Origin of the sequence: Pseudomonas sp. N2-3-1-14 (assembly GCF_041228395.1) — a bacterium.
Classification (GTDB): Bacteria; Pseudomonadota; Gammaproteobacteria; order Pseudomonadales; family Pseudomonadaceae; genus Aquipseudomonas.
Genome location: NZ_CP166199.1, coordinates 3,365,182 through 3,826,554 on the forward strand (window position 1 = coordinate 3,365,182; position 461,373 = coordinate 3,826,554).

Consider the following 461,373-nt stretch of genomic DNA (forward strand, 5'->3'; position numbering starts at 1 on the left):
TTTTGAATATCCACTGCGTCAGCTGAACGATCGCCAGCACGGTCGCGCTCGGCCCGAAAAAAGACCCTTGCAGGAGCAACTCAATGAGCAAACCAGATAAAAACCAACCGACGCCGGAAAACGAGCCGTCGCGGATTCGTGAAGGTTTGCCCTTCCCCCTCGGCGCCACCTGGGACGGCCTGGGCGTCAACTTTGCGCTGTTCTCGGCCAACGCCACCAAAGTTGAACTGTGCCTGTTTGACGACACCGGCGAAGTTGAGCTGGAACGTATCGAACTGCCCGAATACACCGACGAAACCTTCCACGGTTACCTGCCCGACGCCCACCCTGGGCTGATTTACGGCTACCGCGTATACGGTGCATATGACCCGGCCAATGGTCACCGCTTCAACCACAACAAATTGCTGATCGACCCCTATGCCAAACAGCTGGTGGGCGAACTCAAATGGTCCGAGGCGTTGTTCGGCTACACCATCGGCCACCCCGACGACGACCTCAGTTTCGACGAACGCGACAGCGCGCCCTTCGTGCCTAAGTGCAAGGTCATCGACCCGGCGCACACCTGGGGCAACGACCAGCCGGTGCGGGTGCCATGGGACCGCACGATCATTTATGAAACCCACCTGCGCGGCATCAGCATGCGCCATCCTTCGGTTGGCGAGTCGGTGCGCGGCACCTGCGCCGGGCTGATGGAAGATGACGTGCTCAAGCACATCCGCCAGCTGGGTGTGTCGTCGGTGGAATTGCTGCCCGTGCATGCATTCGTCAACGACCAGCACTTGCTGCAAAAAGGCATGACCAACTACTGGGGCTACAACAGCATCGCCTTCTTCGCCCCGGACCCGCGCTACCTGGCCAGCGGCAAGATCGCCGAGTTCAAGGAAATGGTCGCGCACCTGCACGAAGCCAAGCTGGAAGTGATCCTCGACGTGGTCTACAACCACACCGCCGAAGGCAACGAGCGTGGCCCGACCCTGTCCATGCGCGGCATCGACAACGCCTCCTACTATCGCCTGATGCCTGACGACAAGCGCTTCTACATCAACGATTCCGGCACCGGCAACACCCTGGACCTGAGCCACCCGTGCGTGCTGCAAATGGTCACCGACTCCTTGCGTTACTGGGCCACCGAGATGCACGTGGACGGTTTCCGCTTTGACCTGGCGACCATTCTGGGCCGTTACCGCGATGGCTTCGACGAACGCCACAGCTTCCTCGTGGCCTGCCGCCAGGACCCGGTGCTGCGCCAGGTGAAAATGATCGCCGAACCCTGGGACTGCGGCCCCGGTGGCTACCAAGTGGGCAAATTCCCACCGGGTTGGGTGGAATGGAACGACCGTTTCCGCGACACCGTGCGCGCGTTCTGGAAAGGCGACGACGGCCAGTTGGCAGACTTCGCTGCACGCATGACGGCGTCCGGCGAGATGTTCAACCAGCGTGGTCGACGCCCGTACAGCTCGGTGAACTTCATCACCGCCCACGATGGCTTCACCTTGCACGACCTGGTGTCGTACAACGACAAGCACAACGAAGCCAATGACGAAAACAACCAGGACGGCAGCAACAACAACCTGTCCTGGAACCATGGCGTCGAAGGGCCTACCGAAGACCCGGAAATCAACGCGCTGCGCCTGCGTCAGATGCGCAACTTTTTTGCCACCCTGCTCTTGGCCCAAGGCACACCGATGCTGGTGGCCGGTGACGAGTTCGCACGCACCCAGCACGGCAACAACAATGCCTACTGCCAGGACAGCGAGATCGGCTGGGTCAACTGGGAGCTGGACGACGACGGCAAGGCGTTGCTCAAGTTTGTAAAACGCCTGATCAAGCTGCGCCTGGCGTATCCGATCCTGCGCCGTGGACGCTTCCTGGTGGGTGACTACAACGAAGACATCGGGGTGAAGGATGTCACTTGGCTGGCGCCGGATGGCAACGAAATGACCACCGAACAGTGGCAAGACAGCCATGGCCGTTGCCTGGGCATGCTGATGGATGGCCGCGCCCAGGAAACCGGGATTCGCCGCCCGGGTGGCGATGCGACGTTGCTGCTGGTGGTCAACGCCCACCACGACATGGTCAATTTCCGCCTGCCACCGGTGCCGGAAGGCGAATTCTGGACCTGCATGCTCGACACCAATGAGCCGGCGGTTCGCGGCCAGGAGCGCTTTGATTTCGAGCACGAGTACGCGGTCACCGGCCGCTCGCTGTTGCTGTTTGAACTGCAGCACGACGAGGTGTGAAATGGCGTTGCATGGATTCCTTCAAAGCTACCGGGGCTATGCGGACACGCACGCTTTGGGCCAAGCCCTGAAGGCACTTCAGGAAGAAGGCCTGGACCAGCTGCCGTTACCCGGCAGTGGCCAGACGCTGGAGCGATTCAGTCGTCTGGCCCAGGTGGCGGGCCACGATCTGCGCCTGTGCAAATTGTTCGAAGGCCACACCGATGCCTTAGCGATCATCGCCGAACTCGACAGCCCCCTGCCGCCTTTGGGCAGCTTGTGGGGCATGTGGGCGGCCGAACCGCCGACAGCCAAGGTGCGCGTGCACCGTGATGGCCATCGGTTGATCATCGAGGGGCGCAAGGCCTGGTGTTCCGGGGCGGCGGTGGTCAGTCATGGCTTGCTGACCGCCTGGGACGACGAAGACCGTCAGCAACTGGTTGCCGTGGACATGGATCAGCCGGGCATTACCGTCACCAATGAAGGCTGGAACGCCGTGGGCATGGCCGCCACTGGCAGCGTCGAGATTGTGTTCGACGGGGCCAAGGGTATTGCCGTCGGCGGGCCGGGTGATTACCTGTCCCGCCCTGGCTTCTGGCAAGGCGGGATTGGTATTGCCGCCTGCTGGTACGGCGGCGCGCAACGCCTGGCCGAAGTGTTGCGCGAGCAATGCAGCAAGCGCCCCGAGCCCCATGCCCTCGCCCACCTGGGCGCAGTGGACAGCGTGCTCAACAGTGCGGCCTGTGTGTTGCGTGACAGTGCAGAACAGGTTGACCGCGCGCCACGGGCGGATGCACGGCTGCTGGCGCAGCAGGTGCGCGCCTGCATCGAAGATACCGTCGAGCAGGTCATCCACCATGTGGGCCGTGCGGCAGGTGCCGGGCCTTATTGCAGGGACCCGCACTTTGCCCAGTTGATGGCCGACCTGCCGGTGTACGTGCGCCAGAGCCATGCGGAACGCGACCTGGCGGCGTTGGGCGAACAGGTGGCCGAGCAGCCCACAGGGAGGTGGCAGTTATGAAACCCAATCCGATCGTAGGCCAGGGCACGCCACTGCATCAGTGGCAAGCCTCGTCGCACATGGCCGAACTGCCGCACATCAGCGTCGAACAGTTGGTACCCGAAGGGCATCGGGCAGTCATCATTGCCCCGCATCCGGACGATGAAGTGCTCGGTTGCGGCGGCCTGCTGCAAGGCCTGGCAGCCATCGGCCGGCCGATTCAGCTGATTTCGGTGACCGATGGCAGCGCCAGCCATCCGGGCTCCCAGCGCTGGCCGGTGGAGCGCCTGAGTGTGGTGCGCCCGCAGGAATCAGCCCAAGCATTGCACCGCCTGGGTTTGCCGTTGCACAGCCTCAAATGGCTGCGCGCAGGATTCAGCGACAGTCAGGTGGCGGCGCAGGAAGCACAGCTGAGCGCCTTCATCCAACGCTACCTCAAACCCACGGACGTGGTGTTCACCACGTGGCGCGAAGATGGGCATTGCGACCATGAGGCCGTCGGCCGCGCCAGTGCAAAGGCCGCGCATGCGGTCGGCGCGACCCTGTATGAATTGCCGGTATGGACCTGGCACTGGGCAACCCCAGAAGACAGCCAGGTGCCCTGGCACCGCGCGCGCAAAATCCCGCTGACGCCCGAAACGGTGGCGCGTAAGCGGCATGCCATCCACGCGTTTGCCAGCCAGCTGGAGGGCGACCCGCAGATCGGCCTGCCGCCTGTGCTTGCGCCTTATGTGGTGGAACGCCTGCTGCAGCCTTTTGAAGTGGTGTTTATATGAGCGTGGCCACGCCGTATTTCGACCAACTGTTTGCCGGCAATGACGACCCTTGGGCATTTCGCCAACGCTGGTACGAACAGCGCAAACGCGCGCTGACCCTGGCGGCACTGACTCGCCCGCGTTATGCGTCGATATTCGAACCCGGTTGCGCCAACGGCGAGCTGAGCGCCGAACTGGCGCCGCGCTGTGACCGCCTGGTGTGTTGTGACACGGCCAGTGCCGCAGTGGCATTGGCGAAAACCCGGTTGCTGGGGTTCCCCCATGCCGAGGTGCAGCAAAGTCGTTTGCCGGAACAGTGGCCGACCGGCTCGTTCGAACTGATCGTGTTGAGCGAGCTGTGCTACTACCTGGATGCCGATGATTTGCACCGCCTGGTTGACTGCGCCCTTGGCGCCTTGACCGAAGATGGGCAACTGCTTGCCTGTCACTGGCGCCCCCGCATTGAAGGGTGCCCGCAGACCGCTGAACAGGTGCATGCCCTGCTGCAGCAACGGCTGGGTATGCCGCCGGTGGTGCAGCATCACGAAAGTGATTTCCTGCTCGACCTGTGGAGTCGCGACAGTACCTCGGTAGCCACCCTGGAGGGGCTGCGATGATCGGCGTTCTGATCCCGGTGCATAACGAAGAAGCGTTGCTGGGCGAATGCCTGAAGGCAGCCCTGGTTGCTGCCCGCCATCCGGGGCTGCTCGGCGAAGCGGTTCAGATCCTCACCGTGCTCGACAGCTGCAACGATGGCAGTGCGGCGATCGTGCAAGCCTATGCGGTGCACAGCCTGCACGTGCAGGCGCGCAATGTCGGGCAAGTGCGCGGTGTGGGTGCGCGGCACTTGCTGAATCAAGGTGCACGCTGGATTTCGTGCACGGACGCCGACAGCCGCGTCGCCCCTGACTGGCTGGTGGCGCAATTGGCGCTGGGTGTCGACGCGGTGTGCGGCACCGTGACCGTGGACGCCTGGAGTGAAGGCTTCGACCCCGCGGCGAAAATTCGCTACACCCAGGCCTACCAGGCCCGAGACGGCCATCGGCATGTTCACGGCGCCAATCTGGGCGTGAGTGCTGGCGCCTATGTACAGGCCGGCGGGTTCGAGCCCCTGGCGTGCCACGAAGATGTGCAACTGGTGCGCAATCTGGAGCGTTGCGGCGCGTCCATCGCCTGGAGTCACACGCCACAGGTGATTACCAGTGGCCGGCTCGACTGCCGCGCCCAAGGCGGGTTTGGTGACTATTTGAAGAGCCTCATGCAGGCCAGCTGAAAAAATCAACATTTCACGATGTAAAACCCATGAATCCTTGACTATGCTGATAGCGCCTTGCCGGTATTCCAGGGTTGGAGTACCGCGCATCACCGCAGCGGAGTCTGCGGCGAACAAAAAGAGCGTCGTCCCGTCAACGGGGTACGGCCCAGCATCAATCGACAAGGATGTGACACCCATGAAGCCTGCCTCCCTAAGCGAGGGCCGCCGCGGTCCCGCGCAAATCTGGAACAGCGCGCCACAGTTGGCGCAAATTCCCGCTATCCCTCCTTCTTCGCTGGTGCCGCCCGGTGCACGCGTGGTGGTGATTGCTCCGCATCCTGGCGATGAAGTGCTGGCGTGTGGAGGGCTGCTGCAACTGTTCAGTACTCTGGAGCACCCGCTGCTGCTGATCTCGATCACCGATGGCAGCGCCAGCCATCCGGGGTCTCACGCATGGCCGGCGAGCCGCCTGAGTGTGATCCGCCCCCAGGAAAGCGCCGAGGCGTTGCGCCGGTTGGGCATGCCGCTGCACAGCTTGAAGTGGATTCGCGGCGGTTTTCGTGACGACGCCCTGGCAAGCAGTGAACAGCCGATGAGCCAGTTCATTGCACGTTACCTGCAGCCGGGCGACGTGGTGTTCACCACATGGCGCAACGACGGCAATGACGACCACGACGCCGTCGGCCGTGCCAGCGCCAAGGCCTGCAGCCTGGTCGGCGCGCGGCTTTATGAACTGCCCATCTGGGCCTGGCACAGTCCGGCGCGTGAAGCGGCGATGATGCCTTGGCAGCGAGCACATAAGGTGCGTCTGGACAGCTGGAGCGTCGCACGCAAACTTCACGCCGCTCATGCCTACGCCAGCCAATTGGTCGGCGACCCGGCCATCGGGCTCGCGCCGATGCTCGCCCAGGAACTGCTGGAGCGCATGCGCGAGCCGTATGAGATCGTGTTCGCGTAGCGCGGGCGGTTATGTATCGCAGTGTGTACAACAGGCGTGGCGATACACAGCGTTTAACCCGAGACCGTTCCTGAAACAGGCGCGATACAGCGCAGCGGTCAACTGAGTGTCAGGCACCCATCAGCCGCAGGAGGCTCGACTTGCACACTCTGTTGACCCGTCGCTCCAAACACCGTCCGCTTTTTCTGGCATTGGCCTTGTTGCCATTCGGCGCCCTGGGCGTGGCGCACGCTGAAATGCCCGAGCCGCCAACGCCGGCCAGCCATGACCAGTCCGCCTTCGGCGCGCTCAAGCACGTCAAGGCCGGGGTGCTCGATGTGGCCTACGCCGACATTGGCCCGGGCAACGGTCAGGTGGTGATCCTGCTGCACGGCTGGCCCTACGACATCGACAGTTACGCCAACGTCGCGCCGCGGCTGGCGGCCAAAGGCTACCGCGTGTTGATCCCGTATGCCCGCGGCTATGGCGCCACGCGTTTCGTGTCGGATAAAACCCTGCGCAACGGTGAACCGGCGGCGTTGGCACAGGACGTGATCGACTTCATGGACGCGCTGAAGATCAAGCAGGCGGTACTCGGTGGGTACGACTGGGGCGCGCGCTCGGCGGATATCGTCTCGGCGCTGTGGCCGGAGCGGGTCAAGGCATTGGTGTCTGTCAGCGGCTACCTGATCGGCAACCAGGCTGCCGGCCAGCAACCGCTGCCGCCCAAGGCGGAATTGCAGTGGTGGTACCAGTTCTACTTCGCCACCGAGCGCGGCGCCGCCGGCTACCAGAAAAACACCCACGAATTTGCCAGGCTGATCTGGCAAACCGCTTCGCCGAAGTGGGCCTTTGACGAGGCCACGTTCGCACGCAGCGCCAAAGGCCTGGATAACCCTGATCACGTCGCTATTACCGTTTTCAACTACCGTTGGCGCCTGGGTTTGGTGCAAGGCGAGGCGCAATACGACGCGCTGGAACAGCGACTGGCCCAGTCGCCCACCATCGGCGTGCCGACCATCACCCTCGAAGGCGACGCCAACGGCGCACCGCACACGCAACCCGAGGACTACGCCAAGCGCTTCACCGGCAAGTACGAATTTCGCCTGATCAATGGCGGAATCGGCCACAACCTGCCGCAGGAAGCCCCGGCAGCGTTCGCCAAGGCCGTGTTCGACGCCGATCACCTGTGACCTTATTGCGACGACCTGGCGCGGGTACCGACCTTGGGCGGGGCGTGTTTTTGCTGCTCAGCGCGCGGCTGTAGGGGAAAGGCACTCTCTGGCTTGAACAGTGTTGCCAATTGAACACGGTGGTCCGAATGGACTCGGGCCACCGTGTGTTGATCAGGCCGGCACGCCGAGAATGGCGTGCGAGGCCTTGATCACCGCTGTCGCGATGACGCCTGGCGCCAAACCCAACTCCCCACCGCGTCGCGGGTGACGATGGCGTAAACCTTCGAACCACCGGCCAATTCGAGCACCACTTCGGCGTTCACCGCACCGTCGTTGACGCTCAGTACCGTGCCTTCCAGGCAGTTGCGCGCCAGTCATCAACATGACCCACGGCGCCTTGATCAGTGCCACGGCAACAACTCCAGTGTCCCGTCTGCCGGCGTTGTGCACCTGTATTGGCTACCTGTTGTCGCCCGAGCTGGCGACAAGCCTGAATCGACAATGTGAAAAATTTGTTAAGCATTTAACGTCAAAGGCTTTTTTGCTCGGATCCAATCTGACACACTGATGCGAATAATTATCATCATCTTTGTTATTCGCTAGGGACGGCACTTTCGGGAGAGTCGGTTTCATGTCTGTGCAACAACACGGCGGTAAAGGTTTTTCACCCAATTTGATCGCGATGGCCATCTGTATTGCCAGCTCACAAGCGGCCTTCGCCGCCGACACGCAGCCGCCAGCCGACGTCGTCGAGTTGGGTGCAACGCAGATCAACACCGAGCAGCAACTCGGCGCGACCACCGAAGGCAGCCCGTCCTACACCACCGGCTCGATGGCCACGGCAACCAAACTTCCACTGACGATGCGCGAAACCCCACAGGCCGTCACCGTCATCACGCGACAGCGTATGGATGACCAGGCGATGACCAGCATCAACGACGTGGTCAAGGCCACGCCCGGTTGTTCCTGAATTTCTCCAACGGCCCTGGCCGGCAGTCGTACACCTCGCGCGGTTTCGACATCGACAACCTGATGTATGACGGTATTCCCAGCGGCTACAACGGGGTCACGGTCGGCGCCCAGCCGAACCTGGCCATGTTCGACCGCGTCGAGGTAGTGCGCGGCGCAACAGGTCTGGTCACCGGTGCCGGCAACCCTTCAGCCGCCATCAACCTGATCCGCAAGCGACCGCTGGACGAGCAGAAAGTCACCCTCACCGGCGCCGCCGGCAGCTGGGACAATTACCGTGGCGAGCTGGACGCTTCCAGCCCGCTCAACGACAGCGGCACATTGCGCGGCCGGGTGGTCACTTCTTACGGTGATGCCAACAGTTTCATCGATAAAGTCCAGGAAGATCACGGCCTGTTCTACGCCGTCACCGAAGCGGATTTGAGCGAAGACACCACCCTGACCCTGGGTTTCTCCAACCAGAAGGACAAGACCAACTACTTCTGGGGATCGGCGATGGTCGGTCAGGACGGCCATCACCTGGACCTGCCGCGCTCCTACAACCCCGGCACCCGCTGGGAGAACAAGGACCAGGAAATCAACACGGTGTTCGCCGAGCTGCGTCAGCGCCTGGCCAACGACTGGAGCCTTCAAGTCAACGCCAACTACGCCGAACAGAACGCGTTGTTTTCAGGCTCTTACCAGTCGCGCTGGGTCAACAACACCCCAGCCCGCACGGTCTACCAGGCGGCCTACGATGAAAACCAGGCCGGCATCGACGCCTTTGCCAGCGGCCCTTTCCAGGCGTTCGGGCGTACCCATGAACTGGTGGTGGGCGCCAGCAAGCGCATCTACGACCTGACCACCCACAGCTACAGCCCGTACGACACCAACTGGCCACTCACCGCCGGCAAGCCGGACTTTGTGCACACCGACAACCAGCGCGAAGTCACCACTCAGGATGGCGTCTACGTCACCACGCGCCTGAGCCTGGCCGACCCGTTGAAGCTGATCCTCGGCGGGCGCCTTGACTGGTATGACTACGACAACCGTGACGGCGACGGTGACTATCATGTCACCCGCAATCTCACCCGCTACGCAGGTTTGATCTATGAGCTGGACGACCATCACTCGGTCTACGTCAGCTACAGCGACATCTTCACGCCGCAGAGTGAAAAGGACACGTCCGGTAAGCCGGTCAAGCCGATTGTCGGCAAGAACTACGAGGTCGGCATCAAGGGCGAATACCTGGGCGGCGCGCTGAATGCGAGCCTGGCGCTGTTCCGCGTCGACCAGGAAAACCGGGCGGTGCAAGTGTTCGTGCCGAACTGCCCGCAGGCCTCCTGCAACGAAGCCTCCGGCGAAATTCGCAGCGAGGGTATCGACGTCGAACTGCAAGGCGCGTTAACCGAGAATTGGCAGGTTGGCGGTGGCTACACCTACGCCCGTACGCACACCATCAAGGATGATGCCAACCCGCAGAAGGTCAACAAGCAGTACGACACCGACACGCCAGAACAGCTGTTCAAACTGACCACGCGCTACAACCTTCAGGGCCCGCTGGAAAAATTCCGCGTGGGCGGCAACGTCTCCTGGCAGAGCCGCATGTACAACGACCTTGCCCTCGCGGACGGCAGTAAATACCGGCTCAAACAGGGCAGCTATGCCGTCACCGACCTGATGGCCGGCTACCAGGTCAACCAGCACCTGGACTTGCAGCTCAACGCCAACAACATCTTCGACCGTCGCTACTACTCGACCATCGCCAACTCGGTGAGCTACGGCGGTGACGCGTACGGCAACCCACGCAACATGATGCTGACCGCCAAGTACACCTTCTGATCATCATCGCAGCCTCGGCTATCCGTTCGGGTAGCCGTTCTTAAAGTCCCGTTCAAGGATGCCGATAACGTTTTGGCATCCCTGAATCAAAAAACACACGAATACCTGCTTCACTCCACCGGCGGCCCGTCGTGGCACGCCGCATGCTTGCCTATTACCCGCCGAACACATGGAGTAAGAGTGAATGCCCACCCGCCCGCGTTTTCTAGAGCACTACCGCAAGGCCGATCGCATCATGCTGGCGTTGGTCTGGCTGATGTTTCTGTTCTCACTCGGGCTGGCGTTCTGGCACGACACCTGGCTTCAGGCATTGACCGTGGGCGCAGGCACCAGTGTGGTGCTGACGGTGCTCTATCGCGCCCTCGGCGGGACACGTTTGATGCGCTGCCTGCTGGGCGCCGGCTTGATGGTAATGGCCGCCCTGCACATCAACCAGGCGCAAGGCGTGATCGAATCACACTTCGGCATTTTCGCGTTGCTGGCGGTGCTGACGTTCTACCGCGACTGGCTGCCGATCCTGGTCGCGGCGGCAACGATCGCCGTGCATCACGTGGTCTTCCACGCCTTGCAACATCAAGGCTTCCCGGTGTTTGTGATGGAACACCACGGCGGCTGGAGCATGGTGTTCGTCCACGCCTTTTACGTGGTGATGGAGACCGTCGCCCTGCTCTACCTGGCCATTCACAGCCAGCGTGAGGCGGTCGAAAGCCAGGAAATGCTCGAGAAAATGCTCGCCGTGACCACCCAGCTCACCGTCGAAACTGCCCAGGGTGAAGGCAAAGTGCACGTTTCCCTGGCCAAGCGCTTCGACCACTTCCTGCAGCAAATCACCCACCTGATCGACGGCGTGACCCGCGACTCCCAGGGCCTTGGCCAACTCGGCCAGGAACTGGCCAGTGCCAGCGGCACCCTGGAAAAAGGCGCACGCCATCAGTTGGCAGAAATCACCCAGATGACCGGCTCGATGCAGCGCATGGAAGACGCCATGGGCCACATCACCGTGCACGTTGAACAGGCTGTCGAGCACGCCGGCCAAGCCAGCCAACAAATCGTGCGCGGCCAGGAAAGCGTCGGCCGCGCCCAGCATGAAATCAGCCAACTGGCTTCACGCATTCACGGCACCCACTCCACCGTGCAAGACCTCGCGGCGCAGGCCGAGCAGATCGGCTCGGTGCTCGAAGTGATCAGCAGCATCGCCAACCAGACCAACCTGCTCGCGCTCAACGCCGCCATCGAAGCCGCGCGCGCCGGCGAGCAAGGCCGGGGGTTTGCCGTGGTCGCCGATGAAGTGCGCAGCCTGGCCCAGCGCACGGCGGTGTCCACCCAGGAAATCAAACAGATCATCGAAGGCTTGCAACACGGCAGCCGTCAGGCCGTCGAGGCAATGCATGACAGCCAGCAAGGCGTAGAGCGTTGCGTACAAGACAGCCAGTTGGCGGTACAGATGCTGCAAGCGGTAGGCGCCGATATCGCGCGCATCGACGCACTGAATGGGCGAATTGTGAGCACCACGCGCGAGCAGTCCACGGCCAACCTGGAGATTGTCGGGCGCTTGCAAGCGGTGCAGAGCATTGCGCAAAGCACCGCGGATGATGTGGAGACGCTGGCCCGCAGCAGTGAACGGTTACCGCCGATTGCGGTACGCCTGGATGCCTTGGGGCGCAGGTTTCATCAATGAAGTCATGAGTCTCGGGACAATGAGGAGGTGATCTGAGCAATCGCCCCCTGATCCGCCTCGTGCAGCGTGCGGTACTGATTGACGACTTCGGTTTCTTCCACCGTGAGGTCATCCGCGCTCATGTGCGAACGCTCGCCGCTCAGCACATACAGCACATCGACCCCTCTGCGACGGATCGCCATCAGATAGTCCGATTTGGGCAGCCTCTCGCCCCTTTCATAGTGGCCCTGTGCGTTTTCGGCCACACCCCCTATCACACCAAAATCGTGCTGGGAGAGTAAAAGCCTTTTGCGCTCTTCCTTTAAGCGCCCGCCTAAACTGCTGTCCATGTTGAATGCCTGCCATGAGGGTATAAACCACCATACGCCTATACACCTCAAAGAAGGTCACTCATTTGAGTTGACCTTTCAGGGCATAGTCCGACAGGTCAATGGCGTCAGCGTTGGGGGAAAGAAACCTGCCGAGCAGCTTTTTAAAACCAGACGCTGTCGCCAGCCGCAACACGGCGTGGCCGAGCGCTATTGCAACGCGTGACTGAGGTGACGCCAACCGCGGCGCACATTTGGGCACGCCTTGCGCTTGAGCCTGTTGTACCAGCGCATGATATGGCCATCGCTTGGCTCACGCGGCAGGTCGAAAACCTGCTCGGTACCTTGTGCAAAGCGCACATGCACCTGCTGGCCATCTTCGTGCAGGTTTTCAACGCTGTCGCCAAACCGGTATGTGACCCGGTCCTTGCTGTGCTGGATCAACAGCTTGGCGAGTTCGCCACGCAGCATCTCCAGTTCAGCGATCGGCCCTGCGCCGTCAAAGCCGTTCACGCCGATGAAAGCTTTTGTCCGGTCGTTGCGGTCAACGAACGCGATGCCTTGTTCGTGGGTTGTATTCGCCCGAATCGGTTCCTCCAGGCCCATGCGCTGCACGACAACACGGCCCGCACCCCGCACGTCGATAGTCTGCCCGCCATCGCGAAAAGCCGGTGCCCTTTCAGCCACCGTGACGTGTGCGCCCTGCCGGGACAACCACTAGGAACTAACATTTATGCCGGATTGTAATGCTCGCTATTGGCATAGGCCGGTCCGCTTGTGTCCTTCACTGCAACGCGCGGATTGTCCAGCCGCCTCAACTGCCCTTATCCTCAACGCTCCCCGCCCAACCCGGAGCCGCCATGGACCTTGCCACGCTCGCCCTCTTCCTCCCCGCCTGCTTCGCCCTGAACATGGCGCCAGGCCCGAACAACTTGCTGTCGGTCAGCAACGCCACCCGCTACGGCTATCGCACGTCTTGCCTCGCCGGTGTTGGCCGCTTACTGGCCTTCGCCGGCATGATCGCCCTCGCCTCGGCGGGCCTGGCGGTGGTGCTGCAAACCTCGGAGTTGTTGTTTTACGCGATCAAGATTCTGGGCGCGGCGTATCTGTTTTATCTGGCGTTTCAGTTGTGGCGGGCTAATCCGCAGACAGAGGCTGAATCGGCGACGGAAAAGGTGGGGTTATGGGCGTTGGCGCGTCAGGAGTTTCTGGTGGCCGCGGGCAACCCAAAGGCTATCTTGATCTTCACGGCCTTCCTGCCGCAGTTCGTGGTGCCAGGCCAGCCGATCACGCCACAATTTGCGCTGCTGGGCGCGATGTTCCTGGTGCTGGAATGGATCGCCATCAGCGCCTATGCCTACATGGGCCTGCACATGCGTCGCTGGTTTGCCGAGCCGCGCGGTAAACGAATTTTCAATCGATGCTGCGCGGGGTTGTTGTCGGCAGCGGCAACGGTGCTGTTGATGGCGCGTCGCGCTTGAGGTCGCTGCGAAACAGCGAGTGATGCCATCGCTCGCAAGCGCCGCTACACTGCCCACCTGCACCTCACGAATGGATTCGATATTGCGCCGCTTCGCCCTACCCCTCGCTTTACTGTGCTTTGGCCTGCTGGCCTATTGCTTGGTCGCCTTGGCGATCAGTCTGTGGCGCAGCCCCCACAGCCCCACACTGTTGATTGGCGCCTTCTACGACGAAGGCATCATCGTCGATAAAAACCCGGTCAAGGCCGCAGAGTGGTATTTGCGCGCGGCGGAAAAAGGCGAGACCTTCGCACAGTTCAAAACCGGCTTTTTTTACTTTTTCGGGCGCGGTGTGGCCGTTGATCACCGCAAGGGCCTGGAGTGGATCACGCTATCAGCCGAGAAAGGCAACTCTGAAGCCCAGTTTTTTTTGGGGGATGCAAACTATGGCGGCGTGGAAATGCCGCGCGATAGCGCTCAAGCCGCGGTGTGGTATCGCAAGGCTGCGCTGCAAGGTCATGCCCGCGCCCAGCAACGGCTTGCCGACGCCTATTTCAGAGGCATTGGCGTTGAGCAAAGCGACCGCAAGGCATTCTTCTGGGCGCGCAAAGCCAGTGCGCGTGGCGATGCTGAGGGCCAAACGCTGTTGGCGACCTTTTATTTCACGGGCGTAGGCACGCCGAAAAACCCTCAGCAAGGCATCCAGCTGCTGACCCAGGCTGCCCACTCAGGCAATAGCGAAGCGTACGAATGGCTCGGGATGGCCAACCTGAATGGCATCGGCACTCCCAAAGACGTACCCGCCGCCATTGGGTGGTATACCCGCGCTGGCGACGCGGGCCGGGCCAAAGCGCAGTACATGCTTGGTTATCTGTACAGCAGCAGCGGTGCAGTGCCGGCAGACTATCCGACGGCGAACCGATGGCTGCTCAAGGCCGCGACACAAGGGTACGCTGTCGCGACGGCGACCCTCGCCATGCATGTGGATATGGGAAAGGGCTTTGAACCTAACAAGCTCAAGGCATGCGGCCTCGTGCGCGTGGCGCTGAATCAAAAGCTGTCCGAGTACGAGGACTATTTACGCGGCCAGCTTGAGCGTGAGGAAAAAGCCTTGTCCGCAGAACAACTGGCCGACGTCGCGGCGCTGGAAGCCCTCTATTCAACGCCGCAAGGGCTTGGGCAATTGCTGGGTGATATAACCAGCGCGCCGTAGGCACACACAAGGGCAAAGTCGATGAGTGCTTTTCAAAAAGGAGAACACGCCATGACCCGAAACCAGCTCGCCGACCTTTACCGAGGGTATATCGACTGCCTCAACCGCCAGGGCTGGGAGCGCCTCGGCGATTTCGTGCACCCGCAGGTAACCTACAACGCCACCCCCGTCGGCCTTGCCGGCTACCGCGCGATGCTGGAGCGGGACTTTCGCGAGATCCCCGACCTGGTGTTCCGCATCCAACTGCTGGTCGCGGATCCGCCCACCGTCGCCAGCCGGTTGAACTTCCACGTCACGCCCAAAGGTGAATTTTTCGGCTTGCCGATCAACGGCAAGACGGTGACCTTCGATGAGAACGTATTCTACGAATTCGTCGACGGGAAGATCGCGCACGTGTGGTCCGTGATCGATAAGGCGGCGATCAAACAACAGCTTTAATGGATGGAGCCGCTTGTGGAGAACCCGCTTTTCACCTTTACCACCCAACCCTACCCGCCGCGCCAACGCTTTGAAGTGTGGCGCGAGGAAGTGAATGCGATCTTCGATATCACCATCAGCGAGCCTGAATCCGCCGCCTTCAATTACCGCCTGGCCACCGGTTACCTGGGTTCGTTATTGATGGGCTGCGGTGCCTGGGACGGTGCCGGGGAGCCTGTGCCGTATCGGGTCAAGCGCTCCACACAAATGATTCGCCGTGACAGCCTCGACCACTACTACCTCTGCCTGGGCCTGACTCACACGATTAATGGCACAGCAGGCCGCACCACGCTGGCGGCGGGTAACGCGCAGATTTACATGCTGGACCTGGCCCGTGAACTCGATTGCCTGATCACGGCTGGCGATACCGTGATCCTCACCATTCCTCGCGACTTGCTGGCGCAAAGCCTCGGCTACAAAGACGTGCATGGCCAGGTGCTGCAGGGCGGCTTGAGCGAGCTGCTCGCAGACCATATGCGCGCGTTGCAACAGCGCCTGCCGCGCCTGACACCCGATGAAATCCCGCACGCCCAACAGGCGACGCTGGCCATGGTATCGGCAGCTTTGGCGCCGACAGTGGCCAACCTGCAAACCGCCGAGCAAGCGATCGACCACACCCTGTTCAACCGCGCCCGGCGCTTGATTGAACAGCACCTGCGCAGCCCGGAATTGTCCCCGGTTTTCCTGTGCAAACACTTGGGTATTTCGCGGGCGCAACTGTATCGGGTGTTCAGCCAGGAATCCGGCGTGTCGGCATATATCCAGCAGCGCCGGTTGAACCGCGCGCGGGTGATTATCCAGAGTGATACCGGCGCGCGGCAGCGGGTGTCGGGGCTGGCCTTCCAGTTCGGCTTCAAGAGTGATGCGCACTTCAGCCGCACCTTCAAGCAAGCCTTTGGCTATTCGCCGCGCGAGGCCCGGGAGTTGAGCGCCGCTGCCCAGGCACCGGAGCGCGTGAGCCGCCACACCGGGTTCTCGTTACGCAACATCCTGGGGCAGATGAACGCGGTCTGAGACTCCCAGGCAAGTCATTGAGACGCGCAGACAGGAAGATTTTCTCCGCGTATTTTTCACCGTTTTATGATTGGCCGACGTTCCAGAGCCCTGACTAAACGGAGAAAATCATGGCCCGTCGTACTGTTATCGCAACGCTTGCCACCGCCCTCTTGCTGACGGGTTGCGCCAATGGCGTCAACGGCCTCAGCAGCTTGAACAACCTGTCATTGCCGGGTATTCAGGGCAAAGCCGGGCCGGATATTTCGCTGTTCGACACCACGTATGTCAGGACGCACATCATTTCTGGCAAGACCACCTCCCAACAGCTCAAAGCCCTGTATGGCGAACCGCAGGACCAGTCGATTTCATCCGACGGCACCGAAACCTGGAACTACGCGCCCTCCACCACCCAGAACGCGTCCATGCGCCACTTGCTCGGGCTGGTCTCCAACCGTATCCCCGGCAATACCTACGACAATGCCCTCGACACCCGGCGCACCGCCATCGACAACCTTGCACCGCAGCAACAGAGCCGCCGCCTGAACATCCACCTCAACAATGGCGTGGTCAGGGACTACAGCATTCTGTAACAGCACCGCCCGGCAGTTCTGCCGGGCGATTGCGCGCCAGTGTCTACACTCCACAGACCGGCAAGCCTGTGGAGAGCCGACATGACCCGCAAAAATACCCTGTGCCTCTGGTACAACGGTACCGCCCTGGACGCCGCGACGTTCTACACTTCAGTCTTCCCGGACAGCGTTGTGCAGGCCGTGCACCGTGCGCCCGGCGACTATCCGGCAGGCAAACAGGGCGACGTGCTGACGGTCGAGTTCACGGTCTTGGGCCTTCCCTGCCTCGGTCTGAATGCGGGGCCTGCGTTCCCTCATACCGAAGCGTTTTCCTTCCAGGTGGCGACGGACGATCAGGCCGAAACCGACCGTTATTGGCACGCAATCATCGACAACGGTGGCCAGGCCAGCGCATGCGGCTGGTGCAAGGACAAGTGGGGCCTGTCGTGGCAGATCTCCCCGCGCGTACTGACCGACGCAGTCACCCACCCCGACCCGGTGATCGCCAAGCGCGCCTTTGACGCGATGATGACCATGACCAAAATCGATGTGGCCGCCATTGAGGCTGCAGTGGCCGGGCGCTGACTCGTGTAGCAAGTGGGCTTGTCCTCGCGAGCGGGCTTATTGTGGCGAGCGGGCTTGCCCCGCGTTGGAGTGCGAAGCGCTCCCAATTCAACCGCCTCGGTATAACTGACAGATTCCATTAGCAGGTTCTGGGGCTGCTGCGCAGCCCAACGCGGGGCAAGCCCGCTCGCCACACCGGCCCACGTTCTGGCATCCTGCCCCCAAAGTCGTCGAATGCGAGCTGCAAGCCTATGAACCACGGCGTCAAACTTGACCCTCGCACGATCCCAGTGCCGCAGTCCATCAGCCCTCAAGCGCAGGCCACACTGCAACGCCTGGTCGGGGCTGACGGTGTGCCCCTCAATGCACTGCACGCGATGCCCACGCCCGAGGACCATGACGGCTGGCGCCGTCTGCAGGCCGCCGTGGCCCAGAACTACGCCAGCACCAACGCGGGGCAAGCGGCGTCGCTGCGGGCCAGCCTGCACACCATCAGGGTTGAAAACGCCAGCGTGCATGTCGCCACACCGGCGTCTGCCACGCCCTTTGCCTACATTGACCTGCACGGCGGCGCGCTGGTGTTCGGCGGCGGCCAAAACTGCCGCCTCGCGGCCGGCAGACAAGCCGACCTGCACGACGTGATCTGCTATGGCGTGGACTACCGCATGCCGCCCGATCATCCCTACCCCGCAGCGCTGGATGACTGCCTGGCTGTCTATCGGCACGTTCTCAAGCAACACGCGCCGCAACAGATCGTGATCGGTGGCCGCTCAGCGGGCGGCAACCTTGCGGCCGCCATGGTGTTGCGTGCGCGTGACGAAGGTTTGCCATTGCCAGCCGCGCTGGTGTTGCTGTCGCCGGAAGTCGACCTCACCGAGTCCGGCGACAGCTTCCAGGTCAACCGGACCGTCGACGTGGTGCTGCCCAATCCTTTGATGAACGTCAATCTGTTGTATGCCAACGGTGCGGACTTGTCTCACCCGTACCTGTCACCGCTGTTTGGCGATTTCACCCAGGGTTTCCCGCCAACTTTTCTGCAGAGCGGCACCCGTGATCTGTTCCTGTCCAACACCGTGCGCCTGCACCGCGCCTTGCGCCAGGCGCGGGTAACGGCGCAGTTGCATGTGTTCGAAGCCATGCCCCACGGCGGTTTCATGGGCGCACCGGAAGATGCGGAGCTGGCCGCCGAGGTCGCAGCATTTGTGCGTGAGCAGCTGAAGCGGGGTTGACACATTCCGTCACGTCCGCTGAAGATGGAGGCCTTATTCAGGGTGTGTCAGCGCATGTCTGCATCGTCTTTCGTTAACCTTTGTGCCATTGGCTTGATTGCCAAGGCGCAAGGTTGCGTGGCGCACGCCCTCAAATCGAAGAAACAGTCGCTCATGTGACCGGGGCGCGCTGTCCCGTCAGATGAGCTGACAGGACATTGAGCGCGACGGACCTCCCTCCCTTTGCACAATCCCTCTGCCCTTCTGACGGTGACTCCAGCGGTCAACCATCAGGAGAAAGTGCATGTCATCGTTTCAAGGTATCTGGGTTCCCGTGGTCACGCCGTTTCATGACGGCGCCATCGACTTCATCGGCCTGCGCCGGCTGGTCAGCCACCTGCTGGAAAAGCACGTGGCCGGCATCATGGTCTGCACCACCACCGGAGAAGCCGCGTCACTGAGCCGTCAGGAACAACTGGCCGTGCTGGATGCGGTGCTGCAAGTCGTGCCGGCGCAGCGCGTGGTGATGGGCCTGGCGGGCAACAACCAGCGTGAACTGCTGCAGTTCCAGAGCGAAATCCTCAAACGCCCGGTGGCCGGCTTGCTGGTGCCGGCGCCCAGCTATATCCGCCCCTCCCAGGCCGGCCTTGAAGCGTTTTTCCGCACGGTGGCCGACGCCTCCAGTGTGCCGATCATTCTCTATGACATTCCCTACCGCACCGGCGTGACCTTCGAACAGGCCACTTTGCTGAACATCGTCAAGCACACGCGAATCGTCGCGATCAAAGACTGCGGCGGCAACCTGGCGACTACCTTGGCGCTGCTCGCCAGTGGCGACGTGGAGGTGTTGTGTGGCGAGGATCTTCAAATCTTCAACGCGCTGTGCCAGGGCGCCAGTGGTGCGATTGCAGCCTCGGCCCATGTGCACACCGAAGACTTCGTGGCGCTGTACCAGCAGGTACGCGACAACCAGCTCACCGAGGCCAGGGCGACTTTTTTCAGGTTAATGCCCCTGATCAACACCCTGTTCATGGAGCCCAACCCCACGCCGGTAAAGGCTGCGCTGGCGATGCAAGGCTTGATCGCCAGTGAGCTGCGCGCACCGATGCAAACCGCCAGCACTGGCGTTATAGAGCGGTTGCAGCAGGTTTTGACGCGCAGCGTTTAAACGTCAACACGCGCTCATGCGCCAAAAAAAGACATCCAACGGACCGCCCGGTTGCGACCGGCGCGATCCCGGCCTATGTTCCAAGCCATGCTTTGCATTTTGCTGTCCCTCCCCTACGCCTCTTCCGTACCAGGTGACGACATGCCCACGCTTTCCCGCCCCGCCGTACTCGAACTGATCGGCAACACGCCGCTGGTCAAGGTCAGCCGATTTGATACCGGCCTGTGCACGCTGTTCCTCAAGCTTGAATGCCAAAACCCCGGTGGTTCCATCAAGGACCGCATCGGCCTGGCAATGATCGACGCCGCCGAACGCGACGGCCGCCTGCGCCCCGGCGGCACCATCATCGAAGCCACCGCCGGCAACACCGGCCTGGGGCTTGCGCTGGTCGGCCGGGCCAAGGGCTACCGCGTGGTGCTGGTGGTGCCCGACAAGATGTCCACCGAAAAAGTCCTGCACTTGAAGGCCATGGGCGCCGAGGTGCATATCACCCGCTCCGACGTCGGCAAGGGCCATCCCGAGTATTACCAGGACGTGGCTGCGCGCCTGGCCAAGGACATTCCCGGGTCATTTTTTGCCGACCAGTTCAACAACCCGGCCAACCCGCTGGCGCACGAAACCAGCACCGCGCCGGAAATCTGGGCGCAAACCCAGCATGACGTGGACGCGATCGTAGTGGGCGTCGGCTCGGCCGGCACCCTCACCGGCCTGACCCGCTTCTTCAAACGCGTACAGCCGGAACTGGCCATGGTGCTGGCCGATCCGGTGGGTTCGGTGATGGCTGAATACAGCCGCAGCGGCAGGATGGAAACGCCGGGGTCGTGGGCCGTGGAAGGCATCGGCGAAGACTTCATCCCCTCGATTGCCGACCTCTCCAGCGTGCGCCACGCCTATTCCATCAGCGATGAAGAAAGCTTCGACCACGCCCGCCAACTGCTCAAGGCCGAAGGTATTCTCGGCGGCTCGTCAACCGGCACCCTGCTCGCTGCTGCGCTGCGTTATTGCCGCGAGCAGACCGAACCCAAACGCGTGGTCACCTTCGTCTGCGACACGGGCACGCGTTACCTGTCCAAGGTCTACAACGACCAGTGGATGAACGACGCGGGCCTGCTCCAGTACAAACACTACGGCGACCTGCGCGACCTGATCGCCCGCCGCTTCGAAGACGGCCGCGTGATCAGCGTGAGCCCCGACGATACCCTGCTCACGGCCTTCCAGCGCATGCGCCTGGCCGATGTCTCGCAACTGCCGGTGCTGGTCGAAGGCCGCGAACTGGTTGGCGTGATCGACGAGTCCGACATCCTGCTGGGGTTGCACCATGACGCCGCCGACTTCTCCATGATCGTTGCCAGCGCCATGACCGACACCTTGCAAACCCTGGCCCCGAGTGCCAGCCTGGCCGAACTGCAGGCGGAACTTGATCGCGGCCTGGTTGCCATCATTGCTGACGCCTCAGGGTTTTATGGCCTGATCACCCGCGTCGACCTGCTTAATCACCTACGGAGATCCCTTGCATGAGTCAGCCCGATAAAAGCGCCTTTGCCACCCGCGTGATCCACGCCGGGCAATCACCCGACCCGACCACGGGAGCGCTGATGCCGCCGATCTATGCCAACTCCACTTATCTGCAAGACAGCCCCGGCGTGCACAAGGGCTTTGACTATGGTCGTTCCCACAACCCCACGCGCTTTGCCCTGGAACGCTGCGTGGCCGACCTTGAAGGCGGCAGCCAGGCGTTTGCCTTTGCCTCCGGGTTGGCGGCGATTTCCACCGTGCTGGAACTGCTCGATGCGGGTGCGCATATCGTCTCCGGCAACGACCTGTACGGCGGCACCTTCCGCCTGTTCGACAAGGTGCGCCAGCGCAGCGCCGGGCACCGTTTCAGCTTTGTCGACTTGAGCGACTTGCAAGCGTTCGAAGCGTCGTTGCAAGACGACACACGCATGGTCTGGGTCGAGACCCCGAGCAACCCGCTGCTCAGCCTCACTGACCTGAGTGCCATCGCGCGAATCTGCCGCGACCGCGGCATCATCTGCGTGGCCGACAACACCTTTGCCAGCCCATGGATCCAGCGCCCGCTGGAGCTGGGTTTCGACATCGTGGTGCACTCCACCACCAAATACCTCAACGGCCACTCCGACGTGATCGGCGGCATCGCCATTGTCGGCCACAACCCGGAGCTCGCCGAGCGCCTGGGCTTCCTGCAGAACTCGGTCGGCGCGATTGCCGGCCCGTTCGATGCATTCCTGACGCTGCGCGGCGTGAAAACCCTGGCGCTGCGCATGGAGCGCCATTGCAGCAATGCCCTGGAGTTGGCCACCTGGCTGGAACAACAGCCGCAAGTTTCACGGGTTTATTACCCAGGCCTGGCCTCGCATCCCCAGCACGAACTGGCACGCAAGCAGATGCGCGGGTTTGGCGGGATGATTTCGGTGGATTTGAACAGTGACCTGGCCGGCGCCACACGCTTTCTGGAAAACGTGAGGATCTTTGCCTTGGCCGAAAGCCTGGGCGGCGTCGAAAGCCTGATCGAACACCCGGCGATCATGACCCACGCCAGCATCCCGGCAGCAACGCGGGCGCAACTGGGCATTGGCGATGATTTGGTGCGCTTGTCGGTGGGCGTTGAGGACGTCGAAGACCTGCGGGCCGACCTGGCGCAGGCATTGGCTCTGATCTGACCCAGCATGCCCTGACAAGGAAGGTCCTAATGTGGGAGCGGGCTTGCTCGCGAAAGCGGTGGGTCAGTCAATACATCCGGTGACTGATACTCCGCATTCGCGAGCAAGCCCGCTCCCACAGGGTTTAGCGTCTGGCCCGAGGTGAAGTCAGCTCCCACAGAGGGCGTCAGGCTGAGGTGATATTCGCACGCGCCGCGTGCAGCTTTTTGTAGCTGTCGATCAAGCGCAAATGCCGATCCAGCCCTTCCAGCTTCATGCTGGTTGGCGTCAAGCCATAAAAACGCAGCGTGCCGTTGACCGAGCCGATCACCGCGTCCATGCGCTCATTGCCGAACATGCGGCGGAAGTTGGCCTCGTAATCCGCGAGCTCCAGGTCCTCGTCCAAGTGCATCTCCAACACCGCGTTCACCGCCTGATAGAACAGGCCGCGATCAACGGTGTTGTCGTTGTACTGCAGGAACATCTCCACGCACTCTTTCGCCTCCTCATATTGCTGCAAGGCGAGGTAGATCAGCAGCTTCAACTCCAGAATGGTCAGTTGGCCCCACGCGGTGTTGTCGTCGAACTCGATGCCGATCAAGGTGGTGATGTCGGTGTAATCGTCCAGCTCGCTTTCCACCAGGCGCTCAGCCAGTGCTTTGAGCTCGTCATCGCTGAGGCTGTGCAGGTTGAGGATGTCGGCCCGGAAAAACAGCGCCTTGTTGGTGTTGTCCCAGATCAGGTCGTCCACCGGATAAATTTCCGAGTAGTCCGGCACCAGGATGCGGCAGGCGGTTGCGCCGAGGTGTTCGTACACCGCCATGTAGGACTCTTTGCCCATGCCTTCGAGAATGCCGAACAGGGTCGCGGCTTCCTGAGCATTCGAGTCTTCGCCCTGGCCCGAGAAATCCCATTCAACGAACTCGTAGTCCGACTGGGCGCTGAAGAAGCGCCACGAAACCACGCCGCTGGAGTCGATAAAGTGCTCGACGAAGTTGTTCGGTTCGGTGACCGCGTGGCCTTCAAAGGTCGGCTGCGGCAGGTCGTTCAAGCCTTCGAAGCTGCGGCCCTGAAGCAATTCGGTGAGGCTGCGTTCCAGCGCCACTTCCAGGCTCGGGTGGGCGCCGAACGAGGCAAAGACGCCGCCGGTGCGCGGGTTCATCAAGGTCACGCACATCACCGGGAATTCACCGCCCAGCGACGCGTCCTTGACCAGCACCGGGAAACCCTGGGCTTCCAGGCCTTGAATACCGGCAAGAATTCCCGGGTATTTGGCGAGCACTTCAGCCGGTACGTCCGGCAGGGCGAATTCGCCTTCGATGATTTCGCGCTTGACCGCGCGCTCGAAAATCTCCGACAGGCACTGCACCTGAGCTTCGGCCAGGGTATTGCCCGCGCTCATGCCGTTGCTGAGGTAAAGGTTTTCGATCAGGTTGGACGGGAAGTACACCACCTCGCCATCGGACTGACGCACGAACGGCAGCGAAACAATGCCGCGTTCTTCATTGCCCGAATTGGTGTCGAACAGGTGCGAGCCACGCAGTTCGCCATCGCGGTTGTAGATTTTCAAGCAGTAGGCGTCGAGGATTTCAGGCGGCAACTCGTCTTTGCGGCCCGGCTGGAACCAGCGCTCATCCGGGTAATGCACGAACGGCGCGTTGGCCAACTCCTCACCCCAGAACTGGTCGTTGTAGAAAAAGTTGCAGTTAAGCCGCTCGATAAACTCGCCCAACGCCGACGCCAGTGCGCCCTCTTTGGTCGCGCCCTTGCCGTTGGTAAAGCACATCGGCGAGTGGGCGTCGCGGATATGCAGCGACCAGACGTTAGGCACGATATTGCGCCACGAGGCGATTTCAATCTTCATGCCCAGGCCCGCGAGAATGCCGGACATGTTGGCGATGGTCTGCTCCAGCGGCAGGTCTTTGCCAGCAATGTAGGTGCCCGCCTCAGAACTAGCACCAGGCATCAGCAACGCCTGGGCATCGGCGTCGAGGTTGTCCACCTCTTCAATCACGAACTCGGGCCCGGCCTGCACGACTTTCTTCACGGTGCAACGGTCGATGGAGCGCAGGATGCCCTGGCGGTCCTTGTCGGAGATATCCGCCGGCAACTCGACCTGGATCTTGAAGATCTGGTTGTAGCGGTTTTCCGGATCAACGATGTTGTTCTGCGACAGGCGAATATTTTCGGTGGGAATATTGCGTGTTTCGCAGTACAGCTTCACAAAGTACGCCGCACACAACGCCGACGAAGCCAGGAAGTAATCGAACGGACCCGGGGCCGAACCATCGCCTTTATAGCGAATGGGCTGGTCGGCAATCACCGTGAAGTCATCGAACTTGGCTTCAAGCCGAAGGTTGTCGAGAAAGTTGACCTTAATTTCCATGCGGGCACACCAGAACGAGCTAAACAAATTGGCCGCCATTATGAAGATTTTCGCCGGGAAGTCTCAGGGTTTTCCGAATTGGCTGCCGATCGGTGCCTCTTTGCATCGCTGCGTCAGCTGCTTGCAGCCCTCAGCTGACGTAGCGATGCATCAGGCTATAACGCTTGCGGACTCAGGCGCTGCGCAAGGCTCGTTCGGTTAACGATGAGTTCGTCTCGCACATCGGGCCCTCTATAAACCATGGACGTCTCATGGTGTATGTAATCACCCGAACGATCCGCGCTCAGCCAATTGAACGACCCGACACACAGCAATTCTTCATCGGCCATGACAATCTTGCTATGTACCTTGTTGACCACACGAACCTTCACATCACGGGATTTCAAAGCAGCTATGGCCTCCTTGAATTCTGCTACTTTGCCTGTATCACCATCGGGCTTACCGCGCTTGATATCAGTATTGAAGCGCAAGTCGGTATAGACCGTTACTTCGACACCACGCTTCACCGTCCCGCCCATGACGTCCAAAGCACCGCTTTCATGCATCCTGTGTAACTTAACCCACGGCGTCACTATCTGAACCTGGTGGCGGGCCATCTCCAAGGTACGCAACAGGAACCGATCATGTTCGGCAAACTCATGCAAATGGCTCAATCCGGTGCGCGTAGTGAGCAAATCGACCCTAGGCTGGAAATCAAACTTCAGCTCATTCGCCGCGTCACTGAGCAGGTAGAGGGCCAAGCGTCCGCGCGGTTTGCTGGCGGACACCTGGGTGAACAAGTCCATATCACCGAACACCAGGAAGCTATCTTTAGCCCGCGAAACAGCAACGTTCAGCATGCTGTCCCTGCGGTCTATAAAAGGACCATCGGCATGTTTGGAGTAAACCGCCGAAAAAATCACCACTGGCCGTTCTGCCCCCTGAAAGGAGTGAACAGTGCCGATGGTGACTTCACCGTCGCCTTTGCCGGTACGGATACCCAACGCTGAGCACGCCTCGATGATCGACTGAGTCTGTGCGCCGAAGGGGGTTATCACACCCAGAATCTCCCACAGTTCCTTCTTGTAGCGTTGTGTGAGTTCCTGTTCATTAGCCTTAATCCACGCGGCAATCGTCTGCGCTTCGAGCAGGTTGTGACGGCTACCGCCCTGTTTCTGCTGGCACCTGCCATCAATGTGCAGATAGCCGAGCCCAGGCAAGCCACCGTGCGGTTTTGCACCCCGGCGCGGTTCTAACTTGCCTTTGTAGCAAAGGGCATTGCAGTAATCGATGATCGAGTCATAGCAACGACGGTGTTCATACAAGTACATACCCCGGGCGAGGTCGCGATCGTAATGGTAACGGCTGGTCGACTGCGCAATTGACATGACACTGCCGTTGGCGGCACTGCGTCCGCTGTCGCAGAAGGCAGCGTAGTCATCATCCACCTTGTCCCGAGACAACAGGCCCGCGCTGATCAGGTTGCCGATGTCGACAGCAGCGGGAATCGACCAAATAGGTTCAATTTGCTGAGTATCACCAATGACCAACGCCTGCTTGGCCAATGCGAATGATGGCGCTGCGACCTCAGGCAAGACCTGACCAGCCTCGTCGACGATCAGCAAATCGACAAAATTCAATGCGTAATCATCAACAAAACCGTTGCCATCGTGGCGCTTGCAGTGCAGTTCTGCTGGTAGCCTGAAAAACGTAGCCACGACGCACGGTGTCAGCTTCATCCAGCGCCGCCAGTTCTTCTCCAAGGTCTTGCGACCCTTTTTGCCACGACTTTTAAGAATGTCTGGCAATTCGTCAGCGACTTCCATCAACCAACGTCCTTCCCAGTAATGCGTAGTGAGCAAGAAGATCTCGAAACGCAAAGAGGTATCCGCCCAACTGTCGCAATCATCAAATGTCACCTGTGCGGCCGCTTTGCCAGCAGCCTTCGGTAATACCGCGATGACCGTCTGCCAATTCGACACCTCACGTTGCACGCTCTGCATCAACTCGCGGACCTGCGCCAGTTGCGTTTCAAGTGGTTTCAACGCCTGGGCGGCCAGAGCAACAACGGCGGTCAACTGACGTTCGATCGAGCTGACATCGGCGGCTGCCTGCAGCGCGGTATCAGCTTCATCAACTCGCAACTTCGCCAGTCGAAGACGTTTAGCCGCGACTGGACCGAACCAGCTAAACAGCGAGTAGATCAATGGTTCATGAGCCAGGTAATGCTTGAAATCCTTGAGGCGGGCTTGCGCTTTGGCAAGCTGTTCGGCGTGGTTCGTGAGTTGGGCTTCAAGACGTGCGATCCCCGCCTGTGGATCATTCCCCAGCAGCCGTTGAACAGCGTTGCGGACAGCCACCAATGTTGCCCACCCTTTCTCAATCTCGGCGAGCTGGTGCTGACGCGTTCGTATCTCTGCCTGAAGTTTACTCACTGTATTCTTGACGGTAGGAACCGGCTCACCTGCAAATGCGATGGCGGCTTCGCCAAGATAAGCTTGCTGCGCTTTATCAAGATAGGCCTGTGACTCAAGTTCCTGGAAAAAGCTTTTGGTTTGATAGGTGCGGGCCATTTCCGCTTCTGCCGAGGACTTGGGGAAGTACGCCCCGAAGCTCTTGATGTCGGGTAGCCAGCGTCCCGCAAAGGGGCCGGTGCCCTCTGAGAAATCTTTACCGAACGCCTTGATGATGTTGGTGACAGCCTGGTTGTTCGTAGAACTGGCGACAATCACTGGCGGCTCATCACCGTCTACCGCAGCCTTGGCCCAGAGCGAGGCAACAACGGACAAGAGCAATGTGGTTTTACCGGTTCCAGGAGGCCCGTTAACGGCCAACACATCACCGCTCTCGCCGCAAAGCAGGTGCGCCAGGCTATCGCGTTGGGCGGGTGCTAACGCGTATTCGTCACCGGCATGCCCTAGCCGCCTGGCGAACAGGCTATTGGTGGGTAAACAGGGTTCGTCTGGTGTGGGTTCACGTTGAGCGAAACGATCAAACAAGGGCGCCGTGGGTTTTGCCTCTCGCAGATGATCATAGAGCGCGACGATATTGCGGCTAAAACCTTCTGCCTTTTGTTCCTTGAAAATAAAACAATAATTGACCGGATCAAAACCATCATCGACCCCATTCCAACCGTCGGAAACCGTGTGGAACATCTTCTTGCAGAACCGTAGATAGCTGATCCACTTTTCTTGATATTGATCGGCACTAAGCTCGCTACCGGCCGCAGGCAGATCCAGCTGTGGCGCTTGTTCTGCTGACAGAAACGTGTCGAGGTCGAACTGAGCACCGATGGTGAAATTATCGCGATCCAATGGATCAAGGATGTCGCGAGGCACCAGCGCCTGTGCAGTCGGATAAATACGCCCATCGCGGGTCACTGATACGCGGCACAGAACTGGAGTGATCCACGCGGGTAAACCATTGCGCGCCTGACGGTGTTCCAGGCGCGACTTGTACACAAAGGGGCGCAGGGTGACTTCAACGTGCAGCTGTTGGGCAGGCTCGCCCGCAAACAACAAGCTGAGCTGCTCATCAGGTACACAGCCCTTGGCTAACGCGTCAATGGGCAAAGCAGTATAGGTTTTGACTTGGCTCGGCGATAAGGCGCCATTGCCGTTTTCGGCATCGGCCAGTGAATTACGCCAATAATTTGCGAGCTTGGAAGAATAGTCGTTCATCGTCCTGATTCATGAAGGCCGTCACTCACTGTGACGGTCGGTGGATGGGTAATGGGCGCCGAGAGTAGCGTTTCGACACGCGGATGACTAATCACCACAGGTGTTGAGATAAGAAAGTCCAAGGTGCCTGGGCATCGAGGATAAGGATTATGCCATCCACCTCATCATCAGTGCTCATCCTTGGCCAAGCGGTCCATACCACGCCGTTGCGACGGCGCTGGCCCAACTGAAATCCGGCGTTAAAGGCTAACCACTTACGCCGCTTTCGAGTCTTGCGTCTTTGTCGACAACGCGCAGTCCTAGGCCAGCGCCTTGGGCAAATCCGTTATTGGCGCTGATTCGAAGCTATGCTGGACCCCGACCCACATTACGCTGGCGCGGCAATAAAGAGTTTTGCGACGCGGTAATCGAGGTCAGCGTTGGCCTCCTTGAATATCTGGCCGGATTGGATCTGACGCCTTACTTGAACGGAAAAGCCCATGTCCATCACTGACAACCTCCTCGCCTTCACCTTCGCCGCCACTGTGCTGACGCTCACGCCGGGGCTCGACACCGCTTTGGTGCTGCGCACCGCCACGGTAGAAGGCAAGCGCCAGGCGCTGCACGCCGCCTTCGGCATCAACGCGGGCTGCCTGGTGTGGGGCGCGGCCGTGGCTTTTGGGCTGGGCGCGTTGATTGCAGTGTCGGAAGTGGCGTTCAACCTGCTCAAGTACTGCGGCGCCGCTTACCTGGCCTGGTTGGGCGTGAACATGCTGCTGCGCCCGCGCCGTTCATTGTCGTCGGCCAACGCTGACGCCAGGCCCGGCGGCAACTGGTTTTTCAAGGGCATGCTGGGCAATGTGCTGAACCCCAAGGTGGGGATTTTTTACGTGTCGTTCCTGCCGCAGTTCATTCCCCAAGGCCAGTCGTTGATTGCCTGGACTTTCGGCCTGGTGAGCATTCACGTGGTGTTGGGGCTGGCATGGTCGTTGGTGTTGATTGGCGCCACCCAGCCACTGTCCGGCTTCCTGCGCCGAGAAAAGGTCATCCAGTGGATGGACCGCACCACTGGCTTGATCTTTGTTGTATTTGCCGCGCGCCTGGCGTTCAGCAAGCGCTGAGTGCCGGCTGTTTAGCCAACAACACCCACGCCACCACCACCGACATCGCCACCGCCACGGCGCCGGCCAGGTACACCGACCCTACCCCGGCGGCGCCGGCCAAAGCGCCGGCCAACGGGCTGCTGATCCCTAACGCAATATCGAGAAAGGCTACATAGGCACCCATGGCCAGCCCACGCGTTTGCGGGGGCGCACGCTTGATCGCCTCGACACCAAACCCCGGGAACGCCAACGAATAACCGAAGCCGGTCAGCGCTGCCCCCAGGTACGCCATCAGCGGTGAGCCTGCGCCCCAGATCAACAACTGCCCCGCCGCTTCGATCAGCACACAGACCAACGCGACGACTGCGCCACCGAGCTTGTCCGGCAGGTGCCCGAAGAAGATTCGCGCGCCAATAAATGCCAGGCCAAACGCGGTGAAGGCGAACGACGCGTTACCCCAGTTCTTGGACGCAAACAGCAGCGCGATAAACGCTGTGATCAGCCCAAAACCGATGCTGGAAAACGCCAGCCCCAGGCCCGGCAACCACACTGTGCCCAGCACTTTGTAAAACGAGGTGCGCCGCTGGCTGGTGGGCGCAACGCCCTTGGCCCCCGCAACGATGGCAAAGGCGCACAGCGGCAGCAGCAGGGTCGCGATACTGATTCCACTGAACCCCCACTGGCTATTGATCGCCACGCCCAACGGTGCCCCGAGCGCAAATGCGGCATAGATCGCAATGCCGATCCAGGCCATGACCTTGCCGGCGTTTTGCGGCCCGACCAGGCCCATGCCCCAGCCCATCGAGCCGGTGATGATCAGGCTTTCACCCAAGGCCAGCACCACGCGCCCGGCGAGCAGCACCCAGACTGACAGCGCCGGTGTGTCGACAAACGCCAGCGACGCCAGGTACAGCACGCCGGAACTGGCCGCCACCAGCATGCCAATCAACATCGCGCGCTTGGGCCCACGCATATCGGCAAAATTGCCGGCCCAGGCCCGTGACAGCAACGCCGCGGCGAACTGCGCACCGACCACCATACCGACCACCAAGGTGCTCATGCCCAGCGTGTGGTTCAGGTGCAACGGCAGCACCGGCAACTGCAGGCCGATGATCAGGAAGCCGACGAACACCGCCAGGGTGATCGGCAGCAGTTTCAGCACGACATTTTGATTCATGAAAACCGCCTGTCAGAGGGTGAAGTAATCGCTTTGATCGAGGTCTGTCAGCAAGTCCGGGCCGCTGGGCACCCAGCCCAGCAGGTCGCGGGTGCGCGCGCTGGAAACGGCCATGTCAGCCCCGGCCATCATCGCGAACCAACCAAAATGCTCACGCGGCCGAGCTTCCACCGGCACACCGAGGCGACGCCCGATCACTTCAGCGATAGCTTTAAATGGCACGGCCTCGTCCGCAACCGCGTGGTACACCGCTTGGCTGACGCCCTCCTCCAGCGCCAGGCGGTAGACCCGCGCCGCGTCGGTGCGGTACACGCCAGACCAGCAATTCTCGCCGTCGCCAATATAGGCCGACACGCCCGTCTGCCGCGCCAGCCGAATCAAAATCGGCAGAAAACCATGGTCGCCCACTCCGTGCACCGACGGCGCCAGCCGCACGGTTGCCGCCCGTATGCCGCGCTCAGCCAACAGCCGCGCGGCGGGTTCGGATTGGCGCGGGGCGCCGGCGCTCGGCAAGTCACTCTCCAGCGCGCCGCGCGCCAGGCCCGACAAGCCTGAAGTCACGATCAGCGGCGTGTCCGAACCTTTGAGCACACTTTCCAGCGCCTCGATCACGCGACGGTCCTGCGCGCAGTTTTCGATGAACCGTGTGAAGTCATGGTTGAACGCGGTATGGATGACCGCGTCCGCGCCCCACGCCGCACGGCGCAAAACATCCAGGTCATCCAGCGAGCCGCGCAGCACTTTCGCGCCGGTGGCCGCGAGTGCCTGGGCCTTGTCATCGCTGCGGGCCAAACCGGTGACCAGGTAGCCGGCGCCGATCAGGTCCTTGACCACTTCGGAGCCCACCCAGCCGGTGGCTCCCGTGACAAATACATGCATGAGGTGACTCCTGTTAGCGCAAGCGGATCGAGAGTTCGATGTCATCGGCAAAGGGCACGGACAGGTAGCCGTTCGCAGGCTCGCGTACGTGCGCCAGGTAATGCGGGCAATAGTCGGTATTGTCGGCTATCACCAGCGCGCCGGGCCGCAGGTGTTTTTCCACCAGATTCAGCACGTCGCCATACAGGCTCTTGGCGCCATCGAGCAGCAGCAGGTCGACCGCTTCCGGCAGGCCCGTGGCCAACGTCACCAAGGCATCGCCTTCGCGGATTTCAATCAGGTCACTCACCCCGCCTTGAATGAAATGCTCGCGTGCCAGGGCGATCTTCGAGGGCTCGAACTCGCTGCCAATCAACACGCCGCCACCGTTGTCGCGCAACGCGGCGGCCAGGAACAAGGTGGACAGGCCAAACGACGTCCCAAACTCCACGATAGCCTGCGCCTTGGTGCTGCGCGCCAACAGGTACAGCAAGGTGCCGGTGTCGCGGGACACCGGCAGCCACAAGTCTTTGAGCATCGTGTAGAGCGCGAGGTAGTCGGTTTTGCTGTGCATCAGACGGTCGCGTTCTTCACGCGAAACGCTGTTGATCAGTGGGCTGGTGGCCGCGTTGGCTTGTGCGTAGAGGCGTTCGATCAGGGGCGCCATTGGCGCGGTGGTCAGGGTCGACATGATTGATTTCCGTGAGGCTGGGACTAAGATGCGACTAATTCGTCGCATTAAAAGTATGCGAGTGATTCGTCGCATTCGCTATTCGCGTTAGCCCCGCTGCTGGAGCCCCAGATGACAACCCGCCAGACCGCCCGTATTTCCTCACGCAAACAGCCACAACAGGCGCGTTCCACCGAGTTGGTGGCGGCGATCCTGGAAGCGGCTATTCAGGTTTTGGCCAAGGAAGGTGCCACCCGTTTCACCACCGCGCGGGTGGCGGAAAAGGCCGGTGTGAGTGTCGGTTCGGTGTACCAGTACTTCCCCAACAAGGCGGCCATCCTGTTCCGGCTGCAGAGCGATGAGTGGCAGCAGACCACGCAGATGCTGCGCGACATTTTGGATAAAACCGACGTTGCGCCGCTCGAGCGCCTGCGCACCCTGGTGCATGCGTTTATCCATTCCGAATGCGAAGAAGCGCAGATGCGCGTCGCCCTGAGCGACGCCGCGCCGCTGTATCGCGATGCGCCCGAAGCTGTGGAAGTGCGCGCGGCAGGTCAGCGCGCCTTCGAGACGTTCATGCTTGAATTGCTACCCGACGTGCCTGCTGAACGCCGTGCACTGGCCTGCGATTTGATCCTGACCACGCTCAGTTCGGTGGGTAAGGATTTTTCCGGCAGCCCACGTACGGCGGCAGAAATATCTGTTTACGCCGATGGAATGGCTGATATGTTTCGCGCCTATGTAAACGCACTCAATCAGCTGTAAAGCACTCATCTCCAGCAAAGGAATGCCCATGAACTTCTTCAAGAAGTTGTTCGGTACTGCCAAAAAACCCGACGCCGAAGCGGCCCTGTCCGCGCCGACTGAACCTGTTGAACCGGTTGAAACTGCAGTAGATGCAGCCAATATCGCAGCGCGCCTTGCCAGTGGTGAATGCCTGGACCGTCATTGGCAGGCCGTGGGTCGTGTGGAGCAGGACGTGCTGACGTACATGATCAGCCCAAGCTTTACCGGCGGTCCTCATTGGCCCTCCACCCGCCAGGCGTACCGTGTGGTGCGCCGTGATGAATCCATCGTCCTCGCCACCGAAGGCCTGTCCGATCCCTTCGACGATGCAGAAGGCCTGGGCAATGGGTTTGAGATGGAATTGTTCCTGGAAACGCCGGATATTCCCGACGACGCCCGTGGCGAGCCGGGTGATGTCGACCCTTTGCGCCGCAGTTGGGCGTTCGAACTGCTCGAACACGTCGCCAAGACCGTGGCCAACGCGGGCGGCATTACCCACCAGTTGGACACTCACGGCGTACTGTCTTTGGAACTGCCTGGGTTCAGCCTGTCACATCAAATGAGCGATCAAGTGCCCAAGCTGTTCGTCACCGAAGACGACGCCACCGGGGTGCTGCTCGGTGGGCCGCAACCCGACTTCCCTACCCGCCTTGAAGACATGCCGCTGTCGCCGGTGCGACTGGTGCCGGTGGTGTTGATTACCGCGTCGGAGCTTGAGTACGTGCGTGCAGGTGGGCGTGCGGCTCGAGAGGACCTGGTGGCGCGTTTGAACGCCGCTGGCGTAGGGCATACCAGCGCCTTGTATCGCGAAAGCGTGGTATGAGGGGGCGTTGCGCCGCCGTGACGATTGTTTAACGAAGCCATAACTGAAGGTACACAAACGGCGATTTAACGCACCTGCGCGTGGTGGGAGCATCGGCAACCATGATTTCGCTATTGCGTGTGTTCTCTCGCCACCTGCAACCTTGCTTCCCGAAGGCGCAGGCGCGTCCCTGCGAAAACCCGCTGTTCAATATCATCCTGGCCTTCTGGGCGCTGTGGCATTGCCGTCATGCGCGTCCGCCCGATGCACGCCTCTGATCAAGTTGAAACGCCTTACCGGCATTCATTTTTCAGAAGGATCCTTCCATGACCGCAGCCATGCGCCCTGTCATCGGTGCTGCCCAGCGCAGCGCTTCGTATTACACCGCCAGCCTCAACGACGCTACCCAGTACCCGACCCTGCAAGGCCAGGTCAGCGTTGACGTGGTGATTATCGGCGGCGGTTTCACCGGCGTTGCCAGTGCCGTCGAGCTGGCTGAACGCGGGCTCAAGGTCGCGATTGTCGAAACCAACCGGATCGGCTGGGGCGCCAGTGGGCGCAATGGCGGGCAAGTCACCGGCAGCCTGTCGGGCGATGAGGCCATGCGCGAGCAAATGCGCAGCCGCCTGGGCACACAGGTCGACGACTTCATCTGGCACCTGCGCTGGCGTGGTCACGAGATCATCGAGCAACGCGTGAACAGGTACGCAATCGACTGCGACCTCAAGCACGGCCACTTGCATGCGGCGATGAAGCCCTCGCACCTGAGCGAACTGCGTGCTTTCCACGATGAAGCACAACGGCGCGGCATGGGCGATCAGGTCAGTCTGCTCGATCAGGCCGCCATGCGTCAGCATCTGGACAGCCCGCTGTACCTCGGTGCGCTGAAAAACACGCGCACCTGCACGTGCATCCACTGAACCTATACCTGGGCGAAGCCCGCGCGGCACACAGCCTGGGCGCGTTGATTTTTGAGAATTCCGAAGTGCTGGAAATCGTGCAGGGCGACCGGCCTGCCGTGATCACCGCCCTTGGCCGCATCGACGCGCGCCAGGTGCTGCTGGCCGGCGACGTGTACCACAGGCTCGAACCCAAACAGCTCAAGGGCAAAATCTTCCCGGCCATGGGCGGCATTGTCACAACCGCGCCGCTGGGCGCGCTGGCGCAGCAGATCAACCCACAGGACCTGGCGGTGTACGACTGCCGGTTCGTGCTCGATTACTACCGCCTGACGGGCGATGGTCGCTTGCTGTTCGGTGGCGGCGCGAACTATTCCGGGCGCGACTCACGCGACATTGCCGCGGAGTTGCGCCCATGCATCGAGCGTACGTTTCCCGCATTGAGGGGGGTAGACATCGAGTTCCAGTGGAGTTGTGCGATGGGCATTGTGATCAATCGCATCCCGCAGCTGGGCAAGCTCTCAGAGAATGTCTGGTACTGCCAGGGTTACTCGGGGCATGGCATCGCCACCAGCCACATCATGGGCGAGATCATGGCCGAAGCGCTGACCGGCACGCTGGAAAAGTACGACACCTTTGCCGGCTGCGCACACATCAAGGTGCCGCTGGGCGATGTGTTCGGCAACCCGATGCTGGCGGTGGGCATGTGGTACTACCAGATGCTCGAGAAGCTGCGCTGACCCACTCAGGGTTGAGCGGGTTGCTTGCGGTACAGGCCCGTGAAGTAATCCAGGCTGTCCGGCGCCGAGTTATGTTCGATCACCGCGAAGTTTTTCACCCGTTGGATGTGGTACGGACCAACGCGCTGCGACGCCAGCGGCTCGCGCACGATAATCAGGTTTTCGGTTTCCATCGGCACCGTATAGTGCGCCGTCGCGGTCTCTTTTGCGCTCGCGGCGTTCTTGAGGGTGAGGGTGATTTCTGCCAGTAGCGCGCATCCAGAGCATCCTTGCTGAAATTGGGGGCCGCAGTGTAAAGGCAAACAGCGCTGGGTTCGAACAAATCCCTGTTGGCATGCCGGCAATCGCTGATATGTTCGCTCCAGATCAGCAAAAGGATGGGCCATGGAACCGTTAGCCACAAACGCAGCATTGGTAATCATCGACATGCAGCAGGGCATGCACCATCCCAAGCTTGGGCGCCGCAACAACCCAGAGGCCGAGTTGCACATGCAGCAGCTTCTGGGCGCCTGGCGGCAGTCGCAACGTCCGGTCGTGCATGTCCGGCATATGTCGCGCACACCCGGCTCGGTCTTTTGGCCAGGCCAGCCAGGCTGTGAATTTCAGGAAGCGCTGGCGCCGCTCGCGCATGAGCATGTGCTGGAGAAAAACGTGCCGGATGCGTTCGCGGTCACCGGCCTGGAGCGCTGGCTGCAGATGCGCGCGATCAGGCAGTTGGTGATCGTCGGCGTGATCACCAACAACTCCGTCGAGTCTACGGCGCGATCCGCCGGCAACCTGGACTTTGACGTGATCGTGGCTGCAGACGCTTGCTATACATTTGATCAAACCGACTTGTCGGGGCGGCTCTGGCCTGCCGAGGATGTGCATGCGCTGTCGCTGAGTAACCTGGCGATGGACTACGCCAGGGTCATGCAAACACTCGATATTCTTGCCGCTGCTTAAGCGGCAAAAATGCCCGCGTTCACCAGCATTTCAACCAGTCCCTGGGGCCATACCGTGTCCTTGGTCGATCGCAACGCCTGAGCGGACCACCAGTGATGGTCCGCCATCACCTGCGTCTCTTGCGCCGTCCACTCTGCCCTGGACAGCGCCTCGCTCGCGACGTGAACGATAAAGTAGTGCTCAATCGCCAATACCGTTTCACCGCTGGGCAGCATCAACTCAAAGCTGCGTTGTGCCACAGGCGCTTGAACAGTGCTGACCACAATGCCCGTCTCCTCGCGCAATTCACGGATGGCTGCCGCGTGGAAGGTTTCGCCCGCCTCGACGCCGCCGCCGGGCGTGGCCCAGTAATCCCGGCCGGCCAGGGCGCCGTCTTTATGCACAAACCTGAACAGCAGGACTTCACCCGCCGGGTTTATCACCAATAATCGTGATGCCTTGCGCTCGCGCATTCGCTTTATTCCTTGTTTGAAACCGGGTGCTGATGGGCTTGCAGATAGCCCCGTAACAGCAGCGTGGTCTGCTGCTCAAGTCCGGCTTCGAACGCGGGCGATGCGTTGCCTTCGAGCAGGGTCCGTACCGGGCCGACGATAGCGCTCAGGGAAATCCCGGCGGTCAGGATCGGGTCTTCGAAATGCGCATCCGGCGCCGTCTCCAGCATGGCGGCGATCACCGCTACCATGCGCTTATTGATGCAGGCGACCAATTCGGCGCCGCCCCGCTCGCCCGCAATGGCATACAACGCCTTGGAAATGCCCTGGTCGCGCAACTTGGCGGTGACCAGCGCGCTGACCAGGCCGCACGCCATTTCCGCCACCGGCCTGCCCTGGTGCCGGGCGCACGCCAACTCGACCGCCTCGGCCACCCACTCGAGGTGCTTTTGCAGTACGGCGGCAAGCAGCGCGTCGCGGTTGGGGTAGTACTGGTAGAGACTGCCCACCGACATGCCAGCGCGCTCAGCCACTCGGGTGGTGGTGCAGCGGATCAGGCCCTGCTGGGTCAAAACCTGAAGCGTTGCGGTGTGCAGTGCCTCGACGGTGGCGACTGAGCGCGCCTGAACCGCTGATTTTCTTGGCTTTAAGGTGACTTTGACGGCGCTCATGGAATGCGAATTCCAAAATCTGAAGGATCCTTCATATTAGAGCCTTACTCAGATGAAGCAAGGGTGACGGCTATGACGGGCTTGGCAAACAGCGGCACATTCACATTGGGCGACCGCCAGGTGAACCGCATCGGTTACGGCGCAATGCAATTGGCAGGCCCGGGCGTATTCGGCCCGCCCAAGGACCGAGCGGCGGCGCTGGCTGTACTGCGCGAGGCCGTCGAAGCCGGCGTGAACCACATCGACACCAGCGACTTCTACGGGCCGCATATCACCAATCAGCTGATTCGCGAGGCGCTGCACCCTTACCGCGATGACCTCACCCTCGTCACCAAGATCGGCGCCCGCCGTGACAGCGAAGGTGGCTGGCACGCCGCGCCTTCCAGGGAAGCGCTGATACAGGCCGTGCATGACAACCTGCGCAACCTGGGCCTGGATGTACTGGACGTGGTCAATTTCCGCGCGTCCCACAACCTGATGGGCCCCGGCGAAGGCTCGAACGAAGCGCCACTGACCGCGCTGGCAGAACTGCAACAGCAAGGCCTGGTGCGCCATATCGGCATCAGCAACGTGACGCCGACGCAGGTGGCCGAGGCGCGCAACATCGTCAAGTTCGTGTGCGTGCAGAACCTGTACAACATCGCGCACCAGCACGATAACGCCCTGATCGACGAGCTGGCACAGCAAGGCATTGCCTACGTGCCGTTCTTCCCACTGGGTGGTTTTACGCCGGTGCAGTCATCGACACTGACGCGTGTGGCAGAGCGGCTGGGCGTGACGCCCAAGCAGCTGGCGCTGGCGTGGCTGCTGCGCCGCTCACCGAACATTCTGCTGATTCCCGGCACCTCGTCGGTGGCGCACTTGCATGAAAACCTGGCGGTGGGCGAACTTAAATTGACCGATGAGACTGTCGCTGAGCTGAATGCCATCGCGCACTGAACCACGCGCTATGTGGGCACCCCGTCATCGAGCCGGCGTGCCCTTTCGCCAAGTCGTTCGACCAGCCTGACCAAATAGCCGTCCGGGTCCTGCACAAGAAACTCACGCTGCCCGACCTCGACCTCACCGGCCCTGTACCAAACATCCTTGCAGGGCTTGAACACGGGATACGCCGCAGCATCCAGCCGCTCAATCACCGGACCTACCGCCGCGACATCAATCTGCAGATTCATACCGCGCCCCAACGGCAGGTCCAATGCCGCCGTTTGCCATTGATTGGCGCGCGGGTCGATTTGCTCGAGCATCACCTGCGCGCCGTTGAGGTCAAGGTAGGCAAACCCTTCGTCCAAGCGTTGGTAAGCCACGTTAAAGCCTACCCATAACACCCAGAATTCGAGGCTGGCATTCAGGTCAGTGACCATCAATTCCGGGACCAGCTTATTTCTTTGCATCATCATCCTGCGTCCAGTGTGGAGGTCAGCAACTGCGCGAGCTTCTTGCGCAGGTCACCGTGCTGTTCTTCAGCGTAAGGCGGTGCCGTTTTCCAGTTGTAGAACCATACGGGCATCGTGCGTTTGTCGTCCGGCTCCGTGGCGTAGCGAGGGAAAATATGGCTGTGCAACTGCGGTTCCGAGTTTCCCAGAATCTCGTAATTAATGCGCAACGCATCGGTGGCGGCCAACAGGGCATCGCCGATGCGCGCCATGTCGAGCAGGTAGGTAGCGCGGGCGTTGGCGTCCAGGTCATTGAGGCTGGCGACCACGGGATCGGGCAGCAGCAGGCAGTAACCTGGCAAAAACTGTACGTCGCCCATGACTGCCCAACCCGAGGCCATGCGGCAGATAACCTTGTCGTTAGCACCCTTGCGGGCCAGTTCTACGCGGTGTGAAATCAGCGGCATGCATTGTCCTTAATGGCGCGGGGAAGAAAGCAGCAGGCTATGTGAACCAGACGCATCCATGCAAACATTGGCCGGGCTAACCCTGTCAGCCAAGCAACCGAACGGGCGCACGGCATGCCGACTGAGGAGTGACTTCGATGGACAGTGCAGTGCAGCCATTCTACGAACTGACCAAGCACTGGCCTTGGCGGCGGTTCAGCAGGCGGCAATATCGCCGCCCTGCAAGCCATCCTCAAGCGTCGATAACCCGCGGCGGTCAGCAAGCCTTTTCCAGCAGCACCGGCGAAAGCCCGACCTGCAACAAGTACGCCTCCAAGGATTCGATACTGCCTGACGAAACAATCGCGCCGATATAGCCATCCGGACGCACCAGCACCCACTCCCCAGGCGCCAGTTCATAAGCGTCTTGAAACTGCCCTTGGTCATCGATTAGCTCACCGTGTGCGCCGATGAGGTGGATATGCAGCCCGGCCCGAGGCGACACCAAGCCGGGTGTAACGCCGTATCCCAGAAGTGTCCAATGCGGCCCCTTGAACAGATCAAACAGGCGCAGTGATTGCCCACCGGCGCCGCGAAGCCCCGCATCCGGCGCACGGTTGCCGACGCGTTCGGCGTGCCCCAGCGCGAGTGACGATTGCGGGTAGCCCAGGTCGAGTTGATGCACTTCCCTGCCCCGGCGCATGTCGCCGCGTTGCATGCCCTGGAGCAACTGGGTCGACAGGCCCAGCACCGCAGCGGCTATCGGGCGCCGCTCTTGTTCATAAGTGTCGAGCAGCGTTTCAGGTGCGCCTTTGGCCACTGCCGCCAGTTTCCAGCCCAGGTTGTAGGCATCCTGCACGCTGGTATTGAGCCCCTGGCCGCCGGTGGGTGGATGAATGTGCGCAGCGTCGCCGACCAAAAACACCTGCCCGACGCGGTAGTGATCGGCCAAGCGGGCATTCATGCTGTAGGCCGACGCCCAGGACACGGCGTGCACCTGGATGTCATCGCGCCCGGTACGCTTTGCGATGAATGCCGTCAGCCCTTGTGCGCTGAGGTCGACCTGAGCCTGGAGCGCAATCGGCGCCTGAATCTGGAACAGCTCGGTGCCCGCTAGAGGGCACACGGCGACCTGCCGTAGCAGATCGCCTTCGCCGAAGCGGTGCCAGCAGTCGCGCGCAAGCCCTGACAACTGCACATCGGCGACCAGCGCACGCGCGCCCAGCGTCTTACCCGGAAAGCCGATTTCAAGGGCGTGACGCACAAAACTGCGGCCGCCGTCGGCGCCCACCAGCCAGCGCGCGTGCACCGATTGCGTACCTGCCGCGCCGGCCAGCTGTACGCTGACGCCCTCGTCATCCTGCTCGAATCCCACCAACTCGCAACCAAACTCCGGCCGGTGCCCTAGCTCGAGCAAGCGTTCGCGCATCACGCGTTCGGTCAGAAATTGCGGCACCATCAACGGTTGTTGATACGGCTCGGCCGCCGTCGAGGCGTTGCGCTCGATGGAATCGGCATCGGTGTAGCTGCCATCGTCGCGGTAGCGCCGCTCAGTCGGATAGACTCCACCCACAGCGAACAGGCGATCCAGAATCCCGAGGTCTTCGAAAATTTCCTGTGACCGCGGCTGAATGCCCTTGCCACGCGAGCCGTGAAAAGGCTCGGCGTTTTTCTCGACCAGGCGGAACGTGATACCCCGTCGCGCCAAGTCGATCGCCAGGGTCAGGCCGGCCGCACCGGCACCGCAAATCACTACATCGACAGCGCATCGCTTGTTCATACGGATCACCTATATGTGCAATACGCACATATTATGACGGAGAAACACAGTGTCAACAAAAAGAGTGCAAAACGCACATATGAGCGCACAACTGCGTGACTTGCACGGCTCGCTCGTGGAGATCGTTGGGGTGATGAACCGCCCCCAGCGTGACGAAGCAATGGTGCGCGAGGCCGGGATTTCCCTGGACCGCGCGCTGTTTCCGCTGCTGGTGCTGGTTGAACGGTTGGGCCCGATTGGCGTGGTCGAACTGGCCGACCGCGTGGGCCGCGACTACACCACCGTGAGCCGCCAAGTGGCGAAACTGGAAAGCCTCGGCCTGATCCTGCGCCAGGAAAGCGCCGTGGACCGGCGTGTACGCGAGTCAGTCATCACCGAAAAAGGCAAGGCCATGACCGACCGCGTGGATGACGCCCGCGAGCGCATGGGCGTGTCGATCTTCTCGACCTGGGAGGAAGGCGATTTCGAAAACCTGGTACGCCTGATGCGTAAATTCGCCGAGGACATCAAGGACGACTCGATACGGGCCACCAAAGGTCTACGCTGACACCCCTCGGGCAAGGGTCACCAGGGTAACGTCAAGCCGTGCCGAGCCGTGAAGGTCAGGCCCGGCACACCGGCGTGCTTCCACGATGTCCACCACCAGCGGGCTGCTTTCGCCGATTTCGAGCCGCGCGCCGGGGCCGCCCATTTGCGTGCGCACCCAGCCGGGCGCGGCCAGCAGATAGCTACCACGCCATCAACCGAGTGAGCGGGCGTTGCCGCTCGCAATCCCAGAACAAAAGCTATTTTTGTTGTACACAAAATATTTCTAAAGATTTACCGGCTCCGAGCCGAAACAAGCAGTGATAGCAAATCGCCGTCTCGCTGATAGAGACGATGATTTGGTCGCCCTCCCTGCCGATGGTCGTCTCGATGAAGATAAAAAATAAGCTGGTACTCGCGTTCGTCTCCGTGGCCTTTATCCCGGTCAGCCTGGTCGCGCTGATCTGCGTGATGAACACACGAACCCAGGCGGTGGAGCAATTCATCGACGGCAGCACCCGTGAAATACGCCAGATCGATGGCAACATCCGGCAATTCTTCGATGGCACCCTGCAGAACGTCGATCAGATGTCCGCTGATCCTGTATACACTTCGCTGAACACGCTCAAGGATTACCGGCCTGCCAATGCGGCCAGCCAGCCGCTGCCGGCCCAAGCTCAGCAGGTCATCGACCAATTCGCGCGCTTCGGCGCCACCCACCCTTCGGCGGCCATTTTGTCCATCGGCCTGGAAGACGGCACCTACGCCAAATGGCCCGATGACCCGCAACTGTCCCAGTACGACCCGCGTACCCGCCCCTGGTACAAGGCCGCGATGGCCAGCCCCAACAAAACCGTGCGCACCCCCGCTTACTATTACGACAAGGATGACGTGGCCCTGGTGGGCACCGCACGCGCGCTGCTGGACACCACCGGCAAGGCCAAGGGCGTGTTCGTGGTGAGTGTGTCGCTGAAGAACCTCACCGAATTGCTCAAGAGCATCAAGCTGGGTGAAAGCGGCTACGTGATGCTGATCGAAGACGGCGTGGTGCTGGTTGACCCGCGCGATGCCGCGCATAACTTCAAGCCGCTCAAAGCGCTCGGCGCGCCTTACGCGCATCTGGCCGAAACGGCCCAGGGTTCCACCGAGGTGGTCATCGACGGCGTGCGCTACATGGCCAACGTCTGGACCTCGCCCGGCCTCGGCTGGCGTTACGTCGGGCTGATCGAATACAACGAGGTGATGGCGGCTGCCACGCGCATGACGTACCTGACCGCAGCCATTGTGGCGGTGCTGGTGTTGATCTTCGGGCTGATTGCAGCGGCGTTTTCCAAGGTGATCGTCAAACCGATCGGCCAGGTCAGCACCGGTTTGCAGTCCATTGCCCAAGGTGAAGGCGATCTGCGCCATGAATTGCAGGTGCAGGGCAAGGATGAAACCGCCGAACTGGCTGGCTGGTTCAACAAGTTTCTCGCCGCTATCCGTCAGCTGATCCAGCATATCGGCGCGGCCTCGACCAACTTGCAGGACGCGTCACGGGTCAACAGCCAAGTGGCGCACAACATGAACGACGCCGCTGGGCGCCAGCGTGAGGCAGTGGAACTGGTGTCCACCGCGTTCAACGAAATGGTCGCCACCGCCAACGAGGTCGCGCGCTCCTGCAGTGGCGCTGCCGAGTCGGCCGAGAACGGCCATCGCCGCGTGGCCGAGGGCAAACAGCAGATCGAAGTCACCACCGATAACGTCAATCGCCTGGGCCGCCGCCTGACCGAGTCGTCCCAGGCGATGGTCGAGCTGGAAGCCGGTAGCCGCAGCATCAACCAGATCCTCGGCACCATTCGCGCCATTGCCGAACAGACCAACCTGCTCGCGCTCAACGCGGCGATCGAAGCGGCCCGCGCCGGTGATCAAGGCCGAGGATTTGCCGTGGTGGCCGATGAGGTACGCGCGTTGGCCAAGCGCACTTCGGACTCCACTGGCGAGATCGAGCAACTGCTCGGCACCCTGGGCAGCAAGACCGAGGAAGTCACGCAGAAGATGAGCAGTTGCCTGGACCTGTCACGCGCCAGCGTGTCGTCGATTGAAAGCGCGCGAGACAGCTTTGAAGGCATTCAGCTGTCGGTGAATGAAATCCGCGACCAGAACCTGCAGATTTCCGCCGCCGCCGAGGAGCAACACAGCGTCGCCGAAGAGATCAACCGGCACATCCAGCAGATCTACGACGAGGCGCGATTGGTCGAAAGCCTGGCCAACTCAGCCCAGGATGATTCGGGGCGATTGGCAGGTTTGTCGGATGAGTTGAACGCCTTGGTGGGACGCTTCAAGTCCTAAAGCGTGCGGCGCTGGAAGTCTGCAATCTGTTGCCACATCGCCGCCGGGTTGGAATACATCGGGAAGAGCCCGCACTGGGCAATCAGCGCCAGCCGCACGCCATGGGCGCTTGGCGGCGCGGCCGAAATGCTGTTCTTCGGCCACGGCAAGGAACAGCCAGAGGTGGCGAATCAGGCGAAAGTTGATCATAGGCTCAGCGCCAATATACCTATCTAGCCTGCAGTGAAACCATCCAGCTGACAAAGGCCTGCAGGCGCGTGGAAAACGCCGCGCATTCGGCACTCGGGTTACGCGCCTCAAACAAAAAGTAGGCGATCTGGACACGCATCGACGGGTAATGCTGCACGAACAAAGCCACGTGCTCTTCGAGGGTTTGCGGCCAGCCTGACGCGTCTGCCATGCGCAACGTGTGCGTCGCCCGAATCAACTTGCGCGCCGCTTCGCGTTGCAGGCGAAGTCGTTCGGGTGCCGTGCTGGCGTGTTCGATGCGTGTGAGGTAACCGCTCAACACCGGCTCGAAGTCACCATTGAGCGCCAAGGCGATGTCACGTGAGGGCCGAAACGGCTCGAAGCGCAGCGACAGATCATCGCCCCACACGCAACGGCAATGGTGCTTGAGCCAGAAGCCCCAGCGGTTGCGGTTCTCGGGCGCCAGCACCTCGGCGCGGTGGCCGATGTCGAAGTCGATTTTGCTCACCGCCTCGTGCCGTTGTTCCAGGGCCTGGCGCAGCTGCTCCAACGCCTCGAGTACGTGCGCATCCGGCGGATCAGTCAGCACCAGCGTCACATCAAGGTCGGACTCGCCTGGGCTGGCATCGCCCCTCGCGACACTGCCGTAGAGGTAAAGGCTGTGCAAGCCCAGCCCTGCGCCTGCCAGAGACTCGCACACGTCGGCCAGCAGCGGTTGGAATTGAGTTTGAATGGGCGCATTGGCAATGGTCAGCACACAGCCATTGGCATCGATACCTGGAGGCGCGCTCATGGGCGATGCACCTCAATCACCAAGCCTTCCGACTCACTGGGCACACAGAAATGGCGCGTGATCAGGTCGAACTCGGCGTCCGTGGCGGCAAAATCATGCTCGCCCTGAGCATTGCGCGCATGCAAGCGGGCGCGGCAGGTGGCGTCGTCCAGTTCCAGGTAATGCAGGCGGTGCGGCGCTTGAGCCGCTTGCGCCAGGCCCAGCAACCACTCACGGTTGGCCAGTGTGTTCGCCGGGAAATCAAGCACCACATTGATGCCTGATTTCAACAGATTGATCACCAACGGCCCCACTACCGCGCGAACACGCTGGGCGCAGCGCAGGTAATCGGCAATCGACAGAATCTCACCCGGATAGAGCTGCGCCAGCCACTGGTCTTCGCTGAGCACCAGGGCGGCGTGCTCGGCGGCCAGGGTTTGAGCCAGGGTGGATTTGCCGGAGGCAATCTTGCCGCACAACAGATGCAGGGTTGGCATGGAACGGTTCCTTATGTCGGGCCACGCAGCATGCCATTTTTCACGCCGAACGACGTTGCCAATACTCATAAAATGCCAGCGCCGCGACGTTCTTGTCTTTGGCTTCCAGCATGATGTCGAAGCGCTCAAGAAACTGCAGCGCGTAGTCATTGGTCCAGCGGTTCCACATTTGCGCGCTGTGCGCGTACAGGTCGCGCTTGGCCACCACCTTCAGGAGCGCGTCCATTTCCAGCTTGTGCTCAGCGTCAAACCCCAGCGCTTGCAGGCTTTCCTGGGGCTGGGAGTAATGCATCGTCGGGCGTACGCCGCGCCAGCTTTCGATGACGCGGGCAACCCGTGGCGAATCGGGGTCGATGTACTCGTCTTCGTTGATCCAGCAGTGATGAATGTCCAGCACCACCGGTGCCAGGTCGGCGACTTGCAGACAGTGGTCCAGGCCGTAGGTTTTTTCGTCGTTTTCAAAGGTGATGCAATTACGCGCCACCTCGGACAAGCGTGACCACACCGCGCGGGTGCCTTCAACGCCCAAGCGGCCGGCGATGTGGACGTTGCACTTGAGGTCCTGAAAGCGGCGGCCGTAGCCCATCATGCGGATCATGTCGGCGTGGTATTCGAACTCGGCCACGCTGTTTTCCACCACGCCGGGGTTGTCCGAGCCCAGCACGCAATATTGCCCAGGGTGAAAGGACAAACGGATATCCGAGGCGCGAGCCAGGTCGCCGATGGCGGCGAACCCCTCGCTCAACTGACGCACAAGGGCCGGGTCTTTGTAGACATCCGCCACTTTCGGGTGGCTGTAAAACGGCAGCAGGTCACTGCTCAAGCGCAGCATGCGCAGCGTCGCAGGCAGCTCGGCGACATACGTCAGCAGGCGCAATTGCGCTGCGAGGTTGTGGGTCACCACCTCGACCAATTTGCTGCGCGCGACCTGAGGTTCGACGCTCTCCATCCAGCGCAAAGTGGTGGTACGCGGGTTGTAGGGGCCTTCGATTAACTTGAGCGCACTGGCTGACGGCAGGCGTTCAGGGTGCTTGTACTGGCAGGCAAAGCCGATGCGAGGATGGGTCATGGAAAGGCCAGGTAATGAGTGAGCGTGAGGACAACAGAATGTTAGGCGCATGGCACCGCCAGGGGTTCATTCAACCCGCGTCCTGCGTGAATCAAGTTGAATCCCGGTTTCACCTGGCGGTCACCTATAAGGAACGATAACGCAATGGAGGTGATGATGAACCTTGCAATGACACTCTGCAGCCTGTTTGCCGGCTGGATGGCGATTGTGTTCTCCATGACGTGGGGCCTGTTGCGCGTCCTGCGCTGGCACCATGCTTAGCACCCCCGACGGGCGCTACTTTGTGGTCAAGGGTCAGCTGTGGCGCTGCACCAACCCCGAGCTGGATGAAGCCACGCGACAGCGCTGGGTCAACGCTTTGATGGACGCGCGCCGCGCCGTCAAGTCGGCCAAGGCCAACGGCGACGCCGGCCAATTGCAGGCGGCTCGCCAGCAGGTGCAGCAGGCCAAGGTCGCACTCGGTGAGCGTGGCCCGGTGTGGTGGCGTGATGGCAGCCCGGACTACAACCGTTACCGGGTGGCCAATACGCCGTATGCGGCGTGGTTTGAAAAACATCTGGACACGAAGCCCCACTGAACTTTCTTACAAATGCCAGGCTCCTTTCCTATGCGAAGTCACCGTGCCCTGATCCCAGGGTGCTGAACGATAAGGAGCCGCCACCGCATGACTACCCTCCCCGCCTATCCCACCGTCCGACCTGGCCCGCTGCACTCGATCTTGCTGGCCGGCGCCGTGCCATTGTTTTTGGGTGCCTTGCTCAGTGACATTGCTTACGGCCAGACCTACCAGATCCAGTGGGCCAACTTTGCGTCCTGGCTGATCGCCGGCGCGCTGGTGTTCAGTGGCTTTGCGCTGTTGTTTGCGCTGGTCAACCTGCTACGCGCCGAACGCAAGGCCGGGCGCCCCGCAGCTTATTTCCTGCTGCTGTTGGCGACCTGGGTGCTGGGGCTGGTCAACGCCTTTCAGCACGCCAAGGACGCCTACGCGATGATGCCTGGCGGCCTGATCCTGTCGGTGATCGTAACGGTGCTGGCCATCGCCGCAACGTGGATCGGCCTGACTAACCTGCGCTCGGGAGTTGCCCAATGAAACCCTTTCACACCCTGAGCGTATTGAGCGCCGCCCTGTTGCTGACCGCCTGTGGTGGCGAAGGCGACAAAACCCAGGCCCGCGGCCCCGACCCGAAATTGCCCGAGCAACAAAGCAGCCTGCTGCCGAGCATGAAAATTGCCGAGCCTGCGCCCTGGGGCGAGCAGAAACCCAAGGTGCCCGAAGGCTACAGCGTCACTGCCATCGCTACCGACCTGGCTATCCCGCGCCAAACCCTGGTATTGCCCAACGGCGACATCCTCGTCGCCGAAGGCCGTGGCGGCAGCGCGGCCAAGCTCAAGCCCAAGGACGTGATCGCCAGCGTGATCAAGGCCGAGGGCAACACCAAGGTCAAGGGCGGCAACCGCTTGACGCTGCTGCGCGACGCCGACGGTGACGGCACCTATGAATTGAAAACGGTATTTGCCGACAACCTCAATGCGCCTTATGGCCTGGCCTACGCCGACGGCAAACTCTACGTCGCCAACCAGGACGCGCTGGTGCGCTTTGACTACGCCGACGGCCAGACCAAAGCCAGTGGCCCGCCGACCACAATCACCGACCTGCCGGCGCAGATCAACCATCACTGGACCAAGTCCCTGGCCGTGAGTGAGGACGGGCGCCAGCTGTACGTTGGCATCGGCTCCAACAGCAACATCACCGAGCGCGGCATGGAAGTGGAAATCGACCGGGCGATGGTCTGGCAAATCGATGCCGCCACTGGCGCGCACAAACCCTACGCCACCGGCATTCGCAACCCGACCGCGCTCACGATTCAACCCGGCTCCGGGCAATTGTGGGCGGTGGCCAACGAGCGCGATGAACTCGGCCCGGACTTGGTGCCCGACTACCTGACCTCGGTGCGTGAAGGCGCCTTCTATGGCTGGCCCTACAGCTACTGGGGCCAGAACGTCGACCCACGCGCGCAACCGCAGAACCCGGCGAAAGTCGCCGCCGCCATCAAGCCCGATTACAGCCTGGGCTCCCACGTTGCAGCGTTGGGTGTGGACTTTTCCAGCCCTGCGATGGGTGAGAAATTCGCCGACGGTGCGTTTGTCGGCGAGCACGGCAGCTGGAACCGCGATAACCCGGTGGGCTACAAAGTGATCTTCGTGCCCTTCAGCAATGGCAAGCCGGCGGGTGAACCGATTGATTTTGCCACCGGCTTTCGTGGCGATGACGGCAAGACACGTGGGCGCCCAGTGGGTGTGACGGTGGACCCCAAAGGTGCGCTGATCATCGCCGACGACCTGGCCAATACCATTTGGCGCGTAACACGTAATCGCTAGCCCGTGCATGACAGGGGCGATTCGCCCCTGTCAGCCCTCACCCTGCAATTGCATTTCAAGCCAGGCCAGCAGCGCCGCAACGTCGCTGCGCGGGCCTGCGCCTTGCTGCCTGTAGACCGAAATCGCCTCGGGTAGCTGCACACTCTCGGCGCAGGGTCTTACCAGCGCCCCACTTTCAATCAAACGGCTGGCGGTGCGACGCCAGCCCATGGCGATACCGTGCCCTTCCACAGCGGCCTGCAACATCAACGGGTAGCTATCGAAGGTGGCGCCACGCGCATCCGCGGCCAATACCTGACCGAATGCCTGCAACCACTCGTCCCACTCCATCAAATGCGGTGGCGCGGCGCTGTGGTGCAAAAACGTATGGGCGTGCAATTCGGTGAGTGGCAAGGGATGTTCAGCGTTCAGGTATGCAGGACTGCAGACCGGAAATACCTCGTCAGAAGCGGTGAGCACCAACGGGTGGGCGCCACTGGGGCGTCGGGTACTTTGCAGGGCCACGTCGAAGTGGTCCTTGAACTCCGTGAGGGGCCGGGTCGAGGTCACCACCTGGATTTCGATGTGCGGGTATTGCTGGTGAAACGTCGACAGACGTGGCATCAGCCAATAAAACGCCTCGCAGAGCTGGCAGAGCAGCACCACACGACGCTGGGCCGTGGACGCGCGCAAACCCGCAGCGCCGTCACTGATGCTGTGCAGTGCCTGGCTGACCACCTGGCCCAATTCACGCCCTTCCTGGGTCAAGAAAACCGCACGATTACGTCGATAAAACAGCTTCACCCCGAGGTTGTCTTCCAGCCCACGAATTTGCCGGCTGACCGCTGCCTGAGTGATGTGCAGTTCATCCGCCGCCCTGGAAAAACTCTCCAGGCGGGCTGCCGCTTCAAACGGTAGCAGGCTGGCGAGCGGCGGCAGATTTTTACCAAGCGTATTCATAATCTGAGGTTATGCATCCGGGGCCGAGAACTCGTTTGTAGCACAGCCCGGCGGGTGTGCACCATTCATCCATGACTTCACGGATGCCTCGGATGACCTCACTACGAACCTCTGTTTTTGTCGGCGTGCTGCTCGCGTGTGTCGCCACATTGGGCTGGGCGCTGAACTTCATCGCCCCTTATGTCACTGGTGACTACAGCCTCTATGACCTGATGGCGGTGCGTTTTCTGGGTGTCGGCGTGATGGGCGTGGGCGGAGTGATCCTGTGCCGGTCCCAACTGAAATGGCTCAGCCCAAGACAATGCTGGCTGGCCGCAGCGCTTGGCGCGGCAGGTTGCCTGGCGTACGGCGTGTGCATCGGCGCAGGCGTGATGTTGGGCGGCCCGGTATTGACGCCCGCGTGTGTCGGCATGGTGCCGGTGCTACTGGCCCTGGTTGGCAATGCCCGGAACAAGACCGTGGCGTGGGGCCGGCTGGCGGCGCCTTTAGCGTGCCTGACGCTGGGGCTTTTGCTGTCGAACATCAGCAGCCTGCACCAGCCGGCGTTGAGTGCCGTTTCGTGGCTGGCCGGCGTGTTTTTTTCGTTCAGCGCCGTTGCCTTGTGGCTGGGGTTCAGTGTGATCAATCAAAAACACCTGACAACCCTTCCAGCAACCGCCACCAGCCTGTGGACCGCGTTGATGCTGGTGGGGGCCGGCGGCACTGCCCTTTGCCTGCTGCCGTTGCTCTGTGTATTCAACCTGCTGCGCCTGCCAACCCTGGGATTTGGCTTCGCCCAGGCGGGTGCACTGTATGCCTGGAGCCTGATCATCGCGCTGATGTCCACGGTGGTCGGCGCCTGGGCCTGGAATGCTGCCACCCGACGACTGCCGATGGTGCTCAGCGGCCAATTGATTGCCCTCGAATCACTCTTTGCGACCCTGCTCGGCCTGTGGTTTCACGGTCGCGGCCCTTCGTGGATGGAAGCCACCGGCCTCGCGGCGGTGCTGATCGGCGTGGTCATGGCGGTGCGTATTATCCTGACCGGCACAAAGCCCGCCGCAACGCGCGACACTGACGGGAGCGCCGAGGATGACCCACAGCATCGGCTCACTTGCACCCACCGAGACCTTTGAGTGTCACGGCCTGGCTATCTGGTGAAAGCAGCGAAGAGCGATCGTCGGGCGTTAAAACGGTTGACCTGATTGCCTTAGGCAACTATATATTTGCTTAAGGCAACCAACCGAGCACTGCCATGACCACGACCCTTGTCGAACGCGCCGCGATCATTCGCGGTTTCAACCGTTTTTACACCCATCAGATCGGCGTGCTGCAGGAACACTTGCTGCAAAGCGATTTCTCGCTGACCGAAATCCGCGTGATGTACGAACTCTCCTCCCGTGGCGACCTGACCAGCGCCGACCTGTGCCAGATGCTCGGCCTTGATGCGGGCTACCTGAGCCGGCTGATCAGCGGCTTCGAAAAGAAAGGTCTGGTCCAGAAAGTTCGCTCCATCACCGATGCGCGTGCGGTGCAACTGCACCTCAGCGACCTCGGTCGATCAGTGCTGGCGCCGCTGGAAAACCAGACCCAACAGGAAGTCATCGCCTTGCTCGAAGCCTTGCCCGAGCAGCAACAGCAGCAACTCACGGCGTCGATGCAGCGTATCCAGACACTGTTGCAAGGCGGCACGCCAAGTTACCTGCTTCGCGATCCGCAGCCCGGCGACATGGGCCGGGTGGTGCAACAGCAATCGGCGCTGTATGCGCGTGAGTACCACTGGAATTGGGAGTTTGAAGCGTTGGTGTCGGAGATTGTCGCCAAGTATTTGCGCGAATTCGACCCGAGCGCCGAGCGCTGCTGGATCGCCGAAAAGGACGGTGAAGTGGTGGGGTCAATCTTCGTGGTGCGCCATGACGAAACCACCGCCAAACTGCGCATGCTCTACGTGGACGCCAGTGCACGGGGCATGGGCATCGGTCAGCGGCTGGTGGAAGAATGCCTGCGTTTTGCGCGCAATGCCGGTTACAAAAGTATGCTGTTGTGGACGGTCGACGCGCTGACCGATGCGCGCAAGCTGTATCAGAAAGCCGGGTTCCGCCTGGTAGACCAAGAAGCGACGGTGAGCTTCGGCAAATCGTTGATCAGTGAAACCTGGGCCCGCGAGCTGTAAGGCGTTCCCGCGCTGTCGCCAGCGCGGGCGCTTGCGCGGTTACAGGTCAGTGATTTCCTTATGGCGCGGTACCAGCGCCTTCATCACGCTCCACGCCACCAGGTAGGCCAGGGCACAGATCGCAAACATGATCATGTAACCGGTGTGGATGTCGTTGATGGACTTGTAGTAGTCGAATACCCAGCCACCGATCTTGGTCATCACCACACCGCCCAAGCCCCCGGCCATACCGCCGATGCCAACCACCGAGGCCACGGTTTTTTGCGGGAACATATCGGACACCGTAGTGAAGATGTTGCACGACCACGCCTGGTGCGCCGAGGCGCCCACACCGATCAGCAGCACCGGCACCCAGAAGCTCAGGTAGCCGAAGGGCTGCGCCAGCAACACCACCAGCGGGAACAGCGCGATCACCAGCATGGCTTTCATGCGCCCGTCGTAGGGAGCATCGCCACGGGCCATGAAGTAGCTGGGGAACCAGCCGCCACCGATACTGCCGACCATGGTCATGCTGTACAGCACGGCCAGCGGCATCACGATGTCCGCGCCTTTCATGCCGTATTGCGCCGACAGGTAAGTGGGCAGCCAGAACAGGAAGAACCACCACACGCCGTCAGTCATGAACTTGCCGAAGGCAAATGCCCAGGTCTGGCGGTAAGTCAGCAGTTTGAACCACGAGACTTTTTTCGCGGCAGCACCCACAGGTTCTGGCGTGAACGGCTGCACCGTCTGGTCGCTGCGGATGTAAGCCAGCTCTTCGGCCGACAAGCGTTTTTGCTGCTCCGGTTTTTCGTAAACCGCCGCCCACACCGCCACCCAGACAAAGCCCAACATGCCGATGACCATAAAGGCCGCTTCCCAGCCCCATATGCCGGCAATCAAGGGCACGCAGATCGGCGCCAGGATCGCCCCCACGTTAGCCCGGAGTTGAAGATACCGGTGGCCAGCGAGCGTTCTTTTTTCGGGAAGTATTCGGCAGTGGCCTTGATCGCGATGGGGAAGTTGCCCGCCTCGCCAATCGCCAGCACGGCGCGCGACAGCATGAAACCGGCAATCGACACCGGGATCACTGCCAGGCCGATGGCGCCGCTCACCGCAGCGATGCCCTCACCCATCGGCACCGAGAACGCATGCATGATGGCGCCAGTGGACCAAATGCCAATCGCCACCACGTAGGCGGCCTTGGTGCCGATCTTGTCGACAAAGCGTCCGGCAAACAGCATGGAAATCGCGTAGACAAACTGGAACACCGCCGCGATGTTGGCGTAGTCCGTGTTGCTCCAGCCAAATTGCGTCGACAGCTGCGGCGCCAGAAGGCTGAGGACTTGGCGGTCTAGGTAGTTGACGGTAGTGGCAAAGAACAACATCGCGCAGATGGTCCAGCGATAGTTGCCGACGGCCGTGCCGACGCGATGGGCGTTGATGGGCTCATTCAAATTCATGGCATCACTTTTTATTTTTGTTAGATAAGACATATGTAACGTCATATGTCGTCGTACAACTGTGACTTTTATATCGGGCCGCCTACCCGGTGTCAATCTCCAAAATTGCCTTTTAAACAGGGATTACGCAGATCTGAAAATGCTTAACTACGCGCAGTTGTAGGATGACAAATCCTGAATACCCGGCTGGGTGCTTTGCCGGGCACATCATCAAGCAGGCCGAAGGACTGCATGCCGAGCTTCTCCAACACACGGATCGACGCGGCGTGATCCGGCCGCACCAGCCCGAATACCTGAGGCAATCCCAGCGTTTGAAACGCCATCGTCAGCGCGTCGTGGCCAAGCTCGGTGGCATAGCCCTGCCCCCAGGCATCGACCGCGAAGCGATAGCCCAGGTTGATGCGCCGCTCGGTCAGGTAATTGAGCGGCGCAACTCCGCCAAAGCCGATCAGGTGATCGGGCGCCTCGCGACGGGCAATGGTCCACCAGCCGTAGCCCTGGCTGGCCCATTGTTCGAGCCAGTGGTTGAGCAGGCGCTGCGCGTCGTCGAGGCTGGCCATTGGGCCACTCGGGTTGAACAGGTTTGTCTGCGGGTCGCCGAAGATCGCGAACAATCGTTGCACATCGCTGGGCTCTGGCGTGCGATAGATCAGGCGTGAGGCGGTGACGGGCATTCTGATAATTCCCTGGTCAGGTCGTGAAGTTCAATTCATCTGCAAAAAAAGGTAAATAGCGGTGAATTATTTCATGTCCGCTTGTATCTGAACTGACAGAGCGGTGCCATCGCAACGATGGCACCTCCCCTGTTCTGTTTTAGAGTGGCCCGCATGAAATTACGTAAGAAAAGCGTCAAACCCATCGGATTGAAAGACATCACCATCGTCGACGATGCCAAGGTGCGCAAGGCGATTACCGCCGCCGCCCTGGGTAACGCCATGGAGTGGTTCGACTTTGGTGTCTACGGTTTCGTCGCCTATGTGCTCGGCAAGGTGTTCTTCCCGGATGCCTCACCGAGCGTGCAAATGATTGCCGCCTTGGCCACCTTCTCGGTGCCCTTCCTGATTCGCCCGCTGGGTGGCCTGTTCTTCGGTGCGCTGGGCGACAAATACGGACGGCAGAAAGTCCTCGCCGCAACCATCGTCATCATGTCCTTGAGCACCTTTGCCATCGGCCTGATTCCCGGGTATGCCTCGATTGGCATCTGGGCACCGATCCTGCTGTTGCTGTGCAAAATGGCCCAAGGGTTCTCGGTAGGCGGTGAGTACACCGGCGCCTCGATCTTCGTCGCCGAGTACGCCCCGGACCGTAAACGCGGGTTCCTCGGCAGCTGGCTGGATTTTGGTTCGATTGCCGGTTTCGTGCTCGGCGCCGGTGTGGTGGTGCTGATTTCGACAATCCTCGGTGAGGCCGATTTCGAGGCGTGGGGCTGGCGTCTGCCGTTCTTCCTCGCCCTGCCTTTGGGCATCATCGGTTTGTACCTGCGTCACGCGCTGGAAGAAACCCCGGCGTTCCAGCAGCACATGGACAAACTTGAACAAGGCGACCGCCAGGGCCTGACCCACGGTCCCAAGGTGTCGTTCAAAGAGGTGGCTACCCAGCACTGGCGCAGCCTGCTGACCTGCATCGGTATCGTCGCGGCCACCAACGTGACGTACTACATGTTGCTCACCTATATGCCGAGCTACCTGTCGCACAACCTGCATTACAAAGAAAACAGCGGCGTGCTGATCATCATCGCGATCATGGTCGGCATGCTGTTCGTGCAGCCGTTCATCGGTTTTGTCAGCGACAAGATTGGCCGTAAACCCTTCATCATCGCCGGCAGCGTCGGGCTGCTGTTGCTGTCTATCCCGGCGTTTATGTTGATTACCAGCGGTAAAATCGGCCTGATTTTCGCCGGTCTGCTGATTCTGGCCGTGGTGCTGAACTTCTTTATCGGCGTGATGGCCTCGACGCTGCCGGCTATGTTCCCGACCCACATTCGCTATAGTGCGTTGGCCAGCGCGTTCAACGTCTCGGTACTGATCGCCGGCCTCACACCCACCGCGGTGGCCTGGCTGGTGGAAAGCACCAACGACCTGTACATGCCCGCTTACTACCTGATGGTGTTTGCGGTGGTTGGCCTGATTACCGGCCTGACCATGAAGGAAACCGCGAACAAGCCGTTGCGCGGCGCGGCGCCAGCAGCGTCCGATATGGAAGAAGCCAAGGAAATACTGCAAGAGCACCATGACAATATCGAGCAGAAGATCGAAGACATCGATGCCGAAATTGCCGCCCTGGAAGCCAAGCGCCAGAACCTGGTGCAACAGCATCCGCGAATCAACTGATACCTGACCATGCGTGGTGGCCCCCGCCGCCACGCCACTGGAGTGCCCAAGCATGGTTCCAAGCGTCACCGCAGCCCACTCGTTACTCAGCGCGGACGAACGCGCCGCCATCGCCGAAATCGAAGCCACTACCAGCATTCTGCAACTGGTAACCCGCCTGACCGGCATGCGCTTTGCCGGCATTGCCAAATTCACCGACCTGGAATGGGTGGTGTGCTCGGTCCATGACCCGCTGCACATGGGGATTCATGTCGACGACGTACTCGACCTGGAAACTACCTTGTGCAGTGAATTCTGCGTCGACCCGCAGGCACTGTTCATTCCGCAAATCAGCCAGAATGGCCGCTTCGCCACCCGCCCGGTGGTCAAGCAGTACGCCATCGAAAGTTACGCCGGTGCGCCGATCTTTCTGCCCGATGGCCGTCTGTTCGGCGCGCTGTGTGCACTGGACTCGCGGGCGATGCTGTTTGACGACCCCAACCTGCCGGAAACCCTGAGCCTGTTTGCGCGGCTGATTGGCTGTATTTTCTTCGCTAACCTGACAACAGCTGATCAGTAACCACGGCCCTGCCCCGCCGTGCCGCACTCTCGCGCTTTGACGGCACGCCAAACAATCGGCTGTACTTGCGACTGAACTGTGAAGGGCTTTCATAGCCCACAGCGCCCGCAGGCTGGTGGATTTGGCTTTCCAATGGGCAATCGACTCAGGTGCCACCCTGGGTATCTGGCTTACCTGGCCTCGCGGCGTGCCACAGCGACCTAAATGCCCCCCAGCGCTACCTGAAAAACTGACTCGGGGTTTTGCCAAACTGTTTCTTGAACATGCTGGTGAACGCGCTTGGGCTTTCATAGCCCAGTTCGATGGCCACATCGATGATCTTCTCCCCCACCGCAATGCGCTCCAGCGCCAGCAGCAACCGCGCCTGCTGGCGCCATTGGCCGAAGGTCAGGCCGGTTTCCTTGCGGAACAGGCGCTGGATGGTTTTCTGGTCCAGGTCCAGGCGATCACTCCAATCGGCGACCGTCGAGGCATCACCCGGTTCCTGCTGCAGCGCCTGGCAGATACGGTTGATGCGCAGGTCGGCCGGCTGGGGCAGTGACAGCGGCAAGGCCGGCAGGATCGCGAGTTCGTCGAGGATCAGGTGCATGATCCTCGCCTCGCGCGAGTCCTCGGCGTACGGCGGCTTCAAACTCACCGAGGCTTTGATCAGCTCGCTCAGCAACGGCGACACACTGACGGTCTTGGGCTCGCTCGGCAGGTTGGGGAAACAGTCCGGGCGCACAAACACGCTGCGCATCTTCAACGTGCCCACGCAACGCAGCGAATGCACTTGCCCGCTGGGCATCCAGAACCCGCGATTGGGCGGCACCGTCCATTGGTTCAACGCCGAATACACCACCATCACGCCTTCGACGGCGTACAACAGTTGATGCTTTTCGTGACTGTGGTCGGGGATCACCCAGTTTTCGGGGTAATCGGTCGCAGAACTGATGACAGCCCAGTCGCCCTCGTCGATCTCCCGCAGAAATACATCCAGTGGTTTGATGATTTCGCCCTTTTTGCGATGGTTGGCGCCCGAATTACGCGAGACAGGCATTTTCAGCGAATCTAGCATAAACGCCGCAACATTTAGAAACGGGCAGCGCGCTAAAGTACGCACTGCCCCTGTTCGCTGCCTTGTATGGAATGCCTGCATGTCGAGCCTGACCGCGCCACCCGCCACTGCAACCGCTACGCCGCAAATAAGCCCCTTGGTCATGCGTGTCCTGGGCGCCTGTGCCCTGGCGCACATGATCAACGACCTGATCCAGGCCGTGCTGCCGTCGATCTACCCGATGCTCAAGGCCAACTACGGGCTGAGCTTTACCCAGGTCGGCCTGATCACCCTCACCTTCCAGTTGACCGCGTCCTTGCTGCAACCCTGGATCGGCTACCACACCGACCGCCATCCCAAGCCCTGGCTGCTGCCGGCGGGCATGGTGTGCACGCTGATCGGCATCCTGATGCTGGCGTTTGTCGGCACCTTCCCGTTGATCCTGTTGGCGGCGGCGCTGGTCGGGGTCGGGTCGTCGACCTTCCACCCGGAAACCTCACGCGTGGCACGCCTGGCCTCGGGCGGGCGCTATGGCCTGGCACAATCGACCTTCCAGGTCGGCGGCAACACCGGCAGCGCGTTTGGCCCGTTGCTGGCGGCGGCGATCATCATTCCCTACGGCCAAACCCATATCGCCTGGTTCGGGCTGTTCGCCGTGTTCGCGATCATGGTGCTGTATGGCTTGAGCCGCTGGTACCGCCACCACCTCAACCTGTTCAAGCTCAAGCAAGGCGGCAAGGCCACCCACGGTTTGTCCAAGGGACGCGTGACGTTTGCCCTGGTGGTACTGGCGCTGCTGGTGTTCTCCAAATACTTCTACATGACCAGCCTGACCAGCTACTTCACCTTTTACCTGATCGAGAAATTCCACCTGTCGGTGGCCAGCTCGCAGATGTACCTGTTCCTGTTCCTCGGCGCGGTGGCCGTCGGCACCTTTGCCGGTGGCCCGATCGGCGACAAGATCGGCCGCAAGAAAGTCATCTGGTTCTCGATCCTCGGCGCCGCGCCCTTCACCCTGGCCCTGCCCTACGTCGACCTGTTCTGGACGGCCGTGCTCAGCGTGGTGATCGGTTTCATCATCGCCTCGGCCTTCTCGGCCATCGTGGTCTTCGCCCAGGAACTGGTGCCCGGCAACGTCGGGATGATCGCCGGGATCTTCTTCGGCCTGATGTTCGGCTTCAGCGGGATTGGCGCCGCGCTGCTGGGCTTGCTCGCCGACAACCATGGCATTGAGTACGTCTACAAAATCTGTTCGTTCCTGCCACTGGCGGGCATCCTGACGATCTTGCTGCCTTCAACCAAAGGCGTCTGACCGGCCAATCATCGGCTGGCCGTATGCTATTACACGGAGTGCTCTGAAAAACCTGCGTGTGCGCTTACAATCCGGATATTCAAGCGCACACCCAGGCAGACCCGGCACGACATGACGCTCGACCCTCCTACGATTCTGATATTGACCATCGCGCTGGCCGCCGCTGCTGCCCTGTATCTGGCGGTGGAATGGCGCAGCGTGCGCGAGCCGTCGCTGCTGTTCTGGGCGGCAGGTTTCGCGATCATCAGCGTCGGCTCCACCCTGGCCCTGCTGCGCAGCAGCGGCCTGTTGATGATCGGTATCTGGTTTGCCAACGGCTTGCTGGTGAGCGCGCACTGGCTGTTTTTACTCGGCGTGGCCCGCTTTACCCACGTGCGCCTGTCGCGCGCGTGGCTGCTGATGCTGGTCGCCTGGCTCGGCATGCTGATGTTGCCCGGCGACCAGGCGTGGTCCAAAGCCATGCTGATGGTCAACTCATTGCTGGTCGCGTTGCCGACCTTGCGCGCCAGTTTCCTGCTGCGCCCCCACGGTAAATCCCTGAGCATCGGCGCGGTGCAATTGCGCTATGTATTGCTGCTTCACGGCGCGTTTTATGTGGCCAAGGCGCTGTCGGTAATCATCCCCGGCACGCTGATCGATCTTGCCGCGTTCAAGGGCGAAATCATCCAGGTTTCGTTGGTGGAGGGCGCAATGGCGATCATGTTGATCGCGTTGTCGATGACCGGCTCCGAGCGCTATCGGCGTGAACAGCAGATTGCCCGGCTGGCGGCCCGCGACCCGCTGACGGCGCTGTACAACCGCCGCGCCCTGGATGTGCGTGCGCCGCAGCTGTTTGCCCAGGTATCGCCGCAACAGCCGGGCGCTTTGCTGTTGATCGATATCGACAACTTCAAACTGGTCAACGACCTCTACGGGCATACCGCCGGCGACCGTTTGCTGATTGCCCTGAGCGAGATGATCCGCACGGTGGTGCCTGAAGGCGCGCTGGCGGCTCGCCTGGGCGGGGATGAGTTCGTGATCCTGTTGACCAAGGCCTCGACCGCCCAGATTGTCGAGCTGGGCAGCCGCTTGCGTGAGCAGTTCCGCCAGTTGGCCGCACACACCTTCACCACCCCGGCACCGGTCACCCTGAGCATCGGCGCCAACCTGTTCGACCAGCCACCGCCGAGCCTGACGGCGCTGATCGAACAAGGCGACACCACGCTCTATGAAAGCAAACGCGGCGGGCGTGACAGCATTCGGCTGGTGGACCGAACGGGAACCGGTTCGTACGGTTAATGGCTTGTTGTGGCGAGCGGGCTCGCCACATCAAACCCGCTCGCCTCAGGTTTGGTGGTGACGGTGTGCAAACCCATTCACGACGATGTAAAGCAACGGCCCCACCGACACAAACACCGCCGTCAGCAAAAAATACGGCACCAGCGAAGCCACCGAGCGCCCTCGCCCGCGCGCATCCCGATACATCCACGCACACGCAAGCAGGGCCATCAGGTACAGGTCAATCACTACCTGCGCGGTGTCCGGCCGCGACATCAATTCCCGCCCAAATGCCAACAGTGATTGCTCGGCCGTGAGCATCGTAGCCAAGGTGTACAACGAAAAACCCAGCAAACCGGCCAGGGCGAAATAAGGTCTGCGCATGGTGCCTTCCTTGAAAGGATCGAGGCTCAACATAGTGATAAGGTTGCGCCTCTCGCAATGACCTCGGAGGTCATGATCAGGCCATGGACACCCCTTTAACTGCCGGCCAGCACCTGCGCCAACTGCGTCGACAGGCCAAGCTCAGCCGGCTGGACCTGGCCTTGATCACGGGCGTTTCCCAGCGCCACCTCAGTTGCATCGAAACCGGCCGCGCCAAACCAGGCCCGGGTACTTTGCATACTCTGCTGACGGCGCTGGAGGCCCCGCTGGAGCAGTGCAACCAGGTGTTCCTCGCCGCCGGCTACGCGCCGCGTTACACCGCCACCCCACTCGCCGCACCCGCCATGGCTGCCGTTCGTGAAGCCGTCAGCCATGTGCTGCACGCCAACAACCCCGCTCCGGCGATTCTGCTGGGCAGCGAGTGGCAAGTGCTCGCCGCCAACGCCAGCACCGGCCTGTTGTTTGAGCTGGTCGGGATTGAGCCGAATGCCGCCGATGGGCTGAACCTGCTGACCACGCTGTTGCAAACCGGCGGCCTGGGCGATCACCTGATCAACGCCGAAGAAATCCGCACCGTCGCCTGGCAACGCGCAACCCGCGAAGCGCTGGGTAATCCCGCATTGGCGGGGTTACTGGCCCGTTTGCCGGTGCCGAGCAGCACCGAGTTGCCCAATGAAATGCCGCCGCTGGTGTTCACGCGCATCCGCTCACATCGCGGTGAACTGAATTTCCTGTCCACCTTCACCACCTTCGGCATGCCCCAGGACATCACCCTCACGTCACTGCGCATCGAACATCTGATTCCTGCTGACGCGCCCACGTGGCAAGTGATGCGCGCCGCTTACGCGGAGTATGCGGCGCTGGTTTTGTGAAATATCTGTACGTAGACTGCCGCCATACCTCCCACCTGAAGGCGGCGAAAAAAACCTGATGCAAGTTACCGAAGTCTCCATTGCCCAATTGCGCGCTGCGCTTGAAAGCGGCCAGACCACTGCCGTTGAACTGGTTAAGGCTTACCTGGCACGCATCGAGGCCTATGACGGCCCGCAGACCGCGACCCAGTTGAACGCCGTGGTGGTGCGCAACCCCCAAGCGCTTGAAGAAGCCCAGGCCGCCGATGCGCGTCGGGCCAAGGGCGAAACCTTGGGGCCATTGGACGGCATTCCCTACACCGCCAAGGACAGCTACCTGGTCAAAGGCCTGACGGCAGCCTCCGGCAGCCCGGCCTTCGCCGCGCTGGTGGCGCAGCGCGACGCCTTCACCATCGAGCGCCTGCGTGCCGGCGGCGCTATCTGCCTGGGCAAGACCAACATGCCGCCGATGGCCAATGGCGGGATGCAACGCGGCGTTTATGGCCGTGCAGAAAGCCCGTACAACGCTGACTACCTGACGGCGCCGTTTGCCTCCGGCTCGTCCAACGGCGCGGGCACCGCAACGGCAGCCAGCTTCGCCGCCTTCGGGTTGGCCGAGGAAACCTGGTCGAGCGGGCGCGGCCCGGCGTCCAACAATGGCTTGTGTGCCTACACGCCGTCGCGCGGGATTATTTCCGTACGCGGCAACTGGCCGCTGACGCCGACCATGGACGTGGTGGTGCCGTACGCACGCACCATGGCCGACCTGCTCGAAGTGCTCGACGTCGTGGTCGCCGAAGACACCGACACGCGCGGCGACCTCTGGCGCCTGCAACCGTGGGTGCCGATTCCGAGCGTGGCGTCGGTGCGCCCGGCCTCTTACGCTGACCTGGCTGTGGGCAGCGAATCCCTGGCCGGCAAGCGTTTCGGCGTGCCGCGCATGTACATCAATGCCGACCCCGAGGCCGGCACCAGCGAGAAACCCGGGATCGGCGGGCCGACCGGGCAAAAGATCAACACCCGCGCCAGCGTGATCGACCTATGGCACGCCGCGCGCCAGGCGTTGGAAGCGGCTGGCGCCGAAGTGATTGAAGTCGACTTCCCACTGGTCTCCAACTGTGAAGGCGACCGCCCTGGCGCGCCGACGGTGTTTACCCGTGGCTTGGTTTCCAAGGAATTTTTGCACGACGAATTGTGGGAGCTGTCGGCCTGGGCGTTCGATGATTTCCTGCGCGCCAACGATGACCCGGCGCTTAACCGCCTGGCGGATGTCGACGGGCCGAAAATCTTCCCGCACGACCCTGGCACCCTGCCCAACCGTGAAGACGATTTGGCCGCCGGCATGGACGAGTACGTGCGCATGGCCGAGCGCGGCATCACACCGTGGAACGAAATCAGCACGGTGCCGGACGGCCTGCGCGGGCTGGAACAGACCCGGCGCATCGACCTGGAAGACTGGATGGACGCACGGGGCCTGGACGCGGTGTTGTTCCCGACCGTGGCCGATGTCGGCCCGGCCGATGCCGACGTAAACGAAGCCTCGGCGGATATCGCCTGGAGCAACGGCGTCTGGGTGGCTAACGGCAACCTCGCGATCCGCCACCTGGGCGTGCCGACCGTCACCGTGCCGATGGGCGTGATGGCGGACATCGGCATGCCAGTGGGGTTGACCTTCGCCGGGCGTGCCTATGACGATTCGGCGCTGCTGCGCTTTGCTTCGGCGTATGAAGCCACCGGCAGCAAACGCCTGATCCCGCCGCGTACGCCGCCATTGGCAGCTGGCTAAACGGTCTAATTGTGGGAGCGGGCTTGCCTGCGATAGCGGTGGTTCAGCCTGCCCATTTGTCACTGACAGCCCGCCATCGCGGGCAAGCCCGCTCCCACAGTTCTGACTGCATTTCAGGCCGCGCCAATCAGCAGCTGGCTAAACACGGTCCAATTGTGGGAGCTGGCTTGCCTGCGATAGCGGTGGATCAGCCAGCCTATTTGTCACTGAGAGGCCGCCTTCGCGGGCAAGCCCGCTCCCACAGTTTTGACTGCATTTCAGGCCACGCCGGTCAGCAGCTGACTAAACACGCTCCCACAAGTTTTACTGTATTTCACATCAAGCCAGGTAGGGCACGGCAATCAGCAGGATGGCCGTGCCATGGGCCACGGTCGCTGGCAATACGCCGTAGCGCATGCGCACCAGTGCGCAGGCCAGCCCTTCGATCAGGGTGAACAGCAATACCGGCCAGCCCAGCTGGGTGACACTCAAGGCCAGGAACGCATGGCAGGCCGCAAAGGCTACGCCGCTGATCAATGCCGCGCGCAATGGCGTCACTTGCTGTTCGAGGTAGCCCTGCAAAAACCCGCGAAACAGCACCTCTTCCAACGCATTCGCGCCATAAGCCAGGACCACCATACCCGGCAGCCAGACCCAGTAGCCGTGAATCTCGAACGCCTCGATGCGCTGGTAAACCCGCAGCGGCACACCGAGCAAACAGCCCACCACAAGCCCCACGGCCAGGCCCAGCACAGGATTGCCGATGGTCCAGCGCATCAGCCGCCATAACTGCGGCGCCGTGCGTGCAAGCAACATGATCAGCAGCACTGACATCCCGCCCAGCGCCGCCAACACAAAGGCATTCGCGCTGAACGCAATCTGCACCTCGCTGCTGAGCGACCACATCCCCAGCGGCGTCATCGCGTCACGCATCAACACAAATGCCGTCAGCAGGATCAGGATGCGCATCGCCTGCATTGCCCTGGGCGTCAGCGCAAACCACAGCCCAAACAGCACCAGCCCCGGCGCCAGGTGAATGCCGTAGTTGATCAGTACGCCCATGCCTTGGCTGATCATGCCGGCTTCAACCGTGGGCGACGGCAATCATGTCGATCTCGACCGCTGCCGATTTCGGCAACTGCATCACCCCCACCGATGTGCGGGTGTGCGTGCCGGCGCTGCCGAGGATTTCATGCAGCAGGTCCGACGCACCGTTGGCCACCTCGCTTTGCTGATCAAAGTCTTCGGCGCTGCGCACGTACACGGTGATACGTGCGATGGCCTTGACTTGATCCAACGAGCCCAATGCCTGCTTGAGCAAGCCCAGGCAACGCAGCGCGCTGATGCCGGCGGCGATTTGCGCTTGAGCCAGGGTCAGGCTTTCGCCGACTTTGCCAGGCAGCACGATCGTGTCGCCAACCCGGGGATCTGGCCGCTGATGTACAGGTGGTGAGCATCGCGCACCAAGGGTGTGTAGTTGCCGCCGATTTTGAACTCATCCAGTTGATAGCCGAGACGCTGCTGAGCCGCCTGGTATTTTTCGTCTGCTGTCATGCTCGTCAAACCTCGTTGCGACGTTGCCACTCATCCACCACATCGCCCAGGGTCTTGGGGATGTCGCTGCGAATCCAGGCCATGAAAGGCGGTCGAACTTGAACCCCGGCCGCAGTGTTCAAGCATGAAACGGCGAACGTTCTGGGTATTTTTGTAGTGGGGGGTGACGGGGGTAGCGCGAGTAATGACGTCGCTGTGCCAGTTAAAATCCATTTTCCCTCGGGCGCTTATGGTGTGTCGGCAGTAGCATAGCGATGTGCTACTTGAGCAGGAAGCGGCAAGGCAAAACTCGCACCACCAGCTCTTGTGTTGGGATGTCGTACAAGACCTCGCTGCGTTCATAACGAGACGAAGACTAACCCTTTCAAGATATTTCGAAATTTCACTTTCCTTCCCCATCACAAATATTGCATGGTTGTACGACGACTTAAATCATCGTGCCCGCCCCCAACAACAATAAGGAAACACCCATGCAAAACGTCAAAGTGCTGATCGGTTTTCTGTGCCTGTTCACCGGCTACGTCGCAGCTGCGCCTGCCCCCGCCGAAAAGGATGTGGCCCAAGCGGTCGACCAACTGACCCAAGCCATGTTGCACCTGGACCTCAAGCAGCTTCATGCGCTGACCTCCGACAAACTCACCTACGGCCACTCCAGCGGCAAGGTGCAGAACAAAGCGCAATTCATTGCTGATCTGGAAACCCACACCAGCGCGTTCAAGACCCTCGAAATGCAGAACCAGACCATTACCCTCGACGGCGACACCGCCCTGGTGCGCAACCACTTTCACGCACTGGCGGTGAACAGCGGCGTAGACACGCCAACCGACATCGACAACTTCCAGGTCTGGCAGAAGCAAAAAGGCAAATGGCTGCTGATCGGGCGCCAGGCTTACAAATACTGATGGCTGGCGGTGAGCTGGCGCGCCTCAGCTCACCATTGCACCACCTCGCGAACCTTCACCAGCGCCTCGCGCAGCGCCGACATGCTCACCGAGCCCAACGCCAAACGCAGCGCGTGGGGCACGGTTGCCGAGACCGCAAACGGCTCGGCGGTCGACACCGAAATACCCTCGCGCTGCAAGGCCATGGCGATCTGATCGGCCCTGGCCTCTTCACCCAGCGGCAGCCACAGAAAATACGATGACGGGTGGCTGATGTAATGCACGCCCTTGAGCACGTGCGCCGCCAAGGCCTGTCGCGCGCTGGCATCCTGGCGCTTCTGCGCTTCCAGTTGGTCGACCGTGCCGTCCTCGATCCAGGCCACGGCCATCGCACTCATGACACCGGGCACGTTCCAGGTGGTGGCCATGATGGTGCGTTCCAGTTTCTTTACCCAGGCCGGGGGCGCGGCAATAAAGCCGACCCGCAACCCGGTCGCGACGCTCTTGGAAAACCCGCCGACGTACACCGTGCGCTCAGGCGCCAGGGTTGCCAATGGCGGCGGCGCTTCTGCTGCCAGAAACGCGTAGGCCGCGTCCTCGATGATCATCAGGTTGTGTCGTCGGGCAATGCCGACTAATTCCTCACGCTGTTCCAGGCTCATCACCCAACCCAACGGGTTATGCAAGGTCGGAATGCTGTACACCGCGCGCACCGGGCGTTTGCTGCACAGGCGTTGCAGGGCGTCCAGATCCGGGCCACTGGCAGTGACCGGGATCGCGACGATTTCCAGGTGCAGGGTTTCGGCCAGCACTTTAAAGCCTGAATACGTCAGGGCATCAACGGCAATCACATCCCCCGGTTTGAGCAATGCCATCATCGTCACCGCCAAGCCGTGCTGGGCACCGCTGACCACCAACACTTGCTCGGCCTCCACCACCAGCCCTCGGTTCAACAGGTGCCGCGCCACGGCCGCGCGCTCGTGCAGGCGGCCGGCATGGGGCTGGTAGCGCAGCAGCGCCTCCAGGTCGCCCGACAGCGCCAGTTGGCGCAACGCCGTGCGCAGCAAATCGGCCTGGCCCGGCAGCGACGGGTAGTTGAAATTGAGGTCGAGCATGCCCGTCGCCACCGTCATCTGCCCACTGCCCTGCCCCGGCGGCAACGAGATCTCGCGCACGAAAGTGCCGCGCCCGGTTTCGCCACTGACCAGGCCCATCGCCTCAAGCTCGCTGTATACCCGGCTGGCCGTGACCAGCGCCAAGCCATGGTCGGCGGCCAATTGCCGGTGGGTGGGCAGACGCGTGCCGGGTGGCAGCGCACCGCTGCGGATATCCGCGGCAAAAGCATCGACCAACGACTTGTAGCGAGCACGTGGCATAGGTGATGTATCCATGACAATTTTTTGATTGTCTTAATCTTCGATCCTAGGATGGCCGAACGCAACCTAACTTTTTCAGGCACGCCCTCATGGAACGCACCCTTCGCCTCAACAGCCTCGAAAGCAGTACTCAAGGTTGGATCAACGGTTTTATTGGCGTGCTCATTTTCAGCGGCTCACTGCCGGCCACGCGCCTGGCGGTGATGGAGTTCGACCCGGTATTTCTGACCATGATCCGCGCCACCCTCGCCGCCGCGCTGGGGCTGTGCCTGCTCGGTGTGTTCAAGGAGAAACGCCCCGCGCGCGCGCAGTGGATGCCGCTGGCAGTCGTCGCGCTCGGTGTGGTGATTGGCTTCCCGCTGCTGACGGCGTTGGCGTTGCAATACGTGACCTCGGCGCACTCCATTGTCTTCATCGGCCTGCTGCCGCTGGCCACCGCGGTATTCGGCGTGCTGCGTGGTGGCGAGCGGCCGCGCCCGGTGTTCTGGCTGTTTTCGATGCTCGGCAGCCTGTTGGTGATGAGTTACGCCGTCGCCCAAGGCTTGAGCGCCGCGCCCGTGGGTGACGTGCTGATGCTGTTAGCGGTGCTGGCATGCGGTTTGGGCTATGCCGAGGGCGCCAAATTGTCGCGCACCTTGGGCGGGTGGCAGGTGATCTGCTGGGCGCTGGTGGTGTCGCTGCCGGTGGTGGCGCCGCTGAGTCTGATCCTCGCCCCCGCGACCTTGAGCGGCATCAGCCTGCCGGCCTGGCTGAGCCTGGGTTATGTGGCGTTGTTCAGCATGCTCATCGGCTTTGTGTTCTGGTACCGCGGCCTGGCCCAGGGGGGCATCGCCGCCGTCGGCCAGTTGCAGTTGCTGCAACCCTTCTTCGGCCTGGCGCTGGCAGCGGGCCTGCTGCATGAGCAGGTCAGCCTCGGCATGGTGCTGGTGACGGTTGCGGTGATCGGCTGCGTGGCCGGCGCGAAGCGCTTCGCGCGCTAACGCTGCGGCGCAACCATCTTGAACTTGATGGTGATGTCGTTGGACACCACGCTGTTGCCCGCCCACTCACCTTCGCCAATCTTGAAGTCGTCGCGCTTGAGCACGAACTCACCGTCGAACACGCCGATGCCGCTTTGCTCCTTGAGCAGCACAGTGATGTCCACCGGCCGCGTGGTGCCCTTGATCGTCAGGTTGCCGGTGATCGTGTAGCGGTTGTCGCCCAGCGCGGTGGCACCGCTGGATTCATACACGCCGACCGGATAGGCCGTGGTGTCGAACCACGCCGGTTGTTGCAACTGGGTATTGGCGTCCGGGCTGCCGGCGTCGATGCTGGCGAGCTGGATCTTGAGCAACGCATGCGCCGCCTCGGGCTTTTGCGTATCGAACGTCAGGGTGCCTTCAAAGTCGCTGAAGGTGCCATACACCCGCTGCCCGAACTGCTGGAAGGTAAAGCTGATCTGGCTGGCGGTGCGGTTGACGTCTTTGTATTCCGCGGCCTGCGCGCTGGAAAACCAACAGAAGACGAGGGCCAGCAAAAACACCTTGGACATTCGACGCTTCATGAAACGCTCCGCGAGAGAAAAGGACACACGTGCTGAGCTAACACGCCATGGCATGGATTTATTCCCATCGGACGCGCGTCCTGCTAAACAGAGTAGTCGCGAAAAACAATAAGGACTTTTCATGCCCACCCCTTCTCTGCAGGACACCACCGCCCCCGAAGGCATCTGCTACGGCTGTGGCGGCAGTAATCCGCATGGCCTGCACATCAAAAGCCGTTGGGACGCCGATGGCGTCCATGTCATCGCCGAGCATCAACCCGAGGCCAAATACAGCGGCTGGCCCGACCTGGTCTACGGCGGCCTGATCGCCATGCTGGTGGACTGCCATTCCAACTGGACGGCCATGGCTTATCACTACCGCGCCGAGCAACGCGCACCCGGCAGCTTGCCGCGCATCGATTGCGTCACCGGCAACCTCGGCATCAAATTCATCAAACCCACGCCCATGGGCGTCACGCTGAGCCTGCGCGCGCGGGTAGAGGGCGAGGTGGGACGCAAAAGCCGCGTGGTCTGCGAGGTGTACGCAGGTGACGTGCTCACTGCCATCGGTGACTCGGTGTTCGTGCGCGTCGATACCGGCCAACTGGCCGCTGCCGCGCATGGTCGCGCGGACTGATCCTGGTCTACATTGATTGCCACCGCTAATCGAGGAATGCACCGATGACTCGTCTCACCGCGAAAGACTTTGCCCCCGAACTGCTGGAACTCTACGACGGCTACGCCCACGGCAAGCTCAACCGCCGCGAATTTCTCGACCGCGCCGCGCTGTTTACCTTCGGCGGCCTCACCGCCTCTGCGCTGCTGGCGGCCTTGAGCCCCAACTATGCGCTGGCCGAACAGGTCAAGTTCACCGACCCGGAGATCATCGCCGACTACATCACCTACACCTCGCCCAAAGGCAACGGTACGGTGCGCGGCTACCTGGTACGCCCGGCCAAGCCCGGCGGCAAGGTGCCGGCCGTGGTGGTGGTTCACGAAAACCGTGGCCTGAACCCGTACATCGAAGACGTCGCCCGCCGCCTGGCCAAAGCCGGCTTCATCGCCCTGGCGCCCGACGGCCTCACTTCCATGGGCGGCTACCCGGGCAACGATGAAAAAGGCGTGGAACTGCAACAGAAAGTCGACCCCGAAAAACTCATGAACGACTTCTTCGCCGCCATCGAATGGCTGATGCACCACGACAACAGCACCGGCAAAGTCGGGATTACCGGCTTCTGCTATGGCGGCGGCGTGACCAATGCCGCGGCGGTGGCTTACCCCGAATTAGGCGCGGCGGTGTCGTTTTACGGCAAGCAGCCGGAGGCAAAAGATGTGCCGCGCATCAAGGCGCCGATCATGCTGCACTACGGCGAGCTGGATACGCGGATCAACGAAGGTTGGCCGGCTTATGAAAAGGCCTTGAAAGCGGCGGGCACGACGTACGAGGCGTACATCTACAAGGGCGCCAACCACGGGTTTCACAATGATTCAACGCCCAGGTATGACGAGGCGGCGGCGAATCTGGCGTGGGAAAGAACCCTCGGCTGGTTCCACAAATACCTGGCATGACCCCACTCTAAAATGTGGAAGCTGTCTTGCCGTGGCGAGCGGGCTTGCCCCGCGTTGGGGCGCGGAGCGGCCCTGAAACCTGACGACGCGATACATCTGGAAAACCGCGCTGACGCTTCTGGGGCTGCTGCGCAGCCCAACGCGGGGCAAGCCCGCTCGCCACAACAAGCCAGCTCTCAGCTTAGAAATAAGGGGCGGACCACGCTTAATCCAAAACCGTGGTCTGACCCCGATTTTCCTCGGCTGGTTCCACAAATACCTGGCCTGACCCCACTCTAAATGTGGGAGCTGTCTTGCCGTGGCGAGCGGGCTTGTCCCGCGTTGGGGCGCGGAGCGGCCCTAAAACCTGACGACTCAATCATTCTGGAGAGGCGCGGTGACTGTTCTGGGGCTGCTGCGCAGCCCAACGCGGGGCAAGCCCGCTCGCCACATCAAGCCAGCTCTCAGCTTAGAAATAAAGGGCGGACCACGCTTAATCCAAAACCGTGGTCTGATCCCGATTTTCCTCGGCTGGTTCCACAAATACCTGGCCTGACCCCACTCTAAATGTGGGAGCTGTCTTGCCGTGGCGAGCGGGCTTGCCCCGCGTTGGGGCGCGGAGCGGCCCTAAAACCTGACGACTCAATCATTCTGGAAAGGCACGGTGACTGTTCTGGGGCTGCTGCGCAGCCCAACGCGGGGCAAGCCCGCTCGCCACATCAAGCCAGCTCTCAGCTTAGAAATAAGGGGCGGACCACGCTTAATCCAAAACCGTGGTCTGACCCCGATTTTCAATTTTTACAGTAAAAAACTGTGGGAGCTGGCTTGCCTGCGATGACGGTCTTTCAGTAACCAATAGGCTGGCTGACCCACCGCTATCGCAGGCAAGCCAGCTCCCACATTGGCTCTTCGCTGATTTCCAGATCAATGCTCCAACGCATACCGCCGACAATGGTTGAGATAACCCTGCTCATGGCTCCCCACCAACTGCACCACGCTGGTCCATAACCACGACGGCGCATCCAGCTGTTTCGAGCGGTTTTCCTGCAGCACCGCCATCCACTGCTTGCGCGTGTCGCGGTCCATTTGCCGGGCATGGGCGATGCCGACCACGCGGGCCAGGTAGCCGGCGGCGTGCATGGCGTCGGTTTCGCTGAGCTCATCCAGCTCCAGCTTCATGTCCTGGGGCAGCAGCTCGCGGATGAAGAATCCGTGATCCAAAAAGCGCGTCGCCAGCATGCGCTCCCCCAAGCCTGGTGACAGCTGGCGCGCGCCTTCCACCACCCGTCGCCCATTGTCGCGGGGCATCTTCGCGCGCGGTGTACGCGGTGCAGCGGCGCCGACGGCTTCCTTGATATCGATCAGGCAATATTCCTGATCATCCTTGTCGCCCACGCCCAGCAGTGCCGCATAGCGCAGCAAGCCGAGGGAACTGCAGCCCTTGACCCAATAGGCTGAGTCCAGCAGTTCAACCTTGGCGTCCTTGGGCCGGCCTTTGAGCGAGGTGACCAACTGGTGGATTTCATCCGAGGCGCACAGGGTTTGCAGGGCGCCTTTTTCTGCCCGCGACAATGCCCAGAAGTGCTTGCCCAGTGGAATCGTCGGCCGCACGTTTTCAATGCGTTCACGCGCCAGGTTTTTCCAGGTGCGCTCCACCGCGCTGCGCATGCCGGCCTTGACCTGGGATGGGCGTGGCGGCACTTCGTCGGGCTTGTCTTTGAAGGCTTGTTCGTAGCCGCCGATCATCTCTTCAAGCATGCGCGCGGTGGTCACTCCCGGCAGGTCCGAGCCGCGTGCGGCGGTGGCCAACGACAAGGCCAGGCGCACTAGATCGTGGGCCGGGTTGCCGATCACGGTCTGGTCAAGGTCGCGGATGTGCATGTCGATACGGCCCTTGATATCGCCGGTCGGGCCCAGGTTGCCGGCGTGGCAATCGCCGCAGATCCAGATCGCCGGGCCGTGCGGCAAGCGGCGGCCTGGCTGGCTGTGCAGCCATTCGTAAAACTGCACCGTGCTGCCGCGCACATAGGCGTGGGCGGAGCGCGCCATCTTCAAGTTGCGCAGTTGCGTGAGGTGGGGCATGCGGTCGGCGGGGCGCGGGGTTTTCATGGATGAACTCAGTACGGGGAGATGCGGTAGAGCGTAGCCCCACAAGGAATGTTTCATTATGTTTCAAAAAAATGGCAAAAAGCCTGTTTCAATTCATAAGCCACACCAAATAATCCGTCGCTAATCCGTCTTTCTAATCGCCCGCCCCTGCGCGCTAGCATCGGCCTTACTCGATGCAGCGAGTCACAACCCTAACTGCACACATCCACAAACACTGCCGCCCTAAAAAAAGAGATAAAGCAGATGAATGACGTGATGAACACTGCACTCCAGGCGCCCACCAAGATCAACCTGGTCAAGGCCCGTGGCTCGCTGGTGTGGGACGACCAAGGCAAGGAATACATCGACTGCACCGCCCAGGCATGGTCGAACAACCTGGGGGCCAACGACCCGCGCGTGGTGGAGGCGGCGATTGCGCAACTGCGCGACATGACCCACATCCGCCCCAACTTCGGTTCCCCCGCCCACACCCGGCTGGTGGCGAAGCTACGCGAAGTCTCGCCGGCCTCGCTCAACCAGATGGGTTTTGCCCTGCATGGCAGCCTCGCCGGTGAAATGGCGATGAAACTGGCGTTCAAAAACCGTCCCGGCGCGCAGAACCTGCTGGTGCTGCAAGACGGTTACCACGGCCGCTCCCTGGCCACCCTCGGCGCCAGCTGGCCGCACCCGAATAACCCATTCCTGGCGATTCAGCCGCGCTTTACCCGCGTGCCGCACCCGAACCCGTATCGCACCCGACTCGGGCTGGACCCGGAAACCGAGTCCCAGCTGTGCCTGGGTCTGCTTGAAGACACCATTCTCAAAGGCGTCGACGGCGGTGTGGCAGCAGTGATGATGGAGCCTATCCAGGGCAATGGCGGCCACATCGAGTTTCCGCGCTCGTACTACAAAGGCGTGCGCGAGATCTGTGATCGCCTCGGCGTGTTACTGATTTTTGATGAAGTGCAAACCGGTTTCGGGCGCATGGGCACGATGTGGGCGGCGGACTATTACGACGTACTGCCCGACATCATCGTGTTCGGCAAAGGCGTGGGCGGCGGCTTTCCGCTGGCCGGCATCCTGGCCGACGACACACTCAAGTGGTTTGACGAAGGTGAAGAAGCGCTGACCTTTGGCCACTTTCCCGTTTCGCTGGCCGCAGGTTATGCCGCCGTCGAAGCCATCGTCGCCGACGGTCTGTGCGACAAGGCGCGCGACTCGGGCGAATACATCACCGCACGGCTCAATGAGATGCAAACCCGTCACCCGCTGATCGGCGACGTGCGCTGCCCGGGCCTGATGGCCTCCATTGAGCTGGTCAAGGACCGCGCCACCAAAGAGCCCGCATGCCGTGAATCCCAAGAGGTCTATCGCCTTGGGCTGGAGCGCGGCGTATTGTTCGGCGAGAGCCGTTACGCGGGCCTGGGCAACCTGATCAAGGTCAAGCCGCCGCTGGACATCGAGCGCCCACTGCTGGCCAAGGCCCTCGACGTGCTGGATGAAGTGATCGGCATCATCGAGGAGCAACGGCCATGAGCACAATTGTCGAAAGCCCCGTCACCGACCCACCGAATAGCCAAGCCACGCTGTCCAGCGACGACGCCGACCTGGCGAGCCTTGGCTACGAGCAAAAGATGCACCGCACCATGAGTGCCTTCACCTCGTTTGCCCTGGCCTTCTCCATGGTCTCGATCAACACCGGCGTGGTCACGCTGTTTGCCGACCCGTTCAACCGCGTCGGCGGCATCGGCATCCTGCTATGGCTGCTGGTAATCCCGCTGGTGTGCTGCATCGTGATGGTCTACTGCCATTTGGCCGGGCGTATCCCGCTTACCGGTTACGCCTATCAGTGGTCGAGCCGCCTGGCCGGCAATCACTTCGGCTGGTTCACTGGCTGGGTAGCGTTCACCTCGTTTGTCGCCGGCACGGCGGCCACTTCGGCCGCCATCGGCACGGTGTTCGCCCCCGAGATTTGGGCCAACCCTACACAAGGCCAGATCCAGGGCCTGAGCATCGGCGCGACGCTGGTGGTGGGGCTGCTGAATATCTGCGGGATTCGCCTGGCTACGCGGATCAACGACATCGGCGCGATCATCGAAATCATCGGCACGGTGCTGCTGGCGATTGCCTTGTTCTTTGGCGTGTTTTTCTTCTTCGAACACACCCAAGGCGTGGCGATCCTGACCTCGGCGAAGCCCGTGAGTGGCGGCGACATCAGCTTCACCACCCTCGCCCTCGCCACCTTGTTGCCAGTGTCGGTGCTGCTGGGTTGGGAAGGCGCTGCTGACCTGTCCGAAGAAACCAAAGACCCGCGCCGCGCCGCACCCCGGGCGATGATTCGCGCGGTGCTGGTGTCCAGCGTGCTGGGTTTCGTGGTGTTTGCGCTGCTGAGCATTGCGATACCGGGCTCGGTCAGCGAGCTGCTCAGCCACAGTGAAAACCCGGTGATCAATATCGTGCGCCTGCAACTGGGCGACGCGGCGGGCATCGGCATGATCGTGATTGCCTTCGCCTCGATCCTCGCGTGCCTGATCGCCAATATGGCAGTGGCCACGCGCATGACCTTCGCGCTGTCGCGGGACAATATGCTGCCGGGCTCCAAGGTGCTGGCGAAGATCAACCCGCACTTCGGCACGCCAGTGGCGGCCATCGTGCTGATCACCGCCATCGCCGTGCTGCTCAACCTGGCCAGCGGCGGGTTTGTCACGGCGATCTACTCGATGGTCGGCCTGACCTACTACTGCACCTACCTGCTGACCTTGATCGCTGCCTTCCTCGCCTACCGCAACGGCCGCATGCCCGGCGCCCCGGACGGTGTGTTCAGCCTGGGCCGCTGGCTGTTGCCGATGATCCTGCTGGGCGGCGCCTGGGCCATCGCGGTGATCCTCACCCTCAGCGTGCCTGAAGAAAGCCGCACCGGCGCGATCACCACCGGCGTTACACTGGGGGTCGGCGTGCTGTGGTGGCTGTTCTCACTGCGCAAGCGCCTCAACAACGGCAGCGCGGGGCCGAGCAGTCAGTTGCTCGATCACTAGCCACACACAAAACCCCGGCAACGGGGTTTTGCTTGTCACTCTCAAGGAGGTCTATCGATGTTTGCCCAGGCTATCTGGCTCAACCCGCCACAACAGTGGACCCGCGATGACGACAGGCTGACGGTCACCACCGATGCCCACACCGATTTCTGGCGCGAAACCCACTACGGCTTTGTGCGTGACAACGGCCATTTTCTGTTTGTGCAAACGCCGGGGGAATTCACTGCCCAGGTGAAAATCCAGGGCGGCTTTGCGCACTTGTACGATCAGGCCGGGCTGATGGTGCGGATTGATGAAACGCAGTGGGTGAAGATCGGCGCCGAGCTGTCCGATGGCGTGACGCTGCTCAGCAGTGTGTTGACCGATGGCGTGTCGGACTGGGCCACTGGCGTGTTCCCCGGTGACCCGCAAGCCTTCTGGATTCGCGCAACCGTGGCCAACGGCGTATTACGCGTGCAGGTCTCGGTGGACGGCGTGAGCTGGCCGCAGGTGCGGTTGGCGCCCTTCCCTGTCGCGCCGTCGTATCAGGTCGGGCCGTACTGCTGCACGCCTGAACGCGGCGGCCTGGAAGTGCGCTTTTGCGAATGGCAGGTCAGCGCGCCGAACGGCAAATCGCTGCACGACCTGTCCTGACTAGCTGCGACTGCTCGCCACTTCCACGGCCAGTTCGGCGAAGTTGCGCGCGGCCATGCTCGGGTGCGGCGGCAAGGCCACCGCCACTTCGCACATCGGCATGTCACTGATCACCGGGAACGCCAACCCGGGCCGTGCGTAAAAACGTGCGGTGGAGAGTGCCGTGATGCTGATTCCGCGCTCCGACGCTACCGCCTGCAATTCGGTTTCCACCGTCGAGGCTTCGTGCACGATCCGCGCCGGTTGTCCGTTGCGGTAGGCATCGGCGGTCCAGTAACTGCGCCAGACGCCACTGCCCGGCGCGGCAATGATCGGCTCATCGAGCAGGTCATGCACGCTGACGCGGCTTTCGCCCGCGAGCCGATGGCTGGATGCCAGGCAGGCCACGCAAGGCTCGGCGACCAACGTGTGCAACTCGATCGCCGGCAGCCCCAACGGTGGGCGCAGCACCGCGACGTCCATGCCGGCATCGATGCCGGCCAGAGGTGAAGCGAAGTCGTACTCGCGCACCACCAGTTCGATCTCGGGGTAGCGCTTGGCGAACACGCTGAGGATCTGCGGCATCAGGTCGACCCCGGCGCCGATCAGGAAGCCCACGTTCAAGCAACCGCGCACACCGCGCGCGTGCTCGCGGGCGGTTTGCACCAAGCGGCCGACGCCATTCACAACTTCCCGCGCCTCCAGCAACAGCGCCTGGCCGGCGCCGGTCAGCGCAACGTTGCGGGTATTGCGTTCGAACAGCTGCACATCCAGCAGCGCCTCGAACTGGCGAATGGTCTGCGACAAGGCCGGTTGCGACACATGCAGGCGCGTGGCTGCGCGCACGAAGCTGAGCTCTTCGGCCACCACCACAAAGGCCTTGAGTTGACGGATGTCCACGCCGGAAGTCTGCATCGGCTCTCCTGTTGATCAGTTCGATGGCCCAGGTCGAGAATGGCACGAGTCAGGCGTCGGCGGATACGGCTTGCAGCCAGCCCTTGAACGCCAGCATCGCCGAGGTTTCGGCCCGCGACTGCAGACGCGTCAGCCAATAACTGCCGGTGGTAATGCCAACGTTGAACGGCTGGCGAATCACATCCGTCGCCAATTGCCGCGAGAACATCATCGCCGGGGCCAGCGCCACGCCGATGCCTTGCAGCGCCGCTTCCATCATTGCCAGCGACGAATCGAAGACGATGCTGCGCGGCACGACGGTGTCGGCGGGCAGGCCTGCGGCCTGGAACCATTGGGTCCACTCATCGGCGCGGTAGGAGCGCAGCAGCGTGTGTTTCAACAGGTCGGCCGGCGTGCGCAATTGCTCGGCCAGCGTGGGTGTACACAGCACGGTCAACGGCGCCGCCAGCAATTCACATGCGTCGGTGCCGTGCCAGGCGCCAGCGCCGAAGCGGATCGCGTAATCCAGGCCTTCGGCGGCCACGTCCACACGGTTGTTGTGGGTGGACAGGCGCAGGTCGATAAACGGGTAGCGCGCCTGAAAGTCCGGCAGGCGTGGCAGCAGCCAACCCACGGTAAAGGTGCCCACCGCGCCTACGGTGAGCACTTCGCGGTAATGCCCGCCTTCGAACTGGCTGAGCGTCTGGGCAATGCGGTCAAACGATTCGCGCACCACTGGCAGCAAGGTCTCGCCCTCACGGGTGAGCATCAAGCCGCGTGGCAGGCGCTTGAACAAGGTGACATTGAGTTGAACTTCAAGGCTTTTCACCTGATGGCTGACCGCCGCCTGGGTCACACACAGCTCAATGGCGGCCCGGGTAAAACTCAAGTGGCGGGCCGACGCCTCGAAGGCGCGCAAGGCATTGAGTGGCAGATGGGAACGCAGCATGCTTGACCCCAGATTTTCTAATGGCTGGTGCGAGATATGATCGTTTGATCGCGGCCGGCAAACTGCCTACATTTGCCCCGCCTGCGCAGGCTTTCTATTTAATCGATCACCTCATGGAAGCGACATCATGCCCCAACTTTCTCTGTTTGGAGTGCGTAATTTAACCGCCCTGGCCGTATTCATCGCTGCCGGCAACTGCGTGGCGGCAACTGACCTGCAGGCCGTGGTAGACGCCCGCGTAAAACCGTTGATGCAACAACAGGCCATTCCGGGCCTGGCGGTCGCCGTGGTCCAGAATGGCAAGGTGCAATACTTTAACTACGGCACGGCCTCAAAAGAGACCCAGCAGCCGGTCAGCGAAAACACCCTGTTTGAAGTCGGCTCGGTGAGTAAAACCTTCACCGCCACCCTCGGCGGTTACGCCCAGGCGACCGGCAAGCTCAAGCTCTCGGACACCGCCAGCCAGCACTTGCCCGCATTGGCCGGCAGCGCCTTCGACAAGATCAGCCTGCTGCAGCTGGCAACCTACACCGCCGGCGGCCTGCCCCTGCAATTTCCCGACGCTGCCGACAGTGCCGAGACCATGCTCGGCTACTTCCAGCACTGGAAACCGACTTACGCACCGGGCGCACAACGCCTGTATTCGAACCCGAGCATCGGGCTGTTCGGCTATCTGGCGGCGCAAAGCCTGGGCCAGCCGTTCAACGTGGCCATGGAAAAAACCCTGCTGCCCAAGCTAGGCTTGACCAACACCCACGTCAGCGTGCCCGCGGACAAATCCGCGCTGTACGCCCAAGGCTACGACAACAACCAGAAGCCCGTACGCGTCAGCCCCGGCGCGCTGGACAGCGAAGCCTACGGCATCAAGACCAGCGCCCAGGACCTGGCTCACTACGTGATGGTGAACATGCACCCGCAAACCCTGGAAAAGCCGCTGCAACAAGCGATTGCCACCACCCACGCGGGCTACTACGCCGTGAACGGCATGACCCAGGGCCTGGGCTGGGAGCGCTACCCTTACCCGGTCACGCTGCAAGCCTTGCTGGAGGGCAACTCCACGCCTATGGCAATGGAGCCGCACAAGGTCAATTGGCTGACGCCCGCACAGCCGCAACCGGCCAACGTGCTGTACAACAAAACCGGCTCGACCGGCGGTTTCGGGGCGTACGTGGTGTACGTGCCGAGCAAGGACATGGGCGTGGTGATGCTGGCGAACAAGAATTACCCCAACGCTGAACGGGTCAAGGTGGCGCACGCGATCTTGAGCGCGATGGATCACTAAAGCCTCGCACACATCAACTGTGGGAGCGGGCTTGCTCGCGAAAGCGGTGTGTCAGTCGGTGAAGATGTTGACTGACACACCGCTTTCGCGAGCAAGCCCGCTCCCACATTTCTGAACGTGTTACATCCCCAGCCAGTGCGGCAACGCCAGCGAAATAAACGGCAAGTAAGTCACCATAATCAGGAACACCAGCAGGATCATCAGCCACGGCAACGCCGCGCGGATGGTCTGCCCCAGGGTCAGGCCGGTCACCGCCGAGGTCACGAACAGGTTCAATCCCACGGGTGGGTGCACCAGGCCGATTTCCATATTCACCACCATCACGATCCCCAGGTGAATCGGGTCGATGCCCAACTTCATGGCAATCGGGAAGAAGATCGGCGCCAGGATCAACACAATGGCCGACGGCTCCATAAAGCTGCCCGCCACCAGCAACACGATATTGACCATGATCAGAAAGCCGATCGGCGTGAGGCCTTCAGAGATCACCCAGGCCGTGATTTCCTGCGGGATCTGCTCGGTGGTCAGCACGTGGGCGAACAGCATGGCGTTGGCGATGATAAACATCAGCATGATCGCCAGCCGCCCGGACTCCAGCAACACCTTGGGGCAGTCGCGAAATTTCATGTCCTTGTAGATGAACAACGCCACGAACGCCGAGTACACCGCCGCCACCGCTGCTGCTTCGGTCGGGGTGAACATGCCGCTGTAGATGCCGCCGAGGATGATCACCAGCAACAGCAAGCCCCAGAATGCGCGGCGCGCACAGGTCAGCCACTCACGAAAGGTCGCACGCGGTTGAGCCGGCAGTTTTTTGATGCGCGCAACGATGTAGATCGCGACCATCAACATCAACCCCAGCAGCAAGCCCGGAATCACACCGGCCATAAACAGCTTGCCCACCGAGGTTTCGGTGGCCGCCGAGTACACCACCATCACAATCGAGGGCGGAATCAGAATGCCCAGGGTCCCGGCGTTACAGATGATCCCCGCGCCGAATTCCTTCGGGTAACCGGAGCGCACCATGCCCGCCACGGCAATCGAACCCACCGCTGCCACCGTCGCCGGCGATGAGCCCGACAGCGCGGCAAACAGCATGCACGCCAACACCGCCGCAATCGCCAGGCCGCCACGGATGTGGCCGACACAGGCGTTGGCAAAGTCGATCAAACGCTGCGCCACGCCGCCGGTGGTCATGAACGCACCGGACAACAGGAAGAACGGAATCGCCAGAAAGGTGTAGGCGTCGGAGGTTTCAAACAGCTTGATCGCCAGCGAACTCACCGAGTCCTGGCTGAACATCAGGATCGACACCGCGCCGGACAGCCCGAGGGAAATCGCAATCGGCACGCCGAGGAACATGAACACGAACAGCAGCAAAAACAGACAGAGCACGGCCATCAGTGACGCTCCTCATGGCTGCCGGCCAACTTGCTGGCCTCGCCGGCCTCGTCGGCCAGGCCCAACCCGACCTGACGGTGGGTAAAGATGCGGTAGAAAATTTCCAGGTAGCGGATGAACACCAGGGCAAAACCGATGGGCACGATGATCACGATGTCGCCGACGTCCACGCCGTATTGGTCGAGGTCTTCGGCGCCAATATGGGCGGTCATTACCGCGATCACCCACTTGTAGCTGGCGACCATGAACAGCCCCGCGTAGGCCAGGCAGCACAGGCACGCGAGCATGCCGAGCAAGCGTTGCACCGGCCGCCTGGTCAGCTTGACCAGCGCGTCCACGCCAAGGTGGCCGGCGGTGCGCACACCGTAGGAGATGCCGAAGAAAATCAGCCAGCCGAACATGGCCTTGGTCAGCGCCACGCTCCAGGTCATGTCCTGGGCCCAGGTCATGGTGTGGTCGCCCAGGGCGTTGAAGAAGTTGCTGCTCCACGCCCACTTGTCCGCCAGGGAAAAGAACAGCGTGTAGATGTTGTTGAGCATGACGTAGACAAATGTCACCAGGGTCATGGCGGCCAGCAGGAAGGCGATAAAACCTTCCTCCAGGTGCTCCCAGACGCGCCTTAGCGTTTGCATGGCAAAACCTCGCGAAGCGGGAATGATGTCGGGGTGGAAATCGGCTCAACCTGTGGGAGCCGGGCTTGCCCGCGATGGGAGCAGCTCGGTTCTGCAGATACACCGAGTTGCCTGCATCGCAGGCAAGCCAGCGCCCACCTAAAGCCGTTTCCAAAGCAGGTTTGGGTGCTCGCCCAACTACTGGTTGGACGCGTCCGCCGCCTTGATCAGGTCGGCGCCAATCTCGCCTTCAAACTTCTGCCACACCGGGCGCATGGCTTCGCGCCAGAGCTGGCGTTGCTCGGGGGTCAGTTCGATAATTTCGCTGGTCTTGGCGTCGATGATCTTCTGCTTGGCCGACTGGTTCAGCGCCTCGGCCTGCTTGTTCACCTCCACAGTGACCTCGAGCATGATCTGGTCCAGGGTGGTGCGGATGTCCGGCGGCAGGCCGTTCCAGAACGTGGCGTTGGTGATCACCATGTAGTCGATCAGGCCGTGGTTGGACTCGGTGAAGTACTTCTGCACCTCGTTGACCTTCTGGCTTTCATAGTTCGACCAGGTGTTCTCGGTGCCATTCACGGTGCCGGTCTGCAGGCCTTGGTAGACCTCGGCAAAGCTCATCTTGCGCGGGTTGGCGCGGATCGCCTTGAACTGCTCCTCAAGCACGCTGGAGGCTTGCACACGGAACTTCAGGCCACGGGCGTCCTTGGGTTCGTGCAGGGCTTTGTTGGAGGAGAGTTGCTTGAGGCCGTTGTGCCAATAGGCCAGGCCGAGGATGTTCTTGTCTTGCATCGAGGTCAGCAGGGCTTTGCCCTGCGCGGCCTGGAAGCGGTCGACGGCGGCCAGGTCGTTGAACAAAAACGGCAGGTCGTATATCTGCACTTGCTTGGTGTACTGCTCGAACTTGGCCAGCGACGGCGCCAGCATCTGCACGTCGCCCAGCAGCAGCGCTTCCATCTCCTTGCCATCGCCGAACAGCGACGAGTTGGGGTACACCTCAACCTTGACCCGGCCCGGCAGGCGCTCTTCGGCGAGCTTCTTGAACAGCAGCGCGCCCTGGCCTTTGGGGGTGTTTTCAGCGACCACGTGGGCGAACTTGATCACAATCGGGTCCGCCGCCTGGGCCAGGCCCGCGGCAAACAACGTGGCGGCGCACAGCAGCGCCCGAGAAAGCTTGAGCATGGACAATCACCTTCTTATTGTTGTGTTGTAGGGCAAGGTGCCTGATGTCACGTGTGTAGTGAATTTCGAATTTTAGATACCTGCGTTCGGCTAGGACGAACGCCAATCTTCAGAACAATAAAGATCAAGTGTGGGAGCTGGCTTGCCTGCGATAGCGGTGTGTCAGGCAGTGGATTTGTTAGCTGAGCCACCGCAATCGCAGGCAAGCCAGCTCCCACATTTTGAGCCGGTTTAGTCAGTTAGCGTCGGGCTGCCAGCAACCTCTGCGCGCGCAGCAGCACCGGCGCATCCACCATCTGCCCATCAATCTGATAGGCCCCTGCCCCGTGCGCCCCGGCCTCTACCACGCGCTTGGCCCAGGCCAAATCATCGGCGCTCGGCGCCAGGGCCTCGTGGATCACCGCCACCTGCCTGGGATGAATACACAGCGCGCCGGCAAAGCCCATCTCGTAGGCGTGCCGGATCGAACGCCGTAAACCTTCAGGGTCATCGATAGCCGGGTGCACGCCATCCAGCGGCGCGACCAGCCCTGCCGCACGCGAATGCACGATCAACGCCAGGCGTGCCTGGTCGAGGGCGAACTGCGCGGCCGCGGAATGGCTGCTCAGGTTCAAGTCCAGCGCCAGGTCCAGGCCCCCGAACGACAGGCGCTCCACCTGCGGCGCCCGAGCGATTTCAGCCACCGCCAACAAACCCCGCGCACTTTCGATAATCGGCCAGATCACCTTGCCGGTGGTCGCCACCACGGCGACCTGCGCCGCGCTCTCGACTTTGGGCAACAGCACGCCTGCCACATTTGCATGGGCTTTGCAGAACGCCACGTCTTCGAAATGCTCGGCATGCTCCGGCGCGTTGATACGCACCCACACCTGGGCCTCGGGATGGCCTTGCAGAAACGCCCCGAGGTTATCCCGCGCCTGGCGTTTGAGCGGTTCTTCGACCGCGTCTTCAAAATCGACAATCACCGCATCGGCGCCACTGGCCAACGCTTTGGCAAACCGCTCCGGGCGACTGCCGGGCACAAACAAGGCCGAACGAACCAAAGGCTTTGGCATCACTTGAATTCCTTATTAGATAACGCCGCGTGCACGCAGAGTGTCGATGATTTCACCCGAATAGCCGAGCTGATCAAGGATGCTCTGGCTGTGCTGCCCGAGTGCCGGCACTGCATCCATCCGTGGGGTAAACGCGGCATTGCGCGCCGGTGGCAGCAGCGACGGTAACGGCCCGGCCGGGCTCTGGACTTCACGCCAGCTGTCGCGCGCCTTGAGCTGCGGGTGGTCCCACACGCCCTGCATGTCGTTGACACGCGCACTGGCAATCTGCGCGTCTTCCAAACGCTGGATCACCGCCTCGGCGTCCAGCTGCGCAAAGCTATCGACAATGATCTGGCGCAGCACTTCACGGTTGGCCGAACGCTTGAAGTTGGCCGAGAAACGCTCATCGGTAGCCAATTGCGGCGTGAGCAGCACCTTGTCGCAGAACGCCGCCCACTCGCGTTCGTTCTGCAACCCGAGCATCACCGTGCCGCCGTCGCCGGTGGGAAACGGCCCATACGGGTAAATCGTCGAGTGCGCCGCCCCGGCGCGCGGGGGTTGCGGCGCGCCGTCGAACGCGTAATACATCGGGTAGCCCATCCACTCCACCAGGCTTTCGAGCATGCTCACATCGATGCGGCTGCCCTTGCCCGTTTTGCCGCGCAGCAGCAGTGCCGAGAGGATGCCGCTGTAGGCGTACATGCCCGCAGAAATATCGGCGATGGAACAACCGGCCTTGGCCATCTGGTCGTCACCGGGGCCGCCGGTCACCGACAGAAAGCCGCCCTCGCTCTGGATCAGCAAGTCATAGGCCTTTTTCTTCTCGTAAGGCCCGCCTTCGCCATAGCCGGAAATATCGCAGACGATCAGCCGTGGGAAACGCGCGTGCAGCGCTTCAAACGACAAGCCCATGCGCGCCGCCGCGCCGGGTGCGAGGTTCTGCACCAGTACGTCGGCGTCGGCCAGCAGGGTGTCGAGGATAGCGCCCGCCTCGTCCTGCTTGAGGTCCAGGGTCAGGCTTTCCTTGGAGCGGTTGGTCCACACGAAATGCGAGGCCAGGCCGCGCACGCGCTCGTCGTAACCACGCGCAAAATCACCGGCGCCAGGGCGTTCGATCTTGATGACGCGGGCGCCCAAATCGGCCAGTTGCCGCGTACAGAATGGCGCGGCAATCGCGTGTTCCAGGCTGACGACAGTGATGCCGTCCAGCGGTCGTTGATTATTCATCACAAATCCTCAAAGCCAGTTGGCCATGGACGCGGCGTTACGCAGGTTCCAGGCCTTGTCGATCAGTGCATCCGCCTGGGCCGGCGTGCGGGCGCCGCTGAAGTGGGTCAGGCGCTGAAACTTGTCCGCCAGCGCCTCACGGCTCAAGGTGTTGCCCGGGTCGCCCTTGGGCTCATCAATGGCGCCGTGCAGCGTGCGCCCGTCGGTGGTGGTGACGGTGACGCGGCCCAGCCAACGTTGCGGGTAGGCGCCGTCCACTTCAGGGTCCAGCGTCATGCTGACCTTGTCGCGAAAGTTCGCAACGGCGGGATCGGTCAGCGCCAGCTGGTGAAACTCGGCGAGCCCGGCCTTGCCATGCACGGCGATCAGGCCGAGCACCGTGCCCATGGAAAACTTGGCCTGGTGCACGGTCGCGGGCACTGCCACGCGGCCCAGAACATCGATGGCGCCCTGGTGCACACGGGTTTGCACGCGGGCGATCTGCTCAGCGCCCAGCCCTTCGCGCTGCATCAAGTCCAGCAGCGCATCGGCGGCAGGATGGGTATGGCGGCACGAGGCGTGGAACTTGAACGAGGTTTCCAGCAGCGCCCAGCGCGTGCCCAGGTCGGCCGACAATTTGCTCGGCTGCGCATCACTGGACATGCCCGCCGCCAACCCTTGGTCGCCTTCAAGAATATTGCGCGCGCCGGTCAGGCCGTCTGCGGTCAGGTACGCGGCGAGCAAGCCATCGGCGGCAGCCTTGGCGGTGTGCAGTTGCTTGGAGTCGGCGGCATCGCGCAGGAACTCCCAAAGGCCGGCGGCCTGGGTGCCGGCGCTGCCGAGCAGGTTGATGAATTGTTCTTCGTTGAAATCCAGCAGCTTGCCCACCGCAACGGCCGCCGCCAGGGTGCCGACAGTCGCCGTGGTGTGGAAGATACGGTAGTGAGAACGCCCCATGAATTCGCCGATGCGAATCCCGGCTTCATAACCGGCCACCGAGGCCAGCAGCAACTCGCGGCCGGATTTGCCGAGGTCTTGCGCGGCAGCCAAGGCAGCCGGAAACACCACGGTGGCCGGGTGCAGCACCGAGCTGTTGTGCAGGTCATCCTGCTCCACCAGATGGGACGCGGCGCCGTTGACCAGCGCGGCGAAATACGCGCTGCTGCTGGCGCCACTGACGATGATCTGCGCCGGGCCGCTGCTCGGGCCCATCTTTTGCGCGTAGCGCTCGAACAAAGGAATCGGGTGCGCGCCTTTGCTCGCCAATGCAGAGGCGAGCCAATCCAGATACAGGTCTTCGGTGCGCGCCAGCACGTTTTCGGGCAACTGTTCGTAGTTCAACTCGGCGAGGAACCGACACAGGGCTTGGGTATGGCTCATGGTCAGGCCCTCAGAAACTGCGTGGCAGTTCGAGCAAATGCTCGGCCACGTAGGACAGGATCAGGTTGGTGGAGATCGGCGCCACCTGGTACAGGCGGGTTTCGCGGAATTTGCGCTCCACGTCGTACTCGCAGGCAAACCCGAAACCGCCGTGGGTTTGCAGGCAGGCGTTGGCCGCTTCCCACGATGCCTTGGCTGCCAGGTACTTGGCCATGTTGGCGCTGGCCCCGGCATTCTGGCCGCTGTCGTACTCCGCGCATGCGCGCCAGCGCATCAGGTCCGCTGCCTCAATCTCGATGTGCGCTTCGGCAATCGGGAACTGCACGCCCTGGTTCTGCCCGATAGGCCGGCCAAATACCACGCGGTCGCGGGCATAAGCGCTGGCCTTTTCGATAAACCAGCGGCCGTCGCCGATGCATTCGGCGGCAATCAGCGTGCGCTCGGCATTCAGGCCGTCGAGGATGTATTTGAAGCCCTTGCCCTCCTCGCCGATCAGGCTGCCCTTGGGCAGCTCCAGGTTGTCGAAGAACAGCTCGTTGGTTTCGTGGTTGACCATGTTGGCGATGGGCTGCACGGTCAGGCCGTTGCCGATGGCTTCGCGCAGGTCCACCAGGAAGATCGACATGCCCTCGGACTTTTTCTTCACCTCGGCCAGTGGCGTGGTGCGCGCCAGCAGGATCATCAGGTCGGAATGCTGCACGCGCGAGATCCAGACTTTCTGGCCATTAATCACGTATTTGTCGCCGCGCTGAATCGCGGTGGTCTTGATCTTGGTGGTGTCGGTGCCGGTGGTGGGCTCGGTGACACCCATCGATTGCAGACGCAGTTCGCCGCTGGCGAGCTTGGGCAGGTAGAAGCTTTTCTGCGCGTCGCTGCCATGGCGCAGCAAGGTGAACATGTTGTACATCTGGCCGTGAACGGTGCCGGAATTGCCGCCGCAGCGGTTCACTTCTTCAAGAATCACCGAGGCTTCGGCCAGGCCCAGGCCGGAGCCGCCGTATTCTTCCGGGATCATCGCCGACAGCCAGCCGGCGTCGGTCAGCGCTTTGACGAAGGCTTCGGGGAAGCCTTTTTGTTCGTCGATCCTGCGCCAGTAAGCGGCATCGAATTCGGCGCACAGGGCGCGCACGCCTTCGCGGATGGCATTGAGTTCTTCGTTGTCATTGGGGTTCATTAACGGCTCTCCGCCTGTTGTTCTGGTGTTATTCGAAATGCAGTTCGGCTGTTTGCGCCACGCCCTCGGCATTGCCGGCCCACAACTGCGCCACGCCGGGTGCCGTCACGCGCCCGCTCAGCGCAAACGGCTGCGGCGCGATCAACGGGCGCACGCCGCGATAGGCCAACCGGCGCAGGCTGGCTTGCGGATGGGCGCGGCAAAACGCGCGCAGGCTCAAGGTGGCGATCAACGGCCCATGCACCACCAGGCCCGAATAGCCTTCGGTGCCGGTGACGTAGGGGTAGTCGTAATGGATGCGGTGGCCGTTGAAGGTCACGGCGCTGTAGCGAAACAGCAGGGTTGGCGTGGGCTCGACGGTCTCCTGCCATTCACCCTGGGCCAGTGCCTCGCCGCTGCCCTGCTTGGGTGGCGTGGGTTCGCGGTAGACAATGTCCTGTTCTTCGCGAATCGCCAGGCGACCGCCCTGGGAATAGTCATGGCGCACGGTGACAAACAGCAGCGAACCGGTGCGGCCGGTCTTTTCTTCGACCTGAGTGATGGTCGATTCGCGGGTGGCCGCCTCACCGGCGCGCAAGGCGTGCAGGAACTCGATGCGCCCACCGGCCCACATGCGATTGCGGTTGTCCGCCGGCGGCAGGAAGCCGCCACGCGCCGGGTGGCCGTCGGTGCCCAGGGCCGATTCGGGCAACGGGTCTTGAAAAAAACACCACTGCCACAACGGTGGAACGGCCTCGCCATCCTGGGGCACCGCTTCGCCGAAGGTCGCGGCAATACGCTTGAGCAGGTTATGGCTCAGGTGGTCGTGGGCGGTTTCACTTCGGCCGATCCAATCGGTGGCGCTCATCGGTTACACATCCTCTGGCAGTGGTGGTCTGCCCCGGATCATGCAAGCGCCTGCCCGTTCTGAGAATTTGCATTTCAATAAACCAGCGTTCGGTTATGCTGAACGCCGCTTGTCACACCTCCAATCCACTGTGGGAGCTGGCTTGCCTGCGATGGCGATTTGTCAGGTTGCACATGCATCGCCTGATCCACCGCTACCGCAGGCAAGCCAGTGCCCACAGTTGATCTTCACCGTTGACCAAATAGGTGTTTTGCATGCACTTCGATCTCGCCGACCTGCGCCTGTTTATCCATATCGCCGAATCCCCCAGCCTGACCCAAGGCGCGAAACGCGCGTTTCTCTCGCCCGCTGCCGCCAGTGCGCGGATCAAGGCGCTGGAAGGCCAGCTCGACACGCGCCTGCTGTACCGCGACAGTCGGGGCGTGGAGATCACCCCGGCGGGCGAACGCTTGCTGCACCATGCGCGGCTGATCATGCGCCAGGTGGATTACCTCAAGAGCGAGTTCACCCAATACGGCGTGGATTCGGCCGGGCATATCCGCATCTTCGCCAACACCACGGCGGTCACCGAGTTTTTACCGGAGGTGCTAGCGGGCTTTCTGTCCCAGCGTCCCGGCGTGACCGTCGACCTGCAAGAGCGCCTGTCGCGCGATATCGTGCGCGGTGTGCTCGATGGCACCAGCGACATGGGCATCATCGCCGGGCCGGTTGAAGCGGCAGGTTTGCAGGTGCTGCATTTCAGTACCGATGAACTGGTGCTGATGGTGCCCGTGGGTCATCCGTTGGCCGATCAGCCTTCAGTGACGCTGGAACAAACCCTTGCCTACCAACATATCGGCCTGCACGAAGGCAGCACGTTGTTAACCTTTTTGCGCGAGCACGTGGAACGGCTTGGCAAGCATTTGTCGCTGCGTATCCAGGTGTCGAGCTTTGAGGCGATCTGCCGGATGGTCGAGGCTGGCGTGGGCATCGGCATCATTCCCGAGTCTGCCGCCGTGCGGCACAGCCGGACCATGCAGTTGGTGGCGGTCAAACTGGATGAACCCTGGGCCATTCGCGAGCGCAGTATTCTGGTGCGGGAACTGGAAGCACTGCCGGGCACCATTCGGGCGCTGATTGCTACCCTGATGCCGCAAAGCGCCTAAGCTGAACAGTCACCTTGCCAGAGGAGACTGCCATGCAACTCGAAGGATCCTGCCATTGCGGCGCCGTGACGTTCAGTCTGACCAGCCAGCACCCGTACCCCTACCAGCGCTGCTACTGCTCGATCTGCCGCAAAACCCAAGGCGGCGGCGGTTATGCGATCAACCTTGCCGGTGATACGCAAAGCCTGAAGGTTCAGGGGCGCAAACAGATTTCGATCTACCACGCCAGGCTCAAGCCCGAGGGCGCCAGCCGTGCACATGCGAGCACCGCCGAACGGCATTTCTGCTCGCAATGCGGCAGCGCACTGTGGCTGTTCAGCCCGCAGTGGCCGGAGCTGATTCATCCGTTCGCCTCAGCCATCGACACGCCATTGCCGGTGCCGCCGGAACACACGCACTTGATGCTCGGCTCCAGGGCGCCCTGGGTTGAAGTCAGCGTGCGCAAAGGCGACCTGCAGTTCGACGAATACCCCGAAGAATCCATCGCCCAATGGCATGAACGCCTCGGGTTGACCCGTTAACAGTCTTTGACCGTTTCCCGACAAAGCGCCCAAAGATTGTTGGCCCGCGCAGCCCTAGCATTCGAAGTGCATCAGGTAGATAGGTGTGCTGCTCGTTTGTACTCGGTCAAAGGTGGGAGCTGAACTCGGTCAAATTGTGGGAGCGGGCTTGCTCGCGAAAGCGGTGTGTCAGTGACACATGAGCTGACTGAACCACCGCCTTCGCGAGCAAGCCCGCTCCCACAGTTGGATCTCTGTGCATCAGGTAGATGGGTGTGCTGCTCGTTTGTACTCGGTCAAAGGTGGGAGCTGGCTTGCCTGCGATGGCATCAACCCGGTGTACCTGATACACCGAGGTGCCTGCATCGCAGGCAAGCCAGCTCCCACAGAAAAGCCAAGCATTGCAGTGCTGGCAGCTGAACGCGGTGAACTTGTGGGAGCTGGCAAGGCCTCTCCCACATGGGCATTGCTGAATCCACGCCAAGCCTTACTCGGCATACGCCCAGGTCATTCGAAACGACGCTCCGCCCCACTCCGAATCCAGCACTTCCACTTGGCCGCCATGCCACTGGCTGACCCGTTTTACCAAGGCCAGGCCCAGGCCGAAGCCGCCTGTGCGGCGGTCGCGGCTGGCGTCGAGGCGCAGGAAGGGTTCGAAGATCTTTGCCCGCCCTTCCATCGGCACACCCGGGCCGTCGTCATTGACGCGCACTTCGTAACCGCTGCCAAAACTGATCAACGACACTTCGACACGGCGCTCGGCGTAGCGAATGGCGTTGCGCAGCAGATTGATCACGGCACGCGCCATAAAGCGCGGTTCGATTTGGATAAAGTCGACCTCACAAGTACGCAGCGACAGCTGCACGCCGGCCGCCTCAGCCTCCAGGGCCACGCTGCCGATCACGCTGTCGAGCCAACTGTGGGCCTCGATGTTTTCACGGGTAACCTGGGTGGCGCCGCGCTCCAGGCTGGCGTAGGTCAACAGTTCGGAAACCATTTCCTCCAGTTCGCCCAGGTCGGCGTACATGTCGGCGATCAGTTCACGGCTCTGGCGCGGGTCGGCCTGCTGTCTGAGTTGATCAAGCTCGAACGACAAGCGCGCAATCGGCGTGCGCAGTTCGTGGGAAACGGCGTTGGTCAGTTCGCGCTGGTTGGCGATCAGGCTTTCGATGCGCTCGGCCATCTGGTTGAAGTGCCCGGCCAGCTCACGCACGGTGGAACGGCGCGGCAGCAGGATGCGCGACGCCAGGTCGTTGTCGCCAAAGCGTTGCGCGGCCAGCCGGATATGCTCCAGGTCGCGCCAGTGCGGGCGAACCCAGAAATACAGGACGATGGCCAGGCACAAGCCGAGAAAACCATAGGCCCACAGGTACAGCCACTTGGGCTCTTCCGGCAGTTTGATTTCCAGCAGTTGCGGCCCGCCGTCGATATTGGTCAGGAACTCCATGAAATCCCCGCGCACCACCAGCAAGCCGTCGGCCAACAGCTGCTGTTCGCGCTCGGTCAGCGCCTGGGTGTCGCTCTGCACCAGCTTGAGGCGCAAACCATAATGAGGCTGCAGTTGGGCCAGGCGCGCCTGCCGGGCCTCGCCTTGCAAGGGCCGCAACTGCTCCACCAGGCCATAGGCCGGACCGCGCAGCGCCTCGCGGTTATAGGTTTCGTTGGCCTCGGGCAGTAACTCGTCGAAGGTGTAGTTGACCAGCCAGATCGCGCCCGCCAACCCCAGCGCCAGGATCACATACAGGCGCAGAAACAGCCGCAGCATCTAAACCTCCCACGCAAATGGATTGAACAGATAGCCCTTGCCCCAGATGGTCTTGATGCACACCGGCTCACGCGGGTTGTCATTGAGTTTGCTACGCAGTTTGCTGATGTACACGTCGACGCTGCGGTTCAGGCCATCGAAGGCAATGCCGCGCATGCGGTTAAGAATGTCGTCGCGCGAGAGGATCTTGCCCGCGCTGCTGGCCAGCAGCCAGAGCAGTTCGAATTCCATGGTGGTGAGGTCGATCTTCTCACCGGCCAGGCTGACCACCCGGCAACTGCGGTCAATCGCCAGCCGGCCAAACTCCAGCGAGCCGCGCACGGTGGGTTCGGGCACCTGGCGACGTTGCAGCGCACGCAATCGCGCCAGCAGCACCGGAGGTTTTATGGGTTTGATGACGTAGTCGTCGGCACCGGACTCAAGGCCGAGGATATGGTCCAGGTCGTCTTCCTTGGCGGTCAGGATCACGATGGGCGTGTCGGACAGGTTACGAATCCCGCGACACACGTGCAGGCCGCTCTGGCCGGGCAGCATCAGGTCGAGCACGACGATTTTCGGCTTGAAGTCGAGAAACGCCGCCAGGGCTTCGTCACCGCGGTGCACCACCCGCACCTCGAAACCGTGTTGCGACAGGAAGTGCGCGATCAGCCCTGCCAGCTTTTCATCGTCCTCAACGAGCAAGACCTTGCCCAGACCCAGGTTTTCCATAAATTCTCAGTGTGGCTGCGCGGATTGAAGTGCGGGCATTATAGGTGGCAAGCTGCTCAACAGAAGCCGCTGGCCATCAGTGGCCGATCAAGCTTCATGCTTTTAAGAGTTTTTAACAAATAGCCTGCAATCTTTAACGCCATTCACAGGGAGTTGTATGCGCAAGGATTACCTGGCGTTCTTTGTTTCGCTGTTTCTGTCGCGGCTGGCGGACCAGATTCTGTTGTTTATCGTGCCACTGATCGTGTTCCAGACCACCCAGAGTGTGTCCTGGGCCGGCCTGGCGTTTTTTGTCGAGTCACTGCCGCGTTACCTGGCCTTCCCGGTGTGTGGCGCGGTGTGCGACAAGATTTCACCAGTGCGCATCCTGCATATCAGCCAGGTTTACCGGGCGCTGGCCTGCGTAGTGGCCGTGGCCTTGTACAGCGTGTTCGACGGCATTTACTGGATTGTCATGCTCTCGGCGCTGTGCGGCGTGCTGACCACCCAGGGCATCATGGCGCGTGAAGTGTTGATGCCGCATATTTTCAAGCAGTACACCTACGCCAAGACCCTTTCCTATTCACAAATCGCCGACCAGAGTGGCCTGGTGCTCGGCCCGCTGCTGGCGGCGCTGATGCTAGAAGTGTGGGCCTGGCATTGGGTGGTGCTGGGGGTTGCCGGGCTGTTTGTGCTGGCGGACCTGGCCATGCTGCTGTGGCAGCGCACCAGCGCGGTGAGCCTGCCAACCTTCGAGCAGCACCGGGACATCTGGCTGCAACCGCTGCGCATTGCCTTCGGGCATATCCGCATGCTCGCCGAATTGAAGCGGATCATCACCCTGGCGGTGGGCGTGAACCTGATTATTGGCGTGACGCTGGCCACGTCGGCGGCGATGGTCACCGGCCACTATGGCGCCGGCAAGGATACGTACGCCCTGCTGCAAGCCGCGGGCGCGGTGGTGACGATCGGGATTCTGTTTTACCTGGCGCGCGCAACCTTGCCGTTGAAGGTACTGGGCGGCCTGTCGTATTCGATGATCGGCGTGGGCGCACTGATCACGGCCATCAGCCCCAGCGTATGGGCCTACACCTTTGGGTTCCTGCTGATCACCGGCTTCGACAAGATGTTTAACCTGTACCTGCGCAGCACCCGTCAGCGCGTGATTCCGGTACAGGATTTTGGCAAAACCGTGGGCGTGATCACGCTGCTCAACAACCTGTCGCAGCCGTTGGCGGGTTTGTTGATTGGCGTGCTGGCGGCGCCGCTGGGCACAAAAACGGTGATCCTGCTGCTGACCGGGATCACCGCACTGCTGGGCGTGGCCGTCGCCTCAGGCTGGCACGCCACTGTGAAAGCGGAACTCGATGTCGGGTGATTCGATCAGCGCCTGCTCGGTCGCCCTGACCCTCTCGATCACTTGGGCGATGTCTTTGGCGTCGCCGTACTGGTAGGCCAGTTTCAAATAACCCTGGAAGTGCCGCGCCTCGCTTTTGAGCAAACCGAAATAGAACTTGCCGAGTTCTTCGTCCAAATGCGGCACCAGTGCTTCGAAACGCTCGCAACTGCGCGCTTCAATGAAGGCGCCGACCACCAGGGTGTCCACCAGTTTGACCGGTTCATGGCTGCGCACCACTTTGCGCAAACCCGAGGCATAACGGCCGGCGTGCAGTTGGCGCAGCTCGACTTTGCGCTTTTTGATCAGGCGCATGACTTGCTCGTGGTGCACCAGCTCTTCGCGCGCCAAGCGCGACATCATATTGATCAGGTCAACATGCGCGTGGTACTTGGCAATCAGGCTCAAGGCGGTGCTGGCGGCTTTGAATTCGCAGTTCTTGTGGTCGATCAGCAGGGTTGCCTGATCGGCCAAGGCAGCCTGGACCCAGGCGTCGGGGGTGCGGCAACCGAGGAATTCGTGGATTTCGGGCAGGTTCATCGGGCTCACGGGCAAAAGGATCACAAAAGGGCGCCGATTATACCGACCCCGCCGCAGACCACCAGCCACTGGCTTTGATGTGCATCAACATGACGTCTGGCGGGCAGCAACTATAGTTGTGCAAGGCCCCTTTTTTGCGTCTCTGGAGATCCGTCCATGCAAGCTATCCGCAGCATCCTGGTGGTCATCGAGCCCGAGCACTCGGAAAGCCTGGCGCTCAAGCGCGCCAAGCTGATCGCCGGGGTCACCGGCGCGCACCTGCATTTGCTGGTCTGCGACAAGAAACACGAGCATTCGGCGCTGCTGAGCCTGCTCAAGTCCGGCCTGCATGAAGACGGCTACAGCGTGACCACCGAGCAGGCGTGGAATGAGAGCCTGCATGAAACCATCATCGATGTGCAGCAAGCCGAGGGCTGTGGGCTGGTGATCAAGCAGCACTTCGCCGACAGCCCGCTGAAAAAGGCCTTGTTGACGCCGGCCGACTGGAAGCTGCTGCGCTATTGCCCAACGCCTGTGCTGCTGGTGAAAACCTCGACGCCGTGGGCCGACAAGGTGGTGCTGGCGGCAATCGATGTGGGCAACCACGACAGTGAACATCAGGCGCTGCACAACACCATCATTGATCACGGCTTCGAAATTGCGAGCCTGGCCAAGGCGCAATTGCACGTGATCAGCGCCCATCCCTCGCCGATGCTGTCGGCCAGTGACCCGACGTTTCAGCTCAAGGAAACCATCGAGGCGCGCTATCGCGAGCAGTGCAAGGCGTTCCAGGCCGAGTTCGATATTGACGACACCCATCTGCACATCGAAGAAGGCCCGGCGGATGTGCTGATTCCCCATGCGGCGCATAAGTGGCAGGCGGCGGTGACGATTATCGGCACCGTGGCGCGCACCGGGATTTCCGGGGCGCTTATTGGCAATACGGCGGAAGTGGTGCTGGATGCGGTGGAAAGCGATGTGCTGGTGCTCAAGCCGCAGGAACTGATGGATCACCTGGAAGAACTGGCGACCAAGGCCTGACCCACTGAAAATCCCTTGTGGGAGCGGGCTTGCTCGCGAAAGCGGCGGATCAGTCAATTAATTGATTGGCTGACACTCCCTCTTCGCGAGCAAGCCCGCTCCCACATTTTCGCTGTGTGGTGTCAGCCAGCAAATGCATCGTTGAGGAAACCCGGGGCGATATAGCGCTGGTAGTGCGCCTCCGAGAGGATAAAAAACTCCCGATCAATCGCATCGCGCAGCTCCGGCAACGCCCAGTCGCGAAACTCTGGCAGCAGCACCATGCCATAGGCTTCCAGGTTGGAAATCACCCGCGCGCCACGGGCGATCAATTGGTAGGCCCAGCAGTACTCGGACTGGTGCGGCACAAAGCGAATCTTGCGCTGCTCCAACTGCCCGCGCAGCATCTTGGGGTCGAACACTTCAAGTTTACCGGCCATCACTTGCACCAGCAGTTGCTCGAGCCGCAGCCAGACCGCGCGTTTTTCTTCCTCGTTATAGCCATTCCACAGGATCACTTCGTGGTGGAAGCGCTTGCAGCCACGGCACACGAGGTCGCCGTAAACCGTGGAGCACAGGCCGACGCAGGGGGTCTTGATGGTTTGGTTGGGCATAGGCAACGACACACAAATCCGCGAAACAATGCCGCATGTTAGCCCTTTGTCTAAGGTTGATCACCCAGCAAACTTGGTTAGGCAACTTACCTTTAGATTTTTTTTGCCGTAGAATCATCCGGCCTTGTAAGGCGCCAATAATCCGCTGGAAGCTGTTTTCAAAGCGTCACGAGCACAGTCGTTCCTTCAGAACGGTGTTGGCGATGGTTATTACCCGGTAGGTAAATGCCAGCGCCAACCCTCATCAGCTCCGTTCTGCAGGCGTAAAACTTTGAAAGCAGCTTCTGTGAGGAATGCCGGCAGCGCTGGCTTTGCGGCCCAAAAAGCCCCCGAGCGCATGCGTGCCGTTCATTTCTGGATGAGCGTCCCGTGGGACCACTGATGAGGGTAATAACTGTGCTTGAAGCCTACCGCAAACATATCGAAGAGCGTGCAGCACTGGGTATCGTTCCCCAGCCGCTTAACGCCGAACAAACCGCAGGCCTGGTCGAGCTGCTGAAAAATCCCCGGCTGGCGAAGAAGAATTCCTCGTTGACCTGATCACCAACCGCATTCCACCAGGCGTTGACGAAGCTGCCTACGTCAAGGCCGGTTTCCTGTCTGCCCTGGCCAAGGGCGAAGCCACTTCTCCCCTGATCGACAAAAAACGCGCGGTTGAACTGCTTGGCACCATGCAAGGCGGCTACAACATCGTGACGTTGGTCGAGCTGCTGGACGACGCCGAGTTGGCGCCTGTCGCTGCCGCCCAGCTCAAGCACACCCTGCTGATGTTCGATGCGTTCCACGACGTGGCTGAAAAAGCCAAGAACGGCAACGAGCACGCCAAAGCCGTGCTGCAATCCTGGGCTGACGGCGAGTGGTTCAAGAACCGCCCTACCCTGGCCGACAAGATCAGCCTGCGCGTGTTCAAGGTCACCGGCGAAACCAACACCGACGACCTGTCCCCTGCCCCGGACGCCTGGTCCCGCCCTGACATCCCGCTGCACGCCCTGGCCATGCTGAAAATGGCTCGCGAAGGCATCGTGCCGGACGAGCAAGGCAAGACCGGCCCGATGAAGCAGATCGAAGAGATGCGTGGCCAAGGCTTCCCGATCGCCTACGTCGGTGACGTGGTCGGTACCGGTTCGTCGCGTAAATCGGCGACCAACTCCGTACTGTGGTTCTTCGGCGACGACGTTCCTTACGTGCCGAACAAGCGCGCTGGCGGCTTCTGCTTCGGCAGCAAGATCGCTCCCATCTTCTACAACACCATGGAAGATGCCGGCGCACTGCCAATCGAATTCGACGTCACCAACATGAACATGGGCGACGTGATCGACCTGTACCCGCATGCTGGCAAAGTCTGCAAACACGGCACCGATGAAGTCCTGACCACCTTCGAAATGAAGACGCCGGTGCTGTTGGATGAAGTCCGTGCCGGCGGCCGTATCCCGCTGATCATCGGCCGTGGCCTGACCGAGAAGGCACGCGCCGAACTCGGCCTGCCGCCTTCGACCCTGTTCAAACTGCCGGAAGCGCCGGCTGAAAGCGACAAGGGCTTCACCCTGGCGCAAAAAATGGTCGGTCGCGCCTGCGGTCTGGCAGAAGGCAAAGGCGTTCGTCCTGGCACCTACTGCGAACCGAAGATGACCACCGTGGGTTCCCAGGACACCACCGGTCCCATGACCCGTGACGAACTCAAAGACCTGGCGTGCCTGGGCTTCTCGACCGATCTGGTGATGCAGTCGTTCTGCCACACCGCGGCTTACCCCAAGCCGATCGACGTGACCACCCACCACACCCTGCCTGACTTCATCATGACCCGTGGCGGTGTATCGCTGCGTCCAGGCGACGGCATCATCCACAGCTGGCTGAACCGCATGCTGCTGCCGGACACTGTCGGCACCGGTGGCGACTCCCACACCCGTTTCCCGATGGGCATCTCGTTCCCGGCCGGTTCCGGTCTGGTCGCGTTCGCCGCAGCCACCGGCGTCATGCCGCTGGACATGCCGGAATCGATCCTGGTGCGCTTCAAAGGCAAAATGCAACCGGGCATCACCCTGCGTGATCTGGTTCACGCCATTCCTTACTACGCGATCCAGGCTGGCCTGTTGACCGTAGAGAAGAAAGGCAAGAAGAACGCCTTCTCCGGTCGCATCCTGGAGATCGAAGGCCTGAACGACCTGACGCTGGAACAGGCTTTCGAGCTGTCCGACGCCTCGGCCGAACGTTCGGCTGCCGGTTGCACCATCAAGCTGTCGAAAGACTCCGTCACCGAGTACCTGAACTCCAACATCACCCTGCTGCGCTGGATGATCGGCGAAGGCTACGGCGATGCACGTACCCTGGAACGTCGCGCCCAAGCGATGGAGGCCTGGGTTGCCAACCCTGAGCTGATGGAAGCCGATGCCGACGCGGAATACGCCGAAATCATCGAAATCGACCTGGCTGAAATCAACGAGCCGATCCTCTGCGCACCCAACGACCCGGACGATGCCCGTCTGTTGTCCAGCGTTGCCGGCGAGAAGATCGACGAAGTGTTCATCGGTTCGTGCATGACCAACATCGGTCACTTCCGCGCGGCCGGTAAGTTGCTGGAACAGGTCAAGGGTCAGCTGCCAACCCGTCTGTGGCTGTCGCCGCCGACCAAGATGGACGCTCACCAACTGACCGAAGAAGGCTACTACGGCATCTACGGCAAGGCTGGCGCGCGCATGGAAATGCCGGGCTGCTCGCTGTGCATGGGTAACCAGGCACGCGTAGAACCGAACTCGACCGTTGTGTCGACCTCGACCCGTAACTTTCCGAACCGTCTGGGTGATGGTGCCAACGTCTACCTGGCCTCGGCTGAGCTGGCGGCAGTGGCCTCCACGCTGGGTCGCCTGCCGACCGTCGAAGAGTACATGGGCTACGCGGCCAAACTGGACACCATGGCCAGTGACGTTTACCGCTACCTGAACTTCGACCAGATCGCCGAGTTCCGCAAAATCGCAGCAAGCGCCAACATCCCGGTGATTCAAGCCTAAGGTGTGTTGACATAAAGGACGCCGCGTATCGCAAGGTACGCGGCGTTTTTTTATGCCTGGAATACAACCTCGACACCACCACAAAATACCTGTGGGAGCTTTGCACTTTCAGGTTTGGGTCTGTAGCGCCAACTGCACCGCACCGTCAACGCTTAAGCCACTGAGCAAGACCTGTGGCGCAAGCGTCTCCGGCAAGGCTTGCAGCACGTCCAACGCCTCATGCCGCACGCGCGCCAGCACCAAGCGCTTGCCCTCCCCGCGCACCTGCGCGAAAAACGCCGCCAGCGCTTCGATACTGGTGCCATCCAGATCCGGAGATTCTTCCAGGCTCAGCACCACCGCCTCCACCGGCGACTGGCGCATCAAGCGCAATGCCGCACCCAGAATGCGTTCGGCATTCGCAAAAAACAGCGCCTCGCTGGGCCGCACGATCAACAGGCCCGGCACTTCCACCGCATCGTCGTGGTGTTGACGATCGACAAAATCATGGCTGTCACCCAAGCGCCCCAGCACCTGGATATCAGCCGATGACATCTGGCGCAGCATCAGCACCACGCTGATCGCTACCGACACCAGCAAGCCATCCAGCACGCCTAGCACCAGCACCGCCGCGACCGCACAGATCACCAACAACCGATCGCGCCGCCAGAGAAAGTAACGCCCCAGCGGCTGCAGGCTCAAACCACGGCCCAGTGCGTAGATGACGATGGCGGCAAGCACCGGTTCCGGGGTCAGCGCGACATAGGGCAGCACGGTCAGCACAATCACCAGCACCACCAGCGCGGCAACGATTCCGGCCAGGCGTGAACCGGCACCGGCGGCCTCATTGGCCGAGGTTGCGGAATAGCCGGCACCGGCCGGCATGCCATGAAACAGCCCGGAGATCAGGTTGGCCGCACCCAGCGCAAGCAAGTCGCGGTTGGATGTCACGCGGTCGCCGTGTTTAAGCGCGAATGAGCTGATAGAGCCATAGGACTCCGCATACAGGATCATGACCAAGGCAAACGCCAGCTCACCCAGGCGCAGCCAATCGGCGAATGGCAGCACCGGCAAATGCCCGAACTCCAAGCGCAAGTCGATCAGACCGATCAACGCCACACCATGGGCCTGTAAATCCAGGTACTGCCCGGCAACAATGCCCAGGATCACCACCAGCAGCCCGCCCGGCAGGCGCGGAATCCGCGCGCACAACCAAAGCACTCCCAACGCAATCGCCGCGACCAGCGCAGCCGGCCAGTTCCACCGGGGCAGCTGCTCCATCAGTTGCGGCAGGAAGCGGATCAAGTTGTTGTCGGTCAAGTGCACACCGACCACGTTGGCCAGCTGCTTGAGAATGATGGTCAGCGCCAGGCCGAAGGCAAACCCGCGCAACACCGGTTTAGCGATAAACGAAGTAACACCGCCAAGCTTGAACAGCCCGGCCAGCAGGAACAACACCCCGGTGATCAACACCAACCCGAACGCCAGCGCCAGCCTCAGCGCCGAGTCACCGCCCGCCAGGCTGGCGGTGGCGGCGGCCAGTACTGCTGCCGAAGACGAGGTGGCCGAGACAATCGCAAAGCGGCTGGTGCCGAACAGGCCGTAACACACCAGCCCGGCAAACAGCGCAATCACCCCGGCCTGGGGCGGCAGCGCAGCGATGCTGGAATAGGCCACAGCCTCCGGCAGCAGCAAACCGGCAATGGATAACCCGGCGAGCAGGTCCTGGGTACGACTGGACGACGTCACATCAATTGCAGTTTTCAATCAGCCCATCCTGGCAAATAAAACCCGCGTCAGCTTAGCCTCCATTGCCCATCAGCGGTTGAGCCAGGACAGGGTTTCCAGGCACAAAAAAAGCCGATTCACGCAATGCGCGAATCGGCCTTGGGGTGTACAGCTCGGTGTCAGGACAGCAGCGAGTAAACCAGCGCGGTAATCGCGACCAGACCAACTGCGGTAACAAACACGTTGGACGCCTGCCCGCGGTACTTGGCCATGGCCGGTACCTTGCGGATCGCATACATCGGCATCAGGAACAGGATCGACGCGATGATCGGGCCGCCCAGCGTCTCGATCATGCCGAGAATGCTCGGGTTCAGCGTGGCGACGAGCCAGCACACCACCAGCATGAAGGCGGCGGTCATGCGGTCCAGGGACTTGGCCGCCGGGCGGCGACCGGTCTTGAGCACCAGGCCCTTGAGGCCTTCACTGGCGCCGATGTAGTGGCCCAGGAACGACTTGGCAATCGCCACGAATGCAATCAACGGCGCGGCGAAGGCGATGGTCGGGTTGTCGAAGTGGTTGGCCAGGTACGACAGGATCGACAGGTTCTGCGCTTTCGCTTCGGCCAGTTGCGCCGGCGTCAGGGTCAGCACACAGCTGAACACGAAGAACAGCACCATCACCACCATCAACAGGTGCGCGCGGCACAGGATCTGCGAGCTGCGCTCATCCGCGTTGGCGCCGTACTGGCGCTTCTGGTCCACCGCAAAGGCCGAGATGATCGGCGAATGGTTGAACGAGAACACCATCACCGGAATCGCCAGCCACAACGTGTTGAGCAACGCCGACGGCGCCGGGACTTCACGGGCGGTGCTGAGAATGCCGCCGGTCCAGTGCGGGATCAGGTACACGGCCAGAAACAGCAACGCGACGATAAACGGATACACCATCAGGCTCATGGCCTTGACGATCACCTGCTCGCCGCAACGCACCACGGCCAACAGGCCGAGGATCAGCACAAACGCCAGGATCGCGCGCGGCGGCGGCATGATGTGCAGCTGGTGCTCCATGAAGCTGCTGACCGTGTTGGTCAGGGCCACGCTGTAGATCAGCAGGATCGGGAAGATGGCGAAGAAGTACAGCAAGGTGATCAGTGCGCCGGCCTTGAGACCGAAATGCTCTTCGACCACGTCGGTAATGTCAGAACCTTCACGGCCGGACAGGACGAAACGGGTCAGGCCACGGTGGGCAAAGAACGTCATCGGGAATGCCAGCAGTGCCAGGATCACCAGCGGCCAGAAGCCCCCAAGACCTGCGTTGATGGGCAAAAACAAAGTACCGGCGCCGATGGCGGTGCCGAACAGCCCGAGCATCCAGGTGGTGTCCTGGCGGCTCCAGCCTGTGAGGGTTGCAGGTGTCGTTGCATAGCGTTCGTCGACGCTATTGGCCTGATCATTCATCCGGTCGGATCTCCGCATTTCCACAGCCGGGACGAGTCAGAAAAACCTGACAGGCAGCGCCCCGACCATAACAAGCGCGCGATTGTCCGGGATTCTCCTGAATAAGCAAAGACTTAGCTGAGGAACGGTGCCCCAATGCAGATCAGTCGAGATCGCTGCAGGCAGCGGTTCCAGAGGGCTGCAGCAGCGTCGAAGTAATACATGCCCAAACAAATCTATTTTGGAATCGCGGGCTTTGCTGTACTTTTCAGGCAATGCCCGCCTTTATTCTGAGAGCCCCGCCATGCCTCGCGTGTCCCGCAAACAAGCCGAACTCAACCGTGAAATCATCGTCGAGGCTGCCACGCACCTGTTTCGTGAGCGCGGGCTGCACGGCATCAGCCTGGCGGACGTGATGGCCGCCGCCGGCCTGACCCACGGCGGTTTCTACGGGCACTTTGCGTCCAAGGAAGCCTTGGCCACCGAGGCTTGCCAGCAGGCCTTTGAGCATTCGAACCAGGGCTGGCAGGAAAAAATCGAGCGCAGTGAAGACCCGCAATCGGCATGCGAGACCATCTTGCGCCACTACTTTTCGGCCACCCACCGCGACAATCCCGGCGACGGCTGCCCGATATCGGCCTTTACCCCGGACATGTGCCATGAGCCCGCCAACACGCAATTACAGCGCACCTTCGTCGCCGGTGTTGAACGGTCGCTGGAAATCTTTGCGCAGTTGCAGGCTCAAGACCGTCAGGCCATGCTGGCCAACTACGCGATGATGATCGGCGCCGTCACCCTCGCTCGTGCGACACGCGGCAGTAGCCTGTCAGACGAATTCCTGGAGGCTGCACGAAATACGCTGCTACCCGAGGCGAAATCGGACGCGCCCGTTGACAGCCCAGCGCCCGTCCCAGCATGATCGGGCCCATGAAGCCTATTGCGCTGCACCTCACCCGCACCACCACCACGACCGCTTATGGCGGGTCGTGCGGTGGCTGTGGGTGCTTGAACTAAAACACCCCGGATTCAACCCAAGGCCCCGCCAGCAATGGACGGGGCCTTTTTATTGCCCCGCCATCTGGCCACTGCAAGGAGCAAGACCATGGCAAACGCCCTGCTGATCATCGATATGCAAAACGGCTTGTACGACGGGCCCGACAAGCCCTTCGAGCGCGAACGGGTGCTGGGCACCATCAATCAACTCATTCAACGCGCGCGCAGCGCCCACGCGCCGATCTTCGTGGCCCAACACACCGGTCCCTCAGGCTCTGCGATAGAAGCCGGCAGCCCGTTGTGGCAGTTGTGGCCGGGCCTGCAGGTCGACGCCGCTCGCGACCATGTCTTCAACAAGACCCGTCCCAGCTGTTTTCTGGGAACTGATCTGGCGCAGCAACTGGCGGTGGCGCAGGTCGATGAACTGGTGATTGTGGGGATGAAAACCCAGTTCTGCATCGACACTACCTGCCGAGTCGCAGTCGAACTTGGGTTTTCGGTGACTTTGCCCGAGGACGGCCATACCTGCATGAACACCAACGCGTTGCCTGCCGAGGCGATCATGGAGCATCACAACGCAACCCTGGCCGGGGCGTTTGTGAAACGGGTGAAAGCGCACAGCATCGCGTTCTAACGGCGTCTATGCGGGATTTTTCTGGCGGAACAAAACGTTCTGTCTTACAAATCCCGCATACTCACTCTTCAAACCCTTCAGGAAGCGCCTTCCGATGTCCACCACTGTTCTGGTCCTGGTTGAAACCATCAACGAATACCTGCAAATCATCGAGAGCAACGACTTTCACGTGATTCTGGCGCCGACGCCGGCCGAACGCGCCCAGGCGATCAAGGCGCATGGCGGGCAGATCAAGGCCGTGCTGACCCGTGGCCCGCTGGGGCTGTATGCCGAGGAAATCGCCGCATTGCCCTTGCTCGAGATCATCTGCGTGATCGGTGCCGGTTACGAGCATGTGGACCTGCAGGCGGCGAGCAATCGCGGGATCGTCGTCACCAACGGCGCCGGGGTGAATGCGCCGTCGGTTGCCGACCACGCCATGGCATTGCTGCTGTCGCTGGTGCGCGGCGTCCCCCAGACCGACGCGGCCGTGCGGCGCGGCGAATGGCCGAAGGTGATGCGCCCTTCCCTGGGCGGCAAGCAGCTGGGGATTCTCGGGCTCGGCGCCGTTGGCATGGAGATCGCCAGGCGCGCGGCGCTCGGGTTCGGCATGGAGGTGAGTTATCACAACCGCCAGCCCCGCGATGACGTGGACTACACCTATTGCGCCACCGCCGTTGAGCTGGCGCGCACCTCGGATTTCCTGATTCTGGCCACGCCCGGCGGTGCAAGCACCCGTCACCTGATTGATCGCCACGCCCTGGATGCGCTGGGGCCGAACGGCTACCTGGTGAACATCGGACGCGGCAGCGTGGTAGTCACGGCAGACCTGGTGGCTGCTCTTGAGCAACGGCGTATCGGCGGCGCGGCGCTGGATGTGTTCGACGACGAGCCCAAAGTGCCGGACGCCCTCAAGCGCCTGAGCAATACCGTACTCACCTCCCACGTGGCCGGCCTGTCTCCCGAAGCCGCCCACGATACGGTGCAGCGTGTGGCCGACAACCTGGTGGAATACTTTGCCGGCCGCCCAGTGCTTACACCGGTGACGCTGCCGCCGCGCAACTAGTAGCGAATAGCCAGCGCCGACGTAAAACCTGACTACACTGCTGAGCGGGGATGCTCAGGACGTCGGTGCATGACCGGCGAAGGAACGCAGAATGTTTGGCCATGGACTCGGCCCGGCCCGCCAGCGCGGCGCCATCGGTTTGATCGGCGCGGTGACCCTTGGGATTGCGCTGTTGTTTCTATTGCTGGTGGTCGACAGCGGCCGTTTGTACCTGGAGAAGCGCAAGTTACAGCGGGTGGTCGACACAGCGGCGCTCGAAGCGGTCAGCCGCAGCGGCACGTGTGCGGCGCCCACTAACAATGCGGCCCAGTTTGCGACTCAAAGCGCAGCGCGCAACCACTTCACTGTCGACGACAATCGCACGCTGGCCGTTGCCTGCGGCACCCTGACCACCGGTGCCGACTTCATGCGCACCTTCAGCGCCGACCCTGCCAAAACCGACGCTATTCGGGTCATCGCCACCCACCGTGTGCACACCAGCCTCGCCCATGGCTTACTCACGCTGTTCTCGACTCAACCCCTCAACATGATGACGCTCTTGAGCGCCACCGCGGTCGCCGCCGCGCCAACCCCAACGGTGGCGTCACTCACCGTGCGCAGCACCTTGTTGACCGTGGACAGCACCAAGTCCGTGGCCCTCAACGCCTTGATCGGCGGCTTGCTGGGCGGCAAGTTGCAGCTCGACGCGGTGGGCTGGAACGGTTTGATCAACACCGATATCAGTTTGCTCAAGTACCTGGATGCCCTGGCGATCCGCTTGAACGTCAGCGCCGGCAATTACGATCAGTTGCTCAAGACCGACGCCACCGTCGGCCAACTGGTCCAGGCCGCCATCGACGTGCTCAAGCTCGGTGGCGATGCGGTCACGCTCGTCATCAACAACCTCGAAGCCATCAAGCTGATTGCGCCGGGCACGCAAATCCTGCACTTGGGCGACCTGATCAACATCCAGAACGGCACGGACAAAAGTGCGCTGGATGTGAAACTGCAGCTGTTCAACCTGATCCAGGGCCTTGTGCAGTTGTCGAACAAGGCCAGCGCCGTTGCCGTTGAGCTGCCGGTGGATGTGCTGGGGCTGCTCGGCGTCACCGTCTCGACCAAAGTGATCGAGCCTGGGCAACTCTCAAGCATCGGCGACCCGAAGCACATCGCCACGCAGCCCATTTATGTGCGAACCGCGCAAGTGCGCACCTTGATTTCGGTCAAGCTGCCGATCGTCACACTGGTCAATAACGCGCTGGGAAACCTGGTGCAGGCGCTCAATGAAGTACTGAGCGGATTGTTGGGGCTGCTTGACCCCAATTGTTGCCTGGTCACCAGCCTTGAGATCGGCGACACACTCGACATTGCCCTGGAGGCCGCCGGTGGCAGCGCCAAGGTGACGGATTACAGTTGCGACAGTGGCAAAAAATCATTGTCGGTGCTTGGCGAAACCTCGGCCCTGCACGCGATGATTGGGCAGGTTGACCCCAAAAACCTGTTTTCATCCACCCAAACGCTGCACGTCGACGAGTACCCGGTGGTGGATATCGGTACCAAGACCTGCAAGCGCGGCACCGGCGTCTGTGGCGACCGGCAAGCCTTCGCGGCAGGCGGGCTGGGCGTGCGCGTCGACAGCGATGTGGCCCGGACCGAACGCGCGCACACCTACACCAACCCGCCGGCGGTCAATCTGCCCCCCGCGTATTATCAATTCGCCGCCTCGAACGTCGTCAGCAGCCTCAAGGAAACACTCACCGGCATCCAACTGATCAACCACCCGCCAAAAATCGCCAGCCTGTTGGGCGCTGTGCTGGGCCTGGTCACGGGCCTGCTCAATGGCTTGCTTTCATTGCTTGGGGGCGTGATTGGCGGGGTGCTCGGCCCGCTTCTCGATCCCATCGTCAATAACCTGCTCGCCGGCCTTGGCATTGACCTGGCAAAAGTCGAAATCGGTGCCAACCTGTCCTGCAACCCGGTGGCCGGGCGATGCTGGTGATTTGAGCGCATCAGGCCCGCTGATCATCGTCCAACACGCTAACCTATTAAGCCGCCCCGACCTTGTCGCTGGACGGCGGTGCGCATTAGATTAGCCAATAGTCCAAGGCCTTTAGAATAAGCAGAAGGGATAAGCATGGCGCTTAACGACCAATCGACCCAGATTCGCCCAGGCGAAGAACTTGATGCCAGCCTCATCGATCCCTACCTCAAGGCGCATATTGCGGGCCTGCACGGCGCGGTCAAGATCAGCCAGTTCCCCGGTGGCGCGTCCAACCTGACTTACTTGCTCGAATACCCGGACCGGGAATTCGTGCTGCGCCGCCCGCCCTTTGGCCACAAGGCCAAGTCCGCCCACGACATGGGCCGCGAATACCGCATTCTCAACCAGTTGAAAGATGGCTTCCCGTACTGCCCCAAGGCCTATGTGCATTGCACCGATGAGTCGGTGATCGGCGCCGAGTTCTATGTGATGGAGCGCGTCAACGGCATCATCCTGCGCTCCGACCTGCCGGCCGAACTGGGCCTGGACGCCGCCAAGACCGAGGCGCTGTGCAAAAGCTTTATCGACAAGTTCGTCGAACTGCACCAGGTGGATTACGCGGCCTGCGGCCTGGCTGACCTGGGCAAGCCTGAAGGGTATGTAGAGCGTCAGATTCGCGGCTGGAGTGATCGCTACGAGAAAGCCCTGACCCCAGATGCCCCGAGCTGGGAGAAAGTGCGCGCCTGGCTCAACGACAAGATGCCGGCCGACCATCCGACCTCCAGCATCGTGCACAACGACTACCGCTTCGACAACGTGATCCTCGACCCGCAAAACCCGATGCAGATCATTGGCGTGCTGGACTGGGAACTCACCACCCTGGGCGACCCGCTGATGGATTTGGGCAACACCCTCGCCTACTGGATCGAAGCCGCCGACCCGGCACCGGTGCAACTCATGCGTCGCCAGCCAAGCAACGCCCCAGGCATGCTGACCCGCCGCCAGTTCGTCGATTATTACGCCGAGCGCTCGGGCCTCCAGATCGACAATTTCGACTTCTACTACACCTATGGCCTGTTCCGCCTGGCCGGCATCGTGCAACAGATCTACTACCGCTTCTTCCACGGCCAGACCCAGGACAAACGCTTTGCGCAGTTCATCCACATGAACACGCTGCTGGAGCAAATGAGCCTGAACGTCATCGCCAAATCAGCCCTCTGACTGCAAGAACAAGGAACCCTTCATGTCCAAGACCCACCTGTTCGACCTCGACGGCAAGATTGCTTTTGTGTCCGGCGCCAGCCGCGGTATCGGTGAAGCCATCGCCAAGCTGCTGGCCCAGCAAGGCGCCCACGTGATCGTCTCCAGCCGCAAGCTGGAAGGCTGCCAGCACGTGGCGGATGCAATCATCGCCGACGGCGGCAAAGCCACGGCCGTGGCCTGCCACATTGGTGAAATGGAGCAGATCACCCAGGTGTTTGCCGGTATTCGTGAACAGTTCGGCCGCCTGGATATTCTGGTCAACAACGCCGCCACCAACCCGCAGTTCTGCAACGTGCTGGACACCGACCTCGGCGCCTTCCAGAAGACTGTGGACGTAAACATTCGCGGCTACTTCTTCATGTCGGTGGAAGCCGGCAAGCTGATGCGCGAGAACGGTGGCGGCAGCATCATCAACGTGGCGTCGATCAACGGCATTTCCCCTGGCGTGTTCCAGGGCATCTACTCGGTGACCAAGGCCGCTGTGATCAACATGACCAAAGTGTTCGCCAAGGAATGTGCAGCGTTCGGCATTCGTTGCAACGCCCTGCTGCCGGGCCTGACCGACACCAAGTTCGCCTCGGCGCTGGTGAAGAACGATTCGATCCTGAAAATGGCGCTGGCGCAGATCCCGCTCAAACGCGTGGCCGACCCGAGCGAAATGGCCGGCGCGGTGCTGTTTCTGGCCAGCGACGCCTCCAGCTACACCACCGGCGTGTCACTGAATGTGGACGGCGGTTTCCTGTCCTGATCATGCATTCGGCGGTTGCTGGCGAAAGCTCACCGCCAGGCGGTTCCAGCCACTGATGCTGGACACCGCCATGGTCAGGTCCACCAATTCCTGCTCGCTGAACTCCACGCGCACTGCCGTGTAGAGTTCATCCGAGACACTTGATGTCGGCAGCGTCGCCACCGACTCGCTCCAGGCCAACGCGGCCTTTTCCCGCGCGCTGAAAAACGGCGAATCACGCCATACGCACAGTGCAAACAGGCGTCGCTCACTCTCACCACGCTGGCGCGCTGCCATCGAATGCATGTCGGTGCAAAACCCGCAGTGGTTGAGCTGCGAGACGCGGATCTTGATCAACTCCAGCAGCGGTTTTTCGATGGACAGTTCAAAGGTCGCCGCCTCCAGCATCAACATGCCTTTAAGCGCTTGCGGTGAGGCGGTGTAGTAATCCAGACGGCGTTCCATGGGCGGCTCTCGGGCGGGCAAGTCAGTGTGCGCTAGCCTAGAGCCCGCGTTCCATAAGCCCTATAGCCAATCGGGCGGTTTATGCGCAGACCATTTTGAGCGCGCTGCGCGAGCGAGTAGTCTTGGCCCAGAGTGAATGCCTTGGGATGAAACATGGAACTGCACGTGGTGATCAACGGCCGCAAAGACCTGGCCGAACAGCTGTACCGGCAGTTGCGTGAAGCCATTGCGTCCGGACGCCTGGCGGTCGGCGCGCAACTGCCGCCCAGCCGCTTGTTGGCCAAGCAAATCGGCGTGTCGCGCAAAACCGTGTCCGACACCTACGCCACCCTGACATACGAAGGCCTGCTGGTGGGCAAGACCGGCCGCGGCACTTTCGTCAACGCCCATACCGTGCAAACCGAGCGCGTGCAAACCGCCGCCGACCTGGCTTGTGCCGCCAACCTGGGCAAATGGGCGGCGCTGCCCTCGCCCATGCGCCATCCCACGCGCGACAGCACACTGCGCTATGAATTTATCGGAGGCGCCACCACCCGCAATCAGTTCCCCCAGGATGAATGGCGGCGCTGTACCCAGGATGCGCTGCGGCGTATCGCCCGAGACAGCGGCTTTTACAGTCAACCGGAAGGTTTGCCCGCGCTGCGCGAGGCTATCGCCGGGCACGTCGCGTTTTCACGCGGGGTGAAATGCCGCGCCGACGACATCGTGGTCACCAATGGCGCGCAGCAGGCGCTGGACCTGATCGCCCGCGTGGTCCTCGAACCGGGCACCACGGTCGCCATGGAAGACCCCGGCTACAGCCCCGCGCGCCAGTTGTTCATGGCCATGGGCGCCCACGTTGCCGGCGTGCCGGTCGACGCCCAAGGCATTCAGGTCGACCTGATCCCGGACGGCACACGGCTGATCTACGTGACTCCGTCCCACCAATTCCCTTTGGGCATGCCCATGAGCCTGGCGCGCCGCGAAGCCTTGCTGGCGCGCGCGTTCGAGCTGGGCGCGATCATCATTGAAGACGACTACGACAGCGAATTTCGCTACGAAGGCCGCCCCACCGATTCCCTGCAAAGCATGGACAGCCGTGGCGTGGTCACGTACGTCGGGACCTTCTCGAAAACCCTGCTGCCGGAGTTGCGCCTGGGCTATGCGGTGCTGCCGCCGGCCATTTACGGCGCGGTGCTCAAGGCCAAGCAACTGACCGACCAGCACAGCTCCACGCTGCCGCAATGGGCACTGGCCAAGTTCATCAGCGAAGGCTACTTGCTCAAGCACATTCGCCGCTGCCACACGGTGTACGCCGGGCGCCGCGAACGCATCCTGCAGCGCCTGGCAGGCGACTTGGCGCCCTGGTTTGAAGCGGTGCCCAGCGTGGCGGGATTTCACATGGCGGCGCTGTGCAAGGTGCCGGTGGATATCCCGTTGCTGATGGAACTGGCGCGGCGCGTGGAAGTGGGCGTGTACCCGGTGGATGTGTTCTTCCATGACACCCCTGTGCGCCAAGGGTTGATCATCGGCTTCGGCGCCATCGAATTGCTCGACATCGACCCGGCGCTGGACCGGCTGCGCGATATTCTGCAGCAGATTGGCTAGCGGGTTTTCCCGCGCATTGGTCATTGGTCAGGTGCACTCGGCGGCGTAGGGTGAAGAGGTCTCGAACTTCTCGGAAACCTCATCATGAAACGACTGCTCGCTGCCACCCTGATGCTCGCCTCGCTCAGCGCCCTCGCCCACGAGCCGGTTTACAACCAGGAATCCATCAAGGTGCTGCAGGAACACGCCTTGACCAATGTGCCCGGCAAGAAAACCATCATGCTCACCGTCGATTACGCCCCGGCCAGGCCACCGTGCCGCACAGCCACACCGGCACTGCCGTGGCGTATGTGCTGGAGGGTGAGATCACCTCGCGGGTCAACGATGAAAAGGCGATTACCTACAAGGTCGGTGAGTCGTTCTATGAAGCGGCCGGCTCGCGGCACTTCGAATCAAGCAACGCCAGCCAGACCCAGCCGGCCAAGCTGCTGGTGGTGATGGTGCTGGATGACAAGGCTGAGGTGTTGACGCCGCTGCCGCAGTAACCAGCCACACCACAAAACTGAATTGTGGGAGCTGGCTTGCCTGCGATAGCGGTACATCAGAAACAGATGTGTTGGCTGACTCACCCCCCTCGCAGGCAAGCCAGCTCCCACAGTTTGAAGGGTGTTTGATCCGAGGATTCAGGGGCGTTTGAATTGTCGGCGAAGGTCTTCGATCTGCGGTCGGCAAGCGCAGCCTTCCAGGTGATCATTGACCATGCCCATCGCCTGCATCAACGCATACATGGTGGTGGGGCCGACAAAGGTCCAGCCGCGTTTTTTCAAGGCTTTGGATAAGCGCACCGACGCCGGCGACGTTGGGTTGCCGGTCCAGTAAGCCATGTCCACCACGGCCGGGCGCTCCTCCTCGGCTGGCTCGAACGCCCATATCCAATGGGCCAACGAGCCGGTTTCATCCACCAGTTCGCACGCCCTGCGCGCGTTGTTGAGGGTGGAGACGATCTTGGCCCGATTGCGCACGATGCCGGGGTCTTTCATCAGGCGGTCGATATCCGCCTCGCCGTACTGCGCCACGCGGCGAAAATCAAAGCCCTCGAGAGCTGCCCGAAACTGCTCGCGCTTGCGCAGGATGGTGATCCACGCCATGCCGGCCTGAAAGCCTTCCAGGCAAATCTTCTCGTACAGTTGAATATCATCCGCCACCGGCACGCCCCACTCGTGGTCGTGATAGCGCGGGTATTCCGGCGCCGCCGTGCGCCAGGTGCAATGGGTCTGCCCTGTGGCGTCCGTGGTCAGTCCTGGTGCGTCCATCAATCACCTCGCGAATCAAGCCGCGATGATAAGCGAATTTTTTTCCAGCCCGCCAACCGCTCAAGTATCACGCTTGCCGACCAACTGGTCAGACCGGGAACTGTCAACCGCCGATTATTTACTTGTGATTTCAAAAAAACCCGGCGTAGACTGGCCGGGCACTGGACTTACCGGTAAGACCACAAAAATTAAGCCCTGGAACCACCAGGGCACCGAATAGAGATCCCTCCCATGCTCAGATGGTGCTCGCGTTCGATTTTCCTGCAAGTCGTGATTGGCCTGATGCTGGGCATTATCTGCGGCCTGGCCCTTCCCGAATTCTCCTCGCAACTCAAACCCCTGGGTGACGGCTTTATCAAGCTGATCAAAATGCTGATTGGCCTGATCGTATTCTGCGTGGTGGTCAGCGGTATTTCCGGTGCCGGCGACTTGAAGAAGGTCGGACGCATCGGCCTCAAGTCAGTGATCTATTTTGAAGTGCTGACCACCGTCGCACTGGTGATCGGCCTGATCATGGCGTTCAGCACCGGCATCGGCACCGGCGCCAATATCCACCTTGAGCAGCTGTCCTCCGCCGGTCTGAATGAACTGGCCGACAAAGGCCAGCACATCCGCGGCACCAGCCAGTTCCTGATGGACCTGATCCCCAACTCGGTAATCGGCGCCTTCGCCGACAACAACGTGCTGCAAGTGTTGCTGTTCTCGGTGCTGTTCGGCAGTGCGCTGAACCTGGTGGGCGAAGCCGCTTCCGGCATCTCGCGGTTGATCAACGAGCTGAGCCACGTGATCTTCCGCATCATGGGCATGATCGTGCGCCTGGCGCCGATCGGCGTGTTCGGCGCCATTGCGTTCACCACCAGCACCTACGGCCTGGATTCGCTGCAACACCTGGGTAGCCTGGTAGGGTTGTTCTACCTGACCTGCTTTGTCTTTGTCGCGGTGGTGCTTGGCCTGGTGATGCGCGTGTCCGGCCTGCGCATGTTGCCGCTGCTCAAGTACCTGCGCGAAGAACTGCTGATCGTGATGGGCACCGCCTCCTCCGATGCGGTACTGCCGCAGATCATGCGCAAACTCGAGCACCTGGGTATTGGCAGCTCGACCGTAGGCCTGGTGATTCCGACGGGCTATTCGTTCAACCTCGACGGCTTCTCGATCTACCTGACCCTGGCCATCGTGTTCATCGCCAACGCCACCGGCACGCCGCTGTCGATGACCGACTTGCTGACCATCCTGCTGGTGTCGCTGATTACCTCCAAGGGCGCCCATGGGATTCCGGGCTCGGCACTGGTGATTCTGGCGGCGACCCTCACCGCTATTCCGGCGATCCCGGTGGTCGGGCTGGTGCTGGTGTTGGCGGTCGACTGGTTCATGGGTATTGGCCGTGCATTGACCAACCTGATCGGCAACTGCGTCGCCACGGTGGCCATTGCTCGCTGGGAAAAAGACATCGATATCCAACGCGCCAACAAGGTGCTCGACGGTCAGCAAGGCTATGCCTTCCAGGCCAAGAAGCCAGTGCTGCCGGCGCATCAGGAGTTCTAGCAACGCGATCCAACTGTGGGAGCTGGCTTGCCTGCGATAGCGGTGGGTCAGCCATAACGATGTTGACTGACAGTCAGTCATCGCAGGCAAGCCAGCTCCCACTGGAATCGTGACCCTATTGGAAACATCCAAGGAGACGTAGACGTGATCAGCACCTCAACCGTCGTCAATTCAGTCGTAGAAAAACTGCGCGCCGCACTCAAGCGTGGCCAGTGGCGGCGTGGAGAAATGCTGCCCGGCCAGCGTGAGCTGGCCGAACAGATGGGCATCAGCCGCCCGAGCCTGCGCGAAGCGGTCATCGTGCTGGAGACCCTTGGCCTGGTGCGCTCGATGCCCGGCAAGGGCGTGGTGGTATTGGAAAACAGCGTCAGCGAACCGCAGGCCAGCGACGCCGTGGCCGACGCCAGCCTCGAAGATATCCTGCAACTGCGCTACACCCTCGAGCCCTTCATCGTCGGCCTGGTCGCCCAATCCATCAGCAGCAAGGAGGTCGGCCAACTGCGCCTGACCTTGATGGACATGCGCGAAGCCCTGGATGCCGGTGACGCCGAAGCCGGGATGAACGCCTACATTGGCTTTCACGAAGAACTGTTCGCGCTGACGTCCAACCCGATCTTCCAGAACGTGGTGCAGCAAACCAGCAACGCCCTCAAGCTGAGCGCGCAAGTCTTGCGCAACTCGCCGGAACATCTTGCCGAGCGTCTGCAAGAGAACGAAGCCGTGGTGCGCGCCATCCGCAACAAGAACAGCGCACTGGCCAGTGCCGAGATGCGTCGGCACATCCTCCAGGAAGGCCTGCGCATGGGCATTCGCTTGAACATCCCGGACGACCATCTGGGCAGCTGAATTTTTGGAGACCGGCCATGACCGCCCACGCGCTGCAACGCGATCCCATTCTTCCGGCCCTGCGCCTTGTGGCCGGTAAAAAGCCCTCGGTGGACGACATCTACCCGCGCTTGTTCGATGCCATCCTCGAACAGCGCATCGCGCCCGCCAGCCGGTTTACCGAAGAAGGCCTGGGCGAAACCTTTGGTGTGAGCCGCAGCGTGATTCGACGCGTACTGGCCAAACTGTCCCATCAGCAAGTGATCATCCTGCGCCCCAATCAGCGCGCCCAAGTGGCTGCGCCAGACGCCCAGCAGACGCGGCAGATTCTGGAAGCGCGGCGAATGACGGAAGTTACCGTGGTGCAGCTGGCCTGTGCCCAGGCCACGCCCGCGCACATTCGGCAGTTACGTGAGTTGATCGCCGGTGAACGTGACTGTATTGACCGCGACCAGCGCGCCACGGCGATTCGCCTGTCCGGGGAGTTCCACCTGCAATTGGCCGCGATGGCACACAACGCGCCCCTGGCGCAGTTCCTCAACAGCCTGGTGCCGTTGACCTCATTGATCATTGCCCAATACGAGGCACACGCCTGCACGTACTGCGCGTGGCAGGAGCATGTGGCGATTGTGGATGCGCTGGAACAACGCGATGTGAACCGCGCGATCGGCCTGATGACCCAGCATCTGGATCATCTGGAGGCGAAACTGCTCACGCTCAACTGACGCTCGCCACCGCGTCGGTTGCCTGTGGCATCAGGTGTCTTCTCGCGTGATCCACTTGGGCACATTGGGCGCCTGATAACTCAACACGGCAGTCAGCAAACGCTCGACGTTCGGTTCCACGATCAGCATGTTGCGGTGCACGGGTTTTAGAAACGCCTCACTGACAACCGAATCGAGAAACGTGGCCAGGCCGTCGTAAAAGCCGTTGATGTTCAGCAGAGCGCAAGGTTTCGTGTGCTGGCCGAGTTGCGCCCAGGTCCACACCTCAAACAACTCTTCAAACGTACCGAGGCCGCCGGGCAACGCGATAAAGCCGTCGGAAAGCTCGGCCATCAGCGCTTTGCGCTCGTGCATGGAGCTGACGATGCGCAAGTCTTTGAGGCCGGTGTGCGCCAGTTCTTTTTCGGCCAGAAACTCTGGCATTACCCCGATCACTTCACCGCCATGGGCCAGCGCGGCGTCAGCCACCGCCCCCATCAAGCCGACCGAGGCGCCACCGTAGACCAGGCCGATACCCGCCTTGGCCAGCGCCTCACCCAATTGAGCCGCCATTTGCGCATACACCGGCAATCGGCCCGCGCTTGAACCCGAGAAAATACAAAGTCGCATACACCCTCGCTTGATCTGATTGTGTTGAGCACAGCCCCCATTTAACCATGCCAGGTCCAATGCGCAGAATTAGCCTTACCGGCCACCTTTAAGTAGATCAATCGTACAAAGTTCCAATTGTGGGAGCTGGCTTGCCTGCGATAGCGGTGGGTCAGTTCGCACATCTTTCACTCAAAGACCGCCATCGCAGGCAAGCCAGCTCCCACACGTGGCCAAGGGTGTCTGGTCAATCGTGGCGAAACAAAAAGCCCCCGCATCTCACGATACGGGGGCTTTTGTTTTACCGCAGGATCAAGCCGATTGCAGCACCGACTGACCGCTCAACGCCAGGTCCAGCAGTTCACGGTTGGCGACTGCATACATGGCGTAGTCCGTGCCGACCGCAGCACGAATTTCCACCATCATGGCGCGCCAGCGATCAGCCATGTCCTGATGCTGCTCAAGCCACAGGGCCACACGAGCTTCCATGTCGTGTGGCGCGTCGGCCATTTGCAGAACAGAGATGGTGATCGCGCGTTGCTGCCAGTCCACGTCATCGCGGAAGGCTTCGCGGGCCGCGGCCTGCCAGTTGTTGGCCACCGGCAGATCGCTGATCTGCTGCAAGTACCATGGCAAGTCCAGGGCGCTGCCGACGGCGAAGTAGGCCTTGGCCACTTCGGCGGCGTCATGCCCGGTCACGTCGGCGGCTTCGATGATCGGCAGCAGGGTGTACAGGTGAGTCGTGCCTGCAACCATGCGCGCCAACAACTCTGGCACACCCGCTTCGGTGTAGGCCTGGTAGCGGTTCTGCCAGCCTTCGCGGGTCGGGCCTTCCAGCAGTTCGTCGAGCTTGAGGCCCAGCGCTGCCAGGTGCGGACCGAAGTGCGCGGTGTCACGGCCAGCGTCCTGCTCGTTGCGACGGCTGCGCAGGAACCAGCGCGTGGCACGGCGACCCAGGCGCATCAGCTCATCCATCAGCTCCAGTTGCACGTCAGCGGAAACCTGGTGGTCCAGGGCTTCGATCTGACGGAACCAGTGCGGGAGATGGAAAATGTCACGCACGATCACGTAGGCACCGGCCACGTTCGCCGGGCTCATGCCGGTCGACTCTTTGAGTCGCTGCACGAAGGTGATGCCCATGTGGTTGACCAGGTCGTTGGCGATCTGGGTGCTGACGATCTCGCGCTTGAGGCGGTGGCGACGCATGGCTTCGCCGAACTTGGCGACCAGGCTCGGTGGGAACGCGGTCTCCATGTCACGGGTCAGATAGTCGTCATCCGGTACCAGCGACTTGAGCAGGGCTTCCTTGAGGTCGATCTTGCTGTAGGAGATCAACACCGACAGCTCCGGACGGGTCAGGCCCTTACCGCTGGAGGCGCGCTCGGTCAGCTGCTCCTCGGTCGGCAGGTACTCGATGGCGCGGTCCAGCTTGCCACGGCCTTCCAGGTCGCTCATCAGACGCTTGTACTCGGCAGCACGCTCGTAGGCACGGCGCGCAGCCAGGGACAGGGCCTGGGTCTGCTTGTAGTTGTTGCCCAACACCAGGTTGCCGACTTCGTCGGTCATGCTCGCCAGCAGCTGGTTGCGCTGCTTGTCGGTCATGTCACCGGCCTGCACCACTTCGTTGAGCAGGATCTTGATGTTCACTTCGTGGTCGGAGCAGTCCACGCCACCGGCGTTGTCGATGAAGTCGGTGTTGGAACCGCCGCCATTGAGGCCGAATTCCACACGGCCCAGTTGGGTCATGCCGAGGTTACCGCCCTCGCCCACCACCTTGCAGCGCAGCTCGTTGCCGTTGACACGCAACGCGTCGTTGGCCTTGTCGCCCACGTCGGCGTGGCTTTCGGTGCTGGCCTTGACGTAAGTGCCGATGCCGCCGTTCCACAGCAGGTCTACCGGCGCCTTGAGCAAGGCGTTCAGCAGCTCGGTCGGGGTCAGCTTGTCGGCCTGGATGTCAAAGCGCTCTTTCATCTGTGGCGAGATGGCAATGCTTTTCGCGCTGCGCGAGAAGATACCGCCGCCTTCGGACATGATGCTGGTGTCGTAGTCGGTCCAGGCAGAACGCGGCAGCTCGAACAAACGCTTGCGCTCGACGAAGCTGGTCGCCGGGTTCGGGTTTGGATCGATGAAGATGTGCAGGTGGTTGAAGGCCGCGACCAGTTGCAGCTTGTCGGACATCAGCAAGCCGTTACCGAACACGTCACCGGCCATGTCGCCGACGCCGACCACCGTGATGCTGTCTTCCTGCACGTTGATGCCGCGCTCACGGAAGTGACGCTGCACACCCACCCACGCGCCCTTGGCGGTGATGCCCATTTTCTTGTGGTCGTAACCGGCCGAACCGCCGGAAGCGAACGCGTCGCCCAGCCAGAAGCCGTAGTCGATGGCGATGCCGTTGGCGATGTCGGAGAAGGTTGCAGTGCCCTTGTCCGCTGCCACGACCAGGTACGGGTCATCGTCGTCATGACGCACGACGTTGGCCGGCGGCACCAGGGCGCCGTCTTTGAGGTTGTCGGTGATGTCCAACAGGCCCGAGATGAAGATGCGGTAGCAGGCGATGCCCTCGGCCGCGATTTCGTCGCGGGTGCCGCCCAATGGCAGGCGACGCGGCAGGAAGCCGCCCTTCGCGCCCACGGGCACGATCACCGAGTTTTTCACTTGCTGGGCTTTTACCAGGCCGAGCACTTCGGTACGGAAGTCTTCTTCACGGTCGGACCAGCGCAGGCCGCCACGCGCCACGTTGCCAAAGCGCAGGTGCACGCCTTCAACACGCGGCGAGTACACGAAGATTTCAAACTTCGGCACCGGCTTGGGCAGCTCAGGAATCGCGCGCGGGTCGAACTTGAAGCTGAAGTACGACTTGTTCTGGCCGTTGGCGTCGGTCTGGTAGAAGTTGGTCCGCAGGGTGGCCTTGATCAGGTCCAGGTAGCGACGCAGGATGCGGTCTTCGTTGAGCACCTGAACGTCGTCCAGGGCGGTGAGGATCGCTTGTTCCAGGCGTTGCTGCTTGTCTTCCAGGTCATCGGCGGTGAGCTTGCGCGCCAGGTAGAAGCGGGTCTTGAACAACCGGGTCAACTCGCGGGCGATGTCGGTGTGGTTGTTCAGGGTGCTGGCGATGTAACCCAGGTCAAAGCCCAGGCGGATCTGCTTCAAGTAACGCGCATAGGCACGCAGCAGCGCCACGTCGCGCCATGGCAGGCCGGCAGTCAGTACCAGGCGGTTGAACGCATCGTTTTCGGCATCGCCATGCACGATGTGCACGAACGCGTCCTGCAGGGTGTCGTTGAGCTGCTGGATATCGAGGTTCACGCCTTCGGCGGCGATGAAGGCGAAATCGTGAATCCAGAACTCGCGGCCATTGGCATGGCGCAGGCGGTACGGGAATTCACCCAGCACGCGCAGGCCGAGGTTTTCCAGGATCGGCAGCACGTCGGACAGTGCCAGCGGCGTATCCGCGTGGTAGAGCTTGCAATGCAGCTCGCGCTGGCCGGAAACCTGGCCCAGCGGCTGGTAGAAGCTCATCACCAGCGGGTTGGCTTCGGTCAGGCTGTTCAGGTGTTGCATGTCGACCACGGCCGAATGCGCGGCAAAACGCTCGCGGTAGCCGGCCGGGAAGCCTTTCGGGAAGTCCGCCAGCACGTTGGTGCCCTGGGCTTCGCCGAAGCTTTCGACCACAAGGCTCGAGTAGTCGTCCTGCCAGCTGCGGCAGGCCTGCACCACTTCTTTTTCCAGTTGCAGCGGGTCGATGTCCAGGCGGTTCTTGGGGTCAACCCGCAGAATCAGCTGGACACGGGCCAATACCGATTCAGAGAAGAAGGTCCAGAATTCGCAGTCCGAGGCTTTCAGGCGATCCATCAGCACTTGCTGGATCTTCTGGCGCACTTCGGTGGAATAGATGTCGCGCGGCACGTAGGCCAGGCAGTAGCAGAAACGACCGTACGGGTCTTTGCGCAGGAACACGCGGATCTTGTTGCGTTCCTGGATCTGCACGATCGACATCACGGTGCTGAACAGCTCGTCGACCGGGGTCTGGAACAGGTCGTCACGCGGCAGCACTTCAACCACTTGAGCAAGCTCTTTGCCCAGGTGAGCCTTGGGTTGGAAACCTGAACGGCGTTCGATTTCCGCGACCTTGCGGCGGATGTACGGAATCACTCGCACGCTTTCGCCGTACACCGAGGAGGTGTAGAGGCCCATGAAGCGGTGTTCCTTGATGACCTTGCCGTCAGCGTCGATCTCGCGGATCGACACGTAGTCCGGGTAAGCCGGGCGATGCACGCGGCTTGGGTGCGCGGCCTTGGCGAACGACAGCACAACCGGCTCGTTCAGGTAGGCCACGGCGTAGTCTTCGATGCGCAGGTCTTCGGCGGTGAGGCCGGCGCGCAGCAGCTTGGTCAGACCGAGGAAGGAATTGGCGTCATATTCGATATGCCCGCCGTCCGCCTCGTCACGTACCACGAACTCTTCATAGCCCAGGAAGGTGAAGTGGTTGCCCACCAGCCATTCGAGGAAGTTCTTGATCTCGGCTTTTTCTTCGCCGTCGATGCTGAACTGGCTGGCGTCGATACCGGCCAGCAGGTCCTGGACCTTGGCTTTCATCGGTTCGAAATCAGCCACGGCCACGCGCACTTCGCCCAGTACCTGCTCAAGCTCTTTGCTCAGCACGTTGAGTTCGGCGGCATTGGCGCAGCGGTCGATTTCCAGGTACATCAGCGATTCTTGCTGAATGCCTTCGCCGTGGGTGCCTTTAGGCAGGATTTCCAGCAACTCGCCCTTGTTGCCACGGCGCACGCTGAGCACGGTGGTTTGCAGGGTGTGGATGCTGTAGCCACGACGGTTCAGCTCGGTACGCACCGAGTCGACCAGGAAGGGCAAGTCATGGTGCAGCACTTCGACCGCGGTGTGCGTCGATTGCCAGCCATGACGTTCGTAATCGGGGTTGTAGACCCGCACCTGCGGTTGGGTGTGATCAAAGCGCTCAAGCAGGCGCCAGGCAGACAAGGTGCAACCGGCCAGGTCGGAAAGGCGACGTTGGGTCAGTTCGTCCAGGGAAATGATGCCGAAAAATTGTTCAGCAAACAGCGCCACTTGTGGCAGTGCCTGTTCACTGATGTGCTGCGCCAGTGCCGCTTGCAGTTGATGCTGGAAGTCGGCCTTGCTGGCTGCGGTGAAGAACGCCATCTGTGGTACTCCGCTTGGGCTTGTTATTGATGGAAGCGTCGCGTGTTATCCCCTTGCGGGGAGACCGTCAGCTCTGTTCGCGGTCTACAGTAACGAATTCAGAGTGACAGGTGGGTGAAGCTGGACAAGACAATGAGGTCACATACAACTTCCATAAGATGTACACCGTGCAGGGCGACGGTACGACGGGCAGGTCAGACTCCCGGCACAGGGCACATCCGTTGCGCAGCTTAACGAGTGTAGGAAGACAGCTGCTTGCGACGCTGCGACATATTCGGTCATCGGTACGCAGGCTTGGGGTTGCGACTTGAGCAACCCGGATTTTTCCGAGGAAAAACCGCCTGTTTTCAAGCTCGCGAGTACCGAAAGTGACTGGTATTGCCCGTCAGGTCATGCACTGCGTCTGACACACGATGCAGCACAAAATTCGCCGCAATGGCACAATTGGCGCGCTGCGCCCTCCCCCAGACAGGATTTCCCATGCTGCAACTGAACACTGACGCACTGATGGCCACCCCGTGCGACGACGAAGAAGACAACATGGCCATGCTCTGCTGCCACGGTAAAAACGGCGAGATGTTCATGCTCACCCGGTACCCGGATGAAGAGGAAGTCGAACTGACCTGGGATTACGAGCCGTCGACCCTGGATGGCCTGAAAGCCACCTTGAGCGACACGACATTGCTGATTGAACTGGCCGCCGGCGATGCCGATGCGCTGGGGGGCAAGGATCAGCTGGAAATTCTCCACAGCACCGCCGCGTCGGATTTGGCTGAAGTTGAGGAAACCTTGCAGAACATTCTTAAGGGCACTGGTACGTTCACCCGAATCTAAGCTGCACCAACGATCAAATGTGGGAGGGGGCTCGCCCCCGATAGCAGTCGCTCAGTCGCAGATGTGAAAACTGATCCACCGCTATCGGGGGCAAGCCCCCTCCCACATTGACCCTGTTCCCATACAAATTTCCTACAAGATTTGCCAAAAATACCCGTCACGCCGTTAGTCGCCACCCCCCTCGATGCATTAAAGTAAGCGCCCCAGGCCCGGCGCTTTTTATCAACGCCCGGTCAATCTCTCCAGGAACCGTCATCGATGGAACATCGTGAAGCGCTGCTCGCGCTGCGAACTTTTCTTTCTACGCAGATTCTCGGCCAGGAAAAACTCATTGATCGCCTGCTGATCGCCCTGCTGGCCGACGGCCACATGCTGGTCGAAGGCGCACCGGGCCTGGCCAAGACCAAGGCCATCAAAGAGTTGGCTGAAGGCATCGAAGCGCAGTTCCATCGTATCCAGTTCACCCCCGACCTGCTGCCCGCCGACATCACGGGCACCGAGATCTATCGTCCGGAAACCGGCAGTTTCGTGTTCCAGCAGGGACCGATTTTCCACAACCTGGTGCTGGCCGACGAAATCAACCGCGCGCCGGCCAAGGTGCAGTCGGCATTGCTCGAAGCCATGGCCGAGCGCCAGGTCAGCGTGGGCCGCAGCACGTATGACCTCTCGCCGCTGTTTCTGGTAATGGCCACACAAAACCCCATCGAGCAGGAAGGCACCTATCCGCTGCCCGAAGCCCAGCTCGACCGTTTCCTGATGCACGTCAAGATCGGCTTCCCGGACGCCGCCGTCGAACGGCGCATCCTGCAACAAGCCCGCGGCGAAGCCCTCAACGGTGAAACCAAACCCGAGCGCCGCGTCAGCCAGCAGGCGATCTTCGCGGCGCGCAAGGAAATCCTCGGCCTGTACATGGCCGACGCGGTGGAGGAATACCTGGTGCAGCTGGTCATGGCCACCCGCACCCCGGCCAAGTTCGACGCGGAGATGGCCGAGTGGATCGCCTACGGCGCCAGCCCGCGTGGTTCCATCGCCCTGGACCGCTGCGCGCGAGCCCACGCCTGGCTGGCCGGGCGCGACTTTGTGAGCCCGGAAGACATCCAGGCGGTGCTGTTCGACGTGCTGCGCCATCGCATCATCCTGTCGTTCGAAGCGGAAGCGGCCGGCATCGACCAGGACCGTGTGGTGCAACGCATCCTCGACGTCGTTGCCGTCGCTTGAACCCCATGAATGCAAGCGATGGCATCCGCGTCACACTCAGCGAATTGATTGAGATGCGCCACCGCGTGCGCGAAGTGCAGCTGTTTTCCACGCCGAGCCAGCGCAGCCCGCTGATCGGCCTGCACCATTCCAAACTGCGTGGGCGTGGCGTCGACTTCGACCAGGTGCGCGTGTACCAGGCCGGCGACGACGTGCGCACCATCGACTGGCGCGTCACGGCGCGCACCCAGGAGCCGCACACCAAACTGTTCCACGAAGAGCGCGAACGTCCGATTTTCATCATGGTTGAGCAAAGTTGCCGGCTGTTTTTCGGCTCTGGCCAGATGTTCAAGTCAGTGCTCGCCGCGCAAGCCGCCAGCCTGATTGGCTGGGCAGCGCTGGGGCATAACGACCGCGTCGGCGGGCTGGTGTTTGGCGACAACGAACACTACGAAATCAAACCCCGGCGCAGCAAACAAAGCCTGCTGCAACTGCTCAACCGCCTGGTGCGCGTCAACCAGAGCCTGAACACCGAGAGCCGCCCCGAAGCCGACGCGCTGGGCATGGCGCTGCGCCGTGGCCGCGAAGTGCTGCGCCCAGGCAGCCTGGTGATCGTGATCTGCGACGAGCGCGCGCTGACCGAAGGCGCCGAGCAACAACTCAGCCTGCTGTCTCGGCACTGCGACCTGCTGCTGTTGCCGATTTCAGACCCGCTGGACCACGCCCTGCCCGCCGCCGGGCTCTTACGTTTTGCCGAGCGAGGCGCACAACTGGAACTCGACACGCTGAACTTCGATTTGCGCCAGGCCTACAAAGCCCAGGCCGAAGCCCTCATCGCGCGTTGGGAGCTGCTGGCGCAAAAGCTGCGAATTTTGCTGATGCCGTTGAGCACGCAAAGCGAAATGGTCGAGCAACTGCGCGAATACCTCAACCCGCAACGCCCGGTTAAAAAGCAATGAGCAGCCTCGACCAACTGCAACCCTTGATTGCCCCGCCGGCGATCGGTTTCTGGCCGCCTGCGCCAGGGTGGTGGCTGTTGCTGCTGGTGATTCCGCTGCTCGGCTGGGGGCTGTGGTCGCTGCGCCGTTTGCTGCCCAAGCGCCGCCCGGTGGCCCGCGCCGAACAACCGCTGGACCCACTGCGCATCGCCGCCCTCGCCGAGCTGGCGTTGATGCCCAAACCCTACGACGGCGCGCCCGCCGGTGCCTGGCTGCAGCAACTCAACGGCCTGCTCAAGCGCCTGTGCCGCAACGATTACCCTTACAGCCAGAGCCACACCCTCAATGGCCGCAAATGGCTGGCGTTCCTCGACAACCGCTGCCCGGCTGCCGGCCTCACGCGCTGGATGGTGCTGGTGGAAGGCGCTTACAAACCCGAATGCAAACTCGACGACAAGGCCATCGCCGGCCTGACCCAAGCCGTCGACACCTGGATTCGAAAACATGTTTGAGTTCGCCTGGCCGTGGATCTTCGCCCTGTTGCCATTGCCCTGGTTGATGCGGCTGGTCTTGCCGGTGGCCGACAGCGGTGAGCCGGCGTTAAAGGTCAGCTACCTCGCCGACCTCGAAGGCCTGGCCCGCCGTCGCGCACGCGTCAACCTGCCCGGCTGGCGCCAACAGGCGCCCTTTGTGGTGATGTGGTTGCTGCTGTTGACCGCTGCCGCGCGCCCGGAATGGCTCGGCGAGCCGCTGCCGATTGCCGCCAGCGGCCGCGACCTGCTGGTGGCGGTGGACGTGTCCGGTTCGATGGACTTCCCCGACATGCACTGGCAGGAGGAGGACGTCAGCCGCTTGAGCCTGGTGCAACACTTGCTCGGCGACTTCCTTGAAAGCCGTGAAGGCGACCGCGTCGGCCTGATCCTGTTTGGCAGCCAGGCCTACCTGCAAGCGCCGCTGACCTTTGACCGGCGTACCGTGCGCGCCTGGCTCGACGAAGCGCGCATCGGCATCGCCGGCAAGAACACCGCCATCGGCGACGCGATCGGTCTGGCCCTGAAACGCCTGCGCCAGCGCCCGGCGCAAAGCCGCGTGCTGATTCTGGTCACCGACGGCGCCAATAACGCCGGGCAGATCGATCCGCTGACCGCCGCGCGCCTGGCCGCTGAAGAAGGCGTGAAGATTTACCCGATCGGCATCGGCGCCGATCCGGCGCAAACCGGTTCCCTGGGCATTCTGGGTGTCAACCCGAGCCTGGACCTCGACGAACCCGCGTTGAAGGCCATCGCCGACGCCACCGGTGGCCGCTATTTCCGCGCCCGCGACGGCGACGAGTTGCTCAAGATCAAGCAAACCCTCGACCAGCTTGAGCCCGTTGCCCAGCAACCGACCCAGGCACGTCCGGCCCTGGCGCTGTACAGCGCGCCGTTGGCCCTTGCGCTGGTTCTGAGCCTGTTGCTGGTGATCCAGGAACGCTGGCCCAACAACGCGCTGCAACGCGCCTTGCATAAACTCTCGACCAAGGGCAATTTCCTACAACAGCACCCAGAATGGCGCCAGCGCCTCAAACGCCTGCGTTTGCGGAGGCGTCGATGATCGACCTCTGGCCGCACTGGTTCCGCCCTTGGTGTGTAGTGCTGTTGCCGTTGCTCGGCTGGCTGCTGTGGCAGCTGTGGCATCGGCAAAAGCGCGCCGGGCGCTGGCAGATCATCTTGCCGCCGGCGTTTCATGCTGTGCTGCTCAGTGGCGGCAATGGCCGCGAGAGCAAATCGCCGTGGGTGGTGCTGGGCATCGCCTGGCTGTTGGCCGTGTTGGCGTTGCTCGGCCCCAGCTGGCAACGGGTTGAACAGTCCAGCCAGAAACCCGCCGACCCGCTGGTGGTGCTGCTGGAATTGACCCCGGAAATGCTCGCCACCGACAGCCCGCCCAATCGCCTCGAACAAGCTCGGCGCAAGCTGTATGACTTGCTGCAGGCACGCGCCGATGCACCGACTGCCATCGTCGTGTATGCCGGCAGCGCCCACACGCTGGTGCCGCTGTCGGATGACTTGGCCACCAGCCGCAACCTGCTCGAAGCCCTGCGCCCCTCGATCATGCCCGAGCCCGGCCATCGCGCCGACCTCGCCGTGGAGAAGGCCCTGGGCTTGCTCAAGCAAGGCGGTCTGGGCCAGGGGCGCCTGTTGTTGGTGGGCTCATCGCTGTCCAAGCAGGAGCGCCAAGGCATTCGGCTGCAACTGCAAGGGGCCCAGGCGCCGAGCTTGTCGATCCTCGGCATCGGCAGCCGTGAAGGCACGCCGGTGACCCAGGAAAGCGGCGAGTTCCTCAAGGACGACCAGGGCGCGATTCTGGTGCCGCGCCTCGACAGCCCGACCCTCAAGGCGTTTGCCAGCGAAATGGGCGGCCGCTACCGCGCCGCGCGCCTGGACGACAAGGACCTGCGCCAACTCAACTTGCTCGATGGCCCGCAGAACCTGCGCAACGACGGCCAACTGCTGCACCTCGATGCCTGGGCCGACCAGGGTTATTGGCTGCTGCTGCCACTGTTGCTGCTCGCGGCCTGCGCCGGGCGCCGCGGCTGGCTGTTCTGCCTGCCGTTGCTGTTAATGGGCGCGCCGCAGCCCAGCTATGCCTTCGATTTCCAGGACCTGTGGCTGCGTCCCGACCAACAGGGCCAGTACCTGCTGAAGAAAAAACGCCCGGCCGAAGCCGCCGAACACTTCGAAAACCCGCAATGGCAGGGCGTTGCCTTGTACGAGGCGGGAAATTACGCCGAGGCGATCAAGCGTTTTGCGCTGAGCAATGACGCCTATTCCCACTACAACCGCGGCAATGCCCTGGCCAAGTCCGGCGAACTGGAAGCCGCGATTGATGCCTACGAACAGGCGCTGGAAGCCCAACCTGACCTGCAACCGGCGTTGAAAAACAAAGCGCTGGTCGAAACCCTGATTCAGGAAAAGGCCCAGCCCGAGCCCGCCAAGCCGGCAAAAAAGGAAGATGACGAAACCACCCAACCCGGCCAAACTGCGCAACCGGGCACCAGCGGGCAAAGTGCCACGGGTGGCGAACAATCGCCCCAAGGTCAGGGCGAGGCCGGCACCGGCGATACCCAGACCGGCGGCACGCCCAAAGCTGGCGGCAACGACGTACCGGGCAGCGAACTGGGTGATGAACACACCACCACCCCGCCGCTGCGCCCCGCCGATGCCAACATCGACGGCGAACATCGCCAGGCCCTGGAGCAATGGCTGCGGGAGATCCCGGACAACCCCGGCGAACTGCTGCGGCGCAAATTCTGGTACGAACAGCAACAACATCAGGACAAGACTCGATGAGCCGCCGCACCACCCTTCTGCTCCTGCTCGCGTTTACGGCAGGCCACGCCCAGGCGGCAAACCTGGTCGCCAGCGTCGACCGCAACCGCCTCAATTCCGGGGAAACGGTGGAGCTGACGGTCGAGTCCAGCGACGTCACCCAATTCGGCAAGCCGGACCTGGCGCCGCTGGATGCGCAGTTTGAAGTCAGCGGCACCCGCCAGATCAACCAACTGACCACCCTGGGCGGCGACAATCACGCCACCACGCGCTGGATCATCACCCTGCTGCCCAAGGAAAACGGCACCGTGGTGATTCCGCCGCTGCAAGTGGGCGAGCTCAAGACCCAGCCGATCAGCCTGCAAGTGGTCGAAACCGCGAGCCAGAACACCAGCGCCGAACTGGCCCCGGTGTTCATCGAGGCCAACCTCGACCAGAGCAGCGTATACGTCCAGGCCCAGGCGCTGCTGACCGTGCGCGTGTACCACTCGGTGTCGCTGTATGACGACAGCAGCCTCACGCCGCTGCAGATTCCCGATGCGCGCATCGAGCAATTGGGCGAGTCGCGCACCTATGAAAAAGTCATTAACAGCATTCGCCATGGCGTGATCGAAACCCGCTATGCGATCTACCCGCAACACAGCGGCGCCTTGGTGATTCCAGGGCAGACCTTCAGCGCCACGCTGGTGGAATCGCGCCCGCCGCAGGAAAACACGCTGCAGGGCACCAAGCCGGGCAAGCTGATTCACGTCAGCTCAGCCGAAATTGCGCTGACGGTCAAACCCAAGCCGACGCTGTACCCGGCCGACGCGCCGTGGATACCGGCCCGCAGCCTCAGCCTGACGCAAGCCTGGAACCCAGAGCCTGAGCACGTGCAAGTCGGCGACTCGCTGACGCGCAGCCTCACGGTCAAGGCCGAAGGGTTGTCCAGCGCGCAGCTGCCGGCCCTGCCCAGTACCGACATCAATGGCCTGCGCCGCTACCCCGACCAGCCGGTGCTGGGCAATCAGAACAACGACCACGGCCTGACCGGCAGCCGCGAAGACCGCGAAGCCCTGGTGCCGACCCGCGCCGGCGCCATCGAACTGCCTGCCGTCGAGGTGGTGTGGTGGAACACCCACGAAGACCACCTCGAACGCACCAGCCTGCCTGCCCGCACGCTGCAGGTGGCGACCAACCCGAGCCTGGTGGTCGACACGCCCGCCACGCCGACCGTGATCACCGCACCAGACGATGACCGCCTGTGGCTGTGGCAGCTCAGCACATTGATCTTTGCCTGCACCACGCTGCTGGGCTTCGGCCTGTGGTGGCGTGCGCGTCGGCAACCGGCCGTGCAACGGGCCGCTCAGACGGGCCCGAGCCCGCGCTCACTGCTCGACGACCTCAAGCGCGCCACCCAGGCCAACGACCCACAGGCCACGCGTCAGGCGCTGGATGCCTGGGCGCGGCAACAGCCGGAGACCTTGGCCGACATGGCGGCGCGGTTTGTGCCGTTGTCGGATGCGCTGGACGGGTTGAATGGCGCGCTCTACAGCGAAAGTGGTCATTTCTGGTTGGGTGAAGACCTTTGGCGTGCGGTCAAGGCCATCCCGGTTGCCGAGCGAGAGCAAGACCCGGCGACGGATACCACCAGCTTGCCGCCGCTGTATCCCAAGTAGGCCCTGGGTGTGCGGTGTATTTACCCATGCTGTTTGGACGGTGGTTGGCGCGGGGTCGCTGGGTGTATATCCGTTATTTGGGTGATGGCGGGTATTGGTTCCGCTCTTACAGCGGGTCACTTTTGAAAAGAGCCCAAAAGTAACCAAAAGGCTCTTGCCCCACCACTCGGCACCTCGCCTAGGCTCGGTGTGCCCTCACGCAGACTTGAATCCGTGGGCCGCCGCGACGGGCCATCCATGGCCCAACGCGGCTAACCCGGCGTCCTGCCGGGTTACCCACGGATTCAAGCCTGCGCGAGGCCAGCGTGGTTTAACGGGGCGCCTAAGATCAACGTCAAAAGCAGATCAAGGTCAAAAGCAGAGCACGGCGGCCTAGTAGCCGACCTGAGTGGTTAGATCAAAAGCGGAAGCGAGGCGGCCTGACAGCCGACCTGATCCTCGAAGCTGAACTCAATCGAATGTGGGAGCTGGCTTGCCTGCGATGGCATCAACTGGTTATGCCTGATACACCGAGTTGTCTGCATCGCAGGCAAGCCAGCTCCCACAGAAAAGCAAACCAGTGCGGTGCTGGCGGGCTGCACTCGGTGAAATTGTGGGAGCGGGCTTGCTCGCGAAGGCGGTGGATCAGTCAACTAATGTGTAGCTGACCCACCGCATTCGCGGGCAAGCCCGCTCCCACATTTGGAGCTCAGTGCATCAGATAGAGATGTGTTGTTCTGCTTTTGCTTCTACCACTCAGGTCGGCTGTCAGGCCGCCGTGCTCTGCTTTTGATCTTGCTTTTGATCTGACAGGCCCCGTTAACCACGCTGGCCGAACGCAGGCTTGAATCCGTGGGTAACCCGGCAGGACGCCGGGTTAGCCGTGTTGGGCCATGGATGGCCCATCGCGGCGGCCCACGGATTCAAGCCGGAGTGAGGGAATGCCGAGCCTAGGCGAGGCACCGAGTGGTGGGGCACAGACCTTTTGGTTACTTTTGGGGCGTTTGCCAAAAGTGACCCGCTGTAAGAGCGGAACCCTAAGTGGCCGTTACCGCAGCAACGGATATGTACTCAACCACCCCCGCCCCCACGGTAGATCAGTGCCGCCTGATCGACACGCATTGTTAAAGGCCAGCAATCCACATCCCTTTAATTTGCGGGAAGTTTCCTAGACAATCCTTCGGCCTTGCGCCTGCCCACCTCACTGGCTAGCCTTCGCTCCGTCGCTGCATATCAGCGATCAGGGGTGAGATCCTGTGTAGGCGCCAAGTGTCACAACCGCGAGCGATATGCTCTATGGCGGCTGTGTGCGGGCAGACTTCGGTCTGGCCGGGTGCTCCTACCGGTTATCTCACCCCGCACATAGCTGCCACCTTTTGTCGAGTGAGATCTGCAAAAGAATGGCTCCCAACCTTCTAGGAGTTTCATTCATGAACAAAATCGTCCCCGACCCACCCCGCGAAATTTTTGAGCGCGCCCTGCTCCATTACTTGCAACCCGACTCACTGCCGTCCTTCGTCGCCCATCACGACCTCAGCTTCGAAGACGCCCTGGCCCAAATCTGCGACCTGCTGCGCTGCGCCGCCGCCACCGCGGCCGGCACCACGCAAACGCTGCTCGGCCATGAACGCGACATGGCGAGCGCCACCGAACACCTGATCAACAACGCCAAAACCTTGGCCGACCGCGCGCTGAACTGCCTGCACGCCGCATAGCCCCTGTGGGCGCTGGCGTGCCTGCGATACAGGCACCTCGGTCTTTCAGTCAAACCGAGGCGATACCATCGCAGGCAAGCCAGCTCCCACAGTTGATCTGGGCCAGCCGCGGGCACCGAACCTGCTTTTACAGGTAAACTCCCCTCCTTTTCATCTTCTCCCCGGAGTTCGCCTTGCGTCTGTTCCACACCTCCGACTGGCACCTCGGCCAAAACCTGCATGGCCAGGAACGCGACTTCGAACACGCCTGTTTCCTCGAGTGGCTGCTGGGCCAATTAAAAGCCGAGCAGCCCGATGTGCTGCTGATCGCCGGCGATATCTTCGACACGGTCAACCCGCCGCTCAAGGCCCAGGAGCGGCTGTACGACTTCATCATCAGCGCCCACGAACACAACCCGAAACTCACGATTGTGATGATCGCCGGCAACCACGACTCCGGCTCGCGCATCGAATTGCCCGCGCCGTTGATGCGCCGCCTGCGCACGCATGCCTTGGGCCGCGTGCTGTGGTTGGATGACGGCCAACTGGATGCCGAGCGCCTGCTGATCCCGCTGCCTGACGCCAAAGGCAAGATCGCAGCCTGGTGCCTGGCGCTGCCGTTTTTGCGCCCGGCGGAAGTCACCGGCGCGCACTTGGGCGACGACTACCTGCGCGGCATCGGCCAGGTGCATGAATGGCTGATCGCCGCCGCCAATGCCAAACGCAAAAAAGGCCAGGCGCTGATTGCCATCAGCCATGCGCATATGGCCGGTGGTTCGGTGTCGGAAGACTCCGAGCGCAGCCTGATCATCGGCAATGCCGAGGCGCTGCCCGCCAGCCTGTTCGATGCCAGCGTGAGCTATGTGGCCCTGGGCCATTTGCACAAGCCGCAAAAGGTGAACGGCGAAGAACGCATTCGCTACAGCGGCTCGCCGATTCCCCTGTCGTTTTCCGAAATCGGCTACAAGCATCAGATTCTCGACGTGGTCTTCCAGGGCCAACGCCTGGTCAGCGTCGAGCCGCGTCTGATTCCGCGCTCGGTCAACCTGCAACGCCTGGACGCTGCGCCGCTGGCGGAGATCCTCAAGCAACTGGCGGATCTGCCCGACATCGACCTGCTCGCCGAGACCCAACGCCACCCGTGGCTGGAAGTGCGGGTGCGCCTGGACGAGCCGCAACCGGACCTGCGCCAGCAAATCGAAACCGCCCTGCAAGGCAAGGCCGTGCGCCTGGTGCGCATCGCCGCCGAATATGCCGGCAAGCGCGGCAGCGACGCCACCGACGACGAGCGCCTGGTCGAACTCGACCAGCTCACGCCCCAGGAGCTGTTCAGCCGCGCCTGGCAGGACAACTACGGCAGTGAAGTGGATGAACAGACCTTGAAGGATTTCGCCGTGCTGCTCCAGGAAGTGCAACAGGCGGGTGAACAGCCATGAAGATTCTTGCCATCCGCCTGAAAAACCTTGCCTCACTGGCCGGCCCGTTTGAAATCGACTTTACCGCCGAGCCCCTGGCCAGCGCCGGGTTGTTTGCGATCACCGGGCCGACCGGCGCGGGCAAAAGTACCTTGCTCGATGCCTTGTGCCTGGCGCTGTTTGGCGCGGTGCCACGCCTGGGCGATACCGGCCAGGCCAAGATGCCGGATGCCGACAGCGACATTTCCATCGGCGACCCACGCACCCTGCTGCGCCGCGGCACCGGCGGCGGTTATGCCGAGGTGGACTTTGTCGGCGTCAACGGCCGTCGCTACCGTGCGCGCTGGGAAGCCAACCGCGCCCGCGACAAGGCCAGCGGCAAGTTGCAGAACAGCCGGCAAAGCCTGATCGACCTGGACAGCGACCAACTGCTGGCCAGCCAGAAGACCGAATACAAGACTCAGCTGGAGCTGGCCCTGGGCCTGAATTTCGAGCAGTTCACCCGCGCGGTGTTGCTGGCGCAAAGTGAATTCAGCGCGTTCCTCAAGGCCAACGACAATGAGCGCAGCGAACTGCTGGAAAAGCTCACCGACACCGCGCTCTACACCCAGCTTGGCCGCCGCGCCTTCGACAAGGCCAAGGATGCCAAGGACGCGCACAAACAACTGCAAGACCAGGCCACCGGCGTGGTGCCATTGGCCGCCGAGGCCCGTGCCGAACTGGATCAACAGCTCGCCACGGCGCAGCAGCAGCTCAAGACCCAGCAGGCCCAGCTCAAGCAGTTGGAGTTGCAGCACACCTGGCTCAAGGAATTGCGCGAATGGCAGGAGCGCCAACAGAGCGCGACTGAGCAACTGCAACGCGCGCAGGCCGATTGGGAGGGCCAAGGCCAGCAACGCCAGGACCTGAGCCGCCTGGAGCACTTGGCGCCACAGCGCCATCAGTTTGCTCGACAGGCTGAACTCGGCACGTTGTTGACGCCGCTCGCCGCGCAGATTCAGCAGCACAGCGAGCAGCAAACCGCGCTGCACACGCGTCAGGAGCAGGCGCAAGCCCAGCAAGCGGCGGCCCAGGCGGCACTGGCTGAGGCGCTGAAACACCAGGCCGACGCCGTGCCCTTGTTACGCCAGGCCTTTGAAGCACAAAGCACCCTCGCCCACCTGACCAAGGACCTGGCCAAACGCACCGAGGACCAACAGCAACACGAAGTCGCCTGCACCCAAGGCCAGACCTTGCTGAAGGGCTTGCAGGACAAACACACCCACGTTGCCGAACGCATGCAACGCCTGGCTGCCGAGCTGGAGCGCAGCGCCACCCTGGCGCCGCTGAGCGATGCCTGGAGCGCTTATCGCGACCGTCTGCAACAGCTGATGCTGATCGGCAATCGCTTGAACAAAGGCCAGAGCGAACTGCCGCAGCTGGAACAACGCGCCACCACCGCCGCCGAGAAGTTCGCTCAGCAACGTGACGCGCTGGACCTGTTGTATCAGGAAGCCGGCGCCGAGCCACACGCGGTCGCCGAGCAGATCCAGCTACTGGCGAGCCTGCTGCAAGACAACCGCAAACAGCAACGCGCCTTTGAAGACCTGACGCGGCTGTGGGACAACCAGCAGCAGCTGGATCAACAGGCCGCCAGCCTGACGCAGAAACTTGCGGACGCGCAGCAACAGCGCGAACAACTGAACCAGACCGGTCTGCAAACCAAGGCCGAGCTGGCCGTCGCCGAACAAACCTTGACGGTGACCAAGCAACTGCTCGAACGTCAACGCCTGGCCCGCAGCGCCAGCGTCGAGGAATTGCGCGAGCAGTTGCAGGACGACCAGCCCTGCCCGGTATGCGGCAGCCATGAGCACCCCTATCACCAGCCTGAAGCCTTGCTGCAAAGCCTTGGCCGCCATGATGAGAACGAAGAAGCCACGGCGCAGAAAGCCGTCGACGTGCTCAAGGAAAAACTTACCGAGCTGCGCGGGGAAGTGGGTGGTTTGATCGCGCAACAAAAGGAGTTCCTGCAACAGCAGGAGCACCTGGCGACGCAGCAACACGCGCTCAAACCCAGCCTGGATGCACACCCGCTGTCGGCCTCGCTGTTCAACCAGGACGCCGCCAAGCGCAGCACCTGGCTGGCCCAGCAACTGGCGCAGCTGACGCAAAGCATCACCCAGGACGAACAACGCCAGGGTGCCCTGCTCAACCTGCAACAAAATGCCGGGAGTTTGCAGCAGCAGTTGCAAGCCGCTCAGGATGCGAGCCAGCAAGCCCGGCAGTTGCTGGTGGACCAGCAACGCGAGCTGTCCAACGACCGCGAACGTCTCGACGAAGAGCTGCATGCCTTCGCCAGCCTGCTGCCCGCCGAAACCCTCGAGGGCTTGCGCCGCGAACCGGCCGCCACCTTTATGCAGCTCGACCAGCAGGTCAGCCAGCGTCTGGAGCAGCTGGGCCATCAGCGCGATGAACTGGCCGAGCAGCAGGAACGTCAACAGGCCATCGAGAAAGAACAGACCCATCAGCAGCATCGCCAGCAGCAACTGGACGTCTTGCATCAGCACGTCACCGAGTTGTCTACGCAGCGACAGGCCGCGCAGGAACAACTCACGGCGCTGCTGGGCGATCACGCCAGCGCTGAACAGTGGCAGCAGCAACTGGACCAGGCGGTGGCGCAGGCACGTCAGCGCGAAACCGACGCCAATCAACAGCTGCAAGACCTGCGTAATGCGCTTATTCAACTGGCTGCCGACCTCAAGGCGCAGCAGGAACGCCAACAGGCACTGACTGCTGAGCAGCACAGCCTCGACGAGCGCCTGGGCGAATGGCGGGCGCTGCACCCCGAGCTGGATGATGCCGGGCTTGCGCGCTTGCTGGCCTTTGATGACAGCCAGATCAGCGCGCTGCGCCAGCAGGTGCAACACAGCGAAAAAGCCGTCGAACAAGCCAAGGTGCTGTTGCACGAACGCGAGCAACGCCTCGCCGAGCATCAGGCCTTGCACAACGGCAACCTGGACGCCGAGCAACTCGATGGCAGCCTGGCCACGCTCAACCAGCAATTGGCCGAGGGCGAAAAACACTGCGCCGAGTTGCGCGCGCGCCAGGCCGAAGACCAGCGCCGCCAGGACGCCAACCACGCGCTGGCCGAACAGATCACCCAGGCTTATGAAGAATGGCAACGCTGGGCGCGCCTGAATGCGCTGATCGGTTCGGCCACCGGCGACACGTTCCGCAAGATCGCCCAGGCCTATAACCTGGACTTGCTCGTGCATCACGCCAACGTGCAATTGCGCCAACTGGTGCGCCGCTACCGCCTCAAACGCGGTGGCAGCATGCTCGGGCTGTTGGTGATGGACACGGAAATGGGCGATGAACTGCGCTCGGTGCACTCGTTGTCCGGGGGCGAAACCTTCCTGGTGTCGCTGGCGCTGGCGTTGGGTCTGGCGTCGATGGCGTCCAGCACGTTGAAGATCGAGTCGCTGTTTATCGACGAAGGTTTTGGCAGCCTTGATCCGGAGTCGCTGCAATTGGCGATGGACGCCCTGGACGGTCTGCAGGCCCAGGGCCGCAAGGTGGCGGTGATTTCCCATGTACAGGAAATGCACGAGCGCATCCCGGTGCAGATCCAGGTCAAGCGTCAGGGCAATGGCTTGAGCACGCTGGAGGTCAAGTGAGCGAGGCGCTGCTGTATTCGTTCCGGCGCTGCCCGTATGCGATGCGCGCGCGCATGGCGTTGCGCTACGCGGGCGTGCCCGTGCAGATCGTCGAGGTGAGCCTGAAAGCCAAGCCGGCCGACATGCTCGCGCTGTCGCCCAAGGGCACGGTGCCGGTATTGAGCGTGGACGGCCGGGTGATTGAGGAAAGCCTGGAGATCATGCATTGGGCCCTGGCGCAGCACGACCCTGATGACTGGTTGCTCAACGGCGACCCGCGGGTGCTGGACCTGATCGCCGAGAACGACCAGGCCTTCAAACATCACTTGAATCGATACAAGTACGCCGAGCGCTACCCGGAGCAACCGATGGAACATTATCGGGCCGAGGGCGAGGTGTTTTTGCACAAGCTGGAAGGTTTGCTGGCGGGGAATGAATACTTGTTGGCCGACCATTTGAGCCTGGCCGATGTGGCGCTGGCGCCGTTTGTGCGTCAGTTCGCGCACGTGGATCGCGAGTGGTTTGCCGGCACGGAGTATCACCGGTTGCAGGCCTGGCTACAGCGTTTTCTGGAATCACCGCTGTTTGTAGCGGTAATGGCAAAACCCTGAACCCAACACAATCACCTGTGGGCGCTGGCTTGCCTGCGATGCCGACAACTCGGTCCAACTGATACACCGAGTTGCTTTCATCGCAGGCAAGCCAGCGCCCACAGGTGACCGTCGCTCAGCTTACGCTCAGTGCTGGGTCTTGTGATCCAGTGCGGCGTAGAAGTTGGCGCTTTGCTGCAGGTATTTCTGGGTGTAGGCGCTGGTGCTGGATTTTTTGCCGGAAACTTCCACGCTGGCGGCGGCAGGCAATGCCACGGTGGCGGAAACAGCGGAAGCGGCGATGATGGAGAAGAGGTTCAAGTTCATGTGGGTAACCCTTGTGTTCGTTGGTTTAGGTGGCCGGGAGAGGCCTTGGAACCCAACTTACGCCCGAGGGCTGAACCTTGGTAATGTTTTGAAACAGTAGCCGCTATTAATAGAATTAATACACCGAGTCAGGCCCCGCATGGCGGGGCCTGTGGCTTATTGACGCACCAGGAACTTCAGGTCACTGGGCGCATCGATCGGCAATTTCTGCACGGTTTTACCCAGCAGGCCGGTCTTGGGGTCGCGCTCGACGACCACGATTTCGTTGCTTTTCTGGTTGGCGATCAGCAAAAACTTGCCGCTCGGGTCCAGGCTGAACTCGCGCGGGTGGTCGCCTTCCACAGAGCGGCGCTGCAGTTCCTTGAGGTGCGCGGTGGCCGGGTCGATGCTGAACACCAGCATCTGGTTGGCGGTGCCGCGGTTGCTCACGTACAGGAATTTGCCGTCGCTGGAGGCGTGCAGCGCCGCGCCGGCCTTGTCGGCCACCGGCTGCCCGGCAGCAAAGTCCACCAGTTGGGTCTGGCTGAGCTTGCCGTCGTTGTAATCGAACACGGCAACCTGGGCGCTCATCTCGGTGGTCAGCCAGGCATGCTTGCCATCCGCGCTGAACAGCAAGTGACGCGGGCCGCTGCCCGGTGGCATTGGCACGGCGGCAGGGTTGGCCGGGGTCAGCGGCAGTTCAGGGTTGGCCTTGGGGTCGTAGTGGTAGGCAAACACTTTGTCGGCCCCCAGGTCCTGAACAAACACGTATTTGCCGTCCGGCGATGACACCACCGAATGCACATGGTTGGAGGCCTGGCGCTCCGGGTTCACCCGGCTGGAGGGATGCCCGCTCAGTTGCACCGGCGCCGACAGCTTGCCAGCGGCGTCAACCGGCAGCACCGCGAGGCTGCCACCCGGATCTTCGAGTACCGAATAGTTGGCAACGAACAGGTAACGTCCATCAGCGGCGAGGCTGGAATGGGTGGGTTCATTGCCCAGGCTCTGCACCTGGTTGATCAGGGTCAACTGATGGTTCTGCGGGTCAATGCTGTAGCTGCTGACGCGGCCGACCGGGTCTTTCTGGCCCGGGCCGTTCTCGTTGACCACGAACAAATGCTTCTGGTCTTTGGAGATCGTCAGCCACGACGGGTTGGCTGCCTTCGCGGCCAGTACCGGCTTGCCGCTGAATTGGCCGGTACGGCTGTCAAACTGCAGGCGGTAGATACCCTCGCTGGTACCGGCGGTGTAGCTGCCCACCAGCAGTTCATAGGTGTCTGCCGGTGCGGCTTGCACCGACATGGCACCGACACTGCCCGCCATCAGCAGGGGCCAGAATTTACGCATCATCATCCGCTTCATCCTCGTCGTTATTGTTGCCGGTGAAAGCGCTCATGCAGATCAGGCGGTGCTCGCCCGAATCACCGGTAAGGGTCCAGCTTTGCAAGGTGTCATCGAAGGTGGCGGCCTGTACCTGCTCCAGCCTGAAACGCCAGCGTTTTTCAGCACGGCCGTCCATGGCGGTGATCAGCAAGGCCTGTTCATCAAAGGTGAAATCAAAGGCATGCAGCCCGTCGATTTCAAGCATGTCAGAAGTCTTCAGGACGGCAGGCAAATTATCGGTCATCACAGTCTTTCATCAGGTTCAAAGCGCTAATGATAGGCCAGTTTGCTGCCCGCACCTAAAGCCATAACGGGCTACCGCCTCCGGGCGACGCAGCGCATTACTTTGCAAGGGCGCGTTTTGCTCACCTGTAAAGGAATACCCATGACAGACCCGAACACCGTCCCTGCTGCACACCCGGCCCGACAAGCGGTTGAAGCCCGGTTTCTCACTCGCCCGACACTGCGCTCCGTCACCGCGCAGTTGCTGGCCGACCACTTGAAGGAAAAATACCCGCCGCTGAGCTATCCGCTTGCGGACCTGCGCCTGGCCATACCCCGTGACGGCGGCGGACGCAGCCTGTTCCCGCTGCTGGAGGTGGCGCTCAGTCACCTGGCCGATGGCAGCTTTCCCGATGTGTCCATGCGCTACGGCCTGGACTGTTACCTGGGCGACGCCACGGGTACCCGGCTGACCTTTGAGGCCAATGGCCGGCACGACTACGACCTGGCAGTGATCGAAGCCGTTATCAGAGAATTGCCGCTGATTCTGAGCATCGCCTTTCAAGACGCCCTGGCTGCCTACTGGAGCCAGGACACGGATCCCGGCGGCAGCCGCTGGCAGTGGCTGGCCCACGTGCTGCAAGGCGCTCTGCTCGACTCGGCCATTCGCCAGCCAGGGAACCTGGCACCGCAGCTCGATACGCTCATCACACTGGCCCGTTACCCCGACCGCCGTACGCGCGCCCAGCGCCCTTGGCCGCAGAAGGCCGTGCGTGCCTATACCCTGGAAACCGTTCTGGAGCAGGCAGGCAGCCGACTTACCCTGCAAGCCTGCGATGTGCTGGTGGTCGCCCCTGCGCAGGTGTTGCTGTGCCGCGTATCGGGGCAGATCGAGGCGTACGCCGACCTCGATGCCTTCGGCCAGGCCTGGGGAATGCACCTGCAGCAGCGTTTTCGCGCGCAGCGGATGACCTGGAAGCAGTACGAGCCCGACGGCAACATTTTCGAGGTACAAGCCGCGCTCATACTCGAGGGGCAGCTGGACACTCTCGCGGCCATTGAGCTCCCGGCCGGGTCCAGCGTGCAGGCCCTGGAGCTGCGGTTTGCTGGCGCTACAAACCCGGCGCAGGTCTTCAGCCACTCGACCACCACACCGCTGGCGACCCTGAATTCGATCCGCGCAGCCCTGCCCGCCTGGCTGCAGCACGCTGGCGCGGCCGAGCGCCTTGCCTACCGTCAGTGCCTGCTTGAACAGGCCGCGATCCGCCGCTTGACCCTTGGCGATTCCGATGTCGACAGCCTGGAAACCCTGCGCAGCTATGCAACCGAACATTTGAATCAGCAACTGTGCCTGGATCGCAGCGTCGCCCTGGGTGGCCAACGCGCCTGCGACGATGCCGCTCGGTCGAGCGGCTACCACGCCGACGATTTGCAACTGACCTTTCACGTGGCGGTGGGCACTCTGGCCGGCGGTTATGTCGAGCCGGTGACCCTGAGCCTGGTCGATCTGGCCCTGAAAAACCTCTCGGGCGCGCCCAAAGGCCGTATGACACTCAGCCACCGCACCGGCCGGGTAATCGAACCCTGGCTGACAGCCGACGGCCTTCGCCAACTGGTCCAGCGTGTCGACATCGGCAACAATTACCCTCATTACCTGCGCCAGGCGCTGCTCAGCGATACCGAGGCCGCACAAAAACGCACACGACTGTTCGAACAGCAACGGCCGGTGCAGCTGAAAACCCAAGCGCTGGAGCACAAGCTAAAAGGCGAAGCAGGCCTGACATCGCGCGGCGTTCAGTGGGTGGAGGCCGTGCTGAACCCGACCCCCACGGGGCGCCAGGTCGGCGGCGAAAGCCTCGTCATGCGGGTGCTGGCCTTGGTGCGCAAGCCCGGCGCCACGGCGGACGTGGTGCAAAACATGTTCATCATCGAGCCCCTCGATACGCAACGAGGCCCGCACCTGCTGTATCGGCCCGCCTATCGCGACTCGCTGCTGGAGTTTGCCAGTCGCGACAGCCTGCTGGCCGCCCTCGTACGGCCCGGCGCGTTGCAGGACAGCGTCTTGACCTGGTTGCCGGACTCGGCCAGGGCCATCTACAGCAACGGTGGGTTTACCCAGCCCCACTACGTGCGGGTCGGCCTGGGCTCGGAATTCGATCCGCTGCCGCGCGTGCCTGAACCGGCGCAATTGGCCGCCGCGGGCGACCAGAGCAGCGACGAAATCCTCCAGGCCCTGAACAATGGCAGCCTCATGGAGTACCTGTTTGGCTGCGAAACTCAGCAACTGCTGGCGCAGGCTGAGCGCGAGTCCACGTCCAATAGCGAGAGCCGCTGGGCGTTGATCCTGGAAGGTATGCAGCTGGGCTTCAACACCCTGCTGATGGCCGTGCGCGGACCACTGGCGGCAATCGGCTGGCTGATGCAACTGGTGCAGGGCCTCACGCACGATGTGCCAGCGCTGGAAAGTGACGACCCTCAGACGCGGGCGCTGGCGTGGGTCGATCTGCTGCAAAACATCGCCCTGCTGCTGGTGCATCAGGGCTCGCTGACGGCGGCGCCGGTACACCCTGCACGTGAGGAAGCCTTGCCCACGCAGCCGGCGTTGCGGCGAGCAGTTTTCGGCCCGGCAAACAGCCCGCCGGCGATCATTGAACGTGGCACGGTCGGCCTGCCTTCCGAACCGCCCGGCGGTGGCCGCACGCTGCTGGATTTCGATCATTCGCTGGCCAGCGACGCTGCATCGGCAGCGCTGCTGGAAAAACTGCGGGCATTCAGCGTGCCCTGGCCGCAGCCCGCACCTGCACAGGTCCGCCTCGGGCGTCACCTGGGTTTGTACAACCTCAACGGGGTCTGGCATGCCTCGGTCGGTGGGTTGCTGTTCAGGGCCAGCATCGTTCCCGGTTTTGGCGACGTGTATATCGTGCACCCCGAAAAAATCGACCACCCCGGCATCAAGCTTTGCACCGATGGAAAAGGCCATTGGACACTGGACCGCGGCCTTAAGCTGGTGGGCGGTGGCCCCAAGCGGATGGCGGCCTTGCGCGAGGAAAACCAGCGTAGAAAAAACGAGCTGCTCGCACGCGCGCAGGCACTCGATACGCAAATAACCCCCTTGATGGCGCCCTTCCTGGCATCGATGGAGCGCATGTGGTCCGCCGCCACCGCCTTGAAAAACCAACGCAAAACCGTGCAATTGGTCTGGAATCTTCTGCAAAAAGCGCCGCCCGAGCGGCGGCCCGCCCTGTCGGCGCGGCACCAGCAGGAGACCCTGAACCACCAGCAACGACGCACCGAGTTTCAGATTCTGCTGCAGAACCTCGAAGACCAATTTGCCCAGTCCCTGCCCCCACGCCTGGAAATGGTCAAGGTGGGCCAGGAACTGGAAAAGGTCGGCGGCGCCGGCGTGCACGTGCTTGATCGGGCAAAAATCCTGGGGACCATTTGGAACCAGCAGTCGGCCATCCAGACGTTGTTGGTGGACCGGTTGAACGCCATGCGTTTTTCCAGCGCGGGCGAGCCCATGGCGCAGATGGCGCGCAGGATGTTTGTCGACAACCTGCTGGGAAACACCGCCGTCTACGACGAATACATCCGCAACACGGTTGAATCGGCCAATATTCGCGAGCACATGGCCGAGGTCGCGGCGGCCATGGAGCATACGCTCGAACAACTGGAAGATGACTCGGTGGCGGGCCGTGTGATCCGCCAGGAATGCCTGACGCTGATCCAATACCCGCAGAATTTTTTCGCCAACAACCTGAGGCTCAGTGCGCTCAATTACCTCGCCGCCGCCACCCTGGCGACGGCCGACCGACGACTGCCACCCCTGGAGGAGTTTTACCTCAACCGCCTCGAACAGAGCGACCTGGCCCAAGCCCTGCAGTCTCATGTGGAAGTGCGCAGCGGTGCCGAGTACCCGCTGGCCGAGCAACGTAATGTGTATGAGACGGTCCTTGACCGGTACCGCCGTCATGAGGACGCGATTCGCGCCCTCAAGGCCCTCAACCCTGGGCGCTTGCGCCCGGAGGCCGAACGCCTGCTGAGAGGCCTTGAATTTGCCCAGGCGCTTGCGCAAAGCGAACTTGAAGCGGTGGTACGCAAACAGGAAGAGCTGGACGTCGAGCTGCCCTTATCGAAAACCCTGCGTCCCAAAAACCCGGCCAAGCGCGTGTTCAAAACCCGCAAAAAGGCGTACTTCATCGGTGAGCTCAAGCCTGCCGATGCCCAGAACAGCCAGGAGCAACTCACCCTCACCGACGCCTTGACTGGCGAAACCATTGCCTCGTTCAGCCGCCACGAAGACGGTTGGGCCAACACCGCCAAGGACCCAGTGGCTGCCCCGGCAGGCACAGCCCAAGGTCGCTCACTGGCAACCCTCAAAGGCCTGGCCCAGGCGCTGATCGAACAACGCAAAGGCATTGAACAGCTGATCACGGCCGAGCAGCAAAAACTCGACTCGCCGCTGACCCGTCAACATGTCGACCCGAGTGGCTGGAATGAATTGCTGATGGCCCACGCCGGAAAGCTCACGGCCTTGGCCGATGAGTTGGCACGCGACCATTTGGCGCAAAAAACCGCGGTGCAACGCCTGATCGATGAATACCGGGCACACGCCCGGGACATCGGCCGGCTGGCGCAGCGCGTGTGCAGTGAGGCGTACAAACGGCAATGGCCGACCCAGGAGAGCCTCAATTATCTGTGGGAACAAAAACAGATCGACATCAACCTGACCAGCCTGGCCGACCCGCAACGCCCGACCCTCAGCGGCGACTTCTTCACTGAGTACGCGGTGTACGACAAGGCCAAAAAACCGCCGGTGGTGTTGTGGTATGCGCACTTTCATTACGCCAACGCCGACGCCCTGCCCGCCGACTACACGCGGGCCCACCTGAAGCTGCCGGAACAGCGCAAGTACACACAGAAGGACCTGCTCAAGCAACATGTCCAGGCCGACCTTCATACCCGCACGGAACCCGGCGGCGAACCGCTGACCCACATTCTGTATGTGCTGATTACGCCGCCCGTGGATCAGTTGTTCCTGGCGATCGCGCCAATGCCACGGGCCCTGCGCTGACGCCGTGCCCTGAGCATTGCGCTGGGCCACTTCACAACCTGAGATGCCGTGTGGCAAGGGCGTTGCACCCTTGCCGCACGGCACTGCACGACGGTGTCGGGCTCAGTGTGCAAACAGCGAGTTGCCCTTCTGCCCCGCGAGTTTTTCAGGCTTGATCAGGAACCGTGCCAGCGCCGGCAGCAGCCACAGCGCACCGAACATGTTCCACAGCAGCATGAAGGTCAGCATCAGGCCCATGTCGGCCTGGAACTTGATGGCCGAGAAAATCCAGGTGCACACGCCGATAGCCAGGCACAAGCCGGTGAACAGCACGGCTTTGCCGGTCGACTTGAGGGTTTGGTAGTAGGCCTCTTGCAGTGGCAGGCCGGCGCGCAGGAAGCTTTCCAGACGGCTGTAGATGTAAATGCCGTAGTCCACGCCGATGCCCACGCCCAGCGCCACCACCGGCAGGGTCGCGACCTTGACGCCGATACCCATGAACGCCATCAACGCGTTGCCCAGCACCGAGGTCAGCACCAGCGGCAGCACGATGCACAGGGTGGCGGCCCATGAGCGGAAGGTGATCATGCACATGGTCGCCACGCACAGGTACACCAGGATGAGGATGGTCAGTTCCGACTCTTTGATCACCTCGTTGGTCGCCGCTTCGATCCCGGCGTTGCCGGCAGCGAGGATGAATTCCAGGCCGTCCTTGTTGTTTTCCTTGGCGAAGTCCTGCACCGCATGCACCGCGCGGTCGAGGGTTTCGGCCTTGTGGTCGTTGAGGAACACCAGCACCGGCGCGAGCGAGCAATTGTTGTTGTACAGGCCGTCGGCGCGGGCGATGGAGTTGTTCAGCACGTCGGGGTTGCGCGACAGGGTTTCCCATTTCAGGTTGCCCTCGTTCATGCCCTTGATCATCTGCTTGGACACGGTCACCAACGAGATCGCCGACTGCACGCCTTCGGTGTTCTGCATTTTCCACATCAACTGGTCGATAGGCGCCATGGCTTCATAGCGCGAGCAGCCTTCGGCACGGGTCTTGACCATTACCACCAGCACGTCGGAGCTGGTGGAGTAGTTGTTGATGATGAAGTTGTTGTCCTTGTTGTAGCGCGAGTCAGGGCGCAGTTCCGGTGCGCCCTGGTCGAGGTCGCCGATTTTCAGGTTCTGGCTGTACCAGAGGCCGCCACCGAAGGCGATCAGCGCCAGCAGGATGGACACCGGCGCGACTTTGGCGCTGGCGAATTTGGACAGCAGGCGCCAGAACGGGTGTTCGCGGTGCGCGTCCTTTTTGCTCTTGGCGATGGCGCGTTTACTGATGCCTACGTAGGAGATCGCCACCGGCAGCAGGATCAGGTTGGTGAACACGATCACCGCCACGCCAATGGAGGCGCCGATGGCCAGCTCGCGGATCACGCCGATGTCGATGATCAGCAAGGTGATAAAGCCCACCGCGTCGGCGAGAATCGCGATCATCCCCGGCAAAAACAATTGCCGGAACGTGCGTCGGGCGGCGGTCAGCGCGTTGTCCGCCTCACTGGATTGCAAGGCAATGCCGTTGATCTTCTGCACGCCGTGGGAAATACCGATGGCGAAGATCAGGAACGGCACCAGCATCGAATACGGGTCGAGGCCGAAACCGAAGAAGTGCATCAGGCCGAGCTGCCACACCACCGCCACCAGCGTGGTGCTCAACACCGCGACGGTGCTGCGCAGGCAGTTGGTGAACCACAGCAGCAGAATCAGGGTGATGACGAATGCGATGCCGAAGAACATCACCACCATGACCAGGCCGTCGATCAGGTCGCCGACCTTCTTGGCAAACCCGACGATGTGAATCTTGACGTTGGGGTTTTGCGCTTCGAACTTGTCGCGGATCTTGTCTTCAAGTTCGTGGGAAAACTTGCGGTAGTCCAGGGCCAGCAACTTGCCCTGGTCCTGCGGGTCCGGGTAGGACTCCAGCAGCGGAATGTCGACAATGCTCGACTTGAAGTCGTTGGCCACCAGGCGCCCCACCTGGCCGGACTTGAGCACGTTGTTGCGCAACTGGTCGAGGCTTTCCGGCGAGCCGTTGTAGCTCTGCGGGATCACTTCGCCGCCGGCAAAACCTTCCTCGGTGACCTCGGTCCAGCGCACGCTGGGGCTCCACAGCGACTTGAGGCCCGAGCGGTCAACGCCGGAGATGTAGAACACCTCGTCGTTAATCTGGCGCAGGGTCTCCATGTACTCCTTGGTGAAGATGTCACCGTCCTTGGCCTCCACGGAGATGCGCACCGTGTTGCCCAGGTTGGCCAGGTCGTTGCGGTGTTCCATCATCTTTTCGATGAAGGGGTGTTTGAGCGGGATCATCTTTTCAAAACTGGTGGAGGGGCGAATCAACGTCGCCTGCCAGAACAGAAAAATGCTCACCAGCAGGCAAATGACGATCACTGCCGGGCGATTGTTGAAGATCAGGCGCTCAAGAAAGGTCGCTTTATCGTTGTGATGACTGCTCATTGAAACCCCGCCTTCTTATTATTTTGAGAGCTCTGCACCGGCGGCGGAGGCCACACGCACGCCACCCTGCCCGACCAGAATCAAGTTGCCGTTGCCCGCCGCGGTGACCGCCGAGAGTGAAATGCGGTCCGGGCGATTGAACACGCTGAAGGTCTGCCCGTCGTCATGGCTGATCACCACGCTGCCACCGTTGCCGACCACCACCAGCGAACCGTCGTCGAGCAACGTGGCGCCGGACAAGCCGAATTCCAGGGCACCCCGCGCCGCGTTCAGCTCAACCTGTTCCCAGGTGCTGCCAAAATCTGTGGAGCGGTAGAGATTGCCGCGCAGGCCATAGGCCAACAGGGTGTGGGGTTGAGCGGTACTGATCACGCCAAACAGCGAGCCCTGATACGGGCCTTCGAGCTTTTCCCAGGTCTGGCCGTCGTCACTGGAGCGGAACATGCTGCCCTGCTCGCCGACGATAAACAGCCCGGCGTCCTTGATAGAGGCGATGGCGTTGAGGTGAAACTGGTCTTCGTTGTCGAGGCGGTCGCTGACGTCTTCCCAGGTTTTGCCGCCGTCGGTGGTTTCGATCAACGCACCGTAGGCGCCCACGGCCAGGCCGTGCTCGGCATCCTTGAACCAGATGTCGAGCAAGGGGGCTTCGCGTTTGAGGTCTTGGTATTGCTGGGTCCAGGTGACGCCGCCATCGGCGCTTGCAAGAATCTGTGCGTCGTGGCCGACAGCCCAGCCGTGTTTTTCATCGATGAAAAACACCGCCGTGAGCAGTTGCCGAGTCGGCACTTGGGCTTGGGTCCAGGTGCTGCCCTGGTCATCGGAATAGAGGATGTGCCCGCGATCACCGACCGCCACCAGGCGGGAGCCGGCGTGCACCACGTCGATCATCAGGCCTTTGGCGGCCTTGGGGGATTGAATCGCAAATGCCGGCGGTGCGCCGGCTTCATCGGCTGCCAGCACGGGTGTCGACAACACCCCCAGCAGCGAGAGCGCTGTAGCCAGCATCGCAACCTTGCGTGCGACGCGCGGGCGGCAAACAACCCAACCCATGACAGGCTCACTCATAGACCTTTCTCCCGATTTATTATTGTTAGGTCGTCTTGCCTTGCCGGCCTCTGAAACCTGCAATCTAGAGCGCCTGAAGGAAGCAGGGGCCATCCTATCGGGCTTTCGAATCGTCTGACAATCGGCGCTACGTTATCTTTTGTTAACTGGCGGGCGATGACGATGGGCTGAATATGAGTGCATTAGCCAGGCTGATTAATGAATATTTATTCTATCTATTGAATTTAGAGAATATTTATTCCATTAATACACGTCCTGAAAACAATAATCCAAAGGACCACCGCTATGCGTGAACTCGGAATCGGCCTGATCGGCACGGGCTTCATGGGGCGCGCCCATGCCTTGGCGTTCAACAATGCCCGCGCGGTATTCGAACTGCCGGTACACCTCAACCTGGCCGCCTTGGCCGATGCCGACACCGAACGCGCACAGCGTTGCGCTAGCGCATGGGGGTTTGCCCAGGCCCACGGCGACTGGCAGGCGCTGATCAATGACCCCAAGGTCGATGTCGTGGCCATCACCACGCCCAATCACTTGCATTACCCCATGGCCATGGCGGCGATTGCAGCGGGCAAGGCGGTGTATTGCGAAAAACCGCTGGCCGTCAGCCTGCCGCAGGCCGAGGCCATGCGCCGCGCCGCCAGTGCGGCCGGCGTGGTCACGCGGGTGGGCTACAACTACCAGCACAACCCGATGATCAGCCTGGCGCGGCAAATGATTGCCGATGGCGAGTTGGGCGAGATCATCAGTTTCCAGGGCGAGTTCAGCGAAGATTTCATGGCCGACCCGGCCTCACCGTGGTCGTGGCGCTGTGACGTGGCCCATGCCGGCGGCGCCCTGGCGGATTTGGGCAGTCATTTGCTGTCGATGGCGCGCTATCTGGTGGGTGAGGTGCACAGCGTGTGCGCCGACACCCAGACCGTCCACGCCCAACGCCCGCTCGTCCACGGCAGCAGTGACTGTAAACCCATCGCGGTGGACGACCAGGTGCACGCACTCTTGCGCTTTGCCAATGGCGCGCGCGGCACGGTGAGCAGCAGCTGGCTCAAGCATGGTTACAAGAACCACCTGAGTTTTGAAATCAGCGGTACGCGAGGCACGCTGGCGTTCGATCAGGAGCGCTTGAATGAACTGCGAGTGTGTCGGCTCGGCCAGGACGGATTCCAACGGTTGCTGGCCGGCCCTGCCCTGCCCGGCTATGCCGCGTTCAGCCCGGCGGCCGGGCATCAACTGGGGTACAACGAGTTGAAGACGCTGGAAGTGCACGAATTGATCATGGCGCTGGCGGGGCAAGGCGCGGGGGGCACTGACTTTGAGGGGGCATGGGCGGTTGAGCAGTTGGCAACGGCGATTCGTGTGGCGGCCCGTGAAGAGCGTTGGGTTGTGGTGGGTGAGGTGTGAGCGCGGGGGCTTGGTTTGGCCGGGGGGGTGTATATCAAGATCAAAAGCAGAGCACGGCGGCCTAGTAGCCGACCTGAGTGGTAGAAGCAAAAGCAAAGCCGAGGCGGCCTGACCTTGAAGGCTGAACTCAATCAAAGGTGGGAGCTGGCTTGCCTGCGATGGCATCAACTGGTTGTGCCTGATACACCGAGGTGCCTGCATCGCAGGCAAGCCAGCTCCCACAGAAAAGCAAAGCACTGTGGTGCTGGCAGCTGAGCTCGGTCAACTTGTGGGAGCGGGCTTGCTCGCGAAAGCGGTGGGCCAGTGATACATGAGCTGACTGAACCACCGCCTTCGCGAGCAAGCCCGCTCCCACATTTGGATCGCAGTGCATCAGGTAGAGGGGTGGCGTGTGTACCCGGCCAGCTCCCACAGAAAAGCAAAGCACTGTGGTGCTGGCAGCTGAGCTCGGTCAACTTGTGGGAGCGGGCTTGCTCGCGAAGGCGGTGGGCCAGTGACACATGAGCTGACTGACCCACCGCCTTCGCGGGCAAGCCCGCTCCCACATTTGGATCGCAGTGCATCAGGTAGAGGGGTGGCGTGTGTACCCGGCCAGCTCCCACAGAAAAGCAAAGCACTGCGGTGCTGGCAGTTGCACTCGGTCAACTTGTGGGAGCGGGCTTGCTCGCGAAAGCGGTAGGCCAGTGATACATGAGCTGACTGACCTACCGCCTTCGCGGGCAAGCCCGCTCCCACAGTTGGATCTCTGTGCATCAGGTAGAGGGCTGTCGTGTGTACTCGATCAAAGGTGGGAGCTGGCTTGCTCGCGATGGCATCAACCCGGTGTACCTGATAGACCTAGGTGCCTGCATCGCAGGCAAGCCAGCTCCCACAGAAAAGCAAAGCACTGTGGTGCTGGCAGCTGCACTCGGTCAACTTGTGGGAGCGGGCTGGCTCGCGAAGGCGGTGGGCCAGTGATACATGAGCTGACTGACCTACCGCCTTCGCGGGCAAGCCCGCTCCCACAGTTGGATCGCAGTGCATCAGGTAGAGGGGTGGCGTGTGTATCCGGCCAGCTCCCACAGAAAAGCAAAGCACTGCGGTGCTGGCAGCTGCACTCGGTCAACTTGTGGGAGCGGGCTTGCTCGCGAAAGCGGTCGGCCAGTGATACATGAGCTGACTGAACCACCGCCTTCGCGGGCAAGCCCGCTCCCACATTTGGATCGCAATGCATCAGGTAGAGGGGTGGCGTGTGTACCCGGCCAGCTCCCACAGAAAAGCAAAGCACTGCGGTGCTGGCAGCTGCACTCGGTCAACTTGTGGGAGCGGGCTTGCTCGCGAAAGCGGTGGGCCAGTGATACATGAGCTGACTGACCTACCGCCTTCGCGGGCAAGCCCGCTCCCACAGTTGGATCTCTGTGCATCAGGTAGATGGGTGGCGTGTGTACTCGGTCAAAGGTGGGAGCTGGCTTGCCTGCGATGCCATCAACCCGGTGGGCCTGGTACACCGCGGTGCCTGCATCGCAGGCAAGCCCGCTCCCACCATAAAGCCGCTCTGCTTGTGCTTGCCCCCCTCAAGTCGGCTACTGGGCATTGGCAAAAACTGAGCGAAAACAGGGAGCAACGCACACCCAACATGCCTCGATCATCAGATCACGAACCGCGCGACCATCGCGTTCAAATCCACCGCCAGGCGCGATAGCTCGTGGCTGGCGGCGCTGGTCTGGTTGGCGCCGGCTGCCGACTGAGTCGCCAGGTCGCGGATGTTGATCAGGTTGCGGTCCACCTCGCGGGACACTTGGGCCTGCTCTTCAGAAGCACTGGCGATGACCAGGTTGCGCTCGTTGATCAAACTGATCGACTGCGTAATCTGCTCCAGCGCCACACCGGCGGCACGGGCCATTTCCAGGGTGCTTTGGGTGCGCTGATTGCTTTGTTGCATCGACTGCACCGCTTCGCCGGTACCCGTCTGAATGCCGGCGACCATTTTCTCGATTTCCTGGGTCGACTGCGCGGTGCGATGCGCCAGCGCCCGCACTTCATCGGCCACCACCGCAAAGCCACGCCCGGCTTCACCGGCGCGTGCCGCCTCAATCGCTGCGTTGAGCGCCAGCAGGTTGGTCTGTTCGGCAATCGCGCGGATCACGTCCAGCACCTTGCCGATGTCACGGCCCTGCGTCGCCAGGCCTTCGATCATCACCGAGGTGGTTTGTACGTCCTGGGTCATGGTCTGAATCGCGCCGACTGTCTCCACCACACGGTCACGGCCTTCGCGCGCCGCCTGGTTGGACTGGCTGGACGCTTCAGAGGTGGACACCGCATTGCGCGCCACTTCTTCCACGGCGGCGGTCATTTCGTTGACGGCGGTGGCGGCCTGATCGATTTCGTTATTTTGTTGTTGCAGGCCTCTGGAGGCTTCCTCGGTAACGGCGCTCAATTCTTCGGCAGCAGAGGCCAGTTGCGTAGCCGAACCGGCAATGTGCTGGATGGTCTGGCGCAGGTGGGTCTGCATCGCGGACAAAGCGCCAAGCAGGCGGGCCGGTTCATCCTTGCCAGCATCTTCGACGAGCGTGGTCAGGTTACCGCTGGCGATGGTTTCGGCCACTTGCACCGCTTTGCGCAGCGGCGCAACGATACTGCGGGTCAGCAACCAGGCGAGTAACACCGTCATCAACGCCGCCACCACCGAAACGATGATGATGCCGCTGACGGCCTGTTGGTAGCTGCCTTCAGCGTCCCGGCCGGCCTGGTCGGCATCGGCGCTGTTGATGGCGATCAGTTTGTTCAGCTGCTCGCCCATCAGATCCGTACCGTCCTTGATCCGCGTATTGATGAGGCTACGCATTTCCTCGACTTTGTTCTGCTGCGACAGCGACATCATCTCGGCCTGCGCCGCGAGGTAATTATCGAGGGTCGCGGCGAAGGCTTTGTACAGCGCCGCCTCTTCCGGGCCTGCCGGCATGACCGCGTAAGCACGCTGGGCCTGCTTGACCTTGTCGACCAACACCGCTACGCGGGTCTTGGCCTCCTCAAGGGCCGCAGGCTCACGGTTGATCAATATCCGGAACGACAGGATGCGCAAGCGCAGGACGTTTTCCGTCATGTTGCCGAGAAATTTCATGCTGGGTAATTGGATGGTCCCCATGTCCAGGGAAGACTGGCGAATCTGTGTCATGCGGTTAACGGCAAATACGCCGAGCATCACGACCAGCAACGCAATGAACGCAAAACCGAGGAACGCGCGCGGGGCAATATTCAGATTACGTAGGGACATAGGGCTGCTCTCGAGAAAGAGTGGGCGAGCGTCCCTGCCGCGACACGATCAGTGGGCGTCAACGCACCGCTCTGATCTTTGGGCACCACTGTTGTAAGAGTTGTGTGGGCTTGAATACGGTATCGGCAGGTGCCGCGATCTAATGCAGGGTGTTTCGAAAATTTTTTACACACTTCTGACGGCCGGCACTTTCTGGCATCCTGCGCCCCCCTTTCCCTACCGGGCCTGTATTGTGTCTGACGCTCAACCCCCTCGCCCCCGCTATAAATCCGACCTGATCTACGGCCTGGAAGATCGCCCGCACTTCACCGCCGCGATTTTTGCCGCATTGCAGCATGTGCTCGCCAGTTTCGTCGGCATCATCACCCCCACCTTGATCGTCGGCGGCGTACTGGGCCTTGAAAGCGAGGTGCCGTACCTGGTGAGCATGGCGCTGTTTGTGTCCGGGCTCGGCACGTTTGTGCAGGCGCGCACATTCGGCCCGGTCGGTTCGGGTCTGTTGTGCCTGCAGGGCACCAGCTTTTCGTTTATCAGCGTGATTCTCAGCGCCGGTTTTATGGTCAAGGCCCGGGGCGGCGGCACCGATGAAATTCTGTCGACGCTCTTTGGTATCTGCTTTTTTGCAGCCTTTATCGAAGTGGTGCTGAGCCAGTTCATCGGCAAGCTGCGCAAGCTGATCACACCGGTGGTGACCGGCACCATCATTACCTTGATGGGCTTGTCGCTGATCAAAGTGGCGGTCACCGATATGGCCGGCGGTTATGGCGCCAGCGATTTGGGCGCGGCCGGCAACATGGGCCTGGCGGCGCTGGTGCTGCTGACCATTGTGGTCCTCAACCGCTTCAGCAACCCGTTCCTGCGCCTGGGTTCAATCGTGATCGGCCTGACGCTGGGTTTTGTAGTGGCCTGGTGCATGGGCCGGGTCGATCTGGCAGCACTGCCTCACGTGCCGCTGATCAGCGTGCCGGTGCCGTTCAAGTATGGGTTCTCGTTTGATTGGGTGGCGTTTATCCCGGTGGCGGTAATCTTCCTGATTTCGCCTTTGGAAGCCGCTGGCGACCTGACTGCCAACTCGATGATTTCGCAACAACCGGTCAAAGGCCCGCTGTATATCAAACGCATCAAGTCGGGCCTGCTGGCCGACGGCCTCAACTCGGCCATGGCCGCCACGTTCAACAGCCTGCCGATGGTGACCTTCGCGCAGAATAACGGGGTGATCCAGTTGACCGGCGTGGCCAGCCGCTATGTGGCGTACTTCATCGCCGGCCTGCTGGTGCTGCTGGGGCTGTTCCCGATGATCGGCGCAGTGCTGCAACTGATGCCCAAGCCGGTGCTCGGCGGCGCCACCCTGATCATGTTCGGCACGGTGGCCGTGGCCGGGATCAAGATCCTCGCCGAAGCCGGGCTGCACCGACGCAATGTGCTGATCGTGGCGATTTCCCTGGGCATGGGCCTGGGCGTGGCCGCCGTACCGGAAGTGCTGCGCGACCTGCCCAAGGCGCTGCACAACATCTTCGAGTCGCCGATCACGGTGGGCGCGTTCTGTGCAATTCTGCTGAACATTTTCCTGCCCGAAGAGTTCATAGAGCTGGAAGAAGATGAATTTGATCCGGAGTCCTCTACCCTCAAGGTCATGCAGGACCCGGACGTCACGAAATAGGAGCACCTTTTTATGCGCAAGCTCATGGTTCTATCGTTACTGCTGCTGACCTTGAGCGCCTGCGCGCTGTTCCCCAATCGCGACCCGGTCAACATCAGCGTGGTCGGTATCGAGCCGCTGCAAAGCCAGGACCTGGAAGTACGATTCGCCGTGAAACTGCGCGTGCAAAACCCCAATGACACGGCGATCGACTACAGCGGCGTAGCCCTGGACCTGGACGTCAATGGCCGGCCGTTGGCGTCGGGGGTCAGTGACCAGTCGGGCTCGATCCCACGGTTTTCTGAAACCGTGCTGATGGTGCCGGTGAGTGTTTCGGCGTTTTCCGTGTTGCGCCAGACCCTGGGCCTGAGCCAGACCCAGAGCTTGAACAACCTGCCTTATGTGCTGCGCGGCAAACTGGCGGGTGGCCTGTTTGGCACCCTGCGTTTTGTCGAGCGCGGCACGCTGGACCTGCCGAACACGGCGACCTGGTGATGACCCGCCAACCGGTACTGTTTACCCAACGACTGATCCTGCGCCCGCTGATGCTCGCGGATGCCGAGGCTATCCAGCAGCAGTTCGCGCATTGGGACGTGGTGCGCTACCTCAACGCCGACGTGCCTTGGCCCTACCCGGCCGATGGCGCGCGCTGCTACCTGGAACAGGTCGCCTTGCCGGCGATGGCACGGGGCGAACAGTGGCATTGGTCAATCCGCCTCAAAAGTGCGCCGGAGCAGTTGATCGGCAATATCAGCCTGATGGACGAAGAGGACGATAACCGCGGCTTCTGGCTGGGCCCGCAATGGCAAGGTCAGGGCTTGATGACCGAAGCCAGCGCGGCGGTGACCGAGTATTGGTTCGAGGTACTCAAGCGCCCCGTGCTGCGTGTGCCCAAGGCCGCGCCCAATATAGGCTCGCGGCGGATATCCGAGCGCACCGGCATGCGCTTGATCAGGTCGCAGGAAGGTCGGTTTGTCGAGGGCACCTTCGCGCGGGATATTTGGGAAATGACCCGCGAAGAGTGGCTCAACACGCTACCTGCCACGCGGTAGGCGCCGGGCTTGCCGGCACCTGCGCCTTGGCCGGCTTCACTCGGTGAGGGTGCGCACGCCCGGTTTGGCGCGCTCATCCACGACCAGCTCAAACACATCCGGCCGCGCGTAATGCCCCACCACGTCATAGTCATAACGTGCCCGGACGAGGTCATCGGTATTGATCTGCGCGGTCAATAACCCGGCCTCTCCCACCAACGGCCCGGCCAGAACATCGCCCATCGGCCCGATAATCACACTGCCGCCCGCGATCAACGCACGGTCTGACGGCCAATTGGCCACCTGCACGCCAAGCGCCGCAGGCGAGGCCTGCACCTGGCAAGCGCTGACCACAAAGCAACGCCCTTCATGGGCAACGTGGCGCATGCTCACCTGCCACATTTCGCGCTCATCCACGGTCGGCGCGCACCATACCTCCACGCCCTTGGCATACATCGCGGTGCGCAGCAGCGGCATCATGTTTTCCCAGCACACCGCACCACCGATGCGGCCTACGGCAGTGTCGATCACCGGCAAGGTCGAACCATCGCCCGTGCCCCAGATCAACCGCTCGGTCCCGGTGGGCATCAGCTTGCGGTGTTTGGCAACCAGCCCGCCGTTGGGCTCGAAATACAGCACCGTGCAATACAACGTGCTGCCACTACGCTCGATCACGCCGAGTACCAGGCTGGCACCGGTGCGGGCAGACAACCCGGCCAGCGCTTGCGTCTCGACGCCCGGCACGTCGATCGCATTGGCAAAATAGCGTGCAAAGGCTTCGCGCCCCTCCGGCAGGCGATAACCCAGCTGCGTGCCGAAGCTCTCGCCCTTGGGATAGCCGCCCAGCAAGGCTTCAGGCATCACCACCAATTGCGCACCGCTGCGCTTAATCTCGTGTTCATAGCTCAGGATTTGCGCCAGGGTTTGCGCTTTGCCTTCCGGCAAGGCACCGATTTGCAAGGCAGCCACGGTAGAAACGGGCATCACGATCACTCCAGATAAGGGGGGTTGCCCATTCTCCGGCCAGCCGCGATCATGAATAAAGCCCACTTCAGTGCTGAATGATATGAGCCAAATGAATATCGCCCAGGTTGACTTGAACCTGCTGAAAACCTTCGAAGCCCTGCACGACGAGTCCAGTGCCAGCCGCGCCGCCTTGAGCCTGGGCGTCACCCAGTCGGCGATCAGCGCAGGCCTGCGGCGTTTGCGCGACGTGTATGGCGACCAATTGTTTGTGCGCACCGGCCGTGGCCTGGCGCCAACGTTGCGCGCCAATCAGCTCAAACCGGTGATCAGCGAAGCGCTGGACCGCTGCCGACAAAGCCTGGCCATGGTCCACCCGGACAACCATGACTATCACGGGCGTTCAGTGGTCCTGGGGTTATCCGATGACTTTGAGATTGCCTACGCCCGCCGGCTGATGGAGGCCATCGCCGGCTGTGCGCCCAAGCTGCGGGTGATCTTCCGCCAGACCCACAGCCAGATCGTCGCCGCGGCCCTGCTCGACCGCAGCCTGGACCTGGCCGTCACCGCAGGCGGGTTTGCCGAGCGCAGGCTGAGTCGACAAGTCGTGGGCGAAGGGGATTACCGCTGCCTGGTCGACCCGGACAGCCTGGCGCCCAGCCAGCACGCTATCAGCCTGGATGAGTTCGTCGCGCGCGAACATGTGCTGGTGTCGTCGGGCGGGTTTATCGGGATCACCGATGAAGGGTTGGCGGCGCAAGGGTTGAGCCGCCAGGTGTGCGCGTCCACCAGCCACTTTGCCGCGCTGCCGTTTCTGCTCAAGGGCAGCACGGCGGTGGCGACGATACCCGGGCATGCGGCCCAGGCCATTGCGCACATGACCGGCTTGCGGGTACTGCCCTGCCCGTTGGCGCTGCCGTTTTACCCGGTAGAACTGGGCTGGCGCACCCAGGCGCAGCTTGATCCGCTGTTGCTCAAGGTCCGCGAGGCGATTGTGGCGTGCTTTATTTCGCCGCGGCCATCAGCTTGTTGACTTCGCTGCGCACCATGTTGGAAAACTCCGGCGGCGACATGCCGTCGAGTTCTGCCCGCACCCATTCAGCCCACTTGCCCTTGCGCTTGGCGCGCTCGCCGAACAAACGCGCCGCTTCGCCCTTGGCCTTGCCCAGGTTGGTCTGCCACAGGTCGTAGAGGCGTGACTTTTCATCTTCCAGCTCGGCGCGTTCGGCGAGGGTTTTATTGGCGAGATTGAAGCTCATGTGGATTTACCTGCTGCATAAATAGGCGACATCTTACACTGTAGGTCGAAATTTCCTGATTCGGATTTTGCCCAAAAACAGGCCCCGGCAAAAAAACTGCAACTTTTGCTGCCGCCCGACACTCCATTGTTCACTGTCACATTCACCTGCAAGGAGTCACACAATGGCCCGCAAATCTGCCGCCCAAGCTGTCGAAGATCAAATCAAGGATCAAGCTTTCAGTGAACTGACGGCGTTGATCGAAGAGTCGGACAAACTGCTCAAGAGCAGCGCTTCCCTGGTAGGCGAAGAAGGCGAAACCCTGCGCGAACAGGTCGCCATCAAACTCAAGCAAGCGCTGGAGTCGGTCTCCAACGTGCGCGAGCGCAGCAAGCCGGTGGTGGATGCGACCGAAACCTACATCGGTGGCCATCCATGGCAGACCGTGGCCATCTCCGCAGGTTTCGGCCTGGTGGTGGGGTTGTTGCTGGGTCGCCGTAACTGATACACCGTACCTGATGCATGGGGGGCTGCGCCGTTGGCGCAGCCCCTTTTTTACGTCTCCAGCAAGGCCTGCAAGCGCGCCAGCTCTTGCGCTTCCAGCTCAATACCTTGTTGCTGCGATTTCGCCCGTGCGCGGTGACGTCGATCCCCCGGTAACCGCCGCAACCCCGCCGCATGCATCTGCCGCACCAGTTCCTGGCTGCGTTCGGCGAAGTTTTGCCCGGCCGTCTTGCTCGGGTCGATGACGATCAGCAATTGCCCAGTCCAGGGTGTACGCGCGCCCGGATGATCGGCCCAGTTGAATTCAAACGAGAAATTGCCTCCCGTCAACGCCGCCGCCAGCAACTCGACCATCATCGACAAGGCCGAGCCCTTGTGCCCGCCAAAGGGCAACAGCGCACCGCCTTCGAGCACGGCTTTGGGGTCCTGGGTCGGCTGGCCGAGGCTGTCGACGCCCATGCCCGGCGGCAAGCGCTCGCCCTTGCGCGCGGCAATCTGCACGTCGCCGTGGGCGATGGCGCTGGTGGCCAGGTCGAAGACGATGGGCGAGCCGTCGGCGCGCGGTGCGGCGAAGGCGATGGGGTTGGTGCCGAACAGCGGCCGGTCGGCGCCGTGGGGCACCACGCAGGTCATGCTGTTGACCACGCTCAACGCCACCAGCCCTTCTTCGGCAAAGGGCTCGACGTCCGGCCACAGCGCAGCAAAGTGATGTGAGTTGTGAATCGCCAGCAGTGCGATGCCGGCGCTGCGAGCTTTGTCTACCAACAGCGCGCGCGCCGCTTCAAGGGCCGGCTGGGCGAACCCGTTGCCGGCATCCACGCGCACGAAGCCGGACGCCACATCCGTGACCACGGGCGTGGCCTTGCCGTCGACCCACCCGCTGGCCAGCGTGCTGAGGTAACCGGGAATGCGGAAAATGCCGTGGCTGTGCGCACCGTCGCGCTCGGCGCTGGCGCAATTGCGTGCCAGGATGGAGGCGACCTGCGGCGAGGTGCCGTGCTTGACGAATATCGCCTGCAGCAATCCCACCAGGTCATTGAAACCGATGAATGCTGCAGGACTGTCAACGAGCGGGGACTGGGCAGACATCTGTAGCTCCGATTTTATAATTGGAAGAGACAACAAGAATCCAGACCGCCGATTAAACAACGCCTCCTGTGCCTGCTGTCAACGGGCGCTTGCGTTATCTACCGCCAAGCGTGCTGTGCGACCTCCTACTTTGGCGCTTGATGACCGCCGCGTGGAAGGAGAGCACCCCATGACGCACGTGACACCGCCGTACTTTTTCGATGAGTTCCTACGGACCGTCAAACGCAAAGCCCCGACTGCGCGAGAGCGCGCGCTGGGGTTTTCGGTCAAGGACCTGGATTGGCTGCACACGCTCTACTACGCCACTGATGCAGCGCGCCAGAATGAGGCGCTGCACGGCTACCCGATGAAGGTGGAAAGGCTGCTGGCCACCGCTGAGGGCAAGCCCGCCATCGTGCTGGCCGGGACGTTTATGATGAGCCCCACACCCGATGCCAGTAAGGCCGTGCTCTACAGCCCCTATGGCGGCCTGGAGCTGTTCGACAGCCGCGCCGACCTGCTCATTGACGTGCAGGAGCGCCTGGCACATCCGGCCAAGCGCGAAGAGTGGCTGCAGTTTGTGGCCATCGGCGAGCGTGATGCACTGCCGGTCAATCTGCACCTGGCGGTGAGCACCGCCGTCATTCCGGGCGCGGTCATGGAAGACCAGGAGCAGGCCATCCTGGCAGGCCAACAAAAAAATGTGGCCGCGATGCTCGAGCAGTTGCGCAAGCTCCCCAGCCTGTACTGGATGCTCGACACATTGCTCACCATCATGGCCCGGACCTGTTTTCCCGGCCTCAACCAGAGCGATACGCGGGTTAATTTTTTCAGCCAGGCCTCGACGGCAGCAGACCGTCGCTGGGTCGCCTCGATGCCACTGCGCGATGCGCTGCTGCAGTTTTACGTCAAGCAAGCCTGGCCTTCTGGGCAGACCCACACCTTCTTCAACATCGGCCATGACACCCGCGCGTTTACCGAGGCGCAACTGGCCGAAGACCAGCAACGCTGGGACAGCCTCGTCGAACAAACCAGCAGCCTCCTTTCGAGCCTGTTGCACAGCCTGCTCCAGACCTACTGGAACGAAGACTTCGACGGCGGGCAATCACGCCTGCGGTTTTTTGCCCGGGTGATGAGTGACAAGTTTCGCACCGACCTGTTGTTCAAACACCAGAATACGATCCTGAGCACTGAAGAAAGCCAGGCGCTGCGCGCCCTGTTTCTTTCGGACCAGGCTGCCCGCACCGCCTACGCCAGTAGCCTGAGCGTGGAAAAAGTGCGCGTTCACGCGCCCTATCATCAGACGGTGGAGCTGGCCAGCACCTTGCTGATCAGCTACACCCACGCCTATCTCTACACTCAGTCGCGCGGTCTGCAGGTACTCAAGGACATGAATGCCCTTAACGACACGCTGCGGGTCATGCTCAGGACCGCCGGGCATGAAGATGAGCTGCATAACTTCGTCTCGCTGGATGAGCGCAGTCTGTTTGTCGGCACGGACCCGTTGCACGTCACGGGCCATCCTGTGGTCGGCAATGTCTTCGAGGAGATGATCGAAGACATCGCGGCCAAACAGTTCAACAACCTGGAACATGCGTTGGGCGTGTATCGGCGCGGCGCGGGCAGTATCGACCTGGCCGCTCTGCTCGACAGTGCGCTGGACGTGCGCACCCTGCTCGACAGCCGTTTGATGGAGCAGGAAACCGAAGGGCGCTGGAGCGTCCACCCCATCACCACGGGCGGTGGCCAGCCCGGCACGGTCATCGCGGAAAAGGCCAAGGCGCACTTGCAGCGGCTGCATGCGGTCAATGCGGCGCTGGTGCTCGAACGCAGCAAACACAGGCCCCTTCGCGCGCTGGCAGCCCACGCCCTGGAGGCAGAGTTGGCCAGCAGGCATCTGGCGCTGAGTGCCGACGCTATTGAGATCAACACCTACGCCACCACAGCACTGGAGCGCGAAGAGCGCCCACCGCAGACCTCGTTGAACATGGTTGAACACTTCATCGCGCGGCTCGCCCGGCAGGCCAACGCCTTGACCGGCTCCAGCCGGAGCGGGTTTTACCAGCGGCGCAAAGGCGTCGCCTACCAGGTGCCGAGTTTGACCGTGGCCACGTTCAACGCGGTCATCGAGCGGGTCTTGAGCTCGTTTACGCAAGGCTTGCGCGCGCTGCCGCACCTGCTGGTGGACACTCACCCTGTGCATCTTGGCCAGGCGATGTTTCAGGGCCTCAGTGGCGAAGCTGAGCTGAGGCGCTTGTCCAAGACCTTGCCGCCGGCTCATCTCGGGCTGCTGGGCAGCGTGCTCAATGCCGACAGCATGGACAGGCTGACCCGCCACGGCCTGAACGGCTTTATACCGGATGCCTATGGCCTGACCCTGAAGGTCGGTACGCAGACCGCGCTGCAGCCCCTGGCCAATTGTTTTGTGCTGTCGGAACGCGGCGGCCTGGACGTTCTTCATTCCGGTGCGGCGCTGCTATGGACGGTGAGTCGCGGCTATGAGGCGTTTGATTCGATCCAGGCCTTGCGCGATGAATTGGGGCAACGCTTGCAGGATGAGCAGGCGCGCCTGCCCCTTGTCGAGAACCTGCCGGCGTCGAGGCGTGTGCCTCATCAACGCCTTCAATTGGGCCCGATGCAACGCATCGACGATCATTTGCTCAACAACCGTCAACAGTCCTACAACCAGTTCCTGTCGGGCGAGGTTGATCACCTGCTGTCGATGCCAGTGAGCGTACAACGCTTTCAGGACTGCATGGACGCTCTGATCCGGCGGGCGCCGCCGTCCAACCTGCAAAGGGCTGTCACGCTTACCCGCGCCCTGGTCAACCAGCAGGCGCTGCCGGTATGGCTGGGCATGGCGCAGCCGTCAGAGCAGATCCTGCATGCCGAGCTGCTTGAACAATATCGCCTCAGTGCGCCGGACGAGCGTGACTATCTGCACAGCATCACGCCCCTGCGCGAACAGGTCATGAGCAGGCTTTCAACCCTGCTCAATGCGCGCTTTCCCGGGCAGGTGGTCAACCCGGACAACATACTGATTCCTGCGCGTATCGAACGCGAAGGCACCATTCAAACGCTGACGGACTTCGCCCTGCGGCACCTGCCCGCGTTGCGCGCCGAGCAGATCCGCCCGACCTCACGTACTGCCACGCCGCTGCCGCCCACGCTGGACGGTAATGCCGTGGTGCTACTGGTTCGACAGCTGGACTTGAAAAGCCTCTACCAACCATTGCTGACCACTCACTTGGGCGGTCAAACCGAAGACACACGCCAGCGCCGTCACCTGTTCTGTCGGCAGTTGCCCTGGCAACTGCTGCAACACGCCCACGAACAAAAACTGGATGGGCGGCTGTCCGGCTCGGCCTGGAGTTTTATCCGGCAGGTGTTGGATATGCCCGACGCCGTGGCTCGCGCCGCCGTGCGCGGCGTGACGGCAACCATTCGCCCGCTGGAACTGATAGCCACCGAGGGTGCAGCTCTGGTCAAGGCCTTGGGTTGCTACCTGATCGGCCCGCACGCCGACGCCTCCGCCCCAGTGGTTTTGTACGCGCCCTACAGCCCCCAACATGTGTTGAGGGAATACGCGAATGAAGCCGCCCTGCTCGATGAATTCAGTACGCCCGGGGCCTTGCAGGAGTGGATCGTGGGCCAGCTGGAAACGGCCCATCAGGCGACTTACCGCCATCTGCTGCAGCCGCAAGGGCGTCAGCAGAACGCGGAGATTCGTCTGGGCTCATCACCCATCAGCGGTAACCTGCTCAACCGTCTGTTTGCCGACAACAGCGAGATGCTGAACCGGATGCTGAGCTGCCAGTTCACGCTTGCGGGCAAAACACAGTGGGAGGCGATCACCCGCCTGCTGACCAGCAAAATCCCCAATACTCTGCAGTTGATGGCGGGCAAACTCACGTACCCGCTGGTGGTGTGGCGCAGCTACAAACTGTTCAAACTGTCTGCCGAAGACTTGCAGCAACACCGCTGGGCGCACGCCTTGAAAACTTTCGCGCTAGGCGTGGCCGAAATGGCCACCTTGCGCAAAAGCCTGGAGAGGGTTTTGCCCGATGCGCCAACCCCCGCGGAGCAGCCGCCGCTGGAGCAATGGCTCAAGGCCCCTGCCCCCACCGCGACCAGCCTGGCCGAGCAGGACCTGACGGCGCCGCTGCGTACGCACCTGCAAACCTTTGAACACCACGACACTGCCCTGGCCGACCTGACAAAAAGCGCCTACAGCCACGTGTACCACGATGACATCGGCGCCCTCAGCCTGGTGCCGCTGGCGGGCAAAGTCTACCCCGTGAAAAAAGCCGGTGAGCACTGGCGCATCAGCAACGGTGCACAGCAAGGCCCTTATTTGCAGCGCAACGCCCTGGGCGAGTGGGTGCTGGACCTTGACCGGCATCACCCGCGCTTTGGAAAAACCCTGAGCCGCTACGCAGGCAAGCTTTCCACCCGTGCAGCCGAGCGGGAAGCCATCAATATCGAGGCCGTGGGTTTGCGGGAAATCGCCGCGCTGTCCAGCTGGAAGGCGCACTGTATCGACGAAGCGCTCAACGTTGCGACCTACTATGCGGTCACCTGCAAGCGCAACATCGTCAATTTTGCCGTGCTGAGAGCCCCGAACAGTCGGGTCGGACGTTTTTTAAGTGAGTTGTTCGGCGTCATCACCGTGACCGCTGAACAAATGCACAGGGTTGAACGGCGAGTCGACGAAGTACTCGATGAACTGGTCAACCCCACCCTGACCGCCCCCGACTCGATGCGTTTTGTCAGCGGTATCCACCGGTACAGCCCACACGACACCTTCGCCTTCGTCTTGCCCAACGACGCCGAAAAGAAGATCTACCTGCTGGACCGGTTCTTCGACCCACGCATGGACATCTATCAGAACCGCTTGATCGTCCCGTTCGACATTTCGGCGCACGCACGCGCGACGACGTTGATTCACGAGATAACGCACTTGATTTCCGCGACCGAAGACCTGGCCTACCTGGACACCATGCGACCGTTTACAGACCTGATCAATGTACACGTCAGCGGCGCGCCGTTGATGTTGATGGACCTTGCTCACCTGCGCGACACGGCGCTGTCAACCTTGACGCCGGCGACGATGCTGTTCAAGACCTGGGATGTGTTCAGCGAGCAATGGGAGGATTTTGGTGACCGTCCCTGGACCCGAGCCTTGAAGAATAAAGTGTTGAACACCACCGGTGCGCGGACGCTCAACGACGCCCGGGCGATCTTCATGAGCGACCCGGACAAACGCATCGACACCATTCTGGCGAATGCCGACTCGGTGACTTACTTGATCTGCCAACTGGGCCGCGCGCTGGATGCGGGAGCCTGAGCAGGCTCCCGGCGGCACGTCAGTCTTTCTGGTCACGCAGGATATTGCCCGAAGCGCCATCGATACGCGCTTCATAGACGACGCCATCGGACTTGCGCCCTTTGACTTCCCAGTAGCCTTTGTCATCGGCTTCGGCGCTGTAGACTTCGACATACCCGGCCTTGGCCTTGGCGGTTTCAATGGCCTTCTCGATGGTGATCCAGCCCGCACCCGGTTTATCCGCCAGGGCTGCGCCAGCGCTGAGCAGCGCGGTGGTTGCACACAGGGCGACTAAGGTTTTCTTCAGCATTTTCGTACTCCATTGGGGGAATGACGGACTCATGTCCTCTGTTTTTCTGATGTTTTCAAACGAGAATAAGTTCCAATTGATGTGCAATCGCCATGATGGCTGTTCTCGCCATCCGCCTCGGGAGGTTAGAATGTGCGAAATCAGGATGAGTTAATGAGCGAAAAGTCCCTTTCAGAAGCCGAATATGACGCCATCACCGACGCCGCCGCGCATTGGTGCATGCGCCTGCATGCCGATGACTGCACGGCGGGCGAACGTCAGGCTTTCGCAGATTGGCACGACGCCCATCCCCTGCACGCCTTCGAATACGCGGCCATGCTGGAAATCTGGGACGTGGCCGATCACCTGCCACGCAGCGAGCCGGCGCCGGCGGTGCTCGCGTTCAAGCCGCGCAGGCGGCTGCGCGCCTACGCCGTTGCGGCAGCCGTGTGCCTGGCGGCCTTGCCGCTTGCCGCCCTCACGGGCTGGGAAGCGGGCTGGTTGCCCAGCTCGTATGAACACTTCGAAGCCACCCAGGGCCTGCGCAAGATCACCCTCGGCGATGGCAGCCAGGTGGAGCTGAACCTGGGCACCGAGTTGGTCTACAGCCATTACAAGGACGAGCGCCGGGCGACCTTGAAAAAGGGTGAGGCGTTTTTCAAGGTCGCTCACGACAGCCATCACCCCTTCATCGTGCGGGCTGGCGACGGCCAGGTGCGCGTCACGGGCACGCAATTCAACGTCTGGAAATACGAGGACCAGGTGCGGGTAATGCTGCTTGAGGGCTCGGTACAGATTTCCAGCGACGCCGTGCATGGCAGCGTGCCGCTGACTCCGGGCATGCAGGCGAGCTACCACACAGGCGATGCCACGCCGCAAATCGCTGCGATCAGCCCCAATGACGCCGCGCTTGCCTGGCGCCAGGGCAAACTGGTGCTCGACAACCTGGCGCTGGCCGATGCATTGCCACTGATCAACCGCTACCTGAATAAACCCGTGATGCTGGCAGACACCACCACCGGGACCATTCGTATCGGCGGCATCTACAACATCAACGAGGTCAACAACCTCGTCCCCTCCCTGCCCAAGGTTTTGCCGGTCTACCTGACCCAGAACCAGGACGGCAACCCCGTGCTCAATTCGATTCCACGTAAAGCCCCCAAAGGCTGATGCCCTTTGCATCAACGGGACCGCTTGCGCCCTGAGTGTCCATTTTTGAAACACATGTGTGCCCTGAACCGCCCGTGCTGAGCGGATTCATCGTTCTGTCACACCGACTGTTTCAGCCATGAGACAGCCTTGAGGCGGGGCCGCCTATGCGCGGCCACGGGGGCACTGTCTCAACGCTGATACAGCACGGCCATCACTTCGCCTTGCTTTGATCCCAACCCTCTGAATTTCAAAAACAAATAAAAAGCGGCACGCGTTCTGCTCTCTCCCTTACAGCGCTGTTTAGGGTCAGCGCTAAGAATAAGGAACACTGCCGTGGACACACACACTTCAGGCTCACTGAGCCTCCTGCTGATCAGCTGCGTATTGAGTGCCGGCGCAAGCCTTCCAGTGCTCGCGGCAGGTGATGGCGTGATCGTGATTGAGCGCCAGGTTCAACCGTATGTCATCGGCCGCTCACGCGGCGTCGACCCCTACCCCAACACCGTCAATGCCAACCCGTCAGCGCAAGTGCTGCGCGCCTCCACCAATGAACTCAGCGACAACGACATTGGGCGCATCAGCAGCGGCTCAAGCATTACTCGCAGCATCATGCCCAACGGCGACATCACTGGTTTGAACACGCTCGGCAGCGGTCCAGGCCTGGGCGCCAGCAGCGCGGCCGGCCACAGTGGCGGCGGCATTTCGGGCACGGTCAACGGTGCGATATCCAGCGGCCTCGCCCCGCTGAACAACATCAGCGGCATGGTCGGGGGGGCGATGAAATGAATCGCACCTGGATGCTACTGGCGGCGCTCGGTTGCACAGCGGCGATGGCCGACAGCAACAACAACGCCAGCATCGATAACTCGGGCACGCAGTACAACGGCGTGGTCTCGATCAACCAGGCTGCGGGCGATCAGCAACAGTTGAGCAACAACGTCGCGATCGCTGTGGGCCACAACGCCCAGGCAACGGTGACCGTCACGCAAAAAATCAGCGGCGCTGCGGCCGACCGCGCGCTGAACGCCAGGACGACGATCCAGGGCAACGCTTTCAGCAATGGCAACGGTGCACTGAGCGTCAATCAGTCGGCCGGGGCCCAGAACCAGATGATCAATGCCGTGCGGATCAGCGTCAGCGCTGGCCCGCAGAGCATCGACGACAGCGTCATGTCGCAACAGAACGTTGCGCTTGCAACCGACTCAGGATTGACCTCTACCACTGGCAGCCGCCAGGTCGTGACCAGCGACCAGGCCTTCACCGGCAGCCGTGGAGTGGTTCAGGTCAACCAGAGCGCCGGGGTGGGGAACCGAGTGGCTAACACCCTGAATTTACGACTCAACTGATGGAGCTGAGTCGGTAGCTGGAACGTACCAACACTTAACCAACTAATAGAAGCAAGGAGATACACCATGAAAACTACAATGGCCCTCAAACCACTGGCTTTCGCTCTCGCTGCGCTCATGGCTGTTGCTGCTCAAGCGGGTCAACCCAACCATCATCCACAGTCTGCGCCAACGACCGCAGCGGCGACCACCCAAGACGGTCAAAGCAACCACGGCAACGTGGTGCTCAATGACAAAACCAAGAACAACGCGTCGGCAAATGACTCCTACAACAACATCAGCGGCGTGGCCAACGGCAACGTGCTGAGCGGCGACAACAACCAAGGCAAAAACGATGTCGCCATCGTATCCGGCGACGCCGACTTCGTATTCGCCAGCACCGGCACCGCACAGTCGAACACCGGCAACCTGGTGGTCAACAGCGGCACCAAAAACAACGCGTCCCTCAACGACAGCGGTAACCACGCTTCGGGCGTGATTCAACTGAACGCCGCATCGGGCACCTCCAACCAGGGCAGCAGCAGTGTTGCAATCGCCTCGGGTAATGGCGACAGCGGCGCCGCAACCGTCGCCGGCGTGCAGGACGTGTCGGGTAACCTGACCCAGAACCTGAGCAGCGGCCACGGCTGGAGCAGCAAACCGGTGGTCAACAACGCCAGCGTGAACAACTCGATGAACTTCAGCTCCGGCGTGTCGAACTCCAACGTTCTGTCGGGCAGCAACAACCAAGGTCAGAACAACGTCGCAATCACTCGCTTCTGATGCAGACAGGGCCTTGGCAACAAGGCCCTTTTTATTTCCAGTGTCCAACAGGTCCTACGATCATGCGCTTTGGAGCCCTCCTTCTGCTGCTGGCACTCACCGGCCCGACCTGGGCGGCGCAAATGGCCGTGGTCATGCCTAACGGCGCGGTGGTCTACAAGAAGGTCGAGAGCATCCGCGAGCGCAAGTTCGCCAACCTGGTGGAACAGAAAACCGACTTCAGCTGCGGCGCGGCCGCACTGGCGACCATCCTGCGCCAAGCCTATTGGATGGACGTGGACGAAGACCACGTCATCAAGGGCATGCTGGTCAACGCCGACCAGAACCTCGTGCGCACCCAGGGCTTTTCGATGCTGGACATGAAGCGCTACCTGGAAAGCATCCACATGCGCGCCAAGGGCTACCGGATCACCCCGCAAGTACTGATCACCGTGAAAGTGCCGGTGGTGGTGTTGCTGGATATTCGTGGCTACAAGCATTTCGTGGTGTTGCAACGGGCCGACAACGACTGGGTGTACATCGGCGACCCCGTGCTGGGTAACAAGCGCTATGCCAAAGACGATTTCGTCAAAGGCTGGAACGGCATTGTGTTCGCGGTTATCGGCGAGGGCTACGACAAGGCCAACGCCCTGCTCACGCCGCCCAACCCACTGACCGCCAAGAGCCAACTGAACGAATTCAGCCCCGTACGCGACAGTGAATTGATGGACTTCGGTTTTATCCAGAGCGACTTCTTCTAGAAGCGCAATAAGGAGCAGGATGCTCCAGGAGCACACGATGAACACTCGAAGCTGGCTGACGGTCATGTGCCTGGCAGCCTCAGTACCTGCCTATGCTTCCTCGGCGTTCAAGCCGATCGAACTCAAGGACTCGGAAATGGCCGAGCTGCGTGGGCGTTATGTCATGCCGGGGCGGATTATCAGCTTCGGGATCGTCATGAGCAGCACCTGGACCAATGCCGCCGGTGCAACCGTTACCGGCACGGCCAATATGCAGGTCAGCTCAGCCACCGTGACTCCTCAGTTTTACGTGCAGGTGACCGGCAATGATGGCACCGGCGTCACCCAGCAACCACAAGGCACTGGCACGGTCATCGGCGGCGCAGGCCTGGGCACCGGCCAGGGCGTGACGCAAAGCGTGCGCGCAGCGGGCGACGGCAACACCGCCAGCAACGGCGTGGACATCAACGTCACCCAAAACGGCCTGGCGCCTGCCAACTACGTGCAATCAGGACAAGCGCTGATGGCTGGCCAGCCGATCACCGGCGGCACCGCTGCCGGCCAGGTGACGGTCACGGCCAATAACGGCGGGCTGCAAATGGCGCTTCAGGCCAGTAACAACCAGGGCAATGCGGTGCAGCAAATTGGCGGCGGCAACGTCCTGCAAGGCACGGTCATTCAAGGCAACAGCAACTTTGTGAACAACATGACCCAACTCAATGTGGTGCTGGGCAACAACGGTCTGAACAACCTCACGCAAAACCTTAATCTTGATCAACTCAAAGGCCTACGCCCCTCCGGATATTGAACTACGCTGAGCCACGACACTTACGCATTAGAAAGGGACGGCTTATTTCATGCATCGATCGTTATCGTTACGTGCCGTGGTTTGCTTGAGTACGCTCTTGCCTGCATCAATGCTATACGCCGCGCCGGATGCCGACATTGAGACCTTGAAGCAGGAACTGCTGGAACTCAAACAACGCTATGAAGTGCAGCAAAAAGCACTGGCCGTACTGGAACAACGCGTACGACAGGTAGAAGACCAACCCGCAACTCCCGCTCCCAAACGCTTGGCCAAATCCCCCGCCGACTTCCAGAAAGGCGGCACCACCGTGGCCGGTCATACGCCTGGCACAGGTGCGGCGGCCGCCTCGGGTGGCGCCGGCGGCGGCAGTTCCTACGGGCAAAGCCTCAAGGACGACTCGGCCCCGGCACAAAGCGTGAGCAACCTGTACAACGAAGCCAGCGGCTTTTTCGGTAACGGCAAGTTCAGCTTCGAAACCGGCCTTACCTATGCCCGCTACGATGCTCGCCAGCTTTCCCTCAACGGCTTTTTGGCCCTGGACTCCATCTTCCTCGGCAACATTAACCTGGACCGAATCAAATCCGACAGTTGGACCCTGGACCTGACCGGGCGCTACAACCTGGACAATCGCTGGCAGTTCGACTTGAACGTGCCGGTGGTGTACCGCGAGTCGACTTATCAGTCGGGCGGTGCCAACGGCGACTCCAACGCCACGTCTGAAGCGTCGGTGACCCGAGACCCGACCATCGGCGATGTCAACTTCGGTATTGCTTACAAGTTCCTGGATGAAAGCGCCAACCTGCCGGATGCAGTGGTGTCAGTGCGCGTCAAGGCCCCGACCGGCCAGGAGCCCTACGGCATCAAGCTGATCGAGCAAGCCAATAACAATAACCTTGCCGTGCCGGAAAGCCTGCCGACGGGCAACGGTGTGTGGTCGGTAACGCCAGGCATCTCCCTGGTGAAAACCTTCGATCCGGCGGTGCTGTTCGGCTCGCTGTCGTATACGCATAACTTCGAAGAGTCATTCGGCGATATCAGCCCTAACGTCAACCAGAAAGTCCCCGGCAAAATCAGCCTGGGCGACAGCTTCCAACTTGGCCTGGGGGTCGCCTTCGCCCTCAACGAGAAAATGAGCATGTCGTTTTCCGTGTCGGACCTGGTGCAGCGCAAAAGCAAGATCAAGCAAAACGGCCAGGACTGGCAGTCGGTGGTGTCCAGCGATGCCAACGCCGGCTATTTCAACGTGGGCATGACCATTGCCGCGTCGGAAAACCTGACCATCGTGCCGAACCTGTCGATCGGGATGACGGACGATGCGCCGGACTTTACGTTCAGCTTGAAATTCCCGTACTACTTTTAAGCCGCATAAGGAAAAGCCCCGCAACGATAAGGGTCGTTGCGAGGCTTTCGTTTTACCCGCCCTAGCGGATCTGGTGTTTGTGCAGCAATCGGTAGAACGTCGGCCGGGAAACCCCCAGCACCCGGGCTGCGACACTCAGGTTGTCGCTGTGCCGATTGAGCACATCGCACAGCGCCTGGCGTTCGGCGCGGTGCTTGTAATCTTCCAGTGTAGCCATCGGTGGCGCAATTGCCTGCTCGCCCAGCAAACCCAGGTCCGCCGCTTCGATCTGTCGCCCTTCGGCCAGCACCAGGCCGCGGCGCACGCGATTGGCCAACTCGCGCACGTTGCCCGGCCAAGGGTGTTGCCCCATGGCTACCAGTGCATCCTCGCTGAAGCTGCGCGGGCGGCGCCCGGTTTCCTGACTGTAGAAGCGTGAAAAGTGGTTGGCCAGCATCGCTACATCGCCGTGGCGCTCACGCAAGGGCGCGGTGACCACCTGCAGCACATTCAGGCGGTAATACAGGTCTTCACGAAAGGTGCCCTTCTCAACCGCGGTTTCCAGGTCGACGTGGGTTGCCGCCAATACCCTTACATCCACGGGGATGGGTTGGCTGCCGCCGACACGTTCGATTTGCTTCTCTTGCAAAAAGCGCAAGAGGTTGGCTTGCAGCTCCATCGGCAAATCACCGATTTCATCCAGAAACAGCGTGCCACCGTGAGCCGCCTCGATGCGTCCGACCTTGCGCTGATGCGCGCCGGTAAACGCACCTTTTTCATGGCCGAACAGTTCGGACTGAATCAGGTGTTCGGGAATTGCACCGCAGTTGATGGCCACAAACGGCTTGGCGTGGCGCTGGGACTTGCGGTGCAAGGTCTTGGCCACCAGCTCTTTACCGGTGCCGCTGTCACCGCGAATCAACACCGGCGATTCTGTCGGTGCCAGCTTGGCCAAAAGCTTGCGCAGTTCACGAATCGGCCGGCTGTCACCCAGCAATTCATGCCCGGGCTCATCTATCAGCGTGTGGCCCTTGCCACGCAGGCGGGCCATGCCGAACGCACGCCCCAGCGTGACCTGCACGCGCGCCACGTCAAACGGCAAGGTGTGAAAGTCGAAAAACCACTCGCAGACGAAATCTCCGACATTTTGCAGGCGCAAAACGTCCTGGCTAAGCACCGCGATCCACTCGGTGCCGCTGCGGCTGATCAACTCCTTGACCGCTTCCGGGCGCTCAAGGTGATAGGGCTGCAAGCGCAGCAGGCCAACATCGCAAGACCGATCGCCGACGGTTCCAAGGGCGCAGCTGTCCACTTCCCATCCGGCGGTGCGCAAACCGGGCAGCAGCCCGTGGCAGTCATCACACGGATCGACCACAAGCAGACGACGCTGGACAGGTGTAACAACCATGACTATTCCTTGGCGCCAATATTCTTAAAGTTATTTAGAAACAAAGGTTTGTGAGGCCTGGCGCTAACACTAGCAAGGTATTGACGCGCGCCTTGTACCATTTCGCTATAAGTGTTGGCAAAAAGCCACTGCTGGAGGTTTCCAAGTAAAAAATCGCCGCGCACAGAGACGTTCATTGGGCTTTCAAAACAGCCGCTTACCTGACGTTGATCACGGAAAGTTAAAATTTCTTGCTCTAGCATGTGACCCGTACCCCGCCGTCGAGCATCAGTACAAGTAACTCGCCGTCTGGCTCGCCCAACCGACGGCACTCACTTGAATGGGCATTAGAGAGAAGACTCACATGAACGCCCCGCTCCGCATCAACGAAGCTCTTTTGATCGCAGACCGTGCTTTTCAGCCCTTTCAGTGCGTGGCCTGGCACGATGGCAATGGCGCACTCAGCCTGAGCGTCATCGACCGCACCAACACGCGTATTGGCAGCAAACAGCTGTCCTCGAGCGCCTATACCGACCCGGCTCAGTTGGAAGATTTGTTGTTACAGGCTCGCGCCGAACTCGACAAAGATGGTTATAAGTTGCAGTCCTGGGCAATGCCCAAGTAAGACAACACAGCAACTTCCGATCATTGCCCTCGTGTAAAAACAATGATCGGAAGTTCAGTCCATCCGCGTTGGCCAGTGACGGCGCTTATCGCGCCGCCAGAATAAACCGCTCTAACGCTTGTGCAGCACCATCCTCGACATTGCTGCCGGTGACGACGCTGGCCTGACGTTTGACGGCCTCTTCTGCCTGGCCCATGGCAATCGACAAACCGGCGACGTGAAACATCGCCGGGTCGTTGCCGCCGTCGCCAATGGCGGCCGTCTGCTCAAGCGGTACACCCAGGTGCGCAGCCAGGGCTTTCAAGGCATCACCCTTGTTGGCCTGCATTGCGGTTACGTCCAGGTAAATCGGTTGCGAACGCGACACATGGGCCAGCCCCTGAACCTTGGGCTGCAACTGCGCTTCCAGCTCGATCAGCAACTCAGCGTTGCGACTGGCCGCGACAATCTTGTCGACCCGATCCAGGTACGGCTCAAAACTCTCCACGACCAGTGGCCCATACCCCAGGCCAGCGGCTTCAACCGCTACCATCGGCCCGGGCGGATCACGCCGCAGCCATTCGCCATCGGCAAACAGCCAGACTTCGACGCCCGGCTGCCCGGAGAACAGCGCCAACGTGACCAGCGCCGCCTCCGCCGGCAGATGATGGGCCAGCAGCACGCTGCCATCGGGGTTGATCAACGTGCCGCCGTTAAAGCCTGCCACCGGCACATCGATGCCGAACGTTTCGATCATCTGCATCATGGCCTTGGGCGGCCGCCCGCTGGCCAGGCTGAAGAACACGCCGGCGTCGCGCATGGCGCGCACTGTATCAATGGTGCGCTGACTGGGCGTGTGGTCGGGACGCAACAGTGTCCCGTCCATATCGCTCAGGACAAATCGGATGGGATGGATCGCGGCATCATTCATCCCAGGCTATGCCAGGTACGACCATCGCGGGCCAGCAAGGCATCGGCCGCTGCCGGACCATCTTCACCGGCCTTATAAGCCTGGATGCCATCGTCCTCTTTCCAGGCGTCAAGGAACGGCTGCACCGCACGCCAGCCGTTTTCGATGTTGTCAGCGCGCTGGAACAGGGTCTGGTCACCGGTCATGCAGTCGTAGATCAGGGTTTCGTAACCCGTCGACGGCTGCATCTCGAAAAAGTCCTTGTAGTCAAAACCCAATTCGATATTGGCCATCTCCAGGGTTGGCCCAGGCTTTTTGGCCAGCAGGTCGAACCACATGCCTTCATTGGGCTGGATCTGGATTTTAAGGTAGGTGGGCTTGAGCTCATCCACTTCGGTATCGCGGAACTGCGCATACGGCGCGTGCTTGAAGCAGATCACGATTTCGGTGTCGCGAATGCTCATGCGCTTGCCGGTGCGCAAGTAGAACGGCACGCCGACCCAGCGCCAGTTGTCGATCATCACCTTGAGGGCAACGAACGTCTCGGTGCTGCTGTCGGGCGCGACGTTGGCTTCTTCGCGGTAGCCGGGAAGCGCCTTGCCGGCGATCTCGCCAGCGGTGTACTGGCCGCGTACCGAGTTGGCCCGCGCATCTTCCAACGACCAGGGCCGGATGGCGCCGACGACCTTGGCCTTTTCACCACGCACCGCATCGGCACCAAACGCCGCCGGCGGCTCCATGGCTACCATTGCGAGCAACTGGAACAGGTGGTTGGGCACCATGTCGCGCAGGGTGCCGGTTTTTTCGAAGAAATTTCCGCGGGTTTCTACGCCGACGGTCTCGGCCGCGGTGATTTGCACGTGGTCGATGTAATGGTTGTTCCAGAACGCTTCAAACAGCACGTTGGAGAAACGGCTGATCAGAATGTTCTGCACCGTTTCCTTGCCCAGGTAATGGTCGATGCGGTAGATCTGCTTCTCGCTCATTACCTTGAGCAGGCACGCGTTCAGCGCTTCGGCGGTGGCGAGGTCGGAACCGAAGGGTTTTTCGATCACGACACGACGGAAGCCATCGTCGGTTTCATTAAGCAAGCCGGCGCTGCCCAGGCGCTGCACCACTTCACTGAAGAAGCGCGGCGCAGTCGCCAGGTAGAACACCGCATTACCGGTGCCGCTGTCAGCGATCTTCTTGCCGATGTCGGCGTAGGTGCTGTCGTCGAGGAAATCGCCTTCGACGTAGCTGATGCCCTTGGCCAACTGAGCCCACAACTCTGGGTCGAGGGCGTTTTCGGCATTGCCCTTGACCTTGCTTGCGGCCTCGGTGCGGATGAAGTCCTCGAGTTTCTTGGCGAAGTCGGCATCACTGATGGCGTTGTGATCAACGCCCACAATGCGCAGGCCTTCGCCCAGCAGCCCGTCACGACTCAGGTTGTACAGCGCCGGCATGAGCAGGCGCTTGACCAGGTCGCCATGGGCGCCAAACAGAAAGAGTGTGGTGGGCGGAGCAGGTTCGGCCTTGGGTTTCTTGCCGTTGGCGGTCATTTTTTGGAAGTCTCCACATGGCCGCCAAAGCCGAAGCGCATGGCAGACAGCATTTTGTCACCGTAGGTGCTCTGCTGACGGGAACGGAAGCGAGCGAACAACGAGGTGGACAGCACCGGTACCGGCACCGCTTGCTCCATGGCCGCTTCGATGGTCCAGCGGCCTTCGCCACTGTCGGCCACGGAACCTGAGTAGCCGTCCAGCTTTGGATCGGTGGCCAGGGCGTCGGCGGTCAGGTCCAGCAACCAGGACGAGACCACGCTGCCACGGCGCCAGACTTCGGCGATGTCGGCGACGTTGAGATCAAAGCGCTGATCTTCCGGCAGGTTTTCCGAGTTTTTGGTCTTGAGGATGTCGAAGCCTTCGGCGAAGGCCTGCATCATTCCGTACTCGATGCCGTTGTGAATCATCTTCACAAAGTGCCCGGAGCCCGCTGGGCCCGCATGGATATAGCCATGCTCGGCACGGCTGTCAGCCGAGGCGGAACGGTCCTTGGTGCGAGGGATATTACCCAGGCCCGGGGCCAGGCTGGCGAAGATCGGGTCGAGGCGCTGTACAGTCTCGGCGTCGCCACCGATCATCATGCAGTAGCCACGCTCCAGGCCCCAGACGCCGCCGGAGGTGCCGACGTCGACATAGTGCAGGCCTTTTTCCGACAGGGCTTTAGCGCGACGTACGTCGTCTTTATAGTTGGTGTTGCCGCCGTCGATGATCACGTCACCGTCTTCAAGCAGCTCACTGAGTTCATTGATGGTGTTTTCGGTCGGGTCGCCTGCAGGCAGCATGACCCAGATGGCGCGAGGCTTTTGCAGCCCTGCTACCAAGGCCTTCAAGTCGGCAACGCCTGTGGCGCCCTCCTCGCTCAAGCCTTTGACGAATGCTTCGTTACGGTCGTATACAACGGTGGTATGCCCATTGAGCATCAGGCGCCGCGCAATGTTACCGCCCATGCGGCCTAGTCCGATAATCCCCAGTTGCATGTGCTGATGCTCCTAACTGCTAAATAAATGTGTGACATAGTTTATAGCGCAATGAGGCTAATGAGGGTTAGTCCAGAGCGGATCCTTGTAGTTTCATGACAAAAAAAGGCCATCATTTCAGCATCACGGCCGCAAAAGTCACAGCGACCATCAAAAATAAAAAAGTTCCATTGATTCGAAAAAGAATTCAGAATCGCTGCGACTGTTGCCGAGGACCTCGATTAAGCGTTCCGGCACCGCGATCTACCGGCTATTTGCGAGGTAAGCAATGAGCACAGCACAGACGATCCGCCCGCCACAGACCCTCTATGTCACCGTCCGTCGCGACGAACTGCGCCAGTTGAAAGACGAGCGCGATCAGCTGCAGCAGGAAGTCCTGCGCTTGCGCTCACACCTTCAGGCGCAAATCAATCAAACGTCCGGGCCTCAGCCCGCACTTTGCTGAACGTGGGCTGAACGAAGCGTTCAGGAATAACTCACGAAGTTTTCACATCCTCCTCCCGATACTCCCGCCGAATAGGGCCACCCACATGCGGTAGCCCTCTGCTGCGCGTATTCCTGCGCGGCAACTGGCAATTATCGGGTTGGAGCGCTGGATGGCGATGTTCAAACGCAGCACGAAGTCTGCGAAAGGCTTTGATTGGGCCGGCCTTGGCTGGTTGTTTCTGTTTTTCTGGTATTTCTCGGGTATTACCCAACTGCTGATCCAGCTGACCGGCACTTCCGGCTTCAGCGGATTTCGCCAAGCCTTCTTCCTGAGTGCGTTCTGGCTCGCGCCCATGCTGCTGTTCCCGCGCCGTACGCGCCTGCTCGCCGCCTTGATCGGCGTTGTGCTGTGGGCCTGCTCCATGGCCAGCCTGGGTTATTTCTTCATTTACCAGCAGGAATTTTCCCAAAGCGTCATCTTCATCATGTTCGAGTCGAACATCTCTGAAGCTGGCGAATACGCCACTCAATACTTTGCCTGGTGGATCGTGCTGGCGTTCATTGCCCACACTGCCCTGGCGATCTTCCTGTGGACCCGCCTGCGCCCGGTTTACCTGCCGCGCGGTCAGTCGATTCTCGCGGCCACCGCGATTGTCCTGGCGGTGGTCGGTTATCCGTTGGTGAAACAGATTGCAACCAACCCCACCATGGAACTGGCCATCGATGGCTTCGAGTCGCGGGTAGAGCCTGCCGTGCCGTGGCAGATGATCGTCGCCTATCGCCGCTACACCGAGCAGCTGAACAGCATGCAAGGCATGCTCACGAGTGCCAGCCAGATCCCGCCCTTGAAGAACCTCAAGGACAGCATGGCCGGCCAGCCGTCGACCCTGGTACTGGTAATCGGTGAGTCCACCAACCGCCAGCGCATGAGCCTTTACGGCTACCCGCGCAATACCACGCCGGAACTGGACAAGCTGCGCGACCAACTGGCGGTCTTCGATAACGTCATCACGCCGCGCCCCTACACGATTGAAGCGCTGCAACAGGTGCTGACCTTCGCCGACGAAGAAAACCCTGACCTGTACCTCAAGACACCGTCGATTGTCAGCGTGATGAAACAGGCTGGCTACAAAACCTACTGGATCACCAACCAGCAGACGATGACCAAGCGCAACACCATGCTCACGACCTTTTCCGAACAGGCTGACGAGCAGGTGTACCTCAATAACAACCGCAACCAGAACGCCCGCCAGTACGACGGCGACGTGCTTGCACCGTTCGCCAAGGCCCTGGCCGACCCCACCGAGCGTAAGTTCATCGTGGTGCACCTGCTGGGCACCCACATGAGCTACCAGTACCGTTATCCGCCGACCTTTGACAAATTCACCGATCGTCAGGGCGTACCGCCAGGCATCAGCGACCAACAGTTGCCGACCTACAACAGCTACGACAACGCGGTGCTTTACAACGACTTCGTGGTGTCGAGCCTGATCAAGGACTACGCCAAGACCGACCCCAACGGCTTCCTGCTGTACCTGTCGGACCACGGCGAAGACGTATTCGACTCGGCCGGCCACGGCACGCTGGGGCGCAACGAAGGCAAGCCGACGGCACCGATGTACACCATTCCGTTCATGGCGTACGCCTCGCCGAAGTGGCGCGAAACCCACGACTGGAGTTTCGCCAGCGACCTGCAACGCCCTTACAGCAGCTCGCAACTGATTCACACCTGGGCGGACATGGCCGGGCTGAGCTTTGATGAATGGGACCGCAGCAAAAGCCTGGTCAATGACAGCTTCAAGGCGCGCCCGCGGATGATTGGCGACCCGTATATAGGCCAGAAAAAAGGCCTTATCGATTTCAGCTTGATCAAGCCGAAGAAGGTCGATGCCGCCGAAGTGGTGGTCAAGTAGTCACCGGCTTTGTAACACAAAGATAACAATCATTCTCGTTTGAGCCTAAAGTTGCCCCGCTCCTTTCGTCTTTGAGCCATGCCTTCCCTTTCCGGGGTGGCATCAAAGACGACAAGGAGTCTGCTGTGATGTTCGCGCCTTTTACCCGTTCCATGACCCTCACCTTTGGCCTGTTCGGCGCCGTTGCCAGCCCGGACCTGATGGCTGATACCGACCCCGAACACCCGCCGATCAGAGCCTATGAACTGGGTGCGACCAGCATTACCGCCGAAGGCCTGGGCACCACCACCGAGCACACCGGGGCTTACACCACCGGCTCGATGAGCACCGCCACCAAGCTGAACCTGTCCATCAAGGAAACCCCGCAATCCATTTCGGTGATCAGCCGCCAGCAGATGGATGACTTCAATCTCAATACCCTCACCGATGCCTTGCGCCAGACCACCGGCGTTACGGTGCAGCACCTGGATTCGGACCGGGCGAGTTACTCCTCCCGCGGCTACTCGATCAGTAACTTCCAGATCGACGGCATGCTCAATACCTTTGGCCGCATGAAGTCCGACGCCGACACCATCATCTACGACCGCATCGAGGTTGTGCGCGGCGCCACCGGCCTGACGACCGGGGCGGGCGACCCTTCTGCCACCGTGAACATGATCCGCAAGCGCCCCACCACAGAGTGGCAAGCCAAAACCGGCGTCAGCGGTGCCAGCCATGACAACTATTACAGTTATATCGATGTAGGCGGCCCACTGGCGTTTGACGGGCGACTGCGTGGCCGCACCGTGCTGGCGTACCGTGACAGCCAGTCCTTTCGCGACAGCTATGCGATGCAACGGGAAGTGGGCTACGGCATCCTCGAAGCCGATCTAACGGACAATACCGTTGTCGCCGTGGGTTTGGACTACCAGAACAAGCATGTGCAGGGCAGCTCCTGGGGCACCCTGCCCTATTGGAACAGCGATGGCAGCAAGGCTCGGCTGTCGCGCTCCGCCAACCTGGCGACCGACTGGAGCTCCTGGCCGCTCAAAGACAAAACCACCTTTGCCTCCATCGAGCATAAGCTGTCTGCAGACTGGCACCTGAAAGCTGCCTACACCCATCGCCAAAGCGACACGGACGGCAAGGTGTATTACGGCGGCGCCGGCTTCCCCAATCCGGATGGCAGCGGCATGACGGCCTGGACCAACCAGATGGTCGGCACATCGAAAATGGACGTGGTGGATTTGAATATCGCCGGTTCTTATTCACTGCTGGGGCGCGAGCATGAATTGATGGTCGGGTATGGCGAATCCGAACAGCGCGATACGGCGCCTTTTCAGCGCGTCAATAATCAGCAGGGCTACACGGACATCAAAGATTGGCGACACATGAGTGGCATCGCCAAGTTCCCGGACCGCACCACTGGCCTCAAGGGCGAACACAGCAGCCGAAAACAGAAGGCGGGTTACCTCGCCACACGCCTGAGCCTGACCGACCGGCTGCATGCCGTATTGGGCAGCCGCTATGGCAGTTGGGAAATCGAAAGCGTCTCACCTGAATACAACACCGATAACCAACTGACCCAATCCACTAAAACCCGCCAGACCCACAACGACATGTGGACGCCTTACGCTGGCCTGCTTTACGACCTCACACCCGAATACACCGTGTACGCCAGCTACACCGATATTTTCAACCCGCAAACCGCGCGGGATTCCAGCAAGAAGTATTTGGAGCCGGTGGTGGGCAGCAACTATGAAATAGGCCTCAAAGGCAGCCTGTTGAACGAACGCCTGAACCTGGCGACGGCGTATTTCTGGAGCACCCAGGATAACGTGGCCGAACTGGACAGCAACGCCGCGCCGGACCCGGTCAGCAGCGAGCAGTTCTACACCGCCAGCGGCAAAGGCAACAAGGTGCAGGGCTTTGAAGTTGAGGTGTCAGGTGAAGTCATGCCGGACTGGAATCTGTCTGCGGGCTATACCTATACCCACTCGACGAACGGTGACAAGCAGCGCAACAACACCAACCTGCCGCTCAATCTGCTGAAAATCTCGACGGCCTATCGCCTGCCGGGTGAGTGGCGCGGGTTGACGGTGGGCGGCGCGGTTAATTGGCAGAGCGATTTTTACGATTTCGCTGACCGACCAACAGGCGGCCGCGACGAGAACGGCTACCTGAACACCGAGAGCACCAAAATCACCCAACAGGCCTACACCGTGGTCAACCTGATGTCGCGCTACCAATTTGACGAACATGTTTCAGCGTCGCTTAACATTAACAATCTATTTGATAAAAAGTATTACGAACGTGTCGGCTTTTATAATGGCGTGTATTGGGGCGACCCGCGATCCGTCACGCTTGCGCTGGACTGGAAGCTTTAAATCGCTGACCCGAAGTTAACAAAATCGTTAACTTTGGGGCCCCAAGCCGTTAATTTCCACTTAATAAGATCGCCCCACAATCGCCCCATGAATCTGATCACGGACGAGGCGGATACCGATCACACTTAATGGGGATACCTCTTATGAAACTTTCGACCTTGATGCTTGCCAGCCTGATGACCCTGACTTCCGCAGCCGCCTTTGCAGAAGGCGGTTCAGAGCGATCGAAGGAGTTCTATAACAACTTCACCTTCATGCAACAGAAGACTCATGGCACCACAGACCAAACAGCGATTGCCGATGGCAAGAGTGTAAAGACCCACACGGCTGAACAATCCAGTGAAGAGCCGCAACCCAACAGCTGATTTAATACTTAGTTAATCCGCATTGCCCTATGCCATCCCGCTCCGTTGGCAAAGGTTAACTTGGCGCCATTTAATGGCGCCTTTTTTTTGCACGTTATTTATCAAAGCGCTTTGTTCCACAACAGCCTGCGCCCCTGTGCCGGATCAAAGATCCGATTCATCAAAACCAAACTTGCGATACGCCGCCTGTGCCACGTCATTACCCTCGAGCACTTCAAGGGTGATCTTGCAGCAACCACGCTGCCGGGCGATTTCCCTGACCTTTCGCAGCATTTTCTGACTCAGGCCCAGGCGTCGGCGTGCACCGCATTGGTGTAGCTGGCTTGCAGCACCAGCGTGTCTGGGATGTCCATTTGCTTCCTCGATGACGCGCCGTGCGCGAAAAGACTCCTAGGTCCCGAAGCGCTGCAGTTGCATCTCCTGCAAGCGACTGAGCGTGCGGCGGAACGGAAACTCCAGGTAGCCTTCGGTGTAGAGGCTTTCCAGCGGCACCTGGGCTTGGATATACAAGGGCACCTTGCGGTCATAGCACTCGTCCACCAGGGCGATAAAACGTCGCACACTGTCATCGTGCACCGACAACTGCGGCAGCTCGCGGTCACCGGCCACCACACGTTGGGCTGCGTCTTCGGTGCCACGGGCGATTCGGGCCGGGCGTTGTTGCGCGCTCAAGCAGGGGACGTCACCCAACAGGATGGCCGTGAAGCGATCACACAGCAGCATGAAGTCCATGGCGGCCAGCGGCCGCTCGCACAGCTCGGCGTAACGACACCAGAGCACCGTGTCGCAGGATTGCACCGCCACAATCGAGCGCAAGCCGACACTGATTGGCCCGCTGCGCACCGCCTGCCCTGCGCTTAATTGCTTGAACAGCGTCGCGAGCGCATCCGGCTGGTTCACCCAGTAGCGCTGCAGCCCCACGCCAGGATGCAAACGATGATCTTCGCCACCGTCTACCGCTACCACCTGCATGTGCTGTTTGATCGCCTCGATGCCTGGCACAAACCGCTCGCGGTTGAAGCCGTCGGCGTAGAGCTGATCGGGCGGCTGATTGGACGTGCTGACCATCACCACACCCTGATCAAACATGACCTGGAACAAACGGCCGAGAATGATCGCATCGCCAATGTCATTGACGAACAGTTCGTCAAAACACAGCACGCGCACTTGCTGACTCAGCTCGCGGGCTAACGCCTGCAGAGGGTCCTGGATACCCGTGAGTTGAAACAGACGCTGATGCACCCACCCCATGAAATGATGAAAATGCTGACGGCGTGCTGGCACCCGCAAGCTTTGATAGAACTGGTCCATCAACCAGGTCTTGCCCCGCCCCACCGGCCCCCATAGGTAAACACCGGTCACTGGCGAGCGGCCCTGGTGCAGGGCTTCGTGGCAGTGTTGCAGGGCTTCAACCGCTCGGCGCTGGGCCTCGTCTGGCACGAAACCGGGCTGGGTAGTGGCGTATTGATAAGCGGCGAGAGGCGAGTCGAAAGTCATGCGCGTCAGTATGACTTACACAGAGATATCCAGCCGCGAAATCTTGCCCTGCTCGTTCAGTCGAAAGGTATAGCGCAGCTCCAGCGGGCTGCCGGGGAAATTACCGGAAACTACATTGCTGACCAACACTTTGCCGGTGCGATGCTGCACGTTCAGCACTTCAACCCGAGGCTGATAACGACGCCCGGTGTCTTCCATCCAGCGCGCAATCGCGGCGGTGCCGACTTGATGCTCACCCTCATCAAACACATTGGCATCGTCGGCAAAACACTCGGCAATGCTTGAGGTGTTGCGAGTATTGGTCGCGGCGATGTAGGCCACAATCGCGGGTGCCAACTCAGGAATGGACATGGCGCAGCTCCTTTTTAATGATTTATGACGCCATGCTAAGCCAGGGTTGTGTCAGTTTTTGTCAGGAGTAAACGGCGCGGACTCGTTCTGCTCCATCAGCTTGCGCCAGGCTCGCAACAGGTCACTGCGTCGGCCAGGGTAGCGATCACCCTGAGCCTCGGCCGCGGCCACTCGGTCAGTGCGAAAGGTGCGATAAGCGCCGCGCAACTCGCACCACGCCACAATCACGCGCACGTCATTGAGAAAACCCAGGGCCAGCGGCCAGATCAGGCGCTGGCTCTGGGTTTGGCTGGCGTCGGCGTAATCGATTTGCAGCTTGGCCTGGTTGCGGATCGCCTCGCGAAACACATTCAGCGGCACGCGATTTTCCGGGTAACCGAACCCCGGAGGGCCGGGCAACAGCGTGGGGTTGCGTAATGCTTCCTGGGCGGCGGGATCAAGCACATCGGCGATTTTCGCCAACGCATTGGCCGCGGCGCGGCTCAGCACATCGTCGCCACGTTGGTCGACATAACGCAGGCCCAGCACGATCGCTTCGGTTTCCTCGGCGTTCAGCATTAATGGCGGCAGAAACAGCCCGCTGCGCAACACGTACCCTACTCCGGCCTCGCCAAAAATCGGTGCACCCAGCGCTGTCAATTCAGCGATATCGCGATACAGCGTGCGCTCGGACACCTCCAGTTGCGCCGCCAGTACGGCGGCCGTCACCGGGCGTTTCTTGCCCCGCAAGGCCTGCAACAAGGTCAGCAATCGTGTGGTACGCGACACGTCAAACCCACCGAGAAAGGAACAAGACCGAAGCTTAACAGAGCCTCCTGTCAGAAAACGTCAGCAGTAAAAAAGCCCCTTGACCGAATAAATTACGAGGATCATATTAAATACATGTTTCAAGACATGTAAAAATCACCCCACAGGAGTCTTTATATGCGCAATACAGTCTTTGGTCGCCGCAGCGGCCTGCAGGTATCGGAACTGGCCCTGGGCACCGGTAATTTCGGCACAGGATGGGGCCATGGCGCCGAGCGCGACGAAGCCAGGCAGATCTTCGATGGCTACCTCGAAGCAGGAGGCAACTTCCTGGATACCGCCAACGGCTACCAGTTCGGCCAGGCCGAAAAGCTGCTGGGGGAATTTATCGCCGCCGAGCGCGACAACCTGGTGGTCGCCACCAAATACAGCCTGCGCACTCAGCCGTCCGATGAAGGCACGCTCAAGCTCGGTAACAACCGCAAAAACATGGTGCGTGCCGTCGAGGAGAGTCTCAAGCGCTTGAACACCGACCGCATCGACCTGCTCTGGGCGCACATGAGCGATAACGTCACGCCGATGGAAGAGATCCTGCGCGGCTTCGATGACTTGGTGCGTGCCGGCAAGATCCACTACGCCGGCCTCTCCAACTTTCCCGCCTGGCGTATCGCCCGCGCGGATCTGTTGGCCGAAGTGCGCAGCTTCGCGCCGATCATCGGCGTCCAAGTGGAATACAGCCTGGCCGAGCGCAGCGCCGACCGCGAGTTGCTGCCGATGGCCGAAGCGTTGGGCCTGGGCGCCACGCTGTGGTCGCCGTTGGGCGGTGGTTTCCTCACCGGCAAATACCGTGAAACGCAGGACGACAACCGCGCCAACAAACTGGGCATGCTGATCCACTCGGAAAAGAGCGCCCGCGAAACCGCCGTACTCGACACCCTGCTGGCAGTCGCCGGCGAACTCGACGCCAGCCCAACCCACGTCGCCATTGCCTGGCTGCGCGAAAAAGCCCGCCGCTCGACCACAGCGCTGATCCCGATTCTCGGCTCTCGCACCCGCGCGCAGCTCGATGCAACCCTGGGTGCGCTGAACGTGCAATTGTCGGCCGAACAAGTGACCCGCCTGGATGGCGCCAGCGCCCTACCGCTGGGCGTTCCGCACGCAATCATTGCCGAGCGTTTCCCTACCGACACCGGCTTGGATACCCCTCGCCCACCCGTTATCTGAGGCGAAAAAAAACGGCCTGCTCAGGCCGTTTTTTTTAATCGCAGACCTTACGCAAGGCTCTTGCTGACCACCTCGAATACGTCGCTGGACAGCTCACCGGAGGCACGAATGCGCTCCAGTTCCGCCTTCATCAGCGCCTGGCGCGCGCTGTCGTATTTGCGCCAGCGCGTCAACGGCGCCAACTGGCGCGAAGCGATCTGCGGGTTGAACCCGTTCAACTGGATCACCAAATCGGCCAGGAAACGATAGCCCGAGCCATCGGCGGCGTGGAAGTTGATCAGGTTCTGCCCGGCAAACGCGCCGACCAGCGCCCGCACCTTGTTCGGGTTCTTGATGTTGAACGCCGGGTGCTCCATCAATGCCCTGACGCGCGCCAGGCCGCCCGGCAAGGTACTGCCGGCCTGCACACTGAACCATTGGTCCATGACCAGCGGGTTGTCCTTGAAGTTCTCGGCAAACACCGCCAACGCCTGCGCCTTTTCCGCCTCAAACGGCGAGTTGACCAGCACCGCCAGCGCCGTCAGGCGCTCCGTCATGTTGTCGCTGGTGTCGAACTGGTCCAGCGTCGCCGCCAGCACTTCCTGCTGGCCGCTGAGCATCAGGTACGACAGCGCAATGTTCTGCAGGGCGCGACGGGCAAAGTGCTCGGCCGCGGCCACGTAAGGTGTCTGCTTGGACAGCTCGCGGTTCGCCTGGTAGCGCAGCCACAGCGATTCGTAGAGGTTGTCGGCCAGTTGCTTGCGCGCATACTCACGGGCGGCGTGAATCGCGTCCACATCCGCCACTTCACTGATTTCAGTCAGGTAGGCTTCGCTTGGCGGCGAGAGCATCTCGGCGACCATCGCCTGGTCCAGGCTTTCATCGCTCAACACCGTGCGCAGCGCGTCGATCAGGCGTTGATCCAGCTTCAGCGGCTGACCCGCTTGATGCTGTCCGATCAGCTCCTGCAACACTTGCACCGACAGTTGCTGGCCGGCATCCCAGCGATTGAACCCGTCGCTGTCGTGCTGCATCAGGAACATCAGCTGGTCGCGGTTGTACGGGAAGCTCAGTTTCACCGGCGCCGAGAAGCCGCGCAGCAACGACGGCAGCGGCTGTTCGGCGATATCGACGAAGGTGAAGGTCTGCTCGGCTTCGGTCACCGAAATCACTCGGGACGTAGCGCCAGCGCTGGCCTCACCGGCCAGGCGCAAGGCAATACCGGCGCCCTTGGCGTCCAGCAGGCCCAGCGCCACAGGGATCACGAACGGCAGTTTTTCAACCTTGTCCGGGGTTTGCGGGCAGCTTTGACGGAAGGTCAGGCTGTAGGTCTTGGCAGCGGCATCGTAGGACTCGCTCACCGCCAGACGCGGTGTACCGGCCTGGCTGTACCAGCGTTTGAACTGGGTCAGGTCCGCGCCATTGGCGTCTTCCATGGCCTTGATGAAGTCGTCGCACGTCACGGCCTGGCCGTCGTGGCGCTCGAAATAGAGGTCACTGCCCTTACGGAAGCCTTCAGCGCCGAGCAAGGTGTGGATCATGCCGACCACTTCCGAGCCCTTTTCGTACACGGTCAGGGTGTAGAAGTTGGAGATTTCGATGAAGCTGTCCGGGCGCACGGCATGGGCCATGGGGCCTGCGTCTTCAGCGAACTGGTGAGTGCGCAGGTACGCCACATCCTGGATGCGCTTGACCGTGGCCGAGTTCATGTCGGCGGAGAAGCCGGAATCACGGAACACCGTGAAGCCTTCCTTCAACGACAGCTGGAACCAGTCGCGGCAGGTCACGCGGTTGCCCGACCAGTTGTGGAAGTATTCGTGGGCCACGATCGCCTCAACCCGCTGGTGCGCGGCGTCAGTGGCGGTTTCGGCGCGCGCCAGCACGGCGCTGGAGTTGAAGATATTGAGGCCCTTGTTCTCCATGGCGCCCATGTTGAAGTCGTTGACCGCCACGATCATGAAGATGTCGAGGTCGTACTCGCGGCCGTAGGTCTCTTCGTCCCAGCGCATGGATTTTTTCAGGCTGTTCATGGCGTGCTGGCATTTGTCGATGTTTTCCGGCTCGACGTAGATGCGCAGCGCCACTTCACGATTGGTCATGGTGGTGAAGGTGTCTTCGACGCACCACAAATCACCGGCCACCAGCGCGAACAGGTAGGCCGGTTTCTTGAACGGGTCTTCCCAGGTCGCCCAGTGGCGCCCGTCTTCACCCGGGCCGCTGGCAATCGGGTTGCCGTTCGACAGCAGCACCGGGTAGCTGTGTTGCTCGGCGATCACCGTGGTGGTGAAGGTGCTCATCACGTCCGGGCGGTCGAGGTAGTAAGTGATCTTGCGGAAGCCTTCGGCCTCGCACTGGGTGCAGAACATGCCGCTGGATTTGTACAGGCCTTCCAGCGCGGTGTTGGTTTCCGGGTGGATGCGCACGCTGGTGTCGACCGTGAAGGTCTCGCGGGTCGGGTGCAGGGTCAGGTGGCTGTCGGTCAACTGGTAGTCGGCTTCGCTCAGCTCACGGTCGCCCAGGTTGACGGTCAGCAGTTCAAGCTGCTGGCCATCGAGCACCAGCGGCGGCAGGCCCGCACCACGCTCGGGGTTGCGGCGCATCACCAGCTGCGCGTGGACCAGGCTGTGGTCCTCGAACAACTCGAAGGTCAGGTGCGTCTCTTCGATCAGGTAGTCCGGCGCCTGATAGTCCTTCAGGTAAATCATCTTCGGTTGTTCGGTGCGCATGGGTGGCATCCTTTTACTGATGCACGGCGAGCTGGTAGGCCGTGTACTTACGAATGTTGATAACGCCGGTGTCGAAGATCAGGTATTGGCCCTTGATCCCCAACAGCGTGCCTTCGGCAATCGGGTTTTTGTCCAGGTTGAAGCTGACGATCTTGGTCGGATACTGCTCGACCGGGTAGCGGATTTCGATCGGTTCAATGTCGGCAATCGTTTGGATGGCCTGCAGGCCAAAGCGTTCCTGCAAACTCAGCAGGCCTTCGGCGCACGAGGCAAACAGCGCATCACGCACTTCAGCCAGGTCCACCGCCACCGCATCGCCCTTGAGCAGCGCGCGCCAGTTGGTCTTGTCGGCCACCTGGCTGCGGAACAGGTCTTCGACGAAGCCCGATTGCTGGCGGGTCGCCACGCGCATGATCGGCAGCGCCTGGCTGGCGCCCTGGTCCAGCCAACGTGTCGGCAGCTGGGTGGCGCGGGTGATGCCGACTTTGATGCCTGACGAATTGGCCAGGTAAACCACGTGGTCGGTCATGCAGAATTGCTCGCCCCAGCCCGGATCACGGCAGGTGCCGGCGTCGTAATGGCAACGCTCAGGGCTCATGATGCACAGGTCGCACTGGGCCAGTTTGGTCATGCACGGGTAGCAATAACCCTGGCTGAAACTGGTTTTGGTCTTGCGGCCGCAATGGCTGCAATGGATGGCGCCGAGGTATTCCAGGCGCACGTGCGTGCCGATCAACGGATTGACCGGCACCTCGGTATCGCCCAGGCGAAACGCGTATTGAACGGTCGGCTCACCGAGTTGCGCCGACATTTTGCTGACTGCACCGCGACCAATTTCAATCAATGGATCGCATCCGACTTGAACAGGATATTCGGCACCGGCGCCGACTTCGATGCGCATTCCTGCGGGCCCATGTAGCCGGTGCGCTGCTCTTCGGGCAGGTTCTGGATTTCCCAGGCGATCACCGCCTGCAGCGACAGCTCACGCTGCTCGGCGGTGAGCTTGCGGCCGTCGGACCACTTGCCGATTTCCACGGCGAGCTTGAGGCTCTCATAGATGTCCGGGGTGATGTTTTCGATCATTTCAGCAAAAGAGGACATTAGGCTCTTCCTTATCAAATGGAGGCTTTGCGGCGGTTGTACAACCCACCCAGCAAACCCGTCAGGCAACCGATGACCAAGCCGCTCAGATGAGCCGCGTTGGCGATTTCGCCGAAACCGATCATCGAGATCAGCCCCGACATGCAGAGCACCAGCCATATCAGCATCATCGCCAGCACCCCGCGAGGCAGGCGATAAGCCGGGTTGGGCGACAGCAACTGGAAAATCCAGCAATGCCCCAGCAAGCCATACAACACGCCGGACAGGCCGCCAAACAGGCTCGGGCCGCCATAGGCGTATTGCGCGTAATTGGACACCAGGCTGAACAACAGGGTCAGGCCCAGCAGGTTGATACTGCCCTGGCGCACCTCAATGCGCCGGCCGAGTTCCCAGTACCACATGCCGTTCATGGCCAAATGCAGGATGCCGAAGTGGATCAGCATCGGCGTGACCAACCGCCACCATTGCCCCGACGCCATGGTCTCGGCAAAGGGCGTGAATTGAAGGTACTCGCCCGTCACATGGAACGGCAGAAACGTCAGCCAGCTCATGGTTTGCAGGTTTTCACCCAGTAACGTCACCGCACCGACAATGATGCTCGCCAGCAGCACCAGCGCCGTCACCGGGCTGTGGCGTACCTGCTGCACAAAGCTGGGACGCGTAACGGGCGCCCGCTCGGGGATGTCCAGTTGCTGGTCCGGGTCACCGTCGGGAAAGCGTTGGTACAACACGCGCACGTCGTCGCTGATGGTTTCTGGCACCCACAGCACCTGCTCGCCGGCCTCTTCGCTGACACGATGGGGCACTTGCATGCGTTGCAGCAACTTGACGAAACCCGCCAGGTCGACACTCAGCGGCAAGCGCAAAACAGCTACGGTACTCATGAAATAACCTCAGGGCGCTCAACGTCGACCCAGACAAATTTACGCGGATCCAGCTGGGTTTCCTGGTCCAGCCGATACGCCACCAGCTTGCCGTACAGCACAGCGCTGTAATCCAGGCAGGCCAGGTTCGGGCGGATCGGCGCGGGTTTGCCGCTGCGCCAGTAATGGCCGACGAACAGCAACGGCTCGTCGACGCCATAACGCAGCAGGGAATTTTTTTCGCTGGACGACAGCGGCGTACGCGCCACCGGCTCCGGCAGCGCATCGGGCTGGAACACGATGTCGCCATAGGTTTTCGGGTCGTCTTCCCAGAATTTGGTGCGAAAGAACGAGCGCGTCAGCCCATCGCCACCGGTCAGCGTCAGGCCATCCGGCAGGCGCATGTCGGTGCCGCGCAGCAGGCGGTCGAAGGCGTTGCAGGCAAAGCTGCCCGGTACGGCGGCGGCCTGCAGAAAGTGCTGGTCGATGCAGCCATCCGGGAACGTCGCGCGCAGCGGCTGGATAAAGCCCTCGTCCCAACACGCATGCACCACACGGAAACGCCCGGCATCGACAAACAGCGGCATGTCATAGAACCAGCCGAGAAAGTCATGCCAGTCGGCCGGGTGGTGCTCGAACTGGGTCAGGGTCTCGTGGATCAACCGCGCGTGGCGTGGGTTGTGTTCGCGCACAAACTGCTTGCCACTGCCCGGCGGCGCGGGTGTGCTCCAGCCCAGCGCGTTGAACTCGTGGTTGCCCATGATGCACAGCGCCTGACCGGCCTCGGCCATGTCGTGGACAATATGCAGCGCCTCGCGAATGCGTGGGCCACGGTCGATGATATCGCCGAGGAACACCGCCATTCGCGTCGGATGGCGCCAGGTGCCGCCCTGTTTGTGGTAGCCCAACCGGTCGAGCAAATGCTCAAGGGTATGAGCGCAACCGTGCACGTCACCAATCAGGTCGTAGCTACGCGCGGGATCGAGCATCAGTCGCCTCCACCCCCCAAGCGGCTGCCCCAGCCCAACTTGGTCCGGCACACTTCGTAATAGTTGTGGTCCAGCGGGTGGATCAACCGCAACTTCTGCGCCTTCTTGCTCACGGTGATGGTGTCACCGGGGGCGCAGGTGAAATGGTTCTGCCCGTCACAGGAGACTTGCGGGTAGATCTGCATGTCTTTGGACACCACGATTTTCAGCTCACTGTTGCCATCGACCACAATTGGCCGGCTGGACAACATATGGGGGTACATCGGCACGATCACAATGGCATCCAGCTTGGGGTGCATGATCGGCCCGCCGGCCGACAGCGCGTACGCCGTGGAACCGGTCGGCGTGGCCACGATCAGGCCGTCGGCCTTCTGGCTGCACACGAACTGGCCGTCGATATACAGCTCGAACTCGATCATCCGCGTCGACTTGCCGGGGTGCAGCACCACGTCGTTGAGCGCGTCGCCCTGGCCGATGGCTTCGCCGTGGCGGCGTACTTCGGCCTGCAGCAGGAAGCGGTTTTCGACCAGATAATGGCCATCGAGCACCTTGGCCACTTCGACTTCCAGGTCATCGGGGCGGATATCGGTCAGGAACCCCAAACTGCCGCGGTTGATCCCCAGCACCGGCACGTTATGCCGCGCCAACGCCCGGGCTGCGCCGAGCAGGCTGCCGTCACCGCCGACCACAATCACCATGTCGCAGACTTCGCCGAGCATTTTGCGCGACGAGGTTTGCAGGCCATGGCCCGGCAGGATTTCGGCGATGGTGTCTTCGAGGATCACGTGCAGGTGGCGCTCGAGCAGAAACTTTTTCAGTCGGCGGACGGTGTCCAGCACCTGGGTACTGCCCAAGCGACCGATAATGCCGATATTGCGAAATTGCTCCATGGGGCTCCTGCGGGGTTTGGGGTGTGGCGAAAAACAACGATTATGGGCGAAAGGCCGCGTCAGGCAAAATCCTTTGTCGCCGTGAACCCTTGATGACAATGGTTCTCAGCCACCTGTACAGACGTTAAACGGCTATGCTCGGACCATGACTGTGTTCCCGGATTTGCACAATCTGCCCCGCCAACTGCGCCACCCCGAAGTGCGCGATTTGGCGTGGGTGATGCTTGCCCCGCCGATGCTCGCGCAAACGCCCTGGCCGCAGCGCCACCCGCTGGCGGGCAGCGAGTGGGTGCAGGCACCGCATCTGCTGGAGCGATGGTTACGCGCGCTCGATCAAGACAGCAGCGCCTTGCAGCACTGGCTAAGCCTTGCCCGCACACGGCGCCTGGGCCTGTATTACGAGCGCCTGTGGCAATTTGCCGTGCAGCATGCGCCGGGCGTGGAATTGCTCGCCGCCAACCTGCCGATCCGCCGCGCCGGGCATACCTTGGGCGAGCTGGACATGCTGCTGCGCGACCGCGATGGCGTGCACCACCTGGAACTGGCGATCAAACTGTATCTCGGGCCGCAGGACGGCAACGGCCTGGACGCCGCGCAATGGCTGGGGCCGGGGTGCCATGATCGGCTGGACCGCAAACTGGCCCACCTCGCTCAGCATCAGTTGCCGATTTCAGCGCGTGCGGAAAGCCGCGAGGCATTGGCGGCGCTGGATATCCAGCAGTTCGATGCGCATTTGTGGCTCGGCGGGTATTTGCTCTATCCCTGGCCCGGCCAGGCCGAACCCCCTCACGGCGCCCATCCGCAGCATCTGCGGGGGCGCTGGCTGCATCAGCGCGATTGGCCGGCGCTGGTCAGTGCCAGCCCGCCGGGGCGCTGGCAACCGCTGCCCAGGCATGCCTGGCTTGCGCCGGCGCATTACCCGCAGGACGAGGTGTGGAGTGAGCAGCAGATGCACGGCTGGCTGGCAGCACTGGACCCGATGGCACCCGCGCAGTTGTTGGTGCGCCTTGTGCAAAATGGCGAGGATTGGGAAGAAGCCGAACGCCTGTTCCTGGTGGCCGATCTCTGGCCCAACGTCCCAGGCGTTACTTGACCTTCAGGTGCCGTGCGTACCAGGGCCGCCTCGGCACACGCTTGAACAATGCCTGCAAGCCTTCGTCCTCAGCGGCAAAGGTAATACGCAGCGCCAGCTTCATGGTCTCCGGTCCATCTCCATCGACCTGCCCATCTGCAAACCCGGCGTGGTGCTGCAGCCGTGAGTGTCAGGCCCCAGCCACGGATCGCCGACTTCCACCCAACGCCCCTGCGCAAACCAGTTCACACCATTGACTTCCAGCCGGCTGACCTCACCGGGGTTGAAGCGCTCGTGGGCGCGAAACCAATCCTCGATGCGGTCATCGATCCAGCCGTGAAAATGCCAGAACACCGGGTTTACATGCGATGAAAACGGATCACCGAGAAAATCGTTCTCCGGCGCATACCAACGCGCGGCAAAGTCCGACGGGTCGCGGGCGAACGGCACCGGCGCGCCGTTGGACGGGTCACGCGGCACCGAGGCCCAGCGCATGTGCAGCCAGTCGTGCAGGCCTAATTCCATCTCGGAACCCAATTGCCCAAGGCTCAGCTTGGCCAGGTAACGTGGGTCGCGGTATTGGGATTCCCAGACCTGAAAGTTGCTGTGGTAAGTCTGGGCCGCCTTGATATCGCTGACCCACTGGGTGTATTCGCTGTCATCCGGCGCCGACCAACAGGGCGGCAACGCGAAGCCGTCGTGGTTATCGAAGTAACGCACAAAGCCCAGACGGTCGCGTTCCAGCGCCGGCTGCGGCTCGGGGAATTGCGGCCACGACGGCAAATCTTGCATGGAACGCGCAGTGCCGAGCATATGGCGGTGCATGAAAAAGAAGTCGATGCCCGAGCCGTTGCGATCTTTGCGTTTGCCACGGGCGTCGCGTTCCTGGCCGCGCGGGCCGGGCTGCCAGCCGATGCCGCGCAAGGCGTCGCGTTTTTCTTCCGAGAGCTTGTGCCACTGGTCGCGGGTGGCGTGCCAGAGTTGGTGAAACAGGCGGTGCTCCGGCGAAATCAGCCAGGCCAGCAGCGTCGGGTTCAGGCCGATGCGTTGGCGGGCTTCGGGAAACAGCTGTTTGTGGGCGATAAAGCGGTTGTCACGCTCGGTCAATGCCAAGGGGCGATCAAGGTTGAGGATCTGCCCGCTGAGGGTGCTGCTGCCGGCGTTAGCGAAGTCGGCCCAGACTTCATCGAGGGTCATCTTGAATTCATAGGCCGGTGCGCCGTCGGCCGCCTCGCGGTCGATCAGGCGCCAGTAAAGCAAGGCGCCCTCGCCTGTCAGCACGTCACCGAGTACGCGGTAACGCGGTTCACCTTCGGCGCGCAGGTTTTCAGCAGTGTCCAGGTAGCCGCGCAGGCCACGGCCACGCGGGGCGATGTCCAGCAGCAGTTCCAGGCCTTGCAGCGGCAAGCCCTTTAGCCCGGCGTCGCGGCCTTCCAGGCGCAGGCTCCACACACCGCGCAAAATGTTCGCCAAATGCTGGCCTTCGGTGTCGGCCAAATCCACCGTGGCCTCGCCCGGGGTAATGGGGAATTCTTCTTCACGCGTCAGCTCGCGATGGGCATAAAAGGCCGCCGGCACGGCAGCGCCCGTCAGCGCCAGGCCTGCGATGAACCCACGTCGAGAGATCGTCATTGTCTACCTTAGGAAACGGCTTAATCAGAGCTAGAACGTTTGCAGCCTTCGCAAATTTACCGCCGCGCCACGCAGGCCTAAATTTCCCCGGCGATGGCTCGTTCTTCCCTGATAGCAAAGGCCTCAACTGACTGAGATGGCAATGACAAAACCACGTTCGAAAAAGGCGCTGTTGATCGGCCTGCCGCTGGCATTGGCCATCGGCGCGGGGGCCGGCTTTCTGGTCTGGGACCACTGGTTTCGCGGCAATGCCGGTTACCCGTTAGAGGTAATCAAGCAAGCCAATGAAATGCAGGACCGCCTGCTGTCGTTCGACAGCCACATCACGGTGCCGATGGATTTCGGCACGGCCGGCAATGAGGCCGACAAAGATGGCAGCGGCCAGTTCGACCTGGCCAAGGCGGCGCGCGGGCGCTTGTCGGGCGCAGCCCTGACGATTTTCGGCTGGCCGGAAATCTGGAACGGCCCCAACGCGCCGCATAAGCCCACCGACGGTTTTGTCGAGGAGGCCCGCCACGAGCAAGAGGTGCGCTACAAGATCATCTCCGGCATGGTGCGCGACTTTCCCAACCAGGTTGGCATCGCCTACACCCCGGACGATTTGCGCCGCCTGCACGGTGAAGGCAAGTTCGCGATCTTTATCAGCATGCTCAACGCCTACCCGCTGGGCGATGACCTGAACCAACTGGATCTATGGGCGGCGCGCGGCATGCGCATGTTCGGCTTCAGTTATATCGGCAATAACGCCTGGTCCGACTCGTCGCGCCCACTGCCGTTTTTCAATGATTCGACCGACGCCCTCGAAGGGCTGTCGCCCATCGGCCAGCAGGCAGTGCATCGCCTCAATGACCTGGGCGTGATCATCGATGTGTCGCAAATGTCGACCAAGGCCCTGGAGCAGGTGGCGCAATTGAGCCGCACGCCGATGGTGGCGTCCCACTCGGCGCCGCGCGCCTCGGTAGATATCCCGCGCAACCTCAGCGACAAGGAGTTGCAACTGATCAAGAACAGCGGCGGCGTGGTTCAAGTGGTGGGCTTCCCCGCCTATTTGCGTCCGCTGAGCCAGCCAACCCAGGACAAACTCAACGCCCTGCGCGCGCGGTTCGACCTGCCGCCGCTGCCCAACCTGGCCATGGCCCTGATGCCCGGCGACGCAATCATTGCCGCCTGGCCCGAGCAGAAGTTCGGCCAGTACGCCCAGGGCCTGTACGGCATTCTCGAAGAAGAACCCAAGGCCACCCTCAAGGATTGGGGCGACGCCATCGACTACACCGTGCGCAAGATCGGCATCGATCACGTCGGCATCTCGTCGGACTTCAACGACGGCGGCGGCATCCAGGGCTGGGAGAACGTCGGCGAGGTGCGCAACGTCACCGCTGAGCTGATCCAGCGTGGCTACTCCGAAGCCGACATCGCCAAGCTGTGGGGAGGCAACTTCCTGCGGGTGTGGGACCAGGTACAAAAAGCCGCCAAGCCCTTGGCCAACCGCTAACCACCTAGAAGCACGTCCATGACTGATCGCCGTACATTTCTCAAACAGGCCGGTGTCTTCGCCGCCAGCCTGCCGCTGGGCGCTGCGCTGATACCTCAAGCATTGGCCGACAACCCGGCACCCGCTGCGAACGACCCATGGACGGGATTGAAACAGCTGTTCAACCAGGACCCGAACTACCTGCACTTCTCCAACTTCCTGGTGGCCTCGCACCCCAAGCCGGTGCGCGAGGCGATCGACCGCTACCGCCAGCAGATCGACCGCAACCCAGGGCTGGCGATGGATTGGGGGCTTGAGGAAACCTGGAAACGCGAAGGCCAGGTACGGGAATGGGCCGGTCGCTACTTGAACGCCAAGCCGGCACAAATTGCCCTCACCGGCAGCACCTCCGAGGGGCTGGCGATGATCTACGGCGGGATAAAGCTGCGGCCCGACCAGGAAATCCTCACCACCGTGCACGAGCATTACGCCACCCAGAACGTCCTGGATTTTCGCGTGCTCAAGCAAGGCACGCAGGTGCGCCGGTTCAGGCTGTTCGAAGACGCCAATCGCGTGTCTGCCGACGAAATCCTCGGCAATATCCAGCGCAGTATTCGCCCCAACACCCGCGTGCTGGGCATGACCTGGGTGCAGTCGGGCAGCGGCGTCAAACTTCCGATTGGCGAGATCGGCAGTCTGGTGGATGCACTCAACCGTCACCGCGATGAAAACGACCGCATTCTCTACGTGGTGGACGGCGTGCATGGCTTTGGCGTGGAAAACCTCGACTTCCCCGACATGCACTGCGACTTCTTTATCGCCGGCACACATAAATGGATGTTCGGTCCGCGCGGTACCGGCCTGGTGTGCGCCCGTGACGCCGAAAACAAATACGTGACGCCGATGGTGCCGACCTTCTCCGAAGACACCAATTTCGCCACCACCATGACGCCCGGCGGTTACCACGCTTTTGAGCATCGCTGGGCGGTGGACGAAGCCTTCAAGCTGCATTTGCAGTTGGGCAAGCCCCAAGTACAGGCGCGCATTCACGCGCTCAACAGCGAATTGAAAAGCCGTTTGCTGGCTCACTCGCAGATCGAACTGGTGACGCCGCGCAGCCCTGACCTCTCCGCCGGTTTTACCTTCTTCCGCGTCAAGGGCCAGGACAGCGAGGCCGTGGTCGCCCACATGATGAAAAACCGCGTGGTGATCGATGCGGTAGACCGCGATGTCGGCCCCGTGATTCGCACCTCCCCCGGCCTGCTTAACAGCTCGGACGAGATCCAGCGTTTCATGAGTTTGCTGAGCCAACGGCTGTGAACCCTTTTTCCTTTGAACGAGATGCCCACATGACTCCATCCCGACTCAAGCCCCTCACTGCCCTGGCGCTGACCGCCCTGTGCGGCGCGCTGTTGCCAGGCCTGGCCCAGGCCGCCACCGCGCAACCGGGCAAAGTATTCAAAGACTGCAAGGACTGCCCGGAAATGGTCGTGCTGCCGGCCGGCACCTTTACCATGGGCACCCCGGAAGACGAAGTCGGCCGCGAGCCCGACGAAGGCCCGATGCATGAGGTGACCTTCGCCAAACCCTTTGCCATGAGCCGCTTCCATATCACCGCCGGTGAATGGGACAGCTATATCCGCCAGACCGGCGTCAAGATCGCCGACGGCGACACCCGCCCAGGGCGCGAATGCATCGCCAGCAAACCACGCTACCCACAAGGCCCGCGCCAGCCGGCGGTGTGCATGGACATGGACGACATCAAGAACTATGTGGCCTGGCTGTCGAAAAAGACCGGGCAGAAATACCAGATGGTCAGCGAAGCGCAACGTGAATATGCGGCGCGTGCGGGCACCACCGGGCCGTTTCCGTTTCCTTTCGATGAGGGCAAGGGTTACAGCATCGCCAAACATGCCAACACCTACGGCCCGGCGGATGGCTACAGCTATTCCTCGCCGGTGGGCAGCTACCCGCCGAATGCGTTTGGCATGTACGACATGCATGGCAATGTCTATGAGCGGGTTGCCGACTGCGAGCACTCCAACTACGTCGGCGCGCCTACCGATGGCAGTGCCTGGGCCGAACCGAACTGCGAGAGCTACCAGATTCGCGGCAATGACTGGGGCGAAGCGCCCGTGTTTTCACGCTCGGGCAACCGCAACAATATTTACCCGCAAACGCGCGGCGACTGGATTGGCTTTCGGGTAGTGCGCGAGCTTTAAGCGCGGCGCCGTTCAAAATGTGGGAGCTGGTTTGCCTGCGATAGCGGTGTGTCAGTCATCCCTTTATCGCCAGGGCCGCCGCCTTCGCGGGCAAGCCCGCTCCCACATTTTGCCTTGCGTATGCCAGGTAACGGTTCGCGGCAATGGCTGGGCGGCTGGGCTTAGGGTCGTGCGCAAACCGTCAAGACCGCCACCGTTCAAATGTGGGAGCTGGCTTGCCTGCGATAGCGGTGTGTCAGTCACCCCTGTATCGACAGGGCCGCCGCCTTCGCGGGCAAGCCCGCTCCCACATTTTGCTTTGCGTACATCAAGTAAAAATTCGCGGCAATGGCTGGGCGGCTGGGCTTAGGGTCGTGCGCAAACCGTCAAGACCGCCACCGTTCAAATGTGGGAGCTGGCTTGCCTGCGATAGCGGTGTGTCAGTCACCCTTTTATCGACAGGGTCGCCGCCTTCGCGGGCAAGCCCGCTCCCACATTTTGCTTTGCGTATGTCAGGTAACAGTTCGCGGCAACGGGCGGGGCGACTGGGCTTAAGGTCGTGCATGAATACCAAGACCGCCACCATTCAAATGTGGGAGCAGGCTTGCCTGCGATAGCGGTGTGTCAGTCACCCCTGTATCGACGGGGCCGCCGCCTTCGCGGGCAAGCCCGCTCCCACATTTTGCTTTGCGTACATCAGGTAAAAATTCGCGGTACCTGTTGGGGCGACTGGGCTTAGGGTCGTGCGCAAGCCGTCAAGACCGCCACCATTCAAATGTGGGAGCTGGCTTGCCTGCGATAGCGGTGTGTCAGTCACCCCTGTATCGACGGGACCGCCGCCTTCGCGGGCAAGCCCGCTCCCACATTTTGGTTCTGCAGGTACTCATAGGGCTGTGTTCAGGCCTGCTTGGCCAACAACTCCAAGCCTTCGTGCAACGCCGGGAACAGGCTGTTGTTGAAGTTGTTCCAGCGCAGTTCGAGGATGGTGTCCTCGGGCGAAATCTCGGTTTTCAGCACGTCGTGAAACACTTCACCCGAATCAATGCCGTTATCCACGTAGTGGAACGACGCGCCGGTGAGGTACAGCGGCTCGGACGGCGTGGTGGCCTTGGTCGCCCAATCCACCACGGTTTGCCCGCGCGCACCATACAACGCGTTCCAGGTGGCGTACGCGCCGCGGCGTTCATAAGGCGATTCGATGCGCGTAATGCCTGGGTGAATGTTCATGATGCGCCGCGCAAACGGCGCACCTGGCCGCACCAACTCATCCAGAATCACCAGCAAACCATCCAGCACGACGATATCGGCTTTCAATTCCACCAGCGTGTCGTGCAGGCGACGCTCGAAATCCTGCTTGCCGGCGATGTGCTCGGCGCTGCCGCGTGGCAGACGGCGATAGGTGGACGGCACGCTCAGCAACAAATCGTTAACCAACCGGCCCTGCACTTGCAGATCCGCCGGGTACAGCCACTGGCGGCCTGGTTTGTAGGCAAAGCCGTAATCGCTGACCAGTTGCTGGTCGCGCGGGTTCTGTTCGTCATCGTCGTACACCACGCCAACCAGGTTGTATGCCTCGCCCAATGGGGTGTCGTTCAACGAGCCCACCAGAAACTCCAGCACCGACTTCATGTAGCGCTCGTGGTCCTTGTAGGCCACCGGCTGCCCGGCCTTGTCGGCTGCGGCATTTCGCAGGGACCACACATACACCAGGTTCTTTTTCGTCATTGTTTCGCTCTCGCTGAATAGACTGCGCGCGGCGTCGATGCACGTGCGCCTACAGAACAAGAACGAACCAGGACACGGCCGATTTATCCCACCGCGTCATCGCCCGGCCTGCCGAGCTAAATAGTCGCGACGGAACTTCGTTTGTCATGGGTAAGGGTCTGTGTGCCCAGCCCCCCTTTTTTCACTTTCCGGGAAGTACTTATGACCGACCCCAAGCGCGGCGCCTTCAACGGTTTGCTCGCATTGCTCAGGCCTTTTCGCACTATCGTGACGGTCTCCGTCGCCCTCGGCATGGCGGGGGGCTGGCCATCACGTTGCTGCTGGCGACTATCAATAATGCCCTGCACTCCACCACCGGCATGACCCAGGGCGTGATCCTGACCTTTGCTGCGCTGTGCCTGTTGGCGCTGACCAGCTCCATCGTCTCGGATATCGGCACCAACTATGTGGGCCAACGGATCATCGCCGCGTTGCGCAAGGATCTGGGCGAGAAAGTGCTGTCGGCACCCCTCGAGCAGATCGAGCGCTACCGTGCCCACCGCCTGATACCGGTACTCACCCACGACGTCGACACCATCAGCGATTTCTCCTTTGCGTTCACGCCGCTGGCCATCGCTACCACGGTGACCCTTGGCTGCCTGGGTTACCTGGCCTATCTGTCGGTGCCGATGTTCCTGATGATGATCGTTGCCATTGTCATCGGCAGCAGCGTGCAGTTCATTGCCGGCCACAAAGGCATACGCGGCTTCGACGAAGCCCGTGATCTGGAAGACGAACTGCAACGCTACTATTCGGCAATTGCCTCGGGCGCCAAAGAGCTGCGCATCCACCGGCCGCGACGCTACCGCATGAACACCCACCGCATTCAGGAAACCGCCGACCAGATCAGCGATATCCAGGTGCGCTCCGTGAATATTTACATCGTGGCGAAAACCTTCGGCTCGATGCTGTTTTTCGTGGTCATCGGCCTGGCCCTGGCCATGCAAGCCTACAGCCCCAACCCTGACCCTGCGGTGATCACCGGCTTCGTGCTGGTGTTGCTGTACATGAAAGGCCCGCTCGAACACGTGGTCGGGTACCTGCCGATCATCGGCAAGGCGCGGATTGCCTTTGCGCGAATTACCGAGCTGTCTGATCGCTTCTCGTCCCCCGAACCGCACTTGCTGATGGACGGCAGCGAGGCGCCAACACCGGTGGTCAACAGCCTAGAACTACGCGGCGTCAGCTACAGCCCACCGCCGGTGGAAGGCAGCGAGCCGTTCCACCTGGGGCCGATCAACCTGAGCATCAAGCAGGGCGATATCGTGTTTATCGTCGGCGAGAACGGCTGCGGCAAGACCACACTGATCAAACTGTTACTAGGCCTGTATCAACCGCAGACAGGGGAAATCCGGCTCAACGGCGAAACCGTGACCGACCCCGTGCGCGATGACTATCGCCAATTGTTCACCACCGTGTTTGCCGACTATTACCTGTTCGACGATCTGGTTCAGGGCAGCGCTACTCAATCGCTGGACAGCGCGGCCAAGTACCTGGAGCGCCTGGAAATCGCGCACAAGGTCAGCGTCAAAGACGGCGTATTCAGTACCACCGACCTTTCTACCGGCCAGCGCAAACGGCTGGCGCTGGTCAATGCCTGGCTCGAAGAGCGCCCTGTGCTGGTGTTCGACGAATGGGCTGCCGATCAAGACCCGGCGTTCCGTCGCGTGTTCTACACCGAGCTGCTGCCAGACCTCAAACGTCTGGGCAAAACCATCATTGTGATCAGCCACGACGACCGCTATTTCGACGTCGCCGACCAGTTGGTGCGCCTGCGCGCGGGCAAAGTGGTGCACGAGCTGGAACCGGCATGAAATTTTTTTCCGGTTTCTTGGGATAGGAACGTCTCACTAGTGGTAATGAGAATTGACCTCAATAAACACTTAGAACTGCCCACTTAAAATCTAGAAGAGAATGCATCCATGCCAGCAACGTTCGGTCTGAGTCCCTTGAGCAAGGCACTCTCCATGCGCCGCCTCTTGAACATCCCTATCCTGCCAAGCACCATTGCCTTTGCAATGGCATTGCCGGTCGCGGGTTACGTGCAGGCTCAGGAAGTCGAACTGAACGTACCTGCGCAGCCGCTGGGGAGCGCGCTTCAGGAATTCGGCCGTCAGACCAATTTGCAGGTGCTGTACAGCCCGACCGACGTAGAAGGCAAACAAAGCCACCCGATCAAGGGTAAGTTGCAACCCAATCAGGCCATGACCACCTTGCTGACGGGCACGGGCGTCAGTTACGACCTGCAAGGCAACTCGTTTACCATCAGCGCTGCGAAAACGTCGGCGCTGGAGCTGGGCGCGACCCAGGTCACGGCCAACCAGTTGGGGACCATCACTGAAGGTTCCGGCTCCTACACCCCCGGCACCATTGCCACCGCGACCCGCATGGTATTGAGCCCACGCGAGACGCCGCAGTCGATCTCCGTGGTGACCCGTCAGGCCATGGACGACTTCAACCTCAAGTCGATCGACGACGTCATGCGACACACGCCGGGCATCACCGTGTCGACCTACGACAGCGAGCGCACCAGCTACTTCTCGCGTGGCTTCGCCATCCAGAACTTTCAGTACGACGGCATCCCGATCCTGCAGGATGCCCAATACTCGTCGGGTCACACCCTGACCGACACTGTGATCTACGACCGCGTCGAAATTCTCAAGGGCGCCACCGGCCTGCTCACCGGCGCAGGCGGCCCGGGTGGCACCATCAATATGGTGCGTAAAAAACCGACATCGGAATTCAAAGGCTATGTCGACCTGGGGGCGGGCTCCTGGGATAACTATCGTTCCGAAATCGATGTCAGCGGCCCGTTGACCGAGTCCGGCAATGTGCGCGGCCGCGCTGTCGCGGCCTACCAGGACAAACATACGTTCCTCGATCACTATCAGCGCCAGACCAACGTCTACTACGGCATCCTCGAATTCGACCTGGCGCCGGACACGTTGCTGACCATCGGTGGCGACTATCAGGACAGCGACCCGCAGGGTTCCAGCTGGTCCGGTGCGGCCTCGTTATTTGACTCAGCCGGTAATCGTATCAGCACGCCGCGCTCCTTCAACAACGGCGCCAAGTACAGCAAGTGGAAGCAGTACACACGCACGGGCTTCGCAACCCTGGAACACACGTTCGACAACGGCTGGGTCGGAAAGGCGCAGTACAACCACCAGATCAACGGCTATAAAGCACCGCTGTCGGCCCTGCTGTCGCCAGACGCGGTTACGGGCAAAGCCTCACTGCTGACCCGCACCTACATCGGTGAAACCACCAGTGACACCGGCGACCTGTATGCCACCGGCCCGTTCAGCCTGTTCGGGCGTGAACACGAGCTGGTCGTCGGCACCTCGGTCTCGCGCTCGCGCTGGCTGGGCAACGACTACACCAACGCCACCAACTACAACAACAGCCACGACTACTTCAACTGGGACGGCGACGCGCCCAAACCGGACCGTGGCCCCCGAACCAAAAAGAACGACGAGCTGACCCGCCAGAGCGCCGGCTACATCACCGGTCGTTTCAGTCTGGCGGATGACCTGCACCTGATCCTCGGCACCCGGGTCAACAACTACGAAGTCAGCGGCACCAGCCAGGTCAAGGACACCGGCAAGGTCGTGCCTTACGCGGGTATCACTTACGACCTCAACGACAACTTCTCGGCCTATGCCAGCTTCACCGAGATTTACCTGCCGCAAGACGACTACCGCGACCGCAACGACAAGCCGCTCGAACCGGACGAAGGCAAGAACTACGAGATCGGCATCAAAGGTGAGTTCTTCGATGGCCGCCTGAATTCGAGCCTGGCTTACTTCGAAGTCCATGAGAAAAACCGCGCAATCGATGACGACGACTACATCCCCAACAGCTACCCTGGGCTGGATTACGCGTCCAAAGGTACCGAAGCCAAAACCAAGGGCTACGAAGCGGAAATCTCCGGCGAACTGGCGCCAGGCTGGCAGTTGCAAGCGGGTTATACCCACAAGATCATGCGCGACAAGCAGGGTGAGAAGCTCTCCACCTGGGAACCGGAAGACCAGGTCAATCTCTACACCAGTTACAAGCTCACCGGCCCACTGGACAAGCTGACCCTGGGCAGCGGCGTACGCTGGCAGGGTACCGGCTGGAAGTTGCTGAACAACTACGCTAAAGGCACCCAGGAAAACTTCTCCCAGGACCCGCTATGGGTAGTGGACGCGATGGCCCGCTTCCAGGTGACCGAGAACGTTTCGGCAACCCTCAACGTCAACAACATCTTCGACAAGAAGTACTACACCAACATCGGCTTCTATAACTCGGCTTACTACGGTGACCCGCGTAATGTGATGCTCAGTACCCGCTGGAACTTCTGATCCAGCACGAGCCCCTGGTCATCGCCGATGACCAGGGGTTTTTTATTGCCCGTTGAAAAAGACGCTGTGTTGAATAACGCCCATAAAAAAACGCCCCTGGACAAAGGTCCAGGGGCGTTGCTTTTTGTCCAGAGCGTTACTTCATTGCATCAGCAAAGCTCTGCACGAACGCGGCGTTATCGATGATTCGATCATGGGTAGAGTCGATCAGTACTGACTGCTGAATGCACGGCCGGCCCATGACCTGCTGCATGCTTGCCTCTATCGACTGACGATGCTGGCCAGCCCGGCTTGCGGCGGCCCACCAGCAACTGATCGGCGCGTTGATCGGCTTGAAATCAGCGTCCTTGAGGCGCTGGCCCAAAGTGCGGTCCAGCTCCCAGGAGATCTGCGCTTCATCCCCTTCAAGCAAGGTGCTCTTGATCTCCAGGAAAGTGTCACCCAGCGCACCTTCGGCCCAGGTACTGAAGGCCTGCCATTGCTGAGTCTCTTCGCCCGCAAGCGTCTGGCTTTGCAACCAGGCAGCCTGGATCGATTGGCTCGACTCCGGGAACATGACCTGTAACAGCTCGACACGCCGCTGATTTACCGGCAACTCACTGTCATCAGCCACCACCGCCGTTTCCCAATACGCCTTGAGCCAATACGGCGGCGATGCGTCGATCCAACCAACAACCTCCACCACGCGCCCGGCCTGCTCCAGCGCATACGCGACCTCCATGGCCAGATTGCCGCCCAGCGACCAGCCGGCCAGGCGATACGGGCCTTGCGGCACGGCGTCGAGCAGCTGGGCGGTGTAGTCCTCAACCATGGCCTGCCAGCCGGGCACGTCACTGCCCTCTTCAACCAAGGCCCGACTGATCACACCAAGCACCGGCCGCTGATCGCGCAGCGCCAGGCCAATGGCCTTATAGCAATGCACCGAACCGTAGCTGGGGTGGAACAGAAACAATGGCGTGCCTTGGGTCTGACTGTTGAGGTTGACGATCAGCGAGTGGCGGGTCTCGCCTCCCAGGCAAGCCACCTGCCCCGCCACCGTCGGGTTGAGCATCAATTGGCTGACTGACAGCATTGTTCCGGTGGCCTTGCGAATGCGCTCCTTGAGCATCAGCACCAACAATGAGTGCCCGCCCAGTTCAAAGAAGTTGTCATTCAACCCCACTCGCTCAACGCCCAGTACCTCGCGCCAGATAACCGCGAGGCGTTGTTCCAGCGGAGTCTGCGGCGCCTGGTAGACGCGATCATGCTGATCCGCACCGGGCGCCGGCAATGCCTTGCGATCCAGCTTGCCATTCGGGCTCAGAGGCATCTGCGCCAGCAGCACCCATTGCGCCGGCACCATGTAGTCAGGCAAATGCGCCAGAAGATACGCACTGAGGGATTCGCGCCAGCGCTCGCTCGGGGCCTGCAACACCAGATAGCCCACAAGCTGCTTGCCGTCGATGACCTGCACCGAGGCCTCTTGCACTTGGGGGTGTTCGAGGATGCGCGCCTCAATCTCGCCCAACTCGATACGCAGGCCTCGCAGCTTGACCTGATGATCCAGTCGCCCAAGGTATTCAATAACCCCGTCGGCTCGTTGGCACACGCGGTCGCCGGTGCGGTACAAACGCTCACCCGGCTGGAAAGGCGAAGCGACAAACCGCTCAGCCGTGAGCCCCGCACGTCGATGGTAACCGCGCGCCAACCCGACACCGCCCAAGTACAGCTCGCCCGCCACGCCCACGGCAACCGCCTGCAGATCCGCGTCCAGCACGTAGGTACGCAGGTTGGCGATTGGCTGTCCAATGGGCACCGTGTCACGCCCTTCGTCGACGCACACCCAGTGGGTCACGTCGATAGCCGCTTCAGTTGGCCCATACAGGTTATACAACGCGGCCTGCGGCAGTTTGGAGAAAACCTGCTGTTGCGCGTCCACCGGCAACGCTTCGCCACTGCACACGATGCGCTGCAAGGTATGGCAGGTGTCAACCGCGGTGTCTTGCAGAAAAGCCTGCAACATCGACGGCACGAAGTGCAGCGTGGTGACGCGTTCGGCGTTAATCAACGCCACCAACCTGGCGGGGTCGCGATGATCACCGGGTGCGGCCACCACCAGGCGCGCGCCAGTCATCAGCGGCCAGAAGAACTCCCACACCGATACATCAAAGCTGAACGGCGTCTTTTGCAAGACTGTGTCACTGGCACTCAACGCGTACGCGTCCTGCATCCAGCACAAGCGGTTGGTCAGCGCCGAATGACGGTTACCAGCGCCTTTGGGCTGGCCGGTGGAGCCTGAGGTGTAAATCATATAAGCGAGGTTTTCGTCATACAGCGCGATGCCAGGGTTGGCATCGCTGTAACCCTCGAACCAGGATTCCCCTACCACCAGGCAGTCCAGCCCTGGGGAAATCGGCAGCTGCTCCAAAAGATGCGCCTGCGTGAGTAACAGCTTCACGCCACTGTCTTGCAGCATGTAGGCCAAGCGCTCGCGCGGGTATTCAGGGTCGAGCGGTACGTAAGCGCCACCGGCCTTGAGCACCGCCAGCAGGCTGACGACCATTTCAATCGAACGCTCTACGGCTACCCCAACCAATACATCCGGTCCGACACCCGCCTCCATCAAGCGATGGGCCAGGCGGTTGGCACGGCGGTTGAGCTCGGCGTACGTCAGGCGTTGTTCGGCAAAGACCAAAGCCGGTGCATGCGGGGCACGCTCGACCTGTGCTTCGATCAATTGATGAACGGGCTGCTGCGTATAGTCCTGCTCGGTGGCGTTCCAGTCTTGCAGCGCCACCCGTTGCTCTGTGCGGTCCAGCAACGGCAGCTGGCTGACCCGCTGCTGCGGGTCGTCGAGCATGCCTTGCAGGATATTCTGCCAATGCTTAAGCATGCGCTGAAGCATGGCAGGCTCGAACAAGTCAGTTGCATAAGTAAGTGTGGCCCAGATGCCATCCGCCGATGCCTGGGTGTCCAGGCTCAGGTCGAACTGCGCGGTCTGGCTGCCCCAGTCCAGGCCTTCCACACGCAAGTCAGGCAAGTATCGGCCTTGAGTGACCAGGCCTGCATCGCTCTGGTGGTTGAACAACACTTGGAACAAAGGGTTATGGCTCAGGTTGCGCTCCGGCTGCAGCGCTTCGACCAATTGCTCGAACGGCAGGTCCTGGTGGCTCTGGGCATCCAGGCTGCGGCGCTTGACCTGCTGCAGCAACTGGCGAACGGTGATTTGCTCGTCGAGGTCGGCCTTGAGCACCTGGGTATTGACGAAAAAACCCACTAGACGTTCGACGTCGACACGGTTGCGGTTGGCAATCGGCACACCCACGCGAATGTCCTGCTGGCCGCTGTAGCGATACAACAGGCTCTGGAATGACGCGAGCAACAGCATAAACACCGTCACACCTTCGCGCTGCGCCAAGGCGTTGAGCCCGGCGGCCAGTTGCGCTGGCAACTCGACGTCCAGGCTCGCGCCACGATAGCTTTGCACCGCCGGGCGCGCACGCGCCGTCGGCAGCTCCAATACGGGTTGCTCGCCACCCAGCAACTCGCGCCAATAGGTCAATTGGCGCTCACGCTCCCCGGCCGCCATCCACTGGCGTTGCCAGTGCGCGTAATCGGCATACTGCAACGGCAACGCCGGTAACTGCGCCACCTCGCCCTGGCGATAAGCACCATACAACTGCACCAGTTCATCGACCATAACCTGCATCGACCAACCATCGCAGACGATATGGTGCTGCACCAATACCAGCACATGCAGGTCTTCGGCCAAACGCATCAGCGTGACGCGCAGCAGTGGCCCTTGCTGCAGGTCGAAAGGCCGGGCAATTTCGGCCTCCACCTGTTGCTGCAGCGTGCTTTGAAGGGCATCTACACGCGTAATCAGCACCGGTTCGGCCGGGTGAATCACTTGCACCACAGCCTCATCCTGCTGGTCGATACGGGTGCGCAAGCTCTCATGCCGTGCGACCAACGCGTCAAAACTGCATTGCAAGGCCTGCTGATCAAGCTGACCGCTCAGGCGCAAAATACTCGGAATATGGTAGGCAGCGCTGTGAGGGTCCAGTTGCCATAGGAACCACTGGCGCTCCTGCGCAAATGACAGCACCAACGGCTGGTCCCGCTCGATCGCCACCATCGGCGGCGCCAAGTCACGATCAGCGGCCTGCAGTGCCAGCACAAACCCTTCCAGTTGCGGCTGTTCAAACAAGGTACGCAGCGCCACTTCGCGCTCAAGCAGTTGACGCACTCGGGAGATCACCTGCATGGCCAGCAACGAGTGCCCGCCCAGCTCGAAAAAGTGGTCCGTCAGACCAATGCGCTCGGCCCCCAACACCTGAGCCCAGATCGCCGCCACCTGCTGCTGCAATGGCGTGACCGGTTCAATCCACACGCCCTGCGACTGCGCTGTATCCGACTGCGGCAGGCCTTTGCGATCAAGCTTGCCGTTGGGGGTCAATGGCATTTGCGTCAAAAACACAAAGTGCGCCGGGACCATGTAGTCCGGCAGGCAGGCTTTGAGCGCTCTGCGCAGGGCTTCGCGAAATTCGACCGCGTTGATCAACGCAGGGTCAGCGGGGACCACATACGCCACCAGCTGTTTGCCGGTCGGACCTTCCTGGGCCACAACCACGGTTTCACCGACGCTGTCCTGTTCGCGCAGACGTGCTTCGATTTCGCCCAGCTCGATACGGAACCCACGGATTTTTACCTGATGGTCGACGCGGCCGAGGTAATCCACCACACCATCAGGGCGACCACGGGTGAGGTCGCCGCTGCGATACACACGGCTGCCAGGTTTGCCGAACGGGTCCGGCACGAAGCGCTCGGCAGTCAGTGCCGGACGCTCCAGATAACCGCGAGCCACGCCCTCCCCGCCCAGGTACAACTCACCCGCCACGCCGATCGGTTGCAGGTTCAGTTGCGAATCCAGCACATAGCCGCTGCGGTTGCCCAGCAGTGTGCCAATCGGTGCGTAGACGGCGCCGCAGGGGTCGCCACGATGGGCTTTCCATAGCAACGGCGTAACCACGGTTTCCGTCGGACCGTAGCCGTTGAACAGGTAGGTCGGCTTGAGCGCACGCCACGCCAGGTCGTAGCTGGCCTGCGCCACTGCGTCACCGCCGAAGCAGTAAACACGCACTGGTGGTGGGTTACCGTCGCGCTCGGCATGTTCAGCCAGCTGTTGCAGGTACACCGGCGGGAACACGGCCATGGTCACGTTATGGCGGTGCATTTGTGCGTAGGTGTATTCCGGCAGCCACAGGCTATCGTCGCGTATCAGCACACTGGCGCCATTGATCAGCGGGTGCATCCAGCCTTCGTGGGCGCCGTCGAATGCGAAGGACATGAAATGCAGTTCGCAATCGGCGGGCGACGTTTCATAGCGCTCGCCGGTGGCGATGATATGCGCCACCAACGGGCCGTGGGAAACGGCCACACCCTTGGGCATGCCGGTGGAGCCTGAGGTGTAGATCACGTACGCGAGGTTGTCGCCGTCCAACTGCACATCGGGCGCGGTATCGCTGTAATCACACCACAGCTCGCTACGGTCAATCGCCAGGCTGTCCAGGCCATCGGCGATCGGTAGTTGCTGCAAGGCACTGGTGTGCGTCAGCAACAACTTCGCGCGGCTGTCTTGCATCATGTACAGCAGCCGATCACGTGGGTATTCAATATCCAGTGGCACGTACACACCACCGGCTTTCATGACCGCGAGGAACGCGACCATAATCTCGGCACTGCGCGGCATGGCGATGGCCACGCGCACTTCCGGGCCGACACCACGGGCGATCAGCGCATGCGCCAGGCGGTTGGCTTGGCGGTCCAATTCCCCATAGGACAAGGTCTGCGCGTCGAACTTGACCGCCACTGCATGCGGGTTTTCCCGCGCACGATCAGCGAACAACTCATGCACCAGACGCTCGGCCGAGAAGCCTGCGTCGGTCTGATCCCACAGGTTCAGAATGTGTTGCTGCTCGTCGCTGTCCAACAGGTTCAATTGGCCAATGTTCTGCTGCACATCGGCAACCATCGCCTGCAACAGGTTTTGCCAGTGACGCGCCATGTGCTCGAGGGTCGCAGGCTCGAACAAGTCGGTAGCGTAGCCCAGCGAAGCCCACAGCCCCTCGGAGCTTTCATGCACATCCAGATCGAGGTCAAAGTGCGCGGTACGGCGCTCCCACTCCAGGCCTTCAATGCGCAAATTGGACAGCGTCTGCGACTGCGCGCCCAAGCGCCCTTCGCTTTGATAGTTGAACATCACTTGGAATAACGGGTTGAGGCTCAGGCTGCGTTCCGGCTGCAGGGCCTCCACCAGCTGTTCGAACGGCAGGTCCTGGTGGGCCTGGGCATCTAGCGCACGCTGTTTGACCTGGGCCAGAAGCTCGGCAACAGTGATAGGCCCGTCGAGGTCGACCTTGAGTACCTGAGTGTTGACGAAGAAGCCAATCAGGCGCTCGGTTTCAACGCGGTTGCGGTTGGCAATCGGCACACCGACGCGGATGTCTTGCTGGCCGCTGTAGCGGTGCAGCAACGCCTGGAACGAGGCCAGCAATAGCATAAACATCGTCACGCCCTGAGCCTGGGCCAGGGCTTTAAGACTGTCGACCAGGCTGGCGGGCAACGGCACATCGAGGCGCGCGCCGCGATGGCTCTGTTGCGCGGGGCGTTGGTGGTCGAACGGCAATTCCAATACCGGTTGCTCGCCACCCAGCAGTTCGCGCCAGTAGGCCAGTTGGCGCGCCCTCTCACCAGCGTCCATCCAGTTACGCTGCCATACGGCAAAGTCGGCGTATTGAATCGGCATCGCCGGCAATTGCAACAATTGCCCCTGACTGAACGCCTGGTAGAGCTGCACCAGCTCATCAACCATTACCTGCATCGACCAACCGTCGGAGACGATATGGTGCTGCACCAGCACCAGTACGTGGTCATCCTGTGCCACACGCAGCAACGTCACGCGCAGCAAAGGCCCTGCTTGCAGGTCGAACGGACGCGCGATTTCGGCTTCTACCTGCGCCTGCACGTCGTGCTCGTGCACGTCTACGCACTGGATGGGCAACGCCATCTGCGGGCGAATAGCTTGCCGTGCACCGTCCGGTTGCGGTTCGACGTAAGTGCGCAGGCTTTCATGGCGAGCGACCAGCACATCGAAACTGCGCTGCAACGCCGACGTATCCAGCGGCCCCTTGAGGCGCAGGGCACTGGGGATATGGTACGCGGCACTGCCTGGGTCCAGCTGCCAGAGGAACCACTGGCGCTCCTGGGCATAAGACAGCGGTAACGGTTGATCGCGTCCGACCTGTACAAGTGCCGGCGCCTGTTCACCCTCGACCGCTTCCAATGCGTGCAACGCTGCGGCGAAGCCTTCAAGACGCGGTTGCTCGAATACCAGCTTGAGTGGCACTTCACGTCCCAATTCATGGCGCAGGCGTGAAACCACCTGCATCGCCAACAACGAATGGCCACCCATTTCAAAGAAGTGGTCGGTCAGCCCGACCCGCTCTGCGCCGAGGATTTGCGCCCACACGGCGGCTATCTGCTGCTCCAGCTCGGTGACCGGTGCAACCCAGGCCTGCAGCGATTGGCTGGCGTCGGGTTTGGGCAGCGCCTGACGGTCCAGCTTGCCATTAGGGTTCAACGGCATGCGGTCAAGGAAGACCAGGTGGGCCGGCACCATGTAGTCCGGCAGCTGTTCACGCAGCCTGGCCTTGAGCGCTTCGGCGTCGTGCTGCTCGGCGACCAGGTAGGCAACCAGTTGATTGTCGGCCGCCAGCACCAATGTTTCGCGCACCCCGTGCTGGGCGAGCAACAGCGCTTCGATTTCGCCCAGTTCGATACGGAAACCGCGGATTTTGACCTGGTGGTCGACCCGCCCCACATACTCAATCACGCCGTCGGCGCGGTAGCGTGCCAAGTCGCCGGTGCGGTAGAGACGCTCGCCGACTGCACCGAACGGGTCCGGCACAAAGCGCTCAGCCGTAAGCAGTGCGCGGTTCAAATAGGCACGTGCCAAGCCACAGCGGCTGGCGATGTACAGTTCGCCGACCGCCCCCAACGGCGCCAAGTTCAGGTCGCGGTCCAACACGTACAAAGCGCGGCCCGGCAATGAGCGGCCAATGGGGCTGGCCGTGGCGCCGATGACTTCACTGCTGCAGGTGCAGTCCAGCACACTCGACACCACCGTCGCTTCGGTCGGCCCGTAGGTATTGAGCAATCGTACATGGCCCAGGCCGGCTTTCAGCCATTGCGCCGGCCCCTCCAGCGGCATGGCTTCACCGCCGATATGGACCTGGCGAAGCGCGCCGTAAGCGCGCGGCCCGGCCGCCAGGCAATCGAGCAGAAACAGGTTCCAGTAGGCGGTCGGCAAGTCGGCCAGGGTAATGCCCTGCTTGATGATTTCCTCATACAACCGAGCACTGTCCCACAACTCGGGGCCACGCAGGATCACCGTGGCGCCGTGGGTCAGCGCCGGGTACAACTGCTCCACGAACCCATCGAAGTTCAGGGTTGCAAACTGCAACACGCGATCCGCTGGGGACAACTGCGAATAGCCGGCGGCAATACTCGAGAATTCCGTGAGTGCCGCGTGGTTGATCGCCACGCCCTTGGGCTTGCCGGTGGAACCGGAGGTGTAGATCACGTAGGCCAGGCTCTGTGGATCGACCCAGACCCGGGGGTTGACCTCGGAGGTGCCGTGCAGCACGCCATCGATGCGATCGATATCCAGCCGCGCAATCTGCTCCGGAAGCGGCAATGGCACTGACGATTGACACAGCACCAGGCGCACGGCGCTGTCTTCAAGCATGTGCAACAGGCGTTCGCGCGGGTATTGCGGATCCAGGGGCACATAAGCGCCCCCGGCCTTGAGCACCGCCAGCAGGCTGACCACCATGGCAAACGAGCGCTCCACCGCCACGCCCACCATCACCTCGGCGCCAACGCCCTGGTTGATCAGGTAATGGGCCAGGCGGTTCGCTTGCCGGTTCAGCTCGGCATAGCTGATGGACTGCTCGCCCAGGCACAAGACGATAGCCTCAGGCTGTTGCCGCGCCTGCGCCTCAAACAGGCCGTGCACGCCTGCGGGTTCCACGAACGCCGCAGCACTGTGATTCCAGTCCTGCAAGAGGCCGCACTGCTCATCATCGGTCAACATCGGCAGTTGCGCGACGCGATCGCCCGCGCCTGCAACTACGGCCCGCAACAGTGCCTGCCAATGCTGCGCCACGCGCTCAACAGTGGCCGCGTTGAACAGGTCGGTGGCATAGGTCAACGACGCCGCCAGGCCTTCGGGTGTCTCCTGAGTATCCAGGCTGAGGTCAAACTGCGCGCTCTGATCGCCCCACGCCAACGCCTCCAACGCAAGCCCGGCAATTGCTGTGCGGCCTGCGCTTTATGGCCTTCGGTCTGGTGGTTGAACATCACTTGAAACAGCGGGTTGTGGCTCAGGCTGCGCTCGGGCTGCAAAGCCTCGACCAATTGTTCAAAGGGCAAGTCCTGATGACTCTGGGCTTCCAGAGCTCGCTGCTTGACCTGGGCCAGCACTTGGCTGAAGGTCATTTGCCCGTCGATATCAGCCTTCAAAACCTGGGTGTTGACGAAAAACCCGATCAGACGTTCGGTTTCTGCGCGGTTGCGGTTGGCGATCGGCACACCAACACGGATATCCGACTGGCCGCTGTAGCGATACAACAGCGTCTGAAACGACGCCAGCAACAGCATGAACAGGGTCACCCCCTCGCGCTGCGCCAACGCCTTGAGACCATTGACCAGCGCCGCATTCAGGCTGATATCCAGACGCGCGCCACGGTAGCTCTGAACCGCCGGCCGTGGGTGGTCCAACGGCAACTCCAGCACTGGCTGCTCACCGCCCAAGCGCTCACGCCAGTAACCCAGCTGGCGCTCCTTCTCCCCTGCCTCCATCCAACTGCGCTGCCACAGCGCGTAGTCCGGGTATTGAATCGGCAACTCGGGCAGCCGCACGTCTTTGCCCTGACTGTAGGCAACGTACAACTGCACCAGCTCATCGACCATAACCTGCATCGACCAGCCATCAGACACGATATGGTGCAGCACCAGTACCAGCACGTGCTCATCCGGTGCCAATTGCAGGACCTTCACCCGCAGCAAGGGGCCTTGCTCCAGGTCGAAAGGTTGGGCGACCTGCGCTTGCACCCATGCCTCAAGCGGCAACGCATCGGCGGTTTCGTAAGCAACGTCAACGTGAAGTTCCGGGCGGACCACCTGCAACACTCGGTCAACATCCTGATACAGATGGGTGCGCAGGCTTTCATGGCGGGCAACCAAGGCATCGAAGCTGCGCTGCAAGGCCGCCCGATCAAGTTGGCCTTTCAAACGCAGCGCCCGTGGCAAATGGTAGGCAGGGCTCTGCGGCTCCAGTTGCCACAAAAACCACTGCCGTTCCTGGGCATAAGAGAGTCGCAGCGGCTCGCCTTCCTGACGCTTGAAAACCGGGGCAATCTCAAACAGGTTGATGCCTTGTTGCTTGAGCATTACCGCCAACGCTTTCTTTTGTTGCGCCGAAAGTGAACCTACCGACTCGATTAATGCTTGCACGCCACGCCCCTCAGGAAATCAATTTATCCAAATCTTCTGCTGATAGACGTTTGAGGGCCTCCAAGGATTTAGCCAATGCGTCCTGCACAGGCGAATTATTTGCCTGTTGGGCCGCCACGTAGGCGCTGAAGTCTGCCAAGGTGGGCGTGGTGAAAATCGATTTGACGTCGAATTCGGCGTGCAATTGCTCGCGCAGCCGCACAACCACCTGCGTCGCCAGCAACGAATGCCCGCCCAACTCGAAGAAGTTGTCGTTCAAACCCACTCGCTCCATGTCCAGCACCTCGGCCCAGATCGCGGCGATCTGCCGTTCCAGTTCGCTGGACGGCGCGACGTATTCGCGCACCTGCAGGTGGGCATCCGCTTTGGGCAAGGCTTTACGATCCAGTTTGCCGTTGGGGCTCAGGGGCATGTGGTCGAGCAGCATCCACTGTGCGGGCACCATGTAGTCCGGCAGGTGTTGGGCCAGATGCGCGCTGAGTACGTCACGCCAGTCGTCAGTGGCGTGTTGCAGCACCAGGTAGCCCACCAGGTAGTTGCCATCAACGGCCAACACCGCGGCTTCACGCACCGCCTCGTGTTCCAGCAGGCGCGCCTCGATTTCACCCAGCTCAATACGCAGACCGCGCAACTTGACCTGATGATCGATGCGGCCGGCGTATTCGATCACGCCGTCCGCACGATAGCGGGCCAGGTCGCCGGTGCGGTACAGCCGCTCACCGGCGACAAACGGATGGGCAATAAAGCGCTCGGCAGTCAAGCCGGGGCGACGGTGGTAACCGCGGGCCAGGCCGACGCCACCCAGGTACAACTCGCCCAACACGCCCACCGGGACGGGTTCGAAGTGGCTGTCGAGAATGTAGCAACCCAGGTTGGCGATCGGGCGCCCGATCGGCACCGCATCGCGGCCTTCATCGACGCAGGTCCAGTGGGTCACATCAATAGCCGCTTCGGTCGGGCCGTACAAATTGTAGAGCCCGGCCTGCGGCAGCTTGGCGAACACTTGCTGCTGCGCGTCCACTGCAAGCGCCTCGCCGCTGCACACGATGCGGTGCAAGGTATGACAGGTTGCAACCATGGGGTCTTGCAGGAACGTCTGCAACATCGACGGCACAAAGTGCACTGTGGTGATCTGCTCGGCATTGATCAGCTTGACCAGCTTGGTAGGGTCGCGGTGATCCCCAGGTGCGGCAACCACCAGGCGTGAGCCAGTCATCAGGGGCCAGAAGAACTCCCACACCGACACGTCAAAGCTGAACGGAGTCTTTTGCAGCACGGTGTCACTGACATCCAGGGCATAAGCGTCCTGCATCCATTGCAAGCGATTGGTCAGGGCCGAATGGCGGTTGCCGGCGCCTTTGGGCTGGCCGGTGGAGCCCGAGGTGTAGATCACATAGGCGAGGTTTTCGCCCTCCAATGCGACACCGGGATTCGCTTCGCTATAGCCCTCGAACCAGGACTCGCCCAGGACCAGGGTGTCCAGTGCGGATGGAACCGGCAACTGCTCCAACAGATGCGCCTGGGTCAGCAACAGCTTAACGCCACTGTCTTCGAGCATGTAGGCCAGGCGCTCGCGCGGGTACTCCGGGTCCAGCGGCACATAGGCGCCGCCGGCCTTGAGTACCGCCAGCAGGCCGACGACCATTTCGATTGAGCGCTCCACAGCCAGGCCCACCAGTACATCCGGGCCCACACCGGCCGCTATCAGGCGATGAGCCAAGCGGTTGGCACGGCAATTCAGTTCGGTGTAGCTCAGGCGCTGTTGACCAAAGGCCAACGCCGGCGCCTGCGGTGTACGGGCGACCTGTTCTTCAATTAACGCGTGCACGCAACGCTGCAACGGGTAATCGCGTGCCGTGGCATTCCAGTCATGGACCACCCGCTGATGCTCGGCAGCGTCGAGCATTGGCAAATCAGCCAGGCGTTGCCCCTGGTCATTGGCCATGGCCTGCAGCAGGTTGACCAGATGACGGGCATAACCTTGCACGGTCAAGGCATTGAAGTGCGCATGGGCGAAACTCAATTGCAGCGACAGCGTCTCGCCCATATCCACCAGCACGGTCAGCGGGTAGCTGGTTTGTTCATGCGCCTTGGGCTCGCCAAACCGAATGCCACTGCCGCCGCTCTGCTCCAGGGCTTTGGATACCGGGTAGTTCTCGAACACCAGGATGTTGTCGAACAACGCCGCACCACCCTGCCCGGCCCAGCGTTGAATATCGTAAAGGGCAGTATGTTCATGCTCGCGCAAGGCCAGGTTCTGCGCCTGCACCGCCTGCAACCAGTGCGCCACCGACTGCTGCCCGTCTACCGCACAGATCACCGGCAAGGTATTGATGAACAGGCCGATTTGTTGCTCCACTCCCACCAGTTCCGCCGGGCGCCCGGCCACGGTGGCACCGAAGGACACCACCGACTGCCCGCTGTGCCGTTGCAACAGAACCAGCCAGGCGGCCTGGACCAATGTGTTCAGGGTGACCTTATTGCTGCGCGCACAGGCTTCCAGCTGCGCCGTCAACGGGCGGTCGAGGCTGTACTGATACTCGCCATACCCTTCACCGGCCTGCGCCAGGTTGCTGCCCAAGCGAGTCGGCGTTTGCAATGCGCTCAACTGCTCGCGCCAGAACGCTTCGGTCGCGCCCGCATCACGCTGTTGCAGCCAGCCAATGTAGTCGCGATAGCGTCCGATGGCGGGCGGTACTGCCACACCGGCATAGCGTTGCAGCACTTCACCAAACAGCCGCGAGTTGCTCCAGCCGTCCATCAGAATGTGGTGGCTGGTGTAAATCAGCTCATGGCGCTGGTCTTCGGTGCGCACCAGCAGTAACCGCACCAACGGCGCCTTGGTCACATCAAAACCCTGGCGACGCTGGGCCAACTGCAAATGGTGCAACTCAAGCTCACGCTCGGGCATGGCGCGCCAGTCGAGCTCCTCGACCATTAACGGCGCCTCGCGGTAAACGACCTGGCACGGCCATTCCAGCTGGCCCTCCCAGAAGAACCCGCTACGCAATACCTCATGGGCCTGCACGGTGGCCTGCCACGCCTGCTCGAAGCGCGGCACATCCAGGCCTTCAGCCGTAACGCGGATCTGGCTGATGTAATCCCCCGCTGCGTGCTCATAGAGGGTGTGGAACAGCATGCCTTGCTGCATCGGCGACAAGGTGTAGATGTCTTCCACGGCATCGGCGGCCAACGGCAGCGATTCGAGTTGTTGCTGGTTCAGGCGCGCCAACGGGAAGTCGGAAGCGGTAACCCCGCTGTTGCCAGGTGTGCAGCAATGCTCCACCAGGTCGCTGAGTTCGCGGGTAAAGGCAGCGCCCAGGGCTTCGATGACGTGGGAGTCGAACATCAGCGGGCTGAACGTCCAGCTCACCTGCAGTTCACCGCCATACACTTGACCGTTGAGCGTCAACCAGTTGCCCAGCGGCGCGTCGGGGCTTTGTTCGGCACCGGTACTTTCCGTGGCGGGGGCGAACAAGGCGTCCGGCTGATCAAGGCTGGCGTCGAGCTGGCCGAGGTAGTTGAAGGTGATACGCGGCACCGGCAGCTTGCTCAACGCTTGGCGTGTAGCGTCATCGCCCAGGTAGCGCAGCGCGCCAAAACCCAAGCCTTTGTCGGGTACGGCGCGTAATTGCTCTTTGATCTGCTTGATCGAGCCGGCCAGGGTTGCGGTCGGCGTCAGCCGTACCGGGAACAGGCTGGTGAACCAGCCCAGGGTGCGGGTCAGGTCGATGTCGTCAAACAGGTCTTCACGGCCATGGCCTTCCAGCTGGATCAGGCTTGATGCCTGCCCGGTCCATTGGCAGATCACCCGCGCCAGGGCGGTCAACAGCAGGTCGTTGATCTGAGTACGATAAGCCGTGGGCGCTTGTTGCAGCAGCTGCCGGGTGCGTTCGGCATCCAGCTGGCTGACCACCGTCTGCGCCAAACGACCGGGGCGCGCGGCGTGCGGGTCGCGGCATGGCAAGTCGGTGTCTATGCCTTGAAGCTGTTGCAGCCAGAATTGCTTCTCGCGTGTCATCGCTTCACTGCGTGCATGGGCCTGCAAGCGTTCAGCCCACGCTTTGAACGATGAGGTCTTCGCCGGCAGTGCGTGTTGGCGATACAGGCTCTGCAGGTCTTCGAGAAATACGCGCCAGGAAACCCCGTCCACCACCAGATGGTGCATGACCAGCAACAGACGCTGCGAACCGTCAGCCAAGTCGGCAAGTACCGCACGCAACAACTGACCTTGTTGCAGGTCGAGACTGCTCTGGGCGCGCTCGCAGAGGGCCAGCAGCTCGGCATCGTCTTGCACGGTCTCCTGCCACAGCAAGGTCGCCATTGGCGCGTCATGGCGAGCGGTCCAACGGTCGGCCTGCTGGCTGAAACTCAAGCGCAGCACATCATGATGCTGGACGAGCAATTGCAGGGCCACTTGCAACCGGTCTGCGTGCAGCGGTTGGCGTGGCCTCAGTAGCAAGGACTGATTCCAGTGATGCCGGTCCGGCAACGGCATCGCGAAAAATAGCTGTTGGAAAGGCAGCAGCGGCGTCTCGCCCTGCACCGGCCCCTGATCGATCACGCGGGCGGCCTGCAACTGCGCCACTCGCGCCAGGCTGCGTACGGTCTGATGCTGGAACAGCGCCTTGGCGGTGAAGTGAATACCGGCGGCGCGGGCGCGACTGACCACCTGGATCGAAATGATCGAGTCGCCACCGCGCTCGAAGAAGTTGTCGTTCAGGCCCACCTGCTCAATACCGAGCACGTCGGCCCAAATCGCAGCGATCCGTTGTTCCAGCGCGCTTTGCGGGGCTTCATAGTGCTGTGCGGCTTCGGGCTTGGGCAGGGCCTTGCGGTCCAGCTTGCCGTTGGGGCTCAACGGCATCTGCTCAACCGGGACCCACTGCGCCGGTACCATGTAATCCGGCAGATGCTGCGCGAGGTGGGCACCAAGCACTTCGCGCCAGCCCTCGGCAGCGGTGTGCAACACCACGTAGCCAACCAGGTATTTGCCATCCACCGCCACCACCGCAGCTTCGCGAACGTGCTCGTGTTCCAGCAGGCGCGCTTCGATTTCACCCAGCTCAATACGCAAACCGCGCAACTTGACCTGATGGTCGATCCGCCCGGCGTATTCGATCACACCGTCTTCGCGATAACGCGCCAGGTCGCCGGTGCGATACAAGCGCTCGCCAGTGACAAAAGGGTGAGCGATAAAACGCTCGGCAGTCAGCGCCGGGCGGCGGTGGTAACCCCGCGCTAGGCCGACGCCGCCCAGGTACAACTCACCGAGCACGCCAACCGGCACCGGTTCAAAATTGCTGTCGAGAATGTAGCAACCGAGGTTGGCAATCGGACGGCCGATCGGCACTGCGTCGCGGCCTTCCTCAATGCAGGTCCAATGGGTCACGTCGATGGCCGCTTCGGTCGGGCCGTACAGGTTGTAGAGCCCGGCTTGCGGCAGTTTGGCCAATACTTGTTGCTGCGCATCCACCGGCAACGCCTCGCCGCTGCACACAATACGTTGCAGGCTCTGGCACGTGGACACCGCCGGGTCTTGCAGGAACGCCTGCAACATCGACGGCACGAAGTGCAGTGTGGTGATTTTCTCCTGGTTGATCAGCTTGATCAGCTTGGCAGGGTCGCGATGATCACCCGGCGCGGCGACCACCAGGCGCGAACCGGTCATCAACGGCCAGAAGAACTCCCACACCGACACGTCGAAACTGAAGGGGGTCTTCTGCAGCACTGTGTCATCGCTGTCCAGACCATAGGCCTCCTGCATCCATTGCAGGCGGTTGAGCAACGCCGAGTGCCGGTTGCCGGCGCCTTTTGGCTGCCCAGTGGAACCTGAGGTGTAGATCACGTAGGCGAGGTTTTCACCGTCCAGCACGATCTCTGGGTTCGCCTCGCTGTAGCCTTCCAACCGCGACTCGTCCAGCACCAGCGTTTCCAGACCTTGTGGAACCGGCAGTTGGCCGAGCAGGTGCGCCTGTGTCAGCAGCAGTTTCACGCCGCTGTCTTGGAGCATATAGGCCAGGCGTTCACGCGGGTATTCTGGGTCCAGCGGTACATACGCCCCGCCGGCCTTGAGCACTGCCAGCAAACCGATGACCATCTCTATGGAGCGCTCGACGGCCAAGCCAACCAGCACGTCGGGGCCGACGCCCGCTTCCGTCAAGCGATGGGCCAGGCGGTTGGCTTGGCGGTTCAGCTCGGCATAACTTAAGGCCGTATCGCCAAAGCACACAGCAAGGGCCTGCGGTTGCACCAGCACCCGTGTTTCGAACAGTTGATGCACCCACTGCCCTTGCGGGTAGTCGCGCTCGGTGGCATTGCATTGATAAACGAGCCGTTGGCGCTCTTCAGCGCACATGATCGCCAGGTCCTGCAACGGCGATGCAGGGTTGGCCACCGCCGCCTGCAACAGGCCCAACCATTGCCCCAGCATGCGCGACGCGGTGGCAGCACCGAACAGGTCGGTGGCATAGGTCAGGGATGCCCAGATACCGTCGTCGGTTTCCTGAGTATCCAGGCTCAAATCGAACTGAGCGCTTTGGGTGTCCCACTCCAGATTGGCCACCACCAGCCCCGGCAATTGCTGTTGCGTTTTTTGCGCGCTCGCCTGGTGGTTGAACATCACTTGGAACAACGGGTTATGGCTCAGGCTGCGCTCCGGTTGCAGCGCTTCCACCAGTTGCTCGAACGGCAAATCCTGATGGGCCTGAGCTTCCAGCGCACGGCGCTTGGTGTGCTGGAGCAACTGCACAAAGGTCATCTGCCCGTCGAGGTCGGACTTGAGCACTTGGGTGTTGACAAAGAAACCGATCAGCGACTCGGTTTCGACCCGGTTACGGTTGGCAATCGGCACGCCGACCCGAATGTCCTGCTGGCCGCTGTAGCGGTACAAAAATGTCTGGAACGAAGCCAGCAAAAGCATGAACAGCGTGACACCTTCACGCTGGGCCAAGGCCTTCAAGCCCGCCACCAGCGCCGGCTCCAACGCAATATCCTGACGGGCGCCAAGGAAACTCTGCTGCGCCGGACGTGGCTGATCGAACGGCAATTCCAGCACCGGTTGCGTACCACCGAGCAGCTCACGCCAGTAGCCCAACTGACGCGCCTTCTCCCCGGCTTCCATCCAACTGCGCTGCCACAGCGCGTAGTCGGCGTACTGAATCGGCAGCGGCGCCAGCGTGCAATCCTGACCCTGGCTGTAGGCGGCATAAAGCTGCATCAATTCCTGCACCATCACGGCCATCGACCAGCCGTCGGAGACGATATGGTGCTGCACCAGCACCAGCACGTGCTCATCCGCACTCAGTGCCAGCAGGCTGACCCGCAGCAGCGGGCCTCGCTGCAAATCAAAGGGGCGCGCAATCTCCTCTTCCACGCGTGCTTTGAGGTGTGCTTCGTCGACGGTGCTTTCGGCGATTTCAATCACCGCGTGCTCCAGCACTTGCTGCGTACGCTGCTCGTCGTCCAGATGCAGACGGGTGCGCAGGCTTTCATGACGCGCCACCAGGGTGTCGAAACTGCGTTGCAGGGCCGGCTTATCCAGGTGCCCTTTTAAGCGCAAGGCGCCTGGCACGTGATACGCCGCGCTGTGTGGGTCCAGTTGCCAGAGGAACCACTGCCGCTCTTGGGCGTATGACAGCGGCAAGGGTTGCCCGGCGTCGCGAATCGAGGCAATCGGCAATTGAGCGAAACTCATGCCCCGGCTTTGCAGGCGCTGGTAAAACTGCTGGCGCTGTTCCAGAGGCAGGCGAAGAAAACGCGACACCAGGTCGATATTAGGGTTGGAAAGCATGGTTCAAATCGCCTCTAGTTCGCTCAAAAAGTCACGAAGATCATCAAAGTCTTCCGCCGTGCCGGCGCAGAAGGTGGCAGCCGCCTGGGCATAGGCGCGCAACGATTCGGTCTGGAACACTTCCACCAGCGGCACCTCCAGGCCCAGTTCGGCCTGGACCCGTGAAGTGATCTGGATCGCCAGCAGGGAATGGCCGCCGACTTCGAAGAAGTTGTCGTTCAAGCCCACGTGCGGCAGACGCAACACTTGGGCCCAGATCGCGGCGATCTGCTGCTCCAGTTCGGTTTCGGGGGCCACATACTGTTGCTGCATCTGGCTCGCATCCGGTTCGGGCAAGCCCTTGCGGTCAAGCTTGCCGTTGGGGGTCAGCGGCATCTGCGCCAGGAACATGAAATGCGCGGGCACCATGTAGTCCGGCAAACGGGTTTTCAGGGCACGGCGCAGGCTGTCGCGGAACTCGGCTGCGTTCGCCAGGCTTGCATCGGCCGGCACGACATACGCCACCAGCTGTTTGCCGGTCGGGCCGTCCTGGGCCACAACCACGGTTTCACCGACGCTGTCCTGTTCGCGCAGACGTGCTTCGATTTCGCCCAGCTCGATACGGAACCCACGGATTTTTACCTGATGGTCGACGCGGCCGAGGTAATCCACCACACCATCAGGGCGACCACGGGTGAGGTCGCCGCTGCGATACACACGGCTGCCAGGTTTGCCGAACGGGTCCGGCACGAAGCGCTCGGCAGTCAGTGCCGGACGCTCCAAATAACCGCGAGCCACGCCCTCCCCGCCCAGGTACAACTCACCTGCCACGCCGATTGGTTGCAGGTTCAGTTGCGAATCCAGCACATAGCCGCTGCGGTTGCCCAGCAGTGTGCCAATCGGTGCGTAGACGGCGCCGCAGGGGTCGCCACGATGGGCTTTCCACAGCAGCGGCGTGACCACGGTTTCCGTCGGGCCGTAGCCGTTGAACAGGTAGGTCGGTTTCAGCGCACGCCACGCCAGGTCGTAGCTGGCCTGCGCCACTGCGTCACCGCCGAAGCAGTAAACACGCACTGGCGGTGGGTTACCGTCGCGCTCGGCATGTTCAGCCAGCTGTTGCAGGTACACCGGCGGGAACACGGCCATGGTCACGTTATGGCGGTGCATTTGTGCGTAGGTGTATTCCGGCAGCCACAGGCTATCGTCGCGGATCAGCACACTGGCGCCATTGATCAGCGGGTGCATCCAGCCTTCGTGGGCGCCGTCGAACGCGAAGGACATGAAATGCAGTTCGCAATCGGCGGGGGACGTTTCATAGCGTTCGCCGGTGGCGATGATATGCGCCACCAACGGTCCGTGGGAAACGGCAACGCCCTTGGGCATGCCGGTGGAGCCTGAGGTGTAGATCACGTACGCAAGATTGTCGCCGTCCAACGGCACATCGGGCGCGGTATCACTGTAATCACACCACAATTCGGTGCGGTCAATCGCCAGGCTGTCCAGGCCTTGCGGTATCGGTAATTGCTGCAAGGCACTGGTGTGCGTCAGCAACAACTTCGCGCGGCTGTCTTGCATCATGTACAGCAGCCGATCACGTGGGTATTCGATATCCAGCGGTACATACACACCACCGGCTTTCATGACCGCGAGGAACGCGACCATGATCTCGGCACTGCGCGGCATGGCAATCGCCACGCGCACTTCCGGGCCGACACCACGGGCGATCAGCGCATGCGCCAGGCGGTTGGCTTGGCGGTCCAATTCCCCATAGGACAAGGTCTGCGCGTCGAACTTGACCGCCACTGCATGCGGGTTTCCCCGCGCGTGATCAGCGAACAACTCATGCACCAGACGCTCGGCCGAGAAGCCTGCGTCGGTCTGATCCCACAGGTTCAGAATGTGTTGCTGCTCGTCGCTGTCCAACAGGTTCAATTGGCCAATGTTCTGCTGCACATCGGCAACCATCGCCTGCAACAGGTTTTGCCAGTGACGCGCCATGCGCTCAATGGTGCTGGCATCAAATAGATCGGTGGCGTAACTCAACGATGCGCCCAGTTGGTCCTTCGACTCCTCGATGTCCAGGGTCAGGTCAAATTGTGCAACGGCTTCGTCCCAGCTCACCGGGCTCATTCGCAACTCGCCCAGGCGCTGCAAGTACTGGCCTGACAGGCTGATATGGTGGTTGAACGCGACCTGGAACAACGGGCTCAAACTGAGGCTGCGCTCGGGGTGCAGCGCTTCAACCAGCTGTTCGAAAGGCAAGTCCTGATGGGCCTGAGCCTGGAGGGCACGCTGTTTGACCTGAGCGAGCAATTGGCTGACGGTGGTGTGCCCGTCGATCTCGGCCTTGAGCACCTGGGTGTTGACGAAGAAACCGATAAGACGCTCGGTCTCGACTCGATGACGGTTGGCAATCGGCACGCCGACGCGGATGTCTTGCTGGCCACTGTAGCGGTGCAGCAAGACCTGGTAAGACGCCAACAACAGCATGAACAAGGTCACGCCCTCACGCTGCGCCAGCCCCTTGAGCTCATCAAGCAACGGTGCCGGCAATGCAATACTCAGGCGCGCACCGCAATGCGTCGGCACCGCTGGGCGCTGATGATCGAACGGCAATTCAAGCACCGGCTGCTCGCCGCCGAGCACGTCACGCCAGTAGTCGAGCTGTCGGTTTTTCTCACCGGCGTCCATCCAATCGCGCTGCCACTGGGCATAGTCGGCGTATTGAATCGGCAGGGCCGGCAGCTGCGGCAGTTGGCCCTGACTGTAAGCGGCGTAGAGTTGGACCAACTCGTCGACCATCACTTGCATCGACCAACCGTCGGAGATGATGTGGTGCTGTACCAGCACCAACACGTGTTCATCCTCAGCCAGACGCAGCAGGCTGACACGCATCAACGGGCCCCTGCGCAAGTCGAATGGTTGGGTGATCCGCGCTTCCACCTGGGCTTTAAGGCCCGCCTCGTCCGTATCGGCCAAGGTCAGCTCGACCCGCGCCTGCGGGCTGATCACTTGCACGGTACGCTCGCCATCCTGGTGCAGGTGAGTGCGCAGGCTTTCGTGACGCGCCACCAACGTATCGAAGGCGCGCTGCAATGCCGCTTTGTTCAGGTGACCCTTGAGGCGTAATGCGGTGGGCACGTGGTAGGCGGCGCTCTCAGGGTCCAGTTGCCAGAGGAACCACTGGCGCTCCTGGGCGTAAGACAATGCCAAGGGCTGATCACGCTCTACGGCAGTCAGCGGCAGCGCCGTGTGCCCCTGCACGCCCACGCAAGCGGTGGCAAACCCTTGCAGCGTCGGCTGCTCAAACAGTGCGCGCAGCGGCACTTCCAGTTTCAACTCATGACGCACGCGGGAAATCACCTGGGTGGCCAACAATGAATGGCCGCCGAGCTCGAAGAAGTGATCCGTGAGGCCGACCTGCTCGACCTGCAACACCGCTTGCCAGATCGCCGCCAATTGCACTTGTAGCGGGCTTTGCGGAGCCACATACGCCTGTTGACGCAGGTTCAGGTCAGGCGTCGGCAGTGCACGGCGGTCAAGCTTGCCGTTGTTGTTCAGTGGCAGAGCGTCAAGTACCAGCCAATGCCCCGGCACCATGTAATCGGGCAGAGACTGGCGCAAGGTGGCCGCCAAGTCCTGAGCGTCCAGGGTGTGACCATGAGCGGGCACCACATAGGCGACCAGTTGCATGCCAACCGCACTCGGCTGGGCGATCACCGCGGCTTCACGCACCTGCGGCAAAGCTTGCAGGCCGGCCTCGATTTCGCCCATTTCGATGCGGTAGCCACGAATTTTTACCTGATGGTCGATACGCCCGACGTACTCCAACGCACCGGCTTCGTTGTAACGCGCCAGGTCGCCACTGCGGTAGAGGCGTGCACCGGGCACAGCAGAAAACGGGTCCGGCAGGAAGCGTTCGGCGGTCAAGGCCGGGCGGTCGAAGTAGCGCTGGGCCAGGCCCGCTTCGGCGCCGATGCACAGTTCGCCGACGCCGTCGGTGCCGAGCAGTTCGAAACCACTGTCGAGCACATACAACGAACGGCCTGCGATGGCGCGGCCAATCGGCACGCCGAACGCATCACTGGCATCCGCCAGTTGGCAATCGTGCACGCTGGACACCACCGTCGCCTCGGTCGGCCCGTAGGTGTTGACCAGGCGCACGGCGCCCAGCCCCGCCGCATGCCAGGCACGGATGCCTTCCACCGACATAGCTTCACCGCCCACGTGCACCTGGCGCAGGTTGCCCAAGGTGCGGCGGTCGACGGCGCACTCCTTGGCCAGCAAATACCAGTAAGCGGCCGGCAAGTCGGCCAGGGTCACGCCCTGTTCGACGATCTCGCGCGCCAGTTGGCCGGCGTCCCACAGCTCGTCGCCACGCATAATCAAGGCGGCGCCCACGCACAGCGGCGGGTAGCACTGCTCGACAAAGCCGTCGAAGCTGAAGGTCGCAAATTGCAGTACGCGGTCTTGCGCACTGAGCCGGCTGTAGGCCTCTGCGCTGTCGCAGAACTGGCCGAGCGCGGCATGATCGATGGCCACGCCTTTGGGCAGGCCGGTGGAACCGGAGGTGTAGATCACGTACGCCAGGTCGGCCGCCGCCGCCGTGTTGGGCGGATTGGTCGCCGGGTAGCCGTCCAGTTCTTCACCAGACGTACTGAAATCCACACGGACCAAACCTTGCGGCAGCGGCAGATCCGCGAGCAACCCGGTTTCGCTGAGCAGCACGTTCAAACGACTGTCTGCCAGCATGTAGGCCAAACGTTCGGCCGGGTATTTCGGGTCCAGCGGCACATAGGCAGCACCGCTTTTGAGCACCGCCAGCAGGCTGACGATCATCTGCGGACCACGCCGACTGGCCAGGCCTACACGCTGGCCCGGCCCCATGCCGAGCGCCAACAGATGATGGGCCAAGCGGTTGGCACGCGCGTTGAGCTGGGCGTAGCTCAGCCGCTCACTGCCCGCCTGAACCGCCAGCGCGTCAGGTGTGGCGTGGGCCTGGGCAGCGATGCGCTCATGCACGCGCTGAGGACGCTGGGCGGCACCGGCAGACTGGCTGAGCGCGAATACCTCGTGCTGCGCGGCGGCGTCAAGCAGTTGCAGGTTACCCAGCGGCACACCGGCGTCCGCCATCATTTGCGCCAACAGGTAACGCACGTTGGCGCCCAGCCGCTTCACCTGCTGCTCGCTGAAATGGGCGCGGTCATAGCTGAAGTCCAGGCGCAGGCCGGCACCGAGTTCGACGCCCAGGGTCAGCGGGTAGTTGGTGCGTTCATGGTTGTGCATGCGGCCGAAGGTCAGGCCTGCGGGCGCACCTTGCTTCAATGCTTCGGCCACCGGGAAGTTTTCGAACACCAGCAAGGTGTCGAACAACGCCGCACCTTGCTGGCCGGCCCACGCCTGGATGTCGTACAGCGGCACGTGTTCATGGTCACGCAAGCTGAGGTTCAAGGCTTGCAGCTCGCTGAGCCAGGCGCCGGCCGATTGGGCGGGCGACGCGGCACTGATCAACGGCAAGGTGTTGATGAACAAGCCCAACTGCTGCTCAATCCCCGGCAGCGGCGCTGAACGCCCGGCGACGGTCGCGCCGAACACCACGCAAGCCTGGCCGCTGTAGCGTTGCAGCAACAGGCTCCAGGCGCCTTGCAGCACAGTATTGAGCGTGACTTTTTGTTGGCGGGCAAATTCGCCGAGGGCCTGGGTAAAGTTGTTGTCCAGCAGCACTTGATGGTCAGCCATGCCCACGCCGCCGACCGGCGCACGCAGTGCCTGCGCCAGCAAGGTTGGCGCTTGCAACGGCGCCAGGGCATTTTTCCAGAAGCCCTCGCCCGACGGTTGCTGTTGCAGCCAGCCCAGGTAATCGCGGAACTGCCCCAGCGGCGCCGGCACGGCCTGGCCTGCGTAATGGGCAAGCACTTCGCCGAGCAACTGCGCGTTACTCCAGCCATCCATCAGGATGTGGTGGCTGGTGAAGATTAAGTGCCAGGCCGAACCGGTGCTGCGCACCAGCATCAGGCGAAACAGCGGTGCGGCATTGAGTTCAAAGCCGCGTGAGCGCTCGGCATCGGCCAGCGCATCGAGGTCGGCATTCACGTCTTCGATCACCTGCAACTGCACGTCGACCTGACGCCTGATTACCTGATGGGCGCTGTCCAGGCCCAGCCAGTGGAAGCTGCTGCGCAAGATATCGTGGCGGTCCAGTGCCGCTTGCCAGGCGCGGCCGAAAATCAGCAGGTCAAGGCCTTCAATGTCAAGGCGCAGCTGGTTGATATAGGCCTGGCCCTGGGGCGCGTACAGGGTGTGGAACAGCATGCCCTGCTGCATCGGCGACAGCGGGTAGAGATCGGCGATGTCCGGCCCGGCCACGGGCAGTGCATCCAACTGCTGCTGCGTAATACGCGCCAGCGGGAAGTCCGAAGGCGTGACCTGCCCGGCAGGCGTTGCACAGCAATGCTCGATCAACGCCTTGAGTTCCGTAGCGTAGTCATCCGCCAGGCGCTGAATGGTCGCAGCGTTGAACATCTCGCGACTGAAGCCCCATTGCAGCGACAACTCACCGCCATACACCTGCCCTTCCACCGTCAACCAGTTGGCCAACGGTGCTTGGGGGTCCTGCGCCTGGCCGCTGCCTTCGCTGGCCGGGACGAAAAGCGCTGCCTCGTTGAACTGGCGGTCGAACTGCCCCAGGTAGTTGAAGGTGATACGCGGCGCAGCCAAATCGGCCAGGGCTTCACGCGATTGCGGTTGGCCCAGATAGCGCAGCAGGCCGTAGCCCAAGCCCTTTTCCGGAACCGCGCGCAGTTGCTCCTTGATCGACTTGATTGCATCCGACAGTTCGCCTGCGGCCTGCAAACGCACCGGAAACAGGCTGGTGAACCAGCCGACCGTGCGGCTCAGATCGAGGCTGTCGAACAGGTCTTCGCGACCATGGCCCTCCAGCTGGATCAGTGCGGCGGCCTGGCCGCTCCAGCGGCTGATCACGCGCGTCAGCGCCGTCAGCAGCAGGTCGTTGACCTGGGTGCGATAAGCCGCTGGCGCGTCTTGCAGCAGTTGGCGGGTCAGCTCGGCATCGAGGCGGGTTTCGAGCTTCGTGCCCAGGCGGTTTTGCAGGCCGCCGTGGGGGTTGTCGCACGGCAGCTCGGCGTCGCTGGACTGCGCCAGCCAAAAAGGCAGCTGCTCATCCAGCGTATACGCGTGCGCCTGCAGCTGCTGCGCCCACTGTTGATAGCTGCTGGTTTTGGCGGGTAATGGGACCTGGCGGTAAGCCTGTTGCAGATCCTCAAGCAGCACGCGCCAGGACACGCCGTCGACCACCAGGTGATGGACCACCAGCAGCAGGCGCTGGGCGCCGTCAGCCAGGGTGACCAACGCTGCGCGCAGCATCGGGCCTTGTTCCAGGTTCAGGCTGCGCTGAGCTTCATCGCACAACGCGGCCAATTCAGCCTCAGTGCCGACGCTGGATTGCCACAGCACAGATTCAGCGGCCGGCGCGGCGTGGGCTTGCTGCCAGCCATCGGCCTGCCGGGTGAATCTCAAGCGCAGGGCGTCGTGGTGGTTGATCAACTGTGTGAGGGCGGCGTCCAACTGCGCAGGTTCCAGCGCCTCGCGCGGGGTCAGCAACAGTGATTGGTTCCAGTGGTGGCGCGCAGCAATTGCCTGGCTGAAAAACGCCTGTTGCACCGGGGTCAGAATCACCTCACCGGTGACCGGCCCCTGATCCATAACCACTGCCTGCTCAAAGCTCGCCACCAGCGCCAGGCTGCGCACGCTCTGATATTGGAACAAGTCCCGCGGGCTCAGGCGAATGCCTGCCTGACGGGCACGGCTGACCACCTGGATGGAGATGATCGAATCGCCGCCCAGCTCGAAAAAGTTGTCGTCCACACCCACGTGTGGAACGCCCAGTACATCACTCCAGATCGCCGCAAGGGCTTTTTGCAGGTCGCTCGAAGGCGCGATGAATGCCTGTTGCGGCGCAGCATCCGGCAGTGGCAAGGCTTTGCGATCGAGCTTGCCGTTGGCGGTGACCGGCAACTGGGTGAGCACGACGAAATGGGTCGGCACCATGTATTCCGGCAAGCTGCTGAGCAGCCAGGCCTTGAGGTCCGCTGGCTCCTCGCTGTCGAGCACCAGGTAGGCGACCAACTGCTTGCCACCCTGCACCAGCACCACCGCCTCGCGCACCGAAGGGTGTTGGAGCAGGCGCGTTTCGATTTCGCCCAGCTCAATGCGCAAGCCGCGCAATTTAACCTGGTGATCAAGACGGCCGAGGTATTCGATCACGCCGTCAGTGCGCTGACGCACGCGGTCGCCGGTGCGATAAAGGCGCTCGCCGTTGACGAACGGGCTCGGCACAAAGCGCTCGGCAGTCAGCGCCGGGCGCCGGTGATAACTGCGCGCCAGGCCGGTACCGCCCAGGTACAGCTCGCCGGACACACCGGCGGGCACCGGGTTGAGTTGAGCGTCGAGCACATAGGTGGCGAGGTTGGCGATGGGCCGCCCGATGGGCACGCTGTCGGCGCCTTCATCGATGCAGGTCCAGTGGGTCACGTCGATGGCCGCTTCAGTCGGGCCGTAGAGGTTGAACAACCCGGCTGCTGGCAGCTTGGCAAAGACCTGCCGTTGCGCATCCAGCGGCAAGGCTTCACCGCTGCACACGATGCGCTTGAGGCTGGTACAGGCTTGCACGCCCGGCTCATGGATAAACGCCTGCAACATCGACGGCACGAAGTGCAACGTGGTGATGGCGTGGCGGCCAATGGTTTCGATCAGCCGGGCCGGCTCGCGGTGTTCGCCGGGGGCCGCGACCACCAGGCGCGCGCCGGTCATCAGCGGCCAGAAAAACTCCCATACGGACACGTCAAAACTGAACGGGGTTTTCTGCAGCACAGCATCACTGGCCGTCAATTCGTAGGCTTGCTGCATCCAGCACAAGCGGTTGACCAAGGCGCGATGGCTGTTGCCTGCGCCCTTGGGCTTGCCGGTCGAGCCGGAGGTGTAAATCACGTAGGCCAGGTTGAGTGCGTGAACGCCGCTGTCGGGCGATGCACTGCTGTAGCCCGCCAGCCAACTGGCCGGCTGGTCGAGGGCAATCACCTGAATACCTTCGACAGGCAAGATGGCCAGCAGGCTTTGCTGGCTGAGCAGCAGCGTGATACCACTGTCTTCGATCATGTAGGCCAGGCGTTCCTGAGGATATTCCGGGTCCAGCGGCACGTAAGCGCCACCGGCCTTGAGGATCGCCAGCAGGCCCACGACCATTTCGACGGAGCGCTCGACGCACAGCCCCACCAGCACGTCCGGGCCCACGCCCTGCTCACGCAAAGCATGCGCCAGTTGGTTGGCGCGGGCATTGAGTTGGGCGTAGGTCAACGCGGTTTCGCCGAATACCAGCGCGGTTGCATCCGGCGTGCGCTGCACCTGGTCTTCGATCAGTTGATGGATGCCGCGCTCGGTTGGGTAGGCTTCGCCGGTCTGGTTCCACGCATGGGTCAGTACGTGCTGCTCATCGGCTGCCAGCATCGGCAATTCGCCAATGCGCTGTTCGCCGTCGGCCACCATGGCCTGTAACAGGCTGATCCAGTGTTGGGCCATGCGCGCAATGGAAGGCGCCTCGAACAAGTCATTGGCATAAGTCAGCGCAGCATGCAGGGTGCCGGACTTCTCATAGGTATCGAGGGTCAGGTCAAATTGGGTGGTGCGCCCTTGCCATTCCACCAGCGAAAGCTCAAGGCCTGAAGCGGTGCTGACATTGGCAATGTCGGCCACCACCGGCTGGTGGTTGTACATCACCTGAAACAGCGGCGTATGGCTCAGGCTGCGCTCGACCTTGAGGGCCTCCACCAGGCGCTCAAAGGGTAATTCCTGATGAGCCTGGGCGCCCAGCGCGTGTTCCTTGATGCCTTGCAGCAGTTCGCCAACGCGGGTTTGCCCGGTCAGTTCGGTGCGCAGGACTTGCGTGTTGACGAAAAAGCCGATCAGCCCTTCGACTTCGGTACGGTTGCGATTGGCGATCGGCACGCCGACGCGAATGTCTGCCTGCCCGGTGTAACGGTGCAGCAGCACATTGAAAGCACCCAGCAACAGCATGAACAGCGTGACGTTGTGCTTTTGCGCGCAGGTTCGCAGTTGCGCGGCCAGGCTTGGGTCAATCGCGAAATGATGGCGAGTGCCCTGATAACTCGGCATCGCTGGACGCGGGTGATCGGTTGGCAGTTCCAGCACCGGATGCTCGTCGCCCAGACGCGCCTGCCAGTACGCGAGCTGACGTGCCTGCTCCCCTGCTTCCAACCAGCGGCGCTGCCACAGAGCGTAGTCGCTGTACTGGATCGGCAGCGCCGGCAATTGCGGCGCCTCGTTGCGCTCATGGGCGTCGTAGCAGCGGATGAACTCGTCGATCAGCACGTTCATCGACCAGCCGTCGGAGACGATGTGGTGCAGGGTCAGCAGCAGCACATGCTCCTGCGCGTTGAGCTTGAGCAACTGCACGCGCAGCAAAGGGCCGTGTTCCAAATCGAACGGCAACAGCGATTGACGCGTCGCCGCGTCGTTGACGGCCTGCTCCTGCTCAACGGCGGCCATGGCGCTGAAGTCCAGGTGCTCGACGACAAGCGAGGGCTCTATCGAAACCTGGGTCAGGCGTTCATCGGCCTGGCGCTGGAAGACTGTGCGCAAGGTTTCATGCCGCGCCACCAGGCTGGCGAAGGCTTGCTCCAGCGCACGCAGGCTGAGCGCGCCCTTGAGCCGCACCGCGCCGGGCAGGTTGTAGGCGCCGCTGGCCGGGTCCAATTGCCACAGAAACCACATGCGCTGCTGCGCGTAGGAGAGCGCCTGGCGATCCTCTGCCTCCACACTCGCCGGAATCGGAAACCGGGAAAAATCCACGCCCTCTTTCTGCAAGGCCTGCAGGAATACTTGGCGTTTTTCCAGGGGCAACCCGATAAACCGGCGAGCAAGTTTCAAGGAGTCTTCAGCATTCATTTCTTGGAGTCCGGAGCAATAGGCAGGAAGCACAAAGGCACGTCGTCCCTATAAAACGAACCGGGCGGGGAAAAATTAGCGGGGATGAAGGGCGTGAGGCGCGGTGTCATCAAGGGTTACATCAATCTCAGCAAAGACACACAAAGCCGGGCTAGCATTGACGAACACCACTTTTTGCAACTACATTTAGTTACACGCAGGGAACGCCGTGTCCAAAAATGAAAAGCTGCTCGCCAAACTGCTCAACGAGCGCATGGCCTTTACCTGGCCAGAGCTCGAAACGCTACTCAAGCGTCTTGGCTACATACAGATTGAAGGGGCTGGAAGCCGCGTCAAATTCGACATCGGCGACCCCAGTGCAATGATCACCTTGCACAAGCCTCACCCCGGCAACGAACTGAAACACTACATTCGGCGCCAGATCATCGAACAATTGAAATCAGGAGAACTGATTCAGTGAACAACCAACTGAAACACAACGGCTACATCGGCTCTATCGAAGCCAGCCTCGAAGACAATTGCCTGTTTGGCAAAGTGCTGTTTATCAAGGCGCTGGTCAGCTATGAGGGCAAAACCGTCGCGGAGCTGGACGTGGCCTTTCGAGAGGCCGTGGAAGACTACCTCGCGACGTGCCACACCCTCGGGCAAACACCGGAGAAACCGTGCAAGGGTTCCTTCAACGTGCGGGTCGGCCATGACCTGCATCTGGCTGCAGCCCTGGCAGCTACCCGTAAGAAAGTGACGCTCAATGACCTGACGCGCCAGGCGCTGAATGAGTTTTTGCAACATCATTGCGCAGAACCTTCTCCGGCGATCGGCTGATCAGCCCAACCTTCGATAGCCCAGCAGCGCTGAGCCCAGCACCACCGCACCCGCCACCAGCGCCACCCAGAACCCGCTGGTGGCACCGAAATGGTCGATCATCCAACCCGAGCTGGCGGCACCAATGGCCACCCCGATACTCAGGCCGGTGATCAGCCAGGTCATGCCTTCGGTCAGGCGGCTGGGCGGGACGATCCGCTCCACCAGGGCCATGGACACGATCAGCGTCGGGGCAAAGAACAAGCCTGAGATGAAGATGGCCACGGCCAGCCGGGGATATTTGTCACCAGCAACAACGGCAAGGTGGTCAACGCCGTCGCCACGCCGCAGAACAGAAACTGGCGGGGCAACGGCGCCTTGAGCTTGAGCGTGCCGAACGCCAACCCCGCCAGGCACGAGCCAATGGCATACACCGAAAGCACGATGCTTGCCGCCGCCGGTTGGCCTTGATGCTGGGCGAATGCGACGCTGACCACGTCCACCACGCCGACAATCACGCCCATGGCCAGCAACAGGATCATCAGGATCAGTACCGACGGTGAGGCGATCAGCCAGCGGCCGTGATGGTCCTGATGTTCATGCACCGGCGGCTCAGTTGCGCGTTGCAGCACGAAGGTGGTCACCCCCACCGCCAACAGCAGCGCTGCCACCAACGGCCCGGCTTGCGGGAACAGCACCACACTCAGGCCCACCGAGATCGGCGGGCCGATAATGAAACAGACCTCGTCGAGCACCGACTCAAGGGCAAACGCGGTCTGCAACTTGGGCTGGCCGCGGTAAAACTCGGTCCAGCGCGCCCGCACCATGGCCGACATATTGGGCATGCAACCGGCCAGGCCGGCGAACACAAACAACGTCCAGCTTGGCGCCTGTAACCAGGTGCACAACAGCAACAGCAACAACGCCCCACCGCCAACCAGCGCCGCTATCGGCAGCACCCTGCCCTGGCTGTAGCGGTCCACTAACCGCGAAACCTGCGGCGCACAAAACGCCGTGGCCAAGGCAAACACCGCCGCCACCGCGCCCGCCAGGCCAAAGCCGCCATGCACTTGCGACAGCATGGTGATCAGGCCGATACCGGTCATCGATATCGGCATGCGCGCAAGCATGCCGGCCAGTACAAAAGCCCGGCTGCCAGGGGCGTGGAACAACTCGGCGTAGGGATTTGCCATCCTGCTTGACCTCTTCCTCAAGACCTTGAAGCTTGCTATCGGCAGGCATCAAGGCAAAATACATACGGTGCGTATGTGGCAAATCATGCGTAACATACGCGGCGTATGTCAAACCCTCAAACACCCTCGCGAGCCCACCCCATGAGCCGAGCCCGTGCCGAAATAATCGAAGAAACCCGCGCCCGCCTGATCGCCAGCGCCCGCCAAGCCTTCGCCACACAGGGCTATGCCAACACGTCGATGGACGACTTCACCGCGCGCGCCGGCCTGACCCGTGGTGCGTTGTACCACCACTTTGGTGACAAGAAAGGCCTGTTGGCCGCCGTGGTCGCCCAACTCGACAGCGAAATGGACGCGCGACTGCAGCACATCACCGATCAGGCCCAGGACCCGTGGGAAGGTTTTCGCGAACGCTGCCGAACGTATTTGCGCATGGCCCAGGACGACGAAATCCAACGCATCGTTTTGCAGGATGCGCCGGCCGTGCTCGGCGATACCGGGTCGCAGCATCACTGCGTCGCGTCGCTGTGCCAGCTGCTTGAGGGCTTGATGCAGGCCGGTGCCATCGAACAGGGCCCCAGCGTCGCGCTGGCGCAGTTGATCAATGGCAGCCTGGTCAACACCGCGCTGTGGATCGCCCGCGATGAACACCCGGGCGACCGTTTGGAGCAAGGCTTGCAGGGTCTGGAGTTATTGCTGCGCGGCTTGAAGCAATAAGCCCGCGCTACACCAGCCGCTTGATCTGCTTGTGCCGCCACACCAGCCGGTAATACGCAGTCTGCAGCGCCAGCATCGCCAGGTAGGTCACCGGAAACGCCATCCACACACCTTGCAGGCCGAAGTGCGCATTGAGCACATACGCCATCGGCAGCTCCACACACAGCACGCAGAAAATCGAAATGGCGACCGGCATCAGCACCACGCCGCTGGCGCGCATGATCCCGCCCACTACCGCCTGGAAGCCAAAGACCAAAACGCTCCAGAGCATAATGTGCAGCAGGTGCTCGGCATTAAGCCGCGCGGCGTCGTCGGTGATGAACAGCCCCAGCAGCCAGTGGGACAACAGGTAGCCGAGCACAATCAATCCACCGGTCAGGCAGGTGTTGATCAACAGGCCGGTGCGCAGGATCGGCCCGATTCGCTCCAGGCGCCCGGCGCCAATCGCCTGGGCGCCGAGGATCGAAGCGGTAATGGCAATCGACAGCGCCGGGAACTGCACATAATTGACGATCTGCGTCACCGCGCCATACGCCGCCGTGGCCTGGGAACCGTGGCTGTTGACCAGCGCAAGAATGACCAATTCGGACAGCGACAACACCACCATTTGCAAGCCGGTCGGCAAGCCGATGCGCAGCACTTTGCCGAGGATCGCCCGGTCCAGGCGCAAGGCAGCCAGCAATTCACGGTCCGGCGCCATCACATGGTTCTTGTGGCGCAGGCGCAGGATCAAAAACAGCATCGCCGAGGCATTACCGACCAGCCCCGCGTACACCGCGCTCTGGATGCCCATGGGCGGCAGGCCGATCCAGCCGCGAATCAGCGCCGGCGTCAGCAACAGGCCGATCAGGGTCGAGACCATCAGCGCCAGCAGCGGCGAGATCGTGTCACTGACGCCGCGCAGCAACTGGGTGTAGAGGATGAAGACCAACAGCAGCGGCATGATCAGCATCATCACCTGGGCATAACCCACGGCATCGTCGAGCACATCCATCGGGGTGCCCAGCGCCTGCAGGGCCGGGCGCGCGAACAGGCTGCCGAGCACCGCCGCGATCAGGCCTACCAGCGCGCCAAGGGTCAGCGTCGCACCGGTGATCACCTTCACCATGCCGGTTTCCTGCGCGCCCCAGGCCTGGCCGATCAGCACCGAAGCGCCCGCCCCCAGGCCGATCACCAGGGCAATAAAGAAAAACACGATGGGAAACATCCCCGACACCGCCGCCAGCGCCTGGGTGCCGAGCATTTGCCCGACATAGATGCCGTTGAGGGTGCCGGAAAAGCTTTGCAGAAAATTGGACAGCACCATCGGTGCCAAAAAAATCAGGTAGATCTGCCACAACGGCCGTTGCTGAGTGACTTCCATGGTCGTTCGAGTCCCGGAATTATTGTTAGACGGGGAAAGCATTGCGCGACAGCCAGGCCAGGTACGTCTGCACATCCCTCGGCCAGTGCCCGATCTTGCCGGCGAAGGCCGCCGCATCCTCAGCGAACAATGCCCGCGAGGCGTCTTCAAACCCAGGCAGGTCGCCGCCGATGGCGCTCATGAAACGATAGCTGGCTTCCTTGGCCTGGCGCGCCTGATCACGGCCAGCGCTGGCATTTCGCGCCTCATCCACCAACCGGCGCAAGGCCGCCGAGGCGCCGCCGGGTTGTTGGCCCAGCCATTCCCAGTGGCGCGGCAGCAGCGTGACTTCCCGCGCGACCACACCCAGCTTCGGGCGGCCCACCGTTGGGGCTGCGGGAAGCTCTTCGTCGATTGCTGTGTCTGCGGGTTGCTCGGGCACATAACCGCCAGGCCATGGGTAATCGACTTGGGCGCCGGTGGCGTCATCAAAGACCAGGAAGGTGCCGGCTGTCAGGTCCAGCCCTGCCAGGGTTTCGGCCACCGCCGAATAGGCGCCGGCCGCCACGCGCTGGTGACGGAAGAAGGCAGTGCACAGCGGTGTGTGTTGCGTAGGCATGGCTTATTACCCGGATGTTATTTGTTTTACCCGGATCATATTAGCCCTAATTGGTCAGCATGCAAGGCTATTGTCGCGAAACGTCCAAGTGTTCACCCCGCACCGTTACTCGCATCCCTTGCACAGCAGGATCGCGCAGCAAGCACTCCGCGATCGCCGGCTCCAGCTCCACCCGTACACGGCGGCCCAGCGCACGCGCGCCAAACCGTGCGTCGTGCTGGCGACACAACCATGCCCGCGCCGACGCATCCATGCTTAATGAGCGCTGGTGCGCCGCCAGACGCTGATTGAGCTTCTCCAGCTCCACGTCCAGCAGCGCATCAAGCCAGCGCTTGTCGAGGGGTTCGAACATCAGGATACGGTCGATGCGGTTGAGAAACTCCGGCTCGAAATGCCCGTGCAGGGCCTCTTCCAACACCGCCGCTTCGCCCCGCACAAACACCCGCAGCAGCCGCCGCCAGCCCTGAGCGAAGCGTTGGCGATGACGACGCGCCTGGTGCGCGCCGATGTTGCTGGTCATGAAAATCAGGCTGTTACGAAAATCCAGGGTGCGCGTGCCGCCCGCCAGGGTCAGTTGGCCGTTTTCAAGAATGCCCAGCAGGCTGCGCACCACCTCCTGGCTGGCTTTTTCCAGTTCATCGAACAACACGATGCCAGGGCGGCTGTAGCTGCCCTGGATCAATTCGCTGTTGAACAGGCTGATGCCTTCCTTGCTGCCCACGTACCCCGGCGGCGCGCCGGTCAGCGCGGCGGCGTAATGCTCCTGGGCCAGGGTGTGCATGTCGATGCGGCAAAACCCGTCGGCACGGCCATGCAGCGCCTGGGCCAGCAGGCGCACGATTTCGGTTTTGCCAACGCCGGTCGGGCCCATGAACAGGTTGACGCTCAATGGCCGATCGCGCTCGCCGATATCGGCCTTGACCACCTTGAGCAGCCGCTCCACCTGCGCCAGCGCCGCCTCCTGGCCAACGATGCGACTGCGCAACAGCGCCATCACCTGCGCCGGTTCAAAGGTAAACCGCATGCCCTACTCCACCCCTTTTTCTTTGCCGCCATGGGCAGTTGCCCCACTGGGCACTCGGCGACACCCACGGTGCTGCGGGTGATTTTTTCGACATTCTCCTGGGCCTTTTGCGCGTCCAGCACCCAGGTGCGGTAGAACTCGAACGGGCAGTCCGCCACGCCCTTGTCGCCATCGCCCGAGGCATGCATGCCGGTGTAGCCACGGTGCAGCAACTTGAACAGGTGGTTCTGCGACTGGTCGTTGGCCCGCGCATCGCGAATCTGCGACACCGACAGTTGCGCGTACTGGATGCCCATCTCTTCCTCGCCGCACTCACCCAGGGTGCGCCCGTCAAAGCCGATGATCGCCGAGTGGCCGAAGTACGAATACACCCCATCGAACCCCGCCGCGTTGGCCACTGCCACATAGCAGTTATTCGCCCAGGCCATGCTCTTGGACATCTGCACCTGCTGCTCCTTGGCCGGGTACATATAACCCTGACAGCGCACGATCAACTCGGCGCCCTTCATCGCGCAGTCGCGCCAGATCTCCGGGTAATTGCCGTCGTCGCAGATAATCAGGCTGATCTTCATGCCCTTGGGCCCATCGCACACATAGGTGCGGTCACCCGGATACCAACCCTCGATGGGGCACCAGGGGATGCACTTGCGGTAGCGCTGCACGATCTCGCCGAGGTTATTGATCAACACCAGCGTGTTGTACGGCGCCTTGTGCGGGTGCTCCTCGTGGCGCTCGCCGGTCAGGGAAAATACGCCCCAGGTGTTTGCCTGGCGGCACGCTGCCGAGAAAATCGCCGTCTCTTCGCCGGGGATGCTCGCGGCCGTGGCCATCATCTCGTCGTGGTCGTACATGATGCCCATGGTGCTGTATTCGGGGAACACCACCAGGTCCATGCCGGGCAGGCCCTGCTTCATGCCGAGGATAATCCCGGCAATTTTCTTCGCGTTGTCGATGACCTCGGCCTTGGAATGCAGGCGCGGCATCTTGTAGTTCACCACCGCGACACCGACGGTGTCCGGGCTGCTGGAAATGTCGCCATGACGCATAACATCACTCCTGGTCTAGTGACTGATCATCCACGGCCGTGGCCCGGTCCTGGTCTTGAGGCCCAAGGGGTTGGCCTTGCTCGGCTCGACTTTTTTGCGGGTGCCGCAGCAGCTGCAACCGGCCGGATGTTTACGGCTTTGCTGGTATTCGCCGACGGTTTGCGGCGCATGGGCGCTGCGCTCGTTGCCGGCGATAGCCTTGCGCTGGTTGGCCGACAGCGTTTGCAGTGCCGGGGCCGAGACCCTGAGCGGGCCGCCCGGCCCTTCGCAGTACGGGCACTGGCTGGGCTCGTTGCGTTGGGCGATGGGCCGCAACATCGTGAACGTGCCGCAGGTGTCACAGGCATATTCGTAAGTCGGCATGGCTACAGGTCCGGGGCAATGGGCAGGTCGACGCTGCCGTCGAGGAACTGGGTGGGGCCGTTGGCATTGGGGTTGATGTCGAACTCGAAGATTTCCGTCGGCAGCCACAAGGTCGCGCAGGCATTCGGAATATCCACCACGCCGCTGATATGCCCCTGCACCGGCGCCGAGCCGAGCAAGGCATAGCCCTGGGCCGGCGAGTAGCCGAATTTGGTCAGGTAGTTGATCGCATTCAGGCAGGCCTGGCGGTAGGCGACGTTGACGTCCAGGTAGTGCTGCTGGCCCTGTTCGTCCACCGAGATACCTTCGAAGATCAGGTAGTTCTTGTAGTTCGGCGTGATCGGGCTGGGCTTGAACACCGGGTTCTTGATCCCGTACTTGGCCATGCCGCCCTTGATCAGCTCGACCTTCATGTGCACCCAGCCGGCCATTTCGATGGCGCCGCAAAAGGTGATCTCGCCGTCGCCCTGGCTGAAGTGCAGGTCACCCACCGACAACCCGGCGCCGTTGACATAGACCGGGAAAAAAATCTTCGAACCGCGCGACAGGTCCTTGATATCGCAGTTACCGCCATGCTCACGCGGCGGCACCGTGCGCGCGCCGGTCGCAGCCGCATCGTCACGGGCCTGGCCCTTGAGCTTGCCCATGTGCGCGGTGGCGGCCAGTGGCGCATTGGCCAGCGGCGGCACGCGGGTCGGGTTGGTATCGATCAGTTCCTGCTCGCGGCGGTTCCAGTCGGCGAGCATCACCGGGTCGGGCAGGCAGCCGATCAGGCCGGGGTGGATCAGGCCGGCAAAGTTAACCCCCGGAATGTGCCGAGAACGGGTGAACATGCCTTTGAAATCCCAGATGGCTTTTTGTGCGCTGGGGAAATGATCGGTGAGAAAGCCGCCGCCGTTCTGCCGCGAAAAGAAGCCGTTGAAGCCCCACTGCGAATCCGCCTTGGCGCCGATATCGAGCAAGTCCACCACCAGCAAATCACCCGGCTCGGCGCCGTGCACACCCACCGGGCCTGACAGGTAATGCACGGTGGACAGGTCCACGTCGCGCACGTCACTGGCGTCATCGTTGTTCTTGATCGCGCCGGCGGTCCAGTCGTAGGTTTCCAGAATGAAGTCATCGCCGGGCTTCACCCAGCACGCCATCGGGATATCCGGGTGCCAGCGGTTATGGATATTTTCGTTTTCAGTGACGGGCTGGTTGAGGTCGACTTTGATCAGCGTTTCGGTCATGGACTGGCTCCTGGGCGGATGGTCTGGTGCGTGGAATCCAGTCTCGGGGAGCCAGGGAAAACCGGAAATACGTTGGATGACGTATGCAGGGAAGGATGGAACGCAATCAAAAATGTGGGAGCTGGCTTGCCTGCGATAGCGGTTGTCCAGCCAACATTTCTGTGACTGATAGACCGTCATCGCAGGCAAGCCAGCTCCCACAGTTGAACTGTGTTGTTTTAGACAGACAGGTAGCGGCTGATGGTCGCTTCATCCACGCGGTCGCGGGTCTCTTCGATCACGAAGCGGCCCTTCTCGATCACCAGAAAGCGGTCGGCAATCTCCAGGGTGAACGACAGCACTTGCTCGGACACCACGATGGTCAAATCGCGCAGGTTGCGAATCTCTTTGAGCGTGCGTGCAATGTCCTTGATGATCGACGGCTGGATGCCCTCCGTCGGCTCGTCGAGCAGCAACACCTTGGGGTTGGTCGCCAGCGCCCGGGCAATCGCCAACTGCTGTTGCTGCCCGCCGGACAGGTTGCCGCCCTTGCGCGACTGCATGTCATGCAGCACCGGAAACAGCGCATACAAGTCTTCCGGCACCTTGCCGCGGGCCGACGCCGGTAACCCGGTCTGGATATTTTCCAGCACCGTCATGCTCGGGAAAATCATGCGGCCCTGGGGCACATAGGCAATCCCGCGCGCCACCCGCTCATGGGTTTCCAGCGCCGACACATCGTGCCCGTCCACACTGACCTGGCCTTGCCACTGCGGCAGAATGCCCATCAGGCTCTTGAACAGCGTGGTCTTGCCCATGCCATTGCGGCCCATCACCGCGACGATCTCGCGCTTGGCCACGTTCAGTTGCAGATCGTGCAGGATCTGGCTCTGCCCGTAACCACAGGACAACTGGTCGATCTTGAACATGCCGGATTCCTCAGTGGCCCAAATACACTTCAATGACTTTCGGGTTGCTTTGCACCGACTCCATGCTGCCCTCGGCCAGCACCTTGCCCTGGTGCAGCACCGTGACTTTATGCGCGATGCTTTTGACGAACTCCATGTCGTGCTCGATCACCAGCACCGAGCGGCCCTGGCTGATGCGGTTGAGCAATTCGGCGGTTTGCGCGCGCTCATTCACGCTCATGCCTGCCACCGGCTCGTCGAGCATCAGCAACTCCGGGTCCTGCATCAGCAGCATGCCGATTTCCAGCCACTGCTTTTGCCCGTGGGACAGCAGGTCGGCCTGCTGTTGCAGCAAATCACCCAGGAAGATTTCCCGCGCCACCTCTTCCACCCGCGCAACCACCTGAGCGCTGCGCTTGAAAAACAGCGCGCCCCACACCTTGCGCCCGGCGGGATAAGACATCTCGAGGTTTTCAAACACCGTGAGGTTTTCGTAGATCGACGGGTTCTGGAACTTGCGCCCCACGCCGGCGCGCACGATGTTGTACTCGCGCATCCTGGTCAGTTCCTGGCCGTCGAACTGGATGCTGCCGCTGGTAGCGCGGGTTTTGCCGCAGATCAGGTCTAGCACCGTGGTCTTGCCGGCGCCATTGGGGCCGATGACCACGCGCACTTCATTGCGGTCGATGTACAAGTTGAGGTTGTCGACCGCCTTGAAGCCGTCGAACGACACGGTGAGGCCTTCAATGGCCAACACCGGTTTTTTCATTTCAAAGCCGACGGCGGTCATGGCTGGGTCTCCAGGATGTTGCTTTTAGCCTTGGGTTTAACCGCCGGACTCACCGGGGGCGCCGCCACGGGTTTGCGCCGCAGCAGTTTGGCCAATGCCTGGCGACCGTGGCTGTCCCACAACCCGGCCAGGCCATTGGGGAAATACATGACCACGGCAATAAACAGCCCGCCCATCAGGTACAGCCATAATTCAGGAAAGGACTCGGAAAAGTAGGTCTTGCCGTAGTTCACCAGCAGCGCGCCATACACCGCGCCGAGCAGTGACATGCGCCCGCCCACCGCGGCGAAAATCACCATCTCGATTGACGGCACGATGCCCACGAACGACGGAGACATAAAGCCCACCTGCAAGGCAAACATCGCCCCGCCAATCGCCGAAAACGCGGCGGCCACGCAGAACACAAAGATCTTGAAACTGGCCACGTCGTAGCCGGAAAACCGCACGCGCTCTTCTTTGTCGCGCATCGCCATCAGCAGCCGGCCCAGCTTGGACGCGAGGATAAAACGGCCGATAAAGATGCAGCCGAACAGCAAGCCGGCGTTGATGAAGTACAGGATCATTTTCGCGCTGTCGGTGCGCAGGTCCCAGCCCAGCAGGGTCTTGAGGTCGGTGATGCCGTTGACGCCACCGGTCAGCCCTTGCTGGCCGACGATCAGCACGGTAAGGATCAGCGCAATCGCCTGGGTGACGATGGAGAAATACACATCGCCCACGCGCCGCTTGAACAGCGCCATACCGATGATGAACGCCAGCAGCACCGGCACCGCAATCACCGCTACCAGCGTGAAGCTGAAACTGTGAAATGGCTGCCACAGCCACGGCAGTTCGGTGATCTGGTTCCAGTCCATGAAGTCCGGGATGCCCGGTGTGGATTGGATCTTGGTGCTCTCGGGGTCGGAGGCTTCCAGCTTGAGGAACATCGCCATGCAGTAACCGCCGACGCCGAAGAACACCCCCTGCCCCAGGCTGAGAATGCCGCCATAGCCCCAGCACAGCACCAGGCCCACGGCGACGAACGCGTAGGTCAGGTATTTGCCGACCATGTTCAGGCGGAACGCGTCCAGGGTCAGGGGAAACACCACCAGCACCAGCAACGCCAACAACACGATACCGATCAGGTTTTGCTGGCCGCCCAGCAGCTTGTCTAAAGCCTTCATCTGCTCGCCTCTACTTGCGCACTTTGATGGAGAACAACCCTTGCGGGCGCAGCATCAGGATCAGAATGACCGAGGACAACGTGAGTACCTTGGCCATCGAGCCACTGAGGAAAAACTCCGACAGCGATTGGGTCTGGGCGATCACGAACGCCGAGGCGATGGTGCCGAACAGGCTCTGCGCGCCGCCGAATACCACCACCAGGAAGGTGTCGACGATGTACTGCGAACCCGCCGTCGGCCCGGTGGAGCCAATGGTGGTAAACGCCGCGCCCGCGACACCGGCCACGCCGCAGCCGAGGGCGAAGGTCATGCGGTCGACCTTGCGCGTATTGATGCCCACCGCGCGGCTCATCAGGCGGTTCTGCACCGTGGCGCGCACCTGCAGGCCCCAGCGCGAGCGGTACAGCATCAGGAAGATCGCGGCGGTCAGCAGCAGGGTCAGGCCCATCATGAACAGGCCGTTGCGCGGGATCTCGATGGCATCGGTGAAATTCACCGAGCCCATCAGCCAGGCCGGCGGTTCGGCGCTGACTTCACGCGCGCCAAACACCGAGCGAAAGGTTTGCTGCATCACCAGGGACAACCCCCAGGTGGCGAGCAAGGTGTCCAACGGACGCTTGTACAAACGGCTGATCATCGCCCACTCCACCAGCCAGCCGATGGCGCCGGCAACGAGGAATGACAGGGCAATGGCAACGAAGAAGTAATAGGGTTGGAAGCTTGGCGCAAAATGCGCGGTAAGGCTGGAACACACATAGGTGGTGTAGGCGCCGATGGTCAGGAACTCGCCGTGGGCCATGTTGATCACGCCCATCTGGCCAAAAATGATCGCCAGCCCCAATGCCATCAGCAACAGCACGCAGAACACGGACAAACCGTTGAACCCCTGCATCGCCGCGATGGCTCCAAATTCCGATAGCCATTCCATGATGATGGTCTCCTACAGAGAGATGAAATGCAGGCTTGTGCCGTTTTGCCTTATGTGGGAAGGGGCTTGCCGCGATGAGGGTGGGTCAGCTTATAAAGCGGTGACTGACCCACGGCTATCGGGGGCAAGCCGCCTCCCACAGTTTGAAACTCCGTGTGCCTGGGGGTTATTGGTAACCCTTGGGAAACGGGTTCGGCTCGATCAGATCCGACTCGTAGATCACCTTGAACTGCCCGTTGGGCTGCACTTCGCCGATGCGCGACTTGCTCCACAGGTGATGGTTCTCGTGGATCTTCACGTAGCCTTCCGGCGCGTTTTTCAGCTCGATGCCAGGGCTTGCCGCCACGACTTTATCCACGTCGAAACTGCCGGCTTTCTCCACCGCCGCTTTCCACAACCAAGGGCCGAGGTACGCCGCCTGGGTCACATCGCCGATCACCGCGTCCTTGCCGTACTTGGCCTTGAAGGCTTCGACGAAGGCTTTGTTGTTCGGGTTGTCCAGGCTCTGGAAGTACTTCATCGAGGCGTAGAAACCGGCCATGTTTTCGCCGCCGATGCCGAGCAATTCGTCTTCGGTGACCGACAGGGTCAGCAGGGTTTGTTTGGACGAATTCACACCCGCCGCATTGAGTTGCTTGTAGAACGCCACGTTGGAGCCGCCGACCACGGCCGCGAACACCACGTCCGGCTTCTTCAGCTTGACCTTGTTGATCAGCGAGCCGAACTGAGTGTTGCCCAGCGGGTAGTAGTCTTCGCCAACCACGGTGCCGTGCAGCACGTTTTCAATGTGCTTGCGCGCGATCTTCATCGAGGTGCGTGGCCAGATGTAGTCCGAGCCGACCAGGTAGAAAGTCTTGGCGCCCTTGGTCTTGGCGATCCAGTCGAGGCTGGCGAGGATTTGCTGGGTGGCTTCCTGGCCGGTGTAGATGACGTTTTTCGACTGTTCCAGGCCTTCATAGAAGGTCGGGTAGTAGAGCAAGCCGTTTTCTTTCTCGAAGATCGGCAGCACGGCTTTGCGTGAAGCCGACGTCCAGCAGCCGAACACGGCGGCGACCTTGTCGTTGACCAGCAGCTTCTTGGCTTTTTCGGCAAAGGTCGGCCAGTCGGAGGCGCCGTCTTCCTGGATCACTTTGATCTGGCGTCCCAGGATCCCGCCCGAAGCGTTGATCTGTTCGATGGCCAGGCGCTCAGCCTGGATCGAGCCGGTCTCGGAAATCGCCATGGTGCCGGTGGCCGAGTGCAACTGGCCGACGGTGACTTCGGTAGGGGTCACGGCCAGGCCTTCGTTATCGGCCAGCACGCCCTGGCTGAACAGAGCGGCCGCCAGTAAGGACAAGGCCAACAACGGTGTGGAGCGGATCAATCGTGGTGCCATGGGGCGACTCCTCTGCAATGAGGGGTTCAGCATGGCGGCAGCCGGCCATCGCGGGTATACGCAGCCTGACGTAACGGTGTACGTCATTTGACGTATGCCGTTGCGCACTGTTTCAGGGCAAGTTGTGGCGAGCGGGCTTGCCCCGCGTTGGGCTGCGAAGCAGCCCTGTTAAGAACAGCGCATTTTTCCAGGTAAATAGTGTTGTCTGGTTTCAGGGCTGCTACGCAGCCCAACGCGGGGCAAGCCCGCTCGCCACTGCAAACCCGCTCCCGCATTTGGACCTGCGGCACCTGTCAGGGCATGGAAGTTGCTCATTCAATCTCGCCCTTCTGCGGAGTCCTCCACCGTGCACCCCACCTCCGGCACCCAGCGCATCGTCAAGATCCGCCGCGACTACAACACCTGGGTCGCCGACGAGACCATGGAAGACTACGCCCTGCGCTACACGCCCAAATCCTTTCGCAAATGGTCGGAACTGCGCATCGCCAACACCGCCCTGGGCGCCGTGTCCTTTCTGGCGCTGGAAGCCATCGGCGGCGTGCTCGCCTTGAGCTACGGCTTCACCAACACGTTCTGGGCGATCCTGGCGATCAGCCTGGTGATTTTCCTCACCGGCCTGCCCATCAGTTATTACGCCGCCCGTTATGGCGTGGACATGGACCTGCTCACCCGCGGCGCCGGCTTTGGCTACATCGGCTCGACCATCACCTCGTTGATTTATGCCAGCTTCACGTTCCTGTTCTTCGCACTGGAAGCGGCAATCATGGCCCTGGCCCTGGAGCTGTATTTCCATATTCCGCTGGCCATCGCCTATGTGATCTGCTCATTGCTGGTGATTCCACTGGTGGCCTACGGCGTGACCCTGATCAGCCGCCTGCAATTGTGGACGCAACCGCTTTGGCTGCTGTTGCTGGTGCTGCCCTACGGCTTTGTCTGGTGGAAAAACCCCGACGTCTTCAGCGACTGGACCAGCTTTGTCGGACGCAGTGGCGACGGCGGCGGGTTTAATTTGCTGTCGTTCTGCGCCGCCTGCACCGTGGCGCTGTCGCTGGTTACGCAGATCGGCGAACAGGTCGACTACCTGCGCTTCCTGCCGGAAAAGACCGCCGCCAACCACAAACGCTGGTGGGCCGCCCTGCTCTGCGCGGGGCCCGGCTGGATCATCCCCGGCGCGTTGAAAATGTTCGCCGGGGCGTTTCTGGCGTTTCTCGCCCTGCAACATGAAATCCCCATGGAGCGCGCCGCCGAGCCCACGCAGATGTACCTCGTTGCATTCCGCTATGTGTTCAGCTCGCCGGAATGGGCGCTCGGCGCGATGGTGCTGTTCGTGTTCATCTCACAGATGAAAATCAACCTGACCAACGCCTACGCCGGCTCCCTGGCCTGGTCGAACTTCTTTGCCCGCGTGACCCACAGCCACCCCGGCCGCGTGGTGTGGCTGGTGTTCAACGTGGCCATCGCGCTGATGCTGATGGAGCTGGGCGTATTTGACGTGATCGACCAGGTGCTGGGGCTCTACGCGAATATCGCGATTGCCTGGATCGGCACGCTGGTGGCCGACCTGGTGATCAACAAGCCGCTGGGTCTGTCGCCCAGACACATCGAGTTCAAGCGCGCGCACCTTTACGACATCAACCCGGTGGGCGTCGGCTCGATGCTGATTGCCTCGTTGCTGTCGATCCTCGCCCACTTCGGCCTGTTCGGTGCCCTGGCCCAGGCCGCGCCGCCCTTCGTCGCGCTGGGCACGGCGCTGATCATGGCGCCACTGTTGGCCTGGCTGACCCAAGGCAAGTACTACATCGCGCGTACCAGTGACGTGACGCTGATTCACCCGGTGGCCCCCGCCACCCACGCGGTGTGCGGGCTGTGCAGCAACCCGTTCGAAACCGCCGACATGGCGTTTTGTCCGGCCTACAGCACGCCCATCTGTTCGCTGTGCTGCTCGCTGGATGCGCGTTGCGGTGACCGGTGCAAACCTCATGCGCGCCTGGTCACGCAGTTCGAAGGCGTATTGCGCTGGCTGCTGCCCACCACCCTGATGCCGCGCCTGCATACGCGGCTGGCGCATTACCTGGGGTTGTTGCTGGTGCTGGTGCTGCTGCTCGCAGGCGCGCTGGCGTTGATTTACGTGCAAGCCGCCCAAGGGTTGCCGCATTCCGAGACCTTGTATCAGGCGTTCTTCAAGGCTTTTCTGACCCTGTCGGTGCTGGCCGCCGTGCTCGCGTGGTGGGTGGTACTGACCCGCGAAAGCCGCCGCGTCGCCCAGGAAGAATCCGACCGCCAGACCCTGCTTTTAATGCAGGAAATCGACGCCCACAGCCTCACCGACCAAGCCCTGCAACAGGCCAAAGAGGCCTCCGAAGCCGCAAACGCCGCCAAAAGCCGCTACGTCACCGGGCTCTCTCACGAGCTGCGCACGCCGCTGAACAGCATCCTTGGTTTTACCCAGATCCTGCAGCGCGACACCGCCATGCCCGAGCAGCATCAGGACGCGCTGGCGACCATCCTGCGCAGCGGCTCGCACCTGCTGTCGCTGATCGATGGCCTGCTCGACGTGGCCAAGATCGAGGCCGGCAAACTGCGCCTGGAACTCACGGAAATCCCCTTCCCCGAGTTGCTCCACGACCTGGAACAAATGTTCACTCCACAAGCCCAGGACAAGGGCCTGCGCTTTCGCCTGGACTGCGTGGGCAAGATCCCGGCCGTGGTGCGTGGCGATGAAAAGCGCGTGCGCCAGATCCTGATCAACCTGCTCGGCAACGCGGTGAATTTCACCGACAGCGGCGAGGTGCGCCTGCGGGTCAGCTACATGCGCGAAACCGCCAATTTTGAAATCATCGACACCGGCATCGGCATTGACCCTGGGCAAATCGAGCGGATATTCCAGCCGTTCGAGCGCGGCGATCTGATGCGCCAGGACAAGGGCGTGGGCCTGGGGCTGACCATCACGCGCATGCTCACCTCGCTGATGGGCGGCGAATTGCGCGTCACCAGTGAGCTGGACAAAGGCACGTGTTTCCAGGTGCGGCTGTTCCTCTCCCAGGTGCGCGCGCCGCAGGCGGTGGTGCACGTGGAGCACGACATCATCGGTTATCACGGTGTGCGCCGACGCATCCTGGTGGTGGACGACCATGTGGACCATCGCAAGGTGCTCAGTGGCATGCTCACACCGTTGGGGTTTGAGGTGATCCAGGCCAGCAATGGCCAGGACGCGATCCGCCAGGTGGCGCTGCTGGCGCCGGACCTGATCCTGATGGACCTGTCGATGCCAGCCCTGGATGGCTGGGAAACCAGCCGCCTGATCCGCCGCAATGCGCTGTCCAGCGCGCCGATCATCGTGATCTCGGCCAACGCCTTTACCGACGACCGTGAACGCAGCATCGCCGCCGCCTGCAACGACTACCTGGCCAAACCGGTGCGCACCCCGGAACTGCTCGGGCGCCTGCAACAGCACCTGGATCTGCAGTGGCTGCGGCGCACCCGAACGTCCACACCGCCTGCACCGCCCAGCGTATTGCCCAGCCCCGAAGACCTCGCCGCCCTCGCCGAACTCAGCGCCATCGGCTACGTGCGCGGCTTGCATGAAAAACTCGACACCATCCTGGAACATCGCCCGGACGCCGCGCCTTTCATCGCCAAAGTGCGCGGGCTGCTCAAGGGTTTCCGCCTGGATGAACTCAACCGAACCTTAAAGGAGGCCGAAGATGAATGCGCTCACCCGCAGCACTGAACCTGGCGTGGTGCTGATCGTCGATGACACCCCGGACAACCTCGCCATGCTGTCCGACGCCCTTGATGACGCGGGCTACATGGTGCTGGTGGCGCTGGACGGCCTCAGCGCGTTGAACCGCGTGCAACGCCGGCGCCCGGACCTGATTCTGCTGGACGCAATGATGCCGGGACTGGACGGTTTCGAAACCTGTCGCCGGCTCAAGGCGCAACCGGCCAGTGCGGACATCCCGGTGGTGTTCATGACCGGGCTGACCGACAGCAAGCACGTGGTGCAGGGTTTTGAGGTGGGTGGCAGCGACTACGTGACCAAGCCGATCCAGACGGATGAGGTATTGGCGCGGGTGGCAGCGCATTTGCGCACCTCACGAATCCTGCTCTCGGCGCGTGCCGCCACGCAGCCGAGCGTGCTGACCCTGGAGGACGCCCCGGCGCAACGACTGTTATCCGCCCGGTTTCAACTGACCGAGCGTGAGGTGGAAGTGCTGCGTTGGGTGGCGTGTGGGAAAACCAATCGGGATATCGGCGACATTCTGGGGCTGAGCCCCAGGACGGTGAACAAGCATCTGGAGCATGTGTATGTGAAGCTCGGCGTGGAGACTCGAACAGCCGCGACCTCAGTTGCACTGGCCGCGATCTGAATGTGTGTGGTGCTTGTGTGGGTCTCAATACATCAGGCAGAGGCTGTGCAGATCTGCATTGCCCTAAAACCTCGGGCTGTACTCGGTCAATGTGGGAGCTGGCTTGCCTGCGATGGCATCGACTGGTTATGCCTGACACACCGAGGTGCCTGCATCGCAGGCAAGCCAGCTCCCACAGAAAAGCAAAAGCAGTGCGATGGTGGAGGCTGAACTCGGTGAAATTGTGGGAGCGGGCTTGCTCGCGAAGGCGGTGGGTCAGTGACACATGAGCTGACTGAACCACCGCCTTCGCGAGCAAGCCCGCTCCCACATTTGGAGCTCAGTGCATCAGATAGAGGTGTGTTGCTGTGTTTTTGATCCGCTTTTGCTTCTACCACTCAGGTCGGCTTTCAGGCCGCCGTGCTCTTGATCTTGCTTTTGATCTGACAGGCCCCGTCAACCACGCTGGCCGAACGCAGGCTTGAATCCGTGGGTAACCCGGCAGGACGCCGGGTTAGCCGCGTTGGGCCATGGATGGCCCGTCGCGGCGGCCCACGGATTCAAGCCGGAGTGAGGGAATGCCGAGCCTAGGCGAGGCACCGAGTGGTGGGGCAAAGACCTTTTGGTTACTTTTGGGGCGTTTGCCAAAAGTGACCCGCTGTAAGAGCGGAACCGCCAGCCGCCGTTACCGCAGCAACGGATATGTACTCAAATCTACCAACAGAAGCGCCCGTCCAAAGACGGCCATAGCGCAACGGCACACAAGCTACCCACCAAAAGCCTGCGAAGGCCGACGCAACGTCGGATCAAACGGATTGATCCTCGGCCCGATCGCCGCCGCCTCACGCTTGAGCAACTCCACCACCATCGGCAACCGGCTCGGCCCCAGGCGATCACTGATGGTCGCCACACTCAACGCCGCCACCGCAACCCCCTCCCGATTCAAAATCGGCGTTGCCTTCCAGCACTCCGGTGTTGCGCGCGGCATACCCCAGGCTGCGCACATTCTCCACTTCCGAACGCAGCAGCACCTCGTCATACAGGTGAAAATCCTTGAGCCGAGGCAAGTTGTAGCGAATCACCGTCTCACGCTCCTGCTCCGGCAAGAACGCCAGAATCGCCAAACTGCCCTGCCCCACACCCAACGCCACACGCCCGCCAATATCCCCGGTAAAGGTGCGGATCGGGTACGGCCCCTCGCTGCGGTCCAGGCAGATCGCATCAAAACCACTGCGTGCCAGCAAAAACAACGAATCACCCAACGAAGCACTCAAGCGCAACATGCTCGGCCGCACCAGGTCGCGCAGGTTGCCGGTCTTGCCCGCGTTCGCCGCCAGCGCGAAGAACTCCAGGCTCAGGCGATAGCGCTTGCTGCGCGCGTCCTGCTCGACCATCCCCTCGTCCATCAGGCTGCGCAACAGGCGGTGGGTGGTGGGCTGCGACAGCCCCACCTGCTGCGCCAGTTGCGTCACGCGTTCGCCGCCTTCGGGCACCTCGCCCAATGCACGCAACAGCGCGAACACCCGCGACACGCTGCCCGAACCCACTTCTTTGTCACTGCCATTCCGCTCAGTGGAATCCATATCACATAATCTCGGCGTAAATTCTGCTGAATGAATAAATTGGAAAATAATAGTTCGTTGAGTGAAATTCCATCTTCCGCCCATCCTAGTCTTCGTCCTAATCTGCGTCCACAGGGGCGAAATGAACAACAAACGGCAGCCGACTCGAGATCGAGCGCCACCGCACCCGCAGCACTCTTTTCGCATCTGCCCAAAACAAAAAAGCGCGTTTCGACGCGACTCAAACAGGTGGAACGCAGACATGGCTTTTCTCCAACTCAACGCCTTGAGCAAACGCTACGGCGCCGTCGATGCGGTGGTCGCCACTGACCTTGCGGTAGAAAAAGGCGAGTTCGTTTCCCTGCTCGGTCCCTCGGGCTGCGGCAAAACCACCACCCTGCAAATGATCGCCGGCTTCGTCGACGTGAGCGGCGGGCAGATCCTGCTCGACGGCCGCGACATCACCCACGCCAAACCCGCCAGCCGTGGCCTGGGCGTGGTGTTCCAGAGCTACGCGCTGTTCCCGCACATGACCGTGCGCGACAACGTCGCCTTCGGCCTGAAGATGCGCAAAGTGACGGCCGCCGAAATCGCCCGCCAGGTTAAAACCGTGCTGGAACTGGTGCGCCTGGCGCCGCACGCCGAGCGCTACCCGCGTGAACTCTCCGGCGGCCAGCGCCAGCGTGTAGCGCTGGCCCGCGCGCTGGTGATCGAGCCGCCGGTGCTGCTGCTCGATGAACCGTTGTCCAACCTCGACGCCAACCTGCGCGAAGAGATGCAGTTTGAAATCCGCCGCATCCAGTGCGCGGTGGGCATCACCACCTTGATGGTCACCCACGACCAGGCCGAAGCACTCTCGATCAGCGACCGCGTGGTGGTGATGCAGGCGGGACGCGTCACGCAGATCGATGCACCGTACAACCTCTACGAACACCCACGCACGCGCTTCATCTCGGACTTCGTCGGCAAGGCCAACCTGCTGCCGGGCGACTACGACGAACTTGGCACCCCACAAGTACGCCACGCCAGCGGCGACGGCGAGCTGACCCTGAGCCTGCGCCCGGAAAAAATCACCTTGGTGGCCGCAGGCAGCGGGCGCGTGCAAGGCAAGGTGCTCGACAGCTACTTCTTCGGCAGCCAGTGGCTGTACCGTGTCCATACCTCGCTGGGCGACATTACCGTGGTGCGCAGCAACGACGGCAGCGCGCCGCTCGGTTGCGGCGCGGCCGTCGGCCTGGACTGGCACGCCGGTTTGCTGCGCGTGTTGGCGGCAGATGAGGTACACGCATGAGTCGCGGTTATCTGTTGTCGTTGCCGGCCCTGGCGCTGTTCACCGGGCTGTTGATTTTGCCGCTGATCATGACGCTGGTGCTGTCGTTCAACGTGTTCGACTACCAGGTGGGCGTGAAGGCGGATGAATGGACCTTGGCGCATTACCTGTCGCTGTTCAGTGACGCGTACTTCTATGAAATCTTCTGGCGCACCTTCTGGATCAGCGCGCTGGTGACCTTGCTGTGCGTGGTGATCGGCGTGCCCGAGGCTTACATTCTGAGCCGCATGGGTACACCGTGGCGCTCGATCTTCCTGATCCTGATCCTCACGCCGTTGCTGATTTCGGTGGTGGTGCGCGCCTTCGGCTGGAGCCTGTTGCTCGGCGCCGACGGGCTGGTCAACCAGGTGATCCAGGCCCTCGGCGGGCGCCCGGTAAAGCTGCTGTATACGCCGTTTGCGGTGATCATCGCACTGGTGCACGTGATGCTGCCGTTCATGATCATTCCGGTGTGGACCTCGCTGCAAAAACTCGACCCGTCGGCAGAACAGGCGGCGTTGTCACTGGGCGCCAGCCAGGCCACGGTGATGCGCAAGATCGTGTTGCCGCAGGTCATGCCCGGCGTGCTGTCCGGCACGTTGATTGTGTTCGGGCTGGCGGCCAGCTCGTTTGCGATCCCCGGGCTGCTCGGCGGGCGCCGCCTGAAAATGGTCGCCACGGTGGTGTACGACCAGTACCTCTCGGAACTCAACTGGCCCATGGGCGCGACCATCGCGGTGGTGCTGCTGTTGGTCAACCTGCTGATCATGCTGAGCTGGAACCGCATGATCGAAAGCCGCTACAAAAAGTCCCTGGGGGTTTAAGCGCATGTCCAGAAACGGTCCTTTGGCCCTCGGCTTTCACGGCCTGGTGGTGCTGTTCATGATGGCGCCGCTGGTGGTGGTGTGCCTGGTGGCCTTCACCCCGGAGAACACCTTGAGCCTGCCCACATCGGGCTTCTCCCTGCGCTGGTTTCGCGCAGTGTTCGAGCGTGCCGACTTTATCCAGGCGTTCTATAACAGCCTGATCCTGGCGTTTACCGCCGCCACCTTGGCCACGCTGATCGCGGTGCCGGCGGCCTTGGCGATCAGCCGTTATCAGTTCCCGGGGCGCAACTTTTTCAGTGCGTTGTTCCTCTCGCCGATCATCATCCCGCACCTGGTGCTGGGCGTGGCGATGCTGCGTTTGTTCGCGCTGATGGGCGTAAATGGCAGCTTCACCTGGCTGATGCTCGCCCACGTGGTGATCATCACCCCGTACGTGCTGCGCCTGGTGCTGGCGGCGGCAATCGGCATTGACCGCAGCGCCGAACAGGCGGCGGAGTCGCTGGGGGCCGGCCGCTTTACGCTGTTTCGCCAGATCACCTTGCCGATGATTCTGCCCGGTGTGGCCGGCGGCTGGTTGTTGGCGTTCATCAACAGTTTCGACGAGGTGACCCTGTCGATCTTCGTCAGTTCGCCGGCTACACAAACCCTGCCGGTGCGCATGTACGTGTACGCCACCGAGTCCATCGACCCGATGATGGCGGCGGTGTCGGCGCTGGTGATTGCACTGACCGCAGCAACCATGATTCTGCTCGACCGGGTCTACGGCCTGGACCGCGTGCTGGTGGGGAAACATTGATGGCGTTGTTCAAACGATTGGCCGAAACCCAGCGCCCGGCTGTGGCCTTCACCCTGGATGGGCAACCGGCCACGGGCTTGCTCGGCGACACGTTGCTGACCGCCGTGCTGACCTGTGCCGAGCACCTGCGCGGCAGCGATTTCAGCGCCGAACGCCGGGCCGGGTTCTGCCTGATGGGCGCGTGCCAGGATTGCTGGGTGCGCCTGGCAGATGGGCGCCGCGTACGCGCCTGTGCGACGTTATTGGAAGAAGGCCAGGCGATCAGCCGTGACCCGGGGCGCCAAGCATGAAGCCAACAGTGATTGTGGGCGCAGGCCCGGCCGGCATCAGCGCGGCGCGCACCCTGCTCGACCACGGCGTCACGCCGTGCCTGATAGATGAAAGCCTGCGCGGCGGCGGGCAGATTTACCGGCGCCAACCGGCCAACTTTCAGCGCTCGGCCAAGCAACTCTATGGCTTTGAAGCCAGCAAGGCCGAGGCCGTGCACCGCACGCTGGATGAGCTGGCGCCGTTGATCGACTACCGCCCACAAACCCTGGTGTGGAACGCCGAGGACGGGCGCCTGGACATGCTCAACGACGGCCGTGCCGAGAGCCTCGAATACGCGCAACTTATCGTCGCCACCGGCGCCACCGACCGCATTCTGCCGGTGCCCGGCTGGACCTTGCCCGGCGTCTACAGCCTGGGCGCGGCGCAGATCGCCTTGAAGTATCAAGGCTGCGCCATCGGTGAGCGCGTGGCGTTTTGCGGCAGCGGGCCGTTGCTGTATCTGGTGGCTTATCAATACGCCAAGGCTGGGGCCAAGGTGGTGGCGGTGCTCGACAGCGCGCCGTTCAGCGCGCAATGCCGCGCCTTGCCTGCATTGCTCAGGCAACCGGCGACGCTGGCCAAGGGTGTGTATTACCGCGCCTGGCTCACGGCGCATGGCATTCCCGTGCACCAGGGCGCGACGCTCACGCAGATCGACGGCGAACAACGGGTCAACGGTATCCGTTGGGGCGAGCACACGTTGGACTGCGATGCCGTGGCCTTCGCCCATGCCTTGCGCAGCGAGACACAGCTGGCGGATTTGCTCGGCTGCGAGTTTGCCTGGAACAGCTTGAACCGCGCCTGGTTGCCCGCGCGCGACAGTGCCGGGCGCAGCAGTGTCCACGGCGTGTACCTGGCGGGCGATGGCGCCGGGATCATGGGCGCCGACGCGGCGCACATGGCCGGCGAGCGCGCGGCGCTGGCGGTGCTGGAAGACTCAGGCATTGCCATCAACCCTCGCCGCACGGCCGTCCTGGAACAGCAACTGGCGAGCATCCAGCGCTTTCGCCACGGCCTGGAAACCGCATTCCCCTTCCCCGAACACTGGGCCGCGCAGGCGCCGGATGAACTGATGCTGTGCCGCTGCGAAGAAGTCAGCGTCGGCGAAGTGCGCGCGGTGGTGGATGAAGGCCACTGGGAAATCAATCGGGTCAAGGCGCATTGCCGCGTCGGCATGGGCCGCTGCCAGGGCCGCATGTGCGGGCTGGCAGCAGCGGAAATTGTCGCCGAGCGCAGTGGTCGCGGAATTGAACACGTCGGCCGCCTGCGCGGCCAGGCGCCGATCAAGCCGCTGCCGTTTGGCGTAGAGGTGCAGCCATGATCGACGTGATCGTGTTGGGCGGCGGTATCGTCGGTGCCTCGGCGGCCTTGATGCTGGCGCAAAAAGGTCAGCGCGTGGCGTTGGTAGAGCGCGACTTTTGCGGCTCGCATTCCAGCGGTGTGAACTACGGCGGCGTGCGCCGTCAGGGGCGGCCGCTGCATCAGTTGCCGCTGTCGCAGCGCGCCCATCAGTTGTGGGCCGACTTGCCGGGGCTGATCGGCATCGACGGCGAGTACGTGCGCTCCGGGCATTTGAAGTTGGCCCGCAGTCATGCGGACCTCGACGCGCTGCAGGCCTATGCCGAGCAAACTCGTGGCTTTGGATTGGGTTTGCAGGTGTTGGATCACGCTGAACTGCGCGCGCGGTTCCCTTGGGTCGGCGATATCGCGGTCGGCGCTTCGCTGTGCCCTGAAGACGGGCACGCCAACCCGCGGCTGGTTTCGCCCGCGTTTGCCCGCGCCGCGCAGCGCCAGGGTGCTGAGGTATACGAGCAGGCCGAAGTGATGCGCATCGAACATGACGGCCAGCGGTTCCAGGTGCACTGCGCCAACGGTCTGCACCTGCAAGCACCGTGGCTGCTCAACTGCGCCGGCGCCTGGGCCGGGATCGTCGCCGCGCAATTCGGCGAACCGGTGCCGATGACGTCGGCGCACCCGGCGATGCTGGTCACCGAACCGCTGCCGGTGGTGATGAACGTGAGTACCGGCGTTGAAGGCGGCGGCATTTATGCGCGCCAGGTCGCCCGTGGCAATTGCATTCTTGGTGGCGGCCGGGGCTTTGCGCTTGGCCCGCTGACGGCGCGTCCGGGGCAGGCGGCGGTGCTGGAGATTTTGCGCAACGCCGGCGAACTGTACCCGTTTCTCAAAGGTGCCCAGGCGATACGTACCTGGAGCGGCACCGAAGGTTACTTACCCGATCACGAACCGGTGATCGGCCCCAGCAGCACCCAACCTGGCCTGCTCCACGGTTTCGGCTTTGCCGGCGCCGGGTTCCAGCTCGGCCCTGCGGTCGGTGAAGCCCTGGCAGAGATCGTCTGCAGCGGGGCCAGCCGGCAACCCATCGAAGCGTTTTCCATCCGTCGTTTCCAAGCCTGAGAGGAAAAACACCCATGCACACACGTATCGCGCTGTCCTGCTTGTCCCTCGCGTTGCTCGCCTCCACCGCGCATGCCGCGCCCACGCTGTACCTGGGCATGAACGGCGGCACCATGGAACGGGTGTACGCCGACAAGGTGCTGCCCGCGTTCGAAAAGGCCAACAACGTCAAGGTGGTGATCGTGCCCGGCACCTCGTCGGACATCCTCGCCAAGGTTCAGGCCAACAAAGACAACCCGCAAATGCACGTGATGTTCCTCGATGACGGCATCATGTACCGCGCCATCTCCATGGGCCTGTGCGACAAACTCGCACCGAGCGCGCCTCTGGACCAGATCCCGGCCAAGGCCAAAATCAAGGACGAAGCCGTGGCCGTGACCCTGGGCGTGACGGGCCTTGGCTATAACGCCAAGATGTTCAAGGAAAAAGGCTGGGCCGCGCCCACCTCGTGGATGGACCTGGCCGACCCGCGCTTCAAAGACAAGGTGGTGTTCCAGTCCCTGGCCTCCTCCACCTTCGGCCTGCACGGTTTCCTGATGTTCAACCGTATCCAGGGCGGCTCCGAAACAGACGTAGAACCAGGCTTCAAGGCCTGGCCGAAAACCATCGGCCCCAACGTGCTGGAATACATCGCCAGCTCGGCGAAGATCTCCGAGATGGTGCAAACCGACGAGGCCGCGATCTTCCCCCTGACCCCAACCCAGGTCACCACGCAGAAATTGCTCGGCATCCCGATGGAATACGCGCAACCCAAGGAAGGCGCGGTGGTGCTGAACGTGGCCGAGTGCGTGATCGCGCGTAACGACCAGCCGGAGCTGGCGCAGAAACTCGCAGCCTTCTTGCTGACCGCGCAAGCCCAGGCACCGGCGCTTGAAGAAGGCGATCAGATCCCTTCCAACCCAACCACGCCGACCACCGATAAAACCCGCGCGCGGGTGGAGGCCATGCAGGGTTACTTGCAGACGGCGATTTCGATTGATTGGGACCAGGTGAACCAGGCGCGGCCGGAGTGGAATGCGCGGTGGAGTCGCTCGATTGAGCGCTAACCTGAAATAGCGGATTGCTCCCACGCATTTGTGTGGGAGCTAACGTCACTTAGCCCTGGCCCTGCGTGCATTGGCCTTGAGCTGATTTGAGTATGTTTCGTAGATCGCTCTCGCCGCATTCCGTTGGATGTGGATTTCAAAAAGCTTTTGCCGCATCTCTCGATGGCGGTGCGTATTGAGCAGCAGCAACCCGAAAAGCGGAAACGCGACCCCCAGAGAAAACGCCACGGTATGCGGACGGTATTGAATCATTGGTAGCACCAGCATCAGGGAGAACGCGAAATAGCACATCAACAAGCTAGCGGCCCATTTGCGACCTCTCGCAATCATGAAGTTGGCAAACACTAAAAAAGCAGTCATCGACAGTAGACTCCAACCAGACACTTCAGCTTGCAGCGATGGCTCCAGGCTACGCAAATAGGTTGTGTCCACCAGGACAGTGACCATAGCGCCTGCGAAGAGGCCCATGAATATTGTGCCCATGAACACTGGAAAGTAACGGATGAGAAAACCGGCAACTGACTCACTCATTCTGCAACTTCTTCGTATAAGCCCACAGCAATGGTCGTCGTGCTGCCAACATGGCCATTTCGATAGCTTCCAATCAGCCCCAACGCACTGCCCACTGAGCCACTCAGTACAACAAGCCAGCCCAACACTGCAGCACCGCAAGACAAGGATGTATTGATCGCTTCAAATGCAAGCTGCGACTCCCGCGGCTCATGCTCCAACCGCCGCACAAAATCTAAGCGTGCCATCGACGCCGGCATCTCGCGCAAAATCACGCGCTTGGGCAAAACGCTGCAAATCGGCTGAAACTCGCGCAACGTCACCGGCCACAACTGTGAATCGAGATACACCACCCCTGCCCCGGCAATCGCCGGGTCGGCATCAATGGCGGCAAACAGCCGACGCAGATCCATGCTGCGTTCTACCCGTTCACGGGTGGTGCGGTGGGCGCTGGGGAAACCGTCCTTGAATACGCTGGAAGCCATTCCGTTTTTGCTCCTGATTTCACAAGAGCGCAGAGCGTATCTGCCAAGAATGTCGGAAAGTTTCCTTTTTCCAGAAGGCCGCTTCCTGTTGTCACCTTGGAGCCTTGTGGACAATCGTAGGAATCGGAAAAGTACGCCCGCGCCAGTTCCGGCGAACGATCAGACATGGGGCGAGCATGGCAACGGATATGTTTTTAAAGCTTGGCGATATCAAGGGCGAGTCCAACGACCAGACACATCGTGATGAAATCGATATATCGCGCTGGGGTTGGAGGATCACGCAAGCAGGGTCGATGCACAGCGGAACTGGCGGCGGAGCCGGCAAGGTCGATATGGGCAATATCGCTATCGAAAAGCCCCTGGATAAGTCCACGCCGAATCTGATGATGGCCTGCGCAACGGGCAAGCACTATCCGGGAGCCCGAATTGTGGTGCGCAAAGCGGGAGGCGCCAGCAATGTGGAGTATCTGGTGATCACCTTGAGGGACGTCATGGTGGCCTCCTATGAGACGCGCGCAGCAGCAACCAAAGATGTACTGACAGAGGAAATCAGCCTTAACTTTGCCAAGGTTGAAGTCAGTTACCAGCCGCAGAACGCCGATGGCGGCAAGGAGGGTGGACCTGTCCGGTTCGGGTGGAACATTCGCGAAAATATCAAAATCTAGATAACGAGTGATCCCCGACTTAGTCGGGGATCACGGGCAGCGCACGTTTGTGCGCTGTCTTGCGGTAGGCCCCTTCAACAATCGCGCGCACCCGCTCACTCACCGGCTCGCCCATCAGGTAGGCGTCGATTTCTTCATAAGTGCAGCCGTAGGCCTGCTCATCCGCCTTGCCCGGCGCCAATTCTTCGAGGTCGGCGGTCGGTAATTTGTGCACCAGGTTGCCCGGCGCACCGAGGGCGCTGGCCAGCAGACGCACCTGGGTTTTAGTCAGGCCCGACAGTGGCGCGAGGTCGCAGGCGCCGTCGCCGAATTTGGTGAAGAACCCCATCAACGCTTCGGCACCATGGTCGGTACCGACCACCAGGCCGTTGTGCAGGTTGGCCACGGCGTATTGCGCGATCATCCGCGTGCGGGCCTTGACGTTGCCCTTGATGAAGTCGACATGCGCCGCGCTGGCTTCGGTCGCGGTCAGGCTGGCCATCAGGCCGTCGACGCTGGCGGCGATATTCAAGGTGTCGATGTGGTCCGGCTTGATGAAATCCAGGGAGGCCTGAGCATCGCTTTCATCGGCCTGGGTTTTGTACGGCAGGCGCATGGCGATAAAGCGCGCAGCGTAGCCTTCGGCACGCAGTTGCTCCACGGCCAACTGACACAGACGGCCCGCCGTCAGGGAATCAACACCGCCGCTGATGCCCAACACCAGCGCCTTGCAGCCGGAGCCACGCAAGGTGCTTTTGATGAAATTGATGCGCCGCTGAATCTCCTGCGGTTCGCCGCCCTTGACCAGCGCGCGGTTGATGTTCAGTTCCTGGGCGATACGTGCCTGAGTTTGCATATCACACCTCTCTCTATGACTTGGATTGACCTGTGGGAGCGGGCTTGCCCGCGAAGACGGCGTGTCAGTCAACACCGTCAGTGCTGATCCACCGCTTTCGGGAGCAAGCCCCCTCCCACCGAAAACACTTTTGCCGCGTACTGCAAAAACGAGGCGTCTTCACAGACGTTCTTGATCGGGTCATCGGAAAACTTCACCACCGGCTCGCCGTGTACGCGCACCAGCTTCATCACGATGCTCAGCGGTTCCACACCCTCCACGTCGCAGGCCAGGCTGGTGCCCATGCCGAAACCGAACTTGGCCTTGCCACGGATGTGCCGCAGGATCGGCAGGCATTTTTCGAAATTCAGACCGTCGGAGAACATCAGGTCCTTGGTCATCGGGTCGATCCCCAGCTGCTTGTAGCGCGCCAGGACTTTGTCGGCCCAGGCGATGGGGTCACCCGAGTCCTGGCGCAGGCCGTCGTAGAGCTTGGCGAAGTACAGGTCGAAATCCTTGAGGAAAAAATCGGTGCTGATGCAGTCGGTCAAGGCGATGCCGAGGCGGCCGCGGTATTCGCGCACCCAGTTTTCCAATGCGGCGTTCTGGCTTTCGCGCAGGCGCCCCAGTTGCTGGTGCACCATCAGCCATTGGTGGGCCATGGTGCCGATCAGCGGCAGGTCGAATTCGTAGGCCAGGTGCGCGTTGCTGGTGCCGATGAACTGCCCGGGGAAGTCGCGGCGCATGATGTCCACCACTTCGCGCTGGGCCTTGAACGACAGGCGCCGGCGTGTGGAAAAGTCCGAGACGCGCAGGTCGGCCAGCTCTTCACGGCTGAGGTTTTTCTCCAGCCAGTCGAACTTCTGGTAGAGCTTGCGGGTGACGTCTTCCAGGCTCACGTCGGGGTATTTATCGCGGTTGCGCAGCTCACTGACCAACGCCAGCACCGGCTGTTCGAACATGATGCAGTGCAGCATCGGCCCGACCACGCGGATGTTCAGTTGGCCGTCGACTTCGCTGACGTGGATGTAGCGCAGGTTGAAGCGGAACAGGCCCAGGAAGCGCTCGTAGTCCGGGGTCAGGTATTCGCGAAAGCGTGGGTTGAACAGAAAGCGCAGTTCGCCTTCGCGCATCTGCAGGCCGGCGAGTTTCTCCAGCTCGTCGCGCAATTGCGGGATCAGGTGGCCGAGTTTTTCTTTGGAACGGACGATGAAGTTGTATTCCACGTCGACATTCGGGTGCTGGTGCAGCACGGCCTGCATCATGGTGAAGGTGTAGTAGTCGGTGTCGAGCAAGCCCTGGATGACCGGGGATTCGTAGTCGTAGGCACTTTCCATGGTGTTTCTCCTTAGCGCGTGGCCATCGCGGCCAGTTCTTCGCGGGTGCTGCTGATGGCAGCACCGGCCTTGAGCAACTCATTCACCGCCTGTACGCCGCCCTCTTCGCTGATACCTCGGCAGGCCGGCAAGTGCAGGACCACCTCCAGGCCAGCCTTGAGCAGTTGCAACGTGGTGGTCTTGACGCAGTAGTCCAGGGCCAGACCACCGACGATCACGCGGCGCACGCCTTGGGCGTTCAAATACTCGATGACGCCAGTGGACAGTTTGTCGTGCAGGTCGTGGTAGCAGGCACCGTAGGGGTGCAGGTCGGGTTCGACGCCTTTCCAGATGAAGTAGTCGTAGTCATACGGCGTGGGCAGTTCGTCCAGCAGCGTAAAACCCTCGGTGCCCGGCACGCAGTGGCTGACCCAGGTGACGTCGGCGTGGGCCAGGCCGGTGGGTTGCAGCATCTCACTGTGCTGCGTGACCACCCACGGGGCGTGCGGGGTGTGCGCGTCTTTGCTGCCGACACGGTGGCCGGCAAGGCTGGCCATGTAGTTGAGTTCGGCACCGACCTGGTCTCCGCCAACCACCGGCAATTCGTTGGGGCACAGTGGAGTGAAGCTCTTCTGGGCGTCGACGTCGAATGAAGCAATGGCAGTTTTCACGAGGGTCATAGTGATTCTCCGGTGGCCTGGAAACAAAAGTACACGTCATGTACTTTCATTGCAAGAAACATTTAGTTATCTATGCTGGAGCAAGTACATGACATAGCTGTTCGATCCGTTAGACTGTGCCCCACCGCTGTTCAGAAGGATTTCCCATGCCACTCAGTGCCTACCTCCACACCGTCGACCTGTGCGTGTTGTTCTATTGCCGTGCCGCCGGAGAATTGAAGCTGCTGCTGAACAAGCGCGAAGCCGAGCCCTTTGCCGGCCATTGGGCGTTACCGGGCGTGGTGGTTAATGGCGGCGTGCAAGATCTGAGCCTCAAGGATGCCGTGGAGCGCTTGCGGGCGAGCGACAAGGTCGGTTTTGATTTGGCCTGGAGTGAGCAAGTCGGCACGGTGGGCGATGCGTTTCGCGACCCGCGCTGCTGGTCGTCGTCCACCTACTACCTGGCGATCGTGGCCGATGACGTGGTGTTGGGTGTGCATCAGGCCTGGTTTTCGCTGAATGCAGTGGCCGATGGCAGTATCAAACTGCCCTTCGATCACAACCTGATCGTCGCCGCCGTGCAGGAGCGGCTGTTTTCCAAGTCGCTGTACAGCAACTTGCCGTTGATGTTTTTGGGCAACGAATTCAGCGCGCCGCAAGCGACCACGATCTTTTCGCTGGTGCTGGCGCGGCCGGTGTTGAAGACCAGTATCCGCCAGCGTTTGTTGAAGCTGACTGAGGCGGGGTATTTGCGTGAGACGGGGCGCAAGAAGAATGGTGAAGGCGGCCGGCCCCAGGCGACGGTGGAGAACCTGAAGCCTGGGGAAGTGTATTTTTTTGATCGCAGTTTTGCTGAGTAGCCTGGCACTTAAGAACAACAAAGATCCAATGTGGGAGCTGGCTTGCCTGCGATAGCGGTGGGTCAGACCCTAAAGCTGTCACTGACAGACCACTATCGCAGGCAAGCCAGCTCCCACATTCTTAATCGATGCTCGGCTTAGTTCATCCAATTACCGCCATCGACGTTATAGGTCTGGGCCACCACATAGTCGGCGTCTTTGGAAGCCAGGAAGATAGCCATCCCGGTCAAATCCTCCGCCGTGCCCATGCGCCCAAACGGCACCTCGGCCCCTACCCGCTTCTTCTTCTCGCCGGGCGCCAAGCCCTCATGCTGGGCAAACAACGCGTCCACGCCATCCCAGTGCTCGCCATCCACCACGCCGGGGGCGATGGCGTTGACATTGATGCCCTGCTTGATCAGGTTCAGCCCCGCCGATTGCGTGAGGCTGATCACCGCCGCCTTGGTCGCACAATAGATCGCCACCAATGGCTCGCCTCGCCGCCCGGCCTGGCTGGCCATGTTGATGATCTTGCCGCCGTGGCCCTGGCTGATCATCTGCCGGGCGGCGGCCTGCAGGGTGAACAGCGTGCCGGCGACGTTGATCGAGAACAGCCGCTCATAGCTGTCGCGGGTAATGTCGACGATGGGCGCCAGGTCGAACAGTGCAGCGTTATTGATCAGGATATCGAGCTTGCCGGCATGGGCCACCACGGCGGCAAGCGCGGCGTCGATGGAGGCTTGGTCGGTGACGTCCATCGCGACGGCATACGCCTGTGGGCCCAGCTCAGCCGCTGTAGCCTGGGCACGTTGCAGGTTGATGTCGGCGATGGCAACCGTTGCGCCTTCGGCGATATAAGCCTGGGCAAAGGCGCGGCCGATGCCGCGCGCCGATCCGGTGATCAGCGCGCTCTTACCTTCGAGTCGTTTCATGGGGCTGTCCTGTAAAAATTATTTCGGGTAGCCGGCGCGTTTCATCTCGCGCTCGGTGGTGGACTGAGCGTCGAGCAGCGCCTGATCAACCGTCATGCCGCCGGTAAGCGCCGCCGAAAACAACTTGCCGACGGAGGTGCCGATGGCCTGGAACTCAGGAATGGTCACGTACTGAATGCCCACGTACGGCACCGGCTTGGCCGACGGGTGCGCGGGGTCAGCGTGCTTCATCATTTCCAGGGTCACCTGGGCAAACGGCGCGGCCTTCAGGTAAGCCTCGCTGTAGGTGGACTGGCGGGTGCCCGGCGGCACGTTGGTGATGCCTTCTTTATCGGCGACCAACTGGATGTAATCCTTGGACGTTGCCCAGGTGATGAAGGCCTTGGCAGCGTCTTTGTGCTTGGAGGTCGCCGGGATCGCCAGGGACCAGGCGTACAGCCAGGAAGAGCCTTTGTCGGTGACCTCGGTGGGTGCCGCAGCAAAACCTACGTCGTCGGCGACTTTGCTTTGGCTTTTGTCGGTGGTGAAGGAGCCGGCGACGCTGGCATCCACCCAGATCGCGCACTTGCCGCTGTTGAACAACGCCAGGGTTTCATTGAAGCCATTGCTGGAAACACCGGGCGGGCCGTAATTTTTCAGGGTGTTGACATAATAGTTGGCGGCGGCGGTCCACTCGGGGCTGGTCAGTTCCGGCTTCCACTGTTCGTCGAACCAGCGCGCGCCGAAGGCGTTGGCCATGGTGCTGAGCAGCGCGATGTTCTCGCCCCAGCCGGCCTTGCCGCGCAGGCACATGCCGTATTGGCCCTTGTCTTTGGCCGTGAGTTGGGCGGCGAACTCACCCAGCTGGGTCCAGGTGGGGTGCGCGGGCATGCTCAGCCCGGCTTGCTTGAACAGGTCGGTGCGGTAGTAGGTGACAGTACTTTCGCCGTAGAACGGCAAGGCGTACAGGGTGTTATTGACCGACAGGCCCTGACGCACCGACGGGAAAATATCTTCGGCGTCGTAATCAGCCGGCAGTTGGGTCAGGGGTTCCAGCCAGTGCTTGGCGCCCCATAACGGCGTCTCGTAGGTGCCGATGGTCAGCACGTCGAACTGGCCGCCCTGGGTGGCGATATCGGTGGTGAGGCGCTGGCGCAGCACGTTTTCTTCCAGTACCACCCAGTTGAGCTTGATGTCCGGGTGCTGGGCCTCGAAGACCTTGGACAGGCGTTGCATGCGGATCATGTCGCTGTTGTTGACGGTGGCGATGGTGACGGTGTCGGCGGCGTAGCTGGGCAGGGCCAAGGCCAGGCCGGACAGCAGGAAAAGCGCTTGCGGAAGCTTGAACATGGCGGTTTCCACCTGTTGTTTTTGTTGTAGAGCGCCGATTACAGCAGCTTGGCCAGGCCCTCACAAACGCATGGCGAATGCTCGGCTGATACTTTTTTAACCTGGGCTCGCGGATCAAAAAAGTATCAGTGCCAGGCGAAACCGGGGGTAGCGTGCCTGTTGTTAACCGGCGTATTTTGCAGAGATTCCATAAGTAAAAGAGGCATCACCATGCCCATCAACCGCGCCAAGCTGTTCGAGCATCGCCCTGCCGAACTGGAAGTCATCCTGCCTGAGCCGGACCACTGCTTCCGCTGGTTCGAACACGATTACCCGTATGACCTGGCGCGCTGGAACCACCACCCCGAGTTCGAAATCCACCTGATCCGCCAGGGCAGCGGCAAGCTGGTGGCCGGCGACTACATCGGCGCATTCAGTGCCGGGCATGTCGCGCTGATCGGTCCGGACTTGCCCCACGACTGGATCGGCGAGCTGGCCCCCGGCGAGTACCTGACCGGGCGCGACGTGGTGCTGCAATTCGACGGCGCCGCCCTTCTCGCCCTGCGCAAAACCCTGCCGGAACTTGGCGACTTGCAGCCGCTGTTCGAACACGCCCGGCGCGGCCTGCAATTCAGCGGCGACACCGCCGTGCACGCCGCACGCTTGCTCGAAGACATCGGCAAGGCCCACGGCCTGCAACGGCTGATCCTGTTCCTGCAACTGCTCGACACCCTGAAAAACGCCCCGACGCCAAACGTGCAGGCGCTGGCCAGCCCCTGCTACGCCCCCACCCTGGACGCGCGCAGTGCCGAGCGCATCAACAAAGCCTTCGATTACCTGATGACGGAACTGACCGGCGACCTGCGCCTGTCCGTCATCGCGCAACGCCTGGACATGAGCGAGCCGGGCTTCTCGCGCTTCTTCAAGCGCAACACCGGTCACGGGTTTATCGACCTGATGCGCAAATTCCGCGTACAGCGCGCCTGCCGGCTGTTGCTGCAAAGCGACATGTCGGTGGCAGATATCTGTTTTGAAGTGGGCTACGCCAACCTGTCCAACTTCAACCGGCATTTTCGGATCGAGATGAACCAGACACCGAGCGAGTATCGGCGCGAAACGGCGATGCATTTGTTTAACCGCATCGAGAAAATGACACCCAGTCATTTTTGATCAAAAGGTCGATTAATTTCGGTTTTTTCCCTTTTATTCAAGCCATTGAGCAAAGTTGGTACAGCCTGTGCAAACGTTTGCGGAACGAACTTGGTAGGCAAGTTCTCCTTAACCCGAGGAATCGGGTCTAACCGCGTACGAATAGGGATTTTCAATGCACCCCACCTCAAGGCGTCCTGCTTCCTTTGGTGTTTCCTTGCTACTGGCCGCCGTTACGGGAGTACTCAGCGCACCCATTTTGGCGCAGGAAAAACCCGCCGATGATTCAGCACAGGGCGAAACCCTGGCCCCGGAAGCCAGCCCGACGAAAAAAGGCGCGTACCTGTCGGAATGGTTCAACCAGGACCTGACGCTGATCGGCAGCAAAGACATCAGCTTCGGCCCCAAGCCGCAAGATGACGTGTACCTGGAATACGAGTACTTCGGTCGTAAAGGCCCGTTCGAGTTGTACGGCTATATCGACGTGCCGAAAATTCTCGGCATCGGTAACAGTAATGACAAAGGCGCGTGGGACCATGGCTCGCCGGTGTTCATGGAGCACGAGCCGCGCATCTCCATCGACTACCTGGCCGGTCGCAGCCTGGCCATCGGGCCGTTCAAGGAATGGTACGTGGCGTTTGACTGGATCTACGACCACGGCAGCAACAAGGCGAACCGCGCCAACACCCTGTACAGCGGCTTGGGCACCGACATCGACACGCACTCGCGGGTCAACCTGTCGGCCAACTTCTATGGGCGTTACCAGTGGGAAAACTATGGGGCGAGCAATGAATACCAGTGGGACGGCTACCGCGCGCAAATGAAGTACATCGTGCCCATCAGCAAGTTCGACAACGGCGCGTCGCTGACCTACATCGGTTTCACCAACTACGACTTCGGCTCGGACCTGCACAAGGACAACCCGGCACGCACCGCTAATTCCGTGGTGGCCACCAACGTGCTGCTGTACTCGTTCACCCACCTGCGTTTCACCCTGGTCGGCCGTTACTTTCACAACGGCGGCAACTGGGAGGACGGCAGCGAGCTGAACTTCGGCGAAGGCAACTTCCGCGCCCGCTCGGATGGCTGGGGCTACTACGCCGGTGTCGGCTACCAATTCTGATCAAGGAGTATTAGATGAACGTATTAACCCGTCTTTCGCTGGCCGTCGGCCTGGCTGTGTTGCCCCACGTGGTGCTGGCGGACACCGCGCCGATCAAGCCTAAAGTGATGCTGATCACCATGTTCGCCCCCGAAGCGCAAACCTGGATCGATCGCCTGGAACTCAAGCAGGAAGTGCGCGTGCCCGGCCTCTCGGCCGAATACCCGGTGATCCGCTGCAACACTCAGGACGTGTGCCTGTTGGTGACTGGCATGGGCCAGACCAATGCTGCCGCCTCGACCCTTGCCCTGGCCCTGTCACCCAAGTTCGACCTGCGCCAGAGCTATTTCCTGATTGCAGGGATTGCCGGCATCAGCCCCAAACACGGCACCATCGGCACCGCCGCCTGGGCGCACTACCTGGTGGAGTTCGGCACCCAGTGGGAAATCGATTCGCGCGATGCGCCCAAAGACTGGCCGACCGGTTACATCGGCATCAACACCAAAGGCCCCAACGAGAAACCGCCGTTGGACTATAAGACCGAAGTGTTCGAGCTCAACCCCAAGCTGCAAGCCAAGGCATTTGCCCTGTCGCACAAGGTTGAGCTGAGCGAAAGCAAGGAATCCACCGCCTGGCGCAAACACTACCCGGCCGCCCCGGCCAACCAGCCGCCGCAAGTCACCCAGTGTGACACCCTGGCGGGCAACACCTGGTTCTCCGGCACCCGCCTGAGCGAGCGCGCCGAAGTCTGGACCAAGCTGCTCACCGACAACAAAGGCGAGTACTGCACCACCCAGCAGGAAGACAACTCCACCTATGAAGCCCTGCTGCGCGCCAGCCGCGAAGGGTTGGTGGATATCCAGCGCCTGGCGGTGGTGCGTGCCGGCTCGGACTTCGACCGGCCGTACCCTGGCTACAGCGAAGTGGACAATTTGCTGAAATACGCCGATCAAGGCGGGTTCGTGCCGGCGTTGGAGAACCTGTATCGCACCGGTAATCCGCTGGTTCAAGCGATTCTCAAGAACTGGTCCGCCTGGGAAAAAGGCGTCCCCGAAGCCTAGTGAAAATCAAACTGTGGGAGCGGGCTTGCCCGCGATAGCGTTCTGTCAGTCAGCGAGTTGTTGACTGATCCGCCGCCATCGCAGGCAAGCCAGCTCCCACATTTTTTGACCGTGTTAACAATCCTTATGCCGCCGGATGGGCCACATTCAGCGCCTTATCCACCAACAACTGCACCCCTTCCAGCATTCGGCAGATGCCCAGCGCGACATTACGTTGCGACCCTTCGATTTCAAACGCCATATGGTTAGCAATCTGGCTGATGGACGCCAAATCCTGGGAAGCATTGACCAGCAAGGTTTCCGTGCCCAGGTCGGCGCGCACGGTGAAGAGCCCGTCGGTGGGTTCGGGGATGGGTTTTGCGGGGTTGAGGTAGTGGTTGATCGCGCGGTAGGCCACTTCGTGCAGGGTGCTGGTATCGAAGTCGGGTTGGCCGGGTGGATTTGGGCTGTCTTTGATCATGGTGGAACTCCGTCGACAAGTGGAGCTGCCAACGCTCGCGGTCAAGCGAGTTAAGGTGGCAGCTGTACGCGGGTTGACCGACCGGTTGTCAACGAACCCGGCATACCCAAAGGTATCCCGCGCACAACTGCCGCGACACAATACCTCAGGCATAAAAAAAACGCCTGAGATAGGTACAGGGCGTAGCGTTTCGTTAACAAGGTCGGACGGTCAAATCCGGTCGCTGAATGGTCAGCGACGGCAGTGAGGTTAGTCAGCGCCCTTCCGAGCGACAACCTGAAACCTCTGTGGGAAACGTCCGAGTCAAACCCGATCCCAAAGCCTGATGAAGATCAAACTGTGGGAGCGGGCTTGCCCGCGATGGCGGTGCGTCAGTCAGCTTATTTGTCACTGGCCCACCGCATTCGCGAGCAAGCCCGCTCCCACATTTGGAGCTCAGCACATCAGGTAAATGTGTGTACTCGGTCAAATGTGGGAGCTGGCTTGCCTGCGATGCAGACAACTCGGTACATCAGCCATAACCAGTTGATGCCATCGCAGGCAAGCCAGCTCCCACCTTTTATCAGCGCATTAAGGCAGGAAGATGATCTTGTCCGCACTGCCCGTGTTCACTTCTTCGTAGCACTGCACGCCATCCGCCAACGCCACTTCGCGCAAGCCTGTCGGCAGCGGCAACGACCCTTCATCAAAGAAGCGCCCGAACTGCTCCAGCATCACCGCGCACTGCTCGCAGTTGTAGAGCAATGAGTTGATTCCCACCACCGAACCGCCTTTGCGATACAACGCCAGGGCCGGCAGTTGCACATGCCCATCCACCGGCGCGGCGATGATTGCGATACGGCCGAACGGCGCCAAACCAGCGACAGCCGCCGGCAACCAGAAACCGGTGGTGTCGAAGATCACATCCGCGCCGCCCTTGAACACGGCGTTGACCTGCGCGCCCAACTCTTCCGGCTGGCCCAGCGTAATTGCGTCAAACCCTTGAGCCTGCAGCACCTCAACCTGATCCGCCTTGCGCACCGCCCCCAGTACCTGCGCACCCCGGATCTTCGCCAACGCCAACGCCGCGCTGCCCACGGCGCCATTGGCACCAATCACCAACAACCGCGTGCCTTTGGCCACACCGCTACGTTCCAGTGCATCCCAGGCGGTGGTATAGGGCACGCCAAGGCTGGCGGCTTGGGCAAAACTCAAGTGGCTCGGCTTATGCGCCACGCCCTTGGCCGACACGGTGAGGTATTGAGCGTGGGAGCCATCGGCGAAAAAGCCCAGGTCGCGTCCGGTGCCCCAGACCTCTTGACCGACCAGTGCCTGCGGCCCCTCGACCACAACCCCGGCGAAATCCCGGCCGGGAATCCGCGGCAATGTGGTGTAGGGAAAACGGCCGAGCACGTTTTTAACGTCGCTGGGGTTCAGGCCGGCAGCTTTGACCTGCACCAGTACTTCACCGGCAGCCGGCACCGGCTTGGCAACGTCAACGAAACTCAGGGCGGCGAGGTCGCCGGTGGCGGAAAATTGCAATGCTTTCATGGCCAATATCCATCGAAGGGAAAAAGGAAATCAGGACAACCAACCGCTGACCCACTCGCGCCCCATGGGCCAGAGTTTCTCGCCGAGCAACATGCCCATCAGGCCCACCAGGGCAATGGCAGGCGGCGCGGGTGAGCGGAAGTCCAAGGCGCCGTAGATCACGCCGACAAACAGGCCGATGGCGAGGGAAATCAGGTAGTTCATGGGGGCGGCGCCTTGTAGGTTGATGGGCTCAGTGTAGTGAGCGCCTGCCTGAAACATCGGCCAAGTGCTTCAGGATTTCGGCCAACCCCTCAACCCGCGTAGTGCGACGGCGCCACGCCGAGTTCACGCCGGAACATGTCGCTGAAGCTGCTCGGCGAATAGCCCAAAGACCGCGCAATGCCACTCACCGACTGGCCCTGGATCAGCTCCGCCACCGCCGTGGCCAGTTGCACCTGGCGGCGCCATTCGGCAAAGCCCATGCCCAGGTGGTTCTGGAACAGCCGCGCCAGGGTGCGCACACTGGCCCCGGCCGCCTCGGCGTGTTGCTCGAACGGGATCTCCAGCGACGGCGCCGCCATCACCGCCTGGCAGGCGTTGATCAAGCGACGGTCGGCGCCCACCGGCATGGCGATGCGGATCTGCGAACGACGGGCCCGCTGCAATTCCAGCAGGGCCAGGCCGACAACGGCGTCGTAGTAGGCCGTATCGCCGTTGTCGCCCTGGTCGACCAACGTGACGATCAGCTCGCGCAACAGCCCGCCGACTTCAATCACCTGCACCTGGCTGTCCAGCGTCGCCGCCAGGGCCGGGCGCAGGTAGATATTGCGCATCTGCAGGTCGGAGACCACGCGAATGCCATGTTCCACGCCCGGCGGCAGCCACACCGCACGCTGGGGCGGCACAACCAGCGCTTCGCGAGGCGTTTCGACCCACATCACGCCGCTCATGGCGTACAGCAACTGGCCCCAGTCGTGGCTGTGCGGTTCTACATACAACCCACGCGGGTAGGTGCGCGCCAAGGGTTGCACGGGCACAGCGTGATCACTGAGGTCGGGGGGCGCGGCCAGGGCCATGGGCTACACATCATCAAGGGTGAGCCGCCATGGTAATGACCGCCGCGCCACAATCCGAGTGAATTTTTACTGCCCGCAACGATCACTTGCTTACACATTGAGAGTAGGGAGCTCTAACAATGGACGGATCAGAACCGGTCAATGGCAAGGCGCGCATTGACTACACCCAGGACACATTATTCGGCCCGATGGCCAAGCATGCCGAGTGCCAAGTGAGTGTTCAGCGCACACCGGAACGCACCGTGTTGCGGGTGTTCCAGCCGCTGCCGGAGGATCTGCACGCGGCGCAAACCGTGGTGTTTGCGCTGGAGGGGCGGCGGATCAGTGCGGTGGTCAAAGGTCGTCAGCGCATGGCCGACCACAGCGTCAGGTTCGAACTCAAACCCCAATAAAAAGAGGCCGGTAACACCGGCCTCTCGCTGACACGCTTAGCCGTGAGCCGACTTGGCGCACTCACAGCCCGTTGGCGCCATACACGGCTCACCATGGGCATGGTGCTCGGCACAGCCTTGGCAGCAATAGCCTTTACCGTCCTTCATTACCGCGTCGGCGCCCAGTACACATTTGCAGTGTGGGCAAGCACAGGTTTCATCTGGCATGGTCAGACTCCTTTTCATGGTCGTCCAAGTGCTGCGAACGCAACACCTTAAGCAATGACTCCCGGCAACGCAGCAAGGTTCAGCCCATTAATCGGCTTGACGGGTATTGCTGCGGTACATGAACACCAGCGCCAGCGCCAGACAGAGCATCGCCACGATACGGCTGCCCGACAGTTCAATCGCCGGGTTACCCAGCCAGCCGAAGTTGTCGATCAGCATGCCCATGCCCAACTGCCCGACGATCACCGCCACCGTCGCCACCGCCGTGCCGACGATGGGCACCGCGCCGACCATTACCATCATGTACACCACGCCGAACAGCGCGCCGGTCAGTTGCCACTTAGGCACCTCGAGCAGGCTGACGGACTGGGCCGGCTCAAAAAAGAAGATCAACAGCGCCGTGGTGATTGCGCCCACCGCAAAGGTCAGCAGACTGCTGCGCAATACGCCCACCGCCTGGCCCAGGCGGCCGTTGATGGCCGCTTGCACACTCAGCACCGCACCGGCGGCAATCACCAGTACCAACAACAGAATCAGATTCATCGCCTTACCCTCGTGCAATCAGAACAAGTGCCGCCACAATCAGCGCCAACGCAATCCAGCGCTCACCGTTGACCCGCTTGCGCGCCGTGCCGAACCAGCCGAAATGGTCGATCAACACACTCTTGCCCACCTGGCCCGAGAGGATCGCGATCATGGTCATGGCAATGCCGATATGCGGCGTGGCCAACGTCAGCACCACCACGTACATCGGCCCCAGGAAGCCGCCGATCAACTGCCAGCGTGGCAGGTCGGTCAGCGCCGGGCCTGTCTGCGGGCCGCTGAACAGCAGCAGCAAAAACAGGATCGCCGTGCCCACGCCGAAGATGCTCAACGTCGCCCACAAGTGGCCCACCTGTACGCCCAGCGGCCCGAGCAAACCAGCCTCCACCGACAGGCCCATGCCTGCCAGGATCACCAACGGCAACAACAGCAACCGTAAAAGGTTTTTCTTCGGCGTGGCCTGGGCCACACCTTCGATCGAACGTGCCTGCATACATCACCTGCGCTTTATAAAAACATGGCGCGCATTATCCGGTGGCCGTGCTGTGCGATAAATGGGAGCATACGGATAACACCTTTGCGCATAACGCACAGCTTGGAGGCCATGATGCAGGGCTTGAATGAATTGAGTTTCAAGGCGTTGCGCCTGTTTGTCGCCGTGCTGGATCATGGCAGCTTTTCTGAAGTCGCGCGCCGTGAAAGCCTGGCGCCCTCCTCCATTTCTCGGCAGATCCAGTTGATGGAGCAGGCACTCGGCCAACAGTTGTTGTACCGCCACACCCGCGCCGTGAGCCCTACCGAGGCCGGGCGCCTGCTCGGGCACCATGCGCGCTTGATGCTGGAACAACTGGAAACAGCCGGCCAGGCGTTGCAGGAACAGGAAAGCGAACCCAGCGGCCTGGTACGCATCAACGCGCCGATGGTGTTCGGCCAGCGTCATCTTTCGCCGTGGCTGGGCGAGCTGTGCCGGCGCTATCCCAAGTTGCAACTGGATATCCAGCAAACCGACACCTACGTCGACCCGCTGCAAGACGGCACCGACTTGCTGTTTCGTATCGGCGTGCTCAACGATTCCGGCATGCAGGCCCGCATCTTCGCGCCTCAACGCTTTCGCATCGCCGCCAGCCCCGCCTACCTGGCCCGGCATGGCACACCGCGCCACCCCGACGAACTGGTCAACCACCAGTGCCTGGCCTACAAGGGCATCACCGGCCAGCAACGCTGGTTCTTCCGCCGCGACCAGGGCGACTGGACGCCCTACAGCGTCAAAGGCCCGATCACCGGCAACCACGCCGACACCCTCACCCACGCCGCCGAACAAGGCCTGGGGCTGGTGGTGTTTCCGTCCTGGCTGATCGGCGAAGGCTTGCGCGCCGGCACCTTGCAGGCGGTGCTGACCGAGTACGACGTGGCGACGACGTTGGAGCCGCAGCAGATTGCGGCGTTATGGCCCGGCAGCCGCCGGCTGTCGCTGAAGGTGCGCACGGTGATTGATTATTTTGTCGAGTGTTTTGGCGCGGTGCCGTATTGGGATCGGTGAGCTGGCTCGGGGTTAGGAGGTAAAAATTCCTCGGCGAAAAAGTAGGCTCGTTCTGATTTTTGCGGGCCACCATTCCCCGGCACAGTATGTTGCGCCAGACTCTGGTCACTTCCGTACAGGAGAGACACCATGAAGTCACCGCGTACCGCAATCCCTGTCTCGTCGGACCAGGCCAGCGCCGATCTTTCAAAGCGGTTTCATCAAGCCAGTACCGGCCAAACCATCATTATTACCGAGGATGGATGTGCCCTTGCCCGGCCTGCGCCAGCCGGGCAATTTCACGGGAAGCGAATCGGTTCCATGAGAGGAAAACTGGTTATTCCGGACGACCTGGATGCGCCACTGCCTGACGAGTTGCTGAACGCGTTTGAGGCAGGCTTATGAACAGAACTCTGATCAAAACAACCACTGCCCAATCAACCACGCATTCGCCCCACTGATCAGCGCAAACAGAAACCACGCCAATAGCCGCGTGGGCAGCCTGTTAACAAACGGCCCCATCAATTGCTTGTCATCGGTCATGCGAATCAGCGGATAAAGCGCGAACGGCAACTGCAGGCTGAGCACCACCTGGCTGAGAATCAGCAGCTTGCCAATAGCATCGTCGCCCATCAGCCATACCCCGAGAAATGCCGGGATCAGTGCCAAGCCACGGGTGATCAGGCGTCGCTGCCAGCAAGGGATACGCAGGTTGAGATAACCCTCCATGATCACTTGCCCAGCGATCGTGCCGGTAAACGTCGAGCTTTGCCCGGAGGCCAGCAACGCGACACCGAACAGGATACTGGCGAACGCGCCGCCCACCAGTGGGTCAAGCAGGTGGTAAGCATCCTGGATCTCGACCACGTCGGTGTGGCCGGTCTTGTAGAACGCGGCGGCGGCCAGCACCAGGATCGCCGCATTGACCAGCAAGGCCAGGGCCAGGGAGCCGATGGTGTCGATACGCGCCAGTTTCACCGCGTCCTGTTTGCTGGCGAGGTCTTTGCCGATCAGGCGGGTTTGCACAATCGAGGTGTGCAGGTAGAGGTTATGCGGCATCACTGTGGCACCCAGGATACCGATGGCCAGGTACAACGGCGCAGCGTCGCTGATGGCCGACAGTGACGGGGCAAAACCACTCAACACGTCCGGCCAGTAGGGTTTGATCAGCACCAGCTCGATGAAGAAGCACACGCCGATGGTTGCAACCAACGCCAGCATGATCGCCTCGAGGCGGCGGAAGCCCCGGTTTTGCAGGGCAAGGATCAACAGTGTGTCGAAGGCGGTGATGACAATACCGGTGGTCAGCGACACACCCAGCAGCAAGTGAAACGCCAGGGCGCAGCCAAGCACTTCGGCAAGGTCGGTGGCGATGATCGAAATTTCCGCCAGCAGCCACTGCGTGCGGGCCGAGCGTTTGCTGTAGCGCTCACGGCACAGTTGCGCCAGGTCTTTGCCGGTGGCGATGCCCAACCGTGAACACAGGCATTGCACGGCCATGCCGGCCAGGCTGGCCAGCAGCACCACGAATAACAGGCTGTAGCCGTAGCGTGAACCGGCCTCAATGGCCGTGGCCCAGTTGCCGGGGTCCATGTAGCCGATGGAAATCAGCAGACCGGGGCCGGCGAACATCAGCGCCCGTTTGAAAAACGAAGCCTTGGGGTCAACGATGACGGAGCCGGCCACTTCCGGCGGGCAGAATGGGGCGGTAGCGATTTTCGGCAGGCTGAATTTCACGCGGTATCCCAGGCAAACATACAAGTCAGAGCCGCAGCTTATCAGTCCGACACGACCGTGCGCATCACCGTCTCCCGGGGCAGGTCAAAGGTGTCGACCACTTGCACCACCAGGTCCAGCTCCTGGTTCAGCGCTTCGCGTTCCATACGCTGGCGAATCATGCCGATCATCAACACCGACAAGGTGGTAATCGAGTAGGCCGGGCCGGAGAACGCTCGCACACCCGTGACGAGCAACATCGCCGCCGCCAATGCCTGGCCCACCACCGGAATCGCTGAGGCGGCGCCACGGCGCACGATAAAACCGGTAAACCCCGCCAACGCCGTGCCACTCAAGGCGGTGGTGGCCGAGCGGCTGATATCGATACGGTTGAACACGCCCTGCTCTTTTTGCGCGGCGGCCTTGAGTTCGGCGTCGAAGGCTTGGCGGTCGGCACGGCTGAGTTTGTCCTTGTATTGCTCGATCAACCTCTCAGCAACCAGCGCCTCAATGTCCGCCAGTGCCACGGTTTCAACCGGTTCATCGAACCTGATCCCCAACCGCTGCGCCACATCTTCGGCGATCTGGCGGTAACTCACGCCGTGGCCACGGGCAACGTTCATAAAGCTGTCACCGCCCATGCGTTGCAACTCGATGGCCAGTTTCAGCGGTTCGCGCACACTGGCATCGATTGACGCACTGCGCTTTTGCGCCATCAACTCGGCAAGGAACTTCAACTCGTCCGGCCGCGCTTGCACCAACGCGGGGAACAACTCCACGTCCTCTTCGGCAAAGCGCACTTCAGCGCTGCGCTGATCGGCGCGGATCATGCCGCGCCGTTCCTGCAACAGGTCGGTGTATTGCACCACGGTTTTCAGCTGCGGCCAGTAGGCGGCATGGTCGAACGTCGCCAGGTGCACATTGGTGACCTTGGCCTTGAGCGCCGGCGTGACCTCAATGGCATAACGGCCAATGCAACGTTCGGTGTCCGGTTTCATGGCCAGCGCCCAGTCCTTGCTGGAGTGGCAATTGATCACCCGGCCCTTGAGCGGCGCCGACACTTCATCCCACGGGCTCGACGTACAAATCGCCCCGCCCATCAGCAACAAGTTGTTCAGCGGCAGTTCACGAGCCACCTCGGGGCTGGCCAGCACGCTCTTGACCAGGATGCGCGCGCCCAGCGAATGCCCGATCAGGTTGATGCGCCGTACCTGCAGCGACTCGGCGTGCAGGTAACTGGCCAGTTCAGGCAACAGGGTCTTGGCCACTTCATCGACGCGCGCCTCGACACTTTTGTAATGGTCGAGGAAATAGGCAATCGCCTTGCCCACGCCCACCGTCGCTGCGCCCAGGCCGCCACCGCCGAGCATCGAGGTGATCACATCCTTGAAGGGCGCAAACAGGTTTTCGAGAAAATGCCCCGCCGGCCAGAACAGCATCAGGTTGGTCGAGCCTTCGATGCTCGCCAGCTGCTGCTTGAAATTGCCCAGTTGCTGGCGGTTGAAGAAGGCCGAATAACCGTGAACGTAGAGATTGAGCACATCCCCCTGAGGCTCGCCGCACAGTACAAACGTGGGCTTGCGGGTGCGGTGCATTTCATCCCACTGGTGTTGCATGGGCCGGTGACTCCTGGTGACGATGGACGGCGATAGTAACAAAGCATGACGCTGGGGAAGGTGAATCCTGACCGACGTGTGCCGTTTTCAGAACGCTGACGCCGCCCTGGATTTGGCCAGGTAGCGCGCGGGCGCCTCTCCCAGGTTTCTGCGGAACACCGCGGTAAAGGCGCTGGAACTGCTGAAACCCAACCCCAACGCCACCTCGGTAATGGAGGCGCCATGACTGAGCCGCGCAGTGGCTTCAAGCAGGCAGACCTGCTGACGCCAGGCCACAAACGTCATGCCGGTGCCTTCGTGAAAATGGCGGGTGAAGGTGCGTCGGCTCATGTTCGACCAATGGGCCATTTGATCAAGGGAGATGGTCTGCGCAGGAGCCTGCAGAAAACGCTGGCAAGCCTGGGCCAGACGTGGCTCGGCAGGCAACGGCGCGCTGAGGGGCACTTCGGGCATGGCGCTTATTTCATCGATCAGCAGCGTCAATACGCAGTGCTGACGGACCGTGGTCGCCGCCGACGGCGCGATAGCCAGTGCCGCTTCCAACAGATGCCTGAGCAACGGCGACACCTCGAATACCTGACAACGATCCCGCAGCCCTGCCCGTTCGGCAGCCTGATCATCGAGGTAGGTATTGAGCATCACCACATCGCCGCGCATGTGCATTTCATGGGGCACACCGCCCGGCACCCAGATCGCCCGCTGCGGCGGCACCACCCAATTGCCGAGGTCGGTGAACATCCTCAACGCACCGGTGGAGGCATAGGCGAATTGCCCGCGCGGGTGTGTATGCCGCGTGAACACGGTGCCAGAGGGGTATTCACGCAGAGTGACCAGCGCTTCGGGGTCGTTGTCATCAAAGGTCGGCAGCATGGCCCGATATTGTCAAAGGATGACCTGACAAAGCAAGCGGGCCATCGCCCTGCGCCCTAGCATTCACGCCTTTGAAGAAATCTGTTCAAAGGAACGTCCATGCAGAAGAAACACCTGGCGCTTGCCCTGTTGGTTACCTTGGTCTGGGGGCTGAATTTTCCCATTACCAAACTGGGCCTGCGCTCAATCGACCCTTTTGCCCTCACCGGCATCCGCTTTGCCCTGGCCGCCCTGCCGCTGGTGTTCGTTATCCAGCCGCCCGTCGTCCCATTCCGCTACGTGGCCGCTTACGGCGTGATCTTCGGGCTGGGCATGTGGGGCGTGATCAACTACGGCATCCATATCGGCGTCAGCCCGGGGATCGCCTCGCTGATCATTCAACTCAGCGTGTTTTTCACGCTCGGCTGGGGCCACCTGCTGTTCAAGGAAAAAATCCGTGCTGCACAGTGGGTCGGCGCTTTTCTCGCGTTGATTGGCCTGGCAGGAATCATCGCCAGCCAGACCGGCGAGCACGCGGTACTCGGGGTTTTGTTCATTGTGTTCAGTGCCCTGGCATGGAGTATCGGCAACGTCATCATCAAGGCATCAGGGGTGAAGGAAATCTTTTCGTTCATGGTATGGGCCAGCCTGTTCCCGCCGATCCCACTGTTCCTCATGGCGTGGTGGCTGCACGGCAACGCCGCCTTCGCTCACCTGCCCGAGCGTCTTGACCTGACCGTCGTGTTGTCGATCCTGTTTCAGGTTTACCTGGCGACACACTTTGCCTACTGGGGTTGGAACTCCCTGCTCAAGGTCTACCCCGTATCGACCGTGGCGCCGCTGTCGCTGTTGATTCCGGTATTTGGAATTGCCAGTTCGGTGCTGATGCTGGACGAGCACGTATCCCTACCCAACCTGATCGCGATCGCTGTGATTATTGCCGGCTTGGCAGTCGGGCTTTACCGCAAGCCCCCAAGGCGATGCTGATATCCGGGAACCTTGCGCAGCTCGTGCAGCGGCATTTGTTGCAGATGCTGGCGGAACAGGCGCTTATTTCCAGATAGGCCCCCCTCGTGGCGAGCGGGCTTGCCCCGCGTTGGGTTGCGAAGCAGCCCCATTAAGGAAGATGCGGTGTGTCAGGCGTACCGCAGCGGCTGGCTTTGGGGCTGCTGCGCAACCCAGCGCGGGGCAAGCCCGCTCGCCACAAAGAGCGTGCAGCAGCAAGTCTTCTGTCCACGTCCAACTCCTTCGTGGTCCAAGCCTTCATCCATGAATGCGCAGAAGCCCAACGCTATTGACCCACACGCATCGAATTCGAAATACCTGACCGTGGTGACAACTGATTTAGTTTGTCGAAACGGTAGTAGACCTACAGAAAAGTCATTGAATTAAATGGTATTAATACTTTCGTAAGCGCCCGGTAAGAACGGGACTACAGCCAACATCCATTGCCTGTCGCGTCAAAAATACAAGTTTCAAAATGTAAAAAAGCGCTCTAATGGCGCCTTGTTGATTGGCTTTAAAGATCCTGGAGTTCGCAATGCCCCATGAAGGCAACCTGTTACAAGCAGCCGTGGTGTTCCTGCTCGCCGCCGTGCTGACCGTGCCGTTGGCCAAGCGTCTGCAACTGGGCGCAGTGCTGGGTTATCTGTTCGCAGGGGTGATCATCGGCCCCTCAGTGCTGGGCCTGATCGGCAACCCGCAAAGCGTGGCGCAGTTCTCTGAAATGGGCGTGGTGTTGCTGCTGTTCATCATCGGTCTGGAGCTGTCGCCCAAGCGTTTATGGGTGATGCGCAAGGCGGTATTCGGCGTTGGCCTGGCCCAAGTGTTGCTGACCGGGCTGGTGATGGCGGTGGTGGCGTTGTGGCTGTTTGGCCAAGCCTGGAACAGTGCGATTGTGCTGGGCCTGGGCCTGGCGCTGTCCTCCACCGCGTTTGGGCTGCAAAGCCTGGCCGAACGCAAAGAGCTGAATCAGCCGCACGGGCGCCTGGCGTTTGCGATTCTGTTGTTCCAGGACATCGCCGCGATCCCACTGATCGCGATGGTGCCGCTGCTGGCCGGCAGTGATCACCCGACCACCGAAGCCCAGGGCTTGCAACACGTGTTGCAGATACTCGGCAGCATCGCCGTGGTGATCATCGGCGGACGCTACCTGCTGCGTCCGGTGTTTCGCATTGTCGCCAAGACCGGCCTGCGCGAAGTGTCCACCGCCACCGCGCTGCTGGTGGTGATCGGCACGGCCTGGTTGATGGAGCTGGTGGGCGTGTCGATGGCCCTCGGCGCCTTCCTCGCCGGGCTGCTGCTGGCGGACTCCGAATACCGCCACGAACTCGAAGCGCAGATCGAACCGTTCAAAGGCCTGTTGCTCGGCCTGTTTTTCATCAGTGTGGGCATGGGCGCCAACCTCAGCCTGCTGCTCAGTTCGCCGCTGGTGGTGATCGGCCTGACGCTGCTGTTGATCGGCTTGAAGCTGCCGCTGCTGTATGCGGTGGGCCGGATGGTCGGCGACCTCAATCGCGAGAGCGCGCTGCGCCTGGGCGTGGTGCTGGCCGCCGGCGGTGAGTTTGCCTTTGTGGTGTTCAAGATCGGGCGCGACCAGGGCCTGTTCGAACCGCACCTCTACGATGTGCTGGTGCTGACCATCACGCTGTCCATGGCCGTGACGCCGCTGCTGCTGTTGGTGTGCCCAAAGCTGTTCAAGCCCAAGGTCAAACCGGTGGAAGTGCCGGAGGAATACCGCGCCATCGAAAGCGATGCGCCGCGTGTGGTGATTGCCGGCATGGGCCGTATGGGCCAGATCGTGGCGCGGATCCTGCGTGCGCAAAACATCTCGTTTATCGCCCTCGACACCTCGGTGGAAACCATCGAACTGACCCGCAGTTTCGGCGGTATGCCGGTGTTCTACGGCGACCCGCAGCGCCCGGAAATCCTGCACGCGGCCAAGGTCGATCAGGCCGAGTTCTTCGTGATTGCCATGGACGACCCGGAGATCAACATCAAGACCGCCGAACTGGTGCGCAACCTCTACCCGCACATGAAAATCATCGCCCGTGCACGTAACCGCCAACACGTCCACCGCCTGGTCGACCTGGACGCGTCACCGGTGCGCGAGACGTTTTACTCCAGCCTGGAAATGAGCCGCCGCACCCTGGTGGGTCTCGGTTTGAGCCAGGCCCAGGCCGATGCGCGCATCACCCGTTTCAAAAACCACGACCTGCAGGTGCTCGCTGCGCAACACGCGGTATATGACGATGCCGCCAAGGTCATGCAAACCGCCCAGGAAGCGCGTACGGAACTGGCGCGGCTGTTTGAGATGGACCGGCTTGAGGAAGAGTCCGACAAAGTGTGAGGACAGGAATGAACGATCTGGCGAGTTTTCTGACAGAATACGCCGCAATTTCGTTCATCCACTGGAGCGCTTCATGGCCACTTTCACCAAGACCGCCGTGCTGCTGGCCCTGGCGCTTACCGCCGGCGGCGTGTTCGCAGCAACCAAGCCAACCGCGACACAAACCATCTCGACGCTGGGTGGCAAGTTCACCTTCAACTTGCCCAAGGCTTACGTCGCCGACACGCTGCCGACCGGCAAGGTTGAGGACGGCACCGCCGACACCCAAGGCACGCTGTACGCCAACTCGACCACGAAAAGTGTGGTGATCGTGGCTGAAACGGTGCGCAACGATGGGGCCACAATTAAAGACAATGACCCGCAGTTTCTGGATGGCGCCGTGGCTGATTTCGTCAAGGACCAGAGCGCTGCCCTGCCTGATTTCAAGAAGCAGAACGAGAAGAAACTGACCTTCAAAGGTCTTGGCCTGCGTCAGGTCGACAGCACGGCCACCCAGGGTGGCGGCAAGACTTTGAACTCGACATTCCTGGGTGGCTCGGGCAATCACTTGCTGGTGATTCAGGCGATTTCGCGGGCGGATGATGTGAAGGGGCATGCGGAGTTGGTGAAGCAGATTACTGGGGGTAAGTAGTCTGGTTTTGCGGGTGATGGAGAGTTGATGGGGGTGCTGGGGACCGGGTACATATCCGTTGTGGGGGTGATGGCTGATAGCGGTTCCGCTCTTACAGCGGGTCACTTTTGAAAAGCGCAAAAGTAACCAAAACGCTCTTGCCCCACCACTCGGCACCTCGCCTAGGCTCGGTGTGCCCTCACGCAGGCATTACTCCGCGGGCCGCCGCGACGGGCCGTCCCTGCCCCGTCGCGGCTAAACCGGCGTCCTGCCGGTTTACCCGCTCCGTACTACCTGCGTTCGGCCAGCGTGGTTTAACGGGGCGCCTGAGATCAAGATCAAAAGCACGGCGGCCTAGTAGCCGACCTGAGTGGTTAGATCAAAAGCGGAAGCGAGGCGGCCTGGCAGCCGACCTGATTCTGGAACCTGAACTCAATCAAATGTGGGAGCTGGCTTGCCTGCGATAGCATCAACTGGTTGTGCCTGATATACCGAGGTGCCTGTATCGCAGGCAAGCCAGCTCCCACAGAAAAGCAATGCAGTGCGGTGCTGGCAGATGCACTCGGTCAACTTGTGGGAGCGGGCTTGCTCGCGAATGCGGTGTGCCAGTGACACATGAGCTGACTGCCCCACCGCATTCGCGGGCAAGCCCGCTCCCACAGTTGGATCTCTGTGCATTAGATAGATGGGTGTCGTGTGTACTCGGTCAAAGGTGGGAGCTGGCTTGCCTGCGATGGCATCCACTGGGTATGGCTGATGTACCGAGGCACCCGCATCGCGGGCAAGCCCGCTCCCACAGAAAAGCCACTAGTGCAGCAACGGACAGTTACTCAAAGCCACCAAACGAAAATGACCATCGCAGCAACCCTCACCCGCCGGTTCACTTCAGGCTTTTCTCCAGCCAGGCCTTAAGGTCCTGCACTTCGGTCTCACTGACGGTATGCGGCATGCCCGGATACCCGTGAAACTCCGGCGTCAACCCAAGGCCCACCAGTACCTCGTTCGCCCGGGTCGCCGAGGCATACGGCAGTGCCTGGTCGAGAGTGCCGTGGCCGATAAAGATCGCCAATTTGCCCAATGATTCGCTGGGCTTGAGTTCAGCCTTGAGCACCGGCAATACACTGCCACTCAAGGCCGCGATGCCGCGCACCAACGCGGGCTTTCGCAAGCCCACCTCGTACGACATGATCGCGCCCTGGCTGAACCCCACCAGAAACACCCGATCGCTTTGCGTGTGGTATTTGGCAGTGGCCTTGCCCACAAAGTCTTCGATCAGCGCGGCGCTGCGTTGCAGGTCGGCGGTTTCGCCATTGTAGTCGCCGTCACCCGGCGTCTTGGTAAACCAGCGATAACCCTGTGGGTCCACGGGCATCGGCGCACGTGCCGACAGGTAGGTCCAGGTGGACGGCAGCGCGTCCTTGATGCCAAACAGGTCTTCCTCGTTGCTGCCAAAACCGTGCAGGAAAATCACCAACGGCTGATTGCGCGCATCGCTCTGGGTCTGTTCCAGATAAGACAGGGGCAAATCAGTATGCAGCGTGGAGTCGGCGTGGGCGGCGCTGGCCATCAGGGTCAGTGCCAGGGCAAACAGTTTGAGCATGGGAAAGTGACCTCAGGGTTTGCGCAACAAGTAAGTGTCCATGATCCAGCCATTTTCCAGACGCGCCGCCTTGCGCACCTGTTGGATTTGCTCAGCCACTTCGCTGACTTTGCCGCTGATGAGGATTTCGTCCGGCGTGCCCAGGTAGGCGCCCCAGTAGATGTCCATGTCCTGATCGGCCACGCTGCGGTAGGAATCTTCGGCGTCGAGCATGACCACCAAGGTGTCCGCATCACTCGCCTGCCCCGCCGCCAACCGGCGCCCGGTGGTGATCTCGATGGAGCGACCGATGCGGTTCAGCGGCACCTTGTGCTGGGCGGCCAGGGCTTGCACGCTGGTGATGCCGGGGATCACTTCGAACTCGAATACGCTGCGGCCACTGGCCAGGATCGCTTGCAGAATGCGGATGGTGCTGTCGTACAGCGCAGGGTCGCCCCAGGCCAGGAACGCGCCCACTTCACCGTCAGCCATCTGCTCATTGATCATGCGCTCGAAGGTCTGCTGCTTGTCGCGGTTCAGGTCCTGCACAGCGGTGGTGTAGTCGATATCGCCGCGCACGCGCTCGGGGCAGTCGGCCTCGACGAAACGGTAACCAGGCTCGGTGATGTAGGTTTCGCAAATCTCGCGGCGCAGGTCGATCAGCTTGTCTTTGCTTTGGCCCTTGTCCATCAGGAAAAACACGTCGGCGCGGTTCAGCGCTTTGACGGCCTGCATCGTGATGTAGTCAGGGTTGCCGGCGCCAATGCCGATGATCAGGATGCGTTTCATGGGTTGCTCTCATTGCGGGGCGTGGATTTTGCCATGTTCACGCGCTCAGGCGTGAGTTTCCAGACGCAGGCGCCACACCTTGTTAAAGCGCAGTTCGGTGGCGGACAGCGGCTCGACATCAATCAGGTAGAACATCGAGACAGGGAACTGCAACACGTACAGCATCGCGGCGCGAATCACAAACGGGTGGGTGATAGCCACTACGTGCCCGGGTTGGGTTTCGAGACTTTTCATCCAGTCAGCGACGCGTACGCAAATCTGCTCCACCGACTCACCGCCGTGAGGCGCGCTGGCGCTGTTGGTCAGCCAGTCACTCAATGCATGGCTGTCGAGCTGGCCGATGGCCTGGCCTTTCCAGGCGCCGAAATCACCGTCGCGCAACGCGTCTTCGACCTGCGCGTCATCGCCGAACAAGCCGGCGGTTTGCCGGGTTCTGGCCTCGGGCCCACACACCAGTCGCGGGCTTTTCTTGAAACGACCCGCCAGGGACAGGGCCGCGGGTTGCCACTGCATCGCTACCGATTCGTCATCGGGAAACCGCCCCTGTTTTTGCAACGGCGTGGCGGCATGGCATATCAAGGTCAACCGGGTGGCCTGCATCACAATTCACTCTGTTTCGACGCGCAGTCGGCGTAGACTGGCAAAGTTGTTTCAACATGTTACAACGAACATGAAAGAGGAAGCCGGTTCGAATCCGGCGCGGTCGCGCCACTGTATTCGGCCTTTTAGCCGTAAGCCAGACCCTGTTTCAGCCCAATCGCAATCCATTTCGGGACGCGTCATCCCTGGAGGTTTTCATGGCTAACACTGCTGCAACGAATCCTGATGTGCATTTACCCACCCTGCCCTTGGGCGACATTCTGCCTTGGGCGATCTTCGGTGGCCTGTTGCTGCTGCTGGCGCTCTATTTTGTCGGCGCCGAGCAAGGCGCCAACGCGGTGTTCAAAGGCATGTATGTGCATGAATTTGTGCACGACGGCCGCCACCTGCTGGGTTTCCCCTGCCATTAATCGATAAGCGAGACACGACATGACAGGGCATTTACTCCTGCGCGGGATGCTGGTGGGCTTGCTCGCCGGCGTGCTGGCTTTCGGCTTCGCCAAGACCTTTGGTGAACCGCAGATCGACAAGGCCATCGCCTTTGAAGACCACATGGCACAGATGCACGGCGATGCGCCGGAAGAGGAACTGGTGAGCCGCGAAGTGCAAAGCACCTTCGGCCTGTTCACCGGCGTGGTGGTGTACAGCGTGTCACTGGGCGGCCTCTTCGCCCTGGTGTTCGCTTACGCCCTGGGGCGCATCGGCAAGGTCGGCCCGCGTGGCCTGGCGGCGCTGCTGGCACTGGCGGCATTTGTGGCAATTACCCTGGTGCCAGGGCTCAAGTACCCGGCTAACCCGCCCTCGGTGGGCGACCCCGAAACCATCGCGCAGCGCACCAAGCTGTTCTTCCTGATGCTGCTGGTGTCAGTGGCGGCCGCGGTGATTGCGATCAACGCCGCGCGCAAGCTGATTGCCCGCCGTGGCGTCTGGGCTGGGGCGATACTGGGTGTGGCGTTGTACATCGTGATTGTGTCGGTGGCCGGCAGCCTGTTCCCGGTGATCAACGAAGTGCCGGAGGCGTTTTCGGCCGTGCTGCTGTGGAAATTCCGCGTAGCGTCGCTGGGTATCCAGGTGGTGCTGTGGACCACCCTCGGCCTGGTGTTTGGCGCGGTGGCCGAGCGCAAGCTCAGCCAGCCAACAGCGCGTTTCAACCCTTGAACTGAACCCCGGGGCGGGCCAGGTACAACACCTCATAGCCCGTTCCGGGATGCGCCGCATCCAGCGCCTTGCTTGACAAGGTGATGCGCACCAGCCGCCACGCCTGCACATCCAGCGCCAGGCATACTGCAAACGTGTCACCGCTGTCAGCCAATTGCTGATTGCGCCGTTTTTCCTCGGCGACGATCCCCGCCCGATCCGCCCCCGGCACCAGCGGCCACTCCTCTCGGTACAGGCTCAACGCGTGCTGCGCGGGCCCACGCTGCACATCCAGCGGCAACCAGCTTTCGATGTGCGGACGGCCAAAGCTGTCGAGCACTTTCTGAAAACGCTCGCCGAGTAGAAAGTCGGCGGCCTGCAACGGGTCGGCCCACAGGTACACCGACGCATACACATTGCCCGGCGCCTGCCCACGCGTCTGCGCGATAAACGCCTTGAACAGCAACCCTTGCGTGTCCTCCCACAACGGCCCCAATTGCGCGGCGCGCCGGCGTATCACGTCCATGTCGTAGTCGGCAGGCAGGCGGTGTGAATACTGTTTGGCAAACATGGCAAAGCTCCTGTGCAAGATGTGGACAGAGCTTGCGCACTGGCGATGATTTCAACAAGATATGGCCCAATATAAGTGCGATAAGGATTGGATATGACTGACGCGCTCAAACCCCTCGATATCGACACCGTACACGCCTTTGTGCTGGTGGCTGATTTCGCCAGCTTCACCCGCGCCGCCGAGGCGCTCGACACGTCCCAGGCCGCCATCAGCCTGAAGCTCAAGCGCCTGGAAGAACGCCTCGGTTATCGCCTATTGGTACGCACGCCTCGCCATGTGCAGCTGTCGCCCCAGGGCGAGCGCTTCATCGTGGCCGCGCGTGCCCTGCTCAATGCCCATGAGCGGGCGCTGGCTGACCTGGGCGCCCACGCGTCTCGGCGTTTGGTGATTGGTATCAGCGACCACGTGGCCGGGCCGGACTTGCCCACCTGGCTCAGCCGACTCGCGGCCTACGACCCGCTGGTGATTCTCGAGGTGCGCATCGCCTCGTCCCGCGACCTGGTGGCCGCGTTTGATCGCAATGAACTGGACGCGGTGATCGTGCGCAACGAAGGCGATCGCCAGGACGGCGAAGTGCTGGCCGTGGAACGCTTTGGCTGGTTCGCGGCGCCACACTGGCAACACAGCCCCGGCGCACCGCTGCGCATGGCGACCATGGCCGCGCCCTGTGGCGTTCGGCACCTGGCGGTGAGGGCATTGGAGGCCGCGCGTATCGACTGGACCGAAGTGTTTGTCGGCGGTGGCGTGATGGCGGTAGGCGCGGCAGTGAGCGCCGGATTGGGGGTCGCCGCCCTCGCCCACCGCGTGGCCCCGGCCGGGGCGGTGGACGTGAGCGAGCAATACGGCCTGCCCGCATTACCCGTCAGTGAAGTGCTGCTGTATAGCCGGATCAGTGATGCGCGCTCGCGCGAAACGTTGCGCGCGTTGAGTGCAACGTTTCGTGGCGTGCTGCAGCGCTGAGTGTCAGGCGCCGGATTGCCAAAGCGCACGGCAAAGCCGGTACCCTGGCTCGCGCTGAGCAATTGCACGATGCCGTTCTGTTTGGTCTGGTCGACGCGATAGCCGGCTTCCTGCAGCCATTCAGTCAGGCTTTTCGGGGTAACGCTGTTGATCAGGCGGCCGGGGCCAACACGGCCCCCGCCGGCGCCACCATCGGGCTGACACTGGCGACGAAATCTTCCTTGCGCAGCACCACCAGTGCGATCAACGACACCACACCGGTTGCCACGTAGAAATACCAAGGTGAAGTGATGTCGCCCGTCACCTTGATCAGCCAGGTGGAGATCAGCGGCGCGCTGCCGCCAAACACCGCGACCGGCACGTTGTACGCAACGGCAATCCCGGTGGAGCGGATGCGCGTGGGCAGCAGCTCGCTCATCAGCGCATAGGTCGAGGAGGCATACAGCCCGAACAGGATCGCCACCGCCATCAATGGGGCGAAGAACGACGCGGCAGTGGCGGTCGGTGCCGACTTGAACAGCCAGAACATCGCCAGCGTGGCCAGGGTGCCGATCACCATCAGAAACGGCTTACGTCCGTATTTATCGGTGAACGCGCCGCCAAACGGCATCACGAACGCGGCCGAGAAACTCGCGACGAACACATAGAGCAGCGTGGTGCTGCTGTCGAACTTGAGGATCTTGGCCATGTAGGTCGAGGCGAAGGTCAGCACCAGGTAAAAGATCGAGCTGTGCAAGGTGATGATGAAAAACACCAGGGCAATCGCGCGCTTCCACTGCCAGACTTCGCGCAGCGGTGCACGGGAAGTCTGCCCGGCGCGCTGCAAGGCGAGAAACTCCGGGCTGTCTTCCAGCTTGAGGCGGATGTACATGGAGATAAAACCCAACGGTGCGGCGATCAGGAACGGCACACGCCAGGCCCATTCCTGCATCACTTCGGCGCCCAGGATCCAGGTCATGCCGTTGGCCACGGCACCGCCCAGCAGCAGGCCGAGCACGGCGGTGACCATCAGCCAGCACGTGGCAAAGCCGCGTCGGCCGGGGCCGGCGTATTCGGAGATAAAGCTGGTCACTGTGCCGATCTCGCCGCCCGCCGAGAAACCCTGCACGCAGCGCACCAGAATCAGCAGCATCGGCGCAGCAATGCCAAGCGTTGCATAAGTGGGCAACAGGCCGAGCATGACGGTGGAGCCGGTCATCATCACCAGCGCCATGATCAGGGTTTTGCGGCGGCCGATCTTGTCCGCCAGCGGACCGAAGAACAGCCCGCCCAGAGGCCGGATGAAAAAGCTTAGGGCAAACGCCGCGAAGCTGGCCAACAGGCTGGTGGTGGGGTCATCGGAGACGAAAAAGGCCTGGCCGATGTACACGGCGAGAAAGCCGTAGACGCCGTAGTCGTACCACTCGATCAAGTGACCGGAAGTGGCACCGAGAAACGCACGGCGCCGCTTGCGGACCGTGTCTTGCGCTTGATTGCCCATCAAAGGGACTCCTTGTCTGATGTTCTGTCCATGAAAAACGGGTCTAGGGAAGCGCGGCGATACTCGCTGCTTTCAGCCACTGCCGCAAGTCGGTCTTGAGGATTTTGCCGTAACTGTTCTTTGGCAATTCGCCGGGAAACAGGTACTTCCTGGGTTTCTTGAACGAGGCCATGCGCGCCACGAACCAGGCCGTCAGCTCGGCTTCATCGAGCGGTTGCCCGCTGCGCGTCACCACAAACGCCACCACCGATTCGCCCCATTGCGTATCCGGCTCTCCCACGACGCACACCTCGAACACCTCGGGATGTTGCGCCAGCACTTCCTCGACTTCACGCGGGTACACGTTGCTGCCGCCGCTGATGATCACGTCCTTGGAACGGTCCGTGAGGGTGAGGTAACCCGCCGCGTCGAGAAAGCCGACGTCACCGGTCAACAGCCAGCCCTCGACCAAGGTCTGACGCGATGCCTCGGGGTTGCGCCAGTAGCCTTGCATCACCGTGGCACCGCGCACGGCGATCTCGCCGCGCTCGCCCGTCGGCACCGGCTGGTGCTGTGCGTCGAGAATGCGGATTTCAACGCACGATTGCGCATGGCCGACCGAGGCGGCCAACGTGGCCCAGTCTGCGCGTTGGCGGTCGGCGATCAGCGCGCGAGGCAGCACGCTGATGGTCATCGGGCTCTCGCCCTGGCCGTAGATTTGCACCAGCCGCGGGCCGAAGGTGTCGACGGCCTCACACAGATCGGCCAGGTACATCGGGCCGCCACCGTAAACGATGGTTTTGATGCCTTCGCCGCGATAATCCTGGCGCCGCGCCTGTTCGACCATGCGCTTGACCATGGTCGGCGCCGCAAACAGTGAAACGTTGCCCAGCTCGGCCGCCAGGCCAAACAGCTCGGCGGCGTCGAAACCGTGGGAAGCCGGCACCACATGCCGCGCGCCGCAGCGCACATGAATGAAGTTGTAGAGCCCGGCGCCATGGGACATTGGCGCGGCATACAGCACTGCGTCATCGGCGCTGACCGGATCCACGTCTGTGGGGTAACACAACGACATCGCCATCAGGTTGCAATGGGACAGCATCACGCCCTTGGAGCGCCCGGTGGTGCCGGAGGTGTAAAACAGCCACGCGAGGTCCTGGTCCTGGCGGGGCTCCGGCTGCGCCAGGGTCGGCCAGCCACGCGTCGGCGGCAGCGTGTGGCCGTCCAGTTCCTTGCAGTGCTGAGGCAAGTCGCGCGACGCCGAAAATACCCGGCCGCCGTCGGTAAAGATCAGGCGCGCCTGGGCGTTATCGGCGATCCACGCCGCCTCAGCCGGGTGCAATTTGGCGTTGATCGGCACAGCTACTGCGCCCAGCCACCAGATGGCGTAGAGCACTTCCAGGTAGTCGCAGCTGTTCTTCATCAGCACGGCGACCGCGTCACCGGCGACCACGCCGTGCTGGTCCACCAAGTGCGCGGCGCGCTGGCGAACATGCGCAGCAAAGGTCGCGTAGTCGGCCACTTGCCGCGTACCTTCGAACAATGCCGGTCGCTGCGGGTCGCGGCGCTGGGTGTCGTGCAACCAGTTGGCAATGTTCATGGGTCAGTACCGGCGCGCGTGCAGGACCGAGGCGTAGTTGGCCACTGCCATGCCGCCCATGTTGAACACCAGGCCAAACTCCGGGTTGGGCACCGCCAGGCCAATCGGTTCGCCGGTCAATTGGCGGAACGCCAAGGCGTGCATCGACACGCCGGTGGCACCCACCGGATGCCCCTTGGCCTTGAGCCCACCCGAGAGGTTCACCGGCAGCCGCCCGCCGGCGCGCACCACGCCACTGTCGAGCACGCGATGGCCCTCGCCCTTGGGCGCCAGGCCCATGGCTTCGTAGATCAGCAGTTCGGCGATGGTGAAGCAGTCGTGCACCTCGGCGAAACTCAGGTCGGCCAGGGTGATATTCGCCCCGCGCAGCGCCGAGTGGATGGCCCGTTGCGGGCCTTCAAACGCCAGGATGTCGCGCTGGGCAATGGGCAAGCAGTCGTTGACCTGGGTCATCGCACGAATCTGCACATCACGACGAAACGCGCGCGCTCGCTTGGGTGAGGCCAGGATGATCGCGGCGGCGCCGTCGCTGATCAACGAGCAATCAGTCAGGCGCAGTGACTCGGCCACAAACGGGTTGCTCTTGGACACGTTGTTGCAGTGCTCGAAATCCATCACCCGGTGCATTTGCGCCAGCGGGTTGGCCATGGCATTGGTGTGGTTCTTGGTGGCGATGGCGGCCATCGAGCCCAGCGGGCAGTGGTAGCGCTCGGTGTATTGGCGCGCCGCACGGCCGAACAACTGCGGGAAACTCAAGCCGGCTTCGGCCGGGTCGTTCTGATAACCGGCGCCGGCCAGGGCCTGGGTGACCTCGGCGGTGGACGTGTGGGTCATCTTCTCGGCGCCGACCACCAGCACCAGGTCGGCGCTGCCGGAGAGGATCGCATTGACCCCGGCCTGAATCGCCGCCGAGCCGGACGCACAGGCGTTTTCACACCGCGTGGCGGGTTTGAAGCGCAGGCCCGGGTCGGCCTGCAACAGCAAGGAGGCGGGAAACCCGTCAGGCACCAACCCCGAGTTGAAGTGCCCCAGGAACAACGCATCGATTTGCGACGCATCAATGGCCGCATCGGCCAGGGCTTCGCGGGTAACCTGCACGATCAGGTCTTCAAGGGTGGTGCCTTCCAGGCGACCAAAACGCGAATGACCGGCGGCAACAATGGAGACGCAATCAGCTGGCATAATCAATTTCTTCTATTTTTGATGCGGACATTTACCTACAATGACGCACCGCTGAGCGCTCGCCAATTCGTGTAACTACTTACATGGATAAGTAGCCCGGTGAGAAAAGCAACGAGGCAGGATGCCCAATGAACGCGTTTACCCAGCAACTTCAAGATATCGAACGCCTGGCGTTCCAGCTCTCCCCCGCCCCGCAACTGGTCACGCGCAACCGCGTGATGGTCGATTGCAATGAGGCCTTCCTGCAGTTGTTCGGCTATTCGCGCGACGAATTGGTCAACCAACTGACCCTGCTGATCTACCCGTCCCAGGCCGATTATCACGCCATCGGCAAGCGTAGCCACGACTGGCTGCTGGAGAGCGAGAACGGCTTCTACTCCGATGAACGCTTTATGCAGCACAAAAGCGGCGAGGTGTTCTGGGCCAAGTCCCACGGCTACACGCTCACGCCCAGAGACCCGTTCAAGCTGATGATCTGGCACTTCGAGCGCCTGGACCGCACGCACCAAGGCACCGGCGACCTGACGCCGCGGGAGCGGGAAATCGCCATGCACATCGTCAACGGTCTTAAATCCAAGGAGATCGCCCAGCGCCTGGCGATCTCTCACCGTACGGTGGAAGTGCACAGGGCACGGCTGATGAAGAAACTTGAGGTGAAAAACATCGTGGAGCTGGTGTCAAAAATGATTTTCGTCGGCGGGCGCGCCTGGTTATAGCCAACCATTACAAACCCCGGTCCTACGCTAGCTACGCTGAAAGTGCTCAAAAGGAGCTTTCCCACGCAGTTACGTTTAAAGGACTAATGATATGGCGCACTCCGATCGTTCTTCGCCCGCCACCCAACCTCGCAAGACTCCGCCACCCGTCGAGGGCAGCGGTTCAAACCTGCTCACCCTGGACAATGCCGGCCCCGTGCAAATGGGCTTCTGGGTGCCCAACCGCGTGTGGGCCACCGCCAACTTCCTGGTGCCACTGCGCGACTACATCGACAGCATGAAAAAGGCCGGCACCCTCGCGCCGATGCAGCCGCAACTGATGGAATTCAAAAACTGGGTGACCACCCACAGCGTGTACCGCATGTGGGTCATGTCGCTGATCGAGCAGTCCAATGCGTTCGTGCTGACCCTGGCGCCGCACACTCGCGACCAGATCAAGACCCAGGACGGCGACGTCGTGTGGATCAAGGACTACGACAGTTTCTTCGAGATCCTCAACGAAATTGTCACCACCTCGTCCTCGTTCAACGACACCGCCCAGGTCGGCACGCCCATGAATGCCTTCCTGGCGATTTCCATGGCCACCGAAGCCGGTGTTGCGCTGTTCCATGACGCCACCTTCAATGAGCAATTCAAGAACGTGCTCAACACCTGGAACGCCTACCTCAAAAGCCCGCAGTCACTGGACAAACTCGACATCAACAACCCGGAAAAACCCGGCTCGTGGATCTCCAAGGTCGCCTGGGCAGCCGGTGTATGGGACCAGATGGAATGCGACCCGAAAAAGCCCGGCTACGGCTACGACTCCTGGAACGCGTTTTTCATCCGCAAGTTCGTGCCCGGCGCCCGGCCGTTCCAGGGCGACGCGCAGACGCAGGTCGATATCGGCTGCGAAACCACGCCGTGGGCGTACCAGAACAACATCGCCTTCGAAAGCGACTTCTGGATCAAGGACGTCAACTACTCACTGCTGGACTTGTTCGCCGGCCAACGTGACTGGGCCAAGCACTTTGAAGGTGGGCAGCTGTATCAGGGTTTCCTCTCCGCCACCCACTACCACCGCTGGAACGCGCCGCTGGACGGCACCCTGCTGCGTTCGTGGGTGCAACCTGGCACCTACTTCGCCCAACGCCCGGCGCAAAAAGAAGGCCCAGGCACGTGGGAAGGCACCGAGTCGCAACCCTACCTGGGCCATGTGGCCGCGCGCGCCATTTTCATCTTCGAACACCCCACCTGCGGGTACGTGGCACTGATCTGCATTGGCATGGTTGAAGTGTCGACCTGCATCATCGAACCGGAGTTTATTGTCGACGAAGGCAGCAAGCCGGTGAAGATCACACGCGGCACTGAAATCGGTCACTTCGAGTTCGGCGGCTCGACTCACATGATGGTGTTCCAGCGTGACCGCGTACGCCTTGAAGAGTGGGCCGTGAATGCCGTGCTGCACCGTCAGTCGCCCAAACCGACGCCCATGGGCAGCGTGATTGCAACGGCACTCGACACCCAGAAACCCAAGTGATCCCACGCGGTGATCGCGCCTTACGGCGTGTTCCAGACCCTGGACGGCCCGTTGAACCTGGCGCCGATCACCTTGGCCATGTGGGGCAAGCTGTGTGTGCTGCTGGACCTGCCCGAGCTGCCGAACGGCCCGCGCTTTGCCAACAATGAAGCGCTTTCAACGCACCGCGATGCGTTGAAAGCGCTGCTGGAGAGCCGGTAACCCCAGCCAGCGCAATGCCCTGAGCGCGCAACTGCTCGACAGCCTGGACGAAAGCCTGGTCGCCCTCGCCGCCCAGCGCGTCGGCGTGGTGATTCTCGGCGCCGGCGTCGGCCTGAGCGTATGGAGCGCCGCCCACCGGTATTTGAAGGGCGTTGACGGAATTTTCATATCTGGCTGTCTATGATGCGCCCCTTCGTTGGGGAGTAACCGGCTTCTGACCCGCTCAGAAGCGTTCGTATCAACATATTCGGCAACCTGCCGTGGTACGAACACCGTTGAGGTTGGTGAGACCAGCGACACATCCATGCCTAAAGTCGGGCGTGTGGTTGTGTCGTTGACTCATACAGCCCGACTGGAAGCCTCACCGTGAACCCCATTTCCCTGATTTTTCTCGCCCTGGCCATGTCCACGGACGCCTTCGCGGCGGCCATCGGCAAAGGCTCCAGCCTGCACAAACCGCGTCTGATCGAAGCACTGCGCGCCGGCCTGATTTTTGGTGTGATCGAAGCCATCACGCCGATGATCGGCTGGGCCATCGGCCATGCAGCCACGCGTTGGGTGGAGGACTGGGATCACTGGATCGCCTTTACCCTGCTGGTCGCACTGGGCTTGCACATGATCTACAACGGGCTCAAGGCGGACGATGAGGAGGCGGAAAAGCCGACCCAGCATTCCTTCATGATCCTGGCCATTACCGCCTTTGCGACCAGCATTGATGCGATGGCCGTCGGCGTGGGCCTGGCCTTTATCGATGTGAATATTCTGGTGGCGTCGGCAGCCATCGGCCTGGCGACCATGACCATGGTAACCATCGGCATGATGCTCGGTCGGGTGCTGGGCACGGTGGTGGGCAAGCGCGCCGAAATGGTCGGCGGCGTGGTGTTGATGCTGGTGGGTGCAACGATTCTCTACGAGCACTTGTCGGCTTAACGGCCCGCACTGAACAAATGTGGGAGCGGGCTTGCCCGCGAAGGCGATGGATCAGTCGATGACTCTGTTGACTGTCAATGCGCTTTCGCGAGCAAGCCCGCTCCCACAGTAGGTCTGCAGCGTTTCAAGCCGCGTGACTTTCCTTCTTCAAGCTCTCCATATCAATCACAAAGCGATACTTCACATCGCCCTTGAGCATCCGCTCGTACGCCTCGTTGATGCCCTGGATGTCGATCATCTCGATGTCCGAGACAATCTTGTGCTTGGCGCAGAAGTCCAGCATGTCCTGGGTTTCCTGGATGCCACCAATCAACGAGCCGGCCAGGCTGCGGCGTTTGAAGATCAGGTTGAACACCGTCGGCGACGGATGCGGGCTGTCGGGTGCGCCGACCAGCGTCATGGTGCCATCGCGCTTGAGCAGATTGAGGAACGCATCGAGGTCGTGCGGCGCGGCAACGGTGTTGAGGATGAAGTCCAGGCTGTTGACGACCTTGGCCATCTCGTCCGGGTTCTTCGACACCACCACTTGGTCGGCACCCAGGCGCAGGCCGTCTTCGCGCTTGTTCGGCGAGGTGGTGAACAGCGTGACATGCGCGCCCATGGCATGCGCGATCTTCACCGCCATATGCCCTAGCCCGCCGAGGCCGACGACCCCGACTTTTTTGCCGGGCCCCACCTTCCAGTGGTGCAACGGCGAGTAAGTGGTAATGCCGGCGCACAGCAGCGGCGCTACGGCCGCCAGGTTCGAATCATCGTGGGAGATGCGCAGCACGAACTTCTCCTTGACCACGATATTGTCCGAGTAGCCGCCAAAGGTATTTTCGCCGCCGAACACCGGGCCATTGTAGGTACCGGTAAAGCCGTTCTCGCAATATTGCTCCTCGCCCTCGGCGCAGGATGCGCAGTGCTGGCAGCTGTCGACCATACAACCGACACCGGCCAGGTCACCGACCTTGAATTTTTTCACGTTGGCACCGACGGCCGTGACGCGGCCGACGATTTCATGGCCGGGCACCGACGGGTACAAGGTGTTGTGCCATTCGTTACGCGCGGTGTGCAAGTCGGAGTGGCACACGCCGCAATAGAGAATATCGATCTGGACGTCGTCCGACCCCGGCGCGCGGCGCTCGAAGGTAAAAGGCTTGAGTGCATCCTTGGAATCCCGAGCGGCGTAGCTGTAAGTCTTGGCCATTTGGTTCACCTGTTGAACTGACGGTAGAGGTCAGTGGACCAACGCAGACGCGCAAGCGTTCAACCGAGCACATCCGTACAAGCCCCTGGGCCGGTTTAACGCGATAGTGAGACTGAGCTTTTGCCCCCTGACCCCAAGGAGTTTTCCATGAGCACATTCGTTGCCAAAGACGGTACCCAGATTTATTTCAAGGATTGGGGCAGCGGTAAGCCCGTGCTGTTCAGCCACGGCTGGCCTCTGGATGCCGACATGTGGGAATACCAGATGGAATACCTGAGCAGCCGTGGCTTTCGCACCATCGCCTTCGACCGCCGGGGTTTTGGCCGCTCGGACCAGCCGTGGACCGGTAACGACTACGACACCTTCGCCGACGATATCGCCCAACTGATCGAACACCTGGACCTCAAGGACGTGACCCTGGTGGGCTTCTCGATGGGCGGCGGCGATGTGGCCCGCTACATCGCTCGCCACGGCAACTCGCGTTTGGCCGGCCTCGTGCTGCTGGGCGCCGTCACGCCGATCTTCGGCCAAAAACCGGATTACCCGCAGGGCGTGCCTACCGCGGTGTTTGATGGCATCAAGGCCGGGCTGCTGAAGGATCGCGCGCAATTTATCAGCGACTTCAATGCCTCGTTCTATGGCATCAACAAGGGCCAGAAAGTCTCCCAGGGCGTGCTGACGCAGACCTTGCAGGTCGCGTTGCTGGCGTCGCTTAAATCGACCGTGGATTGTGTCACCGTGTTCTCCGAGACCGACTTCCGCCCGGACATGGCCAAGATCGAGGTGCCCACCCTGGTGATCCACGGTGACGGCGACCAGGTCGTACCGTTCGAAACCACCGGTAAAGTCGCGGCCGAGATGATCAAGGGCGCGCAGTTGAAGGTGTACAAGGATGCGCCGCACGGTTTTGCCGCCACCCACACCCAGCAGTTGAACGAAGACTTGTTGGCGTTCCTCAATCGCTGAAGCGAGTGAATCACCCTCTCCTTATTTTGCCGGGCTTGCCCGGCTTTTTTTTCGACAGGTGCTGACCCTGGGTATGATGCGGCTGAACCGGCGACTGCCCGACGCGGTCCCAAGTCATACGCTCATCGTTTCAGGTAATCGCACATGTCACTGCCAAAAGAAATGACCCTGATCGAAATCACCGCCCCTGGCGGCCCCGAGGTCCTGCAACCGCGCCGGGCCGATGTGCCCGTGGCAGGTCCCGGTGAAATCCTGATTCGCGTGCACGCGGCCGGCGTCAACCGCCCGGATGCGTTGCAGCGCGCCGGCAAGTACCCGATGAAACCCGGTATGAGCCCCATTCCAGGCTTGGAAGTGGCGGGTGAGGTGGTTGCATTGGGCGAAGGTGTCAGCGAGTACGCGCTGGGTGACAAGGTGTGTGCCCTGACCAACGGCGGTGGGTATGCACAATTTTGCGCGGTGCCTGCCAGCCAGGCCTTGCCGATTCCGGATGGCATGGACTGGATTCAAGCCGCCGCCGTGCCGGAAACCTTCTTCACCGTCTGGGCCAACCTGTTTGGCCTGGGTGACGCTCATACCGGCCAGAGCGTGCTGATCCACGGCGGCACCAGCGGCATCGGTACCACCGCGTTGATGCTGTGCCGCGAATACGGTATCCAGGCGTTCGCCACCGCCGGCAGCGCCGACAAATGTGCGGCGATCGCCAAGCTGGGCGCCGAGCCGATCAACTACCGCGAGCAGGACTTCGCCGAGGTCATCGCGCAGAAGACCGACAACAAGGGCGTGAATGTGATCCTCGACATCATGGGCGCCTCGTACCTGAACAATAACCTCAAGTCCCTGGCCATGGACGGGCACCTGGTGATGCTCGGCTTCCTCGGCGGCGGCAAGGCCAATGACGTCGACCTGCTGACCATCCTCGGCAAGCGCGCCGTGATCACCGGCTCCTTGCTGCGCGCGCGCACCAAGGACGAAAAGGCTGCCATTGCCGAACAGCTGCGCGAATACGTGTGGCCGGTGCTGTCCGCCGGACGCTGCCTGCCGATGATCGACAAGGTGTACGAATACACCGACGCCGCCCAGGCCCATGCGCGGATGGAAGGCGGCGATCACATTGGCAAGATTGTGTTGCGCGTGGAATGACGCTCATCCGCGCCGCTGAAGATCAACGCTGGCAGCTGTAGAGCCCCAGCGAGGCTGCGACGGCGGCGGCACGGTCAACATGTTGTTGCCTGCCCCACCGCCTTCACCGCCGCGCCACTGCTCGACGGCCCCGACAACGGATCTGTGCCGGGGCATCGACTAGTTACTCGGCGAACGCCGGGTAATCGGTGTAGCCCTCTTCCGAGCCGCCGTACATGCCCTGCGCCCGCAACGGGTTCAGCGGCCAGCCGTTGAACAGTCGCTGCGGCAGGTCCGGGTTGGCAATGAACGGACGGCCGAAGGCAATCAAGTCTGCCAGCCCCGCCTCCACCAATTTTGCCCCGCGCTCAGCGGTGTAGCGACCGGCGTAGATGATGCGCCCGCTGAACGTGCTGCGCACCGCCTGACGGAAAGTTTCGGGCAGGTCGGGAGCGTTGTCCCAGTCAGCCTCGGCGATAGACACATAGGCAATGCCCGATGCCTCGAGCACCTTGATCGCTTCAATGTAGGTGTGATGCGGATCTTCCTCGACCAGGCCGATGTACACGCGGTCCTGATCCGTGCCGCTGAACAGCGGAGAAAAACGCACACCCAGGCGCTGCGGGCCGACCACGGCGGTCACGGCCTCGACGATCTCGCGCAGAAAGCGCAGGCGGTTGTGCAGCGAGCCGCCGTATTCGTCATCACGCTGGTTGGCGTGGGCGGAGATGAACTGGTTGACCAGGTAACCATTGGCGGCGTGGATTTCCACCCCATCAAAACCGGCGTCCAACGCATTGCGCGCCGCCTGTGCGTAGTGCCCTACCAGCTCTTCAATTTCCAGCCGGCTCAACGCACGCGGCACGGGCGGCTGCATCAGCTCGCCGACGCCAGGCCCGGTTTCGATAAAGGCTTTTGCCTGCTCCGCCGCAATGGCCGACGGCGCGACCGGTGCGGCGCCCTCCGGTTGCAGCGCGTTATGGGACACACGCCCCACATGCCACAGTTGGGCGAAGATCACGCCACCTTCGGCATGCACGGCGTCGGTGACTTTGCGCCAGCCGTCGATCTGCGCCGGGCTGTAGATACCCGGCGTCCAGGCGTAGCCCTGGCCGCGCGGTTCGATCTGCGTGCCTTCGCTGACCATGAAACCGGCCGTGGCGCGCTGGCGGTAATACTCGGCCATCAGGTCGGTGGCGATATCGCCGGGTTGCGCGCTGCGTTGACGCGTCAGAGGCGGCAAGACAACACGGTTATTGAGCGTGTGATGGCCCAGTTTTACCGGGGTATTTAAATGATGAGTCATGTGAAATTTCCAAATTCAGGGCGAGCAAAAGCATTGGCGGCTCCAAGGAGCCGCCAATCAATAACGTGTGTGATTAATTCAGGCGGTGAGTGTGAGCAGGGCCTTGGCCACAGCACTGGAACTGGCAGGGTTCTGCCCGGTCACCAGCAAGCCGTCTTCGAGCACAAAGGACTGCCAATCAGCGCCCTTTGCATAGTGGCCGCCGAGCGCCTTGAAATCATCTTCAATCAGGAACGGCACCACATCGGTCAGGCCAACCGCAGCTTCTTCAGCGTTGGAAAAACCGGTAACACGACGGCCCTTGACCAGCGGCTCGCCATTCACGGCCTTGACATGACGCAGAGCGCCCGGCGCATGGCAGACAAAACCGATCGGCTTGCCGGCACGCTCAAACGCTTCGATCAGTGCGATCGACGTTTGCGATTCGGCCAAGTCCCACAGCGGGCCATGGCCGCCTGGGTAGAACACGGTGTCGAAGTCGTCGGCGTTGACCGTGTCCAGCTTGACGGTGCTGGCCAGGGCCTGTTGGGCCGCCGGGTCGCCAGCAAAGCGACGGGTTTGCTCGGTCTGTGCATCCGGCTGATCGCTGACCGGGTCCAGCGGTGGCTGGCCGCCGGCCGGGGATGCCAGCACCAGTTCGGCACCCGCGTCTTTGAAGGTGTAATAGGGCGCCGCAAATTCTTCGAGCCAGAAGCCGGTTTTACGACCGGTATTGCCAAGCTGGTCGTGAGAGGTCAGTACCATTAATACTTTCATTTTCCAGTGCCTCGATCGATGGTTTCAGTAGGTGTATGCATCAGCAGTTCAGGGCAACCCAATAACTGTCGGGTCAGCAGCAGCGCCTCGTCAAAAGGCGCGGATGTTCGGGTGATCTTGCTCATGACGCTGGTCCCCAACCACAGCGCGTACAAGCGCCGAGCCAGGCTTTCGGGGTGTTGCTGAACCGCCAGCGAGCCGTCCTGGATGCCGTGCTGCAAGGCCTCGGCCAGCAAGGCGATGGTGCGTGTGGTGCCGCGCTGCAGGGACAAACGCATTGGCTCTGAAAGGTCTGACACCTCGGCACCAAGTTTGACGGCAAGGCATTTGCCCGCGTCGGTACAGCCGGTCTGGTTGTCGATCCAGGTGTGCCAATAGCGCATCAACCTGGCGGCCCAGGGCAGCCCGGGTTGCTGGAACAGTTGCTCCATGCCTTTGAGGTATTGGTCGAAATAGGTGTCGAGCAAGACCACGCCGAATGCATCTTTGGAATGGAAATAGTGATAAAACGACCCCTTGGGTACATCGGCGGCTTGAAGTATTTCGTTCAACCCCACGGCAGAAAATCCTTTGCGGCTCACAATCAATTGCGCCGTATCCAGAATGGTCTGCCTTGTACTATTAGTCGCGTTAGTCATCATTCATCTCGTCCCGATTAGACCAGTCGTCTAGTTCGTTGAGGGGATGTTAGGCGTCGAGAAAAACTTCAACAATGTCATATCCGCAAGGATTTCGGACATGGCACAAAGTCGGTTGCCGTTTGCCTGGCACCCGTCGACAATCCTCTCTCCCACGCACCTTGGAGAATGACGATGCACAGCGTTGCGCTGATGGTTTACCCGAATTTCCAGTCCCTGAGCCTCAGCCTGGGTTCGGTGTTCGAGTGCGCGAACCTGCTGCGCGGTGAACCGGCTTATGAGTTTCATCTGGTCTCGGAGAGCGGCGGCGCCGTCATGACCTCCCAGGGTTTTTCGGTGAATACCAGCCCGATTCGGCCACAGGGTTATGACACGCTGATCGTCAGCGGCTACCTGGAATTTCGCCTGCCCGAGGCCAACCTGCTGGAAGTGGTCAAAGCCGCCTCTGCGCAGTCGCGGCGCGTGGCCTCGCTGTGCATGGGCATTTTCGTGCTGGCCGAAGCGGGTTTGCTCGAAGGCAAGCGCACCACCACCCACTGGATTCACGCGCCGGCGTTTCGCAAGCGCTACCCGGATATTCAGCTCGAAGAAGACAAACTGTTCGTGGTTGACGGCCAGGTCTGGACTGGCGCCGGCATGAGCGCCGGAGTCGACCTGGCGTTGGCCATGGTGGAAGCCGACCTGGGCAGCGACCTCGCCCGGCGTATCGCCCGCAAGCTGGTGATTGCCCAGCGCCGCGGCAGTGAGCAATCGCAATTATCGGCGTTACTGGAACTGGATCCCAAGTCCGACCGCGTGCAACTGGCCCTGGCCTATGCCCGCGAAAACCTGACCCACGACCTGTCGGTGGAAGCCCTGGCCGAGGTGGCTCGGCTGAGCCCGCGCCAATTCAGCCGGGTGTTCCGCGAAGAAACCGGGCAGACGCCGGCCAAGGCCATCGAGTCGCTGCGGGTTGAAGCTGCCCGGGCGATGAGGGAAACCAGTCGCCACCCGGTCGAAGTGGTGGCCCGCGAAACCGGCTTCGGTGACCGCGAGCGCATGCGCCAGGCGTTTCTGCGCGCGTTCGGGCAGCCGCCGCAGGCGATGCAGCAAGTGTTGTTCAACGCGGGAGCCTAGCGGCAGTGATAAGGGTTTTGGCTGTTGGGTTGTTTTACCCGTACCCAGGCCACGGCGAGTCACCGTGCCCTTCGGATATTCAGGCAAAACGCGCTGCGAATAGAGTAGAGGCCGGGCCTTGGGCCTGTGCCATTCAGGGCGAAACCGGCCGACGAGTCCAAGTGCCGCCGTGCCCGGCTAAGTCCAACATCGTGTTTAATGCAGCGCGGCCCGCGTAATCAAATAACTGACCAACTGCGGATCGTCATCCAGCTCAAGCAGTTGCACCGGGCGCGGCAGGTCATCGAGCACCGCGCGCCAGAACGCCTGGGACACTTCATCCTGATCGTAGAACCGCACCAGCCAATTGGTCTCGCCACTGCGCAGCACTTGGGTGGCGATAGCGCGGCCAATGCCTTTGCGGCGGTAGCGCTTGAGGATGAACAGGTCGGCCAGTTCCAGTGCGTCGATGCCCGGCAGCTCGCTGCCTTCGATCAGCAGGAAGCCGGCGATGTAGCCATCCACCAGCAGCAGGTTGGCGCTCCATTGCGGGTCTTGCCAGTAGCGGGTCAGGTGCTCGTCATGGATATAGAAACGGCCATCCGACTCCACATCTTCCTGCTCCCAGTCTGACGACTCATAGGCATAGTACTGGTAAAGATTACGGATCAGCTCAGACGCATCGGGGCCGGTCTGGATCAATTCGACGGTGGTTTCAGGCATTGGGCTCTCGGTGAAAATACGCAAAGCCCCATTGTTCACAAAAGTGATACACACGCCAATACATTGCATAACCTTTCTGTTTGCTGAACCGATTGCGGATTTGCTACTCCGCGTCCAATATCCTGAAACATTTAGAATAAACTTCGCCTACTGCTTCTTCTAAAGCCCCTTTTTCAAGGACACGTATTGTGACAAACGTCTGTTCCGCCGGCCTGGATGTGGGCTTTGCCTCTCTGGACTACCTGCAGATCTTCATCCTGGGCGTCATCCAGGGCATTACCGAGCTGTTGCCGGTGTCGTCCACAGCCCACATGCGAGTGGTGCCCGCCCTGCTCGGCTGGCAAGACCCGGGTTCGGCGTTTTCCGCAGCCATGCAGTTGGCGGCGCTGGCGGCGGTGGTCAGTTACTTCTGGCGTGACGTGCGCCAAGTGACCACCGGCAGCATCAGTGCGGTGCGCCGGGGCGACTACAACGACCGGTGGTTCAAACTGGCCGTGGCGATTGTGTTGGCCACTATCCCGATTGGGATCGCCGGCCTGGCGCTGTCTTCGACCCTGAATACCTGCAACTCTCCGCTACGCGGCCTGATGGTGATCGGGATTGCCTGCGTGGTGATGGCGGTATTGCTGGCAGTGGCCGAAGTGCGCGCGCGCCACACCCGTGAGATGAGCGAAATGCGCCTGCGCGATGCGCTGATTGTCGGTATCGCGCAGATTAGCGCGCTGATTCCTGGGGTGTCGCGCTCCGGTTCGACACTCACCGCCGCGCTGTTCCTGAACTTCAAGCGTGAAGAAGCTGCGCGCTTTTCCTTCCTGCTGGGCCTGCCGGCCATCGCCCTCGCCGGCTTGAAAGAACTGTGGGTGCTGCTGCACGCCGACATGCCCGCCCATGCCTGGTCGCACTTGATCTTCGGGCTGGTGGTCGCCAGCGTCTCGGCGTTCTTCGCCATCTGGGGCCTGATGAAGTTCCTGGAGCGGTTCTCCACCTGGCCGTTCGTGGTCTACCGCGCGCTGCTGGGGATTTTCCTGATCGTGGCGGTGAGCACCGGCTTTTTGAGTTAAGCCGTGCGGAGCCAAGCCCCAGGCTGGCGGTCGGCCCAAAAGTAACCAAAAGGCTCTTGCCCCACCACTTGGTACCTCGCTTGGGCTCGGTGTGCCCTCACGCAGGCTTTGGAGCGTGGGCCGCCTAAGATCAAAATCAAAAGCAAAGCACGGCGGCCTAGTAGCCGACCTGAGTGGTTAGATCAAAAGCGCGGCCGAGGCGGCCTGACAGCCGACCTGATTCTGGAAGCTGAACTCAATCAAATGTGGGAGCTGGCTTGCCTGCGATGGCATCAGCTGGGTGTCACTGATACACCGAGGTGTCTGCATCGCAGGCAAGCCAGCTCCCACAGAAAAGCAAAAGCAGTGATGTGCTGGCGGCTGAACTCGCTCCCACATTTGGAGCTCTGTGCATCAGATAGAGGTGTGTTGATCTGCTGTTGATCTGCTTTTGCTTCTACCACTCAGGTCGGCTACTAGGCCGCCGTGCTTTTGCTTTTGATCTTGCTTGTGATCTGACAGGCCCCGTCAACCACGCTGGCCGAACGCAGGCTTGAATCCGTGGGTAACCCGGCAGGACGCCGGGTTAGCCGCGTTGGGCCATGGATGGCCCGTCGCGGCGGCCCACGGATTCAAGCCGGAGTGAGGGCACACCGAGCCTAGGCGAGGTGCCGAGTGGTGGGGCAAAGACCTTTTGGTTACTTTTGGGGCGTTTGCCAAAAGTGACCCGCTGTAAGAGCGGAACCGCCAGCCGCCGTGACCGCAGCAACGGATATGTACTCCCCCACCCAAAAAAAGTCAGTCCAAATCACTCGCATCATGCCGCTCACGCAGCTGCTCCGAAACCTCCCCAGAAACCCGATTCACCCTGCGCCCCCGCTGCACCGCCGGCCGCGCCTCAATCGCGTTCGCCCAACGCAGCACATGCTTGTACTCATGCACCGACAAAAACTGCGCCGACTCTCCATACAACCGGCCTTTGACCAACCCGCCATACCAAGGCCAGATCGCAATATCCGCAATGGTGTACTCATCCCCGGCAATGTACTCACTCACTGCCAACCGCTGATCCAGCACATCCAGCTGGCGTTTGGTCTCCATGGCAAACCGATTGATCGGGTACTCCATCTTGCTCGGCGCATACGCATAAAAATGCCCAAACCCGCCGCCCAGGTACGGCGCACTGCCCATCTGCCAGAACAACCACGACAAACACTCCGCACGCGCCGCCGGCTCAGCGGGAAAGAACGCCCCAAACTTCTGCGCCAGGTACTGCAATATCGCCCCCGATTCGAACACCCGAATCGGCGTATCCCCACTGCGGTCCAGCAACGCCGGGATCTTCGAATTCGGGTTCACCGCCACAAACCCGCTGCCAAACTGATCACCGTCACCGATCTTGATCAGCCAGGCGTCGTATTCCGCGCCGGCATGCCCCAGGGCCAACAGCTCTTCCAGCAGGATCGTGACCTTCTGGCCATTGGGCGTGGCCAGCGAATACAGCTGCAACGGGTGCTTGCCAACCGGCAATTCCTGCTCGTGGGTCGCACCGGCGATAGGCCGGTTGATACTGGCAAAGGTGCCGCCGCTTTCAGTGTCCCAGGTCCAGACTTTCGGGGGTACATACTCGGTCATGCTCACTTCTCCTTGGTTTCATCAGGGGTCGACGCAGCCAATTGAGCCACGTTCCATCCGCCGCCCAGCGCCTTGATCAGGCCCACATTGGCGCTCAATTGCTGAGTTTGCAATTGCAACACGCCGCGCTTGGCTTCCAGCGCCACCACTTGCGCCGTCACCACATCCAGGTATGCCACGGCGCCCTGGCGATAACGTGAGGTGGACAGGTCTTCGGCGTATTGCGCTGCAGCCGCCGCATCACGCTGATCATCCAGAGCCGTGCCCAGGCCGGCGATTTGCGACAGGTTGTCCTCCACCTGCTCGAACGCACCCAACACCACGCCCCGGTATTTGGCCGCCGCTTCATCGGTGGCGGCCTTGGCGATGTCCACCTGGGCCTGGCGCGCGCCGCCGTCAAACAGGGTGCCCACCAGTGATGGGCCGATGGCCCAGAACAGGTTGGGCGCGCTGAGCAAGCGGGCAAACTCGTCACTCTGATAACCGCCTTGGGCGCTCAGCGTGATCTGCGGGAACCACGCCGCCTTGGCGACGCCAATCCGCGCATTGGCCGCAGCGATGCGACGCTCGGCAGCCGCAATATCGGGCCGGCGCTGCAACAGGCTGGAAGGCACGCCGGTCGGCACGTTCGGCAAGGCAATCGGCGCCACGTTCACGGCGACGCTATAAGTGGAAGCCGACTCACCGAGCATCGCCGCTATCGAATGCTCCAGCAGCGCCCGTTGCACCTGGCTCTGGCTGAGCTGCGATTTAACCGTCGACAACTGCGTACGCGCCCGCGCCACATCCAGGCCGGAGACGATACCGCCGCCATGCAAACCTTCGGTCAGGCCAAGGGCCTTGGCGTAAGCGTCGCGCGTCTGCGCCAGCAACTGGTTCTGCCAATCGATACCGCGCAGGCGGATGTAGCTGTCGGCCAGTTGCGCCTGCAGGCTCAGGCGTACCGACGCCAGGTCTGCCTTGGCCGCATCCGAGTCGCTGGTGCCGGCGGCCACGGTGTCGCGCACGCGGCCCCACAGGTCGACTTCATAGTCGACTTCAAGGCCCAGCGTCGCGGAGTTGTAGACATCCGGTGAAGTGGCCGAGCGCAACGGTTTGGTGTCTGACTGGCGAATGCGCTGGCCGTTGCCAATGGCCGAGATCTTCGGGAACAGCCCCGAACGGTCCTGGGCCAGGAACCCTTGAGATTGCTGGTAATGCGCGAGCGCGGCGCTCAGGTCGGCGTTGTTTTTCAGCAACTGCTGCTGCATCGCATCCAGCTGCGGGTCGTTGTACACGCGCCACCAGCCATCCCGGTTGGCCTGATCGTTCGGCGTGCCGACCGTCCAGGGCCCTTGGGTGTGAAACTGCGCGGCCATCGGTGTTTGCGGCACGTTCAGCGGTGGCGCCAACGAGCAGGCGCCCAGGCTCAACGTGGCGATCAAACCCAGCACATTGCGCTTAGCCATGGGGTTTGACCTCAGTGGCAGCGACCGCCAGCTGCACCGAATCATCATCAGCCAGGCCATCGGGCGGCGTGTCGATCACGCGGTCGGCGGCTTGCAGGCCGCTGGCGATTTCGACGCTGTCACCAAAGTCGCGAGCGATGCTGACGGTCTTGAAGTGCACATGGTTGTTGGCGTCCAGGGTCGCGACGCGCATGCCCTTGTCATCGAACACCAAGGCGCTGGACGGCACGCGGATGACGTCGGCCTGCACCGGCAGGTCAAACTGCACGCTGGTGTAGCCGCCGGGCAGCAAGCGGCCACCGGGGTTGTCCACCAGCAATTGCACGAGTGTGCTGCCGGAGGCGGCGTTGACCGCATCGGCGGTGGCAATCACTTTGCCGGTGAAGGTTTCGCCGCGGTACTCCGGCACGCTGAGGCGCGCGGTGGTGCCTTCGCGAATCTGTGGCGAGAAGGTTTGCGGCACCTGCACATACACGCGCAGGCGGCTGACATCGGCCACCGCAAACAGCTCTTTGCCGGCGGTCCCGCCCGCGCTGATCAACGCACCTACGTCAGTGCTGCGCGCGGTGACCACACCGGCAAACGGCGCGACCAGATGCTGGAAGCCCTTGGTTGCGACCAGCTGGTCAACATTGGCCTTGGCCGCCGCCACTTTGGCTTGCTTGGCGGTCAGGTCGCCGGTGCGTTCATCCACGTCCTGGCGCGACACCGAGTCGTTCGCCAGCATGGCCTGCCAGCGTTTGGCGGTGGTTTCGGCGAGGTGCTCATCGGCTTGGGCCGAGGCCAACGTGGCACGGGCCTGCAGCAGTTGCTGGTCGAGTTCCGGGGTGTCGATTTCAGCCAACACTTGCCCGGCTTTGACGCGGGTGCCGATGTCGACATTCCAGGATTTCAGGTAGCCGTTGACCCGGGCGAAGATCGACGCGCGTGAATACGCCTCCATCCGCCCCGGCAGGTTGAGCACCGGGCCCTGGGCTTGCACCACCGGCTTGATCAGGTTGACGCTGGGCAACGCCTGGGCGTCGGTCCAGGTCTTGAGGTCGCGCGATTCACTGGCGCGCACGCCGATGCCGACACCGACGATGACAACCACCACTGCCGCACCCACGATCAGCCACAGCAGGCCACGGGAAGACTTGGATTTAGAAACGGAAACGGACATGTCAAACCCCTTGGGTAACGGTGGTCGCACGCGTGGCATGCTGGCGACGCCCGTGGACAAGACTGAAAATCAACGGAACCAGAATCAACGTGGCGACGGTGGCAAACGCCAGGCCGCCGATCACCGCGCGGCCCAGTGGCGCGTTCTGCTCGCCGCCCTCGCCCAGGCCCAAGGCCATGGGCGCCATGCCGATGATCATCGAAATGGCCGTCATCAACACCGGCCGCAGCCGGGTGAAGCCGGCTTCGAGCGCGGCCTGCACCGCATCGCCGTGCACCGCCAGGCGTTCGCGACAGAAGCTCACCACCAAAATGGCGTTGGCAGTGGCCACGCCCATGCACATGATCGCCCCGGTCAGCGCCGGCACCGACAGCGGCGTGTGCGTGACAAACAGCATCCACACGATGCCCGCCAGCGCCGCCGGCAACGCGGTGATGATCACAAACGGGTCGGCCCAGGACTGGAAGTTGACCACGATCAGCAAGTAGATCAGCACCACCGCGCCGAGCAGGCCGAACAGCAAGCCACTGAACGCCGCGTTCATGGTCTGTACCTGGCCTTGCAGGATGACCTTGGAGCCGGTCGGTACTTCACCGGCGTGGGCGGCGATGATCTTCTGGATATCGGCGGCAACGCCACCGAGGTCGCGGTCCTGAATCGCGGTCAGCACTTCGACCACCGGCTGGATATCCGATTGGGTGAACACCGAATTACTGTGGCTGCGCTGAATATTCGCCAGGCCGCCCAATGTCTGGTCGGTGGCCGCCCCGCTGCCGCCACTCAACGGCAGGTTGTGCAACGCCGCCAGGCTTTCAAGGCTGTACTGCGGGGTTTGCATCACGATCGGGTAGGAAATGCCGTTGGCCGGGTTCAACCAGAAGGTCGGCGCCACCTGGCTGGAACCGGCGAGGTTGACCACCAGGCTGTTGGTCACGTCACGCTCGGTCAAGCCGACCAATTGCGCGCGGGTGCGGTCCACGTCGATATTGAACGTCGGCAATTGCCGCGACTGCTGGATGCGCGCATCGACCACGCCCGGCACCCGGCGAATATCCCGCAGCAACGCGCTGGCGTACGTGAAGTTGCCCGCCAGGTTATTGCCGGTGATTTGCAGGTCAATCGGCGCCGACGAGCCGAAGTTGAGGATCTGCCCGACGATGTCCGACGCCGGGAACGAGAACACCGCACTCGGAAACTCGCGTGGCAGGGTTTCGCGCAATATGCGCATGTATTCTGCCGTCGGGCGGTGGCCTTCATTGAGGCTGATCTGAATGTCGCTGTCCTGGGAACCCACGGTGCCGGTGTTGTTGTACACCACGTTGATGCCGCTGATGGACAGGCCGATGTTGTCGACCAACGCCTTGAGCTCATTGGCCGGGACTTTGCGCCGGATCGCGTTTTCGATGTCGGCGATCAGGTGCGCGTTGCTTTCCACCCGTGTGCCAACCGGGGCACGCACGTGCAGCAGGATCAGCCCGGAATCGACCTCGGGGAAGAAGTTGCGGCCCAGGAACGGCACCAGCGCAAACGACACCGCAACAAACGCCAGCAGGCCGATCACCACCGTGCGGCGATGGTGCAAGGCACTGTCCAACACGCTGTGGTAGCGCTCGCGAAAGCCTTCAAAACGCCGCTCGAAACCACGTTGGAAATTCACCAGCGGATTGCGCGACGGCGCGTGCCCGTCCTCACCGTGCACATGCGGCTTGAGCAGGTAGTTGGCGAGTGTCGGCACCAGCGTACGTGACAGGATGAACGAGGCGATCATGGCGAAAATCACCGCCTCAGCCATCGGTACAAACAGGAAGCGCGCCACGCCGTCGAGAAAGAACATCGGCACAAACACGATGCAAATACACAGCAGCGAAACGAACGCCGGCGTGACGATCTGCGCCGCGCCGTCGAGGATCGCGGTCTCCACCGGCTTGCCCTGCTCCAGGTGCCAGTTGATGTTCTCGATGGTCACCGTGGCGTCGTCCACCAGGATGCCGACTGCCAGCGCCAGGCCGCCGAGGGTCATGATATTGAGGGTTTCGCCCAGAGCCGAAAGCGTGGCAATCGAGGCCAGGATCGCCAATGGAATCGACGTGGCGATGATCACCGTCGAACGCCAGCTGCCAAGGAACAGCAGGATCATCAGACTGGTCAGCGCCGCCGCGATCACGCCTTCACGGGCCACGCCGCTGATGGCCGAGCGCACGAACAGTGACTGGTCGCCGATCAGGTCGATGTTCAGGTCAGGCGGCAAGGCGGCCTTGTTGTCCGCGAGCTTTTCCTTGATCCCGGCGATCACACCCAAGGTCGATGCCGAGCCGGTCTTGAGCACCGGCAGCAGCACCGAACGGTTGCCGTTCACGTGCACGATGTTGGTTTGCGGCGGGTTGCCGTCGCGCACGGTGGCCACATCGCGGATCAACACGGTGGTGCCGTCGGCGGTCTTGATCGGCAGGTTTTCCAGGTCATGGAAATCCGACGGCGCGTTGTTCAGTTGCAGGTTGAATTCGTAGCTGCCGATCTTCTGCGTGCCCACCGGCGTGATCAGGTTCTGCGTGGCCAGGGCGGTGGCGACGTCTTGCGCCGACAGGCCGCGCGCCTGCATGCGCGCCGAATCAAGGTCGATCTGCACCTGGCGGCTCTTGCCGCCAAATGGGTATGGCAGCGCCGCACCGGGCACGGTGGTGAGCATCAGGCGCACCTGGTTAAGGCCAATATCGCCCAGGCGCTGCTCGCTCAAACCCGCGCCCGACAAGGCCAGTTGCACGATGGGCACGGTGGAGGCGCTGTAGTTGAGCACCAGCGGCGGCACGGTGCTGGGCGGCAGTTGCCGCAGGATCGCCTGGGACACCGACGTGACCTGGGCGTTGGCCGTGCTGATGTTGACGCCGGGCTGGAAGAAGATCTTCACGATGCCGTAGCCATTCATCGACTGCGCTTCGATGTGGCGAATGTCGTTGACCGTGGTGGTCAGCACGCGCTCGAACGGCGACGTGATGCGCCCCGCCATCTGGTCGGGCGGCAGGCCGGTGTACTGCCAGATCACCGCGATGACCGGAATGCGGATTTCGGGAAAGATGTCGGTCGGCGTTCGCCAGGCCGCCAGCGGGCCGATGATCAGGATGAAAATAGCCAATACCAGAAAGGTATAGGGGCGCCGCAACGCGATGCGCACGAGGCTCAGCATAGGAGGTGATCCAGACAGGGGTTGGATGATCAAGCAGGCAGAGCCGTGCCGTTTTCCCGCCTCGCCCCACGCGTTTCCTGGGGAGTTTGTAACGACATCCGGTCACAAAGAGGCATATGCCACGATATCTAATTTAGTGGCGTACGCAACTAATTTGTTTCAAGCTGTCTCAGTCTTCATCTGCAAGCCATCTTCGGTCTGAAAGGCCTTGTCCTGACAGGTCGCGCAGGCATAATCACCCGCGTCGTGTTTTGTATCAGAGAGTATCTGCCCTTGAAATCTGCCCCGCCTTGTTCCGAGAGTCCCAGCGCCTGCGTGAACGGTGCCGTGCGTCGCACGTCCCGTCGCCTGGGCCAGATCTATGACGAGGCGTATGCGCCCTGCGGGTTGAAAGCCACTCAATACGCGGTGCTCAACCGCATCGCCAAGGCCGGCACGCCGAAGATGGGCGAACTGGCGCAAGCCCTGGTGATGGATTTGTCCGCCCTGGGCCACACACTCAAGCCATTGGTGCGCGATGGCCTGGTAGAGCTGCGCGTGGACGAATTCGACCGCCGCACCCGCCGCGTGCTGCTGACCGAGCAAGGCCAGCGCACGCACGCGGCCGCCAAGCGCATCTCGACGCAAATGGCCGAGCGCTTTGATCAGGCGTTCGGCCGTGAAGCGGCGGCGCAGCTGCGCCAGACCCTGGATTTTATCGCCTCCGACGAGTTTGCCCGCACGCTCCTGGCCAAGGACGATTAAGCCATCCGCCTCGAAGACATCCTCGCCGACCACCTGCACGTGGTGTTCTGCGGCATCAACCCGGGCAAGGGCTCTGCCGCCCTCGGCCTGCACTTCGCCAATCGCAGCAACCGCTTCTGGCGCACGTTGCACCTGGCGGGTTTTACCCCGCATGAAATCCGCCCGGAGGATGCACGCAGCCTGCTCGACTATCACTGCGGCTTGACCACCCTGGTCGAGCGCCCGACGGCGAGCGCGGGGGAATTGGCGCGACATGAATTCACCGAAGCGGCGACGGCGTTTGAACACAAGATCCGTCGTTGCCAGCCGCGGTGTGTGGCGTTCCTGGGCAAGGTCGGTTACAGCGCGTTGTCCGGCCAGCGCGAGATCGCCTGGGGGCTGCAGCCGCAGCTATTGGGCGGCGCCTCGGTGTGGGTGCTGCCCAACCCGAGCGGGCGCAACCTGGCGTTCAGCCTGGAGCAACTCGTGCACGCCTATCAGCCGCTGCGCGCGGCCATTGCGCAGGCCGGCCCGGTGCCCTTAATCTCTTGAGCCAAACACCCTGAGAGCCTTGGAGGCTTCATGAAACTGGTCGGCATGCTGGACTCGCCTTACGTTCGTCGCGTCGCAATTTCCCTTGAACTGTACGGCGTGGATTTCGTACACGAGTCGCTCTCGGTGTTCAGCACCTACGCTGAATTTTCTGCGATCAACCCGGTGGTCAAGGCGCCCACGCTGGTGCTCGATGATGGAACGGTGCTGATGGATTCCAGCCTGATCCTGGACTACTTCGAAACCCTGGCGCCGACCGACAAAAAACTTCTGCCACACAACGCCGGCGCACGCGCCAAAGAGCTGCAAGTGCTCGGCCTGGCCCTGGCGGCGTGTGAGAAAACCGTGCAGATCGTCTACGAGCACCACTTGCGCCCAGCAGAAAAACTGCATGAACCGTGGCTCGATCGCGTAACCGGGCAGTTGCTGGCCGCTTATTCGCTGCTGGAAACACACCTGGCCCAGGCGAGCGGTGAACGCCTGAACCAGGCCGCGCTGACGGCGGCCGTCGCCTGGTCGTTCACGCAGTTAAAACTGCCGACGCTGCTCAAGGCCCAGGCGTATCCCAACCTGCAACGCCACGCCAATCAGCTGGAACAGCATCCGGCGTTCAGGAAATACCCCATCGAATAACTGGCCTAGACCCAGCCCCCATCCACAATGAAGTTTTGTGCCGAACACATCGCCGACGCATCGGAGGCAAGAAACAGCGCCATGTTGGCGATGTGTTCCGGCAGCACACTGCCTGGCAAGCACTGGCTGCGGCTGATCAACTCCCTGGCCGCATCGTCCACCCACATCGCCAGCTGTTTTTCGGTCATGACCCAGCCGGGCACCAGGGTGTTGACGCGGATACGGCTGGGACCCAGTTCCCGCGCCAGCGCTCGGGTCATGCCATGGGCCGCCGCCTTGCTGGCCGCGTACACCGGGTAGCCCGCCGACGCCATCATCCAGCCGACCGAGCCCAGGTTGATAATCGCCCCGCCGCCCGCGCTTTTCATCATCGGCACCACAGCCTTGGCGGCAAAAAAGGCGTGTTTGAGGTTGACGGCGATCAGCCTGTCGAACGTGTCCGAATCGACCTCTTGCAGCGTATGACGCACGTCGTTGGCCGCGTTGTTCACCAGCACGGTGATCGGCCCCAGCGTTTGCTCAAAACGGGCGATCGCCGCTTTGTAGGCGATTTCATCAGTGATGTCGCAGCACACGAACTCAACGCTATGCCCTTGGGCACTCAACACCGCCGCGAGCCGCTCGCCCTGGCTTTGCGCGCGGTCCACAAAGGCCACCTTGGCGCCCTGCGCGGCGAAGGCGCGCACCATGAATTCGCCGATGCCCGAGGCACCTCCGGAAATCAGTACGGTCTTACCCTTCAGGTCGGGATAAACGGCGTGTGCAGTACTCATATAACGCTTGCCTCGATCAATTAGTCTTATTTTATTTGGCGTATCTGGTGTTTAAGGCTATAAATTCGCTGTCAACTCGACGAAATATCGCACATTAGTAGAACTATTCCACTGAAAACAACAAAAGGAAGTTCGACCATGAAGCACCCTCGACACCTGCTTTCAGGCCTTGCCTTGTCCATGCTGGTTGCCAGCGGTGGCGCCCAGGCCGCCGGGCTTAGCAGTGAACACAAGCCTTTCGGCAAAACCAACGACGGCACCGCCGTCGAGCAATACATCTTGCGCAACAGCCATGGCATGCAAGCCACGGTGATCACTTACGGCGGCGTATTGCAGTCGCTGAAAGTGCCGGATAAAAACGGCAAGGTCGATGACGTGGTACTCGGTTTCGACGACGTGCAGGGCTATCAGAGCGGTACGGCCTTTTTCGGCGCGAGCATCGGCCGCTTCGGCAACCGTCTGGCCGCCGGGGCGTTCGAACTCGATGGCAAGCGTTACCAGGTGCCGCTCAACGATGGCCCCAACTCGCTGCACGGCGGTGCTCAGGGTTTCGACAAGCACGTGTGGCAGGCCGAACCGGTCAAGGGCAAGGATTCGGTCGGCGTGAAGCTGAGCTACCTGTCCAAGGACGGTGAAATGGGCTTCCCCGGCAACCTGAAGACCGAGGTCACCTACAGCCTCAACGATAAAAACGAACTGCACATCGACTACAAGGCCACCACCGACAAACCGACGGTGCTGAACCTCACCAACCACAGCTACTTCAACCTCGCCGGCGCAGGCAATGGCGACATCCTCAAGCAAGTGGCGACCTTGCATGCCAGCCACTACACACCGGTAAATGCCACGTTGATTCCGACCGGTGAACTGGCTCCGGTCAAAGGCACGCCGATGGATTTCCTCAAACCCACGCCGATCGGCCAGCACATCAAGGACGACCATCCGCAGCTCAAGTTCGCCGAGCCCAAACAGGGTGGGTTTGACTTCAACTGGGCGCTGGATACCAAAGGCGATATCAAGCAACTCGCCGCCGACGTACACGACCCCGCCTCCGGCCGACGTTTGCAGCTCTACACCACCGAGCCCGGCGTGCAGTTCTATACCAGCAACTTCCTGGATGGCACGGTGAAGGGCAAGGCCGGCAAGGCGTATGCGCATTGGAGCGCGTTTACCCTGGAAACCCAGCACTTTCCGGACGCACCCAACCAGCCAACGTTTGCATCGACCCGGTTGAACCCTGGGCAGACCTACACTCAGAACACCGTGTTCAAGTTCTCCGCCGATTGAACTGAGGGAGCGGGCTTGCTCGCGAAAGCGGTGGTTCAGTGACAGACGCAGTGACTGACACTCCGCTTTCGCGAGCAAGCCCGCTCCCACATTCAGTGCTCACTGAGCATGGCTCAGCAATGGTTCATCGGTTTGGCCACTGCTCAGTTCCAGAGGCCGATTTTTTCCAGTTCCTGCTTGAAGTTCTCGCGGGTGATCAGCGTCACTTCATCCATGGCGGTGTACTTCGGTGGTTCCTTGCCGGTGGTGACCCAGTCGAACATCATCTTCGCGGTGTTGTAGCCTTCGATGTGCGGGCTGGGCAGCATTGAGCCGAAGAAGCCGCTGTTGGCTTTCTTCAATTCGCCGATGGCGTCGGTGCCATTGATGCCGATACCGATCACATTGGCCGCGGCAAAGCCTGCGGTTTCGGTAGCGCGTACGCCGCCGAGCACCGTGTTGTCGTTCATGCCGCCGATGATCAGGTTTTTCGCGCCGCTGGGCAGCTTGACCAGAGCCGAGTTGGTGGCGTCCATGCTGCCCGGGACGTCGAGGGTCTTGGCGGCTGTGAACAGGATGTGATCCTTGGGAAAGCCTGCATCTTCCAGGGATTTGACCGAGCCGTCGGTACGCTTTTTACCGGTGTCGAGTTCGTTGAAGGTGTTGATCACCGCATAAGTGTCCTTCCAGTCCCAACCGCGTTTTTTCGCTTCAGCCGCCATTGCCGCGCCCTGCTTCTGGCCGACTTCAAAAGCGGCCATGCCCAGGTACGGCACGTCCTCCATGAAGTTGCCCTTGGCATCGACAAAGCGATCGTCCACGGCAATCACTTTCAGGCCGTTGACGCGGGCTTTGGCGACGATGGCCGGGCCGAGGGACACGTCCGGCGGGCAGATCACAAAGCCCTTGGCGCCGTTGGCCGCCAGGCTGTCGATGGCCGCCAGGGTTTTCTCGCCATCGGGCACGGCGATCTTGATCACGGTAAAACCATGTTCCTTGCCGGCCTTTTCGGCAAACGCCCATTCGGTCTGGAACCACGGCTCTTCAGCCTGCTTGACCAGAAAACCGATCTTCACTTCTTCAGCAGCCAGCAACAGGCCGCTCAGGCTCAGGGCTGACACCGCCACAGCGGCGCAGCACAGGGAACGCAAACCACGACGACGATTCATACGGGTGACTCCTTGTTGTTGTTTTTGAATGTCAGGATTTAACCGGCAAAGCGGTGACAGGGTGTGCCGGGCACATCGACCTCGATGGCCAATACCGCGCCATCCAGGGGGTGATCCAATGGGCTGGCGGCGCTGGTGATATAGAGCGTGGTGAGATTGGGCCCACCAAAAACACAACTGGTGGGGCGGCTGACGGGCAGTTCGATGACGCGGTCCACTGCGCCGTCGGGCGTCAGGCGCAGCAGGCAACTGCCGTCCCAGCGCGCATTCCAGACATAACCCTGACTGTCCATCGCCGAGCCGTCCGGACCTCCGCGTGGATGCGGGCCAAACCAGACGTGCGCCGGGTCGAGTTGGCCGCCCTCCTGGATCACGTGCCGGTAGAGCGTGCCGTCCAGACTGTCGCCAAAATGCACCTGGCTGCCGTCCTTGCTCCACAGCAAGGTGTTGGGAATGCCCAGGCCGTGCAGCAGCGGCGTGACCTGCGCATCGGTGTCGATGCGAAACAGGCCACCGGAACGTCGCGTGATCGGCAGGTCTTCGCCCCGCTCGCCAATGTTGTTCTGCATGGTGCCCAGCCACAGGCGACCCTGGGCATCGCAGCGCGCTTCGTTGCCACGGTTGCCGGGTTGCGGGTCGGCCACACACAGCAGCGTCAGCGCTTCGGTCGCCAGGTCGAGCCGGTAGACGCCGCTGCTCAAGGTCACAAGCGCATCGCCGCTTTCACAGGGAATAAACGCCGAGACGTGCTCGGGCAGCTGCCAGATCTGCAACTGCCCGTCCATCAGGCGCAACGCCTGTTTGCCGATGATATTGACCCAATACAGCGCCTGGGTCGGCGCATCCCAAAACGGACCTTCGCCCAACTGTGCACGGTGTGCGGTAACGGCATTAAACGGCATGTGACCTCCTGTTTTTTACAGCGGCTCGCGCGATGGCGTGCCATCGACCAGCCGCTGGATGCGCAACGGGTTGGCGTTTTTCAACGCGTCGGGCAGCAGGCTATCAGGGTAATTCTGGAAGCACACGGGACGCAGAAAGCGGTCGATGGCCAAGGTACCGACCGAGGTGCCGCGCGCGTCCGAAGTGGCCGGATAGGGCCCGCCGTGGACCATCGCGTCGCAGACTTCAACGCCGGTAGGGTAGCCATTGAGCAGGATGCGGCCGACTTTTTGTTCCAGCAACGGCGTCAGTTCGGTGAACTGCTCAAAGTCGGCCGGCTCGCCGATAATCGTCGCCGTCAGTTGGCCATGCAGCCCCTGCAAGGCGGCGCGGAGTTGGGCTTGATCAGTCACTTCAACCACCACCGTGGTCGGGCCGAACACCTCTTCCTGCAGCACTTCATCGCCGTCGATCAGCAGGCGGGCGTCGGCCTTGAACAGCTGCGGCTGCGCCTGATTGCCTGCTTGAGCGCTGCCCGCCAGATGCTGGATGCCCGGGTGCGCGAGCAGCTTTTCCAGGCCTTTGCCATAGCTGCTCAAGGTGCCGGCGTTGAGCATGGTTTGCGCCGGCTGATCATTGATCAGGCTGGCCACCTGCTGGGTGAATGCGCTGAACTGCGGCGATGCAATGCCGATCACCAGGCCTGGGTTGGTGCAGAACTGACCACAGCCTTGCACCACCGAGGCCGTCAGGTCGCGGGCGATGGTGTGCGCCCGCGCCTGCAATGCCTGCGGCAATACGATCACCGGGTTGATGCTCGACATCTCGGCAAACACCGGGATCGGCTGCGGCCGGGCTGCGGCCATGTCGCACAAGGCGCGACCGCCCTTGAGCGAGCCGGTAAAACCCACCGCCTGGATCGCCGGGTGCTTGACCAGCGCCTCACCGACGCCGCCGCCGAAGATCATATTGAACACGCCCGCCGGCATTTCGGTGGCCTGGGCCGCGCGCAGGATTGCATCGGCGACCTGCTCAGCCGTAGCCATGTGCCCACTGTGGGCCTTGAACACAACCGGGCAACCCGCCGCCAGCGCCGCTGCGGTGTCGCCACCGGCGGTGGAAAATGCCAGCGGAAAGTTGCTCGCGCCAAACACTGCAACCGGGCCCAGGCCAATGCGGTATTGGCGCAGGTCCGGACGCGGCAACGGCTGACGCTCGGGCAAGGCTTTGTCGATGCGTGCGCCGTAGAAATCGCCACGCCGCAGCACAGTGGCAAACAGGCGCATCTGGCCGCTGGTGCGCCCGCGTTCGCCTTTGATACGCGCGGCGGGCAGTGCCGTTTCGCGGCACACCAGCGCGATGAAGTTATCGCTCAGCGCGTCCAGCTCGTCGGCTATTGCGTCGAGAAACTGCGCGCGCCGCGAGGCACTCAACGCGCGGTATGCCGGGTAAGCCGCGGCGGCCGCCGTGGCGGCGGCGTCGACTTCTTCGGGGGTGGCCTGGAAAAAATCCTGCGGCAAGGCTTCGCCGGTGCTGGCATCGACACTGTGCAGTGTCACGCCGCCGAGGGCGCTGCGCTGGCCGCCGATGTAGTTGTGGCCGAGGAATTGGGTCATGTTGATCTCCTTAAAGGGTGATGACATTGCCGGGCTCGAACACCGCGTCGGCCTTGCCGACCGTGTTGACCAGCGGCGCGCCGAATTCGGCCTGGCTGATCTCGAATACATCGCCCGGTTCAGTACGTATACCGTCGGCAAATGACAAGGTAGCAGTGCCGAAGAAATGAATGTGCACGTCACCCGGCTTGAGGAATTGACTGTATTTGAAGTGGTGATACTCAAGGTTTTCGAGGCTGTGGCACATGTTGGCCTCGCCACTGAGGAATTCGTTTTGCCAGATCACTTTGCCGTCACGCAGGATACGGCTGGTGCCCGCCAGGTGCTGCGGCAACTCGCCTACGCGTAACTCAGGACCATAGCTGCAACTGCGCAACTTGGAGTGGGCCAGGTACAGGTAGTTTTTGCGCTCCATCACGTGATCAGAGAACTCGTTGCCCATGGCGAAGCCCAGTCGATAGGGTTTGCCGTCGTGGCCAATCACGTAGAGGCCGCCGATTTCCGGCTCTTCACCGGCGTCTTCGGCAAACGGCGGCACCGGGAAAGCCTGGCCCGGGCGTACCACGATGCTGCCGTCGCCTTTGTAGAACCACTCCGGTTGCACACCCGCTTGGCCAGACGCGGGCTTGCCGCCCTCCACGCCCCATTTGAAGATGCGCAGGGTGTCAGTCATCGCACTGTCGTCACCGGCCTGCTGGTGCATCTTGTCCCGCGCCGAGGCGCTGCCCAGGTGGGTCAGGCCGGTGCCGCTGATCAACATGTGGGCCGGGTCCGGGTGATCGAGCGGCGGCAGGATTTTCAGGTCAGTCAGCAATGCGCGGTAGTCGTAGCTGTCGCCCAGGCCCAACTTGTCGACCTGCTGCGCCAACTTGACGCCCGCCTCGATGGCCGCCAACGCCAGTTCACGCACGCTGCGGGCCGTCTGCACTTCGCGCAGCTTGGTGCCTTCTACTACGCCGACACGGCGCTCACCGTTGCGTAACTCAAACTGAACTAAACGCATGAAATGTCTCCTTGATTAAGTCCGCGTGGCACCCCGGGCGCTAGCGGCAAATTGTTCGGTGGGCAGCACGTGCTTGCGTTCCAGTACGCGGTACACCACGCCGGTCAGCAGTAACCCGAACACCATCACACCCGACAGGAAGTACAAGCCCGAGGCCAGGTTACCGGTGTACTCCTTGAGCGCGCCGATCACAAAGGGACCGATATAGCCGCCGAGGTTGCCTACCGAGTTGATCAACGCAATGCCCGCCGCCGCACTGGCGCCGGCGAAAAAGCGCCCCGGCAGGGTCCAGAACACCGCCGTGCAGGAGAACAGCGCGAACGCCGCCAGGCACAGCGCGGCCATTTGCAGCACCGGCAAGCTCAGCCAGGCACTCAAGAACAGCCCGATGGCGCCCAGCACATACAGCACCGCGAGATGGCCGTAGCGGTCATTCAAACGGTCGGAGCTGCGCGGAATGATCAGCAGGCCGAGAATGCCGAAGATATACGGCACCGCCGAGACGAAACCAGTGACCAGGTCACTGCCGCCGAACTGCTTGATCAGCGTCGGCAGCCACAGGCCGAGCCCATAAATGCTCAAGGTCACGGGCAGGTAGAACAGCGCCAGCAGCAGTACTCGTTTGTCTTTCAGCGCATGCAGCGGGTTGCCGTGGCGGGTCTGGCCGTAGGCTTGCAGGTCTTTATTCAGCTCGCCGGTGAGCCAGGATTTCTCGTCCTCGCTCATCCACTTGACCTGCTGGGGGCCGTCCGGCAGCCAGCGCAGCACCGGCCAGGTCAGCAACAGCGCCGGCGTGCCGATGACGATGAACAACCACTGCCAGCCATGCAGGCCGAGGATGCCGTCCATGCCCAGCAAGCCGCCGGACACGGGGCCGGTGATCATCATCGCAATGGGTTGGGAAAGGATGAACAGCCCGAGGATCTTGCCGCGATGGCGCACCGGGAACCACTGGGTGATGTAGTACAGCACGCCCGGAAAGAACCCCGCCTCCGCCGCGCCGAGCAGAAAGCGCATCACGTAGAAACTGTGCGGCCCCTGCACGAAGGCCATGCCGATAGTGATCGCGCCCCAGGTCAGCATGATGCGCGCAAACCAGCGCCGCGCGCCGAAGCGGTCGAGCATCAGGTTGCTGGGAATCTCGAACAGGAAGTAGCCAATGAAGAACAGCCCCGCGCCCAAACCATAGGCGGCGTCGCCAATGCCGACATCGGCGCCCATGTGCAGCTTGGCAAAACCCACCGCCGAGCGGTCCACGTAGGCGATCAGGTAGAGCAGGATCAGGAAGGGAATCAGTTTCAGCGTGATGCGCCGAATAAGCCGCAGTTCCTGGCTCATGGGTCGATCTCCGATTGTTGTTTTTATAGAAGCTCGGGGTTACCGCAGGCCAAATTCAGGCAGGGCGATACCTCATTTGAAGCCGACTATATAGTATGACTATTTACAAAACAACTCTTCCAAAGCCTCGATTTTGCGCTTATGTTTAGCCGTATATAGAACATATAGTCATACAATAAGAGAGACCACCATGCCTCATAAAAAGCCCACCCTCCGCTCCGCCCAGTGGTTTGGCACCGCCGACAAGAACGGCTTCATGTACCGCAGCTGGATGAAGAACCAGGGCATTGCCGACCATCAGTTCCATGGCAAACCGATCATCGGTATCTGCAACACCTGGTCGGAGCTGACGCCGTGCAACGCGCACTTCCGCCAGATCGCCGAGCATGTCAAACGTGGTGTGATCGAAGCCGGTGGCTTCCCGGTGGAATTCCCGGTGTTCTCCAATGGCGAATCCAACCTGCGCCCCACCGCCATGCTCACGCGCAACCTGGCGAGCATGGACGTGGAAGAAGCGATTCGCGGCAACCCCATCGACGGCGTGGTGCTGCTCACCGGCTGCGACAAAACCACCCCTGCGCTGCTGATGGGCGCGGCCAGTTGCGACGTGCCGGCCATCGTCGTCACCGGCGGGCCGATGCTCAATGGCAAACACAAAGGCCAGGACATCGGCTCGGGCACGGTGGTGTGGCAGCTCAGCGAACAGGTCAAGGCCGGCACCATCACCCTGGACGATTTCCTCGCGGCCGAAGGCGGCATGTCCCGCTCGGCCGGCACCTGCAACACCATGGGCACGGCCTCCACCATGGCCTGCATGGCCGAGGCACTGGGCACTTCCCTGCCCCACAACGCGGCGATCCCGGCGGTGGATGCGCGCCGGTATGTGCTGGCGCATATGTCCGGCATGCGTGCGGTAGAGATGGTGCGCGAAGACTTGAAGCTGTCGAAGATCCTCACCAAGGAAGCGTTTGAAAACGCGATCCGCGTGAACGCGGCCATCGGCGGTTCGACCAACGCGGTGATCCACCTGAAGGCCATCGCGGGGCGCATCGGCGTCGAACTCGACCTGGATGACTGGACGCGCATGGGCCGCGGCGTGCCGACCATTGTCGACCTGCAGCCGTCGGGGCGTTTCCTGATGGAGGAGTTTTACTATGCCGGTGGCCTGCCCGCCGTGTTGCGCCGATTGGGCGAAGCCAACCTGATCCCGCATCCGCATGCGCTGACCGTCAACGGCAAGTCCCTGGGCGAGAACACCAAGGACTCGCCGATCTACGGCCAGGACGAAGTGATCCGTACCCTCGACAACCCGATCCGCGCCGACGGCGGCATCTGCGTGCTGCGCGGCAACCTCGCGCCGTTGGGCGCCGTGCTCAAACCATCGGCCGCCAGCCCCGAGTTGATGCAGCATCGCGGCCGCGCGGTGGTGTTCGAGAACTTCGACATGTACAAGGCGCGCATCAATGACCCTGAACTGGACGTGGATGCCAATTCGATCCTGGTCATGAAAAATTGCGGCCCCAAGGGTTACCCGGGCATGGCCGAAGTCGGCAACATGGGCTTGCCGGCCAAGCTGCTGGCCCAGGGTGTGACCGACATGGTGCGCATTTCCGATGCGCGCATGAGCGGCACCGCTTACGGCACGGTGGTGTTGCACGTGGCGCCCGAAGCCGCCGCCGGCGGGCCGCTGGCCACGGTGCAGGAAGGCGACTGGATCGAACTGGACTGCGCCAATGGCCGCCTGCACCTGGACATCCCCGACGCAGAGCTGGCGGCACGCATGGCCGAGCTGCCGCCACCGCAGAAGCTGATCGTCGGCGGCTACCGTCAGCTGTACATCGACCATGTGCTGCAGGCCGATCAAGGCTGCGACTTTGACTTTCTGGTGGGTTGCCGTGGGGCTGAAGTCCCCCGTCATTCCCACTAATTGGGATGCTATGATGCCGCCTATTTAGCCAGGGCCTCCCGTTCGTTATGGATCACCAGCCGTCCAAGCCGCGCAAGAGCATGCATGCCCAGATCGTTCAGGACTTGGGCATGCACATCGTTTCCGGTCGCTTCAAACCCGAAGAACGCCTGCCCATGGAGGCCACGCTGTGCGAGGAGTACAAGGTCAGCCGGTCGGTGTTGCGCGAGGCGACGCGCGTGCTCAGCGCCAAGGGCCTGGTGTATTCCAAACCCCGGGTGGGCGCGGTGGTGCGGCCACGCCTGAAATGGCACTTGCTCGACCCTGACGTGTTGTCCTGGCTGATGCAGACCACGCCTCACAGTGAGTTTTTCAACACCCTGGCCGGCGTGCGGCGCATCCTCGAACCGGAAATCGCCGCCATGGCCGCGACCACCGCCACCGACGAAGACATTGCCACCATCGAAAAAGCCTATCTGGGCATGGAAACCGCCAAGACCCACGACGACCTGCTGCAGGCCGACCTGGACTTTCACCGCGCGATTGCCGACGCCACCCGCAATGACCTGCTTGCCTATATGTGCAACATGCTCTCGCTGCCGTTGCGCGAGTCGATCAACATCACCAATCGCCGCCCGGACATCCAGGGCCTGAGCCTGCCGCGTCACAAGGCCATTCTCACGGCGATCCAGAACCGCGACGCCCTCGGCGCCCGCCACGCTTCGCTGGTGCAACTGGACGACACGCGCGTGGCGCTGGACACGGTGATGAACGTGCTGACCCCGTTGTAAATGCACGACGGGCGTCACCTGATTGAGCCAATCGGCTACTGAACAGCGTCCACCAGCGAAATCAGCCGCGACTCAATCGACGCCTCAACGATCTCAAGCACCGCAAGTGTCACCGGCAGTTTGAACCGGCGCCTGCCAGCGCTGCCGGGGTTGACGTACAACGTTGCGCCGCGCCACACGATCAAGGGTTTGTGCGAGTGACCGGTGATCACCAGCCGTGTGTGCGGGTCGAGTAACGCGGGCACGTCGGCAATGTCATGCACGACCAGGGTTTTCCAGCCGTCAAGATCAATGCTCAGATGGTCAGGCACCTGCTGCGCCCAGGCCGCGTCCTGATCATTGTTGCCGCGCACCACATGCACCGGCGCGATCCGCGCCAAGTGTTCAAGGATGTCCGGCCCGCCGATATCGCCCACATGGATAATCTGCTCGCAGCCTTGCAGCGCCGCGATCGCCTCAGGCCGCAGCAAGCCGTGGGTATCGGAAATCACGCCAATTTTCATAGAGCCTCCTAAAGGGTTATGAACATTGATCGCACTCGCCTTAAACGATTCAGGTCAACAGCGAACCTTCCCCCCAAACCAGCGTCCGAGCTAAGGCATTGTTGCTTACCGCTCGCCGCGAGGACCTCGTTTGAAAGCCGCCATCATCAAAAAATACCGCCTGATCATCAAGACCATGGGCTATGTGGGCTGGGCCCTGTTCTGGCTGTTGTTGTGGGATGTCGCCGTGACGGTGGATTTCATGCTGTTTCTCACCACCAAGATCAATTTGCCGCTGATGCCGTTGACCTTGCTGGGTTCGGCGCTGGTGGTGCTGATCAGTTTTCGCAACAGCAGCGCTTACAACCGTTGGTGGGAAGCCCGCACGCTATGGGGCGCGATGGTCAATAACTCACGCAGTTTTGCCCGACAGGTGCTGACGCTGCTGGACGACCCGGACGGCGAAGTGAACCCGGCCAAAGCCACGCTGCTGCGCCGTCATGTGGCCTATGTGAATTGCCTGGCGGCGCACCTCAGGGGCAAGCCGTGCCCCGACGAGGTGCGTGCGTTCATCCCGGCCGAGGAGTTCGCGCGCAACGGTGCGACCAATAACTTCGCCAATGACATCCTTACCGGCTCGGCGGCATTGCTGGCCAGGGAGTACAAGGCCGGCCACCTGGACAGCATCCGCCTGTCGCGAGTGGAGTCAACCCTGGTGGACTTGTCCAACGCCCAAGGTGGCATGGAGCGCATCGCCAATACGCCGCTGCCCTACCCTTACGTGTATTTCCCACGGCTGTTCATTTCTCTTTTCTGCCTGATCGTGCCGGTCGGGCTGGTGGAGTCCCTGGGCTGGTTCACCCCGCTGGCCTCGACGGTGGTGGGCTTTATGCTGCTGGCGATCGAGCGTATCGGCACCGACCTGCAAAGCCCGTTTCACTCCAGCGAGCACCAGATCCAGATGGAAAGCATCTGCGAAACCATCGAGAAAAACCTGCAGTCGATGCAGCGCGATGCGTTGGGTGGCGAGCGCATCGGCTGAGCGCATCAACAGGCTCACGAAGGCAGGTGGTGCTCGTCAGGCGCATTTCATCTGCCATCGCCGGTTCGGGGCGCGATGCGCCAAGGCCCGCATGACAACCGTTGGTATGGCGTTTGCTGGAGAAACCGCGCATCCCACCGCCCGGAGGCGTCATGCACACCGACCTGATGACATTCAGCGAGCAACTCGCCCACCTGACCAGCCTGGATGCGTGCCTGGCGCATGTGCAGGCGGCGACCAACCGGTTGGGGTTCAACACGCTGATCTACGACTTTGCGCCAGTGCCGGTCAGCCATGAAGGCGCGCTGATCACCCCGTCGGTGTTCAAGGCGCTGAATGCACCGCTGGACATGCACGACCTGTGGTGCACAGGCGGCTATTACCAGATCGACCCGGTGCAGCAATGCGCAGCGCGCAGAACCACGCCGTTTGTGTGGTCGTTCGGCAGCGACACCCCGTGGAACGTCGCCCTGACCGACGCCCATCGCCCGGTGGCCCACTATGTCCGGGACTACGGCCTGAGCACCGGCCTGACGGTGCCGCTGCACTTGCCGGATGGCGGCTTTGCCACGCTCACCGCGATCATCGACGGCACCCCGGCGCAGGCCGAGCAGCAGGCTCGGCAAAGTCTTGGGGACATGCTGGGATTGGCGCACACCTTCCAGGCCCGGGCCAGCGAACTGCTGGCACCGGCGCAGCGCTGTTGCACCCATGTTCACCTCACCCGGCGCGAGCGCGAGTGCCTGCAGCATTCGGCCAAGGGGCTGTCGGCCAAGTGCATTGCGGCCGCCCTCAACCGCTCCGAGGCGACGGTCAACCTGCACCTGGTCGCCGCCGCGCGCAAGTTGGGTGCGCGCAATCGCGTCGAAGCCGTGGCGCGTGGTTTGCATTACCGGCTGGTGGAAGTTTGAGAACCTATCACTTTTACCAGTGCACCTGACGCGCCGTTTTGGCTAGCCTGTACCGCATCGATCCCAATGAGGTACAGAACATGCAGGTTCGCGAAGGTTATGCCGATTTCCGTGGCTATCGGACGTGGTTCCGGGTCACCGGCGACTTGAATTCAGGGCGCCTGCCCTTGATCGTTGCCCACGGTGGCCCGGGCTGCACCCATGATTACGTCGACAGTTTCAAAGACCTGGCCGCCACGGGCCGCGCGGTGGTGCATTACGATCAGGTCGGCAATGGCCGCTCGACCCACTTACCCGGCGCCTCTGTCGATTTCTGGAGCGTGGCACTGTTCCTGGCAGAGCTGGACAACCTGGTCGAGCACCTTGAGATCAGCGACTACGCGCTGCTGGGCCAGTCCTGGGGCGGCATGCTCGGCGCCGAGCACGCGGTGCGCCAGCCTGCCGGCTTGAAAGCGTTGATTATTGCCAACTCGCCAGCTTCGATGGACTTGTGGTGCGAAGCGGCGAATGAGCTGCGCCAGGCGCTGCCGCCCGAGGTGCAGGCCACGTTGCTGCGCCATGAAGCCGCCGGCACCACCGACACCGCTGAATACCTCGCCGCAGCGGAAGTGTTTTACGCGCGCCATGTGTGCCGTACCCAACCGGTGCCGGCCGAAGTTGAGCGCACCAATGCCGCCATCGAAGAAGACCCCACCGTCTACCACGCGATGAATGGTCCCACTGAGTTCCATGTGATCGGCAGCATGCGCAACTGGACGATCATTGATCGCCTGGCGCGCATCCAGGTGCCCACGCTGCTGATCTCCGGGCGCTTCGACGAAGCCACACCGGCCACGGTGCAACCGTTTGCCGACGGCATCAGCGACGTGCGCTGGCAGATTTTCGAGCAGTCCAGCCACATGCCGCATGTTGAAGAGCGTGAAGCGTGCATGGCGTGTGTAGCCGAGTTTCTTGCCACCCTGGAATGAAGAGTGGCGAGCAGGCTTGCCCTGCGTTGGGCTGCGAAGCAGTCCTGAAAACAAACACCGCGTTCTGGCTGGCGGACCGCGGTGTTTTTAATGGGGCCGCTTCGCAGCCCAACGCAGGGCAAGCCTGCTCGCCACACAAAGCCTGCTCACCACACAAAAGCCTGCTTGCCACTTCAAGGCGGTTTGCAACACCATCATCCCAAAGCCTGTAACAGACTATTACCCAGTAGAATGTACTAACCAGTTACTTATCTTGCTAACATTCGACCTTTAGTCACTCACCTTCGAGTCCTGTCGACATGAAACGAGCATCCCGCGCCGCTGGCGCCTCACGATATCTCCTGCTGGGCCTGGGCATCATCATTGCCCTGCTCGGCGTGGCCCTGGCCGTTGGCGGCGCCAAACTGGTCAGCCTGGGCGGTTCCTGGTACTTCCTGATCGGTGGCGTGGCCATGGCCGTTTCCGGCCTGTTGATCGCGCGACGCAACCCGGCTGGCGCGTGGTTGTTCGCCGCCTTTCTGGTGGGCACGGCGGTCTGGGCGGTGGCGGATGTAGGGCTGGTGTACTGGCCGCTGTTCTCGCGGCTGTTCATGTTTGCGGTGATCGGCGTGGTGGTGGCGTTGGTGTATCCGCTGCTGGTCGGCAAGCCGGCTCGCGGCGCGTATGGCATTGCTGCCGTATTGGCAGTGGGCGTGGCCGTCGCTGCAGGCAACATGTTCGTGGCGCACCCAAGCGTGGCGCCAACCGGTAAAGGCCCGGGCATCACGCCGGTGGCTGCCGCCGACGCGCAGAAAGACTGGGCGCACTACGGCAACACCGAAGGCGGCAGCCGTTTTGCCGCGCTGGACCAGATCAACCGCGACACCGTCAACAAGCTCAAAGTGGCGTGGACCTACCACACCGGCGACGTCGCCATCAGCGACGGCAACGGTGCCGAAGACCAACTGACGCCCCTGCAGATCGGCAACAAGGTGTTCATCTGCACGCCGCACAACAACCTGATCGCACTGGACGCCGACACCGGCAAAGAGCTGTGGAAGAACGAAGTCAACGCCAAATCGGCGGTGTGGCAGCGTTGCCGTGGCATGGCGTATTTCGACGCCACCGCGCCCATTGCCCAGCCGACCCAACCCAACAGCTCGCCGATCATGGCTGCCAGCGTGCCGGCCGGTGCCCAGTGCCAGCGTCGCCTGCTGACCAACACCATTGATGCACGCCTGATCGCGGTGGATGCCGACACCGGCAAATTCTGCGAAGACTTCGGCACCCACGGCCAAGTGGACCTCAAAGCCGGCCTGGGCGATGTGCCGGACAGCTACTACCAATTGTCGTCGGCACCGTTGATGGCCGGCACCACCGTCGTCGTCGGTGGCCGCGTCGCCGACAACGTACAAACCGACATGCCCGGCGGCGTGATCCGTGGTTTCGACGTGATCACCGGCCAAATGCGCTGGGCCTTCGACCCGGGCAACCCCGAAGACAAACAAGCGCCAGCCGCCGGCAGCACCTACGTGCGCAGCACGCCGAACAGCTGGGCGCCGATGTCGTACGACCCGCTGATGAACACCGTCTTCCTGCCGATGGGCAGCTCGTCCACCGACATCTATGGCGTTGAACGTACCCAACTGAATCACAAATACGGTGCCTCGGTGCTGGCGCTGGACGCCTCCACCGGCGCAGAAAAGTGGGTGTACCAGACCGTCCACAACGACCTGTGGGACTTCGACCTGCCGATGCAGCCGAGCCTGATCGACTTCACCCCACCGGGCAGCGACAAGGCAGTACCGGCTGTAGTGATCGGCACCAAGGCCGGGCAGATCTACGTGCTCGACCGCGCCACCGGCAAGCCGCTGACAGACGTCAAGGAAGTGCCGGTCAAGGCCGCGAACATTCCCAACGAGCCGTACTCGTTGACCCAGCCTAAATCGGTGGGCATGCCGCAGATCGGCGCGCAAACCCTGAACGAATCGGACATGTGGGGCGCCACGCCCTACGACCAGTTGTTGTGCCGTATCGACTTCAAGGGCATGCGCTACGAAGGCCTGTACACCGCGCCGGGCACCGATAAATCGCTGAGTTTCCCAGGCTCGCTGGGCGGCATGAACTGGGGCAGCATTTCCACCGACCCGGTGCATGGCTTTATCTTCGTCAACGACATGCGCCTGGGCCTGTGGATCCAGATGATCCCGTCGCAGAACAAGGCCAAGGCCTCGTCCGGTGGCGAAGCGCTGAACACCGGCATGGGCGCCGTACCGCTCAAGGGCACGCCGTATGCGGTGAACAAAAACCGCTTCCTCTCGGTGGCCGGCATCCCGTGCCAGGCGCCGCCGTTCGGTACCCTGACCGCCATCGACATGAAGACCCAGCAGATCGCCTGGCAAGTGCCGGTGGGCACGGTTGAAGACACCGGCCCGCTGGGCATCCGCATGCACCTGCCGATCAAGATTGGCCTGCCGACCCTCGGCGGCACGCTGTCCACCCAGGGCGGCCTGATCTTTATCGCCGGCACCCAGGACTTCTACCTGCGCGCCTTCAACAGCGGCAACGGTGATGAAGTCTGGAAAGCCCGCCTGCCGGTGGGCAGCCAAGGCGGCCCGATGACCTATGTGTCGCCGAAAACCGGCAAGCAATACATCGTCATCACCGCCGGCGGCGCGCGGCAGTCCACTGACCGTGGCGACTACGTGATCGCCTACGCCCTGCCATAACCCCGTGTTCGCGCGGTGTCGCCCTCCGGCACCGCGCTTTTTGTCTGGAAAACCACGCATGACCCCCACTTCTCATCTGCCCCTTGGCCGCCTGGTGCTGGGCCTGGCCTTTGCTGCCGCCCTGCCCGTTCAAGCCGACGACACCACCCTGACCGGCGACTGGGGCGGCCTGCGCCGTGAACTCGACGAGCAAGGCATCCGCTTCACCGGCGACTACAGTGGCGAAACCGCCTACAACGCCGACGGCGGCCAACACCGTTCGGCGCGCTACTCGCAAAACATCAAGCTTGGCGTGCAGTTCGACCTGGGCAAGCTCTACGGTTTCAACAACGGCGACCGCATCCAGCTGACCATCAACGACCGGCGCGGCAACAGCGCCTCCGAAGACCTGGTGGGCAACCGCCTGCCGATCCAGGAAAACTACGGCGGCCTCTACACGCGCCTCACCGAGTTGAGCTACGAACGCACGCTGTTCACCCCCGCGCTGAACATCAAGCTGGGCTACATGGCCATGGGCAATGACCTCGGCGGCCTCGACAGCGGCATCCTGTGCAACTTCATGAACGCCGGTTTCTGTGGGCACCCGCTGAACATGTCCGGCGGCAGCGGCTGGACCAACTACCCGAATGCGCGCCTCGGCGCGCGGGTGAAATACGATTTCTCGCCATCCTGGCAACTGCGCGTGGCAGCGTTCAATGTCGACCCGGACAGTAACGGCAATTCCAGCCGCGCCTGGCGCCTGGACCCTAAACGCACCACCGGCACGGTGGTACCGATCGAGCTGGTCTACAAACACGCGGGCACGCTGCCGGGTGAATACAAGCTGGGTTACTACTACGACAGCTCCGACGTCAAACGCATCGGCAGCAACAAAGAAGTCAGCGGGCGCGGCGGTCACTACCTGCTGATCGACCAGGCCGTGTGGGCGTCCAGCACATCAGCCGGTCGCGTGCTGCACGCCTTCGGCCAATACTCGGCCGCCAGCGAGGCCGCCTCGCCGTTCAGCAAGTGGTATGGCGCGGGCGTGGTGCTGTACAAACCGTTCGAAGGCCGCCCGCGCGACACCGTCGCCCTGGGTTATGGCCGTGCGGTGCCGAACCCGCGCAGTCGGGATGTGCAGGAATTGGCGGCGTTCAACGCGGGCACCGACTACCCCAACCTGAACAACGCCGAGCAACTGATCGAACTCAGTTACGGCTACCAGGCCACGCCGTGGCTGACGTTGCGCCCGGATGTGCAATACATCATCGAGCCGGGGGCGTTTTCCGGTGAGAACATCGACAACGCGCTGGTAGTGGGTTTACAGGTGAAGGCCATTTTCTGACCGGATAAAGGCCGAGGCGCGAGCGCCAGCTGCGTCTCGCGCCTGTCAGGTCACAGTCGTTACGTCACCATTTACCGAATCAAACGCCATCCCGACTACCCCTGCGCTCTCGAAGCGACGCTTTACCTCTTCGCTGACGATGATTGCACCCAGATAGTGCTTAAGCCTGAAAATATCTCGGCCACCCACGTTTACCGGATCAATAACGAGCCTGGTAAAGCCGCGATAATCCCCCGCCCGGTCCGGCCGTACCGGATCATCCACGGCATACCGCTGATATTCCGAGCGTTGTTGATCAACGCACTCAACCTGCGTCTCGATGATCATCACGAAATAGTCCTGTTCAACGTGCGTGTTCGCGATGTGCACCGGCTCAAGTACGAGATGGTGATAAGGCTTATCCACCTCCGGCAAGCCCACTAATGCATCACGTGCTCTTCTGCTCAATACCGGAACACTGCCATAACCCGCCAGCGCGTAATCAACCTCAACCCCTTCGAACCTGACGTCGAGGGTGTAAGTGCCAGGCTCCATGTAATTGGGCGGCGGATTACTGAAGTGCCAGTTATTAACGTGCCGTATGTCTCCAAGCACCCATTTGTGCGGCACTGAGTGATCCGGCCTGAGTAAGTAATACCGCATGTCCTTATCCTTTTCCCCGCGTCTGCCGACATTATGAAGCCGCTGTATGCTGGTACTCACGCGGCGTACACCCAAACTCCCGCCGAAACACGGTGTGCAGGTACTGCGCCGATTTGAAGCCGCAGCGCGCGGCGATGTCGGCAATCGCCAGGGTTTGGTTTTCCAGGCCCTTGGCGGCGGCTGCGAGTTTGAAGCGCAGGATCTCATCGTGCACGCTGCAGCCGCGCGCCTTGCGAAAGTGTGATTCGAGGGAGGAGCGCGAAACGCCAACATAGGCCGCCACTTGGGCGGTCTTGATGCCCTGGCAAGCGTACTGGCGGATAAACAACAGCGCCTGCATCACGTACGGGTTACCCAACGGTTGATGCAAGCTGGACGCCTGCACATTGATCGCATCCGGCGGCACCAGAATCTGTGTGCCCGCGCAGGGTTTGCCGTGCAGCATCTGGTGCAGCAGCGCCGCGGCCGTGCGGCCCATGGTCTCGGTGCCCTGGATGACTGAACTCAACGGCACGCGCGTCAGCGTGCGAGTCAGCGGGTCATTGTCGATGCCGATCAATGCGACTTCTTCGGGCACGGCAATGCCGGCAGTGAGGCAGGCTTGCAGCAGTTGCCGTGCGCGGGCGTCGGTGACGGCAATGATGCCGATGGGCTTGGGCAAACTGTGCAGCCAGGCAATCTGCTGTTCCACGGCGCTGTCCCACAACGGTGCGCTGGTGCCCAGGCCGCGATAGACCTCCACGTGCAGGCCATCGCGTTGCAACAGACGGCGGAAGGCTTTCTCACGCTCCTGGGCCCAGCGATTGGCCTGGGCTTCCGGCAGGCTGAAACAGGCAAAACGGCGCAGGCCTGCCTCGATCAAATGCTCATACGCCAGCTTCATCAACGCACGGTTGTCGGTGGCGACATAGGGAATGCCCTTCGGGTAGGCACGCGCATCCTGATAGGAGCCGCCCACCGCCACCACCGGCAGCTTGATGTCGGCCAGCGCCTCGCCGATCAGCGGGTCATCAAAGTCGGCGATGATGCCGTCGCCCTGCCAGCGTTCGATGCCCTTGAGGCGACACAGAAAGTCTTCTTCAAGAAACAGGTCCCAGGACACGCGCGTGCTGCTCAGGTAATTGCCGATGCCGGTGATGATGCCCCGGTCGTAGATCTTGCTGCCATTGAACAGCAAGGCAATGCGGTGAACAGGCGGTAGGGTTTTCATTGTTTTTATCCTTAAAGCCGGTCGCCACAGCCTAGACCTCTCTAGTCAAAATCGCACCATGGCTTGGTGATTTTCATAATCGGCAGTCCCGATGCCGTTGCTAGTATCGAGTCACCGCCAAGAACAATAAGGAAATCGCCATGCCGTACTTCCCCGGTGTCGAGAAGGTTCGCTTCGAAGGCCCCAGCAGCGACTCTGCCCTCGCCTTTCGCCACTATGACGCCAACAAAATCATCCTCGGCAAACCCATGCGCGAGCACCTGCGCATGGCAGCCTGTTATTGGCACACCTTCGTGTGGCCGGGGGCGGATATGTTTGGTGTAGGCACCTTCAAGCGCCCCTGGCAGCGCACCGGCGACCCGATGGAACTGGCCATCGGCAAGTCGGAAGCGGCGTTCGAGTTTTTCTCCAAACTGGGCATCGACTACTACAGCTTTCACGACACCGACGTCGCACCCGAAGGCACCTCGATCAAGGCGTACCGCAACCATTTTGCGCAAATGGTCGACCACCTGGAGCGCCACCAGGAACAGACCGGCATCAAATTGCTGTGGGGCACCGCCAACTGCTTCAGCAACCCGCGCTTTGCCGCCGGCGCTGCCAGCAACCCGGACCCGGAGGTGTTCGCCTACGCCGCCGCGCAGGTGTTCAGCGCAATGAACGCCACGCTGCGGCTCAAGGGTGCCAACTATGTGCTGTGGGGCGGCCGCGAAGGCTACGAAACCCTGCTCAATACTGACCTCAAACGCGAGCGCGAACAGCTCGGACGCTTTATGCGCATGGTGGTGGAGCACAAGCACAAGATCGGCTTTACGGGCGACCTGTTGATTGAGCCCAAGCCCCAGGAGCCGACCAAACACCAATACGATTACGACAGCGCCACGGTGTTCGGTTTCCTGCATGAGTACGGCCTGGAACACGAGATCAAAGTGAATATCGAGGCCAACCACGCGACCCTCGCCGGTCATAGTTTCCATCATGAGATCGCCACCGCCGTGTCCCTCGGGATTTTCGGCAGTATCGACGCCAACCGCGGCGACCCGCAGAACGGCTGGGACACCGACCAGTTCCCCAATAGCGTCGAGGAGATGACCCTGGCCACCTACGAAATCCTCAAGGCCGGCGGGTTCAAGAACGGCGGCTACAACTTCGATTCCAAAGTCCGCCGCCAGAGCCTGGACGATGTCGACCTGTTCCACGGCCACGTCGCCGCCATGGATGTGCTGGCCCTGGCGCTGGAGCGCGCAGCGGCAATGGTGCAGAACGACCGGCTGCAGCAGTTCAAGGACCAGCGTTATGCCGGCTGGAACCAGCCATTGGGCCGGGCGGTATTGGCCGGTGAGTTCAGCCTGGAGTCGCTGGCCGAGCACGCCTTTGCACACGAGCTGAACCCGCAGGCCGTGAGTGGCCGGCAGGAGATGCTTGAAGGCGTGGTCAACCGGTTTATCTATACCTGACAGGGTGTCTGCCTGTGGCGAGCGGGCTTGTTGTGGCGAGCGGGCTTGCCCCGCGTTGGGGCGCGAAGCGGCCCTGAAACCTGACACCGCGGTATTTCAGGTAGAGCGGGTCGCCTGGAATGGGACTGCTGCGCCGCCCAACTCGCGGCAAGCCCGCTCGCCACAACTACACTGTTCGCCTACAGTCGTCACACCGTGTCTTTCCAACAACAATAAAAGGACGCATCACCATGAAGTCATTTAAACGCACCTTGCTCGCCACTGCTCTGGCCCTGCTCGCCCTGCCGGTGATGGCCGATTCCGCCCATCCAAAAATCGGTTTCTCCATTGACGATTTGCGCCTGGAACGCTGGTCCCGTGACCGTGATTACTTCGTCGCCGCGGCCGAAAAACTCGACGCCAAGGTCTTCGTACAGTCGGCGGATGCCAATGAACAGAAGCAAATCTCGCAGATCGAAAACCTCATCTCCCGAGGCGTCGATGTGATCGTTATCGTGCCGTTCAACGCCACCGTGCTGACCAACGCCGTCGCCGAAGCCAAGAAGGCCGGTATCAAGGTGGTGTCCTATGACCGCCTGATCCTCAATGCCGATATCGACGCCTACATCTCCTTCGATAATGAAAAAGTCGGCGAGATGCAAGCCAACGGCGTGCTGCAAGCGGCGCCCAAAGGCAACTACTTCCTGCTCGGCGGCGCGCCCACCGACAACAACGCCAAGGTGCTGCGCGAAGGCCAGATGAAAGTGCTGCAACCGGCCATCGACAAGGGCGACATCAAGATTGTCGGCCAGCAGTGGGTCAAGGAATGGAACCCCACCGAAGCCTTGAGCATCGTCGAAAACGCCCTGACCCGAAACGACAACAAGATCGACGCCATCGTCGCCTCCAACGACGCCACCGCCGGCGGTGCGATCCAGGCCCTGGCCGCGCAGAAACTCGCGGGCAAAGTGCCAATTTCCGGGCAGGACGCCGACCTCGCTGCCGTCAAGCGCGTGATCGACGGCACCCAGACCATGACCGTGTACAAGCCGCTCAAACTGATCGCCTCGGAAGCGGCGAAGCTCTCGGTGCAACTGGCGCGCAATGAGAAACCCACCTACAGCTCGCAATACGACAACGGCAGCAAGAAGGTCGACACCATCCTGCTCACGCCTACGCCGTTGACCAAGGCCAATATCGATCTGCTGGAGAAAGACGGGTTTTATACCCAAGAGCAGATTGCCGGGCAGTGACCGCCATGGCCGACTACTTGCTGCAAATGAACGGCATCGTCAAAACCTTTGGCGGTGTCAAGGCGCTGAACGGCATCGATATCAAGGTACGGCCGGGGGAATGTGTTGGCCTGTGCGGTGAAAACGGTGCGGGCAAATCCACCTTGATGAAGGTGCTGTCGGCGGTTTACCCGTATGGCACCTGGGACGGTGAAATCCTCTGGGATGGGCAGCCACTCAAGGCCCAGTCGATCAGCGAAACCGAGGCCGCGGGCATCGTCATCATCCACCAGGAACTGACGCTGGTGCCGGACCTGTCGGTGGCCGAAAACATCTTTATGGGCCACGAACTGACCCTGCCCGGCGGGCGCATGAACTACCCGGCGATGATTCATCGTGCGCAGGCACTGATGCGTGAACTCAAGGTGCCGGACATGAACGTGGCGCTGCCGGTTTCACAGTACGGCGGCGGCTACCAGCAACTGGTGGAAATCGCCAAGGCCCTGAACAAACAGGCGCGCCTGTTGATCCTCGACGAGCCCTCTTCGGCCCTGACCCGCTCGGAAATCGACGTACTGCTGGACATCATCCGTGACCTCAAAGCCAAGGGCGTGGCCTGCGTGTATATCTCGCACAAGCTCGATGAAGTGGCAGCGGTGTGCGACACCATCGCGGTGATCCGCGATGGCAAACACATCGCTACCACCGCCATGGCCGACATGGATATCCCGCAGATCATCACCCAGATGGTAGGCCGCGAGATGAGCAACCTCTACCCCACCGAGCCGCATGAGGTCGGCGAGGTGATTTTCGAAGCGCGTAACGTGACCTGCTATGACGTCGACAACCCAAAGCGCAAACGCGTCGACGATATTTCCTTTGTGCTCAGGCGCGGGGAAATCCTCGGCATTGCCGGGCTGGTGGGGGCTGGGCGCACGGAGCTGGTGTCGGCGCTGTTCGGCGCGTACCCCGGCCGCTACAGCTGCGAAGTGTGGCTCGATGGCCAGGTGATCGACACGCGCACACCGCTCAAATCGATCCGCGCCGGGCTGTGCATGGTGCCCGAAGACCGCAAGCGCCAAGGCATCATTCCCGACCTGGGTGTGGGCCAGAACATCACCCTGGCGGTGCTCGATAGCTATGCGCACCTGACCCGCATCGACGCCGAGGCCGAACTGGGCAGCATCGACCAGCAAATCGCGCGTATGCACCTCAAGACCGCCAGCCCGTTTTTGCCGATCACCAGCCTGTCCGGGGGCAATCAGCAAAAGGCCGTGCTGGCAAAAATGCTGATGACCAAGCCCAAGGTGCTGATCCTCGACGAGCCTACGCGTGGGGTGGACGTGGGCGCCAAGTATGAGATCTACACACTGATGTGTGCGCTGGCGGCCGAAGGCGTGGCGATCATCATGGTCTCCTCGGAGCTGGCCGAGGTGCTGGGGGTTTCCAACCGCGTGCTGGTGATCGGCGACGGCCAGTTGCGCGGTGATTTCATCAACCAGGGCCTCACCCAGGAACAGGTGCTCGCCGCCGCGCTCAGCCATAACAATAATGATCGGAAGACCGCGTAGATGAACCACGTCAAACAGCTGTTTACCCGCTACAAAATGCTCGCCCTGGTAATTGCCGTAGCGTTTATCTGGCTGTTTTTCAGCTGGCAGACCGAGGGCGGTTTCGTGACGCCACGCAACCTCTCCAACTTGCTGCGGCAGATGTCGATAACTGGCATCCTGGCGTGCGGCATGGTGCTGGTGATCATCAGCGGCGAGATCGATTTGTCGGTGGGTTCACTGCTCGGATTGCTGGGCGGGCTCGCGGCGATTCTGGATGTGGTCTATCACATCCCGCTGCTGGCCAACCTCAGCCTGGTGGCACTTTGCGGCCTGATGCTCGGGCTGGCCAACGGTTACATGACCGCCTACCTGCGCATCCCGTCGTTTATCGTCGGCCTGGGCGGCATGCTCGCGTTTCGCGGGATTCTGCTGGGGATTACCGGCGGTACCACCATCGCGCCGGTGTCGCCGTCGCTGGTGTATGTGGGCCAAGGGTATTTGCCGCACAGCGTGGGTATCGGCCTTGGGGTTTTGCTGTTCGCTCTGACCCTGTTCCTCACCTGGAAACAACGGCGTAACCGCGCCCTGCACAGCCTGGCCGCGCACTCCCTGATGCGTGATGGGCTGCGCGTGGCGGTGATCGGCGCGGTGCTCGCCGGGTTCGTCACCACCCTCAACAGCTACGATGGCATCCCGGTGCCGGTGCTGTTGTTGCTGGTGCTGCTCGGCGTATTCAGCTACGTCACCAGCCAGACCGTGTTCGGCCGCCGCGTGTATGCGGTGGGCAGCAACATGGAGGCCACGCGCCTGTCGGGCATCAACGTGCAGGCGGTGAAACTGTGGATCTTCGGCATCATGGGCGTGATGTGCGCCCTCGCCGGCCTGGTCAACACCGCGCGCCTCGCGGCGGGTTCACCGTCGGCGGGCAACATGGGCGAACTGGATGCCATCGCCGCGTGCTTTATCGGCGGCACCTCGATGCGCGGTGGCTCGGGCACGGTGTATGGCGCGTTGCTCGGCGCGCTGGTGATTACCAGCCTGGATAACGGCATGTCGATGCTGGATGTGGACAGTTACTGGCAGATGATCGTAAAGGGCAGCATTCTGGTGCTGGCGGTGTGGGTGGATGTGAGTACGCGGGCCGGGCGGCGCTGAATCACAGCCATAAAAAAAGCCACTCGAATGAGTGGCTTCTTTTTGGCCGGTCTAGCTCAGCACAACATCACGCATTGCCGGGATGTAACCGTAATCGTAGGCCTCCTGCACAAACGAACGGTCCCCCTTCAGTACAATCCTCACGGTGGGCGCCTCGGTGCCGCCGATACGGTAGTCATCGCCGGAGGTGGGCACGCTGTCGATAAACGACGTCACCAGGCCATTGGGCATCACGCAGTGGGAATAGGTCTGGAAAGGTTGCGACGGTGGGTTGCCAAGTACCAGCCCCGAGCCATTCATCGGCGTGTAGGGACCAAACAGATGATCGCCAACAAACCCGTAGACGCCATCCGGCCCGGTCACACCGTCCGCGTAGGTGAACTTGTGGCTGATGGTGAACAGGTAGTACTTGTTGTCCTGGAACACATAATGCGGGCGTTCGGTTTGATCGTTCACGCCCACCGCCGTCACCAGTGGCGGCAGGATTTCCCATTCGTCACCGTTGAGGTCCTTGGCGACAGCAATGCCAATGCAACCGACCTGATACCGCGCACCGCCGACGCCTTCATGGCCAGGCGGCACCAGGCCGAGTTCATCCGGGCCTACTTCGTGAGTACCGCGCTCGCCCGCGACATTGCCTTCAAACACCATGTACAACTTGCCGTCGTTGGGGTCGATAAACGGGCTGGGGTCGCGAAAGTTCCACGTCGCATTCTGCGCTTCGGTCTGGTAATACGTGCCATCAGCCTCGAACAGCGACTTGACGTCAGTGAAGCCCTCAAGCGTTACGCCGCTGTCCGACGTGACGACCCGGCCCCTGACCTTGGCAATCGTGGCCCCCGGCGTTACGCACGTGTAATACAGGTCGATATCGCCGTGGTTGTTGAGCAGGATCGGCGTACCTGCCCATTCACGGGTGGTCGGCGAAACGCCTTCGGCCATCACGCGGCCACCGAAGATCCAGTCCTTGCCGGTGCGCGAGTACCAGTAGCACATGCGCGCATGGCCGTGGCGGTCTTCCCAATCACGCTTGATATCGTAACGGCCATCGGCATTGATGAATTGTGGATCATGCGGGCGACGGTCTGCGGTCAACGTGAAGATAACCGACCAACCATTAACCGATACCACCGTGCCATCCAGTTCACGCAATGGCATGGTGTCCCAAATAAACACGGTGTCACTCATGACAGGGAAGTCAGGACTCACTAACGGCTGTGTAGTCGTCGGGTCATTTTCATTAACTTTTAGCGCATCGGCCCGAGTCCAACGAGTGGGTGTGTGATTCGCAGGTTTCATGATGATGTCCTTTTACTGACGCTTTAGTGACAAGCGAAGATTAAATAACACTGACAGCCGGCAACTGCATTGCGACTGAAAAGAGCGAGCCGTAGTTGGCTCTATATGTGCGAAACAAGGTTTAACATGAAGCCTATTGATGACAACATTAAGAATTATTTAAGTCACAAGTGCCACCACTGTATTTATATCCTTGATATAAATACAGTGGCACGCTTCATAAATGACCGATCAATAGACAGTGAGCTACTCAGCTACCAAACACCAGCGCTACCGCCTGAGCCCCAGCATTCTTTTGCGTGAAATCCTTGGCCTGCGCTGCGGTTCTCAAGGTGTAGTTATAGTTGGAACGCGCTGTCCACTGGGCGTTAGGCGACTTCTGGTTGGTGATGCTGGGCACACTGTTGGTGTCGGTAAAAGTACCAGTGCCTTTATCGTCCAACATGCCGTTATTCTGGCTGCCCTCACCGAAGTAATTACTTTCAGAAAGGATATTGGCGTTCTGCGCCAGGGTAAAACCCAGGTGAAAGTTATTCACGTAGTTGTTATACACGTGAAAATAACCGTAACGCATCAAACCGGGCGCGCGTACTTCCATATTATCGAAGCGGTTATGGCACAGCGTAAGGCGCGGGTAACCATTGAATGCTGCGTTGTTATCATCGGCTGGGTGGCCAAAGATCAAGCCGTACTTGTGGTTGCCAAAAAAGCAGTTGCTGATGGTGGCGTAGTCGGCCTTTTCGCCGATATACACCAGTTTATCTTCACTGCCGTCCGTGGTGGACCAGGTGTGGCCGACAAAAGAGCAATGGTCGATCCAGTATTTGCTGCCGTAGTTCAGGTACACCTGGATATCGTCATTGGCCTTAATACTTGCCGAATGCTTGAAGATAATGTTCTGCAGAATAATATTCTGCGACTGCGCCGTGGCACGCAGGTGGATGTTCTCCAGCGTACGGTTCTGGAAGGAGCCGATCAGGGTCTTGTTGGCGCCCATGTTTACTTTGGTCAGGCTCGACGCCGAGATATTGCTGTTGATCACCAGCACCCGCGGGGTGGTGTCGCCAATATTGGCCTTGAGTTGGTCCAGCGTGGTGATACTGACCACCTGGCCCGCCCAGCCACCAGTGACTTTTGCCGCAAGGGCGAAACCGGTCAAGCCGATGAGCTTGCTTTCTGGATACGACATGAGTTCCCTCTCTTTCATAAAAAGCGGCTCGACAGTGCGAGCCTGTGCATTCAAGTTAATCCGTTAACTTGCACACAGTGTTCGGCATGGCTGGTAATGCCGGTTTTGGCTGATCAGCGCTTAAAAACTGTGTTTATATACAGTAGTGGACATTCAGTACGCGGTCAACCCACGAGCACCACCAATGAGTAGGAAATGGCTTTTTTTCTGGTTTTGAAAAGGCCAGCAAGGCGCGTCGCTTTTAATCGCAGGACGTTTCCTAGACAATCCCCGCCGCCTTGTGCCTGTTGGAATCGGTGGCTAGTCTGCGGTCCGTCGCTGCATTTCAGCGACCGGGTTTAGCAGCCTGACTTCAATAGGCACACGGTTCACTTCTGCTTTTATGGTGGCTGTGCGTGGGGCACCTTCGGGTGCGCTGGTTTTCCTATTGACCGGTCTGCTAACCCGCGTACAGCTGCCACCCTCGTTTAGCAGCGTTGGCGGTAGCTTCCTTGTTCAATAGGAGTTACACCATGAATAAAGTCGTCCCCGACCCACCCCTCAGTTCAGCCAAGGCCCGCGCCGCATTCAACCGCGCCATCGACCATTACCTGCCTGCCCAGGGTGTTCCCATCGAAGACTTGAGCTTCGAAGACGCCCTGCTCTACACCGCGAGCCTGCTCGACAGCGCGTCGGCCACCACCCTCAATTGCAGCGAGCTGCTGCCAAACCCCGAGCGGGCGAAGATTCTGGCGGTGTGGCATTTGCTGGAGATGGCCAGGACGACGGTGGATCGCTCCATTGAGTGCCTGAACCCGACAAAAACCACGGCCTGAATAAACACGGTCAAAAAAGTGTGGGAGCTGGCTTGCCAGCTCCCACAGAAACGCAGAGCACCACGGGGCTGGCAGTTGAACTCGGTCAAATTGTGGGAGCGGGCTTGCTCGCGAATGCGTTGGGTCAGTGACACATGAGCTGGCTGGCACACCGCCTTCGCGAGCAAGCCCGCTCCCACAGTAGATTTCCCTCAGTTGATCTGCGGTGTTATCGAACTATTTGGACACCGGCATCGCAAACTCCGCGCCCTGCTCGATGCTCTCCGACCAGCGCTGCATGATCGATTTCTGCTTGGTATAAAAGCGCACGCCTTCAGTGCCGTAGGCATGCATGTCGCCGAACAGGCTCTTCTTCCAGCCACCAAAGCCGTGCCAGGCCATCGGCACCGGAATCGGCACGTTGATGCCGACCATGCCCACTTCGATACGCCGTGCAAACTCGCGGGCAATGTTGCCGTCGCGGGTAAAGCAGCTGACGCCGTTGCCGAACTCGTGGTCGTTGACCAGCTTGATCGCCTCGCCGAAGTCATTCACGCGCACGCAGGCCAGCACCGGGCCGAAGATTTCTTCGCGGTAGATGCTCATGTCTTTCGTCACGTGGTCGAACAAGGTGGCGCCGAGCCAGAAGCCGTTTTCCAGGCCCGGTTCGGTGGGCACGTAGTCACGGCCATCGAGCAGCAATTGCGCGCCGGCCTGCACGCCTTGTTCGATGTAGCCGCTGATGCGTTCCAGTGCGGCACGCGACACGATAGGGCCCATCTCGGCTTTCAAATCGCGGCCGTCGGTGATGCGCAATGTCTTCGCGCGCTCGGTCAAGGCAGCGATGACTTTATCGCCCACATCACCCACCAGCACCGCCACCGATATCGCCATGCAGCGCTCGCCGGCACTGCCGTAGGCGGCGCCCATCAACGCGTCGACGGTTTTTTCGATGTCCGCATCGGGCATCACCACCATGTGGTTTTTCGCGCCGCCCAGGCCTTGCACGCGCTTGCCGTTGCGCGCGCCGGTCTCGTAGATGTATTGCGCAATCGGCGTGGAGCCGACAAAGCTCACGGCCTTGACGTCCGGGTGTTCGAGCAGGGCATCCACCGCTTCCTTGTCGCCCTGCACCACGTTGAACACGCCGTTGGGCAGGCCGGCTTCGCGCAGCAACTCAGCCATGAACAGCGAGGCGCTCGGGTCGGTCGGGCTGGGCTTGAGGATGAAGGTGTTGCCCGCCGCGATGGCGATCGGGTACATCCACATCGGCACCATCACCGGGAAGTTGAATGGCGTCACGCCGGCCACCACGCCCAAAGGCTGGCGCATCGTCCAGTTGTCCATGCCACGCGACACCTGGTCGGAATGTTCACCCTTGAGCAGGTTGGGAATGCCGCACGCGAACTCGAGGATGTCGATGCCCCGGTCGACTTCGCCCTGGGCGTCGGTGAACACCTTGCCGTGTTCGGCGACGATGATGCGCGCCAGGTCGTCCTTGCGTTCACGCAGCAGGTGCAGGTATTGGAACAGTACGCGGGCACGGCGGATCGGCGGGGTGTCGGCCCAACCGGCGAAGGCGGCCTGGGCAGCGGCGACGGCCTCGCCCACGGTCTGGCGGCTGACCAAGGCCACGCGAGCGGTCACCTCACCGGTGGCCGGGTTGTAGACGTCCTGATAGCGATCATCGCGGGAAACGCGCTGGTCGTTGATGTAATGCTCGATGGTGCGCATGGCAATTGGTCCCAGGTCGGTAACGTTGGAGCCCACGATAGGCTTTCAGTTTGTTCCGAACCAGAGCAGAATCCAGAACTTATTGTCTTCACAGGCGAACAATAGAATCATGGAAAAGGCTGAGATCGAAGGGCTGTGGACCCACATTCATTGGCTGTCGGTGCTTGAGGAACAAGGCACCTACACCGCCGCCGCCGCGCGCCTGGGCGTGAGCAAGTCCGCCGTCAGCCAGCGCATTTCAGACCTGGAGAAAGCCACCGGCACCCGGCTGGTCACCCGCACCACGCGCAGCGTTCGGCTGACCGATGCGGGCCTGTCACTGACCCGCGAAGTGCGCAGCGCCTATGCGCACATCGCCCGTAGTTTCTCGTCGGTGCGCGACGCTGCCGGGGAAATTCGCGGCCTGGTGCGCCTCACCGCGCCGGTGGCGTTTGCCCGCCAGCAGCTGGTGCCGCACCTGTCCGAGTTCCTGCAGCTTTACCCGCAGGTGCGCATCCAGCTGGACGTCTCGGATGCCTTGAGCTCGCTGGCGGCCGAAGGCTACGACCTGGCGGTACGGCACGGCTTCCAGGTGCCGGAAACCCATGTGGCGTGGAAGCTGTGCGACACCGGCTCGGTGCTGGTCGCCACGCGCGAGTACCTGCAACAGCACGGCGAACCGCGCGAACCTGGCGACCTCACCGCGCATAACTGCCTGTACTACCCGCGGGGCACCGACCAGCCGGCATGGACCTTTGAACGCGGCGGCAAACAGGTTGAACGGCTGACCGTGCCGATCGCTGGGAGTTTTTCGACCAATAACAGTGAAGCGCTGCGCGACTCGGCGGTGAACCACCTGGGCATCGCCCTGCTCCCGGATTTCAGCGCGCAGGCCGCACTGGCCAATGGCAAGTTGGTGCAGGTGCTCAAGGGCTGGACGCTTAAGGGCGCGTTTGCCGATGAGATTTACCTGATTCGACCGTACTCGCCCCATGTGCCGAAATCGGTCAGTACGTTAGTGGGCTATCTAAAGGATAAGTTGTCCGGCGGTTTTCGGTTCATGGGTAAGTAACACACTTATGCAGACGACTTAAGCGGAACCATTCTCGACAAGCACTTATTGCCGAACGACTTATAGCCAGCGGCAATAATCCAAATAACCAACGTTAAGACCTTGTATTGAACTTGTTACTTGCCAACGCCTGCAACAACGGGTTCTTGACGCTTTAAAAAAAGCCATACAACTAATTGTAAAACCTAGATAAATATCGCCGTATAAACCTCGCCAACCTGCCGGTTTTAAACTCCTTGCGGCGCAAACTTGCAAAAAAACCACAACCGGCTACGTTCATGAATACCGTGAAAGCCATCAGCCATTACGCACACAACCTGCCCGACGGGCGAGGAACTCTATTGCTCTGAAAACAGCGCTTAACACTGACACGGAACTTAGTCTTAACTCTCAAAAGGGATGCTTTGATGAAGCGCAGCCGGTGGTACCGTGCGTTCTCGAAAAAGGGGCCAGCCGAACATTTTTGGCTGGCGTTGATAGGCTTTGCTGTGCTGGTGATCGCCAGCTTCCTGTTGTTTGAACAACAGATCCAGGACTTCCTGATTCACCTCAACCTGTACCAACCTTCGACGCCTGTCCAGGCATTCAACCTGGCACTGCTGTTGCTCGCCCTGCTCGCCCTCGATGTGGTGTTGCCGGTGCCGTCAAGCCTGGTGGCGTTGCTGGCGGTGGCCATGCTCGGCAGCCTTGTCGGTTACCTGGTGATTTTCATTGGGCTGTGCCTGGGCGCCGGGTTGGGCTATGCCCTTGGCGCCGGCTATTTGCGCTTGCTGTCCGGCCGCCTTGGCTTGCCTCAGCGCCAGCCTGGGCAGTTGGCGTATCGGCTGGGCACGTTGTCGCTGATTTGCCTGCGCGGCGTGCCGGTGCTGGCGGAAACCTCGGTGGTGGCCGCCGGCATGCAACGCTACCCGCTGCGCGCATTCTTGCTGATCACCACCCTGGCCAACGCCGGACTGGCACTGGCTTACACCGCCATCGGCACGTTGCTGATCGAGCAGAACTCGCTGCTGGTCACCCTCCTCGCCAGCATGGTGTTGCCGCTGGCGTTTATGGCCGGTTACAGCCTGCTCAAACGCAAACCCGATGGGCAGCAGCCGCTGCGCGGACGGTTCGAGGTCAGTTACGACTACCCGGTGATGTTCACCGATCACGTGTTTGATCCGCTCAACCCGTGCCTGCACCGCGCGCTCGTCACCCAGCACGAGGCGCCGGTGACGGTGATGGTGTTCGCCGATGCGCAACTGCTGCACAGCGCCCCACAATTGCTGGCGCAAATCGACGCCTATTTCGCCGCCCATGCAGACCTGCATTTGCAAACCGCCCCCATCGCCGTGCCGGCGGGTGAACTGAGCAAAACCTCACGCGTGCTGGAGCAGCTCTACACCGACATGCTGCAACACGGCCTGGACCGGCATTGCTACGTGCTGGCCCTGGGCGGCGGCGCGGTCCTGGATGCGGTGGGCTACGCCTGCGCCACCTTCCACCGTGGCATTCGCCTGATCCGTATTCCCAGCACGGTGCTGGCCCAGAACGACGCCGGCATCGGCGTTAAAAACGGCATCAATGCCTTCGGCCAGAAGAACCTGCTGGGTGCCTTCTACCCTGCCACGGCGGTGATCAACGACTTCCAACTGCTCACCAGCCTCACCCGCCGCGACCAGATCGCCGGGCTGGCCGAAGCGGTCAAGGTGGCGCTGATCAAGGACCAGGCGTTCTTCGCGTGGATGGAACAACACGCCGATGCCCTCGCCCGCTTTGATCACCCGGCCAGCCGCCATGCGATTCGCCGCTGCGCCGAGCTGCACCTGGCGCACATCACCGGCGCCGGCGACCCGTTCGAACGCGGCAACGGTCGGCCGCTGGATTACGGCCACTGGGCCGCGCACAAACTGGAAAACCTCAGCCACCACCGGCTGCGCCATGGCGAAGCGGTCGCGGTGGGCATGGCGTTGGATGGGCTGTATGCGAATGCCTTGGGGTTGTTGAGCGATACCGACACTGAGCGTGTGATGAGCCTGCTGCGCAAACTGGGCTTCAACCTGTGCCCGCCGGAGCTGGCCTTGAAAGATGCGCAGGGTCGCTCGCCGCTGTTGCTGGGCCTGGAGGAGTTCCGCCAGCACCTGGGTGGGCAACTGTCGATCCCCATGCTCAACCGCATCGGCCAGTCGGTGGACCTGCATGAAATCGACAGCGCGACGATGGAGGTCGCGCTGCAACGCTTGTCGACTGCAAGCGAAGCGGCGCTGGCGCTGACGCTGGGCGAGGGTTACGCACAATGAGCCCGATGAAAACCTGGATGACCCTGGGCCGCGTCTCCAACCTGCCCACGGTATGGACCAACACCCTCGCTGCGGCCCTGCTCGCCAGCAGCGCCGGCGCCCTGGCACCGCCGTCGTCGCTGGTGTGGGGGTTGCTGCTGATCACGCTGTCGCTGCTGTACCTGGCCGGCATGCTGTTGAACGACTGGCTTGACGCCGACTGGGATCGGCAACACCACAACCCGCGTCCGATCACCCTGGGTTTGGCCAGCCGGCAACAAGTCGGCCTGGCCACGGCGCTGCTGCTGATACTCGCCGCCGCAGCGGTGCTGGGCCTGAGCCGCTTGATCGACAAGCCGCATTGGCTGCTTGGCAGCGTGGTGCTGCTGGTGGGCTGCATCGTCGGCTACAACCTGCTGCACAAGAAATACGCCCACAGCGTGTGGCTGATGGGCGCCTGTCGCTCGGCGCTGTACATCACGGCAGCGGCCAGCCTGGCGGTGCCGCCGGAGCCGATCTGGCTGTGCGCGATGCTGCTCGGCGTGTACATCAGCGGCCTGACTTACCTGGCGCGCCAGGAGCATCGCAACCAGCTGATCAGCCGCTTGCCATTGCTGCTGATGCTCAGCCCACTGGCCCTGGCGTTCTACTCCAACACGCTGTGGTTCTGGCCGGTATTGCTGCTGTGGTTGGGCTGGCTGGGCTGGCATTACTGGAAACACCTGGCCAACCCGCAACAACGCCAGGTGCGTGCCTTTATCGGCGCTGGCCTGGCCGCCCTGCCGCTGTTCGACGCGCTGGTGCTGGCGGTGGCCAACCAACCGTTGGGCAGCCTGTTGTGTGTGCTGGTGTTTTTCCTGCTTCCCCACTTTCAGCGCTGGATCAAGCCGACATGAACATGCGCCAGGATGGCCTCGCCGCACACCTTCAAGCCCTGACCCAGCAACTGAACGCCGCCGAACTGGATTGGTGGCAGCAGGCGCAGGCGCAGCTTGCCCAGCAACCCAGCGCCACACTGGCCGCGTTATTGAGCGGCCAATGCAAGCGCCTGCTGCCCGCGCCGGCCGTCGAGTTGGCACGTGCGCTGTTAGCGGCCAAGGCACTCGAACACACCCCGGCCACCGAGCAGGTGCCGTTGCTGCGTCAGCTGTTCCTGTGGGGTGACGACCAGGAAAAAATCGCTTTGCTGGGTGCCCTCGACTGGCTCGACAGCGACGGCCTTTGCGTGGCGCTGGCCCTGCAGGCCGGGCGCACCAGCAACCCGCAGGTATTTGCCGCCCTTGCCCTCGACACGGCCTACCCGTCACGCCATTACCCGGAGCGCGCCTTTCACCAGTTGGTACTCAAAGCGCTCGGCATGGGCCTCGACGTCGGGCGCTTGATGGGCCTCACGCAGCGCCAGGGCGTCACGCTCAACCAGCTGGCCCTTGACCTGCTCGATGAACAGCTCGCGGCCGAGCGAACCGTGTCCGCCGGGCTGCCCACCGTCATCGCCTTTGACCTGCTCAGCCCGGCGCAACACCAGCGCCTGCGAAGCCTGAACCTGCCGCCGCAATGGCGCGCCTGCCTGAACTGACACCGCACAACGCCGCCCCTGCCCTTGACGAGGATTCACCATGCTCAAGTACTTCGATCCGCATATTCATATGGTCAGCCGCACCACCGACGACTACCAGAACATGGCCGCCGCCGGCATCACCGGCGTGATCGAACCGGCGTTCTGGCAGGGCCAGGCGCGCACCAGTGTCGGCAGTTTTGTCGACTACTTTGACACGCTGCTGGGCTGGGAACGCTTTCGCGCGAGCATGTTTGGCATTCATCACTTCTGCACCATCGGCCTGAACCCCAAAGAAGCGAATGACCTGTCGATCGCCAATCAAGTGCTGCAGATTCTGCCGCGCTACCTGGTCAAGGACGGCGTGGTGGCAGTGGGCGAAATCGGCTACGACGACATCACCCCTGAAGAGGACCGTTTTCTCGCCGCGCAGCTGGAGCTGGCCAAGCAATTCAACCTGCCGGTGCTGGTGCACACGCCGCACCGCGACAAGATCGGCGGCACCAAACGCACCCTCGCGGTGATCCGTGAAGTAGGCATCGCCGAGCACCTGGTGATCATCGACCACCTCAACGAACTGACCTTGCCGCTGGTGCTCGACAGCGAGTGCTGGCGCGGCCATTCCATCTACCCCAACACCAAGATGTCGGAGCAGCGCATGGTCGCGCTGCTCAAGGAATACGGCACCGAAAAAATGGTGGTCAACAGCGCTGCCGACTGGGGCATCAGCGACCCACTCAAAGTGCCCAAGACCGGCCAGGCGATGTTGGCCGCAGGCTTCAGCGAAGCCCAGGTGGAACAGGTGCTGTTCCATAACCCGGTGGACTTTTTTGCCCAAAGTGGCCAGCTCGACAAGGCGCTGGTGAGCACGCCACTGCCCATCGACCAGCGCAAGCAATGGCAGGAAAACTCCGCCCTGCGCGGCCAGGAACCGGTGGTCAAATGAGTGTCGGCAGCGGCTGGACGGCCGCCCAACTCGGGTATTGCAGCAATGTGCACCCGACCCGCGACCTGGCCGGGTTACGTGCCTCGATCAAGCAGCACTTTGAAGGCGTGCGCAGTTTGCGCGGGCTGCGGCAACAGGACAGCGGCCTGTGGATTTGCGCTCATGCGGCGGCGCAGCTGCAGCAGGAATCGGCGCGCGTGCCGTTCCTGGCATTGCTCAAGCAAAGCGGCTTGCGCCTGACCTCGCTGAACGGCTTTCCCTATGGCGAATTTCATCGGGGCGCCGTCAAAGCCGACGTCTACCTGCCCAATTGGGCCGACCCGCAACGCCTGGCCTACAGCCTGGACCTGGCGCGCATCCTCGCCGATGCCTTGCCAAACGACTGCCGCCACGGTGTGATTTCCACGGTACCGCTGGGCTATGCCGCCACCTGGACGCCGGCATTGCAGGCGCGCGCCGACGAGCATCTGAGCCAACTCACCGCCGCACTCGCCCACCTGCATTGGCAAACCGGCAAGAAAATCGTGTTCTGCCTGGAAATGGAACCGGACTGCGTGCTGGAAAACACCGAGCAGGCCATCGCGTTTTTCCAGCGCCGGCACACCATGGACCCCAACCATGCCTACTTGGCGTTGTGCTTCGATGTGTGCCACCAGGCGGTGATGTTCGAAGACGGCTACCAGTCGCTGGAACGGCTGCGCGCGGCCGAGGTGCCGGTGGGCAAGGTCCAGCTGTCCAACGCGATGATTTGCCGCTTGCCATCGGACGATGCCAGCCGGCGCGAACACGTGCTCAAGACCCTGAGCACCTTCGCCGAACTCACCTACTTGCACCAGGTGAAAGCGCTCACGCCCCAGGGCCATCGAGTGGCCTGGCCAGACCTGCCGGCCGCCCTGACTGACTGCGCCGGGTTCGACGAACTGCGCATCCACTTCCACATCCCGCTGTTCAGCGACCACCTGTTGTTGCCCGAACTCAGCGGCAGCCAGGTTGCCCTGGCGCAGACCTTCGATTACCTGGCGGCGCATGCCGATTTTCGCCCGGTGCTGGAGGTGGAAACCTACAGCTGGGGCGTGCTGCCCGTCGAATTGCGGCCCGCAACCGAGGCCGCTCAACTGGCCGGCATCGCCGCCGAACTGCGCTGGGTCGAAGAGCAACTGCGCCAGCGCAACCTGTTGCATGTGCGGGAGGCCTACGCCGATGCCCTCTGAACAACCGCTGCTGCTGATGAATGTGGTCGGGCTGACGCCCTCGCTGCTGGGCGAAGCGACGCCGCACATCAACACCCTGCTCAAGACCGCCAAGATAGCCAACCTGCAACCGGTGTTCCCCGCCGTGACCTCGACGGTGCAGGCTTCGATCCTCACCGGCGCACCGCCGTCGCAGCACGGGATTGTCGGCAATGGCTGGTACTTTCGCGATCAGGCCGAGGTGCGTTTCTGGCTGCAACCCAACACGCTGATCCAGGGCGAAAAGGTCTGGCACACGCTCAAGCGCGAGCTGCCGGGCTTTCGCTGCAGCCAGTTGTTCTGGTGGTACAACATGTACGCCGACGTAGACGCCGCCATCACCCCGCGCCCGCATTACCCGGCCGATGGGCGCAAACAGTTCGGCCTGTATTCGTCACCGCCCGGCCTGCATGAGCAGATCGAGGCGCAGATTGGCGAGTTCCCTTTCCATGGCTTCTGGGGGCCGGCCGCGGGCATTGCATCAAGCCGGTGGATCGTCGATTGCGCGATGGCCGAGTTCCAGATCAATCGCCCTCACCTGCAATTGATCTACTTGCCTCACCTCGACTACAGCTTGCAGCGCGTGGGGCCTGAGCACCCCTCGATTGCCGATGAAGTGCGCGCCATCGACGCCGAGGTTGGGCGCCTGCTGGCCTTCGCCGAGGCGCAGGGGGCAGCGGTGATGGTGCTGTCGGAGTACGGCATCGAAGCGGTCGAGCAGTCGGTGTCGATCAACCGCGTGCTGCGCGCCGAAGGCCTGTTGCAGGTGCGCCAATCCGTGAGCTGGGAATTGCTCGACCCGGGCGCCAGTGCGGCGTTTGCGGTGGCCGATCATCAGGTTGCGCACATCTACGTGAAGCAGGCACAGGACATTGCGCGGATCAAAGCCTTGCTGCTGCGCCAGCCCGGTATCGAGCAAGTGCTCGATAAAGCCGAGCAACGCGCCTGGCAGCTCGATCACTCGCGCAGCGGCGAGCTGGTGGCCGTGGCCGCCGCGGGGTACTGGTTCGATTACTACTACTGGCTGGATGAGCGCAAGGCGCCGGACTTTGCGCGCACCGTGGACATCCACCGCAAGCCTGGCTACGACCCGGTCGAGCTGTTCATCGACCCGGCGATTCGCTTCCCCAAACTGAAAATGGCGCGCCGCCTGCTGCAAAAAAAGCTCGGCTTTCGCTACTACATGGACCTGATCGCGCTGGACACCACGCTGGTGCGTGGCAGCCACGGCCGCCTGCCCAGCAGCGCACAGACCGGCCCATTGCTGATCACCAATTGCGACCTGGCGTTACCGAAGCAGCTTGCGGCGACGGCAGTCAAGCAACTGCTCCTGGAACATTTCCTGGGGCGCCCACACCTCGAACTGGCCAATGCCAAGGAGCTTCCATGCGGCGAGCCTTATCTATCACTGTCCTGAGTGCACTGGCCGGATTGGCCCAGGCCCAAGGCGCAAGCACGGCCTTCGACTGCACGAATTTTCTGCAGTTTGGCGGCAACCTGGACAAGACGCGAGCCACCTTCACCCAGAGCCCCGAGACCCTGGCCTGGAACTGGTTTGTCTGCCTCAATCAACCGGCTGCGGCACAAAGCCCTGATCGGGCCTGGGAAACCATGAAGCCTTCAGACCAGGTTTACCTGGCCAATGGCACGCAACCCCTGCCCTACGCCCAGCGCACACCCGTGCCCGCTGCGGTGCTGACGCAAGCCCAGGCGATGGGCATGAACGTCAATCGTCTGTTTCACAACCTCAACGCCACGCAACAGGTGGACGGGCTGATCCTGGAAATGGGCGGCCAGGTGCCGCAAGCCCAGCAAGGCCAGGCGGTGCGGTTTCAGCTGCTGATGGGCCCGGACACCTTCAACTACATCGTGCAGCAGAAGGTTTACAACGTGAATGGCCAGGCCGCCTTGACCAGCGACCTCAACTTTCCCTCCACGGCCTGGGAACTGAAGGCCGCCTGGCTGTGGATCGGCAACAACCCGACCTACCAGCAGCAACTGGCCAACGATGGCTACTACATCGCCCAGACCTACTACCAGCAAGGCAGTGAGTACGTGGTCGGCTATGCCGCGTTGAGCGGCTTGCATGTGATCAACAAGTTGAACCCCGACTGGGTGTGGACCACCTTCGAAAACCGCAACAACAGTAAGTACACCGTGACCAACGCGATCCCGCCCACGCCGATGACCAACAGCACCGGGCCGACCCCGGCGGCGCAACCGGTCAATACGAGTTTTCAGGCAAGTAACCCGACGCTGGCGCAATACGAGTTGATCGGCGTGCAATCCAATACCACGCCCACGCTGCTCGCCAACTCCCAATTGGAATCGGCGTTCCAGAACGAGTCGTCGTGTTTCGCCTGCCACGGCACCGCCGCGTATTCGCCGACCAAGGGCTACTTCAATTTCGCCCTCAAACAAGACGGCGGCATCGTTTACCCAACCGCCGCACTGCCGGCTTCCGACTTTGTCGGGTATCACAAACTGGACTTTGTCTGGTCGCTCAAACGCGCCCAGTGGCAACGCTAAGGAGCCTCACATGAGCGTATTGAATTTCCCGCGTATCTACCTGGGCGGCCATATGTTCTGGAACCCGCCGACCGCTAACAACAACGACATGTACCCGCTTTACGATGCGGTCAAAATGCAGATGAACTGGCGGTTCCTGGAAGCCTTCAAGATCACGCCGCTGAACGCCGCCAGCCAACTGCTGCCGTGGACCATCGCGCCACTGGCGCCAGCCGCCGTACCGGACTACGTGATGCAGGTGCCGGGCAATGCCGGGCAGTTGGCATCCCCCATGATTCCCGGCGAATGGAACCTGTTCGGCGATAACGCCTGCGGCACCGTGAGCTACAACCAGACCCAGTCGGTGATCACCGGCGGCGAGTTGCCCGACGGTGGTTACGTCAGCCAGGACCCGCTGATCAATCAAAGTTATCAGCTGCTCGGCAATCCGTTTGGCGGCGCGCCGACGTCGCCGGCGCGTTTTGTCGACGTGAGCCCGTGGCAGAACACTTTCACCGCGCTGTACTTCGACAAACTGGTGCTGGGCAATGCGCAATGCGGCCTGACGCTCAACCGCGAGCACCGCATGCTGGACCGTTTCCTCAACTTCAACTGGGCCAACCTCGGCGGCCTGGCGTACGTGACCACCACCTGGCAGACCTGCTTTGCGAAGGAAAACCTGGAGTGGGTGATCGGCAACTCGGCCTTGCTGCAAAACCTGCAGGCGCAGATGGCGCAACAACAGGCCAAGGGGCTGATGTTCCGCTTTACCACCTACCTGACCTGCTACGACAAGAACGGCATCTTCAACAACTATCCACCCATCAACACCCACAGCGCCACGCCCGAAGCCCAGGCCAAGGTACAGGCCATGTATCAACAGGCGCTGGATAACGTCGGGGATATTTTCTTCAACCCGGCCTATAGCCGTACCGTGGGCAGCTTGGGGTTGTGGTTTGAGAATGAATTCCCCACCGCGCCGGCAGGCAGGCGCCTGGTGCCGGCCGCCAAGGTGGCGATCTACAAAACCTCACCGGGCACCACCAGCCAGGTTCAACTGGGCGTGATCTCGGCCCAGGCCCATGGCAATACCTTGTCGCTGGACCTGGGCAACGCCTTTCCGTTCTACCCCATCGACAGCAAAGCCGACATTCCGGTCGCGGCCAAGTACCAGGCCGGCAACTACCAGATCGGTATCCGCCAAGGCACGCAATTCAGCCCATTGGCCAGCTTTGGCTATGACGATTACCAGCAATTGGCGTTCGACAAGCGCGCCGGCATCCTCGACCTGCCGCTCACCGTCGAGGCCCAGGCGCAGCTGCAATCCGGCACGCTGGAACTGCAACAGCAAGGCACCACGCCGGTCATCGCCGCGATCCAGCAACTGTGGACCGCCGAGGTGGTAGAGAGCGCCAGCTTTATCGACGTGGGCGACACCAAGACGTTGCAGGTGATGGTGCAATACGACGGCCAGCCCGCACCGGCCGGCACCACGTTGTGGGTGGCCGAATACGGTAATGCCTACATGCTGTGCACCACCGATTACTACCTGGCGTTCAGTAACGCAGCGGACTTTTCGCTGTTCAACAACGACCCGCAGAACCCGGCCAACAACAGCCCCTGCCTGCCGCAATTCGTCGGTGCGAAGACCCTGGCCGGCCAGATCACCGAAGGCACGGGCCGCCAGCTCATGGCAACCCGGCTGGCGGTGCCCGCCGATCAAACCGTGCCGGTGACCTACCAGCAATTCCTGCCGACGCCCGCCGCTGTCGCCCTGAGCCCGACGCTGACGTTCGCCAACCCGATCACCCTGCAACGCACGTTGCAAGACCCGCTGAACAGCCCGGTGCAATTTAGCTTGACCAAGATCCAGACCGACGCCAATGGCATCGCCAACCTGACGGTCACGGCCCAGGCGCCGGGCTTTCCGACCTTGCGTTTCTTTGTCCAGGAAGGCCAGCAGGAACCGGAGATTCCTTTCAGCTTTCCGCTCAACCAGGCCTTTACCGATTTTCTCGCGCCGCTGCGTGTGCTGCCGCTGGAACCGCAGATGCAACAGGATTTCGTCAACACGTGGAACCTGATTTATCAGCGTGAAAATGCCGGCCAGCTGATCTGGGAGACCTTCATCTACCCGTTCATCCTGCAGCCGTTCTATTACCTCTACCCGATCATGAGCAAGTACATGCCGCTCAATAACCTGACGCGCATCGAGGGCGCCGTCGACCAACTGATCGTGTTGATCAGCAAGGCCTATCAGGAGGAAAGCACGCTGGCGATGCCCATCACGCGGGACATGCCGCAAAGCCGTCGCGCCGTGCTGGAACTGTGGGCGCAGGCGTTGGTGAAGCGTAACTATCCACCCGTCCCGCTGAGCATGAACGACTACGCGTAAGCCACGCACAGGACCACCGGGTGACGCCCCTGTCACCCGGTTTTCAAAGGAGTGTGTTATGAACGCCAGCCTCTTGAGCCGACTGTTGCTATTGCTGATGCTGCTCAGCCCCGGCGCCTTTGCCAGGGACGACAGCGGCAAGCCCTCGGCATTGGCCACGCAACTCAATTGCCAGCCGCCCACGAGCGCGCCCGCGGCCACTGCCAGCCAGGACCAGTTCGATCAATACAGCTGGCAGCTTTTTGTTGCCTTGAACTGGCCGGCACAGGACGGGCAGCGCGGCGCGCCCAACTGCAGCAAACAACCCGGCGACCCCGGCTACACCGTGTGGCAGACCTACAAGACCGTCAGCGAAATTTTCCTGCCGGGGGCCGCCAACCCCGGGCCGTGGAATAGCCCGCTGACCGCCAGAAGCCTGGGCATCATCAACATCGCAGCGCTGAAAAACAGCTCACTGGTCAACTCCATCGACCAGGCGGTGGGCGGCTGGTTGATCGATCAGGCAGGCAACCCGACCTACTACGATATTTCGGCCAACCAGGCGTCCTACAACTACATCGTCGGCAATAACTTCTACAACGCGAATGTGGTGTCCAGGGCCAATACCATCAACTTCCCCAATGGCGTGATCGAGGTTAAATCCAGCTGGCGCGTGCTCACCGCCCGTGACAATGCCAGCCATTACCTCACGCAATTTGCCCGCGTGGCGCGGTTCAACAGCCAGGGGCAGCGCATTGGCGTCGGCGAGGCGTACCTGGGCCTGGTGGGCTTGCACATCATCACCAAGGTCAACGGTTACCCGCAGTGGATCTGGTCCACTTTCGAGCAGGTCGAGAACGTGCCGCCCAAAGCCAAAGTCAACGGTCAATGGGTCGATCAACCGGCGCCCGGCACGGCCTATTCCTACTTCAATGCGGCCGCGCCCGCCGCCGCGCTGAATCAGTCACCCTGCAACTGGCAAACACAAGGCGCCCAGCTGGTCTGCGTGCCCAAGCCCGGCACCACGTTCCAGACGCCCAACCCGCTGAACCGCGTGACGCCCATTGCGGATGTAACGAGTTGGGTGAACAACAACTATCGCAATGATCCGGGCCTGCAACGCAGCGTGTTGAAGTACTACCAGTTGATCACCACCCAGCGCCCGCTGATGCCGAACAACCCAGGCAACCCACTGGGCCAGCCGACCCCGGCGCTGTCGGCCAACGTGACCATGGAAAGCTATATCCAGCCCACCAGCAGTTGCATGAACTGCCATTCGATGGCGACACCGGTGAAGAGCCCGTTCAAGTCCGACTTCTCCTACCTGTTCAAATTTGCCAACAGCCCCATCACCCCACACGCCACGGGCAAGGAATAGACCATGAGCATCCTCAACGGACCACGACTGAATTTCTGGGGCGGCATCCGCACGGACGTGAGCTTGCCGAACAACTCGCCGACCATTCCTTTTAATGGCAACAAGCAATGGCCGCTCTTCGATCTGACCACGTCGACCCTGGCACCCGGCGCGCAGTCTTACACCGACGACCAGTTGAACAGCATGATCAACGCGCCCGACGGCAACTACTACACCGCCGGCGGCTGGAACCACTACGGCCAGCACGTGGTGGACATGCAGAACGCCTTGATCAGTTCCCAAGGCAGCCCCGGCAATATCAGCACCACGGGTGACCAGGTCGGTCAGCCGGTGTACCTGCTCGGGTCGGTGGACCCGGTGAGCGGCCAGGCACCGGTGTCCGGGCCGATGATGGTGGATCTGGACCCCAGCGCCTCGACCACCACGCAGATTTTTGTCGGCGGCCTGCAAATCGGCAGCAACGACAATATCCAGCTGCTGATTCGCTGCAATGCGGTGTGCAGCAGTTTCGACGTGACCGGGCGCGTGCTCGAGCCGGCAAAGATGGACGCTCCGGGTTCGTTCCATGCCAGCGGCACGTTCCAGCTGACGTTCCCGCTGAGCAGCATCGTCAGCTGGAACCCGAACAGCAGCGGCCTCAAGGCGATCATCCAGGCGCCGGGCGCGACGGGCATCGTCCTGCGTTTCGTGATGTTCGAGATGTGCCCGCAGATGACCACCGCGCAGCTCGATGCCGATTATGCTGCCGGTAAATACACGCCCAACCCGAGCATTGGCCGCGTCATCGGTACGCTGGCCCCGGCGTTTGCCGGCGAGCCGCTGAGCTGTCAGCCGGGGCGGCAATTGGTCAATGCGGCCACGAACAACGCCGCCTATGCGGCGCTGGGCAATAACGGGCTGTTGAGCCTGGACATGGTCAATGTGATTCCCAAGCAAACCTTCCGCGCGGTACGGGACGACATCACCAGCCCGATCGGGCCGAACGCGAATTATGGGCCGGTGACCATTTCAGCCGGTGCCGCGCCGCTGATCACCCTTAACCCGGCTGCCAGCCCGCTGGTCAATTACTACGTGTATGGCGGCATCGTCGATGTGGCGCTGACCACCAGCCAGCAGCAGGCCGTCAGGACCACGCCGTTGGCGATCAACGCCCCTGGCCAGGTGGCCGGGACTCAGTTGCAGGCGACCGAGTCGACCTATCGGGTGTATGCGGATCAGCGCAACGTGTACCTGGAGGATTACCCCAACGGCCTGACGATCACCTTGCAGGTTCGCTACTTGGGCGGGCCGGTGCCCGGCGCCACCAAAGTCAGCCTGGCAGCGAGTGCCCCGGGCGTCTACGAGCAGAAGCAATACACGAACTTTCTCAACTTTCCGACCTCGCTGACGGTGAATGCTGGTCAACAGGCGGTGAGTTTTCCCGTTACGCTCAAATCCGGCAGCGCCGCCCAGGCGGGCTTCGTGGCCCTGACCTACACGGCCAATGGCGTGGACAACGGCGCCTTTTTCACCAACTTCCGAAAATACGCTCAGACCGACTTTGGCATCGCCAAGGGCAGCGTCATTACCTGGCAACAGGTGTACCCGAATGTGCTGCGCTTTCACTACCTGGCCTTCCCCGCCATGTCGCGCTACGTGCCGTTGAACCAGCCTGACGCGATCATGGGCGCGAAGAACGCGATCCTTGCGCGCACCTCGGACGCCTACAAAGGCACCACGCTGTTCATGCCGGTGGTGCGCTCGATGTCCCCCGCTCAGCGCGCACTGCTGCGGGCCTATCTCACCGGCAGCCCGTGGCAGCCACCGCAATAGGAAGCGAACGCTATGACACTTCATATTCCCGCACAGCCCATCGAAGCCCTGCGCCCGAGCAGCGTTATCGCCGAAGGCCTGCTCAACCCGCGTGGCGTGTGCCTGCAAGCCGATGGCAGCCTGTGGCTGGCCGAAGCCGGCTCAGGCGTGGCAGACCAGCCGTTCAGCAGTCGCATCAGTCGGCTGCAGCCCGACCCGCTGAGGCCTGGGGCCTATCTGCCCGGCGAAGTGCTCGCCCAGGGTTTTCGCAGCATGAACCTGCAGGCGCGCATGCTGCGCGATGAAATCATGGGCCTGTCCGACATCGCCTGTGGTGACGGACGTTGCCTGGCCAGCCAAACCGATTACGTCGGCGGTTCCAGACTGCTCGACCTGCAATACAGCCCGCCCGAGCCGGTATTCCACAGCCGTGGCAACCTGAACGCGCTGTGCTACCACCCGACGCGACGCAGTTGGCTGGCGGTGAAACCGGATACCAATCAACTGGTGGAGTTCAGCCACGGCGAGCAAGAACGTGTGCTCGCGCAATTGCCCGTTCTGGATGAGGACCAGGAGGCTGTTCCTGTCACCCTGGTGTACGAGCCGCACACAGACGCCGTCTTGATCAGCCTGTTCTCCGGGGAATTGCACGGCGACCCCGCGCGCAAAGGCATCGACTTTGCCGACTACGCCGGGCAAGTGATTCGAGTGCACCCGGCCAGTGGGCAAATCGAAGTGGTGATTCGCGGCCTGCAACTGCCCACCGGGCTGGCGCTGTGCCCGCAAGGCAATCTGCTGGTGCTGGAGCTGTGCAGCCATCTGCAACAGCCCTTGCTGCCGGACTGGAACGGCGAGCCGCTGCACGGAGGCTTTACCCGCTTTACCGGGCGACTGTTGCGCTGTGACCTGCGCAACGCAACAGTGGAAGTGCTCGCGCGCGGGCTGGATACGCCGTCCAACCTGTGTGTGGTGCAGGACGCGGTAGTGGTGAGCGAAGGCATGGGCTTGACGGGCCGACCGCTGCCGACACCCGACGGCACTGTGGCGCCGCTCAGTGGCAGGCTGCGGCGGGTGCAGCTATGAGCCTAGAGCGCATCCTCTAACAGCAGAACGGTCGCGGGGCCGGCGCGAAAAGACGGATTGTGCCTGGCCGCTTCGACCATATGAGCGGCCTCATGGTGGGCGGCCAGGGCGTCCTTCGAAGCCCACTTTTCGATCAAGACAAAACTGTCGGGGTTGCCGACCACGGGGTGCAAATCGTACTGCAGACAGCCCTGCTCAGCCCTGACCAATGGGGCCAGTTTGGCGAACGCTGCACGTTGCTCGGCGCCCTTGCCGGGCTGCGTATTGATAATGACGACAAGCCGCACTTCATCTGACATGCAAACACCACCGCAAAGTTTGGTTAAGGAAGCCGCACAGTACGTGAGCACGCCGCCAAGGTGCAAAAAAGCCTAATAGAGGGGTGCATTTCACACGGTTTTCACAGTCGGGCGCATAGGCTCAACTCAGCTCCTAAGTGAACACCTTTAAGCCCGCGCCCCCATCGTGGGCTTTTCTTTGTCTGCGATTCTCATTGGTTACTCGCCTTATCGTGGTACCACAGCACTGGCTGCGCGGTTTTTTTGCTCCATTTCACCTGTTTATTGAACTGGATGAATGAGCGATGACGCTGAACCAATCGCCACCCAGCGCAAGAGGTTAAGCACGCGCATAGATAATTTGAATTAGTCAGTTGCCCGCCCGGTCAAGAACTATGAACGCAGTAAATCTGACGAGGTAACAGCAATGACTATCCAAGCAGAGACACTCGTAGCATTGACCGAAGCGCTTCAGGAGCGCGGCCTGAATCTGGTTTCAGATGTGCACTTCACCCGCGCGCCGTATCGGCAAAATCACCGCTGGATTTGCACCGTCGCGTAACGCTGCCTTTTGCCGGCGGTCAGGCTTAATGGCCGACCGCTGGCACCGCGTTGATCACCCTAGTTCGAGCGGCTTTCGTTACGATTTTGTTGTTTTTTAACGCCCTTCCCGGTTTTTCGCTCGTATTGGTGATGACAGAGCCAGACGACCAGAAGCAGGCCTGCCAAGCCAAAAACGAACAGTAACAGCTCTAGTGCGGGACCTTCGTGTGAAAACATTTTTCGTTCCTCATCCTGAAGTCGTGCAAAACCGAAATCGGTCGCACCCGAAATTATTCGTAACAATTCAAACATTTTCAGGTTAATCGCCAAAACCACGCCTGGCAACCCCGAGTCGCCTTAAAACCATTGATCTAGACGGGTTGCATGGGTGATCACGTTCTGCAGGCAATAAAAACCCGGCGCAGTGGCCGGGTTCGCTGAAGTGAAATGATCAATTATCGGGATGTTCACTCGCGACTGAATCAGCCGCGTCCACATCCGACATATCCTCTTCCAGCGGCGCGTCGTCGTCAGGCGGCAATGGGAGCGCGCCCTCATCTTGGCGCGGATCGTGGCCCGTTTCGTTGTCTGTGCCGCGCGTCACGGCTTGTTGGGAAAGGTTTCCTGGCGCCTTCTCGTTGATTTCCATGTTGACTCTCCGCTTTGGCGCACGGGAAATGCGCACTTAAGCTTGAGAGACGGCGCAGCATTCAGAGTGCAAAGCATTAGACGAATGGTGCCGATCAACGCTCGGTCTTAACGCTTTCAGCTTCGGATGTTTACTACCGCGCGCAGGTAGAGCCGCTGTAAACCTGATGGGCCGCCAGCGATGGCCGACGCACAACGTGAAACAACTCACATTTATGCAACGCCGATATTGAAGGTCAATAATTGACCAACCTATATTTCGTTCCACCCGAGCGCTCACCTCTATACGGATATTGTTCTGCGCCAGCTCGGGTCCCCACTTGAGCGCAGGCAATCAAACATTGAGGTTTGCCATGCGTCTTTCCAAACTCGCGCCAGCCGCCACCCTGCTCAGCCTGTTTACTCTGCCCACCCACGCTGCCGACCTGACCGCCCTGACAGGCGCCCTGTCGTCTGCCCTGGGCGGCGCCAGCAACAGCAACACCCTCAACACCAATAACGCCTCCTGCCAGCAACAGATCCGCGACCTGCAGGCAAACATAAACGCGGCCAATGCCAAGGGTGACACCTTGCGCGCGACGGCCTTCCAGGCAGCGTTGACGCAAACCAACAAAAGCTGCAGTAATTCCAACTACAACGCTCAGGCGCAGGTGGACACCCACCCTCAACGCCAACAAAACATGAACAAGGCCGCGGATGCGATCAATGCCATCGGTGGTTTGTTCAAGTAAGAAGAAATAATCGGAGGCTCCTGCGTCGAGCGTCTTTCATCCCAGAAATGCAGAAGCCCCGCTTGAACGGGGCTTTTGTGTGAGTCAAGCAAGAGCCTTTCTCATGCACCTTGAAACCGCAGCAATACTATTTTTGCAAATGGTGAAGGCTGTGGGTCGGTGTAAGCGGGACGCTTCTGAAGGACCGTCCGAGGCGGGATCGTAGGATTGCTGCGCTTAAGTGAGCAATATTACGCGTACCAGTAGGGCATTTTTGTCGTGCTGAATTCAGCTTTTCAATCGGCTGAAGACTTTTAGATCAAGCGCTGCGAGCCTCAACGCTCATGCTCGCGACTTCATTTGAAGTGGCTTCGAGGCTGGCAGCGAATGTTGGGGTTATTCGATTACAAGCAAGACCTTGGATTGGCATAGCAGAGAGGAGTTCTCTCCAGGGATCTCAATGGAGATGCTGTAGCCACCTGGTTCCAACGAAGACAAATCAGCATTGAAGGAGAAACCTGACTTCAAGAGCTTCTGATTGTTGAATGCCTTTGCCACGTCCGGGCGATCAATAACAGTATGATCCTTGAATGCGACAGGATCGCCCTTATAACCGTTCAGGCGAAGTTTGATTTCCTTCGAAGCACTTTGGTTAACGCTATCGAAAGCCCAGCCGTTGAATTGAACAACGCTGCGCGGAACGTAAATACTTGCACCGGTCTTTCCGGCGATGGTGTCAATGGCGCATTTATCAGATGGGTTATAAGTGGTTTTGGTAGCTGCCGCGTTTTCCTTGCTTCCTTCCTTTTCATTGCATCCAGTCATTGTCGCTGAAGTTATAGCGAGAAAGCTCAGTGCCGCAATCATCTTGTACATGTTTTTTCCTGAGGGGCGTCAATGTGTGTAGCGTTGATTTCTTCAATATATAAATGCTTGGCAGTGCAATCGGCGCAGCTCGAAAAATGCACGACTCATAAGCGGCACAGTCTTCGTCCTTGCTGCTAAAGACATCAACCTCAGCGGTGGGATTATGTAGCGGTTGGCAGCGCAGTACAAGAGTGCGGGAACGGCCTGACAGCAGTTCTCATGCCTTTTCATGGCGCAGTTGGATGGGCAGGTACTGGGTAAAAACGCATCTGTCGGGCACCACCTGCGTAGGGTGCGCAACGGGTCGACACGCTGCAGGCGCCCCTGCCCCCCCGTCGGATTCGACCGGATGAGCGCGCCAAACCCTATCGGCGAGCAGCGCTACAGAAAAGCCAACTACTGAGTGTGTTTTACGCCCAGCCAAGGTCCTTATAGAAACCTTGTTCCGCTCAGAAAAGTCGGTTTTGTAATCTCAAAACACACGCTCCTGGCGAGGGTCGTACTACAGCGGAAAAGATTTGTTCGGCATTCAAACCTTGAAGTCTTCGGCCATTAGCTGCCACTTCAGGAAGAAACTTGAGCGAACACGCGAGACGCTCACAAAATTATTGTATGAACGGGTGCATCCACTTTGATCGCTGGCGCGTAGATTCAATACCCTCACTCGCAGGGCATACGAGCCAAGGAGATACACCATGCACGCCTTTTACAAAAAAATTGCTGCAGCAGCCTGCTTCGCTATTCTCTCCGTAACTGCAACCGCAAGCTTCGCCGCCGACTCTGTGATGGTCGGAGGCGCAGCGATGTACCCCAGTAAAACCATCGTGGAAAACGCGGTCAATTCAAAGGACCACACGACGCTGGTTGCAGCAGTCAAGGCTGCCGGGTTGGTTGATACGCTTAATAGCAAAGGCCCATTCACCGTATTCGCGCCGACAAACGAAGCCTTTGCCAAGCTGCCCGCAGGCACCGTAGATACGCTGGTCAAGCCTGAACACAAAGCCGACCTGACTAAAATCCTGACCTACCATGTCGTACCCGGCACTCATACATCGGCACAACTTAAGGCCGACGCCAAAAAGAACGGCGGCACCGTTATGCTGAAAACAGTTCAAGGTGAGTCGCTGAATATCAAGCTGCACGACGGCAAGCTTTGGGTGATAGATGCCAAAGGCGGTAAGGCAAGTATCAGCATCGCAGACGTGATGCAGTCCAACGGCGTGATCCACGTTGTCGACTCGGTCTTGATGCCTTAAACGCTCTTCAAGCCCGACAGACGCGCAGTTTGCCGGGTAGTGAGGCCTGTCAATAACCGGCTGGTGATCATGGCCGTGTTCACGAGCCATGCCGAAACGTTCACAAACCTTAGCCGGCGCACCGCAACGTCAATGTCTCGATATTCATCGTAAGTTTCTGCGTTGAAGCCAGGTACTGATTGCCTCAACAAGTTCGTTCTTGCACTCCACCGGCAACCAATGGCCGCCAGATAAGCTCGTCACAGTGAGGTCTGCGCAGGCCGCACGCATTGGCTCGCCCAACTGATTACCCTTGATGGTATTCATCGGGTCGTAGTCGCCGTTCACAAACAGTACGGGCAGGGACAGGCGGCCGCCATTGGGCGCTCGATGGGCATAAGCGATGTTGGCATCGTCGTTCAAATACCACGCGCAGGGCGCGCGGAAACCATGCTCCTCAAAACTGCGCACCAGTGCCGCGAAGTCCGCCTGCGGCCAGAGCGCGGGGTCGGGCTGGGTGGGCGGGGCTCGGTGCGCTGCGCCAAACCGCCCTCCTTTGCTGGTGACTTGGGCGTTTGATGCGACTTTAGTGATGCTCGCAGGGTCGCCTCGTCGATAAATCGAAGCCAGTGATGCGGCTTTATCTGCATCAAGGTCTGCGACGGCGGACGCGAAGTGCGTGTTGTAATAGCGGTAATAGTCCCATTGACCGTCTGGATACTCGTCTGCCGGATAGATTGTTCGGTCAACCAGCGGGACGAGCGTCGGCAGCGCGTTGGTGGTGGGGAAGTACGGGACCGAAATCAGCACAACGCCGCGGCTGCGCTGGGGCTCATGAGCAACCAATTCACCCGCCACAACGCTGCCCCAATCGTGGCCCACCCAAATGGCGGGCATTCCACCGAGATGGTCATGAAGCTCTGCCATATCTGCCACGATGTTTTCAATGGAGTACGCGCGGGTGTCCGCCGGCACAGAAGAGCCGCCATAGCCGCGCATGTCGGGTGCAACGCAGTGCCAGCCCTGGGCAGCGAACGCTTGCATCTGCGCGCGCCAGATCAGACCGAGCTCCGGCCAGCCGTGCAGGAACATCATCAATGGTCCCTCGGCAGGTCCCGACGCCACATAGTGCGTCGTATGACGGGGCGTGCTGAAGATGTGCGAAGTCAGCTTGGAAGTGGACACAGGATCTCCTGATGCTAACCGGCGGATACAAGCGAAGCGGCGGCGCCATGCTGCGTCGCCTGTACCCAGAATAACGCCTTTATGTCATCACGGCGCGGTGTTGCACTGGAGGCCGCCTGAAGCCCTTGGCATGGCTGCCCACGGACTTTAGGTGGACGCCATTGCCGTTATATCGCAATCCAGGCAGTGACTTCGCCAGACACTCACAAACTTTTCACAGTTGAGCGCCTATGGTTAACCCAAGCTCCTGGTGAACATCCCTTTAAGCCCGCTGATCCCCATCGCGGGCTTTTCTTTGCGCGCAATTTGGCTGTTGATATTGCGACCCGATTGGAACTAGATCGCCTCAACCTTTCTACATTGAGAAATCTCGGGCAATGCCTGGTCGGCAGAGATTTTATTAAGCTGCCAATGCAGCTTGACAGCGTTTGATTGGTTTACACGCACTCTGGCGCTGCTGGACGTGAGGCTGATGTACGAGGCATCTGAGCTTTTAACGTCGATGACAACGGCGGTGGTGCCGCCCTCAAGATCAGAATTCCCCAGGATTCCAGCTTTCCATTTCTGAGTGACCCTGTGCTCACCTGGTGTAACAGGTACGGCTATGTAACCACCGTTCTCCAGAGACGCTACTTGCTTGCCATCCAAAGAAATCAAGGCAGACATTAAGCCCATGTCGTAGTTACTGGGCCTGTAGACATAGATGACACCCTGTTGTGAATCCACGTTTTCAAGAGGTGTAAATGTTGGCCCTGTGATCGTGCAGGCGCTTAAGAGCCCCAACCAGACAAGTGCTGAGATCTTCCATACTCGATTCATAACCGCTCCATTCTGATCCAGCGCTTGATGATCAACACTGCAAGACTACCAATCAAACTTTTTGTGCTGATCTTGCACGTCCCCCACTCTCCCCCCAAATGTTGGCGGTAAGCCACGAATGGTAAGCGAGGGCTTTAGTTCCTGCCTAGAATCGCCATGCATTCGAAGATCAGTGACAGCCCGCTACGTCGTGATCGCCGCGCGTCGAACAGCCGAATGAGTGCGCTGATGCCGATGCGGCGAATGAGCCCAGCATTTGACTGCCGGGCCTGAAAGGTAAATTAAAGCAGTGCGACGCCAGCCACCTGCTCGGGCACACGGACAAGCGAATAACAGAGATGGTTTATCAGCGCGTCGGGCAGATCGTTAAGCCAACACGCTGACCGCAATTTGCAATGAGTTGCGGAAACCGCCTGAAATGATGCGAAAACGATCAGTAGCTAGGCTGCTTGATTTCTCAAACCCCGGAAACGCAAAAGCCCCGCTTTCGCGAGGCTTTTGTGTAAATCTTGGCGGGAAACCAGGGATTCGAACCCTGGGAACGCTATTAACGTTCGCCGGTTTTCAAGACCGGTGCATTCAACCACTCTGCCAATTTCCCTTTTGCATCACAGGATTATAGTAGCCCATCCCGTGTCAGCGGGCGCCATAATACCCGAATGAAACACACTGTCAAACTCTCGGCATCGCTTGTTACAGAGCGTCTGTTATGATCTTTGCGACTGAACGTTTCAAAACTGAAGGAGTGTCGCCATGCGCGAACAGAATTACGCAGTGAATGGTAACGCGCAGGCTGAGCAGCTTGAAGTCAGCCGCGTGTTGCGCAATACGTACGGCTTGCTCGCCCTTACCCTCGCATTCAGCGGCGTAATGGCGTATGTAGCGCAGCAAATGCGCGTTGGCTACCCGAACATCTTTGTCGTGTTGATCGGCTTCTACGGTCTGTTTTTCCTGACCAACAAGCTGCGTGATTCGGCCTGGGGTCTGGTGTCGGCGTTTGCCTTGACGGGTTTCATGGGCTTTATCCTCGGCCCGATCCTTAACCGTTACCTCGGCATGGCCGGCGGCGCGGAAGTAGTCAGCTCGGCGTTTGCCATGACGGCCCTGGTCTTTGGTGGGCTGTCGGCCTACGTGCTGATCAGCCGCAAGGACATGAGCTTCCTGGGCGGTTTCATCACCGCTGGCTTCTTCGTGTTGCTGGCAGCAGTGGTCGCAGGCATGTTCTTCCAGATCAGCGGCCTGCAGTTGGCGATCAGCGCAGGGTTTGTGCTTTTCTCCTCTGTATGCATCCTGTTCCAGACCAGCGCCATCATCCACGGCGGTGAGCGCAACTACATCATGGCGACCATCAGCCTGTATGTATCGATCTACAACCTGTTCATCAGCCTGTTGCAGATCTTCGGCATCGTGGGCCGTGATGACTGATTGCTAGCGCCATAAAAAATGCCTCACATCGAAAGATGCGGGGCATTTTTGTTTCTAACGGTTCAGTACCGATTAGGTTCCATTTCCAGCTCAACCTTGAAGCGTTCAGCAATGTCCTGCTGGATACGCAGCGCCAGGTCGGCAATATCGTGCCCTGTCGCCCCACCATAGTTGACCAGCACCAGTGCCTGCATCTTATGTACGCCCGCATCGCCATCACGAAAGCCCTTCCAGCCGGCCTTATCGATCAGCCAGCCGGCCGCGAGTTTCATCTGCCCGTCAGTCTGCGGGTAAGCCACCAGGTCCGGGTACAGCGCCTGTAGCTCTGCGGCCAGCGCTTGGGACACCAGCGGGTTCTTGAAAAAGCTCCCGGCATTACCCAGCTCGGCCGGGTCCGGCAGTTTTTCCCGGCGGATGCTGCAAATTGCGCGGCTGACGTCGCTGGGCGTCGCCTCGGTGATCCCCTGCCCGGCCAGGCGCTGCTGCACCGGGCCGTAGCCGAGCTTCAGGTGACTGGTGCGACTCAAGGCAAAACGCACGCGCAGAATCAACCAGCGCCCGGTTTGGTGTTTGAACAGGCTGTCGCGGTAAGCGAAGTTGCACTCTTGCAGGCTGAAATCGCGCAGCTCGCCCGTTTGGCGGTCCAGAGCGGTCAGCCCGGCAAACACATCCTTGATCTCTACACCATAGGCACCAATGTTCTGCATCGGCGCAGCCCCGACGGTGCCGGGGATCAGGCTGAGATTTTCCAGACCACAGAAACCGTGCTCCAGGGTCCACAGTACAAACGGGTGCCACGCTTCGCCCGCCTCGGCTTCGACCACCACCTGCTGCCCATCATCCTGCAACACGCGAATGCCTTGGGTCGCCATGCGCAACACCAATGCTTGAATGTCCTGGGTCAGCAATAAGTTGCTGCCGCCACCGATCACCAGCAGCGGCACTGCGTGCGCAGCCGCGTAAGCCAGGGCTTCACGGACATCGGCGTCACTACGGGCCTCGGCAAACAATTGGGCGCGTACGTCGATGCCAAAGCTGTTGAATGGCTTGAGCGATACCTGCGCAAGCACCTGCAAGGTCATAACCGCCCCTTCAATTCGATTACCAATAAATCACAGGCGCGCTCGATCAGGTCAAGAACCCGTTCAAAGCCTTGTTCACCTTCGTAGTAAGGGTCTGGCACCTCGTCTACTTCAGACTCAAAACGGCGCAGGAACAAGTCCAGCTCCGCTTTACCCTGCCCGGGGTGCAGCGCCTTGAGGTTGCGCAGGTTGCTGTGGTCCATAGCCAGGATCAGGTCATAACGTGCAAAGTCGGCACGCGAGACCTGTTGGGCACGCTGAGCCGACAGATCATACCCGCGCACCAACGCCGCACGCTGGCTACGCTGGTCCGGCGGGTTGCCGACATGCCAATCACCGGTGCCCGCAGACGCCACTTCGACCTGGCCTGCCAAGCCCGCTTCGCGCAGTTTATGGCGCAATACGCCCTCGGCGGTCGGCGAACGGCAGATGTTGCCCAGGCAGACAAACAGAACCTCCATCAGGCCCCCAGCAGGCGACGGACGCGCTCAAGGTCTTCGTGGGTATCGACGCCGGCCGGCGGTGCTTCCAGCGCGTCGCCCACATGGATACGCACGCCGTGCCACAAGGCACGCAGTTGCTCCAGAGACTCGGTGTTTTCCAACCAGCACGGGCCCCAGCTGACAAAGTCATGCAGGAAGCCGGCGCGATAGGCATAGATACCGATGTGGCGGCGGTACGGCACGCCCTCCGGCAAGACGTCGCGACTCCTGGCAAACGCGTCGCGCGCCCAAGGCAGGGTCGAGCGGCTGAATGTCAGCGCCAGCCCATTGATGTCGCTGACCACCTTGACCACGTTCGGGTTGAACAGCGTGTCGATGTCTTCGATAGGCTCGGCCAGGGTCGCCATGCGCGCTTCGCCATGGGCAGCCAGGTTGGCGGCGACCTGATCGATCACGCTCGGCGGGATCAATGGCTCGTCGCCCTGCACGTTGACCACAATTGCATCCGCCGCCAAACCCAGCTGCGTGGCGACTTCGGCCAGGCGGTCGGTGCCGGAATTGTGGTCTTCGCGGGTCAACACCGCTTCGGCGCCAAAACCTTTGCAGGCCTCGATGATGCGTGGGTCATCGGTGGCCACCACGACCCGTTCGGCGCTGCTTTTGCAGGCCTGCTCCCACACCAGCTGGATCATCGGCTTGTTGCCGATCAATTGCAGCGGCTTACCCGGCAAGCGGGTCGATGCATAGCGCGAAGGAATGACAACGGTAAAGGCGGTGGTCATTTATCCAGACGCTCATCGGTGGTCAAGGTACGGGCTTCGCTCTCCAGCATCACCGGGATGCCATCACGGATCGGGTACGCCAGGCCGGCGCCTTTGCTGATCAGCTCGGTTTTGTCGGCGCTGAGCTTGAGCGGGCCTTTGCAGATCGGGCAAGCGAGGATGTCGAGCAGTTTGGTGTCCATGAGCGTTTCCTGGGTAAAAGCGATTTAAGGCAAGAGTCGGGCGGGCAGCAAGCGCATCAGTTGCGTGTCGAACCAGGCGACAAACGCCGGTGACGGCAGCGCATCCACTGCAAGGTACCACCAGTCGGGACGGGCAAAGGCGCGGCACTTCACCGCGTCCTTTTCGGTCATGACCAGCGGCAATGCCGGCGTAAAATTCAAGACATCGGCGCTGTAGGGCGCGTGGTCGGCAAACGCATGCGGTATCGGCCGCCAGTGTAGCGTTTCAAGGGTAGTGAAGAAACGCTGCGGGTTGCCAATACCCGCGACCGCATGGACCTGCTGGCCCACCGGAAAATAATCGGCGGGCTGGCGCTCACCGGTTTTCAAATTGATCAGCGCCGTGGGTTGGAGACGGAAGGCGAAGCCATCCTCGCGATCGGACGCGGCACCGTTATAGAGCAGCGCATCGACGCTCTGCAGACGCTCGACCGGCTCGCGCAAAGGTCCGGCCGGCAAGCAACGGCGGTTGCCGAGGCCACGGGCGGCATCGATCAACACCAGTTCAAGGTCACGGGCCAGGCGGTAATGCTGCAGGCCGTCGTCGGAAAGAATCAGGTCAAGCGGCTCGCTGGCCAGCAGCGCTTTCACCGCGCGACTGCGGTCTGGGTCAATCATCAGCGGGACGCCGCTGCGCTGCACGATCAGCAACGGCTCGTCACCGGCCACTTCAGGGCTGTGGCTGGCCTCGACCCGCCACGGCAACTGCGGCGGTTTGGCACCGTAACCGCGACTGACCACCCCTACCCGCAAACCACTGCGCCGGCAGTGATCGATAAGCCACAGAATCAGCGGCGTTTTGCCCGTTCCGCCCACAGTGATATTACCGACCACCACCACCGGTACCGGCGATTGGTAGATCGCGCCCTCGCCCGCGAGAAAACGCGCACGTTTGCGCTGCACCACACGCCGATACAAAGACTCCAGCGGCCGCAGCACCGTGAGTGCCGGGTGGCCTTCGTACCAGGCCTTGAGCAAACGATCGGACATGGCCATCAGGGTTGGGCCGCCGCCTCTACGGTGGTCATGCGCAGATGGGTGAAGCCGAGCTTGCCGGCGGCATCCATCGCGGTGATCACGGCTTGATGCTGGGTTTTGCCGTCTGCACTGATCGAAAGTGGCATGTTGGTATCGCCGCCGGATTCTTTCTGCAAGGCGTCCATCAGGCTGGTGAGGTCATTTTTCTCAAGCAATTGGTTATTCACCGAAAACACCCCGTCGGCGCTGATGGCAATATCCAGTTGCTTGGCGTCCTGGTCCTCGGCCGGCGAGCCGCTCACCGCTTCCGGCAAGTCGACACGCAGCTGGGTTTGCCGGGTGAACGTGGTGGTGACGACGAAGAACAGCAGCAGGATGAACACCACGTCAATCAGCGACGCGAGGTTGATATCAACGTTTTCCCGTTGCTTGCGGCGAAATTTCACACCCGGCCCTCGACGAAATCGACATCACGATCGCCCTGCACCACTTCCACCAGTTTGATGGCTTCCTGCTCCATGCCTACCACGAGTTCATCGATGCGGCGTTGCAGAAAACGGTGGAAAAACACCGAGGGAATACCGACCATCAGGCCCGCAGCCGTGGTAATCAGGGCCTTGGAGATACCGCCTGCCAATACCGCGGCATTAGTGGTCATGCCTGAGCCCATGAATGAGCTGAAAATATCAATCATGCCCAACACCGTACCCAGCAGGCCCAGCAATGGCGCCATGGCCGCGATGGTGCCCAGCGCATTGATATAGCGCTCCATCTCATGGATGACCCGGGCGGCGGCTTCCTCAATGCACTCTTTCATGATCTCGCGACCATGTTTGGAGTTGGCGAGGCCGGCAGCCAGGATTTCACCCAAAGGAGAATTGGCGCGCAATTCCTTGAGTTTGTCTTTATCCAGTTGCTTGTTTTTGATCCAGCCCCACACCTGCCCCAGCAAATGCTCGGGCGTGATGCGGCTGGCACGCAGGGTCCACAGGCGTTCGGCGACGATGCCGAGTGCGGCGATGGAGCTCAAGATGATCGGCAACATCATCCAGCCGCCGGATTTGACCAATTCCCACACAGTGAATGTCCCCTCGAAAAAGTGCGCCACTTTACCATATAGGTTCGTCAGCGGGGCTCGTCAGCCACCGGCCCGCCCGTCGCGGGCCTGGGTCTTGGGCGAGGTTGATTTACGGTAACGCTTCACGCCAGAAGCGGCGTTGACTGCGCGCAACTTCAGGTGGTTCAAAGGCGCCCAATTGCACACGCACGGCGCCTTGCTCGGCGCTGTCGTACACGCGACTGCCCAACGCCTGATAACGCGCCAGCACCTGCGGGTGCGGATGACCGAACGCGTTGCCACGCCCCCGTGAGATCAGGACCGATTGGGGCGCCAGCTGCTCCAGCAAGGGCCAGGATGAAGAGCTGCGACTGCCATGATGCGGCGCCTGTAGCCAATCGGTTGGTACCGCCAGGGGGGACGCGAGGAAAGCCCGTTCGGCAGCGCGATCGATATCGCCGGTCAACAGCAGGCGTTCGCCGTTGGCCTTTACACCCAACACACAGGATTTCGGGTTGCTGCTAGTGGCGCCAGGCCACTGCCACAGTTCAAACGCTACACCGTCCCACTGCCACTGCTCGCCACTGACGCAGGGTTGAGTATCGAGCAATGCCGGCAAGCCTTGGGTTTCTCCTCCGATCACCCGCTGGACTGCAAGCCCCTGGGCAACGGCTGGCGCACCGCCCGCGTGATCCGCGTGAGCATGGCTGATCACCAGCAGGTCCAAGGTCTCGACCCCGAGTTTTTTCAACGCGGGCAGCACCACGCGCGCGCCAAGATCAAATTCGCCGGAACGCGGCCCCGCATCGTAAAGCAAGGTGTGATGGCGCGTGCGCAGGATCAGCGCCTGCCCCTGGCCGACATCCAGTTGCACCACTTCCACCCGCCCAAAAGGCACGGCCTGCCTGGGTGGAAAGACCGCCAGCAACAGCATTGGCCAGCCCAGCAGCCGAAACGGCACGCCTTGGGGCAGCAGCAACAACACCGCGCCCGCCAGGCTTACACACCAATACACCAGGGGCACCTCGGCCGGTATCCAGGCCGGCTGCTGGCTCGCCAGCAGCGTCAGGGCCCTGAAAAGCCCATCAAGTGCGCCGCCGGCCAACCACAGCAAGCTTTCACCCACAAACGGAATCGCCAGCAGCGCAGTCCCCAGCAGGGCCAATGGCAATACCACCAGGCTGATCCATGGCACGGCAAACAGATTGGCCACTGGCGCACTCAGACTTACAGGCAACCCAAGCACCAGCAGGAGCGGAAACAAACCGATGGCAATCAACCACTGTGGACGCGTCCATGCGTGCCACAGACTCCATGGGCCCAGGCGCCCGCTGAACGCCAGTACCAGCACCGCGACGGCCGCGAACGACAACCAGAACCCCGGCTGCAAACTCGCCAACGGTTCCAGCACCAGCACGGCGTCGAGCGCCAACAACAGTGGCCACCAGATCCCCAAATGCCGGAAACGCAGACGCCACAGCAATACCAGGCCGACCATCACACAGGCCCGTTCTACCGGCACACCAAACCCAGCCAACAGGCCGTAACCCAGCGCGGCGGCAAACGCCAGGCCACACGCCCATGGCAGCCACGGCAAGGCTCGCGGCCAACAGCCTTGGCGCGCAAGCCCGGCCACCAGGCCGTAGATCAACCCCGCCAGCAAGCCGATGTGCTGGCCGGAGATCACCAGCAGGTGCACGGTTCCGGTGTCCTGCAATACCTGCCAGTCCCCGGCAGCCAGCCCGGAGCCATCGCCCAATACCAGCGCCGCCAAACCCGCCTCGCGCCCTTGGGCGTCCACCGCCGCCAAGCGTTGGCGGACAGCATCGCGCCAGGCATTGCGGGCTGGCGCCAGGCGCTGGCCGTCCTTGACCGATCCCGTGGCGCCGATGCGCTGGGCCAGCAGCCAGGCTTCGTGGTCAAAACCGTGAAAATTGAGCAGCCCCGCGGGCCGCTTCAAGGTGATCGCCAGGCGCCAACGCTCACCACTCTTTACTGGCGGGCCACCGTGCCAGGACACCCGAATGCGCTTGGGTAAGCGGGCTGTGCGTGACCGGCTGTCGGTCAGTTCAAACCGTACGCCAGTGCTTGTCTGCTGCGGCAGCCCGGTCACGCGGCCTTCTACCCAACGCGTCTGACCATCCAGCGCCGGCTTCAGACGGTCGTCCAAGGCCCACTGCGCGCTCAGGCACGCCCAGCCCAATCCGAACAGGAAAAAGGCCACCGGATAGGTGCGAAAAGGCAACAACATCAACGCAATCACCCACATGGCCAGTAGCCATCCGGTAGGCGGCAGTGCGGGTAAAAGTCGCAACGAAAGCAGACCAAGTCCGAGCGCAAACATGCCGATTTTCATGAATCATCCCTTGCAAGTGATCCACTCAGTCTTAGTCGCTCGCCCAGCGCTGCCGATGATGTTTTGTCACAAAGTCTGAATTTTCTGTTTATAGAATGCGGGCATACTTGCCCCTCGAACTGACCTGGACCCCTTATGCCCCGGCGCTTATTCAAACGGTACATGCCCGATCCCACGAGTATCAGGGAACACAAGTCTTTACGATTTCTCGGCACGTTGCTGCATGACCCCAACCTCTGGCACCTGAACCGGCACTCCGTTGCGCGTGCCATGGCGGTGGGCCTGTTCGCGGCATTCATCCCGATTCCGCTGCAGATGTTGCTGGCCGCGATCCTGGCGATTGTGGTGCGCGGCAATATGCCTATCGCCGTCAGCCTGGTGTGGCTGACCAACCCGATCACCATGCCGGTGGTGTTTATCTGCACTTACCTGACCGGTGCCTGGCTGATGAACGTGCCGCCGCGCAGCCTGCCGGACAACCTCACCTGGGAGTGGATCAGCGGCCAGTTGAGCACGCTGTGGCAGCCATTCCTGTTGGGATCGGTGGTTGTGGGGCTGGTGTTGGGGGCCCTGGCCTATTGCCTGACCATGGGCTATTGGCGTTGGTGGGTCGCGCACCAGTGGAAGAAGCGCAAACAGCGTCGCGCGTGAAAAAGCTAACGCGCCAGCAGACGCAAATGCACACGCAGGCCTTGCCCGGTATTTTCCGCCCACAAACGCCCGCCCTGACGCTGCACGGCATTACGGGCGATGCTCAGGCCAAGGCCGAAACCGCCATCACCGGGCCGTGACCCTTCCAGGCGTGTGAACGGCGCGAAAATACGCTCCAGGTCACGCTCATCAATGCCGGCGCCCTGATCCTGGAGCCAGATATGCCAGTAATCAGCGTCTCGACAGCCATCAAGCTGCACCCGCCCATGCGGGGGAGAATGCCGAATGGCGTTACGCAGGATGTTTTCCAAGGCCTGAGCCAGCGCGTTCAGGTTGCCCTGTACCCAGCAGTCCGCGGGCAACCGGCAGGGTAAACGCGACGCCGGCCAATCACTTTCAAAGCAGGCATTTTCCCTCAGCATGTCCCACAGGGCCGGAAGTTGAATATCTTCATTGGGCAACGGCGTGCGTTCGCTGTCCAACCAGGCCAGCTGCAGGCTGTCCTCCACCAGGCGCTGCATGGCATCGATTTCCCGGCCCAGGCGCTCACGCAACTGCGTCAAATCCTGTTCACTGTCGCAGGCCACGCGCAAACGGCTCAACGGAGTGCGCAGCTCGTGGGACATGTCCCGCAACAATTGTTGCTGCAACACCACCGTGCCCTGCAAGCGCTCGGACATATGGTCAAAGGCCCGGCCCAGTTCTCCCAGCTCGTCCTGACGGCTGGTGGCCTCACGCGACATGCGCGTATTCAATTGATCGGCGCGCCAGGCATTGGCCTGCTCACGCAATTGATTGAGGGGCATGATCAAAAGCCGATAAAGCCCAATACACAGCAACAGCGTAAACAGGCCGGGGATCACGCCATTGGTCACCACGCGCCAAAACAGCTGGTAGCGCCCCGGCATGAAACGTTGGGGCAGCTCAATCACCAGCGAACCCGCGCCTGGGTCGACCGGAAACGGGATTTTCATCCACGGCAGGCCTTTGACATGCCGGCTGACCGGCCACTCCAACCCGCGCAGAAAGGTCAGGCGCTGGCTTTCCTTGTCACTCAGTGGCGTGCTGCTCAGAGACTGCAAGTCGTTGCCGATCACACCGATCCACGTGGCCTCACGCCTGGCCATAAGCGCTAACCAGGCATCCACGCCTGCCCTGCCCTGGGTACTCCAGGCCAGTTCGGCGCCCGCGGCATAACCCCGCAGAATCTCGCGCGACTCCTCGGCCACGTAGGCATTCTGCTCTTCCATGTAGCGGCCCCAGGACCAACTGAGCCAAACCATCAGCAAACAGAACGCGATCAGCAGGCAGGCCAGTTTCCAGAATAACGAATGCTTGCCCGGCAACCGCTCAACGCCCTTCATCATGGCCGCTCAGTACGTAACCCTTGCCCCACACCGTGCGCACTTCACACTCGCTGTAGCCGATGGCCTTGAGCTTGCGGCGAATCTGGCTGACATGCATGTCCAGACTGCGGTCGTGGGGCGCATAACCGCGCTGCAACACATGCTGATAGAGGAAGGCCTTGCTGAGCACTTCGTCAGCATTGCGGTGCAGGGTTTCCAGCAGACGGTATTCGCTGCGGGTCAGCCCGGCCCAGTGTGCCTGATAGAAGACGTCGCACAGCTCGTCGTCAAAGCGCAGCGTGCGGCTGTCGTCGCGCACCGCCAGAGGCGTGGGCAGCGGGCGCCGGTCCAGGGCCACGCGGCGCAAGATGGCTTCAATGCGCACCCGCAGCTCGATCATGCTGAATGGCTTGGGCAGATAGTCATCCGCACCGAGGCGAAAGCCACTGATTCGGTCGGCTTCTGCGCCCAGCGCCGACATCAGGATCACCGGGATCGCATGGCTCTGGCGCAGGTGGGTGAGGATCGACAACCCGTCCATCCCGGGCAACAGGATATCCATCAACACCACGTCGAACGCCTGGTCGCGGGCCATTTGCAGACCTTGCTGGCCATTCTGGCACCAAGTCACCTGGAAGCCACAGCGGCCCAAATGCTCATGCACATAAGCACCCAGCACAGGGTCGTCTTCGATCGTCAGGATACTGGGTGAGCCAGCTGCGGGAGTCATTAGCGTCTGCAAGTCATTCTCAATCGCTGATTATTCAAGATTAAACTGCCCCAGGCAATCGCCGCCCGGCTCTCAATGGCCCGAAGATTGCGGTATGTCATTAATTTGCGAGATTCCAGGCCGCGCAAATGGCTACACTGCGCAAGTGGCGTGGGCCGGATGCCCGCGCAGATAATCGAAAACAATGTGGTAGCAGGAGAGTGGCGTGCTTAGAAGAATGGGGATAAAAGGCCGCGTACTGTTGCTGACCTTATTACCGACCAGCCTGATGGCCCTGTTGTTGGGGGGTTATTTCACCTGGATGCAGCTCTCGGAGTTGCAAACCCAATTGCTGCAGCGTGGCGAAATGATTGCCGAGCAATTGGCGCCGCTGGTGGCCCCGGCCCTGAGTAGCAAGAACACCGACCTGCTGGAACGCATCGCTACCCAGTCGCTGGAACAACCGGACGTGCGTGCCGTGTCGTTTCTGGCGCCAGACCGCTCGCCCCTGGCGCACGCCGGCCCGACCATGCTCAACCAGCCGCCCGTCGGTAACAGCTCCCACCTGCTGCAGCGCACCGGCAATGACGCCACGCGCTACCTGCTGCCGGTATTTGGCCGCCACCGCAACCTCGCCGGCGAGCTGATCCCCGATGAAGCCGACCGTTTACTGGGTTGGGTCGAGGTAGAGCTGTCGCACAATGGCATGCTGCTGCGTGGCTACCGCAGCCTGTTCGCCAGCTTGCTGTTGATTGCCATCGGCCTGATCTGCACCGCCGCGCTCGCGCTGCGGATCAGCCGCACGATCAACTCACCGATTGGCCAGATCAAGCTGGCCGTGGCCCAACTCAAGGACGGCAACCTGGAAACCCGCTTGCCACCCCTGGGCAGCCAGGAACTGGACCAACTGGCCTCGGGCATCAATCGCATGGCCGAAACCCTGCAAAATGCCCAGGAAGAGTTGCAACACAGCATCGACCAGGCCACCGAAGACGTGCGCCAAAACCTGGAAACCATTGAAATCCAGAACATCGAGCTGGACCTGGCGCGCAAAGAGGCCCTGGAGGCCAGCCGTATCAAGTCGGAGTTCCTGGCCAATATGAGCCACGAGATCCGCACCCCGCTCAATGGCATTCTCGGTTTTACCCACCTGTTGCAAAAAAGCGAACTGTCGCCGCGCCAACTGGATTACCTGGGCACCATCGAAAAGTCCGCCGACAACCTGCTGGGCATCATCAACGAAATTCTCGACTTCTCGAAAATCGAGGCCGGCAAGCTGGTGCTCGACAGCGTGCCGTTCAACCTGCGCGATTTGCTGCAAGACACCCTGACCATCCTCGCGCCCGCCGCCCATGCCAAGCAGCTGGAACTGGTCAGCCTGGTGTACCGCGACACCCCGTTGGCGCTGGTCGGCGACCCATTGCGGCTCAAGCAGATCCTCACCAACCTGATCAGCAATGCGATCAAGTTCACCCGCGAAGGCACTATCGTTGCCCGCGCGATGGTCGAGGACGAGCAGGAGGACAGCGTACAGCTGCGCATCAGCGTGCAAGACACCGGCATCGGCCTGTCCAACCAGGACGTGCGCGCACTGTTCCAGGCGTTCAGCCAGGCCGACAACTCCCTGTCGCGGCAACCGGGCGGTACCGGCTTGGGCCTGGTGATCTCGAAACGACTGATCGAGCAGATGGGCGGTGAGATCGGCGTCGACAGCACGCCGGGCGAAGGCTCTGAATTCTGGATCAGCCTCAACCTGCCGAAAACCCGCGATGACGTCGACGATCTGCCCAGCGCGCCACTGCTGGGGCGTCGCGTGGCGGTGCTGGAAAACCACGAGCTGGCGCGCCAGGCCCTGCAACACCAACTGGAAGATTGCGGCCTGGAAGTGACACCGTTCAACACCCTGGAAAGCCTGACCAACGGCATCACCAGCGCGCATCAGACCGAGCAGGCCATCGACCTTGCCGTGCTCGGCGTCACGGCCAATGATATTCCGCCCGAACGCCTCAACCAGCATCTGTGGGACCTGGAACACCTGGGCTGTAAAGTGCTGGTGCTGTGCCCAACCACCGAACAGATGCTGTTCAATCAATCGGTGCCCAACCCCAACAGCCAGTTGCAGGCCAAACCGGCCTGCACGCGCAAATTGCGCCGCGCACTGGCCGACCTGATCAGCCCGCGCCCCTTGCGCAGCGAACCCGGCGAGCCGCTGTCCAGCCGCGCGCCGCGCGTGCTCTGCGTGGATGACAACCCGGCAAACCTGCTGCTGGTACAAACCCTGCTCGAAGACATGGGCGCCAAGGTGCAGGCGGTAGAAAGCGGCTATGCCGCCATTGACGCGGTGAAACAGGAAACGTTCGACCTGGTGCTGATGGACGTACAAATGCCCGGCATGGACGGCCGCCAAAGCACCGAGGCTATCCGCCAATGGGAAAGCGAGCGCCACGGCACGCCGTTGCCGGTGGTGGCCCTCACCGCCCACGCCATGGCCAACGAAAAACGCGCGCTGCTGCAAAGCGGCATGGACGACTACCTGACCAAACCCATCAGCGAACGCCAACTGGCCCAAGTGGTGCTGAAGTGGACCGGCCTGGCCCTGCGCAACCAAGGCCCGGAACGCACCAGCGACAGTTCGGGCACAGGCGTCAAACTGCTGGTTCTGGACCATGAGGAAGGCCTGCGTCTGGCGGCCAACAAGGCCGATCTGGCCGCCGACATGCTCGCCATGCTGCTGGCCTCTCTGGAAGCCGACCGCCTGGCGATCACCGTCGCCCGCGAAGCCAAAGACAACAATGCCCTGATCGAGCGCGTCCACCGGCTGCACGGCGCCACCCGCTACTGCGGCGTGCCGCAATTGCGCGCCGCCTGCCAACGCGCGGAGACCTTGCTCAAGCAGGACGACGCCAAGGCCATGGCGGCCCTGGATGAACTGGACATGGCGATTGCCCGCCTGGCCAGTGAGGCGCGCGTCAGCGCCTGAGTTTATTTTATAAGCGCGGGCGCTTGCGGCGCGGGTTTGCTCCTGCCTTCAAGGGTCTGCGTTTGCAACTCGCAACTTGCAGGGAGCTTTTTTGATGCGCGTCATTCTTTTCAGCAGCCAGACCTACGACCGCGACAGTTTTCTTGGCGAACCACTGCCGGCCGGCCTTGAGCTGCAATTTCAGCCTGCGCGACTCAACCTCGACACCGTGGCCCTGGCCGAACACCACGAAGTGGTCTGCGCGTTTATCAATGACGACCTCAGCGCCCCGGTGCTGGAGCAACTGGCCGCAGGCGGCACGCGCCTGATTGCCCTGCGCTCGGCCGGTTACAACCATGTCGACCTGCACGCCGCCCAGCGCCTGGGCCTGACCATCGTGCGGGTGCCGGCCTACTCGCCCCACGCGGTGGCCGAGCATGCCGTGGCGCTGATTCTCGCCCTTAACCGCCGCCTGCATCGCGCCTACAACCGCACCCGCGATGGCGATTTCAGCTTGCACGGGCTGACCGGTTTCGACTTGGTGGGCAAGACCGTCGGCGTGGTCGGCACCGGGCAGATCGGCGCCACGTTCGCCAAGATAATGGCCGGCTTCGGCTGCCAATTGCTGGCCTGTGACCCTTTCCCCAACCCACAGGTGCAGGCCCTTGGCGCACGTTACGTGAGCCTGCCCGAGCTGCTGGCGCACGCGCAGATCATCAGCCTGCATTGCCCGCTGACCGCCGACAGCAAACACCTGATCAACGCCCGCTCCCTGGCGCAGATGCAGCGCGGCGCAATGCTGATCAACACCGGCCGTGGCGGGCTGGTGGACACGCCGGCGCTGATCGAAGCCCTCAAGGACGGCCAACTCGGCTACCTGGGGCTGGATGTGTATGAAGAAGAGGCCCAGCTGTTTTTCGAAGACCGCTCCGACCTGCCGCTGCAAGACGACGTGCTCGCACGCCTGCTGACGTTCCCCACCGTGATCATCACCGCGCACCAGGCATTTCTCACCCGCGAGGCCCTGGCGGCCATCGCCAGCACCACGTTGGGCAATATTGCCGCGTGGGCCAAAGGCCAGCCGCAGAACCTGGTCGAAGGATGATCGGCGGTCACATACCAGGCTCATGATAGGCCGGCACCCGTGATAGGATGCCGCGCCTATTTGGAGGATCCATGGCCGAACACGATTTCCGCTTCAGCTTGCTGAGCCCGCAACACACCCTGATCGAATGCCGCGCCCTGGTGCCGGGCCGTTATCAAGTCACCGGCAACGGTGGTTCGATCAAACACGGCGACGTGCTGATCGTCACCCTGCGTGGCAGTAAAACCCTGTCGATGCGCCTGACCGTCGAAGGTGATGCGCGCTACTCCATCCGCCCGGCAGGCCAATGGGTCGCCATGGCCCAGGGGCCGAAATTCGGCGAGCTGGAAATTCATACCTGGAAGGTCAACTGCGACAGCTGCGACACCGTGCTGGAATTTGAATTCGCGGTAGAAACCAAGCTGACCAAAGAGCCGCTGCAACCTGCCGCCAACGCGCGCATCAAGGCCTTGGGCTGGGCCAGCGAAGGCGACAAGCACCGCTGCCCTAAATGCCAGCAGGCCGCGCAATGAAAGGCCTGCTGCTGCTCGCGGCCGTCGGCATGGGCCTGACCGGCTGCGCCGGCGATGCGGTGAAGCTCAAGCAGGATCACAGCTACGTGGTGGAATGGATTGGTGAACGGCCGCTGATGGATTACGCGCACCTGACCGTCACCCTTGGCGCCGATGGTCGCGCCTACGGCAATGGCGGTTGCAACCACTGGTTTGCGCCGTACACCGTTGAGGGTGACAAGCTGAACTTCGGCAAGATCGGCAGCACTCGCAAACTCTGCGCCGAGGCCTTGATGGAGCAGGAGCACCGCTTCTTCCAGGCCCTGCAAGGCGTCGAGCGTTGGGATATTTCGCCGATTGAGCAGACGCGTTTCTGGCCGGCCGAAGGCAAGCCTATTCGGCTGTGGCTTGAAGAAGGCTGATCGACTTCATTGCACACCGGTTTTGCTGTGGGAGCTGGCTTGCCTGAGACAGCATCGACTCGGTATCACAGGCATACCGGGTCGCCCGCATCGCAGGCAAGCCCGCTCCCACACAGTTAACCGCGTAGGGCTTTGAGTTTGGCGAGCACGCCTTGCGCCGTCTGCTCACCCATCAACTGCTCGCGCACCTTGCCCTTGTCATCAATGATGTAGGTCACCGGCAGCGCCTCGCTGCGCGGGATATCGAAAATCTCTTCCGGGTTCTGCGCCAGTACGGTGAACTTGATCCCCAGCTTCTCGCTGGCGGCCTTGAGTTCTTCACCCTGCACATTGTCAAAGTTGACCCCGAAAACCCCAACGTTCTGCCCTTTGAGCTGCTCGGCCAAGGCATTGAGTTCCGGGATCTCCGTGCGGCACGGGCCACACCATTCCGCCCAGTAATTGAGCACCACCCACTGTTTGTCCAAGCGTTCTGACGCGACCTTCTTACCGTATTGGTCAACGCCGTAGTCGTTACCGCAGCCGCTGAGCAGCAGGGTTGTGATGATCGCCACTGCACCGATCAGTCGCCTTGTCATGGGGTAATCCTTCGCAAAAAAATGAACGTTGGCTGCGACCTATCGCCTCTTACGGTTTAAGGACAGGACGCTGCGCAGGTAGAATACTCGCCACCTTACGCAAGATGCGACCCGCACATGACCGATCTGACGCTTTATCACAATCCGCGCTGCTCGAAATCCCGCGGTGCGCTCGAACTGCTGGAAGCCCGCGGCCTCACACCCACCGTCGTGCGCTACCTCGAAACCCCGCTGAACGCCGCGCAATTGAAGACCCTGCTGGGCAAGCTGGGCATCAGCGCACGCCAATTGCTGCGCACCGGCGAAGACGAATACAAAGCCCTCAACCTGGCCGACGCCAGCCTCAGCGAGGCGCAACTGATCGCCGCGATTGCCGAACACCCGAAGCTGATGGAACGCCCGATCCTGGAAACCGCCGATAAAGCCGTCATTGGCCGCCCGCCGGAAAACCTGCTGGAGCTGCTGCCGTGACCGCGCCGTATGTGCTGGTGTTGTATTACAGCCGCAATGGCTCGGTGAGCGAAATGGCCCGGCAGATTGCCCGCGGTATCGAGCAAGGCGGGATGGAAGCCAGATTGCGCACCGTGCCGGCGATTTCTACCGAGTGTGAAGCGGTGGCGCCGAGCATTCCCGACGAAGGCGCGCTGTATGCCAGCCTCGATGATCTGAAAAACTGCTCAGGCCTGGCCCTCGGCAGCCCGACCCGCTTTGGCAACATGGCCGCGCCGCTCAAGTATTTCCTCGACGGCACCAGCAACCTGTGGCTGACCGGTGCCCTCGTCGGCAAGCCAGCCGGCGTGTTCACCTCCACCGCCAGCCTGCACGGCGGTCAGGAAACCACGCTGATGTCGATGCTGCTGCCGTTGCTGCACCATGGCATGTTGATCACCGGCCTGCCCTACAGCGAACAAGCACTGCTCGACACCCAGGGCGGCGGCACGCCGTACGGCGCCAGCCATCACTCGGGGCCCGACGGCAAGCGCATGCTCGACCAACACGAAATCACCCTGTGCCGCGCCCTCGGCCTGCGCCTGGCCACCACCGCCATGTTGCTGGAGAACGGCCGTGGCCAGAAAGCCTAAGACCCTGCCGCCCCAGGCGTGGCTGGAACCACGGGTCAACGTCGCACGCGTGCTCAGCCTGCTGGCGTTTCTTGGGCTGGTGGGGTTGCTGTGCGGGTATTACCTGTTCGTCGCCGACCTGCACGGCGCGCGCCCGTGGGTGATTCTGCTGATCGAACTGGTGCCGCTGCTGGTGCTGGCGCCGGGCATGTTGCTCGGCAGCGCACGCGGGCATTCGTGGATGTGCTTTGTGGTGAACTTGTATTTCATCAAGGGCGCACTGGCGGCCTATGACCCGAACCGCCAGTGGTTCGGGGTGCTGGAAATGCTCGCGAGCCTGGCGTTGTTTTGCACGGCATTGCTGTATGTGCGCTGGCGGCATCAGTTGAATCGGCGGCTGGCGGCAGATTTGCAGCCGGCCTGAAGACCGCTATCGCAGGCAAGCCAGCGCCCACATTTTGAACGCGCCGCCGATCAAATGTGGGAGCTGGCTTGCCTGCGATAGCCTCACCTCGGCCTCAATGATTCACTGTGTAAGCCAACATCATCGACAACTGACACATCGGCCGCCCGCTCTCGGCGTGCCATTGGTTGAACGCACCCTGCACCGTCGCCAAATCCCGCAGGCTGGTCGGCACTTTGTCGACGATCTTCTGCGCATTCAACGCCGCCACCACGTCATAGCTCGGTACAAACGTGTCCTTGCCCACCATGCGCAAAAAACGCGGCGCCGACAGCCCGCCCAACTGGTGGCCGTGCTTGCTCAGGTACTTCCACAGACCGACGATATCGGTCACCGGCCAGTCGGCAACAAAAGCGCCGAAGCTGCCCTTTTCCTGCTCAATGTCCAAAATCATCTGCGCATTGCGCGGCACGCTTTTGAGCTTGCCCAGGTGACGAATGATGCGCGTGTCCTGCATCAGGCGCTCCAGGTGTTCGGCGCCCATCAGCACGACCTTTTCCGGGTCAAATCCGAAAAACACCTGCTCGAACGCGGGCCACTTGCCATCCACCACACTGTGCTTGAGCCCGGCGCGAAATACCCGCAGCGCCAGGGTGGACAGGTAGCGATCGTCACTGATTTTGCGCAACTGTGCCGGGGTCTTGGGCACAGGCAGGTGGGCTTCCAACTCGGCCGCTGAACCAAAACGGTTCAGACAATATTCGTGCAGCCACTTGTAATCGCGCATGCCCTCTCCTGGCAATTGAATTGAAGACGGCGCCCGTAAGCGCCGTCTTTCAGAGCGTTGAAACCTGTTAGAGGTTCACAACATTGACGAAGCGCGACGCGGCGCTCTCATCGATTTTCAGGCTGGTGAAGTCGAACAGGTTGCGGTCGGCCAGCTGCGAGGGGATCACATTCTGCAGGCTGCGGAAGATGCTTTCAGTGCGGCCCGGGGTCTTGCGCTCCCAGTCCACGAGCATTTCCTTGACCACCTGGCGCTGCAGGTTTTCCTGGGAGCCGCACAGGTTGCACGGGATGATCGGGAATTGCTTGAAGTCGGAGTAGGCCTGGATGTCTTTCTCGTTGCAATACGCGAGCGGCCGGATCACCACGTTGCGGCCGTCATCGGCGCGCAGCTTGGGCGGCATGGCCTTGAGGGAGCCGTTGAAAAACATGTTGAGGAAGAACGTCTCGACGATGTCATCACGGTGATGACCGAGGGCCATCTTGGTTGCGCCGATCTCATCGGCAAAGGTGTAGAGCGTGCCACGGCGCAGACGCGAGCACAGCGAGCAAGTGGTCTTGCCTTCGGGGATCAACTCCTTGACCACCGAATAGGTGTCTTTTTCGACGATGTGGTACTCGATGCCCAGCGCTTTCAGGTAGGCAGGCAATACGTGCTCGGGGAAGCCCGGCTGTTTCTGGTCCATGTTGACAGCGACGATCTCGAACTTGATTGGCGCGACCTTTTGCAGGTGCAGCAGCACGTCGAGCATGGTGTAACTGTCTTTGCCGCCGGAGAGGCAGACCATGACCTTGTCGCCGTCCTCGATCATGTTGAAATCGGCGACCGCTTCACCGGCCAGGCGACGCAGGCGTTTTTGCAGTTTGTTCTGGTTGACCGTAAGAGTGCCCATGGCGCTTGGATCCGCTAGAGGTGTGTGACGAAAAGCCGGGCATTTTACCTTCATGACCGACCGAGTTCCATTGTGGGAGCTGGCTTGCCTGCGATGGCGGTGTCACACAACCATTAAAATTCGCTGGCCCACCACTATTGCAGGCAAGCCGACCTTCACAGTGGACCGAGTCATTACTGACAGACCTCACCGCGATTAGCGCCACTCTTTACAGCGCAATTTGCTCTAAAGCCCTACAGTTTTTCCGGTCATCACTTCCTATACTGCGACGTAAGGTCGCACAACTATCCGGGACCTTTGAGGCCTTTGGCCCGTGGACGCTCCGATGGGGGGCGATGGTAATAACGACAGGAGTGACTGGCATGATCCATCACGTCGTGGGGCTGTTTACCCATCCCGACCAGGAATGGCGGGAAATTCGTGGCGATAAGGAAGAAAGCATCGGCCACATGTACCTGACTCACACCCTGATTCTCGCGGCGATCCCCGCCGTTTCGGCGTTTATCGGCACTACCCGGGTGGGCTGGGTTATCGGCAGCCGCGCGCCGGTGATGCTGACCCAGGAAAGCGCCCTATGGATGACCCTGATGTCGTACGCGGCCATGCTCGGCGGCGTGGCGGTAATGGGCGCGTTCATTCATTGGATGGCCCGCACCTACGACGCCAGCCCCAGCATGGCGCGGTGCGTGGCATTTGCCACCTACACCGCGACCCCGCTGTTTATCGGGGGGCTGGCGGCGTTGTATCCGCATATGTGGCTGGGCATGGTCGTCGGCACGGCCGCCATCTGTTACACGGTGTACCTGCTGTATGTGGGGCTGCCCACGTTCATGAGCATCGACCCGGACGAGGGGTTCCTGTTTTCCAGCTCGGTGCTGGCGGTGGGTCTGGTGGTACTGGTGGCGATTATGGCGTTCACCGTGATCGTCTGGGGCTTGGGCGTAGGCCCGATCTACACCAACTGAGCGGCTGACACCGCAGGCGAAGCCACCGCAAGGTGGCTTTGTGCATCATGCATGACCATTCGGCGCCTGACAGATTCGGAAACACCTGCTTTTGCGGCATACTGGGCGCCTCTGGAGAGATGGTCAGCATGCCCGAGCAACTCAATACCCGCGTCGAAGATTGTTTCCTGCAAGCCGAATCCTTTTTTAAACGAAGCTTCAAACGCCCCCAGGTCAGCCTCAAGCTGCGGGGCCAGAAGGCCGGTGTCGCGCATTTGCACGAGAACCTGCTGCGCTTCAACCCACAGCTGTACCGTGAAAACAGCCAACATTTCCTGAAGCAGACCGTGGCCCATGAGGTTGCGCACCTGATCGCCCATCAATTGTTTGGCGAACGCATCCAGCCCCATGGCGAGGAATGGCAATTGATCATGCGCGGGGTATACGAACTGCCGCCGGATCGCTGCCACACCTATGCAATCAAGCGTCGGCAAGTCACGCGTTACATCTATCGCTGCCCGTGTGCCGACAGTGATTTCCCGTTTTCAGCCCAGCGCCATGGGTTGGTGAACCAGGGGCGACGGTACTTGTGCAGGCGTTGCCGGCATACCTTGGTGTACACCGGGGAAACCCGGGTGGAGTAAGGGCCTCTTCGGGAGCAAGCCCCCTCCCACATTTTTGAGCGTGCTGCCGATCAAATGTGGGAGCTGGCTTGCCTGCGATAGCGGCCGAACAGTTAACCAATCACTTTGGCCAGCCGCAATTCTGCAATTCGTTGCGCACTGAGCCCCAGCTCTTCCAACACTTCATCCGTATGCGCCCCCACCGCCGCCCCAATATGCCGAGGCTCTGGCAACCCCTCTGAAAATTTCAACGGGCATGCGATTTGCGCCTGCGTCGAACCATCGCCGCGTGGCACTTGGCTGATCAGCGTCCGCGCCTTCAACTGCGGGTGCTCCACCGCTTCACTTAAACTCAATACAGGCTCAACACACGCATCCACCCCGGCAAACAGCTCGCACAACTGCTCAAAGCTGCGCTTTTCAAACTCGACCTGCAGCGCCAGCTTCAGGGCTTTTTGCTGTTCCGGCCTGGGCGACAGGCCCTGCGCCGCCAACTCCGGCCGCCCCAGCGCCGCGCACAGTTGCTGCATAAACGCAGGCTCCAGGCTGCCGACCGACATCCAGCGCCCGTCGCGCGTGCGGTAGTAATCATAAAAGCTGCCGCCGTTGAGTACCTGAGTCTCCCACTCCGGCTCGACCCCACAGGCCAGGTAACCCGCGCCGGCCATGGCGTTCAGGCTGAACGAACAGTCCGTCATGCTCACATCCAGGTGTTGGCCAACGCCGCTGTGCTGACGCGCTATCACCGCCGCCAGCAACCCGACCACCGCGTGCAGCGAACCACCGGCCACATCCGCCAATTGCACGCCCAGCGGCAGTGGCCCGCTGTCCTGGCGCCCGGTGTGGCTGGCAATGCCGGCCAGCGCCAGGTAATTGATATCGTGCCCGGCGCGGTCCTTATAGGGGCCAGTCTGGCCATAGCCGGTGATCGATACGTAGATCAACCTGGGGTTGATCGCCTTGAGCGCCGCATAACCCAATCCCAAACGCTCCATTACGCCGGGGCGAAACTGCTCAAGAACGATGTCGTAGTCCTTGACCAGCCCACGCACGATCTCCAGCGCCTCAGCCTGCTTGAGGTCCAGCGCCAGGCTGCGCTTATTGCGATTGAGGTAGGCGTGGCTGGCCGATGTGCCTTGATCATGCGGTGGCAGGACGCGCAACAGATCCACGCGCGTAGGCGATTCGATCCGCAGCACCTCGGCGCCCATGTCCGCGAGCATCAAGGATGCGAACGGGCCAGGTAGCAAGGTGGAAAAATCCAGCACTTTGAGGGACGCCAAGGGACCTGACATGGAGACTCCATTTCGGTTTCGAATGCCCACAGCGTAGGCAGGCTTGATCCTACCGGCAATCGTCAGAACGATCAGCGAGGGTGACCGTTTTGATCACGGCGGGCTTTTTCGACGCGGCGGCTTTATCATTGGCCCACGTTTGCTTGCAGAGTGTTCCATGAAGTTCGCAATTGCGCTGTTTTCCGCCGCCCACGCGCCCTCCTCGCGCCGCGCCTTGCTGTTTGCCCAAGCGGCGATTGCCGGTGGGCATGAAATAGTGCGGCTGTTTTTTTATCAGGACGGCGTGTACAGCGCCTCCAGCAACATCGTCGCGCCCCAGGATGAGCAAGATATTGCCCGGCAATGGCGCGAATTTGTCAGCGCGCACCAGCTGGACGGCGTGGTATGCATTGCCGCCGCCTTGCGCCGTGGCGTGCTCAATAGCGAAGAAGCCACGCGCTATCAACGCAGCGCGGTGAACCTGGATGCGCCGTGGGCCTTGTCGGGCCTTGGGCAATTGCACGATGCCGCCCAGGCCGCCGACCGCCTGATTTGTTTTGGAGGGCCGTGACATGTCCAGATCCTTATTGGTAATCAGCCGCCAGGCGCCGTGGTCCGGGCCAAGCGCGCGCGAAGCCCTGGATATTGTGCTGGCCGGCGGTGCGTTCGACTTGCCGATCGGCCTGCTGTTTATGGACGACGGCGTGTTTCAACTGGCGCCGCAGCAAAACGCCAACGCCGTGCAGCAAAAGGATTTGAGCGCCAACCTGCAGGCGTTGGGCCTGTTTGGCATTGATGACGTGTTCGCCTGCGGCCACAGCCTGGCCGAACGCGGGCTCACAGCCCCTGCCAGCGCCCAGGCACTGAGCAACGACGCTATTTGCAACTTGATTGACCGTTACGACCAGGTGATTACCCTCTGATGTCGACTTTACATGTGGTGTCTCATTCACCGTTTACCGATAGCCGCCTCGCCAGTTGCCTGCGCGTGTGCGGCAGTGCGGACGCGATTCTGCTGTGCGGCGACGGCGCCTACGGCCTGCACAACGCGGCGCTGCAAACCAGAGGCGTGAAGGTTTTTGTACTGGCCGAAGACATGCAGGCGCGCAACCTGCCGCTACCGGACTGGGCCGACAGCGTGGACTACCCGGGTTTTGTGCAGCTGTCCATCGACTACGACAAGGTCAACAGCTGGCTATGAACACCCTGACCGTAGGCGAACGCACCCTCGAATTGGACAAGGACGGCTACCTCGTCGACCTCAATGACTGGTCTGCAGAGGTCGCCAACGCGCTGGCCGCCGCCGAGCCCCTGGAATTGACCGCCGCCCATTGGGAAATCCTCGAACTGCTGCGCGGGTTCTATGAAGAGTTCCAGCTGTCCCCGGCCACGCGCCCACTGATCAAGTACACCGCCTTGAAGCTGGGACCGGAAAAGGGCAACAGCCTGCACCTCAACACACTGTTCAACGGCACTCCCGCCAAACTCGCCGCCAAGTTGGCGGGCCTGCCCAGGCCGACGAATTGCTTATGACCGACTTTGCCCCGCTGACCTTTGAAACCCCTGCCGAGCACCCGTTTGCGCAGTTCGTGCGCATCCTGGGCAAAGGTAAGCGCGGCGCGCGCAACCTCACCCGTGAGGAAGCCCGCGAAGCCATGGGCATGCTGCTCGACGAGAAGGTCGAGGACACCCAGCTCGGCGCCTTCCTGATGTTGCTGCGCCACAAGGAAGAAAGCCCGGAAGAGCTCGCAGGTTTCACCCAAGCCGTGCGCGAACGCCTGAGCGCGCCGGCGCTGAAGGTGGATGTCGACTGGCCAACCTACGCCGGTAAAAAACGCCACCTGCCGTGGTATTTGCTGGCAGCCAAGTGCCTGGCGCAAAACGGAGTGCGCATTCTTATGCACGGCGGCGGTGCGCACACCGCCGGCCGGTTGTACACCGAGCAATTGCTGGAAGGTTTACAGATCCCGTTGTGCCGTAACTGGCAGCAGGTCGAAACGGCGCTCGAACACGGCAACCTCGCGTTTATCCCCCTGGGCGACTGGGCACCACAACTGCAACGCATGATCGACCTGCGCAACACCTTGGGCCTGCGCTCGCCGATCCACTCGCTGGCGCGCCTGCTCAACCCGCTGAATGCGCGCTGCGGCCTGCAAAGCATTTTCCATCCGGTTACCAGGGTGTGCACCGCGATGCCAGCGGCCTGCTTGGCGACAATGTAATCGTGGTCAAGGGCGATGGCGGCGAAGTCGAGATCAACCCGGACACCATCAGTCACCTGTATGGCACCACCGGCGGCCAAAGCTGGGATGAAGAATGGCCCGCCCTCTCCGCCCAACGCCACGTCAAACCCGCCAGCCTGGAACCTGAACACTTGAAAGCCGTGTGGCGGGGTGACGCTCAAGACAGTTACCCGCAACTGGCGCTGATCGCGACCATGGCCCTGGCATTACGCGGCATCGGCCATCCGCGAGAGCAGGCGTTCGCATTGGCCCAGCAATACTGGGACGCGCGGGACAAATCGATTTAATCGATCATTCCCCCGCAGTCTTTGCGCTTTTAGTTCGAACTCATCCCTTTACACTGGCCTCCAACGCTTATTAGCCGAGGAGCCAGTCATGGGTTTGCTGATCGAAGGACACTGGAAAGACCAGTGGTACGAAAGTAGCGCAGACGGCGCTTTCCAGCGCGAGCAAGCACAGCGCCGCAATTGGGTGACCGCCGACGGTGAGCCCGGCCCGAGTGGCGAAGGTGGCTTCAAGGCCGAAGCCGGTCGCTACCACCTGTATGTTTCTCTCGCCTGCCCCTGGGCGCATCGCACGCTGATCCTGCGCAAGCTCAAGGGCCTGGAAAGCCTGATCGAGGTGTCCGTGGTCAGTTGGTTGATGCTGGAAAACGGCTGGACCTTCGACAAGGCCCACGGCTCTACCGGCGACAAGCTCGACGATTTTGCCTACATGCATCAGCGCTACACCGCCGACACCGCCGACTACACTGGCCGCGTGACCGTGCCGGTGCTGTGGGACAAGCAGCTCAAGCGCATCGTCAGTAATGAGTCGGCGGAGATCATCCGCATGTTCAACAGCGCGTTCAACCACCTGACCGGCAACACGCTGGACTTCTATCCCGAGGGGCTTCGCCAGACGATTGACGCGCTGAACGAGCGCATCTATCCCGCGGTGAACAACGGCGTGTACCGCGCAGGCTTCGCCACCTCGCAAAAGGCTTATGAAAGCGCGTTTGACGATGTGTTTGCCGAACTGGACCACCTGGAGCAGCACTTGGGTAAGCACCGCTACTTGGCCGGCGAATACCTGACCGAAGCCGATGTGCGGCTGTTCACCACGCTGATTCGCTTTGATGCGGTGTATTACAGCCACTTCAAATGCAACCTGCGGCGGATTGCCGATTATCCGAATTTGTCGAACTGGCTAAGGGAGATGTATCAGTGGCCAGGCGTGGCCGAGACGGTGGATTTTGCGCATATCAAGGGGCATTACTACGCGAGCCATCGCACCATCAATCCGACGGGGATTGTGCCGAAAGGGCCGTTGCAGAGTTTTGATGCCGGGCATGATCGCGAGCGGCTGAGCGGTAAGGCCGTCTGGAACTGACACCGCCTCTTCCGGTAGCGATTGGGCTTTCGTGGCGAGCGGGCTTGCCCCGCGTTGGGCTGCGCAGCAGCCCCAGTAAAAACACCGCGTTCTGCCAAGCAAACCGCGGTGTTGGCTTTAGGGCTGCTGCGCAGCCCAACGCGGGGCAAGCCCGCTCGCCACACTCAAATCACGCACTCCAAGGGCGGTGTCAGACCTGGGATTGTGCGCCTTCGAACCACTTCAGCTTTTCGCGCAACACCACCACTTCACCAACGATCACCAGTGTTGGCGCATGCACTTCATGCTCCGCCACCATGCGCGGCAAATCCGCCAGGGTGCCGGTGAAGACACGCTGGTTGGAGGTGGTGCCCTGCTGGATCAACGCCGCCGGCGTATCCGCCGAGCGCCCATGCTTGATCAGCTGCTCGCAGATGATCGGCAAGCCGATCAAGCCCATGTAAAACACCAAGGTTTGCGAGGGGCCAACGAGGTCATGCCAAGGCAGGTCCGAGGTGCCGTTTTTCAAATGCCCGGTGATAAACCGCACCGACTGCGCATAGTCGCGATGGGTCAGCGGAATCCCCGCATACGCCGCGCAACCACTGGCTGCCGTGATACCCGGCACCACCTGAAACGGAATGCCGTGGGCCGCCAACTCCTCGATCTCTTCGCCACCACGGCCAAAGATGAACGGATCGCCACCCTTGAGACGCAGCACACGCTTGCCTTGCTTGGCCAAGTCCACCAATTGCTGGTTGATCTGGTCCTGCGGCACGGCGTGGTCGGCGCGACGCTTGCCGACGTAAACACGTTCGGCATCGCGACGGCACAGTTCAAGAATGGCCGGCGCCACCAAGCGGTCGTACAGCACCACGTCGGCTTGCTGCATCAGGCGCAAGGCGCGGAAGGTCAGCAGGTCCGGATCACCCGGGCCTGCGCCCACCAGGTAAACTTCGCCTGGCGCATGCGGCGGTTTCCCGTTGACCTTTTCGATCAGCAGGCGCTCGGCTTCATCGCCCTGCCCGGCCAACTGGCGGTCGGCAATCGGGCCCTGGAAAACTTCTTCCCAGAACGCGCGACGCTGCTGCACATCCGGATACAAACCTTTGACCTGGGCACGAAAACGCGCCGCCAACCCGGCCAATTGGCCATAGGTGGACGGAATCCAGGTTTCCAGCTTGGCGCGGATCAGGCGTGCCAGCACCGGCGCATCGCCGCCACTGGACACTGCAATCACCAAGGGCGAACGGTCGACAATCGCCGGGAAGATCACGCTGCACAAGGCTGGCGCGTCCACCACGTTGACCGGCACGCAGCGACGCTTGGCATCACTGGATACTTGCGCGTTCAGCGGCTCGTCGTCGGTCGCGGCGATGATCAGGGTGCAACCGTCGAGGTCGGGCTCCTGATAACCGCGCAAAATCAGTTCCCCGCCACTGCCCAGTACCAGTTCACGCAACTGGTCTTCGATCTGGGGAGCAACCACCCGCAACAACGCACCGGCGTCGGCCAGCAGCCGGGATTTGCGCAAGGCAATCTCCCCGCCACCGACGACCAACACACGACTGCCGCGCAGGTTATGAAACAGCGGCAGAAATTCCATTTAGTCGATGACCTCAACGCCCGCCATGTAAGGCTTGAGCACTTCAGGCACACGAATCGAACCGTCAGCCTGCTGGTAGTTTTCCAACACGGCTACGAGCGTACGGCCGACGGCCAGACCCGAACCGTTGAGGGTGTGCACCAGCTCCGGCTTGCCGGTTTCCGGGTTGCGGAAACGCGCCTGCATGCGACGGGCCTGGAAATCACCGCAGTTGGAGCACGACGAAATCTCGCGGTATTTGTCCTGGCTCGGCACCCACACTTCGAGGTCGTAGGTCTTCACAGCACTGAACCCCATGTCGCCGGTGCACAGCGCCAAGACGCGGTACGGCAGCTCCAGCAGTTGCAGCACGCGCTCGGCGTTGGCGGTCAGGCCTTCCAGGGCTTCCATCGAGGTCGACGGCTCGACCACTTGCACCATCTCGACTTTGTCGAACTGGTGCTGGCGGATCATGCCGCGGGTATCGCGCCCCGAAGCACCGGCTTCACTACGAAAGCACGGGCTGTGAGCCACGAACTTGATCGGCAGCTGCTTGGCGTCGAGGATCTCGCCGGCGACGATGTTGGTCAGCGACACTTCGGCCGTCGGGATCAGGTACAGGTCGGCTTCGCCGTCGCGGCTGATCTTGAACAGGTCTTCTTCGAATTTCGGCAGCTGGCTGGTGCCCATCAGCGCCGGCGCCTGCACCAGGTACGGGGTGTAGGCCTCTTCGTAGCCGTGCTCGGCGGTGTGCAGGTTGATCATGAACTGCGCCAGGGCGCGGTGCATGCGCGCGATCGGGCCGCGCAGCAAGGCAAAGCGTGCGCCGGACATTTTGGCGGCGGTTTCAAAATCCAGGCCACCGGTCAGCTCGCCGAGTGCAACGTGGTCCTTGATCTCGAAATCAAAGACCTTGGGCGTGCCCCAGCGGCGCACCTCGACGTTGCCGTCTTCGTCTTCGCCAATCGGCACCGATTCGTGCGGCAGGTTGGGGATGCCCAGCAGGATCGAGTCCAGCTCGCTCTGAATGCCTTCCAGCTCGACTTTGCCGTCGGACAGCTCAGTGCCCATACGCTCGACGTCTGCCATCAGCGGCGCAATGTCTTCACCGCGCCGCTTGGCCTGACCGATGGATTTGGAACGTGCATTGCGCTCAGCCTGCAGTGCTTCGGTGCGGGTCTGGACGGTCTTGCGCTGTTCTTCCAGCGCTTCGATGCGCGCAACATCCAAGGCAAAGCCACGGGATGCCAAGCGGTCCGCTACGTCCTGAAGGTTGCTACGTAACAGTTTGGAATCGAGCATGTCGGTCTCTCGTTATCAAAGTTTGGTCAAGGACAGGCCAGCCCAGGTGGCGAGCAGCCCGCCGAACACGCTGATACCCAAGTAGCCGAAGGCAACCAGGCCTTGCCCGCTTTCCAGCAGGCGCAGCGTATCCAGTGAAAAGGATGAAAAGGTCGTCAGACCGCCTACAAAGCCGACAATCAAGCCGGCGCGAATCTCAATCGGCACTTCCGGGCGCAACAGGAACCAGCCGTACAACAGCCCGATGATCAAGCAACCCACCAGGTTGACCGCCAGGGTCGCCGCATAAAAATGCTTGGGCCAATTGGCGCTCACCCAGGTACCGGTGGCGAAACGCAATAATGTACCAGCGATGCCGGCTACGGACACGGCAAGAATGGTCTTGAGCACTACTTTCTCCGCTGTTTGGGGCTGAGGCGATCGAGTTGGGCGAGGTGATTGAGCTTTTCACCAATCTTCAGCTCCAGCCCACGGGGCACCGGCTGGTAGAACGGCTGCGGCTCAAGCTCATCGGGAAAATAATCTTCACCGGCGGCATAGGCGTCCGGCTCGTCATGGGCATAGCGGTATTCGTCGCCGTAGCCCAATTGCTTCATCAGCTTGGTCGGGGCGTTGCGCAGGTGCAAGGGCACTTCCAGCGAGCCGTGTTCGGCCGCGGCGCGCAGGGCCGACTTGAAGCCCATGTACACGGCGTTGCTCTTGGGTGCGCACGCCAAGTAAGTGATGGCCTGCGCGACCGCCAACTCGCCTTCCGGGCTGCCGAGGCGTTCCTGCACTTCCCAGGCGGCGAGGCACAGGCTCAGCGCGCGCGGGTCGGCATTGCCGATGTCTTCGCTGGCCATGCGCACCACACGGCGCGCCAGGTACAACGGGTCGCAGCCGCCGTCGATCATGCGCGCAAACCAGTACAGCGCGCCGTCGGGGTTGGAGCCGCGTACGGATTTGTGCAGCGCCGAGATCTGGTCGTAGAAGGCTTCGCCGCCCTTGTCGAAGCGCCGGCGGGTGTCGCCCAGCAGGCTTTGCAGGAGGTCGACGCCGATCTCGCTGTGGTCTTCGGCCAGATCCGACGCGTTTTCCAGCAGGTTGAGAAACCGACGACCGTCGCCATCGGCGGCGCTCATCAAAATCTTGAAGCCTTCGTCGCTGAGGCTGAGCTGGCGCTTGCCCAGGCCCTTGTCTTCGCTCAATGCACGCTGCAACAGCTTGCGCATCGCCGCTTCGTCCAGGCTCTTGAGCACATAGACCCGAGCCCGCGACAGCAGCGCGTTGTTGAGTTCAAACGACGGGTTTTCGGTGGTGGCGCCGATAAAAATCAGCGTGCCGTCCTCCACATACGGCAAAAACGCATCCTGCTGCGACTTGTTGAAGCGGTGCACCTCATCAACGAACAGGATGGTGCGCTTGCCGTATTGCCCGGCCTGCTGCTTGGCCACCTCAACCGCCTGGCGGATCTCCTTGACCCCCGCCAACACCGCCGAAACCGTTTCGAAGTGCGCATCCGAGACCTTCGCCAGCAAGCGCGCCAGGGTGGTTTTACCCACGCCTGGCGGCCCCCAGAAAATCATCGAGTGCAGCGCACCCTGCTCCAGAGCTTCGCGCAATGGCTTGCCGCGAGCGAGCAGGTGTTCTTGCCCGACGTACTCGTCCAGGTTGGTCGAACGCAAACGCGCGGCCAAGGGTTGAGCAATCGGGTCACTTCGAAACAAATCCATGGGCAGCGCTTGAAACCTCTAAACAGTTTATTCCTGGATCACGTCGGCACCCTTGGGGATGACGAACTTGAACTTGGAGGCATCGACAACGCCGTTGGCCTTGACCGCGGAGAACAGGATATCGGTACGCTGACCAACGCTGTCGATCAGGCGCATGTTGTTGATCACGCCATTGCCAAACGACAGCTGCAGGCTGTCGAACAACGTGTCCTTGGACTTAGGCTTGAGGGTGAACTCAATCACGTTGCTGGTTTGCTTGGAGGTGATATCGAAACTGTCGCTGATTTTCGACACATCGCCCGACAGCAGCAGCGCCGGCGTCTGATTCAGGCGCGGGTCGAGCTTTTTGATGGTCGCCTGCTCCAGGTCCGGGTCCCACAAGGTGACTTTCTGGCCGTCGGAGACGATGGTCTGCTCGTTCGGCGCGTCGGTTTTCCAGTAAAACAGGCCCGGGCGCTGCACGGCCATTTCACCGGCGGTTTCCTGCAACTGGGTGCCGCCGCCATCCAGGGTCAGCTGGGAGAAGCGCGCCGTCAGGGTCTTGGATTTGTCCAACAGGTTGGTCAGGCTGGCCACGGAGGCCGGATCAGCGTGGGCCGAAACAGCAGTCAGGGCCAGGGCCGGCAACAACAGCATGCGGATAAGACGCATGGGAGTCCTCATTGAGTCGTTAAGGCGGGCCGCGTGCTGCCACGCGGCACGAGATCAGTCGCGCATCTGCCCGGGGGCGATGACTTCGCGCGAGCCGTTGGTGTTCATTGCGGTCACGACGCCAGCGTTTTCCATGGCTTCGATCATGCGGGCGGCGCGGTTGTAGCCGATTTTCAGTTTGCGCTGTACCGCAGAGATCGAGGCACGGCGGCTTTCAAGCACGAACGCCACGGCCTCGTCGTACAACGCGTCGGTTTCGGCGTCGTCGTCACCACCGCTGCTGCCACCGTCGAAGCCGCTGCCGGCCTCTTCGACACCGGCGAGGATGTCGTCGTTGTATTCCGGCGCGCCGCGCAGTTTCCAGGCTTCCACCACGCGGTGTACTTCGTCATCGGAAACGAACGCGCCGTGAACCCGGATCGGCAGGCTGGTGCCGGGCGGCATGTAGAGCATGTCACCGTGACCCAACAGTTGCTCGGCGCCGCCCTGGTCGATGATGGTGCGCGAGTCGATCTTGCTGGAAACCTGGAACGCCATCCGCGTCGGGATGTTGGCCTTGATCAGACCCGTGATCACGTCCACCGATGGCCGCTGGGTCGCCAGGATCAAGTGAATGCCGGCAGCCCGGGCTTTCTGGGCGATACGTGCGATCAGCTCTTCAACCTTCTTGCCGACGATCATCATCATGTCGGCAAATTCGTCGACCACAACCACGATGGTCGGCAGCTTGGTCAGCAGCGGCGCTTCGTCATGGATATTTTCGCGCTTGTACAACGGGTCGGTCAGCGGCGTGCCGGCGTCCTGGGCTTCCTTGACCTTGGCGTTGAAGCCCGACAGGTTTCGTACGCCCATCTTCGCCATCAGCTTGTAGCGGCGCTCCATCTCGGCCACGCTCCAGCGCAAGGCGTTGGCGGCGTCCTTCATGTCGGTGACCACCGGGCAGAGCAGGTGCGGAATGCCTTCGTAGATCGACAATTCCAACATCTTCGGGTCGATCATGATCAGCTTGGCGTCATCCGGGCCGGACTTGAACAGGATCGACAGGATCATCGCGTTCACGCCTACCGACTTACCGGAACCGGTGGTACCGGCAACCAGCAAGTGCGGCATTTTCGCCAGGTCGGTGATCACCGGCTTGCCGCCGATGTCATGGCCCAGGGCCAGGGTGACCGGCGATTTGAAGTTGTCGTATTCCGGCGTCGACAGCACTTCGGAGAAGCGCACGATCTGCCGGTCTTCATTGGGAATCTCGATGCCCACGGTGGTCTTGCCGGGGATCACTTCCACCACCCGCACGCTGGTCACAGCCAGGGAGCGGGCCAGGTCTTTGGCCAGGTTGGAAATGCGGCTGACCTTGACGCCGGCGGCGGGCTGGATTTCGTAACGGGTAATAACCGGGCCCGGGTGGATCGAGTCGACGGAAACTTCGACGCCGAATTCCTTGAGTTTGATTTCCAGCAGATGGCCGACGGCCGCCAGGGATTCCGGGGAATAATTGAGTTGTTTCTTTTCGGCCGGGTCGAGAATCGAGATCGGCGGCAAGGTGCCTTCCACGGCGCTGTCGATAAACAACGGGGCCTGTTTCTCTTTCTGTACGCGATGGCTCGGCTCGGGAGCTTTCGGCGGCGCCGGGGCAATCACCGGCGGCACCTGCTTCTCGCGGTCCGACATGTGCTTGCTCAGGGCCTGCTCGCGCTCGATCAGGCGCTCCTTGACCTTGGCCTGCTCGCGTCGGTCCGGCGTGGTCGGGGCCACGACCTCATTGACGCGGGTATCCACCTCACGCAGCTGCGCCACCATGCGCTTGCGATCAACACGCGCCGACCACCAGCGGTTGGCCGCACCCTGGAACAATTCGAGCAGGTCGAGGGTGATCTTGCCGGTGACGTCCATCACCTTGAACCACGACAGGTCGGTGAATACCGTCAGGCCGAACAGGAACAGCGCGATAAACATCAAGGTGCTGCCCTGGATATTCAGGCTCTTGCGCGCCAGGTCGCCAAGGCTCTCGCCCAGCGCACCGCCCGCGCCCGCCGGCAAACCGGTAGGCGCATGAAAGTGGATATGCGCCAGGGCCGCACCGGACAGCACCAGAAACACCAGGCCGATCAAGCGCCAGGAGAACAGCCAGCCGCTCCACTGCCACGGCTCGTGGCGCTGGCGGAAGATCTGCCAGGTCTTGATCGCCAGCAACAGCGGGAAGATGTACGCGAAGTAACCCAGCACCATGAACAGAATGTCGGCGCTGTAGGAACCGGCAGGCCCACCGAAGTTCTGCACGTCTTCGATCTTGCTGTTGTGGCTCCAGCCCGGATCGTCCTTGCCATAGGTCAGCAAGGCCATCATCAGGAACAGGCACAGGGCGCCGATGGCGATCAGCGCTCCTTCCTTGAGTCGGTAGTGCAGGTGCTGGCGCCAGGCCGGCACGACTGCTGCTTTAGGTGTTGCGGCGGATTTCTTCAAAACGGGTCTTTTCCTGCGCCTTTAGCGCGTCCATCTGTTGAATGACTGCACACTACCGCTCAATCCGAGCGGCTGAAAAATGAACGAACGTCGCTGAATCTACTTTTAACACTGGGTGATGAAAGGGTGAAATGGCGATAACGCCACAATGGCCGCATTGTACGGGTTTGCGCCCGCGATGCCACGCCCTTGCCGATCACTGAGCAGCATAGACAAATGAAGTGTCACAGCATGTTCAATTTGAGCATGCATTGTCTTTGCTGACAAAGGCTTATGAGCTGTTTTTAGCAATCCAGGCAAGCTTGGCAAATGGCCTGCATTGCCTGGACCCGATTACGACCGCGCCTCGGGCACAGAGTTGCAGAAACACGCGCTCACGCTAATCCTCGTCGATCCCCGATTCGGGCTGGCCCCACAGCGCTGTGTCGACAATAATCACCCCTGCTGCGGCAGGCGACTCGTCTGCCACTCCCCCTCCCCTTCCGTAAGCCTGAATGCCATGCTGACCTGGTTGCAACGCGACTCCCTGACTTTTCCGCCGCTGGCCAAGGCCATGCGCGAACCCAATGGCCTGCTTGCCGCCGGCGGCGACTTGTCGGCCGAACGCCTGATCGAGGCTTACCGCCATGGCTGCTTTCCATGGTTCTCGCAAGGCCAGCCGATTCTTTGGTGGTCACCAGACCCGCGCACCGTGATATTCCCCGACGAACTGCATGTCTCGCGCAGCCTCGACAAACTGCTGCGCCAGCAGCGTTATAGCGTGACGTTCGACCAGGACTTCGCTGCCGTCATCCAGGCGTGCGCCGCACCGCGCAGCTACGCCGATGGCACGTGGATCACCGAGGGCATCCAGAGCGCCTACCTGGCGCTGCACCAGCGCGGCTACGCGCACTCGGTGGAAGTGTGGGATGACGGCGAACTGGTTGGCGGTCTGTATGGGCTGGCGATGGGCCAATTGTTCTTTGGCGAATCCATGTTCAGCCGTGCCGACAACGCGTCGAAATTCGGTTTCGCTACCCTGACCCGGCAGTTGCAGGCCTGGGGTTTTGTGTTGATCGACTGCCAGATGCCCAATGATCACCTGCACAGCCTTGGCGCGCGCGCCATACCGCGCAGTGATTTCGCGGCCTTCCTGCGCAACCATTTGGACCAACCCAGCTCTGGACCGTGGGTTTCCTAGGCGACTTTCTCGCACCTGGCTTACACTTATTTCAAAGCTTATCCCGAGGGTTGATCATGACCGAGCTGGCGCGCTTGAAGTTTTATGCCACTCAAGCCCACTCTTGCAGCTATCTGCCCGACGAGCAGGCCACCACGCTGTTCCTCGACCCCAGCCAGCCAATGGACGTGCACGTATACGCCGACCTGTCAGAGATGGGTTTTCGGCGCAGCGGCGATCACCTGTACCGCCCCCATTGCCAGAACTGCAATGCTTGCGTGCCGGCACGCATCCCGGCTACGCAGTTTTTGCCGGACCGTAACCAGAAACGTATCCTCAAGCGCAATGCCGACCTGACGGTGACCGCCACCAAGCCTCAGTACAGCGAAGAATATTTCGATCTCTACCAGCGCTACATCGAACAACGCCATGCCGACGGCGATATGTTCCCACCCAGTCGCGATCAGTTTTCGACATTCCTGGTGCGCGACCTGCCGTTTTCTCGGTTCTATGAGTTTCGCCTGGACGGACGCCTGCTGGCGGTGGCCGTGACCGATCTGCTGCCCAACGGCCTGTCCGCGGTGTACACGTTCTACGAGCCAAGCGAAGAACGTCGCAGCCTGGGACGCTTTGCAATTCTGTGGCAAATCGGTGAAGCCTTGCGCCTGGAACTGGAGGCGGTGTACCTCGGTTACTGGATAAAAAACTGCAAAAAGATGAACTACAAGACCCAATATCGGCCGATTGAGCTACTTATTAATCAAAGATGGGTCACGCTTAACTAGAACCCCTTGGCTTAAACACCCTTTTTCGGGCACAATGCACGCCGCTTTTGCCTGGCGCAGTTGCACCGGGCCATTCACTGGATACCGAGGGCTTTACTGCATGTCGAAAGAAGACAGCTTCGAAATGGAAGGCACTGTCGTCGACACCCTGCCCAACACCATGTTTCGTGTGGAGTTGGAAAATGGGCACGTCGTAACCGCGCATATCTCCGGCAAGATGCGCAAGAACTACATTCGTATTCTTACCGGTGACAAGGTGCGCGTCGAGCTGACGCCCTATGACTTGAGCAAAGGGCGCATCACTTACCGCGCTCGTTAATCAAGTCAATACAAAACGCCCGGTTCTGCCGGGCGTTTTTGTGTGTGCGATTAATAAAGGAGTTGCTTGCCTGGCGATAGCGGTATGACAGTAAGCGCGTCGCTCACTGATCCATCCAATCGCAGGCAAGCCAGCTCCCACAGTTGATCTTCAGTGTTTGAGACAGACAGCAAAAAGGCGCCCTTGGGCGCCTTTTTGCTTTGTTGCGGTCAGCGATATCAGGCCATTTCGGCCGTGGTTTCGAAATCGAAGGTCAGCTCGCCGCCCTTCAGATCGATATGCACCACGCCACCATGGTCGGAGAGCTCGCCGAACAGGATCTCTTCGGCCAGTGGCCGCTTGATCTTGTCCTGGATCAGACGTGCCATTGGGCGAGCGCCCATTGCCGCGTCGTAACCACCCTCCGCCAACCAATTGCGCGCCGCGTCCGTTACGTCCAGCTGCACGCGCTTGTCTTCCAACTGCGCTTGAAGCTCGGTAAGGAACTTGTCCACCACGCTTTTGATGACCTCATGGCTGAGGCGACCAAACTGGATAATGGTGTCCAGGCGGTTGCGGAACTCCGGCGTGAAGCTTTTCTTGATCACTTCCATTGCATCAGAGGAGTGATCCTGATGCGTAAAGCCGATCGAAGCCCGGGCGGCGGTTTCAGCACCGGCGTTGGTGGTCATGATCACGATCACGTTGCGGAAGTCCGCCTTGCGCCCGTTGTTATCAGTCAGGGTCCCGTGGTCCATGACCTGCAGCAGCAGGTTGAAGACTTCCGGGTGGGCCTTCTCGATTTCATCGAGCAGCAACACGCAATGCGGCTGCTTGGTGATTGCTTCGGTCAACAGACCGCCCTGGTCGAAACCGACGTAGCCCGGAGGCGCACCGATCAGGCGCGACACCGTGTGGCGCTCCATGTATTCGGACATATCAAAGCGCACCAGTTCAATACCCATGGCCTTGGCCAACTGCCGCGCCGCCTCGGTCTTGCCGACGCCGGTAGGGCCTGCGAACAGGAACGAACCGACGGGCTTGTCCGGCGACTTGAGGCCCGCGCGCGACAGCTTGATCGCGGTGGACAGCGAGTCGATGGCCGCATCCTGACCGAACACGGTGAGCTTGAGGTCACGCTCCAGGTTACGCAGCAGTTCCTTGTCGGAACTGGTGACGTGTTTTGGCGGAATCCGCGCGATCTTCGCCACGATGTCCTCGACCTGAGGCACGTCGATGCGCTTCACGCGCTTCTCGACGGGTTGCAGGCGCTGGTAGGCACCCGCCTCATCGATGACGTCGATAGCCTTGTCCGGCATATGCCGGTCATTGATGTAGCGTGACGCCAGCTCGGCCGCTGCGCGCAACGCCTCATCGGTGTACTCGATGCCATGGTGCGCTTCGAAACGCCCCTTGAGCCCACGCAGGATGCCGATGGTGTCTTCAACCGAAGGCTCGGACACGTCGACTTTCTGGAAGCGACGCGCCAAGGCGCGGTCTTTCTCGAAGATCCCGCGAAATTCCTGGAAGGTGGTCGAACCGATGCAGCGGATATCACCCGACGACAGCAACGGCTTGAGCAGGTTGGAGGCGTCCATCACCCCACCGGAAGCCGCACCGGCACCAATGATGGTGTGGATCTCATCGATAAACAGGATCGCCTGCGGGCGCTTTTTCAGCTCACCGAGCAGCGCCTTGAAGCGCTTCTCGAAGTCGCCACGGTACTTGGTCCCGGCGAGCAATGCGCCCAGGTCAAGGGAGTAGACGACACTGTTGGCCAGCAGGTCAGGCACCTGGTTATCGACAATACGTTTGGCCAGGCCTTCAGCAATCGCGGTTTTACCCACGCCCGCCTCGCCCACCAGCAATGGGTTGTTTTTGCGACGACGCGCGAGGATCTGCGCTACGCGCTCAACTTCAAGCTCGCGACCCACCAGCGGATCGATCCGCCCCTGGCGCGCCAACTCGTTGAGGTTGCTGGCATAGGCATCCAGCGGGTTGCTTGAAGAAGAAGACTCACCGCCCTCGTCGTCCTGCATATCCTGCTCACCCTCGGAATGATCGCCGTGCCCTGGCACTTTGGAGATACCGTGGGCGATGTAGTTGACGACATCAATACGCGCAACGCTCTGCTGCTTGAGCAGAAACACTGCCTGGCTTTCCTGTTCGCTGAAGATAGCCACAAGCACATTGGCGCCTGTGACTTCACGCTTGCCGGAGCTCTGGACGTGGAATACCGCACGCTGCAAGACCCGCTGGAAGCCCAGGGTTGGCTGGGTTTCGCGGTCCTCGTCATGCACGGGGATCAGTGGCGTAGTGGAGTCGATAAACTCCTGCAGGTCATGCTTGAGTTTGTCGAGGTTGGCGCCGCACGCACGTAGCACGGTAGCGGCAGCTTCGTTATCCAAAAGTGCCAGCAGCAGGTGCTCGACGGTCATGAATTCATGACGCTTCGAACGGGCCTCCTTGAAGGCAAGATTGAGGGTGACTTCGAGCTCGCGGTTTAACATAGCTTCACCTCATACCCAAGTGGTCGGCGTTAACCGTCCTTCTCGATTTCACAGAGTAGCGGATGCTGGCTTTCCCTGGCGTACTGGTTGACCTGCATGGCCTTTGTCTCGGCGATGTCGCGGGTAAACACTCCACATACTGCCCGTCCTTCTGTGTGAACGGCCAGCATTACCTTGGTCGCCAACTCGCGGTTCAGGTTAAAAAACACCTCGAGCACTTCGACCACGAAATCCATCGGTGTGTAGTCATCATTGAACAAAACCACCTTGTACATCGGCGGCGCCTGTAAGGCAGGCTTCGCTTCCTGAACAGCAATGCCCGCAGAACCGTCGTCGTCATGTTCCTGATCCGGGCGATCCTGATTGAATGTTAGTCGAATCTGGCTGTTTGCATGCATGGAAAGAAAGGTTCGTCAGTGGTTCAAGTACAGTGATGGGGGCGACCTGTCAGAATTTCAACTCTGACCCAATGGTCGCCTTGACTATCGGCGAATCAGTGTTACAACCAATAGAGCCCACAGTGGGTAAAAAAGGTCCGCGCAGTCAACCTTATTTATTCGGGTTAGGACGGATAAACTGGATGATACTCCAGTGATGGAGTCTGGTGCAGAGGGATATGGTATGTCTGGCGTCAAGATCAATGGCAAGGTCAAATGGTTTAACAATGCCAAAGGCTACGGTTTCATAAATGCAGAAGGAAAACCCGAAGAAGATCTCTTTGCGCATTATTCAGCGATTACCATGGACGGGTACAAGACGCTGAAAGCGGGCCAAGCAGTGACATTTGAAACCATTCAGGGGCCCAAGGGACTGCACGCGGTTGCAATCTCGGCGGCCGAGGCGCAAACAGAGGCGCAACCACCTGAAGAAATGCACGAAAAGAAGCTCAAGACAGATCAGCCCACTCAATCAAAGAAGAAGCAAACGGCCTGATCAGTTTTTTCAGTAAGTGCCCCACAAAAAAAACCGGCCATTCCGAGACTTCAGAATGGCCGGTTTTTTATGGCCCGTGATTTACATATGCGAAATCAGCGCATCACCAAAACCCGATGACGACACCAGCTTGGCGCCGTCCATCAAGCGCTCGAAGTCATAGGTCACGGTCTTGGCCGAAATCGCGCCATTGGTGCCCTTGATGATCAAGTCGGCGGCTTCGGTCCAGCCCATATGGCGCAGCATCATTTCCGCCGACAGGATCAATGAACCCGGGTTGACCTGATCCTTGCCCGCATACTTGGGCGCCGTGCCATGGGTGGCTTCGAACATCGCCACGGTATCGGACAGGTTGGCCCCCGGCGCAATACCAATCCCCCCCACCTCCGCCGCCAGGGCGTCGGAAAGGTAGTCACCGTTCAGGTTGAGGGTCGCGATCACGTCATATTCGGCCGGACGCAGCAGAATTTGCTGAAGCATGGCATCGGCAATGGCGTCCTTGACCACCACGTTCTTGCCGGTTTTAGGATTTTTGAACTGCATCCACGGCCCACCGTCGAGCAGCGTCGCACCAAATTCCTCAGCCGCCACTTCGTAGGCCCACTCCTTGAAGGCGCCCTCGGTGAACTTCATGATGTTGCCTTTGTGCACAATGGTCAGCGAATCACGGTCGTTATCCACCACATATTGCAGGGCCTTACGCGCCAGACGTTTGGTGCCCTCTTTGGAGACCGGCTTGACGCCAATCCCGCAGTCCTGGTCAAAGCGGATCTTGGTGACGCCCATTTCTTCCTTGAGAAACTTGATCACCTTGATCGCTTCAGGCGAGCCGGCCTTCCACTCGATGCCGGCGTAAATATCCTCGGAGTTCTCACGAAAGATCGTCATATCGACATCGCCAGGCTTTTTGACCGGGCTGGGCACACCTTCAAACCAGCGCACCGGGCGCAGGCACACATACAGGTCGAGTTGTTGACGCAGGGCCACGTTCAACGAACGAATGCCACCGCCGACCGGCGTGGTCAGGGGCCCCTTGATGGAGACCACGTAATCCTTGACCGCATCCAGGGTTTCCTGGGGCAGCCAGGTGTCCTGATCGTAGACTTGAGTCGCTTTCTCGCCCGCGTAAACCTCCATCCAAGAGATTTTGCGCTTGCCGCCGTAAGCCTTTTCAACAGCGGCATCGACCACCTTGATCATCACCGGGCTGATGTCGACGCCAATACCGTCGCCTTCTATATAAGGGATGATCGGTTGGTCAGGAACATTGAGAGAATGGTCTGCATTGACGGTGATTTTGTCGCCGACTGCCGGAACCTGAATCTTCTTGTATCCCATGCTGAACTCCATCTATGGATTGAACATCTGGCTGCGTTCGAGCCTACTCCAGATATATGGCGACTGAAACCTCACGCCACGCTCATTTGCATCGAAAACAGCATATTTGGTCGCCTACAAGCCTGAAAGCAAAGGCAAAATCGCCAATCTTGAGCACATCGTGCGACGTTAGTCGCACCTGGCAACCTGCGACCTTTAGACCAATGGACGACGCACCTTTTGTATGAAGGCTCGGCGTAAGCATAGCGACGTATGTATAATGCCGCCGCTGACCCAAGAGTCACGACAGCTGACCGCTCTAGACAGTAGCCTTCAGCCAGAAAGCAGGACTATTACAATAGTCCACCCGCTTGACGCTCGACTGATGCAACCCAACATCACCGCGAAGAAACCTCGACATTTCGCTCATGGATGACTTTGAACGAACGCGCTCCACCCGGCGCATCTCGAGTTTCTGCGCACGCTTTCAGCAAAGAAGAGAGTTAATCCGAATATGCCCACCCGCTCGAAGATCATCTACACCTTCACCGACGAAGCCCCAGCCCTCGCCACCTATTCATTGCTGCCTATCGTAGAGGCCTTCACCGCTTCCGCTGATATTGCTGTGGAAACCCGCGACATTTCCCTCGCCGCGCGCATCCTCGCAAGCTTCCCCGAGCAACTGGGCACCAAGGCTATCCCGGACCACCTCGCCGAACTGGGCGACCTGGCCGTTACGCCTGAAGCCAACATCATCAAGCTGCCTAACATCAGCGCCTCGACCCCGCAGCTGCAAGCGGCGATCAAGGAGCTGCAGGCCCAGGGCTACGCCCTGCCGGACTACCCGGAAACCGTAACCACCGACGCGGAAAAAGAAACCCGTGCACGTTACGACAAGGTCAAGGGCAGCGCCGTGAACCCGGTACTGCGCGAAGGCAACTCTGACCGCCGCGCACCGCTGTCGGTCAAGAACTACGCACGCAAGCACCCGCACAAAATGGGCGCCTGGGCTGCAGACTCCAAGTCGCACGTCGCTCACATGAGCAACGGCGACTTCTACGGCAGCGAAAAAGCCGTACAGATCGAAGCCGCTGACGCAGTGAAGATCGAGCTGATTGCCAAAGACGGCACCGCCACCGTGCTGAAAGAAAAGACTTCGGTACAAGCTGGCGAAATCATCGACACCGCCGTGCTGAGCAAAAAAGCCCTGCGCGCGTTCATCGCCGCCGAAATCGAAGACGCCAAGAAACAAGGCGTGCTGCTGTCGGTTCACCTTAAAGCCACCATGATGAAGGTCTCCGACCCGATCATGTTCGGCCAGATCGTTGCCGAGTTCTATAAAGACGCCCTGACCAAGCACGCTGCCGTGCTGGAGCAGATCGGCTTCAACCTGAACAACGGCATCGGCGACCTGTACGCTCGCATCAAGGCCTTGCCGGCCGAGCAGCAAGCGCAGATCGAAGCCGACATTCAGGCGGTCTACGCCGCTCGCCCATCGCTTGCGATGGTCAACTCCGACAAAGGCATCACCAACCTGCACGTGCCGAGCGACGTCATCGTCGACGCCTCGATGCCGGCCATGATCCGTGACTCCGGCAAGATGTGGGGCACCGACGGCCAGCTGCACGACACCAAGGCGGTGATCCCGGATCGCTGCTACGCCACCATCTACCAAGCCGTCATCGAAGACTGCAAGGCCAATGGCGCTTTCGACCCAACCACCATGGGCAGCGTGCCAAACGTTGGCCTGATGGCGAAGAAAGCCGAAGAGTACGGCTCTCACGACAAGACCTTCCAGATCAAGGCTGACGGCGTTGTCCGCGTCACCGACAGCAAGGGCAACCTGCTGATGGAACAGACTGTTGAAGCCGGCGACATCTTCCGCATGTGCCAGACCAAAGACGCGCCGATCCAGGACTGGGTCAAACTGGCCGTCAACCGTGCCCGCGCCAGCAACACCCCGGCCATTTTCTGGCTGGACCCACAGCGCGCGCACGACGGCGTCGTGGTCGAGAAAGTTCAGGCTTACCTGAAAGACCACAACACCGACGGCCTGGACATCCGCATCATGTCGCCGGTCGACGCGATGAAGTTCACCCTGGAGCGCACCCGCAAAGGCCTGGACACCATCTCGGTGACCGGCAACGTACTGCGCGACTACCTGACCGACCTGTTCCCGATCATGGAACTGGGCACCAGCGCCAAGATGCTGTCGATCGTGCCGCTGATGAACGGCGGTGGCCTGTTCGAAACCGGCGCCGGCGGTTCGGCTCCGAAACACGTGCAGCAGCTGGTTGAAGAGAACTTCCTGCGCTGGGATTCCCTGGGCGAGTTCCTGGCCCTGGCAGCATCCCTTGAGCATTTGGGTGTCACTTACAACAACCCGAAAGCCCTGGTGCTGTCCAAGACCCTGGACCAGGCCACTGGCCAGTTCCTGGACAACAACAAGTCGCCATCGCGCAAAGTCGGCAACATCGACAACCGCGGCAGCCACTTCTACCTGGCGCTGTACTGGGCTCAAGCCCTGGCCGCCCAGACCGAAGACACTGCACTGCAAGCGCAGTTCGGCGAACTGGCCAAAACCCTGAGCGACAACGAGGCGACCATCGTTGCCGAGCTGAACGCCGTGCAGGGCAAGCCAGTGGATATCGGCGGCTACTACGCGCCGAACCCGGAACTGACCAGCAAAGCCATGCGCCCAAGCAACACCCTCAACGCGGCGATTGCCAAGTTGAAGTAAGGTTGTAAGGATGCAAAGAAGCCCCGGCCCCGTGCCGGGGTTTCTGTTTTTGCCGTTCTACGCAAGAAACCGGATCAAATGTGGGAGGGGGCTTGCCCCCGATAGCGATGGATCAGTCGAGCTATTGGTAATTGACACACCGTCATCGGGGGCAAGCCCCCTCCCACACTGACCGCAATTGTGCCCAAACACCGCGTCATATCTTGAATCGAGGCCTCCCATGACCTGGCAACCCCACATCACCGTCGCCACCCTCGTCGAAGACAACGGCCGCTTCCTGATGGTCGAGGAACTCAAGGGCGGCCGCGCCGTGCTCAACCAGCCCGCCGGCCACCTGGACCCGAACGAAACCCTGACCGAAGCCGCCGTGCGCGAAACCCTTGAAGAAACCGGCTGGGACGTCGAGGCCACCGGCATTGTCGGGATCTACCTGTACACCGCGCCCAGCAATGGCGTGACCTACCAGCGGGTCTGCTTCACCGCCAAGGCGCTGAAACACCACCCGGACTATCAACTGGACGACGGCATCGTCCGCGCCCGCTGGCTGACCCGCGACGAGCTGATGGCCCTGCGCGATGACTGGCGCAGCGAGTTGATCATCCGTTGCATCGATGATTATTTGAGCGGCCAGCGCCACAGTCTGGAACTGATCCGCCCTTCTCTTTAGCCTTGCGGACGCGAGCCTGCTAGAATCGCGTCCTTTTTAAAGACACCCGTTGAAATCCTATGCGTGATCCAGCCCCTTCTGACACACAAAAGAAGCGCGTCATCGTCGGTATGTCCGGCGGCGTGGATTCTTCCGTTTCCGCCGTTCTGCTCATGGAGCAGGGTTATGAGGTGGAAGGCCTGTTCATGAAGAACTGGGAAGAAGACGATGGAACGGAATATTGCACCGCCATGGACGACCTCGCGGACGCCCAGGCCGTGTGCGACAAGATCGGCATCAAGTTGCACACCGCCAATTTCGCCGCCGAGTACTGGGACAACGTGTTCGAGCACTTCCTGGCCGAATACAAGGCCGGCCGCACGCCGAACCCGGACATCCTGTGCAACCGCGAAATCAAGTTCAAGGCGTTTCTCGACTACGCCATGATCCTTGGCGCCGACCTGATCGCTACCGGCCACTACGTGCGCCGTCGCGACGTGGATGACCGCACCGAACTGCTCAAAGGCCTGGACCCGAACAAGGACCAGAGCTACTTCCTGCACGCCGTCGGCGGCGAACAGATCGCCAAGACCCTGTTCCCGGTGGGCGAGCTGGAAAAACCCGAAGTGCGCAGGATTGCCGAGAAACACGGCCTGGCCACCGCCAAGAAAAAGGACTCCACCGGGATCTGCTTTATCGGCGAGCGCCGCTTCAGCGACTTCCTCAAGCAGTACCTGCCGGCACAACCGGGTGAAATCAAAACCACCGAAGGTGATGTCATCGGTCGCCACCACGGCCTGATGTACCACACCATCGGCCAGCGTCAGGGCCTGGGCATCGGCGGTTTGAAAGACGCAGGTGAAGAGCCGTGGTACGTGCTGGTCAAGGACCTGGAAAACAATGTGCTGATCGTTGGCCAGGGCAATGAACACCCGCTGCTGTTCTCGGGCGCACTGCTGGCCTCGGAGATCTATTGGGTCAACCCGATCGACCTGAGCACGCCGCGCCGCCTGACCGCCAAGGTGCGCTATCGCCAGAGCGACCAGCCTTGCACCCTGGAGAAAACCGCCAGTGGCTATCGCGCCACGTTCGATGACCCGCAACGCGCGGTCACGCCTGGCCAGTCCGTGGTGTTTTATGACGGCGAAATTTGCCTGGGGGGCGGTGTGATTGAAGTCGCCGAACCCTGGAGCAACCCGGCATGAGCCCGACCCAGGAGCAACTGACCGCACTCGGTGGGGTTTTCCTCGCTGCGGTACTGGTCGACAAGATCGCCAAGACCGGCCAGGTGACGGAGGCAGGCCTGACCTGCATGCTCGGCAGCCTGCTGATCCGCGACCCCAAGGACACCCTGGAAGTCTATGGCGGCGACGACCTGGCGTTGCGCGAAGGCTATCGCGCGCTGGTCGGCGCACTGGAGCGCGATCCGAGCACCTTGCAGCGCGAACCCTTGCGCTACGCCCTGTCGATGCTCGGCCTTGAGCGCCAATTGGCCAAGCGTGACGACATGCTCGAGACCATCGGCAAGCGCCTGCCGCAGATCCAATCCCAGGTCGAGCACTTCGGCCCGGCCCACGAAAACGTGATCGCAGCCTGCGGCGCGCTGTACCAGGACACCTTGAGCACCTTGCGCCAACGCATCCAGGTGCACGGCGACATGCGCAACCTGCAGCAACCGAACAATGCCTCGAAAATCCGCGCCCTGCTCCTGGCCGGTATCCGTTCGGCACGGTTGTGGCGCCAGTTGGGCGGTCATCGTTGGCAGCTGGTGATCAGCCGACGCAAATTGCTCAAAGAGCTTTACCCGTTGATGCGCAACGAATAAGTCGCAGCAACCAGGATTTTTATCGCCTCACGCGTAATACGCCGGTCAGTTGGCAACGGACCGGCGGATTTTTTCATGTATGATACGCGCCCCATTTCGTTGCCCGACTGTCCGAGAACACCCCATGCAGCTTTCTTCGCTCACTGCGGTTTCCCCTGTTGACGGCCGCTACGCCGGCAAAACCCAGGCCCTGCGCCCTATTTTCAGCGAATACGGCTTGATCCGTGCTCGCGTTCTGGTTGAAGTGCGCTGGCTCCAGCGCCTGGCCGCTCACCCTGGCATCAGCGAAGTGCCGGCGTTCTCCGCCGAAGCCAACGCGGTGCTGAACGCCCTGGCGGAAAACTTCGCTCTGGAGCACGCCGAGCGTGTCAAAGAGATCGAGCGCACCACCAACCACGACGTAAAAGCCATCGAATACCTGCTCAAAGAGCAAGCGGCCAAGCTGCCGGAATTGGCCAAGGTCAGCGAGTTCATCCACTTTGCCTGCACCAGCGAGGACATCAACAACCTGTCCCACGCCCTGATGCTGCGCGAAGGCCGCGATGACGTGATGCTGCCGCTGATGCGCCAGACCGCCAACGCCATCCGCGAACTGGCGATCCGTTTCGCCGACGTGCCGATGCTGTCGCGCACCCACGGCCAACCGGCTTCGCCGACCACGCTGGGCAAAGAACTGGCCAACGTGGTGTACCGCCTGGAGCGTCAGATCGCTCAAGTCGCCGCCGTACCGCTGCTGGGCAAAATCAACGGCGCCGTGGGCAACTACAACGCCCACCTCTCTGCCTACCCGGAAATCGACTGGGAAGAAAATGCCCGCGCCTTCATCGAAGACGAGCTGGGCCTGGGCTTCAACCCGTACACCACGCAGATCGAACCGCACGACTACATCGCCGAGCTGTTCGACGCGATTGCGCGCTTCAACACCATCCTGATCGACTTTGATCGCGATATCTGGGGTTACATCTCCCTGGGCTACTTCAAGCAGCGCACCATTGCCGGTGAAATCGGTTCCTCGACCATGCCGCACAAGGTCAACCCGATCGACTTCGAAAACTCCGAAGGCAACCTCGGCATCGCCAACGCCCTGTTCCAGCACCTGGCCAGCAAGTTGCCGATCTCCCGCTGGCAGCGCGACCTGACCGACTCCACCGTGCTGCGCAACCTCGGCGTGGGCTTCGCTCACAGCGTGATCGCGTACGAAGCCAGCCTCAAAGGCATCAGCAAGCTTGAGCTCAACGAGCAGAAAATCGCCGCTGACCTGGACGCGTGCTGGGAAGTGTTGGCCGAGCCGATTCAGACCGTGATGCGCCGCTACAACATCGAAAACCCGTACGAGAAGCTTAAAGAATTGACGCGCGGCAAGGGCATCAGCCCGAGGCGCTGCAAACTTTCATCGACGGCCTGGATATGCCAGCCGCTGCCAAGGCCGAGCTGAAACTGCTCACCCCGGCCAACTACATCGGCAACGCGGTGGCCCAAGCCAAGCGCATCTGATTCGCGCAAGCCCTCTTGAGACGCCCGGCCGCGCCGGGCGTTTTTATTCCTGTCTTAAAAGTGCTTTCTTTCAATAGGTTACACATGAATCCTGATATTCCTCTTCAACTTCTGGGCGGCATCACGGCACGCGAATTCCTGCGCGACTACTGGCAGAAAAAACCGTTGCTGATCCGTCAGGCCATCCCTGATTTCGAAAGCCCGATCGACGCCGACGAACTGGCCGGCTTGGCCCTGGAAGAAGAAGTTGAATCGCGCCTGGTGATCGAACACGGCGAGCGTCCGTGGGAGCTGCGTCGCGGCCCATTCGCCGAAGACGCCTTCAGCACCCTGCCCGAGCGTGAGTGGACCCTGCTGGTGCAGGCCGTCGATCAGTTCGTGCCGGAAGTCGCCGAGTTGCTGGAGCACTTTCGCTTCCTGCCAAGCTGGCGCATCGACGATGTGATGATCAGCTTTGCCGCACCCGGCGGCAGCGTTGGCCCGCACTTCGATAACTACGACGTGTTCCTGCTGCAAGCCCAAGGCAAGCGCAACTGGAAAATCGGCCAGATGTGCAACTCCGAAAGCCCGCTGCTGCAGCATGCCGACCTGCGCATCCTCGCCGAATTCGAACAAAGCGAAGAATGGGTGCTGGAACCGGGCGATATGCTCTACCTGCCGCCACGCCTGGCACACTTCGGTATCGCCGAAGATGACTGCATGACCTATTCGGTAGGCTTTCGCGCGCCAAGCGCCGCTGAAGTGCTGACCCACTTCACCGACTTCCTCAGCCAGTACCTGACGGACGAAGAGCGTTACACCGACGCCGACGCCCAGCCGGCAAGCGACCCGCACCAGATCCAGGGTGACGCGCTGGACCGCCTGAAGAGCCTGCTGGCCGAGCACATGAGCGACGAGCGCATGCTGCTGACCTGGTTTGGCCAGTTCATGACCGAGCCGCGCTACCCTGAACTGGTGGCGGGCGAAGAATTGGGCGAAGAGGACTTCGTCAACAGCCTGGAAGGTGGCGCGATCCTGGTGCGCAACCCAAGCGCGCGCATGGCGTGGTCGGAAGTCGATGACGATGTACTGCTGTTCGCCAGCGGCCAGAGCCGTTACCTGCCAGGCAAACTGCGCGAGCTGTTGAAGCTGGTGTGCTCGGCCGACGCCCTGCACAGCGAAAACCTCGGCGAGTGGCTCGCAGACGAAGACGGTCGCGACCTGCTGTGCGAATTGGTCAAGCAAGGAAGCCTGGGATTTGCCGATGAATAAGATTCACGTAAGTGTCGCGGACTGGCGAAAGGATATCGACGAGATTCGGCGCATTCGTGAAGCGGTGTTTATCGCTGAACAATCGGTTCCACCTGAGCTTGAGTGGGACGCGGACGACGCCGACGCCGTGCATTTTCTGGCGTTCGAAGGCGATTTTCCGATTGGTACTGCGCGCCTGCTGCCCAGTGGCGAGATCGGGCGTGTGTCGGTGCTCAAGGACTGGCGCGGCCTGAAGGTTGGCGACAAGCTGATGGAAGCGGTGATTGGGCTTGCCGAGCAACGCGGCCAGACCAAGCAGTTTCTGAGTGCGCAGGTGTACGCGGCGCCGTTCTATGAGCGGCTGGGCTTCAAGATTGTCAGCGATGAGTTTCTTGAAGTCGGTATTCCGCATGTGGACATGGTGCGCGAAGGCTGATCCCTGTGCCGAGCGGGCTTGCACCGCGCTGGGCTGCGCAGCGGCCCTAAAACCAGACGCCGCGTTCTTTCTGAAAGAATGCGGCGTTTTTTTTTGGGGCTGCTGCGCAGCCCAACGCGGGGCAAGCCCGCTCGCCACAACAAGCTCGTTCGCCACAACGAGGCCGCTCACTGCACCAAGCCGGCTCACGACTAAACTTGCGACCTGCCAGGCCGACAAACTGGCACTATCACGCTAAATGACTCGCAGAGATAACGGACATGTCCCTACGCACCCTGCTCACCGCCCTCCTCCTGACTGTCAGCGCCTCGGCAATCGCCGACACCGCGGTCGTCAACCTGAGCAACCGCACCAGCGCCGACCTGCTGCCCGTGGCGCAGAACTTCATCGGCAAGGACGGCAGCGTCAGCGCCTACGGCAACCAGCTGATTGTGAAAGCCGACCCGGGCAAGATTGAGGACCTGCGCGCGCTGCTCGCGCAGTTGGACACACCCGCCAAGCGCCTGCTGATTACCGTCGACACCAACGAAAACAACCAGCAGAACAGCGGCGACAACCAGACGCGCATCATCAGCTACGGTACCGCCAGCCGCGACGGCGGCATCCAGCAGATCCAGGCCAGCGAAGGCGTGCCCGCGCTGATCCAGGTTGGCCAGAGCGTACCGCTGACCACTACTCAGCCCGACGCCTACGGCCGCCCGCAAAACCAGACCCAGTATCGCAACGTCACCCAGGGCTTTTACGTCACCGCCAGCGTCACCGGCGAGACCGTGCACCTGGCCATCAGCACCAACCGTGACCGCATGAGCCAGGAACGTCCCGATGTAGTGAACGTTCAGAGTACCGACACAACTGTCAGCGGCAGGCTGGGCGAGTGGATCCCCCTGGCCGGCATCAACCGTGAGACCCAGGCCGACAAATCCTCTACAACCCGCAATTACTCTACTCAAGGCCGTGATGACCTGACTTTGCGGGTCAAGGTCGACACCTTGAACTGAAGCACCAAAAACTGACTGACGAGTCGTCTTAGACTAAAGATGTAGTGCTTCAAAAAAAGCACTACAAAACATTTGACGATCCAAAAAAGCCTGTGCATGATGGCCTCGCTCCCGCTAATCAGGGGCCCTGGCAAGGGCCTTCGGATCGCCGCTCTAAGCTACCCACCTGAGCCGATTCGTGTCTGTACCGCCCACAAGGTGTGTTTGACAAGGTTGCGACTGGAACGAAGTTGTCCCGAGGGACGGAAGCTAACCAGGTAACCCGGCTACACACTGATGGATTGTACAAAGGCCCACGATGCCCGAAGACCATTCGCAGTTCGCCCTTACCTGCTCAACTCCCCCTTGAGCCTGTCGTTCATCCCGTCGCCCTCCCCGCCAAACCCGGCTTGACCGCCAAGCTTCTGGTCAGCGAGCAGCCATCACCACGCACTGAGTACGTGGCTGGCAAATGGAATTTTCCACCTAGACCTATGCGACGAGGTTTTTCCCATGGCACTGACACGCGAACAGCAAATTGCAGCCCTTGAAAAAGATTGGGCTGAAAACCCACGCTGGAAAGGCGTAACCCGCGCTTATTCCGCTGCTGACGTCGTCCGCCTGCGTGGCTCGGTTCAACCTGAGCACACCTTTGCAAAACTCGGCGCCGAGAAGTTGTGGAAGCTGGTCACCCAGGGTGCCAAGCCGTCCTTCCGTCCCGAAAAAGATTTCGTCAACTGCATGGGCGCCCTCACTGGTGGCCAGGCAGTCCAGCAGGTAAAAGCCGGTATCCAGGCGATCTACCTGTCCGGCTGGCAAGTGGCAGCGGACAACAACTCCGCTGAATCCATGTACCCCGACCAATCGCTGTACCCGGTGGACTCCGTGCCAACCGTGGTCAAGCGCATCAACAACTCGTTCCGCCGCGCCGACCAGATCCAGTGGAAAGCCGGTAAAGGCCCGGGCGACGAAGGCTACATCGACTACTTCGCACCAATCGTGGCGGACGCTGAAGCCGGTTTCGGCGGCGTACTCAACGCCTACGAGCTGATGAAAAGCATGATCGAGGCTGGCGCCGCCGGCGTGCACTTCGAAGACCAACTGGCGTCGGTGAAGAAATGCGGCCACATGGGCGGCAAGGTACTGGTGCCGACTCAGGAAGCCGTACAGAAGCTGACTGCTGCTCGTCTGGCTGCTGACGTTGCTGGCACCCCGACCATCATCCTGGCCCGTACCGATGCCAACGCCGCTGACTTGCTGACGTCGGACTGCGACCCGTACGACCAGCCATTCGTAACGGGCGAACGTACCCAGGAAGGCTTCTATAAAGTGCGCGCCGGCCTCGACCAGGCCATCGCTCGCGGCCTGGCCTACGCGCCGTACGCCGACCTGATCTGGTGCGAAACCGCCAAGCCGGACCTGGACGAAGCGCGTCGCTTTGCCGAAGCGATCAAGAAGGAATACCCGGACCAGCTGCTGTCCTACAACTGCTCGCCTTCTTTCAACTGGAAGAAGAACCTGGACGACGCGACCATCGCCAAGTTCCAGCGCGAACTGTCCGCCATGGGTTACAAGCACCAGTTCATCACCCTGGCCGGCATTCACAACATGTGGCACAGCATGTTCAACCTGGCGCACGACTACGCCCGCAACGACATGACCGCCTACGTGAAGCTGCAGGAGCAGGAATTCGCTGACGCCGCCAAGGGTTACACCTTTGTGGCGCACCAGCAGGAAGTGGGCACCGGCTACTTCGACGACATGACCACCGTGATCCAGGGCGGCACCTCGTCTGTGACCGCGCTGACCGGTTCGACCGAAGAAGAGCAGTTCCACTAAGTAGCGAGTACACGGCCATTGCGGCCCCATGGAAGACCTAACCGCATTGCCGCACAACAATCACGCCCCGACTGGTTCGGGGCGTTTTTTTGCCCGGAAAAAACGCCCTGAGACACAGGAGATTAAAAATGTGGGAATGCATGCAACCTGAAGATTTTGCGCAAAACATTGATCCAGAGCGGTGTTTGCCCGAATCAAATCAGTTAAAAGATCCCCACCAGCAACTAAGCACCAATCAAGCAAGTAACGGCAACTTCCCCCGCCACACGAGAAACATTCGCTTAAACCCTGCGCAAACAATATTCATTATCATTTAGCGCATGAAAACTTCGTTACCCGTTAAACAAAACAGAATTGATTAAATGCCCGCTAATCCCCGCCCCACAAGGGCTACAGCCCCAAGAAGGTGCACTATGTGCTTATTCCATCGAATAATTTCGCTATCGGAATTTTACTTGCCCGGTGTTTAGCCATAAAATCACCGCGATTGATTGCAGTGCGACATATCGTCACTGCATCGTTACTTTTTCGAGCTCAGAGACCTTTGCTCTCTGTTAAGGATTTCCAGCATGACCGAAGCGACAGGACTCATGGCCCACAACTGGGGCTTTGCCATTTTCCTCCTCGGTGTTGTCGGCCTTTGCGCCTTCATGCTTGGTGTCTCCAGCCTCCTCGGGTCAAAAGCCTGGGGCCGCAGCAAAAATGAACCGTTCGAGTCCGGCATGCTGCCTACAGGTGGCGCCCGCTTGCGGCTCTCAGCCAAATTCTATCTGGTCGCGATGCTGTTCGTGATCTTCGATATCGAAGCCCTCTTTCTCTTTGCCTGGTCTGTGTCCGTCCGCGAAAGCGGCTGGACCGGATTCGTCGAAGCCCTCGTTTTCATAGCAATTCTGTTGGCAGGTCTTGTCTACCTATTTCGAGTGGGAGCCCTTGACTGGGCTCCGGAAGCTCGTCGCAAGCGGCAAGCGAAGCTGAAACAATGAGGCTTTGGCGATGCAATACAATCTCACCAGGATCGACCCGGATGCTCCTAACGAGCAGTACCCAATCGGCGAACGCGAAACCGTTTCCGACCCGTTAGAAGACCAAGTCCACAAAAACATCTACATGGGCAAGCTCGAAGACGTGCTGAGTGGCGCGGTCAATTGGGGGCGTAAGAACTCCCTGTGGCCGTACAACTTCGGTCTTTCGTGCTGCTACGTGGAAATGACCACCGCCTTCACGGCGCCCCACGACATCGCGCGCTTTGGCGCCGAAGTTATTCGGGCATCACCGCGCCAGGCGGATTTCATGGTTATCGCCGGCACCTGCTTTATCAAGATGGCGCCGATCATTCAGCGTCTCTACGAGCAAATGCTCGAGCCAAAGTGGGTTATCTCCATGGGTTCGTGCGCCAACTCCGGTGGCATGTACGACATCTACTCCGTCGTTCAAGGGGTGGACAAGTTCCTGCCCGTGGACGTCTACGTGCCTGGCTGCCCGCCCCGCCCCGAAGCGTTTCTGCAAGGCTTGATGCTGTTGCAGGAATCGATTGGCAAGGAGCGTCGCCCACTTTCCTGGGTTGTCGGCGATCAAGGCGTGTATCGCGCCGAGATGCCGTCACAAAAGGAACAGCGCCGCGAACAGCGAATCGCAGTCACCAACCTGCGCAGCCCCGACGAAGTCTGATCCAGCACCGCTTCTTTTATAGAACGAAAACCTGGCTTCATTCTTTACGTTGACCGAAAGCGATAAAAAACCATGACTACAGGCAGTGCTCGACGCATCCCGCCTTATAAGGCAGACGACCAGGATGTGGTTGTCGAACTCAATAACCGTTTTGGCCCTGACGCCTTCACCGCCCAGGCCACACGCACCGGTATGCCGGTGCTGTGGGTGGCGCGTGCCAAGCTCGTCGAAGTCCTGACTTTCCTGCGCAACCTGCCCAAGCCGTACGTCATGCTCTATGACCTGCATGGCGTGGACGAGCGTCTGCGCACCAAGCGCCAGGGGCTGCCGAGCGGCGCCGATTTCACCGTGTTCTATCACTTGATGTCGCTGGAGCGTAACAGCGACGTGATGATCAAGGTTGCCCTGTCCGAAAGCGACCTGAGCATTCCGACCATCACCGGCATCTGGCCGAACGCCAGCTGGTATGAGCGCGAAGTCTGGGACATGTTCGGCATCGACTTCCCGGGCCACCCGCACCTGACGCGCATCATGATGCCGCCCACCTGGGAAGGTCACCCGCTGCGCAAGGACTACCCTGCGCGCGCCACCGAATTCGATCCGTTCAGCTTGACGCTCGCCAAGCAGCAGCTGGAAGAAGAGGCTGCACGCTTCCGTCCGGAAGACTGGGGCATGAAACGCTCCGGCACCAACGAGGACTACATGTTCCTCAACCTGGGCCCGAACCACCCTTCGGCCCACGGTGCCTTCCGTATCATCCTGCAACTGGATGGCGAAGAAATCGTCGACTGCGTGCCGGACATCGGCTACCACCACCGTGGTGCCGAGAAGATGGCCGAACGTCAGTCCTGGCACAGCTTCATTCCGTACACCGACCGTATCGACTACCTCGGCGGCGTGATGAACAACCTGCCATACGTGCTCTCGGTCGAGAAGCTGGCCGGCATCAAGGTGCCGGACCGCGTCGACACCATCCGCATCATGATGGCCGAGTTCTTCCGGATCACCAGCCACCTGCTGTTCCTGGGTACCTACATCCAGGACGTTGGCGCCATGACCCCGGTGTTCTTCACCTTCACCGACCGTCAGCGCGCCTACAAGGTCATCGAAGCCATCACCGGTTTCCGTCTGCACCCGGCCTGGTACCGCATCGGCGGCGTGGCGCACGACCTGCCAAACGGCTGGGAGCGCCTGGTCAAGGAATTCATCGACTGGATGCCCAAGCGTCTGGACGAGTACCAAAAGGCCGCGCTGGACAACAGCATCCTCAAGGGTCGTACCATCGGCGTCGCGCAGTACAACACCAAAGAGGCCCTGGAATGGGGCGTCACCGGTGCCGGCCTGCGTTCCACCGGCTGCGACTTCGACCTGCGTAAAGCACGCCCGTACTCCGGCTACGAGAACTTCGAATTCGAAGTGCCGCTGGCGGCCAACGGCGATGCCTACGACCGTTGCATCGTGCGCGTCGAAGAAATGCGCCAGAGCCTGAAGATCATCGAGCAGTGCATGCGCAACATGCCGGCAGGTCCGTACAAGGCGGATCACCCGCTGACTACGCCACCGCCGAAAGAACGCACGCTGCAGCACATCGAAACCCTGATCACGCACTTCCTGCAAGTTTCGTGGGGCCCGGTCATGCCGGCCAACGAATCCTTCCAGATGATTGAAGCGACCAAGGGTATCAACAGTTATTACCTGACGAGCGATGGCGGCACCATGAGCTACCGCACCCGGATTCGTACCCCAAGCTTCGCGCACTTGCAGCAGATCCCTTCGGTGATCAAAGGCGAGATGGTCGCGGACTTGATTGCGTACCTGGGTAGTATCGATTTCGTTATGGCCGACGTGGACCGCTAAGCATGAACAGCACGCTTATCCAAACAGATCGTTTCACCCTGAGTGAAACCGAGCGCTCGGCCATCGAGCACGAGCTGCATCACTACGAAGACCCGCGCGCGGCGTCGATCGAAGCCTTGAAGATCGTCCAGAAGGAACGTGGCTGGGTGCCGGACGGCGCCCTCTACGCCATCGGCGAGATCCTCGGCATCCCGGCCAGCGACGTTGAAGGTGTGGCCACGTTCTACAGCCAGATCTTCCGTCAGCCGGTGGGCCGCCACATCATTCGCGTGTGCGACAGCATGGTCTGCTACATCGGTGGCCACGAGTCAGTGGTCAGCGAGATCCAGAACAAACTGGGCATCGGCCTCGGCCAAACCACCCCGGACGGCCGCTTCACGCTGCTGCCGGTGTGCTGCCTGGGCAACTGCGACAAGGCGCCGGCGTTGATGATCGACGACGACACATTCGGTGACGTGCAGCCTGCTGGCGTGACCCAATTGCTCGAGGGCTACCCATGACCCTTACATCTTTCGGCCCGGCCAACCTGATCAAGCGTTCGGCCGAGACTCACCCACTGACCTGGCGCCTGCGTGACGACGGCGAGCCTGTATGGCTCGACGAGTACCAGGCCAAGAACGGTTACGCCGCCGCGCGCAAAGCCTTCGCCGACATGGCTCAGGACGACATCGTCCAGACCGTGAAAGACGCCGGCCTCAAAGGCCGCGGCGGTGCAGGCTTCCCCACGGGCGTGAAGTGGGGCCTGATGCCCAAAGACGAATCCATCAACATCCGCTACCTGCTGTGCAACGCGGATGAAATGGAGCCCAACACCTGGAAAGACCGCATGCTGATGGAGCAACTGCCCCATCTGCTGATCGAAGGCATGCTGATCAGCGCCCGTGCGCTGAAAACCTACCGGGGCTACATCTTCCTGCGTGGCGAATACACCACCGCCGCCAAGCACCTCACCCGTGCCGTGGAAGAAGCCAAGGCTGCAGGCCTGTTGGGCAAGAACATCCTGGGTTCCGGTTTTGACTTCGAACTGTTCGTGCACACCGGCGCCGGGCGTTACATCTGCGGTGAAGAAACCGCACTGATCAACTCCCTCGAAGGCCGCCGCGCCAACCCGCGCTCCAAGCCGCCCTTCCCTGCCGCCGTGGGCGTGTGGGGCAAGCCGACCTGCGTAAACAACGTGGAAACCCTGTGCAACGTGCCGGCGATCATCGCCGACGGCGTGGACTGGTACAAATCGTTGGCCCGCGAAGGCAGTGAAGACATGGGCACCAAGCTCATGGGCTTCTCCGGCAAGGTCAAGAGCCCTGGCCTGTGGGAGCTGCCGTTCGGCGTGACCGCACGCGAGCTGTTCGAGGACTACGCCGGCGGCATGCGCGACGGCTACACCTTGAAAGCCTGGCAGCCAGGCGGCGCCGGCACCGGTTTCCTGCTGCCCGAGCATCTGGACGCACAAATGTATGCCGGCGGCATCGGCAAGGTCGGCACCCGTATGGGGACCGGCCTGGCGATGGCGGTGGACAACACCGTGAACATGGTCTCGCTGCTGCGCAACATGGAGCAGTTCTTCTCCCGTGAGTCCTGCGGTTTCTGCACCCCATGCCGTGACGGTTTGCCCTGGAGCGTGAAGCTCTTGATGGCAATCGAGAAAGGCGAAGGCCAGCCAGGCGACATCGAGACCCTGCTGGGGCTGGTCGGTTTCCTCGGCCCAGGCAAGACCTTCTGTGCTCACGCACCGGGCGCCGTGGAACCACTGGGCAGCGCAATCAAATACTTCCGCTCTGAATTCGAGGCTGGCATCGCACCTGCGCGCGCCGGCGATCTGAATCAGGTGGTCACACCGACCATGGTCGGTGCGTAACGCTTAAAAAGGCGAAGGGCCCGTGCGCTTCGCCTTCTCATGTGCTGACGCCTTTATGGCTGTGTAGATGCACATGAATAACAAGATTCCATTAGCCACGCCCGCTGACAACGGGCCAACGAAGAACTTTGAACCATGGCCACTATCCACGTAGACGGCAAAGCGCTCGAAGTCGATGGGGCAGACAACCTGTTACAGGCATGTCTCTCACTAGGCCTCGACATCCCTTATTTCTGCTGGCACCCAGCCCTTGGTAGCGTTGGTGCTTGCCGCCAGTGTGCGGTCAAGCAGTACACCGACGAGAACGACACCCGTGGTCGTATCGTCATGTCCTGCATGACGCCAGCCACCGACAACACCTGGATCTCCATCGAAGATGAAGAATCCAAGGCGTTCCGCGCCAGCGTTGTCGAATGGCTGATGACCAACCACCCCCACGACTGCCCAGTCTGTGAGGAAGGCGGTCACTGCCACCTGCAAGACATGACGGTGATGACCGGCCACAACGAGCGCCGTTATCGCTTCACCAAGCGTACCCACCAGAACCAGGACCTCGGCCCGTTCATTTCTCACGAAATGAACCGCTGCATCGCCTGCTACCGGTGCGTACGCTTCTATAAAGACTACGCCGGTGGCACCGACCTGGGCGTATTCGGCGCCCACGACAACGTGTACTTCGGTCGCGTTGAAGATGGCGTGCTCGAAAGCGAGTTCTCCGGCAACCTCACCGAGGTCTGCCCGACCGGTGTGTTCACCGACAAGACTCACTCCGAGCGCTACAACCGTAAGTGGGACATGCAGTTCTCGCCGAGCATCTGCCATGGCTGCTCCAGCGGTTGCAACATTTCCCCGGGCGAGCGTTACGGCGAACTGCGTCGCATCGAAAACCGCTTCAACGGTTCGGTCAACCAGTACTTCCTGTGTGACCGTGGCCGTTTCGGCTATGGCTACGTCAACCGCGAAGACCGCCCACGCCAGCCACTGCTGGCCGATGGCGCCAAGCTGAGCCTGGACGACGCGCTGGATAAAGCCGCCGAGCTGCTGCGCGGCCGCAACATCGTCGGTATCGGTTCGCCACGCGCCAGCCTCGAAAGCAACTACGCGTTGCGCGAGCTGGTCGGCGCCGAGCACTTCTACTGCGGTATCGAAGCCGCTGAGCTGGAGCGCATTCGCCTGGTCCTGCAAGTGCTGAACGACAGCCCGTTGCCGGTGCCGAACATGCGTGACATCGAAGACCACGACGCGATCTTCGTGCTCGGTGAAGACCTGACCCAGACCGCCGCGCGTATCGCGCTGTCGCTGCGTCAGTCGGTCAAAGGCAAAGCCGAAGACATGGCCGACGCCATGCGCGTTCAGCCTTGGCTCGACGCTGCGGTGAAAAACATCGGCCAGCACGCGCTGAACCCGCTGTTTATCGCAAGCCTGGCTGAAACCAAGCTCGACGACATCGCCGAAGAATGCGTCCACGCCGCACCGGATGACCTGGCCCGCATCGGTTTCGCCGTGGCTCACGCCCTGGACGCCAGCGCGCCTGCCGTTGAAGGCCTGGACGCTGAAGCCGTTGAGCTGGCCAAGCGCATCGCCGACGCCCTGCTGGCGGCCAAGCGTCCATTGATCATTGCCGGCACCTCGCTGGGTTCCAAAGCACTGATCGAAGCGGCTGCCAACATCGCCAAAGCCTTGAAGCTGCGCGACAAGAACGGTTCCATCAGCCTGGTCGTGCCGGAAGCCAACAGCCTCGGCCTGGCCATGCTCGGCGGCGAATCCCTGGATGCCGCGCTGCAAGCCGTGACCGACGGCAAAGCCGACGCCATCGTGGTGCTGGAAAACGATTTGTACACCCGCACGGATTCGGCCAAGGTCGACGCCGCGCTGGATGCGGCCAAAGTGCTGATCGTTGCCGACCACCAGAAGACCGCCACCAGCGATCGCGCCGACCTGGTGCTGCCCGCCGCCACCTTCGCCGAAGGCGACGGTACGCTGGTCAGTCAGGAAGGCCGCGCTCAGCGCTTCTTCCAGGTATTCGATCCGAAATACATGGACGCCAGCATCCTGGTTCACGAAGGCTGGCGCTGGCTGCATGCCCTGCGCGCCACCCTGCTGAACCAGCCGATCGACTGGACCCAGCTTGACCACGTCACCGCAGCGGCCGCCGCAAGCGCCCCGCAGCTTGCACGTATCGTTGATGCTGCACCGTCTGCCTCGTTCCGCATCAAGGGCTTGAAACTGGCCCGTGAACCGCTGCGTTACTCCGGTCGTACCGCCATGCGCGCCGACATCAGCGTGCACGAACCGCGTACGCCGCAAGACCCTGACACCGCGTTCGCCTTCTCGATGGAGGGTTACTCGGGTTCGGTCGAGCCACGTCAGCAGGTGCCGTTTGCCTGGTCTCCGGGCTGGAACTCGCCACAGGCCTGGAACAAGTTCCAGGACGAAGTGGGTGGTCACATCCGTGCTGGCGACCCGGGCACGCGCCTGATCGAAAGCACCGGTGACTCGCTGAACTGGTTCACCGCCGTACCGCGTCCGTTCAACCCGGCCCAGGGCACCTGGCAGGTTGTGCCGTTCTTCCACCTGTTCGGCAGCGAAGAGACCTCTTCGAAAGCCGCGCCGGTTCAAGAGCGCATCCCGGCCGCTTACGTGTCCGTGGCCAAGTCCGAAGCCGACCGCCTGGGCGTCAACGACGGTGCCCTGCTCAGCCTGAACGTCGGTGGCAAGACCCTGCGTCTGCCGCTGCGCATCAATGACGAGTTGGGCGCGGGCCTGGTTGCACTGCCTAAAGGCCTTGCCGGCATTCCGCCTGCGATCTTTGGCCAAACCGTTGACGGTCTGCAGGAGGCAGCGCAATGACCTGGTTCACCCCTGAAGTGATCGACGTGATCATCTCGGTCGTCAAGGCCATCGTGATCCTGTTGGCCGTGGTCGTTGCGGGCGCCCTGCTCAGCTTCGTCGAACGTCGCCTGCTGGGCTGGTGGCAGGACCGTTACGGTCCTAACCGCGTTGGCCCATTCGGCATGTTCCAGATCGCTGCCGACATGCTCAAAATGTTCTTCAAGGAAGACTGGACCCCGCCGTTTGCCGACAAGGTGATCTTCACCCTGGCACCGGTCGTGGCCATGAGCGCCTTGCTGATTGCCTTCGCCGTTATCCCGATCACCCCGACCTGGGGCGTCGCGGACCTGAACATCGGCTTGCTGTTCTTCTTCGCCATGGCCGGTCTGTCGGTCTACGCGGTGCTGTTCGCCGGTTGGTCGAGTAACAACAAGTTCGCCCTGCTGGGCAGCTTGCGGGCTTCGGCCCAGACCGTGTCTTACGAAGTGTTCATGGGCCTGGCGCTGATGGGCATCGTGGTGCAGGTCGGCTCGTTCAACATGCGCGACATCGTCGAGTACCAGGCGCAGAACCTGTGGTTCATCATTCCGCAGTTCTTTGGCTTCTGTACCTTCTTCATCGCTGGCGTCGCCGTGACTCACCGTCACCCGTTCGACCAGCCGGAAGCGGAACAGGAACTGGCCGACGGTTACCACATTGAATACGCCGGCATGAAATGGGGCATGTTCTTCGTCGGTGAATACATCGGCATCATCTTGATCTCGGCATTGCTGGTCACGCTGTTCTTCGGCGGCTGGCACGGCCCGTTCAACATCCTGCCGCAACTGGCGTTCTTCTGGTTCTTCTTGAAGACGGCGTTCTTCATCATGCTGTTCATCCTGCTGCGCGCTTCTATTCCGCGCCCACGCTATGACCAGGTGATGGATTTCAGCTGGAGATTCTGCCTGCCGCTGACCCTGATCAATTTGCTGGTGACGGCTGCTGTTGTGTTGTTGAACACGCCAGCCGGCGCGGTTCAGTGAGGATTTGACCCATGTTCAAATATATTGGCGACATCGTTAAGGGTACCGGTACCCAGTTGCGAAGCCTGGTGATGGTTTTCGGCCACGGCTTTCGCAAACGCGACACCCTGCAATACCCGGAAGAAGCGGTGTACCTGCCGCCGCGCTATCGCGGCCGTATCGTGCTGACCCGCGACCCCGATGGCGAAGAGCGTTGCGTAGCCTGCAACCTGTGCGCCGTGGCGTGCCCGGTGGGTTGCATCTCCCTGCAGAAAGCTGAAACCGAAGACGGTCGCTGGTACCCGGACTTCTTCCGCATCAACTTCTCGCGCTGCATTTTCTGCGGCCTCTGCGAGGAAGCTTGCCCGACCACCGCGATCCAGCTGACACCGGATTTCGAGATGGCCGAGTTCAAACGTCAGGACCTGGTGTACGAGAAAGAAGATCTGCTGATCTCTGGTCCCGGTAAAAACCCTGATTACAACTTCTATCGTGTTGCAGGTATGGCCGTTGCCGGTAAGCCGAAGGGCGCCGCACAAAACGAAGCCGAGCCGATCAACGTGAAGAGCTTGCTGCCTTAAGGAAGAAAGATGGAATTCGCTTTCTATTTCGCGTCGGGTATTGCAGTGGTGTCCACGCTTCGCGTGATCACCAACACCAACCCCGTGCACGCCCTGCTCTACCTGATCATTTCGCTGATCGCCGTGGCCATGACCTTCTTCAGCCTCGGCGCGCCGTTCGCCGGTGTCCTGGAAGTGATCGCCTACGCCGGCGCCATCATGGTGCTGTTCGTGTTTGTGGTGATGATGCTCAACCTGGGGCCGGCTTCGGTCGCCCAGGAACGCGTCTGGCTCAAGCCCGGCATCTGGCTTGGCCCGGTCATCCTCGCAGCGCTGCTGCTGGGTGAACTGCTGTATGTCTTGTTCGCTCACCAGAGCGGCCAGGCCATCGGCCACACCACCGTAGACGCCAAAGCCGTGGGCGTCAGCCTGTTCGGCCCGTACCTGCTGGTGGTCGAACTGGCTTCGATGCTGCTGCTCGCTGCAGCCATCACCGCCTTCCACTTGGGCCGCAACGAAGCCAAGGAGCAATGACGATGCCTGCTATCCCTTTGGAGCATGGTCTGGCGGTCGCCGGCATCCTGTTCTGCCTTGGCCTGGTCGGCCTGATGGTTCGCCGTAACATTTTATTCGTGTTGATGAGCCTGGAAATCATGATGAACGCTGCGGCACTGGCCTTCATCGTGGCGGGTAGCCGTTGGGGCCAGCCGGATGGACAAGTCATGTTCATTCTGGTGATCAGCCTGGCAGCCGCCGAGGCCAGTATTGGCCTGGCGATCCTGCTGCAACTGTATCGTCGCTTCCACACGCTTGATATCGACGCTGCCAGTGAGATGCGCGGATGAACATGATCTTTCTGACTTTCGTATTTCCCCTGATCGGTTTCCTGCTGCTGTCGTTCTCCCGTGGACGCTGGTCGGAAAACCTGTCTGCCCTGATCGGTGTGGGTTCCATTGGCCTGTCGGCAATTGTCGCCGCCTACGTCATCTGGCAATTCAACGTGGCACCGCCCGAAGGCGGCCACTACACCCTGGTACTGTGGCAGTGGATGTCGGTTGAGGGCTTCAAGCCCAACTTCGCGATCTACATCGACGGCCTGTCGATCACCATGCTCGGCGTGGTGGTGGGTGTGGGCTTCCTGATCCACCTGTTCGCGTCCTGGTACATGCGCGGCGAAGCGGGCTACTCGCGCTTCTTCTCGTACACCAACCTGTTTATCGCCAGCATGCTGTTCCTGGTGCTGGGCGATAACCTGTTGTTCCTGTACTTCGGTTGGGAAGGCGTGGGCCTGTGCTCGTACCTGTTGATCGGTTTCTACTACAGCAACCGCAACAACGGTAACGCGGCACTCAAGGCGTTCATCGTTACCCGCATCGGCGACGTGTTCATGGCCATCGGCCTGTTCATCCTGTTCCAACAAGTGGGCACGCTGAACATCCAGGAACTGCTGGTGCTGGCGCCGCAGAAATTCCAGGTCGGTGATTTCTGGATCACCCTGGCGACCCTGATGCTGCTGGGCGGCGCGGTCGGTAAATCTGCGCAACTGCCACTGCAAACCTGGCTGGCGGATGCGATGGCCGGCCCTACTCCGGTGTCCGCACTGATTCACGCGGCAACCATGGTAACCGCCGGCGTCTACCTGATTGCCCGTACCCACGGCCTGTTCACCCTGGCGCCGGAAATCCTGCACCTGGTGGGCCTGGTGGGTGGCGTGACGCTGGTACTGGCCGGCTTCGCCGCGCTGGTGCAGACCGACATCAAGCGTATCCTCGCCTACTCGACCATGAGCCAGATCGGCTACATGTTCCTGGCCCTGGGCGTCGGTGCCTGGGACGCGGCGATCTTCCACCTGATGACCCACGCCTTCTTCAAGGCGCTGCTGTTCCTTGCCTCCGGTGCGGTGATCGTTGCCTGCCACCACGAGCAGAACATCTTCAAGATGGGCGGCCTGTGGAAGAAACTGCCGTTGGCCTACGCCAGCTTCATCGTCGGCGGTGCCGCTCTGGCTGCGCTGCCGTTGGTGACCGCAGGTTTCTACTCCAAAGACGAAATCCTCTGGGAAGCCTTTGCCAGCGGTAACCAGAACCTGCTGTATGCAGGCCTGGTCGGTGCCTTCATGACCTCGCTGTACACCTTCCGCCTGATCTTCATCACCTTCCACGGTGAAGCCAAGACCGAAGCACACGCAGGCCACGGCATCTCCCACTGGTTGCCACTGTCGGTGCTGATCATCCTGTCGACCTTCATCGGCGCCATGATCACCCCGCCACTGGCCGGCGTACTGCCGCAAAGCGCTGGCCATGCCGGCGGCGCAGCCAAGCACAGCCTGGAAATCGCCTCGGGCGCCATCGCCATCGCCGGTATCCTGCTGGCGGCGCTGCTGTTCCTGGGCAAGCGTCGCTTCGTGACGGCGGTTGCCAACAGCGGCATTGGCCGTTTCCTGTCGGCCTGGTGGTTCGCCGCCTGGGGCTTCGATTGGATCTACGACAAGCTGTTCGTCAAGCCATACCTTGCTATCAGCCACATTCTGCGCAAAGACCCGCTCGACCAGACCATCGGTTTGATCCCGCGTGCCGCCAAGGCCGGTCACACGGCCCTGAGCCGCAGCGAGACTGGCCAACTGCGTTGGTATGCAGCTTCCATGGCCGTCGGTGCCGTGCTGGTGATCGGCGCCATCGTTGTGGTAGCGGTCTGACTATGAACATTGCGTACTTTGCGAACTTGCGAAAGGAAACGAGCCCGTCATGATTCTGCCCTGGCTAATCCTGATCCCCTTTATCGGCGGCCTGCTCTGCTGGATGGGTGAACGCTTCGGCGCCACCCTCCCCCGCTGGATTGCGTTGCTGACCATGTCCCTGGAACTCGCACTCGGCCTCTGGCTGTGGGCGCATGGCGACTATTCATTTGCTCCGGCACCGGGTGTCGATCCCACCTTCGCGCTTGAATTCAAGCACGTGTGGATCCAGCGCTTCGGCATCAACGTGCACCTGGCCCTCGACGGCCTGTCGCTGTTGATGATCCTGCTGACCGGCCTGCTGGGTATCCTCTCGGTACTCTGCTCCTGGAAAGAGATTCAGCGTCACGTGGGCTTCTTCCACCTGAACCTGATGTGGATTCTGGGCGGCGTTGTCGGCGTGTTCCTGGCGCTGGACCTGTTCATGTTCTTCTTCTTCTGGGAAATGATGCTGGTGCCGATGTACTTCCTCATCGCGCTCTGGGGTCACAGTTCTTCGGACGGCAAGAAAACCCGGATCTACGCGGCGACCAAGTTCTTCATCTTCACTCAGGCTTCCGGCCTGATCATGTTGGTGGCGATCCTGGGTCTGGTACTGGTCAACTTCAACAACACCGGCGTGATTACCTTCAACTACGCCGACCTGTTGAAAACCAAGATGTCGCTGACCACCGAGTACATCCTGATGCTGGGCTTCTTCATCGCGTTCGCGGTGAAGCTGCCGGTGGTGCCGTTCCACTCCTGGCTGCCTGACGCGCACGCCCAGGCGCCGACCGCAGGTTCTGTGGACCTGGCCGGTATCCTGCTGAAAACCGCTGCGTACGGCCTGCTGCGTTTCGCCCTGCCGCTGTTCCCGAATGCCTCGGCCGAGTTTGCGCCGATCGCCATGACCCTGGGTCTGATCGGGATCTTCTACGGCGCGTTCCTGGCCTTCGCACAAACCGACATCAAGCGTCTGATTGCCTTCTCGTCCGTTTCCCACATGGGTTTCGTACTGATCGGCATCTACTCCGGCAGCCAACTGGCGCTGCAAGGCGCAGTGATCCAGATGTTGGCCCACGGTGTTTCGGCCGCTGCCCTCTTTATCCTGAGTGGTCAGCTGTACGAGCGCCTGCACACCCGTGACATGCGTGAAATGGGTGGCGTGTGGTCGCGCATCGCGTACCTGCCGGCGATCAGCCTGTTCTTTGCCGCCGCGTCCCTGGGTCTGCCGGGCACCGGTAACTTCATCGGCGAGTTCCTGATCCTGATGGGTTCGTTCGTGCACACGCCGTGGATCAGCGCCATCGCTACCTCCGGCCTGGTATTCGGTTCGGTCTACTCGCTGATCATGATCCACCGCGCGTACTTCGGTCCGGCCAAGTCCGACACCGTCCTGCACGGCATGGATGCTCGCGAACTGATCATGGTGCTCGGCCTTGCGGTGCTGCTGATCTACATCGGCGTGTACCCGCAACCGTTCCTGGACACTTCTGCCGCGACGATGCATGGCGTGCAGCAGTGGTTCGGCACCGCCTTCACTCAACTCGCTTCGGCACGGTAAGAGCGCTATGGAATTCACGATCCAACACTTTATCGCGCTTGCGCCGCTGCTGATCACCAGCCTCACCATTGTGGTGGTGATGCTGGCGATCGCCTGGCGCCGCAATCACTCGCAAACGTTCCTGCTGTCCTGTGCCGGTTTGAACCTGGCCCTGCTGTCGATTATCCCGGCACTCAAGGTTGCGCCATTGGCGGTCACCCCGCTGATGATGATCGATGACTTCGCGCTGCTGTATATCGCGTTGATCCTCGTCGCCACCCTGGCGTGCGTGACCCTCGCCCACGCCTACCTCGGCGAAGGCGGCACGGGCTACCCGGGCAACAAGGAAGAGCTGTACCTGCTGATCCTGCTGGCTGCGGCCGGCGGTATCGTGCTGGTCAGCGCGCAGCACCTGGCCGGTTTGTTCATCGGCCTGGAGCTGCTGTCGATCCCGACTTACGGTCTGGTGGCCTACGCCTTCTTCAACAAGCGCTCCCTGGAAGCCGGCATCAAGTACATGGTGCTGTCGGCCGCCGGCTCGGCGTTCCTGTTGTTCGGTATGGCCCTGCTCTACGCAGAAGCCGGCAGCCTGAGCTTCACCGGTATCGGTCACGCCCTGGCAGCCAGCAACAGCCCGGCGCCGATCGCCCAACTGGGCCTGGCGATGATGCTGATCGGCCTGGCGTTCAAGCTGTCCCTGGTGCCTTTCCACCTGTGGACCCCGGACGTGTACGAAGGCGCCCCGGCGCCGGTGGCTGCGTTCCTGGCCACGGCCTCCAAGGTTGCGGTGTTTGCGGTGATGGTGCGTCTGTTCCAGATCTCGCCTGCTGCCAACACCGGCGTGCTGAGCAACGTGCTGACCGTGATCGCCATTGCGTCGATCCTGTTCGGTAACCTGCTGGCCCTGACCCAGAACAACCTCAAGCGTCTGCTCGGTTATTCGTCCATCGCCCACTTCGGCTACCTGCTGATCGCCCTGGTGGCGAGCAAAGGCCTGGCCGTGGAAGCCATCGGCGTGTACCTGGTCACCTACGTCATCACCAGCCTCGGCGCGTTCGGTGTGATCACACTGATGTCCTCGCCGTACAAAGGCCGTGACGCCGATGCCCTGTACGAATACCGCGGCCTGTTCTGGCGCCGTCCGTACCTGACTGCCGTGCTCACCGTGATGATGCTGTCGCTGGCCGGTATCCCGCTGACCGCAGGCTTTATCGGTAAGTTCTACATCGTCGCGACCGGTGTCCAAGCCCACGAATGGTGGTTGGTGGCGTCCCTCGTGCTGGGTAGCGCCATCGGCGTGTTCTACTACCTGCGCGTGATGGTCACCCTGTACCTGATCGAGCCAAACCTTCGCCGTGTGGACGCCGAGCTGCACTGGGAACAGAAAGCCGGTGGCGTGATGCTGCTGGCCATCGCCCTGCTCGCGTTCTTCCTGGGTGTGTACCCACAACCATTGCTCACCCTGGTGCAGCACGCGGTACTGGGCGTTTGATCGCTTAGGACTATGCAGTAAACAGAACGGCGCCTTCGGGCGCCGTTTTTGCGTTCTGGGGGAATGTATTGGGCAAGGTGTCTGGAGTTCTTGGTATCTATCCGTTATTTGGGTTAGGGCCGGTCGCGGCTAAACCGGCGTCCTGCCGGTTTAGCCGCTCCGAACTACCTGCGTTCGGCCAGCGTGGTTTAACGGGGCGCCTAAGATCAAAGTCAAAAGCAGATCAAGATCAAAAGCAGAGCACGGCGGCCTGACAGCCGACCTGATCCTTGAAGCTGAACCCAATTCCAATGTGGGAGCTGGCTTGCCTGCGATGGCATCTACTAGCAATGCCTGATACACCGAGTTGTCTGCATCGCAGGCAAGCCAGCTCCCACAGAAAAGCAAAGCAGTGCGGTGCTGGCAGATGCACTCGGTTGAATTGTGGGAGCGGGCTTGCTCGCGAATGCGTTGTGTCAGTGACACATGAGCTGGCTGACCCACCGCCTTCGCGAGCAAGCCCGCTCCCACATTTGGATTTCAGTACATCAGGTAGATGTGCTTTTGCCCTGCTCGCTTGCAGTGCTTTTATCCTCTTCCAATCATGGAAAATTCCGCTTCCGTTTGCCGCCGCGTCCGGCATCTCCCCGCTAAGGGCCGCCGTATGGTGGTTGCGTTTTAGGAAAGTTCCCACAGCCAGGTCACTCGACCGAGTGCGCGCGGGCCAACAAACTATACGCAGACTACGTACAGAACATGGATGCTCTATTTACCGAACTGCCGGCCTTCGAGCGGCATCGCAAGGACTATCTGAGTGACGAGCTTTTCCAGGGCTTTCAACAGGCGTTGATGAAAAACCCGGAAGCCGGAGACGTGATCGAAGGAACCGGTGGGCTACGCAACGTTCGCTTCGTAGATGAGCGACGTCACAAAGGCAAACGCGGTGGCCTGCGGGTCATTTACTACGGGTGGTCGGGCGGCACGCAATTCTGGCTGTTCACCCTGTACGGCAAGCACGAACAGGACCCTGGCACCTCACCACAAAAAAGCCTTAAAACACATGCTGGACAGGGAAATCAAAGCGAGAACACACCATGAAACGTGAAATCTTTTCCGAACTGGTCGAGGGCTTCGACGCGCTGGCTGAAGAACGCCAAGGCAAAGTCACCCTGCGCACCCACAAGGTCCACCTCAACAACCTGGCCCCGCTGACGGCCGAAGAAGTGGTTGCCGTACGCCAACAGCTCAACCTCTCCCGCTCGGTGTTCGCCATGTACCTGCGCACCAACCTGCGCACCCTGGAGAACTGGGAGCAAGGCCGAGCCAGGCCGAATGCCCAGGCCGCTACATTGATTCGCCTGGTTGCACGGTTTCCGGAAACAGTGGCGCACCTCGCTGCGCTAGGCTGACAAATCAAGCTCCGACAGGTTCGGGGCGGTTGGCTAGTATCTAGCGGCCGCCAAGCATCTCGGCAACGGTCTCGCTGCCCGGCAACCCCTCAACCCACCCACACCGATGGCGCCATGCGCGGTGAACCCTCAGTCCAGAACAGCGAGTGGCTCGCGAGGGCCAACGGATCAATCCACCCACGCAGTTGCGACATGCTGTGGGCCAAGCTGACGATTCCGTTTGCCTTGTGAGGCGTCGGGGTCGTTGGGTAAACCCGCTTTTTGAGCAGGGGCACCTAAGCTCAAGATCAACCGCCCAGCCGAGGCGGCCTGCCCTTCCAATCGTGATCCGAGACGCCCCGTGCCCCCAAAGGGAGCCCGCCCTAACGAGGCTGCAACAGCAGCGCCACCAACGCACTCCAGCCCGTCTGGTGCGAGGCGCCCAGGCCGCGCCCGGTTTCCCCGTGAAAATACTCATGAAACAGCACCAGATCACGACTGGCCGGGTCCGCTTCCAGCTGCGCATACCCCGCCATCGATGGACGCAGCCCGTCCTCATCCCTCAGGAACAATCGCGTCAGACGCTGACTGAGGCCGTCTGCAACTTCTTCAAGGGACGCCAGATAACCACTCCCCGTCGGGTACTCCACCGAGAAGTTATCCGCGTAGTACCGATGAAACTCGCGCAACGATTCGATCAGCATGTAGTTCACCGGCATCCACAAGGGCCCGCGCCAATTCGAATTGCCGCCGTACAACCGTGAGTCCGACTCGCCCGGCTGGTAACGCGCGCACAAGGTGTCGCCGTTCATCTTCAGCGCCAGCGGCTCCTGGGCAAACGCCTTGGACAAGGACCGCACACCAAAGCCTGACAGAAATTCCTGGTCATCCAGCATGCGGCGCAACAAATCCTTGGTCCGTTCGCCACGCAACAGCGCCAGCAACAGGCGATTGCCCTGCCCCGGCTCGTTCCAGCGCGACACCAACTTGGCCAAGTCCGGTCGGTGATGCATGAACCCCAGCAGCCGCTCACGCAAGCCTTCCAGGCCTTCATGTTCGCGCTGCTCCAGCACCAACACGGCAAACAAGGGCATCAGGCCGACAATGGAACGCAAGCGCACCGGTTCGTTCTGGCCGTCGGGGCGGTGCAGCACATCGTAGAAGAACAGATCCTGCTCATCCCACAGCCCTTCGGCGCTGTCGTCGACGCGGTTGATGGCGCCGGCGATGTACAGGAAGTGCTCGAAAAACTTCACCGCAATATCGACGTACACCACATTGCGCTTTGCCAGCTCCAGCCCGATCCGCATCAGGTCCAGCGCGTAGGCCGCGACCCACGCCGTGCCGTCGGCCTGATCCAGCTGGTAACCCGGCGGCAAGGTCGCCGAGCGGTCGAACAAGGCAATGTTGTCCAGGCCCAGGAACCCGCCCTGGAACAGGTTGCGGCCTTCGGCATCCTTGCGGTTGACCCACCAGGAAAAATTCAACAGCAGTTTGTGGAAAATCCGCTCAAGAAAATCCATGTCGCCGACACCCGTCAACGCCTTGTCCTGCTGATACACCCGCCAACTGGCCCAGGCATGCACCGGCGGGTTGGCATCGTCAAAACGCCATTCATACGCCGGCAGTTGGCCGTTGGGGTGCATGAAGCGGTCCTTCACCAACAGCAACAACTGCTGCTTGGCATACCCAGGATCAATCAGCGCAATCGCCACCGCCTGGAAGCCCTGGTCCCAGGAGGCGTACCACGGGTATTCCCAGGTGTCGGGCATGGAAAGGATGTCGAAGTTGGACAGGTGCCGCCAATGGGTATTGCGGATGTGCAGGCGCTCGGGCGGTGGCGCCGGTTGGGCAGGGTCGCCGTCGAGCCACTGGTTCACGTCGAAATAGTAGAGCTGTTTGGACCACAGCAAACCCGCCAGGGCCTGGCGCTGTACATTGCGCGCGTCTGCATCGGAGATGCCGTGTTGCAAGGCCGCGTAGAACTGATCGGCCTCCTCGCGGCGCTGTTCGAACAGCTTGCGCGCGTTGATCTGCGGCGCATCGGTGGGCGCAAACCGCAGGTACAGGATTTTGCTTTCCAGGCCCGCCAGTTCGAGGATGAAACGTGCGGCGACCTTGGTGCCCGCATCGCGGCGAATCGCCGACTGCACGCCAGCCACCACGTAATCGTTGATGCCATCCTTGAACGGCCCAGGTGCCGGCTGCCCGTCCAGGCGCTGATAGTTGCTCTCGTTTTCGCAGAACAGCCACTCCACGCCGTCCTGGCCCCAGGCGCTGAGGTGGCGATCGGAAAGCTCGTGATGACGGGCCAGCACCTGATCGCCGTCCAGGCGCAACTGCGGCTTGGGCGCATCCAGGGTCCAGCTCCAGTCATTGCGCGCCCACACCTGGGGCAACACCTGCAGGCGCGTCGGCTGGTCCGAGCGGTTATGCACGGTGACGCGCATGAAAATATCGTCGGGCTGATGCTTGGCGTATTCAACGCTGACATCGCAGTAGCGGTTGTCTTCGAACACGCCCGTGTCGAGGATTTCGTACTCGGCATCCGCAAGCCCACGGCGCGCGTTCTCGGTGGTCAGGTCGGCGTAGGGAAAGGCCGCATGCGGGTATTTGTAGAGCATGCGCATGTAGGCATGACTGGGTACACCGTCGACGAAAAAGTACAGTTCCTTGACGTCTTCACCGTGGTTGCCCTCGGCGTTATTCAAGCCGAACAACCGTTCCTTGAGGATTGCGTCGCGCTCGTTCCACAGCGCCAGGCCCAGGCACCAGCGTTGCGCCTTGTCGCTGAAACCGGCCAGGCCATCTTCGCCCCAGCGATAGGCGCGGCTGCGCGCGTGGTCATGCGGGAAGTAGGCCCAGGCATCGCCGTCTGCGCTGTAGTCTTCGCGCACCGTGCCCCATTGGCGTTCACTCAAGTACGGGCCCCACTCGCGCCAACGCTCGGCCTCTGGCGTCGCCAGGCGCTGGCCTTCAATCGTTTCAAGGATGTTGGTTACGGGTGCGGCCGTCATTGGGTCCTCCATCACTGACACAGTGACGGGCAGTGTAGAACCCATCCACGCTCGGATGCACATGAAGTCTCCTCCACCCAGGCAAAAAAAGAGGCCGCTGATCAGGCGGCCTCGGTTTTTTCAACGCGGTAAAAGTGCGAGCGTGCTTAGAAGATCGCGTAGGTGTAGTTGAAGATCAGGCGGGTTTGATCCTGATCCGCAGTGCCGGTGTTGTGACCGTGATAAGTACCGGTCCGGAAGGTGGTGCCGAAGCCTTTGAGCGGGCCTGCCTGCACGACGTAATCCAGGCGGAAGTCGGTTTCGTTTTCTTTCTGGTCAGGGCCGCCGGCGACTTTGGACTTGATGTCCGTACCGTCCAGGTAAGCCACGGAAGCTTTCAGGCCGGGTACGTAGGCCTTGAAGTCATACGAGTACTGACCGAAGTTGACTTGCTCGCCCGCACGGGAGAACTGGCCAACCACGGCGTCGGTGAACAGGTAGAAGTCGCTGCCGCCCGCGCCTTGTTGCTGTGGGTCGGCGAGGCTGCCCTGGTTGACCCAGACGAAGCCGCCGTCGTCGCTCACGCCGATGTGGCCGAGCATCAGGCTGCTGCCGCCCAGTTGGTAAGTGAACGCGGCGCTGTAGGTTTTGTTGTCCACTTCACCGGCGTGCTTGGCGTAGCCACCGTTGTTGTTGAACGCATAACCGCTTTCGCCATTCTTGCCGTCGCTGGTGCTGTCGAAGTAGCGCAGGTCAGTCTTGAACGATTGGTCATTGCCCAGCGGCAATACGTGGACCAGGCCGAAATAGTTCTGTTTGTAGAAGTCTTGCAGGTTGGCGTAGTAGTACTGCAGCGTCAGGTTTTTCGCGATGGCGTTGTCGGACGATCCGAACGGTTTGTAGTCCACACCACCAAACTTGAAGCTGTCGCTGTCACGCGTACCGCCGGCCACACTCAGGCCCGTGGAGTTGCTGGACGCACGGCCTTCGGCCTTGTTCAGCTCACCGCCGGTGAAGGTTACGTTCGGAATGTCGCTGGAGGTAAGGATGCCGCCGTCAAAGGTCTGTGGCGCAACACGGCTGTCGTTGGAGACCAGAATAGGCAGCACCGGGGCCAAACCACCGCCGACGTGCAACTCGGTCTGGGAAATACGGAATTTCACGTTACCGGCGGCGCGACCGAAACTGTCGGCCGGTTCTGTGCCGTTGTTCTTGGTCGGGAAGAAGCTGTTGCCGTTCCCTGCCAGGCCTGGGCCTGCGGCGTGGCCGTCGCCACCATCAAGACGCAAGGCGCCGAACGCCATGACGTCGAAACCGACACCAAGGGTGCCTTGGGTGTAGCCGGATTTGTAGTCGAAGCGCAGCAGTGTCGCAGCTTCGCGCAGATCGTTGTTGGTCCCCGAACGGTTGTCTGCGCTGTAGTACATGGTCCGCGAACTGATGGCGGCGTGGCTGTCTTCAAGAAAGCCACTGTGACCTGTGCCAGTGCCCAGAGAACCGAGCCCGAAGTCATCCGCGCAGGCGTGTTGCGCGAGCAATGCAGCGGTGATGGATAACGCCAGTGTAGAAATTTTCATGCGTGACGGCCCCTAAACATTTTTTTATGTGCGTTGTGTGCAAAACGGCGTTTTCATCCCTACAAACGTGACGATTGTTTCATGAGCACCGCAGCGCTCCTCGTGAAGAATTTGTTAGAAAAGTGCCCGTGAAAATGAAATTTCGCCGCCAGGGTTTTTTGTCATATTCACGTCATCTCATTCATTTGCAGAATGAAGTCCAGAGGATTCTTCGTTTGCAACACTGGCTCAAGCTCAACAAAATCCAGCGATAGGCCAAGTTCACGCCCTAGCCATCAGGAATTTTTCTATGCCCACCACCGCACATGTCAGCCCCGACGACATCCGCAGAGGCTTTTCCAAAGCCATGTCCGACATGTACCGAGATGAAGTTCCGCTGTACGGGGCGCTGATGGCCCTTGTGGCCGAGACCAATAGCCGGGTGTTGGCCGGTGATTCGGGGCTTTCCCGGCAGTTGCAGCGCACGGGTGAAATCGAGCGTTTGGACATGGAACGCCACGGCGCCATTCGCCTGGGCACAGCCATGGAACTGGCAACCATCCGCCGTCTGTTTGCCGTGATGGGCATGCAGCCGGTGGGCTACTACGACCTGACGCCCGCGGGCGTGCCGGTGCATTCCACTGCGTTTCGCGCCGTGCATGAACGCTCACTGCAAGCCAGCCCGTTCCGTGTCTTTACTTCACTGCTGCGTTTGGAACTGATTGAAAACCCTGAGCTGCGCGCCTTTGCCGAAAACGCCCTGGCCAAACGCAACATTTTCACCCCGGGCGCCATGGCGTTGATCGAACAAGCGGAACGCGACGGCGGCCTCAACGCCCAAGACGCCGATGCATTTATCTGCCAAGCCCTGGAAACCTTTCGCTGGCACCACACCGCCACGGTCACCGGCGCGCAATACCAGCAACTGAGCGACCAGCACCGCCTGATCGCCGACGTGGTTGCGTTCAAGGGCCCGCACATCAACCACCTGACCCCGCGCACCCTGGACATCGACCAGGTGCAAGCCGCCATGCCCGGCAAAGGCATCACCCCCAAGGCTGTGATCGAAGGACCACCGCGTCGTCACTGCCCGATCCTGCTCCGCCAGACCAGCTTCAAGGCGCTGGACGAGCCGATCGCCTTTACCGACGCGAAGGGCAGCCACAGCGCGCGCTTCGGCGAAATCGAACAACGCGGCGTCGCGCTGACCCCCAAAGGCCGCGCCCTGTACGACCAGTTGCTGAACGCTGCGCGCGACGAATTGGGCGCGTTCCCGAACGAGGCCAATGCCGCGCGGTATGTGCAATTGATGGAGCAGCACTTCGAGGCCTTCCCCGACAACCACACCCAGATGCGCGAGCAAGGGCTGGCGTACTTTCGCTATTTCGTCACTGAGCAAGGCCTGGCGGCGCGCGGCCAAGCCAATCAACCGGCCACACTCCAGGCGCGCATTGCTGCCGGCCATGTGGACGTGGAACCGCTGGTGTATGAGGATTTTCTGCCGGTGAGTGCGGCGGGGATCTTTCAGTCCAATCTTGGCGATGCGGCGCAGAGTCACTATGCGGCGAATTCAAACCAGGCCGAATTCGAGAAAGCACTGGGCTGCCAAACGATTGATGAGCTGAAGCTGTACAGCGAGACGCAACAGCGCTCGATGGATGAATGCATCCAGGCGCTGCAGGCATGAAATGAGAGTGCCCACCCGGCTCACCAGCGCAATCCTTGCGCCGCAACAGTCCCCAGAGCCGGGTGGGCGGTGCGCATGATAGACAGTGAAAAGCGCCCTGTCCCTCAGACAATTCTGAACAAATATGTCCGCGCCCTGTAGGAGCGCGGACTGCAACTACGCCAACTGCTGCACAATCTTGTCTTTGACCAGCAGGCGCTTCTTCTTCAATTTTTCCAGTTCTTCGTCAGCCCCGCCTGAAGACTCGAACGCCAGCACCTCCTTGTCGGCGGCGTCGTATTGCTCGAGCAGCGTGTTCAAACGGTCATCGCCCCTCCTGCGTTCGTGAACGACTTCCTTGGTCAAACCCAGATCCTGATACAGGTCGTGTTTCACTGGCATGGAGTACCTCCGCAAGTTGATCAATGGCCTACGTGTTTGAAGCTAGCCCATTGCGAGGGGTCTTGTCATGTCCGGGGTCATTACATCCCCGTTCGTCGTAATGCAGGCGATGCGATCAAACCTTTGCCACGCCCTGCCCTCCACTGTAGATCGCCACCCGAGGGAGAACGGTTTCATGAAACACGCTGCCACTGCTGTCGACACCCAATGCATCAACACGATTCGCACCCTGGCCATGGACGCCGTGCAGAAGGCCAACTCCGGCCACCCCGGCACGCCGATGGGCCTGGCGCCAGTGGGCTACACGTTGTGGAGCCGCTTCCTGCGTTATCACCCGCAGCATCCCGACTGGCCTAACCGCGACCGTTTTGTGTTGTCAGTGGGGCACGCGTCGATGCTGCTGTATTCGCTGCTGCACCTGGCCGGCGTGGTGGAAATTGATGCTCACGGCAAGCGCTCCGGCCAGCCGGCAATCAGCCTGGACGATATCAAGCAGTTCCGGCAGATGAGTTCCAAGACCCCGGGCCATCCCGAGTACCGCATGACCACCGGCGTTGAAACCACCACCGGCCCCCTTGGCCAGGGGTGCGCCAACAGTGTCGGCATGGCCATGGCCGAGCGTTGGCTGGGCCAGCGTTTCAACCGCGACGGCAGCGTGCTGTTCGATTACAGCGTCTACAACCTGTGCGGCGACGGCGACATGATGGAAGGCATCAGCAGCGAAGCGGCCTCGATTGCCGGGCACCTGAAGCTGGACAACCTGTGCTGGATCTACGACAACAACACCATCAGCATCGAGGGCCATACCGAACTGGCGTTCAGTGAAGATGTGATCAAGCGCTTCCAGGCCTACGGCTGGCACACCCTGCACGTCACCGATGCCAATGACTTGCAGGCCTTGAGCAGCGCCCTGGAAACCTTCAAGGCCAACACCGGCGCGCCGACCCTGATCGTGGTCGACAGCGTGATCGGCTACGGCTCGCCACACAAACACAACACCGCCGCCGCCCATGGCGAACCGCTGGGTGCTGATGAGATCCGTCTGACCAAGGCTGCCTACGGCTGGCCCGAGGATTCCAGCTTCCTGGTGCCCGACGAGGTCCGCACCGTGCTGCGCGATGCGCTGCTTGAACGCAGCCAGCCGCAGTATGAAGAATGGACCCGCCACGTGTCGCAGCTGGAACAGCACGAACCGGAACTGGCCGATGAACTGCGCCGCATGCGCGCAGGCGAAATGCCCGAGCATTGGCAGGATGAGCTGCCCAGCTTCGACACCGACGCCAAAGGCGTCGCCAGCCGTGCAGCCGGTGGCGAGGTATTGAATGCCTTTGCTCAACAGGTTCCGTGGCTGCTTGGCGGCTCCGCAGACTTGTCGCCGTCGACCAAGACCAACCTGACCTTTGATGGCGCCGGGCGGTTCAGTGCCGATGATTACAGCGGGCGCAACCTGCACTTCGGTATTCGCGAGCACGCCATGGGCGCGATTGCCAACGGCATGGCGCTGTCGTACCTGCGACCCTACACCTCGACTTTCCTGGTGTTCAGCGACTACATGAAACCGCCGATCCGCCTGGCGGCGATCATGGAATTGCCGGTGGTGTTTGTGTTTACCCACGACTCGATCGGCGTCGGCGAAGATGGGCCGACGCACCAGCCCATCGAGCACCTGACGCAACTGCGCGCAACGCCGGGGCTACTGACCCTGCGACCCGGCGACGCCAACGAAACCCTGGAGCTGTGGAAGGTCGCACTGGCGCAGACCCATCGGCCAAGTTGTGTGGTGTTGTCGCGTCAGGCGCTGCCCACCCTGGATCGTACGAAATACGCGGCGGCGTCCGGTGCGGCCAAGGGCGCTTATGTCCTGGCGGGCGCGGATAACCCCAAAGTCCTGCTGCTGGCGACAGGCAGTGAAGTCAGCCTGGCGGTTGCGGCTTATGAGCAGTTGAAAAGCGAAGGCATTGCCGCGCAGGTGGTGTCGATGCCCAGCTGGGAACTGTTCGAAGAACAGGACCAGGCATACCGCGACAGCGTGTTGCCGCCGGCGGTAAAAGCCCGGGTCGTCGTGGAACAAGCCGGCCCGCTGGGGTGGGACCGTTACGTCGGGCAGACCGGCGCCAAAGTGGTAATGAGCACCTTTGGTGCCTCGGCTCCCTTGGCCAAGTTGCAGGAAAAGTTTGGATTTACCACAGAGAACGTGGTGAAGCTGGCCAAGGAGCAAATGGCTAACGCCTGATAAAAAATGCGCAAGCGGCTGGCCCGCTTGCGCATTTTGACCTGATTGGCAGTTAAGTCAGTTCTCGCACCAGAAACGGCGCAGTACGGCTGACCTTGCTTTTGGCCACCTTCTGCGGCGTGCCACTGGCCACCACCTTCCCGCCTTGCATGCCGGCCCCCGGCCCGATATCGATTACCCAGTCACTCTGCGCCACGACGCGCATCTCGTGCTCCACAACCACCACCGTATGCCCCGCCTCGACCAGATGATTCAGCTGGCTGAGCAAGCGGTCCACATCGCGTGGGTGTAACCCGGTGGTAGGCTCGTCCAGGACATACAACGTGGCGCCGCGCGCATTGCGTTGCAGCTCGGTCGCCAGCTTGATGCGCTGCGCCTCACCGCCGGACAGCTCGGTGGCCGGCTGGCCCAAACGCAAATACCCCAGGCCAATATCGCGCAACACCTGCAACGAGCGCAGCACGCCAGGCTGCTCGGCAAACACCGCCACCGCCTGCTCCACCGTCAGCCCCAGCACCTGGGCAATGCTCAACCCCTGCCATTTGATCGCCAGGGTCTCAGGGTTGTAGCGCGCACCGTGACAAGTCGGGCACGGCGCGTACACGCTCGGCATGAACAGCAACTCGACACTCACAAACCCCTCACCCTCGCAATTGGGGCAGCGGCCCTTGGCGACGTTGAAGGAGAACTGCCCGGCATCATAGTGGCGCTTCTTCGCCGCCGGCGTGGCGGCGAACAGTTTGCGCACGTTGTCGAACAGCCCGGTGTAGGTCGCAAGGTTGGAGCGCGGCGTACGGCCGATGGGTTTCTGGTCCACCTGCACCAGGCGCCGGATCGACTCCAGACCCGCAGTGATACGCCCGCCGCTGGTTTGCGGGGTGTCGTCTTCCAGGCTGGGCTCTTCGTCGGCTTCCACCACACGGCCCAACCCGGCGCCCACCAGTTCCAGCAGCGCCTGGCTGACCAGGCTGGATTTGCCCGAGCCAGAAATACCCGTTACGGCCGTAAAGCATCCCAGTGGGAAGTCCACGCTCAGGTCATTGAGGTTGTTGCGCGTCACGCCTTCGAGCTTCAACCAACCGGTGGGCTCACGGCGCGCCTGGCTCGGCGGGCGTCGCTCGGCAAACAGATATTCGCGCGTCTGCGACGCCTCGATATCCGCCAGGCCCGCTGGCGGGCCGCTGTACAGCACTTGCCCGCCGTGCTCGCCGGCAGCCGGCCCCACGTCGATCAGCCAGTCGGCGCGACGCATGGTTTCCAGGTCATGCTCAACCACAAACAGCGAATTGCCTGCGGCTTTCAAGCGCTCCAGCGCAGTGAACAACGCTTCGCCATCCGCCGGGTGCAGACCCGCCGATGGTTCATCCAGCACATAGATCACGCCGAACAACTGCGAGCCCAATTGCGTGGCCAGGCGCAGGCGCTGCAGCTCGCCGGATGACAACGTCGGCGTGCTGCGCTCCAGGGACAGGTAGCCCAGGCCCAGCTCGATCAGGGTGCTCACGCGCTCAAGCAAATCCTCGGCGATGCGCTGGGCGGCCAGGCGTTTTTCCACCGACAGCTTCATCTTGTCCTGCCCCGCCGCGACCGGCCGCAGCAACTCGGCCAACTGCGACAGCGACAGTTGCGACAGCTCACCGATATCCACCCCGGCAAACTTCACCGACAGCGCCGCGCGGGTCAGGCGTTTGCCCTCGCACAAAGGGCAGGCGCTGCCCTGCATGAACTGCGAGACGCGCTTTTTCATCAGCGCACTTTGGGTGTGGGTGAAGGTGTGCAGGATATAGCGCCGCGCGCCGCTGAAGGTGCCCTGGTAGCTAGGTTCGAGCTTGCGCTTCAAGGCCGCGCGGGTCTGTTCGGGCGTGAAGCCTGCGTACACCGGCACGGTCGGGGTTTCTTCGGTGAACAGGATCCAGTCGCGCTGCTTTTTCGGCAGGTCGCGCCAGGGAATGTCCACGTCATAGCCGAGCGTCACAAGGATGTCGCGCAGGTTCTGCCCTTGCCACGCCAACGGCCACGACGCCACCGCACGCTGGCGAATGGTCAGCGACGGATCGGGCACCATCAGCGCCTCGGTCACCTCATACACCCGGCCCAGGCCATGGCACTGCGGGCACGCGCCCTGGGGCAGGTTCGGCGAAAAGTCCTCGGCGTACAGCATGGCCTGGCCCGGCGGATAACTGCCGGCACGCGAGTACAACATGCGGATCAGGCTCGACAAGGTCGTGACGCTGCCCACCGAAGAACGCGCACTCGGCGTGCCGCGCTGCTGCTGCAGGGCCACGGCCGGCGGCAGGCCTTCGATGGAATCCACATCCGGCACGCCGACCTGATCGATCAGGCGCCGTGCGTAAGGTGCTACCGATTCGAAATAGCGACGCTGGGCCTCGGCGTACACCGTGGAAAACGCCAGGGATGATTTGCCGGAGCCCGAGACGCCGGTGAACACCACCAGGGCGTCCCGCGGAATGTCGACATCGACGTTTCGCAGGTTATGTTCGCGAGCGCCGCGCACTCGCACAAAGCCAAGGTGCTGGCCGGTGACGGGAGGGATGTTGCGCTGTGAAGTCATGAAAGACCTTATCGGACAGTGAGCACGCTGCGCACCCGTTGTGTCAGGGATTCGGGGCTGTAGGGCTTGCTCAGCAGATGAATGTCGGGGCTCAGCAGATGATTGCTGGAGAGAATGTCGCGGGTGTGCCCGGAGGTGAACAGCACCGCCACCGGCGGTACCTGGGCGCGGGCCCAGTCGGCCAAGTCAGTGCTTTTGACCCGGCCGGGCATGACCACGTCGGTAAAAATCAGGTCCGGCTGCACGCCGCCCTGCAGCGCTTGCATTGCGCGGTCGCCGTCTTCGGCGGTGAGCACGGTGTAGCCCGACTGCTCGAGTAATTCCACCACCGTCACCCGTACATCGACGTTGTCCTCGACCACCAGAATGGTTTCCTGGCCGCCCGCGTGCGGTACAGCCTCAACGGGGTGGCTGTCCGGGTCCTCGACGCCGAGGCTGCGCGGAAAGTACATCTGCACCACCGTGCCCTTGCCCTCCTCGCTCCACACCTCGACATGGCCGCCGCTTTGCCGCACGAAACCAAACACCATGCTCAGGCCAAGGCCGGTGCCATGGCCTTCACGCTTGGTGGTAAAGAACGGTTCGAACACCCGCGCCAGGACCGCCGACGACATGCCCACGCCAATATCCGTGACGGCCAGGCGCACATATTCGCCAGGCAGGACGCTCTTGCCCGCACAGTCGTCGGGGTTGAGGATGATGTTATCGCCGGTGATGCGGATCACGCCCTCGCCTTGCATGGCATCGCGGGCATTGATCGCCAGGTTGAGCAAGGCGTTTTCCAACTGGTTGCGGTCGACGTTGATGCACCAGGAATCCTGGGGCAACTGCACATCGATATGGATGGTTTCGCCCAACGCGCGCTGCAGTAATTCACCCAAACCTGCGTAAATGCGCTGGGGGTTGTAAACAGCCGGCGACAACGGCTGGCGTCGAGCAAAGGCCAGCAGTTGCGACGACAGTTTGGCGCCGCGCTCCACCGCTGCGATGGCGGCCGTGACACGGCGCTGTACCTGGGCATTCTCGGGTTCGTGCCGGGCCAGCAGGTGCAGGTTGCCGGCGATCACTTGCAGCAGGTTATTGAAGTCGTGGGCCACGCCACCGGTCAGGCCGCCGATGGCTTCGAGTTTTTGCGACTGACGCAATTGCGCTTCGGCCGAGGAGCGCGCCTGCACTTCGGCCGCCACGCGTTGCTCCAGGTTATGCGTCAATTCCTGGCGCAAGCGCTCGGAGTTCACGTGGCCGGTGGTCTCCACCACAATCGCGAGCACACCGGCCGGTTGTTGGTCATCGCCGGCGACGGGGCTGTAGTAAAGATCCATCCAGACATCTTCCGGCTTGCCATTGCGCAGCAGCACCAGTGCCTTGTTGTTGAACGATAACGTGCCGCCCGCCAAACAGGTGTCCACGACATGCCGGTTGAACTCGGCCACTTCCGGCCAGCCCAGCTCCACAGGCGTGCCCAACAGAAACGGATGCCGGCCGCCGGCAAATATCGAGTAGCTGTCGTTGTAGATCATGTACCCAAGCCGCCCCCACAGCATCACCATCGGCATGGGGGATGCCAATAGCATCTGCACGGCGCTGACCAGACTCTTCGGCCAGGCGTGGATCGGGCCCAGGTCGGTGGTCGACCAGTCGAAGGCGCGGATCCGCTGGGCCATTTCACCGCCCCAGCCTTCGCAGCCATGGGTGTTGGATAAAAATTGCATCTATGGGCTCGTGGCGAAGAGAAGGATGGATGAGTGATGCAGTTACGCTGATAAAAACTTGGAGCCTGCCTGCAATAATTCGTTTCATTGCATATAGCTTATCCGAGAAGGACTGGGCAACTCCCTTCAGTGAAAATCCCGGCTGCGCACGTTAATCCCATCCAGCAGCGGCGTCAGATCGGTCAGGCGCCCGGCAATCAAGTGCCGCACCTCGCCTACCGCCTCCCAGCGCCCGTCGACTTTCAACAGGCGCGAACCGACCAACGCCTGACGCTGACGCTCGGCCAAGTCACGCCAGACCACCACATTGAGGTTGCCGAACTCATCTTCCAGGGTAACGAAGGTAACCCCGCTGGCGGTGCCCGGGCGTTGCCGGCCAGTGACCAGCCCCGCGACGCTGACGTTGCGCCCATGCGCCACCGCCATCAGCTCGAGGGAACTGCGACAGCGGCGTTTACGCAGTTCATCACGCAGCAACGCCAAGGGATGCGGACCAAGGGTGGTGCCGACCGTGGCGTAGTCGGCTTGCAGGTCTTCGCCAACCGTTGGTGCCGGCAGCTGCACCGCCGCTTCGTCGGGGCTGGGCAGGCCAGCGAACAGCCCCAGCTGTTTATGCACCCCGGCCACTTCCCAGCGCGCCGTGTGCCGATTGCCGGCCAACGCGCGCAAGGCGCCCGAGTCCGCCAGCAACGCCTGGGCGCGAGCATCCAGCCCGGCGCGTTCGTCCAGGTCGGCAATGTCGCTGAACGTACCGCGCTGGCGGGCCGCTTCGATGCGCCGCGCGTCCTCCTCGCGAAACCCCGAGATCATGCGCAAGCCCATGCGGATCGCCGGTTGCTGGCCGTCGATGGGTTCCAGGCTGCAATCCCAGTCACTGGCCAGCACATCCACCGGGCGGATCTGCAAGCGATGACGCCGCGCATCCTGCAGGATCTGGTCCGGGCTGTAGAAACCCATGGGCCAGCTGTTGATCAGTGCACAGGCAAAGGCCGCCGGCTCATGGCATTTGAGCCAGCAACTGGCGTAGGTCAGCAAGGCAAAGCTGGCCGCGTGGGACTCGGGAAAACCATAGCTGCCAAAGCCTTTGATCTGCTCGAAGATTTGCGCGGCAAATGCCTCGCTGTAACCGTTCTTGAGCATGCCGGTGCGCAGGCGCTCCTGATGCGGTTCCAGCCCGCCGTGGCGTTTCCAGGCGGCCATGGAACGGCGCAACTGGTCGGCCTCGCCGGGACCATAGTCGGCGGCGACCATGGCGATCTGCATGACCTGTTCCTGAAACAGCGGCACGCCCAAGGTGCGTTCCAGCACCGCCTCGAGTTGCGGTGAGGGATACGTCGTCGGCTCTTCGTTATTACGCCTGCGCAAATACGGGTGCACCATGCCGCCCTGGATCGGCCCCGGCCGCACGATGGCGACCTCGATCACCAGGTCATAGAATTTTTGCGGCTTGAGCCTGGGCAGCATCGACATCTGCGCGCGCGACTCGATCTGGAACACGCCAATGGTGTCGGCCTTGCTGATCATCGCGTAGGTGGCGGCGTCTTCCTTGGGAATCGTCGCCAGCGCCAGGTCCAGGTTGCGATGCCGGCGCAGTAAATCGAAGCAGCGGCGGATCGCGCTGAGCATGCCCAGGGCCAGAATATCCACCTTGAGCAGGCCGACGGCGTCGAGGTCGTCCTTGTCCCACTGGATGATGGTGCGCTCGGCCATGGCGGCGTTTTCCACCGGCACCAGCGTGTCCAGCGGGTATTCGGAAATCACGAAGCCGCCCGGGTGCTGGGACAAGTGCCGGGGGAAGCCGATCAATTGCTGCGTCAGCGTGAGCACGCGGCGCAGGATCGGGCTTTGCGGGTCGAAGCCGCCTTCGCGCAGGCGCTCCAGGGGCGGCGCATCGTCACTCCAGCGCCCACAGCATTCGGCCAGGGCGTTGATCTGGTCCGGCGGTAAGCCGAGGGCCTTGGCCACATCGCGCACTGCGCCGGCCGCGTGGTAGCTGCTGACCACCGCCGTCAAGGCCGCCCGGGTGCGGCCGTAGCGCTGGAACACGTACTGCAGCACTTCTTCGCGGCGTTCGTGTTCGAAGTCGACGTCGATATCCGGCGGCTCGTTGCGCTCCTTGGACAGGAAGCGCTCGAACAGCATGCTCATCAGACTCGGGTTGATCTCGGTGATGCCCAAAGCAAAACACACCGCCGAGTTGGCCGCCGAGCCCCGGCCCTGGCACAGGATCGAACGGCTGCGGGCAAAGCGCACAATGTCGTGCACGGTGAGGAAATAACTTTCGTAACCCAGCTCGCTGATCAGCGCCAACTCATGATTGATCTGCTGCAAGGTCTTGGCGTCGACACCCTGCGGCCAGCGCTGGGCAATGCCTTCTTCAGTGAGCTGGCGCAACCAGGATTTCGCGTTCTGGCCGGCGGGCACCAGCTCGCGCGGGTAGTGGTAACGCAATTGGCTGAGGTCGAACGTGCAGCGCCGTGCAATGGCCTGGGTTTCATCGAGCAAGGCCTGCGGGTACAGCGCGCCGAGGGCGTCGAGGCTGCGCAGATGCCGCTCGCCATTGGGGTGCAGGCGTGTGCCGGCGTCGGCCACCGTGACGTGATGGCGGATGGCGGTCATGGTGTCTTGCAGGGCGCGGCGACCGCGCGCATGCATGTGCACATCGCCGCAGGCCACCGCCTTGATGTGCAGGCTGGCGGCCAGGGCCAGGCGCTGCTCCAGGTGGCGCGCATCGTTCTGGCCGCAATGCAGGTGTACCGCCAGCCACAGGCGGTCGGCGAAGGTACGCCGCAGCCACTGGATCGAGGCCTGGGTGTCGCTGTCTTCGGCAACCCACAGCGCCAGCAGGCCAGGCAGAGGCTGGTCGAAGTCTTCCTGCAGCAGGCGATAACGACCTTTTTCGGCACGGCGTCGGGCCAGGGTAATCAGCCGGCACAAGTGCTGGTAGCCACTGAGGTCTTCTACCAGCAACACCAGTTTGGGGCCGTTCTCGATGCGCACCTCGCTGCCGATAATCAGCGGCATGTCCACCGCCTTCGCCGCCTGCCAGGCGCGCACGATGCCCGACAAGGTGCATTCGTCGGTGATCGCCAAGGCGCTGTAGCCTTGGCGCTTGGCGCGCTCGAACAACTCCAGCGCACTCGACGCGCCGCGCTGGAAACTGAAATTGGACAGGCAATGCAGCTCGGCGTAACTCATGCAAACCAGCCTTGCAGCCACAGCCCATCGCTTTGCCCGACGGTGCGATAGGCCCAGCCTTGCTGCCCGGCGCGGGTCTGGATCAGGTAATAGTCGCGGCGAATATCGGCGCCATCCCACCAACCGGATTCGATGCGTTCCGGGCCCATCAGAATCTGTACGCCCTGCTCGGCCAGCAAGGTCGGCTCGTGCAGCAACCAGCCCGGGCGCTGCACCTTGTTCAAGGTGGGGCACGCGCGGCTATCGGCGGCGGCTTGCCAGGCGCATTCGGGGCGGTGGTCGGCATGAAAGCGCAGGCCTTGCACAGCCTCATCGCCCAGGCGTGCGCGCAGGCGTTCGCGCAGTTGCTCCCAGGGCAACGTCTGTTGCGGGCGGTCGTCGAACAAGTCCTGGCGCTGCGGCACGAACACCGGCAGGTCCTGGGCCACCAGGCGAAAGCCGCGTACCGGCGAGGTGACTTGCACCTGTTCCAGACGGCCACGGGCCAGTTCGAACAGCATCGCCGGTTCGCGCTCGGCGCTGAGCAGGCCGACCTTGATCACGCTGTCAGGCGCCTGGGCGTGTTCCAGGTGCAGGTCGAAACGCTGCACGCCGCTGTCGCGACCGCAGAGGAAGGCCGACAGGTCACCGGTCAGGCGGCGCAACGGAAACAGTAAGGCCTGGTGGGATTGCACATCGAAATTCAGCTCGATGCGTGCATCGAACTGCTCCGGTGGCTGATAAAACGCCAGTGGCAGCGGCCGCTGCCCGCTCAGCGCATCCAGGTGCTTGAGCAAGCCGGCATCAAAGCGCCGCGCCAGCGTGTGGCGGGGCAACGCCTGCACCTGGGCCAACGTGCGCAGGCCCATGCGTGACAAGGCGGTGGCGGCCTGCGGGTCGAAGCCTGAACGCTCGACAGGCAGTGGCGCCAGGGCTTGGTGCAGCGCGTGATCATCGGCCACGGCCAGGCCATCGTAGATATTGGCCAGCACCCGCGCCGCTGCCGGATTGGGCGCGGCGACGATACGGTGGCGAAACCCCAACGCGGTCAGCTCGTTGCGCAACCGCGCCTCGAACTGCGGCCACGGCCCGAACAGGCCCAGGCTCGATTCGATCTCGAACAGCAAGGCGCGCGGGTAATACACACTGACCTGGGAACTGAAACGGTAAGCCCAGGCCGCCAGAAACTGCTGCCAGCGCTCGATTTCTGCGGGGTCGTATTCGGCGCTGGCGAAGGTCTTGGCCAGCGCATGCGCAGCCGTCAGCGATTGCCCGGGGCGCAGGCCCAGCGCGCGGGCGGCGGCATTGACGGTTTGCAACACGCGGCGCTGCGGCGTGCCGGCCAGCAGCACCAGCGGCTGGTCGGGCTCGGGATGCACACGCTGCACCCCGTCCAGCGCCAATTGCGGGAAGACAATACACACCCAGCGCATGGCAACCTCAGTGCCCCGCCAGCGCAATCGGCGCCGGATGGGCCAGCCCGCCCCGGCATTTGAGCACCCGCACTTGCGCAGGTTTTGCCTCAACGGCCAGGCGCAAGGCGGCGGGCGAGGCATTGATTGCCTCGTGTAAAGAGCGCCAGGCAAACGCCAGGGTCTGCCCGGTTTCGGCCGCCACCTGCAAACGGCGCAAGGCGCGGTCATCAGCCTTGCGCGGCCAGCACAGCACGGCGCCGCAACTGCCGGAACGCAGGCATTGTTCGACGGCCCACAAGGTATCGCGCTCCTCGGCCTGGATCACCGAAAGCTGGCGCAAATCCACCCCGGCGTTCTGCCAGGCGTGCGGGTACGGCGTGTAAGGCGGCGCGACCAGCACGATGCGCTCCCCTGCCGTTGATAAGCGCGCCAGGGTCGGCAACACCAATTGCAACTCGCCGACCCCTTCCTTGGCCATCAGGATTTCGCTCAGGGCCGCCTCCGGCCAGCCGCCGCTGGGCAGCACCGCGTCCAGCGCCGCCAGCCCGGTGGGGTGCACGCTGGCCGGCGGCGCAACCGGCCGGCCCTTCCAGACTCGGCCGCCATTGAACAGCGAGTCCAGAGCAACGACGGCGCCCATCAGCCTTGCCTCACCAGGCCGCAGAACACCCCTTCGATGGCCAGGTCCTGGTCGGGGCCTACCTCGATGGGTTGATACGCGGGGTTACGCGGCAGCAGGCGCACATGTTCGCCATGGCGCTCGAAGCGTTTGATGGTGACCTCGCCGTCCAGACGCGCCACCACAATCTGGCCGTTCAAGGCTTCGGCGCTGCGACGTACGCCGACCAGGTCGCCGTCGAGAATGCCGTCTTCGATCATCGAGTCGCCCTGCACCCGCAACAGGTAATCCGGGGTTTTCGCAAAGGTGGCGGGGTCCAGTTGCAGGCGGTTGTGCACTTCGGCGTCGGCGCCAATCGGCAAACCGGCGGCGACGCGGCCGAGCACGGGCACATCCAGCCATTCGGGGCGTGCCGGCTGGTTGAGCAGGCGGATGCCCCGGGCCTGGTTAGGGTTGACCTCGATGTAACCGGCTTCCGTGAGAGCCACCACGTGCTTGCGCGCAACGCTGCGGGAGGCAAAACCGAACGCCTCGGCGATCTCGGCGAGGCTGGGGGGCTGGCCTTGCTGCGCGATACGGTCGCGGATGAAGGTCAGGATGGCAGTGCGGCGGGGGGTCAGGGTCGTCATGGAGTACATTTGTACTCTTGTAGGAAATCTCTGACAATAGCCGTCAGTCGGGAGCGCTTGAGTGCCTGTCTCAGGGCAGCAACGCACCGGTACTCAGCGCAAGCCTGCCACCTGAGTCAACCATGAACTGGCCAAGTCTCAACTTTCTTTGCGCCGCGCACCGCCAGCAGATCCCCAAAATGCAACAGCACATACTCACTCTGCGTGGGCCGCAGTGGCGCGTTCGGGGGGGATGTTTGGGCGTGTCGTCACAGGCGGTGAGCAGGCCGAGGACGGCCAGTAATAAAGCAACGCAGCGCATGGCCACCCTCTCTTTTTAGGCTGTGGAAGCTGCTTGCACACTAAGGCAGCGACGCCACGGCGTTGAGGGTTTTGGCGGACACAAAGGGGGCTTGGTGGGGCAGTCGAATGCGGGGCGTTGGCCACCCCGCATCCAGCGGTTCGCTTAGAACGCGATACCGACCTTGAAACCGTACTCGTCACGCTTGAGCTTGGTGTTGTCGGCGACATAGGAGTCGTCGTCAAGCTTGTATTCGGTACGGGTGTAGTACAGGCCCGCCATCACTGGCAGGTCGCCTTTCTGGTTCATCAGCAGGCTGACTTCAGCGTAAGGGTTGGTGCGGTCCTTGAGGTCCACGGTGTCGCTGCCCACGCCATCGACCTTGAGCTTGGCACGGCCGTCGATGGTACGACGGGCACCGGCTTCGACGCGCAGAGTCATGTCATCGAACTGGTGGTTGTAACCCAGGGCAGCTTTGGCGAACGGCGACTTGTTGGTGAGCTTGACGTCGTAGTCATTGGTGTCCGGCTCGTAGCGGGTCCAGCTGTAGCCACCACCCACAATCACGTCGACAAAGTTGCGTGCGTCGAGCGCGGCACGCCAGCCGAGGTCCAGGTCAGCCTGGCCTTCCTTGAGTTTGTTGTCGCTCTTTTCGCCGTACTTGGCTTCGATCCCGGCCTGGTAGATAAAGCCGGATTCAGCGGTGAGCTTGTTGCCGAAGTTGTAGAACAGGCCCGCTTCAGGCATGTGGTCCTTGTCGCTGTCACTGCCGCCTTCGAGTTTGAAGTCGTTGTAGCTGCCCTGCAGACCGAAAACGGAAATCGGGCCCGTCGGTGCAGCGGCGAACACCACGGCAGGCGCAGCGACCAGCGCCAACAGCGAGGAGCCCTTGAGGAATTTTCCGAATAGCTTGGACATCGTTTTACATCTCCTTGTCTGGTGAGCAAATTATTCAGGAATCGCTTCGAACCTCGGCTTTCGCGAAAGGTTCGAATTAATTTGCGTCGATTTGGAGAAAAAACGGTTCAGCGCAGGCTCTATCTCAAGCTTCTTTGGAAGCTGCTATCACTAGGCCGTTAAGGCTCTCGCGAAGACGTGGATGCGCCGGCAGACGAATACCCAAGGTGCCATGCAGCACTGCCAGCAGCTCATCGACGCTCTCGATTGCGCGCTTTTCACTGGGCTGATCCAGGCAGTGGACCGCGTAGTGGGCGTTATTCAATGTGTAGCGTTTACCCGGCGCGAGCAGCGCAGCTTTCAATTGGCCGACAAACACCGAATCCGGGTGCGTCGACACGTACCAGTTGCCGATTTCATAGTCCCTGTCCGCCTGCACCTGCAGGTCAAACACATACAAGCCTCGCCACTCCTCGCCCACCTTGGCCCACAAGGTGTAATCGGCGCCATTGAACGTCAGCCGATAGGGTTCGTGGGCAGTGGCCTGGGTCGCCTCGGTGTCCAGCTGCAAGGGGCTGCTTGGCACCATGCCGCCGAAGCCGACGTCGGTGACATAGCGCACGCCTTCCAGGGTGACCAGGCTCAGGCGATGGGTGCGCCCGGTGCGCGCATCTACCGGCCCGCCCATCACTACCCAGCCGGTGAGGCCGCGCGCCTCGAAACCCAAATCCTGCAAGAGCGCGAGAAACAAGTGGTTCAACTCGAAGCAATACCCGCCACGCCCATCGAGCAGAACCTTTTGCTCGATGCTCGGCAAGTCGATCGGCACCGGGCAGCGCAGCAACGTCGACAGGCTTTCAAAGGCGAACGTGCACACATGGCGCAGCTGCAATTGCTGCAGGGTTTGCAGGGTCGGCGGCGGCGGCGTGTCGTAGCCCAGGCGTCGCAGATAAAGCTGGCGATAAGTCAAGCGGGGCATGGCGCGATCCTTGAGCGCGGGGCGAAGCGCTCACTATGCAGGGCCAGTGTGCGACTTGTCATTTTGACTGAACCTTTTTGAACACTCACCGATCCATCTATAACAAGACAGGGAGGCAACATGAGTACCGCAAAAATCTACACCATTAATTACCAGCTGCACGGCCAACCGAAGTCCTTTGTGGTGCGCGCGGAGGTGATGAACAACGCCGAGGCGTGGCATTGGGCAGCGGTGGATGCCGACATCGCCCATGTCAGCCGCATTGGGCGTGTGGGTCACGAACAGGTGAAAAAAACCACTCGGCCCTGGGCGGAAAAGTTCGGTATTACCGACGTCACCTGGGTGCCGCCCAAATAAGCAAAAGCCCCGCAATGGCGGGGCTTTTTGTGTTTCTTTAGTTAGTTTTCAAGTCGCCCAGCGGATCATAGGGCGGCTTTTTTTTCGGCTGTTTTTCCTTGTCCAACGGCGCGATCGCAGGACCGATGGGGTCGACTTGCGGGTCGGCTACATCCGGGGAGTCCGGGTCAAAACCCAGCTCGTCCTTGCCACTGCCATGCTCGTCTGAACGCGGGCCTTTCGGGGGATTACTCACGGCGATCTCCTGGTTTTAAAGCGGGCGGGCTTTGTCGTGAAGGTGTTCGAGGTCTTGCTCGACCTGTTCCACATCGTCGTCCTGGCGCTGCGCCGGGTCGTTGGGGCGTAACGCATCGTTGTCGCGCTCCTCTTCACCGGGTGTGCGATCAGGGTCAGGGGTGCCGGGCGGCGGCTGTTTGTATTCGGGCATGATGGTTTACCTCACGGGGGCTACACAGATGTAGAGAAACCGCGGCAAGCCATCGTTCAACTTGATTGCGCAAAGCATGCGAAGATGCCACCCCGCCCCTCTTGAGACCAGACCCGGATGTTCGAGCTCAAACCCTGCGACCCCGCCACCTTCCGCCAGCAGACCCGCCGCAGCACCCTGATCATTGCCGTGCTGTTCGTGGCCCTGGCAATGCTGCTGTCGAGCCTGGCGGTCATGCTGTTCGGTGAACCCGGCGGTGACAACTTTCGCTTCAATGTCGGCGGGGTGTTTGCGGGGGTGCTGATCACCGTCGCGTTGGTGCGCGGGCCGTTCTGGACCCAGCCCTGGCTCGCGCCGGCGGTGTATGGCTGGCAGCTCAAGCGCAGTTTGATGAGCGTCACCAACGTGATGCACAAGGTCACCGAAGGCGTGCAGGCCAACGACCCGACGGCGATCAAGCTGCTGCGTTTTTACCACTTGGGGCTTACGCAGATGCATGCGCTGGACGCCAACTCCAGTGCCCAGGCGCAATTGCTCGGCGAGATCGACGCCCACCAGGCGAAGATGCAGGCACTGGGCATCGACACCGAGCAAACACGCCTGGACCCCGCATGGCTGGACAGCCTTAAAAGCGCCTAAGCCAGCACACGATGCGCTGTTCATCCAGCACCTGTACGAAGTCTTCTTGAAGGGACACACACCCCTCACCGCGTCAGTTGGAAACCTGGGTGCGCCAGCAAAATACCGCGCTCACCGCGATGGCCGCGCCCGCCAGGCCGAACACCCACGGCGCTGATGCCACCGGCAGCAACAGGCCCGCCAGCAACGGCCCGAGGCCCGCGCCGACATCGCGCCACACCGCATTCGAGGCCAGTGCCGAGACGCGCATCGAGCCCGGATTGCGCTCGGCCACCAGGGTGGTCACCAGCGGCAGTTGCAGCGCGCGCAGCACCAATACCGCCGCCGCGCCGACGATCACCCAATAACTGCCGAACGCCGTCAGGGCCAGAGCACTCAAGAATGAAAACAGCAACAGCATCGACGTGGCGCCAAAGCGTTGCGCCGCCCGGCCGCCCAGGGGGCTCAGGAGCATTTCCGAGGCATACCGCAGGGCCATCAAGCCGCCGGCGATCAGCACCGCATCGCCGCCGAGAATCTTTTGTGCCTGGATCGACAGGCCAAAAATAAACAGCCCGTCCAGCGCCACGCCCTCGATAAACGACCAGGTCGCCACACTGTCGGGCCACTTGAATCGCCGCCCGGTGCTGTGCAAATCATGCCCGGCGGTGGGCAAGCCACGCGCCACCCACAAGCCCGCCAGGCAGCAGCCGGCAAGCATCACAAAGATCGGACGTGGACCGGCCCATAAGGTCAACCAGCCACCCAGCGGCAGCGCCAGCATCGGGCCGAGGGCGATCATCGCGCGTGAACGCCCCGCCCGGCGGGCTGCGCCAGCGGGCTCGGACGTTGCCAACACTTGGGTCGACAGGTTCAGCGCGGCAAAACACAGGCCCCAGATCAGCCGCAGGCCCAGCAGCGCAGCGAACCCTGACAGCAGCGAGTTGCCCAGGGCGCACACCGTCGCCGCGCCGGCAGCAATCATGCACGTCAGCCGGTCACCGTTGCGCGCATAGAAATTGAGCACATGCCGATAGCCAAAAATCCGCACCAGGCGGTTGGCTGCCAACAACACCCCGGCCTGCGCCAGCGTGATGCCAAAGGCCTGGGACTCCATCGGCAACAGCAAGTACAGCAACACGTCGCTGGGCAGGCATAACGCGAGGGTCAGCGCGGCGCGTCGGGACGTGGTATCGGCAGTGCGTTGGGCCAGGCTGGACATAAATCTGAAACATCCTGAAATATTCAGGCCGCCACGTTAGCCTTCCCATGGCGGACTTTACAACGCCCAATCACGCCTTTTTCCCATAGGGCAACAAACGCAAACCGCTGGCCACACTGCCCACCAACGCAAACACGCACCCCAACCACAGCGCGTATTGCGGGCCACTGCCCAGGGACAGGTGAAAACACAACGCCACCAATGACGCCCCCAGCGTTTGCCCCAGCAGCCGCGAGATCGCCACGATGCCGCTGGCCCCGCCGCTGCGGGCCAAGGGTGCGCTGGTCATGATCGCCTTGAGGTTGGGCGATTGAAAAAAGCCAAACCCGGCGCCGCACAGCGCCATGCGCCAGCCGATATCAAAGGCCGACGCGCCGCTGCTCAGGGTGGCCAGCGCCGCCATCCCCGCACTGAGCAGCAACAGGCCGATGCCGCACAACACGCCCAGCGACACGCGATCTGCCAGCCGCCCTGCGACCAGGGCCATGACCGCAACAACGGCCGGCCACGGCGTCATCAGAAAACCGGTTTCCACCTGGCTATGACCAAGCACCGCCTGCAGCAGAAACGGCAATGACACAAAGGCCAGGCCCTGGGCGCTGAACGCACAGATCGCCGTAAGGGAAGACAGCGCAAACACCGGGCGCTTGAACAGATCCAGGGCCAGCATCGGCGCCGGGTGCCCAGCCTGGCGGCGTAACAGTAACGCACCGCAGACCAGCGCCACGGCGATCAGGCCCAGGGTCAATGCGCCCTGAACGCCGTGCACCGCCGTGCCCAGGCCAAGCACCAGCAAGGCGAACAACCCGGCACACAGCAGCGCGGCGAGGCGGTCGAACGCGTGACCGGTCATGGGCAGTGTCGGCAATGACCGCAGGCCCAGCCCCAGGGCCAAAAGGCCCAGCGGCACGTTGATCAGGTACAGCCAGTGCCAGCTGGCCACCGACAGAATTGCCGACGCGGCAGTCGGCCCGAGGGTGAACGCCAGCCCCACCACCAGCGAGTTATAGCCAAGGCCGCGCCCGAGCATTTTTGTCGGGTAGATATGCCGCAGCAACGCGGTATTCACGCTCATGACCGCCGCCGCGCCCAGGCCTTGCGCCACACGCGCGGCCGTCAGGGTCAGCAACGACCCGGCCAGCCCGCACAACAGCGACGAGACAATAAACAGCAGCAACCCACCGAGGTATACCCGACGGTGCCCCCACACATCACTCAACGAAGCGAATGGCAGCACCGTGGCGATAATCGCCAGTTGGTAGGCGTTGACCACCCAAATCACCGAGGCCGAGTCGGTGCCGATGCCTTCGGCCAATGTGGGCAGCGCGGTGTTGACGATGGCCGTGTCGAGGGTCGCCATGCCGATCCCCAAAGAAAGAGCGATCACGGCCGGCAGGCGTTTATTGAAGGGCAACCCATCGGCAACAGAAGACATGAACAATCCGGCGCTGGTAACAAAGGCCCCTAGAGTAAGGGCAGACGCGTTTTTTTTCAGTGGCCAATTGCCTGGCTGTCAGAGTTTTCATGTTTGCCGCCGCTCACCTCGTGGCGAGCGGGCTTGCCCCGCGTTGGAGTGCGAAGCGCTCCCCCTCCAGTCGCCGCGGTCTACCTGACAAACCCGGTAGGCAGCCTTTGGGGCCGCTTCGCAGCCCAACGCGGGGCAAGCCCGCTCGCCACAGGTTATTCACTCGCCACAGCCCCCACTATCAACTCACCGCCCAACCAACCGGCCTGGACCACGCCTGCTTCCTCGCCCAGGCGCGCCACCAAAAATTCACACAACCGGGCAAAACGGCCGTCGCCCTGCACATGCAGCAAAGCGTCGAGCTCCAACGCCTGCACCTGCCGCAAGCGCGAGGTGAACTGGCGCCGCCATACACGTCGGGGTTATGCGGGAACACCGTCTTCAACGTCGCAATGCCTGACCGCCAGCGCCGGCTGGTGAACAGCGTTAACGCCAGGCGTGTATCCGCTCTGTGTCGCAAACACGACAGAACGTCATGCCGGTGTATCAAGGTGGTGCGCGGATACACAGCGATACACAGTGAATAATTAACCGCCGATGTACGCCAAATTATTCGGCATCCCGAACGACACAATTAGAAATATTCGCCTTTCCGAACGAAGCCCTTCAGGCGGCCCCGATGACCCTAAAAATCACCATAAATTTCATGCGGTTGTTGTCATCTTTGTTACATGCCAACTGGCATACATT

At 61.4% G+C, this 461,373-nt stretch carries 379 protein-coding genes, 1 tRNA gene, 26 pseudogenes and 1 riboswitch; of the genes and pseudogenes, 217 read left to right on the top strand and 189 right to left on the bottom strand.

Annotated features, from left to right (window positions below; translation table 11 throughout):
- Positions 1–83 precede the first annotated feature (83 nt).
- From glgX to AB5I78_RS15525, 7 genes are all read left to right on the top strand, one after another.
- Complete coding sequence (gene glgX / locus AB5I78_RS15495; protein WP_145161049.1) at positions 84–2,240, top strand: glycogen debranching protein GlgX; 2,157 nt, start codon at positions 84–86, stop codon at positions 2,238–2,240.
- A 1-nt stretch (position 2,241) separates the two neighbouring features.
- A complete protein-coding gene (locus AB5I78_RS15500; protein ID WP_369303079.1) occupies positions 2,242–3,240 on the top strand; it encodes an acyl-CoA dehydrogenase family protein in 999 nt (332 codons plus the stop codon).
- Positions 3,237–3,995 (top strand): PIG-L deacetylase family protein, encoded by a 759-nt coding sequence (locus AB5I78_RS15505; RefSeq protein WP_262210924.1) that lies wholly within the window; start codon positions 3,237–3,239, stop codon positions 3,993–3,995. The genes AB5I78_RS15500 and AB5I78_RS15505 overlap by 4 nt, the downstream gene beginning before the upstream one ends.
- On the top strand, positions 3,992–4,591 hold the full coding sequence (locus AB5I78_RS15510) for an SAM-dependent methyltransferase (RefSeq protein ID WP_369303080.1): 600 nt from the start codon (positions 3,992–3,994) through the stop codon (positions 4,589–4,591). The genes AB5I78_RS15505 and AB5I78_RS15510 overlap by 4 nt, the downstream gene beginning before the upstream one ends.
- Entirely contained in the window at positions 4,588–5,247 is a 660-nt protein-coding gene (locus AB5I78_RS15515; protein ID WP_369303081.1) for a glycosyltransferase family 2 protein, read from the top strand. The genes AB5I78_RS15510 and AB5I78_RS15515 overlap by 4 nt, the downstream gene beginning before the upstream one ends.
- A gap of 178 nt (positions 5,248–5,425) precedes the next feature.
- Positions 5,426–6,187, top strand: coding sequence for a PIG-L deacetylase family protein (locus tag AB5I78_RS15520; protein ID WP_369303082.1), 762 nt, complete (start codon positions 5,426–5,428; stop codon positions 6,185–6,187).
- A 140-nt stretch (positions 6,188–6,327) separates the two neighbouring features.
- Positions 6,328–7,359 (top strand): alpha/beta fold hydrolase, encoded by a 1,032-nt coding sequence (locus AB5I78_RS15525; protein WP_369303083.1) that lies wholly within the window; start codon positions 6,328–6,330, stop codon positions 7,357–7,359.
- Positions 7,360–7,512: 153 nt separating this feature from the next.
- Here AB5I78_RS15525 and AB5I78_RS15530 read toward each other — a convergent pair.
- A pseudogene (locus AB5I78_RS15530) lies at positions 7,513–7,764 on the bottom strand (molybdopterin-binding protein); the annotation flags it as partial.
- A gap of 208 nt (positions 7,765–7,972) precedes the next feature.
- Here AB5I78_RS15530 and AB5I78_RS15535 point away from each other — a divergent pair.
- Together AB5I78_RS15535 and AB5I78_RS15540 are read left to right on the top strand one after the other, a co-directional pair.
- Positions 7,973–10,131, top strand: a pseudogene (locus tag AB5I78_RS15535) (TonB-dependent siderophore receptor).
- A 184-nt stretch (positions 10,132–10,315) separates the two neighbouring features.
- Positions 10,316–11,809: a methyl-accepting chemotaxis protein gene (locus tag AB5I78_RS15540; protein ID WP_315975625.1), complete on the top strand. Its 1,494-nt coding sequence runs from the start codon at positions 10,316–10,318 to the stop codon at positions 11,807–11,809.
- A gap of 2 nt (positions 11,810–11,811) precedes the next feature.
- Here AB5I78_RS15540 and AB5I78_RS15545 read toward each other — a convergent pair whose 3' ends face one another.
- Positions 11,812–12,138 (bottom strand): helix-turn-helix domain-containing protein, encoded by a 327-nt coding sequence (locus tag AB5I78_RS15545; protein WP_242198143.1) that lies wholly within the window; start codon positions 12,136–12,138, stop codon positions 11,812–11,814.
- A 189-nt stretch (positions 12,139–12,327) separates the two neighbouring features.
- A complete protein-coding gene (locus AB5I78_RS15550) occupies positions 12,328–12,804 on the bottom strand; it encodes a hypothetical protein (protein ID WP_369303085.1) in 477 nt (158 codons plus the stop codon).
- Between the two features lie 173 nt (positions 12,805–12,977).
- Here AB5I78_RS15550 and AB5I78_RS15555 point away from each other — a divergent pair, with 173 nt between their 5' ends.
- The 10 genes from AB5I78_RS15555 to AB5I78_RS15600 all read left to right on the top strand — a co-directional run bounded on the left by AB5I78_RS15555 (position 12,978) and on the right by AB5I78_RS15600 (position 22,453).
- Positions 12,978–13,598, top strand: coding sequence for a LysE family translocator (locus AB5I78_RS15555; protein ID WP_369303086.1), 621 nt, complete (start codon positions 12,978–12,980; stop codon positions 13,596–13,598).
- An 82-nt stretch (positions 13,599–13,680) separates the two neighbouring features.
- A complete protein-coding gene (locus AB5I78_RS15560; protein WP_369303087.1) occupies positions 13,681–14,790 on the top strand; it encodes a hypothetical protein in 1,110 nt (369 codons plus the stop codon).
- A 51-nt stretch (positions 14,791–14,841) separates the two neighbouring features.
- Positions 14,842–15,228, top strand: coding sequence for an ester cyclase (locus AB5I78_RS15565; protein ID WP_145161078.1), 387 nt, complete (start codon positions 14,842–14,844; stop codon positions 15,226–15,228).
- Between the two features lie 15 nt (positions 15,229–15,243).
- Positions 15,244–16,281 (top strand): helix-turn-helix domain-containing protein, encoded by a 1,038-nt coding sequence (locus AB5I78_RS15570; RefSeq protein ID WP_369303088.1) that lies wholly within the window; start codon positions 15,244–15,246, stop codon positions 16,279–16,281.
- 110 nt (positions 16,282–16,391) lie between these two features.
- Entirely contained in the window at positions 16,392–16,853 is a 462-nt protein-coding gene (locus AB5I78_RS15575; protein WP_106579039.1) for a hypothetical protein, read from the top strand.
- An 81-nt stretch (positions 16,854–16,934) separates the two neighbouring features.
- A complete protein-coding gene (locus tag AB5I78_RS15580; protein WP_369303089.1) occupies positions 16,935–17,417 on the top strand; it encodes a VOC family protein in 483 nt (160 codons plus the stop codon).
- 230 nt (positions 17,418–17,647) lie between these two features.
- Complete coding sequence (locus tag AB5I78_RS15585) at positions 17,648–18,625, top strand: alpha/beta hydrolase (protein WP_369303090.1); 978 nt, start codon at positions 17,648–17,650, stop codon at positions 18,623–18,625.
- Positions 18,626–18,908: 283 nt separating this feature from the next.
- Positions 18,909–19,772: a 4-hydroxy-tetrahydrodipicolinate synthase gene (gene dapA, locus AB5I78_RS15590; protein WP_369303091.1), complete on the top strand. Its 864-nt coding sequence runs from the start codon at positions 18,909–18,911 to the stop codon at positions 19,770–19,772.
- Between the two features lie 141 nt (positions 19,773–19,913).
- A complete protein-coding gene (locus tag AB5I78_RS15595; protein ID WP_119740089.1) occupies positions 19,914–21,290 on the top strand; it encodes a cystathionine beta-synthase in 1,377 nt (458 codons plus the stop codon).
- On the top strand, positions 21,287–22,453 hold the full coding sequence (locus AB5I78_RS15600; RefSeq protein WP_369303092.1) for a cystathionine gamma-synthase: 1,167 nt from the start codon (positions 21,287–21,289) through the stop codon (positions 22,451–22,453). Before AB5I78_RS15595 ends, AB5I78_RS15600 begins: the two co-directional genes overlap by 4 nt.
- Positions 22,454–22,619: 166 nt before the next feature.
- On the opposite strand, the gene AB5I78_RS15605 is transcribed toward AB5I78_RS15600, so the two are convergent.
- Both AB5I78_RS15605 and AB5I78_RS15610 read right to left on the bottom strand, forming a co-directional pair.
- The gene (locus AB5I78_RS15605) at positions 22,620–24,818 is read right to left on the bottom strand and encodes an OsmC domain/YcaO domain-containing protein (RefSeq protein WP_145161088.1); all 2,199 of its coding nucleotides are present in this window, start codon (positions 24,816–24,818) and stop codon (positions 22,620–22,622) included.
- Between the two features lie 155 nt (positions 24,819–24,973).
- Positions 24,974–28,477 carry an AAA domain-containing protein gene (locus tag AB5I78_RS15610; RefSeq protein ID WP_369303093.1) on the bottom strand — a complete coding sequence of 1,168 codons (3,504 nt, stop codon included), beginning with the start codon at positions 28,475–28,477 and terminating at the stop codon, positions 24,974–24,976.
- Between the two features lie 479 nt (positions 28,478–28,956).
- Here AB5I78_RS15610 and AB5I78_RS15615 point away from each other — a divergent pair, with 479 nt between their 5' ends.
- Positions 28,957–29,577 (top strand): LysE family translocator, encoded by a 621-nt coding sequence (locus AB5I78_RS15615; protein WP_369303094.1) that lies wholly within the window; start codon positions 28,957–28,959, stop codon positions 29,575–29,577.
- Here the strand turns inward: AB5I78_RS15615 and AB5I78_RS15620 are convergent.
- From AB5I78_RS15620 to AB5I78_RS15630, 3 genes are read right to left on the bottom strand one after another with little or no spacing between them, the layout of a single operon-like run.
- Entirely contained in the window at positions 29,564–30,736 is a 1,173-nt protein-coding gene (locus tag AB5I78_RS15620) for an arabinose transporter (RefSeq protein ID WP_262210959.1), read from the bottom strand. The two genes, AB5I78_RS15615 and AB5I78_RS15620, sit on opposite strands and share 14 nt — an antisense overlap.
- 12 nt (positions 30,737–30,748) lie before the next feature.
- Complete coding sequence (locus AB5I78_RS15625) at positions 30,749–31,615, bottom strand: SDR family oxidoreductase (RefSeq protein WP_369303095.1); 867 nt, start codon at positions 31,613–31,615, stop codon at positions 30,749–30,751.
- Between the two features lie 13 nt (positions 31,616–31,628).
- Positions 31,629–32,285 carry an O-methyltransferase gene (locus AB5I78_RS15630; protein ID WP_369303096.1) on the bottom strand — a complete coding sequence of 219 codons (657 nt, stop codon included), beginning with the start codon at positions 32,283–32,285 and terminating at the stop codon, positions 31,629–31,631.
- Between the two features lie 111 nt (positions 32,286–32,396).
- On the opposite strand from AB5I78_RS15630, the gene AB5I78_RS15635 reads away from it, so the two are divergent.
- The 4 genes and pseudogenes from AB5I78_RS15635 (at position 32,397) to AB5I78_RS15650 (ending at position 35,491) form a co-directional block, all read left to right on the top strand.
- Positions 32,397–33,029, top strand: coding sequence for a TetR family transcriptional regulator (locus AB5I78_RS15635; protein WP_262210964.1), 633 nt, complete (start codon positions 32,397–32,399; stop codon positions 33,027–33,029).
- A gap of 28 nt (positions 33,030–33,057) precedes the next feature.
- Entirely contained in the window at positions 33,058–33,873 is an 816-nt protein-coding gene (locus tag AB5I78_RS15640; protein ID WP_369303097.1) for a suppressor of fused domain protein, read from the top strand.
- 101 nt (positions 33,874–33,974) lie between these two features.
- Positions 33,975–34,130, top strand: coding sequence for a hypothetical protein (locus tag AB5I78_RS15645; protein ID WP_178119684.1), 156 nt, complete (start codon positions 33,975–33,977; stop codon positions 34,128–34,130).
- Between the two features lie 48 nt (positions 34,131–34,178).
- Positions 34,179–35,491 (top strand): annotated as a pseudogene (locus AB5I78_RS15650) (NAD(P)/FAD-dependent oxidoreductase).
- Between the two features lie 5 nt (positions 35,492–35,496).
- Here the strand turns inward: AB5I78_RS15650 and AB5I78_RS15655 are convergent.
- Positions 35,497–35,877, bottom strand: a complete 381-nt coding sequence (locus AB5I78_RS15655) for a hypothetical protein (RefSeq protein ID WP_369303098.1) — start codon at positions 35,875–35,877, stop codon at positions 35,497–35,499.
- Between AB5I78_RS15655 and AB5I78_RS15660 the strand changes: the two genes are divergently transcribed.
- Entirely contained in the window at positions 35,876–36,436 is a 561-nt protein-coding gene (locus AB5I78_RS15660) for a cysteine hydrolase family protein (protein ID WP_369303099.1), read from the top strand. The genes AB5I78_RS15655 and AB5I78_RS15660 overlap by 2 nt on opposite strands.
- Here the strand turns inward: AB5I78_RS15660 and AB5I78_RS15665 are convergent.
- Both AB5I78_RS15665 and AB5I78_RS15670 read right to left on the bottom strand, forming a co-directional pair.
- Positions 36,433–36,888, bottom strand: a complete 456-nt coding sequence (locus AB5I78_RS15665) for an NUDIX hydrolase (protein ID WP_369303100.1) — start codon at positions 36,886–36,888, stop codon at positions 36,433–36,435. The genes AB5I78_RS15660 and AB5I78_RS15665 overlap by 4 nt on opposite strands.
- Positions 36,889–36,893: 5 nt before the next feature.
- Positions 36,894–37,538, bottom strand: coding sequence for a TetR/AcrR family transcriptional regulator (locus AB5I78_RS15670; RefSeq protein WP_369303101.1), 645 nt, complete (start codon positions 37,536–37,538; stop codon positions 36,894–36,896).
- Positions 37,539–37,610: 72 nt separating this feature from the next.
- Between AB5I78_RS15670 and AB5I78_RS15675 the strand changes: the two genes are divergently transcribed.
- Positions 37,611–38,477 (top strand): aldo/keto reductase family oxidoreductase, encoded by an 867-nt coding sequence (locus AB5I78_RS15675; protein ID WP_369303102.1) that lies wholly within the window; start codon positions 37,611–37,613, stop codon positions 38,475–38,477.
- 8 nt (positions 38,478–38,485) lie between these two features.
- Here the strand turns inward: AB5I78_RS15675 and AB5I78_RS15680 are convergent, their stop codons facing one another.
- The 3 genes from AB5I78_RS15680 to AB5I78_RS15690 all read right to left on the bottom strand — a co-directional run bounded on the left by AB5I78_RS15680 (position 38,486) and on the right by AB5I78_RS15690 (position 41,137).
- A complete protein-coding gene (locus AB5I78_RS15680) occupies positions 38,486–38,932 on the bottom strand; it encodes a bleomycin resistance protein (RefSeq protein WP_369303132.1) in 447 nt (148 codons plus the stop codon).
- Positions 38,932–39,378: an HIT family protein gene (locus AB5I78_RS15685; protein ID WP_369303103.1), complete on the bottom strand. Its 447-nt coding sequence runs from the start codon at positions 39,376–39,378 to the stop codon at positions 38,932–38,934. The genes AB5I78_RS15680 and AB5I78_RS15685 overlap by 1 nt, the downstream gene beginning before the upstream one ends.
- A 256-nt stretch (positions 39,379–39,634) precedes the next feature.
- Positions 39,635–41,137, bottom strand: a complete 1,503-nt coding sequence (locus tag AB5I78_RS15690; RefSeq protein WP_369303104.1) for an FAD-dependent oxidoreductase — start codon at positions 41,135–41,137, stop codon at positions 39,635–39,637.
- Positions 41,138–41,216: 79 nt separating this feature from the next.
- Here AB5I78_RS15690 and AB5I78_RS15695 point away from each other — a divergent pair, with 79 nt between their 5' ends.
- From AB5I78_RS15695 to AB5I78_RS15705, 3 genes and pseudogenes are all read left to right on the top strand, one after another.
- Entirely contained in the window at positions 41,217–41,684 is a 468-nt protein-coding gene (locus AB5I78_RS15695) for a MarR family winged helix-turn-helix transcriptional regulator (RefSeq protein ID WP_145161118.1), read from the top strand.
- 449 nt (positions 41,685–42,133) lie between these two features.
- Positions 42,134–43,138 (top strand): annotated as a pseudogene (locus tag AB5I78_RS15700) (cache domain-containing protein); the annotation flags it as partial.
- Positions 43,139–43,225: 87 nt separating this feature from the next.
- Entirely contained in the window at positions 43,226–43,993 is a 768-nt protein-coding gene (locus tag AB5I78_RS15705; protein WP_370004774.1) for a methyl-accepting chemotaxis protein, read from the top strand.
- Here AB5I78_RS15705 and AB5I78_RS15710 read toward each other — a convergent pair.
- From AB5I78_RS15710 to uvsE, 4 genes and pseudogenes are all read right to left on the bottom strand, one after another.
- Positions 43,990–44,100, bottom strand: a pseudogene (locus AB5I78_RS15710) (alpha/beta hydrolase); the annotation flags it as partial. The gene AB5I78_RS15705 and the pseudogene AB5I78_RS15710 overlap by 4 nt on opposite strands.
- A 101-nt stretch (positions 44,101–44,201) precedes the next feature.
- On the bottom strand, positions 44,202–44,975 hold the full coding sequence (locus AB5I78_RS15715; RefSeq protein WP_369303105.1) for a nucleotidyltransferase domain-containing protein: 774 nt from the start codon (positions 44,973–44,975) through the stop codon (positions 44,202–44,204).
- The gene (locus tag AB5I78_RS15720) at positions 44,972–45,451 is read right to left on the bottom strand and encodes an AAA family ATPase (RefSeq protein ID WP_369303106.1); all 480 of its coding nucleotides are present in this window, start codon (positions 45,449–45,451) and stop codon (positions 44,972–44,974) included. The genes AB5I78_RS15715 and AB5I78_RS15720 overlap by 4 nt, the downstream gene beginning before the upstream one ends.
- 40 nt (positions 45,452–45,491) lie before the next feature.
- Entirely contained in the window at positions 45,492–46,520 is a 1,029-nt protein-coding gene (gene uvsE / locus AB5I78_RS15725; protein WP_369303107.1) for a UV DNA damage repair endonuclease UvsE, read from the bottom strand.
- 253 nt (positions 46,521–46,773) lie between these two features.
- Between uvsE and AB5I78_RS15730 the strand changes: the two genes are divergently transcribed.
- The 3 genes from AB5I78_RS15730 (at position 46,774) to AB5I78_RS15740 (ending at position 48,899) form a co-directional block, all read left to right on the top strand.
- A complete protein-coding gene (locus AB5I78_RS15730) occupies positions 46,774–47,097 on the top strand; it encodes a hypothetical protein (protein WP_369303109.1) in 324 nt (107 codons plus the stop codon).
- Positions 47,098–47,184: 87 nt separating this feature from the next.
- Positions 47,185–47,610 (top strand): DUF2231 domain-containing protein, encoded by a 426-nt coding sequence (locus tag AB5I78_RS15735; protein WP_106579007.1) that lies wholly within the window; start codon positions 47,185–47,187, stop codon positions 47,608–47,610.
- The gene (locus AB5I78_RS15740) at positions 47,607–48,899 is read left to right on the top strand and encodes a sorbosone dehydrogenase family protein (RefSeq protein WP_145161130.1); all 1,293 of its coding nucleotides are present in this window, start codon (positions 47,607–47,609) and stop codon (positions 48,897–48,899) included. Before AB5I78_RS15735 ends, AB5I78_RS15740 begins: the two co-directional genes overlap by 4 nt.
- 30 nt (positions 48,900–48,929) lie before the next feature.
- Here the strand turns inward: AB5I78_RS15740 and AB5I78_RS15745 are convergent, their stop codons facing one another.
- Positions 48,930–49,838 (bottom strand): LysR substrate-binding domain-containing protein, encoded by a 909-nt coding sequence (locus AB5I78_RS15745; RefSeq protein WP_369303110.1) that lies wholly within the window; start codon positions 49,836–49,838, stop codon positions 48,930–48,932.
- Between the two features lie 92 nt (positions 49,839–49,930).
- Between AB5I78_RS15745 and AB5I78_RS15750 the strand changes: the two genes are divergently transcribed.
- Together AB5I78_RS15750 and AB5I78_RS15755 are read left to right on the top strand one after the other, a co-directional pair.
- The gene (locus AB5I78_RS15750; protein WP_369303111.1) at positions 49,931–50,953 is read left to right on the top strand and encodes a DMT family transporter; all 1,023 of its coding nucleotides are present in this window, start codon (positions 49,931–49,933) and stop codon (positions 50,951–50,953) included.
- A 119-nt stretch (positions 50,954–51,072) separates the two neighbouring features.
- Positions 51,073–51,990: a GNAT family N-acetyltransferase gene (locus AB5I78_RS15755; protein ID WP_369303112.1), complete on the top strand. Its 918-nt coding sequence runs from the start codon at positions 51,073–51,075 to the stop codon at positions 51,988–51,990.
- Positions 51,991–52,029: 39 nt separating this feature from the next.
- Here AB5I78_RS15755 and AB5I78_RS15760 read toward each other — a convergent pair.
- A pseudogene (locus AB5I78_RS15760) lies at positions 52,030–53,432 on the bottom strand (MFS transporter).
- A gap of 143 nt (positions 53,433–53,575) precedes the next feature.
- Positions 53,576–54,106: a GNAT family N-acetyltransferase gene (locus tag AB5I78_RS15765; protein WP_369303114.1), complete on the bottom strand. Its 531-nt coding sequence runs from the start codon at positions 54,104–54,106 to the stop codon at positions 53,576–53,578.
- Positions 54,107–54,259: 153 nt separating this feature from the next.
- Here AB5I78_RS15765 and proP point away from each other — a divergent pair, with 153 nt between their 5' ends.
- Both proP and AB5I78_RS15775 read left to right on the top strand, forming a co-directional pair.
- Positions 54,260–55,762: a glycine betaine/L-proline transporter ProP gene (gene proP, locus AB5I78_RS15770; RefSeq protein WP_242198223.1), complete on the top strand. Its 1,503-nt coding sequence runs from the start codon at positions 54,260–54,262 to the stop codon at positions 55,760–55,762.
- 52 nt (positions 55,763–55,814) lie between these two features.
- Complete coding sequence (locus AB5I78_RS15775) at positions 55,815–56,321, top strand: GAF domain-containing protein (protein WP_369303115.1); 507 nt, start codon at positions 55,815–55,817, stop codon at positions 56,319–56,321.
- Here AB5I78_RS15775 and AB5I78_RS15780 read toward each other — a convergent pair.
- Together AB5I78_RS15780 and AB5I78_RS15785 are read right to left on the bottom strand one after the other, a co-directional pair.
- Positions 56,296–56,430: pseudogene (locus AB5I78_RS15780) on the bottom strand (AraC family transcriptional regulator); the annotation flags it as partial. The gene AB5I78_RS15775 and the pseudogene AB5I78_RS15780 overlap by 26 nt on opposite strands.
- A gap of 108 nt (positions 56,431–56,538) precedes the next feature.
- A complete protein-coding gene (locus AB5I78_RS15785; protein ID WP_145161142.1) occupies positions 56,539–57,360 on the bottom strand; it encodes a helix-turn-helix domain-containing protein in 822 nt (273 codons plus the stop codon).
- Positions 57,361–57,457: 97 nt separating this feature from the next.
- Here AB5I78_RS15785 and AB5I78_RS15790 point away from each other — a divergent pair, with 97 nt between their 5' ends.
- Together AB5I78_RS15790 and AB5I78_RS15795 are read left to right on the top strand one after the other, a co-directional pair.
- Positions 57,458–58,669, top strand: a complete 1,212-nt coding sequence (locus AB5I78_RS15790) for an MFS transporter (protein ID WP_262210989.1) — start codon at positions 57,458–57,460, stop codon at positions 58,667–58,669.
- Positions 58,670–58,780: 111 nt separating this feature from the next.
- Positions 58,781–59,947 carry a GGDEF domain-containing protein gene (locus tag AB5I78_RS15795; RefSeq protein ID WP_369303116.1) on the top strand — a complete coding sequence of 389 codons (1,167 nt, stop codon included), beginning with the start codon at positions 58,781–58,783 and terminating at the stop codon, positions 59,945–59,947.
- Positions 59,948–59,992: 45 nt separating this feature from the next.
- Here AB5I78_RS15795 and AB5I78_RS15800 read toward each other — a convergent pair whose 3' ends face one another.
- A complete protein-coding gene (locus AB5I78_RS15800; protein ID WP_369303117.1) occupies positions 59,993–60,310 on the bottom strand; it encodes a DUF2834 domain-containing protein in 318 nt (105 codons plus the stop codon).
- An 83-nt stretch (positions 60,311–60,393) separates the two neighbouring features.
- Between AB5I78_RS15800 and AB5I78_RS15805 the strand changes: the two genes are divergently transcribed.
- Complete coding sequence (locus tag AB5I78_RS15805) at positions 60,394–61,182, top strand: helix-turn-helix domain-containing protein (RefSeq protein WP_369303118.1); 789 nt, start codon at positions 60,394–60,396, stop codon at positions 61,180–61,182.
- A 55-nt stretch (positions 61,183–61,237) separates the two neighbouring features.
- A complete protein-coding gene (locus AB5I78_RS15810; protein ID WP_242198631.1) occupies positions 61,238–62,947 on the top strand; it encodes an amidase in 1,710 nt (569 codons plus the stop codon).
- A gap of 318 nt (positions 62,948–63,265) precedes the next feature.
- On the opposite strand, the gene AB5I78_RS15815 is transcribed toward AB5I78_RS15810, so the two are convergent.
- The 3 genes and pseudogenes from AB5I78_RS15815 to AB5I78_RS15825 form a co-directional block, all read right to left on the bottom strand.
- Positions 63,266–64,003 (bottom strand): CPBP family intramembrane glutamic endopeptidase, encoded by a 738-nt coding sequence (locus AB5I78_RS15815; protein ID WP_369303119.1) that lies wholly within the window; start codon positions 64,001–64,003, stop codon positions 63,266–63,268.
- Positions 64,004–64,010: 7 nt separating this feature from the next.
- Positions 64,011–64,480, bottom strand: a pseudogene (locus AB5I78_RS15820) (RidA family protein).
- 5 nt (positions 64,481–64,485) lie between these two features.
- Positions 64,486–64,693 (bottom strand): annotated as a pseudogene (locus AB5I78_RS15825) (DUF6434 domain-containing protein).
- A gap of 257 nt (positions 64,694–64,950) precedes the next feature.
- On the opposite strand from AB5I78_RS15825, the gene AB5I78_RS15830 reads away from it, so the two are divergent.
- Positions 64,951–65,382, top strand: coding sequence for a nuclear transport factor 2 family protein (locus tag AB5I78_RS15830; protein WP_106578990.1), 432 nt, complete (start codon positions 64,951–64,953; stop codon positions 65,380–65,382).
- 29 nt (positions 65,383–65,411) lie between these two features.
- Here the strand turns inward: AB5I78_RS15830 and AB5I78_RS15835 are convergent, their stop codons facing one another.
- Positions 65,412–66,737 carry a PLP-dependent aminotransferase family protein gene (locus AB5I78_RS15835; RefSeq protein ID WP_369303121.1) on the bottom strand — a complete coding sequence of 442 codons (1,326 nt, stop codon included), beginning with the start codon at positions 66,735–66,737 and terminating at the stop codon, positions 65,412–65,414.
- An 89-nt stretch (positions 66,738–66,826) separates the two neighbouring features.
- Between AB5I78_RS15835 and AB5I78_RS15840 the strand changes: the two genes are divergently transcribed.
- Positions 66,827–67,717 (top strand): DMT family transporter, encoded by an 891-nt coding sequence (locus AB5I78_RS15840; protein WP_369303122.1) that lies wholly within the window; start codon positions 66,827–66,829, stop codon positions 67,715–67,717.
- On the opposite strand, the gene AB5I78_RS15845 is transcribed toward AB5I78_RS15840, so the two are convergent.
- Entirely contained in the window at positions 67,714–68,280 is a 567-nt protein-coding gene (locus AB5I78_RS15845; protein WP_369303123.1) for a YceI family protein, read from the bottom strand. The genes AB5I78_RS15840 and AB5I78_RS15845 overlap by 4 nt on opposite strands.
- Before the next feature lie 121 nt (positions 68,281–68,401).
- Here AB5I78_RS15845 and AB5I78_RS15850 point away from each other — a divergent pair, with 121 nt between their 5' ends.
- Both AB5I78_RS15850 and yghX read left to right on the top strand, forming a co-directional pair.
- Entirely contained in the window at positions 68,402–68,896 is a 495-nt protein-coding gene (locus tag AB5I78_RS15850; protein ID WP_369303124.1) for a PaaI family thioesterase, read from the top strand.
- 44 nt (positions 68,897–68,940) lie between these two features.
- Positions 68,941–69,828 (top strand): YghX family hydrolase, encoded by an 888-nt coding sequence (gene yghX / locus AB5I78_RS15855; RefSeq protein WP_369303125.1) that lies wholly within the window; start codon positions 68,941–68,943, stop codon positions 69,826–69,828.
- Positions 69,829–70,731: 903 nt separating this feature from the next.
- On the opposite strand, the gene AB5I78_RS15860 is transcribed toward yghX, so the two are convergent.
- Positions 70,732–71,916: a DUF2252 domain-containing protein gene (locus AB5I78_RS15860; RefSeq protein ID WP_145161167.1), complete on the bottom strand. Its 1,185-nt coding sequence runs from the start codon at positions 71,914–71,916 to the stop codon at positions 70,732–70,734.
- A gap of 255 nt (positions 71,917–72,171) precedes the next feature.
- On the opposite strand from AB5I78_RS15860, the gene AB5I78_RS15865 reads away from it, so the two are divergent.
- Genes AB5I78_RS15865 through AB5I78_RS15875 form a run of 3 tightly spaced genes read left to right on the top strand, consistent with a single transcriptional unit; the run spans position 72,172 to position 75,563 of the window.
- Complete coding sequence (locus AB5I78_RS15865; RefSeq protein WP_369303126.1) at positions 72,172–73,431, top strand: aspartate aminotransferase family protein; 1,260 nt, start codon at positions 72,172–72,174, stop codon at positions 73,429–73,431.
- Positions 73,428–74,930 carry an APC family permease gene (locus tag AB5I78_RS15870; protein ID WP_369303127.1) on the top strand — a complete coding sequence of 501 codons (1,503 nt, stop codon included), beginning with the start codon at positions 73,428–73,430 and terminating at the stop codon, positions 74,928–74,930. Before AB5I78_RS15865 ends, AB5I78_RS15870 begins: the two co-directional genes overlap by 4 nt.
- 57 nt (positions 74,931–74,987) lie before the next feature.
- On the top strand, positions 74,988–75,563 hold the full coding sequence (locus AB5I78_RS15875) for a DUF1349 domain-containing protein (protein WP_369303128.1): 576 nt from the start codon (positions 74,988–74,990) through the stop codon (positions 75,561–75,563).
- Here the strand turns inward: AB5I78_RS15875 and AB5I78_RS15880 are convergent, their stop codons facing one another.
- Positions 75,564–76,457: a LysR family transcriptional regulator gene (locus tag AB5I78_RS15880; protein WP_369303129.1), complete on the bottom strand. Its 894-nt coding sequence runs from the start codon at positions 76,455–76,457 to the stop codon at positions 75,564–75,566.
- Positions 76,458–76,506: 49 nt separating this feature from the next.
- The gene (locus tag AB5I78_RS15885; protein ID WP_145161177.1) at positions 76,507–77,385 is read right to left on the bottom strand and encodes a LysR family transcriptional regulator; all 879 of its coding nucleotides are present in this window, start codon (positions 77,383–77,385) and stop codon (positions 76,507–76,509) included.
- 127 nt (positions 77,386–77,512) lie between these two features.
- Here AB5I78_RS15885 and ampC point away from each other — a divergent pair, with 127 nt between their 5' ends.
- A complete protein-coding gene (ampC, locus tag AB5I78_RS15890; RefSeq protein WP_369303130.1) occupies positions 77,513–78,667 on the top strand; it encodes a class C beta-lactamase in 1,155 nt (384 codons plus the stop codon).
- A gap of 120 nt (positions 78,668–78,787) precedes the next feature.
- Here ampC and dctM read toward each other — a convergent pair whose 3' ends face one another.
- The 8 genes from dctM to AB5I78_RS15930 all read right to left on the bottom strand — a co-directional run bounded on the left by dctM (position 78,788) and on the right by AB5I78_RS15930 (position 87,505).
- On the bottom strand, positions 78,788–80,068 hold the full coding sequence (gene dctM, locus AB5I78_RS15895; RefSeq protein ID WP_071487261.1) for a C4-dicarboxylate TRAP transporter large permease protein DctM: 1,281 nt from the start codon (positions 80,066–80,068) through the stop codon (positions 78,788–78,790).
- Complete coding sequence (locus AB5I78_RS15900; RefSeq protein WP_369303133.1) at positions 80,068–80,700, bottom strand: TRAP transporter small permease; 633 nt, start codon at positions 80,698–80,700, stop codon at positions 80,068–80,070. The genes dctM and AB5I78_RS15900 overlap by 1 nt, the downstream gene beginning before the upstream one ends.
- Before the next feature lie 177 nt (positions 80,701–80,877).
- Positions 80,878–81,861, bottom strand: a complete 984-nt coding sequence (locus AB5I78_RS15905) for a TRAP transporter substrate-binding protein (protein ID WP_145161183.1) — start codon at positions 81,859–81,861, stop codon at positions 80,878–80,880.
- Between the two features lie 239 nt (positions 81,862–82,100).
- A complete protein-coding gene (locus AB5I78_RS15910) occupies positions 82,101–82,916 on the bottom strand; it encodes a CoA ester lyase (RefSeq protein ID WP_369303134.1) in 816 nt (271 codons plus the stop codon).
- A 15-nt stretch (positions 82,917–82,931) separates the two neighbouring features.
- Entirely contained in the window at positions 82,932–84,125 is a 1,194-nt protein-coding gene (locus AB5I78_RS15915; protein WP_369303135.1) for a CaiB/BaiF CoA transferase family protein, read from the bottom strand.
- 9 nt (positions 84,126–84,134) lie between these two features.
- Positions 84,135–85,484, bottom strand: a complete 1,350-nt coding sequence (locus AB5I78_RS15920; protein WP_369303136.1) for an MmgE/PrpD family protein — start codon at positions 85,482–85,484, stop codon at positions 84,135–84,137.
- 10 nt (positions 85,485–85,494) lie between these two features.
- Positions 85,495–86,658 (bottom strand): acyl-CoA dehydrogenase family protein, encoded by a 1,164-nt coding sequence (locus AB5I78_RS15925; RefSeq protein ID WP_242198258.1) that lies wholly within the window; start codon positions 86,656–86,658, stop codon positions 85,495–85,497.
- A gap of 28 nt (positions 86,659–86,686) precedes the next feature.
- Entirely contained in the window at positions 86,687–87,505 is an 819-nt protein-coding gene (locus AB5I78_RS15930) for a MaoC family dehydratase N-terminal domain-containing protein (protein ID WP_369303137.1), read from the bottom strand.
- 254 nt (positions 87,506–87,759) lie between these two features.
- Between AB5I78_RS15930 and AB5I78_RS15935 the strand changes: the two genes are divergently transcribed.
- Together AB5I78_RS15935 and AB5I78_RS15940 are read left to right on the top strand one after the other, a co-directional pair.
- Positions 87,760–88,650, top strand: coding sequence for a LysR family transcriptional regulator (locus AB5I78_RS15935; RefSeq protein WP_145161196.1), 891 nt, complete (start codon positions 87,760–87,762; stop codon positions 88,648–88,650).
- A gap of 32 nt (positions 88,651–88,682) precedes the next feature.
- The gene (locus AB5I78_RS15940) at positions 88,683–89,171 is read left to right on the top strand and encodes a GFA family protein (RefSeq protein ID WP_145161198.1); all 489 of its coding nucleotides are present in this window, start codon (positions 88,683–88,685) and stop codon (positions 89,169–89,171) included.
- Between the two features lie 466 nt (positions 89,172–89,637).
- Here AB5I78_RS15940 and AB5I78_RS15945 read toward each other — a convergent pair whose 3' ends face one another.
- Both AB5I78_RS15945 and AB5I78_RS15950 read right to left on the bottom strand, forming a co-directional pair.
- On the bottom strand, positions 89,638–90,915 hold the full coding sequence (locus AB5I78_RS15945; RefSeq protein WP_145166053.1) for an ATP-binding protein: 1,278 nt from the start codon (positions 90,913–90,915) through the stop codon (positions 89,638–89,640).
- Complete coding sequence (locus AB5I78_RS15950; protein ID WP_262211017.1) at positions 90,916–91,623, bottom strand: winged helix-turn-helix domain-containing protein; 708 nt, start codon at positions 91,621–91,623, stop codon at positions 90,916–90,918.
- Positions 91,624–91,780: 157 nt separating this feature from the next.
- Between AB5I78_RS15950 and AB5I78_RS15955 the strand changes: the two genes are divergently transcribed.
- Positions 91,781–92,980 (top strand): MFS transporter, encoded by a 1,200-nt coding sequence (locus tag AB5I78_RS15955; RefSeq protein ID WP_369303138.1) that lies wholly within the window; start codon positions 91,781–91,783, stop codon positions 92,978–92,980.
- On the opposite strand, the gene AB5I78_RS15960 is transcribed toward AB5I78_RS15955, so the two are convergent.
- Positions 92,936–93,538, bottom strand: coding sequence for a tRNA-(ms[2]io[6]A)-hydroxylase (locus tag AB5I78_RS15960; RefSeq protein WP_145166050.1), 603 nt, complete (start codon positions 93,536–93,538; stop codon positions 92,936–92,938). The two genes, AB5I78_RS15955 and AB5I78_RS15960, sit on opposite strands and share 45 nt — an antisense overlap.
- Before the next feature lie 156 nt (positions 93,539–93,694).
- Here AB5I78_RS15960 and AB5I78_RS15965 point away from each other — a divergent pair, with 156 nt between their 5' ends.
- Complete coding sequence (locus AB5I78_RS15965) at positions 93,695–94,558, top strand: universal stress protein (protein WP_369303139.1); 864 nt, start codon at positions 93,695–93,697, stop codon at positions 94,556–94,558.
- A gap of 122 nt (positions 94,559–94,680) precedes the next feature.
- Here the strand turns inward: AB5I78_RS15965 and AB5I78_RS15970 are convergent, their stop codons facing one another.
- Positions 94,681–95,151: a DUF1289 domain-containing protein gene (locus AB5I78_RS15970; protein ID WP_145166047.1), complete on the bottom strand. Its 471-nt coding sequence runs from the start codon at positions 95,149–95,151 to the stop codon at positions 94,681–94,683.
- Positions 95,152–95,547: 396 nt separating this feature from the next.
- Here AB5I78_RS15970 and acnB point away from each other — a divergent pair.
- Positions 95,548–98,156 (top strand): annotated as a pseudogene (gene acnB / locus AB5I78_RS15975) (bifunctional aconitate hydratase 2/2-methylisocitrate dehydratase).
- A gap of 108 nt (positions 98,157–98,264) precedes the next feature.
- On the opposite strand, the gene AB5I78_RS15980 reads toward acnB, so the two are convergent.
- Both AB5I78_RS15980 and AB5I78_RS15985 read right to left on the bottom strand, forming a co-directional pair.
- Entirely contained in the window at positions 98,265–99,902 is a 1,638-nt protein-coding gene (locus tag AB5I78_RS15980; RefSeq protein ID WP_369303140.1) for a SulP family inorganic anion transporter, read from the bottom strand.
- A 140-nt stretch (positions 99,903–100,042) separates the two neighbouring features.
- Positions 100,043–101,320, bottom strand: coding sequence for a serine/threonine transporter (locus tag AB5I78_RS15985; protein ID WP_242198274.1), 1,278 nt, complete (start codon positions 101,318–101,320; stop codon positions 100,043–100,045).
- 283 nt (positions 101,321–101,603) lie between these two features.
- Here AB5I78_RS15985 and AB5I78_RS15990 point away from each other — a divergent pair, with 283 nt between their 5' ends.
- From AB5I78_RS15990 to AB5I78_RS16015, 6 genes are all read left to right on the top strand, one after another.
- Positions 101,604–102,218, top strand: coding sequence for a TetR/AcrR family transcriptional regulator (locus tag AB5I78_RS15990; RefSeq protein WP_242198277.1), 615 nt, complete (start codon positions 101,604–101,606; stop codon positions 102,216–102,218).
- 183 nt (positions 102,219–102,401) lie between these two features.
- On the top strand, positions 102,402–102,926 hold the full coding sequence (locus tag AB5I78_RS15995; protein ID WP_369303141.1) for a cysteine hydrolase family protein: 525 nt from the start codon (positions 102,402–102,404) through the stop codon (positions 102,924–102,926).
- A 94-nt stretch (positions 102,927–103,020) separates the two neighbouring features.
- Complete coding sequence (locus tag AB5I78_RS16000; RefSeq protein ID WP_242198283.1) at positions 103,021–103,971, top strand: 2-hydroxyacid dehydrogenase; 951 nt, start codon at positions 103,021–103,023, stop codon at positions 103,969–103,971.
- Between the two features lie 91 nt (positions 103,972–104,062).
- Positions 104,063–105,949, top strand: coding sequence for a pilus assembly protein TadG-related protein (locus tag AB5I78_RS16005; protein WP_370002994.1), 1,887 nt, complete (start codon positions 104,063–104,065; stop codon positions 105,947–105,949).
- 135 nt (positions 105,950–106,084) lie between these two features.
- Positions 106,085–107,152, top strand: coding sequence for a phosphotransferase family protein (locus tag AB5I78_RS16010; protein WP_369303143.1), 1,068 nt, complete (start codon positions 106,085–106,087; stop codon positions 107,150–107,152).
- 22 nt (positions 107,153–107,174) lie between these two features.
- Positions 107,175–107,942: an SDR family oxidoreductase gene (locus tag AB5I78_RS16015; protein ID WP_094952746.1), complete on the top strand. Its 768-nt coding sequence runs from the start codon at positions 107,175–107,177 to the stop codon at positions 107,940–107,942.
- On the opposite strand, the gene AB5I78_RS16020 is transcribed toward AB5I78_RS16015, so the two are convergent.
- Positions 107,943–108,386 (bottom strand): carboxymuconolactone decarboxylase family protein, encoded by a 444-nt coding sequence (locus AB5I78_RS16020; RefSeq protein ID WP_124417691.1) that lies wholly within the window; start codon positions 108,384–108,386, stop codon positions 107,943–107,945. It abuts the gene before it with no gap.
- 153 nt (positions 108,387–108,539) lie between these two features.
- Between AB5I78_RS16020 and AB5I78_RS16025 the strand changes: the two genes are divergently transcribed.
- Both AB5I78_RS16025 and AB5I78_RS16030 read left to right on the top strand, forming a co-directional pair.
- Positions 108,540–109,973 carry a PLP-dependent aminotransferase family protein gene (locus tag AB5I78_RS16025; RefSeq protein WP_369303144.1) on the top strand — a complete coding sequence of 478 codons (1,434 nt, stop codon included), beginning with the start codon at positions 108,540–108,542 and terminating at the stop codon, positions 109,971–109,973.
- 84 nt (positions 109,974–110,057) lie between these two features.
- A pseudogene (locus AB5I78_RS16030) lies at positions 110,058–110,458 on the top strand (cupin domain-containing protein).
- A gap of 138 nt (positions 110,459–110,596) precedes the next feature.
- Here AB5I78_RS16030 and AB5I78_RS16035 read toward each other — a convergent pair.
- Entirely contained in the window at positions 110,597–111,226 is a 630-nt protein-coding gene (locus tag AB5I78_RS16035) for a DNA-3-methyladenine glycosylase I (protein ID WP_369303145.1), read from the bottom strand.
- 216 nt (positions 111,227–111,442) lie between these two features.
- On the opposite strand from AB5I78_RS16035, the gene AB5I78_RS16040 reads away from it, so the two are divergent.
- The 3 genes from AB5I78_RS16040 to AB5I78_RS16050 all read left to right on the top strand — a co-directional run bounded on the left by AB5I78_RS16040 (position 111,443) and on the right by AB5I78_RS16050 (position 114,318).
- Positions 111,443–112,768 carry a C4-dicarboxylate transporter DctA gene (locus tag AB5I78_RS16040; RefSeq protein ID WP_242198634.1) on the top strand — a complete coding sequence of 442 codons (1,326 nt, stop codon included), beginning with the start codon at positions 111,443–111,445 and terminating at the stop codon, positions 112,766–112,768.
- A 144-nt stretch (positions 112,769–112,912) separates the two neighbouring features.
- Positions 112,913–113,614 carry a FadR/GntR family transcriptional regulator gene (locus AB5I78_RS16045; RefSeq protein ID WP_369303146.1) on the top strand — a complete coding sequence of 234 codons (702 nt, stop codon included), beginning with the start codon at positions 112,913–112,915 and terminating at the stop codon, positions 113,612–113,614.
- Between the two features lie 17 nt (positions 113,615–113,631).
- Positions 113,632–114,318, top strand: a complete 687-nt coding sequence (locus AB5I78_RS16050; protein ID WP_145166034.1) for a GntR family transcriptional regulator — start codon at positions 113,632–113,634, stop codon at positions 114,316–114,318.
- Positions 114,319–114,348: 30 nt separating this feature from the next.
- Here the strand turns inward: AB5I78_RS16050 and AB5I78_RS16055 are convergent, their stop codons facing one another.
- Both AB5I78_RS16055 and AB5I78_RS16060 read right to left on the bottom strand, forming a co-directional pair.
- Positions 114,349–114,927 carry a TIGR00730 family Rossman fold protein gene (locus AB5I78_RS16055; RefSeq protein WP_369303147.1) on the bottom strand — a complete coding sequence of 193 codons (579 nt, stop codon included), beginning with the start codon at positions 114,925–114,927 and terminating at the stop codon, positions 114,349–114,351.
- Between the two features lie 291 nt (positions 114,928–115,218).
- Positions 115,219–120,087: an NAD-glutamate dehydrogenase gene (locus tag AB5I78_RS16060; RefSeq protein WP_369303148.1), complete on the bottom strand. Its 4,869-nt coding sequence runs from the start codon at positions 120,085–120,087 to the stop codon at positions 115,219–115,221.
- Positions 120,088–120,567: 480 nt separating this feature from the next.
- Between AB5I78_RS16060 and AB5I78_RS16065 the strand changes: the two genes are divergently transcribed.
- The 11 genes from AB5I78_RS16065 to AB5I78_RS16115 all read left to right on the top strand — a co-directional run bounded on the left by AB5I78_RS16065 (position 120,568) and on the right by AB5I78_RS16115 (position 135,356).
- Entirely contained in the window at positions 120,568–120,921 is a 354-nt protein-coding gene (locus AB5I78_RS16065; RefSeq protein ID WP_369303149.1) for a hypothetical protein, read from the top strand.
- A 258-nt stretch (positions 120,922–121,179) separates the two neighbouring features.
- On the top strand, positions 121,180–122,139 hold the full coding sequence (locus tag AB5I78_RS16070) for a MoxR family ATPase (RefSeq protein WP_034106117.1): 960 nt from the start codon (positions 121,180–121,182) through the stop codon (positions 122,137–122,139).
- A 5-nt stretch (positions 122,140–122,144) separates the two neighbouring features.
- Positions 122,145–123,077 (top strand): DUF58 domain-containing protein, encoded by a 933-nt coding sequence (locus AB5I78_RS16075; protein ID WP_369303150.1) that lies wholly within the window; start codon positions 122,145–122,147, stop codon positions 123,075–123,077.
- Positions 123,074–123,568: a DUF4381 domain-containing protein gene (locus tag AB5I78_RS16080; RefSeq protein WP_145166030.1), complete on the top strand. Its 495-nt coding sequence runs from the start codon at positions 123,074–123,076 to the stop codon at positions 123,566–123,568. Before AB5I78_RS16075 ends, AB5I78_RS16080 begins: the two co-directional genes overlap by 4 nt.
- Complete coding sequence (locus AB5I78_RS16085) at positions 123,561–124,649, top strand: VWA domain-containing protein (protein WP_369303151.1); 1,089 nt, start codon at positions 123,561–123,563, stop codon at positions 124,647–124,649. The genes AB5I78_RS16080 and AB5I78_RS16085 overlap by 8 nt, the downstream gene beginning before the upstream one ends.
- On the top strand, positions 124,646–126,385 hold the full coding sequence (locus AB5I78_RS16090) for a tetratricopeptide repeat protein (RefSeq protein WP_145166028.1): 1,740 nt from the start codon (positions 124,646–124,648) through the stop codon (positions 126,383–126,385). Before AB5I78_RS16085 ends, AB5I78_RS16090 begins: the two co-directional genes overlap by 4 nt.
- Positions 126,382–128,022: a BatD family protein gene (locus tag AB5I78_RS16095; protein WP_369303152.1), complete on the top strand. Its 1,641-nt coding sequence runs from the start codon at positions 126,382–126,384 to the stop codon at positions 128,020–128,022. Before AB5I78_RS16090 ends, AB5I78_RS16095 begins: the two co-directional genes overlap by 4 nt.
- A 1,409-nt stretch (positions 128,023–129,431) precedes the next feature.
- Positions 129,432–129,716 (top strand): hypothetical protein, encoded by a 285-nt coding sequence (locus AB5I78_RS16100; protein WP_369303153.1) that lies wholly within the window; start codon positions 129,432–129,434, stop codon positions 129,714–129,716.
- A gap of 173 nt (positions 129,717–129,889) precedes the next feature.
- Entirely contained in the window at positions 129,890–131,131 is a 1,242-nt protein-coding gene (locus AB5I78_RS16105) for an exonuclease SbcCD subunit D C-terminal domain-containing protein (RefSeq protein WP_369303154.1), read from the top strand.
- On the top strand, positions 131,128–134,766 hold the full coding sequence (locus AB5I78_RS16110; RefSeq protein ID WP_369303155.1) for an AAA family ATPase: 3,639 nt from the start codon (positions 131,128–131,130) through the stop codon (positions 134,764–134,766). The genes AB5I78_RS16105 and AB5I78_RS16110 overlap by 4 nt, the downstream gene beginning before the upstream one ends.
- Positions 134,763–135,356 carry a glutathione S-transferase gene (locus AB5I78_RS16115; RefSeq protein ID WP_369303156.1) on the top strand — a complete coding sequence of 198 codons (594 nt, stop codon included), beginning with the start codon at positions 134,763–134,765 and terminating at the stop codon, positions 135,354–135,356. The genes AB5I78_RS16110 and AB5I78_RS16115 overlap by 4 nt, the downstream gene beginning before the upstream one ends.
- Before the next feature lie 126 nt (positions 135,357–135,482).
- Here AB5I78_RS16115 and AB5I78_RS16120 read toward each other — a convergent pair whose 3' ends face one another.
- The 3 genes from AB5I78_RS16120 to AB5I78_RS16130 form a co-directional block, all read right to left on the bottom strand.
- On the bottom strand, positions 135,483–135,662 hold the full coding sequence (locus tag AB5I78_RS16120) for a hypothetical protein (protein WP_145166200.1): 180 nt from the start codon (positions 135,660–135,662) through the stop codon (positions 135,483–135,485).
- 156 nt (positions 135,663–135,818) lie between these two features.
- Positions 135,819–136,994 (bottom strand): lactonase family protein, encoded by a 1,176-nt coding sequence (locus AB5I78_RS16125; protein ID WP_262207732.1) that lies wholly within the window; start codon positions 136,992–136,994, stop codon positions 135,819–135,821.
- Complete coding sequence (locus AB5I78_RS16130) at positions 136,981–137,268, bottom strand: DUF5629 family protein (RefSeq protein ID WP_369303157.1); 288 nt, start codon at positions 137,266–137,268, stop codon at positions 136,981–136,983. Before AB5I78_RS16130 ends, AB5I78_RS16125 begins: the two co-directional genes overlap by 14 nt.
- 141 nt (positions 137,269–137,409) lie before the next feature.
- Here AB5I78_RS16130 and AB5I78_RS16135 point away from each other — a divergent pair, with 141 nt between their 5' ends.
- Positions 137,410–142,320 carry a hypothetical protein gene (locus tag AB5I78_RS16135; protein WP_369303158.1) on the top strand — a complete coding sequence of 1,637 codons (4,911 nt, stop codon included), beginning with the start codon at positions 137,410–137,412 and terminating at the stop codon, positions 142,318–142,320.
- A 102-nt stretch (positions 142,321–142,422) separates the two neighbouring features.
- Here AB5I78_RS16135 and AB5I78_RS16140 read toward each other — a convergent pair whose 3' ends face one another.
- On the bottom strand, positions 142,423–144,798 hold the full coding sequence (locus tag AB5I78_RS16140; protein WP_106580502.1) for an RND family transporter: 2,376 nt from the start codon (positions 144,796–144,798) through the stop codon (positions 142,423–142,425).
- 18 nt (positions 144,799–144,816) lie between these two features.
- Positions 144,817–145,848 carry a WD40/YVTN/BNR-like repeat-containing protein gene (locus AB5I78_RS16145; RefSeq protein ID WP_369303160.1) on the bottom strand — a complete coding sequence of 344 codons (1,032 nt, stop codon included), beginning with the start codon at positions 145,846–145,848 and terminating at the stop codon, positions 144,817–144,819.
- A gap of 300 nt (positions 145,849–146,148) precedes the next feature.
- On the opposite strand from AB5I78_RS16145, the gene AB5I78_RS16150 reads away from it, so the two are divergent.
- A complete protein-coding gene (locus tag AB5I78_RS16150) occupies positions 146,149–147,264 on the top strand; it encodes a Gfo/Idh/MocA family protein (RefSeq protein ID WP_369303159.1) in 1,116 nt (371 codons plus the stop codon).
- A gap of 1,627 nt (positions 147,265–148,891) precedes the next feature.
- Here AB5I78_RS16150 and AB5I78_RS16155 read toward each other — a convergent pair.
- Entirely contained in the window at positions 148,892–150,517 is a 1,626-nt protein-coding gene (locus AB5I78_RS16155; RefSeq protein WP_369303299.1) for a methyl-accepting chemotaxis protein, read from the bottom strand.
- A 232-nt stretch (positions 150,518–150,749) separates the two neighbouring features.
- Between AB5I78_RS16155 and AB5I78_RS16160 the strand changes: the two genes are divergently transcribed.
- Genes AB5I78_RS16160 through AB5I78_RS16170 form a run of 3 tightly spaced genes read left to right on the top strand, consistent with a single transcriptional unit; the run spans position 150,750 to position 153,208 of the window.
- The gene (locus AB5I78_RS16160) at positions 150,750–152,177 is read left to right on the top strand and encodes a nucleobase:cation symporter-2 family protein (protein ID WP_145165690.1); all 1,428 of its coding nucleotides are present in this window, start codon (positions 150,750–150,752) and stop codon (positions 152,175–152,177) included.
- A 12-nt stretch (positions 152,178–152,189) separates the two neighbouring features.
- On the top strand, positions 152,190–152,651 hold the full coding sequence (locus AB5I78_RS16165; protein WP_145165691.1) for an LEA type 2 family protein: 462 nt from the start codon (positions 152,190–152,192) through the stop codon (positions 152,649–152,651).
- A complete protein-coding gene (locus tag AB5I78_RS16170; RefSeq protein ID WP_369303298.1) occupies positions 152,651–153,208 on the top strand; it encodes a GNAT family N-acetyltransferase in 558 nt (185 codons plus the stop codon). Before AB5I78_RS16165 ends, AB5I78_RS16170 begins: the two co-directional genes overlap by 1 nt.
- A gap of 36 nt (positions 153,209–153,244) precedes the next feature.
- Here the strand turns inward: AB5I78_RS16170 and AB5I78_RS16175 are convergent, their stop codons facing one another.
- Complete coding sequence (locus AB5I78_RS16175) at positions 153,245–154,171, bottom strand: carbon-nitrogen hydrolase family protein (protein ID WP_262206099.1); 927 nt, start codon at positions 154,169–154,171, stop codon at positions 153,245–153,247.
- Positions 154,172–154,262: 91 nt separating this feature from the next.
- Between AB5I78_RS16175 and AB5I78_RS16180 the strand changes: the two genes are divergently transcribed.
- A complete protein-coding gene (locus AB5I78_RS16180) occupies positions 154,263–155,183 on the top strand; it encodes a LysR substrate-binding domain-containing protein (RefSeq protein WP_369303297.1) in 921 nt (306 codons plus the stop codon).
- Here AB5I78_RS16180 and AB5I78_RS16185 read toward each other — a convergent pair.
- Entirely contained in the window at positions 155,155–155,409 is a 255-nt protein-coding gene (locus AB5I78_RS16185) for a hypothetical protein (protein ID WP_003190904.1), read from the bottom strand. The two genes, AB5I78_RS16180 and AB5I78_RS16185, sit on opposite strands and share 29 nt — an antisense overlap.
- A 163-nt stretch (positions 155,410–155,572) precedes the next feature.
- Between AB5I78_RS16185 and AB5I78_RS16190 the strand changes: the two genes are divergently transcribed.
- Complete coding sequence (locus AB5I78_RS16190) at positions 155,573–155,893, top strand: YqjD family protein (RefSeq protein WP_106579758.1); 321 nt, start codon at positions 155,573–155,575, stop codon at positions 155,891–155,893.
- Positions 155,894–155,943: 50 nt separating this feature from the next.
- Here AB5I78_RS16190 and AB5I78_RS16195 read toward each other — a convergent pair whose 3' ends face one another.
- Positions 155,944–156,981: an Ldh family oxidoreductase gene (locus AB5I78_RS16195; RefSeq protein ID WP_369303296.1), complete on the bottom strand. Its 1,038-nt coding sequence runs from the start codon at positions 156,979–156,981 to the stop codon at positions 155,944–155,946.
- A 169-nt stretch (positions 156,982–157,150) separates the two neighbouring features.
- Between AB5I78_RS16195 and AB5I78_RS16200 the strand changes: the two genes are divergently transcribed.
- Positions 157,151–162,307 (top strand): dermonecrotic toxin domain-containing protein, encoded by a 5,157-nt coding sequence (locus AB5I78_RS16200; RefSeq protein WP_369303295.1) that lies wholly within the window; start codon positions 157,151–157,153, stop codon positions 162,305–162,307.
- A 19-nt stretch (positions 162,308–162,326) separates the two neighbouring features.
- On the opposite strand, the gene AB5I78_RS16205 is transcribed toward AB5I78_RS16200, so the two are convergent.
- Entirely contained in the window at positions 162,327–162,596 is a 270-nt protein-coding gene (locus AB5I78_RS16205; protein ID WP_106579755.1) for a PepSY domain-containing protein, read from the bottom strand.
- A gap of 153 nt (positions 162,597–162,749) precedes the next feature.
- On the opposite strand from AB5I78_RS16205, the gene AB5I78_RS16210 reads away from it, so the two are divergent.
- From AB5I78_RS16210 to AB5I78_RS16240, 7 genes are all read left to right on the top strand, one after another.
- The gene (locus tag AB5I78_RS16210; protein ID WP_242198330.1) at positions 162,750–163,745 is read left to right on the top strand and encodes a FecR family protein; all 996 of its coding nucleotides are present in this window, start codon (positions 162,750–162,752) and stop codon (positions 163,743–163,745) included.
- Between the two features lie 315 nt (positions 163,746–164,060).
- Entirely contained in the window at positions 164,061–164,513 is a 453-nt protein-coding gene (locus AB5I78_RS16215; protein ID WP_369303294.1) for a hypothetical protein, read from the top strand.
- Complete coding sequence (locus AB5I78_RS16220) at positions 164,510–165,073, top strand: adhesin (RefSeq protein ID WP_106579752.1); 564 nt, start codon at positions 164,510–164,512, stop codon at positions 165,071–165,073. Before AB5I78_RS16215 ends, AB5I78_RS16220 begins: the two co-directional genes overlap by 4 nt.
- Positions 165,074–165,139: 66 nt before the next feature.
- Positions 165,140–165,835, top strand: a complete 696-nt coding sequence (locus AB5I78_RS16225) for a heme utilization protein (RefSeq protein WP_369303293.1) — start codon at positions 165,140–165,142, stop codon at positions 165,833–165,835.
- 62 nt (positions 165,836–165,897) lie between these two features.
- A complete protein-coding gene (locus tag AB5I78_RS16230) occupies positions 165,898–166,575 on the top strand; it encodes a C39 family peptidase (protein ID WP_145165701.1) in 678 nt (225 codons plus the stop codon).
- A gap of 37 nt (positions 166,576–166,612) precedes the next feature.
- A complete protein-coding gene (locus tag AB5I78_RS16235) occupies positions 166,613–167,362 on the top strand; it encodes a hypothetical protein (protein ID WP_145165702.1) in 750 nt (249 codons plus the stop codon).
- 49 nt (positions 167,363–167,411) lie between these two features.
- Positions 167,412–168,722, top strand: coding sequence for a transporter (locus AB5I78_RS16240; protein WP_145165703.1), 1,311 nt, complete (start codon positions 167,412–167,414; stop codon positions 168,720–168,722).
- A 61-nt stretch (positions 168,723–168,783) separates the two neighbouring features.
- On the opposite strand, the gene AB5I78_RS16245 is transcribed toward AB5I78_RS16240, so the two are convergent.
- Positions 168,784–170,109 carry a sigma 54-interacting transcriptional regulator gene (locus AB5I78_RS16245; RefSeq protein WP_369303292.1) on the bottom strand — a complete coding sequence of 442 codons (1,326 nt, stop codon included), beginning with the start codon at positions 170,107–170,109 and terminating at the stop codon, positions 168,784–168,786.
- A gap of 2 nt (positions 170,110–170,111) precedes the next feature.
- A complete protein-coding gene (locus AB5I78_RS16250) occupies positions 170,112–170,351 on the bottom strand; it encodes a hypothetical protein (protein WP_369303291.1) in 240 nt (79 codons plus the stop codon).
- Between the two features lie 101 nt (positions 170,352–170,452).
- Between AB5I78_RS16250 and AB5I78_RS16255 the strand changes: the two genes are divergently transcribed.
- Positions 170,453–170,713: a hypothetical protein gene (locus AB5I78_RS16255; protein WP_106579746.1), complete on the top strand. Its 261-nt coding sequence runs from the start codon at positions 170,453–170,455 to the stop codon at positions 170,711–170,713.
- Between the two features lie 85 nt (positions 170,714–170,798).
- Here the strand turns inward: AB5I78_RS16255 and AB5I78_RS16260 are convergent, their stop codons facing one another.
- The 3 genes from AB5I78_RS16260 to gnd are packed head-to-tail and all read right to left on the bottom strand — an operon-like array spanning position 170,799 to position 174,123.
- Positions 170,799–171,623 carry an HAD family hydrolase gene (locus AB5I78_RS16260; protein WP_262206108.1) on the bottom strand — a complete coding sequence of 275 codons (825 nt, stop codon included), beginning with the start codon at positions 171,621–171,623 and terminating at the stop codon, positions 170,799–170,801.
- Complete coding sequence (gene zwf / locus AB5I78_RS16265) at positions 171,620–173,143, bottom strand: glucose-6-phosphate dehydrogenase (protein WP_369303290.1); 1,524 nt, start codon at positions 173,141–173,143, stop codon at positions 171,620–171,622. Before zwf ends, AB5I78_RS16260 begins: the two co-directional genes overlap by 4 nt.
- Positions 173,140–174,123: a phosphogluconate dehydrogenase (NAD(+)-dependent, decarboxylating) gene (gnd, locus tag AB5I78_RS16270; RefSeq protein ID WP_065906492.1), complete on the bottom strand. Its 984-nt coding sequence runs from the start codon at positions 174,121–174,123 to the stop codon at positions 173,140–173,142. Before gnd ends, zwf begins: the two co-directional genes overlap by 4 nt.
- 268 nt (positions 174,124–174,391) lie before the next feature.
- Here gnd and AB5I78_RS16275 point away from each other — a divergent pair, with 268 nt between their 5' ends.
- From AB5I78_RS16275 to AB5I78_RS16290, 4 genes are all read left to right on the top strand, one after another.
- Positions 174,392–174,568, top strand: coding sequence for a DUF6026 family protein (locus AB5I78_RS16275; RefSeq protein WP_164487944.1), 177 nt, complete (start codon positions 174,392–174,394; stop codon positions 174,566–174,568).
- Positions 174,569–174,719: 151 nt separating this feature from the next.
- Entirely contained in the window at positions 174,720–176,462 is a 1,743-nt protein-coding gene (locus tag AB5I78_RS16280; RefSeq protein ID WP_124417718.1) for a phosphoethanolamine transferase CptA, read from the top strand.
- Between the two features lie 128 nt (positions 176,463–176,590).
- On the top strand, positions 176,591–178,828 hold the full coding sequence (locus AB5I78_RS16285; protein ID WP_369303289.1) for a TonB-dependent siderophore receptor: 2,238 nt from the start codon (positions 176,591–176,593) through the stop codon (positions 178,826–178,828).
- Positions 178,829–178,971: 143 nt separating this feature from the next.
- Positions 178,972–179,193, top strand: coding sequence for a hypothetical protein (locus AB5I78_RS16290; protein WP_262206120.1), 222 nt, complete (start codon positions 178,972–178,974; stop codon positions 179,191–179,193).
- Positions 179,194–179,294: 101 nt separating this feature from the next.
- Here AB5I78_RS16290 and AB5I78_RS16295 read toward each other — a convergent pair.
- The 4 genes and pseudogenes from AB5I78_RS16295 to AB5I78_RS16310 form a co-directional block, all read right to left on the bottom strand.
- Positions 179,295–179,490, bottom strand: a pseudogene (locus tag AB5I78_RS16295) (GNAT family N-acetyltransferase); the annotation flags it as partial.
- 93 nt (positions 179,491–179,583) lie between these two features.
- Entirely contained in the window at positions 179,584–180,690 is a 1,107-nt protein-coding gene (gene zapE / locus AB5I78_RS16300; protein WP_369303288.1) for a cell division protein ZapE, read from the bottom strand.
- 15 nt (positions 180,691–180,705) lie between these two features.
- The gene (locus AB5I78_RS16305) at positions 180,706–181,041 is read right to left on the bottom strand and encodes a nuclear transport factor 2 family protein (RefSeq protein ID WP_242198348.1); all 336 of its coding nucleotides are present in this window, start codon (positions 181,039–181,041) and stop codon (positions 180,706–180,708) included.
- Positions 181,042–181,092: 51 nt separating this feature from the next.
- Complete coding sequence (locus AB5I78_RS16310) at positions 181,093–181,809, bottom strand: YafY family protein (RefSeq protein WP_145165712.1); 717 nt, start codon at positions 181,807–181,809, stop codon at positions 181,093–181,095.
- A gap of 156 nt (positions 181,810–181,965) precedes the next feature.
- On the opposite strand from AB5I78_RS16310, the gene AB5I78_RS16315 reads away from it, so the two are divergent.
- Positions 181,966–183,012 carry an aldo/keto reductase gene (locus AB5I78_RS16315; RefSeq protein WP_369303287.1) on the top strand — a complete coding sequence of 349 codons (1,047 nt, stop codon included), beginning with the start codon at positions 181,966–181,968 and terminating at the stop codon, positions 183,010–183,012.
- Between the two features lie 47 nt (positions 183,013–183,059).
- Here AB5I78_RS16315 and pepN read toward each other — a convergent pair whose 3' ends face one another.
- The 6 genes from pepN to AB5I78_RS16345 are packed head-to-tail and all read right to left on the bottom strand — an operon-like array spanning position 183,060 to position 189,560.
- Positions 183,060–185,717: an aminopeptidase N gene (gene pepN / locus AB5I78_RS16320; RefSeq protein ID WP_369303286.1), complete on the bottom strand. Its 2,658-nt coding sequence runs from the start codon at positions 185,715–185,717 to the stop codon at positions 183,060–183,062.
- A 13-nt stretch (positions 185,718–185,730) separates the two neighbouring features.
- Entirely contained in the window at positions 185,731–186,561 is an 831-nt protein-coding gene (locus AB5I78_RS16325) for a DUF2797 domain-containing protein (protein ID WP_369303285.1), read from the bottom strand.
- Positions 186,558–186,818 (bottom strand): YeaC family protein, encoded by a 261-nt coding sequence (locus AB5I78_RS16330; RefSeq protein ID WP_017138108.1) that lies wholly within the window; start codon positions 186,816–186,818, stop codon positions 186,558–186,560. The genes AB5I78_RS16325 and AB5I78_RS16330 overlap by 4 nt, the downstream gene beginning before the upstream one ends.
- Positions 186,819–186,832: 14 nt before the next feature.
- Positions 186,833–187,702, bottom strand: coding sequence for a rhomboid family intramembrane serine protease (locus AB5I78_RS16335; protein ID WP_242198358.1), 870 nt, complete (start codon positions 187,700–187,702; stop codon positions 186,833–186,835).
- Entirely contained in the window at positions 187,699–188,673 is a 975-nt protein-coding gene (locus tag AB5I78_RS16340) for a metallophosphoesterase (protein WP_178119752.1), read from the bottom strand. Before AB5I78_RS16340 ends, AB5I78_RS16335 begins: the two co-directional genes overlap by 4 nt.
- Positions 188,670–189,560, bottom strand: a complete 891-nt coding sequence (locus tag AB5I78_RS16345) for an NAD(+) kinase (RefSeq protein ID WP_010210870.1) — start codon at positions 189,558–189,560, stop codon at positions 188,670–188,672. The genes AB5I78_RS16340 and AB5I78_RS16345 overlap by 4 nt, the downstream gene beginning before the upstream one ends.
- Before the next feature lie 145 nt (positions 189,561–189,705).
- On the opposite strand from AB5I78_RS16345, the gene AB5I78_RS16350 reads away from it, so the two are divergent.
- Positions 189,706–190,653, top strand: a complete 948-nt coding sequence (locus tag AB5I78_RS16350) for a DUF1853 family protein (RefSeq protein WP_369303284.1) — start codon at positions 189,706–189,708, stop codon at positions 190,651–190,653.
- On the opposite strand, the pseudogene AB5I78_RS16355 reads toward AB5I78_RS16350, so the two are convergent.
- A pseudogene (locus tag AB5I78_RS16355) lies at positions 190,646–192,264 on the bottom strand (PvdJ/PvdD/PvdP-like protein). The gene AB5I78_RS16350 and the pseudogene AB5I78_RS16355 overlap by 8 nt on opposite strands.
- 142 nt (positions 192,265–192,406) lie before the next feature.
- Between AB5I78_RS16355 and pvdM the strand changes: the two are divergent.
- The 3 genes from pvdM to AB5I78_RS16370 are packed head-to-tail and all read left to right on the top strand — an operon-like array spanning position 192,407 to position 195,957.
- Positions 192,407–193,756, top strand: a complete 1,350-nt coding sequence (gene pvdM, locus AB5I78_RS16360) for a pyoverdine-tailoring dipeptidase-like protein PvdM (RefSeq protein WP_145165720.1) — start codon at positions 192,407–192,409, stop codon at positions 193,754–193,756.
- 18 nt (positions 193,757–193,774) lie between these two features.
- Positions 193,775–195,055, top strand: a complete 1,281-nt coding sequence (locus AB5I78_RS16365) for an aminotransferase class V-fold PLP-dependent enzyme (RefSeq protein ID WP_369303282.1) — start codon at positions 193,775–193,777, stop codon at positions 195,053–195,055.
- A 29-nt stretch (positions 195,056–195,084) separates the two neighbouring features.
- Positions 195,085–195,957 (top strand): formylglycine-generating enzyme family protein, encoded by an 873-nt coding sequence (locus AB5I78_RS16370; RefSeq protein WP_369303281.1) that lies wholly within the window; start codon positions 195,085–195,087, stop codon positions 195,955–195,957.
- A gap of 876 nt (positions 195,958–196,833) precedes the next feature.
- Here AB5I78_RS16370 and AB5I78_RS16375 read toward each other — a convergent pair.
- Positions 196,834–197,661 carry a N(5)-hydroxyornithine transformylase PvdF gene (locus AB5I78_RS16375; protein ID WP_094950653.1) on the bottom strand — a complete coding sequence of 276 codons (828 nt, stop codon included), beginning with the start codon at positions 197,659–197,661 and terminating at the stop codon, positions 196,834–196,836.
- 201 nt (positions 197,662–197,862) lie between these two features.
- Between AB5I78_RS16375 and AB5I78_RS16380 the strand changes: the two are divergent.
- Positions 197,863–199,514: pseudogene (locus tag AB5I78_RS16380) on the top strand (cyclic peptide export ABC transporter).
- Between the two features lie 153 nt (positions 199,515–199,667).
- Positions 199,668–202,046, top strand: a complete 2,379-nt coding sequence (locus tag AB5I78_RS16385; RefSeq protein ID WP_369303279.1) for a TonB-dependent siderophore receptor — start codon at positions 199,668–199,670, stop codon at positions 202,044–202,046.
- 136 nt (positions 202,047–202,182) lie between these two features.
- Here the strand turns inward: AB5I78_RS16385 and AB5I78_RS16390 are convergent, their stop codons facing one another.
- From AB5I78_RS16390 to AB5I78_RS16420, 7 genes and pseudogenes are all read right to left on the bottom strand, one after another.
- On the bottom strand, positions 202,183–211,377 hold the full coding sequence (locus AB5I78_RS16390; RefSeq protein ID WP_370003027.1) for an amino acid adenylation domain-containing protein: 9,195 nt from the start codon (positions 211,375–211,377) through the stop codon (positions 202,183–202,185).
- The gene (locus tag AB5I78_RS16395) at positions 211,296–212,603 is read right to left on the bottom strand and encodes a condensation domain-containing protein (RefSeq protein ID WP_370003030.1); all 1,308 of its coding nucleotides are present in this window, start codon (positions 212,601–212,603) and stop codon (positions 211,296–211,298) included. Before AB5I78_RS16395 ends, AB5I78_RS16390 begins: the two co-directional genes overlap by 82 nt.
- Positions 212,604–212,613: 10 nt before the next feature.
- Positions 212,614–215,754: an amino acid adenylation domain-containing protein gene (locus AB5I78_RS16400; protein WP_370004778.1), complete on the bottom strand. Its 3,141-nt coding sequence runs from the start codon at positions 215,752–215,754 to the stop codon at positions 212,614–212,616.
- 57 nt (positions 215,755–215,811) lie between these two features.
- A pseudogene (locus AB5I78_RS16405) lies at positions 215,812–217,275 on the bottom strand (condensation domain-containing protein); the annotation flags it as partial.
- Positions 217,252–218,961 (bottom strand): annotated as a pseudogene (locus AB5I78_RS16410) (amino acid adenylation domain-containing protein); the annotation flags it as partial. The pseudogenes AB5I78_RS16410 and AB5I78_RS16405, both read right to left, overlap by 24 nt.
- Positions 218,962–218,994: 33 nt before the next feature.
- Positions 218,995–220,395: pseudogene (locus AB5I78_RS16415) on the bottom strand (condensation domain-containing protein); the annotation flags it as partial.
- A gap of 3 nt (positions 220,396–220,398) precedes the next feature.
- Positions 220,399–231,354, bottom strand: a complete 10,956-nt coding sequence (locus AB5I78_RS16420) for an amino acid adenylation domain-containing protein (protein WP_369303277.1) — start codon at positions 231,352–231,354, stop codon at positions 220,399–220,401.
- A gap of 208 nt (positions 231,355–231,562) precedes the next feature.
- Here AB5I78_RS16420 and AB5I78_RS16425 point away from each other — a divergent pair, with 208 nt between their 5' ends.
- Entirely contained in the window at positions 231,563–231,814 is a 252-nt protein-coding gene (locus AB5I78_RS16425; RefSeq protein WP_369303276.1) for a type II toxin-antitoxin system HicA family toxin, read from the top strand.
- Positions 231,811–232,176, top strand: coding sequence for a type II toxin-antitoxin system HicB family antitoxin (locus AB5I78_RS16430; protein WP_145165728.1), 366 nt, complete (start codon positions 231,811–231,813; stop codon positions 232,174–232,176). Before AB5I78_RS16425 ends, AB5I78_RS16430 begins: the two co-directional genes overlap by 4 nt.
- Here the strand turns inward: AB5I78_RS16430 and AB5I78_RS16435 are convergent.
- Positions 232,177–233,348, bottom strand: a pseudogene (locus AB5I78_RS16435) (MFS transporter).
- 141 nt (positions 233,349–233,489) lie between these two features.
- Between AB5I78_RS16435 and AB5I78_RS16440 the strand changes: the two are divergent.
- Positions 233,490–234,065 (top strand): TetR/AcrR family transcriptional regulator, encoded by a 576-nt coding sequence (locus tag AB5I78_RS16440; protein ID WP_145165730.1) that lies wholly within the window; start codon positions 233,490–233,492, stop codon positions 234,063–234,065.
- Between the two features lie 7 nt (positions 234,066–234,072).
- Here the strand turns inward: AB5I78_RS16440 and AB5I78_RS16445 are convergent, their stop codons facing one another.
- From AB5I78_RS16445 to urtA, 11 genes are all read right to left on the bottom strand, one after another.
- Entirely contained in the window at positions 234,073–235,428 is a 1,356-nt protein-coding gene (locus AB5I78_RS16445) for an MATE family efflux transporter (RefSeq protein WP_242198400.1), read from the bottom strand.
- Between the two features lie 25 nt (positions 235,429–235,453).
- On the bottom strand, positions 235,454–236,026 hold the full coding sequence (locus AB5I78_RS16450) for a DUF2239 family protein (RefSeq protein WP_369303274.1): 573 nt from the start codon (positions 236,024–236,026) through the stop codon (positions 235,454–235,456).
- Between the two features lie 67 nt (positions 236,027–236,093).
- Positions 236,094–237,050, bottom strand: coding sequence for an AAA family ATPase (locus AB5I78_RS16455; protein ID WP_145165733.1), 957 nt, complete (start codon positions 237,048–237,050; stop codon positions 236,094–236,096).
- Entirely contained in the window at positions 237,020–238,096 is a 1,077-nt protein-coding gene (locus AB5I78_RS16460) for an aliphatic amidase (protein ID WP_370003034.1), read from the bottom strand. Before AB5I78_RS16460 ends, AB5I78_RS16455 begins: the two co-directional genes overlap by 31 nt.
- A 15-nt stretch (positions 238,097–238,111) precedes the next feature.
- Entirely contained in the window at positions 238,112–238,459 is a 348-nt protein-coding gene (locus tag AB5I78_RS16465) for an FmdB family zinc ribbon protein (RefSeq protein ID WP_145165735.1), read from the bottom strand.
- 2 nt (positions 238,460–238,461) lie between these two features.
- The gene (gene fmdA / locus AB5I78_RS16470; protein WP_145165736.1) at positions 238,462–239,691 is read right to left on the bottom strand and encodes a formamidase; all 1,230 of its coding nucleotides are present in this window, start codon (positions 239,689–239,691) and stop codon (positions 238,462–238,464) included.
- Positions 239,692–239,909: 218 nt separating this feature from the next.
- A complete protein-coding gene (urtE, locus tag AB5I78_RS16475) occupies positions 239,910–240,599 on the bottom strand; it encodes an urea ABC transporter ATP-binding subunit UrtE (protein WP_145165737.1) in 690 nt (229 codons plus the stop codon).
- 10 nt (positions 240,600–240,609) lie between these two features.
- Entirely contained in the window at positions 240,610–241,368 is a 759-nt protein-coding gene (gene urtD, locus AB5I78_RS16480; protein WP_159957340.1) for an urea ABC transporter ATP-binding protein UrtD, read from the bottom strand.
- Positions 241,365–242,528, bottom strand: coding sequence for an urea ABC transporter permease subunit UrtC (urtC, locus tag AB5I78_RS16485; protein WP_145165739.1), 1,164 nt, complete (start codon positions 242,526–242,528; stop codon positions 241,365–241,367). Before urtC ends, urtD begins: the two co-directional genes overlap by 4 nt.
- A gap of 10 nt (positions 242,529–242,538) precedes the next feature.
- Entirely contained in the window at positions 242,539–243,456 is a 918-nt protein-coding gene (gene urtB / locus AB5I78_RS16490; RefSeq protein WP_177410123.1) for an urea ABC transporter permease subunit UrtB, read from the bottom strand.
- 166 nt (positions 243,457–243,622) lie between these two features.
- A complete protein-coding gene (gene urtA / locus AB5I78_RS16495; RefSeq protein ID WP_369303273.1) occupies positions 243,623–244,831 on the bottom strand; it encodes an urea ABC transporter substrate-binding protein in 1,209 nt (402 codons plus the stop codon).
- A gap of 346 nt (positions 244,832–245,177) precedes the next feature.
- Here urtA and AB5I78_RS16500 point away from each other — a divergent pair, with 346 nt between their 5' ends.
- Positions 245,178–248,561 (top strand): ATP-binding protein, encoded by a 3,384-nt coding sequence (locus tag AB5I78_RS16500; protein WP_369303272.1) that lies wholly within the window; start codon positions 245,178–245,180, stop codon positions 248,559–248,561.
- A complete protein-coding gene (locus tag AB5I78_RS16505; RefSeq protein WP_053256610.1) occupies positions 248,536–249,201 on the top strand; it encodes a response regulator in 666 nt (221 codons plus the stop codon). Before AB5I78_RS16500 ends, AB5I78_RS16505 begins: the two co-directional genes overlap by 26 nt.
- A gap of 745 nt (positions 249,202–249,946) precedes the next feature.
- Here AB5I78_RS16505 and AB5I78_RS16510 read toward each other — a convergent pair.
- Positions 249,947–250,763 (bottom strand): annotated as a pseudogene (locus AB5I78_RS16510) (IclR family transcriptional regulator).
- A gap of 241 nt (positions 250,764–251,004) precedes the next feature.
- Between AB5I78_RS16510 and AB5I78_RS16515 the strand changes: the two are divergent.
- The 7 genes from AB5I78_RS16515 to AB5I78_RS16545 are packed head-to-tail and all read left to right on the top strand — an operon-like array spanning position 251,005 to position 257,444.
- Positions 251,005–252,033, top strand: coding sequence for an ABC transporter ATP-binding protein (locus AB5I78_RS16515; protein ID WP_369302047.1), 1,029 nt, complete (start codon positions 251,005–251,007; stop codon positions 252,031–252,033).
- Positions 252,030–252,875 (top strand): ABC transporter permease, encoded by an 846-nt coding sequence (locus AB5I78_RS16520; RefSeq protein WP_369302048.1) that lies wholly within the window; start codon positions 252,030–252,032, stop codon positions 252,873–252,875. Before AB5I78_RS16515 ends, AB5I78_RS16520 begins: the two co-directional genes overlap by 4 nt.
- A 4-nt stretch (positions 252,876–252,879) precedes the next feature.
- Positions 252,880–253,674, top strand: coding sequence for an ABC transporter permease (locus tag AB5I78_RS16525; protein ID WP_065932095.1), 795 nt, complete (start codon positions 252,880–252,882; stop codon positions 253,672–253,674).
- Complete coding sequence (locus AB5I78_RS16530) at positions 253,674–253,964, top strand: (2Fe-2S)-binding protein (protein ID WP_145166111.1); 291 nt, start codon at positions 253,674–253,676, stop codon at positions 253,962–253,964. Before AB5I78_RS16525 ends, AB5I78_RS16530 begins: the two co-directional genes overlap by 1 nt.
- Positions 253,961–255,304: an FAD-dependent oxidoreductase gene (locus AB5I78_RS16535; protein ID WP_369302049.1), complete on the top strand. Its 1,344-nt coding sequence runs from the start codon at positions 253,961–253,963 to the stop codon at positions 255,302–255,304. The genes AB5I78_RS16530 and AB5I78_RS16535 overlap by 4 nt, the downstream gene beginning before the upstream one ends.
- On the top strand, positions 255,301–256,398 hold the full coding sequence (locus AB5I78_RS16540) for an NAD(P)/FAD-dependent oxidoreductase (protein ID WP_369302050.1): 1,098 nt from the start codon (positions 255,301–255,303) through the stop codon (positions 256,396–256,398). Before AB5I78_RS16535 ends, AB5I78_RS16540 begins: the two co-directional genes overlap by 4 nt.
- A gap of 14 nt (positions 256,399–256,412) precedes the next feature.
- Positions 256,413–257,444, top strand: a complete 1,032-nt coding sequence (locus AB5I78_RS16545) for an ABC transporter substrate-binding protein (protein ID WP_119736011.1) — start codon at positions 256,413–256,415, stop codon at positions 257,442–257,444.
- Positions 257,445–257,489: 45 nt separating this feature from the next.
- Here the strand turns inward: AB5I78_RS16545 and AB5I78_RS16550 are convergent, their stop codons facing one another.
- Together AB5I78_RS16550 and AB5I78_RS16555 are read right to left on the bottom strand one after the other, a co-directional pair.
- Complete coding sequence (locus tag AB5I78_RS16550; RefSeq protein ID WP_369302051.1) at positions 257,490–257,975, bottom strand: hypothetical protein; 486 nt, start codon at positions 257,973–257,975, stop codon at positions 257,490–257,492.
- Positions 257,972–258,439, bottom strand: a complete 468-nt coding sequence (locus tag AB5I78_RS16555) for a hypothetical protein (protein ID WP_370003046.1) — start codon at positions 258,437–258,439, stop codon at positions 257,972–257,974. Before AB5I78_RS16555 ends, AB5I78_RS16550 begins: the two co-directional genes overlap by 4 nt.
- 176 nt (positions 258,440–258,615) lie before the next feature.
- On the opposite strand from AB5I78_RS16555, the gene AB5I78_RS16560 reads away from it, so the two are divergent.
- Positions 258,616–259,104 carry an Hcp family type VI secretion system effector gene (locus tag AB5I78_RS16560; RefSeq protein ID WP_369302052.1) on the top strand — a complete coding sequence of 163 codons (489 nt, stop codon included), beginning with the start codon at positions 258,616–258,618 and terminating at the stop codon, positions 259,102–259,104.
- A gap of 19 nt (positions 259,105–259,123) precedes the next feature.
- Here AB5I78_RS16560 and nadE read toward each other — a convergent pair whose 3' ends face one another.
- From nadE to AB5I78_RS16575, 3 genes are all read right to left on the bottom strand, one after another.
- Positions 259,124–259,939, bottom strand: a complete 816-nt coding sequence (gene nadE / locus AB5I78_RS16565; RefSeq protein ID WP_369302053.1) for an ammonia-dependent NAD(+) synthetase — start codon at positions 259,937–259,939, stop codon at positions 259,124–259,126.
- 77 nt (positions 259,940–260,016) lie between these two features.
- A complete protein-coding gene (pncB, locus tag AB5I78_RS16570; protein WP_145166105.1) occupies positions 260,017–261,255 on the bottom strand; it encodes a nicotinate phosphoribosyltransferase in 1,239 nt (412 codons plus the stop codon).
- A gap of 11 nt (positions 261,256–261,266) precedes the next feature.
- On the bottom strand, positions 261,267–261,914 hold the full coding sequence (locus AB5I78_RS16575; protein WP_369302054.1) for a nicotinamidase: 648 nt from the start codon (positions 261,912–261,914) through the stop codon (positions 261,267–261,269).
- A 146-nt stretch (positions 261,915–262,060) separates the two neighbouring features.
- Between AB5I78_RS16575 and AB5I78_RS16580 the strand changes: the two genes are divergently transcribed.
- Positions 262,061–262,753 carry an NUDIX hydrolase gene (locus tag AB5I78_RS16580; protein WP_369302055.1) on the top strand — a complete coding sequence of 231 codons (693 nt, stop codon included), beginning with the start codon at positions 262,061–262,063 and terminating at the stop codon, positions 262,751–262,753.
- Between the two features lie 137 nt (positions 262,754–262,890).
- On the opposite strand, the gene AB5I78_RS16585 is transcribed toward AB5I78_RS16580, so the two are convergent.
- Both AB5I78_RS16585 and AB5I78_RS16590 read right to left on the bottom strand, forming a co-directional pair.
- Entirely contained in the window at positions 262,891–263,664 is a 774-nt protein-coding gene (locus AB5I78_RS16585; protein WP_369302056.1) for an L-iditol 2-dehydrogenase, read from the bottom strand.
- An 18-nt stretch (positions 263,665–263,682) separates the two neighbouring features.
- Positions 263,683–264,993: a sugar ABC transporter substrate-binding protein gene (locus tag AB5I78_RS16590; protein WP_369302057.1), complete on the bottom strand. Its 1,311-nt coding sequence runs from the start codon at positions 264,991–264,993 to the stop codon at positions 263,683–263,685.
- Between the two features lie 210 nt (positions 264,994–265,203).
- Between AB5I78_RS16590 and AB5I78_RS16595 the strand changes: the two genes are divergently transcribed.
- From AB5I78_RS16595 to AB5I78_RS16605, 3 genes are all read left to right on the top strand, one after another.
- Positions 265,204–266,142, top strand: a complete 939-nt coding sequence (locus AB5I78_RS16595; RefSeq protein ID WP_262209013.1) for an AraC family transcriptional regulator — start codon at positions 265,204–265,206, stop codon at positions 266,140–266,142.
- 154 nt (positions 266,143–266,296) lie between these two features.
- Positions 266,297–267,244, top strand: a complete 948-nt coding sequence (locus tag AB5I78_RS16600) for a nucleoside-specific channel-forming protein Tsx (RefSeq protein ID WP_145166099.1) — start codon at positions 266,297–266,299, stop codon at positions 267,242–267,244.
- Between the two features lie 14 nt (positions 267,245–267,258).
- On the top strand, positions 267,259–268,284 hold the full coding sequence (locus tag AB5I78_RS16605) for a purine nucleoside permease (RefSeq protein ID WP_262209011.1): 1,026 nt from the start codon (positions 267,259–267,261) through the stop codon (positions 268,282–268,284).
- A 124-nt stretch (positions 268,285–268,408) separates the two neighbouring features.
- Here the strand turns inward: AB5I78_RS16605 and AB5I78_RS16610 are convergent, their stop codons facing one another.
- The 4 genes and pseudogenes from AB5I78_RS16610 to AB5I78_RS16625 form a co-directional block, all read right to left on the bottom strand.
- Positions 268,409–268,744, bottom strand: a complete 336-nt coding sequence (locus AB5I78_RS16610; RefSeq protein ID WP_145166097.1) for a DUF6124 family protein — start codon at positions 268,742–268,744, stop codon at positions 268,409–268,411.
- A 570-nt stretch (positions 268,745–269,314) separates the two neighbouring features.
- Positions 269,315–270,274 carry a zinc-binding alcohol dehydrogenase family protein gene (locus tag AB5I78_RS16615; protein ID WP_369302058.1) on the bottom strand — a complete coding sequence of 320 codons (960 nt, stop codon included), beginning with the start codon at positions 270,272–270,274 and terminating at the stop codon, positions 269,315–269,317.
- Between the two features lie 30 nt (positions 270,275–270,304).
- Positions 270,305–270,478: a DUF1427 family protein gene (locus tag AB5I78_RS16620; protein WP_145166095.1), complete on the bottom strand. Its 174-nt coding sequence runs from the start codon at positions 270,476–270,478 to the stop codon at positions 270,305–270,307.
- 69 nt (positions 270,479–270,547) lie between these two features.
- A pseudogene (locus AB5I78_RS16625) lies at positions 270,548–271,332 on the bottom strand (helix-turn-helix transcriptional regulator).
- Between the two features lie 119 nt (positions 271,333–271,451).
- On the opposite strand from AB5I78_RS16625, the gene AB5I78_RS16630 reads away from it, so the two are divergent.
- Positions 271,452–271,724: a hypothetical protein gene (locus AB5I78_RS16630; protein ID WP_369302059.1), complete on the top strand. Its 273-nt coding sequence runs from the start codon at positions 271,452–271,454 to the stop codon at positions 271,722–271,724.
- A gap of 36 nt (positions 271,725–271,760) precedes the next feature.
- Here AB5I78_RS16630 and AB5I78_RS16635 read toward each other — a convergent pair whose 3' ends face one another.
- From AB5I78_RS16635 to AB5I78_RS16645, 3 genes are all read right to left on the bottom strand, one after another.
- Positions 271,761–271,931, bottom strand: a complete 171-nt coding sequence (locus AB5I78_RS16635; RefSeq protein ID WP_145166092.1) for a metallothionein — start codon at positions 271,929–271,931, stop codon at positions 271,761–271,763.
- A gap of 87 nt (positions 271,932–272,018) precedes the next feature.
- Positions 272,019–272,474, bottom strand: a complete 456-nt coding sequence (locus AB5I78_RS16640) for a DMT family transporter (protein WP_145166091.1) — start codon at positions 272,472–272,474, stop codon at positions 272,019–272,021.
- Positions 272,475–272,478: 4 nt separating this feature from the next.
- The gene (locus tag AB5I78_RS16645; RefSeq protein ID WP_145166090.1) at positions 272,479–272,967 is read right to left on the bottom strand and encodes a DMT family transporter; all 489 of its coding nucleotides are present in this window, start codon (positions 272,965–272,967) and stop codon (positions 272,479–272,481) included.
- Positions 272,968–273,081: 114 nt separating this feature from the next.
- Between AB5I78_RS16645 and AB5I78_RS16650 the strand changes: the two genes are divergently transcribed.
- Entirely contained in the window at positions 273,082–274,014 is a 933-nt protein-coding gene (locus AB5I78_RS16650) for a LysR family transcriptional regulator (protein WP_124418885.1), read from the top strand.
- A gap of 129 nt (positions 274,015–274,143) precedes the next feature.
- A complete protein-coding gene (locus tag AB5I78_RS16655; RefSeq protein ID WP_145166088.1) occupies positions 274,144–274,398 on the top strand; it encodes a type II toxin-antitoxin system Phd/YefM family antitoxin in 255 nt (84 codons plus the stop codon).
- A 12-nt stretch (positions 274,399–274,410) separates the two neighbouring features.
- Here AB5I78_RS16655 and AB5I78_RS16660 read toward each other — a convergent pair whose 3' ends face one another.
- The 3 genes from AB5I78_RS16660 to AB5I78_RS16670 form a co-directional block, all read right to left on the bottom strand.
- Entirely contained in the window at positions 274,411–275,730 is a 1,320-nt protein-coding gene (locus AB5I78_RS16660) for an Nramp family divalent metal transporter (RefSeq protein WP_369302060.1), read from the bottom strand.
- A 41-nt stretch (positions 275,731–275,771) separates the two neighbouring features.
- Positions 275,772–277,325 (bottom strand): DUF726 domain-containing protein, encoded by a 1,554-nt coding sequence (locus AB5I78_RS16665; protein ID WP_369302061.1) that lies wholly within the window; start codon positions 277,323–277,325, stop codon positions 275,772–275,774.
- 87 nt (positions 277,326–277,412) lie between these two features.
- A complete protein-coding gene (locus tag AB5I78_RS16670) occupies positions 277,413–278,195 on the bottom strand; it encodes a helix-turn-helix domain-containing protein (protein ID WP_369302062.1) in 783 nt (260 codons plus the stop codon).
- 99 nt (positions 278,196–278,294) lie between these two features.
- Between AB5I78_RS16670 and AB5I78_RS16675 the strand changes: the two genes are divergently transcribed.
- From AB5I78_RS16675 to AB5I78_RS16685, 3 genes are all read left to right on the top strand, one after another.
- Positions 278,295–279,161 carry an EamA family transporter gene (locus tag AB5I78_RS16675; RefSeq protein ID WP_369302063.1) on the top strand — a complete coding sequence of 289 codons (867 nt, stop codon included), beginning with the start codon at positions 278,295–278,297 and terminating at the stop codon, positions 279,159–279,161.
- Positions 279,162–279,714: 553 nt separating this feature from the next.
- Positions 279,715–281,523 carry a monovalent cation:proton antiporter-2 (CPA2) family protein gene (locus tag AB5I78_RS16680; RefSeq protein WP_369302064.1) on the top strand — a complete coding sequence of 603 codons (1,809 nt, stop codon included), beginning with the start codon at positions 279,715–279,717 and terminating at the stop codon, positions 281,521–281,523.
- 73 nt (positions 281,524–281,596) lie between these two features.
- Positions 281,597–282,154 (top strand): hypothetical protein, encoded by a 558-nt coding sequence (locus AB5I78_RS16685; protein ID WP_124417768.1) that lies wholly within the window; start codon positions 281,597–281,599, stop codon positions 282,152–282,154.
- Positions 282,155–283,013: 859 nt separating this feature from the next.
- Here the strand turns inward: AB5I78_RS16685 and AB5I78_RS16690 are convergent.
- From AB5I78_RS16690 to AB5I78_RS16700, 3 genes are read right to left on the bottom strand one after another with little or no spacing between them, the layout of a single operon-like run.
- Positions 283,014–283,733 (bottom strand): alpha/beta hydrolase, encoded by a 720-nt coding sequence (locus AB5I78_RS16690; protein ID WP_242198486.1) that lies wholly within the window; start codon positions 283,731–283,733, stop codon positions 283,014–283,016.
- A gap of 12 nt (positions 283,734–283,745) precedes the next feature.
- Positions 283,746–284,501 (bottom strand): precorrin-6A synthase (deacetylating), encoded by a 756-nt coding sequence (cobF, locus tag AB5I78_RS16695; RefSeq protein ID WP_369302065.1) that lies wholly within the window; start codon positions 284,499–284,501, stop codon positions 283,746–283,748.
- A gap of 45 nt (positions 284,502–284,546) precedes the next feature.
- A complete protein-coding gene (locus AB5I78_RS16700) occupies positions 284,547–285,101 on the bottom strand; it encodes a histidine phosphatase family protein (RefSeq protein ID WP_369302113.1) in 555 nt (184 codons plus the stop codon).
- Between the two features lie 38 nt (positions 285,102–285,139).
- Positions 285,140–285,264: riboswitch (cobalamin riboswitch) on the top strand.
- A gap of 34 nt (positions 285,265–285,298) precedes the next feature.
- Here AB5I78_RS16700 and AB5I78_RS16705 point away from each other — a divergent pair.
- Both AB5I78_RS16705 and AB5I78_RS16710 read left to right on the top strand, forming a co-directional pair.
- On the top strand, positions 285,299–285,511 hold the full coding sequence (locus tag AB5I78_RS16705; protein WP_369302066.1) for a CbtB-domain containing protein: 213 nt from the start codon (positions 285,299–285,301) through the stop codon (positions 285,509–285,511).
- A 19-nt stretch (positions 285,512–285,530) separates the two neighbouring features.
- Complete coding sequence (locus AB5I78_RS16710) at positions 285,531–286,259, top strand: CbtA family protein (RefSeq protein WP_369302067.1); 729 nt, start codon at positions 285,531–285,533, stop codon at positions 286,257–286,259.
- Here the strand turns inward: AB5I78_RS16710 and AB5I78_RS16715 are convergent.
- Complete coding sequence (locus AB5I78_RS16715; RefSeq protein ID WP_262206579.1) at positions 286,249–286,809, bottom strand: DUF4865 family protein; 561 nt, start codon at positions 286,807–286,809, stop codon at positions 286,249–286,251. The genes AB5I78_RS16710 and AB5I78_RS16715 overlap by 11 nt on opposite strands.
- A gap of 93 nt (positions 286,810–286,902) precedes the next feature.
- On the opposite strand from AB5I78_RS16715, the gene AB5I78_RS16720 reads away from it, so the two are divergent.
- A complete protein-coding gene (locus AB5I78_RS16720) occupies positions 286,903–287,769 on the top strand; it encodes a LysR family transcriptional regulator (RefSeq protein ID WP_369302068.1) in 867 nt (288 codons plus the stop codon).
- A gap of 8 nt (positions 287,770–287,777) precedes the next feature.
- Here AB5I78_RS16720 and AB5I78_RS16725 read toward each other — a convergent pair.
- The 4 genes and pseudogenes from AB5I78_RS16725 to AB5I78_RS16740 all read right to left on the bottom strand — a co-directional run.
- Positions 287,778–287,924 (bottom strand): annotated as a pseudogene (locus AB5I78_RS16725) (YbjN domain-containing protein); the annotation flags it as partial.
- Entirely contained in the window at positions 287,921–289,249 is a 1,329-nt protein-coding gene (locus tag AB5I78_RS16730; RefSeq protein WP_369302069.1) for an MFS transporter, read from the bottom strand. The pseudogene AB5I78_RS16725 and the gene AB5I78_RS16730, both read right to left, overlap by 4 nt.
- Before the next feature lie 43 nt (positions 289,250–289,292).
- Positions 289,293–290,828 (bottom strand): class I adenylate-forming enzyme family protein, encoded by a 1,536-nt coding sequence (locus AB5I78_RS16735; protein WP_369302070.1) that lies wholly within the window; start codon positions 290,826–290,828, stop codon positions 289,293–289,295.
- Positions 290,829–290,831: 3 nt separating this feature from the next.
- Positions 290,832–292,010, bottom strand: a complete 1,179-nt coding sequence (locus tag AB5I78_RS16740) for an acetyl-CoA acetyltransferase (protein ID WP_369302071.1) — start codon at positions 292,008–292,010, stop codon at positions 290,832–290,834.
- A gap of 128 nt (positions 292,011–292,138) precedes the next feature.
- Here AB5I78_RS16740 and AB5I78_RS16745 point away from each other — a divergent pair, with 128 nt between their 5' ends.
- The 4 genes from AB5I78_RS16745 (at position 292,139) to mntP (ending at position 295,376) form a co-directional block, all read left to right on the top strand.
- On the top strand, positions 292,139–292,726 hold the full coding sequence (locus AB5I78_RS16745) for a LuxR C-terminal-related transcriptional regulator (RefSeq protein ID WP_119736077.1): 588 nt from the start codon (positions 292,139–292,141) through the stop codon (positions 292,724–292,726).
- Positions 292,727–292,817: 91 nt separating this feature from the next.
- Positions 292,818–294,245, top strand: coding sequence for a phophatidylserine decarboxylase associated domain-containing protein (locus AB5I78_RS16750; protein ID WP_369302072.1), 1,428 nt, complete (start codon positions 292,818–292,820; stop codon positions 294,243–294,245).
- A gap of 9 nt (positions 294,246–294,254) precedes the next feature.
- Complete coding sequence (locus AB5I78_RS16755) at positions 294,255–294,446, top strand: CoA transferase (RefSeq protein WP_369302073.1); 192 nt, start codon at positions 294,255–294,257, stop codon at positions 294,444–294,446.
- A 366-nt stretch (positions 294,447–294,812) separates the two neighbouring features.
- Complete coding sequence (gene mntP / locus AB5I78_RS16760) at positions 294,813–295,376, top strand: manganese efflux pump MntP (RefSeq protein ID WP_145164895.1); 564 nt, start codon at positions 294,813–294,815, stop codon at positions 295,374–295,376.
- A 124-nt stretch (positions 295,377–295,500) separates the two neighbouring features.
- Here mntP and AB5I78_RS16765 read toward each other — a convergent pair whose 3' ends face one another.
- The gene (locus tag AB5I78_RS16765) at positions 295,501–296,568 is read right to left on the bottom strand and encodes an NAD(P)-dependent alcohol dehydrogenase (protein WP_145164893.1); all 1,068 of its coding nucleotides are present in this window, start codon (positions 296,566–296,568) and stop codon (positions 295,501–295,503) included.
- Positions 296,569–296,715: 147 nt separating this feature from the next.
- Between AB5I78_RS16765 and AB5I78_RS16770 the strand changes: the two genes are divergently transcribed.
- Entirely contained in the window at positions 296,716–297,534 is an 819-nt protein-coding gene (locus AB5I78_RS16770; protein WP_369302074.1) for an alpha/beta fold hydrolase, read from the top strand.
- 144 nt (positions 297,535–297,678) lie between these two features.
- Positions 297,679–298,677 carry an NAD(P)H-quinone oxidoreductase gene (locus tag AB5I78_RS16775; protein WP_242198502.1) on the top strand — a complete coding sequence of 333 codons (999 nt, stop codon included), beginning with the start codon at positions 297,679–297,681 and terminating at the stop codon, positions 298,675–298,677.
- A 163-nt stretch (positions 298,678–298,840) separates the two neighbouring features.
- Here the strand turns inward: AB5I78_RS16775 and AB5I78_RS16780 are convergent, their stop codons facing one another.
- The 3 genes from AB5I78_RS16780 to AB5I78_RS16790 all read right to left on the bottom strand — a co-directional run bounded on the left by AB5I78_RS16780 (position 298,841) and on the right by AB5I78_RS16790 (position 301,356).
- Entirely contained in the window at positions 298,841–299,962 is a 1,122-nt protein-coding gene (locus tag AB5I78_RS16780; protein WP_145164887.1) for an alkene reductase, read from the bottom strand.
- A gap of 78 nt (positions 299,963–300,040) precedes the next feature.
- Entirely contained in the window at positions 300,041–300,718 is a 678-nt protein-coding gene (locus tag AB5I78_RS16785; protein ID WP_369302075.1) for a type 1 glutamine amidotransferase domain-containing protein, read from the bottom strand.
- A complete protein-coding gene (locus tag AB5I78_RS16790; protein ID WP_242198505.1) occupies positions 300,715–301,356 on the bottom strand; it encodes a TetR/AcrR family transcriptional regulator in 642 nt (213 codons plus the stop codon). Before AB5I78_RS16790 ends, AB5I78_RS16785 begins: the two co-directional genes overlap by 4 nt.
- A 174-nt stretch (positions 301,357–301,530) precedes the next feature.
- Here AB5I78_RS16790 and AB5I78_RS16795 point away from each other — a divergent pair, with 174 nt between their 5' ends.
- Positions 301,531–302,472 carry a GlxA family transcriptional regulator gene (locus AB5I78_RS16795; protein ID WP_369302076.1) on the top strand — a complete coding sequence of 314 codons (942 nt, stop codon included), beginning with the start codon at positions 301,531–301,533 and terminating at the stop codon, positions 302,470–302,472.
- A 195-nt stretch (positions 302,473–302,667) separates the two neighbouring features.
- Here AB5I78_RS16795 and AB5I78_RS16800 read toward each other — a convergent pair whose 3' ends face one another.
- Positions 302,668–303,174 (bottom strand): GNAT family N-acetyltransferase, encoded by a 507-nt coding sequence (locus tag AB5I78_RS16800; protein ID WP_145164879.1) that lies wholly within the window; start codon positions 303,172–303,174, stop codon positions 302,668–302,670.
- Between the two features lie 188 nt (positions 303,175–303,362).
- On the opposite strand from AB5I78_RS16800, the gene AB5I78_RS16805 reads away from it, so the two are divergent.
- Positions 303,363–304,235: an undecaprenyl-diphosphate phosphatase gene (locus tag AB5I78_RS16805; RefSeq protein WP_369302077.1), complete on the top strand. Its 873-nt coding sequence runs from the start codon at positions 303,363–303,365 to the stop codon at positions 304,233–304,235.
- A 777-nt stretch (positions 304,236–305,012) separates the two neighbouring features.
- Here AB5I78_RS16805 and yghU read toward each other — a convergent pair.
- Genes yghU through AB5I78_RS16825 form a run of 4 tightly spaced genes read right to left on the bottom strand, consistent with a single transcriptional unit; the run spans position 305,013 to position 311,640 of the window.
- A complete protein-coding gene (yghU, locus tag AB5I78_RS16810; protein WP_369302971.1) occupies positions 305,013–305,849 on the bottom strand; it encodes a glutathione-dependent disulfide-bond oxidoreductase in 837 nt (278 codons plus the stop codon).
- A 2-nt stretch (positions 305,850–305,851) separates the two neighbouring features.
- Positions 305,852–307,297: an efflux transporter outer membrane subunit gene (locus AB5I78_RS16815; protein ID WP_369302972.1), complete on the bottom strand. Its 1,446-nt coding sequence runs from the start codon at positions 307,295–307,297 to the stop codon at positions 305,852–305,854.
- On the bottom strand, positions 307,290–308,459 hold the full coding sequence (locus AB5I78_RS16820) for an efflux RND transporter periplasmic adaptor subunit (protein ID WP_145164863.1): 1,170 nt from the start codon (positions 308,457–308,459) through the stop codon (positions 307,290–307,292). Before AB5I78_RS16820 ends, AB5I78_RS16815 begins: the two co-directional genes overlap by 8 nt.
- Position 308,460: 1 nt before the next feature.
- Positions 308,461–311,640: an efflux RND transporter permease subunit gene (locus AB5I78_RS16825; RefSeq protein WP_369302973.1), complete on the bottom strand. Its 3,180-nt coding sequence runs from the start codon at positions 311,638–311,640 to the stop codon at positions 308,461–308,463.
- 327 nt (positions 311,641–311,967) lie between these two features.
- Between AB5I78_RS16825 and AB5I78_RS16830 the strand changes: the two genes are divergently transcribed.
- Genes AB5I78_RS16830 through AB5I78_RS16840 form a run of 3 tightly spaced genes read left to right on the top strand, consistent with a single transcriptional unit; the run spans position 311,968 to position 313,548 of the window.
- Positions 311,968–312,384 (top strand): MarR family winged helix-turn-helix transcriptional regulator, encoded by a 417-nt coding sequence (locus AB5I78_RS16830; protein WP_369302974.1) that lies wholly within the window; start codon positions 311,968–311,970, stop codon positions 312,382–312,384.
- Between the two features lie 3 nt (positions 312,385–312,387).
- Positions 312,388–312,915: a G/U mismatch-specific DNA glycosylase gene (gene mug, locus AB5I78_RS16835; RefSeq protein ID WP_145164857.1), complete on the top strand. Its 528-nt coding sequence runs from the start codon at positions 312,388–312,390 to the stop codon at positions 312,913–312,915.
- Between the two features lie 30 nt (positions 312,916–312,945).
- The gene (locus tag AB5I78_RS16840; RefSeq protein WP_369302975.1) at positions 312,946–313,548 is read left to right on the top strand and encodes a glutathione S-transferase family protein; all 603 of its coding nucleotides are present in this window, start codon (positions 312,946–312,948) and stop codon (positions 313,546–313,548) included.
- A gap of 5 nt (positions 313,549–313,553) precedes the next feature.
- On the opposite strand, the gene AB5I78_RS16845 is transcribed toward AB5I78_RS16840, so the two are convergent.
- Positions 313,554–314,321 (bottom strand): SDR family NAD(P)-dependent oxidoreductase, encoded by a 768-nt coding sequence (locus AB5I78_RS16845; RefSeq protein WP_369302976.1) that lies wholly within the window; start codon positions 314,319–314,321, stop codon positions 313,554–313,556.
- A 138-nt stretch (positions 314,322–314,459) separates the two neighbouring features.
- On the opposite strand from AB5I78_RS16845, the gene AB5I78_RS16850 reads away from it, so the two are divergent.
- Positions 314,460–315,608 carry an aldose epimerase family protein gene (locus AB5I78_RS16850; protein WP_369302977.1) on the top strand — a complete coding sequence of 383 codons (1,149 nt, stop codon included), beginning with the start codon at positions 314,460–314,462 and terminating at the stop codon, positions 315,606–315,608.
- A gap of 143 nt (positions 315,609–315,751) precedes the next feature.
- On the opposite strand, the gene AB5I78_RS16855 is transcribed toward AB5I78_RS16850, so the two are convergent.
- From AB5I78_RS16855 to AB5I78_RS16875, 5 genes are read right to left on the bottom strand one after another with little or no spacing between them, the layout of a single operon-like run.
- Positions 315,752–316,756 (bottom strand): substrate-binding domain-containing protein, encoded by a 1,005-nt coding sequence (locus AB5I78_RS16855; protein WP_242198523.1) that lies wholly within the window; start codon positions 316,754–316,756, stop codon positions 315,752–315,754.
- Between the two features lie 38 nt (positions 316,757–316,794).
- A complete protein-coding gene (locus AB5I78_RS16860; protein WP_369302978.1) occupies positions 316,795–317,658 on the bottom strand; it encodes an SMP-30/gluconolactonase/LRE family protein in 864 nt (287 codons plus the stop codon).
- A gap of 15 nt (positions 317,659–317,673) precedes the next feature.
- Entirely contained in the window at positions 317,674–319,254 is a 1,581-nt protein-coding gene (locus AB5I78_RS16865; RefSeq protein ID WP_369302979.1) for an aldehyde dehydrogenase (NADP(+)), read from the bottom strand.
- Positions 319,255–319,264: 10 nt separating this feature from the next.
- Positions 319,265–320,257, bottom strand: coding sequence for an AraD1 family protein (gene araD1, locus AB5I78_RS16870; protein ID WP_369302980.1), 993 nt, complete (start codon positions 320,255–320,257; stop codon positions 319,265–319,267).
- 15 nt (positions 320,258–320,272) lie between these two features.
- A complete protein-coding gene (locus AB5I78_RS16875) occupies positions 320,273–321,595 on the bottom strand; it encodes an MFS transporter (protein WP_369302981.1) in 1,323 nt (440 codons plus the stop codon).
- Positions 321,596–321,785: 190 nt separating this feature from the next.
- Here AB5I78_RS16875 and AB5I78_RS16880 point away from each other — a divergent pair, with 190 nt between their 5' ends.
- Positions 321,786–323,522, top strand: a complete 1,737-nt coding sequence (locus tag AB5I78_RS16880; protein WP_369302982.1) for an IlvD/Edd family dehydratase — start codon at positions 321,786–321,788, stop codon at positions 323,520–323,522.
- A gap of 47 nt (positions 323,523–323,569) precedes the next feature.
- The gene (locus tag AB5I78_RS16885) at positions 323,570–324,292 is read left to right on the top strand and encodes a FadR/GntR family transcriptional regulator (protein ID WP_106579793.1); all 723 of its coding nucleotides are present in this window, start codon (positions 323,570–323,572) and stop codon (positions 324,290–324,292) included.
- Positions 324,293–324,327: 35 nt separating this feature from the next.
- Here the strand turns inward: AB5I78_RS16885 and AB5I78_RS16890 are convergent, their stop codons facing one another.
- The gene (locus tag AB5I78_RS16890) at positions 324,328–324,795 is read right to left on the bottom strand and encodes a metallophosphoesterase family protein (RefSeq protein ID WP_369302983.1); all 468 of its coding nucleotides are present in this window, start codon (positions 324,793–324,795) and stop codon (positions 324,328–324,330) included.
- A gap of 130 nt (positions 324,796–324,925) precedes the next feature.
- On the opposite strand from AB5I78_RS16890, the gene AB5I78_RS16895 reads away from it, so the two are divergent.
- From AB5I78_RS16895 to AB5I78_RS16915, 5 genes are all read left to right on the top strand, one after another.
- Positions 324,926–325,816, top strand: coding sequence for a bestrophin family protein (locus AB5I78_RS16895; protein ID WP_145164832.1), 891 nt, complete (start codon positions 324,926–324,928; stop codon positions 325,814–325,816).
- Positions 325,817–325,968: 152 nt separating this feature from the next.
- On the top strand, positions 325,969–326,727 hold the full coding sequence (locus AB5I78_RS16900; protein WP_369302984.1) for an autoinducer binding domain-containing protein: 759 nt from the start codon (positions 325,969–325,971) through the stop codon (positions 326,725–326,727).
- Between the two features lie 80 nt (positions 326,728–326,807).
- On the top strand, positions 326,808–327,695 hold the full coding sequence (locus tag AB5I78_RS16905; RefSeq protein ID WP_369302985.1) for a proline iminopeptidase-family hydrolase: 888 nt from the start codon (positions 326,808–326,810) through the stop codon (positions 327,693–327,695).
- Between the two features lie 299 nt (positions 327,696–327,994).
- Positions 327,995–330,403: a glucose/quinate/shikimate family membrane-bound PQQ-dependent dehydrogenase gene (locus tag AB5I78_RS16910; protein WP_369302986.1), complete on the top strand. Its 2,409-nt coding sequence runs from the start codon at positions 327,995–327,997 to the stop codon at positions 330,401–330,403.
- A gap of 58 nt (positions 330,404–330,461) precedes the next feature.
- On the top strand, positions 330,462–331,727 hold the full coding sequence (locus AB5I78_RS16915; RefSeq protein ID WP_369302987.1) for a carbohydrate porin: 1,266 nt from the start codon (positions 330,462–330,464) through the stop codon (positions 331,725–331,727).
- A 45-nt stretch (positions 331,728–331,772) separates the two neighbouring features.
- Here the strand turns inward: AB5I78_RS16915 and AB5I78_RS16920 are convergent, their stop codons facing one another.
- Together AB5I78_RS16920 and AB5I78_RS16925 are read right to left on the bottom strand one after the other, a co-directional pair.
- Positions 331,773–332,369: an imm11 family protein gene (locus AB5I78_RS16920; protein WP_369302988.1), complete on the bottom strand. Its 597-nt coding sequence runs from the start codon at positions 332,367–332,369 to the stop codon at positions 331,773–331,775.
- Between the two features lie 31 nt (positions 332,370–332,400).
- Positions 332,401–333,579, bottom strand: coding sequence for a XylR family transcriptional regulator (locus tag AB5I78_RS16925; RefSeq protein WP_145164819.1), 1,179 nt, complete (start codon positions 333,577–333,579; stop codon positions 332,401–332,403).
- A gap of 140 nt (positions 333,580–333,719) precedes the next feature.
- On the opposite strand from AB5I78_RS16925, the gene xylA reads away from it, so the two are divergent.
- From xylA to AB5I78_RS16945, 4 genes are all read left to right on the top strand, one after another.
- Complete coding sequence (gene xylA, locus AB5I78_RS16930) at positions 333,720–335,036, top strand: xylose isomerase (protein ID WP_369302989.1); 1,317 nt, start codon at positions 333,720–333,722, stop codon at positions 335,034–335,036.
- Positions 335,037–335,266: 230 nt separating this feature from the next.
- On the top strand, positions 335,267–336,268 hold the full coding sequence (xylF, locus tag AB5I78_RS16935) for a D-xylose ABC transporter substrate-binding protein (RefSeq protein WP_145164815.1): 1,002 nt from the start codon (positions 335,267–335,269) through the stop codon (positions 336,266–336,268).
- A 5-nt stretch (positions 336,269–336,273) separates the two neighbouring features.
- Positions 336,274–337,818 carry a D-xylose ABC transporter ATP-binding protein gene (xylG, locus tag AB5I78_RS16940; protein ID WP_262207299.1) on the top strand — a complete coding sequence of 515 codons (1,545 nt, stop codon included), beginning with the start codon at positions 336,274–336,276 and terminating at the stop codon, positions 337,816–337,818.
- Positions 337,819–338,955 (top strand): sugar ABC transporter permease, encoded by a 1,137-nt coding sequence (locus AB5I78_RS16945; RefSeq protein WP_145164811.1) that lies wholly within the window; start codon positions 337,819–337,821, stop codon positions 338,953–338,955.
- A 51-nt stretch (positions 338,956–339,006) separates the two neighbouring features.
- Here the strand turns inward: AB5I78_RS16945 and AB5I78_RS16950 are convergent, their stop codons facing one another.
- Both AB5I78_RS16950 and AB5I78_RS16955 read right to left on the bottom strand, forming a co-directional pair.
- On the bottom strand, positions 339,007–340,254 hold the full coding sequence (locus tag AB5I78_RS16950) for a glycoside hydrolase family 68 protein (RefSeq protein WP_369302990.1): 1,248 nt from the start codon (positions 340,252–340,254) through the stop codon (positions 339,007–339,009).
- A gap of 250 nt (positions 340,255–340,504) precedes the next feature.
- A complete protein-coding gene (locus AB5I78_RS16955; protein WP_369302991.1) occupies positions 340,505–341,443 on the bottom strand; it encodes a pectate lyase in 939 nt (312 codons plus the stop codon).
- Between the two features lie 512 nt (positions 341,444–341,955).
- Here AB5I78_RS16955 and AB5I78_RS16960 point away from each other — a divergent pair.
- The gene (locus tag AB5I78_RS16960) at positions 341,956–342,258 is read left to right on the top strand and encodes a hypothetical protein (RefSeq protein ID WP_145164805.1); all 303 of its coding nucleotides are present in this window, start codon (positions 341,956–341,958) and stop codon (positions 342,256–342,258) included.
- 216 nt (positions 342,259–342,474) lie between these two features.
- Here AB5I78_RS16960 and AB5I78_RS16965 read toward each other — a convergent pair whose 3' ends face one another.
- A complete protein-coding gene (locus AB5I78_RS16965) occupies positions 342,475–343,971 on the bottom strand; it encodes a CoA-acylating methylmalonate-semialdehyde dehydrogenase (protein ID WP_369303057.1) in 1,497 nt (498 codons plus the stop codon).
- 109 nt (positions 343,972–344,080) lie between these two features.
- Between AB5I78_RS16965 and AB5I78_RS16970 the strand changes: the two genes are divergently transcribed.
- From AB5I78_RS16970 to AB5I78_RS17025, 12 genes are all read left to right on the top strand, one after another.
- Complete coding sequence (locus AB5I78_RS16970) at positions 344,081–345,022, top strand: LysR family transcriptional regulator (protein ID WP_369302992.1); 942 nt, start codon at positions 344,081–344,083, stop codon at positions 345,020–345,022.
- Positions 345,023–345,429: 407 nt separating this feature from the next.
- Positions 345,430–347,301: a 3-dehydroquinate synthase gene (locus tag AB5I78_RS16975; protein ID WP_369302993.1), complete on the top strand. Its 1,872-nt coding sequence runs from the start codon at positions 345,430–345,432 to the stop codon at positions 347,299–347,301.
- Between the two features lie 5 nt (positions 347,302–347,306).
- Positions 347,307–348,176, top strand: a complete 870-nt coding sequence (locus tag AB5I78_RS16980) for a UbiA family prenyltransferase (protein WP_369303058.1) — start codon at positions 347,307–347,309, stop codon at positions 348,174–348,176.
- Positions 348,173–348,856: an EboA domain-containing protein gene (locus AB5I78_RS16985; RefSeq protein ID WP_369302994.1), complete on the top strand. Its 684-nt coding sequence runs from the start codon at positions 348,173–348,175 to the stop codon at positions 348,854–348,856. The genes AB5I78_RS16980 and AB5I78_RS16985 overlap by 4 nt, the downstream gene beginning before the upstream one ends.
- 40 nt (positions 348,857–348,896) lie before the next feature.
- Positions 348,897–349,781 (top strand): TatD family hydrolase, encoded by an 885-nt coding sequence (locus AB5I78_RS16990; RefSeq protein ID WP_369302996.1) that lies wholly within the window; start codon positions 348,897–348,899, stop codon positions 349,779–349,781.
- Positions 349,778–350,992: a metabolite traffic protein EboE gene (gene eboE / locus AB5I78_RS16995; RefSeq protein ID WP_369302997.1), complete on the top strand. Its 1,215-nt coding sequence runs from the start codon at positions 349,778–349,780 to the stop codon at positions 350,990–350,992. The genes AB5I78_RS16990 and eboE overlap by 4 nt, the downstream gene beginning before the upstream one ends.
- Complete coding sequence (locus tag AB5I78_RS17000) at positions 350,982–352,427, top strand: alkaline phosphatase family protein (RefSeq protein WP_369302998.1); 1,446 nt, start codon at positions 350,982–350,984, stop codon at positions 352,425–352,427. Before eboE ends, AB5I78_RS17000 begins: the two co-directional genes overlap by 11 nt.
- Entirely contained in the window at positions 352,397–353,539 is a 1,143-nt protein-coding gene (locus AB5I78_RS17005) for a hypothetical protein (protein WP_369302999.1), read from the top strand. The genes AB5I78_RS17000 and AB5I78_RS17005 overlap by 31 nt, the downstream gene beginning before the upstream one ends.
- Before the next feature lie 10 nt (positions 353,540–353,549).
- Positions 353,550–355,913 carry a hypothetical protein gene (locus tag AB5I78_RS17010; protein ID WP_369303000.1) on the top strand — a complete coding sequence of 788 codons (2,364 nt, stop codon included), beginning with the start codon at positions 353,550–353,552 and terminating at the stop codon, positions 355,911–355,913.
- 58 nt (positions 355,914–355,971) lie between these two features.
- Positions 355,972–357,270, top strand: coding sequence for a hypothetical protein (locus tag AB5I78_RS17015; protein ID WP_369303001.1), 1,299 nt, complete (start codon positions 355,972–355,974; stop codon positions 357,268–357,270).
- Between the two features lie 3 nt (positions 357,271–357,273).
- Positions 357,274–359,082, top strand: coding sequence for a hypothetical protein (locus AB5I78_RS17020; RefSeq protein ID WP_369303002.1), 1,809 nt, complete (start codon positions 357,274–357,276; stop codon positions 359,080–359,082).
- Positions 359,083–359,094: 12 nt separating this feature from the next.
- Positions 359,095–360,144, top strand: coding sequence for a hypothetical protein (locus tag AB5I78_RS17025; protein ID WP_369303003.1), 1,050 nt, complete (start codon positions 359,095–359,097; stop codon positions 360,142–360,144).
- Positions 360,145–360,146: 2 nt separating this feature from the next.
- On the opposite strand, the gene AB5I78_RS17030 is transcribed toward AB5I78_RS17025, so the two are convergent.
- On the bottom strand, positions 360,147–360,443 hold the full coding sequence (locus AB5I78_RS17030) for a putative quinol monooxygenase (protein WP_369303004.1): 297 nt from the start codon (positions 360,441–360,443) through the stop codon (positions 360,147–360,149).
- Positions 360,444–360,849: 406 nt separating this feature from the next.
- Between AB5I78_RS17030 and AB5I78_RS17035 the strand changes: the two genes are divergently transcribed.
- The gene (locus AB5I78_RS17035; protein ID WP_369303005.1) at positions 360,850–360,984 is read left to right on the top strand and encodes a hypothetical protein; all 135 of its coding nucleotides are present in this window, start codon (positions 360,850–360,852) and stop codon (positions 360,982–360,984) included.
- Positions 360,985–361,043: 59 nt separating this feature from the next.
- On the opposite strand, the gene AB5I78_RS17040 is transcribed toward AB5I78_RS17035, so the two are convergent.
- Both AB5I78_RS17040 and AB5I78_RS17045 read right to left on the bottom strand, forming a co-directional pair.
- Positions 361,044–361,295, bottom strand: coding sequence for a hypothetical protein (locus AB5I78_RS17040; protein ID WP_369303006.1), 252 nt, complete (start codon positions 361,293–361,295; stop codon positions 361,044–361,046).
- Between the two features lie 121 nt (positions 361,296–361,416).
- A complete protein-coding gene (locus AB5I78_RS17045) occupies positions 361,417–361,614 on the bottom strand; it encodes a hypothetical protein (RefSeq protein ID WP_145164776.1) in 198 nt (65 codons plus the stop codon).
- Between the two features lie 352 nt (positions 361,615–361,966).
- Here AB5I78_RS17045 and AB5I78_RS17050 point away from each other — a divergent pair, with 352 nt between their 5' ends.
- On the top strand, positions 361,967–362,344 hold the full coding sequence (locus AB5I78_RS17050) for a DUF1090 family protein (protein ID WP_145164774.1): 378 nt from the start codon (positions 361,967–361,969) through the stop codon (positions 362,342–362,344).
- Positions 362,345–362,719: 375 nt separating this feature from the next.
- Here the strand turns inward: AB5I78_RS17050 and AB5I78_RS17055 are convergent, their stop codons facing one another.
- Positions 362,720–363,199, bottom strand: coding sequence for a hypothetical protein (locus AB5I78_RS17055; RefSeq protein WP_242198585.1), 480 nt, complete (start codon positions 363,197–363,199; stop codon positions 362,720–362,722).
- Between the two features lie 686 nt (positions 363,200–363,885).
- On the opposite strand from AB5I78_RS17055, the gene AB5I78_RS17060 reads away from it, so the two are divergent.
- Positions 363,886–364,446 carry a fasciclin domain-containing protein gene (locus tag AB5I78_RS17060; RefSeq protein ID WP_369303007.1) on the top strand — a complete coding sequence of 187 codons (561 nt, stop codon included), beginning with the start codon at positions 363,886–363,888 and terminating at the stop codon, positions 364,444–364,446.
- A 144-nt stretch (positions 364,447–364,590) separates the two neighbouring features.
- Here the strand turns inward: AB5I78_RS17060 and AB5I78_RS17065 are convergent, their stop codons facing one another.
- Both AB5I78_RS17065 and AB5I78_RS17070 read right to left on the bottom strand, forming a co-directional pair.
- Positions 364,591–365,610 carry an alpha/beta hydrolase gene (locus tag AB5I78_RS17065; protein ID WP_369303008.1) on the bottom strand — a complete coding sequence of 340 codons (1,020 nt, stop codon included), beginning with the start codon at positions 365,608–365,610 and terminating at the stop codon, positions 364,591–364,593.
- 336 nt (positions 365,611–365,946) lie between these two features.
- Positions 365,947–366,429, bottom strand: a complete 483-nt coding sequence (locus tag AB5I78_RS17070) for a DUF2846 domain-containing protein (RefSeq protein WP_369303009.1) — start codon at positions 366,427–366,429, stop codon at positions 365,947–365,949.
- A gap of 296 nt (positions 366,430–366,725) precedes the next feature.
- Between AB5I78_RS17070 and AB5I78_RS17075 the strand changes: the two are divergent.
- Positions 366,726–366,812, top strand: a pseudogene (locus AB5I78_RS17075) (integrase); the annotation flags it as partial.
- 127 nt (positions 366,813–366,939) lie between these two features.
- Here the strand turns inward: AB5I78_RS17075 and AB5I78_RS17080 are convergent.
- Positions 366,940–367,030: transfer RNA gene (locus AB5I78_RS17080), tRNA-Ser, on the bottom strand.
- A gap of 152 nt (positions 367,031–367,182) precedes the next feature.
- Here AB5I78_RS17080 and AB5I78_RS17085 point away from each other — a divergent pair.
- Positions 367,183–367,854: a Bax inhibitor-1/YccA family protein gene (locus tag AB5I78_RS17085; RefSeq protein ID WP_369303010.1), complete on the top strand. Its 672-nt coding sequence runs from the start codon at positions 367,183–367,185 to the stop codon at positions 367,852–367,854.
- A gap of 62 nt (positions 367,855–367,916) precedes the next feature.
- Here AB5I78_RS17085 and murB read toward each other — a convergent pair whose 3' ends face one another.
- The 8 genes from murB to AB5I78_RS17125 form a co-directional block, all read right to left on the bottom strand.
- Positions 367,917–368,936, bottom strand: a complete 1,020-nt coding sequence (gene murB, locus AB5I78_RS17090; RefSeq protein WP_369303011.1) for a UDP-N-acetylmuramate dehydrogenase — start codon at positions 368,934–368,936, stop codon at positions 367,917–367,919.
- A complete protein-coding gene (locus AB5I78_RS17095) occupies positions 368,933–369,397 on the bottom strand; it encodes a low molecular weight protein-tyrosine-phosphatase (RefSeq protein ID WP_145164753.1) in 465 nt (154 codons plus the stop codon). The genes murB and AB5I78_RS17095 overlap by 4 nt, the downstream gene beginning before the upstream one ends.
- Positions 369,397–370,161, bottom strand: a complete 765-nt coding sequence (gene kdsB, locus AB5I78_RS17100) for a 3-deoxy-manno-octulosonate cytidylyltransferase (protein ID WP_145164751.1) — start codon at positions 370,159–370,161, stop codon at positions 369,397–369,399. The genes AB5I78_RS17095 and kdsB overlap by 1 nt, the downstream gene beginning before the upstream one ends.
- Positions 370,158–370,343, bottom strand: coding sequence for a Trm112 family protein (locus AB5I78_RS17105; RefSeq protein ID WP_003174668.1), 186 nt, complete (start codon positions 370,341–370,343; stop codon positions 370,158–370,160). The genes kdsB and AB5I78_RS17105 overlap by 4 nt, the downstream gene beginning before the upstream one ends.
- Positions 370,344–370,367: 24 nt before the next feature.
- Entirely contained in the window at positions 370,368–371,378 is a 1,011-nt protein-coding gene (gene lpxK / locus AB5I78_RS17110) for a tetraacyldisaccharide 4'-kinase (RefSeq protein ID WP_369303012.1), read from the bottom strand.
- Positions 371,378–371,806: a biopolymer transporter ExbD gene (locus AB5I78_RS17115; RefSeq protein WP_106579831.1), complete on the bottom strand. Its 429-nt coding sequence runs from the start codon at positions 371,804–371,806 to the stop codon at positions 371,378–371,380. The genes lpxK and AB5I78_RS17115 overlap by 1 nt, the downstream gene beginning before the upstream one ends.
- A complete protein-coding gene (locus tag AB5I78_RS17120; protein WP_106579832.1) occupies positions 371,803–372,438 on the bottom strand; it encodes a MotA/TolQ/ExbB proton channel family protein in 636 nt (211 codons plus the stop codon). The genes AB5I78_RS17115 and AB5I78_RS17120 overlap by 4 nt, the downstream gene beginning before the upstream one ends.
- A 109-nt stretch (positions 372,439–372,547) precedes the next feature.
- On the bottom strand, positions 372,548–374,773 hold the full coding sequence (locus tag AB5I78_RS17125) for a DNA internalization-related competence protein ComEC/Rec2 (protein ID WP_369303013.1): 2,226 nt from the start codon (positions 374,771–374,773) through the stop codon (positions 372,548–372,550).
- A 135-nt stretch (positions 374,774–374,908) separates the two neighbouring features.
- Here AB5I78_RS17125 and AB5I78_RS17130 point away from each other — a divergent pair, with 135 nt between their 5' ends.
- The gene (locus tag AB5I78_RS17130) at positions 374,909–375,424 is read left to right on the top strand and encodes a DUF2062 domain-containing protein (RefSeq protein ID WP_145164745.1); all 516 of its coding nucleotides are present in this window, start codon (positions 374,909–374,911) and stop codon (positions 375,422–375,424) included.
- A 5-nt stretch (positions 375,425–375,429) separates the two neighbouring features.
- Here the strand turns inward: AB5I78_RS17130 and AB5I78_RS17135 are convergent, their stop codons facing one another.
- Both AB5I78_RS17135 and AB5I78_RS17140 read right to left on the bottom strand, forming a co-directional pair.
- Complete coding sequence (locus AB5I78_RS17135) at positions 375,430–376,788, bottom strand: histidine kinase sensor domain-containing protein (RefSeq protein WP_369303059.1); 1,359 nt, start codon at positions 376,786–376,788, stop codon at positions 375,430–375,432.
- Positions 376,775–377,500, bottom strand: a complete 726-nt coding sequence (locus AB5I78_RS17140) for a response regulator transcription factor (protein WP_262207334.1) — start codon at positions 377,498–377,500, stop codon at positions 376,775–376,777. Before AB5I78_RS17140 ends, AB5I78_RS17135 begins: the two co-directional genes overlap by 14 nt.
- 205 nt (positions 377,501–377,705) lie before the next feature.
- Between AB5I78_RS17140 and AB5I78_RS17145 the strand changes: the two genes are divergently transcribed.
- The 4 genes from AB5I78_RS17145 (at position 377,706) to AB5I78_RS17160 (ending at position 382,456) form a co-directional block, all read left to right on the top strand.
- On the top strand, positions 377,706–380,459 hold the full coding sequence (locus tag AB5I78_RS17145) for a response regulator (RefSeq protein ID WP_145164741.1): 2,754 nt from the start codon (positions 377,706–377,708) through the stop codon (positions 380,457–380,459).
- Between the two features lie 94 nt (positions 380,460–380,553).
- The gene (locus AB5I78_RS17150; protein ID WP_369303015.1) at positions 380,554–381,543 is read left to right on the top strand and encodes a 2-hydroxyacid dehydrogenase; all 990 of its coding nucleotides are present in this window, start codon (positions 380,554–380,556) and stop codon (positions 381,541–381,543) included.
- 71 nt (positions 381,544–381,614) lie between these two features.
- Positions 381,615–382,055, top strand: a complete 441-nt coding sequence (locus AB5I78_RS17155) for a hypothetical protein (RefSeq protein WP_106579838.1) — start codon at positions 381,615–381,617, stop codon at positions 382,053–382,055.
- Complete coding sequence (locus tag AB5I78_RS17160; RefSeq protein WP_145164738.1) at positions 382,052–382,456, top strand: META domain-containing protein; 405 nt, start codon at positions 382,052–382,054, stop codon at positions 382,454–382,456. Before AB5I78_RS17155 ends, AB5I78_RS17160 begins: the two co-directional genes overlap by 4 nt.
- 116 nt (positions 382,457–382,572) lie before the next feature.
- On the opposite strand, the gene AB5I78_RS17165 is transcribed toward AB5I78_RS17160, so the two are convergent.
- The gene (locus AB5I78_RS17165; RefSeq protein ID WP_369303016.1) at positions 382,573–383,034 is read right to left on the bottom strand and encodes a TlpA disulfide reductase family protein; all 462 of its coding nucleotides are present in this window, start codon (positions 383,032–383,034) and stop codon (positions 382,573–382,575) included.
- A gap of 117 nt (positions 383,035–383,151) precedes the next feature.
- On the opposite strand from AB5I78_RS17165, the gene arsC reads away from it, so the two are divergent.
- From arsC to AB5I78_RS17180, 3 genes are read left to right on the top strand one after another with little or no spacing between them, the layout of a single operon-like run.
- Positions 383,152–383,505 (top strand): arsenate reductase (glutaredoxin), encoded by a 354-nt coding sequence (gene arsC, locus AB5I78_RS17170; protein WP_145164734.1) that lies wholly within the window; start codon positions 383,152–383,154, stop codon positions 383,503–383,505.
- On the top strand, positions 383,502–384,116 hold the full coding sequence (gene wrbA / locus AB5I78_RS17175) for an NAD(P)H:quinone oxidoreductase (protein WP_106579842.1): 615 nt from the start codon (positions 383,502–383,504) through the stop codon (positions 384,114–384,116). The genes arsC and wrbA overlap by 4 nt, the downstream gene beginning before the upstream one ends.
- Complete coding sequence (locus AB5I78_RS17180) at positions 384,100–384,519, top strand: DUF2069 domain-containing protein (RefSeq protein ID WP_369303017.1); 420 nt, start codon at positions 384,100–384,102, stop codon at positions 384,517–384,519. Before wrbA ends, AB5I78_RS17180 begins: the two co-directional genes overlap by 17 nt.
- Positions 384,520–384,613: 94 nt before the next feature.
- On the opposite strand, the gene AB5I78_RS17185 is transcribed toward AB5I78_RS17180, so the two are convergent.
- Together AB5I78_RS17185 and ttcA are read right to left on the bottom strand one after the other, a co-directional pair.
- Entirely contained in the window at positions 384,614–385,285 is a 672-nt protein-coding gene (locus tag AB5I78_RS17185; protein ID WP_119736245.1) for a DNA-3-methyladenine glycosylase I, read from the bottom strand.
- 67 nt (positions 385,286–385,352) lie between these two features.
- Positions 385,353–386,177 (bottom strand): tRNA 2-thiocytidine(32) synthetase TtcA, encoded by an 825-nt coding sequence (ttcA, locus tag AB5I78_RS17190; protein WP_106579845.1) that lies wholly within the window; start codon positions 386,175–386,177, stop codon positions 385,353–385,355.
- A gap of 362 nt (positions 386,178–386,539) precedes the next feature.
- On the opposite strand from ttcA, the gene AB5I78_RS17195 reads away from it, so the two are divergent.
- Positions 386,540–387,142, top strand: coding sequence for a Yip1 family protein (locus AB5I78_RS17195; protein ID WP_106579846.1), 603 nt, complete (start codon positions 386,540–386,542; stop codon positions 387,140–387,142).
- Between the two features lie 128 nt (positions 387,143–387,270).
- Positions 387,271–387,765, top strand: a complete 495-nt coding sequence (locus tag AB5I78_RS17200) for a SprT family zinc-dependent metalloprotease (RefSeq protein WP_064454959.1) — start codon at positions 387,271–387,273, stop codon at positions 387,763–387,765.
- Between the two features lie 92 nt (positions 387,766–387,857).
- Here AB5I78_RS17200 and AB5I78_RS17205 read toward each other — a convergent pair whose 3' ends face one another.
- Complete coding sequence (locus AB5I78_RS17205) at positions 387,858–389,039, bottom strand: CaiB/BaiF CoA transferase family protein (protein ID WP_369303018.1); 1,182 nt, start codon at positions 389,037–389,039, stop codon at positions 387,858–387,860.
- A gap of 157 nt (positions 389,040–389,196) precedes the next feature.
- Here AB5I78_RS17205 and tusD point away from each other — a divergent pair, with 157 nt between their 5' ends.
- The 6 genes and pseudogenes from tusD (at position 389,197) to AB5I78_RS17235 (ending at position 392,632) form a co-directional block, all read left to right on the top strand.
- Positions 389,197–389,589: a sulfurtransferase complex subunit TusD gene (tusD, locus tag AB5I78_RS17210; protein WP_145164727.1), complete on the top strand. Its 393-nt coding sequence runs from the start codon at positions 389,197–389,199 to the stop codon at positions 389,587–389,589.
- 1 nt (position 389,590) lies between these two features.
- Positions 389,591–389,941, top strand: coding sequence for a sulfurtransferase complex subunit TusC (gene tusC, locus AB5I78_RS17215; protein WP_369303019.1), 351 nt, complete (start codon positions 389,591–389,593; stop codon positions 389,939–389,941).
- Positions 389,941–390,219 carry a sulfurtransferase complex subunit TusB gene (tusB, locus tag AB5I78_RS17220; protein ID WP_145164723.1) on the top strand — a complete coding sequence of 93 codons (279 nt, stop codon included), beginning with the start codon at positions 389,941–389,943 and terminating at the stop codon, positions 390,217–390,219. Before tusC ends, tusB begins: the two co-directional genes overlap by 1 nt.
- Positions 390,216–390,551, top strand: coding sequence for a TusE/DsrC/DsvC family sulfur relay protein (locus AB5I78_RS17225; RefSeq protein WP_145164721.1), 336 nt, complete (start codon positions 390,216–390,218; stop codon positions 390,549–390,551). Before tusB ends, AB5I78_RS17225 begins: the two co-directional genes overlap by 4 nt.
- A pseudogene (locus AB5I78_RS17230) lies at positions 390,548–391,548 on the top strand (glycosyl transferase family protein). Before AB5I78_RS17225 ends, AB5I78_RS17230 begins: the two are co-directional and overlap by 4 nt.
- A gap of 88 nt (positions 391,549–391,636) precedes the next feature.
- Positions 391,637–392,632: a glutathione S-transferase family protein gene (locus AB5I78_RS17235; protein ID WP_369303020.1), complete on the top strand. Its 996-nt coding sequence runs from the start codon at positions 391,637–391,639 to the stop codon at positions 392,630–392,632.
- Positions 392,633–392,822: 190 nt separating this feature from the next.
- On the opposite strand, the gene cysG is transcribed toward AB5I78_RS17235, so the two are convergent.
- Genes cysG through AB5I78_RS17265 form a run of 6 tightly spaced genes read right to left on the bottom strand, consistent with a single transcriptional unit; the run spans position 392,823 to position 400,324 of the window.
- A complete protein-coding gene (gene cysG / locus AB5I78_RS17240) occupies positions 392,823–394,217 on the bottom strand; it encodes a siroheme synthase CysG (protein WP_119736257.1) in 1,395 nt (464 codons plus the stop codon).
- Positions 394,218–395,498, bottom strand: coding sequence for a serine--tRNA ligase (gene serS, locus AB5I78_RS17245; protein ID WP_369303021.1), 1,281 nt, complete (start codon positions 395,496–395,498; stop codon positions 394,218–394,220).
- Between the two features lie 15 nt (positions 395,499–395,513).
- The gene (gene crcB / locus AB5I78_RS17250) at positions 395,514–395,888 is read right to left on the bottom strand and encodes a fluoride efflux transporter CrcB (RefSeq protein ID WP_369303022.1); all 375 of its coding nucleotides are present in this window, start codon (positions 395,886–395,888) and stop codon (positions 395,514–395,516) included.
- The gene (locus AB5I78_RS17255) at positions 395,888–397,210 is read right to left on the bottom strand and encodes a replication-associated recombination protein A (protein ID WP_106579856.1); all 1,323 of its coding nucleotides are present in this window, start codon (positions 397,208–397,210) and stop codon (positions 395,888–395,890) included. Before AB5I78_RS17255 ends, crcB begins: the two co-directional genes overlap by 1 nt.
- Before the next feature lie 27 nt (positions 397,211–397,237).
- Positions 397,238–397,861, bottom strand: coding sequence for an outer membrane lipoprotein chaperone LolA (gene lolA / locus AB5I78_RS17260; RefSeq protein WP_106579857.1), 624 nt, complete (start codon positions 397,859–397,861; stop codon positions 397,238–397,240).
- Between the two features lie 54 nt (positions 397,862–397,915).
- Positions 397,916–400,324: a DNA translocase FtsK gene (locus AB5I78_RS17265; protein ID WP_145164713.1), complete on the bottom strand. Its 2,409-nt coding sequence runs from the start codon at positions 400,322–400,324 to the stop codon at positions 397,916–397,918.
- A 499-nt stretch (positions 400,325–400,823) separates the two neighbouring features.
- Between AB5I78_RS17265 and aat the strand changes: the two genes are divergently transcribed.
- The 3 genes from aat (at position 400,824) to infA (ending at position 402,587) form a co-directional block, all read left to right on the top strand.
- Complete coding sequence (aat, locus tag AB5I78_RS17270; protein WP_369303023.1) at positions 400,824–401,504, top strand: leucyl/phenylalanyl-tRNA--protein transferase; 681 nt, start codon at positions 400,824–400,826, stop codon at positions 401,502–401,504.
- Between the two features lie 56 nt (positions 401,505–401,560).
- On the top strand, positions 401,561–402,268 hold the full coding sequence (locus AB5I78_RS17275) for an arginyltransferase (RefSeq protein ID WP_369303024.1): 708 nt from the start codon (positions 401,561–401,563) through the stop codon (positions 402,266–402,268).
- 100 nt (positions 402,269–402,368) lie between these two features.
- The gene (gene infA / locus AB5I78_RS17280; protein ID WP_002553999.1) at positions 402,369–402,587 is read left to right on the top strand and encodes a translation initiation factor IF-1; all 219 of its coding nucleotides are present in this window, start codon (positions 402,369–402,371) and stop codon (positions 402,585–402,587) included.
- Positions 402,588–402,805: 218 nt separating this feature from the next.
- Here infA and clpA read toward each other — a convergent pair whose 3' ends face one another.
- Both clpA and clpS read right to left on the bottom strand, forming a co-directional pair.
- Positions 402,806–405,076, bottom strand: a complete 2,271-nt coding sequence (gene clpA / locus AB5I78_RS17285; RefSeq protein ID WP_369303025.1) for an ATP-dependent Clp protease ATP-binding subunit ClpA — start codon at positions 405,074–405,076, stop codon at positions 402,806–402,808.
- A 29-nt stretch (positions 405,077–405,105) separates the two neighbouring features.
- Positions 405,106–405,474, bottom strand: coding sequence for an ATP-dependent Clp protease adapter ClpS (gene clpS, locus AB5I78_RS17290; RefSeq protein ID WP_005789091.1), 369 nt, complete (start codon positions 405,472–405,474; stop codon positions 405,106–405,108).
- Positions 405,475–405,697: 223 nt separating this feature from the next.
- Here clpS and cspD point away from each other — a divergent pair, with 223 nt between their 5' ends.
- Positions 405,698–406,009: a cold shock domain-containing protein CspD gene (cspD, locus tag AB5I78_RS17295; protein WP_145164692.1), complete on the top strand. Its 312-nt coding sequence runs from the start codon at positions 405,698–405,700 to the stop codon at positions 406,007–406,009.
- An 81-nt stretch (positions 406,010–406,090) separates the two neighbouring features.
- Here the strand turns inward: cspD and icd are convergent, their stop codons facing one another.
- Positions 406,091–407,347, bottom strand: coding sequence for an NADP-dependent isocitrate dehydrogenase (icd, locus tag AB5I78_RS17300; protein ID WP_122729012.1), 1,257 nt, complete (start codon positions 407,345–407,347; stop codon positions 406,091–406,093).
- Between the two features lie 493 nt (positions 407,348–407,840).
- Between icd and AB5I78_RS17305 the strand changes: the two genes are divergently transcribed.
- The 24 genes and pseudogenes from AB5I78_RS17305 (at position 407,841) to AB5I78_RS17420 (ending at position 435,422) form a co-directional block, all read left to right on the top strand.
- On the top strand, positions 407,841–410,066 hold the full coding sequence (locus tag AB5I78_RS17305; protein ID WP_369303026.1) for an NADP-dependent isocitrate dehydrogenase: 2,226 nt from the start codon (positions 407,841–407,843) through the stop codon (positions 410,064–410,066).
- A gap of 220 nt (positions 410,067–410,286) precedes the next feature.
- Positions 410,287–410,733 (top strand): NUDIX hydrolase, encoded by a 447-nt coding sequence (locus tag AB5I78_RS17310; RefSeq protein ID WP_124417848.1) that lies wholly within the window; start codon positions 410,287–410,289, stop codon positions 410,731–410,733.
- 59 nt (positions 410,734–410,792) lie between these two features.
- Positions 410,793–411,917 (top strand): tRNA 2-thiouridine(34) synthase MnmA, encoded by a 1,125-nt coding sequence (mnmA, locus tag AB5I78_RS17315; RefSeq protein ID WP_262207367.1) that lies wholly within the window; start codon positions 410,793–410,795, stop codon positions 411,915–411,917.
- Positions 411,914–412,537 (top strand): high frequency lysogenization protein HflD, encoded by a 624-nt coding sequence (gene hflD / locus AB5I78_RS17320; protein ID WP_369303027.1) that lies wholly within the window; start codon positions 411,914–411,916, stop codon positions 412,535–412,537. Before mnmA ends, hflD begins: the two co-directional genes overlap by 4 nt.
- Positions 412,538–412,661: 124 nt before the next feature.
- Positions 412,662–414,031: pseudogene (gene purB, locus AB5I78_RS17325) on the top strand (adenylosuccinate lyase).
- Positions 414,032–414,115: 84 nt separating this feature from the next.
- Positions 414,116–415,282, top strand: a complete 1,167-nt coding sequence (locus tag AB5I78_RS17330) for a cupin domain-containing protein (protein ID WP_124417851.1) — start codon at positions 414,116–414,118, stop codon at positions 415,280–415,282.
- On the top strand, positions 415,275–415,697 hold the full coding sequence (locus AB5I78_RS17335; protein WP_145164686.1) for a GNAT family N-acetyltransferase: 423 nt from the start codon (positions 415,275–415,277) through the stop codon (positions 415,695–415,697). The genes AB5I78_RS17330 and AB5I78_RS17335 overlap by 8 nt, the downstream gene beginning before the upstream one ends.
- A 260-nt stretch (positions 415,698–415,957) precedes the next feature.
- Entirely contained in the window at positions 415,958–416,695 is a 738-nt protein-coding gene (locus tag AB5I78_RS17340) for a secretin N-terminal domain-containing protein (RefSeq protein ID WP_145164684.1), read from the top strand.
- Positions 416,696–417,187: 492 nt separating this feature from the next.
- Positions 417,188–418,513, top strand: a complete 1,326-nt coding sequence (aceA, locus tag AB5I78_RS17345; RefSeq protein ID WP_003219577.1) for an isocitrate lyase — start codon at positions 417,188–417,190, stop codon at positions 418,511–418,513.
- Between the two features lie 569 nt (positions 418,514–419,082).
- Entirely contained in the window at positions 419,083–419,496 is a 414-nt protein-coding gene (locus AB5I78_RS17350) for an NADH-quinone oxidoreductase subunit A (protein ID WP_003219575.1), read from the top strand.
- 10 nt (positions 419,497–419,506) lie between these two features.
- On the top strand, positions 419,507–420,181 hold the full coding sequence (locus tag AB5I78_RS17355) for an NADH-quinone oxidoreductase subunit B family protein (RefSeq protein ID WP_003174719.1): 675 nt from the start codon (positions 419,507–419,509) through the stop codon (positions 420,179–420,181).
- A gap of 72 nt (positions 420,182–420,253) precedes the next feature.
- Positions 420,254–422,038 carry an NADH-quinone oxidoreductase subunit C/D gene (gene nuoC, locus AB5I78_RS17360; RefSeq protein WP_106579871.1) on the top strand — a complete coding sequence of 595 codons (1,785 nt, stop codon included), beginning with the start codon at positions 420,254–420,256 and terminating at the stop codon, positions 422,036–422,038.
- 2 nt (positions 422,039–422,040) lie between these two features.
- Positions 422,041–422,538 (top strand): NADH-quinone oxidoreductase subunit NuoE, encoded by a 498-nt coding sequence (gene nuoE / locus AB5I78_RS17365; protein WP_003174721.1) that lies wholly within the window; start codon positions 422,041–422,043, stop codon positions 422,536–422,538.
- Positions 422,535–423,893, top strand: coding sequence for an NADH-quinone oxidoreductase subunit NuoF (nuoF, locus tag AB5I78_RS17370; protein WP_369303028.1), 1,359 nt, complete (start codon positions 422,535–422,537; stop codon positions 423,891–423,893). Before nuoE ends, nuoF begins: the two co-directional genes overlap by 4 nt.
- A 135-nt stretch (positions 423,894–424,028) precedes the next feature.
- The gene (nuoG, locus tag AB5I78_RS17375) at positions 424,029–426,743 is read left to right on the top strand and encodes an NADH-quinone oxidoreductase subunit NuoG (protein WP_369303029.1); all 2,715 of its coding nucleotides are present in this window, start codon (positions 424,029–424,031) and stop codon (positions 426,741–426,743) included.
- Positions 426,740–427,747: an NADH-quinone oxidoreductase subunit NuoH gene (nuoH, locus tag AB5I78_RS17380; protein WP_053256843.1), complete on the top strand. Its 1,008-nt coding sequence runs from the start codon at positions 426,740–426,742 to the stop codon at positions 427,745–427,747. Before nuoG ends, nuoH begins: the two co-directional genes overlap by 4 nt.
- Positions 427,748–427,758: 11 nt before the next feature.
- Entirely contained in the window at positions 427,759–428,307 is a 549-nt protein-coding gene (gene nuoI / locus AB5I78_RS17385; RefSeq protein WP_003174725.1) for an NADH-quinone oxidoreductase subunit NuoI, read from the top strand.
- Between the two features lie 9 nt (positions 428,308–428,316).
- Positions 428,317–428,820 (top strand): NADH-quinone oxidoreductase subunit J, encoded by a 504-nt coding sequence (gene nuoJ / locus AB5I78_RS17390; protein WP_017137519.1) that lies wholly within the window; start codon positions 428,317–428,319, stop codon positions 428,818–428,820.
- A 2-nt stretch (positions 428,821–428,822) separates the two neighbouring features.
- Entirely contained in the window at positions 428,823–429,131 is a 309-nt protein-coding gene (gene nuoK / locus AB5I78_RS17395; protein WP_003219560.1) for an NADH-quinone oxidoreductase subunit NuoK, read from the top strand.
- On the top strand, positions 429,128–430,981 hold the full coding sequence (nuoL, locus tag AB5I78_RS17400; RefSeq protein WP_145164680.1) for an NADH-quinone oxidoreductase subunit L: 1,854 nt from the start codon (positions 429,128–429,130) through the stop codon (positions 430,979–430,981). The genes nuoK and nuoL overlap by 4 nt, the downstream gene beginning before the upstream one ends.
- 49 nt (positions 430,982–431,030) lie before the next feature.
- The gene (gene nuoM, locus AB5I78_RS17405) at positions 431,031–432,563 is read left to right on the top strand and encodes an NADH-quinone oxidoreductase subunit M (RefSeq protein WP_106579875.1); all 1,533 of its coding nucleotides are present in this window, start codon (positions 431,031–431,033) and stop codon (positions 432,561–432,563) included.
- Between the two features lie 7 nt (positions 432,564–432,570).
- Positions 432,571–434,034: an NADH-quinone oxidoreductase subunit NuoN gene (gene nuoN / locus AB5I78_RS17410; protein ID WP_145164678.1), complete on the top strand. Its 1,464-nt coding sequence runs from the start codon at positions 432,571–432,573 to the stop codon at positions 434,032–434,034.
- Positions 434,035–434,769: 735 nt separating this feature from the next.
- Positions 434,770–435,118 (top strand): annotated as a pseudogene (locus AB5I78_RS17415) (toxin).
- Positions 435,108–435,422: a DNA-binding transcriptional regulator gene (locus tag AB5I78_RS17420; protein WP_145166146.1), complete on the top strand. Its 315-nt coding sequence runs from the start codon at positions 435,108–435,110 to the stop codon at positions 435,420–435,422. Before AB5I78_RS17415 ends, AB5I78_RS17420 begins: the two are co-directional and overlap by 11 nt.
- Before the next feature lie 362 nt (positions 435,423–435,784).
- Here AB5I78_RS17420 and AB5I78_RS17425 read toward each other — a convergent pair whose 3' ends face one another.
- Positions 435,785–438,418 carry a glucosidase gene (locus AB5I78_RS17425; RefSeq protein ID WP_369303161.1) on the bottom strand — a complete coding sequence of 878 codons (2,634 nt, stop codon included), beginning with the start codon at positions 438,416–438,418 and terminating at the stop codon, positions 435,785–435,787.
- Between the two features lie 146 nt (positions 438,419–438,564).
- On the bottom strand, positions 438,565–439,974 hold the full coding sequence (locus AB5I78_RS17430; RefSeq protein WP_145166144.1) for an OprD family outer membrane porin: 1,410 nt from the start codon (positions 439,972–439,974) through the stop codon (positions 438,565–438,567).
- Positions 439,975–440,263: 289 nt separating this feature from the next.
- Here AB5I78_RS17430 and AB5I78_RS17435 point away from each other — a divergent pair, with 289 nt between their 5' ends.
- Complete coding sequence (locus AB5I78_RS17435; protein WP_369303162.1) at positions 440,264–441,640, top strand: VOC family protein; 1,377 nt, start codon at positions 440,264–440,266, stop codon at positions 441,638–441,640.
- A 156-nt stretch (positions 441,641–441,796) separates the two neighbouring features.
- Here the strand turns inward: AB5I78_RS17435 and AB5I78_RS17440 are convergent, their stop codons facing one another.
- On the bottom strand, positions 441,797–442,021 hold the full coding sequence (locus AB5I78_RS17440; RefSeq protein WP_145166142.1) for a DUF465 domain-containing protein: 225 nt from the start codon (positions 442,019–442,021) through the stop codon (positions 441,797–441,799).
- A gap of 175 nt (positions 442,022–442,196) precedes the next feature.
- On the opposite strand from AB5I78_RS17440, the gene tkt reads away from it, so the two are divergent.
- On the top strand, positions 442,197–444,254 hold the full coding sequence (tkt, locus tag AB5I78_RS17445; RefSeq protein ID WP_369303163.1) for a transketolase: 2,058 nt from the start codon (positions 442,197–442,199) through the stop codon (positions 444,252–444,254).
- 52 nt (positions 444,255–444,306) lie between these two features.
- Here tkt and uvrA read toward each other — a convergent pair whose 3' ends face one another.
- From uvrA to AB5I78_RS17485, 8 genes are all read right to left on the bottom strand, one after another.
- A complete protein-coding gene (gene uvrA, locus AB5I78_RS17450) occupies positions 444,307–446,826 on the bottom strand; it encodes an excinuclease ABC subunit UvrA (protein ID WP_262207383.1) in 2,520 nt (839 codons plus the stop codon).
- Positions 446,827–446,834: 8 nt separating this feature from the next.
- Positions 446,835–448,538, bottom strand: a complete 1,704-nt coding sequence (locus AB5I78_RS17455) for an ATP-binding protein (protein ID WP_369303164.1) — start codon at positions 448,536–448,538, stop codon at positions 446,835–446,837.
- A 126-nt stretch (positions 448,539–448,664) separates the two neighbouring features.
- A complete protein-coding gene (locus AB5I78_RS17460; protein ID WP_369303165.1) occupies positions 448,665–451,757 on the bottom strand; it encodes an error-prone DNA polymerase in 3,093 nt (1,030 codons plus the stop codon).
- Positions 451,733–453,148: a DNA polymerase Y family protein gene (locus AB5I78_RS17465; protein WP_369303166.1), complete on the bottom strand. Its 1,416-nt coding sequence runs from the start codon at positions 453,146–453,148 to the stop codon at positions 451,733–451,735. The genes AB5I78_RS17460 and AB5I78_RS17465 overlap by 25 nt, the downstream gene beginning before the upstream one ends.
- A 7-nt stretch (positions 453,149–453,155) precedes the next feature.
- Positions 453,156–453,770 (bottom strand): translesion DNA synthesis-associated protein ImuA, encoded by a 615-nt coding sequence (gene imuA, locus AB5I78_RS17470; RefSeq protein WP_106579903.1) that lies wholly within the window; start codon positions 453,768–453,770, stop codon positions 453,156–453,158.
- The gene (gene lexA, locus AB5I78_RS17475; protein ID WP_106579904.1) at positions 453,770–454,387 is read right to left on the bottom strand and encodes a transcriptional repressor LexA; all 618 of its coding nucleotides are present in this window, start codon (positions 454,385–454,387) and stop codon (positions 453,770–453,772) included. The genes imuA and lexA overlap by 1 nt, the downstream gene beginning before the upstream one ends.
- Positions 454,388–454,823: 436 nt before the next feature.
- Positions 454,824–455,576 (bottom strand): outer membrane beta-barrel protein, encoded by a 753-nt coding sequence (locus tag AB5I78_RS17480; RefSeq protein WP_145166135.1) that lies wholly within the window; start codon positions 455,574–455,576, stop codon positions 454,824–454,826.
- A gap of 124 nt (positions 455,577–455,700) precedes the next feature.
- Positions 455,701–456,534, bottom strand: coding sequence for an arylamine N-acetyltransferase (locus tag AB5I78_RS17485; RefSeq protein ID WP_369303167.1), 834 nt, complete (start codon positions 456,532–456,534; stop codon positions 455,701–455,703).
- 120 nt (positions 456,535–456,654) lie between these two features.
- On the opposite strand from AB5I78_RS17485, the gene AB5I78_RS17490 reads away from it, so the two are divergent.
- Positions 456,655–456,891, top strand: coding sequence for a DUF6555 family protein (locus tag AB5I78_RS17490; protein ID WP_106579910.1), 237 nt, complete (start codon positions 456,655–456,657; stop codon positions 456,889–456,891).
- Positions 456,892–456,928: 37 nt separating this feature from the next.
- Here the strand turns inward: AB5I78_RS17490 and AB5I78_RS17495 are convergent, their stop codons facing one another.
- Together AB5I78_RS17495 and AB5I78_RS17500 are read right to left on the bottom strand one after the other, a co-directional pair.
- Entirely contained in the window at positions 456,929–457,126 is a 198-nt protein-coding gene (locus AB5I78_RS17495) for a DUF6021 family protein (RefSeq protein ID WP_242199442.1), read from the bottom strand.
- 15 nt (positions 457,127–457,141) lie between these two features.
- The gene (locus AB5I78_RS17500; RefSeq protein WP_178119767.1) at positions 457,142–457,318 is read right to left on the bottom strand and encodes a hypothetical protein; all 177 of its coding nucleotides are present in this window, start codon (positions 457,316–457,318) and stop codon (positions 457,142–457,144) included.
- Positions 457,319–457,435: 117 nt separating this feature from the next.
- Here AB5I78_RS17500 and AB5I78_RS17505 point away from each other — a divergent pair, with 117 nt between their 5' ends.
- Positions 457,436–457,957 carry a DUF3087 domain-containing protein gene (locus tag AB5I78_RS17505; RefSeq protein WP_242199441.1) on the top strand — a complete coding sequence of 174 codons (522 nt, stop codon included), beginning with the start codon at positions 457,436–457,438 and terminating at the stop codon, positions 457,955–457,957.
- Positions 457,958–458,030: 73 nt separating this feature from the next.
- Here the strand turns inward: AB5I78_RS17505 and AB5I78_RS17510 are convergent, their stop codons facing one another.
- The 3 genes and pseudogenes from AB5I78_RS17510 to AB5I78_RS17520 all read right to left on the bottom strand — a co-directional run.
- On the bottom strand, positions 458,031–459,158 hold the full coding sequence (locus tag AB5I78_RS17510; RefSeq protein WP_106579913.1) for an MFS transporter: 1,128 nt from the start codon (positions 459,156–459,158) through the stop codon (positions 458,031–458,033).
- Positions 459,159–459,228: 70 nt separating this feature from the next.
- Positions 459,229–460,593, bottom strand: coding sequence for an MFS transporter (locus AB5I78_RS17515; RefSeq protein WP_369303168.1), 1,365 nt, complete (start codon positions 460,591–460,593; stop codon positions 459,229–459,231).
- 245 nt (positions 460,594–460,838) lie between these two features.
- Positions 460,839–461,036: pseudogene (locus AB5I78_RS17520) on the bottom strand (DUF2063 domain-containing protein); the annotation flags it as partial.
- Positions 461,037–461,373: the final 337 nt, after the last annotated feature.

Excerpts from the sequence above, each read along its gene's own strand:
- AB5I78_RS17430 (WP_145166144.1), bottom strand. The coding sequence starts at position 439,974 with ATGAAAATTTCTACACTGGCGTTATCCATCACCGCTGCATTGCTCGCG.
- AB5I78_RS16865 (WP_369302979.1), bottom strand. The coding sequence starts at position 319,254 with ATGACCCAATTCCTCGGCCACAACTACATCGGCGGCCAGCGCAGCGCC.
- AB5I78_RS15960 (WP_145166050.1), bottom strand. The coding sequence starts at position 93,538 with ATGAACCTGCCCGAAATCCACGAATTCCTCGGTTGCCGCACCCCCGAC.
- AB5I78_RS16885 (WP_106579793.1), top strand. The coding sequence starts at position 323,570 with ATGGATCACCAGCCGTCCAAGCCGCGCAAGAGCATGCATGCCCAGATC.
- araD1 (WP_369302980.1), bottom strand. The coding sequence starts at position 320,257 with ATGCGTTTAGTTCAGTTTGAGTTACGCAACGGTGAGCGCCGTGTCGGC.
- AB5I78_RS15880 (WP_369303129.1), bottom strand. The coding sequence starts at position 76,457 with ATGCAGACTTCCGGCGTGGACATCCGTCAACTCAAGGCCTTTGTGGTG.
- AB5I78_RS16750 (WP_369302072.1), top strand. The coding sequence starts at position 292,818 with ATGGCGCACTCCGATCGTTCTTCGCCCGCCACCCAACCTCGCAAGACT.
- AB5I78_RS16665 (WP_369302061.1), bottom strand. The coding sequence starts at position 277,325 with ATGCAACACCAGTGGGATGAAATGCACCGCACCCGCAAGCCCACGTTT.
- AB5I78_RS16520 (WP_369302048.1), top strand. The coding sequence starts at position 252,030 with ATGAGTCGCGGTTATCTGTTGTCGTTGCCGGCCCTGGCGCTGTTCACC.
- AB5I78_RS16690 (WP_242198486.1), bottom strand. The coding sequence starts at position 283,733 with ATGCTCAAACTGTTTGCCCTGGCACTGACCCTGATGGCCAGCGCCGCC.
- AB5I78_RS15755 (WP_369303112.1), top strand. The coding sequence starts at position 51,073 with ATGACCACGACCCTTGTCGAACGCGCCGCGATCATTCGCGGTTTCAAC.
- AB5I78_RS17305 (WP_369303026.1), top strand. The coding sequence starts at position 407,841 with ATGCCCACCCGCTCGAAGATCATCTACACCTTCACCGACGAAGCCCCA.
- kdsB (WP_145164751.1), bottom strand. The coding sequence starts at position 370,161 with ATGACCACCGCCTTTACCGTTGTCATTCCTTCGCGCTATGCATCGACC.
- AB5I78_RS16060 (WP_369303148.1), bottom strand. The coding sequence starts at position 120,087 with ATGGCGTTCTTCACCGCAGCCAGCAAGGCCGACTTCCAGCATCAACTG.
- AB5I78_RS15645 (WP_178119684.1), top strand. The coding sequence starts at position 33,975 with ATGATTTCGCTATTGCGTGTGTTCTCTCGCCACCTGCAACCTTGCTTC.
- AB5I78_RS15600 (WP_369303092.1), top strand. The coding sequence starts at position 21,287 with ATGAGTCAGCCCGATAAAAGCGCCTTTGCCACCCGCGTGATCCACGCC.
- AB5I78_RS17155 (WP_106579838.1), top strand. The coding sequence starts at position 381,615 with ATGGCCGAACACGATTTCCGCTTCAGCTTGCTGAGCCCGCAACACACC.
- AB5I78_RS16210 (WP_242198330.1), top strand. The coding sequence starts at position 162,750 with ATGAGCGAAAAGTCCCTTTCAGAAGCCGAATATGACGCCATCACCGAC.
- dapA (WP_369303091.1), top strand. The coding sequence starts at position 18,909 with ATGTCATCGTTTCAAGGTATCTGGGTTCCCGTGGTCACGCCGTTTCAT.
- AB5I78_RS15750 (WP_369303111.1), top strand. The coding sequence starts at position 49,931 with ATGACCTCACTACGAACCTCTGTTTTTGTCGGCGTGCTGCTCGCGTGT.
- AB5I78_RS16195 (WP_369303296.1), bottom strand. The coding sequence starts at position 156,981 with ATGTCTGCCCAGTCCCCGCTCGTTGACAGTCCTGCAGCATTCATCGGT.
- AB5I78_RS17195 (WP_106579846.1), top strand. The coding sequence starts at position 386,540 with ATGATCCATCACGTCGTGGGGCTGTTTACCCATCCCGACCAGGAATGG.
- AB5I78_RS16070 (WP_034106117.1), top strand. The coding sequence starts at position 121,180 with ATGGAACATCGTGAAGCGCTGCTCGCGCTGCGAACTTTTCTTTCTACG.
- AB5I78_RS17255 (WP_106579856.1), bottom strand. The coding sequence starts at position 397,210 with ATGGATTTGTTTCGAAGTGACCCGATTGCTCAACCCTTGGCCGCGCGT.
- AB5I78_RS16190 (WP_106579758.1), top strand. The coding sequence starts at position 155,573 with ATGGCCCGCAAATCTGCCGCCCAAGCTGTCGAAGATCAAATCAAGGAT.
- AB5I78_RS15575 (WP_106579039.1), top strand. The coding sequence starts at position 16,392 with ATGGCCCGTCGTACTGTTATCGCAACGCTTGCCACCGCCCTCTTGCTG.
- AB5I78_RS17140 (WP_262207334.1), bottom strand. The coding sequence starts at position 377,500 with ATGACTCCCGCAGCTGGCTCACCCAGTATCCTGACGATCGAAGACGAC.
- lolA (WP_106579857.1), bottom strand. The coding sequence starts at position 397,861 with ATGCGTCTTATCCGCATGCTGTTGTTGCCGGCCCTGGCCCTGACTGCT.
- AB5I78_RS17420 (WP_145166146.1), top strand. The coding sequence starts at position 435,108 with ATGAAACGTGAAATCTTTTCCGAACTGGTCGAGGGCTTCGACGCGCTG.
- AB5I78_RS17165 (WP_369303016.1), bottom strand. The coding sequence starts at position 383,034 with ATGACAAGGCGACTGATCGGTGCAGTGGCGATCATCACAACCCTGCTG.
- gnd (WP_065906492.1), bottom strand. The coding sequence starts at position 174,123 with ATGCAACTGGGGATTATCGGACTAGGCCGCATGGGCGGTAACATTGCG.
- AB5I78_RS15765 (WP_369303114.1), bottom strand. The coding sequence starts at position 54,106 with ATGCCCGTCACCGCCTCACGCCTGATCTATCGCACGCCAGAGCCCAGC.
- AB5I78_RS16550 (WP_369302051.1), bottom strand. The coding sequence starts at position 257,975 with ATGAGTGAGTCAGTTGCCGGTTTTCTCATCCGTTACTTTCCAGTGTTC.
- AB5I78_RS17480 (WP_145166135.1), bottom strand. The coding sequence starts at position 455,576 with ATGTCCAAGCTATTCGGAAAATTCCTCAAGGGCTCCTCGCTGTTGGCG.
- icd (WP_122729012.1), bottom strand. The coding sequence starts at position 407,347 with ATGGGATACAAGAAGATTCAGGTTCCGGCAGTCGGCGACAAAATCACC.
- AB5I78_RS15615 (WP_369303094.1), top strand. The coding sequence starts at position 28,957 with ATGTCCATCACTGACAACCTCCTCGCCTTCACCTTCGCCGCCACTGTG.
- AB5I78_RS16600 (WP_145166099.1), top strand. The coding sequence starts at position 266,297 with ATGCACCCCACCTCAAGGCGTCCTGCTTCCTTTGGTGTTTCCTTGCTA.
- AB5I78_RS16575 (WP_369302054.1), bottom strand. The coding sequence starts at position 261,914 with ATGACCCTCGTGAAAACTGCCATTGCTTCATTCGACGTCGACGCCCAG.
- AB5I78_RS16235 (WP_145165702.1), top strand. The coding sequence starts at position 166,613 with ATGAACACTCGAAGCTGGCTGACGGTCATGTGCCTGGCAGCCTCAGTA.
- tusB (WP_145164723.1), top strand. The coding sequence starts at position 389,941 with ATGTCGACTTTACATGTGGTGTCTCATTCACCGTTTACCGATAGCCGC.
- AB5I78_RS16890 (WP_369302983.1), bottom strand. The coding sequence starts at position 324,795 with ATGAAAATTGGCGTGATTTCCGATACCCACGGCTTGCTGCGGCCTGAG.
- AB5I78_RS16255 (WP_106579746.1), top strand. The coding sequence starts at position 170,453 with ATGAACGCCCCGCTCCGCATCAACGAAGCTCTTTTGATCGCAGACCGT.
- AB5I78_RS16710 (WP_369302067.1), top strand. The coding sequence starts at position 285,531 with ATGACAGGGCATTTACTCCTGCGCGGGATGCTGGTGGGCTTGCTCGCC.
- AB5I78_RS17440 (WP_145166142.1), bottom strand. The coding sequence starts at position 442,021 with ATGCCAGTGAAACACGACCTGTATCAGGATCTGGGTTTGACCAAGGAA.
- AB5I78_RS16595 (WP_262209013.1), top strand. The coding sequence starts at position 265,204 with ATGCCCATCAACCGCGCCAAGCTGTTCGAGCATCGCCCTGCCGAACTG.
- AB5I78_RS15595 (WP_119740089.1), top strand. The coding sequence starts at position 19,914 with ATGCCCACGCTTTCCCGCCCCGCCGTACTCGAACTGATCGGCAACACG.
- AB5I78_RS17205 (WP_369303018.1), bottom strand. The coding sequence starts at position 389,039 with ATGTCAGGTCCCTTGGCGTCCCTCAAAGTGCTGGATTTTTCCACCTTG.
- nuoK (WP_003219560.1), top strand. The coding sequence starts at position 428,823 with ATGCCTGCTATCCCTTTGGAGCATGGTCTGGCGGTCGCCGGCATCCTG.
- AB5I78_RS15785 (WP_145161142.1), bottom strand. The coding sequence starts at position 57,360 with ATGCCTGTCTCGCGTAATTCGGGCGCCAACCATCGCAAAAAGGGCGAA.
- AB5I78_RS16385 (WP_369303279.1), top strand. The coding sequence starts at position 199,668 with ATGCGCCGCCTCTTGAACATCCCTATCCTGCCAAGCACCATTGCCTTT.
- AB5I78_RS15955 (WP_369303138.1), top strand. The coding sequence starts at position 91,781 with ATGCGCAAGGATTACCTGGCGTTCTTTGTTTCGCTGTTTCTGTCGCGG.
- AB5I78_RS17310 (WP_124417848.1), top strand. The coding sequence starts at position 410,287 with ATGACCTGGCAACCCCACATCACCGTCGCCACCCTCGTCGAAGACAAC.
- pvdM (WP_145165720.1), top strand. The coding sequence starts at position 192,407 with ATGACAAAACCACGTTCGAAAAAGGCGCTGTTGATCGGCCTGCCGCTG.
- serS (WP_369303021.1), bottom strand. The coding sequence starts at position 395,498 with ATGCTCGATTCCAAACTGTTACGTAGCAACCTTCAGGACGTAGCGGAC.
- AB5I78_RS15585 (WP_369303090.1), top strand. The coding sequence starts at position 17,648 with ATGAACCACGGCGTCAAACTTGACCCTCGCACGATCCCAGTGCCGCAG.
- AB5I78_RS16185 (WP_003190904.1), bottom strand. The coding sequence starts at position 155,409 with ATGAGCTTCAATCTCGCCAATAAAACCCTCGCCGAACGCGCCGAGCTG.
- AB5I78_RS16175 (WP_262206099.1), bottom strand. The coding sequence starts at position 154,171 with ATGCCCGTTTCTACCGTGGCTGCCTTGCAAATCGGTGCCTTGCCGGAA.
- AB5I78_RS15660 (WP_369303099.1), top strand. The coding sequence starts at position 35,876 with ATGGAACCGTTAGCCACAAACGCAGCATTGGTAATCATCGACATGCAG.
- AB5I78_RS15965 (WP_369303139.1), top strand. The coding sequence starts at position 93,695 with ATGCAAGCTATCCGCAGCATCCTGGTGGTCATCGAGCCCGAGCACTCG.
- proP (WP_242198223.1), top strand. The coding sequence starts at position 54,260 with ATGAAATTACGTAAGAAAAGCGTCAAACCCATCGGATTGAAAGACATC.
- AB5I78_RS17025 (WP_369303003.1), top strand. The coding sequence starts at position 359,095 with ATGACACTTCATATTCCCGCACAGCCCATCGAAGCCCTGCGCCCGAGC.
- AB5I78_RS15705 (WP_370004774.1), top strand. The coding sequence starts at position 43,226 with ATGAACGACGCCGCTGGGCGCCAGCGTGAGGCAGTGGAACTGGTGTCC.
- AB5I78_RS16330 (WP_017138108.1), bottom strand. The coding sequence starts at position 186,818 with ATGTCCTCTTTTGCTGAAATGATCGAAAACATCACCCCGGACATCTAT.
- AB5I78_RS16970 (WP_369302992.1), top strand. The coding sequence starts at position 344,081 with ATGGAAAAGGCTGAGATCGAAGGGCTGTGGACCCACATTCATTGGCTG.
- AB5I78_RS15790 (WP_262210989.1), top strand. The coding sequence starts at position 57,458 with ATGTCGAGCCTGACCGCGCCACCCGCCACTGCAACCGCTACGCCGCAA.
- AB5I78_RS15515 (WP_369303081.1), top strand. The coding sequence starts at position 4,588 with ATGATCGGCGTTCTGATCCCGGTGCATAACGAAGAAGCGTTGCTGGGC.
- AB5I78_RS15990 (WP_242198277.1), top strand. The coding sequence starts at position 101,604 with ATGCCTCGCGTGTCCCGCAAACAAGCCGAACTCAACCGTGAAATCATC.
- AB5I78_RS16285 (WP_369303289.1), top strand. The coding sequence starts at position 176,591 with ATGTTCGCGCCTTTTACCCGTTCCATGACCCTCACCTTTGGCCTGTTC.
- AB5I78_RS15695 (WP_145161118.1), top strand. The coding sequence starts at position 41,217 with ATGAGCGCACAACTGCGTGACTTGCACGGCTCGCTCGTGGAGATCGTT.
- AB5I78_RS16530 (WP_145166111.1), top strand. The coding sequence starts at position 253,674 with ATGGCGTTGTTCAAACGATTGGCCGAAACCCAGCGCCCGGCTGTGGCC.
- yghU (WP_369302971.1), bottom strand. The coding sequence starts at position 305,849 with ATGACCGAGTATGTACCCCCGAAAGTCTGGACCTGGGACACTGAAAGC.
- AB5I78_RS16240 (WP_145165703.1), top strand. The coding sequence starts at position 167,412 with ATGCATCGATCGTTATCGTTACGTGCCGTGGTTTGCTTGAGTACGCTC.
- AB5I78_RS16580 (WP_369302055.1), top strand. The coding sequence starts at position 262,061 with ATGCCACTCAGTGCCTACCTCCACACCGTCGACCTGTGCGTGTTGTTC.
- AB5I78_RS17020 (WP_369303002.1), top strand. The coding sequence starts at position 357,274 with ATGAGCATCCTCAACGGACCACGACTGAATTTCTGGGGCGGCATCCGC.
- AB5I78_RS15720 (WP_369303106.1), bottom strand. The coding sequence starts at position 45,451 with ATGCCAACCCTGCATCTGTTGTGCGGCAAGATTGCCTCCGGCAAATCC.
- AB5I78_RS16920 (WP_369302988.1), bottom strand. The coding sequence starts at position 332,369 with ATGCGGTATTACTTACTCAGGCCGGATCACTCAGTGCCGCACAAATGG.
- nuoC (WP_106579871.1), top strand. The coding sequence starts at position 420,254 with ATGACTACAGGCAGTGCTCGACGCATCCCGCCTTATAAGGCAGACGAC.
- AB5I78_RS16335 (WP_242198358.1), bottom strand. The coding sequence starts at position 187,702 with ATGAGTACCGTAGCTGTTTTGCGCTTGCCGCTGAGTGTCGACCTGGCG.
- AB5I78_RS16260 (WP_262206108.1), bottom strand. The coding sequence starts at position 171,623 with ATGAATGATGCCGCGATCCATCCCATCCGATTTGTCCTGAGCGATATG.
- tusC (WP_369303019.1), top strand. The coding sequence starts at position 389,591 with ATGTCCAGATCCTTATTGGTAATCAGCCGCCAGGCGCCGTGGTCCGGG.
- AB5I78_RS15730 (WP_369303109.1), top strand. The coding sequence starts at position 46,774 with ATGCTTAGCACCCCCGACGGGCGCTACTTTGTGGTCAAGGGTCAGCTG.
- AB5I78_RS16640 (WP_145166091.1), bottom strand. The coding sequence starts at position 272,474 with ATGAATCTGATTCTGTTGTTGGTACTGGTGATTGCCGCCGGTGCGGTG.
- AB5I78_RS16705 (WP_369302066.1), top strand. The coding sequence starts at position 285,299 with ATGGCTAACACTGCTGCAACGAATCCTGATGTGCATTTACCCACCCTG.
- AB5I78_RS17330 (WP_124417851.1), top strand. The coding sequence starts at position 414,116 with ATGAATCCTGATATTCCTCTTCAACTTCTGGGCGGCATCACGGCACGC.
- clpA (WP_369303025.1), bottom strand. The coding sequence starts at position 405,076 with ATGTTAAACCGCGAGCTCGAAGTCACCCTCAATCTTGCCTTCAAGGAG.
- AB5I78_RS15690 (WP_369303104.1), bottom strand. The coding sequence starts at position 41,137 with ATGAACAAGCGATGCGCTGTCGATGTAGTGATTTGCGGTGCCGGTGCG.
- AB5I78_RS16450 (WP_369303274.1), bottom strand. The coding sequence starts at position 236,026 with ATGCCTACGCAACACACACCGCTGTGCACTGCCTTCTTCCGTCACCAG.
- AB5I78_RS16275 (WP_164487944.1), top strand. The coding sequence starts at position 174,392 with ATGAGCACAGCACAGACGATCCGCCCGCCACAGACCCTCTATGTCACC.
- AB5I78_RS17335 (WP_145164686.1), top strand. The coding sequence starts at position 415,275 with ATGAATAAGATTCACGTAAGTGTCGCGGACTGGCGAAAGGATATCGAC.
- AB5I78_RS16345 (WP_010210870.1), bottom strand. The coding sequence starts at position 189,560 with ATGGAGCAATTTCGCAATATCGGCATTATCGGTCGCTTGGGCAGTACC.
- AB5I78_RS16280 (WP_124417718.1), top strand. The coding sequence starts at position 174,720 with ATGGCGATGTTCAAACGCAGCACGAAGTCTGCGAAAGGCTTTGATTGG.
- AB5I78_RS16005 (WP_370002994.1), top strand. The coding sequence starts at position 104,063 with ATGTTTGGCCATGGACTCGGCCCGGCCCGCCAGCGCGGCGCCATCGGT.
- AB5I78_RS15640 (WP_369303097.1), top strand. The coding sequence starts at position 33,058 with ATGAACTTCTTCAAGAAGTTGTTCGGTACTGCCAAAAAACCCGACGCC.
- AB5I78_RS16020 (WP_124417691.1), bottom strand. The coding sequence starts at position 108,386 with ATGGAACGCCGTCTGGATTACTACACCGCCTCACCGCAAGCGCTTAAA.
- AB5I78_RS16965 (WP_369303057.1), bottom strand. The coding sequence starts at position 343,971 with ATGCGCACCATCGAGCATTACATCAACGACCAGCGCGTTTCCCGCGAT.
- AB5I78_RS15940 (WP_145161198.1), top strand. The coding sequence starts at position 88,683 with ATGCAACTCGAAGGATCCTGCCATTGCGGCGCCGTGACGTTCAGTCTG.
- AB5I78_RS16880 (WP_369302982.1), top strand. The coding sequence starts at position 321,786 with ATGCCTCATAAAAAGCCCACCCTCCGCTCCGCCCAGTGGTTTGGCACC.
- glgX (WP_145161049.1), top strand. The coding sequence starts at position 84 with ATGAGCAAACCAGATAAAAACCAACCGACGCCGGAAAACGAGCCGTCG.
- AB5I78_RS15665 (WP_369303100.1), bottom strand. The coding sequence starts at position 36,888 with ATGCGCGAGCGCAAGGCATCACGATTATTGGTGATAAACCCGGCGGGT.
- AB5I78_RS16025 (WP_369303144.1), top strand. The coding sequence starts at position 108,540 with ATGGAACTGCACGTGGTGATCAACGGCCGCAAAGACCTGGCCGAACAG.
- AB5I78_RS16860 (WP_369302978.1), bottom strand. The coding sequence starts at position 317,658 with ATGCCGTTTAATGCCGTTACCGCACACCGTGCACAGTTGGGCGAAGGT.
- aat (WP_369303023.1), top strand. The coding sequence starts at position 400,824 with ATGCTGACCTGGTTGCAACGCGACTCCCTGACTTTTCCGCCGCTGGCC.
- fmdA (WP_145165736.1), bottom strand. The coding sequence starts at position 239,691 with ATGACCGAAACGCTGATCAAAGTCGACCTCAACCAGCCCGTCACTGAA.
- AB5I78_RS15740 (WP_145161130.1), top strand. The coding sequence starts at position 47,607 with ATGAAACCCTTTCACACCCTGAGCGTATTGAGCGCCGCCCTGTTGCTG.
- AB5I78_RS16200 (WP_369303295.1), top strand. The coding sequence starts at position 157,151 with ATGACGCACGTGACACCGCCGTACTTTTTCGATGAGTTCCTACGGACC.
- AB5I78_RS16050 (WP_145166034.1), top strand. The coding sequence starts at position 113,632 with ATGACCGCCCACGCGCTGCAACGCGATCCCATTCTTCCGGCCCTGCGC.
- AB5I78_RS15625 (WP_369303095.1), bottom strand. The coding sequence starts at position 31,615 with ATGCATGTATTTGTCACGGGAGCCACCGGCTGGGTGGGCTCCGAAGTG.
- AB5I78_RS15850 (WP_369303124.1), top strand. The coding sequence starts at position 68,402 with ATGCCCACCCCTTCTCTGCAGGACACCACCGCCCCCGAAGGCATCTGC.
- AB5I78_RS15985 (WP_242198274.1), bottom strand. The coding sequence starts at position 101,320 with ATGAATGATCAGGCCAATAGCGTCGACGAACGCTATGCAACGACACCT.
- AB5I78_RS16945 (WP_145164811.1), top strand. The coding sequence starts at position 337,819 with ATGAACCACGTCAAACAGCTGTTTACCCGCTACAAAATGCTCGCCCTG.
- AB5I78_RS16980 (WP_369303058.1), top strand. The coding sequence starts at position 347,307 with ATGAAAACCTGGATGACCCTGGGCCGCGTCTCCAACCTGCCCACGGTA.
- AB5I78_RS15605 (WP_145161088.1), bottom strand. The coding sequence starts at position 24,818 with ATGGAAATTAAGGTCAACTTTCTCGACAACCTTCGGCTTGAAGCCAAG.
- imuA (WP_106579903.1), bottom strand. The coding sequence starts at position 453,770 with ATGGGCGCCGTCGTTGCTCTGGACTCGCTGTTCAATGGCGGCCGAGTC.
- AB5I78_RS16765 (WP_145164893.1), bottom strand. The coding sequence starts at position 296,568 with ATGGCCAAGACTTACAGCTACGCCGCTCGGGATTCCAAGGATGCACTC.
- AB5I78_RS15925 (WP_242198258.1), bottom strand. The coding sequence starts at position 86,658 with ATGAACCCCAATGACAACGAAGAACTCAATGCCATCCGCGAAGGCGTG.
- AB5I78_RS16605 (WP_262209011.1), top strand. The coding sequence starts at position 267,259 with ATGAACGTATTAACCCGTCTTTCGCTGGCCGTCGGCCTGGCTGTGTTG.
- AB5I78_RS16135 (WP_369303158.1), top strand. The coding sequence starts at position 137,410 with ATGACAGACCCGAACACCGTCCCTGCTGCACACCCGGCCCGACAAGCG.
- xylA (WP_369302989.1), top strand. The coding sequence starts at position 333,720 with ATGCCGTACTTCCCCGGTGTCGAGAAGGTTCGCTTCGAAGGCCCCAGC.
- AB5I78_RS16610 (WP_145166097.1), bottom strand. The coding sequence starts at position 268,744 with ATGATCAAAGACAGCCCAAATCCACCCGGCCAACCCGACTTCGATACC.
- AB5I78_RS15735 (WP_106579007.1), top strand. The coding sequence starts at position 47,185 with ATGACTACCCTCCCCGCCTATCCCACCGTCCGACCTGGCCCGCTGCAC.
- AB5I78_RS16315 (WP_369303287.1), top strand. The coding sequence starts at position 181,966 with ATGCGCAATACAGTCTTTGGTCGCCGCAGCGGCCTGCAGGTATCGGAA.
- AB5I78_RS16875 (WP_369302981.1), bottom strand. The coding sequence starts at position 321,595 with ATGAGCCAGGAACTGCGGCTTATTCGGCGCATCACGCTGAAACTGATT.
- AB5I78_RS15610 (WP_369303093.1), bottom strand. The coding sequence starts at position 28,477 with ATGAACGACTATTCTTCCAAGCTCGCAAATTATTGGCGTAATTCACTG.
- uvrA (WP_262207383.1), bottom strand. The coding sequence starts at position 446,826 with ATGACTTCACAGCGCAACATCCCTCCCGTCACCGGCCAGCACCTTGGC.
- AB5I78_RS16165 (WP_145165691.1), top strand. The coding sequence starts at position 152,190 with ATGCGCAAGCTCATGGTTCTATCGTTACTGCTGCTGACCTTGAGCGCC.
- ampC (WP_369303130.1), top strand. The coding sequence starts at position 77,513 with ATGCCCCAACTTTCTCTGTTTGGAGTGCGTAATTTAACCGCCCTGGCC.
- AB5I78_RS16085 (WP_369303151.1), top strand. The coding sequence starts at position 123,561 with ATGTTTGAGTTCGCCTGGCCGTGGATCTTCGCCCTGTTGCCATTGCCC.
- AB5I78_RS15580 (WP_369303089.1), top strand. The coding sequence starts at position 16,935 with ATGACCCGCAAAAATACCCTGTGCCTCTGGTACAACGGTACCGCCCTG.
- nuoL (WP_145164680.1), top strand. The coding sequence starts at position 429,128 with ATGAACATGATCTTTCTGACTTTCGTATTTCCCCTGATCGGTTTCCTG.
- dctM (WP_071487261.1), bottom strand. The coding sequence starts at position 80,068 with ATGGCCGTGCTCTGTCTGTTTTTGCTGCTGTTCGTGTTCATGTTCCTC.
- AB5I78_RS16080 (WP_145166030.1), top strand. The coding sequence starts at position 123,074 with ATGAGCAGCCTCGACCAACTGCAACCCTTGATTGCCCCGCCGGCGATC.
- AB5I78_RS16685 (WP_124417768.1), top strand. The coding sequence starts at position 281,597 with ATGGCCACTTTCACCAAGACCGCCGTGCTGCTGGCCCTGGCGCTTACC.
- AB5I78_RS17485 (WP_369303167.1), bottom strand. The coding sequence starts at position 456,534 with ATGCCCCGCTTGACTTATCGCCAGCTTTATCTGCGACGCCTGGGCTAC.
- AB5I78_RS15505 (WP_262210924.1), top strand. The coding sequence starts at position 3,237 with ATGAAACCCAATCCGATCGTAGGCCAGGGCACGCCACTGCATCAGTGG.
- AB5I78_RS15885 (WP_145161177.1), bottom strand. The coding sequence starts at position 77,385 with ATGCTGCGTTCCCATCTGCCACTCAATGCCTTGCGCGCCTTCGAGGCG.
- arsC (WP_145164734.1), top strand. The coding sequence starts at position 383,152 with ATGACCGATCTGACGCTTTATCACAATCCGCGCTGCTCGAAATCCCGC.
- AB5I78_RS17185 (WP_119736245.1), bottom strand. The coding sequence starts at position 385,285 with ATGCGCGATTACAAGTGGCTGCACGAATATTGTCTGAACCGTTTTGGT.
- AB5I78_RS17055 (WP_242198585.1), bottom strand. The coding sequence starts at position 363,199 with ATGTACAAGATGATTGCGGCACTGAGCTTTCTCGCTATAACTTCAGCG.
- AB5I78_RS17070 (WP_369303009.1), bottom strand. The coding sequence starts at position 366,429 with ATGAATCGAGTATGGAAGATCTCAGCACTTGTCTGGTTGGGGCTCTTA.
- AB5I78_RS16925 (WP_145164819.1), bottom strand. The coding sequence starts at position 333,579 with ATGAAAACCCTACCGCCTGTTCACCGCATTGCCTTGCTGTTCAATGGC.
- AB5I78_RS16720 (WP_369302068.1), top strand. The coding sequence starts at position 286,903 with ATGACTGACGCGCTCAAACCCCTCGATATCGACACCGTACACGCCTTT.
- urtC (WP_145165739.1), bottom strand. The coding sequence starts at position 242,528 with ATGAAGGCTTTAGACAAGCTGCTGGGCGGCCAGCAAAACCTGATCGGT.
- AB5I78_RS16100 (WP_369303153.1), top strand. The coding sequence starts at position 129,432 with ATGAACAAAATCGTCCCCGACCCACCCCGCGAAATTTTTGAGCGCGCC.
- AB5I78_RS17275 (WP_369303024.1), top strand. The coding sequence starts at position 401,561 with ATGACCGAGCTGGCGCGCTTGAAGTTTTATGCCACTCAAGCCCACTCT.
- AB5I78_RS16155 (WP_369303299.1), bottom strand. The coding sequence starts at position 150,517 with ATGTCCCTACGTAATCTGAATATTGCCCCGCGCGCGTTCCTCGGTTTT.
- AB5I78_RS17515 (WP_369303168.1), bottom strand. The coding sequence starts at position 460,593 with ATGTCTTCTGTTGCCGATGGGTTGCCCTTCAATAAACGCCTGCCGGCC.
- AB5I78_RS16790 (WP_242198505.1), bottom strand. The coding sequence starts at position 301,356 with ATGACTAACGCGACTAATAGTACAAGGCAGACCATTCTGGATACGGCG.
- AB5I78_RS17050 (WP_145164774.1), top strand. The coding sequence starts at position 361,967 with ATGCGTCTTTCCAAACTCGCGCCAGCCGCCACCCTGCTCAGCCTGTTT.
- AB5I78_RS16055 (WP_369303147.1), bottom strand. The coding sequence starts at position 114,927 with ATGCGACTTTGTATTTTCTCGGGTTCAAGCGCGGGCCGATTGCCGGTG.
- AB5I78_RS15680 (WP_369303132.1), bottom strand. The coding sequence starts at position 38,932 with ATGATGCAAAGAAATAAGCTGGTCCCGGAATTGATGGTCACTGACCTG.
- AB5I78_RS15935 (WP_145161196.1), top strand. The coding sequence starts at position 87,760 with ATGCACTTCGATCTCGCCGACCTGCGCCTGTTTATCCATATCGCCGAA.
- AB5I78_RS16585 (WP_369302056.1), bottom strand. The coding sequence starts at position 263,664 with ATGAAACGACTCGAAGGTAAGAGCGCGCTGATCACCGGATCGGCGCGC.
- cysG (WP_119736257.1), bottom strand. The coding sequence starts at position 394,217 with ATGGAATTTCTGCCGCTGTTTCATAACCTGCGCGGCAGTCGTGTGTTG.
- AB5I78_RS16785 (WP_369302075.1), bottom strand. The coding sequence starts at position 300,718 with ATGAAAGTATTAATGGTACTGACCTCTCACGACCAGCTTGGCAATACC.
- AB5I78_RS16205 (WP_106579755.1), bottom strand. The coding sequence starts at position 162,596 with ATGCTGAAGAAAACCTTAGTCGCCCTGTGTGCAACCACCGCGCTGCTC.
- AB5I78_RS16230 (WP_145165701.1), top strand. The coding sequence starts at position 165,898 with ATGCGCTTTGGAGCCCTCCTTCTGCTGCTGGCACTCACCGGCCCGACC.
- AB5I78_RS16440 (WP_145165730.1), top strand. The coding sequence starts at position 233,490 with ATGAGCCGAGCCCGTGCCGAAATAATCGAAGAAACCCGCGCCCGCCTG.
- AB5I78_RS16630 (WP_369302059.1), top strand. The coding sequence starts at position 271,452 with ATGGACGGATCAGAACCGGTCAATGGCAAGGCGCGCATTGACTACACC.
- AB5I78_RS16140 (WP_106580502.1), bottom strand. The coding sequence starts at position 144,798 with ATGAGCAGTCATCACAACGATAAAGCGACCTTTCTTGAGCGCCTGATC.
- AB5I78_RS16290 (WP_262206120.1), top strand. The coding sequence starts at position 178,972 with ATGAAACTTTCGACCTTGATGCTTGCCAGCCTGATGACCCTGACTTCC.
- AB5I78_RS16460 (WP_370003034.1), bottom strand. The coding sequence starts at position 238,096 with ATGCGTCATGGCGACATTTCCAGCAGCCCGGACACCGTCGGTGTCGCG.
- AB5I78_RS16505 (WP_053256610.1), top strand. The coding sequence starts at position 248,536 with ATGAATGCGCTCACCCGCAGCACTGAACCTGGCGTGGTGCTGATCGTC.
- cspD (WP_145164692.1), top strand. The coding sequence starts at position 405,698 with ATGTCTGGCGTCAAGATCAATGGCAAGGTCAAATGGTTTAACAATGCC.
- nuoJ (WP_017137519.1), top strand. The coding sequence starts at position 428,317 with ATGGAATTCGCTTTCTATTTCGCGTCGGGTATTGCAGTGGTGTCCACG.
- AB5I78_RS17225 (WP_145164721.1), top strand. The coding sequence starts at position 390,216 with ATGAACACCCTGACCGTAGGCGAACGCACCCTCGAATTGGACAAGGAC.
- AB5I78_RS16825 (WP_369302973.1), bottom strand. The coding sequence starts at position 311,640 with ATGCTGAGCCTCGTGCGCATCGCGTTGCGGCGCCCCTATACCTTTCTG.
- AB5I78_RS15715 (WP_369303105.1), bottom strand. The coding sequence starts at position 44,975 with ATGAGCGCGCCTCCAGGTATCGATGCCAATGGCTGTGTGCTGACCATT.
- AB5I78_RS16615 (WP_369302058.1), bottom strand. The coding sequence starts at position 270,274 with ATGAAAGCATTGCAATTTTCCGCCACCGGCGACCTCGCCGCCCTGAGT.
- AB5I78_RS15910 (WP_369303134.1), bottom strand. The coding sequence starts at position 82,916 with ATGCCAAAGCCTTTGGTTCGTTCGGCCTTGTTTGTGCCCGGCAGTCGC.
- tusD (WP_145164727.1), top strand. The coding sequence starts at position 389,197 with ATGAAGTTCGCAATTGCGCTGTTTTCCGCCGCCCACGCGCCCTCCTCG.
- AB5I78_RS17135 (WP_369303059.1), bottom strand. The coding sequence starts at position 376,788 with ATGAAGGGCGTTGAGCGGTTGCCGGGCAAGCATTCGTTATTCTGGAAA.
- AB5I78_RS16730 (WP_369302069.1), bottom strand. The coding sequence starts at position 289,249 with ATGGGCAATCAAGCGCAAGACACGGTCCGCAAGCGGCGCCGTGCGTTT.
- AB5I78_RS16680 (WP_369302064.1), top strand. The coding sequence starts at position 279,715 with ATGCCCCATGAAGGCAACCTGTTACAAGCAGCCGTGGTGTTCCTGCTC.
- AB5I78_RS16855 (WP_242198523.1), bottom strand. The coding sequence starts at position 316,756 with ATGAATCGTCGTCGTGGTTTGCGTTCCCTGTGCTGCGCCGCTGTGGCG.
- AB5I78_RS16985 (WP_369302994.1), top strand. The coding sequence starts at position 348,173 with ATGAACATGCGCCAGGATGGCCTCGCCGCACACCTTCAAGCCCTGACC.
- pncB (WP_145166105.1), bottom strand. The coding sequence starts at position 261,255 with ATGGAAAGTGCCTACGACTACGAATCCCCGGTCATCCAGGGCTTGCTC.
- AB5I78_RS16955 (WP_369302991.1), bottom strand. The coding sequence starts at position 341,443 with ATGTCGTATCCAGAAAGCAAGCTCATCGGCTTGACCGGTTTCGCCCTT.
- urtD (WP_159957340.1), bottom strand. The coding sequence starts at position 241,368 with ATGACCGCCGTCGGCTTTGAAATGAAAAAACCGGTGTTGGCCATTGAA.
- AB5I78_RS17085 (WP_369303010.1), top strand. The coding sequence starts at position 367,183 with ATGCGCGAACAGAATTACGCAGTGAATGGTAACGCGCAGGCTGAGCAG.
- AB5I78_RS15970 (WP_145166047.1), bottom strand. The coding sequence starts at position 95,151 with ATGCCCAACCAAACCATCAAGACCCCCTGCGTCGGCCTGTGCTCCACG.
- AB5I78_RS16015 (WP_094952746.1), top strand. The coding sequence starts at position 107,175 with ATGTCCAAGACCCACCTGTTCGACCTCGACGGCAAGATTGCTTTTGTG.
- xylF (WP_145164815.1), top strand. The coding sequence starts at position 335,267 with ATGAAGTCATTTAAACGCACCTTGCTCGCCACTGCTCTGGCCCTGCTC.
- AB5I78_RS15870 (WP_369303127.1), top strand. The coding sequence starts at position 73,428 with ATGAGCACAATTGTCGAAAGCCCCGTCACCGACCCACCGAATAGCCAA.
- AB5I78_RS15860 (WP_145161167.1), bottom strand. The coding sequence starts at position 71,916 with ATGAAAACCCCGCGCCCCGCCGACCGCATGCCCCACCTCACGCAACTG.
- hflD (WP_369303027.1), top strand. The coding sequence starts at position 411,914 with ATGAGCCCGACCCAGGAGCAACTGACCGCACTCGGTGGGGTTTTCCTC.
- AB5I78_RS16795 (WP_369302076.1), top strand. The coding sequence starts at position 301,531 with ATGCACAGCGTTGCGCTGATGGTTTACCCGAATTTCCAGTCCCTGAGC.
- AB5I78_RS17000 (WP_369302998.1), top strand. The coding sequence starts at position 350,982 with ATGCCCTCTGAACAACCGCTGCTGCTGATGAATGTGGTCGGGCTGACG.
- AB5I78_RS16145 (WP_369303160.1), bottom strand. The coding sequence starts at position 145,848 with ATGGGTTGGGTTGTTTGCCGCCCGCGCGTCGCACGCAAGGTTGCGATG.
- AB5I78_RS16745 (WP_119736077.1), top strand. The coding sequence starts at position 292,139 with ATGAACGCGTTTACCCAGCAACTTCAAGATATCGAACGCCTGGCGTTC.
- AB5I78_RS15620 (WP_262210959.1), bottom strand. The coding sequence starts at position 30,736 with ATGAATCAAAATGTCGTGCTGAAACTGCTGCCGATCACCCTGGCGGTG.
- AB5I78_RS17125 (WP_369303013.1), bottom strand. The coding sequence starts at position 374,773 with ATGAAAATCGGCATGTTTGCGCTCGGACTTGGTCTGCTTTCGTTGCGA.
- nuoF (WP_369303028.1), top strand. The coding sequence starts at position 422,535 with ATGACCCTTACATCTTTCGGCCCGGCCAACCTGATCAAGCGTTCGGCC.
- AB5I78_RS15655 (WP_369303098.1), bottom strand. The coding sequence starts at position 35,877 with ATGGCCCATCCTTTTGCTGATCTGGAGCGAACATATCAGCGATTGCCG.
- AB5I78_RS16560 (WP_369302052.1), top strand. The coding sequence starts at position 258,616 with ATGGCAACGGATATGTTTTTAAAGCTTGGCGATATCAAGGGCGAGTCC.
- AB5I78_RS15905 (WP_145161183.1), bottom strand. The coding sequence starts at position 81,861 with ATGCTCAAGCTTTCTCGGGCGCTGCTGTGCGCCGCCACGTTGTTTGCC.
- AB5I78_RS17200 (WP_064454959.1), top strand. The coding sequence starts at position 387,271 with ATGCCCGAGCAACTCAATACCCGCGTCGAAGATTGTTTCCTGCAAGCC.
- AB5I78_RS16800 (WP_145164879.1), bottom strand. The coding sequence starts at position 303,174 with ATGCCTGAAACCACCGTCGAATTGATCCAGACCGGCCCCGATGCGTCT.
- AB5I78_RS17035 (WP_369303005.1), top strand. The coding sequence starts at position 360,850 with ATGACTATCCAAGCAGAGACACTCGTAGCATTGACCGAAGCGCTTCAG.
- AB5I78_RS16010 (WP_369303143.1), top strand. The coding sequence starts at position 106,085 with ATGGCGCTTAACGACCAATCGACCCAGATTCGCCCAGGCGAAGAACTT.
- AB5I78_RS16840 (WP_369302975.1), top strand. The coding sequence starts at position 312,946 with ATGAAACTGGTCGGCATGCTGGACTCGCCTTACGTTCGTCGCGTCGCA.
- zapE (WP_369303288.1), bottom strand. The coding sequence starts at position 180,690 with ATGACTTTCGACTCGCCTCTCGCCGCTTATCAATACGCCACTACCCAG.
- AB5I78_RS16590 (WP_369302057.1), bottom strand. The coding sequence starts at position 264,993 with ATGTTCAAGCTTCCGCAAGCGCTTTTCCTGCTGTCCGGCCTGGCCTTG.
- AB5I78_RS17095 (WP_145164753.1), bottom strand. The coding sequence starts at position 369,397 with ATGGAGGTTCTGTTTGTCTGCCTGGGCAACATCTGCCGTTCGCCGACC.
- AB5I78_RS16095 (WP_369303152.1), top strand. The coding sequence starts at position 126,382 with ATGAGCCGCCGCACCACCCTTCTGCTCCTGCTCGCGTTTACGGCAGGC.
- AB5I78_RS16815 (WP_369302972.1), bottom strand. The coding sequence starts at position 307,297 with ATGGCTAAGCGCAATGTGCTGGGTTTGATCGCCACGTTGAGCCTGGGC.
- AB5I78_RS15565 (WP_145161078.1), top strand. The coding sequence starts at position 14,842 with ATGACCCGAAACCAGCTCGCCGACCTTTACCGAGGGTATATCGACTGC.
- AB5I78_RS16950 (WP_369302990.1), bottom strand. The coding sequence starts at position 340,254 with ATGAAACCTGCGAATCACACACCCACTCGTTGGACTCGGGCCGATGCG.
- AB5I78_RS16250 (WP_369303291.1), bottom strand. The coding sequence starts at position 170,351 with ATGCTAGAGCAAGAAATTTTAACTTTCCGTGATCAACGTCAGGTAAGC.
- AB5I78_RS17160 (WP_145164738.1), top strand. The coding sequence starts at position 382,052 with ATGAAAGGCCTGCTGCTGCTCGCGGCCGTCGGCATGGGCCTGACCGGC.
- AB5I78_RS17130 (WP_145164745.1), top strand. The coding sequence starts at position 374,909 with ATGCCCCGGCGCTTATTCAAACGGTACATGCCCGATCCCACGAGTATC.
- AB5I78_RS16420 (WP_369303277.1), bottom strand. The coding sequence starts at position 231,354 with ATGAATGCTGAAGACTCCTTGAAACTTGCTCGCCGGTTTATCGGGTTG.
- AB5I78_RS15675 (WP_369303102.1), top strand. The coding sequence starts at position 37,611 with ATGACGGGCTTGGCAAACAGCGGCACATTCACATTGGGCGACCGCCAG.
- yghX (WP_369303125.1), top strand. The coding sequence starts at position 68,941 with ATGACTCGTCTCACCGCGAAAGACTTTGCCCCCGAACTGCTGGAACTC.
- AB5I78_RS15830 (WP_106578990.1), top strand. The coding sequence starts at position 64,951 with ATGCAAAACGTCAAAGTGCTGATCGGTTTTCTGTGCCTGTTCACCGGC.
- AB5I78_RS15875 (WP_369303128.1), top strand. The coding sequence starts at position 74,988 with ATGTTTGCCCAGGCTATCTGGCTCAACCCGCCACAACAGTGGACCCGC.
- AB5I78_RS16540 (WP_369302050.1), top strand. The coding sequence starts at position 255,301 with ATGATCGACGTGATCGTGTTGGGCGGCGGTATCGTCGGTGCCTCGGCG.
- AB5I78_RS16620 (WP_145166095.1), bottom strand. The coding sequence starts at position 270,478 with ATGAACTACCTGATTTCCCTCGCCATCGGCCTGTTTGTCGGCGTGATC.
- urtA (WP_369303273.1), bottom strand. The coding sequence starts at position 244,831 with ATGGCACCACGATTGATCCGCTCCACACCGTTGTTGGCCTTGTCCTTA.
- nadE (WP_369302053.1), bottom strand. The coding sequence starts at position 259,939 with ATGCAAACTCAGGCACGTATCGCCCAGGAACTGAACATCAACCGCGCG.
- aceA (WP_003219577.1), top strand. The coding sequence starts at position 417,188 with ATGGCACTGACACGCGAACAGCAAATTGCAGCCCTTGAAAAAGATTGG.
- ttcA (WP_106579845.1), bottom strand. The coding sequence starts at position 386,177 with ATGGGCACTCTTACGGTCAACCAGAACAAACTGCAAAAACGCCTGCGT.
- AB5I78_RS16245 (WP_369303292.1), bottom strand. The coding sequence starts at position 170,109 with ATGGTTGTTACACCTGTCCAGCGTCGTCTGCTTGTGGTCGATCCGTGT.
- AB5I78_RS16035 (WP_369303145.1), bottom strand. The coding sequence starts at position 111,226 with ATGGACGCACCAGGACTGACCACGGACGCCACAGGGCAGACCCATTGC.
- AB5I78_RS15920 (WP_369303136.1), bottom strand. The coding sequence starts at position 85,484 with ATGAGCCATACCCAAGCCCTGTGTCGGTTCCTCGCCGAGTTGAACTAC.
- AB5I78_RS16645 (WP_145166090.1), bottom strand. The coding sequence starts at position 272,967 with ATGCAGGCACGTTCGATCGAAGGTGTGGCCCAGGCCACGCCGAAGAAA.
- AB5I78_RS16150 (WP_369303159.1), top strand. The coding sequence starts at position 146,149 with ATGCGTGAACTCGGAATCGGCCTGATCGGCACGGGCTTCATGGGGCGC.
- AB5I78_RS15670 (WP_369303101.1), bottom strand. The coding sequence starts at position 37,538 with ATGAGCGCCGTCAAAGTCACCTTAAAGCCAAGAAAATCAGCGGTTCAG.
- AB5I78_RS15915 (WP_369303135.1), bottom strand. The coding sequence starts at position 84,125 with ATGAATAATCAACGACCGCTGGACGGCATCACTGTCGTCAGCCTGGAA.
- AB5I78_RS16170 (WP_369303298.1), top strand. The coding sequence starts at position 152,651 with ATGACCCGCCAACCGGTACTGTTTACCCAACGACTGATCCTGCGCCCG.
- nuoN (WP_145164678.1), top strand. The coding sequence starts at position 432,571 with ATGGAATTCACGATCCAACACTTTATCGCGCTTGCGCCGCTGCTGATC.
- AB5I78_RS16905 (WP_369302985.1), top strand. The coding sequence starts at position 326,808 with ATGCAGGTTCGCGAAGGTTATGCCGATTTCCGTGGCTATCGGACGTGG.
- AB5I78_RS16350 (WP_369303284.1), top strand. The coding sequence starts at position 189,706 with ATGACTGTGTTCCCGGATTTGCACAATCTGCCCCGCCAACTGCGCCAC.
- AB5I78_RS17435 (WP_369303162.1), top strand. The coding sequence starts at position 440,264 with ATGCCCACCACCGCACATGTCAGCCCCGACGACATCCGCAGAGGCTTT.
- AB5I78_RS16975 (WP_369302993.1), top strand. The coding sequence starts at position 345,430 with ATGAAGCGCAGCCGGTGGTACCGTGCGTTCTCGAAAAAGGGGCCAGCC.
- AB5I78_RS16525 (WP_065932095.1), top strand. The coding sequence starts at position 252,880 with ATGTCCAGAAACGGTCCTTTGGCCCTCGGCTTTCACGGCCTGGTGGTG.
- AB5I78_RS16845 (WP_369302976.1), bottom strand. The coding sequence starts at position 314,321 with ATGAGTACTGCACACGCCGTTTATCCCGACCTGAAGGGTAAGACCGTA.
- AB5I78_RS17340 (WP_145164684.1), top strand. The coding sequence starts at position 415,958 with ATGTCCCTACGCACCCTGCTCACCGCCCTCCTCCTGACTGTCAGCGCC.
- AB5I78_RS16090 (WP_145166028.1), top strand. The coding sequence starts at position 124,646 with ATGATCGACCTCTGGCCGCACTGGTTCCGCCCTTGGTGTGTAGTGCTG.
- mnmA (WP_262207367.1), top strand. The coding sequence starts at position 410,793 with ATGCGTGATCCAGCCCCTTCTGACACACAAAAGAAGCGCGTCATCGTC.
- AB5I78_RS16715 (WP_262206579.1), bottom strand. The coding sequence starts at position 286,809 with ATGTTTGCCAAACAGTATTCACACCGCCTGCCTGCCGACTACGACATG.
- AB5I78_RS16370 (WP_369303281.1), top strand. The coding sequence starts at position 195,085 with ATGACTCCATCCCGACTCAAGCCCCTCACTGCCCTGGCGCTGACCGCC.
- AB5I78_RS15950 (WP_262211017.1), bottom strand. The coding sequence starts at position 91,623 with ATGGAAAACCTGGGTCTGGGCAAGGTCTTGCTCGTTGAGGACGATGAA.
- AB5I78_RS15510 (WP_369303080.1), top strand. The coding sequence starts at position 3,992 with ATGAGCGTGGCCACGCCGTATTTCGACCAACTGTTTGCCGGCAATGAC.
- AB5I78_RS16180 (WP_369303297.1), top strand. The coding sequence starts at position 154,263 with ATGAATATCGCCCAGGTTGACTTGAACCTGCTGAAAACCTTCGAAGCC.
- AB5I78_RS16075 (WP_369303150.1), top strand. The coding sequence starts at position 122,145 with ATGAATGCAAGCGATGGCATCCGCGTCACACTCAGCGAATTGATTGAG.
- nuoG (WP_369303029.1), top strand. The coding sequence starts at position 424,029 with ATGGCCACTATCCACGTAGACGGCAAAGCGCTCGAAGTCGATGGGGCA.
- AB5I78_RS16670 (WP_369302062.1), bottom strand. The coding sequence starts at position 278,195 with ATGCTGCCGACCTTTGATGACAACGACCCCGAAGCGCTGGTCACTCTG.
- AB5I78_RS16400 (WP_370004778.1), bottom strand. The coding sequence starts at position 215,754 with ATGCAGCAAGGCATGCTGTTCCACACCCTCTATGAGCACGCAGCGGGG.
- AB5I78_RS16635 (WP_145166092.1), bottom strand. The coding sequence starts at position 271,931 with ATGCCAGATGAAACCTGTGCTTGCCCACACTGCAAATGTGTACTGGGC.
- AB5I78_RS16655 (WP_145166088.1), top strand. The coding sequence starts at position 274,144 with ATGAAGTCACCGCGTACCGCAATCCCTGTCTCGTCGGACCAGGCCAGC.
- AB5I78_RS15500 (WP_369303079.1), top strand. The coding sequence starts at position 2,242 with ATGGCGTTGCATGGATTCCTTCAAAGCTACCGGGGCTATGCGGACACG.
- AB5I78_RS16000 (WP_242198283.1), top strand. The coding sequence starts at position 103,021 with ATGTCCACCACTGTTCTGGTCCTGGTTGAAACCATCAACGAATACCTG.
- AB5I78_RS17105 (WP_003174668.1), bottom strand. The coding sequence starts at position 370,343 with ATGGACACCAAACTGCTCGACATCCTCGCTTGCCCGATCTGCAAAGGC.
- nuoI (WP_003174725.1), top strand. The coding sequence starts at position 427,759 with ATGTTCAAATATATTGGCGACATCGTTAAGGGTACCGGTACCCAGTTG.
- AB5I78_RS16515 (WP_369302047.1), top strand. The coding sequence starts at position 251,005 with ATGGCTTTTCTCCAACTCAACGCCTTGAGCAAACGCTACGGCGCCGTC.
- AB5I78_RS17505 (WP_242199441.1), top strand. The coding sequence starts at position 457,436 with ATGTTCGAGCTCAAACCCTGCGACCCCGCCACCTTCCGCCAGCAGACC.
- AB5I78_RS17500 (WP_178119767.1), bottom strand. The coding sequence starts at position 457,318 with ATGCCCGAATACAAACAGCCGCCGCCCGGCACCCCTGACCCTGATCGC.
- urtE (WP_145165737.1), bottom strand. The coding sequence starts at position 240,599 with ATGTTCAAGATCGACCAGTTGTCCTGTGGTTACGGGCAGAGCCAGATC.
- AB5I78_RS16900 (WP_369302984.1), top strand. The coding sequence starts at position 325,969 with ATGCACACCGACCTGATGACATTCAGCGAGCAACTCGCCCACCTGACC.
- AB5I78_RS16960 (WP_145164805.1), top strand. The coding sequence starts at position 341,956 with ATGAATAAAGTCGTCCCCGACCCACCCCTCAGTTCAGCCAAGGCCCGC.
- AB5I78_RS15540 (WP_315975625.1), top strand. The coding sequence starts at position 10,316 with ATGCCCACCCGCCCGCGTTTTCTAGAGCACTACCGCAAGGCCGATCGC.
- AB5I78_RS16850 (WP_369302977.1), top strand. The coding sequence starts at position 314,460 with ATGAAGCACCCTCGACACCTGCTTTCAGGCCTTGCCTTGTCCATGCTG.
- AB5I78_RS16455 (WP_145165733.1), bottom strand. The coding sequence starts at position 237,050 with ATGCGGTTTACCTTTGAACCGGCGCAGGTGATGGCGCTGTTGCGCAGT.
- AB5I78_RS15685 (WP_369303103.1), bottom strand. The coding sequence starts at position 39,378 with ATGCCGCTGATTTCACACCGCGTAGAACTGGCCCGCAAGGGTGCTAAC.
- AB5I78_RS16775 (WP_242198502.1), top strand. The coding sequence starts at position 297,679 with ATGTCACTGCCAAAAGAAATGACCCTGATCGAAATCACCGCCCCTGGC.
- clpS (WP_005789091.1), bottom strand. The coding sequence starts at position 405,474 with ATGCATGCAAACAGCCAGATTCGACTAACATTCAATCAGGATCGCCCG.
- AB5I78_RS15630 (WP_369303096.1), bottom strand. The coding sequence starts at position 32,285 with ATGTCGACCCTGACCACCGCGCCAATGGCGCCCCTGATCGAACGCCTC.
- AB5I78_RS16535 (WP_369302049.1), top strand. The coding sequence starts at position 253,961 with ATGAAGCCAACAGTGATTGTGGGCGCAGGCCCGGCCGGCATCAGCGCG.
- AB5I78_RS16465 (WP_145165735.1), bottom strand. The coding sequence starts at position 238,459 with ATGCCGACTTACGAATATGCCTGTGACACCTGCGGCACGTTCACGATG.
- AB5I78_RS15840 (WP_369303122.1), top strand. The coding sequence starts at position 66,827 with ATGGAACGCACCCTTCGCCTCAACAGCCTCGAAAGCAGTACTCAAGGT.
- AB5I78_RS17015 (WP_369303001.1), top strand. The coding sequence starts at position 355,972 with ATGAACGCCAGCCTCTTGAGCCGACTGTTGCTATTGCTGATGCTGCTC.
- AB5I78_RS17010 (WP_369303000.1), top strand. The coding sequence starts at position 353,550 with ATGAGCGTATTGAATTTCCCGCGTATCTACCTGGGCGGCCATATGTTC.
- AB5I78_RS17235 (WP_369303020.1), top strand. The coding sequence starts at position 391,637 with ATGGGTTTGCTGATCGAAGGACACTGGAAAGACCAGTGGTACGAAAGT.
- AB5I78_RS15845 (WP_369303123.1), bottom strand. The coding sequence starts at position 68,280 with ATGAAGCGTCGAATGTCCAAGGTGTTTTTGCTGGCCCTCGTCTTCTGT.
- AB5I78_RS15555 (WP_369303086.1), top strand. The coding sequence starts at position 12,978 with ATGGACCTTGCCACGCTCGCCCTCTTCCTCCCCGCCTGCTTCGCCCTG.
- urtB (WP_177410123.1), bottom strand. The coding sequence starts at position 243,456 with ATGGAATGGCTATCGGAATTTGGAGCCATCGCGGCGATGCAGGGGTTC.
- AB5I78_RS17045 (WP_145164776.1), bottom strand. The coding sequence starts at position 361,614 with ATGGAAATCAACGAGAAGGCGCCAGGAAACCTTTCCCAACAAGCCGTG.
- AB5I78_RS16225 (WP_369303293.1), top strand. The coding sequence starts at position 165,140 with ATGAAAACTACAATGGCCCTCAAACCACTGGCTTTCGCTCTCGCTGCG.
- AB5I78_RS16125 (WP_262207732.1), bottom strand. The coding sequence starts at position 136,994 with ATGATGATGCGTAAATTCTGGCCCCTGCTGATGGCGGGCAGTGTCGGT.
- AB5I78_RS16915 (WP_369302987.1), top strand. The coding sequence starts at position 330,462 with ATGACCCCCACTTCTCATCTGCCCCTTGGCCGCCTGGTGCTGGGCCTG.
- AB5I78_RS15815 (WP_369303119.1), bottom strand. The coding sequence starts at position 64,003 with ATGATCAGCCAAGGCATGGGCGTACTGATCAACTACGGCATTCACCTG.
- AB5I78_RS16820 (WP_145164863.1), bottom strand. The coding sequence starts at position 308,459 with ATGTCCGTTTCCGTTTCTAAATCCAAGTCTTCCCGTGGCCTGCTGTGG.
- AB5I78_RS16120 (WP_145166200.1), bottom strand. The coding sequence starts at position 135,662 with ATGAACTTGAACCTCTTCTCCATCATCGCCGCTTCCGCTGTTTCCGCC.
- AB5I78_RS16770 (WP_369302074.1), top strand. The coding sequence starts at position 296,716 with ATGAGCACATTCGTTGCCAAAGACGGTACCCAGATTTATTTCAAGGAT.
- AB5I78_RS15545 (WP_242198143.1), bottom strand. The coding sequence starts at position 12,138 with ATGGACAGCAGTTTAGGCGGGCGCTTAAAGGAAGAGCGCAAAAGGCTT.
- AB5I78_RS15800 (WP_369303117.1), bottom strand. The coding sequence starts at position 60,310 with ATGCGCAGACCTTATTTCGCCCTGGCCGGTTTGCTGGGTTTTTCGTTG.
- infA (WP_002553999.1), top strand. The coding sequence starts at position 402,369 with ATGTCGAAAGAAGACAGCTTCGAAATGGAAGGCACTGTCGTCGACACC.
- AB5I78_RS17455 (WP_369303164.1), bottom strand. The coding sequence starts at position 448,538 with ATGCAATTTTTATCCAACACCCATGGCTGCGAAGGCTGGGGCGGTGAA.
- AB5I78_RS17465 (WP_369303166.1), bottom strand. The coding sequence starts at position 453,148 with ATGCGCTGGGTGTGTATTGTCTTCCCGCAATTGGCGCTGGACGGGGTG.
- AB5I78_RS15995 (WP_369303141.1), top strand. The coding sequence starts at position 102,402 with ATGGCAAACGCCCTGCTGATCATCGATATGCAAAACGGCTTGTACGAC.
- AB5I78_RS17030 (WP_369303004.1), bottom strand. The coding sequence starts at position 360,443 with ATGTCAGATGAAGTGCGGCTTGTCGTCATTATCAATACGCAGCCCGGC.
- AB5I78_RS16555 (WP_370003046.1), bottom strand. The coding sequence starts at position 258,439 with ATGGCTTCCAGCGTATTCAAGGACGGTTTCCCCAGCGCCCACCGCACC.
- nuoH (WP_053256843.1), top strand. The coding sequence starts at position 426,740 with ATGACCTGGTTCACCCCTGAAGTGATCGACGTGATCATCTCGGTCGTC.
- AB5I78_RS15945 (WP_145166053.1), bottom strand. The coding sequence starts at position 90,915 with ATGCTGCGGCTGTTTCTGCGCCTGTATGTGATCCTGGCGCTGGGGTTG.
- AB5I78_RS17355 (WP_003174719.1), top strand. The coding sequence starts at position 419,507 with ATGCAATACAATCTCACCAGGATCGACCCGGATGCTCCTAACGAGCAG.
- AB5I78_RS16220 (WP_106579752.1), top strand. The coding sequence starts at position 164,510 with ATGAATCGCACCTGGATGCTACTGGCGGCGCTCGGTTGCACAGCGGCG.
- AB5I78_RS16650 (WP_124418885.1), top strand. The coding sequence starts at position 273,082 with ATGCAGGGCTTGAATGAATTGAGTTTCAAGGCGTTGCGCCTGTTTGTC.
- AB5I78_RS15805 (WP_369303118.1), top strand. The coding sequence starts at position 60,394 with ATGGACACCCCTTTAACTGCCGGCCAGCACCTGCGCCAACTGCGTCGA.
- AB5I78_RS17425 (WP_369303161.1), bottom strand. The coding sequence starts at position 438,418 with ATGACGGCCGCACCCGTAACCAACATCCTTGAAACGATTGAAGGCCAG.
- AB5I78_RS17005 (WP_369302999.1), top strand. The coding sequence starts at position 352,397 with ATGCGGCGAGCCTTATCTATCACTGTCCTGAGTGCACTGGCCGGATTG.
- xylG (WP_262207299.1), top strand. The coding sequence starts at position 336,274 with ATGGCCGACTACTTGCTGCAAATGAACGGCATCGTCAAAACCTTTGGC.
- AB5I78_RS15930 (WP_369303137.1), bottom strand. The coding sequence starts at position 87,505 with ATGAGCGCCACCGATTGGATCGGCCGAAGTGAAACCGCCCACGACCAC.
- AB5I78_RS15795 (WP_369303116.1), top strand. The coding sequence starts at position 58,781 with ATGACGCTCGACCCTCCTACGATTCTGATATTGACCATCGCGCTGGCC.
- AB5I78_RS17490 (WP_106579910.1), top strand. The coding sequence starts at position 456,655 with ATGAGTACCGCAAAAATCTACACCATTAATTACCAGCTGCACGGCCAA.
- AB5I78_RS15635 (WP_262210964.1), top strand. The coding sequence starts at position 32,397 with ATGACAACCCGCCAGACCGCCCGTATTTCCTCACGCAAACAGCCACAA.
- AB5I78_RS16375 (WP_094950653.1), bottom strand. The coding sequence starts at position 197,661 with ATGACGAAAAAGAACCTGGTGTATGTGTGGTCCCTGCGAAATGCCGCA.
- AB5I78_RS17350 (WP_003219575.1), top strand. The coding sequence starts at position 419,083 with ATGACCGAAGCGACAGGACTCATGGCCCACAACTGGGGCTTTGCCATT.
- AB5I78_RS16735 (WP_369302070.1), bottom strand. The coding sequence starts at position 290,828 with ATGAACATTGCCAACTGGTTGCACGACACCCAGCGCCGCGACCCGCAG.
- AB5I78_RS16675 (WP_369302063.1), top strand. The coding sequence starts at position 278,295 with ATGCAGAAGAAACACCTGGCGCTTGCCCTGTTGGTTACCTTGGTCTGG.
- AB5I78_RS15835 (WP_369303121.1), bottom strand. The coding sequence starts at position 66,737 with ATGCCACGTGCTCGCTACAAGTCGTTGGTCGATGCTTTTGCCGCGGAT.
- AB5I78_RS17060 (WP_369303007.1), top strand. The coding sequence starts at position 363,886 with ATGCACGCCTTTTACAAAAAAATTGCTGCAGCAGCCTGCTTCGCTATT.
- lexA (WP_106579904.1), bottom strand. The coding sequence starts at position 454,387 with ATGTACTCCATGACGACCCTGACCCCCCGCCGCACTGCCATCCTGACC.
- cobF (WP_369302065.1), bottom strand. The coding sequence starts at position 284,501 with ATGAAACGCATCCTGATCATCGGCATTGGCGCCGGCAACCCTGACTAC.
- AB5I78_RS15520 (WP_369303082.1), top strand. The coding sequence starts at position 5,426 with ATGAAGCCTGCCTCCCTAAGCGAGGGCCGCCGCGGTCCCGCGCAAATC.
- zwf (WP_369303290.1), bottom strand. The coding sequence starts at position 173,143 with ATGACCGCCAACGGCAAGAAACCCAAGGCCGAACCTGCTCCGCCCACC.
- AB5I78_RS17150 (WP_369303015.1), top strand. The coding sequence starts at position 380,554 with ATGCGCGTCATTCTTTTCAGCAGCCAGACCTACGACCGCGACAGTTTT.
- AB5I78_RS16130 (WP_369303157.1), bottom strand. The coding sequence starts at position 137,268 with ATGACCGATAATTTGCCTGCCGTCCTGAAGACTTCTGACATGCTTGAA.
- murB (WP_369303011.1), bottom strand. The coding sequence starts at position 368,936 with ATGACCTTGCAGGTGCTTGCGCAGGTATCGCTCAAGCCATTCAACAGC.
- nuoM (WP_106579875.1), top strand. The coding sequence starts at position 431,031 with ATGATTCTGCCCTGGCTAATCCTGATCCCCTTTATCGGCGGCCTGCTC.
- AB5I78_RS16110 (WP_369303155.1), top strand. The coding sequence starts at position 131,128 with ATGAAGATTCTTGCCATCCGCCTGAAAAACCTTGCCTCACTGGCCGGC.
- AB5I78_RS16305 (WP_242198348.1), bottom strand. The coding sequence starts at position 181,041 with ATGTCCATTCCTGAGTTGGCACCCGCGATTGTGGCCTACATCGCCGCG.
- AB5I78_RS16740 (WP_369302071.1), bottom strand. The coding sequence starts at position 292,010 with ATGCCAGCTGATTGCGTCTCCATTGTTGCCGCCGGTCATTCGCGTTTT.
- AB5I78_RS15900 (WP_369303133.1), bottom strand. The coding sequence starts at position 80,700 with ATGCAAACGCTAAGGCGCGTCTGGGAGCACCTGGAGGAAGGTTTTATC.
- AB5I78_RS16700 (WP_369302113.1), bottom strand. The coding sequence starts at position 285,101 with ATGCAGGCCACCCGGTTGACCTTGATATGCCATGCCGCCACGCCGTTG.
- AB5I78_RS16780 (WP_145164887.1), bottom strand. The coding sequence starts at position 299,962 with ATGACTCATCATTTAAATACCCCGGTAAAACTGGGCCATCACACGCTC.
- AB5I78_RS16545 (WP_119736011.1), top strand. The coding sequence starts at position 256,413 with ATGCACACACGTATCGCGCTGTCCTGCTTGTCCCTCGCGTTGCTCGCC.
- eboE (WP_369302997.1), top strand. The coding sequence starts at position 349,778 with ATGAGTGTCGGCAGCGGCTGGACGGCCGCCCAACTCGGGTATTGCAGC.
- pepN (WP_369303286.1), bottom strand. The coding sequence starts at position 185,717 with ATGCGCACCGAACAACCGAAGATGATTTACCTGAAGGACTATCAGGCG.
- AB5I78_RS16065 (WP_369303149.1), top strand. The coding sequence starts at position 120,568 with ATGCTGCAACTGAACACTGACGCACTGATGGCCACCCCGTGCGACGAC.
- nuoE (WP_003174721.1), top strand. The coding sequence starts at position 422,041 with ATGAACAGCACGCTTATCCAAACAGATCGTTTCACCCTGAGTGAAACC.
- AB5I78_RS16365 (WP_369303282.1), top strand. The coding sequence starts at position 193,775 with ATGACTGATCGCCGTACATTTCTCAAACAGGCCGGTGTCTTCGCCGCC.
- uvsE (WP_369303107.1), bottom strand. The coding sequence starts at position 46,520 with ATGACCCATCCTCGCATCGGCTTTGCCTGCCAGTACAAGCACCCTGAA.
- AB5I78_RS15745 (WP_369303110.1), bottom strand. The coding sequence starts at position 49,838 with ATGAATACGCTTGGTAAAAATCTGCCGCCGCTCGCCAGCCTGCTACCG.
- AB5I78_RS16910 (WP_369302986.1), top strand. The coding sequence starts at position 327,995 with ATGAAACGAGCATCCCGCGCCGCTGGCGCCTCACGATATCTCCTGCTG.
- tkt (WP_369303163.1), top strand. The coding sequence starts at position 442,197 with ATGAAACACGCTGCCACTGCTGTCGACACCCAATGCATCAACACGATT.
- AB5I78_RS15775 (WP_369303115.1), top strand. The coding sequence starts at position 55,815 with ATGGTTCCAAGCGTCACCGCAGCCCACTCGTTACTCAGCGCGGACGAA.
- AB5I78_RS17510 (WP_106579913.1), bottom strand. The coding sequence starts at position 459,158 with ATGTCCAGCCTGGCCCAACGCACTGCCGATACCACGTCCCGACGCGCC.
- AB5I78_RS15865 (WP_369303126.1), top strand. The coding sequence starts at position 72,172 with ATGAACACTGCACTCCAGGCGCCCACCAAGATCAACCTGGTCAAGGCC.
- lpxK (WP_369303012.1), bottom strand. The coding sequence starts at position 371,378 with ATGGCCATGTCCGATCGTTTGCTCAAGGCCTGGTACGAAGGCCACCCG.
- AB5I78_RS16990 (WP_369302996.1), top strand. The coding sequence starts at position 348,897 with ATGCTCAAGTACTTCGATCCGCATATTCATATGGTCAGCCGCACCACC.
- AB5I78_RS16445 (WP_242198400.1), bottom strand. The coding sequence starts at position 235,428 with ATGGAAGTCACTCAGCAACGGCCGTTGTGGCAGATCTACCTGATTTTT.